This is a genomic window from Bacillus sp. ISL-57 (assembly GCF_018613135.1).
GTDB classification, from domain to species: domain Bacteria; phylum Bacillota; class Bacilli; order Bacillales; family DSM-1321; genus Peribacillus; species Peribacillus frigoritolerans.
Genome location: NZ_JAGGQV010000019.1, coordinates 1 through 367,750, shown reverse-complemented (window position 1 = coordinate 367,750; position 367,750 = coordinate 1). Strand labels below are relative to the sequence as shown.

Sequence of the window (367,750 nt, the reverse complement as noted above, 5' to 3'; positions counted from 1 at the left end):
GCCATCCGGCTGGTCTTTTTTGTATTGCGGAACTTTTCAGTTTCAGGGAGGAGTGACGTGAATTAACAGATAAATCAACCTGCAAGCTAATTAATTCCAACAGCTGATTTATTTATTCGTTCTAAACATGAATTGAAATAATTCATGGGAGCAAGATACTACCGACCATGGAGCAGAGGTAATTTCATGAATCAAGCGATTGTAATTCAGATGGGGAGAAGGGCAGGATATAGAAGGGGATGTACAGTATATGAGTGTTGATGCTTTTACGGAAGGCAAGGGCAACATATTCTGAGTACCATTATAAAGTAATCGACTTTACTTACATGCATTCTTGTCTTTAATTATTCTTTTCATTATACTAGGAAGAATTTAATTGATAATATGCAATATGGATGGGTAAGGAAGAAGGCAGACAAAAATAGAACCATGAAGGGATCGGTATTGTGAGTAAAAAGAGTAAGGAAAAGTTTGAAGTTATCGAGGGCGAGACGATCGATGCATGTTTAGATCGAATTAAAGCGGCAGGTTACTTCCCTGTAAGGCGAACGGAAGAGCCTATTTTTGCCGAGAGAATTGAGAATGGTAAAGTCCATTATGTGCCAGTTAATCGAAAAATTGTATTTGAAGCAAAGTTAATTGAGTAAAACACGAACGATTAATTAATATCATGTAAAAATATTCGATTTTAACTTGACATTAAAATGGCCGGAAGGTAAGATGAAGTTACATTAATACATCTCATATAATCATGGGGATATGGCCCAAAAGTTTCTACCTGATGACCGTAAATCATCGGACTATGAGAAAAGCATCTGACTATTTCGGAAACTAGCCAAGTCTTTTTGTAGTTCCAAAAGGGCTTTCTATTCCGGACAGGTTGCTTTCTCGATGAGGAAGCAACCTGTCCGGTTTTTTAATTTACATGTTATAGATAAATGATAAGCGTCTGTCTGCATACTCGGGACGCCATAATATGAGTGTTGGAGGGAAAGATGATATGAAACCGCAAGTTGGGGTTATTATGGGTAGTGTCTCGGATTGGGAAACGATGAAGTACGCTTGTGAATCATTGGAACAGCTTGAGATTCCCTATGAAAAAAGAGTCGTTTCCGCCCACCGGACGCCGGATTTACTATTTGAATATGCAGAGAGTGCAAAAGATAGAGATATTAAAGTGATTATTGCCGGAGCAGGCGGGGCTGCACATCTTCCAGGTATGACCGCCGCTAAAACGATTGTCCCTGTGATTGGCGTGCCAATACAGTCGAAGGCATTAAATGGGATGGATTCGTTATTATCGATTGTTCAAATGCCTGGTGGCGTACCGGTTGCAACGGTTGCAATCGGAAAAGCCGGCGCAGTCAATGCCGGTTTGTTAGCGGCTCAAATGTTAGCGGCTTTTGATTCTAACATTGCTGATAGGCTAGAGGCTTTACGAGACGAAACCAGAGAAAAGGTGTTACAGAGCAGTGAACAACTTAAATAATACAATCATATTACCGGGACAAACCATTGGAATTATCGGCGGTGGGCAATTGGGCAGGATGATGGCCTTGTCAGCTAAGGCATCGGGCTTTAAGATAGCGGTCCTTGAGCCGACTGCAGAAGGCCCATGTGCTCAAGTGGCGGATATTGAAATCATTGGTGCCTATGATGATATTGAAGCATTGAAAAGGTTAGCTGACGTCAGTGATGTCATAACATACGAGTTTGAAAATATCAGTTCAGAAGCCTTGGATTGGTTAAAGCAACATGCATATCTTCCACAAGGCTCAGAATTATTAAAATTGACACAGGATAGATTGACGGAAAAAAAAGCCATATCCGATGCAGGAGCTTCCGTTGCTCCATATCAGGAAATACAGGATATTTCAGAAATTTACCTTCATATAGAGAAATTAGGGTACCCTAGTGTGTTAAAAACGACGCGGGGCGGTTATGATGGAAAAGGGCAGTTGGTCATTAAGGAAGAAGCCGATATCAAAAAGGCTGAATCCCTGCTCAAAACAGGTATATGTGTGCTGGAAGCCTGGATTCCTTTCGTAAAAGAAATATCCATCATCGTGACGCGTAAGGCTGATGGCGAGACAAGTCATTTTCCGATTGCGGAAAACATTCATATTGAAAACATTCTTCATAAAAGCATTGTTCCGGCCCGCATCAGTATCCAAGCTGAACGGAAAGCTATTAATGAAGCTTTGCAGCTTGCAGAGAAACTTGATTTGGTGGGGACATTGGCAGTCGAGATGTTTTTAACCCCTCAGGATGATATCATCATTAATGAATTAGCGCCAAGACCACATAACTCAGGGCATTATACAATGGAGGCATGTGAGACTTCACAGTTTGAACAGCATATAAGGGCTGTCTGCAATTGGCCTCTTGGAAATACGGCGTTATTGAAGCCTGTGGTAATGATAAACATCCTTGGTGAGCATATCGAACCCTTGATGGATGAAATTCCGACGCTTTCAGATTGGAAGGTTCACCTTTACGGTAAGAAAGAAGCCAAGCTTAAGCGGAAAATGGGTCATGTGAATATTTTACGTCCAACGATTGAAGAAGCTCTTTTGGAAAGTGATCGAAGCAAAATATGGAATCAACAGGTTGAAACGGAGGAAGTAAAATGATTGAACGTTATACCCGCCCAGAGATGGGAAACATTTGGACAGAAAAGAACCGCTTTAATGCGTGGTTGGAAGTTGAAATCTTAGCTTGTGAAGCATGGTCCGAGCTAGGTGTCATTCCAAAAGAAGATGTGAAGCTTCTTCGCGAAAATGCTACATTCGATGTTGACCGTATCAATGAAATCGAAAAAGATACACGCCATGATGTTGTTGCTTTTACACGTGCAGTTTCCGAAACGTTGGGTGAAGAACGGAAATGGGTCCATTACGGACTGACTTCCACTGATGTGGTGGATACAGCTCTTTCCTATGTGATAAAGCAGGCGAATGAGATCCTTGCCAAGGATTTAAATAACTTCGTGGAGATCCTGAAAAACAAAGCGAAAGAACATAAATACACGGTTCAAATGGGACGTACACATGGAGTTCATGCGGAACCGACCACATTTGGGTTGAAACTGGCACTTTGGTATCAAGAAATGAAACGCAATGTCGAACGTTTTGAAGAAGCAAGAAAGAACATAGAGGTTGGGAAAATCTCTGGGGCTGTCGGAACTTACGCAAACATCGACCCGTTCGTTGAAAAATTCGTTTGTGAAAAGCTTGGCCTTGAAGCAGCGCCAATCTCAACACAAACATTGCAGCGTGATCGCCATGCACATTATATGAGTACATTGGCTTTAATTGCGACATCTATTGAAAAGTTTGCAGTGGAAATTCGCGGCTTGCAAAAAAGTGAAACACGCGAAGTGGAAGAATTCTTTGCAAAAGGACAAAAAGGATCTTCTGCAATGCCTCATAAACGGAATCCAATCGGTTCTGAAAATATGACGGGTATGGCTCGTGTAATCCGCGGTTACATGATGACAGCATATGAGAATGTGCCATTATGGCATGAGCGTGACATTTCGCATTCTTCTGCTGAGCGCATCATCTTGCCGGATGCAACGATCGCATTAAACTATATGCTGAACCGTTTCAGCAACATAGTGAAGAACTTGACCGTTTATCCAGAGAATATGAAACGCAATATGGACCGTACACTGGGATTGATTTTCTCACAACGTGTGCTGCTATCCCTTATCGATAAAGGACTTGTCCGTGAAGAAGCTTATGATACGGTTCAGCCGAAAGCGATGGAAGCATGGGAGCTTCAGGTTCCATTCAGAAGCCTGATCGAAAAGGATGATAAAATCACAAGCTTGCTTACGAAAGAAGAACTTGATGATTGTTTCGATCCTACACATCACCTGAAAAATGTAGATGTAATCTTTGATCGTTTAGGTTTATAAAAGTGAAGGCGGCAAACATGGTACCTTTAACGGTGATATGTTTGCCAAGCCTGATCAATGGCAGGAAGATTCATAATATTCACAATGTGGGGGTCTGGACAGATGGAAAAACGAGAATTGTTGTATGAAGGAAAAGCGAAACAGATTTTTGCAACGGACAACAGTGAAATAGTATGGGTGGAATACAAGGATTCGGCAACGGCATTCAATGGTGAGAAGAAGTCAGAGATTGCCGGAAAAGGTAAGTTGAATAATCAAATTACTAGCTTACTATTTTCAAAGCTTGCCCAAGAGAATATCCCATCCCATTTTATTGAAATGCTTTCCGAACGGGAGCAGCTAGTCAAAAGGGTATCCATCATTCCGCTAGAAGTCGTTGTCAGAAATACGGCTGCCGGCAGTTTTTCTAAAAGGACTGGCATTGAAGAAGGCCAGCCGCTCAAGAAAACGCTGATTGAGTTTTACTATAAAGACGACGAGCTCGGCGATCCTCTGTTAACGGAAGACCATATTGAAGAATTGGAACTTGCAAGCAAGGAAGATGTAGCGATTTTAAAAGAAAAGGCACAAGAAATCAGTATCGTCTTAACGTCATTCTTTAAAGAGTTGGACATTAAATTGATTGATTTTAAATTAGAGTTCGGCAAAACCCCGAATGGAGACATCCTGCTGGCAGATGAAATTTCACCTGATACCTGCCGATTATGGGATATTAACACGAACGAAAAATTAGACAAAGATGTATTCCGCCGTGATTTAGGAAGTTTAACAGATGCTTACGAAAAAATACTAGCAAAGTTGGAGGGCACTCAACATGTATAAGGTTAAGGTATATATCACACTACGCGAAAGTGTACTAGATCCACAGGGAGCAGCAGTGCAACAATCACTTCATAGCTTGACATATAACGAAGTTAGTGATGTTCGAGTGGGGAAATACATTGAACTTACAATTAAGGATACGGATCGTGATTTAGATCAACTTGTGAAGGAAATGTGTGAAAAACTATTGGCCAATACGGTAATTGAAGCTTACCGTTATGATGTTGAGGAGGTTATCACCCAATGAAATTTGCTGTCATAGTTTTCCCTGGCTCCAATTGTGATGTCGATATGTACCATGCGATAAAGGATGCACTGGGGGAAGAAGTGGAGTATGTTTGGCACTCTACAGACAATCTAGATCAGTATGATGGGATTCTCCTTCCTGGAGGTTTCTCTTATGGAGACTATTTACGCTCTGGAGCAATTGCACGCTTTTCTAATGTAATGGCTGAAGTCGTAAAAGCGGCACAAGCAGGAAAGCCTGTCTTGGGTGTCTGCAATGGTTTTCAGATTTTACTTGAAGCAGGACTTTTACCTGGAGCGATGCGCCGTAATGAAGGCTTGAAATTCATTTGCCGCAATGTAGGACTGAAGGTTGAAAATAACCAATCGATGTTCACGACAGGATATGAATTAAATGAAACGATTACGATCCCTGTGGCACATGGTGAGGGGAATTACTACTGCGATGATGAAACATTGGCTGAATTAAAACAAAATAACCGCATCTTGTTCACGTATGATGGTGAAAATCCAAACGGAAGCTTGGAGCAAATAGCGGGAATTACAAATGAACAAGGAAATGTCCTCGGAATGATGCCTCATCCCGAACGTGCTGTTGATTCGCTGCTTGGCAGTAAAGACGGCTTAAAGATTTTTCAATCCATCGTAAAAAACTGGAGGGAATCACATGTTATTACAGCTTGAACCAAGTCCGGAAAAAATTAAATCGGATCGATTGTACGCAACAATGGGACTATCCGATGATGAATTTGCAATGGTGGAGAAAATCTTAGGCAGACTGCCGAATTATACGGAAACTGGTTTGTTTTCGGTTATGTGGTCAGAGCATTGTTCCTACAAAAATTCAAAACCCATCTTAAGGAAATTCCCGATTACAGGGGAGAAAGTGCTGCAAGGTCCTGGTGAAGGAGCGGGTATCGTTGATATCGGTGACGATCAGGCTGTCGTTTTTAAAATTGAAAGTCATAACCACCCTTCGGCAATAGAGCCTTATCAAGGTGCTGCTACCGGTGTCGGCGGAATTATCCGTGATGTTTTCTCCATGGGAGCCCGTCCGATCGCGATGTTGAACTCACTTCGCTTCGGTGAGCTAGACAATGATCGCGTGAAATATTTATTTAAAGAAGTGGTTGCAGGGATTGCAGGATACGGGAATTGTATCGGAATTCCAACTGTCGGCGGAGAAATTCAATTTGATCCATCGTATGAAGGAAATCCTCTTGTCAATGCAATGTGTGTCGGTTTGATCGATCATAAGGACATTAAAAAAGGCCAAGCACATGGAGTGGGCAACACAGTGATGTATGTGGGTGCAAAAACTGGACGTGATGGCATTCATGGAGCAACATTTGCATCTGAAGAGCTATCAGAGTCTTCGGAAGAGAAACGGCCTGCCGTACAAGTAGGCGATCCATTCATGGAGAAACTGCTTTTGGAAGCATGCCTTGAATTGATTCAAAATGATGCCCTTGTTGGCATTCAGGATATGGGAGCAGCAGGTCTTACAAGCTCATCTGCCGAGATGGCGAGTAAAGCTGGCTCAGGAATAAAAATGAACCTGGATTTGGTACCGCAGCGTGAAACGGGAATGACAGCATATGAAATGATGCTTTCTGAATCACAAGAGCGGATGCTGATCGTTGTCACTAAAGGACGCGAACAGGAAATCGTCGACTTGTTTACGAAATATGACCTAGAAGCGGTTGCTGTTGGTGAAGTAACGGATGATAAAAATCTAACACTTTCCCATCAAGGTGAAATCGTTGCTGAGGTTCCGGTTGATGCATTGGCTGAAGAGGCCCCTATTTATCACAAGCCATCTGCAGAGCCGCAATATTTCCGTGACTTCCAAAGCATGACGGCAGAAGTGCCAGTCATTGAAGATTATAAAGATACATTGGTATCACTATTGAAGCAACCGACAATTTCGAGTAAGGAATGGGTCTACGACCAGTATGATTACATGGTCCGCACGAATACAGTCGTCTCACCTGGGTCGGATGCAGCGGTAGTGCGTGTACGTGGTACGAATAAAGCCCTTGCCATGACGACGGATTGCAACTCACGCTTTATTTATTTAGATCCTGAAACAGGCGGCAAAATCGCTGTGGCTGAAGCAGCCCGTAACATCATTTGCTCAGGTGCGGAACCTTTAGCGATTACGGATTGCTTGAATTTTGGGAATCCAGAAAAACCAGAAATATTCTGGCAACTGGAAAAAGCGGCAGACGGTATGAGTGAAGCTTGCAGAAGCTTAAGTACTCCTGTAATCGGCGGAAATGTTTCCCTTTATAATGAAACGAATGGTGAAGCGATTTATCCGACACCTGTAGTTGGAATGGTTGGTCTAGTCAATGACCTTAAGCACATCACAACACAAACATTTAAAAATGAATCCGATTTGATTTATGTGGTCGGTGAAGCGAAAGTGGAATTCGGAGGCAGTGAATTACAGAAAATGCTCGAGGGCAAAATCTTTGGACGCGCTCCAGAACTTGATTTGGACCTTGAACAAAAGCGTCAGAAGCAAATTCTGACAGCAATTCAAAAAGGACTTGTTGCATCAGCCCATGACCTTTCGGAAGGCGGTTTGGCAGTGGCTTTAGCTGAATCTTTATTCGGGGCAAGCAAACTAGGGGCAAAAGTGAATATATCCGGTGAACCTGTATCTGAATTATTCAGTGAAACGCAATCACGATTCCTTCTTTCCATCAGTCCTGAAAACCAAACGGCATTTGAAGCACTGGTTGAAGATGCGAGATGCATAGGCTCAGTAACGGCTGATAATAAATTAGTCGTGGCAACAAGTGATAGCAAAGTATTGGAAGCGGACGTTGAAGATTTACAAACAGCTTGGAAGGGAGCCATACCATGCTTGCTGAAATAAGAAGCTTAAACGAAGAGTGTGGTGTTGTTGGAGTCTGGGGACATCCCGATGCAGCGCAGCTTGCTTACTACGGTTTGCATAGCTTGCAACATCGTGGTCAAGAGGGAGCGGGCATCGTCGTGACGGATGGTGAGCAGATGTCCATCTCTAAGGGCGAAGGACTTGTCACAGAGATATTCACTGCGGAAAAAATGCAGGCACTTTCCGGTAGCGGTAAAGCGGCAATAGGCCATGTCCGTTATACAACGGCAGGCGGCGGCGGGTATCAAAATGTTCAGCCTTTCCTGTTCAATTCTCATACAGGAGGGCTGGCCCTTGCTCATAATGGGAATATCGTCAATGCCCATCAATTAAAAGCACAGCTTGAAGGACAAGGAAGCATTTTTCAAACGACCTCTGATACGGAAGTTCTGGCACATCTGATTAAACGCTCCGGCTACACGGATGTAAGAGATTCCGTGAAGAACAGTTTAAGTATGCTGAAGGGAGCCTATGCCTTTGTCATCATGACCGAAACCCAAATGATCTTGGCAAGAGATCCGCATGGCTTCCGTCCACTTTCCTTGGGGAAAATAGGCGATGCATATTTCGCTGCATCCGAAACATGTGCACTTGATATTGTAGGTGCAGAATTCATTCGCGATATTGAGCCGGGTGAACTCGTTGTCATTAATGATGAGGGAATCACATCCGAATACTTTTCGCTTTCCAGCCAACAGGCAATGTGCACGATGGAGTACGTTTATTTTTCCCGTCCGGATAGCAACATTGATGGTATCAATGTTCATACGGCACGGAAAAACCTTGGTAAGCAAATGGCACTCGAAACCAAAATTGAAGCAGACGTAGTTACAGGTGTACCTGATTCCAGCATCTCGGCAGCGATTGGCTATGCTGAAGCTGCGGGCATTCCTTATGAAATGGGCTTAATAAAGAATCGTTATGTTGGACGGACTTTCATTCAGCCATCACAAAGTCTGCGAGAACAAGGCGTAAAGATGAAACTATCACCTGTAAGAGGGGTAGTGGAAGGCAAGCGGGTCATAATGGTCGATGATTCAATCGTCCGTGGGACAACGAGCAGAAGGATTGTCCGCATGTTAAAAGATGCAGGTGCAAAAGAAGTGCATGTAGTAATCAGCTCACCACCGATCAAGAATCCATGTTTTTATGGCATAGACACGTCTAAAAAGGAAGAACTGATTGCAAGCTCAAAATCGGTGGAGGAAATAAGGGAAATCATTGAAGCTGATTCCTTAACTTTTTTAAGTGTCGAAGGTATGGTCGAAGCAATTGGACGACCGTTTCCTGGAGAAACGCGCGGTTCATGCCTAGCTTGTTTCACCGGAAATTATCCGACTGAAATTTTTGAATACGAACGAGAAAAAACAAAATGTTAATCAAGTCGGCAATGATGATTGATTTTCGGAGGAGGATTTCAAATGGCTAATGCATATAAACAGGCTGGTGTGGATATTGAGGCTGGTTATGAAGCGGTAAATCGAATGAAAAAACATGTAAAGCGCACATTTCGTCCAGAAGTAATGAATGGTCTGGGCGGTTTCGGCGGCATGTTTGATTTATCTTCCTTGAACCTTAAAGAACCTGTGCTCATTTCTGGTACGGATGGAGTGGGTACAAAACTTTTGTTAGCGTTCATGATGGATAAACACGATACAATTGGAGTGGATTGTGTAGCTATGTGCGTCAATGATGTTGTCGTTCAAGGTGCTGCACCTTTATACTTTTTAGATTATATTGCCTGCGGTAAAGCAGATCCTGAACGAATTGAAATGATCGTCAAAGGAATTGCAGATGGCTGTGAGCAGGCGGGCTGTGCTTTAATCGGCGGAGAAACGGCTGAAATGCCAGGCATGTACGAGATGGAAGAATACGATGTGGCAGGCTTTACTGTAGGTGCCGTTGAAAAATCACGTCTTATTACTGGTGAAGCGATCTCGGCTGGTGACGTCGTTATTGGACTCGCTTCAAGCGGCATCCACAGTAATGGGTATTCCCTTGTTCGTAAAATCCTTCTTGAGGACTCAGGCATGGGGCTTCATGACTTCGTACCGGAACTGGATTGCAAGTTGGGAGAGGAATTATTAAAGCCGACAAAAATCTATGTGAAGTCGGTTTTATCGACGTTGGAAAAATTTGAGGTTAATGGCCTTGCCCATATCACCGGTGGAGGATTCATCGAGAATATTCCGCGTATCCTTCCTGAAGGATGCGGTGTTGAAATAGAGCTTGGTAGCTGGGAAATTCCAACTATATTCTCATTCCTTGAAGAAAAAGGGAACCTTGTAAATGAGGAAATGTTCAATATCTTCAATATGGGAGTTGGAATGACGGCTATCGTGAAAAAAGAAGTGGCATCCGATGTGCTAGCCCACCTACGGTCTTGCGGTGAAGAAGCCTCAGTTATTGGGACGGTTGTGAATGGAAATGGAGTGTCGTTCAAATAATGAAACGCCTTGCTGTCTTTGCATCAGGTAACGGTAGTAATTTTCAATCAATCGCTGAAGCAATAAAAAGTGGAAAGTTGGAGGCGGAAATCTGCCTTGTCGTTTGCGATCGTGAAGACGCATATGTGCTTGAGAGAGCCAAGCTTGAGAACATTGATTCTTTCTCCTTTTCAGCAAAAAATTACTCCAACAAGACTGAGTATGAAACGGAAATCCTGGAAAAACTTCGCCAATATGAGATAGAATTTATCATTCTGGCTGGTTATATGCGTTTGATCGGACCGACATTATTACAACAATATTCACAGGGGATCGTGAATATCCACCCTTCACTTCTGCCTAGTTTTCCAGGCAAGGATGCAATTGGCCAGGCTTTTGACGCCGGAGTGAAGGAAACGGGGGTAACGGTTCATTATGTGGATGTTGGAATGGACACAGGACCGGTCATTGCCCAAAAAGCAGTGCCAATTCTTGAGGGGGATACGAAAGACATCCTTCAAAAAAGGATTCAGGAAATGGAGCATGACCTGTATCCGTCAGTTTTGCAGGAGCTATGCCACAAGAAACTTACTTAATGGAGGGACCAACATAACATGAAGAAACGTGCATTAATTAGTGTATCGGATAAAACAGGTATCGTAGAATTTGCTCAAGGATTAATTGAAGCAGGTTTTGAAATCATTTCTACAGGCGGTACCAAAAAAACGCTGCAGGATAATGGTATTGAGGTAATTGGAATCAGTGACGTCACCGGTTTCCCGGAAATATTGGATGGACGTGTTAAAACGCTTCACCCGAATGTCCATGGAGCAGTGTTGGCAAAACATGATGACAAAAATCACGCAGCACAGCTTGCGGAACATAATATTGAACCGATTCAACTTGTCTGTGTGAACCTATATCCATTCCAGGCGACTATTTCCAAACCGGAAGTCACTGTGGAAGATGCTATTGAAAACATCGATATCGGTGGACCGACAATGCTTCGTTCTTCTGCTAAAAACCACGAATATGTGACTGTTATCGTTGATTCCAATGATTATCCTACCGTATTGGCTGAGCTGAAACAAAATGGCGGGGTATCAAAAACCACGAATCGCCGCCTGGCAGCAAAAGTTTTCCGTCATACAGCAGCATATGATGCCGTTATTTCAGAGTATATGACAGAGCTTGCCGATGAAGAAAATCCTGAATCATTGACTGTTACCTATGAATTGAAACAGTCGCTTCGTTATGGGGAAAACCCACATCAAAAAGCCGCATTTTATAAAAAACCGCTTGGTTCCGTTTTCTCTATTGCAGAAGCGAATCAATTACATGGAAAAGAACTTTCATACAACAACATTAATGATGCTGATGCAGCACTTCAAATCGTTAAAGAATTCAATGAGCCGGCTGCAGTTGCAGTCAAACATATGAATCCTTGCGGCGTCGGTGTCGGTGCGACAATTTTGGAAGCATATGAAAAAGCATATGAGGCAGATGCCACTTCCATTTTCGGCGGGATCATCGCTTTGAACCGTGAAGTTGATAAGGCAACTGCTGAGAAGCTTCATGAAATTTTCCTTGAAATCATCATTGCGCCTGGGTTTACACAAGAGGCAGTGGAAGTATTGACAAGCAAGAAAAACCTTCGTTTATTAACGATCGATTTCGACGCGGTTAAAAAGCCTGAACGTAAATTGACATCAATCGAAGGCGGATTGCTTATTCAAGATCAGGATGCACATAGCTTAAAGGATGCAGAGGTAAAAGTGGCAACGAAACGTGAGCCTACCCCTGAAGAGTGGAAAGCCATGGAACTTGGCTGGAAAATCGTGAAACATGTCAAGTCGAATGCAATTGTTGTTTGTAACGATCAAATGACATTAGGTGTTGGCGCAGGACAAATGAACCGCGTGGGAGCTGCAAAAATTGCTTTGGAACAAGCTGGGGAAAGAGCAACAGGAAGTGCATTGGCTTCAGATGCTTTCTTCCCGATGGATGATACTGTAGAAGCGGCAGCGAAAGCGGGCGTCACGGCAATCATTCAGCCTGGTGGATCTGTTAAAGACGAAGATTCAATCAAGAAAGCTGATGAATATGGGATTACGATGGTGTTTACAGGAATTCGTCACTTTAAACATTAATCAAAAATGAGGTGCGATAATGAATGTACTAGTAATTGGCCGGGGCGGCAGGGAGCATGCCATAGCCCGCAAACTATTTGAAAGTAAACGAGTTGGGACCGTTTTTGCAGCACCGGGAAATCCAGGGATGACCGATGTAGCGACTCTTGTACCAATTGATGAAAACAATCATGGGGATTTGGTTGCCTTTGCCAAGAAGAATGCTGTTTCATTAACGGTGATCGGGCCCGAAACACCATTGTTGAATGGACTTGCAGATGATTTTACGGAGGCAGGATTACAGGTATTTGGCCCTAATGGCCGTGCTGCAGTCATCGAGGGAAGTAAATCCTTTGCTAAAGATTTAATGAAGAACTATAGCATTCCGACAGCGGAATATGAAACATTCTCTGATTATGATTCAGCAAAAGCATATATCGAAAAAATGGGTGCCCCCATTGTCATAAAAGCGGATGGTTTGGCAGCAGGAAAAGGTGTCGTGGTTGCTATGACGATGGAAGAGGCGTTAGACGCCATCCATGATATGCTAGTCGGAGCAAAGTTCGGGGAAGCATCTGCCAAAGTCGTTATTGAGGAATTCCTTGATGGCGAGGAATTTTCCTTGATGGCATTCGTTAATGGGGAAAAAGTGTATCCGATGGTCATTGCTCAAGATCATAAGCGGGTTTTTGATGGAGATCAGGGTCCGAACACAGGTGGAATGGGTGCATATTCACCGGTGCCGCAAATATCCGATGAAATGATCCAGACTGCAGTCGAAACGATTCTTAAACCCACGGTAAATGCGATGATTTCTGAGAATCGGAGTTTTACAGGAATATTATATGCCGGGTTGATCGCCACTGAAAAAGGCACAAAAGTCATTGAGTTCAATGCCCGTTTTGGCGATCCGGAAACGCAAGTCGTTTTACCTCGCCTAAAGACAGACTTCGTAGATACGCTTGAAGCGGTTCTTTCTGGAGAGGATCTAGAACTTGAGTGGCATGAAGAAGCCGTGCTTGGGGTGGTCGTCGCAGCCGATGGATATCCAGGGGAATATAAAAAGGGATCTATCATTAAAGGCTTGGAAAAGATTGATCCGAAAGCCCATGTTTATCATGCTGGAACGGCTCTCAATAATGAAGGGAACTTCATCTCGAATGGCGGACGTGTACTTCTGGTTGCTGCAAAAGGGAAAGATTTGGCCTCTGCACAAGCTGAAGTATATAAAGAGTTAGGGCATATTGAGAAAGACGGTTTATTTTGGCGAACGGATATTGGCTACCGAGCAATAAAATACAATTTTTCATCATAATATAAAGAAGCTGACTCTAAGCGGAGTCAGCTTCTTCTATAAGATTTAATATAAATCAGATTGATTCGATTCATTTTCCTGTTTTGGTCCTTTTGTCATCAAGTTTTGTCCGTTTTCCTTCGCATCGACGACAGGACAATAACGGAGGATTCCTTCACCTATTTTCATGGCGGAAAGCATGGCCACGATTATATAAGATTGGTTTTTCCATGGTTTTTTCACCATTTTAGCCGTAGCCCATGTTAGAAATGTAAAACCACAAGTAATTCGCATTAAAGCATTTATTATACTGATATTTTGTTTAAACTTCATATAAAATCCATCCCTTCACAAAAATTTAACAATAATCTGGATAACATTACTGTTCTAATGGGGCAAGTATGTTACTATGAAATAAAATTGGATTGAAAATGGTTTTTTTCATACACTGTTTCTAATAACTTATGGGGGAATGTTTATGCTTGAACAGCGCTATAGATGGAAAAATAAACATCTAAGAGAACATATAGATGTGCTGGATGGCAATAGGGCACCACACATTCTGCTAAAAAATACGACTTATTTAAATCAGGCTTTACGAAAATGGGTAAAAGCGAATATATGGATATATGAAGATCGCATCATATATGTTGGCGATAAGCTTCCTGATAATATAGACCGCTGTGAAATGGTCGACTGTACAAACCAGTACTTGGTCCCGGGTTATATTGAGCCGCATTCACACCCTTCTCAATTATATAATCCCCTTTCTTTTTCACGTTATGCATCTCATTTTGGCACAACGACATTAATCAATGATAACTTGCCGTTTCTATTGCAGTTAGATAAAAAGAAAGCGTTTTCTCTTTTGAAAGAATTACGTAACATTCCTGTAACAATGTATTGGTGGAGCCGTTTTGACGGACAAACGGAATTGATTGATGAAGATATGGTCTTTTCCCATGGGGCCGTCAAATCATGGCTGGAGCATGATGCCGTATTACAGGGCGGGGAACTAACTGGATGGCCGAAGCTTCTCGATGGGGATGACATGATGTTGCACTGGATTCAGGAAGCCAAGCGAATGAGGAAGAAAATAGAAGGACACTTTCCAGGTGCTTCAGAGAAGACTTTAGCAAAAATGACCTTGTTCGGCGCCGATTGTGATCATGAGGCTATGACAGGTGATGAAGTCATGTCACGCTTGCTGCAGGGCTATTATGTATCGTTAAGACATTCTTCGATCCGTCCGGATTTACCAAAGCTGATACAGGAAATCCATGAACTGGACATTGATCATTATGACAAATTCTTTTATACGACAGATGGATCACCGCCGTCCTTTTATGAAGGTGGGTTCATAGACTGCTTGATCAAAATAGCGATAGAGCATGGCGTTCCGGTCATCGATGCCTACAATATGGCGACCATCAACATCGCACGATATTATAACATTGAATACCTTCATGGCAATATTGCCACAGGGAGGGTGGCGAACATCAACTTCCTGACCGATGTAAAGGAACCCGCTCCGGTTTCGGTAATGGCGAAAGGGAAATGGGTGAAAAGGGATGGTGAGATCATTCCGGATAAACAGGAAATCGAATGGAGTGATTTCGATTTTAAACCGCTCGATCTTGATTGGGATCTCAGTTTAAAGGAAGATTTTGAATTTTCCATGCCGTTCGGGATTGAATTGGTTAATAATGTAATTACGAAACCGTACTCCCTTGCCAATGATGTTGGGCATGAAGAACTGGACTTTGAGGATGATGAATGCTTTTTCATGCTAATCGACCGGGAAGGGAAATGGCGCATCAATACGATATTAAAAGGGTTTGCCGACAAATTGTGTGGCTTTGCCGGCTCTTATACAAATACAGGTGATATCATACTGATCGGTAAAAGGAAAAAGGATATGCATTTGGCGTTTAACCGGCTGAAGGAAATCGGCGGTGGAATCATTTTGACGGAACAAGGCAAGGTGATCCATGAACTTCCTCTGAAATTACAGGGAGTCATGTCCGCCAAGGAGGTTCCTGAATTGATTGAAGAAGAAAATGAATTGAAACATTTGCTGCGTGACAGAGGTTATCGCTTCGCCGATCCTGTGTATACCCTTTCATTCTTTTCGACAACCCATCTGCCATATATAAGGCTGACCCAGCGGGGAGTATATGATGTAATGAATAAAACTATACTCTTTCCCACTATAATGCGTTAAAATATAAGAGAAGAAATGGCTAATAAATCAAAGGAGTGGAAAGATGGATTTTAAGAGAGTTCTTTTCATCGTTATTGCTATTTTACTGCTGGCAGGCTGTTCGAGGAAAGAAGATCCTGCACTGGATGACAGTAAGCCGAAAGACCAAGCTGTCATCAAAAATACAGATGAGAAAAATGAACCTTCCAATGAGTTTCCGCTTACAGGTATAGCCACCGATACAGTCAGCGAGCGAAGGGCTGTAGCAGTGATGATTAATAATCATCCGGAAGCACGCCCGCAGTCGGGCCTCTCAGAAGCCGATATGGTTTACGAAATGCTCGCAGAAGGTGACATAACCAGATTTTTAGCTATCTTCCAAAGTGAAATGCCAAGCCAAATCGGTTCGATTCGGAGTGCAAGGGACTATTATATCGAATTGGCTAAAGGCCTTGATTGCCTCTATGTCTGCCATGGGAATAGCCCCGAGGCAAAGACCATGCTGGACAAAGGGTATATTGATAACTTGAACGGATTATATTATGATGGTACTTTGTTTCAACGTTCGGCAGATCGAAAAGCACCGCATAATTCCTACACCTCCTTTGAGGATATCGAAAAAGGTGCAAAAGAAAAGGGTTATGAGTTGAATGGTGCACCGGAGCCTTATGCTTTCCTTACAAAGGAAGAGGCAGCTGGACTTCAAGGGGAACCGGCTTTGAAAACCGAGGTTTCCTACGGATCAGACGAGTATGATGTACAGTATGAATACGAAGCCACGGAAGAGAAATATAAACGTTATTCGAATGGAGAGCAAACAGTCGAGCATAAATCGAATAAACCTATTTTACTGGATAATATATTGATCATTGAGGCTGCTCATCAAGTGGTCGACGATAAAGGGCGTCGGAAAATCGACTTGAAAAGTGGCGGAAATGGTTATTTACTTCAAAAAGGAAAAGCGAATGAAGTAGAATGGGTGAGTAAGGATGGGCGTATTACACCAGTGAAAAACGATAAAGAGGTAGGGTTGATTCCAGGGAAAACTTGGATCAATATTATTCCGGATGAACCTGGTTTAGTAGGAGACGTCTCATTTTGATACCCATGAAATTGAGGGGGAGTAACATGCAAATTGATAAGTTAAGAGGAAAAGAAACGGATCAGCTGTTCAAGTCGATCCTTTCCTTGCGTGATTTGGACGAATGTTATCGATTTTTTGATGATTTATGCACAGTTAATGAAATTTCATCATTGGCACAGCGTCTTGAAGTAGCCCGCATGCTTGAAGAAGGAAAAACCTATCATAAAATCGAAACGGAAACGGGTGCAAGCACGGCTACGATTTCCAGGGTCAAACGCTGCTTGAACTACGGAAATGATGCTTATTCCATGGCTCTGAACCGTATTAAGGATACCGTAGAGGAAACAACTGAATCTTAATTCTTTCGATTATAATAAGAAGCTGGGGAATTCATTTCCCGGCTTTTTATTTTGTGTTGAGCACGCTCATTGCCGGCTGTCTTTCAGCCGTATCCATGTTATATTGGATTTTAGATTAAAAGGTTCCATTTGGTAATAACATTTTATCGATACTTCTCTTTTTTAATGAAAAATCTTAATGCTATAATGGTGTAATGGGAAGTGTGATTGGAGGATTATAATGTACGATTTTCGCGAGTGGAAACATGTTTTCAAACTCGATCCAAATAAAGAAATAAGTGATGAGGCCCTTGAGAAAGTCTGTGAATCCGGTACTGATGCAATCATGGTCGGGGGAACAGATGGTATCACGCTTGAGAATGTGCTTCATTTAATGGCACGTGTCAGGCGATATACGGTCCCATGTGTGATGGAAATTTCTTCAGTTGAAACGGTGACCCCGGGGTTTGATTTATATTTCATTCCGAGTGTCCTGAATAGCACCAACCCGGATTGGATGATGAAATTGCATCAGCAAGCGGTCAAGGAATACGGATACCTTTTGAATTGGGATGAAATTTTCGTCGAAGGGTACTGTATCCTGAACCCTGAGTGCAAGGCGGCCCAATTGACGAAAGCCAATACTGATTTGGATATGGATGATGTGGGTGCATACGCGATGATGGCAGAAAAGATGTTCAACCTGCCGATCTTTTATTTGGAATACAGCGGTGATTATGGCGATGTCCAGATGGTGGAAGCGGCCAAAGAGAGTTTGGAAGATACCGTACTATTTTATGGCGGTGGGATAAAATCGGTTGAACAGGCCAAAGAGATGTCCAAGATTGCGGATGTCATCGTTGTGGGGAATGTGGTTTATGAAGATTTGAAAGTGGCCCTTGCAACGGTTACGGCAGTTAAATGAAAACATGTAAGAAATATAGTATACTAAAACAGAAACGAATGTTCGTATAGGTGGTGTGATAATGCAATATTTAGCGGAAAAATTATTAATAGGGTTGAATGAACAGCAACAAAAAGCAGTGAAAGCAACAGATGGTCCACTTTTGATCATGGCTGGGGCAGGAAGCGGAAAGACGCGTGTGCTGACTCACCGAATCGCTTACTTGATGGTCGAGAAGGAAATAGCGCCTTGGAACATCCTTGCAATCACGTTCACTAATAAAGCTGCACGTGAGATGAAGGAGAGGATCCGTGCCATACTTGGCGGTGCGTCCGAAGATATCTGGATATCGACTTTCCACTCGATGTGTGTCCGTATTCTACGAAGAGATATCGACCGTATCGGATTTAATAGAAACTTCTCGATATTGGATACGACGGATCAGCAATCGGTCATAAAACAAATCATGAAAGACCGTAATATGGATACGAAGAAATACGATTATCGTGCCATTTTGGGCAGCATCAGTTCAGCGAAAAATGAATTGGTCGGGCCGGAAGAGTACCTGAAGACGGCGTCTGATTATTTCACTAAGGTAACTGCCGATGTTTATACGGAATATCAAAAACGACTGCGCAAAAATTCAGCGCTCGATTTCGATGATTTGATCATGATGACGATTCAATTGTTCCAGCTCGTACCTGAGGTGCTTGAATATTATCAGCGTAAATTTCAATACATTCATGTTGATGAGTACCAAGATACGAACAGGGCACAATACATGCTTGTTAAACTATTGGCTTCACGTTTCCGTAATCTCTGTGTTGTCGGGGATTCCGATCAATCGATCTATCGTTGGCGCGGTGCGGATATTGCGAATATCCTTTCATTTGAAAAAGATTATCCGAATGCCAACATGATTTTCCTAGAACAGAATTACCGCTCGACGAAAAAAATCCTTGCAGCGGCGAATAAGGTCATCGATAACAATCAAAACCGTAAGCCGAAAAATCTTTGGACCGAGAATGCCGATGGCAATAAGATATTCTATTACCGGGCGGACAATGAACAAGGGGAAGCGCAATTCGTAGCCGGAAAGATAAATGAATTAGTTCAGGACGGCAGCAGGAAATATTCAGATATAGCCATACTTTACAGAACGAATGCACAATCACGTGTCATGGAGGAAGTACTGCTTAAATCCAATATAAATTATGCAATAGTCGGGGGCACTAAGTTCTATGACCGTAAAGAAATTAAGGATTTACTTGCCTATCTTCGACTTATTGCGAACCCTGATGATGACATTAGCCTTCGCCGTGTAATCAATGTGCCAAAACGCGGAATTGGTGCAACTTCGATGGACAAAGTGGCAGATTATGCAGATCAATATGATGTTTCGATATATAAAGCATTGGAGTCTGTGGAAATGGTAGGGATAAGCGGGAAGGCTACCAAAGCGGCAAGGGAATTCCATACGCTGATCACTAATTATACAAATCAGCAGGAGTACTTATCCGTGACGGAACTTGTGGAGGAAGTCATAAAGAAAACCGGTTACCGTGAGATGCTGCAGGCAGAAAAAACGATTGAATCACAAAGCCGGCTTGAAAATATAGATGAGTTTTTATCTGTTACGAAAGCATTCGAAGATAACAGCGAGGACAAATCATTGGTGGGCTTTTTGACTGACCTGGCGTTGGTTGCCGATATAGATCAACTTGACGAGAATAAAGAAGAAGCTACAAATACGGTAACGTTGATGACATTGCATTCCGCGAAGGGACTTGAATATCCGGTGGTCTTTCTATTGGGACTTGAAGAAGGGGTTTTCCCTCACAGCCGTTCGCTTATGGATGAAGAGGAGATGGAAGAAGAACGCCGTCTGGCTTATGTGGGAATTACAAGGGCCGAAAATGAACTTTTCATAAGCAATGCCCAAATGCGGACATTGTTTGGACGGACGAGCATGAATCCCGTTTCACGTTTCATCAGTGAAATACCGGAGGAACTTCTAGAAGACCTAAAACCGAAACCTGCTCCTCGAGCCAGGCAAACGCCTTTCAGTTCTTCGAGAACCGGGTCTCCTTCAACGGCTTCAACAAGGAAAGTGCCTGCCTTTGGAAAAGCTGTTTCTGCACCATCCGCTACGGGCGGTGAAGAAATTGGCTGGGCTGTCGGTGACCGTGCCTCCCATAAAAAATGGGGTATAGGAACCGTTGTGAGCGTAAAAGGGGAAGGCGAAGGAAAGGAATTGGATATTGCTTTTCCAAGTCCAATCGGCATCAAGCGCCTATTGGCGAAATTTGCACCAGTTGAAAAAGCATAAGCTATTAATATGCTCCTGCTGGTAAAGAATAGAGATATCTGACTTTAGACACCGCTCTTCTATAAGAAGTGCGGTGGAGTCTTCTTTAGAAAGGATTGAACGTATGGACTTACAAGCTGCAGAGAAGAAAGTTCTGGAACTGCAAACGTTATTGAACCAATATAGCTATGAATATTATGTGATGGACCAGCCATCAGTACCTGATGCTGAATATGATCGGCTGCTCCGTGAACTTATTGGGTATGAGGAGAAATTTCCGGAACTGCAAACGGCGGACTCACCGACACAACGGGTTGGAGGCGCCATTTTGGATATGTTTGAAAAGGTGGAGCATACCACACCGATGCTTAGTTTAGGCAATGCCTTCAACGAAAGTGACTTACGGGATTTCGACAGAAAGGTCAGACAATCTGTAGGTGACAATTTTTCCTATGTATGTGAATTGAAAATTGACGGACTTGCCGTCACACTTCAATATGAGAATGGATATTTCGTAAGAGGGGCAACCCGTGGAGATGGAACGATAGGTGAAGATATTACCGCTAATCTGAAAACGATCAAGTCGATTCCATTGAAGTTGCGGGAGCCGGTCGCCATAGAAGTGCGCGGTGAGGCCTTCATGCCAAAAAAATCTTTCGAAGCATTAAACAAAGCTAAGGAAGAACGCGGTGAGGAACCCTTTGCAAATCCACGAAATGCCGCTGCCGGCTCGTTAAGGCAGCTTGATCCAAAACTTGCTGCGAAACGGAACTTGGATATTTTCCTTTATGCGATTGCCGATTTAGGGGAAACGGGGGTCCGTTCCCATAGCGAGGGTCTGGATTTATTGGATCGACTCGGGTTTAAGACGAATCGGGAAAGAAAAACATGCTCGAATATAGAGGAAGTTCTGGCCTATATAGTAGAATGGACGGAACAACGTCCAAACTTAGCCTATGATATTGATGGAATTGTCGTAAAGGTGGATTCCCTTGAACAGCAGGATGAATTAGGTTTTACTGCAAAAAGCCCTCGATGGGCCATTGCTTATAAATTCCCAGCTGAAGAAGTCATTACAACCCTAAGGGATATCGAACTGAATGTGGGCCGTACGGGTGTATTGACCCCAACTGCCGTTTTGGATCCCGTCCGGGTAGCAGGTACGACTGTGCAGCGAGCTTCACTTCATAACGAAGACTTAATCCGTGAAAAGGACATCAGAATCGGAGATCAAGTGGTTGTGAAAAAAGCGGGTGATATCATTCCGGAGGTAGTCAATGTACTGGCAGAGCGCCGTACAGGGGAAGAAGTCGAGTTTCAGATGCCGACTGAGTGTCCTGAATGCAGCAGTGAACTTGTCCGGCTGGACGGGGAGGTTGCTTTACGCTGCATCAACCCGAAGTGTCCTGCACAAATACGGGAAGGCTTGATCCACTTTGTTTCCCGTACAGCAATGAATATAGACAGTCTTGGTGAAAAAGTGATTAGCTTGTTATTTAAAGAAGAACTCATACAAGATGTGGCTGATATTTATAAGCTTACATACGATCAACTGATTGCTTTGGAAAGGATGGGGGATAAATCCGTCAATAAACTTCTTCAAGCAATCGAAGCTTCGAAAGCCAACTCGTTGGAAAAATTATTATTCGGGCTGGGCATTCGCCATGTTGGTTCAAAAGCTGCCAAGACGCTTGCGAGGGAATTCGGAACGATGGAAGCCTTAAGCAAGGCGAGCCGTGAAGAACTAACGGCCATCAATGAAATAGGCGATAAGATGGCTGATTCCATCGTAGCTTATTTTGAATTGGAAGAAGTCCATGCATTATTGAATGAGTTGGATGCAGCCGGTGTGAATCTTACTTTCAAAGGGCAAAGAGCTGTTGCTATAGAAGATATCGACTCCATTTTTGCCGGTAAAACAGTTGTTTTAACGGGTAAACTGCATCAGTTAACACGTAACGAAGCAAAAGAGAAATTAGAGGCGCTAGGAGCTAACGTTGCTGGAAGTGTCAGCAAGAAAACCGATTTGGTCGTAGCTGGTGAAGATGCCGGTTCCAAACTGGAAAAAGCTGAAAGCCTAGGCGTCATGGTATGGGATGAAGAGAGACTGATTGAGGAACTAAATAAATAAGAGGTGTAGCTATGAGGAAACACGCCATTTTGGGGATGATTCTTATACTGCTTCTTGCTGGATGTGCGCCTAGTTTCGAGGATAAGCAAGAGGTAGTTCAAGACTCCAAAGACAAAAAAGAAACGGCAATTATTCCGAAGTATAAAATTTCGGAAGAATATTATCAAACGATCCTACCGTTTGAACCATCAAAAGCACGCGGTTTGGTCGTATCCAATTTAAATACCAGATACGACATTGAAGAATTCGAAAATGGATTGATGCGGTTGGCGCAAACCCAATTCGACCCAGAGGATTACCTGTTTCAAGAGGGGCAAATGCTGGATAGCTCCACCATATCTTCCTGGCTGAACAGAAAATATACCGATAGTCAGTTGAAAGAAAAGAAAATGAAAGCCTCAGAGAACCTTGGCTTGAATCCGGTTGATCCAGGCAAAGGTGACATTGATAAGCGGAATGAAGAAAATCCGATCTATCTTGCCCATATTTTAGAACATAATTACTTGGTAAAAACAAAAGATAATTCAGTGAACCTTGGCGGAGTTGTAATCGGTCTTGCGTTGAATTCAGTGCATTACTATCAAAAAGAGGCATTCGGTGCCACCTATGAAAATAAAATAGATAGTAAAAAGTTAAAGCAAGAAGGGGAAAAAATTGCTGCAGAAGTCTTAAAAAGGCTGCGTAAAATGGACAAGCTGAAAAACGTTCCGATTACGATTGCCTTATTCGAGCAAAATGAAAAGTCTTCGGTAGTCCCTGGGAATTTCATTTCCTATACAAATATCGATAAAAACTCTAACAATATTGGAAAGTGGACGAACTTGGACGAAGAGTACTTCCTATTTCCTTCTGCTGCTGCTGAAAAGAAAAACCGTGATGACGTCAATACTTTCACGAACTTTAAGGAAGATGTCGAAGAATACTTCCCTAACTTTAACGGAGTCATCGGCAGGGCATTCTATATGGATGATCAATTGCAAAGCCTGAACATCGATATTCCCATTCAATTTTATGGGAACTCGGAAGCGATAGGTTTTACCCAATATGTTGCTGGGCTCATAATGGAACGTTTCCCGAACTATATTGCCGTACAGGTATCTATTACGTCTGTAAATGGACCTGAAGCGCTCATAGTCCGTGAAGCGAATCAGGACGAACCAACCGTTCATATATACGAATGATAAAAGGATGAAGCTTAGCGGCTTCATCCTTTTTTTTGACTGGAATCTATTTCTTGTGGGTGTCAAAATAACCTTTAACAATGAATAAAGATATATAAAAGATAGTAAACCCTTACATCTTAGGGAACAAGTTCTTTAAAAAAGGCAGCATTTGTCGAATTTTAATAGTCTTATTGTCATTTCCTCGGAAATTCCGGCAACTTTCCCATATTTCCCGGAAAATATCTCTTTTTCCTTAAGAAATAATTGAATTTCGACATTGTATCTCTTGTTGCTTTACTGTGCAATAGTTTGATATGATTTAAACGATGATTATATGGAGAAAAGCGACGAAATTCAGTCGATTTGGATATTTTTTCGGAGGTGAAGAGAATGTCACGTATTTCTATGGAACAAGTTAAACACGTTGCCCATTTGGCCCGTTTGGCCATTACGGAGGAAGAAGCAAAACAGTTTCAGCATCAGCTTGACCAAATGATTTCATTCGCGGAGCAGTTGAATGAGCTTGATACGGATCAAGTAAACCCGACTTCTCACGTTTTGGATATGAAGAATGTTATGCGCGAAGATGTCGCAAAACCGGGCTTGCCAGTAGAAGAAGTAGTTAAAAATGCACCGGATAGCAAAGAAGGATATATCCGTGTACCATCAATAATTGAATAAGGAGGGACAATGATGTCGTTGTTCGAACAAAAGGTTTCTGAGCTTCATGAACGATTACATAAGAAAGAGATAAGTGTCACTGATCTTGTGGACGAATCGTATAAGCGAATCGGACAGGTAGAGGACAAGGTGAAGGCATTTTTGACACTGGATGAAGAAAACGCCCGCAATCAAGCAAAACGATTGGATGATCAATTGGTAAAAGGCGAGAACGAAGGCGCTTTATTTGGTATGCCAATCGGAGTGAAGGACAATATTGTCACTAAAAATTTGCGTACGACTTGCGCGAGCAAAATTTTGGAGAACTTTGATCCAATCTATGATGCAACTGTTGTTCAAAAGCTACAGAAGGCAGAAACGGTTACGATCGGGAAATTGAATATGGATGAGTTTGCCATGGGTTCATCAAATGAGAACTCCGCATTTCAAGCAACACGCAACCCTTGGAACACGGAATATGTGCCAGGAGGTTCTTCGGGTGGTTCAGCTGCATCTGTCGCTTCCGGTGAAGTCCTATTTTCTTTAGGTTCCGATACGGGTGGATCGATCCGCCAACCAGCGGCATATTGCGGTGTCGTCGGCTTAAAACCTACATATGGACGGGTTTCCCGATTCGGACTTGTAGCGTTTGCGTCTTCATTGGACCAAATCGGCCCTGTTACAAGAACTGTTGAAGATAACGCTTATTTGCTTGAAGCGATCTCAGGAGTAGATCCAATGGATTCGACCTCTGCTAATGTTGACGTGCCGAATTTTGTGAATTCATTAACAGGCGATGTTAGGGGATTGAAAATAGCTGTGCCTAAAGAATACCTTGGTGAAGGCGTTGGTGAAGAAGCACGTAATTCCGTACTTGAAGCGTTAAAAGTATTAGAGGGTCTTGGAGCTCAATGGGAAGAGGTTTCCTTGCCGCATTCCAAATATGCTTTAGCTGCCTATTACCTGCTATCTTCATCGGAAGCTTCGGCTAACCTTTCACGTTTTGACGGTGTGCGTTACGGGCATCGGACAGATAATGCAGAAACTCTTATAGAAATGTATAAGCAAACCCGTGCAGAAGGATTCGGTGACGAAGTGAAACGCCGTATCATGCTTGGAACGTTCTCCTTAAGTTCCGGTTATTATGATGCTTATTATAAAAAGGCTCAAAAAGTACGTACATTAATCAAAAAAGACTTTGAAGATGTCTTTGAAAAATACGATGTAATCGTTGGGCCGACTACACCTACGCCTGCATTTAAAATTGGTGAAAAAGTCGACGATCCATTAACGATGTATGCGAATGATATCCTGACGATTCCAGTCAATCTTGCTGGCGTACCGGGTATATCCGTGCCATGTGGATTCGCAGCGAATGGTCTTCCGCTTGGACTGCAAATGATTGGGAAGCATTTTGATGAAAGCACGATTTACCGCGCGGCTCACGCATTTGAGCAAGCAACAGATTTTCATAAACAATTTCCTAAGCTGTAAGGGGTGAAAATAATGGACTTTGAAACGGTGATTGGTCTAGAAGTACACGTAGAATTAAAAACGGATTCTAAAATTTTCTCAGCGAGCCCAAATCATTTTGGTGCCGCTCCAAATAGTAACACGACTGTAATTGACCTAGGCTACCCAGGTGTATTGCCTGTCGTCAATAAAAAGGCTGTTGATTTTGCAATGAAGGCTGCAATTGCCCTGAATTGCGAAGTGGCGGAAGTTACGAAATTCGACCGGAAAAACTATTTTTATCCGGACAATCCTAAAGCATACCAAATTTCACAGTTCGATCAACCGATCGGTGAACATGGTTGGATTGAAATCGAAGTGGGCGGCAAGAAAAAGAAAATTGGCATTACCCGCATTCATATGGAAGAGGACGCTGGAAAGCTGACACATAAAGGGAACTATTCGCTTTGCGATTATAACCGACAAGGTACGCCTCTTGTTGAAATCGTATCCGAACCGGATATCACTTCCCCGGAAGAAGCGTATGCTTATTTGGAAAAGCTGAAATCCATCATTCAATACACGGGCGTTTCCGATTGTAAAATGGAAGAAGGCTCACTTCGTTGTGATGCTAACATTTCCTTGAAACCTGTCGGCCAAAAAGAATTCGGTACGAAAACCGAATTGAAAAACTTGAATTCATTCAACTTCGTTCGCAAAGGGTTGGAGCATGAAGAAATCCGACAAGCGGAAATCTTGAATGAAGGCGGCATAATCGAACAGGAAACTCGCCGGTTCGACGAAGCTACAGGCAGAACCGTACTAATGCGAATTAAGGAAGGCTCCGATGATTATCGTTATTTCCCGGAACCGGACTTATTGACGATCCATATCGATGAAGAATGGAAAGCTCGTATCGCTGCCGAAATTCCGGAACTTCCGGATGCCCGGAAAAAACGCTATGTCGAAGAATTTGGCTTACCTGAATATGATGCAGCCGTTTTAACGGTAACGAAAGAAAGTGCTGATTTCTTTGAAGCGACAGTTGCTTCAGGTGCCGATGCAAAACTAGCATCTAACTGGATCATGGGTGAGGTTTCCGCTTTCTTGAATGCAGAAGGCAAAGAGCTGCATGATGTCAAATTGACTGCTGAATCATTGGCTGGAATGATCAAGCTGATTGAAGATGGCACGATTTCGTCTAAAATCGCTAAAAAGGTCTTCAAAGAATTGATTGAAAACGGCGGGGATGCTGAAACGATCGTCAAGGAGAAGGGACTAGTCCAAATTTCCGACGAAGGCGCATTGCGTGCAGCCGTTGAAGAAGCATTGAATAATAACCCACAATCCATTGAAGATTTTAAAGCCGGTAAACAAAAGGCAATCGGCTTCCTTGTCGGGCAGATTATGAAAGCGACAAAAGGACAAGCCAATCCACAACTTGTTAATAAAATTTTGGTGGAAGAAATCAATAAACGTTAATATTGACCGTATCACTGTTAAAGTGGTACGGTTTTCTCTTGATTAAGGAAAGAGTTTACTTAGAAAAATAGTAAGCGGGAAAATAATTTTTATTTTTTTTGAGTTATCTGTAGGGGTAACTCCTTTTTGTGTCGTCTATTACATGAATGTTTATCAGGAAAGGGGGAAGAGAAGTGTCCGATGATTTAGTTGAGAAGGTAAGGGCTGGGAATGATCATGCATTCCGGATGTTGATTGAAACTTATAAACAGACGATTTATAGAACCGTCCATTCCGTCTTGCGGAATCAAAAGGATGCAGAAGATGTTACCCAGGAAGTCTTTATCAAAATCTACACTTCACTTCCCCAATATAAGAACCAAGGCTTCAAAACTTGGATTACCCGAATTGCGGTCAATCATGCAATCGATCTAAAGAGAAAGAGGGAACGCCAAAAGGAAGAATTACAGGACGAACATTCATCGGAAGCTAATTTGGGCTTAACGGATGATGTCGAAGCAGTATTTTTTCGGAATGAAAGGCGAAAGCAAGTATTACGGAAGCTGAATGACCTTCCAGAGGGATATCGGGACGTTGTATATGGCTATTACATAAAGCAAAAGACATTCAAGCAAATGGCAGATGAACAGCAGATTCAAGTGAAATCTGTAGAAGTAAAGCTATACCGGGCAAGAAATTGGATGAGAAAACATTGGAAAGAGGAGGATTTTTCATGAATCATGTTTCAGAGGCAGAATGGGTTGCATATTTGGCAGATGAAATACCACAGGCTCTAAAAATTGAATATGAAAATCATCTATACTCCTGTGACAAGTGTTTGTCCGTCTATATGGAAGCGATGGAAAAAGAAGAAACAAGTCTGGACATTGAAGGATTTGATATTGCAGGTCCAGTCATGGACTCGATAAGCCGATTGAAAGGCGGCTCTGTTGAAGAGTCTTTGCAACACCGAAAAGAGAAGTCACTTCGGACAATCACAAGGCATTACCTGATTGCGGCTGGATTTACGATTTTATTAATGGCAGGCGGAGTATTTCAATCATTGACAGAATACGTTGATTCTGTGGAATCAAGCAGTGATAAGAAAACGCAGTCCTTGACCGAGGACCTTATTGATAAAACATTTACATGGATGGATACAATCGAAAAGAAAAATAAGGAGGGGTTTAGAAATGAATAAAAGTCCGGTATTAGCTTTTTTATTATCCTTTCTGCCAGGTTTCGGACATTTTTACCTAGGAAGGCAATATAAAGGGCTATTTTATTTTCTTGCCACAGCTGGATTGGGGCTTGGAGGTCTTTTCCTTTCTTTGATCAGTCAATCGGATGCGTTTCTGGCATTTTCCGTTATTGGAATGGTGTTTTATTTCATCAGTATATTTGATTTGGTGGTCACCTCACTGAGGAATCCTAAAAGTGAAGAGGATGTGGAGGGAATGGCAAATCCGCCGGAAGCGGAAAGGTTTTATGTAATCATCCTTTCATTCGTTCCTGGGTTAGGGCATTTTCAGCTAGGCCTCATGAACCGTGGGCTCATTTTTCTCATCAGCTTTTTAGGCTTTGGCATCATGGTGATATTCATCAGTGTGATGACACAAATGGAAGGCCTGTTAATATTCATGGCACTATTGCCTGTTATCTGGATTTACAGCTTTTTTGATTCTGTTCAACAGCTGAATAAAAAGCAAAGAGGTGAGGAGCTTATCGATCGGACCATTTTGGAAGATTTCGAGGAGAGACGGGAATCCGGGAAGAAGAGTAAAGCGGTCGCGACTTTATTCGCTATTTTCCCTGGTGCAGGTCACTTATATTTGGGGCTTCAAAAACGCGGGATACAATTGATGGCCGGCTTTTTATTCGCCATTTACATACTGGATTTACTCCGGTTGGGTTTCTTCTTTTTCCTTATTCCGATTATCTGGTTTTATGGTTTTTTTGATGGATTGCAAAAAGCATCGAAAATGGAAGAGGGACCAGTAGAAGATACGCCCATCATTTCGGGTATGGTCAATCACCAAAAATGGCTAGGATTGGGGTTGATGGGAATTGGAATCTATTTCTTGGCCAGTAATATAATCGTCCCGGCCATTGCCCCTCATTTGGATGAATGGATTGGAAGCAACTTGGAGTATTGGTTTAGAGATTATTTTCAAAAAGGCCTTGTATGCATCCTTCTCATAGGCGGGGGAATCAAATTGCTGTCGGGAAGTAAAAAAGGGAGCGTCAAGGAGGATACAAAATGAGAACATGGAGAGTCGGAACGATTTCAATGGGAATCTCCCTGGTTGGTTTGGGTTTGGTTTTACTCGTTTCTCAAATTGCGGATATGAATTTGACGACGATTCTGCTATCATGGTGGCCGTTGCTGTTCATTATCTTGGGTGCAGAGATTCTCTTTTATATTTATTTTTCCAGAAAAGAAAGTTCTTTTGTAAAGTATGATATTCTTAGCATTCTTTTCGTCGGATTGCTCGGAACGACGGGAATAGTTTTAATTCTGCTTACATCCAGCGGATTGTTGGATCAAGTTAGGGCTGCCATTAATAGTGAAGAGAAAACGGTCAATTTGCCTGGTTTCAATCAAAAGGCAGGAAAGGGCATACAGAGAGTTGTCCTGGACACTGGTTCATACCCATTGACCATTGAAAGTGGTAAGGACGGAGAAGTTTCTGTTTTTGGAACATATGGTGAGCGGGTAATGGAAGATGATGATTCATTGTTGAAAAGTGCGGAAGATTATTTACTTGTTGAAAGAAATGGTGATACTCTTTATATTAGCTTCAAGGATTTACCGAGTCAAAATGGACTTTTAGATAGTGGAATAAGGAATCTTAAGGCAACCCTTATAATCCCTGCTGAGTTGGCAGTGGAGATGGACGGTCAAAGTACCGATCTTGTCTTGAAGCCTAGAAAGCTCTTGAATGACTGGAGTGTGAAGGACAGCGGAAATCTAAGTGTAGTCCTTCAGGATAATAGTGATATCAAGATAGATGCTAGAGGGGTCGAGGAACTTGAAGGGCCCGAGAGCGGCTGGGAGATGACAGAAGTGAAAAAAGGAACAAGTGATGAAGGCATTGTAAAAAAGAATGGGATATTCAATACTGGTGATGGGAAACATACTTTAACGGTTACCGATACATTTAACGTGAACGTTCAATATCCATGAATGAAATCATTTACTAGAATAAAATTGTAAAAAGCATTATAATTTTCCCTGATGCGATTTCTAGTAAATTGTAAAAGATATGGACCGAAATACGGTCCTCTTTTTTTCGAATATTGCTTTTCATGTAACGAAGGATTAAGATGTAAATTATGGAATCAATATGTATAAGGATGATGGGAAATGAAAAGAGCAAGGTTGATTTACAACCCGACTTCGGGCCGGGAAGCCATTAAGAAGAGCCTGCCAGGTGTGCTTGCAAAACTTGAAGAAGCTGGTTATGAAGCTTCTGCACATGCGACGACCGGTGCCGGGGATGCGACGAAAGCGGCAAAGATAGCGATTGAACGCGGCTATGATGTAGTTATTGCAGCAGGGGGCGACGGCACGATTTATGAGGTTGTTAATGGACTGGCCACTGCAGAGAAACGTCCGAAACTAGGAATCATCCCGACGGGAACGACCAATGATTTCGCCCGGGCGCTGCATTTACCGAAGTCGATCGAAGGAGCGGCCGAAATTATAGCCGGCGGGCATACGATGCCGGTCGATATCGGGAAAATGAACGATAAGTATTTCATCAATATTGCTGGCGGGGGCAGGTTGACCGAATTGACCTACGACGTGCCAATCAAGCTGAAAACCATGCTTGGTCAGCTAGCCTACTATATTAAAGGAATTGAAATGCTTCCTTCAATTAAGCCGACGGAAGTTTCTATTGAATATGATGGAAAGCTTTTTGAAGGGGAGATCATGCTTTTCTTGGTGGCTAACACGAATTCGGTCGGCGGCTTCGAGAAACTGGCCCCTGACGCCTCTTTGAATGATGGTATGTTCACGTTGCTTATTTTAAAAAAGGCAAACCTGGCTGATATTGTTCGTGTAGCAACATTGGCAATGCGCGGTGAGCATATCCATGATAAAAACGTCATTTATGAAAAAGCCAATCGAATTAAAGTACAGGCCAAAAAGGATATGATGCTTAACTTGGATGGAGAATTTGGCGGGATGGCCCCAGCTGAATTCGTAAATCAGTACCGCCATTTTGATGTATTCATCCCGCAAGGAATACTGCCGGATGATCCGGCAAATAAATAGATTGAAGTGGCCACTGAATCTGGTGGCCTTTTCAATTTAATGAAGCAAGGAGAATTACAAATATGTATATCAGGAAAGCGACACCGGAGGATGCAGAAAAGGCAGCCATATTGACCCGGTTAGCGATTAAGGAAATTGCAGAGGTTTTGACTGGTGAAACGGAAGAAGAAAGAATACTTTCCGTTCTTGCCGATTTGTTCAGGAAAAGTGGGAACCGGGTCAGCTATGAAAATACGCTTGTCAGTGAACATGATGGACAGGTATCTGGATTGATCATTGCTTACCATGGCAAGGATGCCGAAAGCTTGGATGAACCGATAGTGAAACAATTAAGGATGAAGATGAAAGACCCAAGTGTTACGCTCGATAAGGAAGCGGAAATGAGAGACTTTTATTTGGATACAGTATCCGTTGACCCGGATTTTCAAGGAAAAGGTATTGGCAGTGCACTGATTCAATATGTTGAGGGGTATGCTAAACATAAGGGATATCCAAGGGTTTCTTTGGTTGTTGAAAAGGAAAATGAAGCGGCGAATCGTCTCTATGGCAGATTGGGTTATGTGGAAATTAAAACCATTACGATTAGCGGTCATGAATTTCGCTATATGGTAAAGGAAATAGAAGAACCTCCTGTTTAACAGGGGGTCCTTTTTAGCCGTATGAAGTTTGGTATTGTATGCGGTTACATTTGCTGCCCATTCATGGCTGCCCAATCAGCGTAAGCTCCGGTGCCATTACAGCCGGGACAGTCGTGTATATCGGAAAAATGATATTCCGTCGGTACGAAGGAGCTGTATCCACGTCCGTAACAATCCGGACAGAGGCCTTTTTCCTCCATACTCGCTCGATGTTTTTCAATCCTTGTAGCATTCCAGGCCGATATAGAGTTAAATAAACCCATTTCCTCACCTCTTTTGTTTTTCCTTATTTTTCTTTTTTTATTGAACTTTTATTCATGGAACTATGAAAAATCCGTAATTCCTTCCACTATATTTTTATGAAAACCAGGGTAAATTGGTGAGTGGTTTTGTGGCATGGCCTCTATTGTGGTAAAATACAGGCTAGCATAAAAAAGAAAAGAGAAGATGATATGAAAAAAACAGCACCAGTTGCTAAAAATGATATAGTAGAGGTTTTATTTGAAGATTTAACACATGAAGGAGCTGGCGTCGCTAAAGTCGATGGCTACCCGATCTTTGTTCAGGGCGCCCTTCCAGGAGAAAAAGCAAAAATCAAAGTGATGAAGGCTAATAAGGGTTATGGCTTCGGACGCTTGATGGAGATTATCGAAAACAGTCCATACCGGGTTGAGGTCACGACTGAAGACTACCATAAGTACGGTGGTTGTCAGCTGCAGCATATGAGCTATGAAGGGCAGTTGGAATACAAGGAAAAGCAAGTACGTGAAGTGATGACACGCATTGGGAAACTTGAGGATGTGAAGGTTCACCCGATCATCGGGATGGAGAATCCAACCCATTATCGCAATAAAGCGCAAGTGCCTGTTGGTGAAAAGGATGGCAAGCTAATAGCAGGATTCTTCAAGCCGCGGACACATGAAATCGTTGAAACGAAAGAAAGCATTATCCAAAATGAAGTGATTAATGAAGCCGTTCAAGTCGTTAAAGAGATTTTCAGTAAACTTGGTATCCCTGCTTACAATGAAGAGGCACATAAAGGTGTATTGCGCCACATCATGGCCCGTTATGGCAAGCAAACAGGGGAATTAATGATTGTTCTTGTTACTAGAACGAAAAGTATCCCTTTCATCGAAACCATCGTGAAGGAAATCGTTGAACGTCTTCCACAAGTTAAATCCATCGTTCAAAACGTGAATTCCAAGAAAACGAATGTTATCTTAGGCGATAAAATGACTGTGCTATGGGGCGACGAAGTGATACATGATATGATCGGTGATGTGAAATTTGCGATATCCGCAAAATCCTTCTACCAAATCAATCCAGACCAAACTAAAGTCCTTTATGATAAAGCTCTTGACTATGCAGGGCTGACTGGTGAAGAAACGGTGATAGATGCCTATTGCGGCATTGGGACCATCTCTTTATTTTTAGCTAAAAAAGCGAAAAAAGTAATCGGTGTCGAAGTTGTCGAAGAAGCGATCGAAGACGCACGGCGCAACGCTGAATTGAATGAAATCTCAAATGCAGAATTCATGGTCGGCGATGCAGGTAACGTTATTGCTGAATGGTATCAAAAGGGCAACACTGCTGATGTCATCGTGGTGGATCCGCCACGCAAAGGTTGTGAAGAATCCCTTCTGAATACGATCATCGAGATGAAGCCTAATAAAGTCGTATACGTATCATGCAACCCAGGCACTCTAGCGCGTGATCTTCATATCTTGGAAGAAGGCGGATATAAAGCAGTTGATATCCAGCCTGTCGATATGTTCCCGATGACGACGCATGTAGAAAATGTAGTGTTATTAGAGTTGAAATGATTGAATGTGGGCCCGGTCTAATTGACTGGGCCTGCATTTTTATGTTTGTACAATATGGACATTGATTTCCGATCTCCACACACTCTGCGGGAGGTCGTCCCTCGGCATGTGCCTGAGGGTTTCGGCGCGCTTTTCCCGTTAGGAGTTCTCGCACATCCGCTCCAATCAACTTAGTTACAACAGTTAGAAAGGAGCCATGCCTAAAGGAGTTGCAGGGCTGCTTTTGGTCAGTTTTTTCGGGAGAATATTTGAAGAAAGATAAGTTCCCGAACCCCTTTGTCAACAAACTGTTGGTCTCGGTCTAAATAACCGGGACCTTTTTCACGTAGTTAAATTTGAAGAAAAGGGAGGGGGATTTTTTTTTGCATGATTATTCTTGACGCTCTGACTTGGACATATATTAAGAAATATATGGATTGGGAGGCAAGGTGATTTTATTAATTTTCAAAAAGCGGTGGCTGTCATTGTTGGTAGCTTTTTGGTGGGCATTGGAATAAATGGATTTTTGGTTCCTCATCATTTAATAGATGGCGGCGTAATTGGGATTGCACTCATCCTTCATTATTTCTTTAGTTTTCAAACGGGACTATCCATGTTGGTCCTTAGCATTCCTATATTTTTATATGCCTGGTATTATGAACGCCCTTTTTTCTATAGCAGCGTTCACGGATTGCTTTTGACATCCCTTTTTATGGATTGGCTTAATCCATTGAAAAAGGTTTTTTCCATTTCAATACTGACAAGCTCTTTGATTGGCGGTGTCATCATAGGGATGGGCATAGGACTCATGCTTCGATATGAGACAAGCAGCGGGGGGACGGATATGCTAGCCAAAATCATCTCAAAATCTACCTCCATGGATATTGCTTTGGCGATTATCGTCATAGATACATTAATCATTTCAGCTGCAGCATTCACCTTAGGTATCGAAATTTTTCTTTTTTCATGTGTGACGATCGTGATCATTGGACTGGTCACATCGCTTATGAAAGTGAGGGAATGAATATATAATCAGTTCCTTAAGATATGGATTACGTTATCTATTGCCTTTTGCAGCTTCTCGCTATTTTTGCTAAACATCTCTTTAGCTTCTTTTGATTCAGTTCCAAGTGCAAATAACTCCAAGTCCGCTTGGCACTTCTTCAAGGTCGCGAGCAAAAGAGGTTTTTCTTGAGGAGAAGGAACTTTAAGTTTATCATCAAAAAGGTCCACAGTTAATTCTCCATTAGAATTGGCCTGACCAAGAAAAACATTATCGAGGATTACCCCCAACTTATCCAGTTCAGTAAGAAGCCAATTTCGGTTCAGACCAATCGTGGAAAGTGGTTCATCAAGTATACGGCCATCCATTATTATGGTTTGTGGCTCCTTTACTGCAGCCACTGGCAGGTTAAGGTCCTTAGGTGTTACAGGTTGATTTTGCTTCTTTAACATTACGGAAAAATCCCCATTGGCTTCCAATAAGGCAAACTCAACTTCAGAAATATCAAAGACATCCTTTTTTCGGAGCAATCCCAGCAATTCATCGATGGTATATTTCTCTTTTTTTAAATTATCTTCCATGACTTTCCCATCTTTGATGAAAACCGATGCTTTTCCTTCCACAAGATCACGGAATGTTTTACTTTTTAAGGATATTAATCCTGCAATGAAAGGTGCTATGGCAAAAACAAGAATGGACAGAACGCCATGTAAAATATTGCCCTCCACTTTTGTAGCTAATTCTGCCCCAACATTACCGATGGTTATGCCCGTTACATATTCAAAAAAGGAAAGCTGGGACAATTGTTTTTTTCCTAATACTTTAGTGATTAAAAAAAGAACAATTAAAAAGAAAAATGAACGCAAAACAATTTCTAACCAACCCGGCATTACCGAAACACCTCCTGCTTGATCATTAAAAACCTTTATATTGTGGTTCTTCCCGTTCTAACTCGCCCACGCGCTTCTGTACATCCTTCCTAACTTCATTAACCACCAGCATCGTTTCATGCAAAATCCGTTTAGATTCATCATCTTGAGTCCTGAGTGCTAAGCTGGATAAGCCTGCTTCAATTCCTTTTAGGCTGGAGACACATTGTTTGACATTGGAAGCTATCGTCATGCAGCAACCTCCTTATCTTTTTTGATCTATAATAATGACTCGGAACCATGAGCAGCTGTTATCCAGTCACTGGTTCAACGGCAACAACCGATCAATCGATGCTTTTCACATCCGCTAACGCTACAGAAACAATCTCCGCAGCCAAGAATATCCATCCAATATGAGCAGTTGTATGTTCAATTCAAACATCAACCCTTAGTTTTGTGCTTCTCCGTCATATTCAATCGATACGGCATGGGCGATGCATGGAATCGTCTCACTTTGTTGAAAGGATAGGGGAGATAGTAAGGCACCGGTAGCCACGACGAGCAATCGTTTAATTTCTCCTTTTTTCATGCGATTTAATAAATGACCATAAACGACGGTTGCGGAACATCCGGGGCCGCTTGCCCCGGCCAGGACCGGTTGACCATCCCTGTATATCATTAAACCGCAATCTTTATATTGCTCTTCTTTAATCGGCGTGCCATGTTTTTTAAATATTTCCAATGAAACTTCATGTCCAATCTTTCCTAAATCCCCAGTCACTATCAAATCATAATAGGATGGGTCGAGGTTTCTTTCTCTTAGATGTGCTTCAATCGTATCTACAGCGGCCGGAGCCATGGCACCTCCCATATTGAAAGGATCGGTCAATCCCATGTCGATGACACGGCCTATCGTAGCTGAAGTGACCCTTGGGCCTTCCCCGGCACTGCTTAATAAAGCCACTCCTGCCCCCGTAACGGTCCATTGGGCTGTCGGAGGTTTTTGCCCTCCGTATTCAGTTGGATAGCGAAATTGCTTTTCCACTGCAGCGTTATGGCTTGATGCTCCTGTCAATAAGTACTCTGCCCCTTTGGTGTTGACAAGGTAGGCACCAAGAGCCAGTCCCTCCATGGAAGTGGAGCAGGCGCCAAATAAGCCGAGATAAGGTGTTCCTAGTGTTCGACAGGCAAAACTGGTAGGGGTTATTTGATTGATTAGGTCGCCTCCTAGGAAAAATTGTATCTGTTCCTTTTGTAGACCCGCCTTCTCGATTGCTTTTGTACTCGCTTCCTCCAATAAGACTTTATGTGCTTTTTCATAGGTATCTTGGTTGATCCATAAATCAGAATGAAGAAGATCGAAATCATCCGCAAGCAAACCGTCTGCTTCAAATGGACCGCCAACGGTTCCTGTGGAGACGATGACAGGCTTTTGATCAAACACCCATGTGCGATGCCCCGTAAGCATTATTAAACCACCCCATTGTATGAGTATTGTCAGTAAGATTAAACAAAGGAATAACATAAAAATCCTTCAGCCAATTTGAATATAGTACAGCCACGAAACCTTTGGCCCATTATTCAATGGCTGCAGTATCACCGCAACCTGAAAGTAACAAAGCGGCCAATTCGGTCAAACAAAATCCGGAGATAAAGCAGTCAGCTTTTACTTTTTATCATTTAACATCCTTGTGTATCAAATCATTCGGCGTAAAAAGTCTTTCTGAAGTCCAGGACAATCGTAATTCTCAAAACGATCTTCTACGATGATTTTTAAGTGGCAGTCGATCATAATTACAGCTTTTTCATCTGGGACCCGTACTGATTCATTAGCTTGATTGTCAGCAGTTCAAGTCAGGTATGTAACCCTTTGGTAGTTTGGGATTGGCTTAAAGATTTTGCTCTTCATTATTTTTTGATATAGAAAAAGGAATGAAGATTTTATTCTTGGTTATGGAAAGATATAAAAAAGGCTGGTTGCTTTAACCAACCTTTTTTATATGGATGATCATTGTTTATATTGAGGTTCCTCGTTTTGAATCTCTTCTATGCGAGGAGTGATGCTGTCGACGATCGTTTGTGTTTGTTGGGCAGCTTGTTGGTACAATTGTTTGGCTTGCTCATTATCTGTTGAAAGGGCGAAGGTTTCAAAGCTCGCTTGAGCGCTTTTTAACCCTGCTATAGTTGTTTTGACATCGTTTATAACTGTCATGTATGAACCCCCTAGTTTTTAACTGCCTTATTAGAGTGGGGAAAAAACGATTATCTATACCTTCCAAATATATCTATGAGTGGGAATCAAGTGATTAGCTCCTTCCATTAATCAAACGTTTGATTAAAACAACAGGCAGAATTCATTGATTTAATCCTCTTTTTTCGTTGTACAATTCGTTTTTATTGTTTAATCATTGACCGAATTCAGAATTTTAAATATAATTGTAGAAAACATAACGTTGTTACGTGAGGTGATGTGACATTTATATTATGGACGATTTATATAGTAGGGTTGTTATTGAAATTTCATCTGAAGAAGTGATGAAAGGACTGCTATTCCACAAAAGCAAACAGGAGTCGGAAATTGAATCGATCAAAGGTAAAATTCATAAATATGAGCAAAAACGACGAGCTGAGGAAGCTTGGTATCAATCCCTGTCACCATTTAAACGTTTTTTTACAGGGCGTGCCCCAAGTCATCACCAGGCGGTTGAACATTTGGTGAATGTGAACGATAGATATAAACAAATCGAGAAAATAAAACAGCGGGTCGCTTTATTAAATGAGGTGATCGGTTTACTTGAGGCTGAACCAGAAAAAAAGGAAATGAATTTACCATCAGACATCATTAAAGAAATAATGGCCTGGCAGAAAGCGGAGGGAACGCCGAGATGACTCTAGAAACGTTAAACGCTGGCTTGGATACGATTTGGGTGGTTCTTACAGCAGCCATGATACTATTGATGGAGGGCGGGTTTGCCTTATTGGAGGCAGGGTTCGTCCGTACGAAAAATAATGTGAACATCATCATGAAGGTTTTTGCCGATATTACGATCGGAACGCTTTGTTATTTCGTCGTTGGTTTTGGCTTGATGTATGGAAAGGATGTATTTGGAATTATCGGGGCAAGTGGCTTTCTGCTGAAAGGTGATTTGTCGCACGTCGACCTTTCGATTTCCATGGATGCATATTGGTTATTTCAAGGGGCATTCGTCATCGCCGTCATTTCCATCGTTTCGGGAGCAGTTGCGGAAAGGATCAATTTTCGGGCGTATCTTATTTTTGTCGTAATGATGACAGCATTCATCTATCCGATTGCCGGTCACTGGTTATGGGGTGGCGGATGGTTAAGTAGGATGGGCATGCAGGACTTCGCAGGGTCTGCTGTCATTCATGCACTAGGCGGTTTTTCAGCACTTGCGGCTGCCATTGTTATCGGGCCGAGAGCAGGTAAATTCACTTCAAGGGGGACCAGCTCCATTTCGCTGCCGAGTAATCTCCCTTTGGCATCTGTCGGGGCATTCCTTTTATGGTTTGGCTGGTTTGGATTTAATGCAGGAAGCACCTTGCAAGCTACAGATGTCCGAATTGGACATATTGCCATTGTCACGATGCTCTCAGCTGCATCAGGGGGAGCGGTTACCCTGCTTTATACACTGTTTAGATATGGACGCTCGGATGCACCTTCAGTCATCAATGGCTCACTTGCTGGTCTTGTCGGGATTACAGCTGGATGTGCATTCGTTAGTGACCTGGCGGCGTTGCTGATTGGAGCAGTTTCTGGAATGTTGATGTTAGCTGCAACAAATTGGTTGGAAGCCCGGAAAATCGATGATCCGGTCGGTGCCTTTCCTGTTCATGCGGCATCAGGAATGTGGGGGACGATAGCGGTAGGGCTTTTCTCCACTGAAAACGGATTGTTTGCCGGCGGGGGATGGCATTTGCTCGGAGTTCAAATATTAGGATTAGTGGTGTTATGCATCTGGGGCTTTTCAGTGACTTGGCTTGTTTTTAAGATTATAAATGTTTGGCTGCCGATAAGATCGACTGAAGAAGAAGAAGAACTTGGGTTGGATATCAGTTATCATGGCATCATGGCCACACATACCTCGCCGGAGTTCATCAAGGTGGAGGATTACATTAAGCAGGATGAAGAATTGACAAGGTAATGTCTAAAATACAATGGTAAAATCAAGTAAGAGGTGAATTTTTAAATGGGTGTATGCAATCTTAATCATTCGCAGCAAGATGTCAGGCTAAAATTTGAGAGCCAAAAGGCATTTTTACCAACACAATTGAGTCAAACATTAGATCGATATCTTGAAAAAGGGAATTCGCAGGAAACAATGAATGAACTTTTTCATCTATTGAAGAAGTATGACTTGTCTACCCAGGAGGAAAAGGAATCTAGAAATGAAAGGTTGAAACGGATCATGTTGTAAATTAGAAAGAGCAGGAGTGTAAATATGACTCCTGCTCTTTTATTTTCTTGGCTCTTTTCGTAAAGATTGTTGTTTTTAAAACGAATCTATCTAAGGTTGATTGGAGCGGAAGTGCGAGACTCCTGCGGGAGCAGCGGGACAGGTGAGACCCCACAGGCGAATACGCCGAGGAGGCTCACCGCCCGCCCCGCGGAAAGCGAGCATCTGGAGGGGAAATCAACCACACCTCACTACCTGGTAAATAGCAACTAAGTATGTGAAAACAGCCATTTTCTTATAAATAACTTGATGAATTCCGCGGTAATATGGTTGATTCATATTTTTTATTCTGCAGATCAGTATTGAAACTACTTTTTTAAAGCAAGTAGAAGGATTCACATTTAAGGCGGCGAAAACAATAGTGTAATCGTAAAGCTTTGTAACCATGGACAAGGGTTTGGTGAATCTTTAAAGATTAATCAATCGTTTGATTAAATCTCAAAGCGAAAAGCGGGAGCTCACAATGAGCTCCTGCTATCCTTCATTAAAAACCATCATCTGTTGCGGTGAAGGGGATGTTAAGGTTTCTTTCCACGGCCCGGAGTCTTTGATTCAGTCTGTTTAACCTATTCGTATGTCGCTGGTCCGCTTGACTTAGCCTGGTGATTTCCTGGTTAATGCGGTTCACTTCACGATTTATTCGCGTGATTTCTTGGTTCTGCCGAGTGAGTTCCCTCGTTTGACGCTCGTTTTGACGCTCAAGTTCCCGGATTCTTCTTTCAAGTTGTTGAGGCTGCCTTTCAATTTCGAATTGGTCTTGCACCTGGCCATATGGATTTTCTTGTACCTGCTGAAAGTTCCAATCTTGCTGTGGCATATAATCAAATCGTTCAGGCTGTTGGAAGTATGGGTTGAAATTTGGTTCAAAGTACTGATGATTTCCGTTTTGTTGTGGATAAGGATAAAATCCGTAAGAATTCATGGTCAACTCTCCTTTTTAAAATCAGGATGGATACCCTATAACTTATGTCAGTTCCGGTGAAGTGACTAGGCGTTAGCCCATATGAGTGAGAAGAAGAGGCAATTCACAGAAAAAATCTCAATAAATTTGCAGAAACCATCCGGTTCCTATATCGTTTAGTATAGGAGAAATTCTTTTTTTTATCTTGAAACCAATTCCAAGGATAATCCGTATATAAAGAAAAGAGTGTAAGTCAGGAGTGTAATGATAATGAATCGATTTCTTGTTGATTTTGTTCCGATAATGATTGCATTTCCAATGGTCTTGCCGGTTTGGATGATTAGCTATTTCGTATTGAATCAACCGTTTGCCCTGTCCGTTGTCATATCTTTAGCAGGAGGGGTACTTGCATACTGGCTGAGTTCCGTATATTTTTCATCAAGATACCTCAAAAAACATGAATTGACGAGAAAAGAATATCAATATATAAAGAAAAATTTAATCGAAGCAAAACCGAAGATATGGAGGGTGCAAAAAGCTCTAATCTCGGTCAGGCATATCTCTTCTTTCAAACAGAGGAAAGAGATGATTAAAATGATCAGGAAAATATATAGTCTGACAAAAAAAGAGCCGAAGCGGTTTTATCAGGCAGAACAGTTTTATTACTCGCATCTGGATTCTGCCATGGAGCTTGCGGAGAAATATGTTTTTCTAGCACAGCAGCCAAAAAAGAATAGGGAACTCGAACTTTCCTTAACGGAGACTCGTAAAACTTTAAAGGAACTCACTGATACGATAGAAAAGGATTTATATAAAGTGATTGCCGATGATATCGATAATCTTAACTTCGAATTGGATGTTGCTAAGCAATCGATTAGAACTAGAAAAGAGTCACAAGTAATTGATGAAAGCAGGAGGTTAAAATGAATAACAATGATCCAAACCTGTTGAATAAAACGAATAATGCCAGTTTGATCGATGACCTTTTAGCCAATCCATTTGATGGGGTGCAGGAACTTGAGAAAGTATCTTCCCAGGAAGCTAAACCGGTTAAACTGATTGATGTCATTCCTGAAGAGAACAGGGCAAAGGCTTATCAGCTTGCCGAACAAATCGATCCAACGAATCATCAGGCAATGATATCCTATGGTACACCCGCCCAATCAAAGCTCCTGACCTTTTCTAATTCCATGCTTGAGCATGTCCAGAAAAAAGATGTAGGTGAAGTGGGCAGCATTATCAATGATTTAATGAAAAAGTTAAACGAACTCAGCCCGGATGAGTTAAAACCGGATAAGCCCTCATTTTTTGCGCGTATGTTCGGGAAGCTCTCGGGATCCGTACAGGAGGTGCTATCCAAGTATCAAAAGACCGGTGCCCAAATTGACCGAATCAGTGTAAAACTCGATCGGAGCAAGAATATCCTGTTATCGGATATCGTAATTCTCGAAAAGCTATATGAAACGAATAAGGAATATTTCCAGGCATTGAATGTTTATATTGCAGCTGGGGAAATCAAACTCGAAGAAATCCATGAGAAAACGATTCCGGAGCTAAGGAAGTCCGCTGAATCAAGTAATGATCAAATGAAGTTTCAAGAAGTGAATGATATGCTGCAATTTGCTGAACGGTTGGATAAAAGGCTTCATGATTTGAAGTTGAGCCGTGAAATCACGATTCAAAGCGCACCGCAAATCAGGCTGATCCAAAACACGAATCAGGCACTAGTCGAAAAAATCCAATCTTCGATCATGACAGCTATTCCACTTTGGAAAAACCAGGTTGCGATTGCACTGACCCTTATCAGGCAAAGGCATGCTGTAGAAGCCCAAAAACAGGTTTCCAAGACTACAAATGACTTATTATTGAAGAACTCCGAGATGCTGAAAACGAATACCATTGAAACTGCAAAAGAAAATGAGCGCGGACTTGTCGATATTGAAACATTAAAGAAAACTCAAGCTAACTTGATATCCACGCTTGAGGAGACCATGCGGATTCAAGAAGAAGGCAGGCATAAACGCCGTCAAGCTGAACAGGAATTGGCGTCAATGGAAAATGAACTGAAACAGAAACTATTGGAGATAAAGGGATAAGGGGAGATAACATGGAGACTATCGAGGCTATAAAAACGAGAAGAAGCATTGGAATCGTTATGCAAGATCCGGTTCCTAAAGAAATGATCGAGCAAATCATTGAAGCCGGAACATATGCACCTAATCATCATCGGACGGAGCCTTGGCGTTTTTTTGTTTTGACAGGGGAAGGAAGAAATAAACTTGGGCAGGTATTCGAAGAAATAACAAGAATCGAAAATGCTGATGATACCCCTGAAAGTTTAATCAGCAAGCTCGAAAGGCAAAAAAAGAATCCATTAAGGGCTCCAGTCATCATCGCAGTGGGCATAGAGCCTAGTGATAAGAATAATGTCCTTGTGGCAGAAGAATATGCGGCTGTGAACAGTGCCATCCAAAATATGCTTCTTGCAGCACATTCTCTAGGTTTGGGAGCAGTATGGAGAACGGGGAAAATAACTTATCATGACAAGGTCCGTGAATTTTTCAATTTATCCTCTAAGGGAGAGGTGTTGGCTTTCATATACTTGGGTTATCCTGACATGGAGCCGAAACCTGCTAAGAAAACACCGATCGACGAATTGACCACATGGATTGGATGAGGATTAGGGAGCTGCATCAGTTTATAGACACTGGTGCAGTTTTTTTATTGCCTTCAATAAGGCATCCTTAATTAAGCTTTTACTGAAAAGGATTTGGCTTTGGCAGGCTTCGTTTCAAGTGACGACTGATGAATTAGGTTGTACAATACAAAGGAAGAATAAATTTTGATGAATTAGGATGTGTCTATAGATGAGAACGATTGATCCATTTGAGATACTCGATGGAAAAGCGATAAAATATTTGGATGTGTTTGGCGTTGAGGATGGAATTGCTTTAAAGAGTAAGTACGAAGGTAAATCGTATTGGATATATGATTATTATTGCATGCATCAGACTTGTGATTGCCAGGAAGTGTACCTTGAATTCGTTGAGGAGCTTAAAGGCAATAAACAGGCGGGACAGCATTTTGGAGTGAGGGTTTCTTTCGGGGATAATCAATTCGTCCTGGAGGATTATAATATTTCGAAGCAAAAGGCGATGGATATCGCGGAAGATACGCTGAAGTACAGTAAAGATGTAATGGAGTTATTTAAACAGCGGTATCAGCAAATGAAGGAAAAAGGCACACAAATTATCACGGAAAGTGCAAAGGCAGCTAAAATGCCGCATGTTCATGCAGAACCGGTCATTGGCAGGAATGAACCTTGTCCATGCGGAAGCGGGAAAAAACACAAAAAATGCTGCGGTGCAGCTTAACATCTTGGAAGCTGACTCGATTCGGAGTCGCTTCTTTTTTATTGGAAAAGTGCGTGCTTGGGAAAAAAATGAGAAAAAAGTGTAGCGTTAAACGAACGTTTGTTCTATAATAAGAGTACCAGATAATAGAACAAAAAGAAATAAAAACTAGTTATTTAGACGGAATTTTCCGAAAACTTCTTTTTTATTTTCATAAATCTGGTATATATAAGAGAGAAGAGTTTTTTGATCTCATCTCTTTCAACGGTAGACGGCAACCAGACGGGATGATAATCCCCACACTGATGGCAGTTTAACTTATTGAACGAAGGAAGGGGTAATCAAATGACAAGAGAAAAAAGATTAATACCTTACAAAGTTCTAGAAGTAATGGAAACGGTGAAAGAGAAGATTCCCGAGGGTGTCGAGCTTGTGAAAGCACCGGCAATTTGGGAAAAAAGCAATTATGGTGAGGGCGTGGTAGTTGCCGTCATCGATACAGGCATTGACAAGGGACATCCAGACCTCAAGGAAAGAATCATTGGCGGGAAGGATTTTACCAATACCGGGGATTATCAAGATGATAACGGACATGGGACACATGTCAGCGGTACGGTTGTTGCTGCCATTAATAATGCTGGTGTAGTGGGAGTGGCCCCGAAAGCAAGCATATTAGCGTTAAAGGCCCTAAATGGTCAAGGGCAAGGAGACATTGATTGGATTAATGGGGCTCTAGAGTATGCCATCAATTGGCGGGGACCAAATGAAGAAAAGGTTTCGGTTATTTCACTTTCGCTTGGCGGACCTCCCGATGAGACTGAACACAAACTCATTCAAAAGGCCCTTCAGAACGATATCCTTGTTGTTTGTGCAGCTGGAAATAGCGGTGATGGGCGTCATGAAACGGATGAATTGGATTATCCAGGAGCATATCCCGAGGTAGTGGAAGTGGGGGCTGTGGATTTAAGCAGAAATTTAGCGGATTTTTCAAATACGAATGATGAAATTGACTTGGTGGCGCCAGGGGTTGATATTCTCTCTACGTATCCAGGAAATAAATATGCCAGGTTGAGCGGAACGTCAATGGCTACACCTCATGTAAGCGGTGCGGCAGCTCTCTTGAAAGTGATTGCTGAAAAAGAATTTGACCGTAATTTAACTGAAGCGGAATTATATGCACAGCTGGTAAAAAGTACGGTAGATCTGGGAATAAGCAAAAAAGCGCAGGGAAATGGACTGCTTAACTTAACGATTACGGAACAAAGAGCTGAAAAATCGATTAAGATTACGATAGAATCGGAAAATCTTAAGTTACCGAGTAAATCGGTGGTCATGGAATATTAGAGAAAAAAGGTGCCTCAAAAAATTTGGGGCACCTTCTCCATATTGATTATTTTTTATTTTTCCTTAGAGCTGCAAAAAGGGCTACAATGGAAAGAATTAATGATATGACAGCCAGGGTAATGATCAGCGTTTGGTTGCCTTCACCTTCTGTTGTTGCTGCATCCTTTGAATTGTCAGGTGTCGTGGAATCATTAGTGTCAGCTTCATCTTCGTGACCATGGTCCGCAGGTTCAGCATCAGCCTTGGGTGCAACCGTGATTTCCGTTATAGAATGCGGTAGGTCTGAGCCTTCTTCACCGCTCCATTCAACAATTTCCCCATCTTCGTAATATTGAAATGCATCCCAGGCAACTTTCGTTTCTTCTTTAGGATTTTGTGCTACGAAAGAGAATTGCTGGAATTGTCCAGCAGCTATTCCTTTGTCAGTTGCTGCCCAAGTTACCGTTTTTACATGCCCATCTTTGTCACCTTCTGTCGTTACTTTCCATCCCGGTACAGGCTGGTAGCTTTCAAAGGTAACACCTTCAGGTACTTTTAAAGTCACCTTGGTAGTGGCAGTTTCTTTTTCTACGGGTACTTTAATTGTATAAGTTTCCCACGCCTCAGGTGCAGATGAACTAGGCTTGACCGTAACGTGAGCATATGCTGAACCGGAAAAAATGAATAATGCAGCAAATGTAAAAATAAGTAGCTTTGAAATGTTTTTCATTTGTATAAATTCCTCCTATTATGAATTCCCTATGAAAATTATAAAATCAGCATTGATTGAATCCAGGCTTTCAGTCAATCCATGAACATGGATATTCCACTTTCCTGGCATGGTCAAGATGGACTTTGATGTAAATGTCCCTGTATTTTTCTCCTTCATCTGCAGCTTTATTTCACCATTTGGCGTATCCAATGGCTGCATCGTGATCGTAAGCTGCTCTATTTCAGCAATTGGCTTGCCTTCATTGGAAAGCTTTACTTGAATCAGGTTATCCCCGACTTCATTGGGCGTCACCATTAATGTAACCTCGTTATTTTCTTCAGTCCGTAACGTTTTTTCAATGGGGCCGGGAGAAGACATGGCAGTTTGGACATTTGTTAATAAAGCTGCAATGAGCAGGATGACGATTCCTAAACCAAACTCCATTCCCACACTATAACCAAGTTTTTTCGTTTGCTTTTTCCCTCTGAGAAAATGAAAGCCGCCTAAAACGATCATGATTAACATGAGACCGATTTTCGCTAGTAACAATTGGCCATATGTTGTGTTAAACAATGAATGGATAGTTGGTACATGCTGTAAACTGCTATAAATTCCGCTAATAATCAGGATGATTACAAACAGAAATGCCCATTTGGAAAACCTTTGAATGATCGACCAGTAAAAGGTTTTCTTATCTCCTTGGACTGACTGACGATCTGCAAGACCAGGCAAAATCACCAATAAGGCCAAAAGGCCGCCGAGCCATAAAGCCATGGACAATAAATGAAGGAAATCCATCAAAACGGCCAGAGCCTGATTAGGAACGGCTGCTGTATGTCCGGTGAATGCCTTACAAATCATCAAGCTGGCAATTATGATGAATGAAATGAAAGGTAGTGATTTATTCAATGAGTTCTCGAGCATGAAATAAATTACTAAAAATAGAAGGAGCAATATTAGAATTTCCATGATCCAGATCGTCCCAAAGTTTGTAGCATTCAATACTTCCTTTATATAACTAACATTAAATGCATCGGTCCAACCTACGCCAGCATCGATCGTAACTCTTAAAGGCAGGCTGCAGAAGATGGAAAATGCTAAACCGGCATATGAAAGCCAAAGGTATAGACGGGTTCTTCTGCTGGCTTCAAAAAGTCGGGAATCCTTCATTAGCGATAATCTGAAAAATAGGATTCCGGTAAGGGCAGCGAAGCATATGTACTGTAGACTTTGCAGCATAACGTTGATGGAATTCGGAAAACTCTCATTCACTTCGGAATTATTTTGATCTGATAGGCCTGCCGAATTTCCGAATTGAAAGGGAATTGTTCCTTCAATGGGATGGCCATCACTCGAAACCACTCTCCATTTAATATAGTAAATCCCTTCATCAATCGTGTCCTTCCACTTAGCTTCCAGTATTTTTTCACTCTGTTCAGAGATTGTACTGTCTTGAGTTTGAATTTTGTCTCCATCTTGGCTGAATACCTCAAGCGAATGAAAAGCTGGTTGTATATTCTCGTTGAATTGAATGGTGATCTTTTCAGGAAGAGTATCCAACGCTTCATTCGGGCTAGGATTAGAGCTGATTACTGTAGCATGACCGAAAGCCATTGCCGGGTATAAAAGCAAACTGAATAGGCTGACTACCAGCCATAAATATTTTTTCATCTTGGTGTGCCATCATCCTTTCATCCGATTATGTAAGCCCATTATAAAAGGAAAATGTGAAAAAACAGTGAAAATAATTTAGTTATCTAAAGGCAGTTTAAGAGGTTCCCTAGAAAATGAGAACAATAAGTTTTAGTTTTGCCTTCCACTCCAGTATAGCCATAAATAAGTGGTGGGAATTCCACTTTGCATAATGTTTATACCAAATAGGCATCCTCCTTTTGATATAAACTCCATTAAGAAATAATTAAGGTTCCTTTAGTAATCTGAGCCTATCATGTTTAAGGAATTTGGAGGGATAGGTTTTGATGAAGAAGGGATTAAAAGAAACAAGTGTGAAGGTGATCTTGGTTGGTTCCCTTGTGGGGATGGGAACATCCACTTATATGCCAGCGACAGAAGCTGCGGAAGGCACTTCTGTCATTTTGGAAGAGGCACAAACGGTAAATAGTCTTTCAAAGCTAGAGATAGAGGGTATAGCACTGGATCAAAAGTTTACAGAAGATGTACACGACTATAGTTCAACAGTGGGGAATGATGTGGAAAAGATCACCTTGCTTGCAGCAAGCCCTAACAAGAATGCAGCCATATATGTGAATGGTGTCAAAATGACGGATGGTAAATTGAAGGATTTAACTCTTCAAACTGGCATGAATACGTTTGTAATCACCGTCAGCGATGGGGAAAATGAAACCGTAACCTATACTCTCAAGGTCGAAAAACATGAAAGTGATGATAACCTTTTAACATCGATTGGATTATCAAAAGGCTCATTAACATTCGATTCTAAGGTGACAGCATATCATGCTTCAGTTGAAAATGAAGTCCAGTCGGTTACGGTAACTCCGACATTGAGTAACAGTAAGGCAATTGTAAAGGTAAATGGAAAAGATGCAACCAGTGCAGGTGTAACGGTTACCCTTCCAGTCGGTAAGACAACGGTGAAGATAACCGTTACAGCAGAAAATGGTGATGAAAAAACATATACAGTTACAATTACACGGGCTGCAGCCGCACCAAAGGAAACGGAATCGAAAGCTGCTCCAAAAGAAGATGAAGTTCAAAAGGAGCCCTCAACAGGAACGAGTATAGCCCAACCTTCCTCGGATAAATCATCTATACCAACAGCAGGACCCTCGGATAAGGCGAGTAAATCATCTTTAACATCAGCGGAATCCTCCAATAATCAAAAGCCAAGCAGTGGTGTCAGTCAAGTAACGAATGCACGGCAAATTGAAAGTATTTCAACACAAAAAGTGAAAACGGATTCTGTTGAGAAAGTAACGTCTGCAGATTCTTTAGGCGAGGAAGGCAATAATGGACCAGTGTTGAACAGTCTGACCGTATCAACCGGCGCATGGAACAAATCTTTTAAATCTAATGAGCATACCTATCATATCGAGGTCGATAATGGTATTTCTTCAGTCGAAGTGAATGCAACGACAAATGCCAGCGGAGCTACGATTGAATATGACGGTGCGAGCAGTGCAAAAGTGAAGATCAAGGATAAAGCGAAAACGGCCATTTCCGTTACCGTTTCAAAGGATGGGGAGCGTCGTACTTACGTCCTTGTTTTCGAAAAGGACATGGATGTTGAAATGGATGAGGAAGAAACCGTGGATGATATCAAAACAAAAGAGGTGGAAGTTGAAGCAGCGCAAACGAGTACAGCTGGTATGACGGAGAGCGAAACATCCAATGATTCAGGAGGCCAGATTAATGGGAAACAACCTGTTGAGACGGTGTCATTATTTGGGGATATAAAGAATTTCTTTACCTCTCTGATAAAATAGGGTGGTTTTGAATCGTGCAAAAAAAGGACAAGGTTCAGGCTTGTCCTCGAAATTCATATTTATATGGGCAAAATGATTTGGACCTCAGTTCCTTGGTTCAGTTCACTGTTAAAGCGGACCTTTCCCCGATGCGCCTCTATGATTCGGCAACTGACTGTAAGTCCTAATCCGGTTCCTTTTTCTTTTGAAGAATAGAAAGGCTCTCCAAGATGTTTTATGCGGTTTTTTTCTATTCCGCTTCCATTATCTTTGATGGTGATGGAAAGGTTATTGTTCATTCGTTCGAAATCAATCCAAATATGGTCGGCGGATGCCTCCATGGAATTCTTGAGCATGTTTATGAAAACTTGTTTTAATTGGTTTCCCTCACATAATAGAAGCGGTATTTCATTTTTCACAGATATTGATATTTGGGTGGGGTACGAGTCCGCCTCTGGTTTCAACAAGGTTTTGACATCATTCATCAGGTCGATGATTTGATGTTTGCTGAATGGAAGTTCCTGTGGTTTTGCCAGAACGAGTAACTCGCTTACAATGAGATTGATCCGGTCCAATTCACTTAACATGATCGTGTAGTATTGTTCATAGGGATTGTCGCTTTTTTTAAGCAGCTGGACGAAACCTTTTAAAGAAGTCAGCGGATTTCGTACCTCGTGGGCTACACTTGCGGCAAGTTCGCCGACTATCGATAATTTTTCGGTTCTTCTTAAGCGTGCTTCGGTTTCTCGAATTTGAGTGACTTCTTTAGCATAAGTAATGATTCCGACTAAATCCTCGCCAACCATCATCGGGACAAACGTACAAGAAAGTAAGATGGACTTCCCGTACTTCGTCAGGAATTCTATATCTTTCCCTTTTTTGATCCCCTTTTGGTTTTCCATGACATATTGGCATGATGAACGGATCAATTCCGCGTCTTCTGCTGAAAAATTCAAATTAATGAACGAGGCGCCATGTATTTCGTCCTGTTGAAAGCCTGTTACCGTTTCAAACCTTGGATTCACGGTCGTGATCATTCCGTTTAAATCAAGCATCAGCATCGGATAAGGGTTGTGTTCAAACAATGATTTATAGCGTTGTTCGCTATCGAATAATTGATTCTCCGCGACAACTCTTTCAGATATATCCCTGCCAATGACGACTAAGGCTTTACGTGAACCATCTTCATTGAACAGGGGAACTTTAATCGTATCAAAGGTCTTGTGATTGCCATCGGGAAGAGGGATGATTTCCTCGCACCTAGTAATTTCCCCCTTCACCCACGTTTCTTCATCGGAAACTTCACAATAGATCAATGATTCTTTATAAAATTCGGAGTATTCTGCGAGCTCACTGTCTCTTTTTCCCTTATAATCTACATGCTCCAATTGAAATAATTGCAGCCCGAAGGTATTGGATTCAAGCCATCGGCCATCCCCATCCTTGAAATTAACGAAATCAACCATTGAATTGATGAGTGTGCGCCGACGTTGTTCCGCTTCTTTTAATCGTTTGAACTCTTCTTTTTTAGCTAGATAAAGATATAGAATTAAGCCTATTGATAAAAGGAAAACAATGCCTTCCGCCCTTTGGAGTTGAATGAAGACCTCTTTATTATGGATATTTGTAGTTAAAAAATAGTCGAATACGACTAATGTAAGAATCCCGGATAGGATATATATTGCTAAGATGGAGCGTTTGGACATGGAGATTCTCCCTGATTTTAAGACATTTCAAAGGTAAAATTACATACACATTTTAACAAACTATCGGAAAAAAATATATGCAGAATCTCTAAATAAAAAAACAGGGGCCAATGTGGTCACCTGTTTTTTCTGAAGAAGGTTAGTTTCTTCTTCTTTTTTGCACGCTTATAGATCATGAAGAATAGGAAGAAGAGGAGTGCAAGAGCAGCTAGCGTATATTGGTTCATTTCAACAGATAGCAGTCCATAGGGAATCAGTGATAGGAAGAAAAAGTATATAAGGTTGCCAAGTGCCGTCGCCAATAAAAAGTCTTTGAAAGTGATGGTGCTGACTCCAGCTGCCAAGTTAATTAAGCTTGTTGGGATAAGCGGGAAAATCCTGCCTGTAAACACGTACATGAAGCCATGCTCCACTACAGATTCTTGCCATTTTTCACCAATCCTCTTTAAAAGAAGCTCCTGAAACCAGTTTCTTGCTGCATAAAAAATGAATCCTGAAGCAACAACACTTGTAAACCAACTCCATAGGTAGCCATATATGAATCCGAATATCGTGACATTGATGGTCAGGAGCAAAATTAAGGGGATGATTGTAAAAGAATTTTGTACAAACATCAATACGAATGTCACAATAAATGTAAGCAAAAGATTTTCCTTCAATATGCCAATAACAGAATCCAAATCACTTTTCCAAACCAAAGTGAACAGCTCTGCATTAGAGTATATAAAAATTGCGATTACAAGTAGACCGATTATGGTCAGGACTTTTTTCAAAGGGCCACCACCATTCTTACTAATAGTTTATCATCTTCGAGTTCATTGGTGAAAAAAAAGAGCTGCCGCATCATGCAGACAGCTCTTTTCCATTATAGTGGCTTAACGGCGCGAAGATTCCTTTTAAAGCCACTTTTCAAACTGAATTCTTTTGTTCATTCCATAAATGATTGGCGCTCCAATCAAAAGGACAACGAACTCACCGACAGCCGTGGTCATCCAGCTTAGCCAGAATGGCAAGCCAAAGGCAAGGTTCAGTTCAATTGCAATTAAAAACATTGTGAACGTGAAAAAGATAATCGTAGCGACCATACGTCCTTTAATGCCTTTTATGAAACGAGAAACATAAATGACAAGCAATAAGGCGAGCAGGGATTGGCCCACCCCAAAAATCAAATCATATGGCACCATCGGCGAAAAGAGCAGATTCGATATGAAGACTCCTCCAACGATACCGTAGATATACTTTTTATTGAATACAATCAGATGATTCAACATTTCCGGTACACGGAATTGGAACATCTCAAAAGCTATTGGTTTAAACACCAATGAGACCGCCACATACAAGGCAGCCAATAACCCGTTTATCACGAGTGTACGAACATTCATTTTACTCTCTCCCTAGTTTTTTATCGTGGGATGGTTACGAACCACGTGCAGGCGTTTACCCGATGATTAATAGTATCCCATGTAAGCTTGTTTCGTCAATTTGTAAAGAATGGTTTTAATTTATAGGTTTCCAATCAGAAGAAGCAGCACAATTGGGTTTTGAATTATTGCATTGAAGGATGCTATTATTTCAATATGTAAATAAAAAGGAGTGAATATTAATATGGCGATCGAAAGTGTCAAAAGCCATTTTAAACAATGGAATCGGGAAGGCGATGTAAAGGAGTTCGAAACATCTAGTGCCACGGTGATAGAGGCAGCGGAAACGATCGGTGTTATCCCAGCGCGGATTGCCAAGACCCTTTCCTTTAAAGGGGAAGGGGAACGCGCGATTTTGGTCGTTGCCGCAGGGGACGCCAAAGTGGATAATAAGAAATTTCGTCAGACGTTCGGTTTCAAGGCACGAATGCTTTCACCTGATGAAGTGCTTGCACAGACCGGCCATGCAATCGGGGGCGTTTGCCCGTTTGGCCTGGCAAACGATTTAGCTGTTTTTCTTGATGTATCGATGAAGCGTTTCGAGTCATTGTTTCCGGCTTGCGGCAGTTCAAACTCTGCAATAGAACTTACACTCGCTGAATTATTTGAATATTCAGGCGCCAAGGATTGGGTGGATGTTTGTAAGGGGTGGGAAGAAAAGGGGAATGTGGAAACGGCGGCAGGAAATGCAGTTGATGGCATTTGATGAATGGGATGGGGTCCACCACAGTGAGATGGGGGCCGCATTCATTTCTATTATTAAAACGGAAAACGGGCAGAAAGTGTTCCTGATCGGAGGTTGAAAGATGTTAAATGGAAGCGAAAGAAAAAGCAATAGCAGCTATCTGAGTCTTAAAACTCTTTATGAAGAGAATATAACGGTTAAGAGCATTGCCCAGGAGCTTGAGTTTTGCCATAAAAATGATCTGGCACTGGATATCCAGAAAGCAATGAAAAAAAAGAATTTTGATATATTGGCAGTTCAAGATCAAGGGGAAATCATCGGATATATTGAAAGGAAAGAACTAGGTGAGGGGAGTATTTCTGAACATATGAGAAACTTCTCACCAAGGGAAATGGTTTCGAATTCAACCCCTTTGATCCAGCTTCTCCATATTTTTAAGAATAAGACAAGGGTGTTCGTATTAGAGAATAATTCAATTAAAATGCTGATCACCCATGCCGACCTCCAAAAGCCTCCGATCAGGATGCTGATATTCGGATATATTACCTTATTGGAAATGAGGATGAGCGATATCATCCTCGATAGATTCGGCGATGGGAGCTGGTATCCAATGATAAGCGAAGATCGTTTAGAAAAGGCAACCGAATTATATAATAGGAGAATCGATAAAAATGAGGATATCAATATAATAGAGTGCCTGCAAATCAGTGATAAATTCGATATTGTTCATAAAGATAAAGAATTGAGGCACTTCTTCCAAATCCCTTCGAAAAGTAAAGGGAAGAAGGATGCGAATGCCATCCGGAAGTTACGGGATAAGATTTCCCATGCTAATGAACTGGGTCTGGACATGTCATGGATGGAAATCATCGAGGTTGTCGAGTCCTGCGGCCGACTGCTCGAAATCTCTGAATCCTATCACTATGAAAAATAAGATCCGGCTAATCATGCTGGTTCTTTTTTTTGCGCATCCAGATAGAAAAAAAAACTGCCCGTATCAGGCAGTCTCCCCGAAAAACTCAAAACTCCGGCAGTTGATCCAGGTTATTTTCCTTTATCCCATCGGGCTCACTCCGTAATATGTCACGTCCATATTTATGAAAGACGTCAACGTTGGCCAGGTTGCCAGCTTTGGCTTCCGCAAGGGCTGTGGGGTAGTCGAGTTCGCGGCCGGAGTCCGTCTTGATGGCGATAATATTGTCCTCTTCATTTTTCCTTACAGCGATGATTTCTTCTTTTCCTGCTGCTGAATCACTTTGGTTTGCTTGCGGTGTTCCCTGCTGTTTATATGACTCATAGGCTTCTTCAAATTTGTCCATGTTTTGACACCTCCTGTTTATAGGGTGAACCATTTTTCCTGCAATATACAAACCGGATTTCGTCCAACTTGAGCCGTTACTTCGTCCAAATGGGCCGATCTTTCGGCACTTTTTTTTGTGAATGCTGTCATCTTGGCCTTTTTGCAGTGGCATGGCACTTGCAACTATTTTAAGTAGTGGAAGTTTAAGCAGTAGGTGTAAGCAGTAGCAAGAAATAATATCGACTAGATAAGGGAGGAATATGAATCATGAATGTAAAACAAGGGGCAAGCACTGTAAATGCAAAGCAACAGGTCAAGACAATGAAAGCGGCGGTCGTCAATGAATTTAACCAAAAACTTGAGATTAAAGAAGTACCCATTCCGGAATTGGAATATGGTGAGATATTAGTGAAAATTAAAGCCTGTGGCGTGTGTCATACCGATCTACATGCGGCACATGGTGATTGGCCGGTAAAACCCAAGCTTCCGCTTATCCCGGGACATGAGGGTGTGGGCATTATAGAAAAGGTGGCGGAAGGCGTAACTTCCTTGAAAGTGGGTGACCGTGTTGGGATCCCTTGGCTTTATTCGGCCTGCGGCGATTGTGAATATTGTCTGACCGGTAGGGAAACGCTTTGCTTGGATCAATTGAATGCAGGCTATTCCGTGGACGGCGGGTATGCGGAATATTGTAAAGCACCAGCCAAATATGTGGTGAAGGTTCCTGAAGGGCTTGACTTTGCGGAGGTATCACCGATTTTCTGTGCAGGTGTAACGACTTATAAGGCGCTTAAGGTATCAGAAGCAAAACCTGGCGATTGGGTAGCGGTTTATGGAATTGGCGGATTGGGACATGTTGCCTTGCAATACGCAAAAGCGATGGGCTTTAATGTCATTGCTGTCGATATTCAAGATGATAAGCTTGATCTGGCTACGGAACTGGGGGCGGATTACACGGTTAATGGGCTTAAGACCGATCCCGTACAGGCCATTAAGGATAAGGTTGGCGGCGTGCAGGCATCCATTTCTGTGGCGGTTACGAAAAAAGCATTCGAACAGGCTTACAGTTCAGTCAAGAGAGGCGGCACACTTGTCGTAGTCGGATTGCCGAATGATGAACTTCCAATCCCGATTTTTGATACAGTGTTAAATGGGGTGACTGTAAAAGGGTCCATCGTCGGGACGAGAAAAGATTTACAGGAAGCTATCCAATTTGCGGCTGAGGGTAAAGTCAGAACGAATATTGAAACAAGAAAGCTTGATGAAATCAATGACGTTTTTTCAATGATGGAAAACGGGGAAATCAACGGCCGCATCGTATTGACGCTAGAATAGGAACAGAGGAGGAAGCCCTGGAACCGGGCATCCTCCTTTTTATTATGTCTGGCTCTTCTCATTTAATATATAGCGCAATTTCCTTATGGATATTTGCAGGCGTTTGGCAGCTTCATTCCGGTTGCCGTAGGTTTTTTGCAGTGCCTGCATGACGAGCTCTTTTCCAACTGTCGACTGAAGCTGTTTGATTTCCGTAAGGATTTCTTCAAGCATCAGTTCATCCTTCTCATTAAAATCTGCCACCAGCCTTTTTCGCCACTCTTCAAGAAGGTTTCCTGTTGACTGTATCTCTGGTGACGCATTTTTGTCAGGTTTGATCTGGCTGTTGGATAGTGAGATATCATTGGCGGTTATTACTGACTTATTGTCTGCAAGAGTTAGTGTGCGCAAGACTACATTAGATAGTTCGCGTATGTTGCCTGGCCAGTTGTATTGCTGTAATTTTTCAATGGCTTCATTGGAAAATGAGATACCTCCATGACCATTTCTCTCAACCAAGTGACGGACAAGCAACGGAATATCCTCTTTTCGGCTCCTTAATGGCGGGATATCCAGAGTCACGACGTTCAGTCGGTAAAATAGGTCTTCCCGAAATTTATTCTTGTCCACTGCCTTTTGCAGGTTTTCATTGGAGGCCGCCACTAACCGGGCGTTCGTCCGTAATGTCACGCTGCTGCCAACCCGCATGAATTCCCGCGTTTCCAAAACCCGAAGCAGTTTGACTTGAATGGCCGGACTTGCATCCGCAATTTCATCAAGGAAAAGCGTCCCGTTCCCAGCAATTTCGAAAAAACCCCTTCTCAGCTGGGTCGCTCCGGTGAAAGCACCCTTTTCATGACCGAATAATTCGCTTTCAAGCAGGGACTCAGAGATCGCTCCGCAATTGATGCCGATAAAAGGTTCATGGTTTCGGGGGCTGGCTATGTGGATGAAGCGTGAAAGCACTTCTTTCCCGCTTCCGGTTTCTCCTTCGATTAATACATTGACGGATTTTTGGGCAACCTTGAAGGCCGTTTCAATCAAATTCTTCATTAAAGGACTTTCACCGATAATGAGTCCTGAATCCTCGGCAAGCTTATGGATGAAATGCTGGTTCAAAGCTTCATTTTCATTCAATAGGTTGTCAATCTGCCTTTCCAGTACTTCAATATCCACGAAGGGTTTTTCCATGTAATCACTCGCGCCGAGTTTCATGGCATCAACAGCGGTCTTGACGGTGCTGTATCCGGTCATGATCAGTACCTTGCAACGCGGCTGTAGTTGTTTTAGATGCTGCAGGAGGGAAAGTCCATCGCAATCCGGAAGCTTCAAATCTATCATTGCGACATCAAAACGCTGCTGATTCCAGTCGATCCCATGAAACTCCTTCCCGCTATTCACAACTTGAACGAGGTAACCTTTCATCGTAAAAAGGCGGGATAGAAAAGTCCCAACCTCTTTCTCATCGTCTACCACAAGTAAATGAATCACCTTATCATCCCCTTTCCTCTCCATGTATGGGAAGCCTCAGGAAAAAAGTGCTTCCATGTCCTGGTGTGCTCAAAACGTCGATCTTTCCGCCATGGTCCTTGGCGATGCCAAGGCTTACAGACAGCCCCAAACCTGTACCTTTTTCACGCTCTTTAGTCGTATGAAAGGGATGGAATATGAAGGGCAGGCGTTCTTTTTCAATCCCTGATCCGTTATCAGTCACCTGAACCACCATGAACTTGTTTTCTGAATAGGTAGCGATCGCGATCGATTTTTCCGTTTGCGCGGACTCATCCAATGCATCCTTGGCATTCAATAGCAAGTTGATGATGATCTGTTCGATCTGCGGCTGGCTGCCCTTTATGAAAGGAAGGTCTTCCTGAAGGCTAAGATGGAGGGAGATTTGCTTCTTCCCAAGTTGGAACTTCAATAGGTTCAGAACCTGGTGAATGGCCTCGTTAATAGAGTAATAGTGGAACCTATACTCATCCTGCCTAGAAAAGGTAAGCAGACTTTTCACGATTTGCCTGCATCGGTCCCCGCAAATCTTAATGTCGTCCAATAGCATATAATCCGGATTGTCCTGTGGGGTTTTCCGTAATAAAAGTTGCGAGTTACCAAGAATGGCCGTTAATGGGCTGTTCAACTCATGGGCAATCCCAGCTGCCATTTCACCAATCGCCCCAAGTTTACCGGCATGTAATAGCTGGACTTCCATCTGTCTTCTTTCGGTGACATTTTTATAATAAGCAATGACCCCATATACTTGATGCTCCTTATTCTGAATCGGGTAAGCATGCATTTCCAAGATGGTATCATGCTGAAGGAGTATTTCCTGAAACCCTGGCTTATTAAATGAAAAGGTATCTTGAATCAGATTTTGCGATTTTTCAATTAAAGGAACCAAGTTGGAAAAGCCCCTGGCTGAATCATTCGATTGATAGACCGTTCCTTTGTGATCGAAGACGATGATCATATCTTCAACTGCCTTGAATGTATCCTCCCACTCCTGTTTGGAATGAAGAACTTCCTTATAAAGCTGGGCATTCTCCAAAGTTAACGCAAGCTGATTGGATAGTTGCTCAAGAAATTCGATTTCATCTTCATGCCATGTTTTCTTTTTCTTCCTGCCGAAAGTCCAAATTCCGATTTTTTTACTTTTTCCGTATAAAGGGACTAATAGAAGTGATTCAATCTCAAGGGATAATAGACGATCCTTTTCTGGGAAGTCCGGTAACTGGTTAACTTCCACCTGAATCGGCTGCTTTTCTTTCAAGGCCGATGAGAATTCCTGAAAAGGGTGTAACAGGTTTTTGGGATCCATTTCAAGATCGCAGTGACCATTAGGGCAGATGTGAAGCAAGGCAGGTTCTTCCTCATACAATATGACAAAATGACTGTCATCGAAGGTAATGAGCTGCTTAAGTTTTTCAATAACATTTCTGAGAATCTCTTGGATGTCGATTTCCATATTCGTATTTTTTGTGATGTCATTCATGATTTCAAGCTGCATATTCTTCTTCTTCAGCTGATCCACGGTTTTCTTAAGTTCCGTGTAATACGTTTTTTTTGAAGATTTAACGCCTGTCATTAAATCTATCAATTCATGTTTGTTCATGCTTTTCACCTCTTATAGGGCTGTAAGAAGCAGCTGATTAATCTGTTCCAATGACATATCACGGGGGTTTGTGATCATGCAGGCATCCTCAAGGGCGGTCATCCCTATGGGATCAATCATTTCTTTCGTAATGCCGACATCACTTAAACTCTTGGGAGCCCCTATATCCCGGGATAATTCCCTTACGAAGTGAATGGCAGCCATTCCTGCTTGCTGCTCCGTCAATGCCCGTGTATCGATGCCCATGATGTCTGCAATCTTGCTGAATCGCCTTGGTGAGGCAATTCGATTGAAATCCATGACATGGGGAAGGAGTATCGCATTGATTTCACCATGCGGAAGGAGGTACTTGCCGCCTATGGCATGTGAAATGGCATGGGCAGCTCCCAAAATGGCATTGGAAAAAGCCAGTCCAGCCTGCAGGCTCGCCATCGCCATCGCTTTTTTTGCTTCCTCATTATGCCTGGATGCAACAGAGGGGCGTAAGTGGCGGGAAACGATGGAAAGCGCGTTTTTAGCTTGTACATCGGTCAAAGGTGTCGCAGCGATTGAAACATAGGATTCAATGGCGTGAGTTAAAACATCCATTCCGGTAGCTGCTGTCAAATCCGGTCCCAAGGTGGTTAAGGTACCAGGATCGACTATTGCAATATCGGGGACGAGTGATTTTGAAATGATCGTCATTTTTTTCTCGCGGAATGAATCGACGATCACCGAAAACTGGGATACTTCCGAACCTGAACCTGCAGTGGTCATGATCATCACCATGGGCGGGAGGGGAGAGTGGACTTTATCAACACCTTCATAATCACTGATGATGCCGCCATTCGTTACTAAAAGGGCTACCCCTTTGGCAACATCCAAAGCACTGCCTCCGCCCAAACCGATGATGGCATCACATTCTTGTTCTTTAAATGTCAAACAGCCGGCTTCGATCTCCCTGTCCTTCGGATTGGTCGTCATTTCAATGAAGGTAGCAAAAGCAAGGCCTGCATCTTGGCAGGATTCAATGACTTTATCCAACCAGCCAGCATTGGCCACCCCGGAGTCGCTTACGATCAGCGCCTTTTTGGCACCCAGCCGCAAGCAGGCCTCGCCAGCTTGTTCAATCGAACCTTTACCGAAAATCACTTCCGGCATCACGAATTTAGTTATCGACATCTTTGCGCCTTCTCCCTGTAAAAATTCAATATCTTCTGTATTATTTTCCCGAAAAAGTACGAAAATCCTGTTTGAATTACAGGTATTTTTATATAATATGACAAAATATCGAATGGATAAGGACTTTTAGTGTAGGTCAAATCACCTGATAATTTCTTGAATTTGTAAATTAGGTACTTTAGACATGCATGAATAGGGATAAACCTACCTAGTTAGTAATTTCTATATATTGTAAAATCATGATAGAAACTATTAAACTGGGAGGCAATCTATGAAAAAACAATTTCTGTCGTTAACATTAATCACAGCATTGACACTCGGAACAGCCGGGACAACCACCGCATTAGCAGCGCCGCATTCATCGCCGGTGATATCTGAGCCATCCACGGATAAACAAGTCATTAAAAGAATCGATGCCGATAAAATCTACAAGAATATTGAATACCTCTCACAAACACCTCGGGTGGCCGGTACGGATTCTGAATATAAAGCCGTCCAATTCATCAAAAAGCAATTTCAATCTTATGGTTATAAAGCCGATATTGAAGAGTTCAATTTTTTATCTTATACAGACCCAAATCTGGTCGAGCTGTCCGTTGCCGGATTTGATGGCGAAATCCAAGCGAATCATTTAACCTATTCAGTTAATGGGGACCTATCCGGTGAAGTGGTATATGCCGGTTTAGGAACGAAAGAAGAGCTTGAGGAAACCGATGTTGCAGGGAAAATTGCCCTTATACAAAGAGGGACCCTCACTTTTGCAGAGAAGGTATTGAATGCAGCGGAAAAAGGGGCAGCGGGAGTCATCCTATTCAATAATGCAGATGGGGAATTAAACGGGACACTCGGAGGGGATAATGACAAGTTTATTCCATCCGTCACGATCACCAAAAAGGATGGAGAAGCCCTTTTGGAAAAATTGAATGATGGAGTCAAATTGACAGCATCATTAAAAATTGAAGGAGCTTATTCCGGAGAAAAAACCTCGTACAATGTAGTGGCAACGAAAAAAGCAACAAAGAACAATAAAGCAAAAAAGAGCGATATCATTTATATTACTGGACATCATGATTCCGTCGCGGGGGCACCCGGAGCGAATGATGATGCATCTGGAACATCCGTCACCCTTGAACTTGCCCGTGTTCTGAAGAATCTTCCTACAGATACGGAAATTCGCTTCGTCACCTTTGGGGCAGAGGAAAATGGATTGCTTGGTTCACAGCATTATGTGGAGAGCCTCCCTGATGATGATATCAAGCGGACCATTGCCAACTTCAATCTGGATATGGTAGGAAGCAGGGATGCCGGGGATTTGGTCATTTTGACTAATGATGGAGAAATGAACCTTGTAACCGAGCTTGCCCAGGCATCAAGTACAAGACTGAATGGAGACCCGACTCCATATGGACAAGGCGGGAGAAGTGACCATGTATCTTTTGCGGAGGCTGGAATACCCGCTGCTTTATTCATCCACAGTCCATCAGAACCTTGGTATCATACTCCTGATGATACCATTGATAAAATCTCAAAAGAAAAGCTTCAAGATGTTGCTGAGATTGTCGGCACAGCTGTCTATGACCAAGCGAAAATCGAAGCTAAAAAACCTGATTTCCATCATAAAAAAGGGAAAAAGGTGAAAGTTCCGCATTTATTCAATGAAAAGGAATTCAGATAAGGCAGTAAATATTCAGAGGGTGCAGCCTGCACCCTCTTCTTGTGTTTAAAAATGGAAAATAAGGGGTAATAAGTCTAATTCGGAATTGATGCCTATGGGAAGGATTCCCTAAATACCTAGCATAAATAGCTTATTTATCCCTATTTAACTCTAAGACTATAATCCTTATAATAAAAATTATGAAAAATATGACAGTCTACATAATGAGAATAGTATGTTTGAGGTGATTTTTTAGGTGTATGCAAATTCATTGAGTGAAATTCACTCTGCCCTCTCCAGCAAAATGTCCGATGTTAATGAAAAAATCAATCGTTTGGAGCAGGCAAAAAGACAAATCAAAGAAGAACAGAATGCTTGTCTTGGGGAAATAGCTAAAATTAAAAACCCGGACTTGGCAAAAAGCTGGACGGGAAACCGTGCAGAAGACTTTCAAGATGCCCGCAGTGATGCATACAAGGCAATGTCAACGATCATTCATGATGATTATGATGACTATCAAGAGAAAATCGACGGTAAAATCATGATGCTTAATATAGAGAAAAAGGCACTGAGTGCAGCAGGTACGATAGCCCATGAAGCGGATGTTCTTTTAGGCAAAGGAGAAGCCGTCATAGATCAATTGGAAAGCAAAATATCATATTTAAAAGGGTGGTTGTTTTCATGACGACAATCAAACTGAATCATCCTGCCGTAACGAAACAAGTCGATCAGGTAAAGACGGCACTTGGTACAGTCACGCTTGGAAATTTGCCGGCAGGCGAGCTTGGCAACAATAAATTGGAATTCACCTCGAAATGGATCGACCGCGAAACGAACCTGGAGAAGGTCTTCGAGCAATATATCAAAATCGTCCAGAAAAATGTGGAAGATACCCGTGCCAACATCGACTTATTAAAAGAACAGGATGAAGCCATCGCCCATACGTCTTCACATGGGTATCAGCGATGAAAATATATGAAGCCGAGACATTGACGGCCGCAACCAAGTCGCGCGCCAAGCAGTATGAAGAACTAAAGAAGGAAGTCGCAGCCCTGAAAAAGGAATTTCAGGGCATCGTCGGCCTGGATAACGAGTTTCAGGGAGCCGGTGCTACCGCCATCAAAAGCTTCTATGAAGCGCAAATCGAGGTGGCGGACGCCTGGATGGAACTATTCACGACCCAGATCAGTTTTTTGGAAGGCATTCCGGCCAGTCTGGAAGAGGCTGACCTCTCCGGAAATACAGTGGTCGAGGTTCCCTTTTTAGATGGCGAGGTGTCGAACGGCATCAACCAATCGAAGTCGCTTGTCGATCAACAAGCGAACGATCTTCAAAGGATCCTGAACAGCATTGACGATATCCTGCCTCTTGATGTGTTCGACCAAAAGGACTTTAATGAAAAAATCACGTTGGCCGGGCACAGGCTGGATGACACCGTGACAAAGGTCGAGAATGTCGACCGGCAATTGGTCGAGGAATATGATGTGTCCATCGGGCAGGAAAACGTGGCCGTTGGCCTCTTCCGTGCCTTGCTTGATGCCACGAAGCAGGACGGCAACATTTCGCCGATGACATTCAACCAATCGGCATTCAAGAATAGTGACGTCTATCAAGTGAAGGATGAAGTCGCCGGTCAGATGAAAGACTATCAAACCTTCAAAAAGGAACAAGCAGAAGCCCGGAAAATCGAACAGGAAATGGAAGAACTCGAAAACCGCCCATGGTACGAAAAGGCCTGGGATACGACAAAAACCTTTACAGGGGAATTCACGGGATATTATGATTCAATCAGGGCCTCGACCGGAGTCGATCCAGTAACGGGCCGCAAGCTGTCCGATGCCGAACGAATCGCCGCAGGCGCCATGGCAGCCGCTGGATTCATCCCCGTCGTCGGCTGGGCCGGCCGGGCCATCAAGGGCGGCAGCGCCATCTACAAAACGGCGAAAGGGCTCAACGCAGCGAACCACGCGCTCGATGCCTATAAAACGACAAAAGGCTTTAGCCTCCTCCAGAAAACCGAATACGGAATATACGGGCTCCTCGCAGCCAACGGCCTCGGCGAAGCGGTCACCGGCAAAGACATGTTCGGCAACCAGCTAACCGAGGAACAGCGCCAGAACGGGCTGTTGATGGCACTCGGAATCGGCGGTGTGGCAGGTGCGGCCAAAGTCGCCGATAAAGTAGCGAGTGGTACAAAGTTCGTTCCTTACAGCAAGGAATTTGCGCAAAAGCAGGTTCAGAAGGTTCAAGCTACAATAACAGACATAGCGAGATCAGGAAAAACCACGTTAAAAAATATAGGTGACGAACTAGGTAAAAAAGAAATACCTAAACGAATAAGTGTGGAACAAGTTTCCCTCTCAGGAGGACCAAACCTTCCCCAAATTGTAATGGAAAAACAGACAATTAAGGAAGCCTATCAGAAATTCACGGTGAAGGATAGAAAAGTAGAGGGTGTTTCTGGGGAGAGTATTCCTAAGGGTACGGATGATCTTAAGTTTAAGAATGTTGGGGAGTATTTTAATAGTATCAATAATATTGGAAAACGAGATGATTTAACGAGTGAACAGAAGCTTGTAAAGATTCACGAAGCATATGCCGCATTAGAAGTAAAAGGTGATGTTACTGTTGTTAAAGGCACAAAATTCCTTCGTCCAGAAGAGTTTGGTCGAAATGGTAGAATGATTGTGGATTGGCCAGATAAAATGGGGTTTGTAGAAGAATCCATCCAGCCAATTGATAGAAATAGTCCGTTACCAGAAAGATGGGATAGAGTAGGTGGAAAAGGTGGAGAGAATTTCACCACTTTGCCTCATAATGGTATTCCATACACATATGATCAACGTGCAATACCGTATATAGAGAACCCTGCTGCAAGGCACGTTGGGAATTTTAATAATGAATCTTATTTTGTATCTATTGATGCAGTCAAAAGTGGAAATCTTGAAGAGTTAAATCGAATTGTAGTGGCCAATGGAAGAACAGCAATTTCTGATTCAGAATTTGCTGATTTTAAGGCTTATTATGACGATTTCCAAGATAGAGTACAAAAAGTTATTGGGAATACAGATACTACTTACGGAGTGAAGGGTACTGCTGCTTCCTGGACTAGTAGCTCTACAGGTGAGAAGTTAATGAATGGTGGAGCAGAACAAATTGTAACGCCATTAAATGGTGAGATGCTAGAGATTATAGGAGTTATACCTAAATATTAGGAGGTCTAGACGTGACAAAACAAGAGTTTTTAAATAGATATGAAGCTGAAAAATTAAATATTGGTGAATATATTATGGTACTAGATACTATAACGGATGAGTCGCTAGTAATAGGTTGTGCACATGATCAAGGAGTGTGGAAAGTTTATAAAACAAGAGAGAGAGGAGGTCACTATATAATTAAAGAAATGGCTAGTGAAAATGAAGCATTTGATTTTCTTTATGAGTTAATATTAAGTAGACATAACAGAATTAATAATTAAAATTTGCATTAGATGGGAAAGTGTAAAAACACCACTTATTATTCAATTTATATTTTGCATACAGGAATGACCGAACTTGTAGCAAAACATGTACAGGTAATTGAAAAACAAAGCATATTTATGAAAGACAAAACTCTTCAATTATCGAAATGGGTAACGAGGATCGAATTTTCAAATTTTTATATATGATAACGATGGGGCAAATAGGGAAGTAGAATTATTAGAGATAATCCAATTGATTTGAAAACCGGTCTACTCATCCAAAGCACCAAAACAAATTGCCTGCCGTGGTAACATAGTTAAGATTATCGAAAAAGTAATCCGTATTTCTCTAGAATAAAATGAAACCTTGAGTGGCTAAAGCCATTCAAGGTTTTTTTATAAAAGGGAAAAACCTATAGTAATTTTGTAGTATAGGTATTAGTTTTTATAAAACTAAAGTGTTACCTTAATCAATCTGTAGTACATTGAATTAAGCAAGGATTACTGAATGCTGACGAAATAGTATTTAAACAAAAAGTAGGTGTAAGAATGACAAGCAGAAGAATGGTAGACAGATGGGAAGACGATAACAAGATTTTTATGAGTTTAGCCATTAAGAAAAGATTATTACCGAGTATGTATGGCGGTATTATCGGAGACTTGCTTGGTGTTCCTGTTGAATTTAAAAAAAGAGGGACTTTCACTATTAATGATATAACGGGATATGGAACCTATAATCAGCCGCCAGGCACTTGGTCGGATGATACTTCGTTAACTTTATGTTTAATTGAAAACTTAATTGAAAAAGGCGATTCAGCGGAGCTCATGCAAAAATTCGTTCAGTATATGGAATCTGGCTATTGGACACCACATCATGAAATGTTCGATATTGGCAGATCGACCAGTGAAGCCATAATCAAGTTTAGAAATGGAACCCCGGCACCAGAATGTGGCGGAAATGCCATGTTTGATAATGGGAATGGGGCGTTGATGAGGATCGCTCCAGTAGCATTTATCCTTGTTAATAACTTTAATTTCATTGAAAAAATCCAAACCATTAAAAAGTGTACGGAAGTAACCCATGCACATCCGCGTTCTGTGGTAGGTTCCATTATTTATGTCGAGTTTTTACTTAGACTTTATTATAATAATTCTCCTGAAGATGCAATAAGACAAACAAAAAAACTTTTTGATGAGAATTTTGATAAAGATCATATATACCAAAAAGAGCTGCTATCCTATTCAAGGATTTTTGAGGAAGATTTCTTTTCATTACCACAAAAAGAAATTCTGTCAGATGGTTATGTCGTTCATACATTGGAAGCAGCCATTTGGTGCTTAGGAAATTCAGATTCATTTAGCGATGCCGTTTTAAAAGCAGTGAATCTAGGGGATGATACGGATACAGTAGGTGCCATTACAGGAACAATGGCAGGTATGTACTATAAAATGGACGACATTCCTAAAGAATGGGTTGAGAAAATCATCAGAAAAGAAGATATTGATGAATTAATCAACCAATTCCATAGTTTTTGTGCAGATAAAGCCATTAAAGAAAAGTATGGTGCTTGATGTAATTCCTTCATATGTACAGAGTCCAGTTTTGCTATGTTAAACGGGGAGCGAAGCCGTTTGAATTTGGGTGATGGAGAATTAAATAATGGAGTGAGTGGAAAAATGATAAGAAAAGGTGAGTATACGATCTATAATGGGAGAGAGTATAGATTCATAGAATCTGATTTAGTGGAAGCTATTGAATTAATTAGCAATGATAAAAAAGATATGGAGAATGGCTTTACTTATTATAAAAAAAATATTTACACGAAAATAGTAGGTGTAAATGAAGTTAAAGAATTATATTCTATTAATCCCTATGCTGTATATAAGGGAGAGGTGTTTCCAGCATCACAAGAAAGAAAAACCGGAAAAGTCTTGTTGGATACAACAAACACTGAACTTGCTAAAAGGATGGGGTTTGAACGGACAGATAAATATATGTACTCCAAATCTGTGGAATGGGATGAAGTGAAAATAATCGAGGAGAGGAAACCCTATTCATTAGATTAATTTCTTCATTTCAAACGTGATTATATTTATTGTACTATCCCCTCAAATGAGCTTTGGAACTGTTTTGTTAGGGGTCTCCTTTATAGGCGAGTAGATAGGAAGATGAAATGGATAAGAAAAAGCAGTTAATCGATCAATTAAAAGTTGTGATAAATAATCTTGAAAAAAATTATAGTAATGAAATTACTAGCGGCGTTTTACAACTTATATATATAAGATATAAGAATGCATTGGATGTAATGGAGTGTAATGAAGTTATAAGGGAATTAAATATTATTGGCGGCGTAAGGGCTTATATGGATAGTTATAATGACTATCAAAATCCGTTATTAGGAGAATTACATAAAGCCGAAAAATTAATTAGAGAATTATTCCATGCTTGATAAAGTTTGAAATGGAGAAAACTATGATAAGAAAAGGAAAGTATGCAATATATAATGGTAGCGAGTATAGTTTTAGTCTACTGGAAGATAAATCAATAAGATTAATTAGTAATAAACAATCTGATCTATCTCAAGGTTTCAAACATTTAGATGAAAATATTTATATTAAAAATGTTTCTGTAGAAGAGGTAGAAAATTTATTTAAGATAAATTCAAAGGCAAAATATAAGGGAGAGGTGTTTCCAGCTTCTGAAGAAAGAAGAACCGGAAAAGTATTGTTGGATACAACAAACACTGAACTTGCTAAAAAGTTGGGGTTTGAACGAACAGATAAATATATGTACTCCAAATCAGTGGAATGGGATGAAGTGGAGATAATCGAAGAAAGGAACCCCTATACATTAGATTAATTTCCTGATTTAAAGCGCCTACATAAAGTAAAAGCGATTATTTCTTCAAAAAGTGGGTAATAAGAATTAAGCGGTCTTTCATTTAATATCTAGCACTAAGTTTTCTTTATGTTGAATAAGGAGAATTTGGTGGGAGGTGATTAAATGAGGAAAGCCTATGGTATAAAAAGTTTGATGATTTACCTTGAGTCGGTAAATTATCCAATTACCGAAGAGGAAATCAATGATCTAATATTAAATAAAAAGATCCCCCATCTCAGACCCATCGATAATTTGCTGATTTTTAATTTGGATCATATTGATGGCTGGCTTAGTGTTCAGCAATCCAACCCTTAGTTAATTGAAGCCTTGCTTTAAGTGGAGCTTTGATTTATATGTGTACCTGTAATCTAAGTTTATTGATAAAAAGGAAAAGCTAGCCGAGGTGTTTCATGAAAACCTTGGCTGGCTTTTAGTTTATCTCTTCATTTTCAGAAAAACGAATCAGTCCCAGTTGATTTGGTAACGACTGTATACTGCCGTTATGCCTGGATTATAATAGCCTAAGCAGAGCCTGTGCACCTGTTAGGATAAGCCCTATGATAAAACCGCAGACCGCTCCGTTCACACGAATCCATTGCAAGTCTTTTCCTACACCATTTTCCATCATGTCGATCAGCGTTTCGTTGTCTAGCTTATCTAAATTTTCTTGTACAAGATTGCCGATTTGTGTATGATTTTTTTCAATGAGAACAGTAATTTGTTTCTGTATCCATTGATCGATGCGGGTGCTATTTTCCTTAATATTGTCCAGTATATGATGAATCATTGGAGTCAGGTAAGCATCCATGAAATGTTCACCTTCGACGAAATCCAATGCTTCTTGTTGAATTTGTTTTAGGATTCCCTCTAGTGTCGCCTCAGGCTCCCATTTTGTCAGAAGTTGTTTTTTCCATTTTTCAACTCCTTCCAACAGTTCTGGGTTATGGTTAATGCCTTGTATCTCTTTCCTGATATATAAGATTAAAGCCTCTCTATTTGGTTCTTTCTCGTTTTGTAAATTATTTACGACACTTAATAGCAGGTTTTGGATGATATTACCAAGTTTCTCTTCATTAAGTAGACTTTGAATGGATTTAACGGCGAACTGAAGCATACCTTCCAGTTCAATCTTGCTGAGTACATCCATGGAAACAGTGCCAAGTCGGTGACTGGTTTCTTTTTTTCCTAACCAATCTTCAGCTTTTTTTAAAACATGATCCAAAGCCTTCTTATCAAACTCTTCGTTAAGTAACTCTGAACTTACTAAATGCAGAATCTTGCTCATGTCTATGCTAGAAAGTGATGCTTTAATTTTTTTTGCAACGAAAGGTGTAATCTTTTCTATATCTATATAACCAATCATTTGCTTGATCAGTTTAATCAGGACTTTTCTAAATGTATCACTTTGAATCTCTTTTCCTAAAATAGGGATCAATTTTTCAGTAAAAGGAATATGTTTTACTTTGTCCTGAATACTTTCCTTAGAAAGCCAGTCGTTTTTTAGCATCGAAACAAGTGCATTTGTCATTCTTTTACGATTGTTGGGCAAAAGGGCTGTATGGGGGATTGGTAATCCAAGCGGATGGCGGAATAATGCAGTGACTGCAAACCAATCTGCCAATCCGCCGACTAAGCCAGCCTCAAACCCTCCATGTAATAAATCCAGCGGCAATGTACCTTGAAATGGAGTGGTTCCAATATAACCCGCCCCCATGATAATTAGTGAATATCTAGCTATTTTTCTTGAAGATTTTATTTTTGGTGACATTATATTCCCTCATCCTTAAAATGATAGTCAATTACTATAACCCGAATCATTAGCAAATTTTATAACTTACTTTCATCTAGTAGTATAGCAGGTAGTTCTAAAAAATAACCACAACAAGGCAGTAAGTTCATTATTTTTGGGCTTTGAATATTGTCATTTTCCCTTGAATGTTCAATATTCTGATGATAAATGCACAAAAAAAGCCGATTCACTCAATCGGCTTTTTTAATTCATTTACTGAAAAGCGTTTTTTTGTTCATTCCAACATATTATGATGCGTCTGTTTTTATCGAATTATTTTTATCGGTGCCTACATTTTTTTTATCTTTCATGAGACTGAAGATATAGGCCAGAACGGAACCTGATATGTTATGCCAAACACTGAAAATGGCACTTGGAACAGCGGCCAAAGGCGAGAAGTGGGCTGTTGCTATGGCTACACCTAAACCAGAGTTCTGCATACCGACCTCCATTGCAACAGCTTTCTGCTTAGCTAAATCCATCCCGCATAAACGAGCAAAGAAGAAGCCGAGTAAAAACCCAAGAACATTATGAAGAACGACTACTGCAAAAATCAGCAAGCCTGTTTTAGCCAGCTGATCTTGGCTGCCAGCTACTACGGCAGATACGATCAGAACGATGGAAATGACAGATACTAGAGGTAAAGCCTTTGCACCAGCCTCTGCCTGTTTGCCGAAAAACTTTTTAACAAGAAATCCTAGTATCAGTGGGATAATCACCACTTGAATGATCGAAATGAATAATGACCCAATACTGATGTTGACCCATTTACTTGCCAAGAGCAGAATAAGCAGGGGCGTTACGATAGGCGCAAGAATAGTGGAAACAGAAGCAATGGCAACTGCAAGCGCAACATTTCCTCTCGCAAGAAACACCATGACATTTGAAGCCGTTCCACTAGGGCAACATCCTACCAAAATAACGCCAACAGCGATTTCTTTGGGCAAATCGAACCCTATTGCCAATCCGAATGCCAATAAGGGCATAATGATAAAATGACCTGCTACCCCTAGTGCGACTTCTTTCGGCCGTCGGAATACTTCTTTAAAATCCGCTGCTGATAATGTAAGTCCCATGCCAAACATGACAATTCCTAGTAATGGAACAATATAGTCTCCAATCCATATAAACTGATTAGGTAAGATATACGCAATAACTGCAAATAAAATGACCCATAAGGTAAACGTTTTACCAGCAAATCCGCTGATTTTCTCTACTACTCCCATAGTGACCTCCTAGATGTTTTAAAATAAAACAATTATAGTTTATATTCAGAATATTTAAAACCCTTTTGGGCAATAAAAATATCAATAGGGCTGAACTAGTGTGAATATGACGGTTTATTATAGGAAAAAAGCGGACAGGGTTTTTAGATTCTGTTCGCTTTTGACTTTATTTTTTTAAAAAAATAAGAGGGTGCTGTATATTAGTGGCAAACTAATTTATATAGAACCGGAAATTGAATTAGTATTTGTTGTTTTACAGGTTTAATTATTGCTATTGTATGTTTAGCCAGGGCTATAAAAGAAGTGGAGATGTGGTTTCTTTGATACATATATTAATTGCGGATGATGATCGGCATATTCGGGAATTGCTTAAATTTCATTTGGAAAAGGAAGGGTACATGGTATCGGAAGCGAAGGATGGTAATGAAGCTTCCTTGTTACTGGAGAAGGAACGGATCCATCTGGCTGTTGTCGATATCATGATGCCGTATAAAAACGGACTGGATCTTTGTAAGGAAATCCGGGATCAATATGATCTGCCGGTCATTTTATTGACAGCTAAAGATCAACTTATCGATAAGGAAAAGGGGTACTTTGCTGGTACGGATGATTACCTGGTAAAGCCATTTGAGCCAAGGGAGCTTCTATTTCGGATAAAGGCGCTATTGCGAAGATACCGTATGGTGAATTCTGAATCAATCTCATTGAATCAAACGGTGATTGACCGTAAAAGTTACGAAGTGCGAATAAAGGGGAATACGCTGCTCCTGCCGCTTAAGGAATTTGAGCTGCTGGCTCAGTTGGGAAGTTTTCCTGATCAGGTCTTTACGCGTGAGCAGCTTATTGAACTGGTGTGGGGTGCTGATTTTGCAGGGGATGATCGAACGGTTGATGTCCATATTAAACGGTTGAGGGAACGTTTTTCCGGCCGTACCGATGACTTTGTCATAACGACTGTCCGTGGCTTAGGTTATAAACTGGAGGTCAACAAGAAGTGAAAACACTTTATTTCAGGATAGTTATTCAAACCATTTTGATCATGGTGCTCGCCAGTGTCATCGCTTTTTTAATTTCCAATGTCTATTATCATAAGGTTCAAAAACCCAACAATGGTGAGAAGATAAGCAAAGTCGCAAGTGAGATCGTCTCTTTATATGAGGAGAATCCTGATCAGGATATTGATGAGTATTTAACCCATATAGCAGGATTGCACTATCAAATGTATCTATTTAATGAGCAGGGTGAAGGAACATTATATGGTGAGCCGTTTCGGGAAACGAATTTGGACCGCGACACGATTTCCGGAGTTTTGAATGGGAATACCTATCAAGGGATCGCCAATTATAATAATGGGTTATTTATTACGGGGTTTTTTGAAGATGTATTAATTAATAGCATTGGGGTCCCGATGAACGTGAATGGCGAAAAGCATGCATTGTTTGTAAGGCCCAATATAGAGCTGCAGTTTGGCGAATTTCGCTTTTTCCTAGCAGTTTTGCTCGTACTGACGCTCCTTCTCAGTTTTTTATTTGTGATCATTAATACGCGTTTCATCGTTAAGCCGATTACGAAATTAACGGAGGCTACAAAAAGAATCGCCGATGGGGATTATAGTAGTGAATTGAATGTCTCCCGAAGCGATGAAATAGGGGACTTGGCCCAGCACTTCTCGAAAATGACTCAAAGCATACAGCGGTTGGATGATATGAGGCAGGAGTTCGTATCGAATGTATCTCATGAAATTCAATCTCCGCTTGCATCCATCCAAGGTTTTTCCCAAACCCTCCAATCGGAGGAATTAACAAAAGAACAAAGAAATCAGTACTTATCCATCATTGAAAAAGAAAGCAGGCGCATGTCGTCGTTAAGCAAACAGCTGCTCATGCTTGCTTCGTTGGATAAAGTAGATGATCCGCTGCAGCGGTCGAAGTTTGATTTAGCGCAGCAAATCCGGCAGGTGTTGTTCATGCTGGAATGGAATTGGCGGGAAAAGGATATGGTGATCGAAATGGATTTGCCGTCCACCGTCATTTCTGCAGATGAGAAACTTTTAAATCAAGTTTGGACGAATTTGATAACCAATAGCATTAAATACTCGGAAAGCGGCAGTTCGATCGATATTCGGATTAAAAGCATAGGCAGTACTGTTGAAGTGATGATCGCGGATACGGGCATCGGAATTCCAGAAGAAGACCTTCCTTATATCCTTGATCGCTTTTATAAAGTCGACAAAGTGAGGAACCGGAGTGAAACCGGAAGCGGATTAGGACTTTCGATCACGAAGAAGACGGTTGAACTTCATGGGGGAACGATTGAAGTCCAAAGTGAACTTGGGAAAGGGACCACTTTTTATATACGGCTGCCCTTTATGTAATCAGTTGTTCATCTTCCATTCATATTGAGTGTTTACAATCGAGTCATACCGATTGAAGCAGGACTTGATTGGTAAACAAAAGAAAAGGGAGATGAAATGATGTTTTTGGCAATACGTGAACTAAAGCATTCAAAGTTACGTTATCTGCTGATTGGACTGATCATGATATTGGTCGCTTTGCTTGTTTTTATCATTTCAGGATTAGCTAATGGACTTTCTTCAGATAATGCTTCATCCATACAAAACATGAAGGCTGATTATTTCGTCATGGAGCATGACTCTAAAAATAAATTGAACCGATCGATCATATCGATGGAAAAGCTGGATGAAATCCGGGCTATATCGGATGTTAAAGCAGCCGAAGGACTTGGGCAAATGATGATCACATTGAATAAAGTCGGCTCTTCGGAGAAAACGGATGTCACGATTTTTGCGACCGATGCCAGTGGAATACTAGCACCGAAGGTCATAGAAGGAACGAGCTATGACAATAAGAAACAAGGTGAAGTCGTTGCAGATCGTTCTTTAAAAGATGTCGGTTATAAATTGGGTGATTCACTCAAAGATGACCTATCTGGTAATGTTTTCACCATTGTTGGTTTTACTGAAAAGCAGTCTTATAGCCATACACCGGCAGTTTACATGAATGTTAAGGGGTGGCAGGAGATTAACCCTGGATTGAAAAATCAAGGTAAAGACTCAATCAGCGCAATAGCCGTGCAAATGGACTCGAAGTCGGAAGAGAATGTACGTGAATCATTGCCTGAAGGTGTAACGCTCATTTCGAAAGAAGAATCACTTCAGAGTATACCAGGGTTCAAAGAGGAACAGGGTACATTGACGATGATGATTGCCTTTTTGTTTGTCATTGCAGCTTTCGTTTTGGCCGTATTCTTTTATGTGATTACTTTGCAGAAGACGAATCAATTTGGAGTCCTTAAAGCCCTCGGGGCAAATACGGGCTACTTGGCAAAAAGCATCGTTGGTCAAGTAATGCTGCTTGCCGTGACATGCATAGCCATCAGCGTTGCCCTGACATACGGCGTCACTTTAATCATGCCGGAAGGAATGCCATTTGAATTAAGTGCCGATTTGGTCATTAAATATTCCGTGTTACTTTTGGCTGTATCCGTATTGGGTTCACTGCTATCACTATACCGAGTAGCGAAGATAGATGCGATCGAAGCAATAGGGAGGGTATCATGATGGGGGATAAACTATTATTTGAAAACGTCAGTAAGATTTATGGGGAAGGCGATAATAGGGTAATGGCACTTGATGATATTTCCCTGAATGTAAGGGCGGGGGAATTCGTCGCGATTGTGGGTCCTTCGGGCTCAGGAAAAAGTACTTTCCTTTCAATAGCAGGTGCGTTACTATCCCCGAGCAAAGGCCGCTTACTGCTGAATGGTGAGGATATTACAACACTATCCCCAAAAGAATTGACTCGGGTACGCCTTGAAAAGATCGGGTTTGTATTCCAATCGTCGAATCTTGTGCCATATCTCTCCGTACGAGATCAGCTTCTGCTGCTTTCTGAATTGATCGGCAAGCGAGATAAAACAACTGTGAAAAAAGCGGACGATTTGCTTAGCCACCTTGGACTTGGACATCGGGCAGATCACCTGCCAGAAGCACTGTCGGGCGGTGAGCGGCAGCGTGTAGCAATCGCCCGTTCGCTGATGAATGATCCAGAAATCATTTTAGCGGATGAACCAACCGCAAGTCTTGATTCCAAAAGAGGCAGGGATGTTGTTGAAATGCTTGCACATGAAGTGAAATCAAGAAATAAAGCGGCCATCATGGTAACGCATGATGAAAGAATGTTGGATTTATGTGATCGAGTGGTCAATATTACGGATGGCAAGGTATTTGGATGAAGTGATATGTAAAGAAGCCGCCGCCTCCCCAAAGGAATTAGGAGTGGCGGCGGCCCGAATTGCTTGAAGGGGATGGTCAACCGATAGTACGGGGATGGAATGCTAGTCGTTACTTTATATAAAAGATTTGCGATTATGTATAATATTTTGCTTGTATCCCAGATGGGTTATATTCGGATTGATCTTGTTTTTTTATTTTAAAGAACAAACAGTGATAGGTTGCTTTCACACCTGATTCATTTCGGTATTCTGTGTCGTATATGTTAATTAACTCTCGAAAAAAGGAAGGGCGCTGGCAGTAGTTTTCTTTGTTGCTATTAGCAGCCCCAATCTTTTTAATTGAAGTGAAAAACTCACGTACTGTCTGAAAGTACTCCAGTTCAAGCTTTTCTATTTTTGTAATCTCGATTGGAGCTGCTGCTGGATAGGGGATTGCTGCTTGGCAAACTTGGGATAATTCTTCCAGAGTGTAAAACGGTTGGCCTGGTGAACTATCCATGGAAAGTTGAAGCTTTTCTTTCGCTTGTTCATATGACCTATGAAGCTCTTGAAAGGTATCTATTCCGAACGTTGAAAATATCAGGCTTCCTTCCGCCGTTAATCGTGTAAAAAGTTTTTCAAGGGTTGCAGGAATATCATTCAACCATTGAAATGTTGCATTGGAAATAATCAAGTCGTAATTTTCATTTAGCGCCATTTCTTCGATGTCCATACATAAAAATGTAACACGGTCTTCCTTTGTCAATCCCTTTGCCACTTCAACCATACCGGGTGCCAAATCAACAGCCGTAATGGCGGCATTAGGGAATGTTTTGACGAGTAACCTAGTTAAGTAACCGGTGCCGCAGCCGATTTCAAGAATATTGATTTTATGATTGGTATTTTTTTGAGGAAGCAAATCCACTAATTGCTTTGCCATGTTTTTTTGAACATTGGCATACGCATCATATGTTTTCGCGTGTTCACTGAATCGCTTGCTTAACAATCGTTTATCTATCATGAACGTACTCCTTTTGAATGAATGTTTTTATCTGCTCCATACATTCCTCTGGTTTTGTGAAAAATGGAATATGACCAGCACCTTCGATAATACGAACCTTGGCTCTCCCACCCAAATTCTCTTTAATGAAAGATGATGCTTCAAGTGGACAAATTTTGTCTTCCCTCCCATGAAGCATTAAAAAGGGGGCTTCAATCCGGCCGAGTCTTGCACGAGCATCTTTCTGAAGTAAATAATCCAAACCAATCAGAAGCGAAAACACATCATCTCCATGAAACTCGCTTTGAATGATCTTGGTGAATTGATGATTAAAACCTGCTTCTTTTTCAGCATCGGAAAACATCGCTTCATAGAAGGAAGTCAAAGTCTTCTCTTTATTGCGCGGCAGTTGTTTCTTCATGCGCTCGACCATTCGAGAATCCCAGCCAAATGAATAATTTTCTCCTGTAGTGAACCGACTTGTTGCGCCAAAAAGGATAAAACCTTTTATTCTTTCCCGGAAAGAACTTGAAAGTTCAAGTGATACTAGTGATCCTAATGACCAGCCCAATAAATAAACAGGACCATCTAGGGGAGCGATTGTGTTTATGACTCGTTCTTCAAAGTCATTTAGTGCCTTCATATCTCTCCAATCTATAAATGAAAGGTGAAATAGTTCTGACAGCGGTTTGATTAACGGTTGAAACGCCTCTTTTTCCATTCCCCAGCCAGGAAGCACGACTAAATTCGGCTGCTTCATTCAACAACACCCATTTCTTTTCCAATGATCGAAACTTTTTGAACTGCCCAATCAAGATCGTTTTTATCGTGGAGGGCTGTTACGGTAAACCGGATTCTCGCTTCATTTTCAGGAACGGTCGGCGGCCTGACAGCAATAGCGGCAATTCCTTCTTTTTGCAAACGTGCAGCAAATTCCATCGCTTTTTCGTTTTCCCCGATGACGATAGGAACAATTTGTGATTGGCTTCCGCAAATGTTAAACCCGTAATTTGTGAGTTCTTCTCTAAAGTATTCTGAATGTGTTTGGAGCAGTGAGCGGCGTTCCGGTTCTTGCTGTACGAGTTCAATCGCTGTTTTTATAGCACCAAGTATGGCTGGGGGAAGTGCAGTTGAATAGATGAATCCGCGCATGCGATTTTTTAAATAGTCGATGAGCCATTCTTTCCCGACAACATAGGCCCCGAATGAACCAAGCGCTTTACTGAATGTTCCCATTTGGATATCTATTTTATTTTGTAAATGGAGATGACCGGCATAGCCTTCACCGTTTTTACCGTAAATGCCGCTTCCATGTGCTTCATCAGTCATTAACATTGCGTTATAACGCTCCTTTAACCGAACTAGGTCTTCAAGATAAGCGAAGTCACCATCCATGCTGAAAACCGTATCCGTCACGATTAATTTACGTGCTTCAATCGGAGATTTTTTCAAAAATGCTTCTAAATGATCTAAATCATTATGACGATAGCGTATATGCTTTGCTCTGCTTAAAAGAGCTCCATCGACAATGCTTGCATGATTCAATTTATCGCTATAAATCATATCGTTACGGGACAGCAGGGTGGAGATTATTCCAAGGTTCGCGTTATATCCACTGTTGATGATGAGTCCTGCTTCGACCTTCTTCCAATTGATAAGAGCTTGTTCAGCCTGCTCATAAAGAGGATGATTGCCAACAATTAAACGTGAAGCCGTTGCTCCTGCACCAAATGTATGTACGGCATCAACCATAGCCTTTTTCAGCCGCTCATCTCCTGCATATCCTAGATAGTTATTAGAAGCTAGATTAAGCATCCTGCACCCGTTGATCGTAAGCCAAGGCTGTTCGGCACATTCTGTTGATACGAGTTCACGCTTTTGCGAAATTTCTTCTAAATGAGCCAGTTCTTTTTTTATTTTTTCTTCCCAACAAGGTAAACGTTTTTCACTGTGCATGGCCATTCTCCTTTTTATATGTCAACTAAAATTAATATAGGTTAACATATAAAACATTCTAATCATGACTCAATGAAACTGTCAAGCGTTGAAAACGAGCATGGGAATAAAGTAATGATCCATTAATCTGGGAGAATTCAAGGACTGGAAAAAGCTGGTATATTATTTAGATCCCAGCCAGGAACATGAATCTAACCATTAAAAATAAGTTTATGGAGGATCGGGCAGCGGTGGTTTTGTTAAGCTAATGTATATAAAAATATGTATTAAGCTCATTCATTGAAGATAATCTAACTTCCAAGGTAGTCTTTTTGTTAAACCTTGAAATCTTTGAAGGATTAAATGGAATTCCATGTTACTATAGAGCAGTGAAATTTAACAGAATTCACATTAACCATTACATAAAGGAAGGGTATAAATATGAAAAAGATTTCTTTGGATGTTTTCTTTATATTAATAGGAGCTTTTATTTTCGCTTTGGCAATAAATCTTTTCGTCATTCCCAATGAGCTTGGTGAGGGAGGAGTCACAGGGATAACGATCATTCTGTTTTATCTTTTTGAATGGTCACCAGGGCTGTTAAGTTTAATCATTAATGCTGTCCTGCTCATTGTCGGTTATAAATTTTTGTCTAAAATGACAACGGTATATACAATCGTAGCCGTTGCCTTTAATTCACTTTTCCTTCATTTAACCGAAAGCTGGACGATATCTTCAGATGAATTGGTCATCAATGCCATATTTGGCGGGGTTTTTGCCGGTGCAGGAATTGGCATGATCATTCGTGTTGGAGGCACTACTGCCGGTACGACGATCCTTGCCCGAATTACGAATAAGTATTTGGGATGGAGCTTAAGCTACGGACTTCTGTTTTTCGATTTAATCGTTGCGTTCTCATCTTATTTCATCATTGGCGCAGAAGGTCTGATGCTCACTATCCTTATGCTTTATATTGGAACAAAAACGATGGAATTCATCATTGAGGGATTGAATCCGAAAAAAGCGATCACCATCATTTCGAATGAAGCGGACCAGATTGCAAAACAAGTAACCGAATTGATGGACCGGGGGGTCACTGTTTTTAGTGGTCATGGATACTATACAAAAGCATCCAAGGATATTTTATATATCGTTATAAGTAAGCAAGAGGTACTAAAGTTAAAGAGAATAGTTCAGTCAACGGATAGCAATGCTTTTATAGCCATACATGATGTTCGGGACGTATTCGGTGAAGGTTTCCTGGATATCTCGAAGTCCTGATGATAATAATGTATAAGCGAAATGAAAAGGCCTAATTAGGCTTTTTTATTTTGAATGGCAAAAAATCTATAAATTCTGAATAATTTGTTATATTATGTAAGTAAGAAACCACACACCCTGAGGAGTGCAGCCATTAAATGTGGAGGTGTCCAAGATGATCCTTTTAAAAGTGGATGACAGAAAGTTTGGGAAAAGCAATATCAAGTACAGTGTCGTTGATAAGGAAAAGAATGAATTGATCATTAGCGGTGTGTTTAAGGAATTTGGACAAGCAAGCGATAAATATTATGAATTGAAGGATGAATACGGTCCTTCCAATGTGAAGATGATATTGAAGTGAAAAGAAGGGGACCGAATGGTTTCCTTTTTTTCGTATAATGCCGGGAATGAAAATGCCCGTACAATAAATAATCGGATAAAGGAATAATCAAAGGTTTCTGAATCATATAATTAGATTAAGAGAGTTCTTAACATCCTTTTTTTACAATATACTACAATTTTATTGTAAAGTATGGAATTTGGTGGTAATATAAAGCGCATAAATGTAAACGTTTGCAATGTTTTTGTGAGGAGGTGATGTAAAAGAAGTACGATAGACTATGAATTTTATAGAATGAATGGCTTTTATTTTACTAATTTTATGCAAACGTTTTCTTAAAATTGCATGAATATTATGAGAAAAAGGGAGAGTGGGTAGGCATGAAGCGTAAAAAATGGTACGGGGGAATTCTTACTGTTTTATTGATTTTTAGTGTGATTTTGGCTGGATGCTCTTCTTCAACTGGCGGAAACAGCGATTCAAAGGATGTCGTGACGCTGGATATATTTCAATTCAAGGTAGAATTCAAGTCGCAATTCGAGACATTGGCAAAACAATATGAAAAAGAAAATCCAAATGTGAAGATCAAGGTATCGACGGTCGGCGGCGGAAATGATTATAAATCAGCCATTACGGCAAAGTTCGCTTCAGGTGAGGAGCCAGCGGTGTTTAACATTGGCGGGCCGGTAGATGTCGCACAATATAAAGATAGATTAACAGATTTAAAGGACACGAAGGCTGCTGCTGCTGCACTTGACGGTACTTTGGATGGCGTCGAAGAGGACGGGCAGGTCCTTGGACTTCCATTTAACCAGGAAGGATACGGCTTGATTTATAACAAACGGATTTTTAAAGAAGCCGGAGTTAATCCTGATGAGATTACAAGTTATGAAACATTAGAGGCGGCAGTTAAGAAAATCGATTCACAAAAAAACAAATTGAAAATCGATGCAGTTTTCGCTTATCCGGTCAAAGAGAAGTGGGTGACAGGAAACCATTTATCCAATGTATTCTTATCACCGGAGTTTGATGGGAATGTTTTAGAAGCTAGTAAGGCACCAACGGTTAAATTCACGGATGGTGACAAGTTTAAACAATTGGTCGATATCCAAAATGAGTATTCCGTCCAGCCGACAGCAAGTCTTGATTACTCCCAACAAGTGGAGGAGCTTTTCTCGCTTGAAAAGGTTGCGATCATTCAGCAAGGAAACTGGGTGTATAACACAGTCTATGATATGGATCCCGAGTTGGCTGAAAAGGGAATTGGCATCATCCCAATTCCAAATGGAGACAATGCAGGCATGCCGGTCGGCGTACCGAACTATTGGGCAGTGAACAAGAAATCTGATGAAAAGGTACAGGAAGCAGCGAAGAAGTTCCTCGACTGGATGTATACATCCGAAGCAGGGAAAAAAGCCGTTTTGGAAGATTTTAAATTCATTCCTGCTTATGAAGGATATGATGTAGAAAAAATTGCCGATCCAATTTCAAAAGAAATTTATAAATACTCCCAAGAAGGAAATACGATTGGGTGGGTGTTTAATGGATATCCGGTCGGTTGGAATGATGATCTTGGTGCAAGTGTCCAAAAATACGTAACTGGTAAATTGACTTGGGAGGAGCTTGTCCAACAGAACATTGAAAATTGGGAGAAGATTCAAAGTAAATAAGAGTTGGGGAATGCTAGTGACCAATCGGCAAGAAAAACGTGTCGATTGGTTGTTCCTTCTTATAGAAAAGCCGCTAAGGGATTCATCAAATAACCCAGTCATGATCTAAACCCGTTAACTATTAAATCATTTCAAGGAGGTCGGTTTCGTTGAGAAATCGGGATGCCGCATATTGGCTGTTTTTAACACCTGTTCTTGCTGCACTCATTTTGGTTGTGATCGTGCCACTCATTTACGGATTTTATTATTCCTTTACGAATTGGAACGGTTTAGGGACACCGGATTTCATCGGTTTTAAGAATTATATAGACTTGTTTACGGATAAAGGGTTTCTTGATACATTTTGGTTCACGATTAAATTTTCCGTAGCGGCAATTGTGGTAATCAATATTATCGGATTAAGTTTGGCTCTCATCGTGACTTCGAAAATTAAATCAAGCAACATACTGCGTACGGTTTTCTTTATGCCCAATTTAATTGGCGGCTTGATTCTCGGCTTTATTTGGCAGTTCATTTTTATTAAGGTCTTCGGTGCGATTGGTGATTTGACGGGGATCGAAGCATTTAATGGTTGGTTATCGACGACTGATACAGGTTTTTGGGGATTGATCATTTTAACATCCTGGCAGATGGCCGGATATATCATGATCATTTATATCGCCTATTTGCAGGCAGTTCCTGAGGACTTGATCGAAGCGGCAAAAATTGACGGAGCTAACAGCTTCCAGCGTTTTCGCCATATAACTTTTCCGCTAGTGGCACCTGCTTTTACCGTCAGTTTGTTTTTGACGCTTTCCCACTCGTTCAAGATCTATGATCAAAACCTTTCCTTGACGAATGGAGCTCCCTATAATTCAACTGAAATGGTTGCGATGAACATTGTAAAATCCGCCTTCACCGAAAATGATATGGCATATGCACAGGCAAAAGCCGTTATCTTTTTCGTAATCGTGGCGGTCGTTTCGCTGACACAAGTCTATTTCAATAAAAAACGGGAGGTTGAGCTGTAATGAGGGGAAAATGGAAATTGTGGCTGATTGGATTCATCGGATTCATTTTGGCCATATTATGGCTCACTCCGTTTTATTTAATGCTTGTCAATGCTTTTAAAATGAAACGGGATATATTTGCCGATACATTGGGGCTGCCTGAAACCTGGACATTGGAAAACTTCACTCAAGCTTTCGAGCAATTGGATTTCCTCCGGACTTTATTCAATTCTTTATTGATATCGGGCGTCAGTGTAGTCATCATCATCATCTTTTCTGCGATGGCAGCATACGCTCTTTCCCGAAACAAAAGTAAAATAAGTTCCCTGCTTTTCTTTGTGTTTGTAGCATCCATGCTCATCCCGTTTCAGTCCGTGATGATACCGCTCGTTGCCCAATTCGGACAGCTTGGAATGCTGAACAAGGCAGGATTGATTTTCATGTATTTAGGTTTTGGCTGCAGTCTATCCATCTTTCTATATCATGGTACCTTAAAAGGGATACCCCTCTCACTTGATGAGGCAGCAAAGATTGATGGTGCAAACCGATTTCAAGTATTTTGGTATATCATATTTCCACTATTAAAGCCGATGTCCATTACAGTTGGGATCTTGAATGTCATTTGGATATGGAACGACTATTTGCTGCCATCCCTTGTTATTGGCGGCGCGGGATCGGAGACCATTCCACTTAAATTATTCTTCTTCTTCGGACAATATACGAAGCAATGGCATCTCGCATTGGCTGGACTTACTTTATCCATCATTCCAGTCATCATTGCGTACTTTTTTGCTCAGAGGCAAATTATTAAAGGAATTGCAGATGGAGCCGTTAAATAACTATTTAAATATAGGGAATATTAAACCATGTGCGGTGAACGGGGAGTGTTGATGAATTTGTCTGTTACTATAAAAGACGTTGCCAAAAAAGCAAATGTCGCTCCATCAACGGTATCGCGTGTAATCCATAACAGCCCGACAATCAGTGAAAAGACCAAGCGTAAGGTACGCAAGGTATTAAAGGAAATGGGCTATCATATGAATGAAAATGCCCGGAACTTAGTCACGAAGTCTACTAAGGCCATTGGGATCGTCATGAAAAGTTCGGCAAGGGAATCACTTTATAATCCCTTTTTCCCCGAAGTGATCCGGGGCATCGGAGATTTCTGTAATAAAGAAGGGTACAGTCTTTCTCTGACTACCGGCGAGACGGAGGATGCCATCTTTGAGGATGTCGTGAAAATGGTCCAGGGCAGAAGAGTGGATGGCATGATTGTTTTGTACTCTAAAAAGGACGATAAAGTGGTGCCGTATTTATTGAAGCAGGGCTTCCCGTTCGTTTTGATCGGGAAGCCAAGTACGAACATGAGCGGTATCACATTCATTGATAACGATAATGTTCAAGCGGCCAGGGAAGTATCGGAGTTTGTAATCAATCTTGGACATGAGCGAATCGCCTTTTTAGGAGGCAGCCCCGAGTTTGAAGTGATCCAGGACCGCTTGACAGGCTTTCAACAAGCGATGGAACAGGCCGGGGTGGATGTGCGACAGGAATATATCAAATTGATTCCTTTAAATCGAACGGATGGAATAATGGCGATTGACGAATTGCTGGAATTGAAGGAGGCACCAACCGCTTTTTTGGTTATGGATCTTTTATTGGGTGTGCTCTTACTTGGAGTGTTAGCCGAAAAGAACTTGAAAGTGCCGCAGCAAATAAGCGTCGTCTGTTTTAACCACTCAGAATTCATAGAATTTTTAAGTACCCCGCTGACAACGGTTGATATCCATACGTATCAGTTAGGGTATGAAGCCGCAAAATGCGTGTTCGATCTTATTGCGAATCCGGAAATGATGGAAAAGAGCATCAGCATTCCTACCAAAATCATAAAGCGGGAGTCGCATTTTGTTGCTGAAAAGGAAATTAAATGAAAATTGTAGAAAAGTTTTACCAATTAAAGCTTGATTTTTACTAACATAAATTTACAATATAGATTATCACGATTATTTTCGAAAATTCATACTTTCTATGGTCGATAAGTAAATGTTCTTATATTTTGATCATCCCTAACGCAAACGTTTGCGTTTTGAATAAAGAGGTAATAGATAGTTAAACATCAAAACAAGTTGCCGTGAAATGATTCTTGAATGGAGGAGGTTGTTCATGAGAGTCCTTGTATGGAATGAGTTTCGCCACGAGAAAACAAAGCCTGAAGTAGCAAAAGTATATCCGGATGGCATCCATGGTGCAATTGCCGGCTTTTTACAAAGTGAACAGGTCGAGGTGAGGACCGCTACTCTCGATGAAGAAGGGCACGGATTAACCGAGGAAGTACTGGAACGAACCGATGTACTGATTTGGTGGGGCCATGTTGCACATGATGAAGTTCAGGATGAAATCATTGCAAGGGTTCATAAGCGAGTACTCGAGGGAATGGGTCTCATCGTCCTCCATTCTGGTCATTTTTCAAAGATCTTCAAACGATTGATGGGAACGACTTGTGATTTGAAATGGCGGGTGGCGGATGAAAGGGAACGGCTTTGGGTAGTCGATCCGAGTCACCCTATCGTTGATGGAATCGGAGAATATATCGAACTTGAAAAGGAAGAGATGTACGGGGAACATTTTGATATCCCTGCACCAGATCAATTAATATTCGTTAGTTGGTTTGAAGGCGGGGAGATATTCAGAAGCGGTTGCACGTATCAGCGGGGTAAAGGGAGGATTTTCTATTTCCGTCCAGGACATGAAACATATCCTACCTATCATAATCCGGAGATCCAACGTGTGATTAAAAATGCCGTTGATTGGGTCAAGCCGGAATTCGGAATCGCAACGAACTATGGTAAAGCCGAACCGTTGGAATCCATCTCATCCAAAGAGATGAAGTGAAGGAGAGAACAAAATGGGCATAGTGAAGGTAGGAGTCATTGGATGCGGGAGTATCGCAAAAAACAGGCATTTTCCGGAGTATGAATCACATCAGGAAACGGAGATCATTGCCGTTTGTGATATTGTGCCGGACCGGGCGAATGCAGCAGCACAAAGGTATGGAGCTCAAGCATATACTGATTATATAGAACTTTTGAAGAATGAGGAGATTGAAGCGATCAGTGTATGTACACCGAATTACCTGCATGCACGCATCACGGTTGCGGCCTTGGAAGCGGGTAAGCACGTCCTATGTGAGAAACCAATGGCTACTTCTTTAGCAGACGCTGAAAAAATGAATGAAGCAGCAGCGAAAAGCGGCAAAATACTAATGATTGGTCATAATCAGCGTTTTGTTCCCTCTCATCAAAAAGCGAAACAGCTTATTGAGAGCGGGGAAGTAGGGAAGGTCTATAGCTTCCGGACGGCTTTTGGACATTCCGGGCCGGAAACCTGGAGCGTGGACGGACTGGAAAGCTGGTTTTTTAAAAAGGATCAGGCGGTCATTGGGGCAATGGGCGATTTAGGGGTTCATAAAGCTGATTTATTACGGTATATCCTTGGAGAAGAATTTGTTGAAGTGGGAGCCTTTGTGGAAACGACTGCCAAGAAAAACACGGACGTTGATGACAGTGCGGCCTGTATCCTCCGGACGGAGAACGGTATCATCGGAACTCTTACCGCCAGCTGGTCTTATGCAAAAGAAGACAATGCTACGGTCATTTATGCGGAAAAAGCGGTATTGCGCCTTGAAGACGATCCGAAATACTCACTGATCATCCATCATGATAATGGAAAGACAGAAACCATCCAATTAGGAAGCATCCAGACTAATGACTCAGACGGACAGCATGATTCCGAAGTGATCAGCCACTTTGTAAAATGTGTGGTGGACAATGAGGAGCCCCTTGTCTCAGGAGTTGAAGGATTAAAGTCATTAAAAGTCATTCTTGGCGCGATGGAATCAAATGCATCCCGAAAAATCATCCGCTTATAAAGGGGTTAAAAGTCATCATGTACAAATTAAAAATGGGTATTATCGGTGCTGGCGGAATTGCCCAAAAAAGGCATATCCCAGCTTTTCAAAAATTTCAAGATAAAGTGGTTTTATACGCCATTCAGGATATAGATGAAATGAAGGCGCGGGAAGTGGCGCGGGAATTTCATATCGAAAAGGTTTTCACGAATTATGAAGAAATGTTTGCTGAAGTGGATGCTGTTACAATCGCAACGCCAAACAAGTTTCACGCGGAGATTTCCATTGCTGCCCTGCAAGCGGGTGTACATGTGTTATGCGAAAAGCCGATGGCCATTACAACCGAGGAATGTTTAGCGATAACCGAGGCTGCAAACATATCCGGTAAAGTGTTATCGACTGCCTATCATTACCGCTTCATGAAGGAAGCCCAGGCTGCAAAAAAAATGATTCAGGCCGGTGAAATCGGTGAACCGTATGTAGCGCGTGTACAGGCAATCAGGCGGCGCAAAGTCCCTGGCTGGGGAGTTTTTACAAGCAAGGAATTGCAAGGCGGGGGAAGCGTGATCGATTACGGCTGCCATTTGCTCGATTTGGCATTATGGCTGATGGATGACCCAGAACCGATTGAAATCGTAGGTTCGACATATAATTATGTCAGTAAGGGTGTCGATCAGGTCAATTTATGGGGCAATTTCGATGCCTCGGTATTTGAAGTGGATGACCATGCCACGGCATATATCAAATTTGCAAACGGAGCATCTCTATTATTCGAAACATCTTGGGCCGCGAATATCCGTGAAGAAGCAACTGTTTTGAGTTTATCCGGAACGCAGGGCGGACTTGATGTATTTCCGCTGGTCTTGAATCAGGCTAAGCACGGCATGCTTTTAAACAGTGAGGCAGTATGGATGCCAGGAGAGGATACACCAGACCTGCAACAGGCAGAGAACTTTATTAACAGCTGCCTGGGGTTAGCAGAACCATTGGTAAAACCATCGGAAGCCATGAAAGTTTCGAAAATAATCGAAGCCATCTATCAAAGCTCGGCAAGTGGGAAGGTCATGAGCATAAATTAATGAAAAGGTGAGGTGGGGCATGTGAAATTAGGGATCTTTACAGTGCTATTTGCTCAAAAATCATTCGAGGATATGCTTGATTATGTCGCGGATTCCGGATTGAAAACAGTTGAAATCGGTACAGGCGGGTATCCAGGGAATATCCATTGTCCACTCGATGAACTGCTCCAGAGTGAAGAAAAGCGCCAAAAATACCTCGAAGCCGTTCAAACAAGAGGGTTAACGATCAGTGCATTCAGCTGCCATGGCAATCCAATCTCTCCTGATGAAGCCTTCGCTAAAGAAAGTGATGAAACACTGATCAAAACAATCAAGCTTGCATCCTTACTGAACGTACCGGTAGTCAATACCTTTTCTGGTACAGCGGGTGATCACGAAGGAGCTAAATATCCAAACTGGCCCGTAGCCCCATGGCCGAATGAGTATACAGATGTGCTGAAATGGCAATGGGAAGAAAAATTGATCCCTTATTGGAAGAAAGTGGCCGCCATTGCTGATGAACACAATATAAAAATCGGCCTTGAACTGCATGGGGGCTTTCTCGTCCACACCCCCTACACCTTGTTAAAACTGCGGGAAGCTACATCTGATGCAATAGGCGCCAACCTTGATCCAAGCCATCTTTGGTGGCAGGGCATTGAACCAGTCGGTGCCATCAAAATCCTAGGGAAAGCGGGAGCAATCTACCACTTCCACGCAAAAGACACATACCTGGATCAGGATAACATCAATATGTACGGATTGACCGATATGCAGCCTTATGGGAATATCCAGAGCCGTGCCTGGAACTTCCGCTCTGTAGGATGCGGCCACAGCCTGCAAGAGTGGTCCGACATCATGAGCGCCCTTCGCACATACGGTTACGATTACGTCGTCAGCATCGAACACGAAGATCCGCTGATGTCAGTTGAAGAAGGATTCCAACGGGCCGTAACCAATCTGAAAACTGTACTCATCAACGAAAGTCCAACTGATTTATGGTGGGTATAATTTAGAGCCGATAACGAGCAGCCTAAAGCAGGTTGCTTTTTATTTTCGCTCTTACTCGTGAAAAAGTGGAATTCATGAGTAAAAGCGTGGAATTCACGAGTAAAAGTGCAAAACTCACGAGTAAAACAGCATAATTCACGAGTAAAAGTGCGAAACTTACGAGTAAAACAGCATAATTCACGAGTAAAAGTGCGAAACTCACGAGTAAAATAGTATAATTCACGAGTAAAAGTGCAAAACTCACGAGTAAAACAGCATAATTCACGAGTAAAAGTGAAATTCACAAGTAAAATAGTATAATTCACGAGTAAAAGTGCAAAACTCACGAGTAAAAGTGCGAAACTCACGAGTAAATGCATAAATCTCACGAGTAAAACCATGAAACTCACAGCAAAATTTACATCGGATGTTTCCAATGGAGAGAGCAGGTTAAAAAAAATCAATTTGACAGTCACCATCTGCGTGTTACAGCATACCTTGTAGTAAGTAACACGAGATACCAATATCACCGAGTAGTGAAGTTGCAAAATATTATTAAGAAAAAAAGTTGACACCCCTGCTACTCGGTGTTACAGTTTAGTTGTAATAAGTAATACTAAATAGCGTGAATTCCCAAAAGCTATTCAGTATAAAAATTCCTCTCGGAACACGTTATAAAAATAAGTCACAAAATAGAGGAGGCTCTGAACATGGAAAATTTAACTGAAATGCTGAAGGGTTCGCTGGAAGGCTGCGTGCTGGAAATCATCAGCCGCCATGAAACCTATGGCTACGAGATTACCCGCCGCCTGAACGAGCTTGGATTTACTGAAGTCGTGGAAGGTACGGTCTACACCATCCTCGTGCGATTAGAAAAGAAAAAACTGGTGAACATAGAGAAGAAACCGTCAGATATGGGGCCGCCCCGCAAGTTTTACTCACTTAATGAGGCTGGCCGCCAGGAACTTGAATTATTTTGGAAAAAATGGGATTTTGTATCATCGAAAATCAATGTCTTAAAGTCAATCTAGCTTCATAAGATATTCCGTACGCTAATTTTGCAGTGTCTTGTTAAAAAGGAGGAAAAATAACATGATGGAATTATTCAAAAAAATGATAGGTGATAAAAAAGAGTATAAAATGATGATGACACGGGTTGAAGCTCTTCCAGAGGACTACCAATTTGTATTTAAGAAAATTCAAAACTATATGTGGAATTTCTCAGCGGGCAACGGGATGGATATGCTGCACATGCAGTATGAATTAATCGAGTTGTTCGAAGCCGGTGCTGCGGAAGGCAGGCAAGTGCTGGAAATCACCGGAGACGACGTAGCGTCCTTTGCCGACGAACTAGTGGCAAATGCTAGAACCTATTTCGCCAAGTATCGTGAAGATTTGAATGACAGTATCATGAAGCGATTGGGAAAAAATAAATTCAATAAATAATTCCGACTGAATAGCTGGTTACAAATGTGAAATGCCACCTTTGCTATTCAGTTATATTTTAACTCGGTAGTAAGTTATACAGATTATCAGTCAGACTAAATAGAGAACTATAGGCAATTTAGTTCCGCTAGGCGCTCGGAAGGATAAATACGAATCTTACATGCGGCATTACTGCGCTATTAAAAGGAGGAAAAAGCATGAGCAATGCAGTGATTTCTGTAAAAGGGTTAAAAAAGTCATTTAAAGACAATGAAGTCTTAAAGGAGGTGGATTTTGAGGTGGGGCGTGGCGAAATTTTCGCACTGCTGGGCTCAAATGGAGCGGGCAAGACGACGACGGTCAACATCCTCTCGACGCTGATGAAGTCCGATGGCGGCGAAGTAGGTATTTGCGGCTTTGACGTTCAGCATGAACCGGATCATGTTCGCCAGAGCATCAGCCTGACAGGGCAGTTTGCAGCTTTAGATGGCATGCTCACCGGGCGGGAAAACCTGCTGATGATCGCCAAGTTGCGGGGAGTTTCCAATCCCGCTCAAGTCGCCGACAATCTGCTTGCGAGATTCAGCCTGACCGATGCGGCCAACCGCCGGGCGGATAAATATTCGGGCGGGATGAAGCGCCGGCTTGACATCGCCATGAGCCTGATCGGGACGCCAGCAGTCATTTTTCTCGACGAACCGACGACAGGGCTTGACCCCGAAGCCCGGATTGAAGTCTGGGATACGGTCAAGGAGCTAGCTGGCGGCGGCACGACAATTCTGCTGACAACACAGTACCTGGAGGAAGCCGAACAACTGGCGGACCGTATCGCCATCCTGCATGGCGGAAAAATCATCTCGACCGGGACCCTTACTGAACTCAAGGAGATGTTCCCGCCAGCGAAAGTAGAGTACATCGAGAAGCAGCCGACATTGGAGGAAATTTTCCTCGCAATCATCGGCAAAAAGGAGGAAATGTAAATGAATAGCAAAACAGGGGTATTACTAGGGCGTTTAATGCGCAATATCATGCGCAGCCCGGATACGATTATCACGGTGGCGATTACGCCGATTATGATGATGTTGCTGTTTGTCTACGTATTTGGCGGCGCCATAGAGGCAGGCACCGACAACTACGTCAATTATTTATTGCCGGGAATCTTACTGATGGCTATCGCATCCGGCGTCGCTTACACTTCCGTGCGACTGTTTACGGATGTAAAGAGCGGGTTGATGGCGCGTTTCATTACCATGCCCATCAAGCGCTCGTCAGTATTGTGGGCTCACGTGTTGACCTCGCTAGTATCCAATTTGCTTACTGTCGTCGTGGTTATCCTCGTCGCACTCTTGATGGGCTTCCGTTCCAGCGCTGATATCCTGGATTGGCTAGCGGTAGTTGGGATAATCGTATTGTTTACGCTGGCTCTGACATGGCTGGCGGTCATTCCTGGATTGACAGCGGGCTCTTTGGAAGGGGCGACAGCCTACTCGTACCCGCTGATTTTCCTGCCGTTTATCAGTTCGGCCTTTGTCCCCACCGAGACCATGCCTAAAATTGTCCGTGCGTTCGCCGAGAACCAGCCAGTGACTTCAATCGTGAATGCGATTCGTGCCCTTTTGTATGAAGGGTCTGTTGGGAACGATATCTGGATTGCGCTTGCCTGGTGTGTCGGCATCATGGTCATCGCTTACTTCTTCGCCAGTAGAGTATTTAAACGCCAGTTTGGGTAAGTTCATCATTTATCGGATTGGTCATTTCATAGTCAGCGGATGCGATGAATGCATCACATGGAAGACTGCTTAAATGCCGGGGCAACCATCTATGAAATCATGGAAACCTTAAAATTGGTGTGATTGGTGGCGGCGACTTATCCCATCATGAGATTAGCCATACTAGCTTTATAGAGTTTACAGGAAAAGGGTAGTGGTCATTCGCAGAAGAGAATGAAAAGAATAAAGCCCATAGATGCAATTGACAGGAAAAGAGTAGTTTCAGAAACAAAAACAATTCCTTTCAGTATCATAAAATGAGTGGAGCTCACGAGTAAATCTGTGGAATTTACGAATGAAAGTGCGGAATTCACGAGTAATAGCGTTGCGAGTAAATCTGCAAAACTACGAATAAAAGCAAAATGATTGCTGAAAATAATCCTGAAATTAAAAAAGCGATGCCCCCGGAATTCTGGGGGCATCTTCATTATCATCGTTTCCTAGGGGAATAATCCAATTCCTTAAATAGTTCCGTTAATTCATCCTCGGTCAGGTCGCGCCATTGTCCGATCGCCAGTCCGTCCAGGTGGATGTTCATGATGCGGATTCGATGTAAATCACGGACTTCATAACCTAGTGCGGAGCACATACGGCGAATTTGTCTGTTCAGTCCTTGCATCAACGTGATGTTAAATGTGTATTTGGTCAACTGCTCAACTTTACAAGGAAGTGTTTTCGTATCCAAAATCTCTACTCCGGATGACATATCTTTGATGAAGGAAGCGGTAAGTGGCTTATCCACGGTTACGATATATTCCTTTTCATGTTTGTTTTCTGCACGAAGGATTTCATTAACGATATCTCCATCATTTGTAAGAAGGATCAGACCGCTTGAGTCTTTGTCCAGACGTCCGATATGAAAAATGCGAAGCGGGTGATTTACAAAATCAACGATGTTCCCTTTTATGTGTTTTTCGGTCGTACTTGTAATCCCTATCGGTTTATTCAGTGCAATATAGACATTTTGCTGTTCGACTTTTATCGGCTTGCCGTCCACCCGGACATCATCGCCGGGTTCAGCTTGACTGCCGAGCTCAGCTACAGTGCCATTAATCGTCACACGGCCCTCGGCTATCCACTTGTCTGCGCCTCGTCGCGAGGTAATTCCGGATTCACTGATAAATTTATTGATCCTCAACTAAAGCACACCTTTACATTCAGATTTTCTTCTTTAAAGGATAACGTAAATCAAGGTGCATAGACAAGGGGAAAAGAGAAGAAAGTGTTCGTTGATGTGTATCACTGAATGCCCTTTACATGTTCTTAGTGACAGCTGAAGGATCTGCTTTTTTCTTTTTGCTTGTCAGGTAGACGCCGAGGAAAACAAGGAGGCCACCGAGGGTTTGGATGGTCGTAATCGCATGACCCAAAATAAGGCTAAGAATGGCGGTAAATACTGCAATCAGATTTAGATAAATCCCAGCCTGGCCGGCATTGATATGGCGAAGGGAAATATTCCAGAAAATAAATGAGCCGACAGAAGGGAAAATCCCGATATATAAGAGACCGGTGATGGCTTTACTGCTTAAATCAAGGTTCATTCCCGAGCCAATGGCATATGGAGCAATGAGAAACAAACCGAGAAGCACGGAAACGGCAGTGGCTGAGATGATCGGAATGTTTTTCAGTTTTTTACCGATTATAGAATAGAAGGTCCAAACGAGAATCGCCAGGATCATCAATAGGTCGCCTTTATTATAATTGAGCTGGAATATATCCAGAAGGTGTCCTTTTGTTAAGACCAATAAAACGCCGAATAAAGATATGATAAGTCCAAGTGCATGGATGGAGGAAATTTTCTCCTTTAACAGCAAAGCGGAAAAAAGAACAATTAATGCAGGGTTTATGGAATTGACAAGAGCTGCATTCATGGAAGTTGTATAGGTCAGAGCCCAATAAAGGAAAAAATTATAACTGATGATTCCGAGCACACCCATGATTAATAACAATTTCCAGGCTTTCCATACACTCTTCCAGTCTGGTTTTTCAATCCATTGCGCTAAAGGAAACAATAAGAAAACGGCGATTAGCCATCGCGCAAATGTTAGTTGGATCGGGGAAAGTTCGGTCACAACGTACTTTCCGAATATATAATTACCGGCCCAGAACAAATTTGCCAAGATAAGAAATAAAATAACAATAGATTTTTTCATTCATCAGACTGCCTCTCCCTGAATTTATGGAATATTCACTAAATATAGCAAAATAGGGGTACCTAAGCAAAATAGGGGGCCTATCAGTCAAATTTGGATGAACCACTGAACAGGATAAAAAGGCCGTTCAACTTTAGCTGAACAGCCTTTTCACACATCTATATTAAGCGAAAATGGCACTGATTTCGGCGATTTCATCCATGGTTAGTTCGACGTCCAATGCTTGTAGGTTGCGTGTGACCTGTTCTGGTTTTTTCGCTCCGGGAATCAGTACATCTATCGAGTGCCTCGTTAAATACCAAGCTAATACGACATCGGCGACATCGGTATGCTTCCTGGTGGCGATCGCCCGTACTTCTTCCACTTTTTGCAGGTTGCTTACAAAGGCTTGTCCTTGGAAAAGCGGACTTTTTGCCCGGCCGTCATCGAATGTTGATTCCTGATTATATTTGCCGCCGAGCAAACCGGAAGCAAGGGGGAAATAAGGAATGAAGGAAATATCATTTTCGGCTGTATATGGCAGCAGGTCTTGTTCTGCCTCCCGTTTGAATAGATTGTACTCGGATTGCAAGACATCGACATAGCCGTCTTTATTCGCTTCCTTCAATTGTTCGAACGAAAAGTTCGAGACGCCGATTGACTTGATTTTGCCTGCATCCTTCAATTCCTTTAAGGCACCTACTGCTTCATCTTTAGGGGTATCACCATCAGGGAAATGGATATAGAATAGGTCGATGTAGTCTGTTTGGAGCCTTTTTAGACTCGAATCCACGGCATCTTTCAGAAAAGCCGGAGAGTTATCGAAGACGATGCTGCCATCGACAAATTTATGTGCTCCTTTAGTGGCAAGGACTATGTCCTCGCGTTTGCGACTCTCTTTAAGGATTTCACCGATAAGTTCTTCTGAACGTTCAGGACCGTAAATGTAAGCTGTATCCCAAAAGTTGATTCCTTCTTCCAATGCCGTTCTCAAAACATCCCTTCCTGTATCCTCACTTAGATTAGGGAAAAGGTTATGTCCGCCAATTGCATTCGTGCCAAGGCCAATCGGATTTACATACAGATCTGTTTTACCGATACGGGTTTGTTTAGACATATTACTTATCATCTCCTTTGAACCCATCATAACAAAAAGTGGTTGCCGATTTCCAAAATAAAGCAGTGCATGCGTACACAAAATAAGCAGATGATCTGTAAAATCACCTGCTTATTTCATTATAATAGTGTTTCGATTTCCAACTCCTCAGCTGGAGCTGTTTGTCCGATTTGACTGAGCAGAACGCCAAGGGCCGTACCGACGAGAGCAGGGATGATCCACTCCATGCCGTAAGCGGAAAGGGGAAGGACATCAGTCAAGGTTTGCACGGGTCCTAATTGTAAGCCGAAAGCATTCAGCCCATCCAACAAGGCGAAAACTCCAGTGAAAATCATTGCACTGCGATAAACCTTCTTCGGGTTTTTGAAATGACGGCTGAAGAATGTCAGGACAATCAGGACGATCGTTAGCGGATAAGCCATCACAAGGAATGGTACCGATACTTTCAGAATTTGATTCAGACCCATATTTGAAAGGATGAAACCGACGATTGTTACAATCAGAATGACGGTTTTATATTTCAGCTTGGGGAAAAGTTTCGAGAAATACTGTCCGCAAGCAGTCGTCAACCCGACGACGGTGGTGAAGCATGCCAAAGTGAAAATGATGCCAAGAAGGACCTTCCCGCCAGTTCCTAGTAAAAGGGTGGAAGCGACAGTGAGGATATCCGTTCCGTTTTCGAATGACCCACCGGCCGCCATGCGTGCTCCCATTATACCTAAGGAGATATAAACTAAAGAAAGCAAAACACCAGCGATGAGACCCGCTTTGACTGTATATCTCGTCAATTGTTTTCGTTCGGAAATCCCCCTTTGCTGGATTGAAGTAAGGATGACGATCCCAAAGGCCAATGCAGCTAGAGCATCCATCGTGTTGTAGCCTTCGATGAACCCTTTTGAAAAGGCTCCAGCAGCATATGCTTCGGTTGGAGCTTGGAAAGGTGCATCAAGCTTTACGAACCCAACAACACAGAGAATGACCATGGACAAAAGTAGAACGGGCGTGATCCAGCGACCCATGAAGGTTTCCATTTTTTCCGGATTCAATGAAATGGCATAAACGATGATGAAAAATACGGTTGTGAACATGAATAGAAATAGTGGTTGATCCATTGAGTCGCCAAGATACGGCTTGAAGCCCATTTCATAGGCAACATTCGCATTCCGCGGAATGGCCAGAAACGGCCCGATGCTTAAATAGATTACGACCATGAACAACGTGCTGAATAGGGGATGTACTCGGGCACCGATGGTTTGTGCCCCGCCTTTAACAAGTGAGACTGCAAGAAGCACCAAAATTGGCAGGCCGACTCCGGTGGCGACAAAACCGGCGATGGCTGGCCAGAAAGAATTTCCAGAAGATGCTCCTAAAAATGGAGGGAATATGAGATTCCCGGCTCCGAAAAACATTGAGAAAAGCATAAGGCCGATAAATAATGTGTCTGTTTTTTTCATGGTGATTTCTCCTTTTTTTAAAATGATAACTCCCGCCGACTGGCCTGAAAAAGGCTAATTAAAGTGTTTCGTGCAAATAAAAAACTCGCCCCTGAAAAATCAGGGACGAGTTTGTGCTCGCGTTACCACCCATATTCCGCACTTCAAAGAAGCTGCGGCACTCAGTCAACGTACGAATTCATACGTGATCCATTGTAACGGCGGAAACCCGTCAAAGCCTACTGCATTTTCAGCTTTGCATCTCAGAGATGATTTTCGGATAGGCCTTGGACATCGACTTCCACCACATGTCGACTCTCTGTGGAACAGGGTTCTCATCTTACTCTTTCTCTTCATAGATTTTATAATATAAAGATAATTTAGCAAATTCTGATTACGAAGTCAACATAATTTATCATTAATCCTTTCATAGGAGCAGGAAATTAGTCCCCATTTGGCGAAACCAACTTTATCAAGAGTGTTTTTTGAAGAAGAATAGGATATTACTCCCTATTATCTTTCTAATCGCAACTATATTATAATAGAAGGCAGAACACTAAAGGAGACAACAACATGTCTGAAAATAAAAAATTAAGCCTGGCGGATGCAGTCAAACAAAAACTGGCTCAAAAGCAAGCAGGATCAAGTAAAGATAAACTGGAAACAGGCGTTGTGAAGAAAACGAAACAGCTTAAAAGCCAGTTGACCAAAAAGCCGAATAACCAACGTAAGCGTACAGGGGTATAATCCTAATTCGTCAAAGGACAAGTACTGTTCGGAGCTTATCATTGAGCAGTTACCTTTCATGAATGAGGGTACTGCTTTTTTATATGAATGCACAAATGGGGATTAAGTAATGGACGAGCCAGAGTGATTTTGTTTTTTACCGTTTATAGGTAAGTTGAAGGGCTGGGCTACTGGTCATTTAGCGGGATGGAGAATGGTTCGCTCACTTCTAGCTGATATGTGGTAAAACTAGAAAAACATATTTTCTCGAAAATGGAAATGACATCTCTGTATCGGTTTATTAAAAACATTACAGTTCCAGTTGTTTCTGTTTTAAAATTGTAAGAGTGGTGACATGTTGTTACCATATTGTTTTGCTAAAATAACATTTTAAGGTTTTGTAAATGATTTTTTAACTAAAGGAACCTATAAATTAATATTAGGTCTGCTATGAGTCTTATAGAATCAGTGATTATCCTTTAATTGAAAATATGAAATATATCGGGGGAATAAAGATGGACGAACGTCTGATCGGAAAAAAATATTATGAAACGATGCTAGAGGATACAAGGAAGCACCCCATTCAAGCTTTGGGTGAAATGTTCCTCGTGGAACAAAAAAAGGAAAGATCCGATTTAACCGCAATTAGATTTGCTCAAGGAGAGGTATATTTTCAGCACCATGACTATGAAGCAGCCATTTTTAAATGGGAAAACATAGAAGGGGAACTTGGTTCATGGGCGAAGAAAAACATCGCTGATGCGTATTTTGAATTGGAAATGTATTCAACCGCAGAGGATATCTATAAATCCGTCGATACGGATGAAGCTGTCTTGAAAACAGAAGTTCTTTTGCAGCTGTTTTCCCTGTACATAGTGGAATCGAGAAATGATTTGGCTTCCAAAGTCGTGAAAGAAGCAGTCGAGTTTCAACCAGACTACCCGAATGTCACTGAAATCGCACGCGCCTTTTTTGAAGAACAAAAGGATTGGAACAGTGCGGTGGTATTAGCGGCGAATGAAAGTATCCGTACAGAGTCAATGGGCTGGTTCGATGTGCTGAAAACGTATATCCAGCAGGGTGTTGCCCAATCGATGGAGCCGGATTATTTCTCAACTGTCCTTGGTTCGCTATACACACTCGACCAGGAACGTTTCGAGAAAATGACGGTTGCCCTTTGGAAAAATTATAAATATACGGATGCTTATTTCGAATGGTTAAGAGTGATTAATAATTTGATAGATACCATCGAATTGAACCATGCAGATGTATGGGATGAGCTTTCCGTCTATTACAGGGATGCATATGCAGGTTTGTTAGAAGGAAAGCATCTAATCAAAGAATTAAGTCCTGTCGTGCCAAGGTTGCTGGAAAACTGGCTCAAAATCGCAGACGGGGAGCTTTCGCTGTTTGCGGCGGCATCCACGTTGTCCTGGAATGAAATCTTCCCGGATACGATCAATGCGCTGGTCATTCAGGATGCAGAGAGCCTGCTTTCGAAATCGCCTAAATTGGGAGGAGGACTGGAAGCGGGAGAGAAACTGTTCAATTCCATTATCCAGTGGGCTGAAGATAATGATTTAAGGGTTGGAAATAAGCTTAAATGGATGGTGGAAGGGCTTAAAGATACCAGCAATTTCAATCTCCTTCTTGCAGGAAGTACAGGAAATGGCAAGACATCCTTTATTCAGTCAATCGTTGGAGAGAGCATTGCTGCTGAGGACCATTCTTCCTTAGTCAGTGTCAAAGACGGGGATGATTTGGAAATCCTTGAAATTACCGATACAGATAGCAAAGTTGTCGAGGAGCTAACTGATTTGGATGAAACACGCCGTCAGCGCGGGACTATAGTCGATGTGAAAATCATCAGTGACTACCTAAGAAATAATCATTTGCGATTATTGGATACACCGGGGTTCAATGGGGAACAAAGCGTGGAATCCGATTTCCAAGGCTATTTACATGGCAGTGATGGCCTGATGTTCGTTCTTGACGCCCGGGCTCCTTTCACCGGCAGCGAAAGGGATCTGTTATTGGAAATTCAAATGATGGCACCTAAACTGCCGATCCATTTCCTATTAAATAAAATGGATACGATATACAGTGATCAGGTCGCAGTCCGGATGGAAGATGAAACATGGGATAAAGTGAATGCATATTTCCCGAATGCGAAAGTGTTCGCTTTCTCCAAACATTATGACAGCAGGCAGCAATTGAAGGACCTTTCAGCCTTCCTTCAATCGAATTATCAAGATGATAATTGGAAGGAAAGAAGATCTGAAAAAATCCTGGCATTCATTCGTAAAACCTTATCTTATCTATTAGAAAAACGGGTTGCCAATGAGCGGAAATGCGAGCATTCCATCTCTTGGAATGAGCAGATGGAAGTCAAACTGAATGGAGCGGTCAATCAACTGGCTGATCTGGAAAAAGAAAAAAGTGAAAATATCATAAGGTCGTATCGTTCGCTTAAGGACGAAGTGAAAAGTCAGCTTTATTCAAAAATTCCTGAATTACTGAGGGATTGCTCTAAAACGTTAACGGAAAGCAGTGATTTCAGTCAGGTCCATGTACAGTTAAACCAGGAAATGAATGAGCGGATTCAAAACTTCATTTCTGACAAGATCATGCCTCAATATTACCGTTCTCTTCAAGATTGGATTGCCAGTTCCCAAATGGAGTTCTCACAAAGCCAGCAGTTCATGGATGAGATGAGTGCCGGATTCAATGAATTATACAAAGAAGAACGGATTACACTGGCAGGTGACTTCAGGGTATTGGATGACTGGCGTCGTGATGCCGACCGGATGACAAGCAGTATCCGCATCGAAAACGTTAATATCCTTTTGCGCAGGACTCCATCACAATTGCTGCTTAAAGGAGCAGGGAAACTATTTGGGGCGATACCGCAAAATAAGGCCAATATGTACAATCGTTACAAGAAATACCTGGAAAGTGAAGATTACCTGGATGTTGCCGAAATGATCACGGAACGTTTCCTCACCCAATTTGGATTGTTTGAAAAGTCATTGGATCGGGACATCTCACTTTTCTATCGCAGTTCATTTGCTTTACTTCAAAAAACGATAGAGCAGACGCAGACTGAAATAAAAGACTACCAGGCTGCATTGGAGCATATGAAAGAAAATCCGGAAGTTTACCGTGATCCGATCACGTTGTTCGAGGTGAAATTAAGGCAGTTGGAGAGGCTTGAAAAAATCGAGAAAAAGCGTCTAGCCCAGCTTCAAAGAAAATAAAAATAACAGGAAACATTTCAAATATTCAAAAATCTATTGACTTTACGACTATATCCCTATAAAGTGATAATTACGAAAACGTAACACAATATATCTCTTATCAAGAGTGGCGGAGGGACTGGCCCTAAGATGCCCAGCAACCGTTCCATTAGGAATTGGTGCTAAATCCTGCAAAACAGAAATGTTTTGACAGATAAGAGAGGGACAAGTCTGCAAAACAGCCGATTAAACCTCTCTATATTAGAGAGGTTTTTATTTTGGGATTTACACCGACTTAACTGATAAGACTAATCAGAAAACATGGAGGGAAACAAGATGAGAAGGTCTATTAAAGGGATATTCATTTCTGCCATCGCTTCGGCTTTGCTTTTAACGGGTTGCTCTGCAGGGCAGAGTTCCACAGAATCGAAGAAAGAAGAAAAAGTATCATTTGAAAATGTCCCGGAGAGATTTGCTGATGGCGATGGAGCCAAAATCAAAGTAATCCGTAAAATTGGCGGTGATGATCATACTGCCCAATACCTGGCGGGGGCGAAAGAAGAAGGAGAAGCACTGGGGTTTCAAGTCGATACGTACACAGCCAATGGTGATACGGCCAAATTCCATGATGCGATAGCACAGGCTTTGGAGGAAGATTACGACGGCTATATCATTTCACATGGTGATGATGCTGCAACTGTAAATGACGTTCAGAAGTTGGTTGATGCAGGTAAAAGCGTTGTCACATTCGATTCAATAAGCGACCTATCTAAAATAGAGGGCGTGACATTAACTTCACAAGATGATGAAGCGCTGGCAACACTGGCTTTCGATAAGCTGATAAAAGAACAGAAAGGTGAAGCGGCAATTGCCTATCTTTGGGTGGATGGTTTTCCTCCAATGGTAAGAAGAAATGCAGTCTATCAGGAAAAATTAAAAGAAAATCCTGGGATTAAAGAAGTCGAAAGGTTCGGAGTGGCATCCGCTGATACTTCGGTGCAGACACAAAATGCTGTAGCCGCAATGCTGAATAAATACCCTAAAGGTAAATTGGATGCCATTTTCGCAACATGGGATGCCTTTGCTATCGGTGCAGCCCGGGCGATTAAAGAAGCGGGCCGCGATGAAGTGAAGATATATGGAATTGATGTTTCGAATGCAGATCTTCAGGAGATCCAATCGGCTGATAGCTCATGGTCCTATACGGCAGCAGTCGATCCAAAGTTGATCGGTGCAGTGAATATGAGGATATTGGCTAAAAAATTAGCGGGTGAAGAAACGCCGCAAACATATGATTTGGAGGCATCACTTATTTCGCAAAAGCAAATCCAAGCTTCAAAAGAAGCTGTAAACATGGCAAACCTGTCAGATATTGTCGATGGATGGGGTGTATCGGCGGAATTTGAAGAAGATTGGATGAAGGTATTGAAAGATCATTATAAAAAGTAAAAAGAGACACTCTCTTCCCTGCGAAGGGAGTGTCTGTTCCATAAGGGGGAATGGACATGGGCAAGCAACTAGAAATGAAGATGATTTCGATTGAATTTCCGGGGGTGAAGGCGCTGAGTGATGTTGATTTTTCCGTACAATCAGGGACAGCCCACGCATTGGTCGGTGCAAACGGAGCAGGGAAATCGACGTTAATGAAAGTTTTATCGGGAGCCCATGTTCATTATTCAGGTGACATTTTTATTGATGGGATGAAGCGGGATATCCGCTCGCCAAAAGCTGCTCAGGAACAGGGCATTCAAATAGTTCATCAGGAAGTGGATACCGCCCTCATCCCTTATTTAACAGTTGGGGAAAATGTAATGTTGAATGATATGGTCCAAAACATGGGAAAAAAACAAAGGGTACATTGGAAAGAACTGCACAACAAAGCCACTTCTATTCTTGAAGATATGAAAATTCATGTCCCTTCGAAAAAGTTGGTTAGAGACCTGACCTTGGCTGAAAAACAGATGGTCCTGATAGCAAGAGCCGTTTCGACAGAATGCAAATTCCTGATTCTCGACGAGCCAACTGCTCCGTTAAGTCATACGGAGACGACGGAACTTTTTCGAATTGTAAATGAATTAAAGCAAAAAGGCGTGGCAATCATTTTCATTTCACATCGTCTGCCTGAGATTTTTGAAATCTGTGAGGAAATTACGATCATGAGGAATGGGGAGCGTGTCACTTGTCGAAAAATCGAGGACATAACCCGTGCCGAAGTGGTAGAGAACATGCTTGGGAAAACCATGGATGAACAGTTTCCTGAAGTGAATGCTTCGATTGGAGACGTAATTCTGGAAGTGAACGGATTGTCAGATGCCGAGAAGGTTAAGAATGTCAATCTGAATATTAAAGCAGGCGAGATAATCGGCTTGGCTGGGTTGGTCGGGGCTGGGAAAACGGAGCTGTGTAAAACCCTTTTCGGTCATACGTCCATCACAGCGGGTGAAGTCATCCTGAATGGTCGAAAGCTTTCTCTGAAATCACCGCATGAAGCAGTAAAAAGCGGGCTGGCACTTGTACCTGAGGAACGCAGGAAAGAAGGGGTCCTTGTACAGGAGTCAGTCTCGGCAAACTTGACTGCAGCCAGTCTCGGCAAATTCTGCAAAACATTCAGTTTCGTCGATCGTAAGGCGGAAAAGGAAAAGGCGAAGGAAATGATCGCAAGTATTGGCATTAAAACTCCTTCAGGGGAAGTAAAGGCCGAAAACCTATCCGGTGGTAACCAGCAAAAAGTTGCCATTGGAAAATGGCTTATGGCAGATGCGGATGTATACATATTCGATGAACCAACGAAAGGGGTCGATGTCGGATCCAAGAAGGATATATTCGAATTGATTGCAAAGCTTGCAAGGAATGGAAAAGCGATCATTTATGCATCCTCCGAGCTTTCCGAAATCATTGGCATTACCAACCGGACCTATGTGTTATATGACGGGAGCACTGTCATCGAATTAGAAACAAGCAAAACGAATGAAGAAGAACTACTATTCTACTCAACAGGAGGTAAATAGGATGAGCATACCCATTCCTGTTACACAGACAGCGAAAGCTAAGAAAAAGGTGGAGCTATTCGACTTTTTCTATAAATACGGCACAATATTGACGATTATCATTCTGATTGGAATTTTCGCCGTATCCAATCCATCTTTCATCCAAACGTCTAACCTGATAAACATCCTGCGTTCCATTTCAATCGTGACCATCATTGCGATCGGCATTACGATATCACTGACCGTGGATGGCTTCGACCTTTCCGTCGGCTCCGTCGCATCATTGGCCAATGCCATCGTCATCTCGATGTTTGTCTGGTTTTCTCAGGATACATTCATCGCCATATTAGCTGCGGTCGGTGCCTCACTTTTCGTAGGGGCTTTGAATTCATTCATGATCGTTAAATTGAGAATTCCCGACATGCTGATGACATTGGCTACCATGTTCATTATTCAGGGAATTGCCCTTACTTATACAAAAGGGGCCACGGTTTCGCAAAATATGGTCATGCCCGACGGGACATTCGCAACAGGACTGATCAGCCCGCTTTTCGCCAAAATTGGCCAAGTACCATGGATAATCCTGATCATGGCCGTCATTGTGATAGCGACCCATATCTTTTTGACTTATACGAAGCACGGTCGTTATATGTACATTATTGGGGGAAATAAGGAAGCGGCGAGACTTTCCGGGATATCGGTTAATAAATACAAAAGCCTTGCCTATCTGATATCAGCTTTATTTGCTGCAATCGGCGGAATTGTCCTTGCTTCAAGGGTCATGACATCGGAAATCAATTCAGGGTCCCCCTATTTAATGGATGCCGTTGCAGCAGCCTTCATTGGTTCCTCCGTTTTAGGAGCGGGAAAACCGAATGCCTTTGGAACCTTCATCGGTGCAGTCCTGATCGGAATCCTTCAAAATGGGCTGATCATGATGTCCGTTCCGTATTACGCGATGGATATCGTCAAAGGAACAGTGCTGGCCCTTGCGCTCGCGGTAACCTATTACAAGCAAAAACATTAAAAAGAATTCGTTACGTTACTCTACGGAAATCCAAAAATATGAAAAAATCCTGTTGTAATGCAACAGGATTTTTCCTTTTTAAAAAGGGATGGGTTAAGATCGTCATCATTTTAATTACGCAAAAAGGTTGGCAGGAGCACTTTTTGAACCCTCATTTTGGAGTATAAAGATTGACCGCAATGTAATTTTTATTGGAACCTTATTTACCTTTTAATAAGATTGATAATGATCTATTGTAAAGTATGAACATTCATATCATATACTTATCTAAAGGTGAGTGTAGACTTATGCGCGAAACCTGTGTTCCGGCAGGTGTGAAACCAAATGAAACTGGCTTTGGATATACGCTGTCCTTGATAGGCGGCAAATATAAAATGATCATAATGTATTGGCTGTCAGAAAATAAGGTCATGCGTCATAATCAGCTGAAGCGAAGTATCGGTACCATTTCCTTTAAAACGCTAAGCATCATGTTAAAAGAGTTGGAGGCAGACGGCCTTATCATACGCAAGGAATTTCCCCAAATACCTCCAAAAGTAGAATATTCATTATCTGAACGTGGTCTATCTCTCATCCCATTGTTAAATATGATGTGCGAGTGGGGAGAGAAAAACAGTTTGCCAGTTCAGGAGACTAAACAGCAGTAGGTGTAGCTATTTGGTTAAATCAAAAGAAGTATTTCCCTGACAAGGAAATACTTCTTTAATGAACTGCCTATTAAAGGTTATCGACAAAATTCAAATAATCTTGTGCGCTTTTTTTCAATTCGCTCAAGGATGGCTCATTTTCAGCACCATAAAACGCAAAGAATGAACGATAATCTGCATTGCAGTATAGGAAGGTAGTTTCAAAGGGAGATAATAAATGTTCAAGTGTATAGCGATATCTTCCTTCTTCACTATAATCCTCTTTGCTAATTCCGGCAGATACAGCTAAAGCAGCTTTGCGATTCTTTAATTTATCCCCTCCATTTGAACCATAAGCCCAACCATAAGTAAAAACATCGTCAAGCCATCTTTTTAGGAGAGGCGGACAATTAAACCAATAAAAAGGGAACTGTAAAACAAGATTACTATGCGATTCGATTAATTGCTGTTCTTCTTCCGCATTAATGTTTCCGTCAGGGTAAACCTTATACAATTCGTGTACTGTATACTTTTCCGGATATTTCCTTAGCGATTCAACCCATCGCTTATTTATGACGGATGTTTCTAGACTGGGGTGTGCTACGATAACAAGAGTTTTCAAAGATTTCTCCTCCTTAACCATTATTTATTTTAAGTATAAAGTGCACTCTGCAAGTACGTAAGTATGCACTTTTAGTATAGGTACTTACCTAAAGGAGAGTGTTAAATCAGGTATAACTAAAAAAAACGATCTGTAAATTCCAATATGAGGAAGATGTAAAATCTTACATCAGTGTGTGAAGAAGGCTTTAAACAAAAACGCCTGGAATGGGAATTTGTAAGAGGTGTGATTGATTCCTTTTTAGATTCGGGGAAATAAGGAAGCGGCTAGACTTTCGGGGATATCAGTTAATACGTATCTGCTACCAGCTCTATTTGCTACAATCGGGGGAATTGTCCTTGCATTAAGGGTCATGACATCGGAAATCAATTCGGGATCCGTCTATTGATGCCGTCGCGGCAGCCTTCATTGATTCCTCCGTTTTAGGAGCGGGAAAACCTAATGCCTTTAGAACCTTCAGCGGTGCAATCCTAGTTGGATTCCTTCAAAATGGGATGATCATGGATGTCCGTTCCGTATTATGCGATGGATTAGTCAAAGGAACAGTTCTTGCCCTTACGCCCGCGGTAACCTATTACAAGCTAAAACACTAAAATGAATCCATTACGTTAATATGACTAAGTGATACATCTGTATGTAGAGGATTTAAGAGGCTGGTAACCAGCGGTAAGTTTTACGAAAGATTAAGAAGAAAGAGGAAGAGGGTTCTTTTTAGCCCTCTTTCCAATATACTCACTATATTTTGTTTTTATAAATGACTTTGTTAACATCGTGTCTTACTGTTTTGTGACCTTCTTTCATTCCTTTCCCCATGGCAATAAGCATAACATCTAAATACCTATCGGAAATGTTTAAGGCGGACTTTAATTGTTCGGAATCATACCCGGACATTGTAATGGTTTCAAGACCCGCCTCGTTCGCCAATAAAACTAACGACATTGACGCCAGGCTTGCGTCTCTTATTAATTCAACCTTTAAATCTTCTTTTGATTTATTTAGATAATAATTGATTGCCGCGTTTGTTAGATAATCTCTTACTGATGCGTCAAAATAACCTTTTTGAAATTCATCCTCATGTATCATCATGATATTTTCTTTTTCAAATGCTTGATAGTCACCTAGTATAACAATCAGAACAGAGGCTTCAATTACCTGTTGTTGATTAAAAGCGATGGGCAGTAACAAATTCTTTAAATATGGTTCATCTATAACCAGGTATCGTGTTGCTTGAATATTGTTTCCGTTAGGGGATTTACTGGCTCCTTCAATAAGTGTCGCCAACGTTTCTGGACTAATTTTATACTGGGGATCATACTGCCTTACGGAACGTCTTTTTTCTAAAGTCTCTCTTACACTCATCGTGTTCACTCCCAATGTTATATTTGCTTTATAATCAGAGTATAATGGACCCATGATGTAGAAGAAAATAACGCACAATAAAGTGGCATAGCCACCTTTATGTGCCTATTCAGGAGGAATGGGGAATGAAGAGTTTAAATACGGGAATAAATATTTTCATGAATACTGTAGGAGGAAAGTGGAAATGCTTAATCCTCTTTTTTCTGAGTCAAAAACCTATGAGGACAAAAGAGTTTTATATTCTAATACCGGCCATTACCCAGAAAGTCTTAACCGACCAATTAAAGCAGCTGGAAAGAGATGGGCTTGTCCGAAGAGAAGTATATAAAGAAGTACCACCAAAAGTAGAATACAGTTTAACTGAGTTAGGTCAATCATTTGTACCTGTATTAAATACAATGTGTGAATGGGGCACTACATATGCATTCGAACAAAACCTAGAAAGACAAGATCAAATCTGTCGTCATCATAAATAAGTAAGATTTGCATCAACTAGGAGTATGGATTTTTTTTGACAAGTTCAGTAATTTAATACTTTATTAGAGGAAATGTCTTGAAGATGACTTTTGGCATTCTCTCTAAAGATTGTATTAAACTAACAGGTGCTATACTTTAAAGTTGCTTGCCCCGCCCCTCTCTTTTTTAAATGTAACGGTTAGTTGCATAAGATTTTTTTTGCTTTATAATTAGTACCAGGTGTTAATATCAAGTTATAAAATGATGCAATTCATACACACGAGGTGGCTATTCTATGTTCAAATCCAAAGCACGCATTACTGCGATAGGTTCGTATGTTCCTGAAAAAAGGTTAACAAATAAAGACTTAGAAAAAATGGTTGAAACCAATGATGAATGGATTGTTAAACGTACCGGTATTAAAGAACGAAGAATTGCACATGAAGAGGAGTTTACTAGTGATATAGGTTATAAAGCTGTAAAGGATTTAATGGAACGGTATGATAAATCTGTCGAAGATGTTGATATGATCATTGTCTGTACCTTTACTCCTGATTTCAACACTCCAAGTGTAGCATCTTTAATCCAAGCAAAGCTAGGTATTAAGAATACTGGGGCTATTGATTTAAACGCTGCCTGCGCAGGATTTACTTATGGGCTGCATGTAGCTAATGGATTAGTAACATCGGGTTTAAATAAGAAAATCCTAGTTATTGGAGCGGATACTTTATCAAAACTTATGGACTATGAAGATCGAGCCACTTGTATTTTATTTGGAGATGGCGGAGGAGCAGTCCTTGTAGAATATGATGAAAAACAGCCAAGTTTTCTTTCTTCACATTTATATTCGGAGGGTGAAGGCGGAAAACATTTATATAGTACAAACCTATCGACACGCATAAATGGTGAAGACTTAAATGATAGCGGCGACCTTGTACAAAATGGACGTGAGGTTTATAAATGGGCTGTCACGACCGTTCCAAAAGGAATGCAAACTGTGATGAAAAATGCTGAATATCAATTGAATGATGTTGATTGGTTCGTACCGCATAGTGCAAATTTAAGAATGATCGAGTCAATATGTGAAAGAAGCGGCTTTCCAATCGAACGAACTTTATATAGCTTAGTGGAGTATGGAAATACTTCTTCAGCAACAATTCCATTATCTTTGGAAATAGGGATAAAAGAAGGGAAGCTCCGTGGTGGTGAGAAGGTTTTATTATATGGTTTCGGCGGTGGATTAGCTCAAGCCGGATTGCTTATCGATTGGACCCTATAACACTACTTTCTAGTCAGGGTAATTCAACAAGACCTTTATTTGATTTTTAGACAACTAGAGGTATACAACAACATCCACTTAAACAGAACCTTTGAACTGAAGTGAACCTAAATAGTTAGGCTCTTTATTTAAACAGCCTTGAAGGCATGAACCCGGTAATCTACCGGGCTCATGCCTTTTTATCGTATATTTGGTCAAAAAAACTGCACCTCCAATTTGGGTGCAGTTCATTTTACGGTTCTCTATTATCTTACTTAACATTCTTCTCGGAAGCGTTTGTTTTCTCTAACGAACCAATCTTTTGTTTGTTTATTGCATTTTCAGCGGTATTCAACTTTTTTCTCATTGGGAAGTAATACAAAACAGCTGGGACAACTAACCCAATAATCCAAGCGATATCTGCTCCTTCAAAGGCCCTGGCTATCGGTCCTACATAGAATGATGTGTTTATAAAAGGGATTTCCGCCAAGATTGATACTAGAAATGCCATACAAGTAATCCAATTTATTTTGCCATATTGACCGTTCACATCAAAAATATCTTTTACATTGTACTGGCCATGTCGCAGCAAATAATAATCAACAAGGTTGATGGATGTCCAGGGAATTAAAAAATAACTAATGAAAAAGATGAAATTTAAGAAAAAGGATAGGAAATTACTCTGACCTAGTAAGCACAAAACGGTACCTGCTACTGTTACACAGAATATCATTCCTATTCGTACTTTCGGTGTGACCTTTAATTTAATAAACGGTTCAATTGTTGTTATGGTTGCCATGAATGCTCCATATAGGTTAAAGACATTTATTGCAAGCTGTCCAAAGATGATTATAAAGAACATGATTATAGCAAAATTTCCAAACAGGCTGGCCAAGTTGCCTCCAGAGTGATCAAGGAAGTTAGGAATCGCTATGGTTAAGGTTGCGCCTAATGTCATCATCCATATAGTCCCGATGACTGTGCCGGCGTAACTATACCAAAATGTATGGGCCGTGGGTGTGGTTATCGGTAGATACCGAGAATAGTCTGCAACGTAAGGGGCATATGCCAATTGCCATGTAGCAACCATACTCACCGCCAGCAAAAACACTGGTATATCCAAATTTTCAATGGCCCAACTGCCTGCCGGAACTTGCAATTGGAAGACTATATATGTAGCTACAATATAAATACAAAGAGACGCCCAGGATAATAATTTTTGCATTTTATGAATTAAGTTATAGCCATAAATGGTGGCCACGAAACAAAGTACATTTAAAAGTATTATGCTCCATGTTTGGTCGATCTTTGTTAAGCTGCTTAAGGTTTGTGCTGCAAGCAAACCGCTGCTGGCAAAGAAGCCTAAATAGACAAACATAACGAGAAACAAGGGGAAGATGGCTCCGATTACACCAAATTGAGCCCGGCTTTGGATCATTTGCGGAATTCCGAGTTGAGGTCCTTGAGCTGAATGGGAGGCCATGAAAATGGCACCTAATAAGGTACCGACAATTATTGCAGCCAGACTCCAAAATAAATTAAGACCTAATGTAATGGGCAATGCCCCTGTCACAAGGGTGGTAATATGCATATTTGCCCCAAACCAAATTGGAAATAAATCACGGGCCTTGCCATGGCGTTCGTCTGCCGGAATATATTCTATACTGCGAGTTTCAACTTTCATCAATTTACCCCCTATCAAATTCGGTATACTACCATGTACCATGCAAGCATATTTTATAGAATCACTATAATTGTAAGCGTATACAGATGTCAATATTTTCAGAAAAAATAATTTTCAAGGGAACTATCATAAAAGATTCGTTCATTCATCTAGTGAATTTCAATATATCAGATTGATTATTAGACTGAATGATTGAAAATATTAAACTTTAGTTTGAAAGTTGTGGAACAACATATCTCCGAATAAAAAGTAAAATTTTATATTTTTTGAATTGACAGTCTATTTTCCATGACCTATAATTGCACTTATCAAGAGCTTGCATGGTACATGGTACAAACTTTTAAAAAGGAGGGGCTTTTCATTACAGCTATCTTAACGTTGGGGATTACGGCTCAGGTTACGAACGCTATACGCGAATCCATAGTAACTGGAGATTATGAACCAGGACAAAAATTATCGGAAACTGTTTTATCAGAATATTACAAAGTTAGTAGAACCCCTATCAGGGAAGCATTTAAACAGCTAGAAAGAGAAGGGTTAGTCGAGATCATTCCAAGGGTTGGAACATGTGTGACCAAACCAACTGAAAAGGAATTGGATGAGTTATTTACTTTAAAGGAAGTAATGGAAGGACTTGCAGCGGGGTTGCTTGCAGAAAGCGGAAGTGCAGAAGACATAAACAACCTTAAGCAAGCGGTGTCTGACATGGAGGTTGCTATACAAACCTCGGATAAAAAGCTATATGTCGAGGCTAATGATGTCTTTCATTCAGTCATCCAAGAAGGCGCCAATAACTCTAAATTAAGTTACATGCTAAACTTGCTGCTCAATCAAATACCTTATAGACAGTATGTCTTTTTAACCATCGAAGATCCGAATCGCCGTGAGAGATCACTAAAGGAACATCAGGCTATCTTGATAGCTATAGAGAAAGGCAATCGGGAGGAAGCGGAGAAGGCCATGCGAGAGCATGTAAAAGCAAGTGGAATGCAACTTAAAATGGACATAGCAAAGAAACTTGGTCAAAAAAAGTGATATGAGGGGGAATGAGTACTATGAAATTTGGAATCTTTGCAAATCTTGCAGGACAGGGAAGACATGATGAGTATTATAAAGTGCTGGATGAAGCGCGTGAGCAAGCTATTTACTGTGATGAAAATGGTTATGATTCGATTTGGTATACTGAGCACCACTTTGGTCATGAAGGAAATGAATTGATTTCTAACCCGATCTTAATGGGGGCTGATATTGCTGCACGTACAAAGAACATTCGAATTGGACAAGCTGCGAATGTCGCCACTTTCTGGCATCCGCTGCGTTTGGCGGAAGACATAGCAATGCTTGATCAGTTAAGCAAAGGACGTGTGGAAGTTGGTCTGGCACGTGGATTATACGGACGGGAAGCGGCTAATTTAAACACTTTGGCGGATCCGGCAAATCAAGAACAAAACCGTGCACTGTTTGAGGAAACATTGGAAATTTTAAAAAAGGCTTGGTCAAACCGTTTCTTTTCACATCAAGGTGACATCTATCAATTTCCTCCTAAAGGTTTAAAGTGGAGTCACCCTATGAGCCCATCAACACCGGAATTTATGGATATGGAAAAAGGCGAAATTGATAAAATTTCCCTTATGCCTAGACCTTACCAGCGATCACTTCCGCTGTGGCAAGTAATTGATTCCCCGCGTTCTATTGAATTGGCCGCGGAGAACGATATACAAGGAATGTTTTGGATGCCGACCGTCAAAGAATTAAAAGGCCGTTTTGAACTGTATCGTGAAAGGGCTTCCAAATCCAAAGGCTATGAAGTGCCACTTGGTCAGGGTATAGCTTTAGTACGTGATGTATATGTAGCGGAAACGATGGAACAGGCTCGTCAAGATGCGGCAGAAGCAGTATTGAACAACTATCGCTGGATTTGTCACTGGAGGGGGCTTAGCAACCTTATGGATCCGGGTGAAACAGTAAAAGAAGGACAGGAATTGAACTATGAATTCTTACATCCAAGAAATTTATTGTTTGGTACACCTGACTATGTAACTGAGAAAATTCAAGAATTGAAGGAAGAACTGAATTTAGAAACTTTACTGCTTTGGGTGAACCATAATGGTTTGCCACATGAAAAAATGATGAAAAGTTTAAAATTGTTCACGGAAGAAGTAATGCCAAGATTCACAAAAACTAAATTGGGGGTAATGTAAATGTTAGATATTCGTAAAGTGTATACAGCTATTGAAGAAACACGTATTGAGGGCGGTAAAAAAGTAGAGAATCCCATCAAGATGATAACAACTATGGCGGTTATCAAAAATCCATGGGCTGGCAGAGGGTATGTTGAAAATTTAAAACCGGAAATTGATGAATTTGCACCGCAAATTGGCGAACTATTAGTTGCTGAACTATTTAAGCACATTAATTCCGCCGATGACGTCGAAGCATTCGGCAAGGCAGCTGTCGTAGGAGTTGATGGGGAGGTTGAGCATGCATCAGCTTTTATCCATACTTTGAAATTCGGTAACAAATTCAGGGACGCCGTGAAAGGAACGAGCATCTTAAGCTTTACAAATAAGCGTGGTGGCGCTGGATCTGCTGTGCTCATACCGATGGTACATAAGACAGATGAGTCTGAACGCTCTCATTTCATTACATTTGAAGCTTCTATACCTGATGCACCAAGGGCCGATGAGATCGTTGTTGCCATTGGGGCTTCTACAGGAGGACGTCCTCATCCGAGAACAGGAAACAGGCATCAAGATATGGTTGAAATGGGGCTGGTTTAATGCCAACTACATTGCATGGAAAAGATTCGCTTCATTATGAAGAGAAAGGGATTGGTCAATCGCTTATCTTTATTCATGGTGTTGGTCTTGATCTTACGATGTGGGAAAAACAAGTTGAAGAATTGTCGAAACATTTCCGTGTTATCACATATGACATGGTTGGGCACGGAGGATCCGAGCATCCTCCGGGTCCTTATTCCCTTTCACAGTTTGTTGAGCAGATAGAAGAACTAATGAATCACTTACGGATTAAAGGAAGCCATATTATTGGTTTCTCCATGGGTGGTATGGTCGCTCAGGCATTTGCATTAAAATATCCGGATAAAGTGAAAACGCTAACAATTATGAACGGAGTGGCCAATCGGACGAAGGAACAGAGGAAAGCCGTTTTAAAAAGAGTGGAAGAAGTGAAAATAACGGGCCCTTTGGCAACAATTGAACCGGCCATTAAACGCTGGTTTAATATTGAATTCTTGAATTCAAAGGAAGAAACCGTCAGTAAAATCCGAGAAAGACTTCAGACAAACGATGCTGCTTCATATTTAGCGGCCTATACACTTTTTGCAACTGCGGATGAAGAATTGTGGCCGCAAATCCACCAGATTAATATACCGACCCAAATTATAACAGGGGAGCATGATGTAGGTTCAAATCCCGAAATGGCAAGACAAATGCATGAAAAGATTGTGGATTCAGAATTAATGATAGTACCAAATATGAGGCATATGCTGCCGATAGAAGGATCTAAAATAGTGAACGAAGCTATTAGGTCGTTTATTGAAAGACAAAAGCAAAGGGGTGACTCGATGTGAAAGAGCTGAAGAAATATCAGATGTATATAAATGGGGAATGGGTAGAATCATCAAGTGGTGAATATTTCGATAGTTATAACCCTGCAACCGAAGAAGCTTGGTGTCAAGTCGCTAAAGGGAATGCTGAAGATGTAAATCGTGCCGTTCAATCTGCGCATAATGCATTCTTGCATTCAGGATGGACCAATATGACATTCACGGAGCGGGGGCGTCTGGTTAGAAAGCTTGGAGAGCTGATTGCTGATCACTCTGAAGAACTTGCGAAAGTCGAATCACTGGATAATGGGAAATTAATACGCGAAATGCGTGGTCAGGTAAAATATTTACCTGAATTTTTCTATTACTATGCAGGTCTAGCAGATAAAATCCATGGTCAAACCTTACCAATTGATAAAAAAGAAATGTTCGCTTTTACATCCAAAGAGCCCCTGGGGGTAGTAGCCGCCATTACTCCTTGGAATTCCCCTCTTTATTTAACAACCTTGAAGCTTGCACCTGCACTTATAGCAGGAAATACCATAGTCATTAAACCTTCGGAAATGACTTCGGCCTCTCTATTGGAACTGGTGAAACTGGTTGAAGAAGCTGGTTTTCCGCCTGGTGTAGTAAATGTAGTTACCGGCTTTGGAACTCCTGTAGGCGATACACTCACCTCCCATTCTCTTGTAAGGCGTGTGGCATTTACGGGAGGTTCAGAATCAGCACGGCATATTGTTCGTAATTCTGCTCAAAATTTTGCACAGGTATCACTTGAACTTGGAGGGAAATCACCCAATATCGTGTTTGAGGATGCTAATCCGGATAATGCGGCGATGGGTATCATAGCTGGTATATTTGGTGCTTCAGGACAAAGTTGTGTGGCAGGTTCGCGTGCATTTTTACATGTCGATATTTACGATGAAGTGATGCAAAAACTTGTAGACCGAGTATCGAAAATCAAGATTGGTGATCCTTTTCAAGATGAAACAGAAATGGGACCGCTGGCTACGCAGGCCCAATTGGAGCGAGTCGAAAAATACGTGGCTATCGGGTTAGATGAAGGTGGAAAACTTGTTTGTGGAGGTAAAAAGCCTGAATATTTAGAGAAAGGTTGGTATTTTGAGCCCACGATCTTCGAGCATCACGATAATAATTCCCGTATTACAAAGGAAGAAATATTTGGCCCTGTGTTAAGTGTTATCCCTTTTAAAAATGAAGAAGAGGTTATTCAATTAGCAAACAGTACTGATTACGGATTGGCAGCAGGAATTTGGGTGAGTGATATTGCAAAAGCTCATCGAGTCGCGAAAGCTATACGTGCTGGAATCGTTTGGGTGAATACCTATCGAAGTATTTCACCAATTGCTGCAATCGGCGGATCTGGCCTAAGCGGTTATGGAAGAGAAGGCGGTTATGAAGCGATTCATGAATATTTGCAAGATAAAGTGGTTTGGATCAATACATCATCTGAGCCGATTCCTGACCCGTTCATAATGAGATAATAGAAATTTTTGGGTAGACGCTTTTATCGTAGGGTTTTAATAAGGAGGAAAAGTGAAATGAAATTACTGGGGATTTCAGGAACGATAATAGGAACTAAGACGAAAGTTGTTATTGAAAAGGTTTTAGAGGAAGTTAAGAATAACCATCCTGATATAGAAGTCGAATTGCTTGATTTGAAAAAGTATGATGTTCAATTTTGTGATGGCCGTAATCCGTCAACATACACTGGAGATACGAAAAAGGTAATTGATATCGTTACCTCAGCAGACTTTTACATTATAGGAACTCCAATATTCCAAGGGTCAATTACAGGAGCTCTTAAAAACTTATTTGATTTAATACCCCCGAAGGATTTCCGTAATAAAGTAATGGGGCTAGTCGCTACCGGTGGAACCTACCAGCATTATTTAGTCATTGAAAATCAGCTGAAACCTATAGCCAGCTATTTCCGTGCATTTGTTGCACCTGGCTCTGTTTATGCTCATAATGACCATTTCAATTCACAAAACGAACTGGTTGATGAGGAAGTTTTGGAACGTATTTCAATGCTGGGTGAAGAAATCATTTTTATGCAAAAGGCACTGAAAAGTACTAAACAAAAGCACCAATTAAGCTAAAAGATAGTAGATTTAGGAAATGAAAAAACTCCAATTGATAAATCGTTTTGGAATTGAGTACATTTCAATTAGCAGAGCTAAGTAGCAAGGAGGGGACAAATTGCTATTAGATGTAGAAGAGATAATAAACTTAACTGATTTATCCTTTATTAAAGTTTGTAATGAAAAGTATGGGATTAATAGAGGAGTTTATAATACCATCGATGCTTGGTTTTATAAGCAAGGAATTAGTAACATTCTAGAAAGGCGCAATAGTATATTGTATTTTCTTGAATTTATTAAGCGAAGTTCCGAGAGTGAAAATAATCACTGTAAATTTGGTCACGGTGGCTTAACGACAAAATTAGAAGAGTATTATTTTCCAAGAATGGAATCGGCTGTTTCAAAAATTGCCTCTAATCTTTAGATGAAGCACTTACAAAGAGTGAAGGGTGGCTGAAAACATGACAATCATAGATAAAGTAGAAAAAAAACATTTACTAATTAAAGGGGAATGGGTGGAGGGGAAGGAGTATAGTTCGCTTCGTTCTCCTTATTCAGGAGAAGTCATAGCTGAAATCCCCCTGGCCACAGACGAAGAAACCGACCAAGCTATTGAAGCGGCGCAAAAAGCAGCTAAGGTGATGGCAAAAATGCCAGCCCATCAACGTGCGAAAATCCTGGAAACATTGGCCCATCTTCTTGAGGAGCGCGCGGATGAAGCCGCCCAAATCATATCTATTGAATCAGCAAAGCCAGTTACAACCGCTAAGGGCGAGGTGGCGCGGACAATTGAAACCTACAAGTTTGCCGCTGAAGAAGCGAAACGAATTCATGGAGAAACGCTTTCGCTGGATGCCGCCCAAGGCGGCGAAAACCGACTCGGTTACACTGTACGTGAACCGATTGGAGTGATTGGAGCCATAACACCTTTCAATTTCCCCATGAATCTAGTCGCTCATAAAGTAGGTCCTGCTATCGCCGCAGGGAATACAATTGTATTAAAGCCAGCAAGCCAAACACCTCTATCCTCTCTGTTCCTCGGAGAATTATTACAGGAAGCCGGATTGCCTGCAGGAGCATTAAATGTGGTCACGGGTGGAGGAAGAGTGGTTGGAGACAAGTTGGTCACTGATTCTAGAGTAAGTATGATTACTTTTACCGGCAGCCCAGGAGTCGGGATTGGCATCCGCAACAAAGCCGGATTGAAACGAGTGACGCTGGAGCTGGGATCCAATGCAGCTGTCATCATTGACAGGGGTGTGGATATCGATAAGATCATTTCTCGTTGTGTGACGGGAGCATTTTCCAATCAGGGACAAGTATGTATTTCTTTGCAAAGGGTTTATGCTCATGAAGAAATCTACGATAGCTTTGTTGAAAAGTTTATAGAAGCAACCAAACTATTAAAATTAGGTGATCCGCTTGATCCAGAAACGGATATTTCCGCTTTGATCTCCCCAAATGATGTTGAAAGAAGCCTCAATTGGATTGATGAGGCGAAACAAGGTGGAGCCAAGATTGCAACAGGTGGAATAGCGGAAGGCAATATCCTTCATCCGACCGTCATCTTGGATGCAGATACTCACACAAAGGTATCTTGTCAAGAAGTATTCGCCCCAATCGTTTTGATTAACATGATTCAATCAGTAGAACAAGCTATTGATTTGGTGAATGATTCAATTTATGGCCTGCAGGCAGGGATTTATACGAACGATGTAGGTACAGCACTGGATGCAGCGGAAAATTTACAAGTTGGTGGAGTCATGATCAACGATATTCCGACATTCCGTGTGGATAATATGCCGTACGGTGGTGTGAAGGAAAGTGGAACTGGACGTGAAGGATTAAAATATGCAGTTGAAGAAATGACAGAAATGAAGCTGGTTGTATGGAACCGAAATTAGGGAGTGGAAGAGCATGGCTTATTATGCAGCAATTTTACATATGATTGATGCTGAAAAAAATATAGAAGTGCGTCCACATCATATCGAGTATTTAAACGAACTTGATCGTAGAGGGAAGGTTTTTGCAAGAGGCCCTTTTGCGGATGGCTCAGGCGGCTTGGTTGTCTATATTGCAGACACATTTGAAGAAGCACTCTCTTTAGCGGAAAATGATCCACACGTTGTACATAAAGTGCGGAGACTCGAATTAAAAGAGTGGAACATTTAATAATGAAACGTTATGATTGCGTGTCAATGCAATGAATATATACCGGGAGCTGGAGACAGTTCCTTCATTATAGGGAGGTTGCCGAGGCAACCCTTTTTTATGTGCAAAACAACTACATAACGAAAAGGTAAAGTTATATTAAAAGTGAGTAATGATATTAATCAGACCTTACTACCCTTTGATAACTTCCAGTTGTTATATTGTGAAAGTATTAGTGCAAAAAGGATCAAAGAGCGAAATAAAAAAATGCTTCGTGTGGTTAAACAGGCAGGAAAAAATAGGTTTAAAAGTCTTGTCTATACAAGGCTTTTTTTGAATTAAGGTCAATTATGTGATGGCAAGATGGCTTATTTAGTAGAAAGATTATAGAATTGAGTAGCTGCTTAACTGGCTAACTAAAACCCCGAAGACGCTTGGAAGACAATCGGCGGAAAGGGATCAGGTTTCTGAAGTTTATTTCCACTCCAGGTACTCGCTTTCCGTGGCGGTTCCCTCGGCGACATTTGCGCCTGCGGAGTCTTCCTTGGACACGCTTTTCCCGCAGGAGTCTCGAACACCTGTTCCAATTCAACTGGAATGTTTTTTTAAAAAAACTGTAAGCAACACAGGTGTCTAGAGTGGCTACATCCCGAACCATGATTTTAAAACTAAATGAGGTTATACTTGTTGATGTTTTATTGTTTTATGAAACCCTCATTAGATTGAAGAAACTTGCGACACTCCTGCCGAATAACTGGCTAGCCGAGACCCCGGAGGCGCTTGCGCCGAGGAGGCTTGGCAGACAGTCGGCGGAAAGGGAGCGAATTTCTGAAATCAACTGGCACTTTTTGTGGTTTTTCTTTCTACAGCAGTTCCGGAATATTAAACGGAAAACCTTGATATATCAAGGTTTTCTTCGGTGTCACTCATAGGTTGCATAGTAATGCGCTCATTACTATCTTTACTTTGCACGATTCATCTCAAAATACTAGGAGTAGGAAAGGCGATGAACTCATTATGATTTTTAGCGAACGATTAAAAAAAGAACGGGAAAAAAGAAATTGGTCACAAAATGATCTTGCAGAGAAGATTCATGTGAGTCGCCAATCTGTATCCAAATGGGAAACGGGAAAAAATTATCCAAGTATTGAGGTACTCATTAATCTGAGTGATTTATTTCAGATTACGGTAGATGAATTATTAAGGAGTGACGAGGAATTGAAAGAAAAAATAATACGGGAAAGTAAGCAGTTAGCATTTCCAAAAAGGAAAATGTTTTTTGATATCGTGTTAGTAATAGGAGCATTTTTATTAGTGTCTAAATTGATTATTTTTGGTCTTAACAAATTTGCTGGCACCGATATTACCATTTTAAAAAGCATGCCAGTTGTATCGAATTTTTTACCATTTGCTTTGATGGTTATTGGCGGCATCGGTTCGGATTATTTGAAGGATAAATATATAGATTAAAAATACTCTCTTCTAAAAATGCATAGTGATTCCCAAGGGAATGAAAACCTTTTGGTAAAATTGATCATAAAAGAAACAGAACCTTTGAATTTCAGGTTCTGATCCTTTTTATTATTTGAACTTTTGCACTTCTTCATTTCCTTCGAATTTGTTATCTTTCAATATGCCAATTTCTTCAATATGATTTCGTGCCGTTTCATCCCCTAATTTATAAATGAGGGCATAAAGCCTTTTCATGGCTGCATCGTATTTATCATTTGCCCGGTCATGATGATAGAGAAGGTAGGGCACATGTGATCGGGCATATGCCTCCAGGTCATCTTTTCGGTGTTCCTCCAAGCATTGTTTCAAATCTGCAAGTTCCTCATCAGTTGCGTGCACCGTGAAGCTCGGATTTTCTTCAAGTTTTTGTCCGAGTACGTCACCGCTGACCAAATCGACATGGTAGGTCTGTTTTTCCTGTATCATTCTGCTCATCACCCTTTCCGGCATTTATCTATTCTGTACCACTATTTGTAAAAAGTTAATCATGAAAGTAAACAATTCCTTAATGAAAAAGATAGGAAATAAAGGTATCGGACTCCTTATCAAATGGTTTAAGATGGATTTACAGAATAATATGGTAAATGGAGTGGTGATATTGAAGAGGTCAATCATGGTTGTTTTTTTTGTGTTGATTGCTTCAGGCTGCGTAACAAGGAATTATGATTCCAATATGGATTTAGGGAAAAGTCAGTTGAATGAGGAAAATTATTTAGAAGCCCACGAGGCATTTGAATTAGCTTATAAAGAAGCAAAAACACTTAAATCAAGGGAGTTAATGGATCTTTCAGGTTTGCTGGCGAGTGGAATGAAGAAATACGACGAACAGGATTTTGAATCGGCCAAAAAAGATTTTGAAGAAGCAACCGCATATAAAGCAAAATACCGGGAAGGTAAACAAATGGTTTCAAAGGCGGCGGAAATGCACCCGGTATCGGACTCCGCCACGATAGAAGCAGTAGTGGGAAATGATGATGTGAAATCCACGGAGGAAACAACCGAGGAAGGATCCAAAGCAGAAGATGAGGCGGCAACGGATACAAAAGGCAAAGAGGGAAGCAAGGATTCGGATCGTGCATTAAGTAAATCTCAGGCGGAGAAGCTTGTGAGGGATTACGTCGATATGAAAAACTTTTCGCAATTGCAAATCGAATATGATCATGATGCCGAAAAGGGAGATTATATTTTTCATGTTTTCGAGGTAGATGAACCTAGTCAGAAAAGCGGACACAAAACCACTTGGGGCTGGTATGGCGTGAATAAGGAGACCAAAGAAGTTTATGAAGTCATGTAAGGATAACTGAATGGTCGAATGGGAGGCCCCTGTGTGGCCTTTTTATTTTGTTGTGCGGCAACATACAGAATTCGATAAAATTTTATGATTTTTGGTATAGGATAGCCGAATTCTTTATTTTCTTAAGGATTTTTTAATAATTCCTGTTTATGATTGTGGCAAGTAAAGGACAATCATAGGAGGGATAAAGATGGAGAATTATAATGGTGAGGAGCAAGTCAGAATCAAGGCAGAGCGGAAAAAGGGTAAGTCTCTCTGGATAACTAGCCTTGTTTCCGGAACGGTTGCTTCTATGGTTACATCATCTGTATTTCTATTTGGCGGAGACTTTATAGATCAAGGGAAAAGTTCAGTGAATGAGTCAACCGAAACGGCAGGTGTACAGCAAACGGACAGTGTTGAAAAGGATAAAAATGTCACGGCGGAAAAGTTATCGACAAGTACGGATTCAAATGATAGGGCAGAGATGGTCGAATCAGCATCCAAATCGATTGTAGGGGTCGTGAATTTACAGGAGATGCAAAGCCAGAACCCGTACCAGCGGCAAAGCACGGAGAGCGAAACGGTTGAAAGCGGAACTGGCTCTGGGGTCATTTATAAAAAAGCTAATGGGAAAGCCTATATCATCACGAACAATCATGTTATTGAAGGAGCTAAGGAAGTCGAAATTTCATTGTATGACGGACAAAAGGCAACGGCAGCTGTTGTCGGGGCAGACGCTTTGACGGATTTAGCAGTTTTGACAATTGATGCCTCGAAAGCACCAGAGGGAATTAAATTCGGGAATTCTGATAGCATGCGTCCAGGTGAAGAAGTATTGGCAATTGGCAACCCACTTGGACTTGATTTTTCAAGATCGGTTACACAAGGAATCGTCAGTGCCAACGGACGCACCATTTCAGTCGATACCTCGGACGGGGAGTGGGCACTTGATGTCCTTCAAACCGATGCAGCGATCAACCCTGGCAATAGTGGCGGTGCATTGATCAACACCGCTGGGGAAGTGATCGGCATAAACAGTCTGAAGATTTCCGAAAACGGTGTGGAAGGCTTAGGGTTTGCCATACCAAGTAATGATGTGATTCCGATTGTTACGGAACTGATTGAAAATGGAAAAATCACACGTCCATATTTAGGAGTCAGCTTGGCCAGTATGGAAGAACTGCCGCAATATTACATTCAAAATGTTCCTGAAGCCGTAAAGTCCGGTGTAATGGTGACGAGTATTGAAGCGGGGTCGGCTGCGGTGAATGGAGGGCTTAAGCAACAGGATATCATTGTTGAGATTGATGGAACGAAAATAAGTACTTCCGCAGCATTAAGGAAATACTTATATACAGATAAGAAAATCGGCGATAAAGTAAAAATTAAAGTATACCGAGGCACTGAAGAGAAAACGGTAACGATAACCTTGCAAAAACCATAGAAAGAGGTAAGGCCCCTGATCATTCATCAGGGGCCTTTTATTTAGAAGTTTTTAATAGTATACAAAAGGTTAATATCGGAAAAATAGATAGTGTATTTGCACTGTTTTACAATTCTTTTATATAGTCTTGAATACCTAAAAGTGAATGGTAGTGGCTTCTATTTGTCAAAGTATTCATCGTTAATATGTTAAAAAATAGAAAAGATTTGACAAATTTGTGAAATGTCATAAAATAGAAAGAAAGGGGATGAAATTATGGAAGCTAATCAGAAGATGTTAGATGCAGTGAAATGGGTATCGGGCACAGGGTGTGTAATCGGATTTATTATTTTTGCTTTAAGCTTTTTTGTAAGCGATTACAATAAGGATTATATATTTACCGTTGTTGGAATCGCCATCACATTAAGCGCAGCTGCCATTTTTCTAGTTGGTATATTTTTTGTCCTGACAGAAGAAATGGTAATGAATACACATAAAGGTGAAAGAATTGAACCCGAAACGACTAAAATCATCAAAATGAAATCAAAGGCTAAAACTCATACAAAAAGAAGTACGGAATTCAGTAACTAAAACCAGGAATATAACGTAATGAACTGGCTATCATCAGATTCACTAACATGCTTGAACAAAACTAGCTGATTCATTTATCAGGGAGCCAATTTGACTTTAACTATCGAATGCGCTTTCATACCATTTGTAACGATTAAATTTTAATACAATACACGGCACTCGTTAAGTATCAAAAATAAAGAACCCTTTCATAAACGGAATACATACGATGTGCTTGGATATCCAAACTGAACTGCCCGAACGCAGGAAGTTCTAACATTACATTTTTAACTATATCCACGAGAAAAGGACATTTTTCCCAAAGTCCTTTTTTTGTGTTTTTTTTTTGTACTTTTACTTTAAGATGCAATACGGAAGTCGTGGGTTCTAAAGGCGGAGTTGAATGAACCACTAACTGTCCTCTTCCTGTAATGGTTAAGTCCTGTCCTGCTGAATGATAACATGACCCTGCAACAAGTGACCGACCCCTGAATTATTTCACCCATTGACTACTCTAAACGGCTGTTTAGGAATACTGACAAAGCAATAAGTATTGCGAGGGGAAAGAGCCCAATTACACACTCGTTGTTTCCTTATATATATATAATATTGACCAGTGTTGGATCCAAAGAGATTTGAGGCAAGGATTCAACATCGTATCCAATGCGGCTATCATTTACCAACTTCCATGGCCGGGTATAAAAAATCCGTTTTAAATCATGTTCTCCAACGATAAATACCTACTTGACAGGATAGGTAATTTCATTCATATTCTTGAGTGGGGTTAAGGCAATATACACGGAGAGTATAATGAGGAATTTTCATTTCATTATATTAGAGTAGTAATAAACGGATAGTTGATCAGTAATATATGAAATCCTGTACTGATAAGTGAATTTCCATAGGTATGTTGTTAAACAATTATTATATTTCATTTGCTGAAGTTTTTCGAACATTTCAGTTCATTTACCATCTTCTTACTGCTCTTTAATGAACTTTATGTGACAGATGTCACTTTGTATTGTCTTTTTTTAGACTTGGGATTAATATTGGTATGTCGGGGTTTGTGAACATGGTAACACTTTGTCCGAATAATTACCAATTGGAATTTTATTATGTAAGAAAGGGGTAGTACTATGAAAATAAAATGGGCTCTATTAACTATACTTTTTACTATTGCCACTGTGCTAACCGGTTGCGATAACCCATTAATGGTCTTGGACCCTAAAGGGCCAGTAGCTGCAACACAAGCAGATGTTATTATGATTTCGATATGGACAATGGCCTTTGTCGTCCTTGTCGTTATGGTACTGTATATCTTCATGATAATGAAATATCGTGCTTCCAAACAACGTGATGATTATGAACCGCCTCATATTGAAGGAAGTAAGGTTCTTGAAATAATTTGGGTTGCGATCCCAATTATAATCGTCGCTTTCCTATCCGTTGTTACTGTTAAAACAACAAATGAAGTTGAGGCAACACCTAAAGGATACGGAGATCAAGAACCTTTAGTTATTTACGCTTCATCTTCCAACTGGAAGTGGCATTTTAGTTATCCGGAAGAAGATATCGAAACGGTCAACTATCTGTTTATACCGACTAACCGACCAATCGAATTTAAACTTTACTCATTCGGTCCAATTTCAAGTTTCTGGATTCCGCAACTTGGAGGACAAAAATACGCGATGTCGGACATGGTTAATACGTTGCACTTAGCAGCTGATGTACCAGGTGAGTATATGGGTCGAAATTCAAACTTCAGTGGTTCAGGTTTTGCTCAGCAAACGTTTAACGTTAATGCAATGTCAGCAAAAGATTACGATAAGTGGGTAGATGAAATTAAAGCTACTGCTAAACCGATTACTGAGGAAAAATTCAATGAATTATTAAAACCTGGTCATGTGGGACAATCCACATACACTGGAACTCACTTAGAGTTTTCACCAGCTCCTGAAGGGGAAAATGCTGGTCATGACCACGGATCTTCTGATACTGAAGAACATGATTCCAAGGATTCACACGAGGATCATTCAGAACACAGCAACATGAATCACTAAGAATTAATTTCGTTCAATAAAACAACTAGGTTTACAAGATAAGAAAACAACTAGGTTTACAAGATAAGGAATATTTTCCTGAAAGGAGTCACAAAAGTATGGATTACTTTGATCGATTTGCCGTACCTCATCCAAGTCCTGCGATATATGCATCCATGGTTGCCATTGGTTTAACCATGATTGCGGTTGTTGTCGGAATTACCTATTTTAAAAAATGGGGTTACTTATGGCGTGAGTGGTTAACAACGGTTGACCATAAACGTATTGGTATCATGTACATCTTGGCAGCACTGCTTATGCTTTTCCGCGGTGGCGTCGATGCTCTTATGATGCGTGCTCAAACGGCTATTCCAGATAACGGTCTTTTGGATGGACAGCATTATAATGAGGTATTTACAACACACGGGGTCGTCATGATCCTCTTCATGGCTATGCCATTTATCATTGGGTTAATGAACATTGTTACACCATTACAAATTGGAGCGCGTGACGTAGCATTCCCACGCCTGAACGCAGTAAGCTTCTGGTTATTCTTCATGGGGGCAATGCTATTTAACATCTCTTTCGTAGTCGGTGGTTCTCCTGATGCAGGCTGGACATCTTACTTCCCGCTGGCAAGTAACGATTTCAGTGAATCAGTCGGTTCGAACTATTACGCGATTTCACTTCAAATCGCAGGTATTGGTACATTAATGACTGGTATCAACTTTATCGTAACCATCTTGAAAATGAGAGCACCTGGCCTGAACTTAATGAAAATGCCAATGTTCACATGGTCTATCTTGATTACAAACTTCATTATCGTTTTCGCGTTCCCTGTATTGACAGTGGCACTTGCGTTGATGACAATGGATCGTCTATTCGGAACTCAATTCTTTACGATGGCCAATGGCGGTAGCGATATGCTTTGGGCGAACTTGTTCTGGGTTTGGGGACATCCTGAAGTTTATATAGTAATTCTTCCAGCTTTCGGTATTTACAGTGAAATCATTTCGACATTTGCACGTCGTAACCTGTACGGGTATAATTCGATGGTTATCTCCATGGTAGCTATTTCTACTCTATCTTTCATTGTATGGGCTCACCATTTCTATACAATGGGTCACGGCGCAATGGTTAATGGTATCTTCTCGATTACCACGATGGCAATTGCCGTCCCGACTGGTGTTAAGATTTTCAACTGGTTGTTCACACTTTGGAAAGGTAAAATCGTATTTACCGTTCCAATGCTATACTCTTTAGCTTTCATTCCGATTTTCACGCTCGGTGGGGTAACAGGGGTAATGCTTGCCATGGCAAGTGCTGACTACCAATACCATAATACAATGTTCTTAGTAGCTCACTTCCACTACGTTTTAATCCCTGGTACTGTATTTGCCGTACTTGCCGGTTTCACGTACTGGTGGCCAAAAATGTTCGGTTTCATGTTGAGCGAAAAAATTGGGAAATGGTCGTTCTGGTTCATTATAGTCGGCTTTAATGTAACCTTCTTCCCGATGTTCATCACTGGTTTAGATGGGCAGGCACGTCGTATGTATACGTACTCTGAATCAACAGGATATGGTCCATTGAATATGCTCTCTTTCGTTGGAGCGATTGGTTTAGCAATAGGTTTTGCACTTATTGTGTACAATATCTATTGGAGTACTCGTTATGCATCAAGAAATATCTCAAACGATCCATGGGATGCACGTTCTCTAGAGTGGGCTACACATACACCAATCCCTGAATATAACTTTGCAGTTGTGCCAACAGTTGCTTCTACAGAAGCATTCTGGGATGCAAAGAAAAAAGGCTTTAAATTATTTGGCGGTAAAGTAGAAAAGATTCATATGCCAAATAACAGTGGCGTGCCGTTTATCATGAGCTGTATCTTCTTCGTTTGGGGCTTTGCATTGGTATTCAGCATGTGGATCATTGCGATCATTGCAACGATCGGTATCTTTGCTTGTATGATTCACCGTTCATTCGAAAAAGATCACGGACGTTATATCTCAGTTGAAGAGATCGAAGAAACTGAAAATAAATTGCGAGGTGCTAAGTAATGAAAATAGATAACTCGCTGCCACTTGAATATAGCACGGAAGAAAATCGCTTAAAGATTTTTGGGTTCTGGATTTTCCTAGGAGCAGAAATAGCTCTTTTCGCTACACTGTTCGCCACTTATTTTGTATTGGTTGGTGGTACTGGAAATGGTCCAACAGGGGAACATCTTTTTAAAGTCCCAACCCTGATGTTTCAAACAATCTTTCTTTTAACCAGTAGTTTTACCATAGGTCTTGGAATCAATGCGATGAGACTTGGCAGGCAGAAAGCGACGATTGGTTTCTTCATTATCACCCTTATTCTTGGTTTAGGCTTTTTAGGAGTCGAAATTTATGAATTCGTGGAGTATGTACATGAAGGAGCAACGATTCAAACAAGTGCTTTCTTATCTAGTTTGTTCACACTACTAGGTACGCATGGAGCTCACGTTACACTTGGTTTATTCTGGGGAACCTTCATCATCATGCAGATTAAAAAACGCGGTATGACTCCACAGACAACAAACAAGGCTTTCATCTTTTCACTTTACTGGCATTTCTTGGACGTTGTCTGGATTTTCATCTTCAGTTTCGTCTACCTGAAAGGAATGATGTAATATGAAAGAATTATTCCCACGGGGCCAAGTTATGGGATTTGCTTTTTCGCTAGTCCTGACTTTGGTCGCACTATCAGTTATTATGTTTGATCTCTCACTGAAAATGGGTGTGATCATCTTACTTGTTACAGCTTTCATGCAAGCAGCACTTCAATTTGTTATGTTCATGCATGCAGGAGAGTCTGAAGATAAAGCATCGATTTATACAAACGTTTATTACGGATTGTTCGTTGCATTGGTTACAATTTTCGGTACAATGCTAACAATGATTTGGGGATATCAATAATCGATTCCGGAAAAACTGGGTGTCTTGATGACGCCCAGTTTTTTTGATTTTTAAACCGGTCTATCCATTTCATTCATGGAAGTTTGTTAACAAGGATGTGGCCGAAACCATATTGTTTAGTATAACCATTTCGCAACATTATATTTACTCTTTTTTGAAGCGCGCCCGTGCGTTTAAGTGCAATGTTTACTAAAGTGAAACGTTAATAGAACGGACACATCTACTAAGAAAAACGGTCAGCCCCTTTTGGTATAATAAGTTATGTAAGAATTAATTTATAAATGTAGCGGAGATGATGAATTGACTTTGCCGGTTTTGATTTTGACAATTATCTTAAGTTTGTTAAAAATATTGGTTTCCTGTCTTCCAACCGATGCAGTTAATTGGATTATCAGCAAATTTAAAATACACGCAGAAATTAGTGGCGGGAATGCGATCGTAACCTTTGACGGAAAACGTTTGGAAGGTGAAGAAAAAATTCAAGTTATTAATTATTTTAATAACGCTAGGTTTTTGAAGAAAAATCATATATTCCCAGGAAACGAGCATTTGTTTTTACATCCAGAGAACAGCTGTACTCCATTGGTCATTGATACTAAAAGAGGCAAAAAGGATGTTAGGTTATTTGTATATATTTACAGCGACCGCGTGGATGTAGTTAAACAGTACAAGAAGAAGCTCATTTCTTATAGTCTGTTTTCCGATAGCCTCCAAGAACGTTCCATGCCATTAATAAGAAGTTTAGTTTAATAGAAAAAGACGGTCTCTTAAGGGACCGTCTAAGACTTTTGACAACCGTTAATTTTCACTCCAGGCACTCGCTTTTCCCGCAGGGTTCTCGTACCCTCCGTTCCAATTAACTTTATTATAGAACCTTTTGTCTACAAACTGAGACAGGTTTTTAATGTACTTTTATATTTAAAAAAATTCTAGTACACAAATTGACATCTTGATTGTAGTGTCTTTTGAAAAAACAATTAAAAAGTGTTTTAAAGTAGGAGGGAATTGCTGCAAGAGGGTCGTTAATCGTGCATATGGAAAGTATTTTGGATAGTATTTATGGTAATAAAAAAGCAGGTATCTATTGCGATGCCTGCTTTTTTATGCTTTCCATTGTTTTTCAACTTGATGAAGGGCTTGTTGTAAAATTACTTCATGATCAGTACCCGGTTTAGTAAGGACATTAGTTTGATAAGATTTTCCTTGGAAATCAACTGTTACTGTAACTTTTACCATTATGCATCTTTCCTTTCCTGATTCAGAATTAAATGAGGTGGTTGTACCTATTTCTTTTATACCCGTGGCAGAAGGATAATCAAACATTTCAAAAGCAGTAAAATTGAGAAAGTTAATATTCAAAATTATCTGATATTTTTAAGGAGGTGTCAACACTTTTTTTTGACCTACTCCATTTTCCGGTTTAATAAAAAACGACCTGGCTAGCATACATGACAGCCAGGTTATTTTTATTAAACGAACTATATTCATATTTTAGTTAAAATAATACCGATTAATGCTGCAAGAACACCGGCAATTTGATAGGTTTTTAGTTTTTCCTTGAATATATAACATCCAGCGAATACGACAACCAAACAGTTCAGGCTGACGACAGGGAAAATGATGCTTGCGATGCCGGTGTTCAAGGCAAAGAAATAACATCCATAGCCTATCATGCTTAAAAAGCCTACTAAGGAACCGATTTTGACTTCCTTTAGCTTGATTTTTTCTTTTTTAAAGGCTAGAGCCGAAAGAAGATAAAGCATTCCGCCTCCATACATTGATACAAGGATATCAAGGGAGTTTAAATGAAGACGTGTTGATGTCGTCATAAGAATGCCGAGCACACCAAAAGATAAGATGGAGAGTAATGTGTGCATCATCCATGGGAAATATTGATGATTACCTTTTGCATTAGGGGTATATTGGATGACTAATGTAGCGATAAACATGCAGGCGATTCCACTCCACTGCAAGGAAGAAATATGTTCGTGAAAAATTAAAGCTGCACAGAGAATGGGGAATATGGCATTCGCTGCGATTAATGGAGATGTCAAGCTTGCCGGACCTTTTTCAAAGGCGCTTGCCATCTGGATGTTACCATTGGCGTTCAGTACACCAATTGCTGCACCAAGCATGATGGACAGCCAGTTCAGCTGCAAACCATCCATAAATACACCATAAACGATGGACAAAATAAAAGCTGAAAAATAAAAGAAAAATTGGATATGTATCTTGGAATACCCTTTTCCGCTGCTCCATTTAAAAATGCTGTTATTGATTCCGAAACATAAACTCGTGATGAGGGCTGCAAAAATCCACATTGACTTAATCTCTTCCTTCATGTAGGATAAACTTCTTCTACATTTTAAGCTGAATGCCCTTAAGAATCAAACCAAATTTAAAATGTATGATTGACAGATTAGATATTTTTTACTATATTTACTATGACAATTTTAAAATATTTTCCGATAAACGGGAGAGGTTCATAGCATCACCCTCTTAAAAAAACTATGGCTTTGATATTTTTCGCGAATCAACCATATCTTTGAGGAGATATGGTTTTTGTTATATAGAGGCCCATTTTATGAATCTCCCTGATATGTGGGATTAGGAGGACTTTTCATGTCTGGAAGAAAAGAAGAAGAATTAAAAAAAGATATCACACTGCTTGGAAATCAAGGAACAAAATATACATTCGACTATGCTCCTGAAATCCTTGAGTCATTCGATAACAAGCATCCGAACCGGGATTATTTCGTCAAATTCAATTGCCCGGAATTCACTAGTCTATGTCCGATCACGGGCCAGCCGGATTTTGCTACCATTTATATCAGCTATATTCCCAGTGTGAAAATGGTGGAAAGCAAGTCTTTGAAACTTTATTTATTCAGCTTCCGCAATCATGGTGATTTCCATGAAGACTGCATGAACATCATCATGAATGATTTAATCGAATTGATGGACCCTAAATATATTGAAGTCTGGGGCAAGTTTACACCTAGGGGCGGAATTTCCATCGACCCTTACACGAATTATGGGAAACCAGGTACGAAGTATGAGGAAATGGCGAATTACCGCTTGATGAACCATGACTTATACCCAGAAACCGTGGATAATCGCTAAAAACTAAAAAAAAGACAATGGGCATATGCCCGTTGTCTTTTTTTTAGTTTTTAGCTAATTTCGATCGATGGTTCTGTCGTTCTGTCCTTTTTAAAAGTACAAATGTCCTCCTATAATGGAATTCCCACTTGATTGTTTCGAGAAAAAGCGTAATAATAGGGAGAGTTAATTTTGACAGAATATTTACGAAAATAGGGGATGTCGAGATGAAAGTTGCAAAGTTTGGTGGAAGTTCACTTGCGTCAGGTGAACAGTTGAGGAAGGTATTCGAAATTGTTGTTTCTGATCCAGAGAGGAAGATTGTGGTCGTTTCCGCTCCGGGAAAACGCAATTCCGATGATATAAAGGTGACGGATTTATTGATTGAAGCCGCGGAACAGCAGTTGCGCGGGGATAACGGAGAGCATTTGATAGAAGATGTTGTATCCCGCTATGCGAGCATTGCTGAAGAGTTGGATATATCCGGGAGTGTCATCACAGGGATTCATGAAAATTTAATGGCACTGCTGCATGCAGACCAAACTGACCCGAAGCGCTATCTGGATGCCTTGAAGGCCGGTGGCGAGGATAATAATGCGAAGTTGGTCGCAGGTTATTTCCAAAGCCTTGGAGTGGAGGCACAGTATATCAATCCGAAGAAGGCAGGCTTGATCGTAACGGATGAAGGCGGATTTACCAGGGTGCTGCCAGAGTCTTATGATCGGTTATATGCTCTGCGTGATGAGCCAGGAATCGTTGTATTCCCAGGATTCTTCGGATATACATTAGATGGTGACGTGTTAACCTTCTCAAGAAGCGGTTCCGATATTACAGGTTCGATTCTTGCGAATGGGGTCAAAGCTGATTTATATGAGAACTTTACGGACGTGGATGCCGTTTATGCGGTGAATCCAAATGTGGTTTCCAACCCGAAGGGAATCCGGGAACTAACCTATCGTGAGATGCGTGAGCTTTCTTATGCAGGATTCTCGGTATTTCATGATGAGGCGCTGATTCCTGCATTCCGCGCGGGAATACCTGTCCATATCCAGAATACGAACAATCCGGCGGCACAAGGGACCCGCATTGTGAATACACGGGATAATACGAACGGGCCGGTTATTGGGATTGCAAGTGATAAAGGATTTTGCAGTATTTACATTAGCAAATATTTGATGAACCGGGAAGTTGGTTTTGGCCGGAAACTGCTGCACATCCTCGAGGATTATGGAGTTTCATATGAGCATATTCCATCAGGCATCGATGATGTGACGCTTATTCTAAGGCAGGACCAGATGAAAGGGGATGCCGAGAAGAAAATCATTTCCCGAATCAAGAAAGAGCTTCATGCCGATGAAGTGAATGTGGAGCATGATCTTGCCTTGATCATGGTTGTAGGGGAAGGAATGCGCCATAATGTCGGTACAACGGCAAGAGCGTCAAAAGCCTTGGCCGAAGCAAAGGTGAATATTGAGATGATCAACCAGGGCTCTTCGGAGGTAAGCATGATGTTCGGTGTGAAAGGGCACAACGAAGAGACGGCAATTCAGGCATTATATCACGAGTTCTTTTGAGTATGAGCGTTTAGGGCCCTCCTTATAGAAGGGGGGGTTTTTGTGATTAATCTTTTAATCACTATACATACGCTGGTTTTTTTCATCTGGTTCTTTAAGGTAGTGGCAATGACCGTGGGGATAATCATTCCAAGCTAAGCAGACGCGCTGTGGGGTTCAGAGCGTCTGTTTTAATTTAATAACCAATATGTCAAGTGGCTAAAGCAGAGACGGAGTTGACGCTCTTGAAACGGATAAAAAGGGCGCCCAACCTTATACATAACTCTCGCCAAATTATAAATGAAAGAGATGTCAATGGCACATCAAGTTTACGAGCCAAATGATTCACTGGCACCAATTGATTTAAGTAATTACTTCGAGTTGGTCTTGCTGAATAGAATCATGTTTAGAAAGCACCCTAATCACTTCAAGTTAAATACTTCTATATAATACAAAAAAAGAATGTAGGAATAAGTTGGGAATAAGTTCTATCTATATGTTAAAACAAAGTTGAGTGGAGTGTGAGGCAGGAGACTCCTGGGGGAAAAGCTCGTCTAGGGAGGCACCGCAGGCGTAAGCCGAGGGCGGACCGCCCGCGAAAAGCGAGTGCCTGGAGCTGAAATCAACGTTGAAATAAAAAGCAATAAAAAAACTGTAGAAAACCCGGTTTCATCGAGTTTGTCTACAGTCTGCCTCCAAATGGAAGATTTGAGGCTTTCCTTTTATGTTAGTCCATAATGGTCAGGAGTCGATCGATCGCGGTCCTTGGACGCGGGGCAGGAATCATATCGGGATAGCCAACGTGAAGGCTGCCGACGATCTTCTCGCCTGGTTTCACGCCCAAAGCTTCACGAAACTCCGTGCTGTGTATCATGCCGTATGTTTCCCATATCATCCCGATTCCTTGTTCCCAGGCAAGCAGGCTGAAATTCTGGATCAAGGCACTTGTAGCCGCATAATCTTCTTCGCGTGTCATGGGATTCGGATTCTCTTCCATGATCACTGCGACAAACATCGGTACACCTATGAGTTTATTATATCCTCGCTGTCCGGCTGCTTTTTTCTTTTCAGGGTCCTTCTCTTTGCCTTCCATGAATGCACGTGTTGCTTCTGCGAGTTTTAAACGGCTATCACCATGCACCACGACAAAGCGCCATGGCTGGGTCATTTTATGGTTCGGTGCCCATGTCGAAGTTTCCAATAATGATTGGATGGTATCAATAGGAACAGGAATGTCCTTAAATCGTTTGATGCTGCGCCGTTCTTTAATGATATTTTCTAGTTTCATGATCATCCTGCTCCTTTAATCATATATGTAAGTTTAATAGTTGAAAAAAAATAATCCCCGGCTGCCTAATATGCTTCCAACGTGAATAAATTACTTGAATAAAGAGGGGGCAATATTCTAGTGACTTGCATTCGCTAATGAGCATATAATTTTACTAGGCACAGAGAAGCCGGGGCGACATTGTATCTATGTACAATATCAAAAGGGTACGATAAGAGAATATCGTATTTGCTTATCAAATTTCAGAGATCGATAATGAAATTGAAAATCATTATCAATTAGAATTTTCGCTTATTTCCTGTTATTTGTCAAGGATATTTATAAAAAAAATTCAAGATATTTACCAATGCTTTAAAACAGTTAAAACCTTTTAAAAAATCTGTATAAAAATGTATAATGAGAGGATGAGAAGATGCTATTTACATACGGAGAATCGAAGGTGTCATAGATGAAAAAATTGTCCTCATTTCTTAAGCCATACTGGCTTTTGATCATTCTTGCTTTATCCTTAATGATTGTGGAACTCGGGGTAGAGCTGTTACAACCTCTATTTATAGCAAAAATCATTGATGATGGCATTTTGCAGAAAGATATATCGGTGGTGATTAAATGGGGAAGTGTCATGGTTGGACTTTCCGTTTTTTCATTTCTTGGCGGGATCGTTAATTCATTTACGGCATCACATGTAAGTCAAAGCTTTGGACATGATGTCAGGACAAGCCTTTTTGGTAAAATACAGGCGTTTTCTTTTGCGAACTTGAATAATATCCCGACTTCCTCGTTGATTACAAGGATGACGAATGATGTGACCCAACTTCAAAATACGGTTTTTATGGGCTTGCGTATCATGGCAAGGGCGCCGTTGATCGTAATCGGCGGAGCGATAATGGCTATTTCGGTCGATTTGAAATTATCCCTTGTATTGGTCATTTCAATTCCGGTTCTTGTTTTCTTCTTGGGGTGGGTTATGAAACGGGCGGCTAAGCTGTTTAAGCTCGTCCAGAAAAAACTCGATAATGTCAATGGTGTCATGAGGGAAAACCTGATAGGCATGCGCTTGATCAAAGCTTTTCTTCGTAAGGAGCATGAAATCGGCCGATTTGACGATGCGAATGAAGAGTTGAAAAGAAAGACTGTGTCTTCCCTTCGTTTAATTGAAACGACGATGCCTGTGCTGATGCTTGTCATGAATGTGGCGATTCTGATCATTCTCTGGCTTGGAAGTGAATTTATAACGACGGGAGATATACAGGTAGGGGAAGTTGTGGCGATTGTCAACTATGCCACGAGGATTGCGGCATCCCTTTCCGTTTTTTCATGGCTGATCATGGTCATTTCCCGTGCAAAGGCATCAGCGGAACGTGTGACGGAAATATTTGAAACCCCGATAGATATTGATGAAGGTAAGGCGGAAAGCAAGAGTGGGGCCGTCAATGGGGGAGGCATTAAGTTTCTGGATGTATCTTTCCGCTATCCTGGAACCGAAACCCCGATATTGAAAAACCTGACCTTCTCCATCGATCCGGGAGAATCGCTTGCCATCATAGGAGCGACAGGATCAGGGAAGACATCTCCGAGATTATATGAAGTTGAAAGCGGCTCCATTCAAATTGATGGCCAAGACCTGAAAGATATTCCCTTGAATTCGCTACGGAACAGGATCGGCTATGTACCGCAAGAGGCCCTGCTTTTTTCGGGGACCATAAAAAATAATGTCGCTTGGGGAAAAGAGGGTGCCTCGATGGAGGAAATCATGGCTGCGGCCATGCATGCCCAGGTCCATGAGACCGTAATGAAACTTCCGAAGCAATATGAAACCCAGTTAGGGCAAAAAGGAGTGAATCTGTCTGGAGGGCAAAAACAGCGCTTATCGATTGCAAGAGCATTGGTGCGCAAACCGAAGATTCTCCTTCTGGATGATAGTACAAGTGCGCTGGATTTGAAGACGGAAAGTAAATTGCTTGCCGCTTTAAAGGACTATACATGCACAACGCTCATCATTACACAAAAAATCAGTACAGCCATGGAGGCAGACAAAATCTTGTTGCTTGAAAGCGGTCAAGTCCTTGCGCTGGGGAAACATCAGGATTTGATGCAAACAAGCGATCTTTATCGAAAAATCGTTCGCTCACAGTTTGGGGAGGAGGGGATTTCGCTTGAGTCGAAGAATATCTCCCGATAAGGCAAAGTCTAAACCGGTCAACTCCTGGAATACGGTAAAAAGGATCATTCCCTACTTGGCAACGAATAAAAGCCTGCTATTATGTGTCCTTTTCATGGTACTGATAAGCTCGGTTTTGGGATTGCTTGGCCCCTTTCTTGTTGGGATGGCCATTGATGATTATATTGTCACAAGAGATAGTGGGGGGCTGATCAGCCTTCTTTTAGGGCTTCTCGGAGTCTACATATTTTATTCCCTATCCATGTGGCTTCAGAATTATTGGATGATCGGAATTGCACAGGATACGGTTTATGCGATGCGTAATCAACTATTCAAAAAGCTTCACCAGTTGTCCATTCCCTTTTTTGATCGGCGTCAGCACGGGGAGTTGATGAGTAGGGTCACGAATGATATTGAAAATGTCAGTTCCACTTTGAATAGCTCCGTCATCCAGATCTTTTCAAGTGTGCTGACACTTATCGGGACGGTCGGAGTCATGCTGTATTTGAGCCCTTTATTAACTGTTTTAACCTTATTCATCGTTCCTCTCATGTTCTTCGGTCTTAGGTGGATAACGAACAGGACGGGAAAGCTGTTTAAAGCACAGCAGAAGAACCTTGGAGAACTGAATGGGTTTATAGAAGAAACGATTTCCGGACAACGGATCGTAAAGGCTTTTTCACAGGAAGATAAAGTGATCCGTGATTTTATCATCCGGAGTGAAAATTTAAAGAAAGCCGGATTCCTATCACAATCATACTCAGGGCTGATTCCAAAACTGATGAATTTACTGAACAACTTAAGTTTCACGGTAATAGCCGCTGTCGGCGGGTTTTTGGCGCTGAGTGGCATAGGTACTGTTTCCATCGGGGTCATTGTCATCTTCACCGAGTACTCAAGGCAATTCACCCGTCCGCTCAATGACCTGGCTAACCAATTCAATACACTCCTCTCAGCTGTTGCCGGTGCTGAACGGGTTTTCGCCATACTTGATGAAAAAGAAGAAGAAGTGGATGAGAAACAGGCTTCTGAACTTCGTGAAGTCCGCGGTGAGGTGGACTTTGAGGGTGTTTCCTTTTCGTATAATGATGAGGGGCAAACGATATATGATGTTAGTTTCCAAGCAAAGAAGGGGGAGACCGTCGCGCTTGTAGGTCCCACGGGGGCAGGTAAGACCACGATCATTAATCTTCTTGCCCGTTTTTACGAGCCGAACAGCGGCCGGATATTGATTGACGGCCAGGATATCCAACAGGTGACGAGGTCCAGTCTCCGTAAGCATATGGGCTTCGTTTTACAGGATTCCTTCTTGTTTCAAGGTACGATTCGTGAAAATATCCGCTACGGCCGGCTGGAGGCAGAAGATGAAGAAGTGGTGAATGCAGCCAAGCTTGCCAATGCCCATTCCTTTATCATGAAACTGCCAGATCGATACGATACCATCTTGAATCAAGATGGCAGTGGAATAAGTCAGGGGCAGCGCCAGCTATTATCGATTGCCAGGGCTATTTTAGCGGATCCCGTATTATTGATTTTGGATGAAGCGACAAGTAGCATAGATACGATAACCGAGCTTAAAATCCAGGAAGCATTACACCGCTTGATGGAGGGAAGGACAAGTTTTGTCATTGCCCACAGATTGAATACAATTCAGCAAAGTGATCAAATCCTCGTACTTGATGAAGGAAGGATCATTGAAAAAGGATCCCATGATGAATTGTTGCGGCAGAGGGGTTTTTATTACGATCTAAATCGCAGCTCATTAAGGGGAAATCAGATAGGATAAAGAAAGAATGTGTGCCATCCGGCGCGCATTTTTTTGTGTTGGTCCCATAATGAGCATCATAAACTTGGGGATTGCATCCCGTTCATTTAATGATGAACCTTCTAAAAACGCGTTCACACAATACGATTTTTATAAAGCATGGAAATCATTGATTCCACCAAAATGGGAAAGGAGGGAATTATCGACAAAATAATGGAAAATACTTTACAGATTGACTAAATTGCTATTGCTAAAAAACCTTATGGTAACATATAATTCAGAATATATATAAAATTCTTTAAATTTAATGGGCACGGAGAGAAATACAGCCCTGGCCCCTTATGAATGAAGGTTTTTTATAGTTATACACTAGATCGATAGAGAGGAGATGGAAAAATTGAAAGCGCTTAAGTCTGTTATTCTTTGGGGGATCATATCTGCATTGGGTGCGGTGAGTTTTGGTTTCGTCGCGCTAAACCGGGGGGAAAGCATCAATGCCATGTGGATTGTTACTGCGGCACTCTGTGTTTATTCAATTGCATACCGCTTTTATAGTAAATTCATTGCACGGAAAGTGTTTGAGCTAGATGACAATCGCCAGACTCCATCGGAAGCGAATAATGATGGGAAAGATTATGTACCTACAAACAAATGGGTTTTGTTTGGTCACCACTTTGCAGCAATTGCCGGAGCTGGACCTCTCGTAGGCCCCATCCTTGCAGCGCAGATGGGATATTTGCCAGGGACGCTATGGCTTGTAGTCGGAGTTGTTTTGGCTGGTGCCGTACAGGATTTCATCATTCTTTTCGGTTCGATGCGCCGTAACGGCAAATCTTTGGGAGAGATGATCAAAGAGGAGATTGGACCGATTACAGGCTTGATAGCGATGATCGGTATCCTCGGTATCATGATCATTTTATTGGCGGTACTTGCCCTGGTTGTCGTAAAAGCGCTGGTGGGCAGTCCGTGGGGAATGTTCACGATTGCCTCGACCATACCGATTGCAGTCCTGATGGGCATTTACATGCGTTATATAAGGCCGGGACGGGTTGGTGAAGGGTCGATTATCGGAATCATACTTTTGATGCTCGCGTTATATTTCGGCCGCTTTGTAGCCGAGAGCGCAACATTGGCGCCAATGTTCACTTTCACCGGGGAAACGATTGCCATCATGTTGATTGTCTATGGTTTCGTTGCCTCCGTTTTGCCTGTATGGATGTTATTGGCACCGCGTGATTATTTAAGTACATTCTTGAAAATCGGTACGATCATCGGACTTGCACTTGGTATCTTTATTGTCATGCCGAGCCTTGAAATGCCAGCTGTCACTCAATTCATCGATGGAACAGGACCTGTATTTTCCGGAAATTTATTCCCGTTCCTATTCATTACGATCGCTTGTGGAGCGGTATCGGGATTCCATGCACTCGTTTCCTCAGGTACAACTCCTAAAATGATTGAACGCGAATCGCATGCACGTCCAATCGGATACGGGGCGATGTTGACTGAATCCTTCGTAGCCATCATGGCGATGATTGCCGCCTGTGTATTGACGCCAGGTATCTATTTTGCCATTAACAGTCCGGGGGCCGTTGTGGGAACGGAACCAGCGCAAGTGGCTGCTACGATATCCGATTGGGGTTTCCTTGTGACACCTGAGATGATTACCGGCCTTGCAGACGATGTTGGGGAAGAGACCATTATATCCCGTACCGGAGGAGCTCCAACCTTTGCAATCGGCATGGCCCATATCTTCTCGCAAGTGATTGGAGGGGCGTCCCTGATGGCATTCTGGTATCATTTCGCGATCCTGTTCGAGGCATTGTTCATATTGACCACCATTGATGCAGGAACCAGGGTGGGTCGTTTTATGATACAGGATGTCATCGGCACCTTTTACAAACCATTTGCCGAAACGAATAAATGGCTGCCCAATATAATTGCGACTGCCATTTGTGTAATCGGTTGGGGGTACTTCCTTTATCAAGGGGTCATTGATCCTCTTGGCGGAATCAATACCCTTTGGCCATTATTTGGAATCGCGAATCAGATGCTTTCCGCCATTGCATTGCTGCTTGGAACGACGGTTCTTTTCAAAATGGGCAAAAAAGCGTACACATGGGTCACTCTTGTGCCCACTACATTCTTGTTGATAGTGACCATGACGGCAGGGTGGCAAAAGCTGTTCCACGAAAACCCGGCAATTGGCTTTTTAGCACATAAGGATAAATTTAAAGCGGCTTATGATAATGGGGAAGTCCTTGCTCCGGCAGCCAACCTAGCCGAGATGAAGCGGGTTATCGTCAATGATTATGTGGATGCCGCCCTATGTGCCATCTTCATGATCGTGGTGATCACGGTCTTGATTTCTGCCATTAGGCTATGGATAAAAGTCTTGAAGAACCAGAAAATAGATTTACATGAAACGCCTTATGTATCAAGGTCGTCATAAGGGAGGGAAAGCAATGTTAAAAAGAATAATTACAATTCTAAGCTACAGAAAGCAATTCGTCAGTTTGCTCGTCGGCGTGCCAAGTTATGATACGTATGTGGCACATATGAGAATGCATCATCCTGAAGATCCTGTGAAAACCAGGAAAGAATTTTTCTGCGAAGCCCAGGATGAACGGTATAACGCAAAGGGTGGCAAAGTGTCCCGTTGCTGTTAATGAATATTTATTGAAGGGTCCTCAATAGGAGGGCCCTTTTTTTATTGTTTTTTCCGAAGTGGGACCTAAGCGGAGGGTTAAATGTAATAGACATGGAGTCGTGAAAATGTAGAAAAGCAATTTCAAAACCAAAAACATCACATTTTCCGGTCCTTTATTCTTATTGATGTTATATTACCTAACAATTTTATGAAAAAACACAAAAAAATAAGTTGAATAATTAGAAAATTGAGTATATGATAAAAAATATAACATAATATTGTTAATAAACATAACATATACAAAAACAAGGGGGAAAAAACAGTATGCAAATGGCAGATTCGGTATTCATGTTTTTGGCGACGATGATGGTTTGGCTAATGACTCCAGGGATTGCCCTATTTTATGGAGGGATGGTAAAAAGTAAAAATGTCCTGAATACGGCAATGCATAGTTATATGCCTCTGGCTGTCATTTCCATTCTTTGGGTGCTCATTGGGTATTCATTATCATTTTCACCTGGTAATTCACTTCTGGGGGGGCTGGACTGGGTTGGTTTAAAGGATGTGGGCTTTGCACCTGGGCCTTACAGCGAAACGATTCCCCATAGTTTGTTCATGTTATTCCAAATGACTTTTGCCGTTTTAACAGTTTCGATCATTGCTGGTGGCATTGCCGAGCGGATGAGGTTTTCAGCATTCCTGATTTTTACGATCCTATGGTCTTTATTCGTATATGCTCCCGTTGCACACTGGGTATGGGGTGGAGGCTGGTTAGCGGAACTGGGTACACTTGACTTTGCTGGTGGCAACGTTGTTCATATATCTTCAGGGGTTGCAGGTTTGGTATTAGCAATCATGTTAGGTAAAAGGAAAGAGTCGGGGGACAGTGCACCGCATAATCTTCCTTTAACATTTCTTGGAGGATCATTAATTTGGTTCGGTTGGTACGGCTTCAACGTCGGAAGCGCACTGACAATCAATGAGGTGGCGATGAATGTATTCGTTAATACAGCTGTTGCAGCAGCTGCTGGCATCATTGGATGGTTGATCGTCGAGTATATGGCTAATAAAAAGGCAACATTGCTGGGTGCAGTATCCGGTGCCATTTCTGGCTTGGTGGCCATTACACCCGCTTGCGGATTCGTAACGCCCGCATCATCAATCATCATCGGTGTCATCGGCGGTGCCGTTTGTTTTTGGGGTGTATTCTTCCTGAAGAATAAACTGGGTTACGACGATGCGCTTGATGCTTTCGGATTACATGGTATCGGCGGGACATGGGGTGGCATCGCTACAGGCTTGTTCGCGACAACTTCCGTAAACGAAAGCGGGGCAAATGGTTTATTCTATGGAGATTTCAACTTGTTGTGGAAGCAGCTTGTAGCGATCATTGCGACCTATATCTTCGTTGCCGTGGTCACTTATATCGTTGCTAAAGCCATTAACCTTTTCGTACCGTTGCGTGTCAGTGAAGAGGATGAGTCAATGGGGCTTGATCTTACACTTCATGGAGAAAAAGCTTATCACGAATCAATCTAAAAGGGGGGGCGCATATGTCCGAGATTTTAACGAAAATAGAAATCATTACCCGTCCTATCCAATTTGAACAATTCAAAGCGGAACTTGCGAAAATAGGGGTAAGCGGAATGACAGTATCGGAAGTAAAAGGAACGGGTCTTCAGAAAAGTTATGTGGAAACATATAGAGGGAGAAATCGTGAAATTTCATTGCATGATCGAATGAAAATCGAAATCGTCGTGTGTGAAGTGCCAGTTCAGGATGTTGTGGATGTAGCAAGGAAATTCTTGAGTACCGGTAAACCTGGTGACGGTAAAATCTTCATATATCAATTGGCGAATGTTGTGAATATCCGTACCGGTAAAGAAGGTCATGATGCGTTAAAGAATGACATCTGATGCAATGATCGATTCAGTTGGGTACAGAAGATGAAAGAAAGGGAGCTGAAAATGGGGAGACTGGTCCGAATTGTTAATGCAAAAAAACAGAAGATCGTTAATACGCTCATTTCAGAGGATATATATCAACCTGATGACCGACCCTTTTTATTGGAATTGCCACTGAAAAATTTAGAAGAGATTTTATCACTCCGATTAAAATCCCCGTTTCAAAATTCCCGTTCAAAAAAATAACCTTTCAGCCGTTATCCTAGGGGAGAGCGGCTTTTTTTGTTTGTTGTCCAGCTGGATCGTGACATTTAAATGTTTGTATATTAAGGAAATTTTTTTCTTGAATCCCCCATGGAAATCGGGGAGCATTCCAACTATAATGAATAAGGATATAAATTTAAATACGATTTTTTTGCTTTTTTCGCCGCTTTTCGCTTAGTTACTTCAATTTTTCTTTAATTTTCTGAAAAGCAAATTCAAAAAAATGTAAGTTTATCAAAAAACTATGAATTACTTCATGAATGCCCTGCTTAATAATAGGGGAATTATTAATATGTTCTTTTAAGAGGTGAAAGGAAATGGATCAATTTACGGTCGAATCCGTTTTAAATATCATCAGGGAGTTTGTACCGAAGGATGCTTCAATTTCTGTGGCTGATTCTGAAAAATACATTTATTATCAACCGAGCAAACAAGTGGACTTAAGAATAAAACCAGGTGATTTAATCAGTGAAAATACGGCGACATATAAAGCGCTGAGCGTCCGTAAAAAAATAGGGGTGCAAGTTGAAAGTAATGTATTTGGCGTACCTTACTATGGGCTGAGTGTTCCTATCATGGACGAGGGCAACCCTTTAGGGGCGGTAACGGCCATCTTGCCGTCAAAGCCCTTGATTTTACCGACATCATTCCTGACCATTAAAACGGATGATCGCTGGATACCGCTTCCATATGATGAAATTATGTATTTGGAAGCTCAAAATAGGAAAACTAAAATTCAGTCCGAACGTGTGAGTGGATTTCATAAAATGAATTTAAGTGAATTGGAATTCATTTTACCTGGTGATTTATTCATTCGTGTGCACCGTTCGTACATCGTCAATATCAACTATATACAAGAAATCCTTCCTGATTTCCATTCTACATTTTTATTGATAATGAAAGACAACTCCAAAATCCAGGTCAGTCAAACATATGCAAGTCAATTCAGGCGGGCTTTGGGGTTTTAGTGATTCTCCTTTGTGTGAAAGAAATGCTGGTTTATGCCCAATTTAAGGCTTTTCATTCGAAAATGAATGTGACGATTACACAGGATTGGTAAAATTAAGTGTAAGAAAAGCGAAAAATGGGGGTCTTTTGTATGAACGAAAGCGTTTTCAAAAAAATTCGCAATGAACAATTTAAGGGGAAAGTAGTTACAGCGGAAGAAGCAGCTTCATGGATTAAAAATGGGATGAAACTCGGTATGAGTGGATTTACCCGTGCTGGTGATGCTAAAGTTATTCCGATGGCTCTAGTTGAAAGAGCTAAAACTGAAAAATTCAAAGTTGACGTTTATACTGGTGCCTCATTAGGACCGGAAGTCGACCAACATATGGCGGAAGCAGGTATCATAAATAAACGTTTGCCGTTCCAAGCGGATAAAGGCATTCGCAATAAAATAAATGCTGATGAAGTAACTTATGTAGATCAGCATTTGTCTCATACAGCTGAACAAGTTCGTCAAGGCATTGTCGGACCAATCGATTTTGCAATCATCGAAGCATTGGCGATTACAGAAGATGGATTGATCATCCCGACAACTTCTGTAGGCAACTCAGCCATATTCGTTCAAGAAGCTAAACATGTGATCATTGAATTGAACGTATCCCATCCAGAAGGACTGGAAGGGATGCATGATATATATACTCCGGCTAAACAAGGCGAACGTGAACCGATTCCTATGACTAAAGCAAGTGATCGCCTTGGATCGATCGGCATTGCGGTTGATCCTGAAAAAGTAATGGGAATCGTCGTTTCTACAGATCTTGATGCACCTTCCACAATCGTGCCGCCGGATGAAGAAACTGCAACAATCGCCAACCATCTCATTAACTTCCTTCGTGGAGAAATCAAGGCTGGCCGTTTAACTGAAAGCCTTGCTCCGCTTCAGTCGGGTGTAGGTTCAGTCGCAAATGCAGTATTCGCCGGCTTCCTTGATTCTGAATTCAAAGATTTGGAAGTTTATTCAGAAGTGCTGCAAGATGCGGTATTTGATCTGATCGATGCTGGAAAGGTTAAATTCGCTTCAGGGTGTTCGATTACATTAGCTGAAGAAAAAGGGAAACAAGTTTACGGTGAGCTTGAAAAATACCGTGATAAACTAGTTCTTCGTCCACAAGAAATATCTAATCATCCTGAAATCATCCGTCGTTTGGGCTTGATTTCAATCAATACAGCGTTAGAATGTGATATCTATGGTAACGTAAACTCGACACATGTTTCGGGGACAAGAATGATGAATGGAATTGGCGGATCAGGAGATTTTGCCCGTAATTCACGTCTAGGCATTTTCGTAACGAAATCATATGCAAAAGGCGGCAAAATTTCCAGTATCGTTCCTTTCGTTTCTCATGTGGATCATACTGAACATGATGTGGATGTATTAGTGACAGAGCAAGGGATCGCTGATTTACGTGGCTTGGCACCAAAAGAGCGCGTAGAGTTAATCATAGAAAACTGTGCTCATCCTGACTACCGTCCACAGCTACGTGCATACTTCACTGAAGCTGTTGCGCAAACGGGCGGGCATCAAACTCCGCACATACTTGAAAAAGCATTTTCATGGCATACGAACCTAGCTAAAAACGGTACGATGCTTGAAGCGGTTCTTCAAGATCAAAAATAAGAATCAAAACCCCGCCAATACAGCGGGGTTTTTTATTTGGTCCGTGTCCGGTATAGGTGAAAACCAATGAATCTTTCGTCACATCAATGAAATATTGAAAGGTAAATAGTTATTTCTCCTAAGTAATTTGTATGGTGTTTCCTATTGGTTCTTTTTCCTGCGACAAATAAAAGATTTAAAGTGTAAAAAGATGCTTAACCATCAAAAAGATGGGGAACTGTATCTTTAGGATTTTTTCTTTTATTTTTGTATATAATTATTCATCCAAGTTATAGAAATATGGTAAACTGCTAACAATGAAAGATTATCATACATAGAATTTTTAGATTCCTTAGAAATAGGGAGTTATATAGAATTGCTTATAGTGGAGGAGATAATTTGTTCAAGACAAAATTACATTTTTGGACGTTAGAGTTATTACTATTGTCTTTACTTTTTTATGTTGGTACAAAGATTTCATTTCTTTTTGAACCAATAGTCATTTTTACAACTACATTGTTCTTTCCAATCTTGATTGCGGGTTTTCTCTACTTTTTGTTCAATCCCACTGTTGATTTCCTGGTTAAAAGAAGAGTGCCTAGGGGATTGTCGATATTATTGCTATATGTATTTTTCCTGGGATTGATTAGTTTGCTTGTCGGTCTCGTTGGCCCGTCACTGTCCAAACAGGTTACGGATTTAATCAATAACCTTCCGGACTATTTCAATCAAACAAGGAAGTTCATTGAAGATTCAGCGGAGTCAAAATGGTTTTTGTGGACGATGGAACAAGACTATGTTCCCCTGAAAGAAGTAGGCGACTCGCTTCAGAAATATTTGACTAATTTACCTAGTAATATAACGAACAGTTTAACTTCCGTTTTCAGCGTAGTGACGAATATCACTTTAGTGGTCGTAACGGTTCCTTTCATCCTGTTTTATATGTTGAAGGATGGAGATAAGCTACCAGCCGCCATTATGAAATTCGTACCGGTTCGCTATAGAAAACCAGCTTTAACAGTACTTCAGGAAACTGGCGGGACGCTTACTACATACATACAAGGGCAAATGCTTGTTTGCATGTTTGTCGGGATCGGAACGTTCATCGGGTATTTGATCATTGGTTTGCCTTATGCGTTCTTATTCGCGCTGATCGGTGCTGTGACCAATATCATTCCATATGTAGGCCCGTTTATAGGAGCGGCTCCTGCGGTCATTGTGGCATTGATTCATTCACCGACCGAAGCGCTATTGGTCATTCTGGTGGTAACGGTCATCCAGCAACTTGATGGTAATTTCATTTCACCGTTAGTCATCGGGAAAAAATTGAACACACATCCGCTTACCATCATCATCCTATTGCTCGTCGCCGGAAACATTGCCGGTATCATCGGCATGATTTTGGCGGTTCCGACATACTCTGTTGTTAAAACGATTGTATTGAATATCGTAAAATTCATCAGGATCCGAAAAGAGGAAAAGCTTGAAGAGGATATATTGGAATGAAAAAACGTGCCCGACTCTATTGAGTCGGGCACGTTTTCTTAGTGTGGTGAATAGGTCACAAACCTAAGGAAATATATTTCACTTCCAGGAATTCTTCGATGCCTTGGTGTCCGCCTTCACGTCCGAGCCCGCTTTGCTTGAATCCGCCGAATGGAGCTTGCGGAACGGAAGGAAGTCCGTCGTTCAAGCCTACAATACCGAATTCAAGTGCCTCGGTGAATTTGATGCCTTTGGTGATATTTTCAGTGAAGACGTAAGCTGCCAAACCAAAGATGGAGTCATTTGCCCTTTTGATTGCCTCTTCATCAGTCTTAAAGGAGGCAATTGGAGCTAGTGGACCAAATGTTTCTTCCTTCATGCAGAGCATGCTGTCATCAATGTTGGACAATACGGTCGGTTCAAGAAAAAGGCCGCTTATTGATTTACCGCCAGCTTCGAGCTTAGCGCCGCTGCTGATTGCTTCATCAATTTGTTTTTGAACCTTATCCACTGCATTTTGATCGATTAGCGGACCGATATCGACGCCATCTTCCAGTCCATTTCCAACCTTTAGTTCCTTGACCTTGGCAACGAGCTTTTCGATGAAGGCCTCTTGAATGGCTTCGTGAACATAAATGCGATTTGAACAGACGCATGTTTGTCCTGCGTTACGGAATTTTGAACTGATGATGCCGTCAACCGCTTTATTAAGGTCGGCATCCTCAAGAACGATTGCAGGTGCGTGACCTCCGAGTTCAAGCGAGATTTTTTTTACCGTGTCCGCTGAGCCCCTCATCAGGGTTTTGCCGACTTCTGTAGAACCGGTAAACGTCAATTTACGAACCCGCGTATCTTGAAGCCAAGTTTCGCCGATTTCTGAGGATTTTCCTGTCACCACGTTGATGACTCCTTTTGGAATGCCAGCCTTTTCAGCTAATTCAGCCATTTTTAAAGCTGTTATGGGAGTCAGGTTTGCCGGTTTAATGACGACTGTGCAGCCGACGGCAAGCGCTGGTGCCACTTTTCTTGTAATCATGGCTGCAGGAAAGTTCCAAGGCGTAATGACAGCTACAACTCCGACAGGCTGTTTAGTCACGAAAAGCCGTTTATTGGACACGGAAGCAGGAATCGTTTCGCCGTACACCCTTTTACCTTCTTCAGCAAACCAAGATAAAAAGCCATTGGCATATGTCATTTCACCAAGAGCTTCTTTAAGGGGCTTTCCTTGCTCTTCAGTCATGATTTTTGCCAGTTCTTCTTTATGATCATCAATCAATCGATGCCATTTCCAAATTAGTTCAGCGCGTTCGTAGACTGAGAGTGCAGCCCAGCCCGTAAAGGCTTCATATGCGGCATCTGCAGCCTTCGCCGCTTCAGTTGCACCGCCTTTAGGAACGGTGGCAACTACTTCATCCGTTGCCGGGTTTCTCACTTCAATTTTATCCAATCCAAAATCCGACCACTCACCGTTAATAAATAATCCGTAATCCTTCATGATAAAACCTCCTAATTTGGTTAAATCCATCAAACTACTAAACTTCTAACTTTATACTTTTACCTGTTACATAAAAGTATAAACACTTTTATGTGATTCTGAAATTTATTTGATTGGCTAATTATAGAAAAATGGCTTTCGAAGGGAGGAATACACAAAAAAGAGGTGCAAGTTGCACACCTCTTCATTCAAGGTTCAATTATTTTTCCGATGAAACAGCCACTTCACTCATATCACCTGAGATGGCTTGGTTAGGATTGAATTCACCTTCTGATTTAGAAATGACCACTGTAGCGACACTGTTACCGATTAGATTGGTGATGGCACGTGCTTCTGACATGAAGCGGTCGACACCAAGCAGTAATGCCATTCCCTCAACTGGGATCATTGGGAAGGCAGCTAATGTTGCAGCAAGTGTGATGAAACCGGATCCCGTTACACCGGCAGCACCTTTGGATGTTAACATCAAGATTCCTAGAAGGGTCAACTCCTGCCAGATGCTTAAATCGACACCGTAGGCTTGGGCGATGAAAATCGCTGCCATGGATAAGTAGATGGATGTGCCATCAAGGTTGAAAGAATAACCGGTTGGGACAACCAAACCGACTACCGATTTTGAGCAACCGTATTTTTCGAGCTTTTTCATCACGCTTGGCAGGGCGGATTCCGATGAAGAAGTTCCTAAAACTAAGAGGATCTCTTCTTTTATATAGGCAATGAACTTGAAAATATTAAAGCCATACATTTTTGCAATCGAGCCAAGGATAAGAACGATGAAAAGTGCCATTGTGATATAAACACTGCCCATTAATTGTCCTAACGAGGTTAAAGAACCAAGGCCAAACTTACCGATTGTATAGGCCATTGCTCCAAATGCGGCCAATGGAGAAACTTTCATGATCATACCGACGATGCCGAAGAAAATGTCGGCAATATGCTGAAAGAAAGAAACGACTGGCTGCACTCTCGGTCCCATTGCCGCCATTGATAATCCGAATAATACGGCAAAGAATAGAATAGGGAGTAAGTCTCCGCCAGCCAGTGCGGCAACGGCATTATCAGGAATGATATTAGAAATGAAAGCAACGGCGCCATGTTCCGTTTCGGAAGCGGCTGTCGTATATTGTGATACATCTCCACCCTCGACTGAATCGATGTTAAAGCCTTTACCGGGTCCCAGCAGATTGACCACGATGATTCCGATGGCAAGTGCGAAAGTGGTAACGATTTCAAAATAAAGCAGGGCCTTTCCGCCGATGCGGCCAACCTTTTTCATATCACCCATACCGCCAATTCCGATCACGACGGTTAAGAAGATGATTGGTGCGATGACCATTTTAATCATTTTAATAAATAAATCAGCTAATATCTTCAGTTGTTCACCGAAAGCAGGGAAGAAGAAACCGACTGTTATACCTAGAATGATACCGATGATGACCTGAACTGTTAAATTTTTTAATATTTTCAAGGGGCATTCTCCTTTGTTATATGATAGCGCTTTCTTAACTTGATAATAGTGTAACAGAAGAAAGAATCAGAATATTCTTTTGGTGATATTGTTTTCTTTTTGTTCTTTTTGGTCTTGGGGATTTTGAATAACTGAAGGAAGAAGAGGATATAGATAGATTACTAAGCTGCAAAAAAAATACCGGTGGAGCACCGGTATTGGCGAAAATTAATTTTCAAATGGTTTTATGAGTGCATATAGAGTCCCGATCACAGGAAGTTTTAAACCGGCCTTGTCGGCAAGGCGCAGTGCACCGCCCTGTAAGTGTTCCACTTCGAGGGTTAGGCCTTTCCGGCGGTCCTGGTGCATGGAAGAGGTGGATTCGTCAGGTAAGCCTGCCATGTTTTCCAACGCTTGAGCAATATTCTCCACAGTGATCCCGACGTCATAAGCATTTGCAAGCTCCTTCATTTCAACAAGGACCTTTTCTAGCAATCCATTGGTTTCCGGGTATCTCCGTATCGTGCCGATAGGGAGGTTGGATGCCGTTGTCACACCGGAAAAAGCGGTGATGAACATATATTTGATCCACATCCTGATCAATATGTTTTCCGTTCTGCCTGCCTTCATGATAGCTGATCCGGCTGCCTGTTCGAATTCATCACAAATCTTTTTTTGTGACGGATGAAGCGGGCCATAGATTAAATCGTGATTTTCATTGGAATGAATGACATGCCCTTTTTCATCAAGGGTGGCGATGATGAAGGCGCTTCCTCCTAAGACAGCTTCTTCGCCCAGCGCCTCCTGTAAAATGGATATATGCTCCAATCCATTCAAAAGCGGGAGGACCTTCGCACCCTTTTCAACAAGGATCTTTAAATCTGTAAGGGTGCCCTGCAGATGCTGGCCTTTTACGGCGAGAATCACGAGGTCGACCTTTTCGATGCCACTTACATTCTCTGTGATACGGAGGTCGGTGAATTGGTAGTTTCCATGTGGGCTAGTTATGCTGATCCCGTTTTCCTTCAATTGTTTGGCGCGGTTTTTTCGGACAAGGTATTGAACATCCTGTCCGGCCTGCTGCAACCTGCCCCCAAAGTAGGAGCCCAGTGCCCCGGCCCCTATAATGACAATATTCAAAGCGCACACCTCTCTTTTGATTAAGATGTACTAATCATAACATTGACTGAAATTTCAGTAAATATTTCCGTTTTAAGGACAACTGGTTGTTTAGATGTTTATAAGAATGGGAAAAACAAAAGACCAGCCTGAAAGGTTTCAGGCTGGTGCTTATCATTATTTATAGATTTTTACTTTAACGGTTTTTCTGCCCCAATTGATAGCTTTTGAGTGAGAAGAGTAGAAGACGTCAATTTTATTCCCTTTGATTGCGCCGCCTTTATCTGCCGCAATGGCATCCCCGTATCCTTCTACATGAACTTTTGTTCCTAGTGGAATGACCTTAGGGTCGACCGAGATGGCTTTTGCGTTAGGGTTTTTCTTTAAGTTAAGACCAGATGCTGTAATACCGCTGCAGCCTTTGCAGTTCGCAGTGTAAGCTGTTGCCTTCACCGTGATCGTTTTATATTTCTTGGATGATGATGATGTTTTTGCTTTAGCTTTAGGTTTAGCAGAGGTTGAAGTTTTCTTTACCTTTAAAACTTGTTTTGGATGGATGTTATCTTTTTTCAGGTTGTTCCAACTTTTGAGTTGATTGACTGTTATATTATGTTTATTGGCGATACCCCATAGTGTGTCGCCGCTTTTAACTTTGTATGTAGTAGTAGCAGCCGATGAAACTCCGGAAAAACTAAATACCAAAAAGAAAGCAGTGAATAGTGGAAGTAGTATTTTTTTCAAAATGAATAGTCTCCTTTGTTTTAAATCGTAGACTTAGAATAACAGGTCTTTATGACAATAATGTTTCGGTGGAATAGTAATTGTGTTACAAAAAGGTTTCCCTTGATAAATAAATGTAATATAAACTAGGTCAAAAGTACTCATCGGTTAAATGTAAATATATTATTTATTATGTCAGTATAAGCGTACTTTTGTTAAATGGTGCTGATATTATGGCGTATCCTGTTTAATGAGGTAAAATATGGAGTTCTAATCGCTAGTTTTAAAGTCCTGTATATTTTGTAAAAAAACAACGTAATAATAGAGGGATTGAATGCTGTTTATTTTAGTGGGAGAAGATATTCGGAACATGGAAAAAGCCGACATCTATGTGATGCCGGCTTTTTTCATGTTTTGGATTAATGTAAAACAAATTCAGAAGCGAAATCGACCAGCATTTTTTGGTAGACTGCTACCGATTCAAGATTGACGCATTCCCTATCTCCATGCCAGTTCTCGCCTTTTGGTCCGAATTCAATCGCTGGGATATCATATGCCGCAAAAAAGACGGTATCTGCGGAGCCATGTTGTCCGAAAATGACAGCATCTTGCTTGGTGTTTCTTTCGATAATCGGTCGGAGCAAGGTGATGAATGGGTCTGATTCTTCGGTTTTTACAGGTTTACTGTACATATTAAGGTGAACATTATTTCCTGTCACACTTTCGATCTGAGCAATGATATCTTCCATTGTTTGCGTAGGAAGATAGCGAATATCAAGACTTAGCAAACAGGCATCCGGTACCTTATTATAGACCTCGCCGCCTTTTATTTTTGCTAGGTTAAGTGAAGGGGAGGAGTAAAGGGGAGTATGATCCCGGGTGAAAGGAAGTTCCTTTATTTTTTGATAAAGATCATAGGCCTTTTCAATTGCATTCACGCCTTCCCATGGACGGCTTCCGTGTGCGGATTTACCGGATACTTCAATATCGAGACGAAGGGCGCCCTTTGCCTGGAGCCCGATTCCCAATTGCGTCGGTTCAGCACAAATCACAAAGTCCCCTCTATAACCATGTTTCGCTAAATATCCGGAACAGTTCAACCCGCCTATCTCTTCATCCGATACGATCTGAAGCTGGATTTTCAAACCTAGGTCCTTATCTTTCAGTTCGGTAAATGCACACATCATCCCTGCAACTCCAGCTTTCATATCGGCTGTCCCGCGTCCATATAAGTTTCCTTCATGAACCTCAGGGAAAAATTGATCCGGCGTTCCGCTGACAACATCGACATGTCCATTCCAAATTAGGGTTTTATCGCCGCTGCCAATCTCGCTTACAAGCATCTTATAACCGTTATTTACGATCACATTCACGGTAAGTCCTTGATCTTTAAGCCAGTCCGCACAGTAATCAACCGCTTGGTTAGCTCCTTCTTTCGATGAACTGTCGATAGATACTAAATCTTTAAGTAACTCGATGAGCAAATATAAAACCTCCTAAAAATATGCATACTATGATTATATATACCCTTTCTGAGTAAGGGTTAACTCGAAAATATTTTCCTGTTAAATAACGTTTAGCATTTTCATCCTCTGGGGTATGTAAAGAGGGAGCGACAATTTACATTCTTTAAGGAGGATGATAGATATGGATAAACGTATAATTGGTGTATATGAAACTGGAGAAGAAGCCATAAAGGCTGTTGAGTCATTACAGGCCCAAGGATATGATCGTGAAGAAATTTCAGTGGTAGCTAAAGATAAAGAAGAATTAAATGCAGTGAATGAAGAAACGGGTACAAAAGTTGAAGAGGGGCTCGCAGCTGGTGCCGCGACTGGAGGCATTTTGGGCGGTGCTGCCGGATTATTGGCAGGTGTGGGTGCGTTGGCGATTCCGGGAATCGGGCCGGTACTGGCTGCTGGACCGCTTGCTGCAACATTAGCCGGAGCGGCTGTAGGCGCTGGTACAGGAGGGTTGGCCGGTACATTAATCGGAATGGGCATACCTGAAGACGAAGCGAATCGTTATGAAGCGGATGTAAAGAGCGGCAAATTGCTTGTGTTAGTCGATTCGGATGCGAGAAAATCCAGTTCTTCTTACTCGGGAATAACTGAAACCGATGCAACGCTGACGAATGGCAGAAGAACTCTATAAGACTAATTTTAAAAAGGACGGGTCCCTTTAGGGGCCGTCCTTTTTTTTGATTAGTAAGTGAATTTCTTTATTTCTTTGTGCATTTCCTGGGAGAGGGTATCCAATTCACTAGCCAGGGCATTTAATTGTTCCATGGAAGCATTCGTTTGTTCTACGGAAGCTGATACTTCTTCAGTTCCTGCCGCAGTTTCCTGACTGATTGAATTTAATTTTTCTGCATTGCCCGCCATCCGTGTGACTTCGTTTACCATATCGTTCATCATCTTTTTTATTTCGTCAAAATTGCTGAATGTGTTCGCGATGATGGATGCAATGTGACTGAAAGCATTTTCCGTATCCGTTACAGAAGTATCCTGAAGATGGATTTTTTGATTGACTTGATCAATCAAATGAACGGTATTGGTAGTATCGTTTTGCATGGCTTGAATGATTTCAGAGATTTCTTTCAGTGATTTTTCCGTTTGTTCGGCCAATTTCTTCACTTCATCGGCAACAACTGCAAACCCTTTTCCGTGTTCACCAGCCCTCGCTGCTTCGATGGCAGCATTCAGGGCGAGTAAATTCGTTTGTCCGGCAATCCCGCTTATGGTCTTTACGATTGCACTAATATCATTGGACCGAGCATCCAATGATTTGACTGCCGTACTCATCTTATTGGATATTTGGGACGTTTCATTGAATTGTTGTTTCAGGCTTTGCACTTGGGTGATTCCGTTTTCGGAAGCCTTGAACATATTTTCGGATTCCGTGGCCATTTTTCCCGTTTGCGCCTCCAGATCATTGATTTTGTCAGCCAATAACTTTACGGCCATTTCGTTATTCTGCCCGACTTCGATTTGGTCTATGGCACCGGCTGCTATTTGTTCCATCGTCATGGCCACTTCGTTAGCTGCCGCTGAATTTTCATCGGCACTGGCCACTAGCGTCATGGAGGAATCCGATACTTTATCGGAAAGGTTGTTGACAACCCCTAACATATGACTCATATTCCTGGTCATTAAGCTGGTGTCTTCTGCAAGTTGGCCTATCTCATCTTTTCTGGAAATGGGTTTCCAGGAGGTGAAATCGCCGTCAGCCATTTTCCGTATGGATTCCTGCAGCTTTTTAATGGGGTTCGTTAAAGAACGGGTGATGAAGATGGCAGATAGTGCAGTGATGGTAAAGACAATCAACAGTGTAATGACATTATCGATTATCATCGGGCTTGCCCGGACTTTCACTTCATTTTCCTCCATTACCCCTGCTATTCTCCATCCGGTGGTAGGATTTGTGGCGTATCCGACGATCCGGCTTTGCCCTTCAAATTCCTCGATCATTGATCCGGATTCACCTTTCATTTTTTTGAATATATTTTCCTTTGATATATCCTGTTGAACTTTTTCCTTGTCTGGATGTGTAACGAATGACCCTTTCTGATCCAACAATACCGTATAGCCCGTTTCGCCGAATTTCGTTTGATTGACCATCGTGATCAATGTATCGATCGAGATGTCGACACCTAGCACGCCTATTAATTCATCTCGACCATCATATATGGCTTTTGCTGCCGTAATAACAAGTTCATTCGTAGCCTGATCGGTATAAGGTTCCGTCCAAATGGTCTTGTTTTTTTGTTTCAATGCGGATTGATACCAATCCCTTTGTCTAGGATCGAAGTCAGCCGGCAAATCCGCTTTAGGGAATATTAATGTTTTTCCATCTTTCTCGGTGCCAAGGTATAAACCATTTATTTCAGAACTGCTTGACTGTGTATGGGAAAACTCATCCATTATGGATTCGGGGTTCTTATCATAAGTACTCATGATAGGATACTTACTGATCCTATCCAATTGATTTTCCGTTTTATGAAAGAAGATTTCGAAGGAATCGTTCATTGACTTGGTTTGCTCTTCCGTGGTTCCGGTAAGTTCCTTGGTCGTCAACTCGATACTATTTTTATAGCTCATGTAAGAGATGGCCATCCCGCTTATCATGATCAAAGCCAAAAAAGGAATCAATATTTGTTTTTTTAGCGAATTAAAATACCAGTCTGTCAGTCTTTTCATCTGTAAAATTCTCCTTATATACTTCTAGTTAATTTTGACTTCTATTTGATATTTCGGTCTGCTTTCGCTTTTTTGAAGTGACAAGTTAGAAAATTCCAATATTAATTTTGTCGTGAAGTGCAAAGGTGGGAAGGGAGTGGAATATAGTGGATAAAAAAAGAGCTGACTGCCATGGTCAACTCTTTCATTCATTGATTACTATTCGAATTGGATATTTTTTGTCCTGTCCATATACCATGTGTAAAACTCGTCTGCATATTCAACGGATACATCTTGGAGCTTTGTATGGTGTACAGGCTTGGAGCGGTTGATCGTTTCAATTGTGGCAAGTCCGAAAAGCTTTTGCAGCTTCGAACGTTCCACCTCAATTTGAATGACCTTGCTTCTTTTGGTAATGAATAGTGATGTTTCCAAACTTCCGGATTTGAACTGAATGAACTCATCATTTAACAAGTAACGGCTATTTTTGTAATCCATTATTCTCAATGTATAAATGAGGACGAGTAAAATCAGCGAGATATACCATAGGGAGGGTTTGAAATAATAAATCGCCAATGTTGTGAGAATCCAGAAAAGGCTAGGCCGCATCATTCGGATTTTGAAGGCCTGTTTCGATAGTGACCTCATTGATCGTTCCACTTTGTAAGCGGGTAAAATCTCTTCTACCATCCCATATGCCCGTTCAATTGATAAAAAAGGATAGAGGGTGTTCGTTTCCAGCTCTTCATCACCGGTGCTTCCTGCACTGATCAGTTTCACTTCTGCCAACCCCAGCACTCTTTTAATGATTGATTGGGTGATTTCGACTGCTTGTACTTTTTCTTTCCGAATGGAAAAAGCGGATTCGTCCAGTACACCTTTCTTGATATATATATGCTCGTGATCGGATGAAATTTCATATTTTCCATATTTAACGAATGTGGAAACGATTCCGAAGGCAACGGCAACACATATGAGGCCTGCAATAATGATGGTAATGAGCCACCATGTATCCAATAACTTGGCAAGAAACCCTTCGGCGTTCTCCAAATCGATAAAATCATCGAGTGTATTATATAACGTAGCCAGTATCGGGATAAGGACCAGGAAACTGAGTGATGTAAAGGAAGCTTTCAGCACATCATGTTTGCTTGGAGTGAAATGGATCGTTTTTTCAATGGCTGGTTCCATATCCTCAGCAATTCGTTCTTCGAGAATATCAATTACCGGCAATTCCTGTTTTGAAGCATATTCCCCCTCAAGCCGTTCAGCCTCTTTTCGGGAAATCATCTCGAAAGGTACGCTACCCTGATCACCAGTCATCCCCGTTTCGAATGTTAAAGAGGTCAATCTGAAAATCTTATGAAATAACGTCGTGCGTTGCTGGACATTCTGAACCTTATGAAGTGGGACGGTTCGATACGATTTCGAGACAAGCCCTGAAGTGATGTATATGGTACCTTCTTTGATTTGGTATTTGTATGTATACCATTTAAGGATGACAGAAATGACTTTCCAAACCAAATAAACTAGAAAGCCAATTTGAAGTACTTTCATATACATCTTTTCAGAACCGAAATTCAGGACATAAAGCATGATTATGAAAAATACATTTCCTTTCAGCAATTTCCAAAATTCGAAAGGGATCTTGATAGGGTGTAATCGTTTTGCGTGTTCTTCCATCATTAATCCACTTCCTTAATTTTTGCGAAATGGGCAATTTTATCTCGTAATTCATACGCCTCTTTCTCAGGGATCGCCGGTATCTCATGAGAGTCGCCCATTGTTCCGATGCTTAGGGAATAAAGGTTGTATTTTCGCAAAAACGGTCCTTGGTTCAATTTGACGGATTGAACCTTCGTCATCGGTATTAGTTCATGCGTTTCACTCCAGGCTCCACGTTTTGTTTGAATGAATTCTTCGTTCACGTCGTAACGCCAATACTTTTGCAAAAGTATCGGTTCAATGAAGATGGACCAGATAGCATGGAAAAAAGATAATGCGATAAGTCCGTTTAAAATCCATCCAATCCATTCTTTCCAAGTGAAATAATCATCAACAAATAATAGGATGCCAAGGACGGCGAGGATAATGAGGTTGGTAATGGCTTCAGTCATCCGCCACACCTTCACTGATTCTTTGGATATTTTCTTCGTTGGTGGCTGTATCTTGGAATACATATATTCACTCCTTACTATGTCTTTATACTTATACGGATTATCTTGCAAAAAAGTTCCCTATGATAGGTATATGTATAGAAATCATGTAGCCCATGCCATGGAGTGGCAGGCGAATAATCCTGCAGTTTCTCGAGTATGTATAAATAAGGAGTTTTCCAGTGGATCTTTTCTTTTTATATGACCGAAAAATGGACAAGATAGAAGTGGTGAGTTTCTAGAGTGGGAGTGATAGGTTTGACGTATAAAAGGAAGTTGAGTTTTATATTCTTCCTGTTTTTGATTTGTTTTTTTAATGGAGAGTCGATGCAGGCTGCGAATGATGATGGAAACCTAGGGCAGGAAATTCAACGATTATTGGAGCAATCGCCAGGATTGGCTGGGGCGTTGACGGGAATTTCCATCCGTTCAGCTGAAACGGGGGAAATGATTTATGAACGGGGATCGCAAACAAGATTGCGGCCTGCTTCGAATCTTAAGCTTTTGACAGCAGCAGCTGCGTTGGAAACTTTAGGGGAAGATCATGCTTTTCAAACGGAACTATACATAAAAGGAGTGCAGGTTGGCCAGGTTCTGCAGGGCAATGTATACCTGAAGGGAAAAGGAGATCCCACATTATTGGAGAAGGATTTTGATGAGCTGGCAGCTTCACTGAAGCAAAGGCACGTTAAGTTCGTTCACGGGGATCTTATAGGGGACGATTCTTGGTATGATGATGTTCGTTATTCCCAAGACTTAGTTTGGGGCGATGAACAGGAATATTACGGTGCAGCCGTTTCGGCTTTAACAGCTTCCCCGAATGAAGATTACGATACCGGTACCATCATCGTGGAGTTAGCTCCTGGGGAAAAGGCTGGAAAGAGGGCAACGGTAAAGCTGGAGCCTGAAACCGATCACGTGAAGGTCATCAACAAAACGAAAACTGTATCGGCAGATGCTAATAATAAAATTGAAATCGAACGGTCACATGGCACACAAGTCATTACGGTGACCGGGACCATTCCGGAAGATGCCGGGGTGACCAAAGAGTGGATCTCGGTGGTAGATCCCACAGAATATGCCTTGAGCCTATTTGAAAAATCAATGAAGAAACATGGAATTAAAGTGTTGGGAAAAAGGAAAAAAGGGAAAACGCCAGTAGGAGCGGACATGATTGCCACTCATCAGTCCATGCCGCTTTCACAACTGCTTATTCCTTTCATGAAATTGAGCAATAACAGCCATGCCGAGGTTTTGGTGAAGGAAATGGGCAAAGAGGCAGATGGGGAGGGCAGCTGGAAGGATGGTTTGAAGGTTGCTCGAAATCAGCTGAAGAGTATGGGTCTCGATATGCAAACGATCATGATGCGTGATGGGTCTGGAATTTCCCAAGTCAATATGATTCCAGCGAATGAAATAACGAAGCTGTTGTATGCCATTCAGGAAAAAACGTGGTTTCCTGCTTACTTGAATGCTTTACCGATTGCAGGCAACGAAAATCGGATGGTGGGCGGTACGCTTAGAAAGAGGATGAAAGGGACACTTGCAGCCGGGAATGTCCGCGCGAAAACAGGGACAATTTCAGGTACGAGCTCCTTATCAGGTTATGTGACGACCAAAAGAGGGGAAAAGATCATATTTTCAATTATCTTGAATAATTTTGTGGAAGAAAAAGGAATTACGGCAATCCAGGATAAGATAGCCGTAATGCTCGCAGAACAGGAAAACCTTTTGGGAAGCGGCCATTAATATCCATGGAAAGCTAAGTTGAAGTTCAGGAACTGCGAGAAAGAGGTCGGTATCAGCCAAATCATTTTATTCAGCAAGTCCGAATTGGCAGCATAATGCCGCTAAGCCATTTTATTTGCTGACTCGATAAAGTTCCAACGCAGATCCGAATGGCTTATTCAAATCGATGGTCATTATTAACATTGCATCAAGTCGGCATTCAAACCTTCGAAGGCCTTTCTCCGATATATATGTCTATAACAAGAAGTTTTCAAGTCCATTACATGGAAAGTCCTAGCCGCTTGATCGTAGACAATTTCTCCATGAAGTAGAGGGAAAGGGGCCTTTTTCCTTCTCTGTGTCTTTGATCAGACATGAAGCTGGGGGCAAATTGGATTTTATTCAATGCGAGCACCTTCTTCTTATTTTTTAAAATTATCCCCTGAAGGAAGGAGTTTAAGGGAGGATTAATAGAAATAAGTAGTATAGGGGGAATGCTTATGAACTTTCCAACACTTAATGGACAGTATACGATCAGCAGTCTTATAGCTGAAATTCACGAAATTTCCAAAAAACGCTCACTCTATATATTGGCCATAGATGGGCGGGGCGGATCTGGAAAAAGTACACTCGCTGCCCGTATCCAAGCAGAATGTCCAGGTAGCGTAGCCGTTCATATGGATGATTTTTATTTGCCTTCATCGGATAGGGTTCAACTGCCTCCATCCCAAAAGCCTATCGGGGCGGATTATGATTGGGAACGGGTTTGTAACCAAATCCTAAAACCGCTTACAAAGGGGAAAGAATCAAGATATCAAAGGTATGATTGGGAAACGGACACTATGGCTGAATGGCATGAAGTTCCTGCTGAGGGCCTTGTCATTATAGAAGGAACGTATTCTATCCGTAAAGAATTGGCAGGGTATCATGATTTCACGATTTGGGTGGAATGTCCCCGTGATCAGCGTTTGAAACGCGGCCTTGAGCGGGATGGTGGAGATGCGCGTCAATTGTGGGAGGATAATTGGATGGTTCATGAAGATCTCTATGTGGGTATGCAAAGGCCTCAAGAAAGAGCGAATCTTGTTGTGGACGGAACGAGCTGAGTCAAAGGATATTTGTAAGGGTTTACTTATAAAATATATTGTATGTTTAGATGAATTTCTGGGGAGCCGGAAACAGGGGGGAAACTATGTTTACTAATGAAGAACAAGCTGCCGTATATAAAGCCATTTATAACCGTAGGGATATCAGGAGTTTTTTGCCAAAGCCCATTTCAAAGGATATACTCCGCAGAATTTTGGATGCTGCACATCATGCGCCGTCTGTAGGATTCATGCAACCTTGGAGTTTCATCGTGATTTCGTCTCAGGAAACCAAAGACAGTTTGGCATGGGCAGCGGATAAAGAAAGAAGGGCCCTCGCTATTCATTATGAAGGAGGTAAAGAAAATAAGTTTCTTAGTTTGAAAGTGGAGGGGTTAAAAGAAGCGCCATATACCATTTGTGTTACTTGTGACCCGACACGGGGAGGCTCCCATGTTTTAGGGAGGAACTCCATTCCGGAAACTGATATCCTATCCACTGCCTGCGCCATTCAAAATATGTGGCTGGCTGCCTATGCGGAAGGATTGGCAATGGGATGGGTAAGCTTTTATAAGAAAAATGATATTCGTGATATTTTGGAGATTCCGCCGCATATAGAACCAGTTGCACTCCTGTCGATTGGCTATACGGATCAATATCCGGATAAACCCATTCTTGAACTTGCTAATTGGGAAAAAAGAAGGCTGATGGATGAACTTATTTTCGAGGATAAATGGGGGAATAAATAAATCGATATATTATGATTCCAAAACTGTTTATTAAGCCCCTGTTTCAGGGGTGGAAAATATAGAAGACTCTTATAATAGATACTCCTTTGTAAGAGTCTTTTTAAAAATTCGGTTTGATTTTAAAATCTGCGCCGTTTGGAAGATCCCGGTATACCGAGGTCTTCACGGTATTTTGCAATAGTGCGGCGAGAGATCTTCGTCCCTTCATTTTCGAATATTTGACAAAGTTTCTGATCTGAAAAAGGCTTTATTTTATCTTCCTCGGCAATCAGGACCTTTATTTTTTCTTTGATGGTGGTCGTTGATTCGGTTGCTGGGCTGTTCACGCGGTGTAACCCTCTAGTAAAGAAGTTCCTTAGTTTAAAGAGGCCATGCGGCGTCTGGATATATTTATTGCTCGTCGCCCGGCTGATCGTTGATTCATGAAGTTGAAGTTTTTCCGAAATGTCCTTCAGTGTCATCGGTTTTAATCCCGTAATTCCCTTCATGAAAAACTCATGCTGCTCCTCCACGATTGAAGCAGTCACTTTGTAAAGCGTCATTTGCCTTTGTTCGAGCCCTTTTAACAGTAATTGGGCATCATTTATATGCCCTTTTATATAATCTTTAGCTGGATTAACAGAATTGATGGCGACATGGTTCTTGTAGTAAGGATTGATGGAAAGGTTAGGTGTGCAGCTATCGTTGACCGTTATCAGAAAACCTTCTTTATCTTTTTCCACGTAAACGTCCGGAACGATGTAATGAGTCATATCATCGGAAAAGTGACTGACAGGACGCGGGTTTAACGTACGGATGAAATCCGATGCCTCTTGTACTTCCTGAACGGTCACTTGGTGAAGGGCGGCAATTTTCCTGTAGCGTTTTTCTGCTAAATCCGCTAAGTGATTTTTAACGATCTTATACGCCAATTCATTATGATTCTCATGCTCACGCAGCTGAATGAGTAAACATTCGGTCAGATCTTTAGCCCCGACTCCAATTGGGTCAAGGGATTGCAATACTTGAATCATATTTTCGATTTCTTCCACGGGTATGGAAAAATGCGAAGCAGTCCAATGGACATCCAATTCCAGAAACCCATATTCATTTAAGTTTCCAATCAAAAATTGGAGAATCTTCTTTTCAAATGCATTCAATGAACTTAGTAAACTCATTTGTTCCAGTAAATGGCTTTCCAGAGTTGCTGTATTGACTGAATAATTGTTGATAGGGTTGTAATCATTGTCTCCGTTGAAACTTTTACTTTTAGAGGAAGAACCACGTAACTGAGAATTTATTGTATTTGTACGAATACCAAGTGATGTGAGGGGTTCTTTAAAGCTAATTTCGAGAACGGGATTTTCGTAAGCCTGTCGGTCCAGGAAATCTATCAGTTCATGGGTGGAATATTGAAGGATATTGATCGATTGCTGTAATTCAGGGGTCATTGACAACTTCAAGGATTGTTTTTGGTACAGTTCAAATCCTACCTGCATATATATCAACTTCTTTCGTTTAGATTAACATAGCGGCTCAAAAGGAATGAAAAAATATTAACATGATAATATTACAAATCTTCCGAAAATTCAACATTGTGTGTCAGGTTTTGTAACATCAATTAGAAATAAAGAGCGGATTCGAAAAAATGCTTGTCATTCAGTAGTTAATCTAATGAATGGGAGTTTATCGATTCGCATGTGAATCAAATGATTTATATGTGAATCAGCATGTGCTCCTATTGATTTATATATGAATCATTTTAACTTGAATACCTTTAATTTAAGCCTCATATAATTTGGCATGAATCTTGCTACATCTATAAATATAAAAATAAACTAGCTTGAAAAAATCCATTACATGAGAAGGGTGTTTTTTACATGATTAAAGAGACTACGAGTATTCAGGAATTAATCGATTTGGATAAAAAGCATTTTATTCATCCGACCACGGCAATCGAACAGCAGCAGGCAGATGGTCCAAGTTTCATCTTTAAGGAAGGGAAGGGAATATATCTTACGGATGTCACGGGCAGGACTGTCATTGATGGCATGGCTTCACTTTGGAATGTGAATATTGGACATGGACAAGAAGAGATGGCTGAAGTCGCGAAGGAACAAATGGCCAAATTAGCTTTCACCTCAAGTTTCGCCACTTTCAGCAATGAGCCGGCAATTCGTTTGGCTGCCAAAATCGCATCCATCGCGCCTGGGGATTTGAATGCAGTTTTCTTCACTTCAGGTGGATCGGAGTCGAATGATACGGCAATCAAACTTGCTCGTCATTACTGGCTTTTGAAAGGGCAGCCTAATCGTCAAAAAATCATTTCCCGCTCGAAATCCTATCATGGAGTGGCAATGGGAGCTACAAGTGCGACTGGCCTGAAGCCGTTCCGGGATTTCACGAATTCAATCGCACCTGATTTTTACCATGTGGACGGTTCCTCCATTGAGGAGTTGCGTAAGGTCATAGAACAGGAAGGACCGGAAACGGTTGCGGCATTTATCGCTGAACCGATTCAAGGGGCCGGTGGCGTGAACCTTCCTCCTGAAGGCTATTTTAAGGAAGTAAGGGAAATTTGTGATGAATACGGTATTTTAATGGTGACGGATGAAGTCATTACAGGTTTCGGAAGAACAGGGACTTATTTTGGGATTGAACACTTTGGTGTTGTGCCTGATATGATGTGCTTTGCAAAAGGTGTAACGAGCGGATATGCACAGTTAGGCGGGGTCGTCCTGAATGATAAGATGCATCAGGACTTCATTGCTCTTTCAAAAGGCACGCTTTTACACGGCTACACATACAGTGGCCATCCGATGGCATGTGCGGTTGCTTTGAAAAATATTGAAATAATTGAACGTGAAAACCTTATAGAAAACTCGAAACAGCGTGGTGAAGAGTTGCTTGCCGGCTTTAAGAAGCTTCAAAGCAAACATCCGATTGTTGGTGATGTGAGGGCACTTGGACTAATTGGAGGCATCTCCATCGTAAAGGACAAACAAACAGGTAAAGGCTTTGAGACACAGCTTGCTCCAAGACTTGTTGCTGAAGCTGCGAAGAATGGTTTGATTTGCCGTTCAGTTACGTTTGATCAAGATACACTCGTATTCGCACCGCCTTTAATCATTACTAAAGCAGAAGTTGAAAGAATGATTGAAATCCTTGATGAGACATTTACTGCAGTCGAAAAAGAAATTTTATAAGAGGTGAAAGTGATGGTCATGACGGAAACGCTGAAAAAGAAATTATACATTAATGGTAAATGGCAAGAAGCTGAGAAGTTCACGACACTAAAGTCCCCTTATAGCGGGGAAGTTCTAGCGGAGATTCCCTCGGCAAGCCTTGAAGATGTCGAGTTGGCCATAGAATCAGCCTATCAAGCTAGAAAAACGATGGCAGCTTTACCTAGTCATAAACGCGCTGCCATACTTGAAAAGCTTGCGGGCCTTTTGGAAAGCCGCAAAGATGAGGCAGCTGAAATTATTGCAAAAGAGGCAGCGAAACCTATTAAAACGGCAATGGTTGAAGTATCCCGGACGATTGCCACATATAAATTTGCAGCAGAGGAAGCAAAAAGGATTCATGGAGAAACATTGACGATGGATGCCACAGCTGACGGAGAAGGAAGGATAGGATATACGGTCCGTGAACCTCTAGGCGTTGTGGGTGCGATTACGCCATTTAATTTTCCGATGAACCTGGTTGCCCATAAAGTGGGCCCGGCCATTGCTGCCGGAAATACACTCGTCTTGAAACCTGCGAGCCAGACACCGCTATCTTCACTATTTCTTGCTGAATTATTGGCCGAAACGGATTTGCCGGCAGGTGCTTTTAATTTAGTTACCGGAAGCGGTTCGGTAATCGGTGATAAATTAGTCACCGATTCACGGGTGAAGAGCATCTCATTCACTGGAAGTCCGGCTGTAGGAATCGGGATCCGTAATAAGGCAGGGTTAAAGAAAGTGAGTCTTGAACTAGGTTCGAATGCGGCTGTCATCGTGGATAAAGGGATCGATATCGATAAAATCATCCAACGCTGTGTATCGGCAGCATTCGCTTTTCAAGGGCAGGTCTGCATTTCCTTACAGCGAGCTTATGTTCATGAAGAGGTGTATGATGAGTTCGTCAAAAAATTCACGGAAGCAACGAATGGCTTGAAACTGGGAGATTCTTTGGACCCATCTGTTGATATATCAGCATTGATCAGCGCCGGGGATGTACAGCGAAGCCTGGATTGGATCGGTGAAGCTAAACAACACGGTGCGATAGTTGCAGCAGGAGGTAAATCTGAAGGAAATATCCTGCATCCCACTGTGTTGCTGGAAGTGGATGCAATGCTTAAGGTATCTTGCCAGGAGGTCTTCGCTCCAATTGTTTTGATCAATAAAGTTTCTTCCGTTGAGGAAGCAATTGACTTTGTCAATGATTCCGAATTCGGATTGCAGGCCGGGATTTACACAGAAAATATCAATCTAGCTCTTTCTGCCGCAGAAAAATTGGAAGTCGGCGGTGTTATCATTAATGATATCCCAACTTACCGTGTTGACAACATGCCATATGGCGGAGTCAAAAAAAGCGGGACTGGGCGCGAAGGGTTGAAATATGCCATTGAAGAGATGACGGAAATGAAATTGGTCATCATTAATCGGAATTGATCAGAAAAGAGGTGAGCAGCAGCTCATCTCTTTTTTCTATGAAACTTGGAAGAGTTTTGCCTATGAGTTATGCAAAAATGAATAGGTAATTCACGACTGAATTTAAATAAGGCAGGAAAGGGCAAAAAAACGTGAGTTACCTAAAATTTCAAACTGGCATGAATCTTGCTCATATTTATATATAGGTAGATAACTTAAAAAAGAGGAGGAAATTACATGCAGGAAACTTTGCAAAATAATACGAAAAAAGAAGGAACGGGAGCATTGGACTTAAAGATGTTCATCAATGGGGAATGGGTGAATTCGACTTCGGGTGAGAAGAGGGATGTATTGAATCCGGCCACGGGGGAAGTTATTGCCAAAGCAGCGGAAGGAACACAGGAAGATGTGGATGCAGCGGTCGAGGCAGCAAAATTTGCTTTCTATGAAGGTGGTTGGTGGGGAACTCCTGCCGTCGAAAGAGCTCGCATTTTATTCAAAATAGCCGACAAAATAGAAGAAAAAGCTGAAGAACTAGCTGCGTTGGAAACATTGGATAATGGAAAACCATTGCGTGAGGCTCGTTTTGATATAGCTGATTCGGCAGCATGTTTTAGATATTATGCAGGATTGGCCACAAAACCGACAGGTCAGACTTTTGAAGTTCCTGACGGCCAGCAAGCGATGGTCGTAAGGGAACCGATCGGTGTATGCGGGCAGATCGTTCCTTGGAATTTCCCGCTAATGATGTCAGCCTGGAAACTTGCTCCGGCGCTTGCAGCAGGAAACTCCGTTGTGTTCAAACCATCTGAGATCACTCCGGTGACGGCGGTCAAACTATTTGAAATCATGGATGAGGTAGGATTGCCAAAAGGTGTCGCGAATCTGGTGTTAGGAGCTGGGCCAGTTGTAGGGCAAGCCATTGCAGAGCATGAGGAAATCGATAAAGTAGCCTTTACAGGAGGCACGGCAACAGGACGTAAGATCATGGAGGCTTCGCTGGGTAACCTAAAGAAAGTCACATTGGAGCTCGGCGGCAAATCGCCTAATATCGTATTTGCGGATTCTGACTTTGAGACTGCAGTTGATTATGCTCTATACGGGATTTTTTGTAATCAAGGACAAGTGTGCTCAGCAGGCTCCCGTTTACTATTGGAAGAGTCCATTTACGATCAGTTCATTGCAAGTCTTACTGCGAAGGCGAAAAAAATCAAAGTAGGTTCAGGTTCAGATGAAAATAGCCAGATGGGACCTATCGTTTCAGAAGCCCATATGAACAAAATATTATCGTATATCCAAATCGGAAAAGAAGAAGGTGCCAAATTAATCGTCGGTGGAAATCGAATTAAAGAAGAAGGCATGGATAAAGGTTACTTTGTCGAACCTACTATTTTTGTTGATACGACACCGGATATGCGGATTGTGCAGGAAGAAATTTTTGGACCGGTGCTTGTCGTTCAAAAGTTCAAGGATGAAGCGGAAGCTCTTCGACTTGCCAATGATACGAAATATGGTTTAGCGGGAGCGGTGTTCACGAATGATATCTCAAAAGCGTACCGTGTCATTAAAAAAGTGCGTGCCGGCATCACATGGATAAACTCATATCATCCGACTTATAACGAAGCTCCTTGGGGAGGGTTCAAACAAAGTGGAAATGGACGCGAACTGGGAACTTTCGGTTACGAAGCTTACACCGAAGTGAAGCAAATCAATAACAACTTGGATATCCAGCCAACAGGCTGGTTTGATGAAGAGTAATTAGCTTGACGAAAAAAGGCTGTTCCTTGGGAACAGCCTTTTTATATGGAATCGCAGATAAAATTCGAGAATCGCAGATATATAATCCGGCAACGGAGATAAAAAGCCGAAAGCCGCAGATATATTCAAAGATTGCTAAACATTTCTTTACTATTGTTGGACTTTTTCCAGATCAACCCGTCCTGAAAAGAAAACGGCGCCATTACCCATATCCGAGAGGCGATCTGGGGTAAGGGAATTGATGTGTTGCTTTGTTTCGGGCGTATTCTGCCACAAGCCTTGGCTGACAAGAACGCCTTGTAACACATTTTCACCGGGAGCAGCGGTAAGCAAGCATTCACCGCGACCGTTCCAGATTCTAACCATATCTCCGGCGGCGATCCCCATTGTTTTGGCATCAGCGGCATTCATGTGCAGTTTCGGTTCCTTTTCCATGGAGATATGTTTGGCATTATTTGAAAAGGTTGAATTCAAGAAATTGTGATTAGGTGCCGGAATGAATAAAAATGGCAGATCGCTGTCTTTTATGATTGGCGTATATGTGGGCAATGGCTCGTATCCATCCCGCTTCATCCGTTCGGAATAAAGTTCGATTTTACCGCTTGGTGTCGGGAGTTTGCCTGGGAACATCGGCTGCATTTTGGCTTTGACAAATTGATTCCTTGAAAGGGAGTCATAGGTGATGCCTTCCAAATGCGGGTTGTCGGGAAAATCCAGAGCCTGCCGTATCATATCTTCCTCTGAATCTCTAAATGCTTGTTCCCCAAATCCCATCCCAGCAGCCAACAGTTTGAACAATTCAACATTCGATTTCGATTCGCCATATTTTTCGACTACTGGTTTTTGTATTTGGACGTAATTATGCCAATATGAATTATAAAAATCCTCCGTTTCATAAGATGACGTGGCAGGAAGGACGAGGTCGGCAAATATGGCCGTTTCGGTTAAGAATAGATCATGGACCACTGTGAATAGATCTTCCCGCATTAGACCTTCCTGCACCTTATTTGCATTTGGAGCGACAAGTGCTGGGTTGGAGCCGTATACAAACATGGAGCGAATCGGGTTTTCTTTTTCCATAAGAGCTTGGCCGATTTGGTTCATATTAATGGTCCGGGTAGCTTTATTATGCAATAAATCAGGACGTCTTAAGGCATTTATATTAAAGGCCAGATATCCTGAATTACCTTTGATGGCTCCGCCGCCTTCTTCCATCCATTGGCCGGTTAGGGCAGGCAGGCAGGCAATGGTACGTACCGCCATGCCTCCATTGTCATGGTGCTGCAGGCCATTGCCTATCCGAACGAATGATGGGCTTGTGGTGCCATACATCCTGGCAAGTTCATATAAGTCATCAATGGGAACGCCAGTTATCGCGGAGACGGTCGCAGGGTCATATTGGCGGACATGTTCGCGCAATTCAGCAGCACCCACTGTGTATTCATCGAGAAAGGGCTGGTCGACTAGATTCTCGGCATAAAGAATATGCATTAATCCCAGGGCAAGTGCACTATCGGTGCCAGGCAGAATCGGAATGAACCAATCTGCCCACTTGCCGGTTTGGTTTTTATGAACGTCAATGACAACTACTTTGGCCCCGTTTTTTCGGGCTTGCTGGGCAAGCGTCACTTGGTGCATATTTGTGCTCACAGCGTTAATGCCCCACATGATGAATAGCTTCGTATGAATCGTTTCTTCTGGATCGATGCCGAAAGAACCACCCATTGTATAGCTGTATCCGACTGAGCCTGCCGCATTACAGATGGAACGCTCGAGCATGCTTGCGCCGAGTTTGTGGAAAAAGCGGCGATCCATCCCCTCGGCGCTGAGGTTGCCCATGTTTCCGTAAAAGCTGTAAGGAAGTATACTTTCCGGTCCATGCGTTTCGATCAAGTCTTTCCATTTGGAAGTGATTGTGTCGATGGCCTCTTCCCAGCTGATTGGAACGAAATTCCCTTTTCCTTTCGGACCGATGCGCTTTAATGGCTGTTTTAAGCGATTGGGATCATATAGGCGGGCAGTCATGTTGCGGACTTTGTTGCAAATATTCCCTTTTGTGACTGGATGATCGGGGTCTCCTTGAACTTTAATGATTTTCCCATCTTTTTTGTGCAGCAGTAAACCGCATTGATCTGGGCAGTCAAGAGAACAAACTGAGGGAAAGACCCCATCCGGCTGATTGATATAGGATTGCATGGCGTATTCCTCCTAAATGATTTATTCTAATAAAATGAATTTTCTTACTTATATTGAAAGTGAAATCGTTGAAAGGTGCAAGAACTTCTTAACATATGTTTTTTTTTCTGATAAGCTTACAAGATGAAAATTAACCTATAAATAGGAGGACTCATTTTTGGAATATGGAATTATAATATCAATTGCAATATACATGGCAGGTATGCTTTTAATTGGTTATTTGGCCTATCGGAAAACGGCTAACTTAACCGATTACATGCTTGGCGGACGGAATTTGGGCCCGGCTGTAACGGCATTGAGTGCAGGGGCTTCCGATATGAGTGGCTGGCTGTTGATGGGGCTTCCTGGTGCGATGTACATAAGCGGGTTGAGTGCTGGCTGGATTGTCATCGGCCTGTGTGCAGGCTCTTATTTAAACTGGTTATTCGTGGCACCAAGACTTCGGACATATACGGAAATTGCCGGCAATTCGATAACGATTCCCGACTTTTTGGGAAATCGATTTAAAGATGGCTCCCGGGTCTTAAAAGTGGTATCAGCATCGGTCATTTTAATTTTCTTCACCTTTTATACCTCTTCAGGCATGGTGGCAGGCGGTGAGCTTTTCCGTACGGCTTTCAATTTAGATTACCGGTGGGGTATCTGGCTGACGGCAAGCGTTGTTATCCTTTATACTTTATTTGGCGGATTCCTGGCTGTCAGCTGGACGGACTTCGTACAAGGTACAATCATGTTCATTGCCTTGATTTTAGTACCATTTGTCACGATTGTAAATATTGGGGGATGGGATCCTACCTTCAATGAAATAAAATCGATTAACCCGAAATTATTGCATGTTTTTGATGGAACATCAACCATTGGCATCATATCTCTTCTGGCATGGGGGCTTGGTTATTTTGGGCAGCCTCATATAATCGTTCGATTCATGGCGGTTTCATCTGTTAAAGAATTGAAAAGTGCACGGCGAATCGGTATGGGATGGATGATTTTTGCTATCGTCGGAGCGATGTTCACCGGTTTGGTGGGGATAGCATACTTTAACCTGACAAATAGTCCATTAGGGGATAGGAATGCTGAGTCCGTCTTCATCATATTAGCTAAAGAACTGTTTCCATCTTTAATTACAGGCTTCTTGTTGGCTGCGATTTTAGCAGCGGTCATGAGTACGATTGCATCACAGCTGTTAGTATCGGCAAGTGCTCTGACAGATGATTTCTATAAGCAGTTCATCCGGCCGAACGCATCTGATAAGGAATTAGTGCTGGTAGGTCGGTTTGGTGTGTTGGCGATATCTGCCATTGCCCTATTATTGGCTTTTAATCCAAGCGGTACGATTCTTAAATTGGTTGGTTATGCATGGGCTGGTTTTGGAGCGGCATTCGGTCCTGTCATTTTGTTAAGCCTGTACTGGAAACGGATGACGAAATGGGGAGCCTTGGCGGGGATGATTGTCGGTACGGCAACCGTGATCGTCTGGGATATGATCGATAAGTTTGCTGAAATATACGAAATCATTCCTGGTTTCATCGCTGGTTCAATAGCGGTTGTCGTTTTCAGTTTATTAACGGCCAAGCCTACAAAAGATATCGAAGAAGAATTCAATCAAGCCATTAAAGACCTCTCTTGATTTATTGAAAATCCAGTAGTAATGCTGCTGGATTTTTTTACGATATAAAACAATGATTACTATATATATGTTACAATATCGATAGAGTCCTTATGTTGAAAACATGAGGGCTTTTTTTGAGTGATTTGGGAATAATAAACCAAAAAACAATACAAAGGAAAAAATATGAACCAATCTCATAAAATTGCATGTAAAGTGGCTTTTATATATATATTCATTGGGGTCTTATGGATTATCATTACGGATTACATCTCTATGACGCAGGCAAGGTCAGATGTTCAGATATATGCAATGTTTCAACATTCCAAAGGGTGGATGTTCATATTCATAACCGGACTTTTCCTGTACTTCATAATCAGGTATTGGACGGGGAAGATGCTGAGGTCCCAACAGGAATTCATTCTGAAGGATGAACAGTATCGGTCGCTGTTCAAGCATAACCCGGATTGTGTCCTTGAGCTGAATCTCGAAGGAAATGTCGTTTCGATAAACCCGGAAGCGGAAAAACTGTTAGGTCATCATAGTGACAATTTAAAAGGCAAGAATGCGAATCATCTTATCAACTGGAATGAAAGTGATAAAGTAGCTGAATTCTTTCTACAGTCCCTTCAAGGGGAAGCTGTGAAATTCGAAACGACCATTCAGAATAGCAGTGATGAACAACGGATAATCCGTGTAACTTTTTTGCCGATCATCGTCCACTCGGAAATGCTTGGAGTATATGCAATCGTTAGGGATATTACCGAATTGCGGCGCGAAGAGGAATTGATGATCATGTCTGAAAAGCTATCTGTTATCGGACATCTGGCTGCGGCCGTCGCACATGAGATAAGGAATCCGCTGACATCTTTAAAAGGATTCGTACAGTTAATGGATATGACCCAGGAAGTGAATCCGCTGCATTCTGATATCATGTTGAAGGAAATTGACCGAATCAATATTATCTCAAGTGAACTTTTGGTTCTCGGGAAGAAACAGGATGTCGCATTCTGCAGGATCGATCTTGCCGACAGTTTACAACAGGTATTCACGTTGATGAAAGCAGAAACGAATTTGAATAATATCGAAATGGGGCTAAGGATTAAAACCGCCGAACCGATTTATATCATGGCTGATTCAATTGAACTTAAACAGTTGGTAATCAATATCGTCAAGAATAGCATTGAGGCGATTGAAGATAATGGGGAAATTGATATATCGCTGCAAATCATCGATGGACATGCTGTAGTCAGCTTGAGTGATAATGGCATGGGAATGGGGCCCGAGCGCCTTGAACGTATTGGTGAGCCTTTTTACTCGACGAAGGAAAAAGGGTCAGGGATCGGGCTTGCAATTTGCCGGAAAATCGTTCATCGCCTTCAGGGGGAAATGGACTTTGAAAGTGAGATAAACAAAGGGACGACGGTTACAATTCGTATTCCGTTAGCTACTGGACAAGAATAAATGGTACTATGAAGGATAGGAAAAGTTTTATATTAAAGGAGAACGATATGAGCGAATTACCTGCATTAATAAACGATAGAAAACCATATATACAAGAAGCCTGGAAAAAGTCCGGATTCGGACAACTTACCCCGATACAAACGAAAGCGATCCCCGTGATTGTCGAGGGAAAGGATATCATGGCCGAATCACCGACAGGTACAGGAAAAACATTGGCATATTTACTGCCATTGCTGGAAAAGGTTGATCCTGAAAAAAAATCGCCCCAGGCTTTGATTCTGGCATCATCACGGGAACTGGTCATGCAGATCAATGAAGAAATTCGCATTTGGTCAGAGGGAAGCGGCATTACGGGTGCAGCATTCATCGGCGGTGCTAATGTGAAAAGGCAGTTGGACAAACTGAAGAAGCGTCCACAAGTGATTGCTGGAACACCGGGGCGGATTTACGAATTGATTGCCCAAAAGAAACTGAAGATGCATGAAGTTAAGACGATAGTACTTGATGAAGGTGACCAATTGATCATTCCAGAGCATATGGGAACGATCAATAATATTATCAAAACAACATTAAAAGATCGGCAAATCATGGTGTTTTCAGCAACCCTGCCAGAGGAAACGGAAAAAGTGGCCAGGGGATTCATGAATGAACCCGAAATGATTAAGGTCGATAAAAATGAAAAAATGGAATCCAAGGTGGACCATCTTTACTTTGTTGTTGAGAGACGGGAAAAGTCCAAGATTCTCGAGAAAATCACAAGACTTAAAAATGTGAAGGCACTTGCCTTCCTGAATGATATTGCGGAGCTTAGCGTCTTACATGAAAAGCTGAGTTATAAAGGGATTGAAATGGGCGTGCTTCACGGTGAATCCAATAAAGTCGACAGGGAGAAAGCACTGCGCAAGCTTCGTTCCGGAAAATCCCCGATGCTGATAGCAACGGATGTAGCGGCAAGGGGGCTTGATATTAAAGGTCTTACTGCAGTAGTCCATATTGATATGGCTGACAACATCGAACAATATATCCATAGATCTGGTAGAACTGGGCGTGCAGGTGCAGATGGCACGGTCATTTCAATCGTAACGGAAAGAGAAGAGCGAGAGTTGAAAAAAATGGCTCGTGAACTGGAGATTCCACTAACGAAAGTAACCTTCTATGGTGGAAACATCGTAGTCGAAGAATGATTCGCAAAAAGGGACGGCCATGGCGGCTGTCCCTTTTTTTAAAAGAGTTTCTCAATTTGCAGATTCCTGCTGAACAGAAACCATATTATTTTTACTAAATTCAGTGTTCATTTATGGGTAATGGTCATGAATGAAAACGCTTCCTTTATACGGGTTTTTGTCATATGATAGCAATAGATATAGGTTAGGAGGAGACGGTATGACAAGAAAGTATAAAGAATTTGAAACGGCGGTCATCCATGAAGGATATGACTCGAAGAAGCATTTGGGAAGCTTGGCAACACCTTTATTCCAGACGTCAACATTCACTTTCGAAAATGCCGAGCAAGGGGAGAGGCGTTTTGCCGGTATGGAAGAAGGATATATTTATTCTCGCCTTGGAAATCCAACGGTACAAGTGCTTGAAGAAAAGATTGCCGCTCTGGAAGGCGGGGAAGCTGGCCTTGCTTTCGGTTCAGGCATGGCTGCCGTTTCAGCAGTCCTTTTTGCTTTAACTAAAACAGGTGATCACATCCTCTGCTCACAGGGGTTATATGGTTGTACATTTGGCCTTCTGCAGCTAATGAAAAATAAATACCGGATCACTCATGATTTTTGTGAAATGGATACAGAAGAACAGGTTAGGAAAATGATCCGTCCGGAAACGACCTGCATCTATGTAGAAACCCCGATCAATCCGACTATGAAAATGATTGACTTACGGATGGTGGTAAGGGTTGCGAAGGAATATAATGTGACGGTCGTAGTCGATAATACGTTTTCGACGCCCTACCTGCAGAGACCGCTTGAATATGGCTGTGATATCGTCCTTCATAGCGCAACGAAATATCTTTGCGGGCATGGGGATGTCGTTGCGGGACTTGTCGTCGGTAAAAAGGAATTCATGAATCATGTAGCCGGGACTACACAGAAAGATATCGGTGGAATCATTTCACCATTCGACGCCTGGCTACTATTGCGGGGGTTAAAGACGTTGCCCGTCAGGATGGACCGTCATTCGGCCAATGCAATGGCAATCTTTCATGAACTTAAGAAACATCCAAAGGTGAAAAAGGTATATTATCCAGGTGATGCTGCTTCACCGGATCATTATATCATGCAAGAACAGATGAAACATGGTGGCGGCCTTATCTCTTTCGAATTATATGGCACAAAACAGGATGCACAGGTATTCCTCAATAAATTGAAACTTATCAAAATTGCTGTAAGTCTAGGGGATACCGAAACATTGATCCAGCATCCCGCTACCATGACGCACTCTGCCGTTCCTGAAGATTCACGGGAACAAATGGGCATCAGTAACCAACTGGTCCGTCTCTCAGTTGGCCTTGAAGCTTGGCAGGATGTATGGCAAGATCTTCAGCAAGCATTATAGGGTACCATATCCTTATTTAATTCTTTCTATTTTTAATGAAGATGGTGATGGATACGATAAAAGTGATGGCAGCCAGGATATAAGAAATGTCTGTGATTACCGGATAGGCGTCGCTATTTCGTATCCCGATGCCTATGAACGCCCAAACGAATACGAGAGGATAGAACCAATCCCGGTTTTTACCTGCAAAGACAAAAGCCAGGATTGTTGCTGCAATCAGCAGGACAATCGTCCAGGTAAATCCGGAAACCCCAAAACCGTCCCATTTGATATAGGTGAGGTAATAAGAAATGTCAGCGATCGTTGCAACACTTACCCAGCCTGTATAAACGGAGAATGGAAATAGGTCGAAAGTAGTGTGTTCCACTTTTTTTATGCTTGTATAAATGACCATTAAAGTAGCAAAAAGAGCAATGATGATGAATACGGATAACAAAAAGTGTTCATAGTGCCAAGCTAAAAGCCAAGCTCCATTCAGGATACAGCTTAAAGCGAACCAAGGGAAGGATGCCTTATAAGCAGGGCTGTTTTGATATTTACTTAAAAACTGCCTGAAGACCCAGATGGCAAGCAGGAAATAGATCAAGCCCCATATGGAAAATACATAACCTGCAGGAGTGAAAAGGACATCCAGTTTATCGGAACTCTCTCCTGATGTTTGGTCGTTCAATGGCAGGAAATTGGCTAGAAAATTCATCGTGACGACGAACAGGTAGAATATCAAGTTAATGATGGAAATAAGCATGATCTTCCTCCTTATTTGTATTGTGAACCTCTAACCCTATTCCACATATTTAGCCTGGTTAACCTATTTGAAGCACATTGGGGTTAATGGGGACCATTTTTACATAAAGATAGGAAGTTCCTGTAACAATTGAACCATTTAAGGTTAGAAATTTTACATCTTCACTTTATGGTGATAAAATATTCAAAGATTCATATTAATTTAGTCCTTCGGGGTCGGGTGAAAATCCCAACCGGCGGTGATGAAGAAATTCTAAGCCCGCGAGCCTGATAAAGGCAGGATTTGGTGAGATTCCAAAGCCGACAGTACAGTCTGGATGGGAGAAGGACGTGTGGAACCCAAGTGTATACGTACGCCTAATTTTTCAAAAATGAAAAAATTGGGCTTGTTAAGTATACAATTTTTTTCACTCATTTCTCCTGCTAACTCCTTAGGTCATCCTAAGGGGTTTTTTATATTTTATAAAAGGGGGAAAAACATGTTTACGGGAATCATTGAGGATATCGGTACCGTACATTCCTTGAAAAAAGGAAAAAGCAGTATGGAGTTATCGATTCGTTCTGAAAAGATCCTTGAAGATGTGCATCTGGGGGATAGTATTTCAGTCAACGGAGTCTGCTTAACGGTAACGTCCTTCACGAAAAGTTTATTTACGGTCGACGTGATGCCGGAAACGGTCAAAGCTTCCTCGATCCGGACGTTAAAATTGGGATCACCTGTGAATCTCGAACGAGCCATGAGTGCACAGGGAAGGTTTGGCGGCCATTTTGTTTCAGGTCATATCGATGGAACCGGAACGATCATAAAAAAAGAACGGAAAGAAAATGCCGTATATTATGTAATCCAATTGGAAGAGGGGCTTAGTGCCTTTTGCATTCCAAAAGGTTCCGTGGCCATTGATGGGACGAGCTTGACGATATTCGGGATTGAAAGGAACCTTTTGACGGTATCATTGATTCCATTGACTCATCAGGACACCATATTGGGACAAAAAGCGGCTGGCGATATCGTTAACATCGAAAACGACATGATAGGGAAATATATAATACATCAAATGAAAAATGGCAATCCAAAACCAGGACTGAATTTAGAGTTTTTGGCAGAGCATGGATTCTAATAAAAGGGCGGTGTAATGATGTTCCATACAATAGAAGAAGCAATAGAAGATTTGAAGGCTGGCAAGGTAGTAATCGTATCCGATGATGAAGACCGTGAAAATGAAGGGGATTTTGTAGTGTTGGCCGAAAAGGCGACACCGGAAGCGATTAATTTCATGGCGACTCATGGACGTGGTTTGATTTGTACGACCATCACTGAACAACTGGCAGCAAAATTGAAACTGCATCCTATGGTAGGAGAAAATACCGATCATCATGGCACTGCTTTTACGGTAAGTGTCGATCATAAAAGCACTTCTACAGGAATCAGTGCTTTCGAAAGGTCCTTGACCATCCTTGAGCTTCTTAATGAAGATTCGGTCGCTGAAGATTTTCAAAGGCCTGGTCACACTTTTCCGATAGTCGCAAAAGAAGGCGGCGTATTAAGGAGGGCAGGACATACAGAGGCATCGGTGGACTTGGCGAAGTTATGCGGTGCCGCTCCAGCTGGTGTCATTTGTGAAATCATGAATGAAGATGGATCGATGGCCCGCGTATCCGATTTAGAAGTCATCGCTGATAAATTCAATCTGAAGTTCATTACGATAGCCGATTTGATTCGGTATCTTCAACATAATGATCCAATCGGGAAACAGGAACTTGAACTGAACATCCCGAAAGCTTAAAGGATTTATAAGGAATGAAATCTTAACATGAAAAAAAATTATTGTTTTTAAAAATTAGGAGGAATTGGACATGGGGAAAACTATTGAAGCACAATTAATCGGATCAGGATTAAAGGTAGGAATCGTGGTAGGAAGATTTAATGAGTTTATCACAAGCAAGCTTTTAGGAGGGGCATTGGATGGTCTTAAGCGTCATGGAGTTGATGAGAATGATGTTGACATCGCGTGGGTCCCGGGTGCTTTTGAACTTCCGTTAATTGCTAAGAAACTTGTGAATACAGGTAAATATGATGCGGTAATCGGTCTTGGAACGGTAATCAGGGGCGCTACTTCACATTATGATTATGTCTGCAATGAAGCAGCTAAAGGCATGGCTTCCGTTTCTTTGGAAACAGGTGTACCGGTTATCTTTGGTTTGCTGACGACTGAGAATATTGAACAAGCCATTGAGCGTGCTGGAACAAAATCAGGTAACAAAGGCTATGAAGCTGCGGTTAGTGCCATTGAGATGGCCAACCTTGGAAAATTAATAGAACAGTGATTTCAGATAAGGAAGCCGCAGGGATTAACATTCCTGCGGCTTTTTTGATGTCCGGATCTTGGGACTGATTGAGTCAAATTTCTTCAACCATCTGGCGATTCTTTAAAGTTCGTAAAGTTCATAGCCATTGATCGATTGGCTAATGCCGCTCTTCGACATTCACCGATACTCTTTCAATGGAAATACCCGATTTCAAAGTAATGTGTTTTTTCATTATTTATTGTTATAAATTATGGGTAATGAGGAATCATTAGGAAATCCCTCGAAAAAAAAAACGAACAAAAGCGTCACGTAATGGAAGCATGATAAAATATGCAGATATGATTATGCTACAATTGTAAAGATTGCAATTGAAATTCATGTCTTTAGGGAAAAGTAAACTTATTAGTTATTAGGAGGGGTTTGTGTGTACCATCTCTTTACACATAATGATTTAGATGGAGTCGGGTGCGGCATTGTAGCTAAGCTGGCATTCGGTGATGAAGTAGTGGTTAGTTATAATTCAATTGGTCGCCTTAATCAGAATGTAGGCGCATTTCTTGAGCAGGCCAAGATTGAAGATACATTGATCGTTACTGATCTATCGGTTGATGAAGATAATGAAAAAATGATTACTCAGTTTGTGGAGGATGGAGGCAAGGCGCTGCTGATCGACCATCATAAGTCAGCGTTGCATTTGAACGAACATGATTGGGCATCTGTAACGGTCGAACAGGAAGATGGTAAACAGACGGCAGCCACATCATTATTCTATCAGTATGCAGTTGAAAATAATTTGCTGGAACCTTCTAGCATTGTCGCTGAATTCGTTGAATTGGTCCGTCAATATGATACTTGGGAATGGGAAGTCAATAAAAATACAACGGCAAAGCGATTGAATGACCTGTTTTTCATGATTCCGATAGAGGAATTCGAAATGAAAATCGCAAATAAGCTTTCCACGGCTGAAAGTTTCACTTTTGACGAAGTGGAGCAAACGCTTTTGAATGTTGAAGAGAGTCGAGTGGATCGGTACATAAACAGGAAAAAAAGAGAAGTTTATCAAGCTACGGTCGGTCCCCATACAGCTGGTGTGGTCCATGCAGAGTCATACCACTCGGAATTGGGAAATGAACTGTCGAAAGAGTTCTCACATCTGGATTATATAGCCATCCTGATGGTAGGAAGCAAAAGGATCAGCTTCCGGACAATCCACGATGATATAGATGTTTCTGAGGTTGCTGGCAAGTACGATGGTGGCGGCCACCAAAAAGCCGCCGGTTGTACGATGTCCGAAAAGGCATATAGCCAATATGTCGAAAAGACCTTCAATGCCGAGCCCCTTAAACGAGACGCACATAAGAATCAATTGAATGTAAAAGGATCCCCGGAGGGTTGCCTATATTCAACAAGAGACAAACAGGACATATTCATCTATGAAGATGAAGAAGAGGAATGGATTGTTGAAATCAACGGAAAACAACAGAAAAAGACATTCGATACATTTGCTGAAGCGGAAAAATACATGAAGCGGAAATACGCTGCATGGCTGGCCCATGATGAAAGATATGAAGAGTTTGTCAATAAGGGTTAAATAGGAAAGCGGCTGCCCGAATGGGACAGCCGCTTTTTATTCTTGATTTTATCTTTTAAGCGGGACAGGATGAACGATCGTGCGTGACTGTTTTTTTGGAATCGAATTTTGGCGATGAAGAATTGCATTGATTTCTCCGCCAATCACAAAAATCAGACCACTCAAATACAGCCATAGCATCAAGATGATGACTCCCCCTAAACTGCCGTAAGTGGAAGAGTAGTTGGCAAAGTTACTGACATAGAATGAAAATCCTAGTGATATTCCCAGCCAAAGTACAGTTGCTGTCACTGCGCCAGGGATGACATGTTTAATGGGAAAACTTTTATTTGGTGCAAAGCGATATAAAAAGGCCAGGACCAGTGAGATGACCACAACCGCGATGACCCACCGTAATAAGCTGAATAAGATTTGCGTTTCTTCAGGGATTGGAATGACCTGCTGTAATAATTCGATGATGACTTTTCCGAAGACGGGGAGACCTAGCATGACGATGAATGCTACAACCAGGCCTAATGTCAATATAATGGAAATGAAGCGGGCTTTAATGAAATTCCTTGTTTCTTCCACATCATAGGCGATATTCATGGAATGGATGAACGCATTCATTCCGTTTGATGCGGACCATATCGTTCCAAGGAAACCAAAGGTCAGTAAGCTGCCGTTCCGTTCAGATAATATGTTGATGATATTTTTCTCGATGACTTCCATCGTTTCCGCAGGCATGAAGGTTTTTATCGTGTCGAGGGCTGTCTGAATATCGATGTTCAGATAAGGTAATATGGAAAGCAGTAAAATGAGCAAAGGGAATAGTGCCAGTAAATAGTAATAAGCTTGTTCTGCTGCCAGCCCGGTCACACGATCTTCCTTTATTTCTTTAATAAGTTTCTTTGAAAATTGGATCGACTTATTCATCTGGGCATCACTCCTGAATAGTTACTTAGGTTATCTGCTTCTATTCCCTCTGTACATGTAAGTTAATCCTCAAAAGAAAAGAAATTGAAACCTCTAATGCGGCACTTGTAGAAGCTTGTGACAATGCCATAACCCGCAAAGAAATTGGAGTGAGGCAAGCTCAGAATAGAAATATCCCTCATCTCGCAAGTTTCTAAAATAACTGAGAATAGGTGCTGTTGTACTTCAAGGGCGGCACCAATACTATTACTAGGTATGATTTTATGCCCGCTTTATAACAAGTATTATCATGTAAGCGTGTTATAAAAGGTAAACAGAAAAAAGGCCAGACAGCAAATTCTGGCCTTTTTCCTCTATTGGACTTCTTTTTCCTGATTCTTTTGAACCTTCGGAGGGGTCCATTTGAATATTTTATTTAGGATATTATAGATGTGTTTGGATTCTTTTGTAAGGATCGGCCCAAGAATCGCTAAGGTTAAAACATAAAGTGCTGCAAACGGGGTTAGTATAGGCATTAAACCACCTGCAATGCCTAAGTTGGCTAAAATGATGGAGAATTCGCCGCGTGAAACGATCGTTAAACCGATATTTGCGGAAGCTCTGTGAGATAAACCGGATTTGCGTCCTGCAATCATACCAGCTGCAAAGTTACCGATTATGGTGATGATGACGGCACCAAGAACCATCCAGACAGCTCCGCCAAGGGTCGTCGGATCGATACTCAAGCCAAAGCTGAAGAAAAATATGGCCCCGAAGAAGTCTCTGAAGGGGATGACAAGTTTCTCAATCCTGTCGCTATGCTCCGTTTCAGAAAAGACTAGGCCGAGCAGTAATGCACCAATGGCTTCCGCAACATGAATCGTTTCCGAGAAACCGGCGATGAAGAATAGTAATGCGAACACGACGATGATAAAAATCTCATCGGAGGTTATGTTGAATAATTTGTTAAGGACCCCAGATGCTTTCCGGGCGATAACGAAAAATATCAGCATATACCCAATCGCGATAAATGTAGAAAGTAATGTTCCCCAAACGGAACCAGAAGAGCTTAATACCAATCCGGAAACGACTGATAAATAAACAGCGAGGAAGATATCTTCAAACATGATGATGCCAAGGATTAGCTCCGTTTCATTGTTACCGGTCCTTTTAAGGTCCACAAGTACCTTTGCCACGATGGCACTTGAAGAAAAACTGATGATCCCGGTTAATATCAGGACCTCTTTTAATGGAAGACCGAGCAGGAAACCATAAAGCAAGGCCATTCCCACGTTGATTAAAATGTAATAGGTTCCGCCTGTCACGATATTTTTCCCTGATTTCATAAGCTTTTTGACGGAGAATTCAAGCCCAAGGTAAAACAGAAGGAATACAATACCGACACGACCGAGGAATGCTATGATTTCATCACTTTCAATGAAACGAAGGTCAATTAATCCGAAGTGCGGGGCATGCGGGCCAACGAGCATCCCGATGATAATTAATAGCGGAACATTTGATATTTTGAATTTACCTGCAACGAGAGCGGCTAATGCCACTAGAAGTAGGGCAGTACCCACTTCAAAGACTAAATGGTCCATATGAGCTTAGTCACTCCTTTCGTCGGTCAATAATTCTCTTATCAGGTTACGAATATCTTTTCTTTCACCGGATATCACAAGGGTGTCGCCTGTTTCGATGATGGAGTCAGGACCAGGATTATTCAGTTGTTTTTTGCCTTTTTTAGAATGGGCGATGACGGTGACGTTATAATTGCTCCTGATATCAATCGAACCGATCGTTTGATTGATGGCCTTTGAACCGGGTTCGACTTTGAACCATTCGATCACCAAGTCACCCAATGACATTTCAATTGTTTCAAGTGCTTGTGGTTTATAGACCATGCCCCCTATGATGGAAGCCATTTGCCGGGATTCCTGATCATTAAGGGTGATGCTCGATATGACGTCCTCATGTTCATTATCAAAATGGTATAATTCCCGACGGCCATCATCGTGAATGACGATTACTAACTTTTCATCATTTCTCGTTATGATTTCAAATTTTTGGCCAATACCAGGAAGTTCACTTTCTCTAATTTTCACTGGAATTCCTCCTTAAAATGTTGGTTAGAGTTAATAGAAGATAGCAGAATGTTTATAAGTTAACGTCAATATTCGTCTTGAATTTCTTCTCCTTGGATATACCGATATATTTTAATGTCTCCGATGGACTGGAATGATGGTAATGCTTCTGAATCAAAGCCAGTGACACTCCTTGTTTATAGGCATGGTATCCAAAAGTTTTACGCATCGAACTTGCTCCGAATTTGCCTGTTAGCCCTGCACCTTCGACAGCATCATGGATGATTCGGTGCGCCTGTTGACGTGTAATCGGCTTTTTTGTCTTAGGGGAAAGAAATAAAAACTGACCTTCGATAACCTTTGAGCCTTTAAGGTATTCTTGTAAGGCTGTACGGACTTTCAGGTTCAAATAAATTTGGTTTACTTCGTCACTTTCCGTCCGTTGCTCATAGAACTCCTTGATTTTGCCCGTTTCATCCAGAACGCTGGCGATGGTGATTTCGAGCATTTCATTTATCTTCATACCTGTATTGATGCCGAGTACAAACAATAAATAATCTCGACTGGAGTGAGCGCGTAGGTATGTTTTTATTTTGCTGATTTGATTGATATCCTTAAAGGCTTCTACATATTCCATAGATCTTCTCCTCTTACCAATGTAACATAATTACATTATAACACAAGTTATGTAACATTGCATGCAATTAGTTCTGCACATGATGCCTTTCCAATCAGTAATGCTTGCTTTCGAACGAAAAAACCTTTTCCTTATTCTCTTCTCAAACGAGGTAAAATATTTCAGGGAAGTTATTTAATGTGGAGGTTGCTGTTTGCATCATGGTGGAAATCAGTCGGGAAGGATAAAAAAAAGAAACCCCAAGTTGGGGTTTCATAATCTTTTTAGTACACGGCTTTTTGTAATTTGTGAATGACCTCAAGTGAAAGCCCGGTTCCGATGGCAACTGATTCAAGCGGGTTATCTGCAAGTTGGACAGGGACGACGATTTCATTCGTCAGCCATTCCTGTACCCCGTTGAGAAGTGCACCCCCGCCGGATAAGATGACTCCTTGATCGACGATATCCCCGCTCAATTCAGGAGGACAGTCTTCCAAAGTGGCCCTTATTGCTTCCAGTATATGAAGAAGCGATTCCTGGATGGCTTCCTGGACGTCAGTGGATGATATTGTAATCGGTTTTGGTAGCCCGGTTACAAGATCGCGGCCCCTGACTTCCATGGTTATCACAGAATGTTCAACGAGTGCGTAGCCGATTTCTTTTTTTATTTCCTCAGCTGTTCTTTCCCCAATCAGCACATTATGTTTTTTCCTGACATATTGGCTGATATCTTCATCCAATTGATCTCCGCCAATTCTGATTGAATTGCAGGAAACGACGCCGCCATATGAAATGATTGCGACTTCAGTCGTTCCGCCGCCGATATCAACGATGACATTGGCAACGGGCTCTTCGACAGGCAGGCCCGCACCTATTGCTGCCGCTACCGGTTCCTCGATAAGGTGGACCTGTTTCGCTCCGCAGCTTTTGACTGCATCCTGAATGGCCCTTCTCTCAACTGAAGTGGAACCTGATGGTGTACAGACCACTACACTAGGTTTGCGAATCGATAAACCTAGGGCCTTGCTTGCTTTTTTCATGATTTCCTTAAGCATTTGCGCGGTCACATCAAAATCCGCAATGACGCCATCCTTAAGCGGACGGATTGCCACGATATTTCCAGGTGTTTTCCCGATCATGTTTTTTGCATCAACACCGACTGCCAATACTTTATTAGTCTCTATATCAATGGCCACCACAGATGGCTCATTAAATACGATACCTTTATTTTTACTGTAAACTAGCGTATTTGCAGTTCCTAAGTCAATGCCTATTTCTGTATTTGATAACATCTAGTCACCCCTCCATAAGAGTTTGACCCCCTATATATATTATTCTACCTTTTATTGCGAGTTTGTGGGGGTGGGAAATCTAGTAAATGGTGGAAGTGCCATGCTGTTTCTTTTCATGGAGCGAAAACATGATTAAATATAAAAAAGTGCACTGAAGAAGGTATCACTGCTGCGCTCCTCGCTTCAGTCGAAAACAAGCGTGGATACAGCTTTGAACCAACTTATTTTATGTTAAGATATAGATGAAAAACCGCTTAGATAAAGAAGGTAATTTTGTGAGTGCAGATTTAATCGAGAGTAAGAGTTTTAGAATCATTTTTACAGCTTTTCTAGCATTCCTGGGTGGTTATGCGTTTGATAGCCTTGGCATATACCTGCCATGGATGCTAGGACCATTATTCGTCGTGATGATTGCGAAAGTGAAGTTAAGGAAGTACTTATATTGGTCTAAAACCTTTAGAAGTACTGGATTAATCATTCTAGGTTTACAATTGGGCAGTTCATTCACGAAACAATCGTTAAATGAGATGATTGAATATCTGCCTGTCATGCTTTTTACGACAATCGCAATCATTTCATTTACAGTGTTGACTGGCTGGTTTATCGGAAAACGAATGAACTTATCCTTGGGCACATCCATGCTCGGCAGTTTCCCGGGAGGTCTTTCCCAGATGGTGGTCCTAAGTGAGGAAATGAAGGATAGTGATGAAACGGTTGTAGGTTTCATGCAAACACTGCGGGTCATCCTGGTGATTTCCATTGTCCCTTGGATTGTGACTCATGTAATGTCAGTTGAAGCAGGTGCGGTAATGGCCGTAACGGAGCGGCCGTTTTTCTTATTTGAATATGATGGGAAATTAGCCATCATGATGTTGTTAACCTTGCTAGTGTTCATTTTCATTACAAAGAAAGCCAATTTTCCGCTGCCTTTTTTGTTAGGACCTCTCATGGCCGCAGCACTATTCAATTTAGCAGGCCCAGGTGCCCCGCAGATTCCTGACTTTTGGTTGAACCTGTCGCAATTATTGATCGGCGCACATTTAGGCTACACACTGAAGATAGATAATCCCCGACTTTTCAGAAAGATGTTCGGAGCCGTATTCGTCAGTAATGTCCTATTGATTGGATTTTGCTATTATCTTTCCATTCAGTTTGCCCCGGCCCTATCTTTACAGGCGAATGAACTTTTTTTGAGCATGGCGCCAGGCGGGGTCGCCGAAATGGCAGTCACAGCCATGTCTGTGCATGTGGATTTATCCGTTGTCACAAGCTTTCATTTATTCAGGATCTTATTCATTTTATTTTTTCTGTCCCCCATCATAAAATGGCTGGCTGGAAGAAACCACGGGAAACAAGAGCAGGGACAAAGCTGACAGGCTTTGTCCTTTTCTTTCGGAAAAACTGAAGAGTGAGAAAAAAATGTCAGGCGATATGCGGAATTTACGAGTAAAGCGTGAAACTCACGAATAAACGCGCATATTCCAGATGTTATGAGAAGATCATGTACGGAACATGCTTGAGGTTCCATTCTTGAAAGAATATTTGTGCTGATAAGCTCATGCAGGCAATAAGGTTGGTAGATTTTGTGATGATTTAATGAAAATTGAAATTGAATAGTAAAATAATCCTCACTTTTTTTGAACTTCATCCGATATAACGAGGAGACGAGACTTTAAATGAATGGGTGAGTATTATGGATATAACATCAGTTTTGGGCGTAGTTCTTGGTATTGTGGCCATCTTAGTCGGAATGGTGTTGAAAGGTGTTAGTGTAACGGCGCTGATTAATCCGGCGGCTATTTTGATCATCATTGTAGGGACGATAGCTGCTGTCGTAACGGCTTTCCCTTTGTCGGAATTAAAAAGACTACCAAAAATATTCAAGATTTTATTCTTTGAACAAAAATTGACAAAGCCGGAAGATTTAATAAAAACCTTTTCGGAATGGGCGGTCATTGCCAGGAAGGAAGGCTTATTGGCCTTAGAAAGCATTTCGGATCAGGTGGATAATGCCTTTTTGAAAAATGGCTTGAACCTTGCAGTCGAAGGTCAGAGTGCCGACTATATTCGTGATATTTTAGCAGAGGAAATAGACGCGATGGAAGAACGTCATTTAAGTGCGGCGGCGATTTTCAGTCAAGCCGGTACATACGCACCGACGCTTGGCGTATTGGGTGCCGTAATCGGGCTGATTGCTGCATTGGGTAATATGGCTGACACGGAGGCATTGGGACATGCCATATCTGCAGCGTTCGTCGCGACCTTGATGGGGATTTACACGGGGTATGTGTTATGGCATCCATTTGCCAATAAGCTCAAACGGAAATCTCAGCAGGAAGTCAGAATCAAAGAAATGATGATTGAAGGGATTTTATCGATCATCGAAGGGGAGGCGCCGAGAACGATCGAACAGAAATTAACCTCATATTTGCCAGCTGGAGATCGTAAAAAGTGGTTGGAAGGCGATGTGAGAGATGATGGCTAGGCGCAAAAAGAAACAAAGGCATGAAGAGCATATCGATGAATCATGGCTGGTTCCCTATGCCGATATCTTAACATTGCTTCTTGCGCTTTTTATCGTCTTGTTCGCTTCAAGTTCGGTTGATGCAGTAAGGTTCCAGCAGTTGTCCAATGTATTTAACCAGGTTTTTACAAGCGGAACGGGTTTTATGGATTTTCCAAGTGATTCCCCAAGCAATGAGCCGACGTCACCAGAACAAAGAACAGGTGCAGAAGATCTTGAGAAGCTAGGGAAAAACGAGCAGGAAGAACTTACTGAAGTTCAGGAGCGCGTAAATGCCTATATCGAAAAAAATGATTTAACGGATAAATTGGGAACGAACCTTACGGATGAAGGCATGGTGATTTCAATTAGGGAAAACGTGCTGTTCGAATCGGGTGTGGCCGAGGTGAGAAGTGAAAACCGTAAAATCGCTAAAGAAATCTCGGAGTTACTGGTCATGGACTTACCCAGAAACATCATCGTAAGCGGACATACCGATAATATTCCTATTAAAAATTCCACGTATGAATCCAACTGGGACCTGAGTGTGATGCGATCCGTGAATTTTATGAAACTTCTCCTCGAAAATAAGGATTTGGATCCCGAAATGTTCAGTGCTAAAGGACATGGGGAATTCAAGCCGGTTGCTTCCAATGAAACGAAAAAAGGAAGGGCGAAAAACCGGAGAGTTGAAATCCTAATTGTTCCACGGACAGCGATAAATAAGTGAAAACCTGTCAGGAATGGACGGGTTTTTCTTTTTGAAGGAGAATATATGGAAAGAGAATATACAAATGTGATGGAAGAAATCGTTGTGACATGGGTGCAGGTTTTAATGTCAGGTATAGAATACCAAACATTTTGTTCGTGCAGGAAATGTAAAAATGACATCATCACATTATCATTGAATAACCTGCCTAATTACTATGTAACCACGGAAGTAGGGCGGAATAGGATATTTGGAAATTTGAATACAGAAGAAAACAGGAAATGGATCAATAAAAGAATCATCAATGCGATACACGTTGTTGGCGAATATCCTAAACATTGATTCGCGGTATTTTACTCATAAACAAAGGGACAACTACTAATTATGTGTTTTATTTATAGTGCCAGAGGGAACATAAATAAAGTGCAAAGTAGGTTCATTCAATCAAAAATTGAGGAGATGAATGATTATGGGTAAAAAAATCGCATGTGTAGTAACGAATATGTTTGAGGACTCGGAGTATAGTGAACCGGCAAAAGCATTTGAAGAAGCCGGCCATAAGGTAACGACAATTGAAATGATAAAAGGGAAAACGGTTAAAGGGAAACAAGGGGAGGTGGAAGTCGAGATTGATGAAAGCATCGACTCGGTGAAACCTGAAAGTTTCGATGCGTTATTCATCCCCGGTGGGTTCTCGCCTGATCAATTGCGTGCTGACGAACGCTTCGTATCTTTCGCAAAATCGTTCATGGATGATAAAAAACCTGTATTTGCGATCTGTCATGGACCGCAGTTGCTGATTACGGCCAAAACACTTGAAGGACGCCACGCAACAGGGTATACATCCATTAAAGTCGATATGGAGTATGCAGGTGCCACATATTTGGACAAAGAGGTTGTGGTATGCGGCAACCAGCTTGTAACCAGCAGGACTCCTGAAGATCTACCGGCATTTAACCGGGAATCGCTCAATCTATTGAAATAAAGAAAAATCCCGGCGGCTGCCGGGATTTTTCATATTAAAGGATTCATATACTTCAATCTTTGCAGTAAAATAAAAGGAGAGACGAATAAAAAAGGAAGTGTCACGATTGATCGTATTAAAATCTGCACGTGAAATTCAAGCGATGCATGAGTCGGGTAAAATTTTGGCAGCTTGTCATAGGGAGATTGCAAAGTTGATTGTTCCTGGTGTGACAACATGGGAAATAGAAGAATTTGTTGAAGGATTCTTAAAAAAACATGGTGCGAAGCCGGAACAAAAGGGTTACAAAGGGTATGAGTATGCGACATGTGCCAGCATAAATGAAGAAATCTGTCATGGTTTCCCTCGTAAGACCCCTTTGAAAAACGGAGATATCGTAACGATTGATATGGTCGTCAATTATAATGGGGCCCTTGCTGACTCTGCTTGGACATATACGGTCGGTAAGGTTTCAAAGGAAACCGAACATTTAGTGAATGTGACGAAGGAATCTTTATATAAGGCGATTGAAGTATGTGTGGAAGGCAATCGGATTGGAGATATAGGTCATGCCATACAAACATATGTCGAAGCGGAAGGCTTCTCTGTCGTTCGTGATTTCATCGGACACGGGATAGGGAATGTCATTCATGAAGAGCCTCAGGTTCCGCATTATGGACTGCCGAATAAAGGTCCGCGCCTTAAGGAAGGCATGGTATTCACCATCGAGCCAATGGTAAACGTAGGTACATATAAAGCAAGCCGGAATCCGAATGGATGGACGGCATCCACTGCAGATGGGAAATACTCGGCTCAATATGAGCATACGATTGCCATAACGAAAAACGGTCCGCTCATTCTAACTGAACAATGAACATTAAAAAACAGCATCGATTATGATGCTGTTTTTCATTTTAATCAATGGGGCGTTCCAATGAATACAAATCTTCTTCGATATTTCCTAACCTGTCCTCCATGACTTTTTTAGCATCTTTGATCCCTTCATTGTAAATAAAGGGAGCGATATTTTCGAAAATGAACTGCAAGTGATTTTCAGCAGCAATTTCACCGATTTCCTTCCCGTGTTCCTGATAAACATATTCTTGGATGCTTTCGATCATTTTACGGCGCTTTTCTATCGGGAATTGAATGAACATTGTCCCACTCCTTCATATTTGTTCTAAAAACCAAGTAATGAATTGATCCGAATCCAAAGGGAAGACAGGTACTGAAGCATGATTCCTGGCTCGTTCAAGACATTCGGGCCAAGCCACCGCTGCCTTGACATTGGTAAGCCGTTCCAATAACAGGAGGTCACATTCTTCCTTGATTAAAATGACCTTGGGAAAATCCTCTTGCTTATACCCTTCAATTAAAATCACATCAGGGAGAAATAGACACAGTAATTGAATCAGCTCCGTGATAGGGGCGCTCCCCCTGAAATTGCCGAGCAGCTCGATTGTTCCATCGCCTTCAACAAGTGAAGCGGCCGCCCCGGCAAGAAAGTGTTTATTGGAATCCTTCGTGCCTGTAACATCTGGTTTTCCGCCATGTCCATGATGTTTTAAAACGGCTGTCTCTAATTTTGCTTCGCGAAGCTTTTTGATTAAATTCGTTATGAAGGTCGTTTTTCCTCTATTTTGGTAGCCAACCACCTGAAAAATAAAGGGCTTCACCAAGGCCATTTGGAACCTTCCTGGTCATCGAGGAGCAGGATGTCCACGAAGTCTCCCGTTTGGAAACCACGTGTCCCCCCAGGTAAGACGGTCAGTGAATTGGCACCTGCCAAGCTTGTTGTAATATTGGATTTATCCACACCGCTTGGAATTACCTTCAACTGGCCGGATTCGTAAAATAATCGGGTGCGAAGCAGACGTGAGAATGGATTGGGTTTTAAGAAGTCCTCTGCCAATCGGGCCGTCTCTTTTCTTAAATGAGGATATCCCGAGAACAGCATGGTTCGGATGATCGGTCTTGCAAATAGTTCAAAGCCGACATAACTGGCGGATGGATTTCCGGATAAACCGAATAAAAACTTGTCATTATATACCGCTACGGTCGTCACGCTGCCGGGGCGCATGGCCACTTTGTTGAATAAGACATCGGCGCCAAGCTTTTGATAAATATCCGGGAGAAGGTCAAAATCACCGACAGAAACTCCTCCTGTTGTAATGAGCAGATCCACTTCCTCCAATGCAGTTGAAATGGCCTCGTAGCTTAATTCGAATTCGTCCTTGAGCTTTCCATAAAAACGGACTTCCCCCCCGGCCCTCCGAATTTGGGCGGAGATGGCATGTGAGTTGCTGTTGCGGATTTTCCCAGGCTGCAACGGTTCATGAACATCAAGCAGTTCCGATCCCGTAGCGAATAATCCGACGACAGGCTTCTTGGCAACTGGCACTTCGGCATAGCCGAATGTTGCCAGCAAGCCGATGATCCCTGGATTGATCGCTGTTCCTTTTTTTACAAGAACATCGCCTTTCTTTGCATCCTCGCCTTGAAAAGAAACGTTTTCGCCTTCCTTAAGTGAGCGTTTAAATGATATGTACTCCTTTCCGTCCTTTTCAAATTCCTTAGTAAGTTCAAGCATGATTACGGCATCACACTCAGCTGGCATCTGGGCTCCAGTCATGATTCTTGCCACTTGATTTTTTTGAACGGGGATAGTCGATACCATACCCGCAGCCAACTCTTCCACCACTTCGAACTCGAGTGGGTTATTTATGGAACCTTCAGAAGTATCCTTGGACCTGAGGGCGAATCCATCATATGGGGAACGGTTAAAATGCGGAACATCATTTGTAGCTACAATATCCTGAGCCAAAAAACGGTCTTGGCTGTCCTCGAGGGGAATCAGTTCCACATGTCCTGTTAATTTATGCTTCATCACTTTTTCCACTGCTTCTGCGATGCTGATGGGCGTTCTTCTTTCTACCATGCTTACAACTCCTGTCCGTTTTCAATTTCTATATCAAATGTAGCAGAATTTTTTTGAAAATGAAAAAAATCCTCACCGGTATGGGAGGATTTGAATGTTACTTATTACGAAGTCTTCCAAGTTCTTCAGCGATCGCTTCCATTTCACGGACACTGAAATTCGTTTTTTTCATCACCATTGTATAAATATCGTGCAGTTCTTCGTACATTTCGATATCAAAATGAGTTGATTTGATTGCACCGAAGTTCATCACTTTTAATTTATCCTTGATTGCCTCAATCATAAACTCGACACTTTCGGCTGTGTTTTGCGTTAAATCCATTTCCTTCATCCTTTCATACGTTCCTAAATTATTTTCATCTTGGCATGATTACCGCTGGAAGTCAATGAATATTCGGGTGGTATATGAAGCTTAACCCCGATAATCTTGGTGATCTTCACGTTTTAAAGTGAGAGAGTTTGGGAAAAGATAGGAAAAAACTTTTTTAAACATTGTATAATGGAGAGAGCTACCATTATCCATCAACTAATATATGACGAGGAGGAGAATATATGAGCAACATTCGAGAAGAATATAATTGTGCCAAGAAAAGTAAGTTTATGCAAGCTGTTTTTATTGGGGCGTTAGCTGGGGCGGCAATAAGCCTTTTTGACAAGCAAACGCGTTATTCTGTATTGGAAAACAGCAAAAGCTGCATGAGTAATATGAAGGAATTCGTGAAGAATCCCAATGGGGTGCTTACACAAGTACGTGAAACATCATCCAAGGTCCGTTCCACTGTTGAAAAAATTTCCGAAGATGTATCCTTCATTTCCCAAAAGGTTGAGGAAATGAAAGATATTCCATCACAAGTTGCCCAAGTGGTGATGGAGACGAAGGAAGTTTTTACTGCAGAGGAAGAAGAGCCGTCTTCAAGAGACAACGAACGAATTTCCTTAAATTAAAAAATGGGGTGGAGGTATGGCCAATAAAAAAGAATGGCTGAAAGGCTCATTCTTCAAGACTTTGGTAAAACGGTTACAGGTCGATGATGTGTCGGGGCTTGCTGCACAGCTGTCTTATTTCTTCCTACTATCCCTGTTTCCGTTACTTATTTTTTTATTCACTTTATTGGCCTATCTGCCATTTTCACAAGAAGATATATTAAATACCGTCCGTACATATGCACCGGACGATTCGATGAAAATCATTGAAGCTAATCTATCGGAAGTGATGGAAGCGAATGGGACTTTATTATCGTTTGGTGTCATCGGAACGATATGGTCGGCATCGAATGGGATGAATGCAATCATTAAAGCATTTAACCATGCATATGGTGTAAAAGAAAGTCGAACTTTCTTTATTTCCCGGGGAATGTCGATTCTTCTCACTTTAGCGATGATTTTTGTTTTTATTGTCGTTTTATTGCTGCCGGTATTCGGAAAACAGATCGGATTGTTCCTATTTGCCGAAATTGGACAATCCGATGAGTTTCTTACGATTTGGAACCAACTTCGCTGGGTGGTCAGTACGCTTGTGTTTTTAATTGTGTTCACCATCCTTTATTGGATTGCGCCCAACATTAAGCTGAAGTGCATAACCGTACTGCCTGGTGCAATCTTTGCAACGGCAGGATGGAGCCTCGCTTCTTTTTTGTTTTCATTTTATGTGGAGAAATTCGCTAATTATTCCGCAACATATGGAAGTCTTGGAGGGATAATCGTATTAATGGTCTGGTTTTATTTATCGGGGCTCATCATCATACTGGGCGGGGAAATAAATGCGCTCATTAGTGAAAGGAAAAAGCCAGAATGTGCATGAGATTCCTGGAGTTTCCGTAATAGCGGACTATCATGCTGCGGATACTATTCGAGAAATGACAACTTTTAAAGAGGAGGAGTTCTTTCATGAGTAAAAAGGATGGCGGCACAAAACAAAAAGGAAAAAATAAAGGTTCGAACCATAAAACATCAGGTTCTGCAAACGGTAAGAACGGATATCACTAAATCAACATAAAAAAGGGAGCCTTGGATGGCTCCCTTTTTCATGGTTTAGTTTCTCAAAAGTCTTAAGCTGTTCAATATAACGAGGATTGTGCTTCCTTCATGGCCAATGACGCCATATGGGAGGTCCAGGAATTGAAGGAAATTGGATGCTATCAGGATCATGATGACCGAAATGGAAAAGATGACGTTTTGTTTGATGATCCGATTCATCTTCTTGGATAATTTGACTGCTTCCGCGATGCGCGGCAGGTCATTCTTCATCAGAACGACATCCGCTGTTTCCAAGGCAACATCCGTTCCTTCACCCATTGCAATTCCGACAGACGCTGTTGCCAGAGCAGGTGCATCATTGATGCCATCCCCAACCATCGCTACAGTGCCAAAATGTTCTTTTAGCTTTTTCACTTCAGTCACTTTCGTTTCTGGCAGGCATTCGGCAATATATGCATCAATATGGCTCTCCGAGGCAATCGCTTTAGCCGTTTTTTCACCATCGCCTGTCAGCATGACGGTATGGATGCCCTCATTCCTCAAAGCTTCGATGGCTGTAACGGTTTCATCACGCAGGACATCTTTCAAAGTGAGTATACCGGCAATTCCGTGATCATCTTTAGCATACACGATTGTCTTACCTTGTTCAGCCAATGTCAGCGCAATGCCATTTTGGAATCGTTCTGCTTCACTGCGACCGACGAAATCAGCTTTTCCGACTTGCCAAAGCACGCCATTGATGTATGCTTGAACCCCATTACCTGAGATATCTTCCATGTTATCAGGTTTAATGATATCTTTTTGCAATTTCGTTTTGGCATAACGAACGATGGATGTTGCCAAAGGGTGGTTCGAATAATTTTCAACAGATGCAATGTGAAATAAGAAATCTACTTCGTTTAAATCTTCGCGGATAATGACATCCGTTACCTCTGGTTTTCCTTTTGTCAATGTACCGGTCTTATCTAAAGCAATTGCCTGAAGGTTACCTAGATTCTCAAGATGGATGCCGCCTTTAAACAAAATGCCATGACGAGCACCATTTGAAATGGCTGAAAGTGTAGCTGGCATGATAGAGGCCACAAGGGCGCAAGGAGAAGCGACAACGAGCAGGATCATCGCTCTGTAGAATGTTTCGGTCCAGCTCCACTCCAATAGGAAATGGGGTACGAACATCATCAAACCGACAACCGTCAATACCACTTTTACATAAGTCCCTTCAAACCGTTCAATGAACAGCTGGGAAGGGGACTTTTCACTTTGGGCGGATTGAACGAGAGTGATTATTTTTTGAAATAATGTTTCACTTGCCGGTTTGGTGATTTCCACGGTAATTGTACCACGGAGATTAACCGTTCCAGCGAAAACTTCATCATCCAATGATTTACTGACTGGTATGGATTCGCCAGTAATGGCGGCTTCATCGATATTGGTACGTCCGTCCGTGATTTTTCCATCTGAAGGAACTCTCTCTCCTGGTTTCACTAAAATCAGATCCCCGACATGCAACTGGGAAACGGACACGGTTTCTTCATATCCGTTAGTGATGCGCAGTGCTTCTTCAGGCTGCAAGTCCATAAGTGCCGAAATTTCTTTATGGCTCTTATTCATCGTGTATGTCTCAAGGGCGCCGCTTAAAGCGAAGATGAAAATCAATATGGCACCTTCCGTCCAGTATCCGATGACAGCAGAACCGATGGCCGCAAAAATCATCAGCATCTCAACATTCAACTCCCGGTCGGCAATCGTATCTTCTATGCCTTCTTTTGCCTTGGCATATCCGCCAATCAGGAAAGAGGCTAAGTATATGACGATGGAAGCGGACTCCATTCCGTTCTTAGAAAGGGCCCAGCCCAAAACTATTAATAAACCGCTGAATAATGCGGCAATAAGTTCTAAATGAGGTTTTGCTTTTTCCAACCAAGTGTTTTTGCATGTAGCCGGTTGGGTTAAATGTTTAGTATCTGTAGTCATAAGATTCCCTCCCACATTCTTCTCTATTTTGTGTAAATGATATAGATTATCATTTGATTCGTATCTAATTGAGAAAGATAATCAACGTCATTTCTCTGGATAAAATATGAAAGCTGCCACCGTGATTGCGATGACAGCAATGTTTTTAAAGGTTTATAAAGGTGATGTCCCTTTTGTTAATATTATATTACCACATATCCTATTCAAAAATAAAGAAGAATGATTCTAATCTAGTAAAAAATATAAAGTATCGAATCACTAATATACAGGCACTCTTGATAAATAACGTTCAAATTGAATAATAAAAGAAGTAGTCAAGATAATAAACTATATTACATAACTGAAGCAGGCATTTTCTCCTTAAACAAGGCCAATGAAATGAAGACAAGGAAAAGCATGATGCTGATCATGTAGAAAAAATTCCCGCCTTGGATATGTTCAATGACCAGGCCGCCAAAAAATGGACCGCCGATGCTGCCGAGACTAAAGAAAATACTGCATAGTAAATTTCCTGCAGGTAATAGGTTTCTAGGCAAAAGATCTGCCATATAACTGATTCCCAGCGAGAAAGTCGAACCAACCATCATTCCGCCAAACATAAAGCAGATGAATAGACCAAGCACTGAATAGGAATATATCCCTGCTAGCGTGAATATGGCAAACCCTGAAACAAGAATCGTCAGCAAGGTCTTTCGCCGTCCAAAACGGTCACTTATCATCCCCAAGGGAATCTGGGTAAGCAGTGTCCCCGCGGAAAATGCCGGAATGATGATGGAAACTGCCGTTATATCGATTCCGGAGCGCAGGGCGAATACAGGAAAATTGCTATTCAATGATGACTCAAGCACGCCAAATGTGAACGGAAGCAAAAATGCGACCCAAGCTATGCGGCTCACTTTCGTAAACCTTTGGAGCGTGCCCAGGAATGAGGTGCTCTCGGAATCATCCTGTTCAGGAAGTTCATTTCTAATAAGGAAAACAGCAGACCAAGCGAGAAGGCTAAGTATGGATGTGATGATGAAAGGCAAAGACTGATTAATCTCGAGAAACTTTGTCATCAGCGGGCCTACCATGAAGCCGAGACTGAAGAAAAGTCCATAAATGGCAAGATTCCTTCCGCGCTTCGTTTTAGGTGAAATGGCAGTGATCCAGGTCTGGGTAGCAAAGTGAAGTGTATGATCGCCGATTCCAATGAAGAAACGAAGGACAAACCAAAACCAGAATGATTTCCAAACAGGAAATAAGGCAAGCGATAGAATGACCGTTATCCCGCCAAATACTATCAATGGCTTATAGCCGTATTTACGGAGGGGTGCTTCCATAAAAGGAGAAATCAACAGAATTCCAATATAAAGCGAGGCTGCATGAAACCCGTTCAGTGATGAGCTAATTCCGTCATTTTCAAAAATGATGGCAATGATCGGCAGAAGCATCCCTTGAGAAAACCCCGATATGCCGACAATTAAGATTAAAACGCTAAAAAGCAATTTGTTATTCATAAAATCATGTCTCCTAAGAAATGTATACCTTCTTGATGTTACATCTTAGGAAGAGGATTAAGCAATAGAAATTTGGGTAAATATTGACAAGAAGAGAGAAGATGATAAATTTTCCTTTGTCATCGCCCGAAGATTTTGTATGATAGTTTTTGTTACATAAAAAGAACTATAGATTGTGAGGAGAAGTATCGTGAATAAAATATTTTTGGGACTTGTCCTGCTGGGCGTCCCTATATCAGTCATCGGGTCATTATTGCATTGGCCGAGTGTGATCATGTTCATCGTATATTGCTTAACAATCGTCGCGCTTGCAGGCTTCATGGGCCGGGCGACTGAAAGCTTAGCGATCGTCATGGGACCAAGGATTGGCGGTCTTTTGAATGCAACCTTTGGGAATGCGGTGGAATTGATCATATCCATCTTTTCATTAAAGGCGGGGCTTGTGGGGGTCGTGTTGGCTTCTTTGACTGGTTCCGTATTAGGGAACTTATTGTTGGTGGCAGGCCTTTCATTCTTTGTCGGAGGGACTAAATACAAACGGCAGAAGTTTAATGTATTCGATGCGAGACATAATGCCGGTCTATTGATTTTTGCGGTTATTGTAGCCTTCGTCATACCGGAAATATTCACACAAAACATGGGTGAATCAAGCACGATGTCGTTAAGTGTAGGAATTTCCATTATATTGATCTTATTATATCTTGCTGCATTATTCTTTAAATTGGTTACTCACCGCGGGGTATATCAGCATACGGAGAAACACGAGGAACATGAAGAGGAAGTACCGGAGTGGAGCAGGAAAAAGGCAATTATAATACTTGCTGCCGCTACATTGGCCGTTGCGTACGTATCGGAAAAGCTTGTCCATACGTTTAGCGAGGTGGGGGAAGCCTTCGGATGGTCGGAGTTATTTATCGGTGTCATTATCGTTGCGATCGTCGGTAACGCGGCAGAGCATGCTTCCGCCGTCATAATGGCCTATAAAAACAAAATGGATGTCGCAGTGGAGATAGCCGTCGGTTCCACGCTACAAGTAGCGATGTTCGTCGCTCCTGTACTCGTATTGATTTCGTTAATGTATCCAACCCGTATGCCGCTTGTTTTCACAATGCCAGAACTGATATCAATGGTTTCAGCAGTCTTTCTGGTGATCATGATTTCCAATGACGGGGAAACGAACTGGTTTGAAGGACTTACCTTATTGGCCGCTTACTTCATTATGGGAATTGGATTTTATTTATTATAAGAATGCAGGCCTTCCGATGTGGGAGGTCTTTCTTTTAATAAAATAGAAATGACTCTGCTCAGGTTAGATTTAGCAGAGTCATTTCTATATTAGTAAATTACCATTCATAAGTTATTCCAAAATTTTTCATCATGCTTTTGTAAAAGTTGAGAAAATATTCTAGAGTGTCACACCATCCTTTTACATCAGATTTAAGTATTGGCGAATTCGTTTTCTGTCATCCTTTAAAAGGGTGTCATGGATTGTTCGATAAGCATACCTCCTGAAGGTTTAATAGGTATGAACGATTTCGCCTCCTTTTTGTAATGTAAATTAAGTATAACCGATTTAAAAAGAAAAGTAAATATTCTGAACTTTACAAATTCATTACAAAGTTGAAATCTTAATGAAATGTATAGAATGTGGGCTAAAAACAAAATCTATAAACAAATGATTGAACCCCTCAAAAGGAGTGCGACAGCATGAGAAGAACTATTCTTATTACGATGATTGCCCTAATTGCCTTCATACAGGCGAATGTAAGTTTTGCAGCAGATATACCAGAAGTCAAAGCAAATCCGAATAAGGTGAATATCCCTCCTTCCGTATTGAATATTGCAAAGGAGAATACGTATCCGAACCCGACCCAGGATCTTCCGATGCTGCAGCCAAGTAATCTTGCCGAACAATTGATCGAATCGTCGGATATCAAGATTGAAAATCCAGAACTCATCCAAATGTTGAATGAATCCGCAATTGCAAAGGCCCCGCTTGCTTTTGGATACAGGGCGACCATTTACCTTGGTCATTGGGCCTTGAATTATGAGTCTTCGGAAACAGCACCAAACTGGGAATACCAAAAAATCAATACGAATTATTATGATAATCGCGGCGGTGAAGTTCCATATAAGATCCGTTATGTCCAGGAAAGTCAGAAGGCAGTGAGTGGCGGTCTGACGGCGAAAATTCCAAAGGCTGAGGATGTTCAAAAGATGATGCTGTTAAAGGCCACCGAGAAAACGAATTTGCCTTTGGCTTTTGAAACGATCATTGGAGCTGGTACGAAAAAAGATCAAGTATACAATGTTGCGTCAAATAGGATTGGTTACTTATCCAGTTTTGCTTCCGCCGTAAATGAAAAAGGCAAGGTCACATATGGCGAAGTGTATTTGAACCTAAAAGGAAATAAAAGAACCATTACGATAAAGAACATCACTTCGCAAGGCATCGGTGCATGGATACCGGTTCAGGACCATGTTTCCTTCAGTTTTACAGTCTCACAGCAACCCAGGTAAATTGAAAAACTCGCCGGATTGGCGAGTTTTTCTTCATATTGTTGACTTCCTGATCCTGAAGTCCTCTTTCGGGTAGTATGCATTTTTGACGAGTACATTCGGGCCTAGACATTTGACTGCCGGGCAGTGGCAATTCAATTCATTGGCCAGTTTCGAATTCATCCAGGTTTCATAGGATTCGGTCAAAGGCTGATCTTTGATATTCCCTAATGCAGGCGCGTCCCCGAAATCGGTCACGATCACTTCCCCGGTAAAAATATTGATGTTCAACCGTGATCGTCCATCAGGATCATTTCGCACAGTCACTTTATGCGAACCATAAAGGCGTTGAAGCAGCTTAATATCCTCTAAACTGTTATTGCAAGGATAAAATGGCAGGGTACCGAAAAGCATCCAAACATTTTCATCTCGGATATCAAGCAAATGATGAATCGCTTCACGCATTTTGTCCAGTGATAAAGTTTCAAGTGCCGAAGCGAAATCGCTTGGATACATCGGATGAATTTCATGTCTTTGACATCCCATTTCATCGACAATCTGCCTGTGAATATGCTCAAGATGAGGCAATGTCCGTTTATTAAGCATCGTTTCCGCAGATACCAGTACACCAGCCTTTGTCAGGGCACGGGAATTTTCGATCATTTTATCAAATAATTTCTTTCGCTGTTCCCGGGATGGTTTTCGATCCATCATGGCAAAGCCGATATCAATGAATTCATCGATCGTTCCCCAATTATGGGAAATGTGGAGAACATCCAAATAAGGAATGATTTCCTCATACCGTTCCAAGTCAAGGGTCAAATTGGAATTGATTTGTGTCCGGACCCCGCGACTACGGGCATATTTCAATAGAGGCAAAACATAATTCTTCACTTGTTTTCTTGAAAGCATCGGTTCCCCGCCAGTAATGCTGAGCGAGCGAAGCAAAGGGATCTCATCAAGGCGCTGGTTCAGTAATTCCAGAGGCAGTGCATCCGGGTCCTTGGGCTGGAGTGTGTAACCGACGGCACAATGCTCACATCTCATATTGCAAAGGGTGGTGGTGGTGAATTCCACATTGGTAAGGCTGAGTTTTCCATATTGTTCAACGTCCATATATGCTTCCCAAGGATCATACTTGGGTGTAATTGGTGTTAAAAGATCTTGCTTGATTATTGACATATTTAAAACTCCTTACGTAATAATGCACTAACCCATTATGAACAATGGGGACAAAAATTGTCAAATGGCGGAGAGCTGCATTTATAGCTTGCCATTGCACTTTCAAGCAGATTTCGTTACGATGAAAGAAGAACGGAAGGAGAGTGCCTCATGGGAAAATCCATTACAGGTAAAAACGAACAATTAACATACTTAAAGGAACGCCTCACGATGTTCATGGAGGTTCTTGATCATATCGAACCGGAAAATACGGAGTTGGAAGATATAGACCGTTTAATCGGCATGATAGATGATTTGGAAGGCAAAGTGGAACAATTCAAAACCCGCGAAGACTAATATCTGTTTCGATAGTATGATTTTTTAAATGTTAATATTCAGGAAGGGATGACGAGAAACTTCGTCATCCCTTTTTTGATGGAAATGTTTGGTGATGAAATTTAACATATGGGCTATTTCTGGCGCTTTACTCATTTCTCTCTAAATTGCTGTTCATTAAGAAAAATAATTACTTGTTTTCGAAAGATTATGTTAGATGTATAATAAAACGGGTGTGAATCATTCACTATTTATAGAGAAGCAGGGAAATGATTAAATCTAATCTAGGGGAAATAAGAGGGGGAAGAGAAATTTGGATATTCAAAAATTCCAAGAAAGTATGTACAGTCTTATCGTTGAAACTTCAACGAATCTTCCAAAGGATGTTCGTCGTGCGGTCAAAAGTGCAAAACAACGTGAAAATGCAGGTACTCGTTCTGCATTGAGCCTGACCACCATCACGAATAATATTACAATGGCTGACGACAATGTATCACCGATTTGCCAGGATACTGGTCTGCCGACTTTCAAAATAAAAACTCCAGTTGGCGTGAACCAACTTGAAATAAAAAAAGCAATTCGAAATGCCATCATTTTAGCGACAAAAGGCGGAAAACTTCGTCCAAACGCAGTTGATTCTTTATCGGGAGAAAATAGCGGGGATAACCTTGGGGAAGGTCTTCCTGTCATTAAATTCGATCAATGGGAAAAAGACTATATTGATGTTCGTCTCATCTTAAAAGGCGGCGGCTGTGAAAATAAAAACATCCAATACAGTCTGCCAATGGAACTTGAAGGATTGGGAAAAGCGGGCCGTGATTTGGACGGAATCCGTAAATGTATCCTTCACTCTGTCTACCAAGCACAAGGACAAGGCTGCAGTGCAGGCTTCATCGGCGTGGGTATCGGAGGGGACCGTTCATCCGGATATGATCTGGCTAAGGCTCAACTTTTCCGCAGTAATGAAGATGTGAATCCGAATGAAGATCTTCGTCAACTTGAAGATTACATCATGAAGACTGCTAATGAATTGGGCATCGGCACAATGGGCTTTGGCGGCGAAACTACACTGCTTGGATGTAAAATCGGTGTCATGCACCGTATTCCGGCAAGCTTTTTCGTATCCGTTGCTTACAACTGCTGGGCGTTCCGCCGTTTAGGAGTGAAAGTCAATCCTGAAACAGGCGAAATCAATGAGTGGTTGTATCAAGAAGGCGAGAAAATCGACTTTGCTCTGGAAGCAGAAAAAGCAGCGAAGGATGAAGTGGCAGCCGCTGCAGAATCGGACGTTGAAGCTTCTCGTGAAATCACCCTGCAAGCACCAATCACGGAAGAACAAATCCGTGAATTAAAAGTGGGTGACGTAGTTCATATTAACGGCAGAATGTATACAGGCCGTGACGCCATCCACAAGCACTTATCTGAAAATCCTGCACCAATCGACCTGGATGGACAAATCATCTATCACTGTGGACCGGTTATGCTGAAGGATGAAGAGGGCAAATGGCATGTGAAGGCCGCCGGACCAACAACAAGTATTCGTGAAGAACCATACCAAGGCGATATCATGAAGCGATTCGGCATCCGTGCAGTTATCGGTAAAGGCGGAATGGGACCAAAAACACTAGAAGCATTAAGTGAACACGGCGGCGTTTATCTAAATGCAATCGGCGGGGCTGCTCAATATTATGCAGACTGCATCAAATCCGTCGAAGGTGTGAACTTCACTGAATTTGGTATTCCAGAAGCAATGTGGCATCTGAATGTTGAAGGATTCACTGCAGTAGTTACCATGGATTCACATGGTAACAGCCTGCATAAAGACGTCCAGCAATCTTCATTGGAAAAATTGGCACAATTCAAAGAACCGGTATTTAAATAAATGTTTGGCGCAAAAGACGCTCACCAAAAGGTTGAGCGTCTTTTGCATATCTTACTCTTTGATTTCCGGCAGTGGATCGATCCTTGATGAATCCTCTAAATTCAATCCGCTTTTCACAAAATGAACAAACACTCCACCACTTAAACCAAGACAACCAACAAAGCCAAGAGTGATAACCCATTCCAGCATTACATTCCCCCCTTGGTACATGTATATGAAAAAAAAGGCGAAAATTACCTCAAAAAAGTACAATCTTTTGGAATGGTCGCACATACATTAGAAGAGAAAGGAGGGATTTTCATGCAGAATAACTACATCTTATTCTTTTTCGCCATGATAACCGGTTTTGCTTTCATCCAACTTCCTGTGGCAAACACGATTTTCTCCGGTCTTGAAACATTCCTTGACGTAGTCGGAATTTTAATCGTTCTCATTTTCGCTATCGCCATTATTTGGAAGGCGGCACAAGCGTTATTTAAAGGATAAACAGAACATGGAGGCCTAGCCTTTTCGGAGGAAGGGCCTTTTTTTTGTTTTGCGGAAGGAATTCGACCTTCACAATATCATGCATATAAATCTCCATGTTCCAAACAATAAGAAAAAAGACATGGGGGATGTTTCAATGAAAAAAATGATGATCTTATCCGCTTTTATATGCTTGATATGCTCTTTGGCCAGTCCAGCTTTTGCAGAATCCTATAATTGGGGATTCAATAAAGGTAAAAATGGTACACCTGCCGATGCCGGAAAAAAATTCAATGATATGCTGCCTGAATATGAAGCGATTTATAAGGGGGATACAAAGAAAAAAGTCGTTTATTTAACCTTTGATAACGGTTATGAAAATGGCTATACGGCCCAGATTTTAGATGTTCTGAAGAAACATGGTGCTCCTGGAGCTTTTTTTGTCACGGGTCATTACTTAAAAACAGCACCTGAGCTTGTTGTCCGTATGGCCAATGAGGGGCATATCGTAGGAAACCATTCATGGAACCATCCGGATATGACCAGCGTGACGGACGATGTGATCCGCACCGAGCTTGAGCGGGTAAAAGAAGCAACGGAAAAATTAACAGGGCAAAAGGGAATGAACTATTTAAGGCCGCCTCGTGGCGTATTTAATGAGAGAACAATGAGGGTCGCAAAAAAGGAAGGGTATTACCACATCTTCTGGTCACTGGCATATAGGGACTGGATTGTAGATCAACAAAAGGGTGCCGCTTTTGCACATGATGAAGTGCTTAAGCAGATTCATCCCGGCGCGATTTTATTATTGCATACCGTATCGAAGGATAATGCGGAAGCATTGGACTCGATTCTGACGGATCTTGAAAAACAGGGGTACACTTTTGGTAGCCTTGATGAATTAATGATTGAGAAACAGTTGCCGAACCGAATGCTTTATTAAAATGAGAAGCGGGTCCTGTCGTGATATTTCAGGTCCCGCTTTTATCCATTCTTCTCGATTTCAAGTAATATTTCAGGAAACATGCTATAATACGTGGAAAACTGCTAAAGGATGGATCGCTTGTGTGGACAGAAAAGTTACAGGTTCAAGGACCCTATAATTTCGATCTTGTTCTCGAACGATTATCGTTAGACCCACTTCAGGTAGTTGATTTTACTAACAGGACGGTAAAAGTTCCGCTATATATAGAAAAAGAACCAATCGTTTTGCAGGTTCAGGCAATAGGAAATATCGATGAACCATCTTTTATCATCAAAGGTCAATCAGAGGTGTACAAGTCAAAAGCAATCGAACGGTTAAAAAAGGTTTTTCATTGGCATCAGCCATTGGAAGGCGTTTCCCGGCACTTCCGGGAATCCGATTTGCGGGAAATCTTCGAAGAGCACCGCGGTACTGCCATCGTCTTGGACTTCGATTACTACAGTTGCCTCGTGAAATGCATCATACATCAGCAATTGAACTTATCTTTTGCCCATACGCTCACGGAACGATTCGTCAAAACCTTCGGCTTCCAGATGGAAGGCGCCTGGTTTTATCCGACACCGGAAACAATAGCCCAACTACAAATCGAGCAATTAAGAGCCATTCAATTCAGTGGCCGGAAAGCGGAATACGTCATCGGACTTTCCGAGCAAATCATTCAGGGCCATCTCAACCTTGATATAATGGAAAAGCTATCCGATCAAGAGGTTATGGATACACTAATAAAAATACGCGGTATCGGTAGATGGACGGCTGAAAACTTCCTGCTTTTTGGACTTGGCCGGCCGAACCTATTTCCTAAAGCCGACATTGGCATTCAAAATGCCTTGAAAATATTATATGGCTTACCGCAAAAGCCAACCCAAGAAGAAATGGAGTCCTATAGTGTGAAATGGGCTCCATATCTAAGCTACGCTTCCCTCTATTTGTGGAGAAGCATTGAAAAACGGAGTGAAAAGAAATGACAAACATTCAAGATACAAAACTAGAAGTGAATCAAACCCTTCCCCTTACGATTAAACGGCTGGGAATTAACGGAGAGGGAGTCGGTTATTTCAAAAAGAAAGTCGTCTTCGTCCCTGGAGCATTACCTGGTGAGGAAATTGTAGCTTTGGTTACAAAGGTTCAGCCAAACTTCACCGAGGCGAAAATAAAAACCATCCGTAAAGAATCACCGCATCGCATTGCAGCGCCATGTCCGGTTTACGCTGAATGCGGCGGTTGTCAGTTGCAGCATTTGAGCTATGACCAGCAGCTTATTGAAAAACGAGATATCGTCATTCAAGCGATGGAACGTCATTCGGGGTTCCCAGTTTCTTCATTAAATGTAAAAGAAACGATCGGCATGGAAGATCCTTGGAATTATCGCAATAAAAGTCAGTACCAAGTCGGCCAAAAAGATGGCAAGTTGATTGCTGGCCTTTACGGCATGAACTCCCATACACTGATCGATATCCCGAATTGCCTTGTACAGCATAAGGCAACGAATAAGGTGACACGTACAGTGAAAAAGATACTGAAGAACCTGAACATCTCGATTTATAATGAAAGAAAAAGAAAAGGTGTCATCCGTACTGTCATTACACGGGTAGGATTTGAAACAGGTGAAGTGCAGGTTGTCCTTGTTACGGGAGCGGAGGAAATTCCACAAAAAGATCAGTTGCTAAAACAAATTCGTGACCAATTGCCAGAAGTGAAATCGGTCGTACAAAACATCAACAACCGGGATACATCATTGATTTTTGGCGAAAAAACGATTCACCTGGCAGGCGAAAAAGTCATCAACGAAACATTGGGTGACCTATCATACGAACTATCGGCCCGTACATTCTTCCAGCTTAACCCGGTTCAAACTGTCCGCTTATATGATGAAGTGAAAAAAGCGGCAGCCTTAACCGGCACGGAAAAAGTGGTTGACGCTTATTGCGGTGTTGGAACCATTGGGCTATGGCTATCTGAAAACGCCAAGGAAGTCAGAGGAATGGACGTCATCAAAGAATCCATTGAGGACGCCAAGAAAAATGCCAAAAAACATAAACGCAACAATGTATACTATGAAACAGGCAAAGCCGAGAATATCCTTCCACGCTGGACCAAAGAAGGCTGGAAACCGGACGTACTGGTCGTCGACCCGCCAAGATCCGGCTGTGACCAATCCTTACTGCAGACAATCTTGAAAGTTAAACCGGAAACCATAGTGTACGTATCATGCAACCCGTCCACATTGGCGAAGGACTTACAAGAACTGGGCTCTTCATATCGCGTGGAGGCCATGCAGCCCGTGGACATGTTCCCGCAAACAAGCCATGTGGAAGTAGTAACCTCATTGAAGCTGATTAAAGAATAAGCAGAGTGATCCGGGAATCTGTAAAAGGTTCTCGGATTTTAATCTGCGTTTATTTCCAACCATTTGTGAAATAATGAAAGTACTGTGAAAATCGAGAAATACATAGGAGGGTTTTGGATGCATAATCATGATATATTAATTCGATTAAGATATGCGCTGGATATTAAAAATAAAGATATGGTTGAGATATTTAAACTTGGGGAGATCGAAGTGACAATGGAAGAAGTCATGCAGATGCTCACAAAACCAAAAGATGATTATTATGAAGAATATGAAGAATATGATATGGATGAAGCTGATGATGGGGTAAACTGCAATAACTTGATGCTAGAGTCCTTTTTAAATGGTTTGATCATTTTTAAAAGAGGGAGACAAGAGCCAAAACCTGGTCAGCCTCAAAGTCAGGCACCGGCTGTAAAGCATAAGGAAAGTGTGAATAATATCCTTCTGAAGAAATTAAAAATAGCACTATCATTAACCAGTGAGGATATGATTGATATTTTGGAAGAAGCAGGAGTCATGATAACCAAAGGTGAATTAAGCGCTATATTAAGAAAAGTGGGTCATAGGAATTATAAAGAGTGCGGAGATCGATACGCCAGGAATTTCTTAAAAGGATTAACTTTGAGATATAGAGGATAACACTGTAACATGTCCATTATGAATCAGACCATGAAATCGTGAAAAATACTTTTTACGATTTCATGGTCTTTTTTTATGATGTTATTGAAGGGATAGAAAGTGCGAAATAGTAAAAAAACACAAGGGACCCTCAAGGCACCTTCTCAAACATTAGCCTCTTAAAAAGTCTGGTTTTGCGAAATTGGGGTTGGGATATTTATAGAAGCCTTCTCCCGCCTCTCTTCCGATTTTCCCTTTACGATATACTCTGTTTTCAATAAGTTAGCCAGCTTTTCAACTTCTGGATCACCTGTCGCTTTCGCTTTTGCAAGTGAAATATTATAAGCGGTATTGATTCCCACCACATCTAAAATGGCGAAGGTCCAAGAGGTGCTCCTGTTCTTAAGTTCAATGGCTGGGATCATAACGACACCATACGGCGGTCCGTATGCAGCAACCAAACATGCCATCGAGGGAATGGCATTAACCTTAAAGGCTGATCTGGAGGAGTTTGGGGGCAGGTTGCGACCATCAATCCGGGTGCCTACAATACCGGTTTTAACGACAGGGCAGCTGAGGAAAAATGGAAATGGTACGTGGAGAAAAGAATTTTACAAGAGCAGAGGCTATGAAAAAGCAAGAAAAGGGATTAAAAAACCAATTCGATCCGAAAAGTATGATAGAAAAGATGATCGAAATCATCCGGTTGACCACTATGAATTCCGTACTATCCATCCCGAGAAAATGGAAAGATGAAGGAGACCGAAAAGGACCGGTGGGACATCGAAGTCTGATTTATGGAGCATTATTGTCATAGGATTAGTGAAGTAGAGGAGTAATTTTGTTAGTTGTGCATGGATTGTGGACAAGGAAGAGAAATAGGGAAAATCCTTATTCTTAGCCCCTTTATCCCTTTTATTTGCATGACTTTTTTGTTTTTTGTACATGAGATTCAATTCAATATCCGAGCTGATCAGCAGCTCATTTTTTATTGTTGTAATGGACTTAAGCGTACATAAGTACAATGTAAAACAGACAAAAAAGAGGATAATTAATCCCCTTGCTGACTATGACAAATTGGAAGAACTCGGGTTTGCCTGCAGTTTTTATCTTTTAAAAAACAATCCAATTGATTGGAGCGGGTGTTCGGGACTCCTGCTTAAAAAAGCATGTCCAAGGGAGACCCCTCAGGCGCAAAGACCGTCCGAGGAAAGCGATTGCCTGGGAGGTAATAAGCCCCAAAAACAATTCATGATTAGAAATGAACCATTCTGAACTTCCTTTTGTCAACAAACTGAAAGAGGATATTCCCCTTGGTTTACTTGTCTTCATTTGATTGTTCATCAGGTTTTTGGACGATTTCTTTTAATTCCCCAATGTCACCTTTTGCATTGATAATTTCAAAAATCTCATTTAGGCCTTCTGAAGTTTTTTCATCTTCCGTTTTCACTATACCCCTCCTTAATTAGGTTAATGGTTAAGGTCTCCAAAAAACCAGTAGATATAACATCGGTTGCCTTGGAAAATTGATGAAATTCTCTTCGTATTTTCATTGATTTAAACGCATTTTAGGCGGATGTTGATTGTAAGAACTGCAAAAATTCAAATTTTTTTGTCCACACAATATGGACAACATTAAAATTATCCATTATTATGATTGTTATAACACTTAGTATAAAGGGATTTACACTAATTCTCTGTGTGTTTCTGGGGAAGACACGTGTATTTTTGGAAAAAAGGGAAAAAATACAATATTTTTAAAATAGGTGTAAAACATATAAAAATCCTGCATGTATTCCAACCATCAATGAGGGGGTATATTAGATGTCAAGTGAAATATTAAATGAATTTTTGAAAGAAAATTTGGAAGATTTAAAAGAAAAGGGACTTTACAACGTTATTGATCCAGTGGAAGGTGCTAATGGTCCGGTTATCACGATTGCGGGCAGGGAGCTAATTAATTTATCATCCAATAATTATTTAGGTTTAGCAACAGATAGGCGATTAATAGAGGCTTGCATCGAAGCGACGAAAACATATGGTGTCGGTGCAGGTGCCGTTCGTACGATCAACGGAACGTTAGATATTCATGTCAAATTGGAAGAAAAGCTCGCCGAGTTTAAACATACAGAAGCAGCCATTGCTTATCAATCTGGATTTAACTGTAATATGGCAGCGATTTCAGGAGTGATGGATAAAAATGATGCCATTCTTTCAGATGAACTGAATCACGCTTCAATCATTGATGGATGCCGACTATCCAAGGCGAAAATCATTCCCTTTATCCATTCCGACATGGACGATTTACGGACAAAAGCACGTCAAGCAAAGGAGTCCGGATTGTATAACAAGATCATGCTCATTACCGACGGAGTGTTCTCGATGGATGGGGATATAGCCAAACTTCCTGAAATTGTGAAGATTGCCGAAGAGTTCGACTTAATTACGTATGTTGATGATGCACATGGTTCGGGTGTATTAGGTAATGGTGCAGGAACGGTTAAGCATTTTGGGTTATCGGATAAAGTGGATTTCCAAATTGGAACATTATCCAAAGCCATTGGTGTTGTTGGGGGCTATGTAGCAGGAAAGAAAGATTTGATTGATTGGTTAAAGGTGAGAAGCCGTCCATTTTTATTTTCAACGGCTGCCACACCGGGAGCAGTTGCAGCTAGCATAGAAGCCATAAATATTTTGATGAATAGCTCAGAACTTCAAAATAAGCTTTGGGAAAATAGCGATTACTTGAAAAAAGGCCTAAAAGAATTAGGGTTTGAAATCGGGGAGAGCGAAACACCGATTACGCCTTGCATTATAGGTGATGAAGCAAAAACGCAGCAATTCAGCAAGAGGCTGAATGAAGAAGGTGTGTATGCTAAATCCATCGTGTTCCCTACCGTTCCAAAAGGTACAGGAAGAGTGAGGAATATGCCTACTGCGGCTCATACAAAAGAGATGTTGGATAGCGCATTGGCCATTTATGAAAAAGTAGGAAAAGAGATGTCGATCATATAAGTAGATTGCTTGTTTCAGAGTTTAAAACATGGGGAGGGATTTTTGATGAAAAAGGTCTTGGTAACGGGAGCTTTAGGTCAAATTGGTTCAGAACTGACGCTAAAAATGAGAGAGGTTTATGGAGCTGATAATATCATTGCGACAGATATCCGAAAAACGGACAGCGATGTTGCTCAATCAGGTCCATTTGAAGTTTTGGATGTTACGGATGAAAAAGCGATGTTTAACATGGCAAAAAAACATGAAGTGGATACGATTATACATTTGGCCGCTTTACTGTCGGCAACAGCTGAAAAGAAGCCGCTGTTAGCTTGGCATTTAAACATGGGCGGGTTGGTCAATGCTTTGGAAACGGCACGGGAACTAGATTGCCAATTATTTACACCTAGTTCCATTGGTGCGTTTGGTCCAACCACTCCTAAAGATTGGACACCGCAAGACATCATTCAACGGCCGAATACGATGTACGGCGTGAATAAAGTATCCGGAGAGTTATTATGTGATTATTATCATCATAAATTTGGGGTTGATACGAGGGGGCTTCGATTCCCGGGACTGATTTCGTATGTCACGCCTCCTGGTGGCGGAACTACCGACTATGCAGTTGAAATTTACTATGAAGCGATTAAAAACAAGCGTTATACTTCTTACATTGATAAGGGAACGTATATGGACATGATGTATATGCCGGACGCTTTAGCTGCCATCATTGCTTTAATGGAGGCAGATGCTTCAAAATTGAAACATCGGAATTCTTTCAATGTTTCTGCCATGAGCTTTGATCCGGAGCAAATTGCAGCCGAAATTAAAAAGCATATACCGGAATTTGTCATGAATTATGAAGTCGATCCTGTAAGACAATCCATTGCAGACAGTTGGCCAAATACAATTGATTCAACATGTGCAAAGGAAGAGTGGGGATTCAAGGCGGAATATGATTTGGAGAAAATGACCAATGATATGTTGTTAAAGTTGAGATTAAAGTCCCTTTTGGTAACAGCGTAATAAAACCTGCCAGCCGAATAAAAGAGTTGCAAAACTCTTTTATTCGAGTTATTTTATACAGGGGAATTTTTACGTTTAAGGGGTGAACTTGTTATAACCGGTAAAAAGTAAGCGCTTTCTATGGCACCTCGGACAGAATAAAGAATTAACATGAAAATGGATAGTAATCTTTCTAACTGTCAGGAATGCTTAAAAGTGAAGAGTGATTTTATGAGGCGGCTTTAAGAAGGATTAAATAAAGTGGTGCCTGCTATATCATTTCTATACTAAATAGGGAGTGTAAAAAGCATCTTGCATAAAATTTCGACTATTAGTAGTGTAGGGGGAAATGGAATGGCAAACAAAGATTTGAATAGGGACTTGAAAGGCCGTCATATTCAGATGATCGCTTTGGGCGGAACGATTGGTGTCGGTTTATTTATGGGTTCAGCCAGCACGATTCAATGGACAGGTCCGTCTGTAATGTTAGCTTATGCGATCTCTGGTTTATTTATATTCTTGATCATGCGCGCAATGGGGGAAATGCTGTACTTAGAGCCAAGTACAGGTTCATTTGCAACATTTGGTTATAAGTACATTCATCCATTGGCAGGGTATTTGACAGCTTGGAGTAACTGGTTCCAGTGGGTTATCGTCGGGATGGCAGAAATTATTGCAGTGGGGACGTACATGCAGTATTGGTACCCTGATCTCCCTGCTTGGATTCCAGGTTTAATTGCAATGGTGATTCTTGGAGCAGCGAACTTAATTTCCGTTAAGTCCTTTGGGGAAATTGAATTTTGGTTTGCACTGATTAAAATCGTAACGATTATTTTAATGATCGTTGCAGGTTTAGGACTGATTTTCTTTGGGATCGGTAACGGTGGGGAAGCCTTAGGGTTATCGAATCTTTGGGAACATGGCGGTTTATTTACAGGCGGCTGGAAGGGCTTCTTCTTTGCTCTCTCACTGGTGGTTGCCGCTTATCAAGGTGTAGAATTAATCGGGATTACGGCTGGTGAAGCAAAAGATCCGCAAAAAACGATAACCAAAGCGATTCAAAGTACCATTTGGCGTATTTTAATCTTCTATATCGGTGCGATCTTCATTATTGTAACCGTTTACCCTTGGGATCAATTAAGTTCGATTGGCAGTCCATTTGTTGCGACCTTTGCGAAGGTTGGTATCACTGCAGCAGCTGGAATCATTAATTTTGTCGTAATCACGGCTGCAATGTCTGGCTGCAATAGTGGTATTTACAGTGCAGGACGCATGCTTTACACATTAGGGATGAATGGACAAGCGCCAAAGTTCTTTGCAAAAGTATCTAATAGCGGTGTCCCTTTATTCGGTACGTTCGGAGTGATCGTCGGTTTGGCGATTGGAGTTGTTTTAAGTTATATTGCACCAGAAAATTTATTTGTGCATGTATACAGTGCGAGTGTACTTCCTGGGATGATTCCATGGTTTGTCATTCTGATCAGTCAAATTAAATTCAGGAAGGTCAAAAAAGCTGAAATGCACAATCATCCATTCAAGATGCCGTTTGCACCTGTTACAAACTACCTGACCATCGCTTTCTTGATCATGGTATTGGTCGGTATGTGGTTTAATGATGACACACGTATATCTCTTATGGTTGGAATAGGTTTTCTGGCTATCGTAGCAATCAGTTATTTCGCTTTTGGAATAGACAAGCGTGTACAAGCAAATGCTCAAATAGAGGCTAAGAAGGAGGACAAAGTGGGTTAATCCATCATTCACTTTGCGTTTTGCAAAGGGTTGCTGCGGCAGCCCTTTTCCAATGAAATTAATGATAAAATGGATTAAAATGATTGCTTCATTGTGAAGGGTGAACTTTTTATGTTTGGACTTAAAAGCCAGAAGAAAAGGAGAAATTGACAATGACCACTTCAAAGCAGAATTTGAGGACTTGCGAAAAGGGACACAAATACCATAAATCCAGCGACTGTCCGACCTGCCCTGTATGTGAGCAGGAACGAAAACCTGATACAGGATTCCTTTCAGTGCTCTCGGCACCTGCCAGACGTGCATTGGAAAGCAATGGGGTAACCTCTTTACAACAGCTATCAGCATATAGTGAAAAAGAGATTTTGAAATTCCACGGTATGGGACCAGCTTCTTTACCGAAACTTAGGGAAGCTTTGGAGACAGGTGGGTTATCATTCAAAGCTTAATCAATTTAGTGAATTAGGGATCAGGAACATCTTTTTTATGGACATCATCCTTGTTAAACTGATAGTAACTCTAAAAAGTGAGGTAACGAAAAATCATGAGTTCCTATACTCCCTATTTTGAATTCAATCGAAAAAAGTGGGCATCTTTGCGAAACCATACCCCTCTTCCTTTAACTGAAAAAGAATTGGATAACTTAAAAGGAATAAATGAAGAAATATCCATTCAGGAAGTGGAAGAGGTTTATTTGCCCTTGACTCGTTTGATCAATTTACATGTTGAGGCATCTCAGCAGCTTAACACAGCCACTTCTTCATTTCTAAAAACTGATGCTAAAAAAGTACCTTATATCATTGGGATTGCAGGGAGTGTTGCTGTAGGAAAGAGTACGACTGCAAGGTTGCTTCAGACTTTATTATCCAGATGGGATAATCACAGAAACGTAGGTCTTGTCACTACCGACGGTTTTTTGTACCCAAATGATCTATTAGAAGATAAAGGATTGATGAAAAGAAAAGGGTTTCCTGAAAGTTATGATACCCAAAAGTTAATCAATCTTATCGGAGATGTAAAAGCGGGAAAAAATAAAGTGGAAGTTCCAATCTACTCACATTTGAAGTATGACATTTTGCCAAATGAAGTGCAGACGATCTGTAATCCGGATATTTTAATAGTGGAAGGTGTTAATGTTCTTCAAGTTGACAAGGAAAATCAAGTATTCGTCAGTGACTTTTTTGATTTCTCACTCTATGTAGATGCAGATGTTAACGACATAGAGCGATGGTATGTCGAAAGGTTCCTTTTACTTCAAAAGACTGCATTTCAAAGTCCCGAATCCTATTTCCATCGTTATATTGACTTTTCTAAAGAACAGGCCATAAAAAAAGCGACTCAAATTTGGGAAGAAATTAATTTGAAAAATCTACATGAAAATATAATGCCGACAAAAGGACGGGCAAAACTCATCTTGAAAAAAGGGCCGGAACATAAAGTTGAAAATATCTTTTTGCGAAAATAAGAGAAATAATGTTTTTTTGTAATAGCAATAAGTTGAGAAATTATAATAATGAGGGACTATGAGATAAGTCTTAAAATTAAGAATATTATCGGTGACATTACCTTATATTGGTTTAGTTTTCAGTAATTATTGGTATTGTTATAATATCTAATAATTGGGTGGAATTTATGATACTAGTTAAAAAGTTAAGAGTTTAGCAATTTCAGGAAGGCCTTTGTTTTTTAGGGAAATGGTTACAGAAAGTTCTAATTTTCCTTCTGTTTTTGTCAATAAATGTGTATTTTCCTGGTTTTTTCGAATCTGTCAATATTATTTCACTAACAGTTTCTTCCTTCAATGTTGGGAAGTTGCTGAGGAAATCTTTGAATGTGACTATCGGGGCGGATAAGTTTAAGCTAATTTCTTTTCAAAATCAACATTTTAACAAAAAAAGTAATAGTAGAATATTTTAATCTATGAAATAATAATAATAGATTATGATATAGTTATAAGGAGACAGAAAAGGTGTGTTCCTAGTTCGTGCCGGGCTTTTTTTGACACCTAAGCAGGAGCGCCTACATCTTTTTTGCAAATATAGGGGATAAGGAAGGTTATAATGAGCAACATACAGAAACAAACAGACGTTATCTTAATTGGCGGCGGAGTCATGAGCGCGACTTTGGGATCATTACTGAAAGAGTTAGCACCGGAATGGGAAATCAAAGTATTTGAGAAGCTTGCAAACGCAGGAGAAGAAAGCTCTAACGAATGGAATAATGCGGGTACGGGACATTCTGCGCTGTGCGAGCTTAACTATACATCCGAAAAAGCTGACGGATCTATAGATATTAGCAAAGCAATTAAAATAAATGAACAGTTCCAAGTTTCATTGCAGTTTTGGTCGTATCTTGTAAACTGTAAGCTGATTGATAATCCGCAAGACTTTATCATGCCATTGCCTCATATGAGTATGGTGCAAGGGGATAACAATGTAGCGTTCTTAAAGAAACGTTTTGAAGCGCTGTCCAAAAATCCTCTGTTCCAAGGTATGGAGTATTCCGATGACCCAGCAAAACTGATGGAATGGATTCCACTTATTATGCAAGACCGTCCATCGAATGAATCTATAGCGGCAACAAAAATTGATTACGGTACAGACGTTAACTTCGGTGCTCTGACACGCATGTTGTTTGACCACTTAAAGGCTCAAAACGTCGATATCAAATATAAACATAGTGTTGATAATGTTAAACGTGCCAGTGATGGCTCATGGGAATTAAAAGTGCGTAATGTCGATACCGGTAGCGTAGAACGTCATAATGCTAAATTCGTCTTTATCGGAGGCGGGGGCGGAAGCTTGCATTTACTGCAAAAATCCGGCATTCCTGAAGGGAAACATATCGGAGGATTCCCGGTAAGTGGATACTTCATGGTATGTAATAATCCGGAAGTTGTTGCACAGCATCATGGGAAAGTATACGGAAAAGCTAAAGTTGGTGCACCACCAATGTCTGTTCCGCATCTTGATACACGTTTTATCGACAATAAAAAATCGTTGCTATTTGGACCATTTGCGGGCTTCTCACCGAAGTTCTTAAAAACAGGTTCAATGTTCGATTTAATAACTTCCGTAAAACCGAATAATGTCTTAACTATGTTGGCGGCAGGTGCAAAAGAGATGCCATTGACAAAATACTTGATCCAGCAAGTTATGTTATCGAAAGAACAGCGCATGGAAGAGCTACGGGAGTTCATCCCGAACGCTAAGAGCGAGGATTGGGATTTAGTAGTAGCAGGCCAACGTGTTCAAGTTATCAAAGATACTGTTGAAGGCGGCAAAGGTACACTTCAATTTGGTACGGAAGTTGTAAGTGCATCCGATGGCTCTATTGCAGCATTGCTAGGTGCTTCACCAGGGGCTTCTACTGCTGTTCACGTTATGCTTGAGGTAATTAATAAATGCTTCCCGCAACGCATGAAAGAGTGGGAACCGAAAATTAAAGAAATGATTCCTTCTTATGGGGAGTCACTAATGGAAAATACAGAGCTTTTGCACGAAATTCAAACTTCAACATCAGAGACGCTTGGTCTGAGCAAAAAAAAAGAGCTAGTTTATAGTTAATTTTTGGATATCGAAGCATCATTGAAATTAAAAACAACAGAACCTTTAATCGATCTTTGATTGAAGGTTCTTTTTTTGTTTTAAAGCTTATTCAATTAAGGATGCATATTTGCAGGCAAACTTGTCGACCAGTAATAATTACTGGTTGGCCTTTTTTTTGATAGAAGCAGACATGGTAGGACTCACAGTTGCGCGGGACATTTGAAGCAGGGAGAGTGGAGGCGGAAAAACATTTCCTATATTCTAGTTTAAAAGCATCCAAAAAGTTAATTGATTTAGTTTTTTCCCTATCCAACTAATGGGGTATCTCCTATTAGGGATGACTAAAGGACCCTGGTGAATACCACCCTCCAAGGGTATTGTTCTAGAGGTATTGATGACATGAACGGCTACTTTTATCGAGAAGGATCCCATAGCCTTTTTGTGTTTTCCATCACATGAACAATATTAGGAAAAACATCCATAAAAATTATTTAAAGAAAATATTATTTATTCTAAAAATTCATATTATAATACTTTATACTTATGCTATATTATAGGGAGAATTATTTATTATCACGTATAATTTAAGAATTGGAGTGATTTGAATGAAGAAACTTGGTTTATTGAGTATGTTTTTGATTTTAACTATCTTTATCTCGGCTTGTGGAACCAATGAAGGGAAAAATGCAGGTGAGGAAAAGAAACCTGAAAAGGTATATAAAGTTGGTGTGGATACGACTTATCCTCCTTTTGAATTTAAAGAGGGGAACGACTATAAAGGTATAGATATCGAATTGATCAATGCAATCGCGAAAGACCAGGATTTCAAAATCAAATTGTCTCCAATGGATTTCGGTGGAATCATTCCGGCTATGCAAGCCAATCAGCTTGATGTGGCCATTGCGGGAATGAGCATTACAGAGGAAAGAAAAAAGGTAGTGGATTTCTCAACACCGTATTTTGATGCAGGGTTAACAATAGTTGTTAAGAAAGATAATACAAGCACTAAAACCGTTAAGGACCTTAAAGGAAAAACCATAGCAGTGAAAAAAGGAACGACAGGTGCTAAATATGCACAGGATAATGCTACGAAACTAGGAATCAAAGTTGTTCAATTCAATGATAGTCCGGCAATGTTCCAGGAAGTGGCCAACGGTAATGCGGATGCACTTATAGAAGATTATCCTGTCATCTCATATGCAATCGCCCAAAAAGACCTTGGATTGAAAATCGTAGGTGAACGTTTGAATGGTGACCAATATGGAATTGCTGTATTGAAAGGGCAAAACGAGGATTTATTGAAAAAAATAAATGATGGTCTTGCCAATCTTAAAAAAGACGGCAAGTACGATGAAATTATAAAAACGTATCTTGGTGAATAAGGTTAATAAACAATGGATTAAAGCTCATTAGGCGCGCTTATGGCGCGCTTTCTTTTTCAAAGGGGTGAAAGAAATGGATATAATTGTTGCGGCGTTGCCACTTTTATTAAAAGGACTTCAGGTCACACTTTATATCTTTGTGATTGCCATTATCCTAGGTTTTTTGATAGGTTTACTTGTCGCATTGCTGCGACTTGCCCCCATCAAAATCTTGAATTGGATTGCAAAGGTTTATGTGGATGCGATACGAGGGACACCTTTCATCGTTCAGTTATTTTTTATCTATTTTGGTGTGAATTCACTGAATTTGGTTTCTTTGGACAGTACAACAGCTGGAATAATTACCGTTGCAATCAATGCAGGGGCATATTTTGCTGAAATAATAAGGGCAGGGATACAATCCATCGAAAAAGGGCAAACGGAGGCGGCAAGATCCATCGGGTTCACTGGAGCTCAAACAATGAGATATGTCGTGCTTCCGCAAGCCTTTAGAAGGATGCTCCCGACCATTACGAATCAATCGATCATCAGCTTGAAGGACACTTCTCTATTATCCGTCATTGGTATAGCCGATTTAACCCAGCAAGGTCAGATTCAAGCTTCGGCAACCTTTGAAGCATTCAAAGTTTGGTTGGCCGTGGGTGTAATTTACTTTATCATCATCTATTTGTTAACCCTAATTGCTAATTTCATAGAAAGGAGGGTACAAGTTCGATGAGCATCATTACAGTAAAAAACCTGAGAAAATCATTTGGAACTATCGAGGTTTTAAAAGATATAAATGCAGAAGTGCAGGAAAAGGAAGTAATTTGCGTAATAGGCCCTTCTGGATCTGGAAAGAGTACATTCCTGCGTTGCCTGAACCTCCTTGAGGAAGTTACGGGCGGCGAGGTGGTCATTAACGGACACGATATTACCGATCCTAAAAGGAAAATCAATATAAACAAAGTCCGGCAAGAAGTTGGAATGGTTTTTCAACATTTCAATCTATTTCCTCATAAGACCGTTTTGGAGAACATAACCTTGGGCCCCATTAAAATTCGTGCCACCGATAAAGCGGAAGCAGGAAGATTAGCGCTTGAGTTATTGGATAAGGTTGGTTTAAAGGAAAAAGCAAATAGCTATCCAGGGGAACTTTCCGGCGGACAAAAACAGCGGGTCGCCATCGCAAGGGCATTGGCGATGAATCCGAAGATCATGCTATTTGATGAACCTACTTCTGCCCTTGACCCTGAAATGGTCGGCGATGTTTTGGAGGTAATGAAACAACTGGCTAAAGAAGGCATGACAATGGTCGTTGTTACGCATGAAATGGGCTTTGCCCGGGAAGTCGGGGACCGGGTGATATTCATGGATGGAGGATATATCGTGGAAGAAAATGAGCCGAATGAATTATTCGGTAACCCTCAGCACGAAAGAACCAAAGCATTCTTGAGCAAAGTGCTTTAACGGGATGTTTTTAAGATCGTAAATCATGAATGAAGGTTGTGCATGAAGTGTGGACAAAGGAATGCGGGGAACCCAAACGCATGAGCCTTTCCCTCATCTTTGTGCATAACTTTTTTTGTTTTTAGAGCAGGAATCGGTCAGGCGATGGCTTCAATTGGCAATCGTCAAAAAAAGAAAAACCTATGCATTCAACACATGCATAGGTTTCTTCTTTATTTACTTGGCACCGTAACTAATCAAGTTCGTCATGATTCGATATCCGCCTGGAACCTGGCCTTGAATTTGCCTGTATAGCACAAGGTTGGTGTAGAGGTAGGTACCATTACCGTATTTAGCCATAAGGATACCGCCATCAAATGGTTCTTCATTAGGATCAGCCATGGAAATGAATGTTTCAAACCGTTCATCCCATTTCATTGGGAAATACAATCCTCTTTCTTGGACCCAATTGCTCCAGTCATCATTTGTTATTTTATTTGGATAGTTAAAAAGCGCCGATTCTGGTTTCGACACGTTTACTGTGGCTTTTTCATCGGTTACCCGCCAGCGAATCGAAGGATTCCCAAGGGTAAGAGGATAGGGAGCCGTCTTCAGGGCATCCCATCCATCACCCGGTTTATGGTATTGAACGACGAGATGGCCGCCGTTTTCCACATATTCAAGTAAGCGCGCGTTATTTGCCTTTAAATCTTCCCTCGATAGATAGGCACGGATGCCTGTAACGATCGTGTCATATTGACTTAAATCACCTTCTGCTAAATCAGCTGCAGTTAACTTCGTAATGTTCAGCCCTGCATTGCTTAAGTAATCTGCCACTTTATCGAATCCGCTTTCAATGTACCCCACTTTTAATGAAGCTGGCTTCAATAGCTCAAACGCAACGGTATTGATAGCTGCTGGGTATTGGTAATAGAATGTTCCGATATGGTCATAGGAAATTTCCTGAATGGTCGAATCAAAGGTTTTCCCATTGACAGTAGCAGCTGCCTTCACCTGATATTCCCCATTTTGTACTGCCTTCGGTGGTCTGAGGGTGAACTTCACTTGTTTTTCTTCTGATTTTTCTTTAAATGATACATTGGCATTTTTCGGATGAACTCCCCAATTTTCAGGGACTTTTAAAGCGACCTTTGCCGATGCTTTTCCTTCTGTATAGTTTTTCAGGGTCACCGTCACTGGGACTTCCTCTTTTACATCTGCCGTATTTACGACGATATCTTCAGGAGATAGGGTAAGGCCAATGTCGGGAAGGACAGCGATCGTTCCATCCACTTCCTCCAGGATGGAAGTTTTTGTGCTGCCGGATTTATAAGAAATGCTGGTCGTAATGGTTGATTCATCATAGGCGTGGAAGTAGGATGCATCTTCAGGGACTTCAACCAGATAGGTCATTGTCGCTGATTTATTTGGAGCCAGATTGACATCTTTAGATTTTGTTTTTGTCTTCCATCCTTTAGGCACGTTCAATGCAGCAGCGACTTTTTTCAATGTTTGTTTTCCGTTATTCTTCATGGTTACGGTTACGTACGTATTTTGACCTTTCGTAAGAATCTTTGAAGCTGCCTTAGCTTGAACTTCGAGTCCTGAGGAGACATAACTGACGTTTTGTAATTGCTCTTCTTTTAATGAGAGCTTATGAAGCAAGTCATTTTTGATGGCAGGGCTTAGCTTTGCCTTTTTGACTTGCGCAGTAATTGACCGAACATTGGAGAGAGCATTTTGGGATATTGAAAAAACACGTTTTTCATTTGGATAAGCCGCAATAACAGCGTCCAAATTCCGTTGCAAGTATTTAAATTCACCTATTAATTTTGAAGCTGAGCGGGGGAGTTTTTCAGCCCATTCAGTAAAATTGTAAGGTATACCTGCAAAAAGGTCCGAATCGCTTTTTGTATCAACCGCGCTTTGCTTCAAATCCAGATGGATCTGGCGAGGTGCTGCCGGGATATCAGAACCCATGCCTTGGCTTTTATGCAGATAGCGGGATTGTTCTCCAAGCTGTGGGTAAGTCATATTGTATATTGGGTCATATTTACCGATTTCAATCGAAGTGGTTGCTTGATCTGCCGAGGAAACGGGCAAATATAACTTTTTCACTTGCCATACCGATAGACCTTGTTTCAATTGTTGTGGAAAAACAGTCGGGTCGGCGGCATCCTTAAAGGCACGTTCACTTAAGATTGTCATTGTTCGATGATGTCCATGCTGGGTATCATCATTTTGAAAGGATGGCATCAATATATCTGGCTGATACTTCCGAATAAAGCGGATAAGCCGTTCATATGTGAGTTCCTCTCCCCATTTTTGTAATGTTTCCTCGGGTGTTTTAGAGAAACCGAAATCATAAATGGGATCAGAGGTAGTTTCACTTAGGTGATAGGCTTTAACCTCGGTGATTTTTGCAGCTTCTATCATTTCCCTCGAACGGATGATTCCAAGAGCGTTGTCCAGTTCATCCCCAATTTCATTTTGTCCTCCCTCACCACGGTTTGCAATCAGGCTGGATGTTTTCACCCCTAACCCTCTCGATAGATAAGCGAGAAAGTCACTGCGTTCATCATCGGGATGGGCACCGCTGTTCAAGAATGTCACAGTCGTTTCGAGCGGCTTGACCGCATTCCATAATTCGACGTTGGTTTCATCAGGATTTGCAGCGCTGACTCCAAGCGGCAATGATGCAAGAACCAACAAAAGGGAAAGCAACGATAACAAAGCTTTTTTCATTCTTCTTTAAACCCCCTTCAACTTTTATAAAAAAAAGTAGGTTAGTAATGTTTTCTAACTAACCAGACAAAAAAACCTATCTAATAAATAGCACTAATGGTTATAAATGTAAATAATTCGAAGTAACTATTAAAAATTGTACATTTGAAATGTTCAGAAAAACATCTTGTGCACTGAAATTATTTAAGTTATATTTTTACTTAATTAGGAAGATTTACTAACTAAATGATGTAAGGCCGTGATGTGATGAGTTTTAAAAGAACACCCAGTCATCAAAAATATGTAAATAAAAAAAGAATCATTCAATGCATCCAAGAATGTTCACCCATTTCAAGAGCTGAAATCGCCGTTAAGCTTCAGCTAAGCAAACCAACTGTTTCTCAGGCTGTGGATGAACTTATACAGGAGAAATGGGTATTCGAAAAAGGAATAGGAGTATCCTCAGCTCAAGGCGGGAGGAGGCCCATCCAGCTCTTTTTTAATGAAAAGGCTGCCTATATCATCGGTGTCGATATAGGTGGGACGAAAGTGAAAATCGTTTTAAGTGATTTAAGCGGCAACATCCTTGCTGACACTAGTTTTTCAACAAACACTTATTTACATTCAGGGCTTCTTAAACAAATGGCGATTGAAACGGAGCGGTTAATTGCAAAGAATCAGATTGCGAAGGAAAGGATATTGGGGATGGGAGTCGGGATCCCTGGCATTACGCAAACGGCAAGCGGATTAGTAATAGAGGCACCGAGTTTAGGCTGGGTACAATATCCATTTATAGCAGAAGCGAAGCGTTATTTTGATTTCCCCATCTTTCTGGACAATGATGTAAATGCGGCTGCACTAGGTGAACAGTGGCTGGGTAATGCACAAAATAAGCGGAATTTACTGTTCATTGCGGTTGGCACGGGAATCGGAAGCGGCATCATCTTGAATAACCAGTTATACAGAGGAGCTTCCAGTGCCGCTGGGGAAATGGGATATATGGTGACGGACAAAGAGGATATAAAACGTGAATTCAAGCCGATTTTCCATAGATACGGCTATTTGGAAAGTGTCGCAGGAGGCAAGTCGATTGGCGGTCATTTCACCAGGGAGGTCCTCAAGGATCCTCACCATTTTTTATTCGAACGGGCCAAATCTTCCGAACTATCGGGGGAAGATGCTTTTTTGGCAGCAAAAAAAGGAGACACTGCAGCTATGGCCATCATAAATGAAGCCATCGAACATTTAGCCTGCGGAATTGTCAATGCGGCTAGTTTGCTAAATCCGGAAGTGATCATTTTAGGAGGTGGTGTATTAAATTCTGCTGAATACATTTTACCTAGAATTCGGGAGGTCGTTGATCGATATCTTCCAAGTTTAGTAGAAATGAAAACTTCACAACTTGGAGAAAACGCAGGGGTGCTTGGAGCGGTTTCCCTATTTTTAAGGGAACATGATGGGATTTTGAATTTTCGTGATGAGGGGGAATATTAATGAAAAATAGGAAAAAGTCGCTTGTTTCCGTACTGACCTTATCGGCAGCACTATTAATTTCGGGATGTAACGGTACAGATACGAAAACGAATTCGGCTGCTGGCGAAAAGGGTGAGCTGGAAGATAAAATCGTTGTTTATTCACCGCATGGCAAAGATATTTTATCAAAATTCGAAAAGCAGTTCGAAGATAAGTATGGGATTGATGTTGAGTGGCTTGATATGGGGTCTCAGGAAATCCTTGACCGTGTCCGTTCAGAGAAAAGTAATCCGCAGGCAGACGTTTGGTGGGGTGCACCTTCCACGAACTTCAATCAAGCAAAGGATGATGAGCTGCTGGCCGCTTATAAGCCTAGCTATTCCGATAATCTCGATGAAGGATTCCGCGATCCGGATTGGTATTGGACAGGAACGAGCCAGACACCGGAAGTCATCATGTATAACAGCAAAGAATTATCAAAAGACGAGGTACCGAAAGATTGGGATGAGCTGCTTGATCCGAAATGGAAAGACGAAATCATCATCCGCTATCCGTTAGCCTCAGGAACGATGAGGACAATTTTTTCTGCGATGATCTATCGTACGTATAAGGATACAAATGATCCAAAAGAAGGGTATGACTGGTTAAAGAAGCTCGATCAAAACACGAAGGAATATTCAGCGAATCCTGAAATGATGTATAACAAGGTAGCCAAAGGAGAGGGCTCACTTTCCGTTTGGGCAATGCCGGATGTCGTCATGCTGAAAGAAAATAAAAATTATCCATTTGAGTTCGTTATTCCGAAGAGCGGAACGCCAGTATTGACAGAAGGTATCGCCATCGTTGAAGGCGCCAAACATCCAAAAGCGGCTGAAGCCTTTTATGAGTTCGTGAATACACCAGAAGCCGCAAAAACTTTGGCAGAAGAATTTTACAGGATTCCGACCAGAAGTGATGTGAAGGGTTTACCTGAATGGATCACGGAAACGGAAATTAAAGCGATGGATATTGATTGGAATGCATTCCAGGAAAAAGGTGACGAGTGGATGAAATACTGGGACGAAAATATTAAAAGTGGAGATAAAGAAATTAAAGAATAAGGAAGTGTCTTTGGGATGGCGTCCATAAAAATAGAGAATGTCCAAAAAGCCTTCGGGAAAACGAAAGCTGTTGACCAGTTAAATCTGGACATCAAAGAAGGTGAGTTTTTTACCTTTCTTGGTCCAAGCGGCTGCGGTAAAACGACAACACTTCGGATGATTGCCGGTTTTTATTATCCAACTAAAGGTGTCGTCCGATTTGGCGACAAAGATATGACGCGTGTACCTCCGGAGAAAAGAAATACAGGCATGGTTTTTCAAAACTATGCCCTCTTTCCCCATATGACTGTTTTTGAAAATGTAGCGTTTGGTTTGCGTGTGAGAAAGGTTTCTTCTGCTGACTTAAAGAAGAGAGTGCTGGATGCCCTCCAAAAGGTCAGGCTGGAGAGCTACTCGGATCGTCAAGTGAGCCAGTTAAGCGGAGGACAGCAGCAGCGGGTGGCCCTTGCGAGAGCACTGGTCATTGAACCGGAAATATTACTGCTGGATGAACCATTAAGTAATCTGGATGCCAAGCTTCGTGATGAAATGAGAGTGGAAATCTTAAGGCTGCAGCGTGATTATAAGATTACCACCATTTATGTTACACATGATCAGGCTGAGGCTTTATCCATGAGTGATCGAATCGCCGTGTTCAATCATGGTGTATGTCACCAGGTCGGGACGCCAACAGAAATTTATAATCGGCCGGCCAATGATTTTGTGGCGAGTTTTATAGGTGAGATTAATCTTTTACCCGTTCAAGTTGAAAAAGTTCAACAAGATAATATAGAGGTTGCCCTTAAGAATAATGAAAAACCGATTAAATTAAAGGTGGAAAATCAAGCTAGGGACGGAATTTCAATCATACAGAGTGGTGCTGACCTTGCTGTTTCGATTCGTCCTGAAGCAATCAGGATTCTGGATGTGATCGAAGAAGGCATGAATATCTTTAAAGGTAAAATAAATTCCGTCCAATTCCTTGGATCTGTTGTGAATGTCATGGTGGATGTTCAAGACGTGTCACTAAGGGTCGACGTATTTAACACCCATGATTTCGGATACTTTTATCAAGGAAAGGAAGTGAATGTCCAGCTTCCCGAGAAACAGCTGCGTCTTATCCCTGTCATAAGCGGTGATGCGCCATGATTAAAAATCGTGATACGAGATTGACGGTTTGGCTCCTTATACCAGTTGTATTGGTGCTCATAGCATATGTACTCTACCCGTCATTGAGGACCTTTATTGAAAGTCTGCAAAAAGAAGGAACGATATCCCTTGGAAATTATCAGGACTTCTTCGTACAGGAATCGAAAACGAACTTAGAGGCTCTTTGGAATTCTGTATATATATCCTTATTGAGTGTATTGGTCAGTGCCTTGATTGGCATTCCGCTCGCATTCATTTTTAACCGTTACGATTTTCCTGGCAGAAGCTTCTTTTCATCAGCAGCGATTTTGCCGATTGTCCTTCCATCATTGGTAGGGGTCATGGCCTTTATGTTTTTATATGGAGAATCGGGATTGATTCCAAATGCCATCAAGGACCTGTTTGGTCTCGATAAGGTTCCATTCAAGATTGGCGGGGTATCGGGAATTCTTATCGTGCATGCCTATACGATGTATGTTTATTTTTATATGACCGTATCCGCAGCAATCAATAAAATAGATCCATCACTTGAAGAAGCCGCTTATAACTTAGGCGCAAATAAATTAAAGGTTTTTTGGAGGGTGACATTTCCATTATTGACACCTGCCATCGTTGCCGCCTCTTTACTTGTTTTCATGATATCGATGGCTTCTTTCAGTGCCCCGTTTTTATTAGCTGGCGGATACAGGGTGTTGAGCCTGCAAATTTATTTTTCGAAAATCAATGGTGATATGGAAATTGCCGCGACTCAATCGGTCATTCTATCCATCGTTTCAATTTCATTTCTATTATTCATGCGTTGGTATCAGAATAGGAAAGATTATCGAATGGTCTCGAAAGGGATTGGGGCACACAGGAGTGAAGTGAAGAACCCAGTTATGAAATGGGTGATGGTTGTAACGGGGGTCATCGGCGTAATGATTCTGCTTTTACCGCATTTTACGATTCTTTTGCTTTCACTTGTGCCGGATGGAACCTGGACATTTCAAACGTATCCCACAGTATTTAATGTGGAAAATTACAGGCTTTTGTTTGAAGACCCTAATATCTTCAAACCGTTACGAAATAGTTTACTGATGGCGGTTATTGCAACGTTGGCAAATCTGGTGTTTGGCGTCATAGCGTCCTACGTGCTTGTCAAACGGAAATTCGTCGGGAAAAGCTTTGTCGATATTCTAGTCATGATTCCTTGGGCGTTGCCTGCAACGGTCATAGGGATGAACTTGATATTTGCATTCAATGAACCTAGCGTTTTTTCTTTCGGTCAAATTTTGGTAGGAACATTTTGGATTTTGCCGCTAGCCTATTTCATCAGGCATATTCCACTCGTTGTCCGGTCGACTAATGCCGTTCTGGAGCAGCTGGATGATTCAATTGAGGAAGCAGCCAGAAACTTGGGGGCTAAGTGGTTTTATACCTTCAGAAGGGTCATATTTCCGATTATTATGCCTGGTGTTTTATCAGGGACATTATTGGCATTTATCGAATCTGTGGGGGAATTCCCGACCTCGGTCCTGTTGTACACGATTTCAAACAGGCCCATATCCATTGAAATCATGAATCAGCTTAGGATGTTCAATATGGGGCAGGCAGCCGCATATGGGATGATTCAAATCACGCTGATTGTAATCGTTCTCTTTATTTCGAACAAGTTTTTTGGAATCAAAGCGGAAAAAGCTTTATAAATCGGAGGTTCAAAGATGAGCAGGCTTGAAGAATTTATAAAAAATGAAGGTAGTGTCTTTCCAGGAAAAACCTATGCTAGAGAGCTTTTGATGCCTGTTTTTAATGATCAAAGAGATTACTTATTTGATGCAATGTTCGATATTCATCGGGCACATGTCATCATGCTTTCGGAACAAAAGATCATTAAAGATGAAGAGGCGAAAACCATGCTTGATGGGATTCGGAAAGTGGCCCAAACAGATCTCGTGCAGTTGACCTATCAGTCCCAATTCGAGGACTTATTCTTCATGATGGAGGCTAAGATCGGTGAGGAAATCGGCCATGAACTTGCAGGGAAGATTCATATCGGCCGCAGTCGTAATGATATGGGAGTTGCGATGTACCGGCTTGTTTTGAGAGGTCATCTGCTCCAATTGATTGGCTATGCTAACCAATTGAGTGAAGCATTCTTGGTGCAGGCTGAAAAACATAAAGAAACCTATATTACAGGTTATACGCATACCCAACCGGCTCAGCCGACTACAATAGGACATTACTTTTTAGCCATTTATGATGTGCTTCAAAGGGATATTGGCCGGTTATGGGCAGCCTATGAAACGGTTAACCAATCCCCTTTGGGTGCAGCCGCGTTAACGACCACCGGTTTTCCAATCAGTCGGAACCGAACGGCTGAACTGCTTGGGTTTGATTCGGTGATTGAAAATTCCTATGACTCGATAGGCGGGGCAGATTATTTATTGGAAACCGCAACTGCCATCATGACGTGTATGGTCAATACTGGAAGGTGGATTCAAGATTTCCTGCAGCATGTGACAAGAGAGTTTGGTACATTTCACGTGGCGGACCCTTATGTTCAAGTGAGCAGTATCATGCCGCAAAAAAGGAATCCGGTCTCCATCGAACATTCCCGTTCGATTGCAAGCAGTGCGTTTGGTGATGCACTTGCTGCAATGAATATGATTCACAATACACCATTTGGTGATATCGTCGATACCGAAGATGATTTACAGCCGCATTTATATCGGGCTTTTTCGAATGCAGGCCGTGTCATGAAACTAATGTATGCCGTCATATCGACTTTGAAAGTAAATGAAGAACATACAAAGAAAATGGCCGCAAAATCCAGTATAACGATTACTGAATTAGCAGATACCCTATCAAGAGATTACGACATATCCTTTAGAAAAGCCCATTCCATAGCCAGTCATATTGCTAAAAAGTCGATTAGTGAAGGGAAAGAGCTATATGATTGGGACACACAAGAAATCAACAAGATCATCAATGAATTCGTTTCAGTGAACATAGCAGAAGATGAATGGAAAAAAATAATCTCTCCCGAATATTTTGTGGAAATCAGAACCATTCAAGGCGGACCATCCCCGAAAGAGGTTACGAGAATGATTGTAAATAGAAAACAAAAACTGGAACAAGATTTGCAGGAATATAAGGAAGTGGTCAAAGAATTGAATGATGGCAGGAAGGCTTTAGTGGATTACTGAAGGTACGAGGTAAATGAGTTTTAACGTGCATGAAATTCACGAGTATTTGCTCCAAAGTCACGAGTAAAAGCCGGACATTCTGAAGAGAGTATTTTTTGTTGGCTCGGAGGCAATACGATGCATTTTATCCGTTAATTCATGATATATAGTCATTCTTTATTAGGGTGGCTATTTATTTTGGATGCTTATCAATGACAATGAATGTAGATTATTTCCAAAAACGATGCTGTTATTTGTAAAATATACAATATGAGGCGGAATGTCAATGTCAAATAGATCTCAGTTCGGTGTTATCCTGATCTTAATAGCTTTCATAATATCGATTGCTTTTAGTTTGAATCCGGAAGCCTTATTAAGAGGAGGATATGATTTAGCTATTGATGGTCTTGTAGTATCCAGGACCTTGATGATTATTTTTTCGTTGTATTTATTAGTTAAAATAGGGGATTTGTTTATAAACAGAAAAGATGTCTAAAATGAGGTTCCTATAAACAATATTGAAAAAAAACACTAAAATTGGATGCCGATAATAAGGAAGGCTCAGTCTTTTGACTGAGCCTCCAATGTTTATTGATCCATAACCAGTTTCAAATTGCTTCATATATCGTTAACGGATTTAGGTTCCAACTGAACCGCGTGCTTTCTGAAAGCAAGACTTACAGTGATCATCACAATGAAATTGACTGCCAATGCGATGATTCCCACATTCAAATCTTTCGCTGCTTGCGGCAAGGATGGAAACAGGGTCCCTATTGTCGATTGACTGAGTGTAATGCAGATTACGATGGCCAATCCTGTTATGATGCCGGCGATAGCGCCAAATTTATTGATCGGATTATTCCCTTTCAGACTAAAGAGAAGGGACGGGAAGAGCTGTGTGATGAGACTGTATCCCATAAGAATTAATGCCGACATCGTTTCGCCGCCGTTTAAGGTGAAGTAGACGGCTATAAGGGCAATGACTGGAACAAGGAACTTTGCCAATCGTACAATGTGGCGATCGGATACGGCAGGTGCAAATTCCTTATAAACGTTTTTCGCGAGCAGTGTAGCGACGCTCATCAAAAGCATGGATCCCGGCACCAATGCGGTCAACAATCCAGCGCCGCCGATTATGCCTATAAACCATGGATCAAAGGTCTCGATCGAAAGGCGCAGCAATGAGAGGTCTGCATCTGCCCCAACGAGTCCGGGGACTTTCAATATAGCTGTAAACCCAACGAAAAAGACGAATAACAGCATGAGTGTATATAAAGGGCTGATGATGGCGTTTTTTCGAAATACCTTGCCGTTGCGTGCCGAATAAACAGCGCTGAAAACTTGTGGCCACATATAGAAACCGAATACGAGCAATATTACTGTGGAGATGAACCATGATACGCTAAGTCCCTGATCAGGGAACTTTAGAAAACCAGGCTTGGCCGCATCAACCGCTTCAAACATCGGCTGAAATCCGCCAAAGTAATGGATTGGCAGATAAATCCCCAAAAATCCTATTATGGCGACCATCATGATATCTTTAATGACCGCGGTCCAAACTGAACCGTGGATACCGGAGATCATCACATAAATGGTAAGGCTGATCGCCCCCATCCAAACTGCCTCAGACATTGAGATGGCACCATAAGATGCTTCTGAGACAATGATTCCCAATCCTTTCAGCTGCACGACGATCACTGGAATCATCGACACCACACCGACAAGCGCAGCCAAAATTCCTAAACTGGGACTCTTATACTTGCTTACAAAGAAATCGGATTGAGACATCAGTTTATTTTCTTTGGCATATCTCCATATTTCCGGCAGGAGCCAATAGGATAATACGTAAGACAAAGTAATGTAAATTAGAACATATAGAGCGGGGGCGCCCTTGCCATAAGCCCAGCCGCTGCCGCCAAGGAAGGAGAAGGTCGTATAGATTTCCCCAGCCATCAGCAGAAAGACGAATATCGCACCAAAACCGCGTCCGCCCACCGTCCATTGTTCCAAGTCCATATCTTTTCCTTTTGAAGAGCGTATTCCTAAAAATATCGATAGAAGTAAAAATGCTAAAATGATTAAGATAGCGATATTCATTCCTGATCACCTTCCCGATTCCTGGGATCCAGCTTATACATGATGCCGAGTATGGCAGAGGTAAGGACCACCCACATAGCCATCCAGAACATATTGAAAGGCATCCCTAATACATATGGTTCTATTTTATTAACAAAAGGTAGAAATCCCAGTATGCCTATAAAAGGAACTAGTGTAAGAATATATATAATCTTCATTAAACAACCCCCTCCGTTTTAAATAAAGTGAAACGCCCACCAATGGGGGTTTATTCAATGCCACTGATGGATGTGTGAACCGAACCGGATGGAAAATTCATACCTGACCGAAAAGGTCCGATAATATATATTAGCTTACACTATTTTGATATAAAATTTAATGCAGTTGCCTGATATATTTTAGCAACAGTGCGCAACAAGCCGAAGGCCTAATATGTTCATAAGCAGATAAAGCCTTGAATTCATATTGAGTTCGAGGCTTTAATTCCTTTAGCTATCTTTTTTTCCGATAGTTATATAGTATCACCAAGAGGATGAACCAGATTGGGGTCAAGAGCAGTGATAGCCGTGTAGCTTCAGCGAATAGCATAACAATAAGGATGAACAGGAATAAGCCTAAAATGGCGTAATTGACAAAAGGTGTAAAAGGAGCCTTGAAAGCCGATTCGGCTCTTAGGTCAGGCCTTGTTTTCGAATATTTGATATGGGAGATCAAGATAATGCTCCATACCCATATGAAACAGATGGCACTGATGGTAGTCACGACAGTAAATGCCTGTTCCGGTATCAGCTTGCTTAATAATGCCCCTATTGATACAACGATTGTGGAAGTGAATAAGGCATTGCTCGGAACAGCCTGTTTATTTAATTTTTCCAGTTTAGCAGGGGCTTCGCCATTCCTGCTTAACGTATAGAGTATTCGGCTTGTTGAAAATAAGCCGCTGTTGCATGCAGAAGCGGCGGATGTCAAAACGACGAAGTTGATGATCCCTGCAGCGACTGGAATGCCAATTAACGCAAAGACCTCTACAAATGGACTGCTCGTGGCATCCAATTGTGTCCATGGGTTGACGCAGAGAATGACGAATATGGCACCAACATAGAAAAGCAAAATCCGGACAGGGATTTTATTGATGGCAGATGGAATGTTCTTTCGTGGGTTCGCCGTTTCTGCTGCGGAAACCCCGACCAATTCGACCCCGACAAATGAGAAGACGACCAACTGTAAAGATAGCAGGAATCCGGAAATGCCATTCGGAAACATGCCGCCATGATTCCAAAGGTTCGTTAGGGAAACCGTTCCGGTATTGGTATTGAAGCCGATGATCAGAAGGAAGATCCCTACGATGATCAAGGCGATGATCGTGATTACTTTAATGATGGCAAACCAGAATTCCAATTCGCCAAATATCTTAACGGTCAATAGGTTCAATCCTAAGAGAATGACCAGGCATATTAGAGCCGGAATCCATTGAGGGACATCAAACCAATATTGTATATAAACACCGACAGCTATGATATCGGCCATTGCGGTCATGATCCAACAAAACCAATATGTCCAACCTGTCACGAAGCCGGCCCATGGACCGACATATTCAGTTGCGAATTCAGTGAATGATACATACCCTGCATTGGATAAGAGCAATTCCCCCAGGGCCCTCATCACAAAAAACAAGGCAATCCCTATTATCAGATAAGAGAATAATATGGAAGGCCCTGCCAATTGTATAGCTTTTCCGGAACCTAAAAATAAACCGGTGCCAATGGTTCCTCCTATTGCAATCAGTTGTACATGCCTATTTTTTAAATCTCTTTTTAATTCTTGTTTAGCCAATTCATACGCCCCCGTTTTTATAGTCTTGGTAGTGAATGAGTTTACCTGCATGGTCTTGGAGAGAGGGACGTGATTGTCGTCCTGCTTGCCTTTCCCATTTGTTGTCTTTAGTCCAATCACAAAATGGACAATAAAAAAAGAGATTGGGTAAAATACCAATCTCTTAAAGGGTTCAGAATAACAATATATCATTCGTTACTCTTCTGTCCTTTTGCCTGAGATTGTGAATCCTTCGGCGCTGCATCTTGTACAGTCTCTCCAGAAGCTGCTCCTGCTATAGTGTCATCCATAGCATTCATCGCTTGCTTTTATGCGGTTGTGAAGAATGTCAGTCAGTGATATTTTCCAATGCTTGATCATTCATTATGCTCATAAAATAATATTGGAATTCTATCATCTATTTTTCGGTAGGTCAATAAATTTTTTGAAATGAAACAGGCATTATCTGTAGTTTAATAGTGGTCTGTATTTAACCTAAGGTTTAAGCAGAAGTGATTTATTTCTACTCTTTATGAACGATCACTATAATAAAATACTGAACATCATTTTTTTAAAATGATATTTTCAGATTAGAAAATTCAACAAGATATTATTGGCAACTGTTTATTTCAAAAATACAATTGTATTTTTACAGAATATTTACTATTATAAGATAAGAAAACGTAATTGAAGTGTTATGTAATATTGATCACGATAAATCATTTCTACCTGCAATAATTAATAGAGAGTCGTTCTTGGTAAGGATAGAAAAGCATTACCGATATTGCATCTGGAGGAGTTAATCATGTCGAACAAGGAATTAAAGAGAGGGCTGGAATCACGACATATTCAAATGATAGCTTTGGGCGGAACCATCGGGGTCGGGTTATTCATGGGATCTGCGAGCACGATCAAATGGACCGGGCCCTCTGTAATGCTTGCTTATGCCATCGCAGGTATTTTTATATTTTTCATCATGCGTTCCATGGGTGAGATGTTATATTTAGAACCGACTACAGGTTCTTTTGCAACCTTTGCGAGCAGCTATATACATCCTTTGGCAGGTTATATGACTGCTTGGAGCAATTGGTTTCAATGGGTGATCGTCGGAATGTCCGAAATCATCGCGGTTGGGTTGTATATGCAATATTGGTTCCCGGAGCTACCGGCATGGATACCAGGTGTGGTGGCCATGATCATCTTGGGGGCGGCCAACCTCATTTCCGTTAAATCATTCGGGGAATTTGAATTCTGGTTTGCACTTATAAAAATCATAACGATTATATTGATGATCGTTGCCGGCCTGGGCCTTATCTTCTTTGGAATAGGCAATGGCGGGGATGCGCTTGGATTATCGAACCTATGGGCAAATGGCGGCTTCTTTACGGGAGGCTGGACAGGATTCTTCTTTGCGCTTTCACTTGTCGTGGCTTCCTATCAAGGTGTTGAGCTTATCGGCATCACAGCCGGAGAAGCGAAAAACCCAACGAAGACCGTAACAAAAGCGATCCAATCAATCATATGGCGCATTTTAATTTTCTACATTGGTGCCATTTTCGTCATCGTGACAGTATTCCCTTGGGATCAACTTGATGACTTAGGCAGTCCGTTTGTTTCGACCTTTGCCAAAATAGGTATCACTGCAGCGGCAGGCATCATTAATTTTGTCGTAATTACTGCGGCAATGTCTGGATGCAACAGTGGGATTTTCAGTGCAGGTCGTATGCTGTACACATTGGCATTGAATGGCCAAGCTCCGAAAGTCTTTGCTAAAGTATCTAAAAATGGAGTTCCGGCATATTGCACGATCGCTGTACTATTAGGATTGGGCATCGGGGTTATCCTGAATTACCTTGCACCGCCGCAAGTATTCCTTTATGTGTACAGTGCGAGTGTTTTGCCAGGAATGATTCCATGGTTTGTCTTACTTATCAGTGAGCTTAAATTTAGAAAGGTAAATGCCGCTGAAATGGAGAAACATCCGTTCAAAATGCCGTTGGCCCCTTACAGTAACTATGCGACAATAGCCTTTTTACTGATGGTGCTGGTAGGTATGTGGATCAATCCTAGTACAAGGATTTCCTTGGTTGTCGGGATCGTTTTCCTAGCCTTGGTAATAGCAAGTTATTTCATGCTGAAAATGGATAAACGAACACCATTGGACGTTGAATCCGATGATGAGATTTCAGGATAAGAAATATTAGAAAGCCCTTCTCTAATTCGAGAAGGGCCTTTTTTTGTCCTTGCAGACCAATGGTGGAATTCACGAGTAAAACAGCGAAACTCACGAGTAAAGTCGTCGAATTCACGAGTAAAACAGCGGAATTCGCGAGTAAAGTTGTTGAATTCACGAGTAAAACAGCAAAACTCACGAGTGTAGCTAATTTGACCCCGTAACAAGGGGGAGAAGCAGGGGGAATGTATCTTCATGCCAGTTTTTTTCATAGGATGTTACATATTTACCCGAGAAAGGGGTTATCTTTTGGAAAGAACAAAGCTTACCGGGCGTATCGTTACACCTAATGATGCTGAGTATGAGCGCGCCAGGATAAATAATAACTTAAGTTTTTCTAAATTCCCAAAGGTCATTGTGTTTTGTCAAAATTCCGATGATGTGTTGAATTCATTGAAGTGGGCCCGGGAAAATCATGCACCTTTCCGGGTTAGGAGCGGCAGGCATAGTTATGAAAATTTTTCATTAGTGAATGGCGGTCTAGTCATTGATATTAGTGAAATGTACAATATCAAGGTCAATCGTGAAAAAATGATCGCCAAAATTGAAGCCGGAGCTGATTTAGGGCGAGTATATAATACGTTATGGAATTATGGCACGACGATTCCGGCAGGGACCGAAAGCAGTGTTGGTGTTGTAGGTCTTACGCTCGGCGGTGGAATAGGTATGTTAACGAGGCGCTTTGGACTTACTTGTGACAATCTACTTGAAATAGAAATGGTAAGGGCTTGTGGAAAGAGGGGAGCCAAACTCATTAAAGCGAATAGGAAAATCAATAGTGATTTATTTTGGGCATGCTGCGGGGGAGGAGGGGGAAACTTTGGCATAGTCACTTCTCTTACTTTCAGGGTAACCCCCGTATCAAGGGTTTCCGTTTTCTCCGTCACATGGGGGTGGGAAGATTTCGAAGCGGTGTTTGAAGCCTGGCAGGATTGGGCCACTAAAGCTGATGAAGGCTTAACTTCAGAAATAGAATTCAAGGCAAAGGAAGCAAACGAAATTTTTGCTAAAGGTGAATTTGTTGGAACGTCACATAGATTGAAGCATCTATTAAAGCCTTTGACAAAAATCGGTTCACCAATAAATGTCATGATAAAGGAAGTCCCATATATTGAAGCCGTAAGATTCTTTGATTATCCAGCTGGAAATCAACCGGCGCATCGAAAGAGGTCAGGATCTTTCATTGAAAAAGCTCTTCCACAGCAAGCAATCGCAACTATGAAACATTTTTTAGGAAATGCCCCAAATGAAAATGCAGCCATTTGGCACCAATCCCTAGGAGGAGTGGCGGGCCTTAAAGATCCAAAGGAGACAGCTTTTTATTATCGAGATGCCATCATCGCCCAGGAGTATCAGGCTACATGGACCAATCCAGAAGAAGAGCGGCTAAACATTCGTTGGATCAAGGAGCTGAAGCATGCCTTGTCACCTTTTACTACCGGTGACTATGTGAATTGGCCGGATACTCTAATCAAAGATTGGCCAACTGCGTATTATGGAGAAAACTTCAAACGGCTTAGGGAAGTGAAAACGAGGTATGATCCATACTATGCGTTTAAGTTCCCACAAAGCATACCGCCATTAAATAAGTGGGTGTGAAAAAGCTTGGATTCACCCAATACATTCGTTATATAAAGGCCTATTCCTGAATTTGGATATAGGCCTCTTTATTCTTGTTTTGAATCAATTAATCGATAATCCCCAGGATCATTCCGCTTGCTGAGCTTGTACTGTACTATAAACCTGATTTACGGAAGATTGGGCTTGGGCAATTTCTTGAGCCGCTTGTTTAATGGCTTCTTGTGCCAAAATTGGATCCGAGGAAGATTTTTCAATTGCTTGTGAAAGTAAGGTTTGCGTAAGGGTAACGTTAGCTTTTGCTTGATTTAATTGATTGATATCAATTTGTTGTTGAGGCATGTAGTTTCTCTCCTTATGTCATTATTGAAATTACTCCATTAGGATGACCGTTCTTTTCTATTTTATAAGGAGTAAAATTCATTCTACGGGTTTATTTGTATATAGTGAATCACGGATGACCCTTTTTTTGCTTTCACTTGTATGAAAATAAGGATCCACAAGGTCACTTCCTTCTCTTGAACGAATATAAACAGCATCTATTCCAGATGATCTTTCCTTGCCATTCACTGACATCATTATAACTTAGGATTTGTTGGTTCCAATGCAGAAATCGATCCGAAAGGGACAACCAATCCGAGAAAAAGACCGCAAGCTTCTAGCTTGTGCAGCATCCTTGTCCAGGGTCATGAAAAGAACCACCCCAAGTTTGTGATGGGAGTGGTTCTTTTCATTAGTTCAGTTCAGCCTTTTCCTGCTTGGAAACCTGGATATTTGGTCATCCCGCCATCAGCATATAAGGTCATTCCCGTTACATAGCTCGATTCGGCGGAAGCGAGCCAAGCGGCACAAGCGGCAATTTGTTCCGGTTTTCCGATGTATCCCATCGGTATCAGGTTTATTACTTCCTGTTTAGCTTTCGGGTCATTGAATTTTTCGGCATTGATGGGTGTGTCGATTGCACCAGGTGAAATATTATTAATGCGAATCCCTTTAGGAGCATATTCAAGTGCAAGGGTTTCTGTCATCATCTTGACTCCGCCCTTACTTGCTGCATAGTGGACAAAATGAGGCCAAGGTATCCTGTCATGAACGGAAGACATGTTAATGATATTGCCCTTAATGCCATGATCGAGCATATAACTGATTGCTTCCCTGCTTGCCAGGAACATCCCCGTTAGATTTACATCGATGACTTTTTGCCATTCTTCAAGAGTCAATTTTTCGCTGGGCACTTCATTTTCAATACCAGCATTATTGATCATGATGTCGATTGTACCAAAGGTGTCCACAGCGAAAGAAAGCAATTTCTTCACATCCGCTTCCTTTGAAACGTCACCTTGAATGGCTGCGGCTTTCCCGCCTGCAGCTTCAATCGTTTTGATGATTTCCTTATGGTCGCCATTTTCAGTGTGATAATTTAATACGACATATGCTTTTTCTTTACCGAACCTTTCGGCCATGGCTTTTCCTAATCCTTTTGCCGCGCCCGTGATCACGACCACTTTTTTCTCTAAATCTTCATACATCATTCAGCTCTCCTTTGATTATTCTTTTGTAAAGCCAATCATGATTCCGCCAGCAATTACGAGTACACACCCGATGATGACGAAGGCCATTTGCTTTTTGGATTTTTTCTCACCTAAAAGAAAGATGCCGCCTAAAGTGGAAATGACGATTCCCAATTGGGAAAATGAGAATGCGATGGCAACGCCCACTTTTGGATTGGCGAGCAGGAGACCGATATTACCGACAGCCCACATCATTCCGGTAAGGATATTCCGTCCGGCATACTTATTAAACGGTTTATGTTTGATGGAAAGGAGCAGGGCAGCCAGGAACATGCCAATTGCTTGCGGCAGGATCGCCGACCATCCGTCCACCTCATTCCATCTGACGACGATGACATATGTAACATAACCCACCGTAGAAATGGCAAGGTAAAAAACCCCTTTTTTCATGCTTCCTTCTTTTTTGTTATCAGCATCGCCATAGCTTGTCAGCAAGACACCTGTAATCAAACAGATGATCGCAACAATGCCGATGATGATTGTCATCTTGTCATTCCATTCCCTGAAAATGATGACCGCAAAAAATGTATTTCCTAGAATTTGCAGTCCTGTTGAGATTGGAACGGTTTTCGATACCCCGATTTCCTTGACGCTATTGAATTGAAATAACTGCCCGAATGCCCAGCCTATCCCGGAAATGATGCCCACAATCCACACTAGACTGCTCCATTCCGGCGGATTGATGAAAGACATCATGATGGCGAACAGTAATGAACCGATTGTAATGCCTAGTGTTTGATTATAAGAGTTGCCTCCGAGTTTTTCGGAAACAAGCACTAAGCTGCCCCATGTCAATGCAGGGAGTAGCGCAAAGAGAAAGCCTTCCACAAAATTTCATCTCCTAAACTAGAAAACAATGTTTTTATCAATATAAAATAGTTAGCAAGCTATTGAATGTATGTATAGTTTTCCCTTTACACGGGAAAGAAAACATGGATTTAATTTACCAATTTGTCATTTTATTTTTCGGGGTGGAAACAATGAAATAATAAGTGGTTTATGGTACTTTTAATTTAAAAAATAGTTAGGAGAAATACGATGACGACACTGAATGAATGGTTTGAAAAGGGGATTCCTGCTCAAGAATTTGTATCTTCGATGAAAGTTCATAAAGAAAACTTACAATCGATCCAGCAAGGTTTTTCCACTTCTGCAGAGGACCAAGATTTTTTTGATGCATTAAAGAAGAAAGAACTTCGAGTTATTGTCATTACTGAAGACTGGTGCGGAGACGCGATGATGAATATTCCTATACTCCTGAATATATCTGAAGCGGCAAATATCGAAACTCGCATGATTTTACGAGATCAAAATCTTGAACTGATGGATCAATATTTAACGAATGGAACAGCGCGTTCGATTCCCATTTTTATATTCATTGATAAGGATGGTGAAGAAAAAGCCGTTTGGGGACCTCGTGCACCAAAGGTACAAGATTTCGTAATGGAGTTAAGGTCTGACCTGCCTGCCAAGGATGATGAACGTTTCGAGGCAGAGCATAAAGCAGTTATTAAAAAGATAACTGCGGCTTTTGCTGAAGAAAAACACCTGTGGGACGAAGTATACAGCAGTATCAAGGAAACATTGGGGAGTTGCTGATTGCGGGTGCATCACTTTTAGTCATGTCCCATAACGGGTGGTAAGCCCATTATGGAATTTATTGGGCTGTTTCAAAACATGGACTGCAACCTGATTGGTTGGTGAATATTTAGATATGTTTCCTATCGGTTTTTTCTATAATATTCGTTTTTGAGTCCAAGGATTTGGAACAGCCTTTTCATTTTTTTATGATTCTGGAATAATTGTAACGCCGATTGTTCGAATAGGAGAGTCTTGTTTGGCACTTTGATTCGTTGCTTTGTAGTATTTTAACATTAAATCGTTCAATTCATTTTGGAAGTTAAGGAAGCTTTCATCATCAAGCTTTAGTTCTAAAAGGGAAAAGGTTGAACCATCTTCTGCGCAGTCTCTTTCTTCCAATTTAGTAAGATAGTTTTGATATTGGGTCATAAGGGATAATTGATAATATGAAAAATAGTTCACCTTTTTTTCATTAGAGGATTTTTTCCATTCTTCCCCGCTAAGTCGTGCTTCTTCTTCATTTAAAACGTAGTATTTTTCGGAAACGGATCTCACTTTCTTCTCTTTTACTATGCGAATGACCCCTGAATCCAAAAGAACCTGTATATGTCTATATAATGTTGCTTGGGGTACATCTTTAATGATTTTTAACATTTCTAATGGTGTTAAACCATTTTCCCTATTTCTCATTAAAGCTTGGGTAATCTTTATTCTTACTGGGTGCATTAAAATTTCAGCTTTATTAATCATCTTATTCTCCTCACATTGGAAATTATAACTGGATAATTTTTAGTGAACTTTCCTGTTGGTCATGAATAATAAGTTTAATCCTTCATATATTGTAATGTTTGAATCATTGTCATTTACATAAAAATGACACGGTTCGAAAAATAATAGTACCGAAATATTTTTTCTAAGTAAATAATAATTATTTTTTAATTATTTTAATTTTTAAAAAAATGTCTACATTTAATTAAAAATTAATAAATATCGCTATATTTTTATTATTATTCATTATGATAATATTATCATTATAAATAACAATAAAAACTAAAACAATATTTTATTAAGAAAAAAATAGGTGCAAAATTCCAAATTAGATGTTATCATTATCGATAATGATAATAATATTTCGTTTACTAAAGGAGTGGTATATATGGAATTGCATTATGGATGGAACGAATTGAAAGATATTGATTTCATGTCTATTCTGCCGATCATTTTACCGGTAATTGCAATTGGAATGATTTTAGTGCTTATAGCATTAATTGATTTATACAGAAATCGAAAGACGAGGAAAAATGTTTTATTGTGGACACTCATCATTATTTTTGCAAATACTATCGGTCCAATTCTGTACTTCGTTATCGGTAGAAAGGACAGTGAAAGAATATGAAATTAGAAATTAAAAATGTTACAAAAAAATTCAAAGAAAAAACAGCGGTCAATAATTTTTCAATGGAATTGCAATCAGGTGAATGTGTTGGATTGATTGGGCCAAATGGGGCTGGTAAATCGACACTGATAAAAGTGATTGCAGATATTATAGATCCAAGTATGGGAGAAGTATTGCTTGATGGTAAGAAAATTTCAAAAATGAAAAAGGAAATAGGCTACTTACCACAATACCCTAACTTCTTTCAATGGATGACCGCCAAAGAAACCCTTACTTTCATGGGGCAGCTTTCGGGTATCAAGAAAGAAGAATTATTAAACGGAATCCCAGAGATATTGTCGAAAGTGGGGTTGAGCGGGGAAGAGAATTCAAAGGTGCGGACTTTTTCGGGCGGAATGAAACAAAGGCTTGGTATTGCACAGGCGCTGTTACATAAACCTGCATTGATTGTCATGGATGAACCGGTTTCGGCATTAGATCCCATCGGCCGGAGAGAAGTGTTGAATATCATCAAAGAGATAAAGAAAGATACGACAATTTTATTATCGACGCATATATTAAGCGATGCAGAAGAAATATGTGAGAGGTTTGTCATTATAAAAAGCGGTAAAAAAATTGAGGACACAACGATGTCAGAATTATTGAACAGGAATAGCGGAAATAAAATCAATGTCGACATAACCTCTAAAAGTCAAAAATGGATTGAAAACGTTAAAAGCTTGAACTTCGTCAAAGGTGTAGAGGTAATGGGGAACAAATTGAAGATAGAAGTGGAAGATATTGAATCAAACAAGAATATGTTACTGGCGAATGCTTTGGAGCATAATGTTGATCTTGTCAGGTTCGAAATAGATAACGATACATTGGAAGAGATATTCTTAAAATTGGTGGTGGAAAAATGAATAACTTTGCCGTTTTAGCTAAAAAGGAATTTGTTCAGATGGTACGTGAATTTAAAGTGATTTGGCTGCCGCTTGTATTTATATTTTTAGGAATAACTCAACCAGTTGTAAGCTATTATTTACCTTCAATATTAGAGGCACTGGGCGGGGGCCAAGGGATCACCATTGATCCAAGCATGGCTGCCCAAAAAGGCGGCGAAGTTCTTGCAAGTACTTTAGGGTCTCAATTTGATCAGTTAGGGGTCATGATCATCATCGTTTCCATGATGGGAGTCGTTCAATCCGATAAAGCAAATGGGATGCTTGCTTTCATACTTACAAGGCCTGTGACGGTTGGATCTTATATAAGCGGGAAAATCATTTCCAATTACCTGTTTGTTGCCTGCAGTGTGGTATTGGGATATTTGGTTTCATATCTGTATGTAGTTTTTTTGTTTACGAGTGTTGATTTTGGGGATTTAATAGTGGCTTTACTGTTCTATCTGCTGTGGATCCTAGTTATCGTTTCATTCACGACGATGATCAGTACCATTTTTAATAGCCAGGGTATCATTGCATTAATTTCGATAGTATTTCTCCTCGGCTGCAGAATCATAGTTGGATTAAGTCCGGTAATAGACAATGTGAATCCGGCAAGCATGAGTAAGCATGCCATGGAAGTACTGATTTTAGGCACAGTCAATTCACAGGCGGTTTGGGGTGCATTAGCTGCACTTGCATGGACGGCAGTAACGATATTGATAACGAACATATGGATTTCTAAAAAGAAATTCAATAATGAATAAGTTGAGGATGGAAATGTGTTAATCATGAAGTGATGGGAGGATGATAACTTTGTTAAGCATCACAGATTTGGAGAAAAGCTACTCGGCCAAGAAGATTTTGAATGGTGTAAATCTAGAAATCAAAAAAGGGGAAACCTTAGGTTTTATAGGAGCGAATGGTGCAGGGAAAACCACGACGCTGAACATCATTACAGGCATTTTAGATTCAGAAAATGGAAAGGTTGAAATAAATGGCCTGACCAAAGAAGACGGCATAGAATATAAAAAACAATTTTTCTTCATTCCTGATACTATCAATGTGTTTAACAATGTTTCGGGATTTGATTGGATTCGTTTCTTGATGAACCTATATGGAAATGATGACAAAGAACGGTTGGGGAAATATATCAATCGGTTTGGGATGCAGGAGTCCATTAAAAAGCCAATGGGAAGTTATTCTTATGGAATGATGCATAAGGTATCCCTGATAGCGGCTTTTACCATTAATCCCCCGATCATCATTATGGATGAACCATTGAACGGATTAGATCCAAACGCCGTTTTAGTTTTTAAGGGGTCAATCAAACAATATGTTGAAATGGGCGGTACAGTGTTTTTCTCGACGCATCTGCTCGATGTGGCAGAGAAAATTTGTAATACAGTGGCTATTTTAAAAGAGGGAAAAATCATCCTGCATGATGAGATAAAAAATATAATAGGTGAAAGTTCATTAGAATCTACCTTTATGGAGGCTCAGGTATATGAAGGAAAAACTTCAGTTAACTAGATTTTTCGTTTCTTCCTTCTATAAAATGCCCAAGCAGACAATGTTGCAGGCTGTCCTGATAATAGCCGTTTTTTATATGTTTTTGCAGCTGACTGTCGTTAACGCCTTTGTTTATTTTCTTGGAGATACCCAGGTCTTCCTGTTTTATAATTTAACGATTTCCAGCATTCTCGTCTTTGCATTGGTTTGCTATTTGTCCACATCACAAATATTTTCTTATGATGAATTTAAAGTATTGGCACCTCTGCCACTCACCTATAAGGAAATATCAAGGGCCAAAGTGTTAAGTAGCTTATGGGTCCCGATCATCTTATCAATGATGATCCAAGTGCCAACATTAGGCTTCTTGATAGTCGATCTAAAGTTTATCGAAGCAATTAAGTTAATCACATTTTTACCAATTGTCAATGGTTTAACGGCTTTGTTCCTGCTTTTTATCCTATCGTGCATGAATAGGCATTATTATAGATTCAAAAGTAAAGTAGCATACTTAATGGTTAACATGGCTATCATTCTAACGCTTATGATTATTTCCATTGTATATTTTGCAGGAAAATCATCAGTTGCCATTTCAAAGGTCATCTCGGAAATAGATTTGAATTCTTTTGAAGGGCTCAAAAACTCGTTGGAATTGTTGATGAGACATATATTTGAAACCGCAAATATGATTCCAGTGATCAAATGGATAGTGGGTGCTTTTGTATCAAATGAAATAACCGTTCAATTTTTCATTATTTATATTTCGATAATGGTAATAGGTTTCCTTTTGTATTCAATGATTATAGAGAACATTTCTGTTCATTACTTTAAAAACGGGATATTGGGAAACAACAAAGCGAATATGAAAAACTCAAAGGTAAATATATCAAAAAATCAATGCAGTAATTATTTACAAAGAGAGATATGGATCATTAAGTCTGAAGCATATTTTAAGATGCAAATCGCTTTAGGTCTTCTTTTGCCTCCGACCTTTTCACTTGTCATGTTATTGCTGATTCAGAATGAAGTGTTCCCGAATTATTTGAATATAACGAAAGAGGGAGTTTTTGATAAATACTTTTCCTATTCGGTCCTATTCCTGTGTTGTATAAATAATATAAGCGGAACCCCATATTCAAGAGAAGGTAAATACCATTATTTACTGAAAAGCGTCCCGTTTGATGAAAAATATGTTTATTTTTCTAAGGTGATACTTTCATCAATAATCAGTATTATAGCCGTGGTGATCAGCTTTTTGATATTTGCCCTATTTGGGTATTGGGAAATGGAAAATGCAGTCATGTTATTAATCACTTCTTGTTTAGTGGTTTGCTATAATCTTCTAACACCATTATATGATATGAAAAATCCTAGTATAGAATGGGAGAACCCATCTGCTGCAATTAAATCCAACCCCAATGTATTAATAAGCCTGCTTTATGGATTGCCATTATTGATCTTGGTAACAGCGATTCATTTTGGCTTGGTTTGGTTCAGTGTCCAACCCCTGATTGGAGCGCTAATGATTTTAGTGATCTCAATAGCGATCAATTCCATTTTGATTAATAGATTGAAATTAAACTTATGAAAGTCTTTATATTAGAAAAACATTTTCGTTTGATAAAGGAAGTATAGAAAATCGGCACTAAATAAATTTAAAAAAGGAGTGTCTTATTATGGGGAAGCACCATGATAAAGATTTTAAAATTTATGCTGCTCGATTAGTATTGGAAGAAGGCAGAAAACCTAGGGAATTGGCCGAAGAACTTAATATATCCATACCTACATTAAGAAATTGGATCAATATCTATAAAGAAACAAATGAAGTTGGCTCGGCGGACTCCAGTAATGGTTTTTCAGGACTCAGTCTGAAAGAGGAAAAGGATAAAATAATCAAAGATCTACAGGAAGAGAACGAGATATTAAAAAAGGCCATGCACATTTTTATTAAACAACCAAAATGATTGAACAGTATTAAAGCCATATTTTATTTTTCACAAAGTTTAGTGGAAAATAAAATATGGCTTTTTTAATTAGAAAATTTCAAGTTGATTTTTTCATTCAAATTCCCACGATAAGTCCTATGAAAATATTACTAAAGAAGAAAAATAATAAAAATTGGTAAAGTTATTATGTAATGTAGATAATTTACAAATTTTTAATGGACTCGGCAAAATTGTTGTGATAAAGTGTTATCGATAATGATAATAGGTAATATTTAACCTAGAAAATGAAATAATTGTCTAAAAAAAGAAATTTAATAGGGAAAAAATGGAGAATAAATGCGAGGTTTCTAGAAAAAAGAGGGGAGGAAAATTATAATTGATTGAATATTTTATGAATAAGAAAAAAATTTATAAATCTTATATCAAGTTTTATGAAGCGGATTCAGTCAATTTGGACTATATTGATGATATTTTCAACGAAAAAGAATGGAATTATCTAAATTTGCAAAATGGTCCCAAAAGATTCATCGAAGCAAAGAAAAGTTTGTACTGTGGAAAAAAAGCAATTATGGAGTTTTTAGGTATAGGCATGGATGAAATAAAGAATGTATCACTGTTGAAAGGAGTCTTTGGACAGCCGGTCATTGTTGCAAATTTGTTCTTATTAATGAACGTGGGTATATCCATCACACATACGGATAAAACATTCGGAATATTGCTTTTTGATCAATTGCATCCAATGGGAATCGATATTGAGACTAAAACGAAAGCCGATTCTGAATTTTTAGAAACCTATTTAACGGAATCCGAGAAAAAAATGATTAAGGAAAGCGATGGTGTTTTAAGTAAAGAAGTCTTCTTTAGTGCAAAAGAAAGTCTATCAAAGATATTAAAAACAGGAATGACCTCTCCACTTGAAATCTATGAAATTTCCAAGGTTGATATGGATCAAGATAACATCTCACTTTTCTATAAAAATTTTACCCAATATAAATCAACGGTTGAACTTGTGAATGATGAAATAAGAAGTGTTACCTTTCCGATAAATTCTACGAAAATAATTGAGGGGGAATACCAATGGAATTGAAAATGGAAGCGAATGCTGAATTAAAAAACAAAAACAAATTAGTACAATATCTTTTTAAAAAAGAGGATAGAGTTCACAAGTTAATCATTTCGTTATTGATACTCAGTTTAATAGCAGGTGTCGAAACGACGCTTTTGTTATATTCTGCAGATCAAAAAGGGATGAACGTATTAAATGGCATGTCCATTTCAGAGATCGGAGCCACGAGTTTTGCCATTAACACGATTGTAATGGGGGCTCTTGGATTATTGGTTACATTCATCATTCAAATATTAATTGTGTGCCTATTATTTTTAGTTTTAAAAGAAAGACCGGTAAATATAAAAGGGATTTGCCAAGCTGTCATAAATGCAGGGGTATGCATCGTGATTGGATCTGGTGTTAATGCAATCATCGCATTATTGGTTAAGAGCAAGGAAACGACATTCACTAGTTTATCCTTATTGGTGCATGATAAAAACTCCATCCTTCACACATTCATGGCTGAGTTTGAGTTGTTTTACATTGTCAGTTTAATTCTATTCAGCTATAGTCTGGAAAAATTGGCGCTCATTAAGAGAAGAAATGCATGGATCATAACGATTGTAATCGCTTTGATTTCTTTGGTTTTTCATATGTTGACAGTTGCATCAGGCACATATTTAAAATAATGGGGGAAAATGATGAATATGAATTCTTTAGCGAATTTATTTGAAGAAAGTGTTAGGCAATATGGAGACAATGTAGCAGTAAGAAATAAGGATATGCAATTTACATATAAAGAAACGAATATCTTGGCAAATAAAATGGCAATGTACATAAAGGACAAAGGGATAAATAAAGGAGACAATGTCGGAATCTATATTGAAAAATCCGAGCATGTTTTATTTTTGATCATAGCCTTACTTAAATTGGGTGTTACTTATGTACCTATCGATCCCAAAAGTCCTGGTGAAAGAGTAAAGCATATAATAAAGAATTCAGAATTGAAGTTATTAATTGGGGATAAAAGCCGGAATGGCGACATGGATTGTAATTATGTATCCATTGATGAAGTGATTGAGAATTCAAAAGAAATGACAGGTGAGAATCTACATACACTAATTGACCCGGAGGATCCAGCCTATATCATTTTCACATCGGGCTCTACAGGAAAACCTAAAGGAGTTTGCGTTTCACATGGAAATGTCATGAACTTATTTTATGGCTGCGACGATTTGTTCGAGTTTACTAATAAAGATAAATGGACATTTTTCCATTCCTACGCATTTGATTTCTCCGTCTGGGAGATGTGGGGGGCTTGGATATATGGCGGAGAAGTTGTAGTGGTTTCATTTGAAGAAAGCAGAAATCCAATATCCTTTGTTGAATTATTGATAAATACACAAGCAACCGTTTTTAATTGTACGCCAAGCGCTTTCTTCGAAGTGAGTGGTGAGCTCCTGAATCGTCAAAATGAATTAAGTTTAAAATACATTATTTTTGGAGGGGAAGCATTAAACTTCAAGAAATTGACGCAGTGGTTTTCTCCCGAAAATGGCAGGCTGCCAAAGCTGATAAATATGTATGGAATAACTGAAACGACCGTTCATGTAACATATAAAGAAATCACCAATAGTGATGTTGAAAAAGGAATGACCAATATCGGAAAAGTCTTGCCTCATCTTGGATTCAAAGTGATGAATCAAAATGGAGAAGAAGTAGCTGGAGAGGAAGAGGGCGAGTTATACGTTTCGGGAAAAGGTGTATCGCTTGGCTACTATAAAAATCCGATGATGAATGAGATGAAATTTAAGGATATTGATAATGTCCGCTACTATAAGTCAGGGGATGTAGTGAAACTGTTGGATGATGGTGATCTGCAATATATCTCCAGGAATGATGAGCAAGTGCAGCTAAGAGGTTTCAGGATTGAATTAGGGGAAATAGAGAGCGCGTATAATGGTTTGCAAAATATCAAGAATGCAGTTGTTACGATGGAGAAAGCGTTCAATGATGATATGCATTTATTTTTATATTATGTTGCTGATGAAGAATTAGCTGCTGATTATTTGAGGGAAAGTGTAAAAAGCTCATTGCCAGCGTATATGATACCAAGCTTTTTTATCAAGGTGGACAACATCCCCCTAACTGTAAATGGAAAACTGGATAAATCATTATTACCAAAATTCTTAATAAAAGACTTTGAATCTCCACCAAATATCAAGAATCCTGTAGATGAAACAATAAGTGAAAAAGTAAGGGAATTAGTGGTTGGCATCATAGGCAATGGGGTTATAAAAAATAATCAGTCGCTACTTGAAAGCGGAATGAACTCATTATCGATAATGAGATTGATTGTCAATATTAAAAATCAATTTCATATTGAAATTGCTCCTTCCGTTTTATTGGAAAACGATACGATTATGAAATTATCCGAAGTCATAGAAGCTCGTCAAAAAGAAGAGGTAAAGCAAGATTATACACCTATCCATATCAATGCCAGAAATACATACCCCTTAACATATGAGCAAGAAAATTTGTGGTTCATTCATCAAACCAATGTAGACAAATCATTATATAACATCGTTTTTTCGTATGAAATAGCAGGTGAAGTTAATGAGGTAAACCTGGAATTATCGTTAGATAAGCTAAGCAATAAACATCAAATTTTAAAAAGTGTCATTAGGGAAGAAGCCGGAGTGGGCATCTTGGTTTTCGATGATTCGATTCATCATGATATTAATTATATCGATGTTTCGGATCTTCCTTTAGACATGCAGGAAGAAAAAATGAATCACTTTGTGAAGGAAGAAACGGAACGGCAATTTGATTTAGGAAATGGTCCCCTCCTATCCATTACGTTAGTGAAGACGAATGAAAGTGAATATGAATTATTATGTAACATCCACCATATTATTTTTGATGGTTGGTCGATTCCATTAATGATCAATGATTGGTTTGCCATTTATGAGGAAATCGAGAATGGCGACCGAAATGATACAGATAACCAATCACTCCAATATGGAGATTATGCTTTATGGCAAAAAAACTCACCAAATTATGTAACAGGTAAGGATAATGAGTTCTGGTGTAATGAAATAACGGCATTACGGCAAAAGTCCTTTTTACAATATGATCATCAAAAAAACGGAGAGGGTAAAAGCGCGTCCGATATTATCAGCTTTTTGTTACCTAAAGAAATTCAAGACAACCTGAAAAGTCTTCATAAAGAAACGAAATCGACTTTGTTCATGAGTTTACTTACCGCCTATCAAACCTTTTTATCGGTTTATTTTGATGAAGAGCAAGTTGTCGTCGGCAGCCCTTTGGCGAAGAGAAACCATGTGGATACTGAACAATTGATAGGATATTTCGTCAACACCTTGCCTTTTAAATTACATGTATCCCAGGAAGATTCATTTGAAGGGATTTTGCGAAAAAACATAAAAAATATTGCAGGTGTTTTTGACCATCAAAATTTACCTACTAAGGAGATTTTGAAATATTTATCGGTAGAAAGAACCATGGGAAATACGCCGTTGTTCGATACAGTATTCGTCCTGCAAAATAACCAAAAAGAAAAGCTGGCATATAGGAATTTCAAGTTGAAACCGAAAAAAATCAATACCTTTAAAGCTAAATTTGATTTGGTTGTTCAGGCAGAAGAAATGGATAAGGATGAATTAGTCATTTCGTTTGAATTCAACAGATCATTATTCAATAAAACGACGATTCAAAGAATGGCTAGTAATTTTAAACATTGGCTGCAAGAGATTACAACCAAGGAAAACAAGCGGATAAAGGACATTACCTACTTAGAGCCTGCACAGTTGCGATCATTAATCGAAATGGGGACAGGCAATGTAACTCAAAAAGTGGAAGATCATCGTTTTGAAGATGTAATAACCAGGTTTGAGAATAAAGTGAGTACAAATTTCAATGATGTTGCCATTGTTCATGGTGATGATCAGGTGAAGTATGGCGAGTTAAATGCCCGGGCAAATCAGGTGGCACAACGCTTATTCCTAAATCATGTAGGTGCAGAGGATAGAATCGGGATTTTTATGGATCGATCGATCAATATGGTTACGGCCATTTTAGCCATTATGAAAGTTGGGGCGGCATACGTGCCTTTGGACCCTTCACAGCCAGTGTCACGGCTGAAACATATGATTGAGGATTCTCAAATCACATATTGTTTAAGTAATGAAGAAGGACTTCCAAAGTATCCCGGTGATGAAGGAAAACTTTTATGTATCGAAGACATACTAAAAGAACGGGAAATGGAGTGTTCAGAATTCAAATCAAGAAAGATATCGGAAAGTGATCTGGCCTATATCATCTACACTTCAGGAACAACGGGAAAACCTAAAGGGGTCATGATTGAACATGGAGGGTTGGCCAACCTCTGTAATTGGCATATCAATTATTATTCAGTAGATGGAAAGGATGCAGCAGTACTAGTTTCTAATACATCTTTTGACGCATCCGTTTGGGAGATATTCCCTTATCTGACGAATGGGAATAAACTCCTGATATTGGATTACTATGATTTATTGGATGTAGAGATCCTATCGGAGAAGATGGAAAAGGAGAAGGTAACACTCGCGTTTTTTTCAACGGGACTGCTCGAGCAATTATTTATTAACGATATGAAATTTCCAGAATCAATCAGAGCTATTTTGACAGGGGGAGATCGTTTAAAAACGATACCCGATCGTTTGAGTTTTGATTTATATAATAATTACGGTCCAACGGAGGGAACGGTCGTTGCGACAGCATATAAGGTACTTCCTAGCGATGATACAGTTATTCCGATCGGAAAGCCAATCTTGAATGCAGAAGCATACGTGTTCAATTCCAGGATGAAGCCTGTTCCTAAAGGTCAAATAGGCGAGCTGTATATCGGCGGGAAAGGCATTGCAAGGGGATATATAAATAATCCGGGGAAAAACGATGAAAGCTTCATTAAAAACCCGTTCAATCCCTCAGGGAAACTATATAAAACTGGAGATTTGGTTAAGTATGCCGAGGATGGAAATCTACTCTTTGCAGGCAGGGCTGATGACCAAGTGAAAATACGCGGATATCGCATCGAACTTGGGGAGGTCAGTGCAGTTCTAAATAAATGCCCTGGTATAAAGGATTGCTTTATAGCGATAAAAGATGAATCTAAATCGAAGAAATTCATCATGGCCTATTATATCTCCGAAAATGACCTTGAGGAAAATTATATCCGGGATTATATGAAGAATCATCTTCCCCATTATATGATTCCTTCTTATTTCATTAAAATGGAGTTCTTTCCGCTAACAGTTAACGGCAAAGTGGATGCGAAGAGGTTGCCGGATACAAAAACGAACCCGGAAGGAAATAACAGTGAAAGTGTCATGAATGGAACGGAACAAAAATTGTTAAAGATATGGAAAGAGGTGCTGAATAATCAGGAAATAACCATCTTTGATAACTTTTTCGAATGTGGCGGAGACTCCATCCTCAGCATTCAAATTTGTTCACTTGCCAAGAAAGAAAATCTTCTCATCACTTCAAAAAACATCTTTGAAAAACAAAGTATTGAAGAGTTGGCAAAGGTTGTTAAATTGACGGGAGATTTAACGATAAATCAGTCTGATGTTTTTGGAAAGGCACCATTTACACCTATTCAAAGTTGGTTTTTCACTCAACAAATAAATAATTATAATCATTGGAATCAATCTGTAACGTTAAAGGGCTACCCGCAATTGAATGAAAAACGGCTGCAAAGAATCATGGCCCATATCGTCAGACATCATGATGGGCTCAGATCAAGGTTCAATAGAGAAGAATCATTTTCGCAAGTGGATAAGCATATCGACACTTCTGAATATTGGACTTTGAATTACGTAAATCTATCAGACATGAATAAGGACAAACAGGAACGGGAAATTGCCAGACTCGGAATCGGTGCACAACAGGGCATCAACATCACAAACGGACCACTAATGAAAATGGTATGCATCAATACTGGGCAAAACGAGCATGTAACCATTTGGATCATTCATCATTTACTTGTTGATGGGGTTTCCTGGAGAATCTTGATCGAAGATTTTGATCGGCTATATATTCAAGATATAAACAATCAGGAATTAAAACTGGATAATAAAACGACATCATATAAGGAATGGGCGAATAACCTCAATGAATATAAAAATAGCATTCCTTTAGGCATTAAAGAGTACTGGCTGAATGAACATGAAACGGTATATGAAAACGCCCTGGTCAAAACAGGAAATGTTTACGATGGAAAATCATTTGAAATGAAACTGAATAAAGAGATTACAAACAAAATCTATAATGATATGACAAAAGCGTATAAAGCATCTATCGATGAAATATACTTATCCATTTTCGCAGCGCTGATCGGGAAATATTTTAATAAAAAAGATATTCATTTTACTTTAGAGGGACATGGTCGCGAAGAGTTATTTCCAGGTATCGATCTGTCCAGGACAGTAGGCTGGTTTACGACCATGTGCCCGGTTTATATAGAAAATAAAGAATCCATTTCGAACACGATTCAAGGTACAAAGAAAAAGTTGAGGACCCTGCCCAATAAAGGGATTGAGTATGGGATCATAACCGAATTATGCGGCGAGACACATATGAAACAAAATAGGCCGATCATCAGTTTCAATAATCTAGGTAGATTTCACCAAAACAATGAATGGGCTGCAAAAGAGGTCACCTTTTTTAGTGAACAAGATATTCAACATAATTCCTATACCGAACATGAAGTCGATATCGAATTGCTTGTAGTGAATGAGGAGCAAACTATAAAAATAAACTATAACAGACATTTCGTAAGAGAAGATTTTGAGCAATATATGCAACACAATTTGCTGGAATCGTTACGGACATTGGAAGAAGAAACATCGGGAAAACAGATGTACCGCCCGGAAGACTTTCCATTGGTGGATATGCCTGAAGAGGAACTTAACCAACTATTGCACAAAGAAACAGGAATTGTTGATATTTATGAATTGACGGCTTTGCAAAAAGGGATGTTGTACCATAGCTTGTTTGATAGTGAAAGCAGCCAGTATAAAGTGCAGCTCATTTTTGATATTAAAGGTTATCTGGACGTCGAAAAATTAATCAATGCCATTGTGACAACTACAGGGAAACATGACATTTTAAAAACCAAATTATATTCAAGCAGAAAAGGGGTATTCTACCAACTCTTAATGAGTTCCATGGATACCGAGATTGACTATGAAGAAATAATCGATCATCAAGAGAAGTTGGAAGAGTTGTTAGCAAATCAATATAAGATCATAGATATCGAGAATAATAAGTTGAATCGCTTCATGATCGTTAAGCTTGCGGAAAATCAATACCAATTAATATGGACATTCCATCATATTATTATGGATGGTTGGAGTTACTCGATGGTGATTAATGACATTTTTGCTGCTTATCATTCAATAACACCATCATCATCCGTGAGTCCTTCATTTAAAAAGTATGTTGAATATATGAAAGATTATACAAGTAATAAGGAGCTGCGGGACTATTGGGCAGGGAAATTGGAAGGTGCTCGAAATTCCGGATCTCGTTTAATGGGAGTGTTGGAAGGCGAGGGGTACATTGAGAACAGCTACTTGAAAGTATTGGATGAGGAATTAAGTGATTCCATTCAACGATTCTGTCAGGAATACAAGATTACCATGAATACTTTCTTTCTAACCGTTTGGCTAACCACTTTGAAAGAAATAAAAGGTACGGAAAATGTATGCTGCGGCGTAGTGACATCCGGAAGGAATATTCCTATCCAAAATATTGAGGCAATGGTTGGTCCATTTATCAATACTGTGCCGTTCATCAAGCATATCAGCCACGAAAAGAACTACATGGAAATACTGGATGAAGTTCAAAATGAATTTTTGGAATTAAGTGCCTATGAGAATACACCTTTATCAGAGATTTATGAGTGGGCTAATTTGGAAAGCCAATTATTTGAATCATTGTATGCTTTTGAAAACTATCCGATGAAACTAGCTAATAATGATGAAATCCATGTGAGTTTGAAAGAAGGACGGGAAACGACCCATTATCCAATCGTCATCATCATCACCCCTGGTTCAAGTGTTCAAATTAAATTTAATGAGGCAGCGGTCAATCCACAGTTAAGGTCATCCGTACTTTCTATATTTAATCAAATCTTAAGTGACATGCTGGAAAAATCGAAAGTGAAATGAGGGGAAATATATGGAGACAACTATTGCGGTGAAGGAAAGATTAATTGAGGAAAAGCTTATTGGATTTTGGAACGAAATTTTAGAACAAGAGACAATAGATACAGATTCCAACTTCTTTGACTTAGGTGGGAATTCCCTTTTAGCCATGCAATTTATTCAAATGGTGAAGAATAACCTGGGAGTGAGATTACCAATCAAAGTGATGTTCGAACAATCCACCATCAAGGAACTATCTGTACTCATCAAACAATTGGACGATATGCAAAAGTTAAGTTGAATGGAAAAGAATTGAGGTGTTTTTCTATGAACAGGATGATCAGTGAAACGGAAGAAAGGCTATTACACTTGATTTCAATTGTTATTGAACCTTTTAAACTATCACTAGTAGAGGACATGAATGAATCACTAAGCACAAATGAAAAAAAAGATGAGTTTTTGTCTTCGATAAAACAGGAGTTTGGTATTCAATTAACACCGGAAATCATTTCAAGTCAATGGAATATAGAAAAACTGGCAAGTTTTCTGGACATGCTCCTCGACATGAGGGAAGACGAAGTAAATAAGCCTTATAAACGTGGGAAAAGTGAAGGAATGCTTTCTCATAATCAAGATAGAATGTATCTGTTCGACAGTCTGGATGAAAGGAAAATGCTCTATAATATGCCATTTAAATTCATTTTAAATGGCGTTGTGGACATTGATGACCTGCAGCAGGCATTAGATTTCATGATTGAACGCCATGAAACTTTGCGAACTAATTTCAGAGGTGAAAAACATCAAATCCTTCAATTCATATCAAAAAAAAGCCGAAACATGATTGCTTATGAAGACTGCCGGGGATTAAATCCCGAAGTCAGCGATTTAATGGTCACTTCCCATCTTACTGAAGAAATGGAAAGATGCTTCGACCTGGAAAATGATCATTTATTTAATATGAAACTATTTCGAGTTGATGAAGAAAAACATTATTTGGTATGCAATTTTCACCATATCATTTTTGATGGGGTATCGTTTGACACCTTTTTCGAAGAATTATTGGAGATTTATGAAAGAATTCAAACAGGCAGGGGTGGGGATATTCCCCCTCTGGACATGCAATATTTGGATTATGCTGTCTGGCATAAGGAGTGGGTCAAGGAAAGTACACCAAGCCAAAGGAGGTTTTGGGAAAGTTATTTAGATCAAGAGGAAGAAGCATTAGACCTTCCATTTGACTTTCAACGTCCAAAATCACCTTCTTACTCAGGAGAAAGACTGGAAATGGTCATAACGAATGAACTTCGTGCATGTATTGACAGGGTTTTAAAGGAGAATGGTACGACTTTATATGCTTTTATGATGACCGCATATCAAGTGTTTTTAAGTCGGTATACCGGGAAGAATACAATCATTGTCGGGAGTACCGTGGCAAACCGTGGCCAAGAAGAATTTGCCCGGATAATTGGATGCTTTGTCAATACGCTGCCATTGAAGCTGACCGTTGATCCATCAGAATCATTTCAGGAAATATTGAACCGGAATCGTAAAGTGATACTGGATGTATTGGAACATCAGGCTTTTCCATTTGAAAAAATCGTTGAAATCATTAATCCAGACAGGGATCTCAGTCATTCCCCATTGTTCCAAACAGCTTTGGCAATGGAAGAAAGCTTTGATGGGAACTTTAGCAATGCATTCTTCACTCTTGAACAAGACAAATTCGATATTCCTTATTCAAATTATGACCTGACTATAAAGGTGAAGGGTTCTCATGAGTTAATCCTGGAATTCGAGTATTCCGACGAACTTTTCAGACGGGAAACAATTGAAAGACTCATGCTGAGTTTCGAAAAATGGTTATTCCAAATTTGCAGAAATGCGGATATGCCTATCTGTCATTTGGAGTATTTAGATGACAAACAAATGAATCAATTGTTATTTGAGTGGCAAGGTGAGGTTTCGGATGCACATCAAAATGAGACGATCACCTCCATATTCAAAAGAATCGTCAAGAAGCATTCAAACAAATTAGCCGTTGCTGATAATGGTCAGGCCATTACTTATGCGGAATTGGATCAAAGGTCGAATGTGATTGCGAAACTGGTCAGAAATCATACCGAAAACGGTTCTAATAAGGTAGGCCTGCATGTAAACAGATCGATTGATATGGTAATCGGCATGCTGGGAATCATTAAAGCCGGGTGTGCATACGTTCCGCTTGACCCCATGCTGCCAGCTGAAAGATTGGAATATATCGTCAATGATTCGAAAATGGATATATGCATTACGAATCAAGTTGTGGCTCCTGCCATTAAAAAAATAGCTAAGGTGATTGATCTTGAATCCGTACATTACGTGGCTACCAAGTGCTGTAACGAATCTATTGCACCTTCCGATCTGGCTTACATAATCTATACTTCTGGAACGACAGGAAAACCAAAAGGTGTCATGTTATCCCATAGAGGCGTAGTGAATTTAATAATAAGTCAAAACAAGTACTTACAACTTGATGAGACCTCAAAGGTATTACAATTTGCCACTTTTAATTTTGACGCTTCTATATATGAGATTTTTGGAAGCTTATTAAATGGTGCAGAGCTGCATATCGGGAATAATAAGGAGAAAATGTTTGATTTATTCGCATTGGAAAATCAAATCAAAAGCGAAAAGTTAACGCATCTAGTATTGCCGCCTGCAGTATTACAAGAGCTCAATATAGAGGGCTCCCATGTGAAATTCGTCGGTTCAGCCGGGTCTGAATGTCCATTAACCTTGCTGGATCTCTATCAAAATATAAATTTTTATAATGCCTACGGTCCAACGGAATATTCAGTATGGACCACGATCGAGATGTTTAAAGCGTATGAAAACAATGGGACTACCAATAATAAAGTCCCGATAGGCAAACCCATCCTGAATACTGACGTCTATTTATTAAGTCCTGAGCAAAGACTCGTACCAATCGGTGCTGCAGGGGAAATATATATTGGTGGTGAAGGGTTAGCTGTTGGATATGTGAATAATGATGATTTAACAAAAGAAAAGTTCATTGAACATCCTTTTAAAGCTGGAAAGCGTTTGTATCGCAGCGGTGACCTTGCAAAATTCACGAGCGATGGTGAGTTGATTTTTCTGGGGCGTAAAGATAATCAAGTGAAAATCAGAGGTTTCCGTGTGGAAGTGGATGAGATATCGGTCAACCTCAATGCGTATCCGCAAGTATGTGACTCATTCATTAAGGTTCAGGATCAGCCAAACCTAAATAAACAAATAATCGCTTATTTCACATCCAGCCAACAAGTTGATTACGATCACTTAAAAGCATTTTTAAAAGAGAGATTACCAAGTTACATGATTCCTTCATTCTTTATGCAAGTAGATAAATTCCCATTAAATGCAAATGGGAAAATTGATTCAGCACTTCTTCCGATACCAGTAACCAGAAGCAATACATTGGAAAAACCTGAAACGTTCAATGAGAAAGTGCTTCTTCGAATTTTTAAAAGTGTCTTAGGGTTGGATGATATCAGTATCCGGGATAACTTTTTTGAACTTGGCGGCGATTCCATTCAGAGCATTCAAATATGTTCACTAGCAAGGCAGGAAAGTATAATCATCAGTCCTAAATCAATTTTTGAAAATCAAACGGTAGCAGAGCTGGCAGCGATCGCGAAAACCGAAAATAAGGTCATGATTCAACCTATAGCCACTAGAGGGAATGTGGAACTGACCCCCATCCAAGAGTGGTTCTTTGCGGAGCACACTGCTTCCATCAATCATTGGAACCAGTCCATTGTTTTTAGTAAAGATTCCTGTGCTCAAATGGAGGACATTGAAAAAATTCTATCACAACTCGTGGAACATCATGATGGATTGTTAACCCTATTTGAAAAACGTGACAATAAATATATCGGGAATATAGACTCCGAACACAAAACGTGGGAGTTAGTCTATAAGGATATACATCATTTGGATGAGGAAACGCGAATAAGGGTGAGAGATGAATGGGACAGTAAGGCTCAAGGTTCATTGGACATAAGTAATGGGCCGATCATGAAAATGCTTGTTTTAAAAGAACAACCGAACAAGTATCGCTTCTTTTGGGTAATCCATCATTTATTGATTGATGCCGTTTCCTGGAGGATTTTACTTGAGGATTTCAATACTCTCCATGATCAGGCATTAAACAATCAAACAGGAAGGCTTGCTCATAAAACGTCATCATTTAAAGACTGGTCAAACTTCTTGAAGAAATACAATGAATCGTTGCTGGACCCTGAAACCCTACGCTATTGGGAACAAAAAATAAAAAGTGAAATAACGGATTTTAAGATAGCGGAAGATTTTATAGCTAAAGAAGAAAGAACGATGGAGAAATCATTCAGTGAGGAAGAAACTGAATTCTTGATCCAGGAATTATCAAGGGAATCAAAAGCGACTGTAGAAGAAATATTGTTGTCATTAATCGCAAAGGGCTTGAACCAATCTTTTGATGTAAAGAACTTCTGGATGGAAGTAGAAGGGCATGGCAGGGAAATGGTTGACGAGACAATCGATGTTACTAGGACAGTTGGCTGGTTTACTGCAATGTATCCAATATTGCTGCATTCAGATGAGACGTTTGACGACACTTTAAAAAACACAAAGAATGCTATAAGGGAAATCCCAAATAAAGGTTTTGATTATGGCGTCATCAAGTATTTACGACCAGGGGTCATTCAGGATCCGGATATCCACGTTACTTTTAATTACTTAGGAAGATTGGATTCTCAATTTGAATCATCCAATAGCAGGGACTTTGGTGAGTTTGAAAATAAACCAAAACTGCATTTCCTGTCATTTATCCAGGATGGAAAACTAATCATAAAAATCATTTCAAAATTAGCTGAAGAAAAAATGAACTTAATAATAGAAGCTATTGGTGAAGTCGTCAAGGAAATCAAGGGAACTGAGTTTGACCAAGGTTCTTTAATAGAAAGTGATTTCCCGGATGCGATGCTCACTGAGGAAGATTTGTTTCATATATTGAATTCTAATAAATAAGGTGATTACTGGTTTAATGGAATGATTGTAGCCAGCGGGTATGGATGACACGAAGATAATGGAATCGGGAGGCGCAAAATTGGAGAAATCTATTCAGAATATCTACTCATTAACTCCGCTTCAAGAAGGAATCCTTTATGAACTGGAAATGAACAATACCATAGAGAACCTTTACATTTCTCAAATGCGAATCAGGATAACGGGCGCTCTTGAAGTGAAGGCATTATTCGAGGCGTGGAGTCAGGTTGTAGAACGACATGAAGCATTAAGAATGAAGGTCATCTCTAAAAATATTGAAAATAATGTTCAGGTTGTATTCAATACAATGGATTATCAGCCGGAAATGATCGATATGACAGAGTTGAGTGAACATGAACAATTAAAGGAAATTCAGAGAGTGACTTCCGAATCCCAGGAGATGGGTGTCAATAACTCCAATTTGATGAAACTCCAGTTAGTGAAAATTGAAGAAAATCAGTTTATCTTGATTTGGACTCATCACCATATAATTTTGGATGGTTGGAGTACCAGCATAGTCATCGATGAACTCTTTGTTATTTACAGCCAAATTGTAGGAAAAGACTCCAAAGGGCTTATTGAAAAGCCAAAGCAATATGGAGATTTTATTAGGTATATGAATAAAACAGATGCGGAAGATTTAAATCGTTTTTGGAAAGAGCTTGCAAAGGATATTGACCAGCCGACAATCACATTTCCCGTCATGAAGCATGAAAACCACCAGGACAATGATCTCTTCTGGGAGCTGGATAAAACACAAAGTAAGCTTTTAAGAGAATTTGCCGCTAAAAACCATGTAACGCTTAATGTATTACTGCAGTTAATTTGGTCAATCGTCCTAAAGGAAATGTCCAATCAAAATCGAATCGTCTTTGGAATCGTTAGCTCTGGCAGGTCGAACAACTTATTCAAATCGGAAGAAATCGTTGGGATGCTCATCAATACAATTCCGATGATAGCTGAAATAAACGATACAGACAGCGTTACCGATTTACTGAAACGATTCCAGGAAACATTGAACAATATGCTGGATTACTCCCAAATTTCTTTAGTGGATATCAAAAGGCATACGAAATTAAAGAATGAAGATCCGATTTTCGAAACTTTATTTGTTTATGAAAATTATCCGGAAGCGAAAGATGAAGGACTAAGCATTAACTGGGAAGTTGAAGGCGGAAAAGAATCACATAGCTTTCCATTATCATTACAGGCCCAGGATAATAAAGAAACGATTACATGCAAATTGTATTTTAATACCTGCTTCTTACAGCGTTCTCTAGTAAATGATATTCAATCTGCCTTCATGCAGATTGCCGATCAAATTACAAAAGCTCAGCAAATTGACGGAATATATGTCGATGTTGATTTTTCAAAACTAAAAAATGATGTGAGCAAGAACTATCAAGCAACAAATGACCATGCTATTTCCTCCCCATCGGTTAATCATGAACTTAAAGAAATATGGCAAGAGTTTTTCTTGAACAGCGATATTAATGAGGATTCCGATTTCTTTCAATTGGGCGGGCATTCGATAACAGCCATGAAATTGGTATCTAAAATAAATAAAAGACTTGAAGTGAATATGAAATTAGCTGATTTGTTTGAAAATCCTACATTGAAGATGCTAAGTCATAAGATCTTTCCGGAAATGAGTACACCTCCGAAAGATGAAGCACAGGTCGTTTCATCTTTTGTGGAAAAGACATTTTTGGAAGTCCTATCAACAAATCAAATCGATAAAGATGCCGATTTTTTTGAAATGGGCGGACACTCGATTTTAGCCATGAAGTTATTGAACAAATTAAACAAAGAATACAATCAAATACTAACATTGAAAAATATTTTTCAAAATTCAACAATCGATTCGTTGACCGACTTCATCATTAATGAAATTTCAGATCATGACATGGAGCACATGGAAGCGCAACAAGAAAATCATGTTTTATCCAGTAACCAAGAGGCTTTATGGTTCAACGAAAAACTCAACGGTAAGACAGCCAATTATAATATCCCTCAGAAATATAAAATTACTGGAAGAGTGGATACTTCAATGCTGGAAAAAGCCTTAAATCATGTCGTTAATAGACATGAGATTTTGAGGACAACCGTCCGTGAAAACGCTGGTAAAGGCTATCAGGAAATCAGGGAGGATTTATACATTAAAATGGAAGAAATCGATCTCTCTGCGTTAAAGACCGAACAGCAAACGAGTCGTCTGCTGCAAATTGAAGACGATGTCCAATCAAACATCTTTGAAGTTGAAAAAGGTCCTCTCATGATAGTGAAACTTGTTAAATTGAGTGAAAAGGATTTTGTTCTATTTGTGAATCTCCACCATTTCGTTTTTGACGGATGGTCAGTGAGTATATTTTTAGATGAATGGTTATCGTTTTATGACTCTGAAGTGAATGAAAAGGAATTGTTCCTTGGAAATGACTTTAAACAATATAAGGATTTTGCATTAGAGCAGAAAAACTGGTTGGAAAATAACATGAAAGAAGAATCGCAATTTTGGGAAACAAACTTATCCGGGGAATTACCTAAATTGGAGCTTCCTTTAGATACGGTTCGTACAAAAGAAAATCGCAACGATGGCAGCAGTTTTATAGTGGAACTATCAAGGGAAGAGCTGCAGGGTGTAAAGCGGATGTCCCTGGAAAAAAACTCGACATTATTCATGACACTGCTTACGATGTACCAGTCTTTCCTAGCAAAATATACAGGTCAAAACGATATCATCGTTGGAAGTCCTTTGGCGAATAGAATGATTGAAGGTACAGAAAAATCGATAGGTTATTTTGTCAATACACTGCCCTTTAGATTAAAGCTGGGACATGAGGAAACATTTGAAGAGATACTTCAAAGAAATACAGGCCATATCATCGACATCTATGATCATCAGCAAATGACTTTGGAGAAAATCGTTGAAGTCATTAACCCAGAAAGAAATTTAGCAAGCACTTCTTTATTTCAAACCGTCTTCATTTTACAAAATAATGTCAAAGCTGCATTGGAAAGTGAATACATAAAGATAACGCCTGAAGTAATAAAATCAAAGGCAGCAAAATTCGATTTAAGTTTAGCTGCAGAAGAATTTGAAGATAAGCTATTATTCGCCTTTGAGTATAATTCAGGGATCTTCAATGAACAAACCATTCAATCTTTGGCTGAGAATTTCCTGGAGTGGATCAGGGAAATTGCCAATCAGCCTGGACAATCCATCGATAAGGTATCCGTCGTCAGTAAGAAGCAGGAGAAAGTATTATTGGAAGAATGGCAGGGAGAAACCATTGCCTTTGAGGGTATCAATGACACAATCCCGGAAGCCTTCCATAAAATTGTTGAGCGATTTCCTGAAAAGATAGCCATTGTAGATGGTCCCAGAACCATTACATATCGCGAATTGAATGAAAAGAGCAATCGAATTTCACACTATTTACTAAGCAAAGGGATTTCTAAAGAGGAAAGAATCGGAATTTATGTGAATCGATCAATTGATATGGTGACGGGGATGTTGGCAGTAATTAAAGCAGGTGCTGCGTACGTTCCATTGGATCCTCATTATCCTAATGAACGATTAAGCTACATGGTAGAAGATTCATCCATTTCCTATTGCTTGAGTCACAAAGAACTCGGAAAGAATGGTTTGATAGAACCATCCAAAATAATATATTTTGAAGATATTGAAAAAGAATCGCATGTGTCAATGGAAGCGAATCTTCATATTGCGGATCAGCGGGACTTAGCATATGTCATTTATACCTCGGGAACGACAGGCAGGCCAAAAGGAGTCATGTTGGAACATAGAGGAATCATTAACTTAGTTTATAACCAAAATGAAATGATGTGTTTAGATACATCAGCTAAAGTGCTGCAATTCGCTACGTTTAATTTTGATTCATCCGTCATAGAGATTTTCAGCACACTATTGTTCGGTGCCGAGCTGCATATAAGCGTAGATAAAGAAAATCTATTTGACATGAGTAAACTTGTTGAACAAATTAAGCGTGAGGAAATTTCTCATATCATTTTACCGCCTGCTGTGTTAAAGGAACTGCCAATCGAAGAATTGAGCACGATTAAAGTGTTGGGATCTGCAGGTTCTGAATGTCCAGTCGAGCTCGTTTCAAAGTTTAAGCATATATCGTTTTTCAATGGCTACGGCCCTACTGAATATTCGGTGTGTACAAGTTTTAAAATGTTTCCCCCGAATGAGGATGCTACGGATGAATTCGTTGTTTCAATTGGGAAGCCACTGACTAACACGGTTGCACTTGTGTTGGATGAAAACCGGAAACTAGTGCCGGCTGGAGCGGTTGGTGAACTTTATGTCGGAGGAATTGGGTTAGCGAGGGGATATCTGAATAATGAGAGCCTGACAAATGAAAGATTCATATCCAATCCATTCAACCCTAATGAAAAAGTATACAGAACGGGGGATTTAGTTAAGCATGACAAAGCTGGGGAATTAGTTTATATAGGCAGAGCGGACGATCAAGTGAAAATAAGAGGATACCGTGTTGAACTATCGGAGGTTAATGTTTCATTACGAAAACTAGCAGAAATCAAAGATAGTTATGTAACTGTGGTGGAAGATGGATTTGAGAATAAAAGGTTAATTGCTTATTATACGGTGAATGATGAGGTTTCGGTAGATTCAATCAGAAGGAGACTGAAAGAAACACTGCCTGCTTTCATGATCCCTGCTCATTTTATGCAACTGGATAAATTCCCTTTGACGCCGAATGGAAAAGTTGATCGGAAAACCCTGCCGAAATGGACGGAACAGTTGGATGAGAGGAAAGAAAAAGTGCCGGATGTGCAAGAACTGTCCAAAACTGAAACAGAACTTCTGACAATATGGAGAGATGTTTTAAACAATCCCGCTATAGGACCGGAAGATAACTTCTTTGAATGTGGCGGTGATTCAATCATCAGCATTCAAATATGCTCTGCCGCAAAAGAAAAAAATCTATTTATAACGCCTAAAGATTTATTTGAATACCAAACGGTCCGTGAGCTAGGGAATATTGTGAATGAACTGGAACAAAAACAAGTGGACCAAGAAAAAATATCAGGTTATGTACCGTTGACGCCTATTCAATCTTGGTTTTTTAATGAAAATCATGACAATATCCATCATTGGAATCAGTCAGTCGTTTTGGTGAAGGATCATGCATTGGCGACTGAACAATATAAACAAATCATCATGAAAATAATTGATCAGCACGACGTATTAAGGACATTATTTGAAAAACATGGTGATTCATATATTGGCAATATATCAAATGCTGATACGGCATGCGGTTTTCATGAGTATCATGTTTCCAGTTTTGCAGATGAAAATAGTCTGAAAGTAATTAAGGAACTGGAAGAAAACGCCCAACAAAGTTTAAACATACACAATGGCCCGATGATGAAGTTCCTTCTATTCAGGGATCAAAAGGACGTAAGGATTTTTTGGGTGATTCATCACCTTGTGGTTGATGGTGTGTCGTGGAGGATACTTTTAGATCATTTCGAAAGATGCTATCAACAGATAAAGAATGGACAAGAACCATCACTGCCTTTAAAAACGACTTCTTATAAACAATGGTCCGAGAAGCTGAATGAATACAAGAACACTGACCTACCGGAAGATGCCGTTCAATATTGGGAAAAGGAAATGAAAATCCCAGTTCCAGTTTCTCCGCTGACGGATAGCTTGGGAGAAACATGTGATTTTGAAAACATGTACAAAATACAAGTGGATGAGGACCAAACACAAAACCTCATTAAAAACACTTTAAGAAAACATAAAACGACGATTGATGAGGTTTTATTATCCGTCATTGCCCATTCAGTTTCCAATATAATGGGAACTGATGAATTTTGGCTCGATTTAGAAGGTCATGGCAGAGAGGATATTGAAGATGATATTGATTTATCAAGGACAGTAGGGTGGTTCACCTCCATTTATCCAGTAAGGATTAAAGGAATGCCGTCTTTGGGCTCAACCTTGAGAAATACAAAAAACAGATTAAGAAATGTGCCAAACAAAGGGTTTGACTTTGGAATCCTAAAGTATATTTCCACTCGGAATCATAACTATCCAGATAGTCTTGTGAGTTACAACTATCTAGGTCAATTTAATAACACTGGTGATATGGAACAAACCCATAGCAGCAATATCGATTCGAACTATACATTTCCATATAAGCTCAATTTTGTCGCCAGCATCGTAAACAATAGACTCATGCTGAATATTATTGGCGATAGCAACAATGAAAACTACCAAATGGTATGTAAAGAAGTTGAAGTGCACTTATACAAAATTTTAAGTGGAAGCGCAGATTTGAATGACTCAATTGTCGAAACGGATTTTCAAGCTGAGAAAATAGTCGATGGAAGTACGATCACCCATTTCATTAATAAGTTTAATAACATTGAAGAGATTTACCCAGTGACCTCACTTCAAGAAGGGATGCTATTCCATAGTGAAGTAACTCAAAGTCCTGAATATATTTCACAGCTATCCATTGATTTAATAGGTGATCTGGACTTGGACAAATTGGAAGAAGCCTGGAATGAAACCTGTAGAAAATACGACGTTCTTAGATCGGTTTTCAGGCGCAATCAATTGGGGGACCGTTACCAAATAATCCTTAATGACATTTATTATGTGTTTAATCATGTGGATCTAACGATGTGTAGTGAAGACGAATCAGCATCCAAGATAGAAAATCTTTTAGAGCATAGCAAAAACAGGCAAATGGATTTAGAGTATGGTCCGCTCATGAACATCACCTTGATCCAGCTATCGGATCATCGTTATAAATTCATATGGACACATCATCATGCTTTAATGGATGGCTGGAGCCTGCAAATCGTCATTAATCATTTTTTGGATAATTATCGAAACCCATCGACTATGGCAAAAGACAGTGATGAACATAAGATTGCCTATAAGCAAGTCATGAATCATGTCAGGAATATTAATAAACAGGATGAAGCAGCTTTTTGGAATGAAGAATTGAGGGATTTCGAACAAGTAAAAGCACTAGTAGGTAAGAAAACGGATAAGGAAGCTTTTATATCGGATAAAGTTTTTGAATATAGCCTGCCTGAAGAGCTTACCGAAAGATTAATAGAATTATCCAAGCGGTATAGAAAGACGATTAATACCGTTGTTCAAGGAGTTTGGAACATCGTTCTATCGTGCCTCAGTGAGAGCGACTCAGTATGCTATGGGGTGACAAGCTCAGGAAGGAACCTCAGCATTCCGCATATTGAAACAGCTGTAGGCTTATTGATCAATACTCTGCCATTCTCGTTGAAAATCGATTGGGAAGATGATTTGCAATCCTATCTTACTGCGATTCAAAACAAGCAATTACGAATGAGAGAGTATGAGTTCAGTTCACTTACGGATATAAAGCGATACGCTCAAATTCCATGGGATAAGGAATTGTTCCAACATATATTTGTATTCGAAAATTATCCGAGCACAGAACTGGAAGAGGATTCGCAAATCATGATCGAAAATTCAGTCGGAAGTGAATCGACCAATTTTGATCTTACATTCTCTGCGGCTATAGTGCAATCCAAGCTGCATTATAAAATCATTTATAAAAACAGTAAATTCTCCGAAAATGAAATTTTACGTTTTATGGATTCCATGCAGGAAATATTCTTAAAACTAACAGAAGATAAAATAGTTCCATCTATTGGAAATTTAATAAATCACTTGAAAGTTGGGGCCCGATGATAAGTAAATCGATGACGACGAATAAATTGATGTCAATAACTGAAGCTTTTAAAAAAATCGCGGAAGATAATCAATCAAAAGCGGCACTGTGCGAAAATGAACGTCAAATTACTTATAAAGAATTAGATATTCTTTCAGATAAGCTTGCCAAAAGGATCGTTGATTTGGGAATTCAAGAAGAAACAATGATCGGAATTCCAAGCAAAAGGTCCTTTGAACTGATTATAGGGATGCTTGCCATAATAAAGTCAGGCTGTTGCTATGTTCCAATCGACGAAAAGTACCCATTAAAAAGATTGGAATATATGCTTGCAGATACTGATATGAAGTTTTTCTTATCGTTTGATGGTCAAGAAGGGAAGCTCAGAGATTTGGATATTGAACCAATTCCATTTGAGATGAATGAACTTAGCAGGGACGGGCATATTCCCGTGAACCGTTCCTCGGAGGATGGTCTCGCATATGTTATCTATACATCAGGTACGACCGGGCAGCCAAAAGGTGTAATGATAGAGCATAAAAGTGTAGTCAATTTAGTATTGAACTCTGAAATACTTGAAATAAACGAAAATAATAGAGTGGCTCAATTTTCCAACCCTTGCTTTGACGCCGCAACCTTTGAGATATGGGGAGCTTTATTGAATGGGGCAACTTTATTCTTGCTGCCGAATGAGTTCACTTCTTTTGATGATTGGAAAGAAGCGATATCGATTGGAAAGGTGGATGTAGCATTTTTTACGACAGGTCTTTTCAATGCAATGGTAGATGAAGATCCATTAATTTTTGAAGGATTAAAGAAAATTGTGGTTGGCGGAGATAAAATCTCGGTTTCCCATGTGAGAAGATTGAAGCAGACAATCGGTCATTTTTCCTTGATTAATGGGTATGGACCAACTGAATGCACGACTTTTGCCATTTGCCATGAGGTCGAAGACTCAGATGCAGATGTCATTCCCATTGGAAAGCCATTGAGCAATGTAGAAATCAGGATTCTTTCTGAAGGACTAGTCGAGGTAGCAGATGGGGAAATAGGCGAAATCTACATTGGCGGTCAAGGGGTCATGAGAGGCTATTTAAATCAGCCGCAATTAACGGAACAAGCTTTGATCATGGATGATTTGAATCATACGAAGTGGTATAAAACAGGTGATCATGGCATCCGGTTACAAAATGGTGAGATCCTGTATAAAGGTCGAAAAGATAGTCAAGTGAAAATTCGCGGTTTTAGAATTGAACTGAATGAAATTCAAGACAAGCTTGATAAATACATGAAGGTTGAAAGTTCAGTAGTTGCTGTTAAAAACATCAATGATGAAAACTATGTTATCGCTTATTACAAACATAAAGATGAAAAAGCGGAAAACGCTGAAAAGGATATTAAAGATTATCTGAATAATGAATTGCCGAAATATATGATTCCCCACTTTTTTGTCAGAGTGGATGATTTCCCGCTTAATGCCAACGGTAAAGTGGATAAAGAGAAATTAATGGAAATGGATATCGTGCAAAATAAAAATTCCTTAACACATCAAGGAACTGGTAAGAAAAAAGAAGTATTGGAGATTTGGAGAAATGTATTGGGAAATCAAAGCCTAGGATTGGACGACAACTTCTTTGAACATGGAGGCCATTCCATTTTAGCTACCAAACTGGTCTATGTAATGAAGGAAACTGTACTTCCTGAAGCCACCTTACAAATTTTATTGGAAAATAATACAGTGAATAAATTTGTTGAGACACTTGAAGTCGATACATCTGGCAGCATCGAAGCAATGATGGTGAAGGATTCCATGCTCGATCGAGAGTTGAGGGAGAAAATAAGGGAAATATCCGCTAAACCAGTTCAAATTGAAAAAAATATGATGATTACAGGTGGAACAGGTTTTTTGGGAGCACACCTATTAAACAAATTGTTACTGGAATTGGAAGATGTCAAAATCTATTGTTTGGTTAGATTTCCTTCAAGAAATAGATTGAAAGATACTTTAATGAAATATGGTCTTTGGCAGGATGAATTCGTAAGTCGAATCGTTGTAATTGAAGGGGATCTTAGTAAGCATCAATTCGGTCTGGATGATGTGACATATGAGAAATTAAGCAATGATGTTTCTCATGTGTATCATGTCGGTGCAGAAACGAATTTCTTCGAGCCGTATAGCAAATCAAAAATATCGAATGTGGATGGTGTAGTGGAAGTCATTAAGTTTGCTTCATCATGCAATCGTAAAAGCATTTATTATGCATCAACGCTTTCTGTCTTGACCGGAGAAAGGAAATGGGACGAGGAAGACGAATTGGTTTACTCCCCCGATTTAATGATCGGGTACAGCCAGTCCAAATGGGTTGCAGAGAAATTGCTTCTTCAAGCAAGGGAACTCGGACTGACAATCGATATTTTCCGATTAGGCAGGATTTCATCTAATTTAAACGGGGTTTGGAACGAAAAGGATATGTTGTACAAGGTTTTTGAATCATTTATTGAACAAAGGATATTGCCATTTAAAGAGGAAATTCATTTTGAATTGATGCCAGTCGATTTTGTAAGTGAGTTTATTTACAAAATATCAAGATTGAAAGAGAATCAGAAGCTCGGGGTTTATCATATGTTCAATGATCAGAGAGTTTCAAGTGAATTCGTGACCTCCTTCTTCGAAAAAAATGAAATACCTTACACCAATATGGGGTTGGAAGAATGGTTACAATCTTTAAAAGAAAAGACCCAATCTAACGAAATTCATTCATTAAGTGCTTTGTCCCAGTTAATAGATGAATCAACTAAATTAAAAGAGTCGGAAATCCTGCAATCCAAAACCAAGAAGGAAATGGAAAGGCTATCAATGAAAATGCCGGAAATCGATTCAAGGTACGTTGAAAGCTTTATGAAGTACATGTTGAAATAATTAATCGTAAGAGAAGGGGGATGAAAGGGCTGAAGAAGACACTTTTTTGTTTCCCTTATGCTGGGGGAAGTGCATCTTTTTATAGAGAATGGAAATTTGATGATGATGTGATGGAGGTAGTCCCGCTGGAATACCCTGGACATGGCAGTAAATATAGTGAACCATTATGTGAACATATGGCGGATTTGACGGATATATTATTGAAAGAAATGGAAACGAAACATCAAATGAATTCACTGGAAAACATCTCTTTGTTTGGACATAGCATGGGTGCGATCGTAGCCTATGAAATTGCGGCAAAATTAGAAGAGAGGGATGATAATAAAGTTGAACATCTATTCATTTCAAGTAAGTCGTCCCCCAATTATAAAGTAGATCAAATAGATTGCTCTAATACAAAACATTTAAAACAATCGCTTGAAAAAATCGGGGGAACAAACAAGGAACTCCTGGAAACGGAAGATTTCATGAATATATTCCTTCCGATAATCCAGTCGGACTTGAATGTATTAGCCAACTATCACCATGAAAAAAAACGCGAGAAAAAGGTGGGGAACAAAGCCGTTTTGCTATTGGGATCGAATGATACCGTGACGAAGGAAAGTATCGAAAACTGGAATGAATACATTGAACGTATTGAAGGATTGCATATATTACAGGGTGATCATTTCTATATAAAGCAAAACCAGGATATCGTTTTAAAAATCATTCAAGAGTATGTACTAAAAAGTCGTTGTGGAGTTCCGATTTAAGATAGCGGACTGACCTGCACCAGAACTTGCTCTAATGTAAGCGTCCGCTTGGATACCGATGAAACACAATCTTCATAAAAAAGCACTGATTTATGAAGTGAACCCAAAAAGTTAGACACTTTATTTAGGCAGCCTTGAGGGCATGAACCCGGTAATCTACCGGGCTCATGCCTTTTAATTTTACCTTGATTCGCTGGTGATTATGGTAATGGATATATTTCTCTAGTTCTTGTTTGAATTGCTCCATACTTTCAAATTCTTGAAGGTAGAGTAATTCGGATTTTAATAACCCAAAGAAGTTTTCAATGACCGTATTATCGAGACAATTTCCTTTGCGGGACATGCTTTGTGTAATGTTATGTTTTTTTAAATATAAAGTCTATGTATTTTAAGATGTCTTTCATTTTATCTTCAGTTATTTCTTTTCATCGAGGTGTGCAGTGATAGTTTCAATAGCTTTGCTGTTAGCTAATGGGATCCAAAGGCATCAGCACACCTTATGGCAAATTGAAAACGGAATGGATGAATTCATCAAGAACAGTGTGATTGTGGGCCGACTTAAAAAAGTCATTAAAGTTTGTGGAAATTAATGGTGAAAAGGTTGTGGTGGATGAGAATGGACAGATTTTACCTGGAGTTATTGTTAAACCTGAGTCAACTTCTTATGTTGTAGAAGTATGACTCAGTGGAAAACTAAAAGTTTCAAAGGCTAGAGGGGAGTGTCAATAGTTAAAGATTATTTAGATTTCAATAAAGACTTAAAAATTAACTTGTCTAGCCTTTGGCTATATTTTAGAGTTTCCCAATGAGTAAAACCATTGTTAACACCACATTGTACAAGTTTTTTTCTTAGAAACTTTATTTTTAAATCTAATAATTCCGTTTGGGATTTGAAATTACAGATAGTAGTGGCTCCTTATAAATTCTTATATGAATAACTAAGTCTATAGTATTACGAATTATTGGTTTTTGAAATGGTTTTGTCAAAAAAAGTGATATATCGACATTTATTGTATTTTATCAGTCCTTATTTACTATGAATTTTTAATCTGAACAAACCCTGAGGTAACTATAAGAAATAGTGTGAAGAAGGTGATTACGTGTTCCAAGTTATAGAAGCTGAACGTGAAAAAGAAAAAGCAGTCGTTGGCTTTATAGGTTGCAGGGTTCAGGTAAGACAGTAAGTCCCGCCCTTCACAAACGATATCAAATGGCTGTTCAAACAATTAAGAAAGCAGGTGCTGAGGTAGTTATAGTCGATTCCATTTACACAATTGGATGGTGAGGGCGGCATAGTCGAAACTCATGGGCAAATGTCCGGTAACTCATTGCAAAAATGGGGAACAATTGGAGAGTATATACAAATCTGAAAAAGCGAAGGGTGAAATTAATGGTTAAGAGGGTTCAACCGGTTATAATACGGCGCCAAAGGAAGAAGGAAGCTGAGCATTGTCGAATTAATTGATGAGCAGTTATAAGTCAAAAAAAAACTATCCTTGAACAAGAATAGTTACGAATTCTACTTTATTTTATTTAGATCTTGTCCTTAAAATACAGAATGGATTTGCAAGTAGTGCAAGTTACTTTTGACAAGTCTCTAAATTTAATCTGTCTTAAAGTATTTCTTGAAAAATTATTAAACGAATAATATTTAATATTACATTCGGATTGACTTTGATTTTTTACAATATGGATCTCATTAGATTCTATTTGGATGGTTGGAAAATGCAAATAATTACCTCACTTCTGAATGTTAAGAATAAAGGCTAATTCTAACATCTTAACGGATTAACCCACAACAGGAATATATATCCATTACCTAAATCCATTTCGAATAAATTATGAAGTCTAATTAAAGACAAAAAAAAGCAAACGTAAAAATAAGAATTGTTCTCCATAAACAGCTAATGCCCATAGGAGTCCACTGCCTGTAGAATTAAGCAGTTTATAAACGATAAAAAACTTCGGCCAAAAGGGTTTTGGGGGGGGCATTTGTCATCCTATTAGCTGGTTTAGCGCCATGAGAAGGTCGCCAAATGGCGACCTTTTAAACGTGCGATTCTTACATTTATCAGACATTCATATTCAAGTGAATAACTAAAATTTCACCAAAAGGAATATCTCTAGGTAGCGAGTCTGGTGTTTAATGTAATTTGCCGAGAATTTGACAAAAAAATATTAAATGGATAGATACATGGTCAGCAAGTGGTATAGGACATAAAGTTGGAGGGGATTGGCTCCAACATCTAAAGGTAGACCTAACTAATCTCTTGCTATATACCTTTAAAACTCTTTCGGAATGTACATTAACAATATAGGAAATACGCTGCCCTCTTCCCTACTTGTTCAAGGGCCGTTTAATGGAATATGATATAAAAAACTAAAAAGCATGTAAGTCACATAAGTAAATAATTCCTGTTTATCATTCTAAGTTAGATCTATATACCATGAATATTGCTTTTCAATTTAGCGGGAATCTAAACCATAAAGGTAGAAAATGTTGAATTATACAATAACAAAACAAAAACCCTTAAGATTAATTAACTGAAGGGAATCGAGAGCATGAACTTAGCTAAAAACTATTACTATATTGATTAACAGCATTCCATTGCGGATTTGTCTTTCTTCATTTAAGAGATTTTTAAGAGGTAAACGATAAAATGAATAACATAATTAGGGGGAATGTAGAATATGAATGATACCTGTAAAAAAAATCAATTAGATGAAGAATGGATTTCTTTAATAATTGAAGCAAAGGAATTAGGTGTGAGTATAGATGAAATTAGGGAATTTATACAATCATTTAATAATGCGGAAAGATAAAAAAACTATGGAAACGGTTATCCTATTAGTAAGGACTGATAAAGTCTAGCTAGACGTTCTCCGGGACCAATTCCTAGATCTTCCGAGAGCAATTGTTCATAATCATTATATATTTTCATTGCTTCTACATGATTTCCTTTTTGAATGAGAAGTTGCATTGATTGCTCAATATTCCTATCCAAGTATGGTGATAACCTTCTTTGAATATGTAGATAATGTAGTGCTCTAGAAGGGTCATTGTCACTATAATAATCTATTACTTTTTCCAAAAGAATAATAATGTCATTTTCTATTTTTTGTGCCACTTCATTTGCCCATTCATAGCGGTTCCATTCCATATATGAACCGGAATAGAGTTTCAGTACTTCCTCGATGTGAAGTATATTTGATTGGTCAACCTTTTCTATATTTAAAACAGCCTCGTTGATTATAGTTAAATCGCAGTGAATCGAATCCATTGATAAAATATAACTCTGATTTGAAAATTTAATGCAATTTGTACATCCAATTGCACTCAAAAATTTTCGTAAATAGGATAGGGTGGTATGGAGATTAACCTTTGCTTTTTTACTATCATAATTTGGCCATAGGCTATCGATAATACGGTCACGAGGAATGTATGTATTCATAAAAGTTACAAAATATGCAAATAACTCCTTGACCTTTGCAGTTTTAAAATGGAGTAGTTCACCATCCTTTAACACCTGGAATTCATAAAAGCACTGAATATATAATGACTGATTCTCCAACTTTCGATCAACTTTATTGTCATTGATTTTGTCTGATAATCGCTGTATGGTCTTAGCTAATCGATTGGGCATAACAGGTTTTAATAAATAATCGATTGAATTTATTTCAAAAGCTTTTATCGCATATTCAGCATACGCAGTTACGAAAACAATTTGAATAGAAGGAGATAAAGAATAAATAGTTTCTGCAAAATCTAATCCGTTTCCATCAGCCATTTCAATATCTAAAAATACAACGTCAACGGTTTGGCTCAGAATATCCTCTAAGATACTAGTTTTATCTGTATATGTATTAATAATATGAATTATAGGAAATGCTCGAAGTAAATTTGTTAAATAATCTAGTGCTAGAATCTCGTCATCAACTAATATAGCCTTAATCATTCTATATCCTAACTCCTTTAGTCATTTATTTCATAATGCTTAAATAATCAGAAACGAAATTTGGAAAAACCGAAAGATAAGTAAATTGACTATCCCTTATCTTTTCGGATGAAAAACGTAATCGTTGTTCCTTGATTTAATTTACTTTGAATTGTTAATCCGTGCCTGTACATTTGCTCAAGACGACGATTGACATTGATTAGTCCTATTCCTTTTTTATGTTCAGACTTTACATATGTAAACAGATTTTTTTGTATATCTGGACTTATACCTTTACCATCATCACAAATTTCAACTTTTAAATCATGGGCTTCTTTTGATAGTTTTATCGAGATAGTACCCCCTCCTGGCTTCGATAAAATACCATGGTTAACTGCATTTTCGACAAGCGGTTGAATCGTTAGAGGTGGAATCATCCATTCACCGCTGTAGTTTAGCTCCCAATTAATTGTAAGACGCTCATTAAACCTTACCTTTTCAATATATAAATAAGATTGGACCAGCGAAAGTTCATGCGATAACGGAACAAGCGGTTCAGCATTATTAAAATCAAAACTTAAGCGTAAATAATTACTGAATTCATCGAGTAAAGTAAGCATTCTAGAGGAATCAGTAACTCCTAGTGCAGCTATTGAATTTAGTGTATTAAAAAGAAAATGTGGCTGAATTTGTGATTGCAACCAAGCACCTTCCAATCTTAATCGCTCCTGTATCGAATGCTTTAGGTCGATAACAACGCCAATCCGTACCCTTAATTCTAGCGAATCTATTGGTTTTACTAGATAATCGTTTGCTCCTACTAGAAACCCTGTATAAACTTCCTCAGGGTTATTTAGAGTTGTTAGCAATAAAACTGGAAGTTCAGAAATAGAAAAGTGCTTTCGTATCTTTCTTGTTAATTCGTAGCCTGACATTTTTGGCATCATAACATCGGCAATAATGAGATCCCAACCTTCGTCCAACCGATTTAAAACTTCTTCACCACTTGTTACGATTTCAATTGAATACTCTTCACCTGAGAGAATGTTTTTTAAAACGTGAAGATTAATTGGGTCATCGTCAACAGCCAAAATTTTTGGTTTGATATAACCTTGCTTATTCTTTATAGATATTTGAGCTTCAGATATTGCTAACTCTTGATTAAACATGTCATCTTGGCTGGTGGATGAAGCAAGACCGGTTTCTTCATGTTTGCTCTCATCATCCTGTGTGAGCGGCAAGGTAAATGTGAATATAGATCCTTTTGAAAGGTTGGATTTAACGGTTAGCGTTCCGTTATTCATAGAGACTAATTTGTGGCAAATACTCAGCCCTAACCCGAGTCCACTTAGGTCATCGTAACGCTCCTTTGGCCCTGGCTCATACGAAAGGAAAGCACGCTTCAGTTTTTCACCATCCATTCCGATTCCAAAATCCTTTATTTGGATAACCGCCTCATTGTTTTTCACCTCGGCTTCAATAATAACTACACCATCCTCTGAATATTTCACCGAAATATTCAGTAAATTGAAAATGATTTGCCTGAGGTGGGCTTCATCTGCATAAACCCGTGGGAAATCTTTAGGAATGACTAGTTGAAAGTGAAGATTTTTCGAGTCCATCATAATGCTTTGAACATTAACAACAGTTCTGATGGCAGGTAGAAGGGCAAACGCTTGTTTATTCAAGTTGATTTTGTTTTGTTGAATTTTCGTCACGTTAATTAAATCGTTTAATAAATAGGACATTCGCCGACCGATGACCATGAGAAGCTCAAGGTTTTGTTTGCTTTGAGGAGTAAGTCGTGACCTATCTTGGTCAATAATACTTTGAGCCATATTGATCATCCCATGCAAAGGATTACGAAGCTCTTGGGAAGTATTGGTTAAAAATTGATTCTTTGTAGTATACTCCTTTTGTAGCTTATCCACGAGTTCATGATTTTTGTCATTTGCACGAAAGAATCGTATGAACCAAAATGTGGAGAATAACAAAATTGCAAGGGTTAAATCAACTGGATAAAAGTGAGGATCAATCATACTAATAATACCTAAGTTGAGCGAGTGTACTCTTCCGACAAAGGATGACCAAAGGATGCTTGAAGCCACGCTAATAGCGGCTAGCAGTAAAAAGAGGGAATCCCTCACTTTATTTACTATTACCTGAAACACAAGCAATATAATGGCAGTAAACGGCATTGCTAGTACAAATAGTAGTAAGATTGACCATTCCCGTATCAGTGTAGTCGGGGCCATAATAATAAAAAGCCCATACACCGCGCAAAGAACTGAAATCCATCGAACCATTGGATTTCCTTTGTAATTGGTGAATAGGTACCTCACAAACAATAAGAAGAAAAGGGAGAGCCCTGTGTATGACAGATATGCAAGCTTAACAAACATTTCATAATTTAATGGTACCCATTGAAGAATGAGGCGATCGTCACTAACCAAAATGGATAGGGAGGATAGTAACATGGCCACCATAAAATACAAAAGCTCGATTTTTTTTGGACGAATGAAATAAAGGATACATGCATATATTCCGTGGACCAGCATGATTGAAGCCACCATCAGCTGCATTGCCACTGATGTCCAATGTTCTCTGATAATAGCTCTTTCTGTTCCGAAACGTATCGATTTTAATAACCCGCCATCAAAGATTTCATCACTAGAAGAAACAGCAATTACAAGATGAATCCACCCCGTTTCATCAGGTGTCACCGTAATAATGGTCGGAACCAAAGAGGACTGAATCGTTGGGTCAATGGAAGCAGTTCGTTGTTCTATCTTATCTCCATTTAAGTAAAGAGTAAATGAGTCTGAAATTCGGTGTAATCTTAAACCGTACTTTTTTTTGTCATCTTGTACATGAATCCGCAATTCGTAAGTTCCAACTTGCTTAGTATCGTTTGTTAAAGTGGGAAGCTCATTCCACCCGCGCGGGACTTGGATGAAGCTTTGTTCGTCCAGCGTTGGTAGTTCTTTAGGAACAGCAAATGCATTTGGATAAAATGACCATTCGCCATCAAGGGCAACGGTGGATTTATCAGGTAATGGATAATGGACTAAGTCAAAGACGCCTTCCTCAACAAACGGTTGATTGAGTGGTAATAGTTTGATGAACCAAATGACTCTGAGGCTTGTAAGAAGTAGTATAAAAACAAAAACGATTGGTAGTATTTTTCGAACAGACATAGGCTTTCTCCCTAGAATATTTAACCAAATTATTTGATTACTAGTTATGAAATATAATTCTTCCTTATATAGGTTGCCATAATAGGAAAAAATTCGCAATAATAATACAGGATTAATAAATATTTTAGTTAATGGGCTGTAATCCTTAATTTTATCAATAGGGTAGTTGACCTATGAACGGGGCAGTTTAGTTAAGTTAAGTACTCTCTTTTAAAATTTTCATTATTGAGTAGTTTTGAGGCTGGGTGCTATGACCAAACTACCTACTCACTTATATCAGCGAGTTAGACCAAGCATTGAACGGATAACAGAAGATGATACTCCCTTATTCCAAATCAAGGCATTACGCAAAGGATATCTCGCAAGGGAATTGTTGCGAGAACTTTGGTATCTTAAAATGGAACTCCTAAAAGGATTAAAAATTGTGGAACACTTAAGGAAATAGAAATATATATATAATGAACAAACGAATCAAGGCAAAATAAAAAGGTATGAACCCGGTACAATACCGGTCTCATGCCCAACATGCCGCCTAATGAAATATCCTGTTATAACTTTATGGGGTTATTTAAAATTGTTGGCTCACCTTTTTTAATAGAATCTATTATACCAGTAGCCAGGGGAGGACGTACGGGAGCATGGAAATTGATTCCGTGAAATAAATTGAATGATGCTAATAAACTAACTTAGAGCTCTTCGGAGTTATTATTGGTAGCACCAATTTTATTATGGGATTTCTTATTACCCACAATAATGACGGGGCGTGGAACATTTGTTTTCTGTACGAGATCATACCAGAGCTACCCAAAGATTCAGATTCCTTTTTACAAGTACTATGGCACTGAAAACACGGTTTATATTATTCGAATGCTGCAAGAAACGTTAATTTAAATTGATTTTTTCTTTTTTTTCAAAAATATCTTGAATTCCTCTTTAGATATATTTGATTTCATCGCTTCCTTTACTAGTTCAATCCATTCTTCAGAAAGATCTTGATCCTTATTTACTTTTTTTGTCATGCTTATCCCCCCTTTTTTTAGAGTATGCTTTTTTTACCGTTTATAGGTATTATCTAATAATTGACCAATGTCAAATGTATCATGTTGGAATTTTTAACAATCTCTTCAATAGCTAAAGTATATTATAGCTAAACAATTCGCCTTGCTTTGTCACACTCACCCTTAAAACTTTACGTTTAATAGTTTATTCTTTTGAGGGTATCTTTATTTAATATACATCTGCCATTCAATTTACAGGTATACAACTACTATTCACCATTATTCCATACTGTTAGAACAGGGTTTTGTTATAGATTGATTCAACCATAAGTATGGTTTCAAAGCTATCTCATCATCCATCATAGAGAACATCAAGGCTTTAAAGAAATAGTCAATTGAATCTTTACTGAAGGTTGATTTATAACATTGGAGCTACAAAGATGATGATAAGCACAAACTCTTGCTGGCATCGGAATACTATATGTGATTATTCAAAAAAGAGGAACAAGTCAACTGGATGACTTGTTCCTCCTTCTTATTTTCTGTTTTTAATAGAAGCTAAGTAATACCAATAACTTTAGACATTATTTTTTGGGTCAAAGAAAGTTGGATAAGGCGTTATAAACTTTTCCTGATAATTTTTAAAATTATTAACCTTGAACTCTGTATGAAAACCTTAGAATAAAGCTGCTTGCAAGGTATGGAAGTATCTTTAATTAAATCTCCGAATTTTTTATCTTCAATTGTTTCAATCATTTTCGAAACGGATCTTTTAAAGGACGTGCCATTCAATTGGTTCAGAAATCATCAAAAACTACTTAGGGTTTGACGACTTTATTCTATTATATAAATTTCACTAACAGTCTGATCATTGGAACAATTATTTATTACAAATACCTTGATATTCCCTAGATAGTCTTGCCTATCTATATACTGTAGAGTTTGAGAGATTTTGCTTTCTTCATTATGTGCGGCAATAAGGATTGTGATCTCTTCATTGGGAGATTCAGTTTTAAAGGGAGGTTGTCTATCTAAGATAAGGCTGCTTATTAAAAAAGAATTCAAATATCCAGGGATGTATGAAATACCTCCAATTATAAGTAAAGCAAGAGGCAAAGATACGATATTGGCTAAACCCTTTAACCAAGGTAGTGCAAGGTAAATAGAAAAGCACAACCATAGAAGAGCAAAACAGTGACTAATCCAAAACTTACCTTTTACCGTAATGTACAGATTATTTCTTCCGGATTCTAATTCTGGATTAATTGGTCTTAATATAGGCTTCATATTCAGGAACCTTTCTAAGTTAAAAGTTTTCGAGATAGTAGTGTTATATAGACTTCAATGTAAACTGATTGAACATAGCACATCTTTTAAAAGTTAAATATCTTCAACAGAACAAGGTCTTAGATACTAAGACAACCACCTATATTAAAGATATCGTTCAAAAGCACTAGTGCTTTAAGATTATATACACAGTTATTCAGAGTCAATTGGTTTTTAAAAACATTTTCATTCTCAATGAATAAAGAATTAAATAGTTGTGTGAGACAATGGAAGTTTTAAGGGCATGGAGCCAATTTGTATACCGAATCAAGCGGGGTTTTATAAAAAATTGATTGATAGTTCCTTTTCCCTTGATAAAATGCATTTAGCATTTCCGAGTTAATGTCTTATCTATTTTGAAGCCTTCAAAAGGACTACTTCATAGGGGATGTTATGGTGCTGACGTTTTATCACGGCTACGGTTATCATATATCGATATAAAAAGGTCAGCCAGAAATATTATCTGGTTGACATTATAATTCGAAGGCAGATTAGTTCAACTAAATTCCGAATTAACTCAATAAACTACGACTATGAAGGTAGCTTGAATTCAGGGTTATTTTCAGGGTATCGAAATATTAGCTTTCAACTTCATAAATGAGCCGAGATTCCGATAAATGATTGGTGAGTAAAATGTTAGGGGAATCTATGGTTTAGGAGATGTAAAGAAGTGAAAATTAAAACGAGGTTAATAACTACAGTATCCATTCTTATTGGAACCATTCTAATACTGGGGAGTTTTGCTGTTTATGTGATAGATGCATCATCTGAAAGAAATTCAATACTTCAGGATAAGATGGAAATTCAAAAAAATGTAATTGGAATTCAATATCGCCTGGCAGGTGGCCTCGATTGAGGAGGTTTCGAATGCAACGAGTTCCTTGAGCAGATTGGCCGAGGAATTGCAAGGGATGATATCCCGTTTCAAGGCTTAACTAAGAAAAATGCCTTGAAGCGATTAGGTTTTGGGGTATGTTTTAAAACGATAAACGATTTTTAGAAACTATTTATCTTATTATTTGTCATACTATAAATGTTATGGTCATTATGTACATTGTTACAAATAAAATGACCCTGTAACTTCGGTAGAAGGGGTGCTTTTTGTTGGGAACGGAAAGTGCAACGAACTCAATAAGAATATTTCATTGGCTTATTATTTATTTTAACTCTTTACAGGTGAATCCATCATCAAAAGTATTTTGTCCAACAAAAAATTTACTATCAAATTAAGTAAATGATATTGATAATAAGATATACATAAACGAAGGAGTAAAATAAATGAACGGGCAAAAAAACTCATATGATAGCTTAATTGTCATATTTATATATATATGTTTATATTATTCTTGGATAATAATTTGGAAAAACGAAACAGAAATCCTGACTTTTGGTGGGAATCTTTTATCTATCTTCGGTTGCCTTTTATCTTATTTATGGTTAGTTAAGGCTTTTAAGGTGAGTGGGGGTGTGAAAAGAACATTTTGGTTTTTACTGTCACTTGGGTTGCTAAGCTATTTAATTGCTGAATGTATATGGTTTGTTTATGAAAATGTAATAAAAAAGGAGGTACCTTTTCCAGGGTCTCCCGACATATTCTATACCGTACAGACCTTCTTTTTTCTTGCGTCATTTATATACAAAATTTCAAAAGAAAAGCGCAAGCATCAACTTGTTAAATTCCTTTTTGATGTTGCCATTGTTTTGACAGTTGCATCCACCTTCAGTTGGCATTTTATTATTATTCCGATACTAAATCCAGATGTTCCAACATTCTCTTTACTTATTTCTCTAGCATATCCAATTGGAGATTTAGTCCTTTATTTTGGATGTCTAAGTATTTTTTTTGGTCTACGCAAAGCTTTTTCTAATGAAGAAATATTTGTATTGTTATTAGGTTTATCGATTCAATTTTTTTCTGATTCCTATTATTTATATCTAATCTCCATTGATAGCTATACTTCTGGAAGTTTAATAGATCCGTTATTCATCATAGGACTTATGTTGGTTGGATTGTCTGCTACTATTACGAAAGAAAAGAATAGGGAGACCACCAATACAAATAATATAGAAATAGTAAATGTCCAAAGATATACGTTAACACGTCTTTTAATTCCTTATTTAAATATATTTATCCTATTAATATTCATTATGTTAAAAGAAAATGGAAACGATGCTTTTATCATCGGCTTAGGTGTATCCATTATTTTAGTCATAATCCGTCAAATTCTAGTAATATTAGAAAACCAACATCTATTGATTCAGTATTATAAAAAAACAGAGGAGTTAGAGATAAGTGAGCAACGTTATAAATCTCTTTTTGAATACCATCCAGATGCTGTATTCGCCTTAGACTTGAAAGGGAAATTTGAAAGTGTAAATGCAACTTGCTCCAAATTACTGGGGTATGAAAAGTTAGATTTAATCGGAGTTTTATGCCAGAAATTTATAAGCAAAGAGTATCAGACAATTACAGCCGAACATCTTTCAAAAGTAAAGGAAGGAACACCTCAAACCTATGAGGTCACCATTCGTAATAGAGATGGTAACCCCTACTACGTGATCATAACCAATATTCCAATTATGGTGAAAAATAGGATAGTTGGTTTTTTTGGTATATTTAAGGATATATCGGAAAATAAAAAAAATGAAGAAAGAATTAAGTTTATGGCTTATCATGATTCTCTTACAGGTTTACCAAATAGGTCATTATTTGAGGATGTATTAACAAAAGCTGTAACAGAAGCCAAAGAAAAGAATGAAATGTTTGCGTTAGTGTATATGGACCTTGATCGTTTCAAAGTAATCAATGATACGCTAGGACATGAAATTGGCGACCAATTACTTGTTGCTGTAGCAGACCGATTAAGAGATAATCTTCGGGATAAGGATACGGTTGCAAGGCAAGGTGGAGATGAATTTACTATACTAATTAAAGAAATTTCCAGTAGAACGGAAGCAGAACTAAATGCACAAAGTATTATTCAAGCGTTTAAGGAGCCACTTATTGTATATGGACATGAAATCATAGCTACCCCAAGTATCGGTATGGCAATTTATCCATTAGATGATGAAGATCCCAAAATACTAATGAAAAAATCAGATATCGCTATGTATTTCGTAAAGGAAAATGGTAGGGGCGATTTTAAACTATTCGATGATACTAACAAAGATTTTTCTAAAAAATTAATATTGGAAAAAGATATTAATGATACTCTCTTCAAAAATCAACTCTTTCTACAATACCAACCACAAGTAGAAGCTAAAGAAGGAAAAATGACTGGTGTTGAAGCGCTACTCAGATGGAACCATCCCCAATTTGGTGTCATTTATCCAGGAGAGTTTATTCCAATTGCTGAAGAAACAGGAGTCATTCTCCAAATTGGGGAATGGGTACTCAAGGAAGTTTGTAATCAAGTGAAAATATGGGACGAAATGGGTTACCATATAAAAGTGGGGGTAAATCTTTCACCCCGTCAATTACAACAAGAAAATATTACAAAAAAAATTGAGGATATTTTAAATGAAACGAAGATTAATCCAAATTATATTGACCTTGAAGTAACAGAGGCAGCAACCATGAATAACATAATTAATATTATTCCTAAGCTAACTGCTCTAAAACAACTGGGTGTGAAAATCTCAATTGATGATTTTGGAACTGGTTATTCCTCACTATCGTACCTAACGAGGTTTCCAATTGATACTTTAAAAATTGCACGGGAATTTACAAGTCGAATCGGAAATGATGATATGAATCATGAGATAATGATATCAATTATTGAGTTAGCTAAGAAATTAAATTTAAATGTTATTGCAGAGGGTGTTGAGACAAGAAATCAAGCAGATTTTTTAAAAGGGATTAATTGCAATGAAATACAAGGGTATTTGTTCGGTAGACCTTCGTCTCCTGAGGAAATAGAGAAGACGTACCTAAAAAAAGATACATCTAGCACAATCCTTAATAGGTAAAATGGTTACAACTATAACACTACATAAATTCTACTGTGAAATCCTAATGGCTCTTATTAAAGGGGACATTGCATAAAAGTTCAGTGGCATTTATATTAAGTTCTTTAGAAGAATGAAAAATGGTGGTTATAATCATATTAGAGTATTAACTTTCTTATAAATCTAACAGATACCTCGCTCCGAAATAGAAGGTAATGATCTGAAAACACTCCAATGTAACTCCAATCAACGAGGGCTTGAAATGATGATTCGTATGTCAATGAATAATAACGATACAAAGTCTTTGTTCTTCCAGTTCAGAGACTTTGTCTTTTTTAATGCAAATTAAGTTTTTTATAAATAGGTCTAGAAAATTTTAACTAGGTTAAGAAGCCACCATCCTCGAAGGGGTGCTAAAACAAGGAATTCACGGTAGTTGTTGAAAATCGTAATTAATTGTACTGAAGCTTTTTTTCGAATTGGGGAGATCGTTTTAATCATTATATTGAATCTTCTGGCCAATCTCTAGATCCACATAAAGGCCTGGGTACTTTTGTAAAGGGTTTATCAAGATACTTATGGAATTATTAAAACATAGTATCGTAAGGGGGAAAGTATATGCAAACCTTGGAAAAAATCAGCGATCGATGTTGGTATCAAACACCTGTTTCAGAAACGGATAGACCTATTCTAGGTGTAGTAGTTGGAGATAACAGGTCATTAATGATTGATGCAGGAAATTCAGAAGCACATGCGAATTGTTTTCTTAAAGAGCTTAAAGAACAAGGTATTCCACTTCCAAGCATCATTGTACTTACACATTGGCACTGGGATCATATTTTTGGTTTGTCTGCTTTGAATATGCTGTCTGTTGCGTCTATTCAAACGAAAGCTAAAATTAAGAAACTTGTCTCGTACGAATGGACAGATTCTGCTTTAGAAGAACGTGTGAAATCGGGATTAGAAATTGAGTTTTGTGCCAATGCAATCAAAAAAGAATTTGGAAGTGAAAGAAATATTAACATTTCATTACCAGATTTAGCTTTTGAACAGAGAATGGAGCTTGATCTAGGAGGAGTATCTTGTCTTTTGCAGCATGTAGGTGGCAATCATTCCCCAGACTCTATCATTGTCTATATCAAAGAAGAAAAAATACTATTCCTTGGCGATTCTATTTATGCAGATATCTATTCAAAAAAAAGGAATTATACGACTCAAACTATGATTGAATTATTAGACAAAATCGATCAATTTGATGCTGAAGTCTATGTCCTCTCCCATTGGAAGCCAATTTCGAAGGAGGAATATCAGAAAGAAGCAATACTATTAAGGACTGTAGCCACCTTGACAGATAAATATGAGGGACGCATTGAAGATATAAAGAAATCTTATCAACTCAAGCTAAATAGAGAGCTAAATGAAGAAGAGCTTGAAACAATTGGATACTTTGTGAACGGATTTGAAATAAATAGTTAGCTTAAGAGATCAGTCCTCGAGGCTTATAAGATTCCTATCTTAGTTAACGGTGGTATATTATAAAATTGTACACGATGCCTTTCTTGGTGAACTAATTGGTGCTTTCGTTCCAAAGATCATAAAAGAAGACTTACAATGAAGTGAACCAAGTCAAATTTGGAAAAAGACCAAAATAAAAGGCTGATTGATAAAATTATTGATCCAATGAGTATTTTCAAAGTAAGACCCTCCTTTAATTCAAAAATTAAAATTATTACTAATATAGCACATTTATGAAGATGCTTTTTATCCGTTACACTGCCTTTATTCGTGTCTCCATAAATAGTAAGATTTCAGGAAAATATTTTCTTGAAATCTCAACTAATGACATGATTTAAGGCTTATCTTCTTTATTTTCAACAATACTTCAAGTATCCTTAATTTGAATAGCAACTACTGTAAATGAGGGATAAGCCGTGAAGCAAATATATAGTGATGTCATACAATTTCGGGGTACACATTATGAGTTTGGATACATGCAAGGGGAGGAATTAAAAGAATCACTAACGGTAAAGAACCGTGAAGATCAGTGGAAGATCAGGCAGCCGAGGTTTACGGTTGAAGAAGAAGAGGTCAAGAGAGCCATTACACGATTCGCCCCTGGAGTTTGGGAAGAATTACTGGGGTTGCAAGAAGCACTGAAATGGCCAATGGACCGCGTGCTGCAAGAGTTCGGTGGATACCGATTGGATTATGTCCGGTCGGGATGCTCCATCATGACAGGCGATGATTATCTCATTCGCAATTATGATTACCACCCGAAGACTTATGAAGGACGCTATGTCTTATTCCAGCCAACCGATCAAGGGTATTCAAGCATCGGCCCGAGTCAGCGAGGGACTGGCCGGATGGATGGAATGAATGAAAAAGGGTTGGTGATAGGCTATAACTTCATGAATCGCAAGAACCCTGGTGATGGTTTCATTTGCTGCATGATTGGCAGGCTGATTGTTGAATCTTGTGCGGACGTACAGGAAGCGGTCGCGATGTTGAAGGAAATCCCGCATCGTCATTCTTTCACTTACGTCGTCTATGATAAAAGCGGAAGTACCTATATTGTGGAAACCTCTCCGAGAAATGTAGAGGTGCGCACGTCAAATGCCTGTACCAATCACTTTGAAATCATGAAAAATGAAAACCGTAACCATCTTATCGATTCGAAACGCCGATTGGGTATCATCCAAGATCATGAAGGGAAGCTTGCATCTGCCTACGATGCTTATCGGTTGTTTAATGATACAAACCAAGGAGTCTTTTCGGATTTATATAGCAGCTGGGCGGGAACGATTCATACCTCCGCTTATTTACCTAAGGAGATGAAAGCTTGGATTGCATTGGGAGGGAACCAGGAGCCGACTTCCTTAGATTTTGCGAAGTGGCTCGAAGGGGAAGATGTTAAATTAGAACGAATCAACGGTGTAATTGATACGGATATTCCCTTCGTGCACATGGATGAGGGAGCGAATTGGTTTCGGAATTGAACGTTTTTAAGTGAATTTCAACGGTACGTTATTAACTGGCCCAATCCTTTGATTGGGCTTTTGTTGTTCTACTTTTAGGAAAACCTGGTACTATTTATTAGTGGGTGTTACCGTAATATAATAGGATAGAGTAACAGATTTAGGATGGGGGACAGGAAGCTGGATTTGTGTGCCGTACTTGTACAATGAATAAGGGGATGAGAGAATGTTTTCGACAGCTATTGGATGGTTTCGGTTTATTACAATAATTGAGGGAATCTCATATGTTCTATTGCTTGCCATTGGTATGCCCGTAAATTACATATTGGATATTGGGGAAGCAACACTCATTTTAGGCAGCATCCATGGTTTCTTGTTTGTCGTGTTTGGGCTTTTATTACTTTATGTGAGCATCATATCAAAATGGTCCTTTTTAAAAATGGCGATGATTTTCATCGTTTCATTCATTCCATTTGGTAATTTTGTTATCGACCGCAGGCTTCTGAAGCAAAGTTAAATACTTTTACTTTAACGTCTTCCATATAAATGGAAGGCGTTTTTTTATGGATTTAAGCTTCCTGTAAGGTTGGCACAAAGATGCTGTAAGAATGAGCATGTAAGATAAATGTATCAACAATACTGAAGAGGTGAAACAAATGGAGCCATTATTAAAAGTGGAAAATATAAAAAAAACGTATGGTAAATCAAGCGCTGCCTATACAGCGTTGGAAAATATATCTTTTGACATTCATGCAGGGGAGTTTGTAGGAATCATGGGACCTTCTGGAGCGGGGAAATCGACATTGCTCAATATGTTGGCAACTATCGACTCGCCGACTGAGGGGAAAATTTATATGAATGATACGAGCATTCACGATATGAAAGGGGCGGACTTAACGGATTTCAGACGTGAAAATCTTGGTTTCATCTTCCAGGACTACAATTTGCTAGACTCATTGACTGTGAAGGAAAATATATTATTGCCACTGGCGATTGCGAAAATTCCAGCGAAAGAAATTACTGCATTGGTGAATCGTATTGCTAAAGTATTTGGGATTGAGGATTTATTAGCTAAATATCCATACCAAATCTCCGGCGGGCAAAAGCAAAGAACAGCCGCAGCCAGAGCGCTTGTGACAGAGCCTGCATTGATCCTGGCAGATGAGCCAACAGGTGCACTTGATTCAAAATCGGCAACAGGTCTGCTGGAAAGCTTAAGTGAACTAAATGAAAAAAATAATTCCACCATCATGTTGGTGACACATGATGCATATGCCGCAAGCTTCTGCCGGCGGATCATTTTTATCAAGGATGGTACGCTTTCAACAGAAATTTATCGTCGTGGCCAATCACGTAAAGCTTTCTTCCAAGAAATCATGGATGTCCTTGCAACAATTGGAGGTGAGGTAGATGACGTTATTTAGTCTGGCGAGAAAAAATATTGCCCGGAACCTTTCCCAATATTTTTTATATATCGCATCCATGGTATTTAGCATTATCATCTACTTCACATTTGTAACATTGAAATATAGTGATGCAGTTGCAGAACAGACGGCTTCATCACAGAAATTAGGTTCATTAATGAGTGGTGCGGCCGTCATCCTGATTTTTTTCGTTGCCATTTTTATTGCCTATTCCAATTCATTTTTCATGAAAAAACGTAAAAAAGAAGTGGCATTATATGCATTGCTTGGCGTACGTAATCGTCAGATTGGCTTCATGCTCTTCTTTGAAAACCTATTGCTAGGCTTGGTTTCATTAGTTGTGGGGATATTACTTGGATTTCTTTGTTCAAAAGGGTTCATGACGATCTTGATCTATTTAATGGGCTATGATGTCATCGCTCCTTTTACATTTTCGGGATCTGCAGCTTTGAACACCTCTATTGTATTTCTTATTATTTTCTTGGTGACATCATTCCAGGGCTATCGGTTGATTTATCAATTTAAACTAATTGATCTTTTCCATGCATCGAAAAAGGGGGAAGCGGCTCCGAAGCCATCTATGATTGTAGCCTTTCTGGGAATTTTCCTGATTGTCATCGGATATTGGTTGGCGATGCAAGATCTTTTTACTTCTAAAGTGTGGGAAAAGATTGGCTTTTTGATGACGGCACTCATTATTTTGACAACTGTTATTGCCGGTACATTTTTATTGTTTCATAGCGTGACAGGCTTTGTGTTAGCCGTGATTAAGAAAAATGAAAAATGGCTATGGAAAGGCCTGCATCTGATGACGGTCTCGCAATTGCTTTATCGCATTAGGGGGAATGCCCGGACTTTGACCGTAATTGCGGTGTTAAGTGCTACAACGGTAACGGCAGGAGGTGCGGTTTATGGTCTTTATTACAACGCGAATGACCAAGTTATGACCGTTGATCCGAATACCTTCATGTATCAGCAAATGGATGTAAAAAGCGATCATCAAGTCACCGCCGTTTTGCCAGATACAAAGTATGATGAAAATGTCGAAGCACTATCTATCACATTTAATACGAAAGAACTTAGCGAGGAATCAGCATTCGATAACTCGGATAAAAGGATTTACACAGTAATCGATGAAAGAACATATAACAAATTGGCAGATGTACAAGGTAAGGAAGCATTGCATGTGAATCATGGCAAAGCAGTCATTTTAGATATTGGATATGACAAAAGATTCTCACCTGAATACAAGGACAAGACGATTATGACAGAAAACAACACGGCAATCACATTCCAAAGCTTTAAAACACAAACGGTTTTAAATGCCAAAACAGCAGGCATTGCAGTGGTTGTATCGAATGATCAATTTAAATCATTGCAAAAAGAAGGGGAAGCCCTGAACTATCGTGTTATCGGTGTTGACCATGCTACCGTGGATTTATCTGAAAAAATATCAAAACAAATACCTGAAGAAGCGCTATTTTCCAGTGCCCCTCAAGATTTTCAAGCAAGCATCGAAAGTCTAGGCTCATTGCTCTTTATCGGAAGTTTTCTCGGACTGGTTTTTTTAGCGGCAACAGGCAGTATCATTTACTTTAAAGTTCTAACGGAGGCTGAGGCAGATAAATCACAATACAATATGCTTCATAAAATGGGCGTTAACGCAAAAGAAATGCGGAAATCCATTGCATCACAAGTGTTTGTAATCTTTTTCGTTCCGCTGACAGTGGGGTTATTACACAGTGCGGTCGCTTTAAAAGCCTTCTCGGGCTTATTGATGATGGACTTGGCAAAACCTGTGTTGATCTGGATGATCGCTTATACGGTTATTTACGGTCTGTATTATATCTTAACGGTAGCTTCCTATAATCGTATTATCACACAAAATAATAAAACAGAAGGATGAATATGATGAAAAAAATTCTTATGGTAGTTGGCATTTTGTTTATACTCGGAGCGGCAGGAGTATTCGCGCTTACTAAAATTGACTTTAATCGCATGAATGCCGATAATTATTATTTGCAAATTACAGAGGATGGGGTGCAACATGAAACCAAGCTCGATGATGGTTCGGTGATGACTTACTATTCTTATAAACTTGACGCCAAAAATGCAGATGGTGAAATGATACCGCTTGAATTCACGGCACAAAAAAATCTTCGAAAAGATGCTTACTTAAAGATGTACGTGAAAAATGATGATGAAGTTTCGTCATATGATGAAGTGAAATTTGAGGATATTCCAAAAAAGGCACAACCAAAATAAATAGGAAAGAAGGGCTGTCTGTAAGTTAGGACAGCCCTTTCTCTGTAAGAAAAAAATTATAAAAGTATCGTGATGGTCGTTCCCTTATTTTCAATGCTAGTCAAATCCAGTTTACCTTTATGAGCCAGGATAATGTCCCTTGCAATGGCCATTCCTAAGCCGGTCCCATGTGTACTGGCAGTATTTGTACCTCGATAGTATCGTTCAAAAACCTGTCCCATATCTTTCGAGGGAATACCGCGGCCATTATCGGCAATGGTAATTTGGGTATGATGTTCTGATTGTAGATGAATATCATCAATTTGAATTTTCACGACGACATTTTCATCATTATGTACGAGCGCATTGTAGATAAAGTTAAAAATCGCCCGTTTCAGTAAATTTTTATCGACTTTATGTGTTGCTTTATCCACATTTGCCTCAAATTCGACCTGTCGATCACCAAATTGTGAATCATTTAAGAGCTCGATCGTCATTTCTCTTATAAACCCAACGATATCAACATCTTCAAATTGCAAAGGAAGTCGATGGTTGCGTAAACGCATCGTTAAATTGAGGTCATCCAACAAATCTTTCATATATACGGACTGTCTATTAATAACGGATGTAAACTCATACAATTCTTGTGGTGTTAATTCAGTGGCATTGTCTTTCATCAATTCTGTATAACCATGGATCGAAGCAAGTGGTGTCTTCATGTCATGAGAAACATTGCTAATCCATTCCTCACGCATTTGGTCAAGTTGATCACGTTCTTTTTCATACTGATCTAACTTTACCGATAGTTCATTCATATTGTGAAATACATCTTCATAAACGCCTTTTGGTATACTCATCTTTTTAAAACGTCTTTCACGAAGCTGCTGAATTCCTTCTATTAAAGTGTTAAGTGGTGTCGTTAATCTTTTACCAAATAATAGGCCAATGACTAGGGCAATAATAATATCCACAGTTAAAAACAGTAAAAGTATGATGTTGAAGTACTTTAAAATGTGAAAATAATTATAGGACAGTACATATCGGCCTATTCCTCGATCCTTAACCCCTATAAAATAGCTGAAATCATGAGCTTCGCCGGCAAAAACAGTCGTCTCTGCATCAATTTCTTTATACTTATACATTTGGACGATTTCAACAGGAGAATATACGGTTTGCAATTTTTGAGGTGTGTAATAGGCTGCTACTTGTTCACCCTTATCATTCAAAAATTGTATCCAGGCGTTTGTATTCCGCAGTTTTTCCAGTCCTTCTTCATTTACCATTGGTTTGTCATCTATTAGTTCTACATATTGTGAAAAAGATCGGCTAAAGTTCTCCGCAGATTCCTCTTCCGTATCGAAATGAACAAAGAGTAAGCATAAAAGTAAAATTGTATTTACGATCCCCACGATTACAACAATTGTCACAACGGATCCTAAAAAGCGCCGTGTCAATTTCCACTTCATCTTGTTTCACCCTTGGTCTGTAATTTATAACCAAGCCCTTTTACGGTTATTAGAAAAGAAGGCTTTGAAGGATCTACTTCGATTTTTTCGCGTAAACGGCGAATATGGACCATCACTGTATTATCAGAGCCAAAGAAATCATCGCCCCACACATGTTCAAACAAAGTTTCCTTGCTCAAGATCTGATTCGTATGATGCATGAAACAGCTCATCAGACCGATTTCTTTAGCTGTGAGCTCAAGCGTTTTGCCATCCTTTTTCACTTCATTTCCATTTGAACTAAGCTCAAATGGACCAATTTGCAATTTTTTCGGTGAGGTTTTATCCTCTGTATAGCCCGCCCGCCTAAGCTGCGCCTTTACTCGATAGGCAACTTCTTTCGGACTGAATGGTTTGGTAATATAATCATCCCCGCCAATCGCCAACCCTAAAAGCTTATCAATTTCCTCATCCTTTGCCGACAAAAATAAAATGGGCACATTCGACACTTCACGAATTTGCTTGCATAAGTCATAGCCTTCACCATCTGGCAGCATGATATCCAGCAGGACTAGTGATGGATCGAACTTCTGAAACTTTGCCCACCCATCCGCAATCGTCCCCGCCGTAATAATATTCGGGATACCTTCTTTATGTAAAACTGTCTCCATGAGACGTGCCAAATCTTCTTCATCGTCAATAATTAAAATCCACTGATCATTAGACATTCTTCTACCTCCCAAACATCAATCATACCCTACAGTATAGAGTACCCCTTAAGAAAAAATAAGGGGAGGAAAAGATTTTTAACGAACTCTTGCCATTGATTTCACGAAAAAGAATGAAAAAACGAAAGTACCATTACTTTGGATCAGGATTCTGATGCCTGGTTCTTATTTATTTAAGGGAGTTTCCGAAAGAAGGTCGTGCTTCATACTGATTTGGTAAAGGTTGTATGATAAACTGTTTAAAGAATTGTCAGGTGGATTATGCTAAGTAATGGGATTTTAGGAATTCGTTCCAACGTACGTAGCGAATGTGGAAGAATAAAAGGAGAAATATATAATGGAAACAAAAAAGGTGTTACCCGTTCTTTTTTTAGTGATGTTTTTAGTCATGGTCGGATTTGGGATCATCATTCCCGTCATTCCGTTCCTTGCTGAAAAGGTTGGTGGCAGTCCTACAGAGCTTGGCCTTTTAATGGCTGTTTATTCACTGATGCAATTATTTTTTGCCCCGATATGGGGACGTATATCTGACCGGATAGGGCGTAAGCCTGTCATGATTATCGGGATTGCTGGACTGGCCCTTTCGTTTTTCATCCAGGCTTCGGCAGATTCCCTATGGGTATTATTTGCAGCCAGAATCATTGGCGGGATTTTGTCATCGGCAAACATGCCAACCGCAATGGCGTATGTGGCTGACATCACGACGCCGGAAGATCGTGGAAAAGGGATGGGAATCATCGGGGCCGCCACAGGGCTTGGATTCATCTTTGGACCGGCGATTGGCGGGGTATTCTCCAAATCAAGTTTGAACCTGCCGTTTTACATTGCTGGAATATCCTCTTTGATTACTTTATTCTTAGTGATTGCGATACTGAAGGAATCACATACGGTAGAGAAGAGGGCCCAACAGTCAAAAAATAAAGAGTCCATGTGGAAAGCCTTTAGAGGGCCTCTTAAAACCATGTTCTTTCTGCAAATGATCGTCACACTTTCAATGGCAGGACTAGAAACGACTTTCGCCTACTTTGCAGCCAAAAAGGCTGATATAAGTCTTGTGCAATTAGGCTATATCTTTATGATCATGGGGTTTGGGAGTGCAATCGTTCAAGGTGGATTAGTGGGCAGGATGACAAAGAAGTATGGGGAAGGCGCGGTCATCCGAATGGGAATCATCGTCTCGGCAGTCGGTTTCATTCTCATCCTGTTTTCTTCCGGTTTCTGGACATCGGCGGTCTTCCTGACGATTTTCGGAGTGGGTAATGGGTTCATCCGGCCTGCCATTTCGGCACTGCTTACCAAAAGTTCCATGTCGGGCCATGGCAGTGTCACGGGATTGCTATCTTCCTTCGACTCGTTCGGCAGGATTGCCGGTCCTCCGATCGGCGGTTGGTTATTTTCGATTTCGATTGATTTACCATTTATATCGGGTGCCATCCTTTCCGTTTTTGCTTTGATTCTTTTTCAGCTATACCATGCACGGACACAGACCAAACAGGTCCAGGCATCTCATTGATATAATGATGGGCAAAACCCCCCATTTCTAAAAATGGGGGGTAATTGCGAGCGGTGCTTGAATAGCACCGTTTTTTTATTGAATCATATTGAGGAATTTTCGTGTGCGCGCTTCTTTAGGGTTTGTGAAAATCTGCTCGGGTGTTCCCCGCTCCATTATTTTTCCTTCATCCATGAAAATGACTTCATCGGCGACTTCACGGGCGAAACGCATTTCATGGGTTACCACGATCATTGTCATGCCTTCATCTTTCGCCAGGTCTTTCATGACCTGCAGGACGTCTCCCACTAGTTCGGGATCCAAAGCGGAAGTGGGTTCATCGAATAGCATGACCTTAGGCTCCATGGCCAGTGCCCTTGCAATTCCGACCCGTTGCTGCTGACCGCCGGACAATTGAAACGGATAAAAATCGATTTTTTCACCTAAGCCCACCTTTGTAAGCAGGGCAGCTGCCGTTTCTTTCGCTTGTTGTTTGGTTATGTTTTTTACAATGATGGGGCCTTCCATTACATTTTCCAATGCTGTTTTGTGGGGGAAGAGGTTATAGCTTTGGAAAACCATCCCTGTTAAACTGCGAAAAGATGTAATCGAATTTTTTCTAACGGGTTTTTTGAAGTCCATTACCGTTTCATCGATCTCAATCGTCCCGTCCGTGGGCACCTCAAGGAGATTCAAACACCGAAGAAAGGTTGTTTTACCTGAACCGGAAGGACCGATCAATACTATGACTTTGCCTTGCTCCACTTCCAAATCGATGCCCTTTAATACTTCAAGGTCACCAAACGATTTATGAAGATTCTTAATGTTGATCATTTTAAAATCTCCTTTAACTACTTCGGTTCTTATTTTGCTACATAACGATTAAGTCTCTCCTCTAAACTTCCTTGAATGAAAGATAGAATCGTACAAAAAATCCAATATAAAGCAGCCGCTTCCATGTAAAGCAGCAGAAATTCATAGTTTTTTGCTGCGATCTCTTGAGCTTTACGGAATAATTCCGTTACAAGAATGAGTGATGCAAGCGATGTATCTTTTAAAAGGCTAATGAACGTGTTGGATAATGGGGGAACGGATACCCGTGCTGCTTGCGGTAAAATGATGCGCTTTAACGCTTGGGTATATGTCATCCCGATCGAATAGCCTGCTTCCCATTGCCCTTTTGGTATTGATAAAATGGCTGCTCGTATAATTTCCGAGGCGTATGCTCCAACACTTAGTGAGAATCCGATTATAGCCGATATAAAAGGACTTATGGTGACACCTAAATTTGGAAGTCCATAGAAAATGATAAATAATTGCACAAGTAAAGGTGTCCCGCGGATGATTGACACATATACACGCGCAATTATTTGAAGAATTCTAATGGAAGATAATCTAGCCAATGCTGTGAGTACAGCGAGAATAAGGCCGAGAACAAATGAAATTAGCGTTAGTGGAATCGTATATTGAATAGCTCCCTCTATCATGGGATAGAGGGAGGTTTGAGCGATGGAAACAAGCTGGTCCAGACGCTCGGGGTCAGTGAAAATATTACTTAGGAGAAACATCTTCACCAAACCATTTATCCGAGATCTTCGCGTACGTGCCGTCGTCTTTCATTGCTTTAAGTGCTTTATTTACTTCTTCCACTAATTTGCCGCTGTCTTTTCTGAACATTAAACCACTTGCGACTCCGGTTTCTTCCTCATCAGCCACTTTGATAGGTGCATCCGGATGTTGCTTTTTGTAATCAAGGTAAGATAATTTGTCATTGATCGTCGCATCTACACGTTTAGAACCAATAAGCTGTACGGATTGTGAAAATCCTTCAATACCTGTAACTTTAGCACCATGTGATTTGGCTAGATCATTGTAGTTACTCGTTAAAGATTGTGCAGAGGTCTTGCCTTTCAAATCATCGAAGGATTTAATATCCGAATTATCTTTGTGTACAAGCAATACGGCTCCTGATTGAATATATGGGTCAGAGAAATCATATTTCTTTTGACGGTCTTCATCGATGCCCACTTGGTTTGCGATCATATCAAATCGTTTTGCATCCAAGCCTGCAAACATGCCGTCCCATTGTGTTTCCTTGAATTCAGCTTTTACTCCAAGGCGTTTTGCCACTTCTTTAGCAATTTCAACATCAAACCCCGTAAGTTTATCTGAATCATCGTGGAATGTGAAAGGAGGATATGTACCTTCTGTTCCAACAGTTAATACGCCATCTTTTTTGACTTTATCATATAGACTTTCTTGTGAAGAAGATTTATTGCCGTTATCGTTTGCCTCATTTTTTGTATCGGTACCACAAGCGGTAAGTACAACCGTGAAAGCTAACAATAGCGATAAAAGTGCAACCATTTTTTTCATTTGGGTAAACCTCCTAGTAATCTGATAGGGATTGATACTCTGTGATACTATACAAGAAAAGGAAAAAAGTCAATGAAAATAACTTATATCATTAGTGTTAATGAAACTTGGTGAATTATACGGTTTTTCATGCAAGGAAGTGAAATAAAACGAAAGGGAAGGGAAGTGTGCATTAAGATTCTAAGGGGTCAAAAAGCCCCTCTTCCGCTAATTGGAAGAGGGGCTTTTTGAAAGCCGTCCAGAACTATTGCAGTATTCTTTTTAACTTAGTGTTTACCATGATTATTCTCTACGCTGACGAATATAGGATTTGAATAGAACCAAAGGTCTTTATAGTTACGTTTGTTTATTTCTGAAAAACGCGTTTCGTTATCCTCGATTTCAGTCTTTTTATCGATCAGCGGTTCACCGTCCATCGTTTCTCCAGAGACATTTTCCCCTAGGTTCGTGCCACGCAAACGGAAATATTGATCCTTAACGGCTTTGACTTTGTAAGTGATGGCATGAAAACCATCGCGATCGGTTTTCCAGTCTTTACTTGTAAAGCGTTTAACCACTTTTGTCGTATCATTGGTGGCTTTATTATAAGCAGGTGTTCCAGGAACTGCTTTCCCGGTTACTTCACCGGAAATTAAATCCACGTGATCTACCTTGACGGGGTCACCGTTATTGTTCTTTTCGGGGCTCTTAAATCGGACGGTGATCTTGACCATCTGTCCTTCCTTCACTTTAAGGTCCCCGCCCATATCAACCGTGTTGTTTCCGTTTTTAGCCTGGAATTCAAGGGCATCGATCAAGTCACCAAAGACGGAAAAGGATTTCCCGGATCGCATGCCATCAAGGACGGATTTTATTGATGAGCCATTTACCCATGTATAATTCTTGGAATATTCGCCTGGCCAGTAACCGCTTGAGTATAGGCGGTTTTCACTGATTTCAAAATGGGAGTCCGAATTGGAAAAATTCCAGAACTTACGACCTTCCCCAAGTAGCGCATCCCATGCACCTCCTACCTTAGCGAGCATGTAATCGGAACCGCCATATGTCCGGTTTTCGGGTGTCGTCAGATTTAAACCGCCTCTGTCCGGCTCCATCTGGTTACCTGGCATACCTTCAAATCCGAACATGACATCAGGGGCGATATTGTTGAAGTCGCGAAAATCAGATATGCTGTACACCCTCTTTCTTGATGGATGGTTCAATATCGCATAACTTGTATTCTTATAATTTTTTTCGAGCCATGCCAATGCCGTTCGGGCATCCTCGGATGTTTTATTGGCTCTTTGATCCTGTGACTTCCAAATGGCTACATCCTTAGGATCAAACATCTTTTCATCCTGGTTGGTGAACAGATATTCGAACTGATTGCCAGCTTTCAGACTTTTAGGTGAGTCCGGCTGATCTCCCAAAATGCCTATGCCGACATGCTCGTATGTGGGCATGTCCCATTCGAAGCCTGAAAAGATGACTTTATTTTTAAATTTGCCCTCTTTTTGCAGTTGTTTTATTTTGGGGGCTTGATATTGAATGATTCCCTGAGACAGCGGTATCGGCCCTCCTGGAATCAAATTACCTTCATCATCCCTCGAAGACATCCTCAAGTGATCGGAAATCCCCATCCAATCCATGCCATAATTATCAAATGCGTTATTCAGCAAGCTTTCAAGGCTCTGTGATCCATCGGCATCATCGGACTGAGTGGTATGGGCGTGATATTCCCCCTTCATCCATCTGCCTCCTGGATTTGTCTGATTGTCTTCTGCATCATTTGCTGAAACCGCGGCCGGAAGACCCTGAAAAAGGATGGCCAGGCTTAGAACCGATACTGTGAAAGCCCTGAACTTATTAATCATTTTTACTGACACCCTCCATATATTGAAATAATATTGAACAAGCTAATTTTATTGTAAAAATATTAAGAATCCGTTTGGGGTGAGTATGGTTTATGTAAATGAAATGACCGTTTTGCTTCCATTATCTGATTTTGGCAGTGACAAGGCTTTGAAGTTGAAAGGGAAAGAAGGGGAGGGGCTTGAAACAAAAAAAGGTTGCAGAGATAATTTTCATTCTCTGCAACCTTCGACAGCCATTATGCCGTACATATTATTTAGCTTTGAGTAGATTGATATGATCTACAGTTTGATTTTTCCCAACGATGCATTGCAGTTCATAATTTCCTGTCTTGTAAATGTAGTTGATTTCATTCGTACTGGAAATGTGGCGTATTTCGTCAGCACTGCCGAGTTGATTTCCTAATACTTTAGGTGTGATGCTTCCTAGGTTATGATCCCGTTCTACATTTGTCCCGAAATACCGGATTTGTGAGATGGTCTTATCATCGTTATAGGCAAATGCAAATCCTGGTTGCCCCATTTCTGCATGGTAATAGTCAAAAGTTTCATCTGTGTTACCTGGTTCAGGTGGAGAACCAAATGTCTCATATACTTCTTTTTGGGTGTTTTCATTAATCTTCAAACCCATGGCAGTATAAGGCATTTCTCCTGAAAAAGCTTTGTTATAGATTTCATGTAAGGTGGTAAGAGCGTCTTCCTTGGCAATGGCAGAAGCGGAATCCATTGTAGATGCAGCCTCAACCGGTTCTGTTGAAAATGATGGACCTGCCCCTAAAAGAGAACCGGTCAGAATGAAGGCGCTAACCATTCTTGCCGTTGGTTTTTTAGATAACATTTCTTATCCCTCCTATATCATTACTTTTCCACAATTTTCTTGCATGAAACATTTTTTTCTTGAAGATGAATTGGATTAGCATGGACTTAAGGGAATTTCAGCTGCATCTGCGGCACCAGTTGATTTTAAGTAAACATATCAAGTTGATCTCTAGAAACATGTTTAGCAAGCATCCTCATCACCACAAGTTTAAATATTTCTATTTATAACACTAAAGAGTGCCTGAAGCGGACATCCAAATCGTACAAGCAAAAAAAGAACTGCAGACAAACACGATTTTCATCGAGTTGCCTACAGTCTGGGTGCTTCAGCATGAGGAAACACCTTTGAAAAAAATTGATTAATCCCAAACGCTTATTCTAGGGACTCCAGCAGTTCTTAAATAGTCCAATAATTGACCAGTATGTACTGACTCATGATAAGCGATTCTTAGCAACATGTCTCCTAGATCCCTGATATACCCTACATCAGAGCGATCGATTCTAATATTGGTTAAATCGTCTTCGCTGAAGGATATGATTGTTTCCAGAAAGTCGCGCCTGTAAGGTTCAGCAAAGTTTAATTCCGCTTCCACGGAGATAAGTGGCTGTTTTTCATATGGTGATTCATAAACTTGTAAGCTGCCTTGATTTTTAATGGATAAATGATAGTAATGCTCACTATCAAGGACATGTCTAACCATTTCTAAACAGCTCATTGCCTTGTCGTCCGGTTTCCAATGGAGTGTGCCTTTAGGTATTGAATTCCATAGTTTAATGTTTCTTCTTCTAACCTCTTCCAGATTTAAGATGATTAGCTCTATCGATTTCATCATATCTCCCCTTTTAGCAGGTATACAATCACTATACAGTAATGGGTTTATTTTGAAAATATAGAAAAAATACAATTGCCTTGAATACATGGAAAATAGCATGAATAAGAAGCATCGGAGAGAGGAGTGAAATTTAAAGAAAGGTTGAAGGGACTACAGGGAAAATGCCTATGAATCCGTGTGGAATTTACAGGCTTTCCTTCCCTGGTTGTTCATTGCATGGAGGAACATATATCCCGATAATCCTAATCTCACTTATTAGCATTAAAATTTGGAACATAATCCTAGTCCGAGGAGGGTGAAACGGAATGTATTTTGATCGATCTTTCTTTTTATTTACGCTATAAACTTATAGAGACCCTTCTTAAATCAGTGATTGAATTAGAATGTCATCATGATAAATAAAAATAGGTCTAAAACCAAGGGTTCTAAACTTTTGCAATGCTTCATGGTTATTTTTATTAACGAAACCGGACACAACAAGGATTCCTTTATTTCTTACATATTCTACTAATTTGGGTAAAAGGGCTTGCAGAATTCCCTTTCCTCTATATTTTTTGTCAATGACTACATAATTAATATGAGCCACTTTATATAAATAAAGATTATAACAAATGAATCCCACTACTTTACCTTTATCATTACAAATCACAAGTACCTTGTGTGACTTTTGCAGAATTTCATTCACTTTATCGGAAGAAACCCGAAAATTTTTTACGGTGATCTCCGTTAATTTCTTTATATCCTTTTTAGGTTTCCAGTCTCGAAAAAAATACATCATAACTTCTCCTTTATCTCTATTAGGTATAACAGTTATTCGCTAGACATATATAGCTGGTCATAACACGGAACCCCTTTAGATTAGTCCAAAGGGATTCCATGTTAATATCAAAAAAGCAACCTTCTAATTTTCAAATTCTTTGACAGAAGTGGGTTGCTTAATGGAAGTAGGTTCCTTAATTGAAGTACCTCTATTATTGTTTAATAAATTTTGTAAGACTCTTCTCAAGGCAGACCTAAGGCTGCTATTGCCAGTTCCGGAATTACCCGTTCCAGAATTAACAGCTCTTCTTAGCTTTTTGTTTGACACTGAAGTCATCCCCTTTGTTTTATAAATTTCCACATTACTAATTTATGTGTAATTTTCCCTTTTGCTTGGACAAGTTCACCAATTATTGCACAGCGGCAGGAGTTGCTACCATTTAATGTAATAACATGGTATAATCTATGTGAATTATTTCACATAGAAGGCACTCGTTATTATTCATTCTTAACTCATAAACGAAAGTGGGTTGGTTATATGCTGAAGAAAGTGGTTTTAGCTGGCGGGACTGGTTTTGTCGGTCAATACTTTGAAAAGCATTTCAGGAATTTAGGGTATGAGGTAAGGATCATTTCCAGACAATTCCCACATATTGGCTGGGGAGATAAAGAAGGAATAAGGGAAATGATCGATAATTCGGATATGTTAATCAACCTAGCAGGAAAAACGGTCAATTGCCGCTACAATGCCAAGAATAAGAAAGAAATATTGGATTCACGAACCGATACGACTGAAGTGCTAGGTAAGGCAATTGAACAATGTGAAAATCCCCCTTCACTATGGATAAACTCAAGTACGGCAACGATATACAGGCATGCTAAGGATAAACCAATGACGGAGGAGGATGGTGTAATCGGTTCAGGCTTTTCCGTAGATGTCGCGAAAGCGTGGGAGCGCTCATTTTTTGATTTCCGATTACCGAAGACGAGGCAAATCGCTTTACGGATCGCCATTGTATTGGGGGATGGGGGAGTGATGACCCCATATAGGAATTTGGTTAAATTCGGACTGGGAGGCCATCAAGGATCAGGAAATCAGAAATTCAGTTGGATACATATAGAAGATTTATTTAACATTGTCCTTTTTCTGAGAAAGAAACAGGAGCTGAGCGGGGTGTTCAATTGTTCATCGCCGCATCCAGTTACAAATCGTGAATTGATGTCTCATTTGAGAAAGTTCATGAATATTCGGATAGGACTTCCCTGTCCAACTCCCATGCTTGAAATGGGGGCTTTCTTTATGGGGACCGAAACGGAATTGATATTAAAAAGCCGGTGGGTCATACCTGAGAGATTGGAAAAGGCGGGGTATACATTTAAATTCAATCATCTTGATGATGCTCTCGAACAGATACTGATGAATTCTTAATTTACTCGAGAAAGATTGCTATAATGATAGATAGAAAATCATTAACGGAGGGGAATGGCAGAATGAATATGACTCCATCAGAAAAAGTCGGAAGATTCACAACAGGGATATTTTCAGAGTTGGCTGTCCGCAAGCAGGATGCAATGAAACGGGGGCTGGATGTTATCGATTTGAGTGTTGGAAGCCCGGATCTACCACCGCCTGATTTTGTAGTGGATACGCTTGTGAAGTATGCGCAGGATTGCAATTCCTACGGGTATACGTTAAAAGGTACGCCTGAATTCCATGAGGCAGTCCGATATTTTTATCGGATGCGCTATGGAGTGGAGCTGGATGCAGAAAGGGAAGTCCTCCAACTGATGGGGTCACAGGATGGCCTGGCACACTTGGCAACGGCGATGATAAATCCGGGAGATTATGTCCTGGTGCCAGATCCGGGCTATCCAATTTATGAAGCGAGTGTAGAACTTGCCGGCGGAATCATTCATCCGATGTCGCTTACTGCGGAAAATGGATTCCTGCCGCAACTCAACGAAATTCCGGATGAAATACTGAAAAAGACGAAAATGATGATCATCAGTTATCCTGGAAATCCTGTCACGGCCCTTGCTGATGAGACTTTCTTTTCGGACGTTATATCGTTTGCGAAAAAGAACGAGATCATGGTGGTTCACGATTTTGCTTATTCGGAATTGATTTTTGATGATCATCCGCAAATTAGTTTTATGTCCATTCCTGGTGCCAAGGAAGTGGGGATTGAATTTAACTCACTTTCCAAAACTTTTAATATGGCCGGCTGCCGCATTGGGTATGCAGTGGGCAATCGAGAGGCGCTGAACATCCTGGGAACGCTGAAATCACATATCGATTATGGGGTTTTTTATCCTATTCAAAAAGCTGCGGAGATGGCGCTAACTTCCAATCTTTCGCTGCTATCCGAACAGGTTAAGGAATACCAGTCCCGACGTGATGCCTTAATTTCAGGTCTTGCGGAAGGGGGATGGCATGTACCGAAAACATCAGCTACGATGTTTATTTGGGCCCAAATTCCTGCTGGCTGGAAATCACGGGATTTTGCCTATGCATTGATTGAAAAAGCAGGGGTAACGGTCGTTCCAGGCGATGCTTTTGGGAAGCAGGGTGAAGGGTATGTCCGGATGGCCTTGGTCCAGCCGGCCGATAGATTGAAAGAAGCTGCTGAACGGATCAGAATGTTTTTGCAGGAAAAAATGGAGTGTGAAAAATCTAGCATTTAATATATTCAGGTTTTAAGAACGTTCGATCCACGGATCGGACGTTCTTTTTTTATTTTCTTGCTTTTAAATAAGGTGAAATGCACAACTATCATTAGGCAGGAATAAACTGGCACTCCGAGGGGTATATAGAGCTTGAGGAAGCTGTTACTTACTTGTTAAAGTGAGGCGCTCTCTAGTGTTTTTTAAAACTACTTCGAAGGTCCATCCTCTGATGGGCTTTTTTATGTTTATGGGATACTAGAGTAATAGATGATAATGGAATTTTTGAACGTAAAAAGGACAAGCCGCATAAAATATAGCAGGTCCGCGACAATCTTCAATGAAGCGGACTTAATAGGATAGAGAGGGGGAAAAGCAATGATCAACTGGAAAGTGCGTCTTAAGAACCCTACGTTTATTTTCACTGTACTCCTTCCTGGGCTTTTAATATTGGCGCAGATGGTTGCCGCGTTCATAAACAATTTCATTACTCCTATAGGCTTTACCATTACTGATGATGCATTGAACGGCGCTTTAGGCATCATTAACTTCATAGCGCTTACATTCTTTGGGATCGGCGGTGTGGTCGATCATACAACTAAAGGTTTAAGTGACAGTGAAAATGCACGACAATACGAGGAACCTAAGTAATGGAAACCATTCTTTCAGCTATTGAAGAGTAGGGTATACCAGATAACACCGTATTAGCTAGACAACGGCGTTATCTGGTTATTTTTTTTTGCAGGGATGATGATCGCCGAAAAGGATTTGGTCTAAAAACCGAAATGCAACATACATTTAAAATTGTGGTTCATTTTCAGTTTGGGGAGGAAAAAGGATGAGTTATCGTTTACCAGTTTCAAAATGGTTTGCAGCCATAGTTTTAGTCGGGGCATTATTGACGGCATTCATATTCAGTCCGGCAAATGCTTCAGCCTCTATCAATTATGGTGATGAAGTTGCCGCTTTGGCAAAGAAACAGGTGGGAAGCAAATATAAATATGGGGGGACGACCCCTAAAGGGTTTGATGCTAGCGGTCTTACCCAATATGTATATAAAAATGCCGCCACAGAAATGAAGATTCCAAGAACGAGTGCGGATCAGTATAAAACCGGAAAGGCAGTGAAGCAAAAAGATTTAAAAGCGGGCGATTTGGTCTTCTATGCGACAGGTAAAAAAGGGCAGGTCTCTTTTGTAGGAATCTACTATGGAAATGGCACATTTGTCGGGACCACCACCAAAGGGGTCAAGGTGGTCAAAATGAGTGATAATTATTGGAAAGAAAAATATATAGGGGCAAAACGGGTCATAAAGTAACAATTTGAATTTTACAAGATAATAGTCCAGAAAACAAAAGAGCATCGAAAAACCGATGCTCTTTTTGCTAAAATCATATCCGGGGGCCATTCATTCAATGATGATATCGGTTAAAACAACATGGCCATTTCGAACTTTTACGACGGCCACTGAAGGATTGGCCAATGCTTCCTTCTCCATTTCCTTTGCCTTTTCTTCGGATGCGAAATAATTGTCCAGACCGTATCTGATCTGAATGGTTTTAGCATTTTGCAGGTCATAAGGGACTTCCAATTCCCCTTTTAGGTACACGCCTTCGCCGGGTTTTTCTTTCGTTACGTAATCAACAGCATATAGTCCATCAGCGTTTTGTTTTAAACGTACATATACCTTTTTATAATCACCCATATTCCTAGTATTGAACTCGGTTTTAATCGAGTCATCGACTTGCGACGGCTTTACTGCTTCAATTTCGTATTTCAAAGCCACATAGCTTCCCCTAAACAAATCAGTCGGGTCGACCGGGGCTGTTTTGATTTTGATTACATCTCCTGTCATTGTTGTCCAGACCGGGGGAAACGCCAAGATTAACAAAATCAAGACTGGAATGGAAAATACGATGAATGGCCGGAATGATGGATTACTCATTGAGTTCCCCTCCTTTTTTTCGTTGGTTTTCAAAGAAGAAGCCAAAACCGATGAGCATGATTCCACCGATGATGAATGTAAGCGATTTTGGCAGGAAGTCAAAGGAGTAGATGTAATATCTGAAAATCAGTGCACATATTATCACGATGCTGGTCAAACTGCCTTTTAGGATCAGATATAGCAGAAAAACGAAATAAGCTATAGGAAACCAGATTGAAAAATCAAAGGTAAGGAAGAGTGCACTTATACCATGTAAGATATGCCCTTGTATGTGTGTGATGTTTTGTAATTTGGCTCTTACCGGAATATAGGCAAGCACGATACCCAGTACAAACAAGATGGAAAGGACAATCGTATTCGAATGTTCAAACCCTAGTTTCGGCACGAATTCCATAAGAAATAAGGCAATTGTATTGATGGCTAAAGCGTTAATGAAAAAGGTCAGATAATTAGGGTAATCGAATTTCTTTAACAGAATGTATAAAGCCGGTAGAAATACAACAATGGCAAGCGGATAAGATGTTTCATCAACGAATATACTTCCGTTCAAATAAATGAAAAGCAGGAATGATGTAAAAAGGAGGATGAAAACATCCTTCAAATAGTATCCAATGAATACCGTTCCAATCGCCCATAATAAAAAGGAGCTGTTGAAATTGATGCTGATGTTAAACATCTGCTCGACTAGAAATATCCCTGCACCAAAAATCAGGATACCTGCATAATGCAGACTTCGTGACGTTTTGGGAAAGCGTGCCTGCACCTTCACACCAGCAATGTTCACTCCGATGAGGCATGCAATGATAAGCAGGAATTTAACCGCTTTACTTAAATAGATCCAGTTGCTGGCTACGAAGGTCAATATGCCTAGACCTAAAAGAAGTGCCCCAATGGATAATAGAATCGTGATGAAGTTCAAATTGCCTTTTACATCATAGGAACCTAACATCCTCACTTTATCTTGCCGGGAGATGACTCCTTCCTTTTCAAGGTAATTAAATTCATGCTCAAGAAAATCGAATTGCTTCTTTGTTATTGCTTTGTTGGCCAAAGTAACTCCTCCTTCCACATTTTACTATTATACATCGTATTCTCTTCCAGCTTTGAATATAATGCTAATTTTCTTCTACCCTTATTGGAATGCTTGTAAGACATAAAAATATTTATAGTACCTTGCAATGAACAGTACCGTGTGGTAAATTATTTACATAAGATGTATTATTCGTTGTTCAGTACTGTTTATTGAACTATACTGAAGAAATTTTGGAAGGAGTGATGGTGCTATGAATGTACAATTTAAGAAAGGTGTCCTGGAACTGTGTGTTCTGGTGTTATTGGATAAGCAGGATCGCTATGGGTATGAACTTGTACAGAAGATTTCGGATCAAATTGAAATATCGGAAGGGTCGGTATATCCACTTTTAAGACGATTGACGAAGGAAGAGTATTTTACGACATATTTGCAAGAATCAACAGAAGGGCCTCCGCGCAAGTATTATACATTAACCGAAAAAGGACGGAGATACCTTCAAGAACTGCTGACGGAATGGTATGAATTTTCCAATGGGGTCAATCAATTAATCAAGGAAGGTGTGAACCAATGAATAAAGAACAATTTTTAAAACAATTGAATGCCTCTTTAACCAGACTTTCCTTAGAGGAACGGGAAGATATCCTTCAAGATTACGAAGAGTATTTCGAAATTGGAATGGAAGAAGGGAAGTCAGAGCAGGAAATCTCCAAATCCCTTGGGAATCCTAAACAGATTTCCAAGGAACTGATGGCAACCTATCATCTTGGTCAGGTCGAACAAACGACTTCTGCAAGTAATGTTATGCGGGCAGTTTGGGCAGTCATTGGTTTAGGGTTCTTTAATTTAGTAATCGTTTTGGGACCATTTATAGCCTTGATCGGGGTTGTCATTGCAGGATGGGCTTCGGCGATAGCATTCATTCTTGCTCCGTTTGGCGTTCTTTTTAACCTAGCGATTGGTAACTTTCAATTATTCGATCTTTTCTTCGCATTGGGACTATGCGGGATTGGCATTTTCATTGCCATGGGAATGTTTGTCGCTACGAGTGCTTTAACTAAAGGATTCATTCGCTATTTAAAATTCAACGCTTCCCTTGTGAAAGGCGGTTTGAAAAATGATTAATGTGAAAAAATTATCGATCATTGCACTTGTATTGTTATTGATCGGAGTAATAGGAAGTCTGTTTACGTTTTCCCAAGTGACGAATAAGGAAACGACTACAGAGGAAAAAACGATTTCGGAAATCGTGACGGACATTCAGATCGACGCTGACAATGCAGCTGTAGAGATCGTGCCAACGAAGGATAAGGAAACCAGGATAGAGTTGGTTTCAAAAGGGATGGATGTTTCCAAGTTGGATTTCACTGCAGATGTGGAAGGGAAGAAGCTTTCGGTACAATTAAAGGATCGACGTACGTTTAGCTTTGGTTTTCATATTCAATCCTTACATTTAAAGGTGTATGTGCCTGATGAATCTTATAAATCCTTTGACGCCGAATCCGATAATGGAAAACTGCAAATATCAGGATTGAAAAGTGGAAATCTAAATGTGAGATCTCAAAATGGCCGGGTAGAATTAAATGATATAATAACCCAAAAAGTTGAAGTGAAATCTGCTAATGGAAAAGTAGAGCTTAATAATGTGGAGGGAAAACTGATTGGTTCATCGAATAACGGTAAAATCATATTAGTCACGAAAGACTTGGATAGGGAGATCGAACTCGAAAGTAATAATGGTAAAATCATGATCAAAACGGAGAATGAACCGACGAATACAACTTTCGATGTTCATGTTGACAATGGGAGAGTGGATATCCTTGGTAAGTATGAGGGCGATACTGTCATTGGCAAAGGTGAAAATCTAGTTAAATTGCAAACGAATAATGGGAAAATCGAGATAACGAAATAGTGGAAGCATGAAAAGCCGATCCAATTGGAATCGGCTTTTTTCAGTTATGCTGCATTGCTAAAAAAGTCTCCCTGCTAAGGAAATAATGAAAGAAATTTAAAGTTTTTCCTTTAAGATGTCTTTGGAATTATAATATAGAAAGGATAATCATGATAAAAGTAATGAGTGTAAGTCCGGCCTCAAATCTAAGGATAGGGTTTTAAGGAAACGACTTCAAAAGAATGGGGGCTGTAGAATGAAATTCAATAAATGGTCATTGGATATATTTAAAGGTATGATCTACACTCGCAAGAAAAGGGAAAAGGATTATCTTAAGAAAGGCTTCGAAGTGCAAAAAAAGGTGTTTAATATAGTGGAAAGTTCTAAGGATATTATCTACTGCTACGAATCGAATCCAAGTTCCAAGTTCAGGTATCTAAGTCCATCCATCAATACACTTTTAGGTCAAGGTGTCTTGGAAGAAGCATACAATGACCCTTCCTCCCCTTTCGAAAGGATTCATCCTGATGACTTAGAACTACTAAATGAAAAGATATATGGTGGAATAGATTATACTAAGCCGGTCATTCAACGCTGGAGAACTATCGAGGGGGATTTTTTGTGGTTCGAGGAATATGCTACACCCATATATGAAAAAGAGCAATTGGTAGCCGTTCAAGGAATCATTCGCAATATCGATGAAAGAGTGAAATTCATACAGGATATTGAGTATCAAATGTCCCATGACCCATTGACTAACATCCATAATCGACAGTTTTTCGATAATGTATCTGCCAAATCCAATCTGGATTTTGACACTCCGGTTGCCATGATTTTGTGTGATTTGGATGAACTGAAATTTATGAATGATACGTATGGACATAAGAAAGGAGATGAATTGATTAAAGCTGCGGCAAATCTATTAAAACGGATTTTTTCGGAAATCGCTGTTGTAGCGAGAGTGGGAGGCGATGAGTTTGCCATTCTTCTGATTGACAGAAGCAAGCGAGAGGTGGAATCTCTTTGTGAATTATTAATGGAAGAAATCCTTTTGCAAAACTCCCTAAAAAAGGGCCCTCATATCAGTATGTCATTCGGGCATGCATACCGTTCGCATTCCAAAGGGAATATGGATAGCTTATTCATGGAAGCGGATCAAAAAATGTTTCAAGAGAAACGGCGAAGAAAAGAACAGAAACTCGTTCGGGCGGGCAGATGAAAGAAATGGGAAACGATAAGATAGGGCGGTAGAACCATTCTTCACTTACAAAATGGTTGTTTCAGGGGATGTTTATGAAATTATGAATGTAAGGAAAATCCATTATGTTGGCGGGATGCGTTCAGCTAGGAACCGTTACGAATGAATAGAGGCAATGGTTTAATGCATTACAGCATGGAGAACCTAAATTATTGGTTTGTATACGGAAGGTAAGTGGACGGAAATGATCATGAATGTTAAAGGGGGAGCCCGATGTCATATTGGGCTTTTATTTATATATATATATTTAGGTACACGAAATAAATCATTCGCTTATTTTAAGCAATTTTAGTAAACTGGCAATGACTATTATAATTAGAAGGTGAAGGGATATGAGGGAAACCTTAGTGGATGAACGGGTAAGAGGGACTGATAAAATCTGGACACGTGATTTCATCATGATCTGTTTGGCATATATGTGCATCTTCATGGGTTTTCAAATGACGATGCCGACCCTCCCGTTGTTTGTAGAACAGCTTGGCGGTGATGACCGTCTTGTGGGGGCTGTCCTTGGAATCTTCACCTTTTCGGCCTTGCTTGTCCGGCCAATTGCCGGAAGATTATTGGAGACGAAAGGAAGGCGCATCGTTTTTCTTGCCGGGTTAGCCATTTTTGCATTGTCAGTGGGTTCCTTCGGTTTCATGGGGAGCATCGGCTTGTTATTCATGATGCGGATTGTACAGGGCGTCGGCTGGGGATTTTCTTCAACGGCTTCAGGAACGATTGCTTCCGATATAATCCCTGCGAAACGGCGTGGTGAGGGGATGGGGTATTACGGATTATCGGGTAATTTAGCTCTGGCATTCGGGCCTTCATTGGGTCTTTTCCTAGTTACGGTCCTTCCGTTCCAAGAGTTGTTTTTGATCTGCTCTTTATTAGGATTGCTTGCCATCATTGCAGCATCACTTATTCGGTATCAAAAAGTGGAAAGTGATCCTTCAGCGGCTATCAGAGCCAAAAGGTTTGATATTTATGAAAAAAGTGCCCTTCAGCCATCTTTGCTCATTTTCTTCATCTCCGTTACATTTGGTGGAATTGCAACCTTCCTTCCCCTGTATACAGCGGAAAAAGGTGTGGATGGAATTCAGTGGTACTTTTTAGTATATGCAATGGCCCTCATGGTCACGAGATTATTCGCGGGTCGACTATATGACAGAAGGGGACATCGAGCCGTATTCGTGCCTTCAACGGTACTCATCATGGCTGGAATGCTGCTGCTTGCATGGATGCCGAGTGAAGCGGTCCTTTACATTGCGGCATTGCTTTATGGATTTGGATTCGGTTCTGTTCAGCCGGCGCTGCAGGCGTGGTCGATTGAAAAGACGGCACCCAATCGGAAGGCGATGGCGAATGCCACCTACTTTTCATTTTTTGATCTTGGCGTGGGCATAGGTGCCATCGTGTTCGGGCAGATAGGCTTCCTCTTTGGCTATAGGAGCATCTATATCACCGCAGCCGCCTCGATTTTCATTTCGATGATCGTTTATTTATTCATTATCAGGAGCGAGGATAAAGAAAAATCAATATAGGGACGTTGAATGGCTTCAATGGGAGTCATTCTTTTTTTTTGAGTCAGCAGAAGCATTCTTGGTATATTATCCTAAATATTTTAAAAATGGGAAAACTTTGTTATTATCGAAAAGACAATATACATAAGATGATAGAAGGTCTATATGAAGGAAGGGGAATCTTGGGATGAATGATTCTTCAAACGAAGAAATGACATTAGAAAGAAGGAAGCGTATTTTCCAAGAAGAGCTGGATGTTTTATGGGAAAGGCGGCTCATCCCTAAATCAGACTATATTCGGATTAGCAGGGCATACAATCGGCATTTCCAATTAGCCCTCCATAAACAAAAGCGCTTAGAGGAAGAAAAGAAGAAATCCACCCATGGAACTGAATTGACTATCGGTGAAAGTGCCGATAAGATGGTGCGGGATAGCCTGATTGAAGAATCTTCATTCCAATTACGGGAATCCAGTGGGTTGAATGAGCCGATAATGAAAGATAAGAAGGCCGAGTATACATCGATTGAATCCGGTTTCGAGGAGAGCTTTGGACCTGTCAAGGAGATCAATGACAGGAAACCGGTTATTCAAAAGCAGGCCATCAAGCGCGAGAAACCGATAAAACCGGCAAAGCCGAAGAAAACACCTGAACAAATCAGGGAACGGAATATTTCTGTCATCCTGCTCACTGGGGTCATATTGCTTCTGTTTGGCGGGTTGATTTTAGCAACCACTTCATGGGGGGATCTGAATGCTGTCCTGAAAGTTTTCTTCATTGGAATGGTTTCCGTCATTTTTGCAGGGATGGCCTTCATCGCTTCGAAACTGAAAATTGAACAGACTTCTTTTGCATTCCTGACGCTAGCGGGGCTGTTCATTCCGATTACGATTTTATCAGCTTCATATTATCGGATTTTTGGAGAGTACCTTTCACTTAATGGTGGGGGGAGGGGGCTTCTGGGGTTTCTTGGGGGATTACTCTGCTTAGCCATTTATTATAAGATTGCTGACTACTTCAAGTCGAAAATATTCATTTTCATTTCAATATTCACGTTTGGCATTACCTGCTATTTCGGATTGGCTTTTGTGACGCCGACTATCGAGTGGATGTTATTGGCGATTGGCATTCTTAATTTAATACTAGTATGGAATATGGAGCAATTGAAAAATCAAAAAGCCTTAACGTTATTCAAACCATTCATTTTTCAATTCATCCAGTTTAAGCTCATCGTGGAAGCCTTTGTGATCCTGACGTTATTTTCAAGTAACTTAGTGTATTCGCTAACGTTGATGGTCTTTTCTGTTTTGTTTTTGATTTTTTCGGTCAAATTCCAAAAAAAATATTATGAAATGGCTTTTAGCGCCGTTTTCACGTATGGATATATCCATCTTGTTTATAACTCGTTTATAAGTGAGTACATGATCATTGCATTTGCACTTGTTCCAATCATTTTTACCATGCTATCGAAATATCTGGTTAAAGCAAAAAGGACTAAGCTTTCGAAGAACTTCATGATTACCAGTTTGATTGAGAGCGGGATCGTTTTCTTATATAGTAACGCGATGGTGTACCAGGATAACTATGCGCAAATATTCATCGCGCTCATGTTAGTATCCGCCCAGCTTGCATATGTTTCCCTTCATTCGGGAAATTCAAGCTTCACGTACCCGGCTGTTGTTGTTTTCGACTTAGCGTTCCTATATCTTTTCTTAGCCTTGCCAGTCTCTTTTTCTACCATTTTAAATCTGTTATTTATTGTTCAGGTCATTCAATATCTTGGAGTATATTTATATAACCGTCACCCAAGGTACAGCCTGTTTAAGAAGAGTATCTTACTTATCTCCCCAATGATCATGCTAGTGATACTGACAAGTAAATTGAGCGAAGTGGATTGGCTTGCTGTTAGTGCAGAGCTCGCCATGATCTCGGGGCTTTTCTTCATTACCTATTTAAAAGACGAATCAAAGCATATGAAGGAAATCGCCATATACGGATTTCCAATCACTTTCGTACTTGCTTTGGTTACTTTCTATCCATATTTGCTGGAAAGCGTAGGGTGGGTACATTCAAATATCCCGCTCAGCATCTATTTAATGGGTGTTTCACTGATTTCCATCAGTGCAGCTTACACATTTAGAAAGAGATACCATAAATTATTTCCAGTTTTTTCATATAACGGACAGGTTCTTTCCTTCCTTTCCTTGATATCGATTCCATTCGATCCACTGAATCCTTTGGAGGCAAGCGGAGTGATTGCCGTAGCTACTGCAATAAACGGCTGGTCCGTCCATATTCAACGGAAGCACATATTCTGGGTGCCAGTCGTGATTACAAGTGCCAGCTTATATGCTTCACTCTACGATGTTTTTGATTTTGGTTCAATGGTGTTGAGGATTGCGTTCGTGTTGCTCGGCCCCCTTATCTTTTTCCTATTAGGAGAATGGCTTGGGAAATATTCGGAAAATGGGAAACTGTATTTCTTTTACGCTAGTCACCTTGCCAATTTACTTGCGATTCCCGTTGGCTATTTGCTCATCATTCATACGGATAGTTCACCGTTACTATATGTTGCACAACTGTCGATTTATATTTTGAGTGCTTTAAGGGCGCATGTGAAATGGGAAAAATACGTTTTTACGTACCTAGGGTTTTCAGTCCTTTTCCTACAGGTCCATTTATTTGTGGTAAACATGGAGCAAATAGGATTCATTACATCAATAAGCATGATGATTACGGCAGGACTCATAACCATTCTTTGGGGGTTATCCAATAAGTATTGGAAAGGCATCATGGAGTATTACCTTATTCCATTCAGTCATTTAGGGATAAGCATAACCATTTTGGAAACGGCGATCCGGGACTTTCCACTTAACAGGGAATGGGTCTGGGTGGGAGTGATGACTGTACAGTTCGTGTTTGCCTGGTATCTGCTCATGAAAAGGAACTGGCGGAACTATGTTGCGGTCCCTCTAAGCTTGGCGTTCATCTTCTATAATATGTATGTAAATACATTGCCACTGGTAATGGCGATTATCATATTGCTTGGATGTATGGCAGTGATGGTGATGGCCAGCAGACGTCATTTCAAAGGATTGGTCAACCAAGAGGGAACGGAGAAAGTCATTGATCATTATCGGATTTTTGGCTTGTTATATCTGTGTGCTCTGAACCTGGAAGTGTTTATGAGCGATACAGCTTCAGCGATTTTGGGGATTTTTGTTTCCCTGCTGTTGCCTAGCTACTTCATTCTTATGGAAAGATTCACGGTCTATAAGAAAGAAAAAAGCATTTACTCGGGTATAGCGGCCATCATTGGCCTTTTCCCGTTCATCAATATCATAAATTATGCCCAGACACTCCCAACCGTCCCGAGTTTGGCTGTTCTTTTTGGCTGTATGGCAGGAATGTTGTTACTGAGCAGGCTCTCCAGCGGTTCACTCAAGCAAAACGGATCAGGCATCATCAGCTTTGATCCTTTCAGGATCTATGGTTTATTCTTTTTGATCGATATGAATGCGGAGGTTATTAATGATACTAAACATCAGTTACTACAAGTCATTGTATCGCTGCTGCTAACCGCCTATTTCATCTACCTGAGGAGCCTGACAGCGGAAAAGCTAGAAAGGATAATCTATTCCAATATTGCTGCACTGGTCAGTCTGTATCCCTTCCTGATCATCATCGGCTATGCCGACAGCCTATCGGTTGTAATGGGATTGCTGTTCCTTTTCGGCTGTATGTCAGCGATGCTGCTTTTAAGCCGGCGTTATTTCGATGGTTTAATCAAAAGGGAAGAAGCAGGTATGACCATCGATGCTTACAGGATATATGGCCTGCTGTTTTTACTTGCCATGAATAGGGGAATCCCAGTAACTGAAACATCAAGCCAGTTACTTCAGGTTTTCGTCTCGCTCTTGATCACGGTTTACTTCATCTTGATTAAAAGTTTCACAAAGGATGTAAAAGAAAAGGGCATCTACGTTTGGCTAACAGGAATTCTCAGTTTGTATCCGTATTGGACCATCACCATCTACGCGGACACATTACGGCCTTTCGTTGGAACGGCAGTCCTTTTTGGGTGTACGGCCATAATGGTACTGCTAAGCAGGAAATACTTTAAAGGCTTGCTGGATAAAGGCAGCTCAGGACTTCAATTGGATTTTTACAGAGTCTATGGTCTGCTGTTTCTTCTTGCCATGAACATGGATGTTTTGACGCGCGGACCAGCACATTTCATTTTGGAAATCTTCGTGGCGCTTCTGATTCCGGCCAATTTCATTTTGATGAGAAGCACAACGACAGGCAAGATCGAAAGAAAGACCCAATTGGCTGCAGCGATATTGTTCAGTCTATATCCGTATTGGGTCATAGCCGATCAGCTCACGATACCTCCTGTACTTGAGGAAGAGGTTAATATATTGCCGCTGTTCATTGTCAGCACCACCCTGCTGAGGAAAATCTTTGTTAAAGGAAAAATCACACAATATATCGAGAGTGGTATTGTTATCCTCTTGTTTTTAGCCCTGATCATTGATGCAATGGCGGGAAATACCATATATGATGCCCTCATTATCGGCACGGTATCATTGGCAGCAATGCTCTTTGGGTTCATGATGAAATACAAATCCTATTTCATCGCTGGAACTGGGACCATTTTATTCAATGTCTATATGAATACCAATTCGATGTGGGGCGAGATGCCATGGTGGCTGTATTTAATCATCGGCGGAGGGCTGCTTATCGCAATTGCATCTTTCTTTGAATGGAAAAAACAAAAAGACAACAGGACCTCTAAGGAGGTTCTTGAGAAAAATAAACAAAAGATCAAGAATTGGCTCAATCGGTGGAATTAATGAAGAAGAAAATGGAATGCGTCAGATACCAAGGCTCTTAACCTTGGACGAAAATTCAAAGGGGTTCGGAATTTATTAATTCCGAACCCCTTTTGCCTGTAAACCGAGAGCACTTAAAAGCTCTCTTTCTCTTCTTATATTTTATTAATTTCGACTTGCCACTATTTCCCACTGATTTATATTAGTTCCAAAACATTATGGCGAAAGGACATTTCTATATTGTTTTTATTCTTGAATCAATTTCACTCGATCTTCAGTTAAACCTTGTACTGATTTTTTCTGTTTTCCCAATTTGCAAAGACAAAAACTGGTCTGGATTTTCGTAAGCTTGATCAATCAAGTTCATCTAATGCTTGTGTATACAAAAACGCTTGGATTTCTCCAAGCGATAAGCTCAAGACGAACAAGAACTGCATGAAGAACAGCTGGAAGACGAATCAGAACTGCTGTCATGGGAACCGGGATGGCCACCATGATCGACATGGCCAGATCCGGAGGAAACCGTGTTCGGTTCATTCCCGAATATATCTTTAAATTCGCTGTCAAAATCATCAGTGCTTGCATAAGTGAAATAGGCAGGAGCTGCGTAGTCCGTCTGGTCGTAGGTTTTCCGCCCATTCAATTCTGTCATGGGGCGATTTTCTTTAAATTGTGAAGTGAAGGCTTCAAAGGTCCGTTCCGCTTGTATACTTGTCGGTTTCCGCATATATTTCCCTTTTAACTGCTCCAGCTCCAACGTTTCAAAATCGCGGAGAAGCTTTAGCCCTTTATCATGTTTGAAAAATTTTCCCCACTTTTGAATGGAATGGGTGTCCACCGTAAATAGCTGAACATAGTAAAAGTCAAAAAGAGTGCGCTCTTCGGGTTTGAAAACGGGTTCAGAATGAGGATGGTGCTGAATGGTCCTACCGATGAAAGCCTGGCAAAACTCATCATATTCCCGTCTATATTTCAGCATGATATGCCACAACTCATCGATGGCTGAATTAAACATTTCAACTTTTCCAAACACTGCAGCCATAATCAAATAGCGTTTCAATTCACGCCAGGCCTGATTGACCTTTAACTGTGAGTCCCGTGGATGCTGAAGTCGGAACTCAATATTGACTTTTTCCATATAATCGAAATCCAGTGCTTTATTAAGCTTTTCTATCAATGCTTCTGAAACGATTTCCGTTGCATGAATATCTAAAGTTTCTTCACGGTATTTACGGAATTCATTTTGATAGCGTTCCATTTTTGCCGGTTCACTTAGCCCTTTAACGAAATTGACCAGGAAAACAGCAAAAATTGCCGCAAGAATGACATAAAAGAAGGTCATTTTTGTCCACTCCTCTTAATCTATGGATATATTGCTTTAACATTATCTTACATCTACTTGGGGGTGATTGTAAGTTTTTTATCCAAAATGTTCCCTTGGCTGAAAACGATTAAGCTGCGGAGGTTTCATGCCAAAACCCTGGAACAGTTTCGCTACTTTCCTTGCCATGCAATGAAAATCAGGCACTTCAAATAATGCCCCATATCTAGTATAGTTAGAGAGGAAAAGGGGTGAAGGCATGTACTTGACAGTAAAAGAGACTGCGGAATATCTATCGATGCCGGAATCTTATATAGAAAATTTGATCATTCAAAATAAAATTCGCACCGTTCATGATGGTGAGCAGCATTTGATTTTTAAAGAGCAGTTTAATATGCATCTTGAACAGATGGAGAAATATAAGAAGCAATTAGCGGATTATTATAACGAGCCTATCCCAGAAGATATCGATGTGAAGGATGAAGATTAGCATCTGTCCATTTAGCAAATGATGAGTTTCAAAAAGGGGAAAGGTGAAAGACTCCTGCTTGGAAAAGCGCGTGCCTGGAGCATAAATCAACGCCCAAATTGAACAAACCAATAAAGAACCTAAGATATACTCGATTTTCATTGAGTTTGTCCAAGGCCTGGCATCTGCCGATTTGGCAGATGTTTTTTCATGCAGAAATGGCTTGGGGTAAAAGATCGAATCTTCCAGAAAAATATTAATGACGTCTCCTTCATGGGTTTTACTGATCATTCAAATAATTTTGTTGTCAATGGAAGGTAATTGTAGTAGAATTCCTCAATTCCGTGTAAAATGAAAGGTAAAGGAATTATTACGGCAGAACGGTAGTTAGGAGATAGGTAAGTGGTAAAAGAGTATTTGCAAAGCGAAGGTTTTTCAAGGTTAATTACATTAATTGTGTTGGTCCTCTTTTTAATTAGCATCGGAAGTATGGTTAATATCGTGTTATTCACATTTGTTTTCACTTTCCTGATGGGAAGGCTGGAGCAAATTATCATGATTCGGCTGAATAAAGTGATGCATATCAATTCCAAGGTTGTTATAAGCTTTTTATATGTAGTCGTCATTTCTTGTTTAGCCATCGTTCTTTATAAATATCTACCGGTCATTACGCTACAATTCACGGAATTAGTGACACAGATCGTTTTCTTCTTTCAACATCCACCAGATAGCAGAGTCATTCAATATGCCATTAATATAATGAACGAGCTGAAATCTCCGCTCGATCTTCAAACACAGATGAATACACTCTATCTTTATATATCCGATTTCGGTAAACTGGCATTTCAAATTTTCATTTCCATGTTGCTTAGTCTTTTTTTCTTATTGGAAAAAGATAAAATCATTCGCTTCACTTCTAAATTCAAGCGGGCCAAATTTAAATCTTTCTTTATAAACTTAAGCCATTTTGGCGTCAAATTCATCAATTCATTCGGAAAGGTGATTGAGGTCCAGTTCTTGATAGCCATCACGAATGCCGTCCTATCCGTCACTTTCTTATGGATTCTTGGCTTCCCGCAGTTGCTCGGTCTAGGGATCATGATTTTCTTCCTGGGTTTGATTCCGGTTGCAGGGGTCATCATCTCCCTCATCCCGCTTAGCATGATTGCCTATAGTATCGGCGGCATGCCCAAAGTGATTGCGGTATTAATCATGATTGTTGTGATCCATGCAATTGAAAGCTATATTTTGAATCCGAAATTCATGTCGGCAAAAACGAATCTTCCAACATTTTTCACCTTCATCATCCTATTGTTTTCCGAGCATTTCCTTGGAATATGGGGATTGATCATCGGAATACCGATCTTCATCTTCCTGTTGGATATGTTGGATATTGAAGAGGGGAATAAGGAAGTCCCTTAAAATCACTTAAGCAGCGGCCACAAATATGGCGGCTGCTTATTTTTGTTACATTAAAACTTTTGAACGGTGGCACTATCTGTTTTCAATATAATATCCATTAATTCTAGTAAAGGATAAAAGACTGCATCTTTCCCCATTAGAGCATAGTTGCGTTTTTGATTTACCAAGTTAATTGATTAAAATTTTATTTTGCTAAAGTTATTTATCGACTTTTTATTGCATAAAAAAACAAATAAACGTATAATATTCTTAAAAGAATATACTGAATGTTCTCTAAAGTTAGATTTATCTGTTTTTTTAAAAAAGAGAGTTTACGAGAGAGAAGAGGGGATTATTTTGAAAAAGGTTTCTTTTTTAGTGTTTGCCATGGTTGCTTCTTTGTTACTGGTAACAGGATGCGGGAAGGATAAGGAAGTCTCGACAACTGGTAAAGAAGAAGAGTCCAATGGGAAAACACTCAGGATCGTGACTGACGCCAACTATGCTCCATTTGAATATCTTGAAGGCGATAAGATTGTAGGCTTCGATGTTGATTTCATCCATGCCGTTGCAAAAGAAGCGGGATATGAAGTTAAATTGGAAAGTGTTGGTTGGGATCCGATTTTTGTTGAAATCGAAGGTAAGAGAGCGGATGTCGCCATATCTGCGATTACAGTGAATGACGAAAGAAAACAATCTTATGACTTCTCGGTTCCGTATTTCTTATCCACAAACAAAATTCTCGTTCCTGAGGATAGTGATATAAAATCTGGAGATGAATTGAAAGGGAACGTCATTGCCGTTCAGACCGGTACTACAGGACAGGAAGCGGTAGAGAAGCTACTTGGAAAGAATCACAAGGATATCAAAAAATTCGAAAATAATAACCTGGCCATTCAGGAACTACTGAAAGGCGGAGCATCGGCTGTCGTAGCTGATAATACGGTTGTTGAAGAATATGTGAAAAATAACCCCGATCAAAAACTGAAAGTCGTTGAAGACAGCAATAGTTTCAATGAGGAGTTTTATGGTCTTATGTTCCCGAAAGGCAGTGAATTGAAATCGGAATTCGATAAAGCGGTGAATGCCATTTATGAAAATGGGAAATATTCAGAAATTTATAAAGAGTGGTTTGGTACTGACCCAGATATTGAAACGTTGAAAGCACAACAATAAAAAAAATGGATAGTAAAAGATTGCGTAACTTTACGTGTGAAGTTACGCAGTTTTTTTGGTCTTTAGGAGGGGAACGAAATGAGTTTTCGCTGGGATATTATTTTTGAATATGCTCCTTTCTTATTAAAAGGGACATTGCTTACTATTGGGCTTTCGGTTTCCTCCATCCTGATCGGAACCTTTTTGGGGTTATTGATCGGTTTAGGGAAAATCATGAGAAACAAAGTGCTTGCCCTTCCATTTTACGGTTATGTCACGGTCTTTCGCGGAACACCGCTTTTAGTTCAAATCTTTTTAATTCATTTTGGAATCGTGCCCTTTTTTACCGGGGAAACGAATGCAGTAACCGCCGGTGTCATTGCTTTATCGTTAAATGCAGCCGCGTATATCGCAGAAATTTTCCGGGCGGGCATTCAATCCATCGATAAAGGGCAAATGGAAGGGGCGCGTTCATTGGGGATGACCCATGCCCAAACAATGATACATGTTGTATTGCCTCAAGCTTTCAAACGAATGATTCCTCCGTTAGGAAATGAATTCATCGTATTATTGAAGGATTCATCCCTGCTTTGTGTCATTGCTGCCCCGGAATTAATGTATTGGGGGAAAGCGATGGGGAGTCAGTACTTTAAAGTGTGGGAGCCATACTTGGCTTGTGCCTTCATCTATCTATTCCTGACCCTCATTTTAAGTTTCGTATTAAATAGACTCGAAAGAAGGTTGAAAACAGAATGATAAAGGTGGAGAATCTAAAGAAGTCATTTGGTGAAAATGATGTATTGAAAAATATCAATGCAATCGTTTCCCCTCGGGAAGTAGTCGTGGTAATTGGTCCTTCTGGGTCGGGTAAATCCACTTTTCTCAGATGCATCAATCAACTTGAAACGATAACGGGAGGCCATATTTTCATTGAAGGGCTTGATACGACAGACAAGAAGGTCAATATCAATAAAGTACGGACGGAAGTTGGCATGGTATTTCAGCATTTTAACTTATTTCCACATAAGACTGTTCTTGAGAATATAATGCTGGCGCCTATAAAGGTCCGCAAGATATCCAAAGAACAGGCATCCCAAAGAGGTATGGAACTGCTTAAGAAAGTGGGACTTGCAGAGAAAGCGAACGCATATCCGGATTCATTATCAGGTGGACAAAAGCAACGTGTCGCAATTGCCAGGGCGTTGGCGATGGAACCCAAAATCATGCTATTCGATGAGCCCACTTCCGCCCTGGATCCGGAAATGGTCGGTGAAGTCCTTGAGGTCATGAAGCAACTGGCTAAGGAAGGCATGACAATGGTAGTTGTGACCCATGAGATGGGGTTTGCAAAAGAAGTTGGAGATCGCGTGATTTTCATGGACGAAGGTTATATTATTGAAGAAAATATTCCTAGTGAGATTTTTAATAATCCCCAGCAGGAAAGAACTAAAGCCTTTTTGAGTAAAGTACTTTAATTACACGTATAGAAAAAAACCTTCCATTATGGGAGGTTTTTTTTCGGGGCATATCAGGGGGCCTCATTTGATGCATGAAGCTCCTAAAAGCGATTCAGGGCTTTTACCGAGCACAAGCATACTGATTTTGGCATATCCAATACTTTTACTTTGAGAGAAGGTCTGAAGTAATACCTGGATATTCGGATCATCCTTTAACTTTTGAACTTCTTCTATATATAATTCGATAATGGAGGGCATAACGAATTCAGGGGTGTATTCGTTAGAATTTTCATCCATGATTAACGTGCCCATAAATTGATATTTAAATTGAAGAGCCCGTGTTAAGGCAACGACATGGAGCAGTTTATTAAATAGTTCGGGGTATGAATTTTTAATTTTTCCCAGAGCTGCTTCTGATGCCTGTAACTCATCGACATTAGATAAAGTGATCATGAATATCTCCTTTTTAGAACATATGGAATCCATCAGTATTTAACGTGCTTTTTACTCATACTAGTCTACCCCCGCCGTAACGCATTGTAAAATGGTTAGATGTTATCATGTGCATAACCCAAATCTATGATAGTGCTTACATCGATCATGCTGGATAATCCACTACTTATGGGACAATGCTTCCCTAGTATATTTCAGCCATTCTTTTGCAGCGTATGAAAGGTAATGGTCTTTACTCCATATGAATCCTAAATTCCAACTAATGGAGGGGTTTCTAACCCTGATTGTCTTTACGCGTTCATCATGTCGACATAAACTTTCCGGTAATAGAGCAACGCCAAGTTTACAGTAAACCATTTCCTCAATAAAATCCCAGCGTGAGCTTTCAGTAACGATATGCGGAGAAAAACCAGCTTCATTACAGGATGAAATGATGAGATCCCGAAGGACGTAATCTTTATTGAATAAGATGAAAGATTCATTTTGCAAGTCGGCCAAATCAATTTCATCCCCACAAGCATGGGGATGGGAGGGGTGAATTATCAAGTTGATGTCTTCTTCCAAAAAAGCAAAATGGTGAAAAAGGGCGTTGTTGGTTGGCAGGACTATTACGCCTATATCAATTAAATCATTTTGGACGGATTCTTCTATTTTCTTTGAACCATCCTCTACTAATTGAAAGGTGATATTGGGATAGTCCTGGTGAAAACGGCTAAGAATTCGGGGGAAGAAAGAAGCGTCGATGATCGGCGGCAGCCCGATGCGTATATGTCCCTTTTTTAAACCTAATAAATTGTCCATTTCCGTTTCTAAATTGTGAAAGGCCTTATCTATCAATTTTGCCTGCTCCAAGACAACCCTGCCTGCATCGGTCAAAATCAGTTGCTTACGTGAACGATCAAAAAGCTCAACACCTAGCTCGGTTTCCAAGTTTTTGATCATCTTGCTGATGGTCGGCTGGGTAATGAATAAATGATCGGCAGCCCGAGTGAAGCTATTGAAATTGGCAACCTCTATAAAGTATTGCAAATGTTTAATATCCATTGCGTCACCTGTTATCCTCGTTTGAAATTAGTTTCATTTTACCCGTAAACGGAAGTGTTTGTAAAACATGAAAAGTTTGGAGTTCATGCACGCATGAATAAGCTGGATTCCAAAGGGGAACCCAGCCTATGAAGGGGCTGGCCATATCTGCCGTAAGTTTTATTTGACCAACAAGACAGGGACTGGAGAATGTTGAACGATATAGTGGCTCACACTGCCCAGGAATTCCTTGAAGCCGCTCAATCCGCGGCTCCCCATGATAATAAGGTCACAATTCTCGGATTTTGCATGTTCCAATAAAGTTGTGATGGCTGAACCCTCTACTACAAATGTTTGGGATGCATTCGGGATTTCGGATAAAAGCGCTTCCGCTTTTTTAATTACTTCCTTACCATACTTAAGCATGGATTGTTCAATTTCCTGAAAAGCATTGCCATATATATTTGGCTTGATTGGCAGCGTAACAGCGTGAAGCACTTGGATTTCGATAGCGGGATCCAGCTTCGCTAATTCAATCGCTTTTTCCAAAGACTTGAGGGCCAATTCAGATTCATCATAAGCAACTAATATTTTTGAACATAGCATTGATCAATCATTCCCTTCAATAAAAGAATATACCCATAGTATATCAATTTAAATCTTTCATATAGTTCCATATATTATAAATTTTGTGAATATTTCATTGAAGTTTACGTTAACGTTAATGTTAAAATAAAGGTAAATAATCCCTTTGCAAAGTGTGGTTTTAACATGTACACCATTTCTCAGTTAGCAAAAGAATTCGGATTGACGACAAGGACCCTCCGATATTATGAGGAACTGGGTATGCTTAGGCCAAAGCGTACCGAAACGGGAAAAAGAGTTTATGGAAAGAAAGAATACGCACAGCTCAAAATCATAATGCGCGGTAAGAAGTATGGTTTTTCGTTAGTGGAAATAAAGGAAATAGTCCTATTATTCGATAAGGATAGGACAGGAATTAAGCAATTGGAAAAAACGATTGATACTGCAGGGCAGAAGTTAAAAGAAATTAATGAACGAATTAAAGAGCTGGATGGGTTGAAGCAGGATTTCGAACAGGTAATCAAAGGCTTTACCGAAACCCTTCATGACTTGAAAATGAACGATAAAACAGGCAAGCGGTGAAATTAATCTTGAAAATAGGTTTTGATGGTAGTGAAAGATGAATATATATTCTAGAAACAAATGGGGTGAGAATTTGGAAATTCAAGAAACCATTGCAGTTGTGACAGGCGGGGCTTCAGGTCTGGGAGCAGCGACAGTAAGAAACATCATTAAAAAAGGTGGAAAAGCGGTCATATTTGACCTCTCGGAAGAGAAAGGCGCTAAAATGGCTCAGGAGTTGGGAGATTCGGTCCTGTTTATTAAAACGGATGTAACTAGTGAAGAAAGCGTGTCGGTAGCATTGGAAGCAGGAATAAAAAAATTCGGTAGCATCAATGCTGTCATCAACTGTGCAGGCATTGCCATTGCAGAGAAGGTCATAGGCAGGAAAGGCATCCATGAATTGAAAGCGTTCTCAAAGGTTGTGCAAATCAATTTGGTCGGTACATTTAACGTAATCCGGCTTGCGGCGGAAAAAATGGTCGAAAATGAACCGAATCAAGAGGGGGAGCGTGGAGTCATCATCAATACAGCTTCGGTCGCTGCCTTTGAAGGACAAATCGGACAAGCGGCATATAGTGCCTCCAAGGGAGGGATTGTCGGTATGACGCTGCCAATCGCAAGGGAGCTTGCCACCAAAGGGATACGTGTCGTATCGATTGCACCCGGACTATTCCATACGCCGATGTTCGATTCGTTACCTGAAGAAGCCAGGACGTCATTAGGTAAAACCGTGCCATTCCCATCAAGGCTCGGGTATCCCGAAGAGTACGCTAAACTAACGGAAAGCATCATAACGAATCCAATGCTGAATGGGGAAACCATCAGACTGGATGGGGCCATTAGAATGTCACCAAGGTAAGTTGTCAATCCCTTCAGGGCAAACCATTGTAAATCTAAAAAAGAGCCTCCGGCAAAGGTAGGAGAGGAGATACAACAGATGAAACATCCATACCTAAGTGAAGATCATGAGATTTTCCGAAAGTCATTCCGAAAATTTTTAGAGAAAGAAGCAGTTCCCCACTATGAACGATGGGAAGAAGAAAGGATCATTCCCCGGTCTTTTTGGGTGAAAATGGGGGAACAGGGTTTTTTATGTCCGGACCTAGGAGAAGATTATGGGGGCTCAGGGGTAGATTGGGGCTTTGCGGTCATAATTAATGAGGAATTGGAAAGAGTCGGTTCTGGTTTTATTGGTTTCGGACTTCACAGTGACATCACCGTTCCGTATATTTCCGCATACGGAAATGAGTCGCAGAAACAGCGCTGGCTTCCTAAATGCACGACGGGGGAAATCATTACAGCCATTGCCATGACGGAGCCTGGTACAGGTTCGGATTTGGCCAATATTAAAACGACTGCCATTTTGGATGGAGATCATTACATATTAAATGGCCAAAAGACATTCATCACAAATGGCATTCACTCGGATTTGATCATCGTTGCCTGTAAAACGGATCCCAGTGCCGTTCCAAAACATAAAGGCGTTAGCTTAGTCATGGTCGAAAGGGATACACCCGGGTTTTCCAGGGGAAGAAAACTGAAGAAACTTGGCTTGCACAGTCAAGATACAGCAGAACTCATCTTTGAGGATTGCCGTGTTCCAAAGGAGAACCTGCTTGGTGAGGAAGGCAAGGGGTTTATTTATTTAATGGAAAAACTGCAGCAGGAACGCCTTGTGGTGGCAATTTGTGCCCAAACCGCGTCCGAGGATATGCTGGCCGATACGATTGAGTATGTGAAGGGCAGGGAAGCGTTCGGAAAATCTGTAAGTGAGTTTCAAAATACTCAATTCAAAATAGCAGAAATGGCTACTGAGATAAAAATGGGGCGTGCCTTCCTAGATCAATTGATCACCAAACATATGGCTGGTGAACAGGTTGTAACGGAAGTTTCGATGGCGAAATGGCGTTTGACGGAGACTGCCAGAAAAATATCCATTGAATGCATGCAGCTCCATGGCGGCTATGGATATATGGAGGAATACAAAATTGCCAGAAGGTATCGGGATGTCCCGGTAGCAAGCATCTATGCCGGCACAAATGAAATCATGAAGAAAATCATCGCTAAGAATCTGGGGCTATAATAAAAGATGAGAAGGGAAGAGAGTATATGCGGGAAGTGGTTATCGTTGAAGGAATTCGCACGCCGGTAGGCAGAAGAAACGGTGTCTTGAAAGACGTTCGTCCTGATGATTTGGCAGGGGAAGTATTGAAGAAGCTCATTGAAAAGGCGGGAATCGATCCTGCTATCGTCGATGATGTCATTTTAGGTTGCGTTTCACAGTCGGGCGAACAGGCCGGTGATATAGCGAGGGTTGCCGCACTGATAGCAGGATTTCCGATTGAAGTGCCGGGAACGACGATTGACCGACAATGCGGATCAAGTCAGCAGGCAGTCCATTTTGCTTCCCAGGCCATCCTGTCGGGTGATATGGATGTAGTAGTGGCCGGCGGAGTGGAAAACATGTCACGAGTTCCCATGGGGTCAAATCTTCAAGGTGCTGTATCAAGTCAAAAGTATATGGACCTTTACGAGGTAATCAACCAAGGTTTATCAGCTGAAAGAATCGCAGATAAGTGGGAAATAACACGTGAAGATTGTGATCGGTTTTCCGTTGAAAGTCATGCCAAGGCAATACGTGCTCAAAAAGAAGGTCATTTTAACCGTGAAATGATATCAGTAACGGGTACTGATAAAGAAGGAAATCAAATCGAAGTTACGGAAGATCAAGGCCCAAGGGGCGGAACTACGCTTGAAGTGCTGGCTGGATTGAAACCGGCATTTCAAGAAGGCGGTTTAATCCATGCAGGGAATTCAAGTCAAATCAGTGACGGTGCCGCCGCTTTATTATTGATGGAACGCAGTAAAGCCGAAGAACTTGGATTGAAACCGCGCTTTAAAGTGCATACACGGGTTGTTGTCGGGTCAGATCCCACCCTGATGCTAACGGGACCGATTCCTGCCACCCGAAAAGTTTTGGAAAAAGCGGGTCTTACAATTGATGATATCGATATCTTTGAAGTGAACGAGGCTTTCGCTCCTGTACCTATTGCCTGGCTAAAAGAAACGGGGGCAGACCCCAAGAAGCTGAATCCAAATGGCGGGGCGATTGCATTGGGACATCCTCTTGGCGGCAGTGGGGCCCGATTGATGGTATCCATGATCCATGAATTAGAAAGGATGGGCGGCCGTTATGGGCTGCAAACAATGTGTGAAGGCCACGGTATGGCGAATGCCACCATCATTGAAAGAATGGACTGAAGCTGGACTAACCATTTATGAATATTCGTAATTCACACGAAAGTAAAAGCTTAAAAAGGGATGAAGTCGACCATCGGCAGGATTTGCTGAATTCTTCCTGTTGATTGTGGTTACTTGAGGAGGAGAATGATTTGTCAGTAACGATTAAAAATATCTTTGATCAGACGGTTCAGAAATTCCCCCTTAAAGAAGCTATCTACGACGTGAGAAGAAATATCCGCTATACGTACATCCAATGGAATGAACAGGTGAATAGGTTGGCGGCGGCCCTTCAAGCGGAAGGGGTGCGAAAAGGGGATAGGGTATCTACGTACCTTTATAACAATGAAGAGCTTGCAACAGCGTTCTTTGCCTGTGCAAAAATCGGTGCAATCTTTAATCCGATCAACTTCCGTTTAATGCCGGAAGAGTTGGCCTTCATTTTGAACGACGCTGCTCCAAAGGTCGTTCTATTCGAACGCGAATTGGAAACGAACGTTGCCGCGGTTGAAAAGCGATTTCCGGAAACGGCCTTCTGGTATATTGATGAGGATGTGCCTGGTTATGCCAAAGGTTACCGCCAAAAATTGGCCAGTATCTCCTCAAAGCCAGATGAAGTGGAAGTGCACGAAGATGACATTTATGCCATCATGTATACGAGCGGGACCACCGGACGTCCCAAAGGGGTCATTCACCTTCATAAAGACATGGTCAAACAAGCCGAGATTTTAATAGAGGCCATGAAGTATGAACGCTCTGATATCGGTTTGATTACTGCACCGATGTTTCATTGTGCTGAATTGCACTGCTCTTTTTTACCTCGTGTACAGGTCGGTGCAGCTAATGTCATATTACATCAGTTTCATCCCAAAAAGGTCATGGAACTGATTGAATCCGAGGGGGTCACCAAGTTTTTTGCTGCACCTACGATGTGGAACATGCTCATTCAGGAGAAATTGGAGGAGTATAAATTCCAGAGCTTGAAGTTAGGGCTTTATGGAGCAGCACCGATGGCTCCATCCCTTGTACGTGCCTGTCGGGAGAAACTCGGCATCCAGTTCATCCAAGCCTATGGAATGACTGAAATGGGGCCGGCCATAACGCTCCTATTGGAGGAAGATCAAATTAGGAAAGCGGGTTCTGCCGGCAAGGCATGTTCCGATCATGAAATCATCATTGCCCGTCCGAATGACGAAGGGCCATCAGATCCCGAGGATATGCTGGAACCTGGGGAAACAGGGGAAATCCTTGTAAAGGGGCCGTGTATCATGCAGGGTTACTTTCAAAAAGATAGAGAGACCGAAAAGGCGCTTTACAAAGGCTGGTACCATTCCGGTGACATCGGATTCCTAGATGAAGATGGATATCTATGGGTCAAGGACCGTGTGGACGACATGATTATTTCTGGAGGGGAAAATATTTATCCGCGTGAAGTGGAAGATACACTATATGAGCATCAAGGAGTTCTCGACTGTGCGGTACTTGGTCAGCCAGATGATCAATGGGGGGAAACGGTAACGGCCTTCATCGTAGCCAAAGACCCAATTCTTGCCGAAAGCGATTTAGAAACTTGGTGTAAGAACAGCAATAGTCTGGCGAACTATAAGCGTCCAAGGAGATATATCTTCTGTAATGAGCTGCCTCGGAACGCAAGTGGGAAGATTCAAAAGTTCTTGCTTCGTAAACAGTTGGAGGAAAATGTTGATGGCAAAGGTTTAGGGAGCCTTCTTTAAATGCCGGCGTCAGCAGCCGATACAATACCAAGTTAGGGTTGGAGTTTAGAATCGCTGGAAAAAGATATGGATGAATTATTTTATGAATAATAATCTTGTGGAACAAATGAAGGAGAGAGAATAGTTATCCACAACAAAAATGCGGCGGATTAGCCCAATCTCTCTTTTATCCACATAATCCACAGGGTTATCCGAAATAACATTATTTTCATGTTGATAAGGTGAGTTAATGGACTTATTTCTTGTCAGTATTTTCAGAATATATCCACAATATACACAGGGGTGTGGATAAGCTATGTAAATAAAGAGAACCAAGGGGCTGTAAATCAGCCCCTTGGGTTGGTTTATTCTGCTTATCGGCGATTATGAGCACGGCGGTCAGCCGCATTTGCACGGGCTTGTGCCTCGATATCTTCCTGGTCAGCCAGTTCGGAAGAATATTCAACGTCAAGTCCGTCACTTTTCAGGTTTTTGGGAACCTGAGGAAGTTTCTGTTTGTTCTTATCTCGATTATGGTGTATGTTATTTCGTCCCATGTCATCGCCCCCTGGAATATAAAATAAGCTGGAGATGAATTCACTAATCATCTCCAGCTTATTTTGTGTTGAGTGGCTGTTCAAAATGTAAGGGAAAAAACTCCAAACCTAACGACGGGATTTCTTCTCGGTATATCCACCAGCTCGATCTGCTTTTTTAAATTCGCGAGCATAAAGAATCGCTTGTGTACTAGTTAAGTTACTTTTTTCTTTATCGTGTTTTTTGAGCAATTAGATCATCTCCATTCACTTAATATCCCTATTTTTTCCTAAAATGACCCTTTCATACGTGGGAATCTTCTTTTAAGATATTTTGTAAGGCTTCTTTAAGGGTTAGAAAGGAAAAGCTGAATCCTTCCTCTTTAAGTTTAGTGGGAAGGACATTTTGCCCTTCAAGTACAAGGATGCTCATTTCCCCCAACAATTTCTTGAGGAAGAAAGGGGGGACAGTTAACCAATGGGGCCGGTGCAGGACAGCTCCTATCGTTTTACCGAATGTATCCATCTGAACGGGGTTCGGCGCCGTAAAATTGACTGGACCTTCTAACCTGGCATCATTCATGCAAAAGATGATTGCACGGACCGCGTCATGGATATGAATCCAGGAAAGCCACTGATTCCCTTTGCCAATCTTTCCTCCGCCAAATAGTTTATAGGGGAAGGACATCATTGGCAGTGCTCCGTCTTTTTCTCCAAGAATCACCCCGAATCTTGTAAAGATCAACCTTTTACTGTAAGAGCGTGATTTAGCCGCTTCCTTTTCCCATAGTTGAACAGTACGGGCCAAGAAATCATCACCAATGGATTCAGAGGTTTCGGTAAAGGTCTCACCGTCCGAAATACCATAATATCCGATTGCACTTGCATTGATGATGACGGACACTTTATCGGGCAGTATGGAAATGATCCGGTTCATCTCTTTGCAAGCTTCAATCCTGCTTTCGACAATCCGGCGCTTTCGTTCAGGTGTCCAACGGCCGCTGTTCAGGGATTCACCAGCAAGGTTAATGAACACATCGAGCCCCTCCAAGTGCATTTCCGGCGTTGCCTCCTCGGTCAACCAGCCGATATATGTCAAATTAGTCCGTTTTTTAAATTTTTCGGGATGACGGGTCAAAATATATAGTTCATGATTTTCTTTTGATAATTCATCAATAAGGGCTGTGCCGACAAAACCGCTTCCACCAGCAATGGCTATTTTCATGAAAATCACTTCCTTTCCCTGTCTTTCCTTCACTTTAACATGCCCATGTTCTTTTTTCATTTTTAGGCATGCTACATATAGAAATGGTAAACGTAAAGGGGTAAAGTAGGTGTGGGGGGTGGATTTATGCCAAACATAACAAAAATAACAACCCAGAAGAAACGTAAAGATCGTTATAACATCTTCGTCGAGGAAAAATATGCCTTCAGTGTAGACGAAGAAGTGCTATTGAAATTTCAGTTGAAAAAGGGTATGGAACTTGATGACCTGCTTTTGGCCGAAATACAATTCCATGATGAAATCCAAAAAGCATTTACCGATGCACTTAATTATTTATCATACCGGATGCGCTCGGAATCGGAAATTCGCCTTTATTTAAAAAAGAAGGAAACGGAAGAGCCGATCATTAAGGAAGCGGTACATAAACTATACAGTTTTAACTATTTAGACGACCTTGAATTTTCCAAGGCTTACGTACGGACCCATGTGAATGGAGGGAATAAAGGGCCCACTACCCTTAAGCTTGAGCTTAAGGAAAAAGGGGTGCAGGATAAGTTGATTGTCGAGGCATTGAAGGAATACCCCTATGATATTCAAATTGAACATGCAAGGAATCTCGCTGGAAAAGCGGTCAAAAAAGAAAAAAACATTTCCGAACGAGCGTTAAGGCTGAAGGTTGAACAAACCTTGTTACGGAAAGGTTTCCCTAGAGATGTCATCCAAAAAGCACTTGAAGGTGTGACGGTTGAAAAGGATGAGGATGAACAATGGGATTCTCTTTGCCACCATGCCGAAAAAATGCAACGCCGCTATAAAAACCATGAAGGCTTCGAATATGAACAAAAAATGAAGCAGGCATTATACCGAAAAGGTTTTCCAATAGAATTGATTGAGCGTTATCTTTCCAATCCTGATGGGGAATAAGTGCATCAATAGCCAAATCACAAAATTTTGTTTAATATAGAAGTAAATTAATTATTCATTTGAGGAGTCATATATATGAGCGAAGTAAGATACAGCAAGCTGTCTGCCTATGAACTGCAACAAGAAATCGCAGCGTTGACTGAAAAAGCGAGAAAAGCAGAGCAATTGGGAATGGTTAATGAATATTCAGTATTGGAACGAAAAGTGACGATGGCCAAGGCCTATTTGTTAAATCCTGATGATTTCAAAAAAGGTGAAATATATCAAATTGACGGAGATCCCGGTGTCTATTTCAAAATTGATTATATGAACGGCGTATTCGCTTGGGGTTACCGCTTGGGCGGTAGCGGTAAGGAAGAAGCACTCCCGATTTCAATGCTTAAATAAAAAGGAACCGGGGAAGTACCCGATTCCTTCAGATGTACCTTTTAATTCGATCGCTCGTTTGAAGATTTCATTCTTTCCTGAGGGTGTGTATTAATACTTCCATCTGCACGCTTTGAAGCATATCTTGCCTTTGCACGAGGCTCGCCTTGGAATTTGTTATTGTTTTGGTTGGGGAATCCTTTTTGTTTATTTCGCAAATTTTTCTCCTCCAAGCATCAGATTAAAGAAAGAAGCGTTTCCGCTTACAACTAGTATGGGTATGGGACAGTATAGTTCATTCTGTAAAAATATTGGCAATGAGGTGGTTCTAATGAATGATTACCATGAAAGATTAACCAAGATACTGCTTGAGAAAAATGAACACATCACGTATGAACAAGCTTTGACTTGGGTGGAATTATTATGGGAAGATTTCGAAGCGACCTATGCAAAGGCTGGGCATGAATATGCCGGTGAAGAAATGACATCGCGCGTTGTAAGGACCTGGATTGATAACTACGGTGAGCAATTCCATGAATTCATTGCAAAGAATCCTAAATATAAGCAGTTATTAAATCAGCAGAATCGACTGCATTAAAAAAGCTGATTCCAGAGGAGTTCCTGGAATCAGCTCTTTTTCAATATCCTACAAAATAATATTCAACTTCTTCTGCAGCTTCGCTTCGCTAAAGATCCAGCCGGTATAAGAATTTAAGATATTCAATTCGCTGTCTAAGTGAACCACTGCCACAAACGGGTAATATCCATTGCTGCGATATCTTAAATCGATAAAACGGACTTCATAATATTCTTTTATCTGTTCGATTTCGAAGCGGTAAACCGGAGAAAAGGACAGAAAGGCTGCCAAGTTGATATCCTTCTTGGCGGCTTCGAGAATTTCACTTTCAGGCAATGGCACTCGATCGAACGTATCTAGAATCGTCACATATCCCTTATCGGCTCGTGCCACATAATAATTCTTTTCGGTAATCACCGCAATTTTCCAGCGGTGAAAACGCATGGTCGGGGATAAAAGAATTTTCCTTGCTCCAGGAATTTGCTGTTTGACCACTCTTTTTATAAAAGCTTGTTCCCTGAACCTGGAAATGTAATAAATGACAAGTATCCCGTAAATGGAAAGAAATAAATAGCCTGGAGGAAATCCGAAGCCCCATAATATCAGGCCTGCAACATGTATTCCAAAAATGAATGGATCGAATGTATTGATGACTCCTAAAGCTACCCATTTTGACGAAATCGGCCTAAGAGCCTGGGTCCCATAAGCATTGAATATATCCACGAATACGTGAAGGAATACGGCTAAAAAGGTCCAAAGCCAAAGATGAAGGTAATTTGCTTCAGGTATGATGGCGAAAATTGCCCCGCTGATAATCAAGGGCCAAAGTAAAACAGCGGGAATGGAATGCGTGATTCCACGGTGGTTACGTATATATACAGCGTTATTCCTTAATTTTAAAACGGTGTCAATGTCTGGAGCTTGTGATCCCAAAATCGTACCTGCTATGACTGCACTTGCAGTAACTGGGCTCTGCGCAATGACTGGATCTAATGTGGCAAGACCTCCAAGAGCAATTCCCATGACAAAGTGAGTACCTGTATCCAAAAAATTAACCTCCCTGCCACAATTTGAAGAAAATGGTCTTTCTTTCATCATACCGTATTTATATAATAACCATCAAATGAATATAATTTTGACTTATTTGAAGTGACCCGTTACAAATAAATGGATATGAACATGATATTAAAAAAAGAATGGCCTACTATAGGTATTCCCAATTTTGATTAGAGTGTAACATCTTTGGAGGAACTGATGTGAAAGAAATAACGATCCCGACAATAGAAAAAATAAAAATCGATGAATTTCAAAAAGATTTGGTTTCCTGGTTTCTCGAAGAACAAAGAGAATTGCCATGGAGGGAAAATAAGGACCCATACCGCGTTTGGGTTTCTGAAATAATGCTGCAGCAAACGAGAGTGGACACGGTGATTCCTTATTTCAATCGGTTCATCGAATGGTTCCCGACACTAGAGGACTTTGCCAATGCGGATGAAGAGAAGGTCCTGAAAGCTTGGGAAGGGCTGGGATATTACTCGCGTGTAAGGAATCTGCATAGTGCCGTTCAGGAAGTGAAGGCATCCTACAATGGGATTGTGCCGGATGAACCCGAGGAAATCTCCAAATTGAAAGGTGTCGGCCCATATACTGCTGGTGCGATTCTAAGCATCGCATACGGCAAGCCGGAGCCAGCCGTTGATGGAAACGTCATGCGTGTTTTATCAAGGATATTAATGATATATGAAGACATAGCAAAGCCAAAGACAAGAAAAACATTTGAAGCTGCCGTCAGGAAGCTGATTGATCATGAACATACCTCTGCCTTCAATCAAGCCTTGATGGAACTTGGAGCATTAATCTGCACACCTGGTAAGCCTGCCTGCCTATTATGCCCCGTTCAAAGTCATTGTCTAGCATTTGAAGCGGGGGTTCAGTCGGAATTGCCGGTAAAAATCCAAAAGAAAAAAACAAGGGATGTACCAATTGTAGCTGCCGTTTTAACGAATGAAAAAGGTGAATTCTTGATTCACAAGCGAGCATCAGAAGGATTGCTAGCTAATCTTTGGGAATATCCGAATTTCGAAAACCATTCATCCCTTTTGCATAAGAGGGAATTCTTCGAGAGTCGGTTTAAGGAAATGTATGGCGTCAAACCGGAAATCACTGAATCACTTGTAAGAATTGAACATGTTTTCTCACATCTCGTTTGGAAAGTGGACACGTATATCGGTGTGGTCAAAGAGGATATTGCTGAAGAGACGCTGAGAGAACAGCAACTTAAGTGGGTGAGTGAAGCAGAGATGGAGGAGTTGGCATTTCCGGTCTCCCACCAAAAAATGATGAGGGCGTATAAAGAAAAAGAGTACATTGAATAAGCGGTTTAGTTGCTTTTTATGGAAATATGAGTAAATCGGTTCATTCAATTTTTTCAGTACGATGAAATATTCCTTAACAATATTGGGGGACAGCCTTGATTTGTGCCATGGCGATAACGCCTTATAATGAAATCGTGATATATGCATAAAAGAGGATATCCTATAGGATATCCTCTTCCCTTTGTTGATTTTTAAAGCAATATCCGTATAAAATCATTCGTAACTGGTTTTCGTTCCATGAGTATAATCGGCTTCTTGCCTGTTAAGTCCGCCTCTATTTTCAATTTCTTTGACGATTTCGCTATGGATACTCTGTCCTTCTTGGTTTAAATAAGGTACCATTTGTTGAAGGGAGTGATGAAAATAGGCAAGTTCACTATTTTCCCAATCCGATTTTTTCATCATCGACAACTCAGTCATATCACGTCCAACATACATAACAGTAACACTCCTTAAAAAATGATTTTTATTACTCGGTGTTTACTCAGAAAGGATGAATAAACGAATGGAACAAAAAGTGGCACTCGTTACAGGTAGCAGTAAAGGTTTAGGCAGAAGTACGGCAATAAGGCTTGCAGAGGAGGGTTACGACCTCGTTATTAATTATGCCCGGAGCAAGTCGAAAGCATTAGAAGTGGCAGCCGAAATTGAAGCGTTGGGGCGAAAAGCCCTTGTAGTTAAGGCAAATGTCGGTGATGTTGCGAAAGTGAAAAGCATGTTCGAGGAAATCGATGCTTATTACGGACGGTTGGATATTTTCATCAATAATGCGGCCTCTGGCGTCCAGCGTCCATTGATGGAGCTGGAGGAATCCCATTGGAACTGGACCATGGACATCAATACAAAAGCTCTCCTTTTCTGCGCACAGGAAGCGGCGAAACTAATGGAGAGGAACGGCGGGGGGAAAATCGTCAGCATCAGTTCGTTAGGATCCATTCGCTATTTGAAAAATTATACAGCTGTTGGAGTTTCCAAAGCTGCGCTTGAAGCCCTGACAAGATATTTAGCGGTCGAATTGGCTGCTAAAAATATTTGTGTCAATGCCGTTTCAGGCGGTGTGATCGATACGGATGCCCTGAAGTCTTTCCCGAATCGGGATGAAATGCTTGCTGAGGCGGCAGAACAGACTCCCGCTGGACGGATGGTCGAGGTGGAAGATATGGTGAATACCATCCTGTTTTTAATTTCCGATGGAGCCAGGATGATTCGTGGACAAACCGTAATAGTTGATGGAGGCATTTCATTGCTTGTTTAATATAACTGGAAAAATTTAAATGATTTTTGTTGGATAGCACTCCTGGATAATGGTTATCTTATTATCGTGGAGGTGATATCAATGGCTAAAAACAACATGAATAAATCACAAGCAGGTACTGACGTTCAACAAGTAAGACAACAAAACGCGCAATCTCAGCAAGGCCAAGGCCAATTCGGTACAGAATTTGCTTCTGAAACTAACGTTCAAGAAGTAAGACAACAAAACGCGCAATCTCAACAAAGAAAAGGCCAAGGTCAAGCACAAGGCCAATTCGGTACAGAGTTTGCTTCTGAAACTAACGTTCAAGAAGTGAAACAACAAAACCAAAAATCTCAAAGCAATAAAAACCAAGGCTAATTGCCGATGAAAGCATCCTTCTTATGAAGGGTGTTTTTTTTTGGCTTCCATTGAATTCGACAAATGTTTCGTCGTGTTTACATTTTATGTCAAAGGAGAAAGCTGATAAAAATAGAATATACATACTATAGAAAAAATACAGATTAGGAAGGTGCATTCATGGAGGAATTTAACCGGCTTATAAACAACCAGTTGAAAACGATGGATAAGCTTTTACTTTTACAATCCGAAATCGAAAGATGCCAAGATATAGAGAAGCAACTCCTTGCCCTTGAAGAGGAGAGTGAAGCGGTCACCATTCAGGAAGAGATTCAACTTAAAAAGCAGGAATTGAAAAATATCCATGAAATGTTCGAACAGCAAACGGAAGAAGTCATCCGTTATTTTCAGCAAGGACAGGCAGCCATACGATAAATAACCGGCTAATTTCTTAGATGAAATGGGTGGATGGTCAGACTTTTTCGACTTATTTACACATTTTCACTGGGAGATTAGCCACTTTTGTTTTAAATTTATGAATAAATCGCTATAATATAGGAATATAGGGTAAATGGAAAAAAGTATATATTTTAAATACACATAACAACTGCAAACGGAATAGGGCACAGTACGCTGTCAGGGTGTCTATAGAAAGTAGGGAGAGATAAATGGGGATTGTTCCTGCCGAAGGAGGAAAAATCCAAATCCATAGCTATAAACATAATGGACATATCCATCGTATCTGGGAAGAGACAACCGTTTTAAAAGGGACCCAAAATCTGGTGATAGCAGCGAATGACCGTACTATGGTAACGGAATCAGATGGAAGGACCTGGATTACGAGAGAGCCGGCGATTTGCTATTTTCATTCAAAGTATTGGTTTAATGTTATTGGTATGTTGAGAGAGGACGGGGTTTATTATTATTGCAATATCAGTTCGCCGTTCACATACGATTCGGGAGCATTGAAATACATTGATTATGACCTGGACATTAAAGTATTCCCAGATATGACGTTTAATTTGCTGGATGAGGATGAATATGAAAGGCATCGGAAAGAAATGAATTACCCGGATGCCATCGATTCAATATTGAAACAGAACGTAGACTATTTGATTTATATGATACGCCAGCGAAAAGGACCATTCTCCGCAGAGTTTATTGATAGTTGGTATGAACGCTTTTTAACCTATCGATGATAGAAAAGGCCTGCTGCATAATTGGCAGGCTTTTTCATTGTGTATCGTACCTACACTTCTGATTAAATCTTTCTAGGCGCAGGAACCATTAAACCTCCTACAAATGTTTATGAAAGTGATCCTTTTGATAGTTAATTACCGAAAAGGAAAATATAATTGAATAGTGCATATAAGATTCCCAATTGACCGTTATTGGCTTTTTTAGCATTTGGATTTATTGATTAAGAAAAGGAGGAATTCCGTGGGGAGCATTAAGAGATATTTGCAATTCGTCAAACCATATAAATGGCAGATAATCGGAACGGTACTGATTGGATTGCTAAAGTTCGCGATTCCGCTTTTGCTTCCATTGCTCAGTAAGTATATAGTGGATGACATCATCGGAAACGGTGATCTGTCCAAAGCGGTGAAGTCCGAACGCCTTATATGGGCGATGGCCATCATGATATTCATTTTTGTTGCAGTTAGACCGCCGATTGAGTATTACAGACAATATTTCGCTCAATGGACCGGAACGAAAATCTTATATGATATTCGTAATGATTTATTTACTCATATACAGAAACTGAGTTTTAAATATTATTCCAATACAAGGGTGGGCGAGGTCATTTCAAGGATGATCACGGACGTGGAACAAACAAAGAACTTTGTCATCACGGGTTTGATGAACCTTTGGCTCGATATCGCAACGATCATCATAGTGATAGTCATCATGTTTACGATGGACGTGAAATTAACCATCGTATCCATCATCATGCTTCCATTTTACGCATTTTCGATTAAGCATTTCTTTGGCAAGTTGAGAACCTATACAAGGATTCGGTCCCAAGCCTTAGCGGATGTACAGAGTCACCTTCATGAACGGATTTCAGGGATGTCAGTCATCAAAAGCTTTGCGATAGAAGACAGGGAACAGGAATTGTTTGCGAAGCAGAACAAGAATTTCCTCGATAAGGCCCTAAAGCATACGAGCTGGAATGCCAAGTCATTTGCTGTCGTTAATACGATCACGGATATTGCGCCCTTGCTCGTGATAGGATTTGCCGGTTATCAGGTCATTCATGAACAATTGTCACTGGGTACCATGGTTGCTTTCGTCGGTTTCATTGACCGGCTATATAATCCCCTCAGACGTTTAGTTAACTCTTCGACGACAATGACCCAGACATTGGCGTCCATGGACAGGGTTTTTGAGTTTGTGGATGAGAAGTATGATATCGATGACGAACCAGGGGCGAAAGAGCTGAAGCATGTAGATGGCCGAATAACCTTTCAGGATGTATCGTTTGCTTATGACGAGAAAGAGGCACCCGTTTTGAAACATATAAACTTGGATGTTAAACCAGGGGAAACCATTGCACTTGTCGGTATGAGCGGCGGCGGGAAATCGTCGATCGTCAGTTTGATTTCCCGTTTCTATGATGTGACGGAGGGAAGGGTATTATTGGATGGGACGGATATCCGTAAATATCAAGTCCGCAGCCTAAGAGATAAAATAGGAATGGTTCTACAGGACAATATCTTATTTAGTGAATCGGTTAAGGCCAACATCCTTATGGGACGACCTGATGCAAGTGATGAAGAAGTATTTGAAGCGGCAAAAGCGGCGAATGCCCATGACTTCATCATGGGTCTAAAAGAAGGATATGAAACGAAAGTCGGGGAGCGGGGAGTTAAATTATCCGGGGGCCAAAAGCAACGGGTGGCCATTGCGAGGGTATTTTTGAAAAACCCGCCAATCCTTGTTCTCGACGAAGCCACCTCGGCATTGGATTTGGAAAGTGAACACTTTATCCAGGAGGCGCTGGATATTTTGGCGAAAAACCGGACCACGATCATTGTCGCCCATCGGTTATCAACCATCACCCATGCCGATCGGATCATTCATATCGATAATGGGGAAATTACGGAAATGGGAACACACGAAGAACTTATGAAAAAGCAAGGGCATTACTACAACCTATTTCAAGTACAACAATTGGATTCTTAAGGAATCCAAGATAAAAAAGAAGACCATTCCGCTAAAGGAATGGTCTTCTTTTCTGATACGAACTGGTGCATGAACGTTATGAAATCCTTTTTTCATGCAGCGTTTTTTTTCCAGGAAGGAAATGCGGCAGATGTTTTATTCCCTCAGGCAAGGCGATGCCGACGATGATCAAGCACATCCCGAACCATTGCAGTGACGTAACCTGTTCATTCAAGAAGATGACGGAAACGACCATCGCTGAAGGCAGTTCCGCAGCACAAAGAATCGTTCCAAGCCCGACCCCCACTTTCGGCAAACTGACAGCAAAGAAAAAGAAAGGAACTAAAACACCCAATGTGCCAAGCAGCAGACCGTAGTACCATAAGTTCGTCTGGACAAGATTCGTCACAAGTGTGACGGGGTTAGTCGTGAATACAGCAGTCAGCATACCACCCGTTGCAATGAAAAACAGCCGTTTCATGGAAGATTCCCCAACAGCGAATTGAGAGTTGCAGTACATATACAGCGCAAAAAGCAATGCAGACAATAGTCCGAACAATACGCCTTTTAGGCTTAGGCCAGATAGAGGCTGACCAAAGATTGCCCCTGCCAATAATGTACCGATGAAAAGAACGAAAATGGCAATGAGTTTATTTTTATCCGGGCGTCTTTTATTTAAGAAGCTTTCAATAAGGACGCCTATCCAGGTAAATTGAAATAAAAAAACAACGGCAATGGAAGCGGGAAGCTCGGATACGGAAACGGCATATGCCTTTCCGACGAAAGTGGACATCATGCCCGTGATTAAAAGTAATCCGGCACTCTTCCATGAAACTTTATATTTAAACGAAAAGAGAAATATAACGGAGACAATCAGCCAACCGACAAGATATTGACTGCCGACCAGTTCTCCAGAAGAATGGCCATCCATGAATCCAAACTTCATCATGGTGGATAAAGTGCCATATGAAATCGAACCGATTAAGACCATTATGGAATACTTCAAAAGTTGCATATTTTTCACCCCTATAAAAATAAAAATCGCCACCTGCCAAAAAGGCAAGTGACGAACGAAAAAAGGAAATCCTTTTAAAATTCCGTCTCTCAACAAAAGCTGAGTTTAACAAATTGTATGCGTTGCATTACCTTAGCTTAAAGTCTTTGTGAATATTTGTCAACCAGAAAATAAAGTTAAAGACTGTACGTCAATCACTAAGTTTAAGGTGGCCGCAGAGATAAGAGAAGATCCAATCATGGCATATAAAACAAAACCCCCAAATGGCAAATAAGCCGGATGGGGGGGCGTGTTTCAATCGCCATTCTGTCGGAAGTCTTCCAATGTACCACGGTATTCCTTGTCTTTCATTTTGCGAAGATCAGGTTTTTTTTCTGAAGTTTGCTCTTCATTTGGTTTTTGTTTGTGTAGCTTGGAAAGTGCCAACCGATAATCTTGATCTTTCATTTTCAATTCATCATTGTCTGTCGGGGTGATGATTTCGGTAATGGATTCATCTGCTGTAGGGAAAGCGGATGAATCCGACGAATTCTCTTCCTCGACTGCAGGCGGCTTACCTTCAGGTGATAAGGCTTTGATATTGAATGTGATCAAGCCCGTAACCGCTAATATGGCAACGATGATAATTAGAATTATGCCCATTTAATCAAGCCTCCTAGAGCCCGTTTATGAATGAACGGGTGACATGGGCTACCCGTTTTCCTAATGCTTCTCCAAGCTTTAAGTCATTTTTGGTGATATTGTCATCCACACCGGGCGGACAACTTATCCCTACTCCATAGTAGGAACCATATAAGGCATTTTCCGGGACAGTGCCGGGCAAGCCGACAATGATCATGCCTTGATGAAGCATAGGGGTGATTAAGTTCAGCATGGTAGCCTCGAGTCCGCCATGTACGGTGGCCGTGGTACAGAACACAGCACCCACTTTATTGATCAGCGCACCTTCCGCCCATAGATACCCAAGTTTATCGATCCATGTTTTCAAACTCGAACTGATGGTTCCGAAATGACCGGGACAGCCCCAAATGATCGCATCCATTTCCTGAAGCTTATAAACATCAGCCTCGTTTACATGGTCAATGAGAACTTCAGCCCCAGGAACCGCAGCGGCTCCTTGAGCTATTGATTCGGCAAGTGCTTTCGTATGGTTACCTTCACTGTCGTAAACAACATAGATCTTCATTTTAATTCCTCCATTTAATTAAACCGATTTTTTTACTGGTGAAGGAAGCAAAGGTACATCCAAAGGTTCTTGTTTAGCTTGTTTCATTGCTTTATCCTTCCGAACGTCGCGCAAAAATAGTGAGAGAACGATGCCGGCAATTGCGAAGCCTGTTGCCCAAAAGAATGCATCATTGATTCCCATTACATTTGCCTGACCCTGGATTTGAGAAGAAATCAGCGACATGGCAGTTTCCTGTGCCTGTTCACTAGTTTGATTCATCGAAGTCATGATGGATTGAACGATAGTTTGGAGATTCTGAACAAAACCGGGATCACTCGTACTCATTTCCGTTCCTAAAGCAGTTCCATGGAAAGAAGCACGGGTTGTATAAATGGTCGTCACGAAGCTCGTACCAATGGCTCCGGTCACTTGTTTCAGCGTATTGCTCATTGCCGTACCATGTGTATTCAAATGCTTGGGTAGCTGATTCATCCCAGCAGTCATGATTGGCATCATCAGTAAAGACATTCCAAGTGCGCGGATGGCATAAATGATGACCAAAGTCGAATAGGTTGTTTCCGTAGTCAATTTAGCGAATTCGAAGGTTGTGACGGCAGTGATCGCCAACCCAATTAGTGCTAATGGACGAGGTCCGATTTTGTCAAATAATGCTCCTGAAATGGGTGACATCACCATCATCACAAGGGCTCCGGGTAGCATCAACAGGCCGGATTGAACTGGTGTGAAGCCTCTTAAAGTCTGCAAATATATAGGCAATAAGAATATCCCGGTAAACATGGCCACTGTGACGATTGCAGAAATGATATTGGATAATACGAACATATCATACTTAAATACACGGAAGTCGAGCATAGGTGTTTCCGATTTTAGCTGTTGAACCACAAAAAGCGTCAAAAGGATCAGCCCAATGATGATCGTTCCCAGAACGATGGGATCCGTCCAGCTTTTGGAACCTGCTTCACTGACACCGTATAGTAATGATGCTACACCTAGCAAGGATAGAGTGGCACCCAGCAAATCCAATTTGATTTTCCTTGGTTCCGCTACATTACGCATACTTAAAAAGGCGAGTGTCATGACGATCATGCCTAATGGCACCATTGCGTAGAACATGACACGCCAGCTATATTCCTGAATGACCCAACCTGATAACGTCGGGCCGATTGCAGGGGCAAACATAATGGCAAGTCCAAAGATCCCCATTCCTTTCCCGCGCATTTCCGGAGGGAAGATGAAAAGAATGATCGTCATGACCAAAGGCTGCAGGATTCCGCCGCCAGCGGCCTGAATCAGCCGTCCTGTAAGGATGACGGGGAAGTTTGGTGCGATACCGCAGATGAATGTCCCGACGGTGAATAGAAACATGGCAGCCAGGAATAAAATGCGCGTGCCGAACCGTTCTATTAAAAAAGCGGAAAGCGGGATCAAGGCTCCATTCACGAGCATGAATCCAGTTGATAACCATTGAATCGTAGTCGCAGCTACATTGAACTCTGCCATCATCCTAGGCATGGCGACACTAAGCAGGGTTTGATTCAAAATGACCATGAACAAACCTAGCATTAGGATAATTAACATGGGGGCAAACTGTTTCATTCCCCTGTTTTCATTTACTGTGATGGTTTGAGAAGCCATTTAAAGAAAAGCCTCCTTTCTGTATAACTGTGTAGCCGGTTTATTTAGTCGAAATTTTCACTTCTGCGTTCATGCCAGGCAGAACTTTATCGGATGGTGCTTTGATGGAAATTTTCACTGGTACTTTTTGAGTGACTTTCGTATAGTTCCCGCTGCTGTTTTGATTGCCCATCACTGAAAAGACAGACGTTGTAGCATAACCGATCTGTTCCAAAGTACCTTCGAAGACCGTATCGGGATCTCCATCGATGATAATATCGACGCTGTCACCTTTTTCGATATCCTTCAATTTATTTTCTTCAATATTAGCCGTTATGGACAGATCTTCCATATTGATGGTTTGAGCTAGCGTTTGACCTGCTTGAACAAGCTGCTCATCATGCACTTGTGTTTTAACGATCGTACCTTGTGCTGCGGTTTTTACCGCTTCTTTACCGTCTAAGGTGGTTACATTGGCAACTTTGTCATCCTTACTTACACTGTCTCCTTCGTGCAAGTCCCAATCTGCTAGTTTACCGGCAGCGGGGGCAACGATGGTATATAACTCACCTGACACTTTCGCTTCATCCGTTTTAATGAAATTCGTGCTTTCATAATAGTAATAAGCCCCACCGGCCAATACCGCTATTATAATAACCAAACCAATGACATTGATTAAAACTAAACGTCCTCTATTCACTTGTTTCGCCTCCAAAAAAATATTGATATTGTATTTCTTTTTTGATTAACGTTCATTAGCTAGAAATGACATCCTCCCATTCTAATGTTTATTTATTAATTTTAATAAATATTAATTTTTATAAGTATTAATATTATTAAGTAAAGAGTTTACCAGTTTAATTATTTTTTGTCATGTAATTTATTCGGAAAAATGGTGGGAAATAAATACAGTGAAATAGTAAAAATTTGAATTTTTTTTAGTTTTAAGGATATATGGAAAGTAAAGTTGACATTGGAATGCCATTTAATTAAATTTAAGAGGTAGGATTGTCCTATATAAGGAGTGAGAAGGCTGGAATTTAAATGGGAAGTAACTAATAGTATAGAAATGCAGATTTTTCGGATCAGGAAGAAGCTTAGGGCCATCGTAGCAAAAAATCTTCAGCCTTATGGATTAACATCACCTCAGTTTTTCATTTTATTGATATTGAAAAAAGAGGGGTCAATTAAATCGACCCAGCTGGCTGACTTCTTAACCGTAAAGCCAAGTGCGATTACCGTATTTGTAGATAAGTTGGTCGAAATGGATTATGTGAAACGGCAGCCCTCTGATAAGGATCGCAGGGTCATCAACCTTGAATTGAAAGAGGCTGGGGAAGCGATTTTGGGGAGAGTCCTCGCGGAGCATAACGAATTGATGGGCAAGAACTTCAATTCATTCTCGGAAGAAGAGCTGCAGGATCTTTTGAAGAAATTGGATACGATTGAAAAGGCTGCCGATAAGAACCTTTTGGATGATTGAATGAGGGCATGCTCTAAATAGAGACGAAAAAAGACGGTTCCCGGGAACCGTCTTTTTTTAATCTTCTTCATATTGGACAGATATTTCGTTATCTTCCTTATGGAAGGACTGGAAGCTGACGATCAGCTTTTCAAGGTGTTCCAATTGTTCGTCATATTCTATGACTGCAGAAATCAATGGTACAAGGCGGGCAGAGAGATGGCCTAGGTTATCATGCATTTCGTCCACTTGATTCTGCTGTTCGAAAAAATGGGCGAGCAGTTCTTTACGGCTTAAACAATCCTGGTCCCAATCTTCAATCTCCTCGATTGACTTGATTTTTTCGATATGCAGTAAGATCAACTGCTCATGCTTGCGGATCAAGGAATCAAGCTGCTGTAAGATGCTCCGTTGGAAATCTTCAGGCATTTGATATACTTCATTCTCGAATTTATGGATTCTCTTCAAGGTTTCAAACGCTTTTTTCGTCGTTATGATCATTTGCCGATAAACGACAAGCTTTCTTGCTTTAGCAACACTGTTCTTCTTGAAATATTCCCGTTCCTCTTTGTACATGGAATAGATATGTTCCAAATCGAGTAACTCCGCCTTCAATCGGCTGATGTCCTTTTTCAATAAAGTGTGTTCTGTAGCATGTCTTGTGCTGATTCTGATCCATTTCAAGATGTCTTCCGTTACATCTGTAATGCGTGTATAAAGCTTTGCTTCGTACTTTGGAGGAATGAAAACAAGATTCACGATAAACGAAGAAACGATTCCAAGCAAAACGGATGAGAGACGAATAAAGGCAAAATTAAGGAATTCCCCGTCCTGGCTTTCCATGATGGCAATGACCGTCACGATGGAAAGGACAATCGTTTTATCCATTTTCAGTTTTAAATTGATGGTTATGACAACCATTACGGCAAGACCGATCATAAAAATATCATTTCCGAACAACAAAACGAAGGAGACAGCAACCAATGCGCCAATGATATTTCCTTGAATTTGCTCCAATACCGTTTGATATGAACGGTAAATGGTCGGCTGTATTGCAAAAATTGCAGCAATCCCAGAAAGGACAGGAGCAGGAAGGTTAAGCAGTTCCGATAGGTAAAGCGCTAAAACAATTGCTATTCCTGTTTTGAGAATGCGGGCACCAAACTTCATATATGGGTTAATCCTTTCTTTGTGTTGTAATGGATCTGGAAAGCAAAGGCTCTATTAATTATAGGCCTTTGCTTAAAGTTGTATTCTAACTTATTTGTTAGTACTTTACACTAAAATAAGATGATGTAAACAAAAAGTAATATACAGGAATTTCCTAAGAGTTACAATAGTTAAAATCAAGTTTAATATATAAAGAAACGATAGGCAATTTCTTGATTTCTTTCAGCATTGTTTTTCAATCATTTGAAGACGATCCCAGAGGTATATGACGGGAAAAGGCTGATGCTCGAATTGAAGAGCATCAGCCTTTTTTAATATTTATTTTCGGCATCACTCCGTGGATACAGCAGGATCCGCCTGTTCTTTAACTGGAACGACCTGAAGGAAGTGCTCTCCAGGGTTCTGAAGCAGTGTCTCTAAAGAGGCCGCTTCTTCGGTTTGGCCATGATCTTTCAAGAGGGACGTGTATTTGCCAAGGAGTTCGGCCACATCCTGCAGGCCTTTTGCAGATAGGGACTCAATGGAAATCTTTGCACCTTTCGCAACCCGTTTCTTAATGACCTCTTTGGTCAAGCCAAATTCAGGCTGTTGCCGTAAATAAACGACACCGCCTGTCATCCCTGCGCAAATCCATGGACCGGGATCACCAAGTACTAAACCTCTTCCATTTGTCATGTATTCAAAAGCGAATCCCTTAATATTGGATGTTACCGCAATATTACCGTTTTCCTTTTTAGGAAGCGGTTGTTTCAATAATCCGCCAATGATCATATCCGCTCCGGAAAGCCGGATTCCCGCCCTGGCATCGGCATCACCCTGGGCAATGAGGAGACCATGCTGTGCACCGTAACCAAAGCCCTTACCGACAGAGCCATTGTAGAACTTCCCATCTTTTCCTGGGGATTTAAAGATGGCAATGTTTCCGCCAATCGATGTTTTGCCGATACCATCCTGTGCACCGCCATTCACGCTGATTGAAATTCCCTCCGTATTGTATGCCCCAAGTCCATTACCGGGAATGGATCCATCCTGGTAGGATAGGTGAACGGGAGGAAGTTTTTTGTATGATCCATCCAATCTGCCCCTAACGCGGTGACAGGAGACCCTGCTGCCGAGTACACGCTGCTCGGAAGTGATCGAGCTATAGCTGCGGGATTGCTGCAGGTCATCTACATGAGAATCAAGATATTCAGCGCCAACGGCTACCTGCATGGAGCCTTCATTCAAATATGCCGCCGCTTCCTTATGCGAGAACGGTGTTATATCCAGATTTTTTAATAAATAGGTTAAATCCAATGATTGTTGACCTTTAACTTGCTCCAGCAAATCAGAACGCCCGACGATATCCTGAAGATTCTTCACCCCAAGTGATCCGGTCAAAGATTTGAGTTCTTTTGCAAATGCACTGAACATATTCGTTAACCCCTGAACGGCTAAATCAAATTTTCGTGGAACAAAACGGCGCAGCCCATGTTCTTTCGCCTGTGCTTCCGATTCAATTTGGGTGGCGATTCCCACATGGCAAGTATCAAGGTGACATCCGCGGCACGTTGTGCAGCCGACGGCTATCATCGAAAGGGTCCCAAAGCCTACACGATTTGCCCCAAGCAGCATTACCTTCAATACATCCATCGAGCTTTTTAACCCGCCGTCAGCCCAAATTTCAACGTTCTGCCGGATACCTGACTCAAGCAGTGCATTATGGGCCGCTTTCACACCTATCTCGACTGGTAGGCCAACATGTGCGAGTGCATGGATCCTGGCGGCACCCGTTCCGCCATCAAAACCGGAAAGCGTTATGATATCGGCCCCGGCTTTTGCGACGCCGACAGCAATCGTACCGATGTTTGGAACGACTGGCACTTTGACGGCAACTTTTGCTTTGTCGTTTGCCGTTTTTAGCTCATGGATCATTTGGGCCAAATCTTCAATTGAGTATATATCATGGTTATTGGAAGGGGAGATCAAATCGGAACCGATTGTTGCATTTCGTGCTTCTGCGATTTTAGCTGTGACCTTGGAACCGGGAAGGTGACCGCCTTCACCGGGTTTTGCCCCTTGCCCAATTTTAATTTCCAATAGATTTGAAGAGTTCAGGAGTTCTGCATTGACACCGAAACGTCCGGAAGCAATTTGCTGTCCGCGGGATTTCGGGTACTTGCCCAGCATATCCTTTATTTCCCCGCCTTCGCCATTCATGCTGATCATGCCTAGTCTCTCGGCAGCTTCTGCATAGGCCCGGAAAGCAATCTCATTTTGTGATCCAAAGGACATGGAGGCTATGACGAACGGCAATTCCTGTTCACCGACCGAAAGGCTGACTTCTTCAGAAGGGACGGAAGCATCTGAAGTTTTTAATGATGTCAAGTGGCGGATCGTCGTCGGATTGGATTCTTCCTGTTCAGTGATCTTTTCGCGATAAGCATCATAGTCCCCGGTTGAAGCAACTTCCCCGATGGATTTCCAGATTCTAGGGAATAAATGGAAAGTCTTGCCCATCCGTTCTTTTTCATTGCCGTAATCCTCTGCACGCTGGATGGCATCTGCCTTGATTTTATCAAAATTATAGTCCAGATCATTGGATCCGAAGAAATTAGCCACATTTAGATAATTCGCGATTTCCTCATGTAAACCGATGCTTGAGAAAAGTCTTCCATAGCCGCGCAGCTCATGAATGCCAATGGTTGAGATGACTTTCTCAAGCCCTTTCGTCAAGGAGTTATATAGATTGGTAATCCCCTTATGGTCATCTGAAGATAAGGAAAGGAACATATAATAGGGGCTTATTAAGTTGGCCCCAAGACCATAAGAAACGATGATATCATGCAGTGACCTTAGAGATGCTGAACGTAAAAGGATGGAACAATTACGACGCTTGCCTGTTCGGACCAACGCTTGGTCGACGGCTGAAGTGACGAGGTGTGGATCGAGCCAAAGGTTGCCGTTTTGATGGGCAAGGGCATCATCCAGAACGAGCAGGGTTTTTCCTTCATCCACAGCATTGACACTTTCATCCGTAATCCTTGTCAGGGCATCCGTGATGTTTTCATCCTCTTTGAACGTGCTTGAAATGATGTGCACGAGTTTTTGATCTTGATTAAATTTAATGAACTGGTCGTAGCTAGGCTGCGATAGAATGGATGAACACTCATAGCCTGGTGATCCTTCAATCAACAGGGGAGTCAGCAGCTCCGTCACCTTGCCTGCCTTATTCGCCTCGAAAAGGGAAGGGCGCCTTCCGATGATCGTCCTTGTTGAGAAATGCTCGGTTTCCCGGTCCCGGTCGATCGCTGGGTTGGTTACAACGGCAACACTTTCCTTGATGAAATCAGCAATGTTGGTCCGTTGGGGATTAAGTGCTGCCAGTGGTGCATCATGACCGAGTGAACGAATTGGCTCAGCGCCTTTTTCGGCCATCTGTTCCACTAGTTGGACATGCTCCCTTTCCCACCCAAAGGCTTTATACTGACCATTATGAATCGCTTGCGTGTTTGTCATGGAAACAACTTTTTCAAAAACTTGGGGCTGTAAGCGGACTCGGTCATTGGAAAGGACGAAACGATCATTGAATAGTTCAAACACTTTATCCTGGTAATCCTTGTAAGTGTACAATTCAATTCGGTCGCCGTTCCATTTCAGACCGATTTTTTCCCCTGGACCCATCGGTTTCGGATCTCCGGTATATTCACTGGAAGGGATGATTCCAGGTTCGGAAGTGAACATAAAAGATGATTCCGTTTCAATATTCCATAACGGGCGCAAGCCTAAAGAGTCGACAGAGAACACGGCTTCATCGCCGAAACGGGAGATGATGCCCGCCGGACCTTGTGCGAAATGCCCCCATGCTTCCCGTAAATACGTATATAAGTCTTGTAAGTGCTCGGGATATTCCTTGATTTCATTGATGATTGGCGGAAACATAAGGTCGACAGCCTCAAATAAAGAGTATCCATGACGGCAGATGAAAGTTTCGATCGTCTTGTTTAAATCCTGAGAGTCGCTTCCATCTTTAGCGATGGGAACTCCGATCATTTTCGCTTCATCACGCAATTTGGCAATGGTATTGATTTCGCCATTATGACCAAGCACGCTGAAAGGCTGGACCCGGAAGAAGCTTGATAGAGTATTGGTTGAAAAACGATTATGTCCCAATGTCATGGTGGAGGCAGCCAAAGGATCGGCAAGATCAAGATAATAGGCAGGGAGCGTATCACCCGCACCCATCACTTTGTATACCGCATGATGCTGGCTTAAAGAGGCAACATGGATGAAATCACTTTTTTCGATGTCGGAAGTCAGCTCAAAAAGCACATTTGAAAGCTGCTGGCTGTTATTGATGGTGGAGGAACAGGCAAATTGCCAGAACACCGGGTCTTCTTGAATGGCAATCGGTCCCAATGCCTTTGAACGGTAGGCTTTATCTGTTTCGAATATCAATGAGAGACCATGTTGGAGCAGTTTCTCCTTAACTTCGATCTTTAAGTCGTTCGCATCTGTTTTTTTGCTTAAAAATAAGTGGCCGACTATGAAGCTATCTTGATCGACGATGCCTGAATCGACATTTGCCTCTTCAAGTTTCTTTTTCCAAAGAGCTCGGGGAATATCGATATGGATGCCGGCGCCATCGCCCTCACCATTGATGAAGCCGCAGCGATGGTTCATTTTAACCAGGGCGTCGATACAGGCAAAGATGTTTTCGTTGGTAGGGATCTTCTTTTTTTCGATGCAGGAAACGATTCCGCAGGCATCATGTTCTTCCATGTGAAATTCTTTGAATGTAGCAGGTGTCCATTGTTGGGCCATATTTGCGGCTTGAATAAGGTTACCCTTATTCTCTGCCATTCACCTCCTGTAGCATGTGTTTAATGGGGGAAATATTAGTAAACCCGAACAATAGTCCAAGTTTTAATAGATTGAAAGAAAGTGTATAAATGTATATAAATGTATCCATATCATATCATTTAAATATTCAGAAATCAATTTTTTATACAATGGGATGGATGCTGTGATGGATGGGCTTTTTGTGAGGATTGGCTTCAAATGCCAATATTAAAGATTTATTACAGGGAAATAAGAAACCCTCAAGATAGATGTACATCCTGAGGGTGTATAAAAAATGCATAATTATGCTGATTCGATTTATTATATTAGGTTTTTGAATGCATGTTCAACCGCTTTTAGAGTATAAGCGATATCATCATCCGTGTGAGCGATTGTCAAGAACCAGGCTTCGTATTTGGACGGTGCCAAATTGATTCCCTGATTGAGCATGAGTTTGAAGAACTTGGCGAACATTTCGCCATCCGTATTTTCCGCCTGCTCATAGTTTTCAATTTTTTCTGTCGTGAAATAAATCGTCAAAGCCCCTTTAAGGCGGTTGATGGTGATCGGAACATTATATTGGCTAGCCGCTTTCAGGATACCTTCTTCAAGGATTTTCCCCAGGCGGTCAAGCTCTTCGTAAAGCCCCTCTTCTTTAAGTACTTCTAAGCAAGCTATCCCGGAAAGCATGGAAGCCGGATTTCCTGCCATCGTACCAGCTTGATAGGCTGGTCCCAGAGGTGCGACAGAATCCATGATCTCTTTTTTACCGCCATAGGCACCAATGGGAAGCCCGCCCCCGATGATTTTTCCAAGCGCGGTCAAATCGGGTTGAATTCCTAAGTAGTCCTGTGCCCCTCCATACATGAATCGGAAAGCTGTGATGACCTCGTCGAAAATGACGAGTGATCCGGCTTCGTGAGATAATGAAATGACTTCTTCCAGGAAGCCGGGACTTGGTTCCACGATTCCGAAGTTGCCGACGATCGGTTCTACAAGCACGCCTGCAATTTCATTGCCCCACTTATCAAGTGCTTCTTTAAATGAACCGATATCATTGAAAGGTACCGTGATGACTTCTTGTGCAATGCTTTTTGGAACGCCTGCAGAGTCAGGTGTACCTAGAGTGGACGGGCCGGAACCTGCAGCGACGAGAACAAGGTCGGAGTGTCCATGGTAACAGCCTGCAAACTTGATGATCTTATCGCGTCCTGTGTAAGCGCGGGCAACACGGATTGTTGACATGACTGATTCGGTGCCTGAATTGGTGAAGCGGACTTTATCCATGGAAGGTATGGCTTCTTTCAGCATTTTGGCAAATTTGACTTCATGTTTTGTCGGAGTGCCGTATAAAACGCCGGTTTCCGCTGCTTTAACGATAGCCTCCGTAATATGTGGATGCGCATGCCCTGTGATGATCGGGCCATATGCAGCTAAATAATCTATATATTTATTGCCATCAACATCCCAGAAATAAGCCCCTTTGGCATGATCCATCGCAACCGGCGAACCACCGCCTACAGCTTTGTAAGAACGGGATGGGCTGTTAACCCCGCCAACGATATGTTCCAATGCCTCTTTATGTAAAAGCTCCGAATTACTAAAATCCAATCTTAAAACCTCCTATAAATATAAACATAATTCCCCTTAATCATAGCACTTTTTTCTCCGTAAATCTGGGGTGGATGGCCAGGAAAAGTGATTCGTACCCTGGTGGAGACCCTTCAATCCTAGAAGGATCAGGATTCCGAAGCATCATTTTGTTTCGGTAGGGGGGATCCCAAAACTCCGGATATGTAAGTGAGAATGGCCAAGATGGTGGCTGGGTTTTCGATGTCGAAGGATTGGCGGTTCATCTCGCCCTGGGCTTGGTAATAGATTAGCTGGCCGGTTCCTTTTTCTTCATTGATGCCAATGTGGAAACTTATGGGAGTACTTTCGATCGACCCGCTGGAATCCCTTTGGATGACCTGGCATAATAATTCACCGTACTCATCTTCATAAAGGAAATCATATCGAAGGTCGAAAACGATCTTTTCAATTTGGGATAGTAATAAATTTTTGATATTCATAGCATACTCGTCTCCTTTATATATGTATCTGGTACAACGGCCATTTTCTCCCTGAAAATGGTATATGGCATCCAAGCATTTTTATTGTCTAAAAAGGTTGGTTTGGATAAACTAATTCATTAGGACAAGAGATTACGGAGGATGTAACAGGATGAGTGATGCAATTCAAGTGAAACAGCTTCGGAAGGAATTTAAGTCGGCATCAAGCCGTTCAGGGCTAAAGGGTGCCTTCCGGGATTTACTTACCAGAAATTATAAGGTCGTCCCTGCCGTCAATGATATCAATTTTACTGTAAAAAAGGGTGAGATGGTAGCTTATATCGGGGAAAATGGTGCAGGGAAATCGACCACGATCAAAATGCTGACAGGTATTTTGGAACCGACAGCAGGCGAAATCACGGTCAATGGCATGAATCCACATAAAGAGAGGGAAAAGTTCACACAGACTATCGGAGTCGTATTCGGTCAGCGCTCACAGCTTTGGTGGGATATTGCGGTTCAAGAATCGTTCCGGCTGTTAAAAAAGGTCTATAAGGTAACGGATGAACAATATAACGATCATATGGAACATGTCATCAAGACGCTTGATATCGGTCCTTTGCTGGACAAACCAGTGCGGAAACTTTCGCTTGGTCAGCGAATGCGCTGCGAGCTTGCGGCAGCCTTGATCCATAATCCGCCTTTGCTGTTCCTCGATGAGCCGACGATTGGACTTGATGTGCTCGTGAAAATGAAGATTCGTGAGTTCCTGAAAGAAATCAATGAGAAATATAATACGACAATCCTTTTGACCACCCATGATTTAGGGGACATTGAAGCATTATGTGAGCGTGTAATCATGCTTGATGAAGGACAGATCATCTATGATGGGGAATTGCAGAGTTTAAAAGATAACTGGGCAGAGGAAAAACAGATCCATTTTCAATTCATCGAGCCGATCGCATTGAAGGAATTGCAATCATTAGCGCTCCCATTCACCGCTAACTGGGTTTATGATGATAAAAATCAAACTTATATTGCCTTGTTGAAAGAAGAAAGTGATCATATTTCACAGCTTGTTTCGGCTGTCGTATCTCATTTTAAAATAAAAGACATCAAAATTCATGAAACGTCCATTGAAGAAATTGTTCGCAACATTTACGAAGAAGGCACTGTCTGACTCACTTATCATTAAGAAACAACGTGTCTATCAAGAAGGGGGAGGGCCATGGGGAAGTATCTTGCCATGATCCGCATGCGTTTTTTGATGATGCTTGCGTATCGAACGGATTATTATACCGGCATTTTAATTTATAGCATTAATATCGGTGCTTATTATTTCTTATGGAATGCGATATATGGAGAAAAAAGCTCCATCGAAGGACTTACAGGTATGCAGATGACAACCTATGTTGCGGTTGCATGGATGGCGCGCGCTTTTTATTTCAATAATATTGACCGCGAAATCGCCACTGAAATTAAAGACGGAAAGGTCGCCATTGAAATGATCCGGCCTTATAACTATTTAGGCATGAAAACGATGCAAGGACTTGGGGAAGGGATATTCCGTTTCTTCTTCTTCTCGATTCCGGGGATGCTGCTGGTAGCTTTCATTTTTCCTATTGAATTGCCGCGCGATCCGGCTGTGTGGGGGATCTTCGGCATTTCCTTGCTGTTCAGTTTCATCATCAATACACAAATTAACTTATTGACGGGAATCACTACCTTTTTCTTATATAATAATGCCGGATTGATCCGCGCTAAAAGGGTTATCATTGATTTATTTTCCGGTCTGCTGCTGCCCATCAGTTTCTACCCGATATGGGCGCAGGAAGTGATGAAATATTTACCCTTTCAAGGGATCAGCTATGTACCAAGCATGATTTTTACGAATGGATACAGTTCAGGCGAAATTGGCATGGCGCTTTTACAGCAGTTAATTTGGTGCATCATTCTCTTAATACCGATTCAGCTTTTATGGATAGTCGCAAAAAAACAGCTGATTATTCAAGGAGGTTGACGGGATGTTTTATGTATCGATGTTTTTTCAATATGTGAGTCAGTATATGAAAACAAGATTGCAATATAGAGCGGATTTCTTCATGGAAATCCTATCAGATCTGCTGAATCAGGTCGTGAATCTGGTATTTATCTTAGTCGTTTTCGGGCATACCCAATTTTTAAGCGGCTGGAGCCGTGAAGAAATCATATTCATTTATGGATTCTTCCTTATTCCATTCGCCCTTTTTTCTGCCTTTTTCAACATTTGGGATTTTAATGACCGCTATATCGTCAAAGGTGAAATGGACCGGATATTAACAAGACCGATACATAGCCTTTTTCAAGTCATTTTAGAAAGAATCGAGCTTGAAGCGTTATTTGGTGTTGTGACCGGTTTGATCATCATATTCTATTCGGCGATTGCATTGGATCTGCAGCTTGCGTGGTATGACCCGATTCTTTTCATCGTTTTTGCAATAGGCGGGGCACTTGCCTATGCAGCCATATTCGTTGCGATAGCAAGCATTGGGTTCTGGTCGGATGCGAAAACATCCATCATGCCAATGATGTACAATATAGGGAATTACGGGCGCTATCCTGTAGATATTTATAATAAGGTCATCCGTTTTGTCCTTACATGGGTGCTGCCATTCGCGTTTGTCGGTGTCTATCCTGCATCTTATTTCCTAAGAAAAGAAGAGTGGTATGCATATGCATTTGCCACACCTGTAATTGGGGTAGCCTTTTTCGTGATATCCGTTTTCATATGGAATCAGGGAGTGAAGCGGTACCGCGGGGCAGGGAACTGAAAGAACCCCTTCAACAGATTCAGTTGAAGGGGTTTTTGTTTAGTTCCGTTTTGTCTTTCTTTCAATATATCTTGCTTGGGCTTGAACGTATTGCTGTTTTTCCTCTTCCGTTTCCGGAATGACCTGGGGTACGTTTGTTGGCTTACCGTCTTCATCAATGGCAAGCATCGTTAAAAAAGCGCGTGCCGTAAGCTGTTTTTCACCTGTTAATAGGTTCTCACGCTCCACTTTCACGTATACCTCCATTGATGTGCGATGAGCACATGTGACATAAGCTTCTAGGTTGATCGCGTCCCCTGCTTTGATAGGGGCCAAAAAATCAAAAGAGTCGCTTGAAGCAGTCACAACGGGTTTCCGACAATGTCGCATAGCGGAAATACAAGCTATTTTATCAACATAGGCCATTACTTTTCCGCCAAAGATGGTATTATGATGATTTGTATCCGGTGGAAAAACAAGGTCGGTTAAAAAAGTCCGTGACTGCTGTGTTGGATGGGCAACGTTCTTTTCAATCATTTGCATGTTGATTTACTAAAAGGTTTTCACGGACGATTTTTGCTGCTTCGACCATGTTTTTCAGGGAAGCGACGGTTTCCGGGATACCCCTTGTTTTCAGGCCGCAGTCGGGATTGATCCAAAACTGGTCTTTATCCAATACCTTGATGCCCCGTTCAATCATATCGACCATTTCTTCCACTGCCGGCACACGCGGGCTGTGAATATCATACACCCCCAGGCCAATTCCTTTTTCATATGTTTTTTCCTCGAATGCGGAAGCAAGCTCACCATGACTACGGGACGTTTCGATGGAAATTACATCGGCATCGAGGGAGGAGATGACATCCATGAAACTGTTGAAGTCGCAATAGCACATATGCGTGTGAATTTGGGTTGTATCCTCCACGCTTGATGTGGATATCAAGAATGAATTCACTGCCCAGTTCAAATACTCTTCGCGATCGCTTTTTTTCAATGGCAGACCTTCTCTAAGTGCAGGCTCATCAACCTGAATCATTTTAATTCCAGCAGATTCCAAGGCAATGACTTCTTTTTCCAAAGCGAGCGCCAGCTGATAGCAAACACTCTCCTTGGAAATATCATCACGGACAAAAGACCAGTTCAAAATCGTAACAGGACCTGTCAGCATTCCCTTCACCGTCTTCTTCGTCAGTGATTGTGCATATACACTTTCCCTGACTGTCATCGGTTCGATGAAATGGATGTCGCCGTAGATGACTGGCGGTTTCACGCAGCGGGATCCATAGGATTGTACCCAACCCTTTTCTAAAAAGACGAATCCTCCTAATTTATGGCCGAAGTATTCAACCATATCCGTCCGTTCGAATTCCCCGTGAACGAGAACATCCAAACCGATTTCTTCTTGGATGTCGATCCACCTGCCGATCTCTCCGTTAATGAATGTTTCATATTGCTGAGCTGTCCATTCGCCTCTATTGAATTTCCCGCGTGCTTGTTTAACTTCAAATGTCTGCGGAAAGCTTCCGATCGTAGTCGAAGGGAGAAAAGGCAATTTGAAAAACTCCTGTTGATTTTGGTAACGGTCTTTAAATGGAAGCTTGCGGCCGGCGGTCCTGGTTTTAACCTTTTCGACATTGGATTGTACAGACTCGTGATTTCTGACATTTGAATTTGCTAACGTTTGAACCGTAAATTTATTGGCATCGACTTTTTCGGCGATTGCTTCAATGCCTTGATTATTCCCTTTGACCAAAAGTGTAATTTCCTCAAGTTTTTCATCAGCGAAAGCAAGGGCCTCTTTCACTTCTTTTGAAAGGGCGGTTTCATTACGAACGGTCACCGGGACATGAAGCAGGGAACAAGAGGGCTGTAGCCAGATTTGGTCTTCGGCCACCTGTTTCTTAAGTGTCTCGATCAATTCGATTTTTTTGGATAAATCAGATAGCCAAATGTTTTTTCCGTCAATCACACCAGCTGCAAGCACTTTGTCCTTCGGGAAACCTAATGCCTCAAGGTTACTGAGATTCCTCCCTTGATCATGTACAAAATCAAGACCGATCCCTTGGACTTGTAATTCGATGACTTCTTGGTAATGTTCCACGGCATCAAAGTATGTTTGTAGCATGATGTTCAGGTTTGGTGCTGCTTCATTCAGTTTTTCATAGAGGTAAGCAACGGTTTGCATATCATCCTTGGAAATGGATGAAACAAGGGAAGGTTCGTCCATTTGAACCCACTTCACGCCTTCTTGCTCCAACTCCCGCAGGATTTGCGTGTATAGGGGAAGCAGGCTCAGGATGATGCCAGGGATTTCTTGTTTATTGAAGCCTTTTGAAAGGGAGAGGAAAGTATAAGGTCCGATCAAAACGGGCTTCGTTTCGATCCCTAGCTTTTCCTTGGCTTCCCGATATGCTGTAAGTGGTTTATTTTCTGTTAAAGTAAGCTGAGCCAGTTTTAATTCAGGGACAATATAGTGATAGTTCGTATTGAACCATTTCGTCATTTCGGAAGCGACTTCATCATTGTTTCCGCGGGCCATTGAATAATAAACGGAAAGGGGGACACTTCCTCCTTCATAAGCTGAATAACGTTCAGGAACAAGACCGAACATGACGGACATATCGAGCATTTGATCATAGAAAGTGAAGTCGTTGACAGGGATGATATCAATGCCTCGTTGCTTCTGTTTTTGTAAGTTGCCTAAACGGATGGCTTTTAGTTGTGACGTAAATTCCGCTTCATCGATTTTACCGGACCAGTAAGCTTCCAATGTACGTTTCCATTCACGATCTTCCCCGATTCGAGGGTAACCCAAACTGCTGCTTTTCAAAATTCCCATCCTCCTACATTCATTTGATCGAACAATAAAAAAAGCATTCCTAACCGTCAAAAAAGAAAGTTAGAAATGCTTAAAATAAAGAGGCATGCAAAATGCCCCTTACAATTATAAGGTCCCTAACACCTCCCTATCTCCCGTAGGTTAAAACAGTGTTGTCGAAATAGGCAGGTCTCCTGACTTAGGGAATATCATTAGCGGCTGGCCTTCCCGATCCGTTGATCAGTGGCATATTGATTGACGCTAACATTCCCATTACAGTGGCGGGACCGTGCCGGAATTACACCGGACTTCCCTTTTAATCCTAATGAAAATTAAGAACCTATTTCCACATATGAAATTTTGCAAAGCCTGCCTTTTTAACTGTTTGCAGGTCAAATATTTATAAAATAAAAACTATTATAAAAATTTAGACAATCTTAACATATCCGACCAAAAGGGTCAACATGGAAAGAAGATTCGGAAAAGTTTCTGTTTAATGCGTTTGTCGGTGATAAGGCTGATTCCTAAAAAAGAATATATTGTTTGGACAGGGAGTATGTATAGAGGGAGTGGCGTTTTGAAATGGGGCGTGGAGGATGACTTTCTACATCTTGATTGCAGGAATCATTTTTTGCATGGTGATGAGCATTCGTACGTTATTTCTTGTTGAGTCGGGAGGAAAGAAGTTTTCTCTTGAGGATATGCTGTGGCTTGGCAATTTATATGCGACGATATTAGTTGGATTTGCACTGATATATTTATTATACGAGCTTCAGAATCATTCGGTGATTCTTGATATGGGCAATCGGTTGGATGGGACTTTCTATGAACAATTGAAGACTTCTTTTTATTTTAGTGCGATGACGATGTTTTCTGTAGGTTATGGAGATATAGCCCCGATTGGCATGGGCAGGATGATAGCTACCATTCAGGCCTTCATTGGATATACACTGCCGGCAGCGTTCGTGATTCGGACGGTGATCGATCTGGAGCAGAAAGATAGGAAGGATAAATGAAAGTTGTGTTTCTTTCGATTATTGGGTACTCTTACCATAATGAAAGAAATGGAGGGTTCAATATGACTGTTAAAATTGGAGAAAAAGCACCTGATTTCAAACTCCCTGCAAACAATGGTGAAGTGGTTTCCCTATCGGATTTTAAGGGGAAAAACATTGTTTTATATTTTTACCCAAAAGACATGACGCCAGGTTGCACGACGGAGGCCTGTGATTTCCGGGACCATAATGAGCAATTCGAGGAATTGAACGCGGTCATCCTTGGCATCAGCCCAGATCCAGCGGCACGTCATGAAAAATTCATCGAAAAACATGGATTGCCTTTTCTGCTGCTGGCTGACGAAAATCATGAAGCGGCTGAATCATTTGATGTTTGGCAATTGAAAAAGAACTTCGGCAAGGAGTATATGGGCATTGAACGTTCAACTTTCCTGATTGATAAGGCTGGGAATGTAGTCAAAGAATGGCGTAAAGTAAAGGTTAAAGGCCACGTCGAAGAAGCGCTTGAAACTCTTCGCAAACTCGAAAAATAAGGGATAGGCAGATGAAGGATGAGAGGATAACGAAGCTTGCAGCCAGGCTGATTCATCATTCGATACAATTACAGCCTAAAGAGAGAATCCTCATACGGGGGCATATCAACACGAAACCATTATTGAAAGAGTTGATTGATGAAATATACAGAGTGGGTGCTTATCCATATGTGGAACTCGAGGACGATGAGATAAGCCGCCACCTGTTACTAGGGAATGTGAAGGAGCAACTTGACACAGCTTCACAATGGGCCTTGAACAAATATAAGGATATCGATGCGGTCATCATCATCACTGGGGAAGAAAACAATGCGGAAATGACTGATGTTCCCATCGAGAGGCACCGGCTCCAAGGGGAGGCCATGAATTCCCCTACACTTTTTTATGTAAACAACCGACGTTGGGTCTTACTTAATTATCCCACCAAGGCATCAGCGCAAAAAGCCGGCATGACCTTCAATAGGTACGAAGATTTTCTTTTGAACGTATGCACAATGGATTACGGGAAAATGGAGGCGGCTTTGAAGCCGTTAAAACATTTGATGCAACGTACTGACAAAGTCAGGATCGTTTCACCAAGGACAGATTTGACCTTTTCCATCAAAGGCATGCCGGCCGTCATATGTGCCGGAAGAAAGAATTTACCGGATGGGGAAGTATTTACGGCACCCATAAAAGATAGTCTCAATGGAAGGATATCCTTCAACACACCCACAACCTATGAAGGAATCACCTTTAGTGACATAGAATTGAACTTGAAAAAGGGGAAAATCATTAAAGCGACTTCCAATCGTGCCCCTGAAATGAACCAAATTCTGAATATTGATGAAGGGTCCCGGTTTATAGGGGAGTTCGCTATTGGAATCAATCCATACATATTGGAACCTATGGACGATATTTTGTTCGATGAGAAAATAAGCGGGAGCCTGCACTTGGCTCTTGGGCATGCCTATGATGAAGCGAATAATGGAAACCGGTCATCGATACATTGGGATATGGTCTTGATCCAGCGTCCGGAATATGGGGGTGGTGACATCTATTTCGACGACGTCCTGATCAGAAGGGATGGCTTTTTTGTTTTGCCGGAATTACATGCATTAAACCCAAATTCTTTAAAATAAAGCCTTTTTTAATAAGGGTGAGGCTTTTGTCCAACTCAAAAAGGGGACAGCCGAATATGCTTTATTAAGGGAATACCTCCTCAGAGAAAGTTGCGCGGGACACATAGAGCCCGTGTTTTTTTTGTTAATTAAAAGGGAGAGATAAACATGTTAATACTTTCGACTGTCATTCCGAATGAAGGTATCCAAACGGAAATGATGAAAGCCTTTCCTGATTTGAACTTCATTTATCAAAAAGGATGGACGGATGGGCCGCTTCGTGAAGCGGAAATCTTAATTACATATGGTGAAGATTTAACTGAAGAAATCATTGGGCGGAATTGAAATGGATCATGGTCATGAGTGCAGGGATGGAACTAATGCCATTTAACGCCATCGAGGAACGAGGCATAATGGTGACCAACGCAAGAGGCATTCATAAAATCCCGATGGCCGAGTATACGATAGGGATGCTTTTGCAATATGAAAAGAAATTGAAGCTGCTTATGAAGAATGAAAAGGAAGAATTGTGGAATAGAAAGATTGAAGTAGGGGAATTGAATGGCAAGACTATGCCCATTATGGGCGTAGGTGCAATTGGAGGGGAAGTGGCTCGTCTTGGGAAAGCCTTTGGGATGAAGACGATAGGAATGAACCGGAGCGGGAAACCGGTGGAATCCATCGATTAACTTTATGTCCTGGATCATTTATTGGAAGCCGTACCGGGAGCCGATTATATTGTATCCGTCCTGCCAAGTACGTATGAAACGAAGGGCATTCTGCAAAAAGAACACTTCAAAGCCATGAAAGAATCTGCAGTATTCGTGAATATTGACCGCGGCGACCTGATTAACGATGAATTGCTGATCGAAGCCTTGGATTCCGAAGATTTGTCTCATGCCATCTTGGATGTATTTGATCCGGAACCTTTAGGAAAAGGGCATCCGTTTTGGAGGATGGAGAATGTTACAGTCACACCGCATCTTTCAAGTAAAAGCGGAGAATATTTACCAAGAACCTTTGCCATATTCGAAAAAAATATGCGTGAATACCTGAGAGCTGGAAAAGACTTCACCAACGTAATCGACTTATCTAGGGGATACTAAACCCAATGCAAAAATGGGAAAGAATCAATGTCTTCATGAATAAACTAAAAAATAATGGTTAAGCCATTGAATTATTGACAAATTCAACGTATAAAAGGTACACTATTTATAAACATTATAATTTAAGAATGCATACTTAATTAGAAAAAGAGGTGGATGACGGTGTCTGAAGTTCAGTTAAAAGAAGCGTTGGATTCCTTAAAAGATACCGGTGTAAGAATAACTCCTCAACGCCATGCGATACTTGAGTATTTGATAAGCTGCATGTCCCACCCTACCGCTGATGATATATATAAAGCGCTGGAAGGCAAGTTTCCGAATATGAGTGTGGCAACGGTTTATAACAACCTGCGTGTGTTCCGTGAGGTAGGTTTGGTAAAAGAACTTACGTATGGTGATTCTTCGGCAAGGTTTGATTTCGTGACGACGAATCATTATCATGTAATTTGCCAAACTTGCGGGAAAATTGTGGACTTCGATTATCCTGCACTGGATGAAGTCGAGCATTTCGCAGCACAAGTCACTGGTTTCAATGTTAGTCACCATCGGATGGAAATCTACGGCGACTGTATGGATTGTGCGAAAAAAGAATCGCATTAAAAAAAGTTCCTCCACTTGGTTGGAACTTTTTTTCATGTTATGAAGAAATGATACAATTGTTTAAAGCCTTCTTGAAAGGGAATTCAGCTAATCGACTTAGTCATGCAGGCTTTTCCGGTTATATTTCTCATTGAATTCTTCGCCTTCCAACTTTTTGTCAAGTGTCAATGGTTCTTCACAATGCATGCAAATATCTACACGTCCTAGTATTTTTGTAGGTTTGCTGCAGTTAGGGCAGACAACCTGGATCGATTTTGTAGAAAGCATTCCAATCCAGAAATAAACCCCTGTGCTTGCGATTATGAATAAAAGGCCCAGCCCCATGAAAATCGTCATGACAACAGGATGTGTTTTGAAGAAAAGCCCAAGGTACATTACGATAAAGCCAATGAAAATCAAACTCAAAGCAAAAGTGCGTATTTTATTGATTTTGCTAGAATATTTAGCCATGGATTGTCCCTCCTAAAATATAACTTTAACTATAACATAAACAATGGATGGAACAAAAAAGAAATAAAGGATACATATTACTTTTGAATTGAAATGGTTTGGGGTAAGGGAACTAAGCAGGAATTTGAAGAGTTTTGTCGAAAATCTAAAAAAAAGGTTTTGGAGGAATTTATGATGGAAGATATCCTTCGCCCGATTTATCAAGAGCGAGCAAGCTTAAAATCTACACTTGGAATCTTGTTAGTAGAAAAAAGAGAAGATAATAGCCCGATTACCGATACGTTTGACTACATCCTTTTTGTAATTGCAGACGAAGCAGAAGAGGCCGTGTTTTTAAAACATTACACATACCAGGATAAAAAGGCGGCCCTGCATATCGTAAAGGAAGACCAATTAAAAGAATGGCTCCTATTAGGCACGAACCGCAAAGTGGTTGACTGGATATATAACGGGAAGGTCCTTTTTGACCGGAATGAATATTTGGCCCGTTTGAAAACTGAAATCCGGGAGTTCCCCTTCTATGGAAGGAAGTTAAAGATGGGGATGGAGTTCGCGAAGTTAATTCGCAGGTACATGGATGGGAAAAGCTTCTTTGAAAAAGGCCATCATCTTGAGGCATACAATCATATCGTTCATTCCCTGCATCATTTGGCCCGTTTGGAGATAATAGAACAGGGCTTTTATCCGGAGGTTACTGTCTGGAACCAAGTGAAGCATATGGAACCTGAAATTTATAAGTTGTATAAAGAATTGATCAGCAGTGAGGAAACGCTCGAAAAAAGATTGGAGCTTCTATTCCTTGCGAGCGAATTTCTTATATATTCGAGGACGAATGCAGGTTCACAGCATTTGGTCGAAATAATGGGGATGAAAGAAGACCCGTGGACGATTGCAGAGCTTATGGAGCATCCGGAAGTTAAGTTTTATTCAGTCGACCTAGGCGTTTTATTGGAATATTTGATAGAGAAGAAGGTAATCGATGTCATCAAAGCGGAGACAAAAGGGCACGAGGTATATCATCGGTTTTATCGTGTATCAAAAAACTTTTAAAAAAATGCATTTTTATTGTTGACCAATAATAATATAGGTGTTATATTAATACATGTCGCTGCGGGACATCAGCTTTCGCAGCTTCATCAAAACAAAAAAATAAAAAAACATGTTGACAACAGAGTTGAAAACATGATAAGATGTAAAAGTCGCTTACGGAGTAGACGACATCGGAATTGCTCTTTGAAAACTGAACAAAACAAAGCGCCAACGTTAAATTTTAAGTGAGCACACACTATCAAAAAAGCAAATGAGCAAGTCAAACATTTCTTCGGAGAGTTTGATCCTGGCTCAGGACGAACGCTGGCGGCGTGCCTAATACATGCAAGTCGAGCGAATCTCAGGGAGCTTGCTCCCTGAGATTAGCGGCGGACGGGTGAGTAACACGTGGGCAACCTGCCTATAAGACTGGGATAACTTCGGGAAACCGGAGCTAATACCGGATACGTTCTTTTCTCGCATGAGAGA

At 40.8% G+C, this 367,750-nt stretch carries 330 protein-coding genes, 1 rRNA gene, 8 pseudogenes, 7 riboswitches and 1 other annotated feature; of the genes and pseudogenes, 232 read left to right on the top strand and 107 right to left on the bottom strand.

Annotated features, from left to right (window positions below; all coding sequences use genetic code 11):
• Positions 1-446: 446 nt before the first annotated feature.
• From J7I90_RS22355 to purD, 13 genes are all read left to right on the top strand, one after another.
• Positions 447-647, top strand: a complete 201-nt coding sequence (locus tag J7I90_RS22355) for an NETI motif-containing protein (protein ID WP_034306130.1) — start codon at positions 447-449, stop codon at positions 645-647.
• A gap of 74 nt (positions 648-721) precedes the next feature.
• A riboswitch (purine riboswitch) is annotated at positions 722-823 on the top strand.
• 177 nt (positions 824-1,000) lie between these two features.
• Positions 1,001-1,489, top strand: a complete 489-nt coding sequence (purE, locus tag J7I90_RS22350) for a 5-(carboxyamino)imidazole ribonucleotide mutase (protein WP_096338794.1) — start codon at positions 1,001-1,003, stop codon at positions 1,487-1,489.
• Positions 1,473-2,633: a 5-(carboxyamino)imidazole ribonucleotide synthase gene (gene purK / locus J7I90_RS22345; protein ID WP_214773794.1), complete on the top strand. Its 1,161-nt coding sequence runs from the start codon at positions 1,473-1,475 to the stop codon at positions 2,631-2,633. The genes purE and purK overlap by 17 nt, the downstream gene beginning before the upstream one ends.
• Entirely contained in the window at positions 2,630-3,922 is a 1,293-nt protein-coding gene (gene purB, locus J7I90_RS22340) for an adenylosuccinate lyase (RefSeq protein ID WP_034306123.1), read from the top strand. Before purK ends, purB begins: the two co-directional genes overlap by 4 nt.
• A 102-nt stretch (positions 3,923-4,024) precedes the next feature.
• Positions 4,025-4,744 carry a phosphoribosylaminoimidazolesuccinocarboxamide synthase gene (gene purC / locus J7I90_RS22335; RefSeq protein ID WP_048680630.1) on the top strand — a complete coding sequence of 240 codons (720 nt, stop codon included), beginning with the start codon at positions 4,025-4,027 and terminating at the stop codon, positions 4,742-4,744.
• On the top strand, positions 4,737-4,991 hold the full coding sequence (gene purS, locus J7I90_RS22330; RefSeq protein ID WP_034306118.1) for a phosphoribosylformylglycinamidine synthase subunit PurS: 255 nt from the start codon (positions 4,737-4,739) through the stop codon (positions 4,989-4,991). Before purC ends, purS begins: the two co-directional genes overlap by 8 nt.
• Positions 4,988-5,674 carry a phosphoribosylformylglycinamidine synthase subunit PurQ gene (gene purQ, locus J7I90_RS22325; RefSeq protein WP_048680628.1) on the top strand — a complete coding sequence of 229 codons (687 nt, stop codon included), beginning with the start codon at positions 4,988-4,990 and terminating at the stop codon, positions 5,672-5,674. Before purS ends, purQ begins: the two co-directional genes overlap by 4 nt.
• Positions 5,658-7,877 (top strand): phosphoribosylformylglycinamidine synthase subunit PurL, encoded by a 2,220-nt coding sequence (gene purL / locus J7I90_RS22320; protein WP_214773793.1) that lies wholly within the window; start codon positions 5,658-5,660, stop codon positions 7,875-7,877. The genes purQ and purL overlap by 17 nt, the downstream gene beginning before the upstream one ends.
• Positions 7,862-9,277: an amidophosphoribosyltransferase gene (gene purF, locus J7I90_RS22315; RefSeq protein WP_214773792.1), complete on the top strand. Its 1,416-nt coding sequence runs from the start codon at positions 7,862-7,864 to the stop codon at positions 9,275-9,277. The genes purL and purF overlap by 16 nt, the downstream gene beginning before the upstream one ends.
• 42 nt (positions 9,278-9,319) lie before the next feature.
• A complete protein-coding gene (gene purM / locus J7I90_RS22310; RefSeq protein WP_214773791.1) occupies positions 9,320-10,345 on the top strand; it encodes a phosphoribosylformylglycinamidine cyclo-ligase in 1,026 nt (341 codons plus the stop codon).
• Positions 10,345-10,920, top strand: a complete 576-nt coding sequence (gene purN, locus J7I90_RS22305) for a phosphoribosylglycinamide formyltransferase (RefSeq protein WP_214773790.1) — start codon at positions 10,345-10,347, stop codon at positions 10,918-10,920. Before purM ends, purN begins: the two co-directional genes overlap by 1 nt.
• An 18-nt stretch (positions 10,921-10,938) precedes the next feature.
• Complete coding sequence (gene purH, locus J7I90_RS22300) at positions 10,939-12,474, top strand: bifunctional phosphoribosylaminoimidazolecarboxamide formyltransferase/IMP cyclohydrolase (RefSeq protein WP_063595367.1); 1,536 nt, start codon at positions 10,939-10,941, stop codon at positions 12,472-12,474.
• Positions 12,475-12,493: 19 nt separating this feature from the next.
• A complete protein-coding gene (gene purD / locus J7I90_RS22295) occupies positions 12,494-13,768 on the top strand; it encodes a phosphoribosylamine--glycine ligase (protein ID WP_214773789.1) in 1,275 nt (424 codons plus the stop codon).
• Between the two features lie 45 nt (positions 13,769-13,813).
• Here the strand turns inward: purD and J7I90_RS22290 are convergent, their stop codons facing one another.
• On the bottom strand, positions 13,814-14,080 hold the full coding sequence (locus J7I90_RS22290) for a YgaP-like transmembrane domain (protein ID WP_214773788.1): 267 nt from the start codon (positions 14,078-14,080) through the stop codon (positions 13,814-13,816).
• A gap of 145 nt (positions 14,081-14,225) precedes the next feature.
• Here J7I90_RS22290 and J7I90_RS22285 point away from each other — a divergent pair, with 145 nt between their 5' ends.
• The 16 genes from J7I90_RS22285 (at position 14,226) to J7I90_RS22210 (ending at position 32,371) form a co-directional block, all read left to right on the top strand.
• On the top strand, positions 14,226-15,971 hold the full coding sequence (locus J7I90_RS22285; RefSeq protein ID WP_214773787.1) for an adenine deaminase C-terminal domain-containing protein: 1,746 nt from the start codon (positions 14,226-14,228) through the stop codon (positions 15,969-15,971).
• A 43-nt stretch (positions 15,972-16,014) separates the two neighbouring features.
• Positions 16,015-17,052, top strand: a complete 1,038-nt coding sequence (locus J7I90_RS22280) for a DUF3048 domain-containing protein (RefSeq protein WP_214773786.1) — start codon at positions 16,015-16,017, stop codon at positions 17,050-17,052.
• A 26-nt stretch (positions 17,053-17,078) separates the two neighbouring features.
• Positions 17,079-17,393, top strand: a complete 315-nt coding sequence (locus tag J7I90_RS22275; protein WP_214773785.1) for a YerC/YecD family TrpR-related protein — start codon at positions 17,079-17,081, stop codon at positions 17,391-17,393.
• Between the two features lie 220 nt (positions 17,394-17,613).
• Positions 17,614-18,297 (top strand): heptaprenylglyceryl phosphate synthase, encoded by a 684-nt coding sequence (pcrB, locus tag J7I90_RS22270; RefSeq protein ID WP_214773784.1) that lies wholly within the window; start codon positions 17,614-17,616, stop codon positions 18,295-18,297.
• Between the two features lie 61 nt (positions 18,298-18,358).
• A complete protein-coding gene (gene pcrA / locus J7I90_RS22265; RefSeq protein ID WP_214773783.1) occupies positions 18,359-20,605 on the top strand; it encodes a DNA helicase PcrA in 2,247 nt (748 codons plus the stop codon).
• A gap of 103 nt (positions 20,606-20,708) precedes the next feature.
• Entirely contained in the window at positions 20,709-22,715 is a 2,007-nt protein-coding gene (ligA, locus tag J7I90_RS22260) for an NAD-dependent DNA ligase LigA (RefSeq protein WP_214773815.1), read from the top strand.
• 11 nt (positions 22,716-22,726) lie between these two features.
• Complete coding sequence (locus tag J7I90_RS22255; protein ID WP_214773782.1) at positions 22,727-23,896, top strand: CamS family sex pheromone protein; 1,170 nt, start codon at positions 22,727-22,729, stop codon at positions 23,894-23,896.
• 372 nt (positions 23,897-24,268) lie between these two features.
• Positions 24,269-24,559, top strand: coding sequence for an Asp-tRNA(Asn)/Glu-tRNA(Gln) amidotransferase subunit GatC (gatC, locus tag J7I90_RS22250; RefSeq protein WP_034306082.1), 291 nt, complete (start codon positions 24,269-24,271; stop codon positions 24,557-24,559).
• A gap of 12 nt (positions 24,560-24,571) precedes the next feature.
• On the top strand, positions 24,572-26,032 hold the full coding sequence (gene gatA, locus J7I90_RS22245; protein WP_034306080.1) for an Asp-tRNA(Asn)/Glu-tRNA(Gln) amidotransferase subunit GatA: 1,461 nt from the start codon (positions 24,572-24,574) through the stop codon (positions 26,030-26,032).
• A gap of 12 nt (positions 26,033-26,044) precedes the next feature.
• Entirely contained in the window at positions 26,045-27,472 is a 1,428-nt protein-coding gene (gene gatB, locus J7I90_RS22240; protein ID WP_053533587.1) for an Asp-tRNA(Asn)/Glu-tRNA(Gln) amidotransferase subunit GatB, read from the top strand.
• Positions 27,473-27,645: 173 nt separating this feature from the next.
• Positions 27,646-28,188 carry a sigma-70 family RNA polymerase sigma factor gene (locus tag J7I90_RS22235; RefSeq protein WP_311315266.1) on the top strand — a complete coding sequence of 181 codons (543 nt, stop codon included), beginning with the start codon at positions 27,646-27,648 and terminating at the stop codon, positions 28,186-28,188.
• Positions 28,185-28,652, top strand: coding sequence for a hypothetical protein (locus J7I90_RS22230; RefSeq protein ID WP_214773780.1), 468 nt, complete (start codon positions 28,185-28,187; stop codon positions 28,650-28,652). Before J7I90_RS22235 ends, J7I90_RS22230 begins: the two co-directional genes overlap by 4 nt.
• Complete coding sequence (locus J7I90_RS22225; RefSeq protein ID WP_214773779.1) at positions 28,645-29,715, top strand: hypothetical protein; 1,071 nt, start codon at positions 28,645-28,647, stop codon at positions 29,713-29,715. The genes J7I90_RS22230 and J7I90_RS22225 overlap by 8 nt, the downstream gene beginning before the upstream one ends.
• Complete coding sequence (locus tag J7I90_RS22220) at positions 29,712-30,638, top strand: LiaF transmembrane domain-containing protein (protein WP_214773778.1); 927 nt, start codon at positions 29,712-29,714, stop codon at positions 30,636-30,638. The genes J7I90_RS22225 and J7I90_RS22220 overlap by 4 nt, the downstream gene beginning before the upstream one ends.
• A 180-nt stretch (positions 30,639-30,818) precedes the next feature.
• Complete coding sequence (locus tag J7I90_RS22215) at positions 30,819-31,733, top strand: diacylglycerol kinase (RefSeq protein ID WP_214773777.1); 915 nt, start codon at positions 30,819-30,821, stop codon at positions 31,731-31,733.
• Positions 31,734-31,795: 62 nt separating this feature from the next.
• Positions 31,796-32,371, top strand: a complete 576-nt coding sequence (locus J7I90_RS22210; RefSeq protein WP_214773776.1) for a GNAT family N-acetyltransferase — start codon at positions 31,796-31,798, stop codon at positions 32,369-32,371.
• A gap of 44 nt (positions 32,372-32,415) precedes the next feature.
• Here the strand turns inward: J7I90_RS22210 and J7I90_RS22205 are convergent, their stop codons facing one another.
• Complete coding sequence (locus J7I90_RS22205; protein ID WP_034306063.1) at positions 32,416-32,634, bottom strand: hypothetical protein; 219 nt, start codon at positions 32,632-32,634, stop codon at positions 32,416-32,418.
• Positions 32,635-32,823: 189 nt separating this feature from the next.
• Between J7I90_RS22205 and rlmD (J7I90_RS22200) the strand changes: the two genes are divergently transcribed.
• Positions 32,824-34,194, top strand: coding sequence for a 23S rRNA (uracil(1939)-C(5))-methyltransferase RlmD (rlmD, locus tag J7I90_RS22200; protein WP_133351587.1), 1,371 nt, complete (start codon positions 32,824-32,826; stop codon positions 34,192-34,194).
• Between the two features lie 454 nt (positions 34,195-34,648).
• Entirely contained in the window at positions 34,649-35,197 is a 549-nt protein-coding gene (locus J7I90_RS22195; RefSeq protein WP_308110651.1) for a YitT family protein, read from the top strand.
• Between the two features lie 8 nt (positions 35,198-35,205).
• On the opposite strand, the gene J7I90_RS22190 is transcribed toward J7I90_RS22195, so the two are convergent.
• The 4 genes from J7I90_RS22190 to J7I90_RS22175 all read right to left on the bottom strand — a co-directional run bounded on the left by J7I90_RS22190 (position 35,206) and on the right by J7I90_RS22175 (position 38,257).
• Positions 35,206-36,066: a DUF421 domain-containing protein gene (locus J7I90_RS22190; protein ID WP_214773775.1), complete on the bottom strand. Its 861-nt coding sequence runs from the start codon at positions 36,064-36,066 to the stop codon at positions 35,206-35,208.
• A 25-nt stretch (positions 36,067-36,091) separates the two neighbouring features.
• Positions 36,092-36,298: a DUF1657 domain-containing protein gene (locus tag J7I90_RS22185; RefSeq protein ID WP_057278504.1), complete on the bottom strand. Its 207-nt coding sequence runs from the start codon at positions 36,296-36,298 to the stop codon at positions 36,092-36,094.
• 195 nt (positions 36,299-36,493) lie between these two features.
• A complete protein-coding gene (gene spoVAD, locus J7I90_RS22180; RefSeq protein ID WP_214773774.1) occupies positions 36,494-37,513 on the bottom strand; it encodes a stage V sporulation protein AD in 1,020 nt (339 codons plus the stop codon).
• Positions 37,514-38,053: 540 nt separating this feature from the next.
• Complete coding sequence (locus J7I90_RS22175; protein ID WP_057278507.1) at positions 38,054-38,257, bottom strand: DUF1657 domain-containing protein; 204 nt, start codon at positions 38,255-38,257, stop codon at positions 38,054-38,056.
• Positions 38,258-38,529: 272 nt separating this feature from the next.
• On the opposite strand from J7I90_RS22175, the gene J7I90_RS22170 reads away from it, so the two are divergent.
• From J7I90_RS22170 to J7I90_RS22160, 3 genes are read left to right on the top strand one after another with little or no spacing between them, the layout of a single operon-like run.
• Positions 38,530-38,934: a hypothetical protein gene (locus J7I90_RS22170; protein WP_251025411.1), complete on the top strand. Its 405-nt coding sequence runs from the start codon at positions 38,530-38,532 to the stop codon at positions 38,932-38,934.
• Positions 38,931-40,208: an ammonium transporter gene (locus tag J7I90_RS22165; protein WP_214773773.1), complete on the top strand. Its 1,278-nt coding sequence runs from the start codon at positions 38,931-38,933 to the stop codon at positions 40,206-40,208. Before J7I90_RS22170 ends, J7I90_RS22165 begins: the two co-directional genes overlap by 4 nt.
• Positions 40,209-40,253: 45 nt before the next feature.
• Positions 40,254-40,481 carry a group-specific protein gene (locus J7I90_RS22160; protein ID WP_214773772.1) on the top strand — a complete coding sequence of 76 codons (228 nt, stop codon included), beginning with the start codon at positions 40,254-40,256 and terminating at the stop codon, positions 40,479-40,481.
• 523 nt (positions 40,482-41,004) lie between these two features.
• On the opposite strand, the gene J7I90_RS22155 is transcribed toward J7I90_RS22160, so the two are convergent.
• Complete coding sequence (locus tag J7I90_RS22155; RefSeq protein WP_214773813.1) at positions 41,005-41,337, bottom strand: coiled-coil domain-containing protein; 333 nt, start codon at positions 41,335-41,337, stop codon at positions 41,005-41,007.
• Positions 41,338-41,691: 354 nt separating this feature from the next.
• On the opposite strand from J7I90_RS22155, the gene J7I90_RS22150 reads away from it, so the two are divergent.
• From J7I90_RS22150 to J7I90_RS22130, 5 genes are all read left to right on the top strand, one after another.
• Positions 41,692-42,348 (top strand): 5-bromo-4-chloroindolyl phosphate hydrolysis family protein, encoded by a 657-nt coding sequence (locus J7I90_RS22150; RefSeq protein ID WP_214773771.1) that lies wholly within the window; start codon positions 41,692-41,694, stop codon positions 42,346-42,348.
• Positions 42,345-43,517: a toxic anion resistance protein gene (locus J7I90_RS22145; RefSeq protein WP_048686182.1), complete on the top strand. Its 1,173-nt coding sequence runs from the start codon at positions 42,345-42,347 to the stop codon at positions 43,515-43,517. Before J7I90_RS22150 ends, J7I90_RS22145 begins: the two co-directional genes overlap by 4 nt.
• Before the next feature lie 11 nt (positions 43,518-43,528).
• On the top strand, positions 43,529-44,098 hold the full coding sequence (locus J7I90_RS22140) for a nitroreductase family protein (RefSeq protein WP_214773770.1): 570 nt from the start codon (positions 43,529-43,531) through the stop codon (positions 44,096-44,098).
• A 190-nt stretch (positions 44,099-44,288) separates the two neighbouring features.
• Complete coding sequence (locus J7I90_RS22135; RefSeq protein WP_214773769.1) at positions 44,289-44,795, top strand: SEC-C metal-binding domain-containing protein; 507 nt, start codon at positions 44,289-44,291, stop codon at positions 44,793-44,795.
• Between the two features lie 324 nt (positions 44,796-45,119).
• A complete protein-coding gene (locus J7I90_RS22130) occupies positions 45,120-46,118 on the top strand; it encodes a S8 family peptidase (RefSeq protein WP_214773768.1) in 999 nt (332 codons plus the stop codon).
• A gap of 46 nt (positions 46,119-46,164) precedes the next feature.
• Here J7I90_RS22130 and J7I90_RS22125 read toward each other — a convergent pair whose 3' ends face one another.
• Positions 46,165-46,827: a YcnI family copper-binding membrane protein gene (locus J7I90_RS22125; protein WP_214773767.1), complete on the bottom strand. Its 663-nt coding sequence runs from the start codon at positions 46,825-46,827 to the stop codon at positions 46,165-46,167.
• Between the two features lie 18 nt (positions 46,828-46,845).
• Positions 46,846-48,480: a copper resistance CopC/CopD family protein gene (locus tag J7I90_RS22120; RefSeq protein WP_214773766.1), complete on the bottom strand. Its 1,635-nt coding sequence runs from the start codon at positions 48,478-48,480 to the stop codon at positions 46,846-46,848.
• Positions 48,481-48,788: 308 nt separating this feature from the next.
• Here J7I90_RS22120 and J7I90_RS22115 point away from each other — a divergent pair, with 308 nt between their 5' ends.
• A complete protein-coding gene (locus J7I90_RS22115; RefSeq protein ID WP_214773765.1) occupies positions 48,789-50,273 on the top strand; it encodes a cadherin-like beta sandwich domain-containing protein in 1,485 nt (494 codons plus the stop codon).
• A 59-nt stretch (positions 50,274-50,332) separates the two neighbouring features.
• Here the strand turns inward: J7I90_RS22115 and J7I90_RS22110 are convergent, their stop codons facing one another.
• The 3 genes from J7I90_RS22110 to J7I90_RS22100 form a co-directional block, all read right to left on the bottom strand.
• Entirely contained in the window at positions 50,333-51,958 is a 1,626-nt protein-coding gene (locus J7I90_RS22110) for a PAS domain-containing sensor histidine kinase (protein WP_214773764.1), read from the bottom strand.
• A 116-nt stretch (positions 51,959-52,074) separates the two neighbouring features.
• On the bottom strand, positions 52,075-52,731 hold the full coding sequence (locus J7I90_RS22105) for a TVP38/TMEM64 family protein (RefSeq protein ID WP_214773763.1): 657 nt from the start codon (positions 52,729-52,731) through the stop codon (positions 52,075-52,077).
• Between the two features lie 123 nt (positions 52,732-52,854).
• Entirely contained in the window at positions 52,855-53,340 is a 486-nt protein-coding gene (locus J7I90_RS22100) for a QueT transporter family protein (RefSeq protein WP_034306030.1), read from the bottom strand.
• Between the two features lie 6 nt (positions 53,341-53,346).
• Positions 53,347-53,391: riboswitch (PreQ1 riboswitch) on the bottom strand.
• A gap of 172 nt (positions 53,392-53,563) precedes the next feature.
• Between J7I90_RS22100 and J7I90_RS22095 the strand changes: the two genes are divergently transcribed.
• Positions 53,564-54,085 carry a YbaK/EbsC family protein gene (locus tag J7I90_RS22095; RefSeq protein ID WP_214773762.1) on the top strand — a complete coding sequence of 174 codons (522 nt, stop codon included), beginning with the start codon at positions 53,564-53,566 and terminating at the stop codon, positions 54,083-54,085.
• Between the two features lie 100 nt (positions 54,086-54,185).
• The gene (locus J7I90_RS22090) at positions 54,186-54,998 is read left to right on the top strand and encodes a CBS domain-containing protein (protein ID WP_214773761.1); all 813 of its coding nucleotides are present in this window, start codon (positions 54,186-54,188) and stop codon (positions 54,996-54,998) included.
• Between the two features lie 85 nt (positions 54,999-55,083).
• Here the strand turns inward: J7I90_RS22090 and J7I90_RS22085 are convergent, their stop codons facing one another.
• The gene (locus J7I90_RS22085; RefSeq protein ID WP_053533610.1) at positions 55,084-55,383 is read right to left on the bottom strand and encodes a DUF3892 domain-containing protein; all 300 of its coding nucleotides are present in this window, start codon (positions 55,381-55,383) and stop codon (positions 55,084-55,086) included.
• A gap of 302 nt (positions 55,384-55,685) precedes the next feature.
• Between J7I90_RS22085 and adhP the strand changes: the two genes are divergently transcribed.
• Positions 55,686-56,699 (top strand): alcohol dehydrogenase AdhP, encoded by a 1,014-nt coding sequence (adhP, locus tag J7I90_RS22080; protein ID WP_214773812.1) that lies wholly within the window; start codon positions 55,686-55,688, stop codon positions 56,697-56,699.
• A gap of 42 nt (positions 56,700-56,741) precedes the next feature.
• On the opposite strand, the gene J7I90_RS22075 is transcribed toward adhP, so the two are convergent.
• The 3 genes from J7I90_RS22075 to J7I90_RS22065 are packed head-to-tail and all read right to left on the bottom strand — an operon-like array spanning position 56,742 to position 60,948.
• Complete coding sequence (locus J7I90_RS22075; RefSeq protein ID WP_214773811.1) at positions 56,742-58,169, bottom strand: sigma-54-dependent transcriptional regulator; 1,428 nt, start codon at positions 58,167-58,169, stop codon at positions 56,742-56,744.
• Between the two features lie 4 nt (positions 58,170-58,173).
• Positions 58,174-59,787 (bottom strand): sensor histidine kinase, encoded by a 1,614-nt coding sequence (locus J7I90_RS22070; RefSeq protein ID WP_214773760.1) that lies wholly within the window; start codon positions 59,785-59,787, stop codon positions 58,174-58,176.
• A gap of 12 nt (positions 59,788-59,799) precedes the next feature.
• Entirely contained in the window at positions 59,800-60,948 is a 1,149-nt protein-coding gene (locus tag J7I90_RS22065; protein WP_214773759.1) for an iron-containing alcohol dehydrogenase, read from the bottom strand.
• 271 nt (positions 60,949-61,219) lie between these two features.
• Between J7I90_RS22065 and J7I90_RS22060 the strand changes: the two genes are divergently transcribed.
• The 10 genes from J7I90_RS22060 (at position 61,220) to J7I90_RS22015 (ending at position 69,258) form a co-directional block, all read left to right on the top strand.
• Entirely contained in the window at positions 61,220-62,623 is a 1,404-nt protein-coding gene (locus J7I90_RS22060; protein WP_214773758.1) for a M28 family peptidase, read from the top strand.
• A gap of 235 nt (positions 62,624-62,858) precedes the next feature.
• Positions 62,859-63,287 (top strand): YwqH-like family protein, encoded by a 429-nt coding sequence (locus J7I90_RS22055; RefSeq protein ID WP_311315267.1) that lies wholly within the window; start codon positions 62,859-62,861, stop codon positions 63,285-63,287.
• Entirely contained in the window at positions 63,284-63,571 is a 288-nt protein-coding gene (locus J7I90_RS22050) for a YwqI/YxiC family protein (RefSeq protein WP_034306007.1), read from the top strand. Before J7I90_RS22055 ends, J7I90_RS22050 begins: the two co-directional genes overlap by 4 nt.
• A complete protein-coding gene (locus J7I90_RS22045) occupies positions 63,568-65,817 on the top strand; it encodes a ribonuclease YeeF family protein (protein ID WP_214773757.1) in 2,250 nt (749 codons plus the stop codon). Before J7I90_RS22050 ends, J7I90_RS22045 begins: the two co-directional genes overlap by 4 nt.
• Before the next feature lie 11 nt (positions 65,818-65,828).
• Positions 65,829-66,080, top strand: coding sequence for a hypothetical protein (locus J7I90_RS22040; protein WP_214773756.1), 252 nt, complete (start codon positions 65,829-65,831; stop codon positions 66,078-66,080).
• A gap of 531 nt (positions 66,081-66,611) precedes the next feature.
• Positions 66,612-67,634, top strand: a complete 1,023-nt coding sequence (locus J7I90_RS22035; protein WP_214773755.1) for an ADP-ribosylglycohydrolase family protein — start codon at positions 66,612-66,614, stop codon at positions 67,632-67,634.
• A 60-nt stretch (positions 67,635-67,694) separates the two neighbouring features.
• The gene (locus tag J7I90_RS22030) at positions 67,695-68,129 is read left to right on the top strand and encodes a hypothetical protein (protein WP_214773754.1); all 435 of its coding nucleotides are present in this window, start codon (positions 67,695-67,697) and stop codon (positions 68,127-68,129) included.
• Between the two features lie 107 nt (positions 68,130-68,236).
• On the top strand, positions 68,237-68,512 hold the full coding sequence (locus tag J7I90_RS22025) for a hypothetical protein (protein ID WP_214773753.1): 276 nt from the start codon (positions 68,237-68,239) through the stop codon (positions 68,510-68,512).
• 11 nt (positions 68,513-68,523) lie between these two features.
• Entirely contained in the window at positions 68,524-68,922 is a 399-nt protein-coding gene (locus J7I90_RS22020; protein ID WP_214773752.1) for a hypothetical protein, read from the top strand.
• 144 nt (positions 68,923-69,066) lie between these two features.
• A complete protein-coding gene (locus J7I90_RS22015; RefSeq protein ID WP_214773751.1) occupies positions 69,067-69,258 on the top strand; it encodes a hypothetical protein in 192 nt (63 codons plus the stop codon).
• Positions 69,259-69,454: 196 nt separating this feature from the next.
• On the opposite strand, the gene J7I90_RS22010 is transcribed toward J7I90_RS22015, so the two are convergent.
• A complete protein-coding gene (locus J7I90_RS22010; protein ID WP_214773750.1) occupies positions 69,455-70,711 on the bottom strand; it encodes a DUF445 domain-containing protein in 1,257 nt (418 codons plus the stop codon).
• 269 nt (positions 70,712-70,980) lie between these two features.
• Positions 70,981-71,958, bottom strand: a complete 978-nt coding sequence (locus J7I90_RS22005; RefSeq protein ID WP_214773749.1) for a bile acid:sodium symporter family protein — start codon at positions 71,956-71,958, stop codon at positions 70,981-70,983.
• 320 nt (positions 71,959-72,278) lie between these two features.
• On the opposite strand from J7I90_RS22005, the gene J7I90_RS22000 reads away from it, so the two are divergent.
• The 4 genes from J7I90_RS22000 (at position 72,279) to J7I90_RS21985 (ending at position 76,212) form a co-directional block, all read left to right on the top strand.
• The gene (locus tag J7I90_RS22000; RefSeq protein WP_214773748.1) at positions 72,279-72,956 is read left to right on the top strand and encodes a response regulator transcription factor; all 678 of its coding nucleotides are present in this window, start codon (positions 72,279-72,281) and stop codon (positions 72,954-72,956) included.
• Complete coding sequence (locus J7I90_RS21995; RefSeq protein ID WP_214773747.1) at positions 72,953-74,332, top strand: sensor histidine kinase; 1,380 nt, start codon at positions 72,953-72,955, stop codon at positions 74,330-74,332. Before J7I90_RS22000 ends, J7I90_RS21995 begins: the two co-directional genes overlap by 4 nt.
• Positions 74,333-74,431: 99 nt before the next feature.
• Entirely contained in the window at positions 74,432-75,538 is a 1,107-nt protein-coding gene (locus tag J7I90_RS21990; protein ID WP_214773746.1) for an ABC transporter permease, read from the top strand.
• Entirely contained in the window at positions 75,535-76,212 is a 678-nt protein-coding gene (locus J7I90_RS21985; protein WP_214773745.1) for an ABC transporter ATP-binding protein, read from the top strand. Before J7I90_RS21990 ends, J7I90_RS21985 begins: the two co-directional genes overlap by 4 nt.
• A 133-nt stretch (positions 76,213-76,345) precedes the next feature.
• On the opposite strand, the gene bioC is transcribed toward J7I90_RS21985, so the two are convergent.
• Genes bioC through bioF form a run of 3 tightly spaced genes read right to left on the bottom strand, consistent with a single transcriptional unit; the run spans position 76,346 to position 79,147 of the window.
• Complete coding sequence (bioC, locus tag J7I90_RS21980; protein WP_214773744.1) at positions 76,346-77,212, bottom strand: malonyl-ACP O-methyltransferase BioC; 867 nt, start codon at positions 77,210-77,212, stop codon at positions 76,346-76,348.
• Positions 77,202-77,951, bottom strand: coding sequence for an alpha/beta fold hydrolase (locus tag J7I90_RS21975; RefSeq protein ID WP_214773743.1), 750 nt, complete (start codon positions 77,949-77,951; stop codon positions 77,202-77,204). Before J7I90_RS21975 ends, bioC begins: the two co-directional genes overlap by 11 nt.
• Positions 77,948-79,147, bottom strand: a complete 1,200-nt coding sequence (gene bioF / locus J7I90_RS21970; protein ID WP_214773742.1) for an 8-amino-7-oxononanoate synthase — start codon at positions 79,145-79,147, stop codon at positions 77,948-77,950. The genes J7I90_RS21975 and bioF overlap by 4 nt, the downstream gene beginning before the upstream one ends.
• A gap of 420 nt (positions 79,148-79,567) precedes the next feature.
• On the opposite strand from bioF, the gene J7I90_RS21965 reads away from it, so the two are divergent.
• From J7I90_RS21965 to J7I90_RS21900, 14 genes are all read left to right on the top strand, one after another.
• Positions 79,568-80,407 carry a YitT family protein gene (locus J7I90_RS21965; RefSeq protein ID WP_214773741.1) on the top strand — a complete coding sequence of 280 codons (840 nt, stop codon included), beginning with the start codon at positions 79,568-79,570 and terminating at the stop codon, positions 80,405-80,407.
• A 154-nt stretch (positions 80,408-80,561) separates the two neighbouring features.
• A complete protein-coding gene (locus tag J7I90_RS21960; protein WP_214773740.1) occupies positions 80,562-80,747 on the top strand; it encodes a hypothetical protein in 186 nt (61 codons plus the stop codon).
• Positions 80,748-81,106: 359 nt separating this feature from the next.
• Positions 81,107-82,396: an ABC transporter substrate-binding protein gene (locus J7I90_RS21955; protein WP_214773739.1), complete on the top strand. Its 1,290-nt coding sequence runs from the start codon at positions 81,107-81,109 to the stop codon at positions 82,394-82,396.
• Positions 82,397-82,545: 149 nt separating this feature from the next.
• Positions 82,546-83,406, top strand: coding sequence for a carbohydrate ABC transporter permease (locus tag J7I90_RS21950; protein ID WP_034305954.1), 861 nt, complete (start codon positions 82,546-82,548; stop codon positions 83,404-83,406).
• Positions 83,406-84,224, top strand: coding sequence for a carbohydrate ABC transporter permease (locus J7I90_RS21945; protein WP_214773738.1), 819 nt, complete (start codon positions 83,406-83,408; stop codon positions 84,222-84,224). Before J7I90_RS21950 ends, J7I90_RS21945 begins: the two co-directional genes overlap by 1 nt.
• 57 nt (positions 84,225-84,281) lie before the next feature.
• Entirely contained in the window at positions 84,282-85,316 is a 1,035-nt protein-coding gene (locus tag J7I90_RS21940) for a LacI family DNA-binding transcriptional regulator (protein WP_214773737.1), read from the top strand.
• Between the two features lie 232 nt (positions 85,317-85,548).
• Positions 85,549-86,277, top strand: a complete 729-nt coding sequence (locus J7I90_RS21935; RefSeq protein ID WP_214773736.1) for a ThuA domain-containing protein — start codon at positions 85,549-85,551, stop codon at positions 86,275-86,277.
• A 13-nt stretch (positions 86,278-86,290) separates the two neighbouring features.
• Positions 86,291-87,313 (top strand): Gfo/Idh/MocA family protein, encoded by a 1,023-nt coding sequence (locus J7I90_RS21930; RefSeq protein WP_214773735.1) that lies wholly within the window; start codon positions 86,291-86,293, stop codon positions 87,311-87,313.
• 17 nt (positions 87,314-87,330) lie between these two features.
• Positions 87,331-88,371: a Gfo/Idh/MocA family protein gene (locus tag J7I90_RS21925; RefSeq protein ID WP_034305944.1), complete on the top strand. Its 1,041-nt coding sequence runs from the start codon at positions 87,331-87,333 to the stop codon at positions 88,369-88,371.
• A gap of 21 nt (positions 88,372-88,392) precedes the next feature.
• A complete protein-coding gene (locus J7I90_RS21920) occupies positions 88,393-89,361 on the top strand; it encodes a sugar phosphate isomerase/epimerase family protein (RefSeq protein WP_214773734.1) in 969 nt (322 codons plus the stop codon).
• Between the two features lie 689 nt (positions 89,362-90,050).
• Entirely contained in the window at positions 90,051-90,371 is a 321-nt protein-coding gene (locus J7I90_RS21915; protein WP_016131412.1) for a PadR family transcriptional regulator, read from the top strand.
• A 61-nt stretch (positions 90,372-90,432) separates the two neighbouring features.
• Positions 90,433-90,786 (top strand): DUF1048 domain-containing protein, encoded by a 354-nt coding sequence (locus J7I90_RS21910; protein WP_214773733.1) that lies wholly within the window; start codon positions 90,433-90,435, stop codon positions 90,784-90,786.
• Between the two features lie 197 nt (positions 90,787-90,983).
• A complete protein-coding gene (locus tag J7I90_RS21905; protein ID WP_214773732.1) occupies positions 90,984-91,745 on the top strand; it encodes an ABC transporter ATP-binding protein in 762 nt (253 codons plus the stop codon).
• A complete protein-coding gene (locus J7I90_RS21900; RefSeq protein WP_214773731.1) occupies positions 91,746-92,495 on the top strand; it encodes an ABC transporter permease in 750 nt (249 codons plus the stop codon).
• Between the two features lie 469 nt (positions 92,496-92,964).
• Here the strand turns inward: J7I90_RS21900 and rluF are convergent, their stop codons facing one another.
• The 4 genes from rluF to brnQ all read right to left on the bottom strand — a co-directional run bounded on the left by rluF (position 92,965) and on the right by brnQ (position 97,237).
• A complete protein-coding gene (gene rluF, locus J7I90_RS21895; protein ID WP_034305927.1) occupies positions 92,965-93,672 on the bottom strand; it encodes a 23S rRNA pseudouridine(2604) synthase RluF in 708 nt (235 codons plus the stop codon).
• A gap of 115 nt (positions 93,673-93,787) precedes the next feature.
• Positions 93,788-94,687: a DMT family transporter gene (locus J7I90_RS21890; RefSeq protein WP_214773730.1), complete on the bottom strand. Its 900-nt coding sequence runs from the start codon at positions 94,685-94,687 to the stop codon at positions 93,788-93,790.
• A 163-nt stretch (positions 94,688-94,850) separates the two neighbouring features.
• Positions 94,851-95,783, bottom strand: coding sequence for an aldo/keto reductase (locus J7I90_RS21885; protein WP_214773729.1), 933 nt, complete (start codon positions 95,781-95,783; stop codon positions 94,851-94,853).
• Between the two features lie 119 nt (positions 95,784-95,902).
• The gene (gene brnQ, locus J7I90_RS21880) at positions 95,903-97,237 is read right to left on the bottom strand and encodes a branched-chain amino acid transport system II carrier protein (RefSeq protein WP_214773728.1); all 1,335 of its coding nucleotides are present in this window, start codon (positions 97,235-97,237) and stop codon (positions 95,903-95,905) included.
• Between the two features lie 98 nt (positions 97,238-97,335).
• Positions 97,336-97,582: a binding site (T-box leader), on the bottom strand.
• Between the two features lie 207 nt (positions 97,583-97,789).
• Between brnQ and J7I90_RS21875 the strand changes: the two genes are divergently transcribed.
• The 6 genes from J7I90_RS21875 (at position 97,790) to J7I90_RS21850 (ending at position 105,839) form a co-directional block, all read left to right on the top strand.
• Positions 97,790-97,963: a hypothetical protein gene (locus J7I90_RS21875; RefSeq protein WP_164468807.1), complete on the top strand. Its 174-nt coding sequence runs from the start codon at positions 97,790-97,792 to the stop codon at positions 97,961-97,963.
• 494 nt (positions 97,964-98,457) lie between these two features.
• The gene (locus tag J7I90_RS21870; protein ID WP_251025409.1) at positions 98,458-101,199 is read left to right on the top strand and encodes a GTPase domain-containing protein; all 2,742 of its coding nucleotides are present in this window, start codon (positions 98,458-98,460) and stop codon (positions 101,197-101,199) included.
• A gap of 94 nt (positions 101,200-101,293) precedes the next feature.
• Positions 101,294-101,399: riboswitch (SAM riboswitch) on the top strand.
• Positions 101,400-101,514: 115 nt separating this feature from the next.
• The gene (locus J7I90_RS21865) at positions 101,515-102,627 is read left to right on the top strand and encodes a sugar ABC transporter substrate-binding protein (protein WP_214773727.1); all 1,113 of its coding nucleotides are present in this window, start codon (positions 101,515-101,517) and stop codon (positions 102,625-102,627) included.
• 56 nt (positions 102,628-102,683) lie between these two features.
• The gene (locus tag J7I90_RS21860; RefSeq protein WP_214773726.1) at positions 102,684-104,186 is read left to right on the top strand and encodes a sugar ABC transporter ATP-binding protein; all 1,503 of its coding nucleotides are present in this window, start codon (positions 102,684-102,686) and stop codon (positions 104,184-104,186) included.
• A 1-nt stretch (position 104,187) separates the two neighbouring features.
• Positions 104,188-105,192, top strand: a complete 1,005-nt coding sequence (locus tag J7I90_RS21855) for an ABC transporter permease (RefSeq protein WP_214773725.1) — start codon at positions 104,188-104,190, stop codon at positions 105,190-105,192.
• A 287-nt stretch (positions 105,193-105,479) separates the two neighbouring features.
• Positions 105,480-105,839, top strand: a complete 360-nt coding sequence (locus tag J7I90_RS21850; RefSeq protein WP_034305910.1) for a winged helix-turn-helix transcriptional regulator — start codon at positions 105,480-105,482, stop codon at positions 105,837-105,839.
• A 70-nt stretch (positions 105,840-105,909) separates the two neighbouring features.
• On the opposite strand, the gene J7I90_RS21845 is transcribed toward J7I90_RS21850, so the two are convergent.
• Complete coding sequence (locus tag J7I90_RS21845) at positions 105,910-106,440, bottom strand: NAD(P)H-dependent oxidoreductase (RefSeq protein ID WP_214773724.1); 531 nt, start codon at positions 106,438-106,440, stop codon at positions 105,910-105,912.
• Between the two features lie 244 nt (positions 106,441-106,684).
• On the opposite strand from J7I90_RS21845, the pseudogene J7I90_RS27535 reads away from it, so the two are divergent.
• Positions 106,685-107,033: pseudogene (locus J7I90_RS27535) on the top strand (ABC transporter permease); the annotation flags it as partial.
• 142 nt (positions 107,034-107,175) lie between these two features.
• Here J7I90_RS27535 and J7I90_RS21840 read toward each other — a convergent pair.
• Positions 107,176-107,799, bottom strand: a complete 624-nt coding sequence (locus J7I90_RS21840; RefSeq protein WP_214773723.1) for a nitroreductase family protein — start codon at positions 107,797-107,799, stop codon at positions 107,176-107,178.
• A gap of 125 nt (positions 107,800-107,924) precedes the next feature.
• On the opposite strand from J7I90_RS21840, the gene J7I90_RS21835 reads away from it, so the two are divergent.
• Positions 107,925-108,275 carry a winged helix-turn-helix transcriptional regulator gene (locus J7I90_RS21835; protein WP_214773722.1) on the top strand — a complete coding sequence of 117 codons (351 nt, stop codon included), beginning with the start codon at positions 107,925-107,927 and terminating at the stop codon, positions 108,273-108,275.
• Positions 108,276-108,550: 275 nt separating this feature from the next.
• Positions 108,551-109,534: a ketoacyl-ACP synthase III gene (locus J7I90_RS21830; RefSeq protein WP_214773721.1), complete on the top strand. Its 984-nt coding sequence runs from the start codon at positions 108,551-108,553 to the stop codon at positions 109,532-109,534.
• Positions 109,535-109,784: 250 nt separating this feature from the next.
• Here J7I90_RS21830 and J7I90_RS21825 read toward each other — a convergent pair whose 3' ends face one another.
• Positions 109,785-111,197 carry a purine-cytosine permease family protein gene (locus tag J7I90_RS21825; RefSeq protein ID WP_214773720.1) on the bottom strand — a complete coding sequence of 471 codons (1,413 nt, stop codon included), beginning with the start codon at positions 111,195-111,197 and terminating at the stop codon, positions 109,785-109,787.
• A 378-nt stretch (positions 111,198-111,575) separates the two neighbouring features.
• On the opposite strand from J7I90_RS21825, the gene J7I90_RS21820 reads away from it, so the two are divergent.
• The 11 genes from J7I90_RS21820 (at position 111,576) to J7I90_RS21770 (ending at position 120,491) form a co-directional block, all read left to right on the top strand.
• Positions 111,576-112,232, top strand: a complete 657-nt coding sequence (locus J7I90_RS21820) for a GntR family transcriptional regulator (protein WP_251025408.1) — start codon at positions 111,576-111,578, stop codon at positions 112,230-112,232.
• Positions 112,233-112,252: 20 nt separating this feature from the next.
• The gene (locus tag J7I90_RS21815) at positions 112,253-113,398 is read left to right on the top strand and encodes an LLM class flavin-dependent oxidoreductase (protein WP_214773718.1); all 1,146 of its coding nucleotides are present in this window, start codon (positions 112,253-112,255) and stop codon (positions 113,396-113,398) included.
• A complete protein-coding gene (locus J7I90_RS21810) occupies positions 113,399-113,977 on the top strand; it encodes an amino acid synthesis family protein (RefSeq protein ID WP_214773717.1) in 579 nt (192 codons plus the stop codon).
• Positions 113,977-114,789, top strand: a complete 813-nt coding sequence (locus J7I90_RS21805) for an alpha/beta fold hydrolase (protein WP_214773716.1) — start codon at positions 113,977-113,979, stop codon at positions 114,787-114,789. Before J7I90_RS21810 ends, J7I90_RS21805 begins: the two co-directional genes overlap by 1 nt.
• Positions 114,786-116,270, top strand: coding sequence for an aldehyde dehydrogenase (locus J7I90_RS21800; RefSeq protein ID WP_311315195.1), 1,485 nt, complete (start codon positions 114,786-114,788; stop codon positions 116,268-116,270). Before J7I90_RS21805 ends, J7I90_RS21800 begins: the two co-directional genes overlap by 4 nt.
• Positions 116,271-116,327: 57 nt before the next feature.
• A complete protein-coding gene (locus tag J7I90_RS21795; protein ID WP_214773715.1) occupies positions 116,328-116,888 on the top strand; it encodes an NADPH-dependent FMN reductase in 561 nt (186 codons plus the stop codon).
• A 100-nt stretch (positions 116,889-116,988) separates the two neighbouring features.
• A complete protein-coding gene (locus tag J7I90_RS21790) occupies positions 116,989-117,294 on the top strand; it encodes a hypothetical protein (RefSeq protein WP_214773714.1) in 306 nt (101 codons plus the stop codon).
• 37 nt (positions 117,295-117,331) lie between these two features.
• The gene (locus J7I90_RS21785; protein ID WP_214773713.1) at positions 117,332-118,774 is read left to right on the top strand and encodes an aldehyde dehydrogenase family protein; all 1,443 of its coding nucleotides are present in this window, start codon (positions 117,332-117,334) and stop codon (positions 118,772-118,774) included.
• A 13-nt stretch (positions 118,775-118,787) separates the two neighbouring features.
• The gene (locus J7I90_RS21780; protein WP_101224938.1) at positions 118,788-119,042 is read left to right on the top strand and encodes a YciI family protein; all 255 of its coding nucleotides are present in this window, start codon (positions 118,788-118,790) and stop codon (positions 119,040-119,042) included.
• 617 nt (positions 119,043-119,659) lie between these two features.
• Positions 119,660-119,953, top strand: a complete 294-nt coding sequence (locus J7I90_RS21775; protein ID WP_214773712.1) for a hypothetical protein — start codon at positions 119,660-119,662, stop codon at positions 119,951-119,953.
• A gap of 85 nt (positions 119,954-120,038) precedes the next feature.
• Positions 120,039-120,491, top strand: a complete 453-nt coding sequence (locus tag J7I90_RS21770) for a helix-turn-helix domain-containing protein (protein WP_214773711.1) — start codon at positions 120,039-120,041, stop codon at positions 120,489-120,491.
• Positions 120,492-120,602: 111 nt separating this feature from the next.
• On the opposite strand, the gene J7I90_RS21765 is transcribed toward J7I90_RS21770, so the two are convergent.
• Complete coding sequence (locus tag J7I90_RS21765; protein ID WP_214773710.1) at positions 120,603-120,959, bottom strand: hydrolase; 357 nt, start codon at positions 120,957-120,959, stop codon at positions 120,603-120,605.
• Between the two features lie 61 nt (positions 120,960-121,020).
• On the opposite strand from J7I90_RS21765, the gene J7I90_RS21760 reads away from it, so the two are divergent.
• The 8 genes from J7I90_RS21760 (at position 121,021) to J7I90_RS21725 (ending at position 129,539) form a co-directional block, all read left to right on the top strand.
• Entirely contained in the window at positions 121,021-121,827 is an 807-nt protein-coding gene (locus tag J7I90_RS21760) for a hypothetical protein (protein ID WP_214773709.1), read from the top strand.
• A gap of 190 nt (positions 121,828-122,017) precedes the next feature.
• Entirely contained in the window at positions 122,018-123,253 is a 1,236-nt protein-coding gene (locus tag J7I90_RS21755) for a S1C family serine protease (RefSeq protein ID WP_214773708.1), read from the top strand.
• A gap of 255 nt (positions 123,254-123,508) precedes the next feature.
• Complete coding sequence (locus tag J7I90_RS21750; RefSeq protein ID WP_048684972.1) at positions 123,509-123,823, top strand: hypothetical protein; 315 nt, start codon at positions 123,509-123,511, stop codon at positions 123,821-123,823.
• A gap of 1,115 nt (positions 123,824-124,938) precedes the next feature.
• Positions 124,939-125,862, top strand: a complete 924-nt coding sequence (gene qoxA / locus J7I90_RS21745) for a cytochrome aa3 quinol oxidase subunit II (RefSeq protein WP_214773707.1) — start codon at positions 124,939-124,941, stop codon at positions 125,860-125,862.
• Between the two features lie 98 nt (positions 125,863-125,960).
• The gene (qoxB, locus tag J7I90_RS21740; protein WP_214773706.1) at positions 125,961-127,907 is read left to right on the top strand and encodes a cytochrome aa3 quinol oxidase subunit I; all 1,947 of its coding nucleotides are present in this window, start codon (positions 125,961-125,963) and stop codon (positions 127,905-127,907) included.
• Positions 127,907-128,503, top strand: coding sequence for a cytochrome aa3 quinol oxidase subunit III (qoxC, locus tag J7I90_RS21735; protein ID WP_098184924.1), 597 nt, complete (start codon positions 127,907-127,909; stop codon positions 128,501-128,503). The genes qoxB and qoxC overlap by 1 nt, the downstream gene beginning before the upstream one ends.
• A gap of 1 nt (position 128,504) precedes the next feature.
• Entirely contained in the window at positions 128,505-128,789 is a 285-nt protein-coding gene (gene qoxD / locus J7I90_RS21730) for a cytochrome aa3 quinol oxidase subunit IV (RefSeq protein WP_214773705.1), read from the top strand.
• A gap of 300 nt (positions 128,790-129,089) precedes the next feature.
• Positions 129,090-129,539, top strand: coding sequence for a YfmQ family protein (locus J7I90_RS21725; RefSeq protein WP_214773704.1), 450 nt, complete (start codon positions 129,090-129,092; stop codon positions 129,537-129,539).
• A 351-nt stretch (positions 129,540-129,890) separates the two neighbouring features.
• On the opposite strand, the gene J7I90_RS27530 is transcribed toward J7I90_RS21725, so the two are convergent.
• Complete coding sequence (locus tag J7I90_RS27530) at positions 129,891-130,148, bottom strand: BA3454 family stress response protein (RefSeq protein ID WP_251025407.1); 258 nt, start codon at positions 130,146-130,148, stop codon at positions 129,891-129,893.
• A 125-nt stretch (positions 130,149-130,273) separates the two neighbouring features.
• Positions 130,274-131,131 (bottom strand): DMT family transporter, encoded by an 858-nt coding sequence (locus J7I90_RS21715; RefSeq protein WP_251025406.1) that lies wholly within the window; start codon positions 131,129-131,131, stop codon positions 130,274-130,276.
• A gap of 130 nt (positions 131,132-131,261) precedes the next feature.
• A riboswitch (PreQ1 riboswitch) is annotated at positions 131,262-131,307 on the top strand.
• A gap of 104 nt (positions 131,308-131,411) precedes the next feature.
• On the opposite strand from J7I90_RS21715, the gene queF reads away from it, so the two are divergent.
• Together queF and J7I90_RS21705 are read left to right on the top strand one after the other, a co-directional pair.
• Positions 131,412-131,912: a preQ(1) synthase gene (gene queF, locus J7I90_RS21710; protein ID WP_034305880.1), complete on the top strand. Its 501-nt coding sequence runs from the start codon at positions 131,412-131,414 to the stop codon at positions 131,910-131,912.
• A gap of 206 nt (positions 131,913-132,118) precedes the next feature.
• The gene (locus J7I90_RS21705) at positions 132,119-133,465 is read left to right on the top strand and encodes an aspartate kinase (protein WP_214773703.1); all 1,347 of its coding nucleotides are present in this window, start codon (positions 132,119-132,121) and stop codon (positions 133,463-133,465) included.
• A gap of 706 nt (positions 133,466-134,171) precedes the next feature.
• On the opposite strand, the gene J7I90_RS21700 is transcribed toward J7I90_RS21705, so the two are convergent.
• Positions 134,172-134,732, bottom strand: a complete 561-nt coding sequence (locus J7I90_RS21700; protein WP_214773702.1) for a nitroreductase family protein — start codon at positions 134,730-134,732, stop codon at positions 134,172-134,174.
• A 448-nt stretch (positions 134,733-135,180) separates the two neighbouring features.
• On the opposite strand from J7I90_RS21700, the gene J7I90_RS21695 reads away from it, so the two are divergent.
• The 10 genes from J7I90_RS21695 (at position 135,181) to J7I90_RS21650 (ending at position 147,587) form a co-directional block, all read left to right on the top strand.
• The gene (locus J7I90_RS21695) at positions 135,181-136,914 is read left to right on the top strand and encodes an ABC transporter ATP-binding protein (protein ID WP_214773701.1); all 1,734 of its coding nucleotides are present in this window, start codon (positions 135,181-135,183) and stop codon (positions 136,912-136,914) included.
• Positions 136,889-138,679, top strand: coding sequence for an ABC transporter ATP-binding protein (locus J7I90_RS21690; RefSeq protein WP_251025405.1), 1,791 nt, complete (start codon positions 136,889-136,891; stop codon positions 138,677-138,679). Before J7I90_RS21695 ends, J7I90_RS21690 begins: the two co-directional genes overlap by 26 nt.
• 49 nt (positions 138,680-138,728) lie before the next feature.
• On the top strand, positions 138,729-138,872 hold the full coding sequence (locus tag J7I90_RS21685) for a hypothetical protein (protein WP_214773699.1): 144 nt from the start codon (positions 138,729-138,731) through the stop codon (positions 138,870-138,872).
• 183 nt (positions 138,873-139,055) lie between these two features.
• The gene (locus tag J7I90_RS21680) at positions 139,056-141,110 is read left to right on the top strand and encodes a carbon starvation CstA family protein (protein WP_214773698.1); all 2,055 of its coding nucleotides are present in this window, start codon (positions 139,056-139,058) and stop codon (positions 141,108-141,110) included.
• Between the two features lie 13 nt (positions 141,111-141,123).
• Positions 141,124-141,327: a YbdD/YjiX family protein gene (locus tag J7I90_RS21675; protein ID WP_214773697.1), complete on the top strand. Its 204-nt coding sequence runs from the start codon at positions 141,124-141,126 to the stop codon at positions 141,325-141,327.
• Between the two features lie 305 nt (positions 141,328-141,632).
• Complete coding sequence (locus tag J7I90_RS21670) at positions 141,633-142,847, top strand: ammonium transporter (RefSeq protein ID WP_214773696.1); 1,215 nt, start codon at positions 141,633-141,635, stop codon at positions 142,845-142,847.
• 14 nt (positions 142,848-142,861) lie between these two features.
• On the top strand, positions 142,862-143,224 hold the full coding sequence (locus tag J7I90_RS21665) for a P-II family nitrogen regulator (RefSeq protein ID WP_214773695.1): 363 nt from the start codon (positions 142,862-142,864) through the stop codon (positions 143,222-143,224).
• 569 nt (positions 143,225-143,793) lie between these two features.
• On the top strand, positions 143,794-144,444 hold the full coding sequence (locus J7I90_RS21660) for a LytTR family DNA-binding domain-containing protein (RefSeq protein WP_214773694.1): 651 nt from the start codon (positions 143,794-143,796) through the stop codon (positions 144,442-144,444).
• Positions 144,445-144,575: 131 nt separating this feature from the next.
• Positions 144,576-146,102 (top strand): succinyl-CoA:acetate CoA-transferase ScpC, encoded by a 1,527-nt coding sequence (gene scpC / locus J7I90_RS21655; protein ID WP_034305854.1) that lies wholly within the window; start codon positions 144,576-144,578, stop codon positions 146,100-146,102.
• Between the two features lie 378 nt (positions 146,103-146,480).
• Positions 146,481-147,587 carry an AI-2E family transporter gene (locus J7I90_RS21650; RefSeq protein WP_214773693.1) on the top strand — a complete coding sequence of 369 codons (1,107 nt, stop codon included), beginning with the start codon at positions 146,481-146,483 and terminating at the stop codon, positions 147,585-147,587.
• A 55-nt stretch (positions 147,588-147,642) separates the two neighbouring features.
• On the opposite strand, the gene J7I90_RS21645 is transcribed toward J7I90_RS21650, so the two are convergent.
• The 5 genes from J7I90_RS21645 to J7I90_RS21625 all read right to left on the bottom strand — a co-directional run bounded on the left by J7I90_RS21645 (position 147,643) and on the right by J7I90_RS21625 (position 153,831).
• Positions 147,643-149,061 carry an NAD-dependent succinate-semialdehyde dehydrogenase gene (locus J7I90_RS21645; RefSeq protein ID WP_214773692.1) on the bottom strand — a complete coding sequence of 473 codons (1,419 nt, stop codon included), beginning with the start codon at positions 149,059-149,061 and terminating at the stop codon, positions 147,643-147,645.
• 199 nt (positions 149,062-149,260) lie between these two features.
• Positions 149,261-150,529, bottom strand: coding sequence for a dicarboxylate/amino acid:cation symporter (locus J7I90_RS21640; protein ID WP_095390446.1), 1,269 nt, complete (start codon positions 150,527-150,529; stop codon positions 149,261-149,263).
• Between the two features lie 207 nt (positions 150,530-150,736).
• Positions 150,737-151,648 (bottom strand): ketopantoate reductase family protein, encoded by a 912-nt coding sequence (locus J7I90_RS21635; protein WP_214773691.1) that lies wholly within the window; start codon positions 151,646-151,648, stop codon positions 150,737-150,739.
• Between the two features lie 156 nt (positions 151,649-151,804).
• A complete protein-coding gene (locus J7I90_RS21630) occupies positions 151,805-152,368 on the bottom strand; it encodes a 3D domain-containing protein (protein ID WP_214773690.1) in 564 nt (187 codons plus the stop codon).
• Between the two features lie 398 nt (positions 152,369-152,766).
• Entirely contained in the window at positions 152,767-153,831 is a 1,065-nt protein-coding gene (locus J7I90_RS21625) for a M20 family metallopeptidase (RefSeq protein ID WP_214773689.1), read from the bottom strand.
• A 163-nt stretch (positions 153,832-153,994) separates the two neighbouring features.
• Between J7I90_RS21625 and J7I90_RS21620 the strand changes: the two genes are divergently transcribed.
• Positions 153,995-154,501, top strand: coding sequence for a general stress protein (locus J7I90_RS21620; RefSeq protein WP_214773688.1), 507 nt, complete (start codon positions 153,995-153,997; stop codon positions 154,499-154,501).
• Between the two features lie 50 nt (positions 154,502-154,551).
• Here the strand turns inward: J7I90_RS21620 and J7I90_RS28295 are convergent, their stop codons facing one another.
• The 4 genes and pseudogenes from J7I90_RS28295 to J7I90_RS21605 all read right to left on the bottom strand — a co-directional run bounded on the left by J7I90_RS28295 (position 154,552) and on the right by J7I90_RS21605 (position 158,705).
• Positions 154,552-155,370: a methyl-accepting chemotaxis protein gene (locus J7I90_RS28295; protein WP_483861565.1), complete on the bottom strand. Its 819-nt coding sequence runs from the start codon at positions 155,368-155,370 to the stop codon at positions 154,552-154,554.
• Between the two features lie 153 nt (positions 155,371-155,523).
• Positions 155,524-156,447: pseudogene (locus J7I90_RS28290) on the bottom strand (cache domain-containing protein); the annotation flags it as partial.
• A gap of 297 nt (positions 156,448-156,744) precedes the next feature.
• Positions 156,745-158,211: a PH domain-containing protein gene (locus tag J7I90_RS21610; RefSeq protein ID WP_214773686.1), complete on the bottom strand. Its 1,467-nt coding sequence runs from the start codon at positions 158,209-158,211 to the stop codon at positions 156,745-156,747.
• On the bottom strand, positions 158,211-158,705 hold the full coding sequence (locus J7I90_RS21605) for a PH domain-containing protein (RefSeq protein ID WP_214773685.1): 495 nt from the start codon (positions 158,703-158,705) through the stop codon (positions 158,211-158,213). Before J7I90_RS21605 ends, J7I90_RS21610 begins: the two co-directional genes overlap by 1 nt.
• Before the next feature lie 303 nt (positions 158,706-159,008).
• Between J7I90_RS21605 and dacB the strand changes: the two genes are divergently transcribed.
• The 3 genes from dacB (at position 159,009) to bluB (ending at position 162,243) form a co-directional block, all read left to right on the top strand.
• The gene (gene dacB / locus J7I90_RS21600; RefSeq protein ID WP_214773806.1) at positions 159,009-160,430 is read left to right on the top strand and encodes a D-alanyl-D-alanine carboxypeptidase/D-alanyl-D-alanine endopeptidase; all 1,422 of its coding nucleotides are present in this window, start codon (positions 159,009-159,011) and stop codon (positions 160,428-160,430) included.
• 479 nt (positions 160,431-160,909) lie between these two features.
• Complete coding sequence (locus tag J7I90_RS21595; protein WP_214773684.1) at positions 160,910-161,515, top strand: uridine kinase family protein; 606 nt, start codon at positions 160,910-160,912, stop codon at positions 161,513-161,515.
• A gap of 86 nt (positions 161,516-161,601) precedes the next feature.
• Positions 161,602-162,243: a 5,6-dimethylbenzimidazole synthase gene (bluB, locus tag J7I90_RS21590; protein WP_048685051.1), complete on the top strand. Its 642-nt coding sequence runs from the start codon at positions 161,602-161,604 to the stop codon at positions 162,241-162,243.
• 119 nt (positions 162,244-162,362) lie between these two features.
• On the opposite strand, the gene rpoN is transcribed toward bluB, so the two are convergent.
• On the bottom strand, positions 162,363-163,721 hold the full coding sequence (gene rpoN / locus J7I90_RS21585; RefSeq protein WP_214773683.1) for an RNA polymerase factor sigma-54: 1,359 nt from the start codon (positions 163,719-163,721) through the stop codon (positions 162,363-162,365).
• 381 nt (positions 163,722-164,102) lie between these two features.
• Here rpoN and J7I90_RS21580 point away from each other — a divergent pair, with 381 nt between their 5' ends.
• From J7I90_RS21580 to J7I90_RS21570, 3 genes are all read left to right on the top strand, one after another.
• Positions 164,103-165,428, top strand: coding sequence for an aminotransferase family protein (locus J7I90_RS21580; RefSeq protein ID WP_214773682.1), 1,326 nt, complete (start codon positions 164,103-164,105; stop codon positions 165,426-165,428).
• 18 nt (positions 165,429-165,446) lie between these two features.
• Positions 165,447-166,880, top strand: a complete 1,434-nt coding sequence (locus J7I90_RS21575) for an aldehyde dehydrogenase family protein (RefSeq protein ID WP_396020042.1) — start codon at positions 165,447-165,449, stop codon at positions 166,878-166,880.
• A 216-nt stretch (positions 166,881-167,096) separates the two neighbouring features.
• Positions 167,097-168,617, top strand: a complete 1,521-nt coding sequence (locus tag J7I90_RS21570) for an aldehyde dehydrogenase family protein (protein WP_214773680.1) — start codon at positions 167,097-167,099, stop codon at positions 168,615-168,617.
• Between the two features lie 150 nt (positions 168,618-168,767).
• On the opposite strand, the gene J7I90_RS21565 is transcribed toward J7I90_RS21570, so the two are convergent.
• Positions 168,768-170,813, bottom strand: a complete 2,046-nt coding sequence (locus J7I90_RS21565; RefSeq protein ID WP_214773679.1) for a molybdopterin oxidoreductase family protein — start codon at positions 170,811-170,813, stop codon at positions 168,768-168,770.
• A gap of 157 nt (positions 170,814-170,970) precedes the next feature.
• On the opposite strand from J7I90_RS21565, the gene putP reads away from it, so the two are divergent.
• From putP to megL, 4 genes are all read left to right on the top strand, one after another.
• A complete protein-coding gene (gene putP, locus J7I90_RS21560; protein WP_214773678.1) occupies positions 170,971-172,440 on the top strand; it encodes a sodium/proline symporter PutP in 1,470 nt (489 codons plus the stop codon).
• Positions 172,441-172,815: 375 nt separating this feature from the next.
• Complete coding sequence (locus J7I90_RS21555) at positions 172,816-173,883, top strand: ATP-binding protein (RefSeq protein WP_214773677.1); 1,068 nt, start codon at positions 172,816-172,818, stop codon at positions 173,881-173,883.
• Between the two features lie 47 nt (positions 173,884-173,930).
• The gene (locus J7I90_RS21550; protein WP_214773676.1) at positions 173,931-175,067 is read left to right on the top strand and encodes a DEAD/DEAH box helicase; all 1,137 of its coding nucleotides are present in this window, start codon (positions 173,931-173,933) and stop codon (positions 175,065-175,067) included.
• Between the two features lie 199 nt (positions 175,068-175,266).
• Positions 175,267-176,442 carry a methionine gamma-lyase gene (megL, locus tag J7I90_RS21545; protein WP_214773675.1) on the top strand — a complete coding sequence of 392 codons (1,176 nt, stop codon included), beginning with the start codon at positions 175,267-175,269 and terminating at the stop codon, positions 176,440-176,442.
• 16 nt (positions 176,443-176,458) lie between these two features.
• Here megL and J7I90_RS21540 read toward each other — a convergent pair whose 3' ends face one another.
• Positions 176,459-177,187: a TspO/MBR family protein gene (locus tag J7I90_RS21540; protein WP_214773674.1), complete on the bottom strand. Its 729-nt coding sequence runs from the start codon at positions 177,185-177,187 to the stop codon at positions 176,459-176,461.
• A gap of 201 nt (positions 177,188-177,388) precedes the next feature.
• Positions 177,389-177,519: riboswitch (FMN riboswitch) on the top strand.
• A 146-nt stretch (positions 177,520-177,665) separates the two neighbouring features.
• On the opposite strand from J7I90_RS21540, the gene ribE reads away from it, so the two are divergent.
• From ribE to J7I90_RS21520, 4 genes and pseudogenes are all read left to right on the top strand, one after another.
• Positions 177,666-178,304, top strand: a complete 639-nt coding sequence (gene ribE, locus J7I90_RS21535; protein ID WP_034305702.1) for a riboflavin synthase — start codon at positions 177,666-177,668, stop codon at positions 178,302-178,304.
• A gap of 18 nt (positions 178,305-178,322) precedes the next feature.
• Positions 178,323-178,961, top strand: a pseudogene (gene ribB, locus J7I90_RS21530) (3,4-dihydroxy-2-butanone-4-phosphate synthase); the annotation flags it as partial.
• A 79-nt stretch (positions 178,962-179,040) separates the two neighbouring features.
• Positions 179,041-179,511, top strand: coding sequence for a 6,7-dimethyl-8-ribityllumazine synthase (gene ribH, locus J7I90_RS21525; protein WP_048685088.1), 471 nt, complete (start codon positions 179,041-179,043; stop codon positions 179,509-179,511).
• Between the two features lie 406 nt (positions 179,512-179,917).
• Entirely contained in the window at positions 179,918-181,084 is a 1,167-nt protein-coding gene (locus tag J7I90_RS21520; protein ID WP_214773673.1) for a DHH family phosphoesterase, read from the top strand.
• Between the two features lie 48 nt (positions 181,085-181,132).
• Here the strand turns inward: J7I90_RS21520 and J7I90_RS21515 are convergent, their stop codons facing one another.
• The 5 genes from J7I90_RS21515 to mreBH form a co-directional block, all read right to left on the bottom strand.
• Positions 181,133-181,999: a YihY/virulence factor BrkB family protein gene (locus J7I90_RS21515; RefSeq protein ID WP_214773672.1), complete on the bottom strand. Its 867-nt coding sequence runs from the start codon at positions 181,997-181,999 to the stop codon at positions 181,133-181,135.
• Positions 182,000-182,352: 353 nt separating this feature from the next.
• The gene (locus tag J7I90_RS21510; protein ID WP_214773671.1) at positions 182,353-183,579 is read right to left on the bottom strand and encodes a cation:proton antiporter; all 1,227 of its coding nucleotides are present in this window, start codon (positions 183,577-183,579) and stop codon (positions 182,353-182,355) included.
• A gap of 6 nt (positions 183,580-183,585) precedes the next feature.
• A complete protein-coding gene (locus tag J7I90_RS21505; RefSeq protein WP_063234692.1) occupies positions 183,586-184,083 on the bottom strand; it encodes a cation:proton antiporter regulatory subunit in 498 nt (165 codons plus the stop codon).
• 52 nt (positions 184,084-184,135) lie between these two features.
• Complete coding sequence (locus J7I90_RS21500; RefSeq protein WP_214773670.1) at positions 184,136-184,699, bottom strand: tyrosine-type recombinase/integrase; 564 nt, start codon at positions 184,697-184,699, stop codon at positions 184,136-184,138.
• A 263-nt stretch (positions 184,700-184,962) separates the two neighbouring features.
• The gene (gene mreBH, locus J7I90_RS21495; protein ID WP_214773669.1) at positions 184,963-185,970 is read right to left on the bottom strand and encodes a rod-share determining protein MreBH; all 1,008 of its coding nucleotides are present in this window, start codon (positions 185,968-185,970) and stop codon (positions 184,963-184,965) included.
• A 242-nt stretch (positions 185,971-186,212) separates the two neighbouring features.
• Here mreBH and J7I90_RS21490 point away from each other — a divergent pair, with 242 nt between their 5' ends.
• The 6 genes from J7I90_RS21490 to map all read left to right on the top strand — a co-directional run bounded on the left by J7I90_RS21490 (position 186,213) and on the right by map (position 191,020).
• Positions 186,213-187,343 (top strand): AbrB family transcriptional regulator, encoded by a 1,131-nt coding sequence (locus J7I90_RS21490; RefSeq protein ID WP_214773668.1) that lies wholly within the window; start codon positions 186,213-186,215, stop codon positions 187,341-187,343.
• A 320-nt stretch (positions 187,344-187,663) separates the two neighbouring features.
• Entirely contained in the window at positions 187,664-188,455 is a 792-nt protein-coding gene (gene motA, locus J7I90_RS21485) for a flagellar motor stator protein MotA (protein ID WP_134784041.1), read from the top strand.
• Positions 188,448-189,203, top strand: a complete 756-nt coding sequence (gene motB, locus J7I90_RS21480; protein ID WP_214773805.1) for a flagellar motor protein MotB — start codon at positions 188,448-188,450, stop codon at positions 189,201-189,203. The genes motA and motB overlap by 8 nt, the downstream gene beginning before the upstream one ends.
• A 45-nt stretch (positions 189,204-189,248) precedes the next feature.
• A complete protein-coding gene (locus J7I90_RS21475; protein ID WP_251025403.1) occupies positions 189,249-189,524 on the top strand; it encodes a late competence development ComFB family protein in 276 nt (91 codons plus the stop codon).
• A gap of 127 nt (positions 189,525-189,651) precedes the next feature.
• On the top strand, positions 189,652-190,167 hold the full coding sequence (locus J7I90_RS21470; RefSeq protein WP_214773667.1) for a type 1 glutamine amidotransferase domain-containing protein: 516 nt from the start codon (positions 189,652-189,654) through the stop codon (positions 190,165-190,167).
• 106 nt (positions 190,168-190,273) lie between these two features.
• On the top strand, positions 190,274-191,020 hold the full coding sequence (gene map, locus J7I90_RS21465; protein WP_034305678.1) for a type I methionyl aminopeptidase: 747 nt from the start codon (positions 190,274-190,276) through the stop codon (positions 191,018-191,020).
• A 40-nt stretch (positions 191,021-191,060) separates the two neighbouring features.
• Here map and J7I90_RS21460 read toward each other — a convergent pair whose 3' ends face one another.
• From J7I90_RS21460 to J7I90_RS21445, 4 genes are all read right to left on the bottom strand, one after another.
• Positions 191,061-191,303 carry a DUF2164 domain-containing protein gene (locus J7I90_RS21460; protein WP_034305676.1) on the bottom strand — a complete coding sequence of 81 codons (243 nt, stop codon included), beginning with the start codon at positions 191,301-191,303 and terminating at the stop codon, positions 191,061-191,063.
• Positions 191,304-191,315: 12 nt separating this feature from the next.
• A complete protein-coding gene (mobB, locus tag J7I90_RS21455; protein WP_214773666.1) occupies positions 191,316-191,831 on the bottom strand; it encodes a molybdopterin-guanine dinucleotide biosynthesis protein B in 516 nt (171 codons plus the stop codon).
• A complete protein-coding gene (locus J7I90_RS21450; protein ID WP_214773665.1) occupies positions 191,819-193,084 on the bottom strand; it encodes a molybdopterin molybdotransferase MoeA in 1,266 nt (421 codons plus the stop codon). The genes mobB and J7I90_RS21450 overlap by 13 nt, the downstream gene beginning before the upstream one ends.
• Positions 193,085-193,181: 97 nt before the next feature.
• A complete protein-coding gene (locus tag J7I90_RS21445) occupies positions 193,182-193,406 on the bottom strand; it encodes a DUF1128 domain-containing protein (protein WP_034305672.1) in 225 nt (74 codons plus the stop codon).
• A 230-nt stretch (positions 193,407-193,636) separates the two neighbouring features.
• Here J7I90_RS21445 and J7I90_RS21440 point away from each other — a divergent pair, with 230 nt between their 5' ends.
• Both J7I90_RS21440 and J7I90_RS21435 read left to right on the top strand, forming a co-directional pair.
• Positions 193,637-194,029 (top strand): YtxH domain-containing protein, encoded by a 393-nt coding sequence (locus J7I90_RS21440; protein ID WP_214773664.1) that lies wholly within the window; start codon positions 193,637-193,639, stop codon positions 194,027-194,029.
• A gap of 16 nt (positions 194,030-194,045) precedes the next feature.
• The gene (locus tag J7I90_RS21435) at positions 194,046-194,885 is read left to right on the top strand and encodes a YihY/virulence factor BrkB family protein (RefSeq protein ID WP_214773663.1); all 840 of its coding nucleotides are present in this window, start codon (positions 194,046-194,048) and stop codon (positions 194,883-194,885) included.
• Between the two features lie 230 nt (positions 194,886-195,115).
• Here the strand turns inward: J7I90_RS21435 and J7I90_RS21430 are convergent, their stop codons facing one another.
• Together J7I90_RS21430 and J7I90_RS21425 are read right to left on the bottom strand one after the other, a co-directional pair.
• Positions 195,116-197,035: a heavy metal translocating P-type ATPase gene (locus J7I90_RS21430; protein ID WP_214773662.1), complete on the bottom strand. Its 1,920-nt coding sequence runs from the start codon at positions 197,033-197,035 to the stop codon at positions 195,116-195,118.
• A 332-nt stretch (positions 197,036-197,367) separates the two neighbouring features.
• Positions 197,368-198,534 carry an MFS transporter gene (locus tag J7I90_RS21425; RefSeq protein WP_214773661.1) on the bottom strand — a complete coding sequence of 389 codons (1,167 nt, stop codon included), beginning with the start codon at positions 198,532-198,534 and terminating at the stop codon, positions 197,368-197,370.
• A 190-nt stretch (positions 198,535-198,724) separates the two neighbouring features.
• Here J7I90_RS21425 and cax point away from each other — a divergent pair, with 190 nt between their 5' ends.
• Positions 198,725-199,780 carry a calcium/proton exchanger gene (gene cax / locus J7I90_RS21420; RefSeq protein ID WP_214773660.1) on the top strand — a complete coding sequence of 352 codons (1,056 nt, stop codon included), beginning with the start codon at positions 198,725-198,727 and terminating at the stop codon, positions 199,778-199,780.
• A gap of 461 nt (positions 199,781-200,241) precedes the next feature.
• Complete coding sequence (locus tag J7I90_RS21415; protein WP_034305665.1) at positions 200,242-201,054, top strand: YfkD famly protein; 813 nt, start codon at positions 200,242-200,244, stop codon at positions 201,052-201,054.
• Between the two features lie 33 nt (positions 201,055-201,087).
• Here J7I90_RS21415 and yfkAB read toward each other — a convergent pair whose 3' ends face one another.
• The gene (yfkAB, locus tag J7I90_RS21410) at positions 201,088-202,215 is read right to left on the bottom strand and encodes a radical SAM/CxCxxxxC motif protein YfkAB (protein ID WP_214773659.1); all 1,128 of its coding nucleotides are present in this window, start codon (positions 202,213-202,215) and stop codon (positions 201,088-201,090) included.
• 150 nt (positions 202,216-202,365) lie between these two features.
• On the opposite strand from yfkAB, the gene J7I90_RS21405 reads away from it, so the two are divergent.
• A complete protein-coding gene (locus J7I90_RS21405) occupies positions 202,366-202,551 on the top strand; it encodes an SE1561 family protein (RefSeq protein WP_034305661.1) in 186 nt (61 codons plus the stop codon).
• Positions 202,552-202,843: 292 nt separating this feature from the next.
• Positions 202,844-204,412, top strand: a complete 1,569-nt coding sequence (locus J7I90_RS21400; protein WP_034305659.1) for a fumarate hydratase — start codon at positions 202,844-202,846, stop codon at positions 204,410-204,412.
• A gap of 51 nt (positions 204,413-204,463) precedes the next feature.
• On the opposite strand, the gene J7I90_RS21395 is transcribed toward J7I90_RS21400, so the two are convergent.
• On the bottom strand, positions 204,464-204,601 hold the full coding sequence (locus tag J7I90_RS21395) for a hypothetical protein (RefSeq protein ID WP_164468808.1): 138 nt from the start codon (positions 204,599-204,601) through the stop codon (positions 204,464-204,466).
• Positions 204,602-204,712: 111 nt separating this feature from the next.
• On the opposite strand from J7I90_RS21395, the gene J7I90_RS21390 reads away from it, so the two are divergent.
• The 5 genes from J7I90_RS21390 to J7I90_RS21370 all read left to right on the top strand — a co-directional run bounded on the left by J7I90_RS21390 (position 204,713) and on the right by J7I90_RS21370 (position 208,851).
• Positions 204,713-204,898, top strand: a complete 186-nt coding sequence (locus tag J7I90_RS21390) for a hypothetical protein (RefSeq protein ID WP_214773658.1) — start codon at positions 204,713-204,715, stop codon at positions 204,896-204,898.
• Between the two features lie 136 nt (positions 204,899-205,034).
• Complete coding sequence (pdaA, locus tag J7I90_RS21385) at positions 205,035-205,820, top strand: delta-lactam-biosynthetic de-N-acetylase (RefSeq protein WP_396020033.1); 786 nt, start codon at positions 205,035-205,037, stop codon at positions 205,818-205,820.
• A gap of 122 nt (positions 205,821-205,942) precedes the next feature.
• A complete protein-coding gene (locus J7I90_RS21380) occupies positions 205,943-206,827 on the top strand; it encodes a DNA-3-methyladenine glycosylase family protein (protein WP_214773657.1) in 885 nt (294 codons plus the stop codon).
• Positions 206,824-208,209, top strand: a complete 1,386-nt coding sequence (gene rlmD / locus J7I90_RS21375; RefSeq protein WP_214773656.1) for a 23S rRNA (uracil(1939)-C(5))-methyltransferase RlmD — start codon at positions 206,824-206,826, stop codon at positions 208,207-208,209. The genes J7I90_RS21380 and rlmD (J7I90_RS21375) overlap by 4 nt, the downstream gene beginning before the upstream one ends.
• Before the next feature lie 117 nt (positions 208,210-208,326).
• The gene (locus J7I90_RS21370; protein WP_214773655.1) at positions 208,327-208,851 is read left to right on the top strand and encodes a YehS family protein; all 525 of its coding nucleotides are present in this window, start codon (positions 208,327-208,329) and stop codon (positions 208,849-208,851) included.
• Between the two features lie 150 nt (positions 208,852-209,001).
• Here the strand turns inward: J7I90_RS21370 and J7I90_RS21365 are convergent.
• Positions 209,002-209,230, bottom strand: a pseudogene (locus J7I90_RS21365) (3-hydroxyacyl-CoA dehydrogenase family protein); the annotation flags it as partial.
• 11 nt (positions 209,231-209,241) lie between these two features.
• Here J7I90_RS21365 and J7I90_RS21360 point away from each other — a divergent pair.
• Positions 209,242-209,586, top strand: coding sequence for a Rossmann-fold NAD(P)-binding domain-containing protein (locus J7I90_RS21360; protein ID WP_214773654.1), 345 nt, complete (start codon positions 209,242-209,244; stop codon positions 209,584-209,586).
• A gap of 189 nt (positions 209,587-209,775) precedes the next feature.
• Entirely contained in the window at positions 209,776-210,105 is a 330-nt protein-coding gene (locus tag J7I90_RS21355; protein ID WP_214773653.1) for a hypothetical protein, read from the top strand.
• A gap of 43 nt (positions 210,106-210,148) precedes the next feature.
• On the opposite strand, the gene J7I90_RS27855 is transcribed toward J7I90_RS21355, so the two are convergent.
• Positions 210,149-210,280, bottom strand: a complete 132-nt coding sequence (locus tag J7I90_RS27855) for a hypothetical protein (protein ID WP_311315197.1) — start codon at positions 210,278-210,280, stop codon at positions 210,149-210,151.
• A gap of 374 nt (positions 210,281-210,654) precedes the next feature.
• Between J7I90_RS27855 and J7I90_RS21350 the strand changes: the two genes are divergently transcribed.
• The 9 genes from J7I90_RS21350 to J7I90_RS21310 all read left to right on the top strand — a co-directional run bounded on the left by J7I90_RS21350 (position 210,655) and on the right by J7I90_RS21310 (position 220,957).
• Positions 210,655-211,845, top strand: a complete 1,191-nt coding sequence (locus tag J7I90_RS21350) for a glycine C-acetyltransferase (protein WP_214773652.1) — start codon at positions 210,655-210,657, stop codon at positions 211,843-211,845.
• 45 nt (positions 211,846-211,890) lie between these two features.
• On the top strand, positions 211,891-212,850 hold the full coding sequence (locus J7I90_RS21345) for an L-threonine 3-dehydrogenase (RefSeq protein WP_053533708.1): 960 nt from the start codon (positions 211,891-211,893) through the stop codon (positions 212,848-212,850).
• A gap of 333 nt (positions 212,851-213,183) precedes the next feature.
• Positions 213,184-214,581, top strand: coding sequence for an amino acid permease (locus J7I90_RS21340; RefSeq protein ID WP_214773651.1), 1,398 nt, complete (start codon positions 213,184-213,186; stop codon positions 214,579-214,581).
• 152 nt (positions 214,582-214,733) lie between these two features.
• A complete protein-coding gene (locus tag J7I90_RS21335; protein WP_214773650.1) occupies positions 214,734-215,027 on the top strand; it encodes an RNA polymerase alpha subunit C-terminal domain-containing protein in 294 nt (97 codons plus the stop codon).
• Between the two features lie 95 nt (positions 215,028-215,122).
• Positions 215,123-216,043: a type I pantothenate kinase gene (coaA, locus tag J7I90_RS21330; RefSeq protein WP_214773649.1), complete on the top strand. Its 921-nt coding sequence runs from the start codon at positions 215,123-215,125 to the stop codon at positions 216,041-216,043.
• A gap of 595 nt (positions 216,044-216,638) precedes the next feature.
• The gene (locus tag J7I90_RS21325) at positions 216,639-218,144 is read left to right on the top strand and encodes a malate:quinone oxidoreductase (protein WP_214773648.1); all 1,506 of its coding nucleotides are present in this window, start codon (positions 216,639-216,641) and stop codon (positions 218,142-218,144) included.
• A 587-nt stretch (positions 218,145-218,731) separates the two neighbouring features.
• The gene (locus tag J7I90_RS21320; protein ID WP_214773647.1) at positions 218,732-219,508 is read left to right on the top strand and encodes a transporter substrate-binding domain-containing protein; all 777 of its coding nucleotides are present in this window, start codon (positions 218,732-218,734) and stop codon (positions 219,506-219,508) included.
• A 73-nt stretch (positions 219,509-219,581) separates the two neighbouring features.
• Positions 219,582-220,226, top strand: a complete 645-nt coding sequence (locus J7I90_RS21315; protein ID WP_214773646.1) for an amino acid ABC transporter permease — start codon at positions 219,582-219,584, stop codon at positions 220,224-220,226.
• A complete protein-coding gene (locus tag J7I90_RS21310) occupies positions 220,223-220,957 on the top strand; it encodes an amino acid ABC transporter ATP-binding protein (protein ID WP_251025402.1) in 735 nt (244 codons plus the stop codon). The genes J7I90_RS21315 and J7I90_RS21310 overlap by 4 nt, the downstream gene beginning before the upstream one ends.
• 216 nt (positions 220,958-221,173) lie before the next feature.
• On the opposite strand, the gene J7I90_RS21305 is transcribed toward J7I90_RS21310, so the two are convergent.
• Entirely contained in the window at positions 221,174-223,681 is a 2,508-nt protein-coding gene (locus tag J7I90_RS21305; protein ID WP_214773645.1) for an NEW3 domain-containing protein, read from the bottom strand.
• 246 nt (positions 223,682-223,927) lie between these two features.
• Here J7I90_RS21305 and J7I90_RS21300 point away from each other — a divergent pair, with 246 nt between their 5' ends.
• The 6 genes from J7I90_RS21300 to J7I90_RS21275 all read left to right on the top strand — a co-directional run bounded on the left by J7I90_RS21300 (position 223,928) and on the right by J7I90_RS21275 (position 231,021).
• Positions 223,928-225,154 (top strand): ROK family transcriptional regulator, encoded by a 1,227-nt coding sequence (locus J7I90_RS21300; protein ID WP_096338930.1) that lies wholly within the window; start codon positions 223,928-223,930, stop codon positions 225,152-225,154.
• Positions 225,154-226,233, top strand: a complete 1,080-nt coding sequence (locus J7I90_RS21295) for an extracellular solute-binding protein (protein WP_214773644.1) — start codon at positions 225,154-225,156, stop codon at positions 226,231-226,233. The genes J7I90_RS21300 and J7I90_RS21295 overlap by 1 nt, the downstream gene beginning before the upstream one ends.
• Positions 226,234-226,248: 15 nt before the next feature.
• Complete coding sequence (locus J7I90_RS21290) at positions 226,249-227,361, top strand: ABC transporter ATP-binding protein (RefSeq protein ID WP_214773643.1); 1,113 nt, start codon at positions 226,249-226,251, stop codon at positions 227,359-227,361.
• On the top strand, positions 227,358-229,046 hold the full coding sequence (locus J7I90_RS21285; RefSeq protein ID WP_214773642.1) for an ABC transporter permease: 1,689 nt from the start codon (positions 227,358-227,360) through the stop codon (positions 229,044-229,046). Before J7I90_RS21290 ends, J7I90_RS21285 begins: the two co-directional genes overlap by 4 nt.
• Before the next feature lie 15 nt (positions 229,047-229,061).
• Positions 229,062-230,546 carry an argininosuccinate lyase gene (gene argH, locus J7I90_RS21280; RefSeq protein WP_214773641.1) on the top strand — a complete coding sequence of 495 codons (1,485 nt, stop codon included), beginning with the start codon at positions 229,062-229,064 and terminating at the stop codon, positions 230,544-230,546.
• A gap of 265 nt (positions 230,547-230,811) precedes the next feature.
• The gene (locus tag J7I90_RS21275; RefSeq protein WP_251025401.1) at positions 230,812-231,021 is read left to right on the top strand and encodes a hypothetical protein; all 210 of its coding nucleotides are present in this window, start codon (positions 230,812-230,814) and stop codon (positions 231,019-231,021) included.
• A gap of 122 nt (positions 231,022-231,143) precedes the next feature.
• On the opposite strand, the gene J7I90_RS21270 is transcribed toward J7I90_RS21275, so the two are convergent.
• From J7I90_RS21270 to J7I90_RS21260, 3 genes are all read right to left on the bottom strand, one after another.
• Positions 231,144-232,622, bottom strand: coding sequence for a sodium:solute symporter family protein (locus J7I90_RS21270; RefSeq protein WP_214773639.1), 1,479 nt, complete (start codon positions 232,620-232,622; stop codon positions 231,144-231,146).
• Positions 232,619-232,819 carry a DUF3311 domain-containing protein gene (locus tag J7I90_RS21265; RefSeq protein WP_048685209.1) on the bottom strand — a complete coding sequence of 67 codons (201 nt, stop codon included), beginning with the start codon at positions 232,817-232,819 and terminating at the stop codon, positions 232,619-232,621. The genes J7I90_RS21270 and J7I90_RS21265 overlap by 4 nt, the downstream gene beginning before the upstream one ends.
• Positions 232,820-233,093: 274 nt before the next feature.
• Complete coding sequence (locus J7I90_RS21260) at positions 233,094-234,434, bottom strand: amino acid permease (protein WP_214773801.1); 1,341 nt, start codon at positions 234,432-234,434, stop codon at positions 233,094-233,096.
• A 193-nt stretch (positions 234,435-234,627) separates the two neighbouring features.
• A riboswitch (glycine riboswitch) is annotated at positions 234,628-234,706 on the bottom strand.
• Positions 234,707-235,218: 512 nt separating this feature from the next.
• Here J7I90_RS21260 and J7I90_RS21255 point away from each other — a divergent pair.
• The 3 genes from J7I90_RS21255 to J7I90_RS21245 all read left to right on the top strand — a co-directional run bounded on the left by J7I90_RS21255 (position 235,219) and on the right by J7I90_RS21245 (position 238,245).
• Positions 235,219-236,607, top strand: coding sequence for an amino acid permease (locus J7I90_RS21255; protein ID WP_214773638.1), 1,389 nt, complete (start codon positions 235,219-235,221; stop codon positions 236,605-236,607).
• 59 nt (positions 236,608-236,666) lie between these two features.
• Positions 236,667-236,810 carry a hypothetical protein gene (locus J7I90_RS21250; protein ID WP_214773637.1) on the top strand — a complete coding sequence of 48 codons (144 nt, stop codon included), beginning with the start codon at positions 236,667-236,669 and terminating at the stop codon, positions 236,808-236,810.
• 85 nt (positions 236,811-236,895) lie between these two features.
• Positions 236,896-238,245, top strand: coding sequence for an FAD-binding oxidoreductase (locus J7I90_RS21245; protein WP_214773636.1), 1,350 nt, complete (start codon positions 236,896-236,898; stop codon positions 238,243-238,245).
• A gap of 108 nt (positions 238,246-238,353) precedes the next feature.
• On the opposite strand, the gene J7I90_RS21240 is transcribed toward J7I90_RS21245, so the two are convergent.
• The 4 genes from J7I90_RS21240 to J7I90_RS21225 all read right to left on the bottom strand — a co-directional run bounded on the left by J7I90_RS21240 (position 238,354) and on the right by J7I90_RS21225 (position 240,623).
• Positions 238,354-238,566, bottom strand: a complete 213-nt coding sequence (locus J7I90_RS21240; protein ID WP_214773635.1) for a hypothetical protein — start codon at positions 238,564-238,566, stop codon at positions 238,354-238,356.
• A gap of 78 nt (positions 238,567-238,644) precedes the next feature.
• Entirely contained in the window at positions 238,645-238,800 is a 156-nt protein-coding gene (locus J7I90_RS21235; protein ID WP_214773634.1) for a hypothetical protein, read from the bottom strand.
• Positions 238,801-238,967: 167 nt separating this feature from the next.
• On the bottom strand, positions 238,968-239,753 hold the full coding sequence (locus tag J7I90_RS21230) for a glucose-1-dehydrogenase (protein ID WP_214773633.1): 786 nt from the start codon (positions 239,751-239,753) through the stop codon (positions 238,968-238,970).
• 18 nt (positions 239,754-239,771) lie between these two features.
• Positions 239,772-240,623, bottom strand: a complete 852-nt coding sequence (locus J7I90_RS21225; protein ID WP_214773632.1) for a GRP family sugar transporter — start codon at positions 240,621-240,623, stop codon at positions 239,772-239,774.
• A 210-nt stretch (positions 240,624-240,833) separates the two neighbouring features.
• On the opposite strand from J7I90_RS21225, the gene J7I90_RS21220 reads away from it, so the two are divergent.
• Positions 240,834-241,394, top strand: a complete 561-nt coding sequence (locus J7I90_RS21220) for a thioredoxin family protein (protein WP_214773631.1) — start codon at positions 240,834-240,836, stop codon at positions 241,392-241,394.
• Between the two features lie 186 nt (positions 241,395-241,580).
• On the opposite strand, the gene J7I90_RS21215 is transcribed toward J7I90_RS21220, so the two are convergent.
• Positions 241,581-242,126 carry a helix-turn-helix domain-containing protein gene (locus tag J7I90_RS21215; protein WP_034305549.1) on the bottom strand — a complete coding sequence of 182 codons (546 nt, stop codon included), beginning with the start codon at positions 242,124-242,126 and terminating at the stop codon, positions 241,581-241,583.
• Between the two features lie 406 nt (positions 242,127-242,532).
• Here J7I90_RS21215 and J7I90_RS21210 point away from each other — a divergent pair, with 406 nt between their 5' ends.
• The 14 genes from J7I90_RS21210 to J7I90_RS21145 all read left to right on the top strand — a co-directional run bounded on the left by J7I90_RS21210 (position 242,533) and on the right by J7I90_RS21145 (position 272,874).
• Positions 242,533-242,772, top strand: a complete 240-nt coding sequence (locus J7I90_RS21210) for a PLD nuclease N-terminal domain-containing protein (protein ID WP_034305547.1) — start codon at positions 242,533-242,535, stop codon at positions 242,770-242,772.
• The gene (locus tag J7I90_RS21205) at positions 242,769-243,674 is read left to right on the top strand and encodes an ABC transporter ATP-binding protein (RefSeq protein ID WP_214773630.1); all 906 of its coding nucleotides are present in this window, start codon (positions 242,769-242,771) and stop codon (positions 243,672-243,674) included. Before J7I90_RS21210 ends, J7I90_RS21205 begins: the two co-directional genes overlap by 4 nt.
• Complete coding sequence (locus J7I90_RS21200) at positions 243,671-244,459, top strand: ABC transporter permease (protein ID WP_214773629.1); 789 nt, start codon at positions 243,671-243,673, stop codon at positions 244,457-244,459. The genes J7I90_RS21205 and J7I90_RS21200 overlap by 4 nt, the downstream gene beginning before the upstream one ends.
• Positions 244,460-244,508: 49 nt before the next feature.
• Positions 244,509-245,225 carry an ABC transporter ATP-binding protein gene (locus tag J7I90_RS21195; protein WP_214773628.1) on the top strand — a complete coding sequence of 239 codons (717 nt, stop codon included), beginning with the start codon at positions 244,509-244,511 and terminating at the stop codon, positions 245,223-245,225.
• On the top strand, positions 245,200-246,792 hold the full coding sequence (locus J7I90_RS21190) for a hypothetical protein (RefSeq protein WP_214773627.1): 1,593 nt from the start codon (positions 245,200-245,202) through the stop codon (positions 246,790-246,792). Before J7I90_RS21195 ends, J7I90_RS21190 begins: the two co-directional genes overlap by 26 nt.
• An 88-nt stretch (positions 246,793-246,880) precedes the next feature.
• Positions 246,881-247,168: a transposase gene (locus J7I90_RS21185; protein WP_053533732.1), complete on the top strand. Its 288-nt coding sequence runs from the start codon at positions 246,881-246,883 to the stop codon at positions 247,166-247,168.
• Between the two features lie 358 nt (positions 247,169-247,526).
• A complete protein-coding gene (locus tag J7I90_RS21180) occupies positions 247,527-248,237 on the top strand; it encodes a 4'-phosphopantetheinyl transferase family protein (protein WP_214773626.1) in 711 nt (236 codons plus the stop codon).
• Positions 248,228-248,887: a hypothetical protein gene (locus J7I90_RS21175; RefSeq protein WP_214773625.1), complete on the top strand. Its 660-nt coding sequence runs from the start codon at positions 248,228-248,230 to the stop codon at positions 248,885-248,887. The genes J7I90_RS21180 and J7I90_RS21175 overlap by 10 nt, the downstream gene beginning before the upstream one ends.
• Positions 248,888-248,899: 12 nt before the next feature.
• A complete protein-coding gene (locus J7I90_RS21170; protein ID WP_214773624.1) occupies positions 248,900-256,435 on the top strand; it encodes a non-ribosomal peptide synthetase in 7,536 nt (2,511 codons plus the stop codon).
• A 10-nt stretch (positions 256,436-256,445) separates the two neighbouring features.
• Positions 256,446-256,712, top strand: coding sequence for a phosphopantetheine-binding protein (locus tag J7I90_RS21165; RefSeq protein WP_214773623.1), 267 nt, complete (start codon positions 256,446-256,448; stop codon positions 256,710-256,712).
• A gap of 26 nt (positions 256,713-256,738) precedes the next feature.
• Positions 256,739-261,457: a non-ribosomal peptide synthetase gene (locus J7I90_RS21160; protein WP_214773622.1), complete on the top strand. Its 4,719-nt coding sequence runs from the start codon at positions 256,739-256,741 to the stop codon at positions 261,455-261,457.
• A gap of 79 nt (positions 261,458-261,536) precedes the next feature.
• Entirely contained in the window at positions 261,537-269,222 is a 7,686-nt protein-coding gene (locus J7I90_RS21155) for a non-ribosomal peptide synthetase (protein ID WP_214773621.1), read from the top strand.
• Positions 269,219-272,122, top strand: coding sequence for a non-ribosomal peptide synthetase (locus J7I90_RS21150; protein WP_214773620.1), 2,904 nt, complete (start codon positions 269,219-269,221; stop codon positions 272,120-272,122). Before J7I90_RS21155 ends, J7I90_RS21150 begins: the two co-directional genes overlap by 4 nt.
• A gap of 20 nt (positions 272,123-272,142) precedes the next feature.
• Complete coding sequence (locus tag J7I90_RS21145; RefSeq protein WP_214773619.1) at positions 272,143-272,874, top strand: thioesterase II family protein; 732 nt, start codon at positions 272,143-272,145, stop codon at positions 272,872-272,874.
• Between the two features lie 124 nt (positions 272,875-272,998).
• Here the strand turns inward: J7I90_RS21145 and J7I90_RS21140 are convergent.
• Positions 272,999-273,244, bottom strand: a pseudogene (locus J7I90_RS21140) (transposase); the annotation flags it as partial.
• A gap of 130 nt (positions 273,245-273,374) precedes the next feature.
• Between J7I90_RS21140 and J7I90_RS28180 the strand changes: the two are divergent.
• Positions 273,375-273,555: pseudogene (locus J7I90_RS28180) on the top strand (host-nuclease inhibitor Gam family protein); the annotation flags it as partial.
• A 55-nt stretch (positions 273,556-273,610) separates the two neighbouring features.
• On the opposite strand, the gene J7I90_RS27525 reads toward J7I90_RS28180, so the two are convergent.
• Positions 273,611-273,736: an aspartyl-phosphate phosphatase Spo0E family protein gene (locus J7I90_RS27525; RefSeq protein ID WP_311380699.1), complete on the bottom strand. Its 126-nt coding sequence runs from the start codon at positions 273,734-273,736 to the stop codon at positions 273,611-273,613.
• A gap of 238 nt (positions 273,737-273,974) precedes the next feature.
• On the opposite strand from J7I90_RS27525, the pseudogene J7I90_RS27980 reads away from it, so the two are divergent.
• Together J7I90_RS27980 and J7I90_RS21125 are read left to right on the top strand one after the other, a co-directional pair.
• Positions 273,975-274,223 (top strand): annotated as a pseudogene (locus J7I90_RS27980) (AAA family ATPase); the annotation flags it as partial.
• A 1,342-nt stretch (positions 274,224-275,565) separates the two neighbouring features.
• Positions 275,566-275,697, top strand: coding sequence for an anti-repressor SinI family protein (locus J7I90_RS21125; RefSeq protein WP_214773617.1), 132 nt, complete (start codon positions 275,566-275,568; stop codon positions 275,695-275,697).
• 17 nt (positions 275,698-275,714) lie between these two features.
• Here the strand turns inward: J7I90_RS21125 and J7I90_RS21120 are convergent, their stop codons facing one another.
• The 4 genes from J7I90_RS21120 to J7I90_RS21105 form a co-directional block, all read right to left on the bottom strand.
• Positions 275,715-276,830, bottom strand: coding sequence for a response regulator (locus tag J7I90_RS21120; protein WP_214773616.1), 1,116 nt, complete (start codon positions 276,828-276,830; stop codon positions 275,715-275,717).
• A gap of 89 nt (positions 276,831-276,919) precedes the next feature.
• On the bottom strand, positions 276,920-280,006 hold the full coding sequence (locus J7I90_RS21115; RefSeq protein WP_214773615.1) for a hybrid sensor histidine kinase/response regulator: 3,087 nt from the start codon (positions 280,004-280,006) through the stop codon (positions 276,920-276,922).
• A gap of 887 nt (positions 280,007-280,893) precedes the next feature.
• Positions 280,894-281,025: an anti-repressor SinI family protein gene (locus tag J7I90_RS21110; protein ID WP_214773614.1), complete on the bottom strand. Its 132-nt coding sequence runs from the start codon at positions 281,023-281,025 to the stop codon at positions 280,894-280,896.
• 813 nt (positions 281,026-281,838) lie between these two features.
• Positions 281,839-282,291, bottom strand: coding sequence for a glycosyltransferase family protein (locus J7I90_RS21105; RefSeq protein WP_251025400.1), 453 nt, complete (start codon positions 282,289-282,291; stop codon positions 281,839-281,841).
• Between the two features lie 709 nt (positions 282,292-283,000).
• Between J7I90_RS21105 and J7I90_RS21100 the strand changes: the two genes are divergently transcribed.
• The 8 genes from J7I90_RS21100 to J7I90_RS21065 all read left to right on the top strand — a co-directional run bounded on the left by J7I90_RS21100 (position 283,001) and on the right by J7I90_RS21065 (position 292,942).
• Positions 283,001-283,186, top strand: coding sequence for a hypothetical protein (locus J7I90_RS21100; protein WP_214773613.1), 186 nt, complete (start codon positions 283,001-283,003; stop codon positions 283,184-283,186).
• A 422-nt stretch (positions 283,187-283,608) separates the two neighbouring features.
• Entirely contained in the window at positions 283,609-286,299 is a 2,691-nt protein-coding gene (locus J7I90_RS21095; protein ID WP_214773612.1) for a DUF4084 domain-containing protein, read from the top strand.
• 597 nt (positions 286,300-286,896) lie between these two features.
• The gene (locus tag J7I90_RS21090) at positions 286,897-287,754 is read left to right on the top strand and encodes an MBL fold metallo-hydrolase (RefSeq protein ID WP_214773611.1); all 858 of its coding nucleotides are present in this window, start codon (positions 286,897-286,899) and stop codon (positions 287,752-287,754) included.
• A 455-nt stretch (positions 287,755-288,209) separates the two neighbouring features.
• On the top strand, positions 288,210-289,274 hold the full coding sequence (locus J7I90_RS21085; protein WP_214773610.1) for a C45 family autoproteolytic acyltransferase/hydrolase: 1,065 nt from the start codon (positions 288,210-288,212) through the stop codon (positions 289,272-289,274).
• Positions 289,275-289,479: 205 nt separating this feature from the next.
• The gene (locus J7I90_RS21080; RefSeq protein ID WP_214773609.1) at positions 289,480-289,770 is read left to right on the top strand and encodes a DUF3817 domain-containing protein; all 291 of its coding nucleotides are present in this window, start codon (positions 289,480-289,482) and stop codon (positions 289,768-289,770) included.
• Positions 289,771-289,909: 139 nt separating this feature from the next.
• Positions 289,910-290,677: an ABC transporter ATP-binding protein gene (locus J7I90_RS21075; RefSeq protein ID WP_053533747.1), complete on the top strand. Its 768-nt coding sequence runs from the start codon at positions 289,910-289,912 to the stop codon at positions 290,675-290,677.
• A complete protein-coding gene (locus J7I90_RS21070; RefSeq protein ID WP_214773608.1) occupies positions 290,664-292,583 on the top strand; it encodes an ABC transporter permease in 1,920 nt (639 codons plus the stop codon). The genes J7I90_RS21075 and J7I90_RS21070 overlap by 14 nt, the downstream gene beginning before the upstream one ends.
• A gap of 5 nt (positions 292,584-292,588) precedes the next feature.
• Positions 292,589-292,942: a YxeA family protein gene (locus J7I90_RS21065; RefSeq protein WP_214773607.1), complete on the top strand. Its 354-nt coding sequence runs from the start codon at positions 292,589-292,591 to the stop codon at positions 292,940-292,942.
• Between the two features lie 56 nt (positions 292,943-292,998).
• Here the strand turns inward: J7I90_RS21065 and J7I90_RS21060 are convergent, their stop codons facing one another.
• Entirely contained in the window at positions 292,999-294,387 is a 1,389-nt protein-coding gene (locus tag J7I90_RS21060) for a sensor histidine kinase (protein WP_214773606.1), read from the bottom strand.
• On the bottom strand, positions 294,384-295,094 hold the full coding sequence (locus tag J7I90_RS21055; protein WP_214773605.1) for a response regulator transcription factor: 711 nt from the start codon (positions 295,092-295,094) through the stop codon (positions 294,384-294,386). The genes J7I90_RS21060 and J7I90_RS21055 overlap by 4 nt, the downstream gene beginning before the upstream one ends.
• 337 nt (positions 295,095-295,431) lie before the next feature.
• On the opposite strand from J7I90_RS21055, the gene J7I90_RS21050 reads away from it, so the two are divergent.
• Entirely contained in the window at positions 295,432-296,607 is a 1,176-nt protein-coding gene (locus J7I90_RS21050) for an MFS transporter (protein ID WP_096338978.1), read from the top strand.
• 75 nt (positions 296,608-296,682) lie between these two features.
• Here the strand turns inward: J7I90_RS21050 and J7I90_RS21045 are convergent, their stop codons facing one another.
• The 5 genes from J7I90_RS21045 to J7I90_RS21025 form a co-directional block, all read right to left on the bottom strand.
• Positions 296,683-297,420 (bottom strand): amino acid ABC transporter ATP-binding protein, encoded by a 738-nt coding sequence (locus J7I90_RS21045; protein ID WP_214773604.1) that lies wholly within the window; start codon positions 297,418-297,420, stop codon positions 296,683-296,685.
• 29 nt (positions 297,421-297,449) lie between these two features.
• The gene (locus J7I90_RS21040) at positions 297,450-298,154 is read right to left on the bottom strand and encodes an amino acid ABC transporter permease (RefSeq protein ID WP_214773799.1); all 705 of its coding nucleotides are present in this window, start codon (positions 298,152-298,154) and stop codon (positions 297,450-297,452) included.
• A complete protein-coding gene (locus J7I90_RS21035) occupies positions 298,138-298,962 on the bottom strand; it encodes an amino acid ABC transporter substrate-binding protein (protein WP_214773603.1) in 825 nt (274 codons plus the stop codon). The genes J7I90_RS21040 and J7I90_RS21035 overlap by 17 nt, the downstream gene beginning before the upstream one ends.
• Positions 298,963-299,228: 266 nt before the next feature.
• Positions 299,229-300,815: a PHP domain-containing protein gene (locus J7I90_RS21030; RefSeq protein ID WP_251025399.1), complete on the bottom strand. Its 1,587-nt coding sequence runs from the start codon at positions 300,813-300,815 to the stop codon at positions 299,229-299,231.
• A gap of 250 nt (positions 300,816-301,065) precedes the next feature.
• Positions 301,066-301,650: a YjgB family protein gene (locus J7I90_RS21025; RefSeq protein ID WP_214773602.1), complete on the bottom strand. Its 585-nt coding sequence runs from the start codon at positions 301,648-301,650 to the stop codon at positions 301,066-301,068.
• 218 nt (positions 301,651-301,868) lie between these two features.
• On the opposite strand from J7I90_RS21025, the gene J7I90_RS27850 reads away from it, so the two are divergent.
• Positions 301,869-301,994, top strand: a complete 126-nt coding sequence (locus J7I90_RS27850) for a hypothetical protein (protein WP_285289456.1) — start codon at positions 301,869-301,871, stop codon at positions 301,992-301,994.
• Here J7I90_RS27850 and J7I90_RS21020 read toward each other — a convergent pair.
• Together J7I90_RS21020 and J7I90_RS21015 are read right to left on the bottom strand one after the other, a co-directional pair.
• On the bottom strand, positions 301,991-302,461 hold the full coding sequence (locus J7I90_RS21020) for a DinB family protein (RefSeq protein WP_214773601.1): 471 nt from the start codon (positions 302,459-302,461) through the stop codon (positions 301,991-301,993). The genes J7I90_RS27850 and J7I90_RS21020 overlap by 4 nt on opposite strands.
• Before the next feature lie 364 nt (positions 302,462-302,825).
• The gene (locus J7I90_RS21015; RefSeq protein WP_214773600.1) at positions 302,826-303,239 is read right to left on the bottom strand and encodes a GNAT family N-acetyltransferase; all 414 of its coding nucleotides are present in this window, start codon (positions 303,237-303,239) and stop codon (positions 302,826-302,828) included.
• A gap of 522 nt (positions 303,240-303,761) precedes the next feature.
• Between J7I90_RS21015 and J7I90_RS21010 the strand changes: the two genes are divergently transcribed.
• The 4 genes from J7I90_RS21010 to J7I90_RS20995 all read left to right on the top strand — a co-directional run bounded on the left by J7I90_RS21010 (position 303,762) and on the right by J7I90_RS20995 (position 307,205).
• A complete protein-coding gene (locus J7I90_RS21010; RefSeq protein ID WP_214773599.1) occupies positions 303,762-304,652 on the top strand; it encodes a TIGR01777 family oxidoreductase in 891 nt (296 codons plus the stop codon).
• Positions 304,653-304,714: 62 nt separating this feature from the next.
• The gene (locus J7I90_RS21005) at positions 304,715-305,908 is read left to right on the top strand and encodes an LL-diaminopimelate aminotransferase (RefSeq protein ID WP_214773598.1); all 1,194 of its coding nucleotides are present in this window, start codon (positions 304,715-304,717) and stop codon (positions 305,906-305,908) included.
• A 357-nt stretch (positions 305,909-306,265) separates the two neighbouring features.
• Positions 306,266-306,538 carry a phage holin gene (locus tag J7I90_RS21000; protein ID WP_053533767.1) on the top strand — a complete coding sequence of 91 codons (273 nt, stop codon included), beginning with the start codon at positions 306,266-306,268 and terminating at the stop codon, positions 306,536-306,538.
• A gap of 187 nt (positions 306,539-306,725) precedes the next feature.
• A complete protein-coding gene (locus J7I90_RS20995) occupies positions 306,726-307,205 on the top strand; it encodes a C40 family peptidase (RefSeq protein WP_214773597.1) in 480 nt (159 codons plus the stop codon).
• A 90-nt stretch (positions 307,206-307,295) separates the two neighbouring features.
• Here the strand turns inward: J7I90_RS20995 and J7I90_RS20990 are convergent, their stop codons facing one another.
• Positions 307,296-307,832 carry a GDYXXLXY domain-containing protein gene (locus J7I90_RS20990; protein ID WP_214773596.1) on the bottom strand — a complete coding sequence of 179 codons (537 nt, stop codon included), beginning with the start codon at positions 307,830-307,832 and terminating at the stop codon, positions 307,296-307,298.
• Complete coding sequence (locus J7I90_RS20985; RefSeq protein ID WP_214773595.1) at positions 307,825-308,883, bottom strand: DUF2157 domain-containing protein; 1,059 nt, start codon at positions 308,881-308,883, stop codon at positions 307,825-307,827. The genes J7I90_RS20990 and J7I90_RS20985 overlap by 8 nt, the downstream gene beginning before the upstream one ends.
• Before the next feature lie 232 nt (positions 308,884-309,115).
• Between J7I90_RS20985 and J7I90_RS20980 the strand changes: the two genes are divergently transcribed.
• The 6 genes from J7I90_RS20980 to J7I90_RS20955 all read left to right on the top strand — a co-directional run bounded on the left by J7I90_RS20980 (position 309,116) and on the right by J7I90_RS20955 (position 318,374).
• Positions 309,116-309,436: a PadR family transcriptional regulator gene (locus J7I90_RS20980; RefSeq protein WP_214773594.1), complete on the top strand. Its 321-nt coding sequence runs from the start codon at positions 309,116-309,118 to the stop codon at positions 309,434-309,436.
• Positions 309,433-309,987, top strand: coding sequence for a DUF1700 domain-containing protein (locus J7I90_RS20975; protein ID WP_095392910.1), 555 nt, complete (start codon positions 309,433-309,435; stop codon positions 309,985-309,987). The genes J7I90_RS20980 and J7I90_RS20975 overlap by 4 nt, the downstream gene beginning before the upstream one ends.
• On the top strand, positions 309,980-310,774 hold the full coding sequence (locus tag J7I90_RS20970) for a DUF4097 family beta strand repeat-containing protein (protein WP_214773593.1): 795 nt from the start codon (positions 309,980-309,982) through the stop codon (positions 310,772-310,774). Before J7I90_RS20975 ends, J7I90_RS20970 begins: the two co-directional genes overlap by 8 nt.
• Before the next feature lie 235 nt (positions 310,775-311,009).
• Complete coding sequence (locus tag J7I90_RS20965; RefSeq protein ID WP_214773592.1) at positions 311,010-311,972, top strand: sensor domain-containing diguanylate cyclase; 963 nt, start codon at positions 311,010-311,012, stop codon at positions 311,970-311,972.
• Between the two features lie 371 nt (positions 311,973-312,343).
• Positions 312,344-313,540, top strand: a complete 1,197-nt coding sequence (locus J7I90_RS20960) for an MFS transporter (RefSeq protein WP_214773591.1) — start codon at positions 312,344-312,346, stop codon at positions 313,538-313,540.
• A 166-nt stretch (positions 313,541-313,706) separates the two neighbouring features.
• Positions 313,707-318,374 (top strand): hypothetical protein, encoded by a 4,668-nt coding sequence (locus J7I90_RS20955; protein ID WP_214773590.1) that lies wholly within the window; start codon positions 313,707-313,709, stop codon positions 318,372-318,374.
• A gap of 394 nt (positions 318,375-318,768) precedes the next feature.
• Here J7I90_RS20955 and J7I90_RS20950 read toward each other — a convergent pair whose 3' ends face one another.
• Positions 318,769-319,695, bottom strand: a complete 927-nt coding sequence (locus tag J7I90_RS20950) for a glycine-rich domain-containing protein (RefSeq protein ID WP_214773589.1) — start codon at positions 319,693-319,695, stop codon at positions 318,769-318,771.
• A 238-nt stretch (positions 319,696-319,933) separates the two neighbouring features.
• Between J7I90_RS20950 and J7I90_RS20945 the strand changes: the two genes are divergently transcribed.
• The 5 genes from J7I90_RS20945 (at position 319,934) to J7I90_RS20925 (ending at position 324,174) form a co-directional block, all read left to right on the top strand.
• The gene (locus J7I90_RS20945; RefSeq protein WP_214773588.1) at positions 319,934-320,164 is read left to right on the top strand and encodes an excisionase family DNA-binding protein; all 231 of its coding nucleotides are present in this window, start codon (positions 319,934-319,936) and stop codon (positions 320,162-320,164) included.
• Positions 320,165-320,545: 381 nt separating this feature from the next.
• Positions 320,546-321,565 carry an AI-2E family transporter gene (locus J7I90_RS20940; protein WP_311315198.1) on the top strand — a complete coding sequence of 340 codons (1,020 nt, stop codon included), beginning with the start codon at positions 320,546-320,548 and terminating at the stop codon, positions 321,563-321,565.
• Between the two features lie 336 nt (positions 321,566-321,901).
• On the top strand, positions 321,902-322,720 hold the full coding sequence (locus J7I90_RS20935; protein ID WP_214773587.1) for a basic amino acid ABC transporter substrate-binding protein: 819 nt from the start codon (positions 321,902-321,904) through the stop codon (positions 322,718-322,720).
• 78 nt (positions 322,721-322,798) lie between these two features.
• The gene (locus tag J7I90_RS20930) at positions 322,799-323,455 is read left to right on the top strand and encodes an amino acid ABC transporter permease (RefSeq protein WP_048685487.1); all 657 of its coding nucleotides are present in this window, start codon (positions 322,799-322,801) and stop codon (positions 323,453-323,455) included.
• Positions 323,452-324,174 (top strand): amino acid ABC transporter ATP-binding protein, encoded by a 723-nt coding sequence (locus J7I90_RS20925; protein ID WP_048685484.1) that lies wholly within the window; start codon positions 323,452-323,454, stop codon positions 324,172-324,174. The genes J7I90_RS20930 and J7I90_RS20925 overlap by 4 nt, the downstream gene beginning before the upstream one ends.
• A 63-nt stretch (positions 324,175-324,237) precedes the next feature.
• Here J7I90_RS20925 and J7I90_RS20920 read toward each other — a convergent pair whose 3' ends face one another.
• The 3 genes from J7I90_RS20920 to J7I90_RS20910 all read right to left on the bottom strand — a co-directional run bounded on the left by J7I90_RS20920 (position 324,238) and on the right by J7I90_RS20910 (position 326,238).
• Complete coding sequence (locus J7I90_RS20920; RefSeq protein WP_214773586.1) at positions 324,238-324,609, bottom strand: hypothetical protein; 372 nt, start codon at positions 324,607-324,609, stop codon at positions 324,238-324,240.
• A 162-nt stretch (positions 324,610-324,771) separates the two neighbouring features.
• Positions 324,772-325,653 (bottom strand): cidABC operon transcriptional activator CidR, encoded by an 882-nt coding sequence (gene cidR, locus J7I90_RS20915; protein ID WP_214773585.1) that lies wholly within the window; start codon positions 325,651-325,653, stop codon positions 324,772-324,774.
• 159 nt (positions 325,654-325,812) lie between these two features.
• Entirely contained in the window at positions 325,813-326,238 is a 426-nt protein-coding gene (locus J7I90_RS20910) for a universal stress protein (RefSeq protein WP_214773584.1), read from the bottom strand.
• A 165-nt stretch (positions 326,239-326,403) separates the two neighbouring features.
• On the opposite strand from J7I90_RS20910, the gene J7I90_RS20905 reads away from it, so the two are divergent.
• The 5 genes from J7I90_RS20905 to J7I90_RS20885 all read left to right on the top strand — a co-directional run bounded on the left by J7I90_RS20905 (position 326,404) and on the right by J7I90_RS20885 (position 331,754).
• On the top strand, positions 326,404-326,799 hold the full coding sequence (locus J7I90_RS20905) for a MerR family transcriptional regulator (RefSeq protein WP_214773583.1): 396 nt from the start codon (positions 326,404-326,406) through the stop codon (positions 326,797-326,799).
• Between the two features lie 73 nt (positions 326,800-326,872).
• Complete coding sequence (locus tag J7I90_RS20900) at positions 326,873-327,640, top strand: 3-hydroxyacyl-CoA dehydrogenase (protein ID WP_214773582.1); 768 nt, start codon at positions 326,873-326,875, stop codon at positions 327,638-327,640.
• Positions 327,641-327,718: 78 nt separating this feature from the next.
• Entirely contained in the window at positions 327,719-328,864 is a 1,146-nt protein-coding gene (locus tag J7I90_RS20895) for an acyl-CoA dehydrogenase family protein (protein ID WP_214773581.1), read from the top strand.
• Between the two features lie 26 nt (positions 328,865-328,890).
• The gene (locus J7I90_RS20890) at positions 328,891-330,042 is read left to right on the top strand and encodes a thiolase family protein (protein WP_214773580.1); all 1,152 of its coding nucleotides are present in this window, start codon (positions 328,891-328,893) and stop codon (positions 330,040-330,042) included.
• Between the two features lie 131 nt (positions 330,043-330,173).
• Entirely contained in the window at positions 330,174-331,754 is a 1,581-nt protein-coding gene (locus tag J7I90_RS20885; RefSeq protein WP_214773579.1) for a fatty acid--CoA ligase, read from the top strand.
• A 353-nt stretch (positions 331,755-332,107) separates the two neighbouring features.
• On the opposite strand, the gene J7I90_RS20880 is transcribed toward J7I90_RS20885, so the two are convergent.
• From J7I90_RS20880 to J7I90_RS20870, 3 genes are all read right to left on the bottom strand, one after another.
• Positions 332,108-332,290 (bottom strand): YfhD family protein, encoded by a 183-nt coding sequence (locus J7I90_RS20880; RefSeq protein ID WP_034306455.1) that lies wholly within the window; start codon positions 332,288-332,290, stop codon positions 332,108-332,110.
• 108 nt (positions 332,291-332,398) lie between these two features.
• A complete protein-coding gene (locus J7I90_RS20875; protein WP_081088510.1) occupies positions 332,399-332,521 on the bottom strand; it encodes a YfhE family protein in 123 nt (40 codons plus the stop codon).
• 52 nt (positions 332,522-332,573) lie between these two features.
• Positions 332,574-333,494 (bottom strand): TIGR01777 family oxidoreductase, encoded by a 921-nt coding sequence (locus J7I90_RS20870; RefSeq protein WP_214773797.1) that lies wholly within the window; start codon positions 333,492-333,494, stop codon positions 332,574-332,576.
• A 126-nt stretch (positions 333,495-333,620) separates the two neighbouring features.
• Here J7I90_RS20870 and recX point away from each other — a divergent pair, with 126 nt between their 5' ends.
• Positions 333,621-334,418 (top strand): recombination regulator RecX, encoded by a 798-nt coding sequence (gene recX / locus J7I90_RS20865; protein ID WP_214773578.1) that lies wholly within the window; start codon positions 333,621-333,623, stop codon positions 334,416-334,418.
• Between the two features lie 75 nt (positions 334,419-334,493).
• Positions 334,494-334,805 carry a YfhH family protein gene (locus J7I90_RS20860; RefSeq protein ID WP_214773577.1) on the top strand — a complete coding sequence of 104 codons (312 nt, stop codon included), beginning with the start codon at positions 334,494-334,496 and terminating at the stop codon, positions 334,803-334,805.
• 41 nt (positions 334,806-334,846) lie between these two features.
• Here J7I90_RS20860 and J7I90_RS20855 read toward each other — a convergent pair whose 3' ends face one another.
• On the bottom strand, positions 334,847-335,002 hold the full coding sequence (locus tag J7I90_RS20855) for a small, acid-soluble spore protein K (protein WP_214773576.1): 156 nt from the start codon (positions 335,000-335,002) through the stop codon (positions 334,847-334,849).
• A gap of 113 nt (positions 335,003-335,115) precedes the next feature.
• Between J7I90_RS20855 and J7I90_RS20850 the strand changes: the two genes are divergently transcribed.
• Positions 335,116-335,382: a YfhJ family protein gene (locus J7I90_RS20850; protein WP_096339008.1), complete on the top strand. Its 267-nt coding sequence runs from the start codon at positions 335,116-335,118 to the stop codon at positions 335,380-335,382.
• A 48-nt stretch (positions 335,383-335,430) separates the two neighbouring features.
• Here J7I90_RS20850 and J7I90_RS20845 read toward each other — a convergent pair whose 3' ends face one another.
• A complete protein-coding gene (locus tag J7I90_RS20845; protein WP_214773575.1) occupies positions 335,431-336,408 on the bottom strand; it encodes a metal-dependent hydrolase in 978 nt (325 codons plus the stop codon).
• 209 nt (positions 336,409-336,617) lie between these two features.
• Here J7I90_RS20845 and mutY point away from each other — a divergent pair, with 209 nt between their 5' ends.
• Complete coding sequence (gene mutY / locus J7I90_RS20840) at positions 336,618-337,736, top strand: A/G-specific adenine glycosylase (protein ID WP_214773574.1); 1,119 nt, start codon at positions 336,618-336,620, stop codon at positions 337,734-337,736.
• A 213-nt stretch (positions 337,737-337,949) separates the two neighbouring features.
• On the opposite strand, the gene J7I90_RS20835 is transcribed toward mutY, so the two are convergent.
• A complete protein-coding gene (locus J7I90_RS20835; RefSeq protein WP_034305377.1) occupies positions 337,950-338,174 on the bottom strand; it encodes a hypothetical protein in 225 nt (74 codons plus the stop codon).
• A 67-nt stretch (positions 338,175-338,241) separates the two neighbouring features.
• Between J7I90_RS20835 and fabL the strand changes: the two genes are divergently transcribed.
• From fabL to J7I90_RS20810, 5 genes are all read left to right on the top strand, one after another.
• On the top strand, positions 338,242-338,991 hold the full coding sequence (gene fabL, locus J7I90_RS20830; protein WP_048685448.1) for an enoyl-[acyl-carrier-protein] reductase FabL: 750 nt from the start codon (positions 338,242-338,244) through the stop codon (positions 338,989-338,991).
• 81 nt (positions 338,992-339,072) lie between these two features.
• Complete coding sequence (locus tag J7I90_RS20825) at positions 339,073-339,351, top strand: gamma-type small acid-soluble spore protein (RefSeq protein ID WP_048685445.1); 279 nt, start codon at positions 339,073-339,075, stop codon at positions 339,349-339,351.
• A 159-nt stretch (positions 339,352-339,510) separates the two neighbouring features.
• Positions 339,511-339,765 (top strand): YgaB family protein, encoded by a 255-nt coding sequence (locus J7I90_RS20820; protein WP_214773573.1) that lies wholly within the window; start codon positions 339,511-339,513, stop codon positions 339,763-339,765.
• Positions 339,766-339,998: 233 nt separating this feature from the next.
• Entirely contained in the window at positions 339,999-340,529 is a 531-nt protein-coding gene (gene ntdP / locus J7I90_RS20815; protein ID WP_048685440.1) for a nucleoside tri-diphosphate phosphatase, read from the top strand.
• Positions 340,530-340,770: 241 nt separating this feature from the next.
• Positions 340,771-342,519 (top strand): ABC transporter ATP-binding protein, encoded by a 1,749-nt coding sequence (locus tag J7I90_RS20810; RefSeq protein WP_214773572.1) that lies wholly within the window; start codon positions 340,771-340,773, stop codon positions 342,517-342,519.
• Positions 342,520-342,595: 76 nt separating this feature from the next.
• Here J7I90_RS20810 and J7I90_RS20805 read toward each other — a convergent pair whose 3' ends face one another.
• From J7I90_RS20805 to J7I90_RS20785, 5 genes are all read right to left on the bottom strand, one after another.
• A complete protein-coding gene (locus tag J7I90_RS20805; RefSeq protein WP_048678324.1) occupies positions 342,596-343,513 on the bottom strand; it encodes an EamA family transporter in 918 nt (305 codons plus the stop codon).
• A gap of 294 nt (positions 343,514-343,807) precedes the next feature.
• A complete protein-coding gene (locus J7I90_RS20800) occupies positions 343,808-344,155 on the bottom strand; it encodes a hypothetical protein (protein ID WP_214773571.1) in 348 nt (115 codons plus the stop codon).
• 13 nt (positions 344,156-344,168) lie between these two features.
• Positions 344,169-344,699 (bottom strand): NAD(P)H-dependent oxidoreductase, encoded by a 531-nt coding sequence (locus J7I90_RS20795; protein WP_034305357.1) that lies wholly within the window; start codon positions 344,697-344,699, stop codon positions 344,169-344,171.
• A gap of 18 nt (positions 344,700-344,717) precedes the next feature.
• Positions 344,718-346,322 (bottom strand): DHA2 family efflux MFS transporter permease subunit, encoded by a 1,605-nt coding sequence (locus tag J7I90_RS20790; RefSeq protein ID WP_396020453.1) that lies wholly within the window; start codon positions 346,320-346,322, stop codon positions 344,718-344,720.
• Between the two features lie 55 nt (positions 346,323-346,377).
• A complete protein-coding gene (locus J7I90_RS20785; protein WP_054397801.1) occupies positions 346,378-347,016 on the bottom strand; it encodes a biotin/lipoyl-containing protein in 639 nt (212 codons plus the stop codon).
• A gap of 324 nt (positions 347,017-347,340) precedes the next feature.
• On the opposite strand from J7I90_RS20785, the gene J7I90_RS20780 reads away from it, so the two are divergent.
• Complete coding sequence (locus J7I90_RS20780; RefSeq protein ID WP_214773569.1) at positions 347,341-347,799, top strand: MarR family winged helix-turn-helix transcriptional regulator; 459 nt, start codon at positions 347,341-347,343, stop codon at positions 347,797-347,799.
• 57 nt (positions 347,800-347,856) lie between these two features.
• On the opposite strand, the gene J7I90_RS20775 is transcribed toward J7I90_RS20780, so the two are convergent.
• The 4 genes from J7I90_RS20775 to J7I90_RS20760 form a co-directional block, all read right to left on the bottom strand.
• Positions 347,857-348,948 carry an FUSC family protein gene (locus J7I90_RS20775; RefSeq protein ID WP_048678310.1) on the bottom strand — a complete coding sequence of 364 codons (1,092 nt, stop codon included), beginning with the start codon at positions 348,946-348,948 and terminating at the stop codon, positions 347,857-347,859.
• A gap of 330 nt (positions 348,949-349,278) precedes the next feature.
• Positions 349,279-353,751, bottom strand: a complete 4,473-nt coding sequence (locus J7I90_RS20770; protein WP_214773796.1) for a glutamate synthase-related protein — start codon at positions 353,749-353,751, stop codon at positions 349,279-349,281.
• A 339-nt stretch (positions 353,752-354,090) separates the two neighbouring features.
• Entirely contained in the window at positions 354,091-355,380 is a 1,290-nt protein-coding gene (locus J7I90_RS20765) for a glutamate-1-semialdehyde 2,1-aminomutase (protein WP_214773568.1), read from the bottom strand.
• A gap of 128 nt (positions 355,381-355,508) precedes the next feature.
• Entirely contained in the window at positions 355,509-355,841 is a 333-nt protein-coding gene (locus tag J7I90_RS20760) for a hypothetical protein (RefSeq protein ID WP_214773567.1), read from the bottom strand.
• 151 nt (positions 355,842-355,992) lie between these two features.
• Between J7I90_RS20760 and J7I90_RS20755 the strand changes: the two genes are divergently transcribed.
• The 3 genes from J7I90_RS20755 to J7I90_RS20745 are packed head-to-tail and all read left to right on the top strand — an operon-like array spanning position 355,993 to position 358,630.
• A complete protein-coding gene (locus J7I90_RS20755) occupies positions 355,993-357,000 on the top strand; it encodes an ABC transporter ATP-binding protein (RefSeq protein WP_214773566.1) in 1,008 nt (335 codons plus the stop codon).
• 48 nt (positions 357,001-357,048) lie between these two features.
• A complete protein-coding gene (locus tag J7I90_RS20750; protein ID WP_214773565.1) occupies positions 357,049-357,840 on the top strand; it encodes an ABC transporter permease in 792 nt (263 codons plus the stop codon).
• A 4-nt stretch (positions 357,841-357,844) separates the two neighbouring features.
• Positions 357,845-358,630 carry an ABC transporter permease gene (locus tag J7I90_RS20745; RefSeq protein WP_214773564.1) on the top strand — a complete coding sequence of 262 codons (786 nt, stop codon included), beginning with the start codon at positions 357,845-357,847 and terminating at the stop codon, positions 358,628-358,630.
• Between the two features lie 39 nt (positions 358,631-358,669).
• On the opposite strand, the gene J7I90_RS20740 is transcribed toward J7I90_RS20745, so the two are convergent.
• Both J7I90_RS20740 and metE read right to left on the bottom strand, forming a co-directional pair.
• Complete coding sequence (locus J7I90_RS20740) at positions 358,670-359,146, bottom strand: acyl-CoA thioesterase (protein ID WP_396020452.1); 477 nt, start codon at positions 359,144-359,146, stop codon at positions 358,670-358,672.
• Positions 359,139-361,448 carry a 5-methyltetrahydropteroyltriglutamate--homocysteine S-methyltransferase gene (gene metE / locus J7I90_RS20735; RefSeq protein WP_214773562.1) on the bottom strand — a complete coding sequence of 770 codons (2,310 nt, stop codon included), beginning with the start codon at positions 361,446-361,448 and terminating at the stop codon, positions 359,139-359,141. Before metE ends, J7I90_RS20740 begins: the two co-directional genes overlap by 8 nt.
• Before the next feature lie 146 nt (positions 361,449-361,594).
• Positions 361,595-361,786: riboswitch (cobalamin riboswitch) on the bottom strand.
• 237 nt (positions 361,787-362,023) lie between these two features.
• Between metE and J7I90_RS20730 the strand changes: the two genes are divergently transcribed.
• From J7I90_RS20730 to perR, 6 genes and pseudogenes are all read left to right on the top strand, one after another.
• A complete protein-coding gene (locus tag J7I90_RS20730; RefSeq protein ID WP_034305333.1) occupies positions 362,024-362,443 on the top strand; it encodes a potassium channel family protein in 420 nt (139 codons plus the stop codon).
• A 62-nt stretch (positions 362,444-362,505) separates the two neighbouring features.
• On the top strand, positions 362,506-362,976 hold the full coding sequence (bcp, locus tag J7I90_RS20725) for a thioredoxin-dependent thiol peroxidase (protein ID WP_214773561.1): 471 nt from the start codon (positions 362,506-362,508) through the stop codon (positions 362,974-362,976).
• Between the two features lie 11 nt (positions 362,977-362,987).
• Positions 362,988-364,097, top strand: a complete 1,110-nt coding sequence (locus J7I90_RS20720; protein WP_214773560.1) for an aminopeptidase — start codon at positions 362,988-362,990, stop codon at positions 364,095-364,097.
• A 147-nt stretch (positions 364,098-364,244) separates the two neighbouring features.
• Entirely contained in the window at positions 364,245-364,421 is a 177-nt protein-coding gene (locus J7I90_RS27520) for a hypothetical protein (protein ID WP_251025398.1), read from the top strand.
• 8 nt (positions 364,422-364,429) lie between these two features.
• A pseudogene (locus tag J7I90_RS20715) lies at positions 364,430-365,182 on the top strand (D-2-hydroxyacid dehydrogenase).
• Positions 365,183-365,338: 156 nt separating this feature from the next.
• Positions 365,339-365,782: a peroxide-responsive transcriptional repressor PerR gene (perR, locus tag J7I90_RS20710; protein ID WP_034305329.1), complete on the top strand. Its 444-nt coding sequence runs from the start codon at positions 365,339-365,341 to the stop codon at positions 365,780-365,782.
• Between the two features lie 96 nt (positions 365,783-365,878).
• On the opposite strand, the gene J7I90_RS20705 is transcribed toward perR, so the two are convergent.
• Positions 365,879-366,232, bottom strand: coding sequence for a YgzB family protein (locus J7I90_RS20705; RefSeq protein WP_034305326.1), 354 nt, complete (start codon positions 366,230-366,232; stop codon positions 365,879-365,881).
• 174 nt (positions 366,233-366,406) lie between these two features.
• On the opposite strand from J7I90_RS20705, the gene J7I90_RS20700 reads away from it, so the two are divergent.
• Both J7I90_RS20700 and J7I90_RS20695 read left to right on the top strand, forming a co-directional pair.
• Positions 366,407-367,282, top strand: coding sequence for a nucleotidyltransferase-like protein (locus tag J7I90_RS20700; protein WP_214773795.1), 876 nt, complete (start codon positions 366,407-366,409; stop codon positions 367,280-367,282).
• 268 nt (positions 367,283-367,550) lie between these two features.
• Positions 367,551-367,750, top strand: a 16S ribosomal RNA gene (locus J7I90_RS20695); the annotation flags it as partial.

Excerpts from the sequence above, each read along its gene's own strand:
- purE (WP_096338794.1), top strand. The coding sequence starts at position 1,001 with ATGAAACCGCAAGTTGGGGTTATTATGGGTAGTGTCTCGGATTGGGAA.
- purB (WP_034306123.1), top strand. The coding sequence starts at position 2,630 with ATGATTGAACGTTATACCCGCCCAGAGATGGGAAACATTTGGACAGAA.
- purC (WP_048680630.1), top strand. The coding sequence starts at position 4,025 with ATGGAAAAACGAGAATTGTTGTATGAAGGAAAAGCGAAACAGATTTTT.
- purS (WP_034306118.1), top strand. The coding sequence starts at position 4,737 with ATGTATAAGGTTAAGGTATATATCACACTACGCGAAAGTGTACTAGAT.
- purQ (WP_048680628.1), top strand. The coding sequence starts at position 4,988 with ATGAAATTTGCTGTCATAGTTTTCCCTGGCTCCAATTGTGATGTCGAT.
- purL (WP_214773793.1), top strand. The coding sequence starts at position 5,658 with ATGTTATTACAGCTTGAACCAAGTCCGGAAAAAATTAAATCGGATCGA.
- purF (WP_214773792.1), top strand. The coding sequence starts at position 7,862 with ATGCTTGCTGAAATAAGAAGCTTAAACGAAGAGTGTGGTGTTGTTGGA.
- purM (WP_214773791.1), top strand. The coding sequence starts at position 9,320 with ATGGCTAATGCATATAAACAGGCTGGTGTGGATATTGAGGCTGGTTAT.
- purN (WP_214773790.1), top strand. The coding sequence starts at position 10,345 with ATGAAACGCCTTGCTGTCTTTGCATCAGGTAACGGTAGTAATTTTCAA.
- purH (WP_063595367.1), top strand. The coding sequence starts at position 10,939 with ATGAAGAAACGTGCATTAATTAGTGTATCGGATAAAACAGGTATCGTA.
- purD (WP_214773789.1), top strand. The coding sequence starts at position 12,494 with ATGAATGTACTAGTAATTGGCCGGGGCGGCAGGGAGCATGCCATAGCC.
- J7I90_RS22290 (WP_214773788.1), bottom strand. The coding sequence starts at position 14,080 with ATGAAGTTTAAACAAAATATCAGTATAATAAATGCTTTAATGCGAATT.
- J7I90_RS22285 (WP_214773787.1), top strand. The coding sequence starts at position 14,226 with ATGCTTGAACAGCGCTATAGATGGAAAAATAAACATCTAAGAGAACAT.
- J7I90_RS22280 (WP_214773786.1), top strand. The coding sequence starts at position 16,015 with ATGGATTTTAAGAGAGTTCTTTTCATCGTTATTGCTATTTTACTGCTG.
- J7I90_RS22275 (WP_214773785.1), top strand. The coding sequence starts at position 17,079 with ATGCAAATTGATAAGTTAAGAGGAAAAGAAACGGATCAGCTGTTCAAG.
- pcrB (WP_214773784.1), top strand. The coding sequence starts at position 17,614 with ATGTACGATTTTCGCGAGTGGAAACATGTTTTCAAACTCGATCCAAAT.
- pcrA (WP_214773783.1), top strand. The coding sequence starts at position 18,359 with ATGCAATATTTAGCGGAAAAATTATTAATAGGGTTGAATGAACAGCAA.
- ligA (WP_214773815.1), top strand. The coding sequence starts at position 20,709 with ATGGACTTACAAGCTGCAGAGAAGAAAGTTCTGGAACTGCAAACGTTA.
- J7I90_RS22255 (WP_214773782.1), top strand. The coding sequence starts at position 22,727 with ATGAGGAAACACGCCATTTTGGGGATGATTCTTATACTGCTTCTTGCT.
- gatC (WP_034306082.1), top strand. The coding sequence starts at position 24,269 with ATGTCACGTATTTCTATGGAACAAGTTAAACACGTTGCCCATTTGGCC.
- gatA (WP_034306080.1), top strand. The coding sequence starts at position 24,572 with ATGTCGTTGTTCGAACAAAAGGTTTCTGAGCTTCATGAACGATTACAT.
- gatB (WP_053533587.1), top strand. The coding sequence starts at position 26,045 with ATGGACTTTGAAACGGTGATTGGTCTAGAAGTACACGTAGAATTAAAA.
- J7I90_RS22230 (WP_214773780.1), top strand. The coding sequence starts at position 28,185 with ATGAATCATGTTTCAGAGGCAGAATGGGTTGCATATTTGGCAGATGAA.
- J7I90_RS22225 (WP_214773779.1), top strand. The coding sequence starts at position 28,645 with ATGAATAAAAGTCCGGTATTAGCTTTTTTATTATCCTTTCTGCCAGGT.
- J7I90_RS22220 (WP_214773778.1), top strand. The coding sequence starts at position 29,712 with ATGAGAACATGGAGAGTCGGAACGATTTCAATGGGAATCTCCCTGGTT.
- J7I90_RS22215 (WP_214773777.1), top strand. The coding sequence starts at position 30,819 with ATGAAAAGAGCAAGGTTGATTTACAACCCGACTTCGGGCCGGGAAGCC.
- J7I90_RS22210 (WP_214773776.1), top strand. The coding sequence starts at position 31,796 with ATGTATATCAGGAAAGCGACACCGGAGGATGCAGAAAAGGCAGCCATA.
- J7I90_RS22205 (WP_034306063.1), bottom strand. The coding sequence starts at position 32,634 with ATGGGTTTATTTAACTCTATATCGGCCTGGAATGCTACAAGGATTGAA.
- rlmD (WP_133351587.1), top strand. The coding sequence starts at position 32,824 with ATGAAAAAAACAGCACCAGTTGCTAAAAATGATATAGTAGAGGTTTTA.
- J7I90_RS22190 (WP_214773775.1), bottom strand. The coding sequence starts at position 36,066 with ATGCCGGGTTGGTTAGAAATTGTTTTGCGTTCATTTTTCTTTTTAATT.
- J7I90_RS22185 (WP_057278504.1), bottom strand. The coding sequence starts at position 36,298 with ATGACGATAGCTTCCAATGTCAAACAATGTGTCTCCAGCCTAAAAGGA.
- spoVAD (WP_214773774.1), bottom strand. The coding sequence starts at position 37,513 with ATGCTTACGGGGCATCGCACATGGGTGTTTGATCAAAAGCCTGTCATC.
- J7I90_RS22175 (WP_057278507.1), bottom strand. The coding sequence starts at position 38,257 with ATGACAGTTATAAACGATGTCAAAACAACTATAGCAGGGTTAAAAAGC.
- J7I90_RS22170 (WP_251025411.1), top strand. The coding sequence starts at position 38,530 with ATGGACGATTTATATAGTAGGGTTGTTATTGAAATTTCATCTGAAGAA.
- J7I90_RS22165 (WP_214773773.1), top strand. The coding sequence starts at position 38,931 with ATGACTCTAGAAACGTTAAACGCTGGCTTGGATACGATTTGGGTGGTT.
- J7I90_RS22160 (WP_214773772.1), top strand. The coding sequence starts at position 40,254 with ATGGGTGTATGCAATCTTAATCATTCGCAGCAAGATGTCAGGCTAAAA.
- J7I90_RS22155 (WP_214773813.1), bottom strand. The coding sequence starts at position 41,337 with ATGCCACAGCAAGATTGGAACTTTCAGCAGGTACAAGAAAATCCATAT.
- J7I90_RS22150 (WP_214773771.1), top strand. The coding sequence starts at position 41,692 with ATGAATCGATTTCTTGTTGATTTTGTTCCGATAATGATTGCATTTCCA.
- J7I90_RS22145 (WP_048686182.1), top strand. The coding sequence starts at position 42,345 with ATGAATAACAATGATCCAAACCTGTTGAATAAAACGAATAATGCCAGT.
- J7I90_RS22140 (WP_214773770.1), top strand. The coding sequence starts at position 43,529 with ATGGAGACTATCGAGGCTATAAAAACGAGAAGAAGCATTGGAATCGTT.
- J7I90_RS22135 (WP_214773769.1), top strand. The coding sequence starts at position 44,289 with ATGAGAACGATTGATCCATTTGAGATACTCGATGGAAAAGCGATAAAA.
- J7I90_RS22130 (WP_214773768.1), top strand. The coding sequence starts at position 45,120 with ATGACAAGAGAAAAAAGATTAATACCTTACAAAGTTCTAGAAGTAATG.
- J7I90_RS22125 (WP_214773767.1), bottom strand. The coding sequence starts at position 46,827 with ATGAAAAACATTTCAAAGCTACTTATTTTTACATTTGCTGCATTATTC.
- J7I90_RS22120 (WP_214773766.1), bottom strand. The coding sequence starts at position 48,480 with ATGAAAAAATATTTATGGCTGGTAGTCAGCCTATTCAGTTTGCTTTTA.
- J7I90_RS22115 (WP_214773765.1), top strand. The coding sequence starts at position 48,789 with ATGAAGAAGGGATTAAAAGAAACAAGTGTGAAGGTGATCTTGGTTGGT.
- J7I90_RS22110 (WP_214773764.1), bottom strand. The coding sequence starts at position 51,958 with ATGTCCAAACGCTCCATCTTAGCAATATATATCCTATCCGGGATTCTT.
- J7I90_RS22100 (WP_034306030.1), bottom strand. The coding sequence starts at position 53,340 with ATGAATGTTCGTACACTCGTGATAAACGGGTTATTGGCTGCCTTGTAT.
- J7I90_RS22095 (WP_214773762.1), top strand. The coding sequence starts at position 53,564 with ATGGCGATCGAAAGTGTCAAAAGCCATTTTAAACAATGGAATCGGGAA.
- J7I90_RS22090 (WP_214773761.1), top strand. The coding sequence starts at position 54,186 with ATGTTAAATGGAAGCGAAAGAAAAAGCAATAGCAGCTATCTGAGTCTT.
- J7I90_RS22085 (WP_053533610.1), bottom strand. The coding sequence starts at position 55,383 with ATGGACAAATTTGAAGAAGCCTATGAGTCATATAAACAGCAGGGAACA.
- adhP (WP_214773812.1), top strand. The coding sequence starts at position 55,686 with ATGAAAGCGGCGGTCGTCAATGAATTTAACCAAAAACTTGAGATTAAA.
- J7I90_RS22070 (WP_214773760.1), bottom strand. The coding sequence starts at position 59,787 with ATGAACAAACATGAATTGATAGATTTAATGACAGGCGTTAAATCTTCA.
- J7I90_RS22065 (WP_214773759.1), bottom strand. The coding sequence starts at position 60,948 with ATGTCGATAACTAAATTCGTGATGCCGGAAGTGATTTTCGGTAAAGGT.
- J7I90_RS22060 (WP_214773758.1), top strand. The coding sequence starts at position 61,220 with ATGAAAAAACAATTTCTGTCGTTAACATTAATCACAGCATTGACACTC.
- J7I90_RS22050 (WP_034306007.1), top strand. The coding sequence starts at position 63,284 with ATGACGACAATCAAACTGAATCATCCTGCCGTAACGAAACAAGTCGAT.
- J7I90_RS22045 (WP_214773757.1), top strand. The coding sequence starts at position 63,568 with ATGAAAATATATGAAGCCGAGACATTGACGGCCGCAACCAAGTCGCGC.
- J7I90_RS22035 (WP_214773755.1), top strand. The coding sequence starts at position 66,612 with ATGACAAGCAGAAGAATGGTAGACAGATGGGAAGACGATAACAAGATT.
- J7I90_RS22025 (WP_214773753.1), top strand. The coding sequence starts at position 68,237 with ATGGATAAGAAAAAGCAGTTAATCGATCAATTAAAAGTTGTGATAAAT.
- J7I90_RS22020 (WP_214773752.1), top strand. The coding sequence starts at position 68,524 with ATGGAGAAAACTATGATAAGAAAAGGAAAGTATGCAATATATAATGGT.
- J7I90_RS22015 (WP_214773751.1), top strand. The coding sequence starts at position 69,067 with ATGAGGAAAGCCTATGGTATAAAAAGTTTGATGATTTACCTTGAGTCG.
- J7I90_RS22010 (WP_214773750.1), bottom strand. The coding sequence starts at position 70,711 with ATGTCACCAAAAATAAAATCTTCAAGAAAAATAGCTAGATATTCACTA.
- J7I90_RS22005 (WP_214773749.1), bottom strand. The coding sequence starts at position 71,958 with ATGGGAGTAGTAGAGAAAATCAGCGGATTTGCTGGTAAAACGTTTACC.
- J7I90_RS21990 (WP_214773746.1), top strand. The coding sequence starts at position 74,432 with ATGTTTTTGGCAATACGTGAACTAAAGCATTCAAAGTTACGTTATCTG.
- J7I90_RS21985 (WP_214773745.1), top strand. The coding sequence starts at position 75,535 with ATGATGGGGGATAAACTATTATTTGAAAACGTCAGTAAGATTTATGGG.
- bioC (WP_214773744.1), bottom strand. The coding sequence starts at position 77,212 with ATGATAGATAAACGATTGTTAAGCAAGCGATTCAGTGAACACGCGAAA.
- J7I90_RS21975 (WP_214773743.1), bottom strand. The coding sequence starts at position 77,951 with ATGAAGCAGCCGAATTTAGTCGTGCTTCCTGGCTGGGGAATGGAAAAA.
- bioF (WP_214773742.1), bottom strand. The coding sequence starts at position 79,147 with ATGCACAGTGAAAAACGTTTACCTTGTTGGGAAGAAAAAATAAAAAAA.
- J7I90_RS21965 (WP_214773741.1), top strand. The coding sequence starts at position 79,568 with ATGAAAAAGATTTCTTTGGATGTTTTCTTTATATTAATAGGAGCTTTT.
- J7I90_RS21960 (WP_214773740.1), top strand. The coding sequence starts at position 80,562 with ATGATCCTTTTAAAAGTGGATGACAGAAAGTTTGGGAAAAGCAATATC.
- J7I90_RS21955 (WP_214773739.1), top strand. The coding sequence starts at position 81,107 with ATGAAGCGTAAAAAATGGTACGGGGGAATTCTTACTGTTTTATTGATT.
- J7I90_RS21945 (WP_214773738.1), top strand. The coding sequence starts at position 83,406 with ATGAGGGGAAAATGGAAATTGTGGCTGATTGGATTCATCGGATTCATT.
- J7I90_RS21935 (WP_214773736.1), top strand. The coding sequence starts at position 85,549 with ATGAGAGTCCTTGTATGGAATGAGTTTCGCCACGAGAAAACAAAGCCT.
- J7I90_RS21930 (WP_214773735.1), top strand. The coding sequence starts at position 86,291 with ATGGGCATAGTGAAGGTAGGAGTCATTGGATGCGGGAGTATCGCAAAA.
- J7I90_RS21925 (WP_034305944.1), top strand. The coding sequence starts at position 87,331 with ATGTACAAATTAAAAATGGGTATTATCGGTGCTGGCGGAATTGCCCAA.
- J7I90_RS21915 (WP_016131412.1), top strand. The coding sequence starts at position 90,051 with ATGGAAAATTTAACTGAAATGCTGAAGGGTTCGCTGGAAGGCTGCGTG.
- J7I90_RS21910 (WP_214773733.1), top strand. The coding sequence starts at position 90,433 with ATGATGGAATTATTCAAAAAAATGATAGGTGATAAAAAAGAGTATAAA.
- J7I90_RS21905 (WP_214773732.1), top strand. The coding sequence starts at position 90,984 with ATGAGCAATGCAGTGATTTCTGTAAAAGGGTTAAAAAAGTCATTTAAA.
- J7I90_RS21900 (WP_214773731.1), top strand. The coding sequence starts at position 91,746 with ATGAATAGCAAAACAGGGGTATTACTAGGGCGTTTAATGCGCAATATC.
- J7I90_RS21890 (WP_214773730.1), bottom strand. The coding sequence starts at position 94,687 with ATGAAAAAATCTATTGTTATTTTATTTCTTATCTTGGCAAATTTGTTC.
- J7I90_RS21885 (WP_214773729.1), bottom strand. The coding sequence starts at position 95,783 with ATGTCTAAACAAACCCGTATCGGTAAAACAGATCTGTATGTAAATCCG.
- brnQ (WP_214773728.1), bottom strand. The coding sequence starts at position 97,237 with ATGAAAAAAACAGACACATTATTTATCGGCCTTATGCTTTTCTCAATG.
- J7I90_RS21875 (WP_164468807.1), top strand. The coding sequence starts at position 97,790 with ATGTCTGAAAATAAAAAATTAAGCCTGGCGGATGCAGTCAAACAAAAA.
- J7I90_RS21870 (WP_251025409.1), top strand. The coding sequence starts at position 98,458 with ATGGACGAACGTCTGATCGGAAAAAAATATTATGAAACGATGCTAGAG.
- J7I90_RS21865 (WP_214773727.1), top strand. The coding sequence starts at position 101,515 with ATGAGAAGGTCTATTAAAGGGATATTCATTTCTGCCATCGCTTCGGCT.
- J7I90_RS21860 (WP_214773726.1), top strand. The coding sequence starts at position 102,684 with ATGGGCAAGCAACTAGAAATGAAGATGATTTCGATTGAATTTCCGGGG.
- J7I90_RS21855 (WP_214773725.1), top strand. The coding sequence starts at position 104,188 with ATGAGCATACCCATTCCTGTTACACAGACAGCGAAAGCTAAGAAAAAG.
- J7I90_RS21850 (WP_034305910.1), top strand. The coding sequence starts at position 105,480 with ATGCGCGAAACCTGTGTTCCGGCAGGTGTGAAACCAAATGAAACTGGC.
- J7I90_RS21840 (WP_214773723.1), bottom strand. The coding sequence starts at position 107,799 with ATGAGTGTAAGAGAGACTTTAGAAAAAAGACGTTCCGTAAGGCAGTAT.
- J7I90_RS21835 (WP_214773722.1), top strand. The coding sequence starts at position 107,925 with ATGAAGAGTTTAAATACGGGAATAAATATTTTCATGAATACTGTAGGA.
- J7I90_RS21830 (WP_214773721.1), top strand. The coding sequence starts at position 108,551 with ATGTTCAAATCCAAAGCACGCATTACTGCGATAGGTTCGTATGTTCCT.
- J7I90_RS21825 (WP_214773720.1), bottom strand. The coding sequence starts at position 111,197 with ATGAAAGTTGAAACTCGCAGTATAGAATATATTCCGGCAGACGAACGC.
- J7I90_RS21815 (WP_214773718.1), top strand. The coding sequence starts at position 112,253 with ATGAAATTTGGAATCTTTGCAAATCTTGCAGGACAGGGAAGACATGAT.
- J7I90_RS21810 (WP_214773717.1), top strand. The coding sequence starts at position 113,399 with ATGTTAGATATTCGTAAAGTGTATACAGCTATTGAAGAAACACGTATT.
- J7I90_RS21805 (WP_214773716.1), top strand. The coding sequence starts at position 113,977 with ATGCCAACTACATTGCATGGAAAAGATTCGCTTCATTATGAAGAGAAA.
- J7I90_RS21795 (WP_214773715.1), top strand. The coding sequence starts at position 116,328 with ATGAAATTACTGGGGATTTCAGGAACGATAATAGGAACTAAGACGAAA.
- J7I90_RS21785 (WP_214773713.1), top strand. The coding sequence starts at position 117,332 with ATGACAATCATAGATAAAGTAGAAAAAAAACATTTACTAATTAAAGGG.
- J7I90_RS21780 (WP_101224938.1), top strand. The coding sequence starts at position 118,788 with ATGGCTTATTATGCAGCAATTTTACATATGATTGATGCTGAAAAAAAT.
- J7I90_RS21770 (WP_214773711.1), top strand. The coding sequence starts at position 120,039 with ATGATTTTTAGCGAACGATTAAAAAAAGAACGGGAAAAAAGAAATTGG.
- J7I90_RS21765 (WP_214773710.1), bottom strand. The coding sequence starts at position 120,959 with ATGATACAGGAAAAACAGACCTACCATGTCGATTTGGTCAGCGGTGAC.
- J7I90_RS21760 (WP_214773709.1), top strand. The coding sequence starts at position 121,021 with ATGAAAGTAAACAATTCCTTAATGAAAAAGATAGGAAATAAAGGTATC.
- J7I90_RS21755 (WP_214773708.1), top strand. The coding sequence starts at position 122,018 with ATGGAGAATTATAATGGTGAGGAGCAAGTCAGAATCAAGGCAGAGCGG.
- J7I90_RS21750 (WP_048684972.1), top strand. The coding sequence starts at position 123,509 with ATGGAAGCTAATCAGAAGATGTTAGATGCAGTGAAATGGGTATCGGGC.
- qoxA (WP_214773707.1), top strand. The coding sequence starts at position 124,939 with ATGAAAATAAAATGGGCTCTATTAACTATACTTTTTACTATTGCCACT.
- qoxB (WP_214773706.1), top strand. The coding sequence starts at position 125,961 with ATGGATTACTTTGATCGATTTGCCGTACCTCATCCAAGTCCTGCGATA.
- qoxC (WP_098184924.1), top strand. The coding sequence starts at position 127,907 with ATGAAAATAGATAACTCGCTGCCACTTGAATATAGCACGGAAGAAAAT.
- qoxD (WP_214773705.1), top strand. The coding sequence starts at position 128,505 with ATGAAAGAATTATTCCCACGGGGCCAAGTTATGGGATTTGCTTTTTCG.
- J7I90_RS21715 (WP_251025406.1), bottom strand. The coding sequence starts at position 131,131 with ATGAAGGAAGAGATTAAGTCAATGTGGATTTTTGCAGCCCTCATCACG.
- queF (WP_034305880.1), top strand. The coding sequence starts at position 131,412 with ATGTCTGGAAGAAAAGAAGAAGAATTAAAAAAAGATATCACACTGCTT.
- J7I90_RS21705 (WP_214773703.1), top strand. The coding sequence starts at position 132,119 with ATGAAAGTTGCAAAGTTTGGTGGAAGTTCACTTGCGTCAGGTGAACAG.
- J7I90_RS21700 (WP_214773702.1), bottom strand. The coding sequence starts at position 134,732 with ATGAAACTAGAAAATATCATTAAAGAACGGCGCAGCATCAAACGATTT.
- J7I90_RS21695 (WP_214773701.1), top strand. The coding sequence starts at position 135,181 with ATGAAAAAATTGTCCTCATTTCTTAAGCCATACTGGCTTTTGATCATT.
- J7I90_RS21685 (WP_214773699.1), top strand. The coding sequence starts at position 138,729 with ATGAGCATCATAAACTTGGGGATTGCATCCCGTTCATTTAATGATGAA.
- J7I90_RS21675 (WP_214773697.1), top strand. The coding sequence starts at position 141,124 with ATGTTAAAAAGAATAATTACAATTCTAAGCTACAGAAAGCAATTCGTC.
- J7I90_RS21670 (WP_214773696.1), top strand. The coding sequence starts at position 141,633 with ATGCAAATGGCAGATTCGGTATTCATGTTTTTGGCGACGATGATGGTT.
- J7I90_RS21665 (WP_214773695.1), top strand. The coding sequence starts at position 142,862 with ATGTCCGAGATTTTAACGAAAATAGAAATCATTACCCGTCCTATCCAA.
- J7I90_RS21660 (WP_214773694.1), top strand. The coding sequence starts at position 143,794 with ATGGATCAATTTACGGTCGAATCCGTTTTAAATATCATCAGGGAGTTT.
- scpC (WP_034305854.1), top strand. The coding sequence starts at position 144,576 with ATGAACGAAAGCGTTTTCAAAAAAATTCGCAATGAACAATTTAAGGGG.
- J7I90_RS21645 (WP_214773692.1), bottom strand. The coding sequence starts at position 149,061 with ATGAAGGATTACGGATTATTTATTAACGGTGAGTGGTCGGATTTTGGA.
- J7I90_RS21620 (WP_214773688.1), top strand. The coding sequence starts at position 153,995 with ATGGATAAACGTATAATTGGTGTATATGAAACTGGAGAAGAAGCCATA.
- J7I90_RS28295 (WP_483861565.1), bottom strand. The coding sequence starts at position 155,370 with ATGGAACAAATAGCAGCCGGTGCCATAGACCAAATCGAAGTCGGGCAG.
- J7I90_RS21610 (WP_214773686.1), bottom strand. The coding sequence starts at position 158,211 with ATGATGGAAGAACACGCAAAACGATTACACCCTATCAAGATCCCTTTC.
- J7I90_RS21605 (WP_214773685.1), bottom strand. The coding sequence starts at position 158,705 with ATGTATTCCAAGATACAGCCACCAACGAAGAAAATATCCAAAGAATCA.
- dacB (WP_214773806.1), top strand. The coding sequence starts at position 159,009 with ATGCAGGCTGCGAATGATGATGGAAACCTAGGGCAGGAAATTCAACGA.
- J7I90_RS21595 (WP_214773684.1), top strand. The coding sequence starts at position 160,910 with ATGAACTTTCCAACACTTAATGGACAGTATACGATCAGCAGTCTTATA.
- bluB (WP_048685051.1), top strand. The coding sequence starts at position 161,602 with ATGTTTACTAATGAAGAACAAGCTGCCGTATATAAAGCCATTTATAAC.
- rpoN (WP_214773683.1), bottom strand. The coding sequence starts at position 163,721 with ATGCAGGTAGGATTTGAACTGTACCAAAAACAATCCTTGAAGTTGTCA.
- J7I90_RS21580 (WP_214773682.1), top strand. The coding sequence starts at position 164,103 with ATGATTAAAGAGACTACGAGTATTCAGGAATTAATCGATTTGGATAAA.
- J7I90_RS21575 (WP_396020042.1), top strand. The coding sequence starts at position 165,447 with ATGACGGAAACGCTGAAAAAGAAATTATACATTAATGGTAAATGGCAA.
- J7I90_RS21570 (WP_214773680.1), top strand. The coding sequence starts at position 167,097 with ATGCAGGAAACTTTGCAAAATAATACGAAAAAAGAAGGAACGGGAGCA.
- J7I90_RS21565 (WP_214773679.1), bottom strand. The coding sequence starts at position 170,813 with ATGCAATCCTATATCAATCAGCCGGATGGGGTCTTTCCCTCAGTTTGT.
- J7I90_RS21555 (WP_214773677.1), top strand. The coding sequence starts at position 172,816 with ATGCTGAGGTCCCAACAGGAATTCATTCTGAAGGATGAACAGTATCGG.
- J7I90_RS21550 (WP_214773676.1), top strand. The coding sequence starts at position 173,931 with ATGAGCGAATTACCTGCATTAATAAACGATAGAAAACCATATATACAA.
- megL (WP_214773675.1), top strand. The coding sequence starts at position 175,267 with ATGACAAGAAAGTATAAAGAATTTGAAACGGCGGTCATCCATGAAGGA.
- J7I90_RS21540 (WP_214773674.1), bottom strand. The coding sequence starts at position 177,187 with ATGCTTATTTCCATCATTAACTTGATATTCTACCTGTTCGTCGTCACG.
- ribE (WP_034305702.1), top strand. The coding sequence starts at position 177,666 with ATGTTTACGGGAATCATTGAGGATATCGGTACCGTACATTCCTTGAAA.
- ribH (WP_048685088.1), top strand. The coding sequence starts at position 179,041 with ATGGGGAAAACTATTGAAGCACAATTAATCGGATCAGGATTAAAGGTA.
- J7I90_RS21515 (WP_214773672.1), bottom strand. The coding sequence starts at position 181,999 with ATGAATAAGTCGATCCAATTTTCAAAGAAACTTATTAAAGAAATAAAG.
- J7I90_RS21510 (WP_214773671.1), bottom strand. The coding sequence starts at position 183,579 with ATGGACCATTTAGTCTTTGAAGTGGGTACTGCCCTACTTCTAGTGGCA.
- J7I90_RS21500 (WP_214773670.1), bottom strand. The coding sequence starts at position 184,699 with ATGGAATATGTAGAAGCCTTTAAGGATATCAATCAAATCAGCAAAATA.
- mreBH (WP_214773669.1), bottom strand. The coding sequence starts at position 185,970 with ATGTTATCAAATACAGAAATAGGCATTGACTTAGGAACTGCAAATACG.
- J7I90_RS21490 (WP_214773668.1), top strand. The coding sequence starts at position 186,213 with ATGAAAAACCGCTTAGATAAAGAAGGTAATTTTGTGAGTGCAGATTTA.
- motA (WP_134784041.1), top strand. The coding sequence starts at position 187,664 with ATGGATATAACATCAGTTTTGGGCGTAGTTCTTGGTATTGTGGCCATC.
- motB (WP_214773805.1), top strand. The coding sequence starts at position 188,448 with ATGGCTAGGCGCAAAAAGAAACAAAGGCATGAAGAGCATATCGATGAA.
- J7I90_RS21475 (WP_251025403.1), top strand. The coding sequence starts at position 189,249 with ATGGAAAGAGAATATACAAATGTGATGGAAGAAATCGTTGTGACATGG.
- J7I90_RS21470 (WP_214773667.1), top strand. The coding sequence starts at position 189,652 with ATGGGTAAAAAAATCGCATGTGTAGTAACGAATATGTTTGAGGACTCG.
- J7I90_RS21460 (WP_034305676.1), bottom strand. The coding sequence starts at position 191,303 with ATGTTCATTCAATTCCCGATAGAAAAGCGCCGTAAAATGATCGAAAGC.
- mobB (WP_214773666.1), bottom strand. The coding sequence starts at position 191,831 with ATGGCCTTGGTGAAGCCCTTTATTTTTCAGGTGGTTGGCTACCAAAAT.
- J7I90_RS21450 (WP_214773665.1), bottom strand. The coding sequence starts at position 193,084 with ATGGTAGAAAGAAGAACGCCCATCAGCATCGCAGAAGCAGTGGAAAAA.
- J7I90_RS21445 (WP_034305672.1), bottom strand. The coding sequence starts at position 193,406 with ATGGATTTAACGCAAAACACAGCCGAAAGTGTCGAGTTTATGATTGAG.
- J7I90_RS21440 (WP_214773664.1), top strand. The coding sequence starts at position 193,637 with ATGAGCAACATTCGAGAAGAATATAATTGTGCCAAGAAAAGTAAGTTT.
- J7I90_RS21435 (WP_214773663.1), top strand. The coding sequence starts at position 194,046 with ATGGCCAATAAAAAAGAATGGCTGAAAGGCTCATTCTTCAAGACTTTG.
- J7I90_RS21430 (WP_214773662.1), bottom strand. The coding sequence starts at position 197,035 with ATGACTACAGATACTAAACATTTAACCCAACCGGCTACATGCAAAAAC.
- J7I90_RS21425 (WP_214773661.1), bottom strand. The coding sequence starts at position 198,534 with ATGAATAACAAATTGCTTTTTAGCGTTTTAATCTTAATTGTCGGCATA.
- J7I90_RS21415 (WP_034305665.1), top strand. The coding sequence starts at position 200,242 with ATGAGAAGAACTATTCTTATTACGATGATTGCCCTAATTGCCTTCATA.
- yfkAB (WP_214773659.1), bottom strand. The coding sequence starts at position 202,215 with ATGTCAATAATCAAGCAAGATCTTTTAACACCAATTACACCCAAGTAT.
- J7I90_RS21405 (WP_034305661.1), top strand. The coding sequence starts at position 202,366 with ATGGGAAAATCCATTACAGGTAAAAACGAACAATTAACATACTTAAAG.
- J7I90_RS21395 (WP_164468808.1), bottom strand. The coding sequence starts at position 204,601 with ATGCTGGAATGGGTTATCACTCTTGGCTTTGTTGGTTGTCTTGGTTTA.
- J7I90_RS21390 (WP_214773658.1), top strand. The coding sequence starts at position 204,713 with ATGCAGAATAACTACATCTTATTCTTTTTCGCCATGATAACCGGTTTT.
- pdaA (WP_396020033.1), top strand. The coding sequence starts at position 205,035 with ATGAAAAAAATGATGATCTTATCCGCTTTTATATGCTTGATATGCTCT.
- rlmD (WP_214773656.1), top strand. The coding sequence starts at position 206,824 with ATGACAAACATTCAAGATACAAAACTAGAAGTGAATCAAACCCTTCCC.
- J7I90_RS21370 (WP_214773655.1), top strand. The coding sequence starts at position 208,327 with ATGCATAATCATGATATATTAATTCGATTAAGATATGCGCTGGATATT.
- J7I90_RS21360 (WP_214773654.1), top strand. The coding sequence starts at position 209,242 with ATGGCTGGGATCATAACGACACCATACGGCGGTCCGTATGCAGCAACC.
- J7I90_RS21355 (WP_214773653.1), top strand. The coding sequence starts at position 209,776 with ATGAGATTCAATTCAATATCCGAGCTGATCAGCAGCTCATTTTTTATT.
- J7I90_RS21350 (WP_214773652.1), top strand. The coding sequence starts at position 210,655 with ATGTCAAGTGAAATATTAAATGAATTTTTGAAAGAAAATTTGGAAGAT.
- J7I90_RS21345 (WP_053533708.1), top strand. The coding sequence starts at position 211,891 with ATGAAAAAGGTCTTGGTAACGGGAGCTTTAGGTCAAATTGGTTCAGAA.
- J7I90_RS21340 (WP_214773651.1), top strand. The coding sequence starts at position 213,184 with ATGGCAAACAAAGATTTGAATAGGGACTTGAAAGGCCGTCATATTCAG.
- J7I90_RS21335 (WP_214773650.1), top strand. The coding sequence starts at position 214,734 with ATGACCACTTCAAAGCAGAATTTGAGGACTTGCGAAAAGGGACACAAA.
- coaA (WP_214773649.1), top strand. The coding sequence starts at position 215,123 with ATGAGTTCCTATACTCCCTATTTTGAATTCAATCGAAAAAAGTGGGCA.
- J7I90_RS21325 (WP_214773648.1), top strand. The coding sequence starts at position 216,639 with ATGAGCAACATACAGAAACAAACAGACGTTATCTTAATTGGCGGCGGA.
- J7I90_RS21320 (WP_214773647.1), top strand. The coding sequence starts at position 218,732 with ATGAAGAAACTTGGTTTATTGAGTATGTTTTTGATTTTAACTATCTTT.
- J7I90_RS21315 (WP_214773646.1), top strand. The coding sequence starts at position 219,582 with ATGGATATAATTGTTGCGGCGTTGCCACTTTTATTAAAAGGACTTCAG.
- J7I90_RS21310 (WP_251025402.1), top strand. The coding sequence starts at position 220,223 with ATGAGCATCATTACAGTAAAAAACCTGAGAAAATCATTTGGAACTATC.
- J7I90_RS21305 (WP_214773645.1), bottom strand. The coding sequence starts at position 223,681 with ATGAAAAAAGCTTTGTTATCGTTGCTTTCCCTTTTGTTGGTTCTTGCA.
- J7I90_RS21300 (WP_096338930.1), top strand. The coding sequence starts at position 223,928 with ATGAGTTTTAAAAGAACACCCAGTCATCAAAAATATGTAAATAAAAAA.
- J7I90_RS21295 (WP_214773644.1), top strand. The coding sequence starts at position 225,154 with ATGAAAAATAGGAAAAAGTCGCTTGTTTCCGTACTGACCTTATCGGCA.
- J7I90_RS21290 (WP_214773643.1), top strand. The coding sequence starts at position 226,249 with ATGGCGTCCATAAAAATAGAGAATGTCCAAAAAGCCTTCGGGAAAACG.
- J7I90_RS21285 (WP_214773642.1), top strand. The coding sequence starts at position 227,358 with ATGATTAAAAATCGTGATACGAGATTGACGGTTTGGCTCCTTATACCA.
- argH (WP_214773641.1), top strand. The coding sequence starts at position 229,062 with ATGAGCAGGCTTGAAGAATTTATAAAAAATGAAGGTAGTGTCTTTCCA.
- J7I90_RS21275 (WP_251025401.1), top strand. The coding sequence starts at position 230,812 with ATGTCAAATAGATCTCAGTTCGGTGTTATCCTGATCTTAATAGCTTTC.
- J7I90_RS21270 (WP_214773639.1), bottom strand. The coding sequence starts at position 232,622 with ATGAATATCGCTATCTTAATCATTTTAGCATTTTTACTTCTATCGATA.
- J7I90_RS21265 (WP_048685209.1), bottom strand. The coding sequence starts at position 232,819 with ATGAAGATTATATATATTCTTACACTAGTTCCTTTTATAGGCATACTG.
- J7I90_RS21255 (WP_214773638.1), top strand. The coding sequence starts at position 235,219 with ATGTCGAACAAGGAATTAAAGAGAGGGCTGGAATCACGACATATTCAA.
- J7I90_RS21250 (WP_214773637.1), top strand. The coding sequence starts at position 236,667 with ATGGTGGAATTCACGAGTAAAACAGCGAAACTCACGAGTAAAGTCGTC.
- J7I90_RS21240 (WP_214773635.1), bottom strand. The coding sequence starts at position 238,566 with ATGCCTCAACAACAAATTGATATCAATCAATTAAATCAAGCAAAAGCT.
- J7I90_RS21235 (WP_214773634.1), bottom strand. The coding sequence starts at position 238,800 with ATGTCAGTGAATGGCAAGGAAAGATCATCTGGAATAGATGCTGTTTAT.
- J7I90_RS21230 (WP_214773633.1), bottom strand. The coding sequence starts at position 239,753 with ATGTATGAAGATTTAGAGAAAAAAGTGGTCGTGATCACGGGCGCGGCA.
- J7I90_RS21220 (WP_214773631.1), top strand. The coding sequence starts at position 240,834 with ATGACGACACTGAATGAATGGTTTGAAAAGGGGATTCCTGCTCAAGAA.
- J7I90_RS21215 (WP_034305549.1), bottom strand. The coding sequence starts at position 242,126 with ATGATTAATAAAGCTGAAATTTTAATGCACCCAGTAAGAATAAAGATT.
- J7I90_RS21210 (WP_034305547.1), top strand. The coding sequence starts at position 242,533 with ATGGAATTGCATTATGGATGGAACGAATTGAAAGATATTGATTTCATG.
- J7I90_RS21205 (WP_214773630.1), top strand. The coding sequence starts at position 242,769 with ATGAAATTAGAAATTAAAAATGTTACAAAAAAATTCAAAGAAAAAACA.
- J7I90_RS21200 (WP_214773629.1), top strand. The coding sequence starts at position 243,671 with ATGAATAACTTTGCCGTTTTAGCTAAAAAGGAATTTGTTCAGATGGTA.
- J7I90_RS21190 (WP_214773627.1), top strand. The coding sequence starts at position 245,200 with ATGAAGGAAAAACTTCAGTTAACTAGATTTTTCGTTTCTTCCTTCTAT.
- J7I90_RS21185 (WP_053533732.1), top strand. The coding sequence starts at position 246,881 with ATGGGGAAGCACCATGATAAAGATTTTAAAATTTATGCTGCTCGATTA.
- J7I90_RS21175 (WP_214773625.1), top strand. The coding sequence starts at position 248,228 with ATGGAATTGAAAATGGAAGCGAATGCTGAATTAAAAAACAAAAACAAA.
- J7I90_RS21170 (WP_214773624.1), top strand. The coding sequence starts at position 248,900 with ATGAATATGAATTCTTTAGCGAATTTATTTGAAGAAAGTGTTAGGCAA.
- J7I90_RS21165 (WP_214773623.1), top strand. The coding sequence starts at position 256,446 with ATGGAGACAACTATTGCGGTGAAGGAAAGATTAATTGAGGAAAAGCTT.
- J7I90_RS21160 (WP_214773622.1), top strand. The coding sequence starts at position 256,739 with ATGAACAGGATGATCAGTGAAACGGAAGAAAGGCTATTACACTTGATT.
- J7I90_RS21150 (WP_214773620.1), top strand. The coding sequence starts at position 269,219 with ATGATAAGTAAATCGATGACGACGAATAAATTGATGTCAATAACTGAA.
- J7I90_RS21145 (WP_214773619.1), top strand. The coding sequence starts at position 272,143 with ATGAAAGGGCTGAAGAAGACACTTTTTTGTTTCCCTTATGCTGGGGGA.
- J7I90_RS21125 (WP_214773617.1), top strand. The coding sequence starts at position 275,566 with ATGAATGATACCTGTAAAAAAAATCAATTAGATGAAGAATGGATTTCT.
- J7I90_RS21120 (WP_214773616.1), bottom strand. The coding sequence starts at position 276,830 with ATGATTAAGGCTATATTAGTTGATGACGAGATTCTAGCACTAGATTAT.
- J7I90_RS21115 (WP_214773615.1), bottom strand. The coding sequence starts at position 280,006 with ATGTCTGTTCGAAAAATACTACCAATCGTTTTTGTTTTTATACTACTT.
- J7I90_RS21110 (WP_214773614.1), bottom strand. The coding sequence starts at position 281,025 with ATGACAAAAAAAGTAAATAAGGATCAAGATCTTTCTGAAGAATGGATT.
- J7I90_RS21105 (WP_251025400.1), bottom strand. The coding sequence starts at position 282,291 with ATGAAGCCTATATTAAGACCAATTAATCCAGAATTAGAATCCGGAAGA.
- J7I90_RS21095 (WP_214773612.1), top strand. The coding sequence starts at position 283,609 with ATGAACGGGCAAAAAAACTCATATGATAGCTTAATTGTCATATTTATA.
- J7I90_RS21090 (WP_214773611.1), top strand. The coding sequence starts at position 286,897 with ATGCAAACCTTGGAAAAAATCAGCGATCGATGTTGGTATCAAACACCT.
- J7I90_RS21080 (WP_214773609.1), top strand. The coding sequence starts at position 289,480 with ATGTTTTCGACAGCTATTGGATGGTTTCGGTTTATTACAATAATTGAG.
- J7I90_RS21075 (WP_053533747.1), top strand. The coding sequence starts at position 289,910 with ATGGAGCCATTATTAAAAGTGGAAAATATAAAAAAAACGTATGGTAAA.
- J7I90_RS21070 (WP_214773608.1), top strand. The coding sequence starts at position 290,664 with ATGACGTTATTTAGTCTGGCGAGAAAAAATATTGCCCGGAACCTTTCC.
- J7I90_RS21065 (WP_214773607.1), top strand. The coding sequence starts at position 292,589 with ATGAAAAAAATTCTTATGGTAGTTGGCATTTTGTTTATACTCGGAGCG.
- J7I90_RS21060 (WP_214773606.1), bottom strand. The coding sequence starts at position 294,387 with ATGAAGTGGAAATTGACACGGCGCTTTTTAGGATCCGTTGTGACAATT.
- J7I90_RS21055 (WP_214773605.1), bottom strand. The coding sequence starts at position 295,094 with ATGTCTAATGATCAGTGGATTTTAATTATTGACGATGAAGAAGATTTG.
- J7I90_RS21050 (WP_096338978.1), top strand. The coding sequence starts at position 295,432 with ATGGAAACAAAAAAGGTGTTACCCGTTCTTTTTTTAGTGATGTTTTTA.
- J7I90_RS21045 (WP_214773604.1), bottom strand. The coding sequence starts at position 297,420 with ATGATCAACATTAAGAATCTTCATAAATCGTTTGGTGACCTTGAAGTA.
- J7I90_RS21040 (WP_214773799.1), bottom strand. The coding sequence starts at position 298,154 with ATGTTTCTCCTAAGTAATATTTTCACTGACCCCGAGCGTCTGGACCAG.
- J7I90_RS21035 (WP_214773603.1), bottom strand. The coding sequence starts at position 298,962 with ATGAAAAAAATGGTTGCACTTTTATCGCTATTGTTAGCTTTCACGGTT.
- J7I90_RS21030 (WP_251025399.1), bottom strand. The coding sequence starts at position 300,815 with ATGATTAATAAGTTCAGGGCTTTCACAGTATCGGTTCTAAGCCTGGCC.
- J7I90_RS21025 (WP_214773602.1), bottom strand. The coding sequence starts at position 301,650 with ATGTTATCTAAAAAACCAACGGCAAGAATGGTTAGCGCCTTCATTCTG.
- J7I90_RS21020 (WP_214773601.1), bottom strand. The coding sequence starts at position 302,461 with ATGAAATCGATAGAGCTAATCATCTTAAATCTGGAAGAGGTTAGAAGA.
- J7I90_RS21015 (WP_214773600.1), bottom strand. The coding sequence starts at position 303,239 with ATGTATTTTTTTCGAGACTGGAAACCTAAAAAGGATATAAAGAAATTA.
- J7I90_RS21010 (WP_214773599.1), top strand. The coding sequence starts at position 303,762 with ATGCTGAAGAAAGTGGTTTTAGCTGGCGGGACTGGTTTTGTCGGTCAA.
- J7I90_RS21005 (WP_214773598.1), top strand. The coding sequence starts at position 304,715 with ATGAATATGACTCCATCAGAAAAAGTCGGAAGATTCACAACAGGGATA.
- J7I90_RS21000 (WP_053533767.1), top strand. The coding sequence starts at position 306,266 with ATGATCAACTGGAAAGTGCGTCTTAAGAACCCTACGTTTATTTTCACT.
- J7I90_RS20995 (WP_214773597.1), top strand. The coding sequence starts at position 306,726 with ATGAGTTATCGTTTACCAGTTTCAAAATGGTTTGCAGCCATAGTTTTA.
- J7I90_RS20990 (WP_214773596.1), bottom strand. The coding sequence starts at position 307,832 with ATGAGTAATCCATCATTCCGGCCATTCATCGTATTTTCCATTCCAGTC.
- J7I90_RS20980 (WP_214773594.1), top strand. The coding sequence starts at position 309,116 with ATGAATGTACAATTTAAGAAAGGTGTCCTGGAACTGTGTGTTCTGGTG.
- J7I90_RS20975 (WP_095392910.1), top strand. The coding sequence starts at position 309,433 with ATGAATAAAGAACAATTTTTAAAACAATTGAATGCCTCTTTAACCAGA.
- J7I90_RS20970 (WP_214773593.1), top strand. The coding sequence starts at position 309,980 with ATGATTAATGTGAAAAAATTATCGATCATTGCACTTGTATTGTTATTG.
- J7I90_RS20965 (WP_214773592.1), top strand. The coding sequence starts at position 311,010 with ATGAAATTCAATAAATGGTCATTGGATATATTTAAAGGTATGATCTAC.
- J7I90_RS20960 (WP_214773591.1), top strand. The coding sequence starts at position 312,344 with ATGAGGGAAACCTTAGTGGATGAACGGGTAAGAGGGACTGATAAAATC.
- J7I90_RS20955 (WP_214773590.1), top strand. The coding sequence starts at position 313,707 with ATGAATGATTCTTCAAACGAAGAAATGACATTAGAAAGAAGGAAGCGT.
- J7I90_RS20950 (WP_214773589.1), bottom strand. The coding sequence starts at position 319,695 with ATGACCTTCTTTTATGTCATTCTTGCGGCAATTTTTGCTGTTTTCCTG.
- J7I90_RS20945 (WP_214773588.1), top strand. The coding sequence starts at position 319,934 with ATGTACTTGACAGTAAAAGAGACTGCGGAATATCTATCGATGCCGGAA.
- J7I90_RS20930 (WP_048685487.1), top strand. The coding sequence starts at position 322,799 with ATGAGTTTTCGCTGGGATATTATTTTTGAATATGCTCCTTTCTTATTA.
- J7I90_RS20925 (WP_048685484.1), top strand. The coding sequence starts at position 323,452 with ATGATAAAGGTGGAGAATCTAAAGAAGTCATTTGGTGAAAATGATGTA.
- J7I90_RS20920 (WP_214773586.1), bottom strand. The coding sequence starts at position 324,609 with ATGATCACTTTATCTAATGTCGATGAGTTACAGGCATCAGAAGCAGCT.
- cidR (WP_214773585.1), bottom strand. The coding sequence starts at position 325,653 with ATGGATATTAAACATTTGCAATACTTTATAGAGGTTGCCAATTTCAAT.
- J7I90_RS20910 (WP_214773584.1), bottom strand. The coding sequence starts at position 326,238 with ATGCTATGTTCAAAAATATTAGTTGCTTATGATGAATCTGAATTGGCC.
- J7I90_RS20905 (WP_214773583.1), top strand. The coding sequence starts at position 326,404 with ATGTACACCATTTCTCAGTTAGCAAAAGAATTCGGATTGACGACAAGG.
- J7I90_RS20895 (WP_214773581.1), top strand. The coding sequence starts at position 327,719 with ATGAAACATCCATACCTAAGTGAAGATCATGAGATTTTCCGAAAGTCA.
- J7I90_RS20890 (WP_214773580.1), top strand. The coding sequence starts at position 328,891 with ATGCGGGAAGTGGTTATCGTTGAAGGAATTCGCACGCCGGTAGGCAGA.
- J7I90_RS20880 (WP_034306455.1), bottom strand. The coding sequence starts at position 332,290 with ATGGGACGAAATAACATACACCATAATCGAGATAAGAACAAACAGAAA.
- J7I90_RS20870 (WP_214773797.1), bottom strand. The coding sequence starts at position 333,494 with ATGAAAATAGCCATTGCTGGTGGAAGCGGTTTTGTCGGCACAGCCCTT.
- recX (WP_214773578.1), top strand. The coding sequence starts at position 333,621 with ATGCCAAACATAACAAAAATAACAACCCAGAAGAAACGTAAAGATCGT.
- J7I90_RS20860 (WP_214773577.1), top strand. The coding sequence starts at position 334,494 with ATGAGCGAAGTAAGATACAGCAAGCTGTCTGCCTATGAACTGCAACAA.
- J7I90_RS20850 (WP_096339008.1), top strand. The coding sequence starts at position 335,116 with ATGAATGATTACCATGAAAGATTAACCAAGATACTGCTTGAGAAAAAT.
- J7I90_RS20835 (WP_034305377.1), bottom strand. The coding sequence starts at position 338,174 with ATGTATGTTGGACGTGATATGACTGAGTTGTCGATGATGAAAAAATCG.
- fabL (WP_048685448.1), top strand. The coding sequence starts at position 338,242 with ATGGAACAAAAAGTGGCACTCGTTACAGGTAGCAGTAAAGGTTTAGGC.
- J7I90_RS20825 (WP_048685445.1), top strand. The coding sequence starts at position 339,073 with ATGGCTAAAAACAACATGAATAAATCACAAGCAGGTACTGACGTTCAA.
- J7I90_RS20820 (WP_214773573.1), top strand. The coding sequence starts at position 339,511 with ATGGAGGAATTTAACCGGCTTATAAACAACCAGTTGAAAACGATGGAT.
- ntdP (WP_048685440.1), top strand. The coding sequence starts at position 339,999 with ATGGGGATTGTTCCTGCCGAAGGAGGAAAAATCCAAATCCATAGCTAT.
- J7I90_RS20805 (WP_048678324.1), bottom strand. The coding sequence starts at position 343,513 with ATGCAACTTTTGAAGTATTCCATAATGGTCTTAATCGGTTCGATTTCA.
- J7I90_RS20800 (WP_214773571.1), bottom strand. The coding sequence starts at position 344,155 with ATGGGCATAATTCTAATTATCATCGTTGCCATATTAGCGGTTACGGGC.
- J7I90_RS20795 (WP_034305357.1), bottom strand. The coding sequence starts at position 344,699 with ATGAAGATCTATGTTGTTTACGACAGTGAAGGTAACCATACGAAAGCA.
- J7I90_RS20775 (WP_048678310.1), bottom strand. The coding sequence starts at position 348,948 with ATGAAGTTTGGTGCCCGCATTCTCAAAACAGGAATAGCAATTGTTTTA.
- J7I90_RS20770 (WP_214773796.1), bottom strand. The coding sequence starts at position 353,751 with ATGGCCCAACAATGGACACCTGCTACATTCAAAGAATTTCACATGGAA.
- J7I90_RS20760 (WP_214773567.1), bottom strand. The coding sequence starts at position 355,841 with ATGAATATCAAAAATTTATTACTATCCCAAATTGAAAAGATCGTTTTC.
- J7I90_RS20755 (WP_214773566.1), top strand. The coding sequence starts at position 355,993 with ATGAGTGATGCAATTCAAGTGAAACAGCTTCGGAAGGAATTTAAGTCG.
- J7I90_RS20750 (WP_214773565.1), top strand. The coding sequence starts at position 357,049 with ATGGGGAAGTATCTTGCCATGATCCGCATGCGTTTTTTGATGATGCTT.
- J7I90_RS20745 (WP_214773564.1), top strand. The coding sequence starts at position 357,845 with ATGTTTTATGTATCGATGTTTTTTCAATATGTGAGTCAGTATATGAAA.
- J7I90_RS20740 (WP_396020452.1), bottom strand. The coding sequence starts at position 359,146 with ATGATTGAAAAGAACGTTGCCCATCCAACACAGCAGTCACGGACTTTT.
- metE (WP_214773562.1), bottom strand. The coding sequence starts at position 361,448 with ATGGGAATTTTGAAAAGCAGCAGTTTGGGTTACCCTCGAATCGGGGAA.
- J7I90_RS20730 (WP_034305333.1), top strand. The coding sequence starts at position 362,024 with ATGACTTTCTACATCTTGATTGCAGGAATCATTTTTTGCATGGTGATG.
- bcp (WP_214773561.1), top strand. The coding sequence starts at position 362,506 with ATGACTGTTAAAATTGGAGAAAAAGCACCTGATTTCAAACTCCCTGCA.
- J7I90_RS20720 (WP_214773560.1), top strand. The coding sequence starts at position 362,988 with ATGAAGGATGAGAGGATAACGAAGCTTGCAGCCAGGCTGATTCATCAT.
- J7I90_RS27520 (WP_251025398.1), top strand. The coding sequence starts at position 364,245 with ATGTTAATACTTTCGACTGTCATTCCGAATGAAGGTATCCAAACGGAA.
- perR (WP_034305329.1), top strand. The coding sequence starts at position 365,339 with ATGACGGTGTCTGAAGTTCAGTTAAAAGAAGCGTTGGATTCCTTAAAA.
- J7I90_RS20705 (WP_034305326.1), bottom strand. The coding sequence starts at position 366,232 with ATGGCTAAATATTCTAGCAAAATCAATAAAATACGCACTTTTGCTTTG.
- J7I90_RS20700 (WP_214773795.1), top strand. The coding sequence starts at position 366,407 with ATGGAAGATATCCTTCGCCCGATTTATCAAGAGCGAGCAAGCTTAAAA.